This is a genomic window from Sphingobium sp. SA2, assembly GCF_032227065.1.
Classification (GTDB): Bacteria; Pseudomonadota; Alphaproteobacteria; order Sphingomonadales; family Sphingomonadaceae; genus Sphingobium.
Map to the genome: position 1 here is coordinate 336,102 of NZ_JAPMXX010000006.1, position 445,805 is coordinate 781,906.

Below are 445,805 nucleotides of genomic sequence, written 5' to 3' on the forward strand. Positions count from 1 at the left end.
CGGAAAAATGCACGGCGATGTCGAACGCCGGACCACCGTCCATCAGCACCAGAGAGAAGATGCGCTCGACCGAATCGGGACCGCGCAGCAGGGTGATTCGATTGCGCAGCATATGGATCGCATCGGCGGAAAAGACTGCGCTGATCGGCCGACCCAGCAAACGGTCGGGTTCATGGCCGATGAAGGCGGCACTATTGGCCGATACGCGCGACACCAGCCAGTCGGCAGTCAGCGCGATCAGGAAACCGAACGGCTGGATCGTGCCAAGAACATGGATCGGCTCGCGATCGCAGTTGGTAAGGTCGACGGCGAAGCCGGCCACACCGTCGACATCAGCCATGGACAGCCGCTCGCTCTGCCGTGCCCGCTTGCGAGAAGAGGGCGAAGGCCGCCTGGGCACCCTGCACGGCGTCGTCCAGCCAGCCTTCGCCGCCTTCCGCACCGGCGCTATCGAGCGCGTGCTGGAAGGCAATCCATTCGCCCTTGCCATGCACCGCCGAAAGATAGGCGGTGGGCAGATCAGGTGCGACCTTGCGCGCCAACATGGCACCACCAAGCCGCGAGCCTTCGAGCGCGTAGAGCAGCCCCCAGCGATAGCCCTCGCTGGCACGATCCTCCAGCGGCAGGGGGGCGGGCATGGCCTGTCCCAGTGCCGCGATGTCGGACGCCAACAGCGGCAGGCGAGGCGCCGACGGCCGTGCAACCGGCTCCAGCGCACCCAGAGCGCGGGCATGGGCCGTCAGAAAGCGGCGATAGCTGTCGGGCGAATCCATCGCATGATCAGCAAACAACGCATCGACCTGTCGATGATTGTCTGTCGTTGCGTCGCGCAAGGCCAGGCGGATTGCGCCAACATGGGGGGATTTTTTCACGGCGCAGTCCTATAGCGAGTTCGTGACCGCTGCACTGATCTGGATCAGCTTTTATGCTTGCACAGCACATATCGAACATCGGGCACGCGATATTTATCATGATCGCAAGATGAACCATAGTCCATGTTCACCATCGTCCAATGCTTTCAAATGGCTGACGAACGGGTTCAGACTTGCGACACGCCGAATGGCATAGTCGTACACCATCAGGGCGCATTGTGTGCCCGCATGAAGAAAGTCCGAACCATGTTCAGGAAGATGATGCTGGCGGGGTTGATGAGCGCGACATTGCTGAGCGGCATCGCGCCTGCCTATGCCCAAAGTGAGCCGCGCGACCGTGGCAATCGCAGCGAGCGGATGCAACGGCCTGATCGTGGTGCGGGCGAACAGCGGGGCAATCGCATGGTTCGACCGCAAGGAGACCAGTCCTACCGCTGGCAGCAGCGCGGGAATGTAAGCGCGCAAGGACAGCCACAGATACAGCGTCCGGCCCAGGCACCAAGGCCCGCCGCCGGGATGGCACCCTATCGCCCCGACATGCGGGATCAGCGCCGTGCCGACCCGCGCGTGCGCGCCACGCCTGATCGCAACCTGCCAAGCCAGGTCGTGACCACGCCTGGCCAACGCGACGGATGGCAGGACCGGCGCGAAGAGCGGCGGGACGATCGCCGGGATGTCCGCGCAGATCGCCGGGATGGACGGCAGGACTGGCGCAATGATCGACGCGACGATCGTCGTGATGATCGACAGGATCGGCGCGACGACCGCAGGGACGATCGGCGCGACGACCAGCGGTGGAACAATAACCGTGGCTGGGTAGCGGGCGTCGGCAACAATAATTGGAACAATGGCCGCCGCTATGACGATCGCGCGCGCTGGAGCAACCAGCGGCGCTGGGACAATGGCTGGCGGCAGGATCGGCGCTATGACTGGAACAGCTATCGCAGCCGCAATGGCAACCAGTTCCGCATGGGCCGCTATTATGCCCCGCGCGGATGGGACTATGGCTATCGCCGCTTTTCGGTCGGGATCACCCTGTCCAGTCTGCTCTATGCCAATAATTATTGGCTGAACGATCCCTATGCCTATCGCCTGCCGCCTGCCTACGGCACGCTGCGCTGGGTGCGCTATTATGACGACGCCATGCTGGTGGATGTGCGCGACGGCTATGTCGTTGATGTGATCCACGGGTTCTTCTGGTGACGTGACGAAACTTCCTGAACTGGCCTTCAGGAACCCCTGACCCCGGAGCGGCAACGCTTCGGGGTCTTTTCATGCGCCTGCGGTCTGTGGCAGGAAGCGCCAATGACGGACATAATGGACGATGGCGGCATTGCCTCCCCAGCGCGCGCGCAGATCGGCGCGGGCGTGCGCGCTCGGCTGGAACGAAACCCGATGGTCAGCCGCATCGACAGCGACAGGATCGACATCTTCGGACGCCACGGTTTTCTGAGCAGCGCGGAATGTGCGGGCCTCCGCGCGATCATCGACGCAGGTGCGCAGCCATCGACTTTGTTTTCGGGCAGCGCGAATGCGGACTATCGCACCAGCCATAGCTGCAATCTCGACCCTTTCGACGAGTTGGTCCGAACGGTCAGCGATCGGATTTGCGCCTTGACCGGCCTGCCCGCCGACCATGGTGAAACCTTGCAAGGCCAGCGTTATGCGGCAGGGCAGGAATATAAGGTTCATTGCGACTATTTTCCGGTCACCGCCGATTATTGGCAGCGGATGCGCAAGAGCGGTGGACAGCGTAGCTGGACCGCGATGATCTATCTGTCGGCGGTGGAAGCAGGCGGCGAGACGCATTTCCCGCATTGCGAATTCATGGTGCCGCCGGTTGAGGGCATGTTGCTGGCGTGGGACAATATGGACCGCACGGGCGCGCCCAACGCCATGAGCCTGCACGCCGCGCGTCCCGTGGAAGCTGGCACCAAATATGTCGTGACCAAATGGTTTCGTGAGCATCGCTGGGGCCACTGAAGCCCGATACAATTTGCGACATAAATGACTGAAAACTGACAGACGCATTCGCGCATCGTTCAGCCGCGGAGCGGCATATCTCTGTGTGTTGGCAGCGGAGCCGGACCTTTTCCTTTCGGTTGAGCCGCCAGACAATATGGAGACGAGATATGCGTAAACTGATCATCCTGGGCCTATTGGCCGCAACGGTTGCGCCGAGCGTTGCATCGGCGCAGTCCGCCCGCGAAGTCCGCCAAAGCCAGCGCGAACTGCGCGAAGAGCAGCGCGACCTGCGCCAGGCGCAGCGCTATGGCGACCGCCGCGACGTGCGCGATGAACGACGCGACGTGCGCGAGGCGCGCCGCGAAGTACGCGAAGACTGGCGCGACTATCGCCGCAGCCATCGCAGCGTCTATCGCGCCGGCAACTGGCGCGCCCCCTTCCGCTACAATCAGTGGAATGCAGGCGCGCAGCTTCGCCCGGCCTATTACAACTCGCGCTATTATATCAGCGACCCCTATCGCTATCGCCTGCCCCGTCCGGGCATGAACCAGCGCTGGGTCCGGCATTATAACGACGTGATGCTGGTGAATGTGCGCAATGGTCGCGTGATCCAAGTGCATCGCGGCTTCTTCTGGTAAGAGTCCGCCGACAGGAGAACGGCCCCAACGCACGAGCGTTGGGGCCGTTTCTCTGGTCTCATCCCTTGGCCGCGCTGCCCGTTGCCGGGCAGGCGCGGCCGATGGCACGCGGGGCGCGCCATCAGTCCGAAAGGGGGGTGGACTGACCCGCAAACGGCCCGTCCGGGCAAATGTTCCAGCGCGAAGCGCTGCCTTTAAGCCGCCAGCGCTTCCGCAATCAGAGCGCGGCTGTTGGCGATGCCATAGAGCGCGATAAAGCTGCCCATGCGCGGCCCCTGATCCGCGCCGAGCAGCGTCTGGTAGAGCGCTTTGAACCAGTCGCGTAGTTCAGCGAAACCGAACGCCTCGTCCTTGCCGATGGCATAGACGATATTCTGGATATCCTCGGCCGATGCGCCTTCCGGCAGCGCGGCAAGTTCCGCATCCAGCCTGCGCAGAGCCGCCGCTTCCTGCGCGTCGGGCGCGCGACGTTGCAGCGTGGGGGCCACGAAATCGCGATGATAGGCCAGAGCATGGCCGATCAGCGCGTCCAATTCCGGGTAGGTTTCCGCATTGGCATCAGCGACGTAATTTTTGAGATAGGCCCAGACCTGATCGCGGCTGGCATCCCCCATCACGCCGACAAGGTTCAGCAACAGGCCGAAAGTCACCGGCAGCGTGCCGTCCGGCAGCTTGCCATCATGCACATGATGGACCGGGTTGCCGAGCTGCTGCTCGATCGCCTGGTTGGCATAATTGCCGCGAAACTGCCAATATTCATCGACCGCGCGCGGGATGACGCCCATGTGCAGCTGCTTCGCCTTCTTGGGCTCGCGATAGGCGTAGAAAGCCAGGCTTTCCTGCGGACCATAGGTCAGCCATTGTTCGAGGCTGAGGCCATTGCCCTTCGACTTGGAGATTTTCTCGCCCTTTTCGTCGAGGAACATCTCGTAATTGAAGCCTTCGGGCGGCCGTGCGCCCAGCGCGCGACAGATTTTGGACGATTGGGTCACCGAATCGATCAGATCCTTGCCCGCCATCTCATAATCGACGCCCAGCGCGACCCAGCGCATCGCCCAGTCGACCTTCCATTGCAGCTTGGCCGCACCCGACAGGATCGACTGTTCGATCATCTCGCCCTCATCCTCGAAACGGATGAGGCCAGCGTCGGCGTCGATCACCTCGACCGGCACCTGCAGGACGATGCCGCTCTTGGGGCTGATCGGCAGTACCGGCGAATAGGTCGCCTGCCGTTCCTTGCGCAGGGTCGGCAGCATGATGTCCATGATGGCCTGATAATGGCGCAGGACATTTTTGAGCGCATCGTCGAACGCCCCGGCCTGATACCGGTCGGTGGCCGAGACGAACTCGTAATCGAATCCGAAACGGTCCAGAAATTCGCGCAGCATCGCATTGTTGTGATGCGCGAAACTTTCGAACTTTTCGAACGGATCGGGCACCTGTGTCAGCGGCTTGCCCAGATGCTGCGTCAACATCGCCTGGTTGGGCACATTGTCGGGCACCTTGCGCAGCCCGTCCATATCGTCGCTGAACGCGATCAGCCGGGTCGGCACATCCGACAGCGCATGCCAAGCATTGCGGACCATGGTGGTGCGCAGCACTTCGTTGAACGTACCGATATGCGGCAGGCCCGATGGACCATAGCCGGTTTCGAACAGGATATGTCCCTTGGCCGGAACGCCGCCGTCCGGCCCATGGGGCGGATAGCGTTTGAGCAGCTTGCGCGCTTCTTCATAGGGCCAGGCCTTGGCCGCCTGCGCGGCGGTACGGAGCGTGTCGGATACGGTCATGCCCGGCCTCTACCGCCCCGCCCCGCGAAAGGGAACGGCTTTTGCTGACAATCCCCGTTAGGAATTGGCCGTCTTTGCCTTTCATTAACCTTGAATGTTGATAATGGCTGCGGTGATTGGAGGCGATATGCAGATCAAGCGCAGCCGTGAGCGCATCTCCGTCGAGATCCCCATCGTCGTCACGACGGTGCTCGACAGCTTGCGCGGCGTGATCGTCGACTTGAGCGAAGGCGGTGCCCAGGTCGTTGGCTGCACGCTCCCCCCGAAATCCCAGTGCCAGCTCGACTTGGATGGCTATAGCGTGTTCGGCACCGTTCGCTGGTCCGAAGAGGATCGGATGGGCATTCGCTTTCCCTACGAATTGACCGAGGGGCCGCTGTTCGAAAAGCTCGAAGCGGTAAAGGCAGCCCGCCGTGCGCCACTCCCCTTTCAACCACGCCCGCAATCCATGGGCATGGGGGGTGGCGGATTTGGCCGCCGTACAGGCTGAAAGCCAACCAAAACAGGTTTTCCTTTTGTTCCTGTTCGCCTAAGCCGGGCAGGTGATCGACCCCGCCGACCTTCCCGCCCTTCACGCCAGCCATGGTGGCATCTGGTTGCGCGATGGCGGCCGCACGCAGGGGCTCGCCAAGGGACGAGCGATCGCCCGCGCGGCCGAAACCCCCGTGCTGCTGCTCAATGCACCTTTGACCGGCCAGCGGCTCGGCTATCCCGAATTGAACGGCCTCGACCTGCTGGAATTATGGGCTTTTCTCCACCCTGCCCGCTTTCTGGTGCCCACACCCAAGGGGCTGGCGGCGGCGCTCAATTTGGCGGTTCCGGCCAGCGAAGGCGACATTCCCGGCCTGCTGCAACAAGCGGCACAAGTGATGCTCGATCGGCTGGGATCGACCGACTGGACCGAGCGCGAAGGCGGCTGGACCGCGGCGCAATCGCTGCACCGGTTGCGCTGGACCTGGGCACTACTGGTCGCGCCGCGCATCGCCAAGCCCAAGGAAGCCGAACGCTGGCTCTTTTCCAAATTGCCCGAATGGGAGGAGGCGCAGCCCCGCCCCGCCCCGCGCACGATCGCGCTGGATGAAGGACAAGTGCTGGCCCGGCTTGACGCACTGACCGGTGCGGGAGCCGAGCCGCGTCCTGGCCAGCGCGCCTATGCTGCCGCCGCCAGCGCCGCCTTCCTGCCGCGTCGCCATCGCGACCAGCCCAATATGCTGCTCGCAGAGGCAGGCACCGGCATCGGCAAGACGCTGGGCTATCTCGCCCCCGCCTCGCTCTGGGCGGGACAGGCGCAGGGGACGGTGTGGGTGTCGACCTATACCAAGGCGCTGCAGCGTCAACTCGATCGCGAATCGCTGCGCCTCTTTCCCGACCCAGCCGTCGCCGCCAAGCGCGTGGTGGTGCGCAAGGGGCGGGAAAATTATCTCTGCCTGCTCAATCTGGAAGATGCGTTGCAGGGCGGATTTACCGGCCGTGCCGCGATATTGGCGCAACTGGTCGCGCGCTGGGCGGCGTTCAGCAAGGATGGCGACATGGTCGGCGGCGACCTGCCCGGCTGGTTGCCGACCCTGTTCCGGCGCAATGGATCCACCGCGCTGACCGACCGGCGGGGCGAGTGCATCTATGCCGGCTGCCCCCATTATCGCAAATGCTTCATCGAGCGGTCTTCGCGGGCTAGCGCGGACGCCGACATCGTCATCGCCAACCACGCGCTGGTCATGATCAACGCCGCGCGCGGACGGGAAACCGGCCAGCGGCCACAGCGGATCATCTTCGACGAGGGCCATCATCTGTTCGATGCCGCCGATTCGACCTTTTCGGTCGCGCTGTCGGGGCAGGAAGCGATTGAGCTGCGCCGCTGGATCATGGGGCCGGAGGGCGGATCACGCGGGCGGCGGCGCGGGCTGGCGGCGCGCCTGTCCGATCTTGCCAGCTATGACGAGGAAGGCGGGCAGGCGATCCGCGCCGCGATCGACGCGGCGCAGGCGCTGCCCGCCGACGAATGGCTGAAACGTGTCGTCGCGGGTGAGCCGTTTGGAGCGCTGGAAGCCTTGCTGACCGCCGTGCGCGCCACCGTCTACGCCCGCGCTGCGGATGCGGGCGAGGCTGATGCGGGCTATGGCATGGAGACCGAACTAGCCGAACCGGACGGCGCGCTGGTCGAGGCAGCACAGGAGGCAGCGCTCGCGCTTGATGCCTTGATCAAGCCTCTGGTGAGGCTGGGGCGACGGTTGGAAGCGGTGATCGAGGATGCGCCCGACTGGCTGGACAGCGCGGCACGCGCACGCATCGAAGGCGCGGTGGCATCGCTTGGCTGGCGGCGCGACCTAATCGCTGCCTGGCTGGCGCTGCTGACGCGGATCGGTGGCCCGGCTGACCCTGACTATGTCGACTGGCTGGCGGTCGACCGGATCGAGGGGCGCGAGTTCGACATCGGCATCCACCGCCACTGGCTCGACCCCAGCCGCCCGCTCGCCGAAGCCGTGTTGAAACCAGCGCAGGGCGTGATCGTCACCAGCGCGACTCTCAAAGGCGGCGGCGAATGGAGCAATGCGGAGGGGCGCAGCGGCGCAGTCCACCTGCCCCATGGCGCCGAACGGTTCGAGGCGGCCAGCCCCTTCGACTATCCGGGGCGCGCCGAAGTCTTGATCGTCACCGACATCAAGCGAGGCGACATCGCCGCCTTGTCGGGTGCCTATGGCCGCTTGATCGAGGCGGCGGGCGGCGGCACGCTGGGGCTGTTCACCGCGATCCGGCGGCTGCGCGGCGTCCATGCGCGCATTGCCGACCGGCTGGCGCGGGCAGGCCTGCCGCTTTACGCGCAGCATGTCGACCCGATCGACACCGGCACGCTGGTCGATATCTTCCGCGACGATCCGCGCGCCTCGCTGCTCGGCACCGATGCCTTGCGCGATGGTGTGGACGTACCGGGCCATTCGCTGCGGCTGGTGGTGATGGAGGGGGTACCCTGGTCCAAGCCTACAGTGCTGCACGCGGCGCGGCGACTGGCTGGCGGCGGCAATGCCTATGACGACCGGCTGATCCGCGCGCGGCTGGCGCAGGCGTTCGGGCGACTGATCCGCCGGGCCGAGGACAGGGGCAGTTTCGTGATCCTGTCGGCCGCCATGCCCAGCCGACTATTGAGCGCCTTCCCGCCGGGAACGCCGATCCGTCGCCTGACGCTGGACGAAGCGATCCTGGCGGTGAACGCCAGTGCGCGCGCGCAAACGCTTGGCGAAGCCGCCGCTTTGGGGCATCAGGGGGCCGAATCCGGCATGCCCCCCCAGGAGACAGAATGAAACGGCTGACCCTGTTGCGCCACGCCAAGTCGGACTGGGACGATCCGGTGGCTCGCGATTTCGACCGGCCGTTGAACCGCCGGGGCGAGAAGGCTGCCATATTGATGGGCCAGTTCGCCGCGCGCCGCGCCATGCAGTTCGACATGCTGGTCGCCTCGCCTGCTGTGCGGGTCGTGGAAACGCTGGACGTCTTCTTCACGGGCTATGGCCAGATACTCGACGCGCATTGGGACCGGCGCATCTACCTCGCCTCCTCCCCCATCCTGTTCGATGTCGTCCGCGACCTGCCCGACAAGGCCGACAGCGTTTTGATGGCCGGGCATAATCCGGGGCTGGAGGAGTTGATCCTCGATCTGGTTCCTGATGATGGCAACAATGACTTGCGCGAGAATGTGGAGGCGAAGTTCCCAACCGCCAGCATAGCAGTGCTTGACCTCGCCATCGACCGCTGGTCGCAGGCAAAAGAGGGTGTCGCAACACTAGCCAGCTTCACCCGACCGCGCGACCTCGACCCCGCATTGGGGCCAAGTTCGCGGTGACGCCGATCACGTGGCGCAGGGCGGCGGCGGACGATGCCCCTGCCCTCTCCATCTTGGGCGGCGCGACTTTCCTCACAAGCTTTGCCCATGATCATCCGGGCGCGGCGCTGACCGCCCATATCCGCACCGCCCATAGCGAGGCCTATTATGCCGCGGCGCTCGCCGATCCGGCGCAAACGGTGCTGATCGGCGAAACCCCGCTGGGCGCGGCGGTGGGCTATGCGATGATCACCCCGCCCGACCTGCCGATCGCCACCGACCCGGCGCGTGACGTGGAATTGAAGCGCGTCTACCTGCTGCATGGCTGGCAGGGTGGTGGGCATGGGGATAGGATCATGGCGCTGGTGGTCGAAGAAGCGCAGCGGCGCGGGGCGCGCCGATTGCTGCTCGCCGTCTATCCGCAAAATGACCGCGCGCGGCGCTTTTATGCGCGGCATGGCTTTGGCGAGATCGGCGAATTGACCTTCATGGTCGGGGACGTGCCGTTCCGCGACCTCATCTATGTGCGGACGCTATAGAGCGATCGCGCGCGCCAACGTGGCACGGATGGTTTCGAGGCGCGTCAGCAGATCATCTTCGGCCTGCGGCGGCGAAACCGGAGGAGCAGCGCCATTGCCATCCTCCAGCGCCTTTTGCGCACCCTTGACGGTGAAGCCCTCCACGTTGAGCAGATGGTGGATGCGGCGGGCGAGATCGACGTCGGTGGGGCGGTAATAGCGCCGATTGCCGGAGCGTTGCAGCGGTCGCAACTGCGGAAACCGCGTTTCCCAATAGCGCAAGATATGCTGGGCCAGGCCCAGTTCACCGGCCAATTCGCCGATGGTCAGAAATGCCCCCTCCGTCTTTTTCATGACAGCGATGTTGCACCCACAGCCGGGCGCGCGTCAACCATGGTAAATGTCGGAGAAAGAAGAAAAAGCCAGTGGGCTGAGATGGGGATCAGGCGACCCGGTCGCGCATCGTCTGGCTGGCGCGGAACGTCAGCACCCGGCGCGGCTGGATCGGCACCTCCACCCCGGTCTTGGGGTTGCGGCCCATGCGCTGCGTCTTGTCGCGCAGGACGAAAGTACCGAAACTGGAGATCTTCACATTCTCGCCGCGCTCCAGCGCGACCGACATATGATCGAGGATCGATTCGACCAGCGCAGCGGCTTCCGCCCGCGACAAGCCGACATGGCGGTTGAGGCTTTCCGCCAGATCCGCGCGCGTCAATGTACCCGTGCCGCTCATAACCCGTCGCTCCCCGATGACAGAGCGTCAAATTGACCGATTTATACCAAATGTGCAAGCATTGCCTGCCGTTACGTCACAGGCGAATGACGCAGGCGCCCCAGGTAAAGCCGCCGCCCATCGCTTCCAGGACGATAAGTTCGCCCGGCTTGATCCGCCCGTCGCGCACCGCGAGGTCGAGCGCCAACGGAACCGATGCGGCGGAGGTATTGGCGTGACGATCGACAGTCACCACCACCCGGTCGGGCGACAGCTTCAATTTGCGCGCCGTCGCGTCGAGGATACGGGCATTGGCCTGGTGCGGGACCAGCCAGTCGATGTCGGCATTGGTCAGGCCCGCCATCGCCATGACTTCGTTGAGGACCGAGGCGAGGTTGACGACAGCATGGCGGAACACCTCCTGTCCACGCATCCGCAGCTTGCCCACGGTCTGCGTCGTCGACGGACCGCCATCAACATAGAGAAGCTGGTTGTGGCGACCATCGGCGTGCAGTTTCGACGCCAGTATGCCGCGCGCGCCATCCGCGCTTTCCTCCGCCCCCAGCACCACCGCACCCGCACCATCGCCAAAGAGAACGCAGGTGGCGCGATCCTCCCAGTCGAGGATGCGGCTGAAGGTTTCCGCGCCGATCACCAGCGCGCGGTTCGCGGCGCCCGACCGGATCATGCTGTCGGCCACGGTCATGGCGTAGAGAAAGCCTGAACAGACGGCGGCAACGTCGAACGCAACGCAATCGTCGATGCCAAGCGCGGCCTGGACGGTGGTCGCGGTGGCAGGAAAAGTCTGGTCCGGCGTTGCCGTCGCCAGGATGATAAGGTCGACATCCTGCGGCGCGACACCCGCCGCGTCGAGCGCCGCGCGGGCGGCATCGGTCGCCAGCGTAGAGGTCGTTTCACCCTCTCCCGCGATATGGCGGTTACGGATGCCGGTGCGCTCGACGATCCATTCGTCGCTGGTATCGACGGTTTCCGCCAGTTCGGCATTGCTGACCGCGCGAACGGGCAGGGCCGAGCCCGTGCCCAGCAATATCGATCGACGGATCACTTGACGGGCAGCTCCAGCTTGGCGGCTTTAGTAGCCGACAGGTCCGCAATGCCCGCCATATCGGCGGCGATGCGGCGGGTGATATCCTCTTCCAGCAGGCGCGCAGCGACATGGACCGCATTGGCCACACCCTTGGCATCGGCGCTGCCATGGCTTTTCACGACGACGCCGTTGAGGCCCAGGAAAACCGCGCCATTATGGTTGTTGGGGTCGAGATGATGTTTGAGCAGGTGCATGGCAGGCTTGGAGATCAGGAAGCCGATCTTCGAGCGGATCGAGCTGGTGAACGCCTTGCGCAGCACGTCGGTAACGAAGCGGGCGGTGCCCTCCGCCGTCTTGAGCGCGACATTGCCCGAAAAACCGTCGCACACGATCACGTCGGTATCACCGCGGCTGATCTTGTCGCCCTCGGTAAAACCATCGAACTGAAGCGGCAGGGTGTCGGCGGCGCGCAATATGGCGGCGGCGTCGCGAATCTCGTCCGTGCCCTTGAGATCCTCGGTGCCGATGTTGAGCAAGCGCACGCGCGGCCGTTCAAGGTCGAAGGCGATACGCGAATAGGCCGCGCCCATCACCGCGAACTGGACGAGGTTGCGCGCGTCGCATTCGGTATTGGCGCCCAGGTCGAGCATGATGACGTCATTGTCGCCCAGCGTCGGCAGCATCGCGGCCAGCGCAGGGCGATCGACGCCCGGCATGGTCCGCAGCGCCACTTTCGCCATCGCCATCAGCGCGCCGGTATTGCCCGCCGATACCGCCGCCCCGGCCTGACCCGATTTCACGGCCGCAATGGCCATGCTCATCGAGCTGTCCTTCTTGCGGATGGCGACGCCGGGCTTGTCCGCGCCATCGACCACCGAAGCGGCATGAACGACGTCCGATGCGGCCCGCAAATTGGGGTGGCTGTCGAGCGCGGCCTTGATCCGCGCTTCGTCACCGAACAGGGTGAAAAGGAGTCCCTCGTGCCGGTGACGCGCGAGTGCAACACCCGCGATCATCACACGCACGCCTTCATCCCCGCCCATCGCGTCAATTGCGATTCGCGGTTGCCTGGACACGCTGATCACCCCTTTGCGGAGATCGAGACTGGCTTACGCCCCGACGGCGACGATTTCGCGACCGTTATAGTGGCCACAGGCACCGCAAAGATTGTGCGGACGCTTGAGTTCGCCACAGTTGGAGCATTCCTGGAATGCTTCGACGCGCAGCGAATCGTGGCTACGGCGCATACCGCGCTTGGAGGGGGACGTTTTCCTTTTGGGGACAGCCATGTCGGCACCTTGTTCCGTAAATTATCTGGTTGTGCGACTGGCCGGTTTCCGATGGAGACGAAGACGCCACAAGGCGCCGCAGACCCATGCGGCCCGGGTGATCGCGAAGCCCTGCGCCTATAGCGGTTTTTGTTCGGGGTGCAAGTCCTTCCTTGCCGATCGCGCCCCGCGCCCTAGACTGAAGCCCTACCGCAACGGGGGAATTTTCATGGCTTTGCCGATCACGCTGACCTTTGCCGCAGCCTGCGCGCTGCTCAACTTGTGGCTGGCGATTCGCTGCGTCCGGCTGCGCGCCAAGGACAAGGTGCTGCATGGCGACGGCGGCAGCGGGCTACTGGCGCGGCGGATGCGCGCCCAGGCCAACTTCATCGAATATACGCCGATCGTGCTGATCCTGTTCGCACTCGTCGAACTGGCGGTGGGCGGCTCCTTATGGCTGTCCATCGCGGCATTGGTCTATGTGTTGGCGCGCGTGTCGCATGGCTTTGGCATGGATGCGGACAAGCCCACCGTCTGGCGGGCCGTTGGCGCATTGGTCACCTGGCTGGTGATGGTGGGTCTCGCGATCACGGCGCTGACGATCGCCTACACCGCCACGCGCGAAATGCCTGTGCCGCCCGCACTGGCGGCACAGGTGTAGCGCAAGGACGCCTGCCTCCTCCGCCTGGCCTACGGCCAGCCACCTCCCCGTTCCGGGGAGGATTAGCCCGCCAGCACCGAATCGGCGACAAAGGGGTTGGTGCGGCGCTCATGGGCGAAATTGCTCATCGCACCGTGGCCGGGGACGAAGGCCGTATCGCCCCCCAATGGCCACAGCTTGCCGGTAATCGCGTCGATGAGATCCTGATGATTGCCACGCGGGAAATCGGTGCGGCCGATCGAACCCTGGAACAGCACGTCACCGACGATCGCGAGCTTGCTCGGCGCATGATGGAACACGACATGGCCCGGCGTATGGCCGGGGCAATGGATCACGTCGAAGGTCAGGTTGCCGACCGTTACCTGGTCCCCATCCTGCAGCCAGCGGTCAGGCTCGAAACTCTCGCCCGGCACGCCCCAGCGTTTGCCGTCTTCGGCCAAGCGCTCGATCCAGAAGCGGTCTTCCTCATGCGGCCCTTCGATCGGCACGCCAAGGTCGCGGGCCAGAACCCCCGCCTGCCCGCAATGGTCGATATGGCCATGGGTGACGAGCAATTTTTCGATCGTGACCCCCTGCTCCTCCGCCGCGCGTTTCAGGACGGGCAGGTCGCCGCCCGGATCGACGAAGGCGCCGCGCATGGTCTGGGTACACCAAAAGAGGGTGCAATTCTGCTGAAGCGGGGTGACCGGGATCAGCATGGCTTTGAGCGGAGGTGTCGTCATGCCCCCGATGTGGCGAAGCGACGCGGCGGACGCAAGGCTAGACCGCTTCGTCCAGCGCGGCAAAGGGCTCCGCCAGACTGATGCTGTCGAGCACCTTGGCTGTTTCATCGCGAACGCGCAGCATTACGCGGTGCAGACGACATTCCGATTCGGGCAGGCAGTTAGTGCAGCTTTCATGCGCGAAACGACTGGCGCAGGGGGTCAACGCCAGCGACCCACGCGTCATCCGCACGATGTCGCCATAGCTGATATCGACCGGCGCCAATGCCAGCCAATAACCGCCGTCCCGCCCGCGCTGGGTCGCGACCAGCCCTTCGCGCGACAATTCGGAGAGGATGACGGTCAGGAATTTCGCGGGGATGTTCTGGCGCGTGGAAATCTCGCCGAGCGGCACCGGACCCTGGCGGTAGCGATCGGCAAGATGTTGCAGCGCGCGGATGGCGTAACGGGTCTTCTGGGACAACATAGCGTCGTTATTCGCCCCCTCAGCCGATTTTACAACCCGCTCAACGCGCGGGCGTCAGCGCCGCCCGCGCCTGGCCCGGAAAGTCGCTGAACAGGCCGTCTACCCCGGTGGCGGCGATGGCGCGGACATAGCCCGTAAAATCACCCAGCCCCTGCGGATCGTCGTGCCGCTGATATTGCGGCGGCAGGAAGCTGTTTTCCATCCGCATCGTCCAGACATGGACCTGCAAGCCTGCATCATGCGCGCGACCGACGAGCGCCGTCGCCCCTTCGGGCGCGATGACGAGCGCTGCCGACGGCCCGATCCCATCGGCATAGGCCGCGACATCGGTCAGCCCCTGGACTGTGAGCATATCGGCATAGCTGGTGCCAGGCAGGTCGGCCGGGCCACCCTCCGCATCGACCAACTGGATGATGCGCAGCCGCGAGGTCGCGCGGATTGCTTTCAGATTACCGACCTCGAACGACTGGATGAAGACCGGATCGACCTCGGTCTGATAGCCATAGCGGCTCAGCAGATCGAGCAACGGCCCTTGATGCGGCAGGCCCAGCCCGGCGAAATAGCTTGGATGCTTGGTTTCGGGATAGAGGCCGATGCGGCGGCTGCTCTCGGCCTCCTTCGCGCGCACAAGTTGCAGGATCTCTTCGAAGGTCGGGATCGGATAGAGGCCGTCGAACCGCTTGTTGGCAGTGCGCAGGTCCGGCAACCGCTCACGGGCGCGCAGGGTGCGCAGTTCGGCAAGGGTGAAATCTTCGGTGAACCAGCCCGACATTTCGATGCCGTCGATCGTCTTGCTCGTCTTGCGATCGGCAAATTCGGGATGGTCGGCGACATCGGTGGTGCCGCCAATCTCATTTTCATGCCGACCGACGAGGACGCCATCCTTGGTCAGGACCAGGTCCGGCTCGATATAGTCCGCGCCCTGGTCGATGGCGCGCTCATAGCTGGCGAGCGTATGTTCGGGCCGCTCCCCGCTGGCACCGCGATGGGCGATGATCAGCGGATCGGCCCGCGCGGCAGAAAGGGGGATGAGGCTCATCAGCAGCAACAAGCCGATCCGCAGCACATCCCCGCCCCTCAAGCCGAAACGCCTTGCAGCGCGTTTTCGTATGTCGTGGCCTTGAACCCGATGATCGTGCCCTTGCCGGTGTCGAGGATCGGCCGCTTGATCAGCGAGGGATTGGTGATCATCAGCAGGATCGCCTTGTCCGCATCGATATGCGCCTTGTCCCCTGCGTCGAGCGCACGAAAGCTGGTGCCGGAACGATTGAAGATGGTTTCCCAGCCATGTTCCATGACCCATTCCTCCAGCTTGGTTTTATCCACGCCCGAAACCTTATAGTCGTGGAAGCTGTAGGGGACGCGCTCATTGTCCAGCCAGTTACGGGCCTTCTTGATCGTGTCGCAATTTTTGATGCCGTACATGGTGATCATGGCGACTTATCCTTTGAAGGCGGTGACTTCGATTTCGATCTTCATCTCCGGCTTGATGAGGCCGGTGACGACGCAACTGGCGGCGGGACGGATCGTGCCGAACACCGGCGCGGTCGCCTGGCCCAGATCGTCCCAATAGGCCGGGTCAGTGATATAATAAGTGACGCGCACGACGTCGGCGAACGAAAAGCCTGCATCGTCCAGCGCCTTGCCGATGACCTTGAGCGCATTGGCGGCCTGATCGACCACGCTGTCGGGCATCGTCTTGGTTTCGGGGTCCGACCCGGTGGTTCCGGCGACGAAGCACCAGTCGCCCTGGACGACGGCGCGCGAATAGCCGACCTGCGCCTCGAAGGGCGAGCCGGACGAAATGAGCTGGCGAGGCATGAGGATTCCTGTTGCAGTGCGAAAAGGATCGCTTGGGCCTTTGGCCTTTCGGCCCGGCGCTGTCCAGTGGTTTCCGGGGCCAGTGGTTTCCGGGGAACGCGCCGCGATGCCGACCGTTGAAGGGCGATCAATCCCTATAAGGAGACCGGCCATGGACCGCCCTACCCCCGACACGGAAGACAATAGCGAACAGGCCGATGCGGGCACGCAGGCGCAGGACGTCGCCGCCGACGCGCAAGCGCGCGCGACCGATCCGTCGGAAGATAGCGAGCGGGGCGGCCACGCCAATCCGGCGCAGATCATTCCCGACGATGTGCCCGACCTGGTCGAGCGGATGAACGACATGAACCGGTCGGGCCGGATCGACATGGATGCCTATGCGGGCGAGCCGCAGATGGACGATGAGGATGACGCCTTCGGAACGACCGAAGACGACGAGTAAGTCGTCAGGCGGCGGCGCTGTCATCCAGCCCGAAATTGATCATGCCCCGCGCCATATGGCCAAGCGCCTGGGTCATCGAATCGGCAATGGCGGGATCGATATCGTCCCGCGCTGCAATGGCGCAGGTCATCGCCATCGCCCATTGATCCGCCAACGCCGGGGTGATCGGAAAGGCGCGATGCAGCGACATGATGCACGGCCCGCGCTCAAACCAGTCGCGCGGGCCGCCCAGCCAGCCGGTCAGGAAGCGGGTCAGGCCGTGCCGTACCGGACCGAGGTCCGCTGCGTGAACGTTGCGCAGGTCCGCATAGGCTTTGTCCTCTTCCAGCAGATCGTAAAAGCGGGCGACGATGGCGCGAACGGCGGGTTCGCCGCCGATACGGGCATAGGGGCTGGGCGGCGCGGCTGCGTTCATGGGAGATGGCTCCGTTTCGGATAACCCTTTCAGCATGACGTTGGTGCGCGCCCTGTCTTTGATCCCGGTCAAAACGCGCCGGATCGGAGCGAAGATGGTCGCGCTTTAACCTGTCATTTGCTGTTGGCCACCTAGGCTCGCCCGATGGCAAGACAGGCATATGGGCGCAACAACCGGCGCAGCGGGGCCATTAGCGGCCCATCTTTCATCTATATCCTATGTCTGGGGCTGCTGCTGGGCTGGTATGGACCGGAGTGGATCGAGCGGGGAACGCTGCCGACGATCCCGGTAACCGGGCAACGCCAGAGCAGCGATACGCTATCGGCGCAGTTCGGCTTTTGCCACAGCGGCGGCGGGGTCGATTGCGTCGTGGATGGCGACACATTCTGGTTCAAGGGCGCGAAATATCGGATCGCCGACATCGACACGCCCGAAACCCATGGGCCGCGCTGCGCCGCCGAGGGCGCATTGGGCGCGCAGGCCACGCAGCGGCTGCAAGTCTTGCTCAATGCCGGTCCCTTCACGCTGGAAAGCGTGGATCGCGATGTGGACCGCTATGGCCGGTCGTTGCGGGTCGTGACGCGCGGCGGTAGCTCGATCGGCGGGATGCTGGTGGCCGAAGGGCTGGCGCGGGAATGGGACGGGGCGCGGCGTCCCTGGTGTTGAACGCAGCGCCCCTATTCTCCTGTTAGCGGCAGTTCACGCCGCCACGGTCGATTTCGCGGCCCAGCAGCGCGCCCGCGCCGCCCCCGATCAGGATACCGGCGATGTTGGACTGGCCCCGGTCGATCTGGCCGCCGAGCAATCCGCCCAGCGCCGCGCCGACGATCAGGCCCGTGGTGCCGTCCGAGCGGCGGCAATAATAGCGGTCGTCATAGCCGCGATAGATGCGGGTGCGGCGATCGACGCGGATCGGCTGGTAGCCGCCGCGATAATAGCGATCGGGCCGATAGCTGCGGCCATAGCGCGGGTCGGGGCGGTTCCAGTCATAGCTGTAGACCGGACGGCCAGGGCGGCGATAGGTCACGCGCTGGTCGTTCCGACGGACCTGACGCCAGTCGCGGCGATCATCCCGACGATCCACGCGGCGGTCCTGGCGATCATCGCGGCGGTCGGCACGGCGATCCTGACGATTGTCGCGACGGTCATCCTTGCGATCGGCACGACGCTCCTGCCGGTCATCGCGGCGATCTTCGCGCCGCTCGCGATTGTCGCGGCCCGGCTGCGCAAAGGCTGGCGTCGCAGCCAGGCCCATCAGCGTCATCGCGCCGAGCGACAAGGCGGCAATGGCCTGTTTGAAGGTGAATGTCATGGGCGGGTCCTTCCCTGGGGTCGTGTCTCTGCTGTCAGAACCCCAGTGGATACAGGATGTTGCATGAACGGAACAAAACACGCCGTTCATCCCTGGTTCGATCGGATAACCGCGCTGCTAATGAAAAGGCAGGGCGCTTACCAGCGCCCTGCCCTACCTAATCCTGAGATTTTAGATCGTCTGATGACGCAGCCTTTTACTCCGCCGCGATCCCCGCAGCCTTGAACATGTCCGGGTCCACCTCGTCCGCATTGGCTGGTACGGCGCGGGTCTTGCGGCGGTCGAAGGCGTCCCATACGTCGTTCCACTGGCCGCGTGTCGCGCCCTTTGAATATTCGGTGGCGCGGGTTTCGAAGAAATTGGCATGTTCCACGCCGTTGAGCAGCGGGCTCAGCCAAGGGAGCGGATGCTCTTCGATCATGTAGATGGGCTTGAAGCCAAGCTGGCCCAGCCGCCAGTCGGCGATGTAGCGGACATATTTCTTGATGTCCTTCGCCGTCATGCCGGGGACCGGCCCCATTTCGAAGACCAGATCGATGAACGCATCCTCGATGCGCACCGTCTTCTGGCACATGTCCATGATGTCTTCCCGGACCGCCGGGGTCAGGCAGCCGCGTTCGGCGCAGAAGGCGTGGAACAGCTTGATGATGCCCTCGCAATGCAGCGTCTCGTCACGGATCGACCAGGTGACGATCTGGCCCATGCCCTTCATCTTGTTGAAGCGCGGGAAGTTCATCAGCATCGCGAAGGACGCAAAGAGCTGAAGGCCTTCGGTAAAGCCGCCGAACATCGCCAGGGTGCGGGCAATATCCTCGTCGGTATCGACGCCGAACTGCTGCAGATAGTCATGCTTGTCCTTCATCTCCTTATATTGGAGGAAGGCGCTATATTCGCTTTCGGGCATGCCGATCGTGTCGAGCAGATGCGAATAAGCCGCGATATGCACGGTTTCCATGTTGCTGAACGCGGTCAGCATCATCTTGACTTCCGTGGGCTTGAACACGCGGCCATATTTTTCGTGGTAGCAATCCTGCACTTCCACGTCGGCCTGGGTGAAGAAGCGGAAGATCTGCGTCAGCAGGTTGCGCTCATGATCGGACAGTTTCTGCGCCCAATCGCGGCAATCCTCGCCCAAGGGGACTTCCTCGGGCAGCCAGTGCAGCTGTTGCTGGCGCTTCCAGAAGTCGTAGGCCCAGGGATATTCGAACGGCTTATATTGCTTGGAGGCTTGAAGAAGAGACATGGGGTAACTCCGGGAAATCTATATTGGCCTTTCTCTCCTCTTTGGGAGAGAGGCTCACAAAATCACTGACAGGCCAGACACTCGTCATAGTCCGTGCTTTCGATCTCGAACTTAGGCGCGTCGATCGTGTTGTCGGCTTCCACGCCACCGGCAAAGCCCGCGCGCTGCACGCTCTTCGACCGCAGATAATAAAGCGACTTGATGCCCAGTTCCCAGGCGCGGAAGTGGAGCATGAGCAGATCCCATTTTTCCACATCGGCCGGGATGAACAGGTTCAGCGACTGCGCTTGATCGATATAGGGGGTGCGGTCGGCCGCGAGTTCGAGTAGCCAGCGCTGGTCGATTTCGAAGCTGGTCTTGAAAGTGTCCTTTTCTTCCTGGGTCAGGAAGTCGAGATGCTGGACGCTGCCGCCATGTTCGAGGATCGAGTTCCAGACATTGTTGCTGTCCTTCGCCTTCTCGATCAGCAGCTTTTCGAGGTAAGGATTCTTGATCGAGAAGCTGCCCGACAGCGTTTTGTGCGTATAGATATTGGCCGGGATCGGTTCGATGCACGCGGATGTGCCGCCGCAGATGATCGAAATCGAAGCGGTCGGCGCGATCGCCATCTTGCAGCTGAAACGCTCCATCACGCCCTGGTCGGCGGCGTCCGGGCACGGGCCGCGCTCGATGGCGAGTTGCATCGAGGCTTCGTCGACCTGGCCCTTGATATGCTTGAACATGCGCAGGTTCCACGACTTGGCCATCGCGCCCTCGAACGGAATGCCGCGTGCCTGGAGAAAGCTGTGGAAGCCCATGACGCCCAGCCCGACCGAGCGTTCGCGGCTGGCGCTATATTTGGCGCGCGCCATTTCGGGCGGGGCGCGGTCGATATAATCCTGCAGCACATTGTCGAGGAAGCGCATAATGTCTTCGGCGAAGAGCTTTTCGTCCTTCCACTCGTCCCAGGTTTCCAGGTTCATGGACGACAGGCAGCAAACCGCCGTGCGGTCATTGCCCAGGTGATCGCGCCCGGTCGGCAGGGTGATTTCCGAGCAGAGGTTGGACGTCGAGACTTTCAGCCCCAGGTCGCGATGATGTTTGGGCATCATGCGGTTCACCGTGTCGTTGAACACGATATAGGGCTCGCCGGTCGCCAGGCGGGTTTCGACCAGCTTCTGGAACAGTGCACGCGCGTCGATGGTCGACCGGATCGACTGGTCCTTGGGGCTGCGCAGATGGAATTCGCGGCCATCGCGCACGGCTTCCATGAATTCGTCGGTCAGAAGGACGCCATGATGCAGGTTGAGCGCCTTGCGGTTGAAGTCGCCGCTGGGCTTGCGGATTTCGAGAAACTCTTCGATTTCCGGGTGCGACACGTCGAGATAGCAGGCGGCCGAACCGCGACGCAGGCTGCCCTGGCTGATCGCCAGCGTCAGGCTGTCCATCACGCGGACGAAAGGAATGATGCCGCTGGTCTTGCCGTTGAGGCCCACCGGCTCGCCGATGCCGCGCACGCTGCCCCAATAGGTGCCGATGCCGCCGCCGCGCGAGGCAAGCCAGACATTCTCGTTCCAGGTGTTGACGATTCCCTCCAGGCTGTCGTCCACCGAGTTCAGATAGCAGCTGATCGGCAGGCCGCGTCCGGTGCCGCCATTGGACAGGACCGGGGTGGCGGGCATGAACCAGAGTTTGGAGATATAGTCATAGACACGCTGGGCGTGGTCCTGATTGTCCGAATAGGCCGATGCGACGCGGGCGAACAGATCCTGATAGGATTCGCCGGGCAGCAGATAGCGGTCGTTCAGCGTATCCTTGCCGAATTCAGTCAGCAACGCATCGCGCGACGCATCGGTCACGATGTCGAAACGACGCTCCACCACGGTCGAGGAGGTCAGGGGTGCCGCCTCCTTGGGCTGCGCCTTGGCCGGAGCCGCCTTGTTCGTTGCCGCTACCGCGTCCAACACTTCATCCATCACAGTCGCCACGTCGCCAGTACCACCTTGTCCGCTATCTCGAAAATCCATCTCAGCCCCCGAATGTTCCTGTTCCGTTCGATTCGGTCAAGCCCCGCGCCATCCAGTCGCGCATCAGCCGCAAACCGTTTCGTGCCGGGACCGGAACGAGGCCCGCCAGACCGCGATCGCACGGACAAAATGCCCTTCAAGCGAAACCATGTTCCGCGACGCAATCACAATCTGTTGGGTGACCCCCGTTAACCCGATACAAGGGATAGTGCCATAGCCCCTTTGGGACGCAAGAGGGTAAATGACCGTTTAGAGACTCCGTTCGTCGCCGAACCGATTCATTTCATCGCCGCTTTTGCCTGTCGCAACGCCGCGACGCATGGACTTCCCTGCCCCCCGCAAAAGGCAAGGGGGACCGTGGCTTCAAAAAAATATATTGGGGCTTGCCACGCAAATGCGTGCGCAGCCGGAGTCGCCCCTCCCCCTCCCCCTGGACTTACCCATACTGGACTTGGGAGCGAGGATGCGTATAGCCCCAGCCCAAGCAGGAACCCGCCGTGCAGGGCCGGGCCGCAGATATGGGGACTAGGGTAGATGACGCTCATCAAAACCGCCGATCTGATCGAGAGCGTGGCCGACGCGCTCCAGTTCATCAGCTATTATCACCCGATGGATTATATCCGCGCGCTCGGCAAAGCCTATGAGGCCGAGCAAAGCCCGGCGGCCAAGGATGCCATTGCGCAGATCCTGACCAACAGCCGCATGTGCGCGGAGGGGCATCGCCCGATCTGCCAGGATACCGGCATCGTCAATGTCTTCGTCAAATGGGGCATGGAGTGCCGGTTGGACGATAATAGCCGGTCGATGCAGGATGTCATCGATGAAGGCGTGCGCCGCGCTTATCTGAACCCCGAAAACCGCCTGCGCGCTTCGATCCTGCGCGATCCCGCTTTCTCGCGCCAGAATACCAAAGACAACACGCCCTGTGTCCTGTCGGTGGAGATGGTGCCGGGCAACAAGGTCGTCATCGACGTCGCGGCCAAGGGCGGCGGGTCGGAGAACAAGACCAAGTTCAAGATGATGAACCCCAGCGATTCGATCGTCGATTGGGTGCTGGACATGATCCCGCAGATGGGCGCTGGCTGGTGCCCGCCCGGCATGCTGGGCATCGGCATCGGCGGCACCGCGGAAAAGGCGGTGGCGCTGGCCAAGGAAAGCCTGATGGAGCCCATCGACATGGGCGAACTCAAGGCGCGCGGACCGCAGACCGAGATCGAGAAGATGCGGGTCGAGATTTTCGACAAGGTCAATGCTTTGGGCATCGGTGCGCAGGGTCTGGGTGGCCTGTCCACCATCCTCGACGTCAAGATTTACGATTATCCCTGCCATGCGGCGGGCAAGCCGGTTGCGATGATCCCCAATTGCGCCGCGACGCGCCACGCGCATTTCACGCTCGACGGCTCCGGCCCCGCCTATCTGGAAGCGCCCAAGCTGTCGGAATGGCCCGACGTGAACTGGACGCCGAGCAAGGAAGCGATCCGCGTCGATCTCAACACCTTGACGCCCGAAGTCGTGCAAAGCTGGAAGCATGGCGACCGGCTGCTCTTGAACGGCAAGATGCTGACCGGCCGTGACGCCGCGCACAAGCGGATCAAGGATATGCTGAGCCGGGGCGAACAACTGCCGGTCGATTTCAAGGGCCGCGTCATCTATTATGTCGGCCCGGTCGATCCGGTCGGCGACGAAGTGGTCGGCCCGGCCGGTCCCACTACCGCCACCCGCATGGACAGCTTCATGGACATGATGCTGGAACAGGGGCTGCTCGGCTGCGTCGGCAAGGCGGAGCGCGGCGTTGCGGCGACCGCCGCCATCGCCAAGCATAAGAGCGCCTATCTGATGGCGGTCGGCGGCGCGGCCTATCTGGTCGCGCGCGCCATCAAGGGGGCCAAGGTCGTCGGCTTTGAGGATCTGGGCATGGAGGCGATCTACGAATTTGACGTCGCGGACATGCCCGTGACCGTCGCGGTCGACAGCGAAGGGCAGAATGTCCACCACCTCGCCCCGCTGGTCTGGCAGGAAAAGATCAAGCGCGAAGGCTTGCTGGAAGGCGTGTAAGCGCGCGCTAACGCTTCCTTCACCATGCTGCGATACCCCCATGGAAATGGGGAATATCGCAGACATCGGAACCGTCGCCAGAGCGGTCATGAAGGTCGCCAAATTGTCGGGCGACCTGGGCATCCGCACGCTCGACCTGCAGGCCGACATCAGCGAACTGGCCGACCGGGTCACGCAGCAGGCGCAGATGATCGAGGCGATCAGCGGCGCGGCCGGGCAATTGTCGCGGGATGGCGACAGCGTGGCGCTGGCCGGGCAGGATGCGCGGGAACAGGCGATTGCGGCGCGCGCCATCATCGATGATTCGGGCCGCCAGCTCTCCGCCGCCAACAGCAATTTCGTCGATCTGATCGACCAGGTCAGCCATATCCATGCGCGGCTCGACGGCTTTGGCGAGGCGCTGCGCACCGTCGCCCATGTCACCAGCATGATCAGCGGCATCGCCAGCCAGACCAACCTCTTGGCGCTCAACGCCACGATCGAGGCGGCGCGGGCCGGCGATGCGGGGCGCGGCTTTGCCGTGGTCGCGGCCGAGGTGAAGAAACTGGCGCAGGAAACCGCCGCCGCCACCCATACCATCGAACAGTCGATCGCGGCGCTGACCGGCGAGGCGGGCGGCATGCTCGCCAGCATCACCCAGGGCGCGCAGACCGCGCGCACCGCCCAGTCGGACACGCGCAACATCGAAACGCTGGTCGAACGGCTCGCCGCGCTGATGCTCGACCTGTCGAGCAATAGCGAGACGGTGGCACGGCGGATCGCGTCGATGGTCGGGTCCGCGGGCGAAATCCGCACCGGCATCGCGACACTGGCCAGCACGTCGAGCGCCAATGCCGACGGGCTGCAACGGCTGTCGGGCCGCGTGTCGACCGCCAGCAGCGACACCAATATGCTGCTGCAATATCTGGCCGAAAGCGGGGTTGATATTCCCGACTCGCCTTATATCCGCTTTAGCCTGGAGTCGGCGCAAAAGGTCGCGGACGCCATCGAGCGGGCGATCGAGCGCGGTGAGGCAAGCGAAGCGGCGATCTTCAGCGACGATTATGCGCCGATCCCCGGCACCAACCCGCCGCAATATGTGCATCCGGTGCAGGCGGTGATCCTGCCCGTCGCCCGCGCGCAGCAGGAACGGGCGCGCGGCTTTACCGGGCGGTTCGGCATGACCTTCACTGACCGCAACGCCTATGGCGCGGTCGCCATGCCCGAACGGGCGCAGCCGCAGCGGCCGGGCGACGACGCCTGGAACGCGGAACATGCGCGGCAGGGGCTGATCTTCGACTTTCCCGACACGCGCGAACAGGCGCGGACCACCCAGCCCTTCTGCATCAAGGCCTATCGCCGCCTGACCGCCAGCGGCGAAGTGCTGCTGCTCAAACAGGTGATCGCGTCGATCCATGTGAAGGGGCGGCACTGGGGCATTTTGCAAATGGCCTATCAGGACCAGGGCTAAGCGCGACCCGGCAAAGCGGCCGACGCGCCCTTGCCAAATCTGTGAAGTTCACACCATCGCAGGCCACGCAATTGCGGGCGAACGGACGGGTGGCGTCGATTTCGCAATAGGAGAATTTTTGCGAAGTGTGGGCGCGCGTGCGCCTACGTGCGGGCGTGGCGGGTTACACTTACTTGTTCAAAGATCGGTTCGGGTAAGCCGATCGAAGGAAAATAGGACAGCGGCAATTGGGCTAGCCAAAGCAATAGGATGGATTTTGGTAGGTATGTGGTTGTTGGGTTACGGTTTCGAATTAGGAGAATTGGACCGACCGATTCTAGACGGTCAGGTTACAATCCTTTAAAAGCATATTAGACTTTTACATCGCGGGCTCATGCCGTGCCTAGCTTTACATTCTTGCTCGCAACGCTATTCGTTTTTCTACTCCAGTCATTCGACAACGCCACTGACATAGAGGCTCACTCACGCCGAACGCAGCCGCAATGTCTGAAATCGATAAGCCACGACTACGGTCTCGCAGCAACGCTTGCTCCGGCAGCAGGAGCGCCGCTCCAAGCCAATCGGCTTCATCCTCCTGCTCGGGTGAATAATCCGATAATAAGACCAACCCACTTGGAGAAACGGTTACGTCAGCGGGAATGTGGTCCAGTGTAATATGAGCAAGTTCATGCATAAGCGTTGCAGCCTGCCTTGTTCGCCGATGTGTTGAATTTAGAACCACAACGTGCACGCCTTCATCAAACAGTGTCATCCCTGACCAGCTGTCTGGATCAACTTCAAGTAACTGCGTAGCATGTTCTGGTTCAAGCTTTATTTCACTAGCATCAAAAACCATTACTTTGAGCGTATCGGCAAATTTCCATGGACAAAGCGGTGCCATTGGATCCAGCCCAAGGCTGGCCCTCGCAGACAACGACCGACGTTCAGCTTCTGCCTTGAACCCCCGTTTCATCTTATTCCCCGCGCTCTAGCTCCGCTCGAGCCCTTCGCGCTCGCTGAGCAGCAAGGATCAGCGCACCAAGCGATGTTGCCGTCTCTTTAGAAACGGTCGCCTTCTTGCGGAAATGAGCTACAGCACGAGCGGGGCTTGAGGTCGAAGTTTCCCGCTCCACCCCGAGAAATCGGGCAGGATCAACCTCTAACCATCGGCAGATTTTAGCAAATGTTGCTAGGTCCGGTAGGTTACCATTTTCTACCCGAGATAATGTGGCGGGACTGACTTCTGCCTCGGCTGCTGCGGCCCGGATTCCCTGCCTTCCACGCTTTCGAACTATCAGTCGGCCCAGTTCCTCAATTGGAAGGGTCATACAATCTCCAACAACCGTGTTGACTCGAATCCAACACGCCGATAACGTCTCTCTTGTAAGACAAGTCGCCTCACAGGTGAAACTGCCTTATGTCTAAGACAGTGAATCAGTTGGATGCTCGGGAGTCAAGCGTTCTGTGATTTGGTCAGATGTAAAGGAAGTGAAGAATGAGCGGTAAAAATCAGTATGTAGTTCGCAATGGTGAAGGCTGGGGCGTTCGTGGTGAGGGGAATTCTCGTCTCACCGCACGTTGCGAAACTCAGGCCGAGGCGATTGGCTTGGGACGCGAGATCGCGCGCAATCAGGCGTCCGAACTTCGTATCCAAGGCAGTAACGGTCAGTTCCGCGAGAGCTGGAGCTTTGGCAACGACCCATTTCCGCCGAAAGGATAAATGATGAAACTGACCTTCAATGGAAAAAATCTCACTTCGCCGGGGCAACTCAGCCGTGAATTGGAAAAGTCTGTCCTTGCGGCGGTAGATCGGCAAATCAAAGCAGCGGCACCTGCGGGAGTGAAGGTTAAAAGAACATCCCAAGGATATGTTGCTGAAGGCGATGCGGCCTCCATCCAAAAGATGGCAAAACGCTTAGGCAAGTGATAATAGAATCTTGATGATATGTGGCGTCGCCTCCAAGGCGGCGCCATTTTTTTTCGAACTATCTGTGAATTTGGTAGTCTGCATCCGTAGCTTAAAGTGGAGCTATCATTTGTAAAATGAACTTCTCTGTCTCCACATACTATTGGCCATTGGTAGGGTACAGCCGACGCGCGTCCCTATGCAGCCTAACGCCCCGATCGCGCGTTTACCCGCCATGGACGACACGATCGAAACCCTGTCGCGCAAGATGGCGGCGGCTGCCGAAGCGCTCGATTTCGAGGAAGCGAAGCGGTGCCGCGACGCGATCAGCCTGATGCGCGGGGGCGCCAGCGCGGCGGAGGCCAAGGCGGCCGATCTGTCCGGGGTGGAGCGGTCCCGCCCCGGCGCGATGGGCCTTGGCACCAGCCAGCAACGCATGACCCCGCCGCCGGGCTGGACCCCGCCGACGAAGCCTGATCCGATGACGGCGGCGCGGGGGAGGCGGGGGGGAAGCGGGGCGGGTCGTGACGGTGTGGGTGCGGCGCTGTTGGCGGTGCGCCTCGGTTGCGCTCTTTCGACCCCTACCCTTTGAGGGCAGGGCAATTGCATACGGAGCGCACCCCATTTCTCTTCGTCATGCTGAACTTGTTTCAGCATCCATCATGCCCCAAAAAGCGGTGGCTCGTGGCGATAGATGGACCCTGAAACAAGTTCAGGGTGACGACTTGGGATTGGTGAAATGGGGGTGTGCCGCCGCCAGCTTTGACGCTCGGCTTTGCCTCGCTCCCCCTCCCCCTGCCCCTCCCCGCCGGGGAGGGGAGATACAGGCCTGATTGTCGCGCCTTTCCTTACCGTTGAGTAGAACTGGCTGTGGCCCGTGCGGCATAGGCGAGGCGCGCGGATAATCTTATAGGGTGCCGATCACCCCCACACCCCCCTTGCTCCCCCGCCCCCGTCCGCTATGGCGCTCCGCATGGGTCGCCTTATCCGCATCGTCAGGGGCTTGGGGGTCGCGCTGTTGTTCGCGGTGGTGGCGCTGTGTCTGGCGATCACCATCGTTCCGCCGTTCCTCGACCGCATCTATTATGACGGGCCGGTCAGCCGCCATTATGACGGCGCGCATTTTTTCAATCCCGATGGCGCGATCGAGCCGCCCGCGCCGCCCGGCACCAGTCGGACGGGCTTCCTCATGCGCTGGCTGCTGGGCGATGATGATCGGCCGGAGTGGCCGGTCGGGATTGCGGTCAAGCCTGCCAGGCCCGCGCCCTTTGCCGCGCCGCGCGGCATGGTGGCGACCTGGGTCGGGCATGCGAGCGTGCTGGTGCAGGCGGCGGGGCTGAACATATTGACCGACCCGATCTGGTCGGACCATGCCAGCCCCCTGCCCCCCTTTGGCCCCAAGCGGGTGGCGGAGCCGGGCATCCGCTTCGATGATCTGCCCAAGATCGACCTGATCGTCATCAGCCATAATCATTACGACCATCTCGACCTGCCGACGCTCAAGCGCCTGTGGGAGCGGGACAAGCCCAAGATCGTCACTAGCCTTGGCAATGACGCGCTGCTCCGCGCGCATGGCATTCCCGCGACCGCGCTCGATTGGGGCCAGTCGGTCAGCGGCGCGGCGCTCAACGGGCTGGCGCCGGGCGCGGTGATCCAGTGCGGCAATTACGAACATTGCCCCGATTATCGCGTCCATGTGACCCGCAACCATCATTGGAGCAGCCGCTGGGGCAGCGACCGCAACCGGGCGCTGTGGTCGAGCTTCGTCATCGCGACGCGGGCGGGCAATATCTTCTTTGCAGGCGACACCGGCGCGGGCGACATGGGCTGGCCGATCGAGGCCGCGCGGATCGGGCCGATCCGGCTGGCGCTGATCCCCATCGGCGCGTTCCGCTTCTGGAAGGGGCAGATGCAGTCGGACGCGCATGTCGGGCCGATCCAGGCGGTGGAGATGTTCAAGCGGCTGGGCGCATCGACCGCCATCCCCATTCATTGGGGGACGTTCCGTCTGTCCTACGAACAATGGGATACGCCGCCGCGCATGCTGGAACTGGCGCTGCGGTGCCAGGGGATTGCGCGCAAGCGGTTCGCGCCGCTGCGCATCGGGCAATCCTTGCAGGTGCCCGGCGTCAGTCCGGTCGAGCGGGTCACGCCCACTTGCGACGAACGGGCGATCCGCCGGCTGGAGTGAGGCGCGGCCTTTCCATTTGCAAAAGGCGGCCGAAATGGGGAGAGCGGGGGCATGAAATCTCTCACTGTCCCCACCATCCTGTTCTTCCTGCCCGGCATCGCGCTGGCGCAACCGGCGGCGGGTGACCCGGCCACCATCGTCGTGACCGGCGCGGGGCTGGACCTGCCGCCCGGCACGCCCGCTTATGGATCCGTGGTGATCGATCGCCAGCGATTGCAGGACAGCGCATCGGGCCGGATCGAAAGCGTGCTGGGCGATGTGGCGGGCTTCCAGCAATTCCGCCGGTCCGACAGCCGATCGGCGAACCCTTCGGCGCAGGGAGCGACGCTGCGCGCGCTGGGCGGCAATGCGTCGAGCCGGACGCTGGTGCTGCTCGACGGGGTGCCGATGGCGGACCCGTTTTTCGGCTATATCCCGTTCAGCGCGCTGGTGCCTGATCGCCTCTCGGTGGTGCGGGTGACGCGCGGCGGCGGCATCGGCGCGTTCGGCGCGGGCGCGGTGGCGGGGACGATCGAACTGGCGAGCGCGACGCGCGACCAGTTGCCGGGCTTTGCCGCCAGCGCCTTCTATGGCAGCCGCGATTCGACCGAGCTGTCCGCCAGCGTCACGCCAGACCTTGGCAATGGCTATGTCTTGCTGTCGGGACGGTGGGACCGGGGCGACGGGTTCCAGACCACGCCAAAGGACCAGCGCGTCGCCGCGACCGTGCCCGCCGCCTATGACGGCTGGTCCACCAACCTGCGCGCGGTCGCGCCGATCTCCGCCACGTCGGAAATCCAATTTCGCGCGACCCTGTTCGAGGATAAGCGCACGCTGCGCTTCGCCGGGGCGGACAATAGCAGCCAGGGGCAGGACGCCAGCATCCGCTATATCGATCGCGGCCGGTGGCAGGTCGATGCCCTCGCTTATGTGCAGGTGCGCAATTTCTCGAACATCGTCATCTCCTCCTCCACCTTCCGCCGGACGTTGGACCAGCGCAACACGCCCTCGACCGGGATCGGCGGCAAGATCGAGCTGCGCCCGCCGGTGGGGGAAGCGCATGTGCTGCGCGTGGGCGTGGACAGCCGCTTTGCGAGCGGCGACATGTTCGAGGACGCCTATAATGCCAATAGCGCCAGCAATCCCGCGACCTTCCGTCGCCATGCCGGTGGCCAGCAGTGGACGCGCGGGATTTTTGTCGAGAATGACTGGACGCCAGGCGGGGCGGACGGGCGGCTGGTGCTGACCGGCGGCGTGCGCGCCGATCGCTGGTCGATCAGCGACGGCTTCTACCGGCAGGTCAGCGCGACCAGCGGCGTCGGCACGTCGAGCGACTATGCCGACCGGTCGGACTGGGAAGTGTCGGGCCGGGCGGGCGCGCTCTATCGGGCGAGCGACGCGATCGCGCTGCGCGGCGCGGCCTATAGCGGCTTCCGCCTGCCGACGCTCAACGAACTCTATCGCCCCTTTGTGGTGTTTCCGATCACGACGCAGGCCAATGATGCGCTGACGCCGGAAAAGCTGAAAGGCGCGGAAGTCGGCATCGATCTGACCCCGGCGCCGGGCATCAGCCTGTCGGCGACCGGCTTCATCAACCGGCTGGACGATGCGGTCGCCAATGTGACGCTGACCGCCACCACGCGCCAGCGCCGCAATATCGACCGGATCGTCGCCAAGGGCGTGGAATTGACGGCGGACGCGACGCTGGGTGCCATGCGCCTGTCGGCCTCCTACGCCTATAGCCGCAGCCGCGTTCATGCGCCGGGCGAAGCGTTTGACGGCCTGACCCCCGCGCAAAGCCCGCGCCATGCCGCCAGCGCCACCATCGCCTACAGCCCGGCGCAGGGACCGACGCTGTCGACCACGCTGCGCTATGTCGCGAAACAATATGAGGATGATCTGCAAAGCGACGTGCTGCCGCATGCGATCACGGTCGATGCGATCGCGCGGCTGCCGCTGGCGGGCGGCGTGACGCTGGTGGCGCGGGGCGAAAATCTGCTGGATGAGACGATCGTGACGCGCAACGCGGGCGGATCGATGGATCTGGGCACGCCGCGCACGCTCTGGATCGGCGTCAGCTTCGGCGGCTAAAAGCGGATCAGAGCGAAGGACGGGACTTATGGCAATCGCCTATCTGAACGGCACTTTCCTGCCACTGGACGAGGCGCGCATTTCGCCGCTCGATCGCGGCTTCCTGTTCGCCGATGGCGTCTATGAGGTCGCGGCGGTGATCGACGGACGGCTGGTGGACAGCGCCAGCCATCTCGCCCGGCTGGAGCGATCGGCGGACGCGCTCGGCATCCGCCTGCCCGTGTCGCTGGCGCAGATCGAAGCGGTGCAGACGCAATTGATCGCGCGCAACGGCGTGACCGAGGGGCTGGTCTATCTCCAGCTCACGCGCGGGGCGGAGGCGGGCCGCGATTTTCTCGCCGCGCCCGATATCGAACCGACGCTCTTCCTGTTCGTCGCGGACAAGCCGGTGCTGGACGTGCCCGCCGTCCGCACGGGCATCGCCGTGGCGACCATGGCCGACCTGCGCTGGGCGCGGCGCGACATCAAAAGCGTCGGGCTGCTGGCCCAGGTCATGGCCAAACAGGCCGCGCGCAACGCAGGCGCACAGGAGGCGTGGATGGTGGAGGACGGCTTCGTGACCGAAGGCGCATCCTCGACCGCCTTCATCGTCACTGACGAAGGCATCGTCACCCGCCCCTATAGCCAGGCGGTGCTGGCGGGCTGTACCGGCGCGGCGCTGACCGCCTTGGCGCAGGAAAGCGGCCTTGCGGTCGTCCATCGCCCCTTCACCGTGGCGGAAGCGCTTGCCGCGCGGGAGGCGTTCATCGCCAGCGCGTCGACGCTGTGCCAGTCAGTGGTGCGGATCGACGGACAGAGGATTGGCGAGGGCATCCCCGGCCCGGTCGCGATGCGGCTGCGCGCGCTCTACATCGCCTTCGCGCGCGCCATCTGACAACTGACTCCATAATGGAGGGATAGGGCCACTCCCCCTCTCCTCTCGCCAGATCGGCGCGAAGATGGTGGAAAAACACCCGTACAGGGCCGGTATCGCACCCTTTTGCACCAGATTATCGTCACTATGGCGACAGATGCGGCTGCTTTGATCCGTTCTTGCTTTATTCCCAGGAACGAAGCTAGAACGGGGCGGGGCAATAATGGAAGATTTTTCCTACAGCATGGGCAGGGCGGATCATTTGCGGCGCGATCATCGGTCAGGATTGCTCGTCGTCGCCGACCGAATCGATGCGGCGGACCTGACGCCGGTGGCCGATGCCGCCGGGTTGCGGTTGCTCGGCGTTGCGCCGCTCGCCGACGCTCCGGCCCGGCTGGATGGCCAGTTGCAATGCGACGTGCTGCTGCTCTTCTGCCCCGCATCGACCCCCGCGCTGGAATCGCTGCTGGCGCAAGTGGAGGCACAGGCGGTCCGACAGGGGATGGCCGTCATCCTGGTCGCGGGATGGGAGACGATCGACCTGGCCTATGCAACGGCCCAAGGATCGCACACCCAATTATTGTGCGACCCCGACCATAGCGACCTGGCCGCGGCCCTGGTGACGGCTGGCGAAGAATGCCCCGCCCCCGGTCAGGTCCATGACCGGGATGGCGACAGCAGTCGGCTCGAACAATTGAGCGCGGAGGTCAGCCGCCTCGCCCGAACGCTCGATGCGCTGACGCAGCGGTCGCACTTTGCCGCGCCCTCCTTCGACCCTGGCCCGCGCATCGCCGACCGGCCGAGCGACTATATCGGCATGCCCGCGCTCGCGCCGATCGGAGCCGCCGCACCCCAAGCCTATGCCCAGACGCCGACGCTCAGCGCGACGCAGGTACGCGACCTGCTGCGCGCGCGCCGCATCCGCGCCGACTTCCTGCCCGGCGATCTGTTCGCGGACCCAGCATGGGACATGCTTCTCGACCTGCTCGCCGCCCGGCTGGAGCAGGAGCGCGTCTCCGTCTCCAGCCTGTGCATCGCCGCCGCCGTGCCGCCGACCACGGCGCTGCGCTGGATTCGCACCCTGACCGCCAAGGGTCTGGTCGAACGGCAGGCCGACCCGCAGGATGGCCGCCGCATCTTCATCGCGCTGGCACAGGACGCCGCCGACGCGATGATCCGCTGGTTCGGCGCCAGCCGCCGCCTGCTGGCGAGTTGACTCGCCTGTTGTGACGGCCCGGCTTGACGGCACCGCTTTTTCGCCTAGATAGGCGGTTCTCCGCAAAGGGGGCGATTAGCTCAGTTGGTAGAGCGTCTCGTTTACACCGAGAATGTCGGCGGTTCGAGCCCGTCATCGCCCACCAGTTTTGCCGAACAGAAACCGTCCGGGGGACGGTTTCCGGCAAAACTCCCAAGCAGCTATGCTGCGAGGTCACCGTCAATCCAACCGCCTGCGTAACGTTCATCGCACAGCAAGCATGAATGCGGCATCTTGTGCCCATGCTCAACCCCATCTTCCTCGGCAGCACCCTTGCGCCTGCCCTGTTGATGCTGTCGCCACTCGCGGTGATCGCGGCCAAGGATTGCACCGACTGGCAACCTGCTGCGAAGGCCCGGAAAGGCGACGACTCGACCCCATGCAAGGCACCACCGCTGCCTTTGATGTAGCGGCATATTGCGGCGCAGCGTCCGCACTGCTAATTCCCCCAGCCATGATCCAGCCGCCAGAAATCCTCCGAGTCTCCAAAACCCGCGTTTCCTGTGACGGATCGGGTGACATTCCCGCCGCGCTCGGCCATCCGCGCGTCTTTCTGGAGATTGACGAACATGGCTATGTCGATTGCGGCTATTGCGACCGGCGCTTCGTGCTGATGGGTGGCGTCGCCGACACGGCGGACATTGGCGACAAGCCCGACATCGCGTCCGGGGCCAGCCTCTAACTTTTCCGTTGGGCTTGGGTGATGCCGTCCCTATATCGGATGGCATGACCGATATTTCCACGCACTTTACCGACGCCCGTGGCCTGCTCTATCGTCCGGGCCTGCTCGATCCCGATGGCGCCCGCCGCCTGACCGCCGATGCGCTTAAAAGCTGCGACGATGGCGAACTCTATCTGCAATATCGCGCCAGCGAGAGTTTCGGCTTCGATGACGGGCGGCTGAAAACCGCCGATTATTCGACCGATGCCGGTTTCGGCCTGCGCGGCGTGTCGGGCGAAATGACCGGCTTTGCCCATGCCAACGACATCAGCGAAGCGGCAATCCGCAAGGCGGCGCAGACGCTGACCCTGCTCGATCCCGCCGCCGCGCCGCCTGCCCCGCCGCCGCAGCGCACCAACCGCCATCTCTATACCGATGCCAATCCGCTGGAGATCGTGCCCTTCGCCGAGAAGGTGACGCTGTGCGCCGCGATCGACGCCGCCGCCCGTGCCCGCGATCCGCGCGTCGCGCAGGTATCGGTCAATCTGGCGGGCAGCTGGTCGGTGGTCGAAATCGTCCGCGCCGACGGCTTTACCGCTACCGACATCCGCCCGCTCGTGCGCCTCAACGTCTCGGTGATCCTCGAAGAGAATGGCCGCCGCGAAACCGGCAGCTTCGGCATCGGCGGCCGCTATCTCTACGATCAGGTCATGGACCCGGCCGTATGGAACCGCGCGATCGACGAAGCGCTGGCGCAGGCGCGCGTCAATATGCGCTCGGTCGCTGCCCCTGCGGGCGAGATGACCGTCCTGCTTGGCCCCGGCTGGCCCGGCGTGCTGGTGCATGAAGCGATCGGCCATGGCCTGGAGGGCGATTTCAACCGCAAGGGCACCAGCGCCTTTTCCGGCCGCATCGGCGAGCGCGTCGCCGCGCCCGGCGTGACCGTGGTCGATGACGGCGCGATCGCCGACCGGCGCGGGTCGCTGTCGATCGACGATGAAGGCACGCCGACGCGTGAAAATATCCTGATCGAGGATGGCATCTTGCGCGGCTATATGCAGGACCGGCTCAACGCCCGGCTGATGGGGGTCGAACCCACCGGCAATGGTCGCCGCGAAAGCTATGCCCATGGTCCCATGCCGCGCATGACCAACACCTTCATCAAGGGTGGCCATGACGACCCCGAAGAACTGCTGTCGCGCATGAAGACCGGCATCTTCGCCAAGAGCTTTGGCGGCGGCCAGGTCGACATCGTGTCGGGCAAGTTCGTCTTCTCCTGCACCGAGGCCTATAAGGTCGAGAATGGCAAGCTGGGCGACCCGATCAAGGGCGCGACGCTGATCGGCGATGGCCCGACGGCGCTGACCAAGGTGGTCGGCATCGGCAACGACTGGGCACTGGACGAAGGCATCGGCATGTGCGGCAAGGGCGGGCAAAGCGTGCCCGCAGGCGTTGGCCAGCCGACGCTGCTGCTGCAGGGGCTGACGGTAGGCGGCACGGCGACCTGATCGCCATAAGCGGCCTATGGTGGAACCGGATCGGCCGCTCGTCTGTATAGGTCGGTATGAACATGCTCACCGACAGCCATGATGCCGTGACCGCCGACTGGGCCGCAGCCCTGCTCGACTTCTGGTTCAACGAAGTCGGCGAGGCCGGATGGTGGGAGAAAGACCCCGCATTGGACGAGCGCTGCATCGCCCGTTTCGGCGATCTGTGGCAGGAAAAACAGGCATTGCCGCCCGAAGCCTTCCTCGACCGCGCCGATGAGGCCTTGGCTGCGATCCTGCTGTTCGATCAACTGCCCCGCAATATGTTCCGCGATACCGCCCAGGCCTTCGCCAGCGATCCGCTGGCCCGCGATGTCGCGCGCGGGGCGATCGCCCATGGCTATGACGTTCAGATCGGCGGGACCGGGCGGCTCTTCTTCTACATGCCCTTCATGCATAGCGAGGCGCTGGAGGATCAGGAGACGGCGCTGTCCCTGTTCGAAGGGGCGGGCGACGATCATTGGCTCGGCTTTGCGCGTGATCACCACGCGATCATTGAACGGTTCGGCCGCTTCCCGCACCGCAACGCCGCCCTAGGGCGCACGACGCTGCCCGATGAAGAGGCGGCCATCGCAGAAGGCAGCCAATGGTAGGCTGATGCTGCCTGTTTTTTGAGCAGGCACGCGCCGCTGCTCAATTTTTCGGCGCTGCTTTTCGTCGCGCCGCACGCTAAGCCCGTATTAACGCGTCATTAGCAAATTGGCACGCCTCTTGCTGAGTATGTCCCCGCACACCAGTAACAGGGGGCGACATGAAACTTGTCATGGCTATCATTAAGCCGTTCAAGCTCGACGATGTTCGCGAGGCACTATCCTCCCTCGGCATCGCAGGCATGACGGTCAGCGAAGTGAAGGGCTTTGGTCGCCAAAAGGGGCAGACCGAAATTTATCGCGGCGCGGAATATTCCACCAACATGGTTCCCAAGATCAAGGTCGAGGTCGTTTGCGACGACGACCTGGCACCGCGCGTCGTGGAAGCGACGCAGGCGGCCGCCAATTCGGGTGCCATCGGCGATGGCAAGATCTTCGTCCTCGATGTCGGTCAGGCCGTGCGCATCCGCACCGGCGAAACCGGCGAAACCGCGCTGTAAGAAGGGGGGAATGATGACCTTTTCCAAGAAACTTTGCGGGATGGCGGGGGCAGCGGGGCTGTCGCTCTTCGCCGCCCTGCCTGCCTGGGCGCAGGAAGTCGCCGAAGCGGCACCCGCCGCAGCCGTGCCCAATCCGGGCAACAACGCCTGGATGATGACATCGACCGTCCTCGTCCTGCTCATGATCCTGCCCGGCCTAGCGCTGTTCTACGGCGGCCTGACCCGGTCGAAGAATATGCTGGCAACGATGACGCAGATCGGCGCGGCTGCCTGCCTCGCCATGCTCATCTGGGTCATGTACGGCTATGGCCTGGCCTTCGGTCCTGAAGGCAATGCCTTCATTTCGTGGGGCAAATGGTTCCTGGTCGGCGTCACGACCGACAGCACGGCCGCCACCTTCTCCGACGAAGTGATTTCGGAATATGTGTTTGTCAGCTTCCAGATGACCTTTGCCGCCATCACGGCCGCCCTGGTCCTGGGTTCGGTCGTCGAGCGCATGAAATTCTCGGCGGTCATGCTCTTCACCGCCATCTGGCTCACGATCGTCTATTTCCCGATCGCCCACATGGTCTGGGCTGGCGGCGGTCTGCTGTTCGACATGGGCGCGCTGGACTTTGCCGGCGGTACCGTGGTGCATATCAACGCTGGCGTGTCCGCTCTGGTCGCCTGCCTCATCCTTGGCAAGCGTATCGGCTATCCCAAGGAGCCAATGGCCCCGCACAGCATGACGATGACGATGATCGGCACCGGCATGCTCTGGGTTGGCTGGTTCGGCTTCAACGCGGGTTCCGAACTGGAAGCCGACGGCACGGCGGCGCTCGCCATGATCAACACCTTCGTCGCCACCGCGGCAGGGGCGCTGTTCTGGATGCTCGCTGAAAAGGCCCATGGTCACAAGGCTTCGGCTCTCGGCTTCTGCTCCGGCGTGATCGCCGGTCTGGTCGCCGTCACCCCGGCTGCGGGCAATTCGGGGCCATTCGGCGCCATTGTCCTGGGTGCCCTTGCTTCGATCATCTGCTTCTACTTCGTGTCGGTCATCAAGCCCAAGCTTGGCTATGACGACAGCCTGGACGCCTTCGGCATCCATGGTGTGGGCGGCATCGTCGGCGCCATCGGCACCGGCATCGTCTACCAGCCCTTCCTGGGTGGCCCCGGCGACGGTTCGACCGCCATGGGCGCCCAGGTGATGACGCAGATCATCGCCGTGGTCGTCTCCATCGTCTGGGCCTCGGTCGGCACCGCCATCGCCATCTTCATCGCCAAGGCCGTCACCGGTCTGCGGGTGAGCGAAGAAGTCGAGCATCAAGGTCTCGACCTCGGTGAGCACGGCGAGCGCGCCTACAATATGTAAGTTTGGCAGGGCGGGCCGCCCGACCGGGACATGGCCCGCCCGCCCCACCTTGTTCCTCCTGCGAACAGCCCTGGGGCCGGTGCGAAAGCATCGGCCCTCTTTTTTTTGCGCTTGCGGTGAAGGGCATGGCTAGCGGCAATAGGTGCGGTTCCCCGGCGAAGGCCGGGGCCCAGTTCAGACCGTGAGACTGAACCCCGGCCTCCGCCGGGGAACAGCGATGTGCGTTGCGATCAAACGGCCGGGCGCGTCCATAAATACGCAGGCCGGGGCGCATCGGCAGGCCAGCGCCTGGCGCGACCGATCACCTGCATCCCCGCCCGCGCGACCCAGCCCAATTTCGCCGCCTTGGTCGTGATGACGCGCGCGTGCCAGGCCTGTTCGCCCCGGCGCGCGACTTCGCGGGCGATGTCGCCATAGATGCCCGCCGCCGCCAGCACGGCCCAGGCCGCCCGTGGCGGCAGCGCGCCGGTGCCATGGCGCGCGCTCTCCTCATAGGCCGCGGCCATGTCCGCCATGCGCCGCGCCAATATGGCAAGCTGCGGCCGGAGCCAGGGCTTCATATGTTCGCCCGGCGGCATATCCATTTCGGCCAGCCACTCCTGCGGCAGGTAGCAGCGGTCGGCGGCCTCATCCTCGCTGATGTCGCGGGCGATATTGGCAAGCTGGAACGCAAGGCCCAGGTCGCACGCCCGATCGAGCGTCGCCTGATCATCAGGATCGACCCCCATCAGCACCGCCATCATGCAGCCGACCGCGCCCGCGACATGATAGCAATAGCGCAGCATATCGTCCTGGCTACGCGGCCGCCATTCGCGCGCGTCGAGCGCAAAACCTTCGATCAGGTCATGGGCATAGCGGGCGGGAATGGCGCATTCGCGCATCACCACGCCAAAGCCGTCAAAGGCCGGATCGCCGGTCGGTTCGCCGCGCAGCGCCTGATCGGTCATCACCCGGATGGTCGATAGCCGCGCCTGCCCGTCCACGACGCCCTGCAACGTGCCGCCATGGTCCTGCCCGTCAGCGATATCGTCGCATTTGCGGCACCAGGCATAGAGCAGCCAAGCGCGCTCGCGCGTCTGCGGATCGAACAGGGTCGAGGCCATGGCGAAGGATTTGGAGCCGCGCGCAATGCTCTGCTTGGCATGGGCGACGAGCGCGGGGCGGTCGAATATGGGCAGGTCGGTCATGCCATCGCCATGCCCTGCCCGCCTGCCCAAGTCATCCCCTATCCCTATGCCTGCGCTACAGGATCAGAGCCGATCCGCCTTCATCGCAAAGATGGTCTCATGTGGCTGATAGGCGGCCAGCGCGTCGAGCAATTCGTCAATGCCCTGGGCATGGATCAAAATCCCGGCATGTTGCGCGCGGATGAAGCCCGCTTCCACCATCTGCCGGTTGAAGCCGATCAACTGGTCATAAAAGCCCGCGACATTGAGCAGTCCGACCGGCTTTTGATGATAGCCCAATTGCGCCCAGCTGATCGCCTCCCACAATTCGTCCATCGTGCCAACCCCGCCGGGCAGCGTGATGAAGCCGTCCGACAGGTCGGTGAAGAGTTGCTTGCGCTGGTGCATCGTCTGGACGACGTGCAACTCCGTGCAGCCGCGATGCGCCACTTCCGCGCCGACCAGGGCTTCGGGTATCACGCCGATCACCTCGCCGCCCGCCTCCAGCGCCGCATCGGCGACCGCGCCCATCAGGCCGAGCCGCCCGCCGCCATAGACGAGGCCGATGCCCCGTTCCGCCAGCGTGCGGCCCACCATGCGCGCCGCGTCGATATAGGTCAGGTCGGCCGGCGTCGCCGAACCGCAATAGACCGCCAGTTTCTTCATCGTCTCTAACCCAGATCTTCCAGCATCAGCGCAGCGGTTGCCTGGGCGCTGCCCACCACGCCGGGGATGCCCGCGCCGGGATGGGTGCCGGCCCCTACCAGATAGAGATTGGGAATGACATCGTCGCGATTATGCGCGCGGAACCAGGCGCTCTGCGTCAGCAACGGCTCCAGGCTGAAAGCGCTGCCCAGATGCGCATTGAGGTCGCGGCCGAAATCGGTCGGCGCATAATGGAATTGCGTGACGATGCGCGATCGGATGTCGGGGATCAACCGATGCTGGATCTCGTCCAAGATACGCTCGGCATAGGCGGGCGCAAACTGGTCCCAGTCGATCGGCAGCTTGCCCATATGCGGCACCGGCGCGAGCGCGTAGAAGGTCGAATGACCTTCGGGTGCCATCGACGGATCAGTGACGGTCGGGTGGTGCAGATAGAGCGAGAAATCCTCCGGCAACACGCCATGATCATAAATATCGGTGAGCAGTCCTTCATAGCGCGGCCCGAACAGGATCATATGATGCGGAATGCCGGGCCAACTGCCCTTGATGCCGAAATGCAGCACGAACAGGCTGGGCGACCAGCGCTTGTTGGCGAGTTTCCCGCCCTGCTTCTGTCCCCGTGGATGATGGCCCAGCAGGTCGCGATAGCTGTGCATCAGGTCGGCATTGCTGGCGACCGCATCAGCCTCCCCGCGCCAGCCCGACGCGGTGTGGACGGCGGTGACCTTGTCACCATAGGTTTCGATGCGGGTGACCTTGTCGCCCAGCCGCAACGTGCCGCCCAGCCGCTCGAAATGGGTCGCCATCCCCTCGACCAGCTTGTTGGTGCCGCCCTTGGCGAACCACACGCCACCATCCTTTTCCAGCTTGTGGATCAGGGCATAGATGGCACTGGTCTTCATCGGATTGCCGCCGACCAGCAACGTGTGGAAGGACAGCGCCTCGCGCAGCTTTTCATTCTTCACATAGGAAGACACGACCGAATAGACCGACCGCCACGCCTGGTAGCGGGCCAGCGCCGGGGCGGCCTTGATCATCGAGGCGAAGTCGAGAAAGGCGACCGATCCGAGCTTGCGATAGCCCTCTTCGAACACGCCCGCGGCATAATCGAGGAAGCGTTCATAGCCCGCGACATCGCCCGGATCGAGCTTGGCGATCTCGGCACGCAGCGACACTTCGTCATTGCTGTAATCGAAATTGGTGCCATCGCGCCAGTTGAGCCGGTAGAAGGGGCTGACCGGCATCAGCGTCACATCCTGCGCCATGTCATGGCCGGACAGGCGCCACAGCTCGTTCAGGCAATCGGGGTCGGTGATGACGGTCGGCCCGGCGTCGAAGGTGAAGCCGTCCTTCTGCCACATATAGGCGCGGCCGCCGGGGCGATCGCGCGCCTCGACCAGCGTGGTGTCGATGCCCGCGGACTGCAGGCGGATGGCTAGCGCCAAGCCGCCAAAGCCCGCGCCGATGATTATCGCTTTCCTGGTCATCAGGCGGGCGGATTCAGCAATGTTCGCATGGCATCCCTTATGGGCACGGGGGGGCGTCCGCACAAGATGCGGACGCGATCGGTAATGGTGGAACGTCCGGCGTAGAAACGCTGGATGAGGGGCGCGCGCAGGCCGTAGAAGCGCGCGAAGATACGCCAGCGCTGGTCGGGGATCGCCGCACCGAACAGCATCTTGCCAAGCAGCCGGTAATAGCCGCCGCTGCGCCAATGCGCCGCCGCATGGGCGCGCGTGACGGTCGCCAACTGGTCAAGCGGCTGATCGACCAGCCAGGTGGCGAACCGCACCGCGTCGGGCAGCGAATAGCCGGTCATCGGCTGGAACAGCCCGGCCCGCACGCCCGCGCGCGCCACCGGATCATCCTTGGGCCAATAAAGATCGAAATCGCCGCCATGGACCACGGGCAACACACCCTGTTCGCGGTGGATCACCGTGCCGGTCCAGCCCTTGTCGCTGGCATAGGCGGCGATACGCGCGTCGATGGCGGCCACGTCCAGGTCGGACGTGTCGCTATAATAAGTATCCTCGATGAAGATCGTATGATCGTCCCATGGCAGCAGATAGACGAAGCGATAGCCATCCATCTGCTCGACCGTCGCATCCATGATCACCGGCCGTTCAATGCCATGCGGCGCATCGAGCCGCAGGGCATGACCGACGAATTTCTGCCAGCCACAGCGCAGCGGCGACAGGTCCGCCGCGCCGCGCGCATCGATCACCGCCCCTGCGTCGATCTCCCGCTCGTCCGTCAGGCGGACACTGGTCGGCGTGACGGCAGCGACGCTCGCGCCCGTCATCGTCACATCGCCCAGCGTTGCCCGGACATGGGCGTCGAGCCGAGGCGAGGCGATGCTGTTATAGGGGGTGTCGAGGCGGCGACGATGCCCTGGAAAGCGGACCTCATGCCCCTGTGCCCAGCGATGGGTGACGAGCGGATCAATGAGCCAGCGGTCCTGCGCGGCCACGTCGCCATCAAAGAAGGACCAGATATGGTTGCCGCCAATCGCTGTGCCGCTTTCGATCAGCCGGACACGGACATCGGGCCGCTTTGCCGCGAAGGCAAGCGCGATCAGGCTGCCGGACAGGCCGCCGCCAAGGATCGCCAGATCGCAGTCCAACCGGTTCGTCATCGCTCCCTGTTAGGCGAGGGGGGCTGGCAAAGCCATGGCCGAAGTGGGAGCAAGCTATGGTTTTTAGGGCAGGTGATGGGCCTTGTCGCGACCGCGCCCATAGTATAGGGGGCTACCCTATGCATATAGTCGCGGATCGAGACAAATTACTGGCGCGGGTGCGCCGGATCGCGGGGCAGGTCGCCGCCGTCGAGCGTCAACTGACGGGCGAGGCGGGCTGTTCGGAAACATTGCAACTGGTCGCTTCGGTGCGCGGCGCGGTCGGCAGCCTGATGGAGGAACTGATCGAGCAGCATATGCGCGAGCATGTCGCCTGCCCCGGCCTGTCCGACGAGGCGCGCGCCGCGGCTGCCGAAGAAATGCTGGCGCTGATCCGCCGTTACGGGAAATGACGATGCACGACGATCACTCTCACGGCACCGGGCACGGCCACGCCCATCACGACCACGCGCCATCGCCCGCCAGCATGGATGGCGAGGACAGCCATTATTTCGACCATATCTATCTGTCGGACGGGCATGACAAAAATGCCCGGCGGACGCTGTGGGTCGTGTGGCTGACCGCCGCGACCATGGTGGTGGAGATCGTCGCGGGCTGGATGACCGGCTCGATGGCGCTGCTCGCCGATGGTTTCCACATGGCGACCCATGCGGGTGCGCTCGCCGTGGCGGCGGCGGCCTATCGCTATGCGCGGCGGCACGCGCGCAATCCGCGCTTCACCTTCGGCACGGGCAAGGTCGGCGACCTGTCGGGCTTTGCGTCGGCGCTGCTGCTCGGCGTCATGGCGCTGTTCATCGCGATCGAATCGGGGATGCGCTTCCTGGAACCGGTGCAGGTCGCGTTCGGCGAAGCGACGCTGGTGGCGATCGTCGGCCTCATCATCAACATCATCAGCGCGTTTTTGCTGGGCCATGACCATAGCCATGATCATGGACACGGGCATGGCGACGATCATCAGCATGGCCATGCCGACAATAATCTGCGCGCCGCCTATGTCCATGTGCTGACCGACGCGTTGACATCGGTGCTGGCGATCGCGGCGCTGCTCGCCGGGCGCTATCTCGGCTGGTGGTGGCTCGACCCGGCGGTCGGCATATTGGGGTCGATCGTCATCGCGCGCTGGGCCTGGGGCCTGATGAAGGACACCGCCGCCATCCTGCTCGACACCGCCGAACCCGCGCTGACCGCCAAGGTCCGCGCGCTGGCGGAAGCCGAAGGCGCCACCATCCGCGACCTTCACGTCTGGCGCATCGGCCCCCACGCCCACGCCGTCATCCTCAGCCTCGCCCCCGGCGCGAATGGTGCCGCCGTCCGCGCGCGCCTGCACGCGCTCCCCCGCATGGCCCATGTAACGGTCGAGTGCGGGTAGGCCTCAGCCAAACCCCTTCTCCCCAGCGGGGAGAAGGATAGGAAGCCTTGGTGCCAAAGGCACCTAGGCGCAGTTGGAAGAGGGGGCTCGACGCTGATGTAGCGCGCTATCGTGAGGCCTCACCCGACCCCTCTCACTGCCCCTTCACCGCATCCATGATCTGCGGCACCGGCGCGATGTCATAGCCGGCCGCCGCCGCCTGTGCCGCCAGCACGTCGCCATCGTCTCCCGCGCGCGCGCGGGTCAGCGCCCAGAGTAATGTGCTGCGCGTGCCCGACCGGCAATAAGCGAGCATCTTGCCGCCTGCCTCGGTCTGTTCCAGCGCGCTTGCCATCTCGTCCAGTTGCCAGGGCGCGAAACCGCCATGCGCCACCGGCACCGCGACATAGGCGATGCCCGCCGCCTTGGCTGCGGCTTCGATCGCCGCGCCATTGACCTGTCCCGGTTCCTCGTCATCGGGGCGGTTGTTGACGATGATCGTCACGCCCTGCGCCTTGGCGTCGGCCACCTGATCCAGAGTGATCTGCGGCGAAACGAGGATGCGGTCGGTCAATTTGCGGAACATGGGGCTTCTCCTTTGGCACAGGCCATGCGCCGGTCAGGGTCAGGATTCAAGAGCGGCCTCTTCCTCCCGTCGTTGTGCAAAGCCCTTCCAATGTAGGATTTCCGATGATCTACACTGTCGAATGGAACACGCTCGCACCCCACCCTGCCCTGCATCCCGGATCGACCGTCGCGTGCCTGTCGCGTCGCAGGCGCGTCACTGTCGCGCCGGTGTCGCGTTACCGGGTCTCCGGACGCCCTTTACCGGCACTTTTCCGGCGCAATCGGCCGAAAAATGCGCCCACGACATCGTGAACTTGAATGCGACGCGGACCTGTGACCCTTGGCGCTACAGAAACGGCCGAATCGCCGCCAGAAAGGCGTCGCCCCACGCATCCAGCTTCTTCTGCCCCACGCCGCTGATCGTGCCGAGATCGCGGATCGAGGACGGCCGCTGCTCGGCCATTTCGCGCAGCGTCGAGTCATGGAAGATCACATAGGGCGGCACGCCCGCCTCCTGCGCCAGTTCGCGGCGGCAGGCGCGCAGCGCGTCGAACAGCGGATCGCCGACCGGGTTCGCGTCGGCGCCGTTGCGGGCATTGCGCGACCGTCGCTCGCGTTTGGGCGGCACCAGGATGCGGACTTCTTCCTCCCCGCGCAGGATGGGCCGCGCATTGGGGCCAAGCATCAGCCCGCCATGCTCGGTGGTCTCCAGCGCGTCGCGCACCAGCAGCGCGCGCGACACGGGACGCAGCAGCACGATCTCGTCCCCGGACACGATGCCATGGACCGAAATCTTGTCATGGCCACGCTCGCGTACCTTGTCGTTGGGGGCGCCGGTCAGCACCGCCTCGATATGACCGGACCCGAAACTCTGGCCGGTGCGATAGACGGCGGACAGATATTTGCGCGCCGTCTCGGTCGCGTCGATGCTGGCGGGCGGCGAGAGGCAATTGTCGCAATTGCCGCAGGTGGCGGGCGGATCTTCGCCGAAATGGCGCAGCAAGATGGCGCGGCGGCAGGTCGCGGTCTCGACCAGCGCGCCCAGCGCCGCGATCCGCGTGCGCTCGCCCTGCTGGCGGCTCTGCTCCAATTCCATGATCCGCTGGCGGGCGCGGGCGAAATCCTCCGCCCCCCAGAAAAGATGCGCGACCGCCGGTTCGCCGTCGCGGCCCGCACGGCCCGATTCCTGATAATAGCCCTCGATCGACTTGGGCAGCCCGGCATGCGCGACGAAACGCACGTCAGGCTTGTCGATCCCCATGCCGAACGCGACCGTCGCGACCATCACCATATCCTCGCTGGCGATGAAGGCGGACTGGTTGGCGGCACGCACCTTGGGGTCCAGCCCGGCATGATAGGCGCGCACGGCGCGACCGCCCCGCCCCAGCGTTTCAGCGAGTTTCTCGGTCGCGGCGCGGGTCTGGGCATAGACGATGCCGGGGCCGGGATTGGCGGCGACGAGATCGGCCAATTGCCGCGTCAGGCCATCGCGGGGATGGACGGCATAGCGGATATTGGGCCGGTCGAAGCCCGAAATGATGAGGCCATCGTCGGGAATGCCGAGTTGGACGAGAATATCCTTGCGCGTATGCGCGTCGGCCGTGGCGGTCAGCGCCAGCCGGGGGACATCGGGAAATTCGTCGAGCAGCGGGCGCAGCAGGCGATAGTCGGGGCGGAAATCATGGCCCCATTCGGACACGCAATGCGCTTCGTCGATCGCGAACAGCGCGACCCTGGCCGATCGCAGCAGATTGCGAAACCCCTCTTGGCTGGCACGTTCAGGCGCGACATAGAGCAGGTCGAGATCGCCGTTGCGCAACCGGTCCTGCGTCTCGCGCCAGTCGGCATCGACGCTGGTCAGACTGGCGGCGCGAATGCCGACGGCGGTGGCGGCGCGCAACTGGTCGTGCATCAGCGCGATCAATGGCGAGACGACGACGCAGCAGCCGTCGAGTGCGACCGAGGGCAATTGGTAGCAGAGCGACTTGCCCGCCCCGGTCGGCATGATGGCCAGCGTCGGCTGGCCCGCCATGACACGCGCGACCACCTGTTCCTGCACCCCGCGAAAGCGGGTGAAGCCGAAAATGTCGTGAAGGAGCGTGGGAATGTCGGGCCGCATGACGCGGCCTTAGCCGGGGAAAGCGCGGGGGGCCAGCCTTGCCGCCGCTTATGGGACGGGATCGAGCAGGCAGCCCCAGCCGGGCCGATAGCGCGCGGTGCGCGTGGCGATCAGGGGCACGCGGGCCTCGACCGCCTTGTCTTCGGGCCGGTCGGTCAGGGTGACGAGCGCCATGCCCGGCTCCTTGTCGTCCTCGCAACTGCCCATCGCCCGCCCTTCGACATAGCGGCACGAACAGGCGAGGCGCGCGCCATAGGCGGTGCCCAGTTCTGCCTGACCGCGCAAACCGCTCCAATGCCAGCCAAGCACGGCGAGCAGCGACAGGATAAGCACAAGGGCAAGATAAATGATCGTCCGGCGGCCCGGCATATTCCCGACTCGGTTGGGGATGGCTAAGGGCGCGGCTTATGAAGATCGAATGGAACAGCGTAAAGCGGCTTGGCCTTGGCGCCGCCCTGGTGGCCCTTGTCGGCGCGGGCGGGCTGTGGCGCGTGCGCGCGGCCGACCCGCAGCCGCTCTACCATGTGGCGCGCGACGCGACAGTGGGCGAGGCTGCGCTGCGCGCCGCGATCGACCCCTTGTTCGAGGACGAAGCGATGGGCGACACCCGCGCGCTGCTGGTGATGCGCGATGGCGAAATCGTCGCGGAACGCTATGCGCCGGGTTTCGGGCCGGACACGAAACTCCTGTCCTGGTCGATCGCCAAGAGCGTGACGGCGGTATTGGTGGGCCTGATGGTGGCGGACGGACGGCTGGCGATCGACGCGCCGGTGCCGGTGGCGGCATGGAGCCAGCCAGGCGACCCGCGCGGCAAGATCACGCTGCGCCAATTGCTCCAGATGACCAGCGGCCTCGATCATGTCGAGGATGGCGAACCGATCCAGAGCGGCGACACGGTGCGGATGCTGTTCACCGACGGCGCGCAGGACATGCGCGCCTATGCCGAGGCGAAACCGCTGGGGCAGGCACCGGGCGCCCACTTCGCCTATTCGACCGGCAGCAGCATCATCCTGTCCGACCTGATGACGCGGATGCTGACCAACAGCGGCGATCCCGACGTGCGGCGCCGGGCCATGGCGATGTTCATCGACGGCCGGTTGAAGGCACCGGGCAAGCTGCCCAGCCTGACGCCCGAATATGATGCGGCGGGCACGATGATCGGCGGCAGCATGATGCATATGACCGCGCGCGACTATGGCCGCTTTGGCGAATTGCTGCGGCGGCAGGGGCGCGGCCCCAGCGGGCATCAGATATTGCCGGAAAAATGGGTCGACTTCATGCGCACGCCGTCGAAACGCAACCCCGCCTATGGCGCGCACCTTTGGCTCAACCGCGAAGGCAGCGAAAGCGCGCTGATGCCGGGCATCGCCCCCGCCAGCCTGTTCGGCTGTGTGGGGCATAATGGCCAATATATCTTGGTGTCGCCCAGCCAGCGGCTGACCGTGGTGCGGATCGGCATGTCGCCGGAAAAAGAACAAAGGGTCGCGGTGAAGGCGGCGCTGGCGCGGGTGATCGGGCTGTTTCCGGGCTAGAGGTGGAAGCGGCCCTCGATCACCGTACGGCACTGGCCGGTAAGGATCACCCGGTCGCCATCGAGGGTGCAGCCAAGCCGACCGCCGCGCGCCGACGCCTGAAACGCGCTGAGGGTCGTCTTGTTGAGGCGCTTGGCCCAAAACGGGGTGAGCAGGCCATGGGCGGACCCCGTGACGGGATCTTCATCCACGCCGCCGCCCGGCACGAAGACGCGGCTGACGATATCGCTGTCCTCACCCAGCGCGGTGGCGATGAGCATGACGTCCCCCTGCGCCTTCAACGCCGCGAAGTCGGGCGCGAGCGCGCGGACCGCAGCGGCGTCAGGGAAGAGGAAGAGGCTGTAGCCACCATCCCGCCAATGCGACTCGACTGGAGTGCCCCCCAGCCCTGCCGCCAGTTCCGGCAAAGCACGGGGCGCCATATCCCAGGCCGGAAGCGACAGCGCATAGCCATCGCCAGCGCGCGATACGGTCAACATGCCCGCATGGCGCGTGCGAAAACGCACCACATCTCCCTGCCCCATCAGCACATGGCCGCTGGCGAGCGTAGCATGGCCGCACAATTTCACTTCGACGGTGGGCGTGAACCAGCGCAGCGCATGGTCCGCCTCCGGGTCATCGGGCGTCGCCAGCGTGAAGGCGGTCTCGGACAGGTTATTCTCCGCCGCAATGGCCTGAAGCGTGGCATCGTCGAGCCAGGCGTCGAGCGGCATCACCGCGGCCGGATTGCCGGTGAAAGGGGCATCGGCGAAAGCATCGACCTGAGTGAAGGGCAGGCTGGTCATAGTAAGTTCCTCATCATTCGCCACGGGTCTGGCGGAGGCATGGCCCTGCGAACAGAGCCAGCCCAACCGGATTGGCGCTTAACCCAGCAGTACCAGCGCACTGCAAACGGCGATGCCCACGACGATGTTGATCGGCACGCCAATCCGCACGAAATCGGCAAAGCGATAATCGCCCGCAGCATAGACCAGCGCATTGGTCTGATAGCCGATCGGCGTCGCGAAACAGGCCGATGCGCCGATCATCAGCGCAATGATGAGCGGCCGGGGATCGACGCCCAGTTGCTGCGCGATCGCGATGATGATGGGCGTCAACAGGGCCGCCACCGCATTGTTGCTGAGCAGTTCGGACAGGATCAGCGCGAAGAAATAGATGAGGAAAACCAGCGACCAGGCGGGTGCATTTTGCAGCAGCGGGGTGATCCAGCCGACCATCAAGGCGACGCTGCCCGCCTGTTCGAGCGCCAGCCCGACCGCCAGCATGGCGAAGATCAGGATCAGCACGTCGCCGTCGATCGCGCCCCAGGCCTCTTCCGGGTCGATGCAACGGCTGAGCAGGATGACACCCACGGCGATGACGGCAGCCAATCCAATGCCGATGACGTCGAGCGCCGAAAGCAGGACCACGCCTGCCATCGCAACGATCGCAATCCATGCCTTCTTGCGGCGGAAGGCGCGCACCCGGCTGACATCGACGCCGATCAGATGCGGATTGTCGCGCAACGACCGCATCGCATCGTCGCTGCCTGCAATCAGCAGACGGTCGGCACCGCGCACCCGCGTATTGGACAGGTCGGGTCCGGACAAATGGCGCGCGCGATGAATGCCGATGATCCGCACGCGCAACGCATGGAGGAAGGGAATATCCGCCAGCCGCTCGCCAATGGAAGGATGGCTGGGCGCCACCATTGCCTCCACGACCGTCCCCTCCTGCCCCGACGTGCGCGAATCGGCGGCAATGCCGAGGTCGAAGTCCCCCGCCTCCCGCAATGTCATGATCGCCGCGCCATCGGCGCGGACGATCAGCCTGTCGCCGCTATGCAGTTCTTCTTCCATCAGCTCGCGGCGACGAATGTCACCGCCGCGCTTGATACCGAGCAGCTTGACCGACCGCCCGAACATGCCGAGCGTACTGACGTCTCGACCGACCAGATCGCTATCCTGCGGCACCACCAGTTCGGTCAGATAATCCTGCACATTGCCGCCATTTTCTCCGGCAATGGTAGGCGGGTCGCTTGGCAGCAGGAAGGACAGCAGCAGCAGCGCGCCGACGCCCGCCACTGTCCCGGCCAGGCCGTAAAGCGTGATGTCGAAAATGCCGAAGGGGGCCATGCCCTGGTCTGCGGCAATGCCCGCGACGATCAGATTGGTCGACGTGCCGACGAGCGTCAGGCAGCCGCCCAGCACCGCGACGGTGTTCATCGGGATCAGCAGCTTCTTGACCGGGTAACCGGTCGCCTGCGCGAGTTTGAACATGATCGGGATCAGGATCACGACCACGGGCGTATTGTTGAGGAACGCCGACAGGATGATCGTGCCGATAGCGACTTCGGCCAGGGCGAGCCGGGGACGCTTTTCCGCGCGCGTCATGATGAGGTCGGCGACGCGGCTGATGACACCGGTGCGGATCAACGCGCCCGACAGGATGAACATCGCTCCGACAGTCAGCGGCGCACTGTTGGAAAAGACCGAAAACATCGCCTTTTCATCCAGCATGCCAAGCAGCGCAAAAACGCACGCGCCCACCACCGCGATCACCGTGGGCGAATAGCGTTCGCGCACGAAAGCGATGAACATGGCGGCCAGAATCGCCAGGCCGATTTCAGCCCGATACACGCCCAGCAGCGCGGTGATAAAATGCATGATGCCGCTGTCCCCAACAAGATTGGCGCTGGCCGCCGATCTTGCCGGGCTGAAACGAAATGGGCCAGCCATGGTTGCATGACTGGCCCGTATCGCGGCGGTCAGGGGACGTTTTGACCGTCAATCCGCGCGATGCGTGGTGACGCTCCCCAGGCTTACGCTCTGCCGCTTGCCCGTCGAGCGGGCTATGGCGTCATTCTATCGTAACAAAAGTGAGTCGTCTCGCTTTTTTACGGTCGGTTCGGCGCGTCATTCCCCGCATTGGGCGCGGTGAAGCAATTTCTGGTCGGCCAGCACCAGCGCCATCATCGCTTCGACCACGGGCACACCGCGGATGCCGACACAGGGGTCATGGCGGCCCTTGGTGATGATGTCCGAAGCCTCGCCCTCGCGCGTCACGGTTTCGACCGGGATCAGGATCGAACTGGTGGGCTTGAAGGCGACGCGCAGCTTGATCGGCTGGCCGGTGGCGATGCCGCCCGCAATGCCGCCTGCATGATTGGCGAGGAAGGTCGGTCCATCGGGACCGGGGCGCATCGGGTCGGCATTTTGCTCGCCCCGCAGGCTGGCGGCGGCAAACCCGTCGCCAATCTCGACGCCCTTGACCGCGTTGATGCTCATCATCGCGGCGGCCAGTTCGCTATCGAGCTTGGCATAGAGCGGTGCGCCCCAACCGGCCGGAACGCCACTGGCGACGCATTCTACGATCGCGCCGAGTGAGGAGCCGTCAAGCCGGGCATCGTCCACCAGCTTTTCCCAGCGTATGGCCGCCTCCGGGTCGGGACAGAAAAAGGGGTTCTGCCCGATCTGCGCCGCGTCGAAATTGTCATAGTCGATCGCGTCGCCGCCGATCGCGCTGACATAGGCGAAGATATCGACATCAGGGATGACGGCGCGCGCTACCGCGCCTGCCGCGACCCGCGAGGCGGTTTCCCGCGCCGACGATCGCCCGCCGCCGCGATAGTCGCGAAAGCCATATTTAGCATCATAGGAATAGTCGGCATGACCGGGTCGATACGCCTTGGCGACGTCGGAATAATCCTTGGATCGCTGATCGGTATTCTCGATTATCAGGCTGATCGGCGTGCCCGTCGTCCGCCCCTCGAACACGCCCGACAGAATGCGAACCTCATCCGCCTCGCGGCGCTGGGTGGTGAATTTGGACGTGCCGGGCTTGCGCAGGTCGAGCCAGGGCTGGATGTCCGCTTCGCTGAGCGGCAGACCGGGCGGGCAGCCGTCCACGACCGCGCCGATCGCCGGACCATGGCTCTCGCCCCAGGTGCTGAAGCGGAACATGCGACCGAATGTGTTGACGCTCATTTGTCGAGCGCGATGTCCGGGGCGTCTTCGGCTTTCATGCCGATGACATTATAGCCTGCATCGACATGGTGGATTTCGCCGGTCACGCCGCTGGCCAGATCCGACAGCAGATACAGGCCCGCGCCGCCCACATCCTCGATCGTCACATTGCGGCGCAGCGGGGCGTTCAGTTCGTTCCACTTGAGGATATAGCGGAAGTCGCCGATGCCGCTGGCCGCCAGCGTCTTGATCGGGCCGGCCGAGATGGCATTGACGCGGATATTTTCGCGACCCAGATCCATCGCCAGATATTTGACGCTGGTTTCCAGCGCCGCCTTGGCCACGCCCATGACGTTATAATGGGGAATGACCTTTTCCGCGCCATAATAGCTCAGCGTCAGTATGCTGCCGCCATTGGGCATCAGCGCGCGGGCGCGGCGCGTGACTGCCACGAAACTGTAAGCAGACACATTCATGGTCATCAGGAAATTGTCGAGGCTGGTATCGACATAGAGGCCGCGCAGTTCATTCTTATCCGAAAAACCAATCGCATGAACGACGAAATCGAGCGTGCCCCAGCGCGCCTCAATCTCCGCAAAGGCGGCGTCGAGCTTGTCCATGTCCGTCACGTCGCAATCGATCAGGAAGTCCGATCCTACCTGCTCCGCCAAAGGACGGACCCGCTTGGCGAGCGCATCGCCCTGATAGGAAAAAGCCAGTTCAGCGCCCTGTTCATGCAAGGATTTGGCAATGCCCCAAGCCAACGACTTGTCGTTCGCCAGACCCATGATGAGGCCGCGTTTACCCGCCATCAAGCCGTTCATATCTTCGTTCCGTTCCCTTGGTCTTCGGGCAGCAAGGCCACTTCCTCTTCGGGAAATTCCGCCAGCGCCGCATTCAATTCCGCGCCAATTACCACGCCAAGCCCGACTAGGAAGAAAAAAATGAGCGTGATCATGACGCCGGCCAGGCTGCCATAGGTCCGATCATAGCCGCCCAGCAGCGACAAGGTGGGCGGCAGAAGGAGCGTCGTGCCATACCACCAGAGCGATGTCGCGACCGCGCCGGGCCATTTGGGGAAGCGACGATCCTTGTATAATGTCGGCGTCAGCGACACGAACAGCGACCAGAGCGCCACGCAGACGATGACCATCGGCACCAGTTTCGCCGACGCGACGAGCGCGATGGCATCATCGGCCCAGGGAAGGAGATGGGTCAGAAACTGGTCGATGCCCGTGATCACCACCTGGAGCGAAAAGGCGAACATCACCGCCACGACGCTGGCCAAAGTGATACCGACCGCGCTCAGCCGATAATGCCAGAAGGATTTGGTGCTTTTGGTGCCATAGGCACGGCGCAATATGTCGCGGATGGTTTCGATGAGGCTGCCGACGGTCCACAGACCCACGAACCCGCCCAGCCAGAGCAAGGGACCGGACCGGGCATTGAGCACATCGCTGATCGGTTGGCGCACGACATCGGCGACGCCGCGGGGAACCGTCGTCAGGAAGGCGTTGACCGCGGCCAGGCCATCTTCGGTGCGGCCGAAGATACTCGCCACCGCCGCTGCGACGATGAAGAAGGGGAAAAGCGTCATCAGCGAGAGATAGGCAAGATTCCCGGCGTGAATGAAGCCATCGCTATAGGTGCCGACAGCGACCCGCTTCATCACCTCGAACGCTTGCGATCCGGGGCGCACCCGCTTCATCTGGCGATGGAAATGGGCGCGTGTCCGTGCCGCCATATGGCGGCGGGATTCGGGCGTATAGGGCGAATTCAGCGGCATCCGCCCCCTAACGCCTCAAACGCCGAGATGGGCACGCACGGGTCGGCTGTCCTGCCAGCTTTCGACCAGCGCCCGGATCGCCGGATCATCGGCAGGCACATCGATTTGCAGGGTCACAAGCTGATCCCCCCGCGCGCCGTCCTTGCCGGTAAAGCCCTTGCCCCGCAGCCGCAGCGTCTTGCCCGACGTCGCACCCGTCGGCACGCCCAGCATCACCGCGCCATCGACAGTGGGCACCTTGACCTTGCCACCCTTGACGGCCTCGTCGAGCGTGATCGGCAGGTCGAGCAGGACATTGTCGCCATCGCGGGTGAAGAAGGGATGGGGCTTCACCTCGATCGTGACGATCGCGTCCCCTGCGCCCCCCGGCCCCGCCTGCCCCTTGCCCGACAGGCGCATCTGCGTGCCGGTTTCGACCCCGGCGGGCAGTTTGAGGTCGATGGTCTTGCCATCTTGCAGCGTGATCCGCTGGGGCGCCAAAGTCGCAGCATCGGTGAACTGCACCGCCAGGCGATAGGCGACATTCGCACCCTTGGACGGCGGCGCCTGTCGACCAAAACCACCGCCACCCGCACGGCGACCCGCGCCGCCGAACAAGCCTTCGAAGATATCGCCGAAATCCGCGCCGCCCTGATCGAAACCGCCGCCGCCGGGCTGGCCTCGAAAACCGCCGCCTCCGCCACCGCCGCCAAAGCCGAAGGGCGCGGTCGGATTGCCATCGCCGTCAATCTCGCCCCGGTCGAACCGGGCGCGCTTGTCCTTGTCGGACAACAGATCATAGGCGTTGGTAGCGGCAGAAAACTTCTCCGACGCCTTGGGATTGTCCTTATTCTTGTCGGGGTGCAGTTCCTTGGCCAGCTTGCGATAGGCCGACTTGATCTCTGCCTCGGTCGCGCCGCGCGCAACGCCAAGGGTGGAATAGGGATCAGCCATCGATACTCTGGTGCCTCTTGTTCTGGGACAGGGATTTGCCGTCCTATGTGGCGAAAGCGGCGCGTCGGTTCAAGTTGCGCAATAGCCCGTATCGACACTAGCACATCGCCCGCCTAGACAGTGGGGCATGATCGATCCCTTTGCCTTATTCGACGACTGGTACAGCCAAGCGCGTGAAACCGAAATCAACGACAGCAACGCCATGGCGCTGGCCACCGCCGATGCGCGTGGTTGTCCTTCCGTCCGCATGGTCTTGTTGAAGGGCCATGGACCGGATGGCTTCATCTTCTACACCAATTTCGAAGGGCGCAAGGCGGGCGACCTGGCCGAAAATCCCCATGCTGCCCTGCTCTTCCACTGGAAATCGATGCGGCGACAGATACGGATCGAAGGGGCGGTTGGCCCGGTCGACGATGCCACGGCCGATGCCTATTTCGCGACGCGCAGCCGCGACAGCCAGCTAGGCGCCTGGGCCTCCGACCAGTCCCGCCCCCTGCCCTCGCGCGAAATCTTCATGGCCCGGTTCGAAGAAGCCAATGCGCGGTTCGAAGGCCAGCCCGTGCCACGTCCACCCCATTGGTCGGGGTTCCGCCTCGCCCCTGAGCGTATCGAATTCTGGCAGGATCGCGAACATCGGCTGCACGAACGCCGCCTGTTCACACGGGACGATGCGGGATGGACCGAAGGGCTACTCTACCCCTGACGGGCGCGGATTGCACCGTTTGGGATGAACCGATGCGCGGAAAGCGGCGGCTTGTTCGTCTATCTCCAGGCGAGGGCCGCACGCCGATTGCGGGTGGCCGATGCGCCTGTTAGGTGTTCCCTGACGGTTGTAATAATATTGCGAGCCGCGTCCGCGCGGCTCATGAGGGAATAGATGCGCAACAGACTGACGGCCTTCATCCTCACCGGCATGGTCCTTGGGGTGATCGTAGGGTTCGCCGCGAACCTGTGGGTGGGTGGCGACGAAACGCTGGCCAAGCAGGTCGCGGGCTATTTCCACCTGCTGGCCGACATCTTTCTGCATTTGATCAAGATGATCATCGCGCCGCTGGTCTTTTCCACGTTGGTCGCGGGCATCGCCCACATGGGCGACAGCGCAGCGCTGGGGCGCATCGGCGGGCGGGCGCTGGCCTGGTTCGTCATCGCCAGCCTGATTTCGCTGACGCTCGGCCTCATCTTCGTCAATTTCTTCGCGCCGGGCGAAGGGCTGAACCTGGTCCGCAATGGAGCGGAGTCGGGCGTGAATACCGAATCGCTCAATTTCCGGGACTTCATTCTGCATGTCTTTCCTACGTCCATGGTCGGCGCGATGGCGGAAAATTCGATCCTCCAGATCGTCGTCTTCTCGCTGTTCGTCGGCGTCGCGCTGACCGCGATCGGCGAGAAGGGCAAACCCATCGTGGGCGTGATCGAGGCGATGGTCGAACTGATGCTGCAGGTGACGGGCTATGTGATGCGCGTCGCGCCCTTCGCGGTGTTCGGTGCCTTGGCGTCGGTGATCACCACCGAAGGGCTGGGCGTGCTGGTCACGTTCGGCGAGTTGATCGGCGAATTCTACATCGCGCTTTTCTGCCTCTGGCTGCTGCTGTTCGCGGCGGGATCGGTGTTCCTGGGCAAGCGGATGTTCACGCTGATCCGCTATGTCCGCGAACCGATCCTGATCGCCTTCTCCACCGCCTCGTCGGAAGCCGCCTATCCCAAGATGCTGGAACAGCTCGATCGGTTCGGCGTGCCGCGCCGCATCTATAGCTTCGTGCTGCCGCTCGGCTACAGCTTCAACCTCGACGGCTCGATGATGTATGCGACCTTCGCGACGATCTTCATCGCGCAAGCCTATGGCATCGACCTGCCGATCGCGACGCAGATCACGATTCTGCTGGTGTTGATGGTGACCAGCAAAGGCATCGCCGCCGTGCCGCGCGCATCCTTGGTGGTGGTCGCCGCGACGCTGGGCCAGTTCGACCTGCCGGTCGAGGGCGTAGCCTTCATCCTGGCGGTCGATCACTTCATGGACATGGGCCGCACCGCAACCAACGTGCTGGGCAACGCCATCGCCACGTCGGTCATCACCAAATGGGAAGGAATGCTGGAGGTCGAGGAACCCATCGACGTCCCCCATCCCAAAGCCCCCGCCCACACCGCCGCGCATGGCCGCGCGGGGCTGGAACTGGCATCCGACATGGTGGACGAGGACAAGAAGGGGTAGGCTGCTTTCGGTCCGCGGGCGACGTTTTCAGCATCGTCCAGCCGTTCGTGACGGCGGCAAGCCGACCATAATATTGCCAGACGCTCTTAAAAATCAGGCTTTTCATAATGGGGCGGCGGCGCGATCACTTCCATCCGCTCGGACAATAGCGGGCGGAAGGACGGGCGCGACTTGAAGCCGGCATACCAGCGCCGCACCGGCTCATGCCCCTGCCAGTCGATCCCGCCCAGATAGTCCGCGACCGACAGATGCGCCGCCGCCGCGATGTCCGCGAGGCTGAGCGTACCGCCTGCCATCCAGCTACGATGGTCGAGCAGATAGTCCATATAATCCATATGCACATTCGCGCGCTTCATCGCTTCGCGCAGGATGCGGGCTTCGGGCGGCGCGCGCTCGATCAGCCGTTTCTTCATCCGTTCGTGCAGCAGCGGGCCGACCACGTCGCCATAGAAATTCTGGTCGAAAAAGGCGGTCAGCCGCCGCACTTCAGCGCGCCCGGCGGCGGTGCCGGAAATCAGCGGCACCTTTTCCACCGTTTCCTCGAAATATTCGCAGATCGCCTGGCTGTCGATCAGGGTCAGACCCTTGTCATGATCGGCCATGACCGGCGTGGTGCCAGCCGGATTGAGGTCGAGAAATTCGTCGCGCATCGCCCAGGGCGATTCGCGGACCAGATCATAGCCGATCCCCTTTTCGCCCAGCAGCAGCCGGACCTTGCGAGAGAAGGGGCAAAGCGGAAATTGATAAAGCAGCCACATAGGCGATCCTTGTTAGGCGCGCGCGGGTCGGGGGGGAAGCGGCAAAATGGCGGAAGCCGCCTCAACAATTTCGGTCATATCGTCCAAAAGCATGGCAAGAAACGGCATGGTCCGACCTTCCGATCCGCCGGGCGGGACGATAGAAGAGACTGCGATAATGATTACGCGATGGAAAGGATGCCCCCATGCCTGACGATTTCTTCCCGGTGCCGGGGGACTGGGCCAGCAGCGCGCTCATGGACCGGGCCGCGCGTGATGCCGACTATGCGCGTTCGATCGAGGCGCCCCACGACTATTGGCTGGAGCGTGCCCACCGGCTCGACTGGATCACGCCGCCGACCAAAAGCGACGAAAGCAGCTTTGCCGAGGCGGATTTCGGCATCCAATGGTTCGCGGACGGGGTGCTCAACGTCAGCGCCAACTGCATCGATCGCCATCTGGCGACGCGCGGCGATCAGGTCGCGATCCTGTGGGAACCGGACAGCCCCGACGAGGCACCGCGCCGCTACACCTATCGCCAACTCCATGAAGAAGTGTGCCGTTTCGCCAATGTCCTGAAAAGCGCTGGCGCGCGCAAAGGCGACCGCATCACCATCTATATGCCGATGATCCCGGAGGCCGCCATCGCCCTGCTCGCCTGCGCGCGGATCGGCGCGGTGCATAGCGTGGTGTTCGGCGGCTTTTCGCCCGAAGCGCTGGCGGGCCGCATCATCGATTGCGATTCGACGCTGGTCATCACCGCTGACGAAGGCCGCCGCGCGGGCAAGACTGTGCCCCTGAAAGCCAATGTCGATGCCGCGCTCAAACATTGCCCCGGCGTCAGGCATGTCGTGGTCGTGCAGGCGACCGGCGGCGCGGTGACGATGGCGGAGGGCCGCGACCTGTGGCTGCATGAGGCGGCGGCGAGCGTGGAGGCCGACTGCCCGCCCGAACCCATGCAGGCCGAAGACCCGCTGTTCATCCTCTACACGTCGGGATCGACCGGCAAGCCCAAGGGCGTGCTGCACACATCGGGGGGCTATCTGCTCTGGGCCGCGCTCACCCATGAACTCTGCTTCGACTATCGGCCCGGCGACATCTACTGGTGCGCGGCCGATATCGGCTGGGTCACGGGGCACAGCTATATCGTCTATGGCCCGCTGGCGAACGGCGCGACGACGCTGATGTATGAAGGCGTGCCCAACTGGCCGAGCCCAGCGCGGATGTGGGAAGTGGTGGACCGGCATCAGGTCCAGACCCTCTTCACCGCCCCCACCGCGCTGCGCGCGCTGATGAAGGAAGGCGACGCCCATGTGAAGGCGATCAGCCGCGCCTCGCTGCGCCTGCTCGGCACCGTCGGCGAACCGATCAACCCGGAGGCATGGCGCTGGTATCATGGCGTCGTGGGCGAAGGCCGCTGCCCGATCATCGATACCTGGTGGCAGACTGAAACAGGCGGCGCGATGATCGCGCCGATGCCGGGCGCCACCGACCTCAAGCCCGGTTCCGCCACCTTGCCCATGCCGGGCGTGATGCCGCAGATCGTGGATACCGAAGGCAAAGTGCTGGACGGCGCGACCGAGGGCAATCTGGTCATCGCGCGTAGCTGGCCGGGGCAGATGCGGACCGTCTATGGCGACCATGACCGCTTCTTCCAGACCTATTTCACCACCTACCCCGGCAAATATACCACGGGCGATGGCGCACGCCGCGATGCGGACGGCTATTATTGGATCACGGGCCGCGTTGATGACGTCATCAACGTATCGGGCCATCGCATGGGCACGGCCGAGGTCGAAAGCGCGCTAGTGCTGCACGAAAGCGTCGCCGAAGCGGCCGTTGTCGGCTTCCCCCATGATATCAAGGGCCAGGGCATCTATGCCTATGTTACGCTGAACGCCGAGATCGAACCCAGCGACGATCTGCGCCAAAGGCTGGTCAAATGGGTCCGCAGCGAAATCGGCCCGATCGCCACCCCCGACGTCATCCAGTTCGCGCCTGGCCTGCCCAAGACCCGTTCGGGCAAGATCATGCGCCGCATCCTACGTAAAATTGCGGAAGGCGAAGTGTCCGCACAGGCGCTAGGCGATACCAGCACCCTGGCCGATCCTTCGGTGGTGGACAATCTGGTCGCCAATCGTCACGGTTAGGAAACGAACAGAAGGAAGCGCTGCCATGGACCGCTATAATGGAGTCGCCCGCGCCCTGCATTGGGCCATGGCCTTGCTCATCATCCTCGCCCTGGTGCTTGGCATCGGCCATGATGCGCTGCCCAAAGATTGGGCGGTGATCCCGATCCACAAGTCGATCGGGCTGACCGTCCTGGCGCTGACTTTGGTGCGGATCGTCTGGCGGCTGGCCAATCCCGCGCCGCGCTTGACCGTCGCCATGCCCGGTTGGGAAAAAGGAGCGGCGCACGCCACCCACGCGCTCTTCTATATCTTCATGATCGTGCTGCCCCTGTCGGGCTGGATCATGACGTCGGCGGGCACGCGACCCTTGAACTGGTTCTTCCTGTTCGACGTCCCCAAATTTCCAGTGACCAAGGGCGACTTGATCGTCGATCTGGCGGGCGAAGGGCATGAGATTATGGGCTTTGTCTGGGCGGCGTTGATCCTGCTCCATATCGGCGCGGCGCTGCGGCATCATTATCTGCTCAAGGACAATGTGATGCGGCGGATGCTGTAGGCACCCGCCGACCAACGGGCGTTCGGGTTCGACCAACGACGTTGTAATAGCATTACATCGCTTGACCGACGCAGCGAAACGGTTGATCCCGCGTTTCATCAGGGCGCAGAGCCATGTGGCCGCGCCGTCAAGACGTGTCGGAGTCCCAAAAGCCTATGTCCCTCGCCAAAATCCTGCCGCTGCTGCTGGCCGCCGCCCCCATCGCCCTTGCCACGCCGCTCCAGGCTACGACGCCCAATCCCCCATCTGACGGTCCCGCCGCCGGGATCACCACCCAATTGCCGCACGGCGCGGTGCCCAGCCATTATGCGATCACCGTCACCCCCGACGCCGCCAATCTGAAGTTCACTGGCAAGGTGACGATCGACGTCGCTATCAGCACGGCCATGCCGACGCTGGTGCTGAACGCCGCCGACCTGACCTTCGGCGATGTCATGCTGACGCCTGCCAAGGGCAAGGCAATCAAGGGCACGGCCAAGGTCGATGCCGATGCGCAGACCGTGACGCTCGACTTCGGCAAGCCGCTGGCACCTGGCAACTACAAGCTCGCCATCGCCTATGCCGGCGTCATCAACACCCAGGCGAACGGCCTGTTCGCGCTCGACTATACCGATAATGACGGCGCGGCGAAGCGCGCGCTCTTCACCCAGTTCGAAGCGCCCGACGCGCGCCGTTTCGTACCGAGCTGGGATGAGCCAAGCTACAAGGCGACCTTTGACCTCAGCGCCATCATCCCCACGGGCGAACTGGCGGTCGGCAACATGCCGGTCAAGTCGACCAAGGATCTGGGCGGCGGCAAGACGCAGGTGACGTTCGGCACCAGTCCCAAAATGTCCTCCTACCTGCTCTTCTTCGGTCTCGGCGAGCTGGAGCGCGCGACCAAAATGTCCGGCGCGACCGAAGTCGGCGTCATCACCGGCAAGGGCAATACCGGCAAGGCACAGCTGGCGCTCGACGCATCTGTGTCGATCCTGCCCTATTTCAACGATTATTTCGGCGTCCCCTATCCGCTGCCCAAGCTCGACAATGTCGCTGGCCCCGGCCAGAGCCAGTTTTTCAGCGCGATGGAAAATTGGGGCGCGATCTTCACTTTCGAGCGCGCATTGCTGGTCGATCCGCGCTTCACCTCCGAAGCGACCAAGCGCCGCATCTATGAAACCGTCGCGCATGAAATGGCGCATCAATGGTTTGGCGACCTCGTCACCATGGCCTGGTGGGACGATCTATGGCTGAACGAAGGCTTTGCGAGCTGGATGGCGACCAAGGTCACCGACAAGTTGCAGCCCGACTGGCAAATGCTGCTGACCCGCGTCGATGGTCGCGAGGCGGCAATGAGCCTCGACTCGCTCGCCACCACCCACCCCGTCGTCCAGAAGATCACCACCGTCGATCAGGTGAACCAGGCGTTCGACGCCATCACCTATCAGAAGGGTGAAGCCGTCATCACCATGCTGGAAGGCTATGCCGACGAAGATGTGTGGAAGACCGGCATCCGCAGCTATATGAAGGCGCATGCCTATGGCAACACCGTCACCGACGACCTGTGGAAGGCGGTCGAGGGCGCAGGGGCCAAGGGGCTGGTGTCGATCGCGCATGACTTCACGTCCAAGCCCGGCATCCCGCTGGTCAAGGTCGACAGCGCGCAATGCCAGGGCGGCAACACGCTGCTGACACTGAGCCAAGGCGAGTTCAGCCGCGACAAGAAGGACAAGACCCCCTTGAGCTGGAATGTGCCGGTCATGGCGCAGACCATCGGCGGCGCGCCGCAGCGGCTGATCCTGCAGGGCAAGGGGCAAATGACGCTGCCGGGCTGCGGCGCCTATGTCGTCAATGCCGGGCAGACGGGCTATTATCGCTCGCTCTACCCCGCCGCCAATGTCGAGGCGCTGGCCGCCGGTTTCACCAAGCTGCCCGCGATCGACCAGACCGGGCTGCTGGCCGACAATTTCCAGCTTGGCCTTGGCGGCTATCAGCCGATGGGCCTGGCGCTCGACCTGATCGACGCCGTGCCCGCCACCGCCACCCCCGCTGTGCTGGCGCAAGTGCCCGGCTATCTGGACAGCGCCTATGCGATGCTGGAGGGCGATCAGGCCGGGCAGGCGAAGGTCGCCGCTTACACGTCTGCCAAGCTGACACCGGTGCTGACCGGCATCGGCTATGATGCCAAGCCGGGCGAAAATCCGCAGGTGCCGGTGCTGCGCTCGGCGCTGGTCGGCACGCTGGGCGAGATGGGTGACAAGTCCGTGGTCGCCGAAGCCAATCGCCGCTTCGCCGCACTCGCGAGCGACCCCGCCGCCCTCGACGGCCCGCTGCGCAACGTCTGGATGGCGATCATCGCCAAAAATGCCGATCAGGCGACGTGGGACAGGCTGCGCACGCTGGCCAAGGGGGCTAAGACCGACCTGGAAAAAAGCACGCTCTATGCGCTGCTCGGCGGGGCCAAGGACGAAAAGCTCGCGCAGCAGGCGCTCGATCTCGCGCTGACCGACGAGCCTAGCAAGACCACCAGCGCGGCGATTATTGCGCAGGTCGGCGCAGAGCATCCGATGCAGGCGGTCGATTATGTGCTGGCACATCGCGCGCAATATGAGGGGCTGATCGACGTCTCCGCGCGCAGCCAGGCGCTCGCGCGGCTGGGCGGCGGATCGGCTGACCCGGCGATGGCGACCAAGCTGGACGCCTACGCCACCCAATATCTGACGCCCGAATCGCGCAAAGTGGTCGATCGCGCCATCGCCGCGATCAACACCCGCATCGAAACCCGCACTCGCCTGAAGCCCGCGCTGACGGGCTGGTTCGCCAAGAAGTAAGACGAAAAGGGCGGCTCACGGGCCGCCCTTTTTACCTGCTATTCCTGCAACGACACGCCCGGACTGCGCGGATCGGCTGCGCCCTGCCAGCGACCATCGGGCAGGCGCTCGGCCGCATTGGCCTTAAGCCCCATGCGCGACAGCGACACGCGATGGCCGAGCTTTTCGAGCGGCGCCTTCATCGCCTCCAGCGACGTGCCCTGCTCCAGCACCAGCCCTTCGCCGTTGAAGTAGATCAGCCCGTGCGCGATCGACTCCTGCGCCGACAGGCCCCAGTCGAAATGCGCGATCAGCGCCTTGGCCACCTGCATGATGATCGTCTTGCCCCCCGCCGCGCCGACGGTGAAGACGGGCGTCCCCGCTTCATCATAGACGATGGTCGGCGACATGGACGATAGCGGCCGCTTGCCCGGCTCGACCCGGTTGGCAACCGGCGCGCCGTCCTTTTCCGGGGTGAAGCTGAAATCGGTCAGTTCATTGTTCAGGATCACGCCGTTCGCGATCAGCTGGCTGCCAAAGAAGCTCTCGACCGTCGATGTCCAGGCGGCGATGTCGCCATCCCGGTCCACCGCGACGAAATGGCTGGTGCCGCTTTCGGGCTGCGGCCGCGAAGCGGTGCGCGGCTGCGCGCCGGGCGGGGTGCCGGGCTGATAGTCGTTTAGCGCCTTGTTCAAACGGATGCGGGCCGACCGCTGCTTGAGATAGGCAGGATCGATCATCCCCGTCAGCGGCACAGAGACGAAATCCGGGTCGCCCAGCCATGTGCCGCGATCGGCATAGGCGAGTTGCATCGCCTCGCCGATGACATGCCAGGACCGGGGATCATCCTTCCCCCATGTGCCGAGCGGAAAGCGCTCGACCATGCCCAATATTTCCAGCACCGTGACCCCGCCTGACGAGGCCGGACCCATGCCGCACACGGTATAAACGCGATATTTGCCGCAAACCGGCTTGCGCAGCTTGGTCTGATAGCCCGCAATGTCCGCTTCCGTCATCGGCACCGGGTTCTTGGGCGCATTGGTGACGGTCTGCGCCAGGATGCGGGCATTTTCGCCCGTATAGAAAGCGTCCGGCCCTTCCGCCGCGATCCGCTTGAACAGCGCGGCGAGCGGCGGGTTTTTGAGCATCGTGCCCATCGGCGCGGGCTTGCCGTCGATCCAGAAATATTTCTGGATTTCAGGGAAGTCGGCCCAGACGCCTGCGACCGCCTTCATTGCGGTGTCGAGCCGCTGGCGCACTTCATAGCCCTCTTCCGCCGCGCGGATGGCGGGCTGGAACAGGTCCGCCCAGGGCAGCTTGCCCCATTTGCGATGCGCATCCCACGCCAGCCGCACATTGCCCGGCACCCCGACCGAATAGCCGCCCGGCCAGGCGTTGCGGAAGGACAGCGGTTGTCCATCGGCCCCCATGAACCGGTCGGGCCGGGCGGCGGCCGGTGCCGTCTCGCGCCCGTCGATCGATTCCAGCAGCCCGGTCTCCCCGTCATGATGCATCAGGAAACCGCCGCCGCCGATGCCGCTATTATGCGGCTCAACGACGTTGAGCGTCAGCATCATGGCGATGGCGGCGTCGGTGGCGCTGCCGCCCTTGCGCAATATCTCCTGCCCCGCCTGCGCCGCGCGCGGATCGGCGGCCGAAACGGTGGCATTGGTCGATACCGGCTCGCGCGCGACGGCGGGCAGCGGAGCCAGAGCAATAAGGGCGAAAGGGGCCAGCAGGCCAGAAAAACGACATGTCATGGGGCTTACCCTATAGCGGGAGTTGCCGATCGCAACCCTTTCCAGCCCCTTGGACGGATCAGCCGTCGATACCCACCAGATCGGCGATCGTCGCCACCCCGTCGCGCGCCATCAGCGCCTTCAACTCCCGGTTGATCCGCCGCGCCAGATACGGCCCTTCATAGACCAGCGCGCTATAAAGCTGGATCAGCGACGCCCCCGCCCGGATGCGGGCATAGGCCTGCGCGCCGGTCGCGATGCCCCCCACCCCGATCAGCGGCAACCGATCGCCCAGCAGGCGACGGAAATCGCGCAGCCGCGACAGCGACAGGTCGGTCAGCGGCGCACCCGACAGCCCGCCCGCTTCGCGGGCATGGGCCGATCGCAGCGCGGGCCGGGTGATGGTGGTGTTGGACACGATCAGCGCATCGACCCGATGATCGATACAGGCCGCGGCGATATCCTCGACATCGGCCGGTTCCAGATCGGGCGCGACCTTCAGGAAAATGGGCGGGCCTCCCGGCGCGCGCGCGGCCATTACGGCACTCAGCAAAGCGTCGAGCGCGCTGCGATCCTGCAACGCGCGCAGGCCCGGCGTATTGGGGGACGAGATGTTGACCGTCAGATAGTCCGCCAGCTGCGCCATGCAGGTGACGCCCGTGACATAGTCCGCAATGCCCCGCCCGGCGGCGGCCGCATCCTTGTTCGCGCCGATATTGATGCCGATCACAGGGCCGTCGCCGACCGGGCGGCGATAGCGGGCGATACGATCCGCCGCCGCGCCCTGCCCACCATTGTTGAACCCGAACCGGTTGATCACCGCCTTGTCCTCGACCAGCCGGAACAGGCGCGGCTGCGGATTGCCCGGTTGGGCCAGCGGCGTCAGCGTTCCCAGCTCGGCAAAGCCAAAGCCAAGGCCGTGCATCTTGTGCGCGATCCGCCCATCCTTGTCATAACCCGCCGCCAATCCGACCGGATTGGGAAAGCGAATGCCCGCCACCATGGTTGCCAGCATCGGATCGGGTGCCAGCGGCGCGCGTGTCGGCATCATCCGCAGCGCAGCAAGAGAGAGATGATGGGCACGCTCGGCATCGAGCGCAAACAGCAGCGGGCGGATCAGACGATAGGACATGGGACGTGCCTATGCCAGCGCCGCGCGGACACGTCGAGTCGCTGTGGCCAAAGCGCCACAACCGCCTGTTAGTGACATATCATGACAGGAAACGTCATGAATGAGACGGTTTAGGGCAGTGGAATGTCTGATTCATCCAATAATATTACGGCGATTCCGGCGTAAAGCACCCCTGCGACCCGAAGGCTCGACGGCTCGACGGCTTCCAGCCGATGAGACCTTTTCCTGACCCGGCGATGAAAATCGCCGGGTCATTTTTATGTGCAGTGCAGTAGCGAGGCAGAAAAGTAACAGTTCTTTCACCATGTTACTTGCGTGCGGGTGCAGTTGGCGCATAGTAAACCCCTTGGGGTGAAAAAAATGGGGTTGCACAAATTCGGAATGGCCGGGGGCGCAGTCGCCCTGCCGGACGAAGGGGGTCCGCTGTCCTATACAGTGGCCGCCGCGCAGGGACCGGTGCGGCTGCGCTATTTCGCGCCGCCTGAACAATTGCGCGCCTATTTCGGTTCGCTTTATCTGTTCACCGTCGACGCCGATCATTATGGCGACGCCACCCGTGCTGACGTGCCACAGCTGCGTTTCATGCTGTCGGGCGGCGGCAACTATCATTTTCAAGACGACGTCGTGATGCCGACGCCCGATGTCTGTCTGCTCGGCCCGACCATGGGTGCGACCCGCTTCGAATTGAACCGGCCCAGCCGGGTCGTCGGCATCTCCCTGCTGCCCGCCGGGTGGCAATCGCTCCATGGCGGCGACGCCAGTCTGTTGGCCGACCGCTTGTGCGATCTGGCGGCGGTCGGCGGTGCGTACCATGCCGATCTGCTCGCGGAATTGCGGGCGATCGACGAGACGGAAGCCGACGAGATCGCGGCGCGTTGCTGGGCCGCACTGGGCCGCTTGGTCAAACCGCTGCGCGGCACCACCTGGGCGTTGCTCGACGCGGTCGATGGCTGGCTGATGGGGGAAGGATCGCCGCGAATCGAGGCGCTGGCCGAAGCCACCGATCTGTCGCCGCGCCAGCTCGCGCGCCTCACCAACAAATATTATGGTGCGCCGCCCAAGCTGCTGGCGCGCAAATATCGCGCGCTGCGCTGTTCCGCTCGGATCGCCCTGGATGGCGAAAGCTGGCAGCAATTATGCGAGGAGGCGGGCTTCTACGACCAGTCCCATTGTATCCGCGAAATCAAGCACTTCATCGGCCTGACCCCGCACCAGTTGCAGAACGAGCCCTCCGCCGTCGCCCAGCTCACCCTGCTGCGCCGTTCGCTGGGTAGCGACGTGGCGATGCTCAACCGCCTATCTTAATTAGCCCTTGATTCCCGAGCCTGAGAGGACCAAATGCCAATCGGACGATATTGATCCGATTTAAGAATGGTTCGCAACTGGCATGAGATTATCAAGCTTCGCTGATTATGCGGTCGTGCTGATGTCCGCCGCTGCGCGCCATTGCGGCGCTGCCAAGATGAACGCGACCACCCTGGCCGCCGAAACCGGCATCCCGTTGCCTACGGCTCAAAAGCTGGTGGGGCGCCTGTCGTCGGCGGGCCTGCTCGAATCGAGCCGCGGCACGGGCGGCGGCGTCCGCCTGTCGCGCCCGCCCGCCACCATCACGCTTGCCGATGTGGTGGAAGCGGTCGAAGGGCCGATCGCCATGACCGCCTGCGCCGACACGGGCACGCATGACTGCACGCTGGAGCAGGATTGCCGCATTCGCCCGCATATGAACGTCGCCAATGAAGCGATCCGCGCTGCCCTGGCTGGCGTGACCATCGCCAGCCTTACACGAGAAATGGCATGACCGAGCAAATCACGACTGTCCGTAACCAGGAAGCGCAGGACGCGGCCGACCGCGCCTCGACCTACGAACATGGCTGGTCGTCCGCCATCGAACAGGATTTCGCGCCCAAGGGGCTGAACGAAGACACCGTCCGCTTCATCTCCGCCAAGAAGAAGGAGCCGCAATGGCTGCTCGACTGGCGCTTGAAGGCGTTTGCGATGTGGAAGACGATGACGCCGCCCGACTGGGCGAAACTCAACGTGCCCCCGATCGACTATCAGGACGCCTATTATTACGCCGAGCCAAAAAAGAAGGTGGAGCTGGATTCGCTCGATGAAGTCGATCCCGAAATCCTCGCCACCTACAAGAAACTGGGCATCCCCATCGCCGAACAGGAAGTGCTGGCCGGGGTGAAGGGCAGCCGCCGCGTCGCGGTCGATGCCGTGTTCGATTCGGTGTCCGTCGCCACCACCTTCCGCAAGGAGCTGGAGGAAGCAGGCGTCATCTTCCGCTCGATCAGCGAAGCGGTGCGCGAATATCCCGATCTGGTGAAAAAGTGGATGGGCAAGATCGTGCCGATGCACGACAATTATTTCGCGACGCTCAACTGCGCCGTCTTTTCCGACGGGACGTTCGTTTATATCCCGAAGGGCGTCCGCTGCCCGATGGAGCTGTCCACCTATTTCCGCATCAACGCGGAAAATACCGGCCAGTTCGAACGGACGCTGATCGTCGCGGACGAAGGCAGCTATGTCAGCTATCTCGAAGGCTGCACCGCGCCGATGCGCGACGAAAATCAGCTGCACGCCGCGGTCGTGGAACTGGTCGCGCTGGACGATGCGGAGATCAAATATTCGACCGTCCAGAACTGGTATCCCGGCGACGCGGACGGCAAGGGCGGCATCTATAATTTTGTCACCAAGCGGGCGCTGTGCCAAGGTAAGAACAGCAAGGTCAGCTGGACCCAGGTGGAAACCGGGTCGGCGATCACCTGGAAATATCCGTCCTGCGTGCTGAACGGCGACAATAGCGTCGGGGAATTCTACTCGGTCGCATTGACGAATAATATGCAGCAGGCCGACACCGGCACCAAGATGATCCACAACGGGAAAAACACCCGCTCGACCATCGTGTCCAAGGGGATCAGCGCGGGCCGATCGAACAACACCTATCGCGGCCTGGTGCGGGTTGCACCGGGCGCGGAGGGCGTGCGCAACTTCACCCAGTGCGACAGCCTGCTGCTCGGCGATCAGTGCGGCGCCCACACCGTCCCCTATATCGAGGTCCGCAACCCCAGCGCCCAGATCGAACATGAAGCGACGACCAGCAAGATCAGCGACGACCAGTTGTTCTACGCCATGCAACGCGGGCTGGACGCGGAAAGCGCGGTGAGCTTGATCGTGAATGGTTTTGCGCGGGAGGTTCTGCAGCAATTGCCGATGGAGTTCGCGGTGGAAGCGCAGAAATTGCTGGGGATCAGCCTGGAAGGCAGCGTGGGATGACCCCCGCCACCTCCCCCCACGTCATGCCGGACTTGATCCGGCATCCCGCTTCTTCTTGCACGGCGCTTGAAGGCAGCGAGACCCCGGATCAAGTCCGGGGTGACGGCATTGGCAAAAGGAATGTGGTGTGAGTGTCACCGTCGTTCCTCGCGATCTTCTGCGAGAGGCATATGATCTCGTTTTGGCGCAATGGCCTGACGTCATCGAGCCTGGCGAAAAGACGTTTCACCTCGATAACGGATGCAACATGCGGCGTTTGAATGAGGTACATGATCCCATTGAGGACTGGGCAGGCAAAGCCGATTTTCGATCAGAAATTTGCGAAATAATCGGTTCTGTCGAGCACTATGTATTCACCAGCATTCACAACGCGCTGCGTAACCTGAACTCGCTTCAAAAACGGGATTTGGATTTTGACGCTTTCGTGTCGCGGTTCGATGGGCACCCGAATTTCAAAGTGACGCCGAGCGCCGCAAATTAACAATTGGCTTTAAACTGGGAAGAGTAACTTGAGCGACGAAGACGATATTCAGGATGCCCTCGCGGATTTCGCGGAGGATGTCGGTAATGGCCAGTCATGGACCGCCGCGATCCGTATCCTGACCGAGGATTATGAACTGGAAGAGGGCGAGTTGGAGCCCCGCGCCCGCGCCGATTTCGGCGATCTCGACGCGTTCGAGGCGGCGAGCCGCGATGCCCTGCAAAAATCGGACGCCGCGATGACCGAGAAGCTGCGCAAGGACAAGGCCTTCCACAAGGCGAAGGCACCCAACCTCGCCCGCATGGGTCCGGTCAGCGAATTCGTCGTCGCCCTGCTGGAAAAGGGACCGCCAGAGGGCGAGGCCGACTGGTGGCCCTATATGCCGGTCAAGCGCTACATCGACACGCTTTTCCCCGCGCCTGGCGACGTGCGCGACATGGCCTTCTGGACCGCCCGCACCCTCCAGCGCGCGCACGAAGGTTAAGGCGATGTGCGGAGCATCCTTCATCCTCCCCTGGCAGGGGAGGTGGCAGGGCGCAGCCCTGACGGAGGGGTGTTCCGCCATCGATAGGGTAACACCCCTCCACCATCGCGATGCGATGGTCCCCCTCCCCTTACAGGGGAGGATTTCAAATATTGCACCGCCGGGAATGATCCATGCTTAATATCGACAACCTGACCAACACCATCGACGGCAAGACGATCCTCAAAGGTCTGTCGCTCACCATCAACGAGGGCGAAATCCACGCGATCATGGGGCCGAACGGCGCGGGCAAGTCGACGCTGGCCTACACGTTGGGCGGACGGCCAGGCTATGAGGTGACCGGCGGCGAGGCGCTCTACGACGGTGTGAACTTGTTCACATTGGAGCCGCACGAGCGCGCTGCAGCAGGGCTGTTCCTGGGCTTTCAATATCCGGTCGAAATCCCCGGCGTATCCAACCTGCAATTCCTGCGCGAAAGCCTCAACAGCCAGAAGCGCGCGCGCGGCGAGAAGGAACTGAACGGCGGCGAATTCATCCGCCTCGCCAAGGAAAAGGCCGCGCTGCTCGGCCTCGACATGGACATGCTCAAGCGCCCGGTGAATGTCGGCTTTTCGGGCGGCGAGAAGAAGCGCGCCGAAATGGTGCAGATGGGCATCCTCGATCCCAAGCTGGCGATCCTGGACGAGACCGACTCCGGCCTCGACATCGACGCGCTCAAGATCGTCGGCGCAGGCATCAACGCGATCATGCGCAAGCCCGACAAGGCCGTGCTGCTCATCACCCATTATCAGCGGCTGCTCGACTATGTGAAGCCCGACTTCGTTCATGTGCTGGCCGACGGGCGGATCGTCAAATCGGGCGGCCCCGAACTGGCGCTGGAACTGGAACGCGAAGGCTATGCCGAAGTGGTTGCCGCATGAGCGCCGCAGGCATCTCCCTTTTTCTCCGCGTCTCTGCGCCTCCGCGTGAGATGACTTTGTGCACGCGGAGACGCAGAGACGCGGAGGAGTCGTGCCTGTGACCACCCTGGCTCTGCCCACCCGCCGCCAGGAAGACTGGCGCTATAGCGACCTGGAGGCGCTCGCCTCGCTATGGCCCTTGCCCGCACCGACCCGCATCGATGTGACCACAGGCGACACCGCTAACCACCACCTGCTGCAAAATGCCGCAGAGGGCAGCGCGGCCGTGCATGACTATGTCATCACCGTCGCCGACGATGCGCGCTGCGATTTCCACCTGCTCAACATCGGCGGCACGCTCGGCCGCGTGACCTTCGCCGTCACGCTGGGCGCGCGCGCCCATTTCGGGCTGTACGGCGCGATCATCGGCGGCGGCGATCAGACGCTGGAGATCATCACCTCGGTCACCCATGCGCAGCCCGACGCGACCAGCGGCCAGACCGTCCGTTCCGTCCTGGGCAGCCGCGCTACCGGCAGTTATCTCGGCAGCATCAACGTCGCCCGCGACGCGCAACGCACCGACGCCTTCCAGTCCGTGAAGGCCATGCTGCTCGATCGCACCGCAACCGCCAATGCCAAGCCGGAACTGGAAATCTACGCCGACGACGTCAAATGCGCCCATGGCGCGACCGTGGGCGAACTGGACAAGGCCGCGCTCTTCTACATGGCCTCGCGCGGCATGGACCCTGCGACCGCCAAGACGCTGTTGCTGCGCTCCTTCGTCGCGGGCGTTTTCGACGACATGCCCGACGAAGCCCTGCGCGAACAGTTCGAAGCGGCCGCGATCCGCAAGCTGGAGTCGCTGGTATGACCAACGAGCAAATCCTCCCCGGTACGGGGAGGTGGCTGGCCGCAGGCCAGACGGAGGGGGCCATCCCCCAAGGCTGCGCGCCGATAGCCCCCTCCACCGCCTGCGGCGGTCCCCCTCCCCGTGCCGGGGAGGAATTGGCATGACCCTCTCCCTCCGCCACGACTTCCCCGGAGTCCTCGACTGGCACTATCTCGACAGCGCCGCCACCGCGCAGAAGCCGCGGGCCGTCATCGACGCCATCGCCCGCGCCTATGGCCCGGACTATGCGACCGTCCATCGCGGCGTCTATGAACGCTCGGCCAATATGACGCTCGCTTATGAAGCCGCGCGCCGCAAGGTCGCCAGCTTTATCGGCGCGGCGTCGGACAGCGAGATCGTCTATGTCCGTGGCGCGACCGAGGGGATCAACCTCGTCGCCCAATGCTGGGCGGGGGAGCAACTCAAGGCGGGCGACCGCATCCTGCTGTCCACCCTCGAACATCACAGCAATATCGTGCCGTGGCAGATGGCAGCGGAAAAAGTCGGCGCGCATATCGACGTTCTTCCCCTGACCGCCGATGGCCGGATTGATCTCGACGCGATGCGCGCGATGATCACGCCGCGTCACCGGATGGTCGCGCTGTCCCATGTGTCGAACGTGCTGGGCAGCGTGCTCGATTGCCGCCGCGCCGCCGATATCGCGCATATGGTCGGTGCAAAGATCCTGATCGACGGTTGCCAGGCCGTCCCCCGCATCGCCGTCGATGTGCAGGCGCTGGATTGCGATTTCTACGTCTTTTCCGCGCACAAACTCTATGGCCCGACCGGCATCGGCGTGCTGTGGGGTCGTAGGGAACTGCTCGACGCCATGCCCCCCTATCAGGGCGGCGGGTCGATGATCGACAAGGTGACGTTCGAAAAAACGACCTACGCCCCTGCCCCGACCCGGTTTGAGGCGGGCACCCCGCACATCACCGGCGTCGTCGGCCTGTCGGCGGCGATCGACTATGTGCAGGCGATCGGGCTGGACGCGATCCACGCGCATGAATGTGCGCTGGTGGCCAAAGCGCGCGCGGCTCTCGAAAACCTCAACAGCATCCGCGTCTTCGGCCCCGAAGACTCGGCCGGCATCCTCTCCTTCGCGGTCGAGGGGGTGCATCCGCATGATGTCGGCACCATATTGGATGAAACCGGCGTTGCGATCCGGGCCGGGCATCATTGCGCCCAGCCCCTGATGCGGCATCTGGGCGTCGAAGCGACCGCGCGGGCGAGCTTTGGCATTTACAGTGACGAAAGCGACGTGGACGCGCTGGTGCGCGGCCTGGAGCGGGTAAGAAAGATTTTTGGATGATGAGCGAAGAGCGCAAGATCATGGTGGAAGAAGTCGAAACGGTGCAAGCCCCGCCCAAGGCGCGCGTCGACAGCCCGCCCGCGTCCGGCGAACGCCAGCGCGACTATCTCGACGGCTTCCTCGCCGCCAAACCGACGCCGATCGCCGCGGGCGAACCGGGCGGCAATCTCTATGATGCCGTCGTCGACGCGCTCAAGGAGATTTACGACCCGGAAATTCCGGTCAATATCTATGACCTTGGCCTGATCTACGGCGTCGATGTGACCGACGAGGCGCATGTCGTCGTCACCATGACGCTGACTACGCCGCATTGCCCGGTCGCCGAATCCATGCCCGGCGAAGTCGAACTGCGCGTCGGTGCGGTGCCCGGCGTCGGCGACGCGCAGGTCAACCTGATCTGGGATCCGCCCTGGGACCCGCAGAAGATGAGCGACGAAGCCAAGCTCGAACTGGGAATGTTGTAATGACTGTCGAGACCAAGACCCGCGCCCGCCCGGCTGCCGTCATCCTGACGAAGAGCGCCGAGCAGCGTATCGCAGACCTGATGGCGCAGGCGCCCGAAGGCACGATCGGCGTCAAGCTCTCGACCCCCAAGCGCGGCTGTTCGGGCCTTGCCTATTCCGTCGACTATGTGACCGAAGAAGCGAAATTCGATGAGAAGATCGAGACCCCCGGCGGCATTTTCTACATTGATGGCGGGTCGGTCCTCTATCTGATCGGATCGACCATGGACTGGGTCGAGGATGATTTCACCGCCGGTTTCACCTTCGCCAACCCCAATGCCAAGGGCAGCTGCGGCTGCGGAGAAAGCTTCACGGTTTAATCTCTACAGCCGGTCGTTTCGAGCGCAGTCGAGAAACATGGACGCGGCGTTTCTCGACCTTGGCCGGTCCTGAGCGCCTGCCTTAGCAGGCAGTCGAAGGGCTCGAAACGAACGGAGATATGGTTTTTGCCCCATTTGCTGATCTTCGGGCTGGGCTATACCGCATCCCGCCTCGCCACCCGGCTGCGGAACGAAGGCTGGCATGTCACCGGCACGCGCCGCAGCGCCGGGACCGACACGCTGGCTTTCGATGATGACCCCGCCGTCCGCGCCGCCATCACCAGCGCAACGCATATCCTTTCCTCGGTCCCGCCCGAAGGCGAAGTCGATCCCGTCCTGGTCCGCTACGGCGCTGCCATCGCCGCCGCGTCCGCGCGCTGGACCGGCTATCTCTCCTCGACCGGCGTCTATGGTGACACCGGCGGCGCATGGGTGGACGAAGCCAGTCCGATCGGCGCAGGCCGCCGCACCGCCCGCGCCGATGCCGATGCCGATTGGGGCGCGTTGCGTTCCGACATGCGGCGCTTCCGCCTGCCGGGCATCTATGGGCCGGGCCGATCGGCGCTGGACCGGGTGCGGGAGGGGCGCGCGCATCGCATCGACCTGCCGGACCAAGTTTTTAGCCGGGTCCATGTCGATGACATCGTCGCGGGCATCGTCGCCTCCTTCGACGGCCCGCCCGGCATCTATAATCTGTCGGATGACCTGCCCTGCGCCCAAAATCTGGTGATCGAGGCCGCCTGCGATATGCTGGGACTGCCCCATCCGCCGCTGCTGACGATGGATGAGGCGCGATTATCGCCCATGGCGCGGGGCTTTTATGCCGAAAATCGCCGCATCGCCAATGGCCGCGCCAAACGGTTGCTGGGATGGCAGCTACGCTATCCGAGCTATGCCCAAGGGCTGGGCGCTTGCCTCCAAGCCGAAATCGGTTCGCCGCAAGCATCGGTCATGCTTACCCCTTCTTAACCATATCGACCCGAAGAGGGCCTTGCCGCAACACAGCAGGACGCCCCCGATGGACAGTATCGAAACCGCCTTCACCGCGCTTAGCCGCCGCATGACCCGCCTGTCCCCGCCCACGCCGATCGCAAGCGTCCAGCCGACGCTGTCCAGCCTGATCGACCGGGTCAATGCCGCCAAGCAACAGTATCAGCCAGGCCTGCGCCGCTAAGCCTTTTTCGCGCGCAACGCGATCACCATGCCGACGACCGCCAACAGCGCGCCCGCCGCCGCAAGCCCGGTCCAGCGATAGCCCTCGACCAGCGTCGAAATCAGCATCGCGATGACCGGGATCAACACCGCCGTATAGGCCGCCCGCCCCGCACCCAATCGCTGGATCAGCCGGAAATAGAGCGGGAAGGTGACCACCGATCCCGCCAAAGCCAGCCAGCCTATGCCCAACAGATAGGTGAGGCGCGGTTCGATCACCGGTGGTCCGGTCGTGACCCAGGCGAACAGCGCGTTGATCCCCGCCCCGATCAGCATCGCCCAGGCCAGCATCGCCACCATCGGCAGCCGCCGTGCGATATCCATGCCCTGCATCACATTGGCGGCCGAAGCGCTGAACAGCCCGATGACCGAAAAGCCGACGCCCAAAAGAATCTTGTCCGGATCGACGCTCGCCGCCCGATATTCATGCACCAACATCATCGCAATACCGGTCATGGCTACCGCCGATCCGGCGATGAAAGCGCGGCTGACCGGCTGACGAAACACGATCCACGCCAGAATCGAATTGGGGATCAGCAGCATGGCGTAGAAAACCGCAACGACGCCGGATGTCAGATGCTCTTCGGCGCGATAAACGAAGTTGAAGTTCAGCACGAATTGCGCCGTCCCCAGCAAGGCCGCGAACAGCATCCCAGCCCCACCGATCCGCAGCGATACGCCGCGCATCCGCGCAAAGGCCATCATCGCAACCCCGGCCAGCGCGAAACGATAGCAGACCGACCAGCTGGTGGGCACGCTGCCCAACTGATCGCGAATGACGATCCAGGTCGAACTCCAGATCAGCGTGACGAGGATGAAGGGCAGGACGATGCCGCCCCGATCGTCGTCAGCCATGGTCGAGCCTGCGCAGCGCATCCGCGAGCGGCGCGACACTGGCCGCATCCTGCGACCAGTTGGTGACGATCCGCGCCGCGCCCGCGCCCCAATCATAGAAATCGAACCCCTGCACGCGCAAAGCCGCCGCTTCCGACGCTGAAAGCCGCAGGAACAATTCGTTCGCCTCGACGGAATGCAGCAACCGCCCCGTCGCCGCCGCGGCCAGCGCCTGCGCGGCGGCATTGGCGGCGCTGGCATTGGCCAGCCACAGCCCATCCTCGACCATCGCCAATATCTGCGCGGCGAGGTAGCGGCCCTTGGAAAATAAGTGGCCCGACCGCTTGCGCCAGCGCATCGCTTCTGCGGCCCGGCGCTCTCGCTCCGCCCCGAAGAAGAGCAGCGCTTCGCCCACCATCCCGCCATTTTTGACGCAGCCGAAACTCAGCGCATCGACGCCAGCGCGCCAGGTGACGTCGGCGGGCGCGCAGCCCAGGAAAGCCACCGCATTGGCGAACCGCGCCCCATCCATGTGAAAGCCCAACCCATGCGCGCGCGCAATGGACCCCAGCGCCGCCACCTCGTCGGGGGTATAGACGCGACCATATTCGGTGGCATTGGTGATGCTGATCGCGCGCGCGGGCACTTGATGCACATCCGGGCGAATCGCCGCCAACCGCTCCGCCACCACGTCCGGCGTCAATTTCGCGCCCTCGCCCGGCAGCGGCATCAGGCTCGCGCCATGGGTAAAGAACCCCGGCGCACCACATTCGTCGACGACGATATGCGCCTCGTCATGGCAGAGGATGCCGCCATAGGGCGGGCACAGACAGGCCAGCGCGATGCTGTTCGCCGCCGTACCGGTCGCCACCCACAACGCGCTGACCGGCGTTTCGAACAGATCGCCAAAGGCCGCGTCGAGCCGCGCGCTCCACTGGTCGCCATCATAGCCATGGTCCTCCCGGTCGGCGGCGGCGATCGCAGCTATGACGGGCGGGCAAAGCGGGGTGGCGTTGTCGGAGAAAAAATGCATGGGCCAGCGTTAGCGAGGCTATGGCCCAGCGCCAAGAGGCCAGCTTGGCGCAAGCGGCCCGATGGGTCAGCATAGGTGACGTTGTTTCCCGCCCCGCTTTGTGACATAGGCAGCCCGTCCAACCCAAGGAGACAGATTATGGACGGCCAGCATAGTTCGCGTTTCACCGTTACCCGCAGCAGCAAGACTGTGGCGGCGAACGAGCGCGCCACCCTGCTGGAGGATCCCGGTTTCGGCCGCCTCTTCACCGACCATATGGTGACGATCCGCTATACCGAGGGCGAGGGCTGGCACAGCCACAGCGTCGGTCCGCGTGAACCATTTCAGATCGACCCGGCCTGCGCCGTGCTGCATTATGCCCAGGAAATCTTCGAAGGCATGAAGGCCTACCGCCTTGCCGACGGCAGCATCGCCATGTTCCGGCCGGAGGAAAATGCCCGCCGCTTCGCGCAATCGGCCGAGCGGTTGGCGATGCCCGAAATCCCCGAAGACCTGTTCCTCGAAGCAGTCGCGGAGCTGGTGAAGATCGACGCGGACTGGATTCCGAGCGGCGAAGGCAGCCTTTATCTGCGCCCCTTCCTGTTCGCGAGCGAGGCCTTCCTCGGCGTGCGCCCGTCGAAGGAATATATTTTCTGCGTCATCGCTTCGCCGGCCGGGGCCTATTTCAAGGGCGGCAAGAAGGCCGTGACCCTGTGGGTGTCCGAACATTATACCCGCGCCGCGCGCGGCGGCACGGGTGCGGCCAAATGCGGCGGCAACTATGCCGCCAGCCTGGTCGCGCAGAAGGAAGCGACCGAGCAGGGCTGCGATCAGGTCGTCTTCCTCGATGCCGCCGAAAATAAGTGGGTCGAGGAATTGGGCGGCATGAACGTCTTTTTCGTGATGGAGGATGGCTCGATCGTCACCCCGCCGCTGACCGGCACGATCCTGCCCGGCATCACCCGTAACAGCATCATCACCCTTGCGCGCGCCAAGGGCCATGATGTGCGCGAAGAGCCCTACAGCTTTGCCCAATGGCGCGCCGATGCCGCCAGTGGCACATTGCGCGAGGCCTTCGCCTGCGGCACGGCGGCGGTTGTCACCGCGATCGGCACGGTCAGGAGCAAGGATGGTGACTTCACCATCGGCAATGGCGATGGCGGCCTCGTCACCGAAAGCCTGCGCGGCGAACTGACCGGCATACAGCGCGGGACCGTCGCCGATCCGGCCGGTTGGGTGCATATCGTCTGAGGTGATCAGGCTTGGCCCCTGCCCTTTTGGGCGAGCGGGCCAGCCATCGCTTTTCAAGTCGGCCCCGACCGCCTAGACAGGGGCCATGGAACGCTTCGACGTCGTGATATTGGGTGGCGGCCTTGTCGGCCTGACCCTTGGCATAGCTCTTTCCGGCCATGGCGTACGCACCGCCATCGTCGATCCCGCCGATCCGGTGGATACCACCGCCAGCGGTTTCGACGGCCGCGTCTCGGCCATCTCCTCGACCAGTTGCGCCATGCTCTCGGCGATCGGGGTCATGCCCTTCCTCGATGGCAAGGGCTGCCCGATCGACCGCATCTGGGTCAGTGACGGGCTAGAACCCGGCGCGCTCGATTTCGTGCCGGACGCCGACGATGACGGCGTGATGGGCACCATGTTCCCCAACCGCGACTTGCGCGTCGCTTTGGAAAAAGCCGCCCAACGGGCGACAAACCTCACTCGCTACCAGCCCGACCGCGCGACCCATGTCGATCGCAACGAGGATGGCGTCGTACTGACGCTGGCCAGCGGCGCGACGATCCGCGGCGCGCTGCTGGTCGCGGCGGAGGGGCGCAACAGCCCGACTCGCGAGGCGGCGGGCATCCGCACCACCCGTTGGCAATATAGCCACACCGCCATGGTCAGCGCGATCGACCATGACGTGCCGCACGGCAACACCGCTTATGAGATTTTCTATGTCGGCGGCCCCTTCGCGCTGCTGCCGATGCTGCCGGGCACCCGCTCCGCAATCGTGTGGACCGTGCCGAGCGAACAAGCGCCCGCCATGCTCAAACTGTCCGAACGCGCCTGGCTCGCCGAAGCACAGAAGCGCATCGGCGGTTTCCTGGGCGAAATCCGCATGGCTGGCCCCCGCTCCTCCTATCCGCTGGGCTTCCATCATGCCGCCCGCATCACCGACACGCGGCTGGCGCTGGTCGGCGACAGCGCCCATGCGATCCACCCGATAGCGGGCCAGGGACTGAACCTGGGACTCCGCGACGTCGCCGCGCTGGTCGAAGTGTTGGTCGACGGCATGCGCCTCGGCCTTGATCCGGGCGATGCGCAATTGCTCGCGCGCTATCAGCGCTGGCGCGGGCTGGACGCGATCATGACCAGCGTCGCGATGGACGGCCTCGTGCGCCTGTTCGACATTCCCGGTCGCTTGCCCAAGCTGGCGCGGCGCGCGGGCCTTGCAGCGGTGCAGCGCACCTCGTTGCTCAAGGGGCGCTTCATGGCCGAAGCACGCGGCCAGTCCGGGGCGCTCCCCCGGCTACTAACCGGCGAACTGGTCTGATCGGCGCTCAGCCCCGGCCGCGATAGCCGGGGACATCCTGCGCGGGCAGCCACAGCCCCGCAGGCGGTTCGCCCGATTGCCAGAAAACGTCGATCGGGATGCCGCCGCGCGGATACCAATAGCCGCCGATTCGTAGCCAAATGGGGTTCATTTCGGCGAACAGCCGCTCGCCAATCCCCACCGTGCAATCCTCATGGAAGGCCGCATGGTTGCGGAACGCCCCCAGGAATAGTTTGAGCGACTTGGATTCAACGATCGTCGCGGCGGGCGCATAGTCGATCACCAGATGGGCGAAGTCGGGCTGGCCGGTCACCGGGCAGAGCGAGGTGAATTCGGGCGCGGTAAAGCGCACCAGATAGGGTTTGCCCGGTCGCGGATTGGGCACATAATCGAGGATCGCGGCTTCCGGGGTGGCGGGAAGCGCGCTAGTCTGGCCCAGATGGAGCGGGGTTTGGCTAAGGTCGGTCATGCGCCCCCCTTACGCGATTGCCCGCCCGCTGTCATCGGTCCAACGGGGCAGGCGACGTTGTTCACTTGCCATTCAGCGCGGCTTGTGCCTTGGCCACCATATGGGGTCTGTTCGTTCACTTATGCTCGCCGCGCCGCTTCTGTTGGCCGCGCCCGTCCATGCCCAGCAAGCCGACGAGCCTGCGCCGGGCAGTTTCAGCCTGCCGCCGTCGCGAACAGCGCCGCCGGTCGATACCCGTCGACAGGGGCCGGAACTGGATGTTTTCCGCGCGCCCAACACCCCGGTCGCGCCGCCCCCCATCGTCGCGCCGACCGTGACGCCGCCACCTGTTGCCGTACCGGTCCCGTCCCCGGCACAGCCAGCCGCGCGGCAGCCCACCCGGCCGACCGAAACCCGCCCTGCGCCAAAACCCGCCCCCCGCGCCGAACCGGAAGCGGAACCGGCAAATGACAGCGCGCCGACACCAGAGGCACCCCCGGCTGAACCTGTAGTCAACCAGACCGCACCCACCGTCACACCGCCCCCAGCGGCAACGCCCGCGCCAACCGCCGGCCCGGCCAGCGCCGATACGACGCCCTGGGGCTGGATCATTGCTGGTCTGATTGCCCTCGCGGCCATCGCCGCCGCCCTGTTGTTGCGTCGCCGTCGTTCGCCCGTCGAAGCCGAGACGGTCGAAGCAGAACCCGCCGATCAGCCCTTCACCGCGCCTCCCCCCCCACCAGCACCGCCCCCCCGCACCTGTCGCGCCGCCCCCCCCTGCCCCTGTCGACACCGACCGGGCCTGGATCGACATGCAACTTGTCGTGACGCAGGCGCGCTATTCGCTGATGGGCGTCACCATTGCCTATGGTCTGTTGCTGCACAATCGCGGGTCGCTTGCCGCGCAGGACGTGCTGGTGCGCGGTATCATCGGCAATGGCGGCGCGAACCAGCAGGCGTTGCTCGACGGCTTCTTCATTGGCGAAACCGGCCTGCCGCTCCATGCCGCCGTCGCGCTCGCACCGGGCGAAACCCTGCGGCTGGACGGCGAACTGCGCCTTGCACCCGATCAGATCGTGCCAGTGCCCATGGGCGATCGCAGCCTGCTGATCCCGATCGCCGCCTTCGACGTGACCTATCAATTCAATGACGCAGCGGACGACAAGGGCCGCACCGCCCGCGCCTTCATCGTCGGGCAGGAGCAGGAGCCACCCGCCGAGCGCCTCGCGCCGCTGCGCTTCGACCAGGGGCCGCGCCAATATCGCCGCCCGGCAGCCCGCGCCGCCGCCGAACTGCCACCGCGCTAAGCGTGGCCCTTTCCAGCCCCCGCCCCCCGGCCTAGAAGGGGCGGCAAGACGCAGGCCATAGGGGACCGCATGACTATTTTCGTATCCACCGACTGGCTCGCCGCGCATCTGGGCGCGCCGGACCTCTGCATCCTCGACGCCAGCCTGTTCCTGCCCGGCACGCCACGCGATCCGCTCGCGGAATATGCAGCCGCGCACATCCCCGGTGCCGTGTTTATGGACCTGGCGACGCTCAACGACCCGGACGACGCGACGCCGGGGATGCTCCCGCCCGATGCGCTGATGACGCAACGCTGCCAGGCGCTGGGGATCAATCCCCACAGCCGGATCATCGTCTATGACAATCGCCCGCTGCATAGTGCAGCGCGCGGATGGTGGATGATGCGCCTCTATGGCCTGGGCGCGTCGGTCGCGATCCTCGACGGCGGCCTGCCCAAATGGGTGGCGGAAGGTCGCCCGACCGAGGCTGGCATCGTCACGCCCACCGCTGGCACCGCCATCGCCCGCCGCGCGGCCGGACAGGTAAGGACCAAGGCGGACCTGATCGCCAATCTCGCCACCGGCGCGGAACAAATACTCGACGCGCGCGGCGCTGGACGCTTCACCGGTGCCGAAGCCGAACCGCGCCCTGGCATGGCGTCGGGCCATATCCCCGGATCGCGCAACCTGCCCTCCCCGTCTCTGTTCAATTCCGACAATAGCATGAAGTCGGGCGACGAATTGCGCGCTCTCTATGCCGTCGCCGGGGTCGATTTCGACCGCCCGGTCATCACCAGTTGCGGCAGTGGCGTCACCGCCGCAATCCTGCTCGCCGGACTGGAGTCGCTCGGCAAGGACGATGTGACCCTCTATGACGGCAGTTGGTCCGAATGGGGTTTCGATCCCGCCACGCCCAAGGCGACCGGCCCGGCATGAGCGACGACCGCAAGCTATTGACGAAGCTGGTGCAGGCCGGGCGCAAGCCCGAATGGACCGGCATGCCCGGCCAGCCCGGCGGCATCGTCAGCCCGCCGGTCTGGCGCGCCTCGACCATCCTCTATGACGATGTCGCCCATCTGCGAAAGGCCGCGGGCAGCAGTACGCATGAACGTCTCTTCTACGGGCGCAAGGGCACGCCGACCGCCTGGTCGCTTGCCGACGCGCTGACCGAAATGGAACCGGGCGCGGAAGGCACGATGCTCTTCCCGTCGGGCGTCGCGGCGATCGCCTGCGCGCTGATGGCGGTGCTGAAACCCGGCGACCGACTGCTGATGCCCGACAGCACCTATGATCCGACCCGTAATTTCTGCGACCAGATGCTCAATAGTTACGGTATCGAAACAATCTATTATGATCCGTGCGATGCTGTCCGGGTCGCTGTCCGTCTTGCCGATGAAAGGGTGCGGGCCATCTTCCTCGAAAGCCCCGGCAGCCTGACGTTCGAGGTGCAGGACATTCCCGCCATCACTGCCCTCGCGCGGGAACGGGGCATCGTCACCCTGCTCGACAACACCTGGGCAACGCCGCTCTTTTTCCCGGCAATGGCCCATGGCGTGGACATCACCATTCTGGCCTGCACCAAATATATCGTCGGCCATAGCGACGTGATGATGGGCAGCGTTACGGCGAACGCCCAATGGTTCGGCAAGGTCCGCCAGACCGCCTATCTGTTCGGCCAGATGACCAGCCCCGATGACGCCTGGCTCGCCGCGCGCGGCCTCCGCACGCTGGGCGTCCGGCTGCGCCAGCATCAGGATGGTGCCCTAGCCGTCGCCCATTGGCTCAAGGACCAGCCCGGCGTCGCGCGCGTGCTGCACCCCGCTTTGCCCGACTGCCCCGGCCATGCGCTGTGGCAGCGCGACTTTTCCGGCTCGACCGGCCTGTTCAGTTTCATCCTCGACGGCGGCGACGAAGCCGCCCGCGCCGCACTGATCGACGGCCTCGCCCATTTCGGCATCGGCTATAGCTGGGGCGGCTTTGAAAGCCTCGCTTTGCCGGTCGATCCCGCCCGCCACCGCACCGCAACCCGCTGGGAAGCAGAAGGGCCGATGGTGCGCCTGCATATCGGCCTGGAAGACCCCGACGACCTGATCGCCGATCTCGACGCAGGCCTGGCCCGCTTCCGGGCGGCGCGATGACGCTCAGCATCGCCTGGCTGCTCAACCGCGTGCCCGACAGCGGGGGGTTGATCCATCCGTTGATCGCGCTGGGCCTCGCGCTCCTGCTGCACCTCGCCGCGGCAGGCCTGTCGCGCCGGGTCGAACCGCGGCTGCGTGGTCCCATGGAAGCCTTGGGCGAGTCCTTCGCCAACCGGCTGCGCGCCATGTTGCGCTATGCTTTCTCGGCGCTGCTGATCGGGGTCGTCACTGCCTTCTGGCCCGCCGATTCGGTTGGGCATCTGGTGCTGGGCATCGGTCTTGGCCTCTCGGTCGCTTTGCTCGCTGGCTATGCGCTGCGCACCCTGTCCATCCCGCGATGGGCCACGCTGCCGCTGGCGCTCCTGCTGTTCCTGACGATCGTCTCCGGCACCAATGGCGGCCTCGCGCCCGTCGGCGCAACGCTGGACACGGTAGGGATCAGCCTCGGCAAACGCCGGGTCACGCTGCTCAGCCTGTTGTCGATCGCCGCCACCTGCGTCGCGCTGTTCGCGCTTGTCCGCCTCGCCAACAAGCTGATCGGCCGGTCGATCAGCCAGGCGGACGGTTTCGACCCCACCCAGAAGCTGCTGGCGCAGAAATTGGCCGCCATCGCCATCATCATCGCCGCCTTCTTCATCGGCGTCGATATGCTCGGCATCGACCTCACCGCCTTTGCCGTCTTTTCCGGCGCGCTCGGCCTCGCGGTCGGCTTTGGCCTACAAAAGACCTTCGGCAATCTGATCGCGGGCATCATCCTGTTGATGGACCGGTCGATCAAACCGGGCGACGTCATCGTCGTGGGGGACAGTTTCGGCTGGGTGAACAAGATCGGCGTGCGCGCCGTCAGCGTCATCACTCGCGACGGCAAGGAACATCTGATCCCCAACGAAAATCTTATGACGCAGGAGGTGGAGAACTGGTCCTATTCCGACCGCAATGTCCGCGTCCGCATTCCCGTCGGCATCGGCTACGATAGCGACCTCAAACTGGCCCAGGCGCTGATGCTGCAAGCTGCCGCCGAAAGCCCGCGCGTCTTGCGCAATCCCAAGCCCAATGTCTGGCTGACCGGCTTCGGCGAAAGCCGCGTCGAACATGACATATTGGTGTGGATCAGCGATCCGGAGGGCGGGGTCGGCAATGTGAAGTCCGATGTGCTGGGCCGCGTCTGGCAGCTCTTCCGCGACAATGGCATCACCATTCCCTATCCGCAGCGGGTCATCCATGGCGCGGCCGAGCTACCCCAAAAGCCGTAACTTTACGGGGTCGCTTCCATCGGCCTGCGCGCCTATATCAAGCCTATGAACCTTGTCCTGCTCCTGCTGATCTTCCTCGCTACGGTCATCGCGATGGAGGGTTTCGCCTATGTCATGCACCGCTGGATCATGCACGGTCCCGGCTGGTTCCTGCATGCCAGCCACCATCGCCCCCGCCTTGGCCGGTGGGAAGCCAATGACCTCTATTTCGTGATCTTCGCCCTGCCCTCCATCCTGCTGCTGCTAGGCGGCGTGCAATGGGGCTGGGGCGGCTGGGCAACGGCCATCGGTGCCGGGATCGCCGCCTATGGTGCCATCTATCTCGGCTTCCACGACATCATCGTGCATCAGCGTGTCAAAAACCGCTATGTCGCGCGCTCACCCTATATGAAGCGGATTGTCCAGGCCCACCGCCTGCATCATGTGGTCGAGACCAAGGAAGGCACGGTCAGCTTCGGCTTCCTCGTCGCCCCCCGCCCGGAGGATCTGAAGCGCGAACTCGCCCGCCGCAACCGCGCGGGCGTGCGCGCGCCCTCCGCTGCCGATCCGGTCACCCCGGCAGGTCAAGCCCCGCCACGTTGAACGAGAAAGGCGCGGTGTTGTTCTGCGGGCCGACCACCAGATCGACCTTCATCGTCTTGGCCTTCTCGATGACGTCATAGGCATTTTGCGACGGCATGATTTCGATGCCGTCCTTGGCATCGGTCATCCGTCCTTGCCAGCTATGCGTCTTGCCATCATCGCCCGTCGCGCTGACCATGCAAGCCGACAGGTCGCACTGGAATGGCGCGCCAACCAGCTTCACCGTCACCGTCTTTTCGCCATTGCTCATCGGCTGCACCAGCAGCACGGCGAAGGTGTCGGGCGCCGTCATCGTCGCGACCGTATTGGCGCTGCCGATATAGGCGACCTTCGCGGCATCGCCGGTCTCGCCTTCATATTTCCACGCCTGGCCGATCTGCTCGCGCTGGCTGGGTTCTTCGGGCTGCTGCGAACAGGCGGCCAACAATGCCATGGCCGTCATCATCAACGGGATGCGCATAGGCTCTCGTCCTTCCATCTGGTTACGGAAGGACAATGGTCGACGCCCCATGCGGGTTGCAGCGTTCAGCCGGTGTAGCGACCAGCCGTTTGCCGGATAAGGGCAATCATGTTGGGAATGCCCTGCGTCCGGTTGGAACTGAGCTGATTGCGCAGATCAAAGGGGGCTAGCGCGTCTTCGATATCCGCCGCGGCGATCGCGGCTGGCGGCTGGTCCTGCACCGTTTGCAGGACGAGCGCGATGATCCCCTTGGTGATCGCGGCATTGCTGTCCGCCAGGAAATGCAGCCGCCCATCGTCCAGTACGGTCGGATAGACCCATACGGCCGCCGAACAGCCTCGCACCAGCGTCGCATCGGTCTTGAGCGCGTCGGGCATGGGTTCGAGCGCGCGGCCAAGGTCGATCAGCAAGCGATAGCGGTCGTCCGCATCGAGAAACTGATATTCTTCTTGGATGTCGGCAAGGTTGGTCATGCCCGCCCCTATAGGGGGAAAAGGACGGCAGGTAAGCCCCCCACTTGGTCAGGCCGCCACCCAATCCTTGCGCAGCGCCCGACCGCCCAACGCCATGAACAGCCCGGCAAGCAGATAGAAGCCAAGCGCTGCGACGATGGCGTAGCGCAGCGCCTCGATCCCATAAGCCGGGGTCAGCGCGTCGGACAAAGCGCCGACGAACCAGCTTCCAAGCCCCAGCCCCACCAGATTGTTGATCAGCAGGAAACTCGCCGCCGCACTGGCACGCATATGCGCGGGGACGAGATGCTGCACGGCGGTCAGCACCGGACCGAGCCAGACATAGACCAGCGCCTGCGGCACGAGGAACAGCGCGAAAGCAACGCCGACACTGTCGGACAGCACGCCGACCACGAACAGCGGCATGCCAACCACATAGCTGATCGCGGGCACCCAGGCATAATAGGCCTTGTCCTTGCCACCCATCGCATCACCCAGCCAACCGCCCAGCAGCACGCCCGCGACCCCGCCGATGAGCAGCAGCCCGCCCAGAAACTGGCCCGCGCCCATCAGATCGAGGCCGAAGCTGCGCATCAGCAGGCTGGGCAACCAGAAAGCGACGCCATAGCCGCACATCGAACTGCACGCCGCACCCACCGCGAGGAACCAGAAGCTGCGTTTGGCCGCCAATATGCCGAACACCGCCGAAACCGGGGCAGCGTCGCTGGCTTGCACTGGCCGCACGGGTTCCCTCACCACCAGGCGAAAGACAGGCGCGATCAAAAGGCCAAGCAGGCCGACGACGATGAAGGCTGTGCGCCACTCCACGGTCTGGGCGATATAGCCGCCGAGCAGCACGCCGCCCGCCGAGCCCAGCGGAATGCCGAGCGAGTAAATGGACAGCGCCCGCGCCCGCTGATGCGCCGGGAAATAGTCGGAGATCACCGCATAGGATGGCGCGACCCCGCCCGCTTCGCCCACGCCCACGCCGATGCGGCACAGGAATAATTGCATGAAATTGCCCGCCAGCCCGCATAAAGCCGTAAAGCCGCTCCATACCGCAAGGCTGACGGTAATGACCCAGGTGCGGCTGGTGCGATCGGCCAGCAACGCCAGCGGGATCGCCAGCGTCGAATAGAGCAGCGCAAAGGCGATACCGCCCAGCGCCCCCAATTGCGTATCGCTCAGCCCCAGCTCCGCCTTGATCGGCCCGGCTAGGATGCCCAGGATCTGCCGATCGAGGAAGTTGAAGGTATAGACCAGCAACAGCATCGCCAGCACGACGCCGCGATAGGCGGGGGAAGCAGCGGAGGCGGATCGGTCGGTCATAGGGCTTTACCCATCTCCGTTCAGTTCGAGCTTGTCGAGAACCGTTGCGCAAGGGTTCTCGACAGGCGCGAACCGAACGGAGATGGGATGGAGATCAGAACTTGACCGTCCCCGTCAAAAACACCTGCCGGGGATTGCCGTAAAAGGCCGTCAGCGTGCCCTCGCGGCCAAGCGTTGGGGTCGGGAAACCGGCGGCATTGTTGATGATGGCCCCCGTCACCGCGTTGGCGGCAACGAACGTATAGCCCGACGTCTTATATTCCTTGTCCATCAGATTCTTGCCATGCAGGCCCAACGTCCAGCGATCGTCAGGCGCGGTATAGACGATGCTGGCGTCCCACAGCGCAAAACCCTTCTGGTCGATATAGGGGTTGGGAATCTCGAACTGATAGGTCTTGCTGCGCCACGAGACGCTGCTCGCCAGATAGAGGCTGCCCGCGCCGATCGGGGTCGTATAGCTCATCGTGCCGCTGGCGGTCCATTTTGGCGTATTCTGGACTTCGCGATTGGCCGCGACATCGGTCGGCACGCCGCCGATGTTGGTGATGTATTCGCGATATTCCGCGTCGATATAGCCGACCGCGGTCGACAGGTTCAGCCGGTCGCCCGGCGTCATCAGGTCGCGGCCCAGCCGCGCGGTGCTTTCAAACTCCAGCCCCTTGAACCGGGCCTTGCCCGCATTGGACACCACGCCGCAGAAGGAGGGCGTGGCGACGCCGCCGACGCTGACGGTGCAGGCGACGGACCCCGGAATCTGCACATCCTTATAGTCGGCATAGAAGCCCGCGACCGCGACATAGAGCGCGCCGTCGAGGAAATTACCCTTGTAGCCGACTTCATAGCTATCGACCTGTTCGGGCGCGAAGCTCAGGAACGACGCGATTTCATCGTCCTGCCGGATGCCGTCGCCATTAAGGTCAGGCGCATTGGTGCCGACGCCGCGCGGATCGAAGCCGCCGCCCTTGAACCCCTGCGAGAAGCTGGCGTAGATATTATGATCGGGTGTAGGCTTGTAGCTGATCGAGACGCGCGGGGTGAATTTCTTATATTCGCGCTCGCCGTTGAAATTGGTGCTGGGCGCGCCGAACGCCACGCCCGCGCCGCCGAACAAGGGCGACCCACCACCCAGATAGTTTTGCCGCAATATGTCGGCCCGGCGCTTGTCCCAGGTGTAGCGGCCACCGGCCGACAGGCTGAGCTGTTCCGTAATGTCGAAGGTAAAGTCACCGAACACGGCATAGGTTTCGGTGTCGACATCGGCCTGCGTATAGGCGGTCAGCCCCGCAACCGTCGTGAACAAGCGCACGTCGAACGCGGTGTCGGCCTTGGCATCGAGATAATAGAAGCCGACCATGCCGTGCAGCGGCCCCTGATCGTAGAGCAGCTGGAATTCTTGGCTCAGTTGCTCGTTGAAGTAGAAGGCGGGCACATCGACATCGACTGCGGGCAGCGCATCGAAATCGATCGGCGAGGCGCTGTCATCCTTGCGCCACGCACTGATCGACCGCAGCGTGACCGCGTCGCTCAGTTCGGCGGTGATGTTCATGGAAAGACCATAGGACTTCACATATTGTTTGGGATCAGTGAGGCCGCCGCGCGTGTCGAACACATCGTCCAGCACCGGCGCGCCCGACACTTGGCCGGGGATCAGCCGATGGCCACCGCGCGCGCTGCTATTATCCTTGGTATAATCGCCAGTGATCCGCATCAGCACGGGCTGGCCATAGCCACCCATTTCAAAGGTGGCGCGACCTGCCCAGATATCCTTGTTGTAATTTTCATCGCCGGTGGTGAGATTGTCACCAAAGCCACCACGCGACAGCCGAGCAAAGGCCCCGCCGACACGGATTAGGTCGCTCAACGGCGCCGACACGCTGATGATGCCATCAGCCTGGTCATAGCTGCCATAGGTGCCCTTGAGCTTGAGCGAAAATTCCTGCGGCAGCATTTTCGTCACATATTTGACCGCGCCGCCGATGGTGTTGCGCCCATAGAGCGTGCCCTGCGGCCCGCGCAGCACTTCGATCCGCTCGACATCGTAAATGTCGAGGATCGCACCCTGGGGCCGGTTGAGATAGACATCGTCGAGATAGATGCCCACGCCCTGTTCGAAGCCCGATACCGGGTCTTGCTGGCCGACGCCCCGGATGAAGGCGGTCAGCGTCGAATTGGTGCCGCGCGAGGCTTCCAGCGTGGTGTTGGGGGTCATGTTGGCAAGGTCGGTAATGTCGATCGCCCCGCCCCGTTCCAGCGCTTCGCCCGAAAAGGCGCTGACCGCGATCGGCACGCTGACCAGCGTTTCCTCGCGGCGCCGGGCGGTGACGACGATCGCACCCTCCTCCTCGACGGCCGGGACGGCGGCGTCCTGCGCAAGGGCAGGCATGGCCAGCGCACCGCTCCAGGCGGCGGAGGCAAGGGCGATGGCGCGGATGCTGAAATGGGCCTTCATGGTCGGTCCTCTCCTGAAAATGGGGTGCCCGGTCTGCCGGATCACTTTGCGTTGATCGATTCGATAATGAAAGTTGAACCATCTTTCAACTTCAAATAGAGAGGCGGAGACAAGGCCGGTTCAGTGCGGCAAAAAGAACACAGATTTTCGCAAGGAGTGGACATGGCCGAGGACGCCGCTGCCAAGGACGACAAGACGCCGCGCACCGCCAGGGGCGAGCGGACTCGCCGCGCATTGCTGGCGGCGGCAGCGGCCGAATTTGGCGAAAAGGGCTTTCACGACGGCTCGATCAGCGGCATCACCCGCCGCGCGGGCTGTGCGCTGGGCAGTTTCTACACCTATTTTGATAGCAAGGATGATATCTTCCGCGCGCTCGTCGCCGACATGTCCGGCCAGGTGCGCGATTATGTGTCCCCCCGTATCGCAGACGCCCGCGACGGGATCGACGCCGAGCGGATAGGCCTACTCAGCTTCCTGGAGTTTGCGCGCGAACATAAGGAAATTTATCGTATCATCGACGAAGCGGAGTTCGTCGATCAGGCCGCCTATCGCGCTCATTATGAAAATACGGCGTCCCGCATGACCGCCCGTCTGACCAAGGCGGCAGCACGCGGCGATGTCCGCGCCGATGTCGAGGAAGTCCATGCCTGGGCGATCATGGGCATGAACGTGTTTCTGGGCCTGCGTTTTGGCGTATGGGATGACAGCCGCCCGGCAGAGGAGGTCGCTGCCATCGCCAATGCATTGGTGGAACGGGGCATCGGCACGAAAATCTGACTAGGCCGGATCAACACCCCGATTCCGAGAGGGAGAGCGGCCCGCTATTATGCATCCCCATGCTGGACCGCAGCATGTCCGCCCAGTCCGACCCGGCGCACAGACCGATCATGCCGGGTGCATCCCACTTCGCCAGGATAGGGGCGATTTGCGATCGTGCCATGGGGCGCCCGAACAGGAAACCCTGACCGACATCGCACCCCTTGACCATCAGATGCGCCGCTTGTGCAGCCGTCTCTATGCCTTCGGCGACCGTCGTTATGCCCAGATTTTTCGCAAGATCGATGACCGCCCCGACAATGGCGGCATCACCCGTTTCTGCGGCATTGAGGCGCGACACGAAAGACCGGTCGATCTTGATCGTGTGAACCGGAAATTGTTGCAGGTGCGTCAGCGACGCATAGCCCGTGCCGAAATCATCCAGGGCGATCGTCACGCCCGCCGCGGCCAAAGTCTCCAGGCAATTATGGACCCGATCGGACAATTGCCCCACGAACACGGTTTCCGTGACCTCCAGTTCCAGCAGGCTGGCAGGCAGTCCCAGCTTGTGCATCCGCCCCAGGATGCGATCGACGAAATCGCCCCGACGAAAATCGCCCGGTGCGCCGTTGAACGCGATCCGGCCAAAGGCAAGGCCCTGGTCGCGCCAGGCGACCATGTCGGCCATGATGCAATCAAGCATCCGATCGGTCAGCCGAACCGCCAGATCGGCGTCTTCGAACGCCGCGCGGATTGCGCCGGGCGGCTGCAGCCCCTGCTGCTGGTCATGAATGCGCAGCAAGGCTTCGAAACCCTCCAACGCCCCGGTGCGCAGGTTTACCTTCGGCTGGTAAAAGGGGATGATATGGTTGTTGGTCAGGGCCGCCCGCGCCTTGGTCAACATGGCCTTTTCCATGTCTACCGCTTCGCGCATGGCGGGCGTGAAGCCCCGTATCTGACCTGGTCCCTCGCTCTTGGCGGCATAGAGGGCCAGGTCCGCGCATTTATGCAGTTCTTCGGCGTCCAACCCATCCCGAAACGCCAGCGCGCCACCCGCGCTCAGGCTGACATCGATATGGCGTCCATCATGCAGCAGGGAGCCCGTCAGGCTGCCCATGATGGTGTCGACGGTTTCCTGTTTAGCCTGTTCTGGTGTCAATCCCGGCAGGATAATCGCGAACTCGTCCCCACCCAAACGCGCCAATGTGGCGCCGACCGGCAAACGCTTGCTCAGTTTGGCTGCCACGTCATGCAGCACCGCATCGCCCGCATGATGGCCAAGCGTATCGTTGATGGTCTTGAACCGGTCGACATCCAGCACGATCAGGCCGACGCACTGCCCCTGTCGGCGCGCCTCGTCCAGCGCCTCGTCCAAGCGCTCGGCAAACATTGCGCGATTGGGCAGCCCGGTCAGGGCATCATGCGACGCCGACCATTTGAGCTTGGCCTCATATTGCAACTGCGCGGTGACATCATGCAGCGAGCCCAGCAGACGGACCGGCTTGCCATCCTTGTTGCGCACGACATAGCCCCGCGCGACGAGGTTGAGATAGCGCCCATCGGCTGCGCGAAATCGGAATTGTTCGACCCATTGGTTGAAATGCGCGTCCTCCAGGCTGGCGAGGTTGTCGACCACGCGCTTTTGATCGTCCGCATGGATATGGTCGACCCACCATGACCGGGACGTGCCCGTGCGGGTTTCGGCATAGCCCAGAACATCGAAAGCGGCCTCGCTCCAATCGATCCGATCCTGTTCAAGTGAGCAGTCCCAGATGATGTCGTTGGTCGCCCGCGACGCGAGGCGATACCGCTCCTCGCTCTCTCTCAGCGCATTTTCCGCTTTGACCTGATCATCGATATCCTCCAGCGTTCCATACCATTTCAGGATGGTGCCATCTTCACCGCGACGCGGCTGCGCGCGGGCGCGATGCCAGTGATACACGCCACCACGATCGCGCAAACGATAGCGCACATCCACGGCCGAGGCATCGGGTGCGCTCGTCGTTCGGTGCCACAGATCGAGAATTGCGGGGAGATCGGCGGGATGGACAGCGGCCGTCCACCCGCTGCCCAAGGCATCCGCCGTCGGCATGCCGGTCACCGCCTCCCATTTGGGACTGAGTTCGAGGATCGCGCCGACAGCGTCGCTGATCCACGGCATTTGCGGATTGAGGTCGACCGAATAGCGATAATGATCTTCACTCTGCCGAAGCGCGGTGACCACCGCGCTCATCTCGGACCGCGAGATCAAAAGCTTGCTGAACGCCGACTGGCTGGTCGCGAGAGTGCGGACGATAACGGCGGCGATGATGAGGAAAGTGACACCGATCCCAATCAGGTAGACGTCGGACGATGTCAGCAGGCACAAGGTAACCGGCGCCGCACCGAACAGCAGGACAAATCGGCCGGCCACGGGCAAGGATTGCAAGCAATAACAACAGCTGATCGAGCCAACGAACACATAGAGCGCAACCGATGTGATCCGGTCGGTCGCCACTTCATTGAGCAGGAACAACCCCCAAGCCCCGAACGCGGCGCTCAGGACCGCCGACATGACGATGGTCCCGGCAAGATGCCGCCGCATCTTGCTTGGGGAGGGCACGCTCCTCTTGCGCGCCATCCACAGGAAACCCCGGACGACGATAATGACGGACAGGGTGGCCGGAACGCTGAGGCTCAGCCAGACCGGCACATCGCCATAGGTCACCATCGCCAGGCAAAAGACGTTGATGAACATCAAGGCGTACATCAGGGGAATCTGCCCCGTCAGCGCCTTATACTGCTCGTGCAACGCCACCTGCGATTTTTCGGCAATCCGTCTGAACCGAGCAAATACCATATACGCGCACCAAGCTCTCCCTCGTTATATATAGGAGCAACCTGTTAACAAACGCATAGAGCCAGCAATATCGAACGTTCATGCAGGAAGCATGGTCGATGCGCGTGAGCGTCCCGCTATCTGATCATATTTATTGGGGGGAGAGTAAAAGTGGTGCCCGGAGACGGATTCGAACCGCCGACACAGCGATTTTCAATCGCTTGCTCTACCAACTGAGCTATCCAGGCACAGCCAACTGCGGAGTGTTCCGCCCGATGGAGGCGTGCCTATAGGCGTCAATCCTGTTCGCTGTCTAGCCCATAATCGCCGATTTTTTGCGTGTCATCCTCGGCGGGTGGCCCGGCGACGCGATAGCCTTCGCCCAGCCATTGCAGCAGATCGCGGTCGCGGCAGGCCGCGCTGCAGAACGGCCGCGTTTCCGCGCTGGCGGACTTGTTGCAGACTGGACAGGCGGCGGCTTTAGGCGACATGGCCACCCGCGATCGCGAGGGTGGCATCGGCCTGCATGCTGATCGCGCCGCCGCGACGCTTGGCAAGCTGTTCGATCCAGTTGGGCCGCTTGTGCAGATAGTCGATGATGGCGGGCGCGGCGACCAGCGTCGCGGGACCGCCCTGGCCATGCCGTTCGGCGCGCCGCAACAAGGCGAGCGCAGCGGTCGCCACCGGATCTTCGCGCAATAACTCCATCAGGTTCGCGCGCTCGCGGCGGCGGATGATCTGGACGAAGCCGAAGCCGTTGACCGCCGTGCGCTCGAAGGGGAGCGGCAAATATTTGTCGATCTGGGCGGCGGCGATGATCCGCTCGTCCTTGTTGTTCATCGTCGGCAGGTCGATGCCGATCGATCCGCTCAGGCCCATGCGCCGCACCGTCTGCGCCGCCAGCTTCGCGCCCTTCGGCCCCAGTTGCGCCGGCGGCAGCGACCCGTCAATGTCGATCAGCAGCATGGCGGGCGTCAGATAAAGGCGCAGCGCCGCGGCCTCTGTGCCGACTTCGCCGCTGATCGCTTCTTCCATCAACTCGCTCCAGCCATGGGCTTCCAGCCGGTCTTCCTCATGCGCGGGGCATGGGACGACGGGGACGCCGGTGGCCCGGATACGCTGGAGCAGGCTGGGACCGGCTTGTGCTTTCATGCCCGGCTGGGTGCTGCGGCCCTTGGCGCGCTTGGGGCGGCCTTCTTCAGGGATTGCTTCGCGCAGGATTTCGACCAGCAGGTTCGCGCCCTCCGCCAGCCGGGGCGGAATCGGTTCGATCAGCACTTCCTCGCCACTGATCAGGCGGACGATGCCGCGCTTTTTGGGAATGACCGTGGTGATGAGCTTGCCCTGCATCACCGCGCCCGCGCGTGCGGCATCGCCTTCGCGCTCGATCAGCGCCTCGACCAGCTTACCCTTTTCGATCAGCGCGGCACGGGCCTCGCCAATGCCTTCTTCATAAAGCCACTCGGCCATGTCGGTTCCTAATCGAGGGGATGGCCCGCTGCCTTGAGCAGCGTGCGGGTTTCGTAGAGCGGCAGGCCCATGATCGCGCTATGGCTGCCCTGAATCGCGCGGATCAGCCCGGCGGCTTTGCCTTGGATGGCATAGCCACCCGCCTTGCCGCGCCATTCGTCGCTGGCAATATAGCGGTCGATCTCCGCCGCCTCCAGCCGCTTGAACGTCACGATATTGGTCGACAGCCGATGCCGTGCGACGCCCGCGCCGTCGATCAGCGTGATGGCGCTCAGCACGCGATGGCGACGGCCCGACAGCAGCGTCAGGCAAGCGCGCGCCTCCGCCTCGCTTTCCGCCTTGGGCAAGATGCGCCGTCCAGCAGCCACCACCGTATCGCCCGACAGAACCAGCGCGCCGTCATGGCGTGCCGCCACCACCACCGCCTTTTCAGCAGCGATCCGCGCGGCATAGAGCGCGGGCAGTTCGGCTTTGCGGGGCGTTTCGTCCAAGTCGGCGGGATCGACCGCGTCCGGGACAACGCCGATTTGCCCCAGCAGCGCGAGCCGCCGGGGGGATGCCGAAGCCAATATGAGTCGCATCAGATACGACTTATTTGAAACGGTACGTGATCCGACCCTTGGTCAGGTCGTAAGGGGTCAGCTCGACAAGCACTTCGTCACCCACCAGCACGCGGATGCGATTCTTGCGCATCTTGCCGGCGGTGTGGCCGAGAATTTCGTGGTCATTTTCAAGCCGGACACGGAACATGGCGTTGGGGAGAAGCTCCACAACCTGTCCGCGCATTTCAAGCAGTTCTTCTTTCGCCATAATATCCCAAATTCGCAAAATCGCGCCGCCATAGCGCCAAACTGCGCAAAATGGAAGTCACGCTTTTACGCCGAACCGATCCCCTGCCGCGATGAGCGCGGCGAAAATGTGATCGAGCTGTCTTTCATCCAGGCAATAGGGCGGCATGAGATAGATGCTGTTGCCCAAGGGCCGCAGCAATATGCCCCGCTCCAGGAAGAAGGCCCGGAGCCGGGGCGCAAGGTCCGACAGATAGCCCGCATCCGGCGCGATCAGATCGATCGCCGCGATTGCCCCCAGTTGCCGCGGATTGGAGAAGGCGGAATGCTGCGCCAGTTCTGCCAGCCGCGTCGCGATGCCATCAGCCAGCGTGGTGATCCGGCCCAGCACATCCTCCTCGCGCCAGACGGCGAGATTGGCCGCCGCCGCCGCACAGGCAATGGCATTCGCGGTATAGCTGGACGAATGGTAGAAAAGCCGCGCTCGGTCGGTCGAGCGATGCGCTTCGAAGATCGGCGCGGTCGCCAGCGTCACCGCCAGCGGGATCGCGCCGCCGGTAATGCCCTTCGCCACCGCCATGATGTCGGGCACGACCCCTGCCTGTTCACAGGCAAACAGCGTGCCGGTGCGGCCCCAGCCGGTCATCACTTCGTCGGCAATGAACAGCACATCATGGCGGCGGCAGATCGCCGCCATCTCGCGCAGGATCAAGGGCGAGTAGACCAGCATCCCGCCCGCGCCCAATATCAGCGGCTCGACGATGAAGGCGGCTGGCTTTTCGCGGCAAGCGGCATCAAGCGCATTAAGGCAGGCTTGCTCATGGCCCGGTGCCGGGAACGGAATCGTCCCGACATCGAACAGCAACGGCGTCCAGGCGGCATTATAGACGCCCCGCTCGCCGATCGACATCGTGCCGATCGTATCGCCATGATAGCTATGGTCCAGCACCAATATACGGCTGCGCGCGCCGCCCAGCCCGTCCAGCGCCCGGTTGTGCCAATAGCCAAGCGCCATTTTCAGCGCGACCTCGACGGCGGTGGAACCGCTGTCGGAGTAGAAGACATGCGCGAGACTGGGCTGATCAGGCGCGCGGGGCGCTAGGTTAATCAGGCCGCGCGCTACTTCCTCTGCCCGTGCATGGGTGTAGCCCGCGAAGATCAGTTGATCGAGCTGCCCCGCCTGCGCCGCAATGGCGGCCGCAATACGCGGGTGGCAATGGCCATGAGTCGTTACCCACCAACTCGAAATCGCGTCGATCAACATGCTGCCATCGGCCAGATGCAGCAGTGCGCCCTCGGCGCGCACGACTTGGGGGATCGGCTCGTTCAGGCCATGCTGGGTGAAGGGGTGCCAGACAGGAGACGTCATGGCCTGTCTTTAGGCGAGAGCCGCCTGCAAGGCTATGGCTTCTCCGCGTCCGGCGCATCCACCGGCACGGGCGGCGGAATGACGACCGGCGGCGGCGTGACGCGCACCTCGACCCGGCGATTCTTGGCCCGACCTTCGGGATCGTCGCTACCATCCTCCTTGGCATTGGGCGCGATCGGCCGGGTTTCCCCCAGAGCGACCAGCGTGATGCGCTCGGCCGCCACGCCCTTTTCGACCAGATATTCGCGCACCCGCTCGGCGCGGCGGCGGGAAGCAACGCGGTTGTCGCCATCGGTGCCCAGCGAATCGCTATGCCCACGCAGCGCGACAGTCCCGCCCGCCTGCATCGCCGGGGTCGTCATCAGCGCGTCCAGAGCCGCCTTCGCCCCATCGTCCAACTGGAGCGACAGCGCACCGAAGCCGATCAGCAATTCTTCCGGCTCGATCTTGGGTTCTTCCACCGTGGGCACGACTTCGGGGCGCAGGATGGAGCGTTGCGGCTCGACCATATTGTCCGCGCCATTGTCCGCCACGCCATTGTCGGCGATCGCGTTATTGGCAGCCTCCTGCCCAGCGGGCGGCTGACACGCAGCCAAGCTCGCGCACAGGAGCAGCGCGGTTGGGGCCAATTTGCTCATTCTTCCTTTCCTTTCGATCGGATCGGGGCGGGCGGCACATAGGACAAGATGGTGTCGCCGGGCTGGGGCGTGGGACGCGACGCATGGGAGAAGAAACGCAGCGCGCCAGTCCGGCGGACCAGCAAGAGCATGTCACCCTCCGGCGGCAAGGCGGCGCGAGCCGCTTCATAATCGAACTGTTCGCTGATCTTCGTCTTGCGGAAGGTCCAGCCTTGCTCCTCGCGTTCCACAATATCCTCCACGCCATGGCCCGACGTGAAGAGCGTTCGGCCGCGCAGCGATTCGGGCAAGGTGCGCGGATCGTCATCATCGCTGGCGTCGCCCAGCTGATAAACATTGTCACGGCCGATCTCCGGCGCAAATTCATTGCAGACGAGCGCGTTATAGGCTTCGTTGCCGGTCGCAGCAGCCAGCACCTGAAACTGGGCCAGATCCAGCCGCTCTTCGGTGGCTTCGGACAGTATCTCGCCATGATAGGTGGGGATGCCCTTGTGCCGGGCCGGGGCAAGCCGCTGCCAGCTATTGTCGGCAATCGTCACGGGTATGTCGATCTGCCGCAACTGATCGGCCAACCCCAGACTGAAAGGCGTCGCGCCGACGATCAGCAGTCCCTGTTCCGATGCGCCGGTCACCTTGAGCAGCCGCGCGACCGCCTTGATCGAAAAACCATGGAAAAGGATCGTCGCGATGACGACCGCAAAGGACAAAGTGACCAGGATCGATCCGTCACCATAGCCGAGCCGGTCGAGCCGCAGCGCGAACAGGCCGGAAATAGCCACCGCGACGATACCGCGCGGCGCGATCCACGCGACCAGCAACCGCTCGTTCCAGGGGACGGGCGAGAAAGCGAGACTGAGCAGGACCGTGGCTGGCCGCACCAAAAACAAAAGCGCCAGCAGGAAGCCGATGAAGCGCCATTCGAACTGGCGCAACACCTCCAGGTTGAGCGAGGCGGAGAGGATCACGAACACACCTGAGATCAGCAGGACGGTGACATTCTCCTTGAACGGCTGAATGTCGCGCAGCGAATCGAAGCGCATATTGGCAAGCGCCACGCCCATCACCGTAACCGCCAACAATCCGGTTTCCTGCTGGATCATGTTCGACCCGACAAAGACGCCGATCACCGCGACAAGCAATATCGGTGCCTTGAGATATTCGGGCACATGGCCGCGCGGAAAGGCCCAGCCGATGGCACGGGCGGCAAGCCAGCCGATCAGGCCTGCGATGACCGCGGCGCCCAGCAGCGACAGGATGACCGATGCCAGCGTCCCGCCCTCGCCCGCCCGGCGCAGATATTCATAGGTCACGACGCCGAGCAGCGCCCCGACCGGATCATTGACGATCGCTTCCCATTTCAGGATGGCGCGCGGACGCGCCGCGACGTTGGACTGACGCAGCAAGGGCAGCACCACGGTCGGCCCCGTGACCACCAATATCCCGGCGAACAGGATCGCCACCGGCCAGACCAATCCAGCGACATAATAGCAGGCGATCGCGCCCAATACCCAGCCGATCGGTGCGCCGAGCAGGACGAGGCGGATCACCGCGCCATCGGTCTTGCGCAATTCGCGGAAGTTGAGGCTCAGCCCCCCTTCGAACAGGATCAGCGCAACCGCGATCGACACCATGGGTTCGAGCAGTTCGCCGAACACATGTTCGGGATTGATGATGTGGAGAACGGGGCCGCCGATGACGCCCGCCGCCAGCATGAGCGCAATGGCAGGCCAGCCCGTGCGCCAGGCGATCCATTGCGCGCCGATCCCCAATATGCCGATCAGCGCGATGGAAAGGGCCAGTTGCTGCATGGCGGGCACGATAGACAAACCGCGCCGCCGCCGTCACCCCCTGATATTTTTAACCGATCGGGGAACCAGCGGGCGGCGGGACGAAAAATGGGCCGATCGAGGACCGGCCCATCACTCTTTCATCAGGGCTGCGGTTGCGCAGGAGCAGCCGGTGCGGCTGCCTGGATGCGCTGCTGAAGCGCGGGGTCGGTGGCAGCAGCCTGGCCGATCTGGTTGAACTTTTCAGGGGGCAGGCCGGACGCCTGCAACGCGGCGAGCATCTTGGGCTGCTTCTCGGCGGCCGGGATCGACGCATCCGCCTGGATTTTCGTCACTTCGGTGGCCGCAGCGGCAAATTGCTGGATATCGCTATCGCTGAAATTGCTGGCTCCGGCGGCGGGCGCTGCCGGGGAAGCGGGTGCCGCAGGGGCGGGCTGCGTGGTCTGCGCCGCGAGCGGGGCAACCGCGAAAAGAGCGGCCGATGCGAGGCCAGCCTTGAGGGCGTGGGAAAGGGTGAGGCTCTTCACAATGCGTCTCCTTGAACTGATGACCCGTCAGAAGCTGTGGACAACGCATCGGCATGGGAAGGCCCGTTCCGTCGAGCCGTGGCATAAGGCGGACGATGTTCGGGTTCCCGACAGTTCGTCCTTTTTGGACAACGGGCCATCAGCCGCCACCATCGTTGCGATCTTGCAACAAGTTTGCGCCGACTCCGAAAACCGGGGTCGGCGCACGCTTGTCATCACCAGATTTTGACGCGCTCCTTGGGCTCCAGATAGAGCTTGCCGCCCGGCGCAGGCTTGAACGCCTCATACCAGCTATCGAAATTGCGCACGATATCGGCGCGATATTGCGACGGCGCGTGCGGATCGGTGACCAGCCGCTGGCGCAGATTGGCCTCGCGATAATTGCGCCGCCACACCTGCGCCCAGCCCAGGAAGAAGCGCTGGTCGCCGGTCATGCCGTCGATCACCGGCGCGGGCTTGCCGCTCAGCGAGGCATGATAGGCATCGAGCGCAACGGCCAGACCACCCAGATCGCCGATATTCTCGCCCAGCGTGAACGCCCCCTTCACATGCGCGCCGGGGAACGGCTCATAGGCGTCATATTGGGTGACCAGCTTGTCGGTCAGCGCCTTGAAATTGGCGACATCAGCGTCGGTCCACCATTGGTTGAGCTTGCCGGTTTCGTCATATTTCGCGCCCTGATCGTCGAAATGATGGCTCAGTTCATGGCCGATCACAGCGCCGATACCGCCATAATTGACCGCTGGGTCGGCGTTGGGATCAAAGAAAGGCGGTTGCAGGATCGCGGCGGGGAACACGATCTCGACCATGCCGAAATTGGCATAGGCGTTGATCTCCATCGGCGTCATGCCCCATTCCCAACGATAGATGGGCTTGCCCAGCTTCCCGATATTATAGTCGAAATCGAACTGATTGGCGCGCATCGCATTACCCAGCAGATCGTCGCGCTGGATGGCGAGGCCATCATAGTCGCGCCATTTGTCGGGATAGCCGATCTTGGGGGTGAAGGCGGCCAGCTTCTTGTGCGCGCGCGCCTTGGCCGTGTCGCTCATCCACGGCAGGCCGTCGATGCGACGCCCCATGGCGGCGATCACATTCTTTACCAGCACATCCATCGCCGCTTTGGTTTCAGGCGGGAAATATTGCGCGACATAGACTTTGCCGACCTCTTCGCCGAGTGAATCCTTGAGGAAATCGACGCCCCGCTTCCACCGCGCCTCACGCTCTGGCGTACCTGACAGGGTGGTGCCGTAAAAGGCGAAGTCGGCATTGGCGATGTTGTCGGGCAGTTTGTCGGCATAAGCATGCAGGCTGGGCAGCAACAGCGCGTCCTTCAGCACGGCCATCGGCGTCTTGGCGATCAGCGCCGCCTCGCCGGTGATGGCGGAGGGTTGGGCGACGAGCAGGTCGGTCGGCGTCAGGCCATTCGCCTTGAAATAGGCGGCGAAGTCGAAGCCTGGCGCGGCCTTTTGCAGGGCGGCCAGCGTCAGCTTATTATAGGTCTTGTCCGCGTCGCGGCTGTCGATCTGGGTCCAGTGGACCTTGGCCACTTCCGTCTCGAACGCCATCAAGGCGGCGGCGCGCGCCTTGGCGTCTGTTTCACCCGCCAGCGTCAGCATCGTCTCCAGATGCGCGACATAGGCGGCGCGGATCTTTGCCATTTCCGGCTTTTCATCCAGATAATAGTCGCGATCGGGCAGGCCCAGCCCACCCTGGCTCATCGACAGAATATAGGTTTCGGGGTCTTTATCGTCCTGCCCGACATAGAATCGGAACGGGCCGCTGATCCCGGCGCGGGCAGCCTTGGCGGCGAGCGTCGCATAGCCCGCCTTGTCCTTCACGCCCTTGATCTCGGCGAGCCAAGGCTTGATCGGGGCCAGCCCCTTGGCTTCGACGGCGGCGGTGTCGAGATAGCTGGCATAGGCCGCGCCGATCTTGCTCGCCGGATCATCTTTCGCCGCGTCCAGGATCGCGCGGGTGCGGGTGCGCGACAATTCGTCGAGCGTGTTGAACGCGCCATAGTTGGACTTGTCGGCCGGGATCGGCGTGTTTTTCGCCCAGGTGCCGTTGGCATGGTCGTAGAAATCATCGCCCGGCTTCACTGACAGGTCCATGCCCGCCGCGTCGAAGCCATAGCTGCCATAGGTGGGCTTGGCCGAAACTGGGGCGGTGGTGATGGCTGGGGCGGGCTGTTGCGCGTGGGCGATACCAGCGGTCAGCGCCAGTGCGGAGGCGGCAGCGCCCAGGAGGAGGTGTTTCATCAAAGCATCCCTTGCTTGAAGTGGGCGCATCGGACGCGCCCGGCATGACGGGGACTTGAACGCCTGTCCAACAAGCCTGTCCATGTCGTTGGTCGAATATTATCAGCCGTTGAAAGGATCGGAAAGCCGTATATGCGCGGCAAAGGCTTGCGCCAGCGTGGCCGGGTTCAGCGGGTCGAGCAGCGGCAGGCGGCCAAGGCTGGGCACACCCGCCAGCAGCGGGATGATCCGCTCATTCTCCGCATGCGCCTCACCGATGAAGGCGATGCCTGCAATCGGCACGCCGCGCGACCGCAACGCCTCGACGCTGAGCAGGCTATGGTTGATCGTGCCGAGCGCGGTGCGCGCGCACAGGATGACGGGCTGGCCCCAATGGGCGAACAGGTCCGCCATCGACAGCGTCTCGCTGATCGGCACCAGCACGCCGCCTGCGCCCTCGACCACCAGCGGTCCGTCGATCTGCGGCAACGCCAGCCGGTCCAATTCGATCGTCACCCCGTCGATCCGCGCGGCGAGATGCGGGGAGGCGGGTGTCGCCAGCCGATAGGCTTCGGGCAGGATATGCGCGGCGGGCAGGCCGGACAGGCGAGCGACCTCCTCCTTGTCGCCATCGGGGTCGACCCCGGCCTGGATCGGCTTCCAATAATGCGCGCCCAAAGCAGCGGCGAGGCCAGCGGCGAAGACCGTCTTGCCGATGCCTGTATCAGTGCCGGTGACAATAAGAACGCTCATCCTACGATCCTCTGCAATTCGCGGCCGAGCGCGGCGATGTCGGCGCGACCGACATTGAGCGTCAGCGATATGCGCAGGCGGCTGGTGCCCGGCGGCACGGTTGGCGGGCGGATGCCGCGCACGTCGAACCCGGCGTCCTGCAGCGCCGCTGCCGCCGCCATGGTGCGCGCATCCGTGCCGAGGATGACCGGCACGATCTGGCTGCGCGGCGTGGGCAGGCCGAGCGGCGCGCAGATGGCTTCGGCCGCATCCTGCCGCAACGTCTTCAACCGGTCGCGCAGGTCGCTCGCTTCCTCGATCCGGTCGAGTGCGGCGGAGACCGCGACGGCCATCAGCGGCGAGGGCGCCGTGGAGAAGATGAAGGCGCGGGCGCGGTTGATGAGATAGTCGATATGCAGGCGTGGCCCGCAGATCAGCGCGCCTTCCACCCCCATCGCCTTGCCGCAGGTATGGAGCGTGACGACATTGTGCAGCCCGTCCAGCCCGGCCGAAAGCCCGCGTCCACCCGGTCCGAAGACCCCGGTGCCATGGGCTTCGTCGAGCAGCAGCATGCCATGATGTTTGGCCGCCAGCTTGGCGAGATCGGCGAGCGGGGCGAGGTCGCCGTCCATCGAATAGAGCGTTTCGACCGCGATCCAGATGCGGCCCTTGCCCCCTTCGGCGCGGAAGGCGGTGATCAGGTCGGCGAAGCTCTGCACGTCATTATGGCGGGCAAAGACGGCGGCGGCCTTGCTCATGCGAATGCCGTCATGCGCGCTCGCGTGGATGAGTTCGTCCGCGACGATCAGGTCGCCCCGCTGCGGCAGGGTGCCGAACAGAGCGAGATTACCGACATAGCCATTGGCGACGAACAGCGACGCCTGGGTGCGGAAGAAATCCGCGGCCTTGGCCTCCAACCCTTCATGTTCGGGCGCATTGCCGCGCAGCAGCCGCGATCCGCCCGACCCCACCGGCACGCCCCGTGCAATCGCATCCGCCACCGCCCCGGCGATGATCGGATCGGCGGCGAGGCCGAGATAATCGTTCGACGCGAAATCATGGCCCGACCGGGGCATCAGGCGACGCAACCGCCCGCGCGCGTCCAAAGCGGCAAGCTGTCTGGCGAAGGGTTCGGCGGTCATGGGGCGCGCTATAGGCCGCTCCCGAAAGGGGAGCAAGCCGCCGCTCAGCCCTCCGCCACCGCCGTCGACAGCCCCAATCCCGGCACGCCGATCGAGCGTTTGCCCGAAAAATCCGTGCGGGCGACGATGACGCCCAGTTTTTCCATATAGTCGATCAGGCGGCGGACGCGCCCCGGCGAGCTGGTGCCATAGGCGCGCGCCAGGGCGGCATCGTCGGGGCATTGATGCCCCTGCATCGCGGCGCGCGCGATCAGCAGGAAAGGGGCGAGCATGTCTTCGGGCAGCGTGTCGGCGGCGCGCATCGCCGGTTCCCAGCGCGGATCGGCGGCGTCCATCATCCCCGCCTGCGCCATGGCAAAGCGCTTGCGGAAGGCGGGCAGGTCCAGCGGCGGGGTGCGCAGCCCCTTCATGCGGCAGCGCACGCCGAAATCCTGGTACAAAGTCGACACGCTGGGGGCCGCATCGCCCAGATCGGCGACGATCTCTTCCAGCACCGCCATCACCACCGGCTCATTCTGGCCGAAATCCAGTTCGGGCGCGGCGGGCTTGGCCGAGGGCGAATCGGCCAGCGCGCGGATGATCTCCTCGGCGGGGCGGGGCGGCGGATCGGCGCGCGGCGGGGCGACGGGGGCCGCATCCTGCGGTTCGGGGCGAACAGCAATTCCTGAAAATCCTCGCCGCTGGTCACCGGCGGGGCCATCAGCTTGTGCGTGCCGCCGCGCGTGCTGGTGTGGACCGCGCCGATCTTGACCGACACCGGACGGCGGCAGATGGCCGGGCCCAGCGCCAGGAAGCGCCCGCGCTCCAGGTCGCGAATCTGCTCCGCCTGCCGCCGTTCCATGCCCAGCAGATCGGCGGCGCGCGCCATGTCGATGTCGAGGAAGGTGCGCCCCATCAGGAAGTTCGACGCTTCGGCGGCGACATTCTTGGCGAGCTTCGCCAGCCGCTGCGTCGCGATCACGCCCGCCAACCCGCGCTTGCGCCCCCGGCACATCAAATTGGTCATCGCCGCCAGCGACACCCGCCGCGCTTCGTCGGACACGTCGCCAGCCGCGGCGGGGGCGAACATCTGCGCCTCATCCACCACCACCAAAGCGGGATACCAATGGTCGCGGGGCGCATCGAACAGCGCGTTGAGGAAGGAGGCGGCGCATTTCATCTGCGCGTCGATCTCCAGCGCCTCCAGGCTCAGCACCACCGAGGCGCGATGTTCGCGAATCCGCGTCGCCATCGTGACGATCTCGCGCTCATTATAGTCGCCGGCGTCGATCACCACATGGCCGTAGCGGTCGGCCAGCGTGACGAAATCCCCCTCCGGGTCGATCACCACCTGCTGCACCATCGGCGCGCTTTCCTCCAGCAGGCGGCGCAGCAGATGCGACTTGCCCGACCCCGAATTGCCCTGAACGAGCAGCCGGGTGGCGAGCAATTCCTCCACGTCGACCAGCACGGGCTTGCCGTGGCTGTCGGTTCCTATGCTGATGCTGGCGGTCACGCCCACCCCATGGCCCATGGGGGCGGGGGAGCGCAAGAGGGGTGCGGCGGCGGTGACAGTGGCGCGTCTGCCAAGGATCAGCCGAAGTTCACACCGTCGTCGGGAAAATGGGGCCAATCGTAAAGGCGAGGGCGCTGTGAAGACCCGGTGAGGTTCGTGTTGGGTCACGGTGAAGTCACAGCTGGGTCACTATGACGCGACAACAGGGCTATCGCATATGAAAGCTCCGTTCGTCCTGAGCCTGTCGAAGGACTGTCCTTTTCTTCGCGCGGAAGTTTAGAATGAAGAAAAAGCGGCCCTTCGACAGGCTCAGGGCGAACGGAAAATTTTTCTTCATACCAAGGGGAGGCCACAGGCGCGGGCATCGCCATCAGCGAGGTGGCGGTCATGCAGTTTGCAACCCGATATGGGCGTGTCGAACAACGCCCATCCTCCCCTGGCAGGGGAGGTGGCAGGGCGAAGCCCTGACGGAGGGGTGTCACGCTATCGATAGGGCGACACCCCTCCACCATTCGCTTCGCGAACGGTCCCCCTCCCCTTCCAGGGGAGGATTTTAGGGTCTGGTTCGCAAACCCCATCATCACCTCAGCGGGGCAGCGACCGGCGGCGGGTCCGGCGCGAAGGGATCGGCCATGCACTGCGCATAATGGGCCAGCGCCCAGTCCCAGCTCTGGTCGAACATCGTCCCCGCCAGCCGCCGACGCAGGCGATGCGCGCTGGTGGGCGACATGCCGACGCTGCGCGCGGCGGTGGCGACGGTGCCGGTTTCGAGCAGGGCAACGAGAAAGCGCCGCTGCTTGGCGGGCGTCCAGTGGGCGCGGTTGTCCGGGGGCGGCGGCGAAGTGGGGTGCTGGTCCATCGGAAAGGATAGATCAGAGGATGTGCGAGTAGGAAAGGGGATTTTGTGGCGGGGTGTTATGCGCCAAACTCTGCCGTTCCCAGCCCTTCTTTTCGATTCGAAAACTGGCCTCTCGTTAACGTCGAAGGGCTTTGGCTTATCCTCCGCTGGTTAAAGGCGAGAAGCAACGTGCTCGATGCCCACAAGATCGTCGATGCTAGGACCGGGATACACATTTTGCCACAGCCGCTTCCCGCTCAATACTCTAACGCGCTCCTTAAAATCCTCCGCGCTGACAGAGCCGAACAGCATCTGGCTGACGTTGGCGAAGAACTTAGCACTCTCCATCCTAGCGAACAGCTCGAGTGCTGAATTTCGGCGGCCCGAGTAGATGAGGGTGCGAGGAAACCATGAGATATATCGACCCGGCTCGCTAACCGGCCTTCTCACGAATAGGAGTAAATCAGCCTCCATCATTCGCGCGAACGATGGCGTCCCTGTTTGGTAATGCTCGTTTATGAAGTCAGCTTGCCAGTCCCCTCGGCTCTGATTGAGACGCTGATTACGATATTGGAGCGACTCAGGATATTGATCGAATTCCTCAAAATCCTTCGTGCTTCGACCATGCCTGCCATTGGGATCATTGTAATAGTAGGCGTGATCCAACGCTCTGGCAATCAGGTCTAATTGCCGCTCTGCAAGCAACACCGCGATGACACCAAGGAAAGTCTCGTAGGCCATCATCTTATTTGCATCGAAGGTGGCAGGTGACCTCGAATTCGTTTTCGGATCACGGTCGGTCGTTGAAAGCACCTGCTCTAAGATCGACAGCAGATCATCGAAAGCGGCGGGGGTGCCTCGCGCTATCGAGCGCGTCAATTCGTGAAGCTGCTTGATGTATGGCCGCATCGCATCCGCAGCCAACACCACCGCCTCATCAATCGGGACTGCATCGCCCTGGCCGTTTGTCTGCTGCGGACGGAGTGCGATAAGCTGCTCAATCAGCCCTTCTCCAAAGTCCCGAACTAGCCCGGATGCACCGGGGGAACCGCGCTCCAACCCTTCCTTCGCCCGACGAAATCGGGAGGCGGTTGCGAGGGGTGCTTCGTCCTTGCCAAGATAGCTGGGCTTTGTTCCTAACTTAGGCCTAGTATGAAGCGGCGCATCATTAATCCAGCGAGTTAGCTCCTCATAGGCCTCCTCCTCGCTTTCTGGATTGCTGAAATCGATGAAGATGCGACCGCCGTAAAAGGTCGGGACATAGGCCCGCCCCTCGTCATCAACTTCGGTAACGAGCGCAGCATATTTGCTCTGGTCTGCCTTCCGATAGATTTCGGGTGTAAGGATTTGCGTCTCGGTGCCGACACCTCCGGCACGGCCGTCCGCCTTCTCCTTGTAAACCCGATCGCAGACGATAAGCACTTTCGTCACGTCGGGCCTAGTAATCGACTGTTCCATGAAATGAATCGGATCGTGGCCCGGCTTTAGATCCCATTCGTCCAGAATCGTGTAAACGCCGTCCTCCATAAGCCGCTCAGCTAACCGGCGAACCCAAGCCTTATGCCGGGCGTGGACCACGAATAGGAGATAAACGCCTTTTGCTCAGAGCCAACTTCGACCTGTTCCGACACGGCGTCCCCCTGATGTGTTGCAGCTTAGATATAGCCCAAGAGCGAATTGCCAAACCATAATCGCCAGTTCTGTGCGACCAATTACCGAGGCTTCAAGTCGAAGCGACAAATTATCGCTTCACTGTGCGTTTTCGCGCGCAAGACCTGCACGATCGACGTAAAACACACGCAGCCTGATGAACCGCCGGAAATCGGCAAGAAAGACCCTCACCGACATCGACTAGGCAGCAAGCTGCCAAGTCTTTGTAGCCTCTCCCGCGAAGGCGGGAGAGGGCAAGGCGCGACATTCGCTTTGCCAATTGCCCCCGCCCTTACATCCACCGCTTGACCCTTTCCCTGTTGCAATGCAGCATTGCGTCCCATGGCGACTCTTTCCCCCTCCCCCTCCGCCCCTGCGATCACGCAGAATCCCGACATCCGTTTTCTGGGGCGCCTGCTGGGCGACGTGATCCGGGCTTATGGGGGGGAGAGCCTCTACAAGCAGACCGAATATATCCGGTCGGCGTCGGTGGATCGCGCGCGCGGGGTGCAGGGGGCGGACCTGACCGATACCGGGCTGGATGCGCTGACGCTGGATGATACGCTGAATTTCGTGCGCGGGTTCATGCTGTTTTCGATGCTCGCCAATCTGGCCGAGGACCGGCAGGGCATCGCCGCCGAGCCGGGCGCCGATGTCGCATCGGTGCTGGCGCGGTTGGAGTCGCATGGCATTGGCCGCGACGCGGTGCTGGACCTGCTGTCGCACAGCCTGATCGTGCCGGTACTGACCGCCCACCCGACCGAGGTGCGGCGCAAGAGCATGATCGATCACAAGAACCGCATCGCCGACCTGATGCTGCTCAAGGATGCGGGCCGCGACGAGACGGAGGATGGCGAAAATCTGGACGAGGCGATTTTCCGCCAGATCGCCTTGTTGTGGCAGACCCGCCCGCTGCGCCGCGAAAAATTGTTCGTTGCCGACGAGATCGACAATGTGCTGGCCTATTTCCGCGACACCTTCCTGCCGGTGCTGCCTGCGCTCTATGCGCGGTGGGAGCGGGTGCTGGGCGCGCGGCCGCAAAGTTTCCTGCGGGTGGGGAGCTGGATCGGCGGCGACCGCGATGGCAATCCCTTCGTTCAGGCGCCGCAGTTGCGCCATGCGCTGCAGCGCGGATGCCAGGCGGCGATCGCTTATTATCTGGATGCGTTGCACGCGCTGGGGGCGGAACTCTCGCTGTCGACCGAATTGGCGCATGTGCCGCAAGCGGTGCTGGACCTGGCCGAGGCCAGCGGCGATGCTTCGCCGAGCCGGGGGGACGAGCCGTATCGCCGGGCCATATCCGGCATCTATGCTAGGCTGGCTGCGACCTGCACCGCGCTGACCGGCACGCAGCCTGCCCGCCCCTCCGCGCTCAAGGGCGAGGCCTATGCCATGCCGCAGGATTTCCGCCGCGATCTGGTGACGGTGGCGCAGGGGCTGGCGAGCGAGGGCAATGGCGCACTGTCGAGCGGCGGGGCGCTTGGTCGCCTGATCCGCGCGGTCGAGACGTTCGGCTTCCACCTCGCCACGCTCGACATGCGGCAAAATAGCGACGTGCATGAGCGGGTGGTGGGCGAATTGCTCAAGGTCGCCGGGGTCGAGCCGGATTATGCGGCGCTCGACGAATATGCGCGCATCGCGCTGCTGCGCAAGGAACTGGCGAGCAACCGGCCGCTGGGGTCGCGCTTTTCGGCCTATGGCGAGGAAACCGCGTCGGAACTGGCGATCGTCCATGCCGCGGCAGAGGCGCATCGCGTCTATGGCCCGCAATGCATCACCCATTATATCATTTCCAAGGCCGAAAGCGTGTCCGACATGCTGGAGGTCAATATCCTGCTGAAGGAAGCCGGGCTGTGGCAGGCGGGCGTCGATGGCGCGCCGCCGCAGGCCGCGATCATGGCGATCCCGCTGTTCGAGACGATCGGCGATCTGGAGGCTGCGCCCGCGATCATGTCGGCCTATTTCGGCCTGCCCGAAATTGCAGGCGTGGTGCAGGCGCGCGGGCATCAGGAAGTGATGATCGGCTATTCGGACAGCAACAAGGATGGCGGCTACATTACGTCCACCTGGAGCCTGTACAAGGCAAGCCAGGCGCTGGCCCCCGTCTTTGCCGATGCGGGCGCGGCGATGCAGTTGTTCCACGGGCGCGGCGGGGCGGTGGGGCGTGGGGGCGGGTCGGCCTTCGCCGCGATCCAGGCGCAGCCGCGCGGGACGGTGCAGGGGCGCATCCGCATCACCGAACAGGGCGAAATGATCGCCGCGAAATTCGGGTCGCGCGATGTCGCCATGACCAATTTGGAGGCGATGACCAGCGCCACCCTGCTCGCCAGCTTGGAGCCGGAGGGGATTTCGGAGCGCGACGCTGCGCGCTTTACCGCGGCGATGGACGAACTGTCGAAAAACGCCTTCGCCGCCTATCGCGACCTTGTCTACGGCACGGAGGGGTTCAAGGAATTTTTCCGGCAATTGACCCCGATCCAGGAAATTTCCGGCCTCAAGATCGGATCGCGTCCGGCGAGCCGCACCAAGAGCAATGCCATCGAGGATCTGCGCGCCATTCCCTGGGTGTTCAGCTGGGCGCAGGCGCGGGTGATGCTGCCGGGCTGGTATGGGGTGGGTCAGGCGCTGGCCGGGTTCGAGGACAAGGCGCTGCTCGCCGACATGGCGCAGCATTGGTCCTTCCTCAAATCCGCGCTCGCCAATCTGGAGATGGTGCTGGCCAAGTCGGACCTGGGCATCGCCGCCCAATATCTGCCGCTGGTCGAGGATCAGGGAATGGCCGACACGCTGTTCGGGCGGATACGCGAGGGGTGGAACCAGACGCATGACGGGCTGCTGGCGGCGACGGCGCAATCGCGATTGCTGGAAAAGAATGCGGCGCTGGAAACCTCTATCCGGCTGCGCCTGCCCTATATCGAACCGCTCAACCTGTTGCAGGTCGAATTGTTGAAGCGCCACCGTGCGGGCGAGGATGATCCGCGCATCAAGGAAGGCATCGAACTGTCAATCAACGCGATCGCGACGGCGTTGCGCAACAGCGGTTGAGTTTGCCAGTGGGCGGGATTGACAGGGGCGGGACCGGAGTGCGAGCGCCCTCGTCATGATTGACGCCACCTATGCCCTTGCCGCCTGCATCTTCTTTGGCGCGGCGCTCTATTCCAGCGTCGGTCATGCCGGGGCGTCGGCCTATATCGCGTTGATGGCGTTGTTCGGCCTGCCTGCGCAGGTGATGCGTCCCACGGCGCTGGTTCTCAACGTCATCGTGGCGACCTTCACCTCCGCCCGCTTCGTTCATGCCGGGCTGTTCCGCTGGCGCACGCTCTGGCCCTTTCTCATCGGGGCCATCCCCATGGCGTTCATCGGCGGGGGCATCATCCTGCCCACGCATTTCTATCGTCCGCTGGTGGGCGTGGTCTTATGGCTGTCGGCTGCGCGCTTGCTGTGGCCAAAGCCGCTCGGCACGGCGGAAGATGTCAAAGATCCGCCCATGATCGCGGCGATCGCGGCGGGGGCGGGCATCGGCCTATTGTCGGGTCTGACGGGCACGGGCGGCGGCATTTTCCTGTCGCCACTGCTGCTGTTCCTGGGCTGGGCAACACCGCGCGCCGCATCGGGAATCGCGGCGGTATTCATTCTCGTCAATTCGATTTCCGGGCTGCTCGGCAATCTGGCCTCACTGCAACAGCTGCCAGAGACGCTGCCGCTTTTTGCCGGAGCCGCACTGGCGGGTGCGCTCGTGGGCACGACATTGGGCATTCGCCTGCCATCGACCATGATCGTGCGCGCCCTGGCGCTGGTCCTGATCGTGGCGGGGGCCAAAATGATCGGCGTATATTGAGGGGAGAATTCGGGACGGCGGCAGTCCAATGCGCCGCCCCGAACCCCCAGTCCTTGCCGCGGCAAGGATTGGCTGGTGGGGGCGAGCCGTTATGGCCCGCCCGAACCTTTAGCTCGGAATCAGATCAGAACTTGGCGACGACACCCGCCATCGGGCGGATCGAGCGGAAATTGCCCATCGTGTCAGCCTGCACCCGGAAACGGATGTTGCTGCTCATGGCCGAGCTGCCCATGTCGGCAGGCGAGAGTTCGACGCCAGCGCCATAGGTGGTGCCATGGAAATCCTGGCTATCGGGGCCGAGCGCGTCGAAATTGACCCACTTGTAACCGACCTTGCCGAAGATCAGGCTATCCTTGCCGGCCTTTACACCGACACGGCCCGCGGCATTATATTCCCAGTCGATGTCGCCCGACACGCCCTTGGACGCGCCGCCTTCAACGCCGAGAACGATCGGCCCTGCGACATTATAGTTCACGCCAGCGACGCCTTCGACCATGCGGCCCTTATAGCCCACGGGCGGAATGCCTTCCTTGCCGGTTTCGCTGTCGAAATTATGCACGCCGCCCATCACGCCGACATAGGGTTCGAGGCGACGGGTAGAACTGCCATCGTCCTGCGCCATCGCGACGGCGGGAATGAAGGACGCAGCGGCAGCCGCTGTGAAAAGCAGTGTCTTCATGGGGGTAACCCTTTTTCTATTGTTGAGGATAAGCAGCGGTGTGGACCCGCCGGGTCGGCGCGAGCGCTCCAAGCTGCTGCACCAGACACGACACAAAATGACCAGACCCGCCCGAAGGTTTCCTGAACGAACGATAAAAACCGGACGAATGACATTTATGTGACGGAAAAAACACGGTTTCTGTCGCTCAGATGAACGAAACACCCTTATCTGAACGGCAGATAAACGCTGGACGGCGCACCCCATTTTCATTCACAACCAATTCAACCGGCCCGCGTTACGTCAGTGACAGATAAAGATGAGGAGAAAGGCGATGACGGGCATCCGACATCGGTTACTGGCTACGATGGGCCTGATTGGCGCGCTGGCATTGGGGGGCTGCGCCTATGATGACGGCTATGGCTATGGCGGCGTGAACGTCGGCACGGGCTATTATGGCGGTGGTGGCTATTATGGGGACGGCTATTATGGTCCCGCAGGCTATTATCAGCCCGGCGCCTTTGGCGGCTGGTACAATAATTATTATTATCCCGGTAACGGCTATTATGTCTACGACCGGGGCGGACGCCGTCACCGCTGGAACGATGGGCAGCGCCGCTATTGGGAAGGCCGCCGTGCCGAGCGTGGCGACAATCGCTGGCGTGGCCGGGATCGCGATGGACGACCCGACCGGCGACCCGATTGGCGCGGGCGCGATAATGACGGACGCGGCGATGGACGGGGCGAATGGCGCGGACGCGGCAATGATGGTCGGCCAGGCGACGGTCGCTATACCCGTCCGCGGCCGCAGCCCGGCGTAGAGGGTGACCGTGGCCGGGGCCGCTGGCAGGGCAATAATGCCGTGCGCCCGACACCGCAGGCCCGGCCGGATCGCCCGCAGGCGAGCCAGCCCCGTCCGCAGCGCAGCGTTGGCAATCGCCCCGGCCCCAGCATCCGTGCCGATCGACCGGCGCGCACCAACAGCCGTGGCCCAGCCATGCGGACACGCCCAGACTGATGCGGGGACAGATGAAGGCACTCTTACTGACACCCCTCCTGCTCGTCGCCGCCTGCGACGGGCGGGAGGAAAGCGCGATCGACAATCTCGCCAATGGCGCGAATGTGGCCCAGGTGGAAAACAGCTTCCGGGCCGAGGCGATGGCGGTGATGGAACCGCTCGATCCGCCAGCGCCGGGCACGCCGGGCGGCCTGCCGATCGACCCGGCCCCGCTGGCCGAGGGATCGATCGATCCCGACAGCGCGCAGGGCGCGGCGCAGGTCGTGCAGGGCTATTATGGCCTGCTGGAGGAAAAGCGGTTCGAAGATGCGCAGGCGCTGTGGAATCCGCGCGGCCAGATCGGGACGCAGGATGACGCGCATTTCGCGGCGCGCTTCCGGGGTTTCAGTGAAATTCACGCCAATGTCGGCGCGCCATCCGAGCCGGAAGGCGCGGCCGGGTCGCTCTATGTCATCGTGCCGGTCCAGCTTTATGGCCGGATCGCCGCGAACGGCAAACCCTTCTACGCCTTGCGCCAGGTGACCTTGCACCGCGTCAACGACGTGCCCGGATCGACCGCCGAACAGCGGCGCTGGCATATCGAAAGGATCGGTGCCTATGCGCCGCCCATCCAGGCGGCCGACGCCAGCAATGCGATGGAAGCCATCTCCATGACCGATGGCATGGCGGGCAAGAGCAAGAAATAACCCCCATCCGCTTCGAGAAGGGCGAACGCCGCCGCAAGGCAGGCGGTTCGACTTCCCGAAGCGGACGGTCATCAACAGTACTTCTACGGCAGTTTGTAAGGACCAACGCCTAGTCTTCAAGGCGGGTCGTCAAAATGACCTCGGCTACGGGCGGGGCACTTTCGGGGTGCCCCAGCATTTGCGGACGCCGCGAGTGCAAAGGGCCAGTCTGAAAGTCGAACGAGATATTCGCAGCGCGAAGTGCGTTCACTACAGCCTTTTGGGCTGGCGTTAGACTGTTTGGATCTCCAACCTTGACCCCTACGCCGGTTGTGGGCGGATTTCCGAGACCCATTACCATCGGTGTCTGAGTAATCCATCCAGCGCTATTAAAAGCAGCAACTAGCCCTTTGGACATTTGTGCAGCATCCGTAGAGGCAGCATCCGAGGTTATGTCGATTGACTGACCTTTGAAGGGATCGAGCAATGGCACCATCACCTGCCTTTGCTCGGCGGAGATCTTGCGCGGCCCCATGGCTGCGAGCCTCGGCACCATCTCGCTGATCCGCTGTTCAAGCGCATCTATACGTGCTTTCACAGCGTCGGGCGTGTCGCTCCCAGTCTTATCTTTGTATTCTTGTAATTGTCGTTCAAGCAGCTTTTCGGTGCTCTCCGCATTGGACAAGCGCGTCGCATACTGACCGCCTATAGCCCAACGCATGACGAACCACATCAAGACAACAACGGCCAAAAAAGGAACGGGCGCGTTATAGACGGTAACGATCTGTTGCCAGATAGATGCGGCAGCTGTGTTGAAATCCATTCCGCTTTCATAACGGTATCAAGCCGCAAGCGACAGTGGGTTTGTAGACCGTCCAATCGCCCAAAAGAAAAGGCCCGCCTCCATCGTTTGGAGGTGGGCCTTTTGCTCAGCCGTTCAGGCGACGGTCGCCTTGACGATCTTGCCCGGCGTGCGCGGCGGCTCGCCCTTGGGCAGCGCGTCGACATGTTCCATGCCCGACGTCACTTCGCCCCAGACGGTATATTGGCCGTCGAGGAAGGTCGCATCGTCGAAGCAGATGAAGAACTGGCTGTTGGCGCTGTTCGGGTTGGACGAGCGTGCCATCGAGCAAACGCCGCGGACGTGCGGCTGACGGCTGAACTCAGCCTTGATGTCGGGCAGTTTGGATCCGCCCATGCCGGTGCCGGTCGGATCGCCGCCCTGCGCCATGAAGCCGGCGATGACGCGGTGGAACACGACGCCGTCGTAAAAGCCGTCCTTGGCGAGCGTGGTGATGCGCTCGACATGGCCGGGGGCCAGGTCAGGGCGCAGCTTGATGACGACGTCGCCGCCACTGTCGAGGGCGAGGGTAAGTGTTTCTTCGGCCATGATGATCCTCTCTTGCCGGGGAAGGGGTAGTGGCCCCCATATAGAGGCTATCAAAGGGGATGGAAGATTGTTGTGGTTGAGCCGTTCATTGCCGCCGCCCCATTGCAATTAGGCCGAGCATAGGCGAAAGCACCCCCATGTTACAGGAACCGGACAGTAGCGCGCGCCATGAGCGATCGCGGCGACAAGGCCAATGCCCGGCCCGATGAAGAGCTGATCGACGCGAGCGCGATCGATCAGGCCGAATCCCGTCATGACGAGGATGACCGGCTGAGACCCGAATATGTGAACGCCGTGCTGGACGCGGTGGAGGATGGCGATGCCGAGCGGGCGCGCGATCTTGTTTCGCCGCTGCACCCTGCCGACATTGCCGATCTGCTCGAACTCACGCCCGCCGACCGGCGTGGCGCGGTGGCGGCGGCGCTTGGCGATCTGGTCGGCGCGGAAGTGCTGTCCGAACTCAACGACTATGTTCGCGACGACCTGATCGGCGACCTGGCGCCGGAACAGGTGGCGGGATTCGCGGCCGAACTCGACACCGACGATGCCGTCGCGATGATCGAGGATATGGACGATGCCGACCAGCAGGCCGTCCTCGATGCCCTCGACCCCGAAGATCGCGCCGCGATCGAAAGCGCGCTGTCCTACCCGGAGGAGTCCGCCGGGCGCCTGATGCAGCGCGACCTGGTCGCGGTGCCCGAACATATGACGGTCGGCCAGGTGATCGACTATTTGCGCGATCATGGCGACCTGACCGCCGATTTCTGGGAAATATACGTCGTCGATGCGATGCACCGGCCGGTCGGCTATTGCCAGTTGAGCTGGATCCTCACCTGCCCCCGTTCGGTCGCGATGGCCGACCTGATGAAGCGTGAGCAAACGCTGATCCCGGTCGATATGGACCAGGAGGAAGTGGCGCTGCGCTTCCAGAAATATGCGCTGATCTCCGCCGCCGTCGTCGATTCGAGCGGGCGGCTGGTCGGCATGGTGACGGTCGACGACGTCGTCCACATCATTGCCGAGGAAGCGGGCGAGGACATATTGCGCCTGTCAGGCGCGGGCGAAGGCGACATCAACGAACCGATCCTGATGACGGTGCGCGCGCGCCTGATCTGGTTGGTCGTCAATCTGGGCACGGCGATGCTCGCCGCGTCGGTCGTCGGCCTGTTCGATGGGACGATCGAGCGGTTCGCGATGCTCGCTGCGTTGATGGGCATCGTGTCGGGCATGGGCGGCAATGCGGGGACGCAGACACTGGCCGTGGTCGTGCGTGCGCTCGCCACCAATCAGCTGACCAGTTCCAACACCGCGCGCATGATCGGTCGCGAATTCCGCATCGCCGCCACCAATGGCGCGACGCTGGGTACGCTGATCGCGATCGGGTCTTATGTCATCTATGGGCGGCTCGACCTGTCGCTCGTCTTTGGCGCGGCGATCCTCACCAACAATATGGTCGCGGGGCTGGCCGGGGTGCTGGTGCCAGTCACGCTGGAACGCAATAATGTCGATCCTGCTGTGTCCTCCGCCGTGTTCGTGACGATGATGACGGATTCGCTGGGCTTTTTCACCTTCCTTGGGCTCGCCACGCTTTTCCTGCGTTGAAGCCGCGCTGGTCTGTACCCAAATCGCGCCCATGCCGCTGCACATCACCAAGATCGCTTTTCGCAGCGAAAGCCCCGCCACCCTGCGCGCCTGGCTGGAAAGCCAGCCCGGCGAAGCGCGGATCACCACCCGCTATCTGCCCAAGCGGGTCGAGGAAATGGCGGGCGGATCGCTTTACTGGATTCACGCGCATATGATCGTCGGCCGCAGCCCGATCCTGGGCTTCGAGGAAACGGGGCAAGGCCGCCACTGGGTCCGGCTCGAACCGCGCCTCATCCCGGTGCGCGCCGCGCCCAAGCGCGCGCATCAGGGCTGGCGCTATTTGGAGGACAAGGACGCGCCACCGGACTTGGCCGATGGCGAAGTCGATGCCCGCGACGCCATGCCCCCTGCCATGCTGCACGAACTGGCGAAGCTCGGTCTGGTCTAAAGGGCATAAGCATTTGAAACGCTGGACTTGTTGCTAGAAAGAACATAGCACGAACGCTATGGTTCAGATGTCCACTCGTCAGAAGCTCGAAATCCTGGCCGATGCCGCCAAATATGACGCCTCCTGCGCGTCGTCGGGCACGTCGAAGCGGGATTCGCGCGGCGGCAAGGGCATCGGCTCGACCGAGGGCATGGGCATTTGCCATGCTTATGCGCCCGATGGCCGCTGCATCTCGCTGCTCAAGATCTTGCTGACCAACAGCTGCATCTTCGACTGTCATTATTGCATCAACCGCAAGTCGAGCGACGTGCGCCGCGCGCGCTTCACCGCCAAGGAAGTGGTGGACCTGACGCTCAGCTTCTACCGCCGCAATTATATCGAGGGGCTGTTCCTCTCCTCCGGCATCATCCGATCGTCCGACTATACGATGGAACAGATGGTCGAGGTGGCCCGGTCGCTGCGCGAGGATCATGATTTTCGCGGCTATATCCATTTGAAGACCATCCCCGATGCCGACCCCGGCCTGATGCGGCAGGCGGGGCTGCATGCCGACCGGCTGTCGATCAATGTCGAACTGCCGACCGAAAGCGGCCTCAAGCGGTTGGCGCCGGAGAAAGACGGCACCCGGATCGAAGGGGCGATGGGCCAGATGCGGACCGAGATGGAGGATAGCGGCGACGCGCGGCGCAAATATCGCCACGCGCCGCGCTTTGCGCCTGCGGGCCAGTCCACCCAGATGATCGTCGGCGCGGACGCGGCCGACGACCGGGCGATCATCACGCGGGCGAGCAGCCTCTATGACCGCCACCGGTTGCGCCGGGTTTATTATAGCGCCTTTTCGCCCATCCCCTCGCCCAGCGCCGTGCTGCCGCTCAAGCGCCCGCCGCTGATGCGCGAACATCGGCTCTACCAGTCCGACTGGATGATGCGCTTCTATGGCTATGACGCGAGCGAAGTGGCGGCGGCGACCGATGCGGCAACCGGTCACCTGCCGCTCGACATCGATCCCAAGCTCGCCTGGGCGCTCAACCATCGCGCCATCTTTCCGGTCGACGTCAATCGTGCCCCGCGCGAGGCGCTGCTGCGGGTGCCGGGCCTGGGCGTCAAGGCGGTCGATCGTATCCTCGCCAGCCGCCGCCATCGTCGGTTGCGGCTCGACGATGTTGCGCGGATGACCACCTCGATCAAGAAGCTGCGGCCCTTTCTGGTGGCGGCGGATTGGCGCCCGGTGGCGCTGATCGACCGGGCCGATCTGCGCGCGCGCATGACGCCACCCGCCAGCCAGCTCGAACTCTTTGCCTAACCACGACTTTTCCGGTTGCTTCCGAGTCGCGATCGTGGAATTCTTCGGCTTTCCGTTATTTAGGGGGTCGGGTCTTGGCGACGATGTTCGACAATCAGGCAATGGGCCGCAGCGGCGGCTTTGCGAAGCGGATCAGCAGCCATCTGGCGGCAGCGCTGGTGGTATTCTGCCTGTTGCAGATTTTCATCGTCGCGAAGATGGGCGGATCGCTGGTGCTGCACCTGGGCGTCATCGTCGCGATCGGCGGCTATGCCATCGCCGCGCGCGGACTGGAGCGGCGCTGGCAGATGCTGGACCACAGCAGCCTGTCGCGCAGCGGCCTGGCGCTCCGCTTCCGCCGCGACGTGGTGCAACTCTGGGCCGCCAGCCTGATCGGCGCGGCACTGTGGATTCCCGTCGCCATCATCTTCCGCGCCCTGTTCGGTTGAAGGCGTTCGGCTGAAAGCGGATCGGCGGGAGCCAATTGTCGTTCGCGTCGTTGTGATCCTTCGAACCAGGGAGGAACCAGCATGGCCGACATCACTATTTTCGATCGCCTGAAACAGGATCATGACGCGCATCGCCAGCTTTTCGAGAAGATGGCCAAGGCGGAAAGCGACGACCAGCTCGAAAAATTGTTCGCGCAATTCGCCGTCGAAGTCACCGCCCACGCCGCCGCCGAGGAGGAAACCCTCTACGCCACCATGTTGTCGCGCCCGGACCTGCGCGAAGATGCGCAGCATAGCGTGTCCGAACATAAGGAAATCGACGATTATCTCGAAGAACTGGACGGACTGAAATTCAACGGTGAAGCCTGGCGCAAGAAATTTGCCGAGATGAAGAAGCGCTACCTCCATCATATCGAGGAGGAAGAGGAAGAGATGTTCCCGACCGCCGCCAAGGATCTGACGGCGGACGAAGAGAAGAAGCTTGGCGCCCTGTTCGCCAAGCGCAAGCCCGCCGAACTGGAACGCGCCCAGGCAGAGGATTAAGCGAGACACCATGCACCGCGTCGCCCTGACCGCGCCCGATGATATGGACGGTTGGCGGTCGGCGGCGCGGCGGCTGGCGATGGCGGGCGTCGATCCGGCCGATGTGGTCTGGCAAGTGGGCGCTGCGCCGGGCGACCTGTTCGGCGACGCCCCGCTCCCGCCCGACACCAAAAGCAGCGCTTTCTCCGTCCCGCGCAGTTTCGTAACGCTGGCCGAGAGCGCAATCCTGCACAGCGACCCCAGCCGCTTCGCCTTTCTCTACGCCCTGCTGTGCCGCGTGCGCGCGCGGCCCGGCACGATGGAGGACAGCGCCGACCCCATGCTGGGGCGGGTGCAGGCGCTCGCCAAATCGGTGCGGCGCGACATTCACAAGATGCGCGCCTTCGTCCGCTTCCACGAGATGGCGGATGCCGACGGCCCCCGCTTCGTCGCCTGGTTCGAGCCGGACCATCATATCGTGCGCGCCAATGCCGGTTTCTTCATGCGCCGCTTCGCCACCATGCACTGGTCGATCCTAACGCCCGACATCAGTATCCATTGGGACGGCACGACCCTACGCGAAGGCCCCGGCGCCAGCCGCGCCGACGCGCCGCAGGGCGACCCGGTCGAAGCGTTGTGGAAGGGCTATTATGCCGCCATCTTCAACCCGGCCCGGCTCAAGACCGGGGCGATGCTGTCGGAAATGCCCAAAAAATATTGGAAGAACCTGCCCGAAGCATCGCTCATCCCCGACCTGATCGCCGGGGCTCAGCAGCGCGAGGCCGCGATGATCGCCACCGCTCCGACCCCGCCCAAGCGCGCAAGCAATGCCGCGACCGCCTGGGATGCCTTGCGCGCCGAGGCCATGGCCTGCACCCGCTGCCCGCTGCATCAGCAAGCGACCCAGACGGTGTTCGGCGAAGGCCCGCTGGCCGCGCCACTGATGTTCATCGGCGAACAGCCGGGCGATCAGGAGGATCTGGCGGGGCGCCCCTTTGTCGGCCCGGCCGGGCAATTGTTCGACGCGGCGCTGGCGCAGGCGGGCGTCGATCGCGCCCAGACCTATGTCACCAATGCGGTCAAACATTTCAAATATGAACAGCGCGGCAAGCGCCGCATCCACCAGACCCCGGTGGCGGGCGAAGTGCAGGCCTGCCGCTGGTGGCTGGACCAGGAGCGCGCGATCCTGCGTCCGCGCATCATCGTCGCGCTGGGCGCGACCGCCGCGCGCGCAATGCTGGGCAAGTCCGTGACGATCAGCGGGACGCGCGGTGCCGCCATCCCGCTGGAAGACGGCGCGGAAGGTTGGGTGACGGTCCATCCCAGCTATTTGCTGCGCCTGCCCGACGAAGACCGGCGGGCGGAAGAGCAAGCGCGCTTCGTCGCGGACCTGGCGATGATCGGCGATCGGCTGCGCGCCCTCACCGCCGACTAAACCCTGTATTTTTGTGGGCCGCACGCCTAAAGGCCTTGCGCGAACGCTTCCGTCCGACCCGCAACCTAGAAAGCCCCGCCATGACCGACTATCCCATCAAGCGCGCCCTCCTGTCCGTGTCGGACAAAGCGGGGCTCATCGAACTGGGACAGGCGCTGGGCAAGCATGGCGTCGAACTGGTCTCGACCGGCGGCACGGCCAAGGCGCTGCGCGACGCGGGCCTGACCGTCATGGATATTTCCGACCTGACCGGCTTTCCTGAAATGATGGACGGCCGCGTCAAGACGCTGCACCCCAAGGTGCATGGCGGCCTACTCGCCGTGCGCAACAACACAGCGCATGTCGCGTCGATGGACGAACATGCCATCGGCGCAATCGACCTGGTCGTCGTCAACCTCTACCCCTTCGCCGCGACCGTAGCCAAGGGCGCAGAACGCGACGAGATTATCGAGAATATCGACATTGGCGGCCCCTCGATGGTCCGCTCCGCCGCGAAGAATCATGAAAGCGTCGCGATCGTCACTGATCCTGCCGATTATGCCCGCCTGATCGCCGAAATGGACACGAAGGGCGGGGCGACCAGCTATGATTTCCGCCGGATGTTGGCCGCCAAAGCCTATGCTGCAACCGCTGCCTATGACTCGGTGATCGCCAGCTGGTTCGCCTTCGCCGACCAGGGCGTCACCTTCCCCGAAACGCTCGCGGTCGCCAGCACCCTTGGCACCACGCTGCGCTATGGTGAAAACCCGCACCAGTCCGCCGCCCTCTATCTGCCCACCAGCCCGTCGGCGAACGGCATTGCCCAGGCGACCCAGATCCAGGGCAAGGAACTGTCCTATAATAATTATAACGACGCCGACGCCGCGCTGGAGCTGGTCAGCGAATTTCGCGACGGCCCGCCGACTGTGGTGATCGTCAAGCATGCCAACCCGTGCGGCGTCGCCACCGGCGCGACCCTGATCGAAGCCTATGAAGCGGCGCTCGCCTGCGACAGCGTGTCGGCCTTTGGCGGCATCATCGCCGTCAACCGCCCGCTCGATGGTCCCACCGCCGAAGCGATCAGCGGCATTTTCACCGAAGTCGTCGCCGCACCCGATGCCGATGATGCCGCGCGCGCGATCTTCGCCAAGAAAAAGAATCTGCGCCTGCTGCTGACCGGCGACCTGCCCGATCCGGCGCGGACCAGCTTGCAAATCAAGAGCATAGCGGGCGGCCTGCTGGTGCAGAGCCGCGACAATGGCCAGGTGGCGCGCGACGCGCTCAAGGTCGTAACCAAGCGCGAACCCACGGAACAGGAACTGGCCGATTGCCTGTTCGCCTGGACCGTCGCCAAGCATGTGAAGTCCAACGCCATCGTCTATGCCAAGGGCGGCAGCACTGCTGGCGTCGGCGCGGGCCAGATGAACCGTCTCGAATCCGCGCGCATCGCCGCGTGGAAGGCGAAGGACGCGGCCGAAAAGGCGGGCTGGAGCGAGCCCCGCACGATCGGCTCGGCGGTCGCGTCCGACGCCTTCTTCCCCTTCGCTGATGGCCTGCTGGCCGCGGTAGAAGCCGGGGCGACCGCGGTGATCCAGCCGGGCGGATCGATCCGCGACGACGAGGTCATCGCCGCCGCCGATGAAGCAGGCCTCGCCATGGTCTTCACCGGCATGCGCCACTTCCGGCATTAATCGTCAAAAAGGTCGGTGCGGCAGGAACAGGCCAAGCCTGTTCACAAAGCTATGACACGGGTGCGAAGACATTCCCTTCGCACCCGCAAAATAACGGTTTTCCGCCACTTTTTGTCAACTGGCCCCTTTTCAAAGGCACCGGCGAGGCTTATTTACAGCGTGACCCTATTTCCACGCAGATGTGGGGCTGAAAAAAACAAAATGTTCGACAGGAGAATAGGATGAACAAGAAGATGCTGGTGGCATTCGCCGCCACTATGGCCCTTGCGCTGCCCACTATGGCGAGCGCCGGCAGCAATGACATGGATGTGATCGTCGACGGCCATGCGGGCACCGAAACCCGCTCGATCGCCGTATCCGTGGCGGACCTCAACCTGGCCAAGAGCCGTGACATGCGTCGCGCCGATTCGCGCGTGACCCGCGCGGCCAAGCAGGTGTGCGGCTTCGTCAACGGCTCGATCCTGCCTGTGACCGACGATTATCGCACCTGCTTTGGCCAGGCCATGGACGGTGCGCGCAGCGACCTCAGCAATATGGCCCAGCGCCAGATCTGATTGCCGCTTGTCGCCCTCCCCCACGAAGGGGACTGCAGGGGGCCGTTCCGCATCAGCGGGGCGGCCCTTTGTCATGGGCAGCAGCGCATGGGCGCTTTGCTTACACGCCATTAACCAGTCCTTAGAAGATTTCCTTCACTCCCGAAGCGACGAAAGACCATCGGGGGAATAGCCTGCCATGCTGCGTACCGACCAACATGTGGACGTCGCCATCATCGGCGCTGGCCCGGCCGGATTGACCGCTGCCTATCTGCTGACCAAGCAGGGCTATAGCGTGACGGTGATCGAAAAAGACCCCGTCTATGTCGGTGGCATCAGCCGTACGGTCGAACTGGACGGCTTCCGCTTCGACATTGGCGGGCATCGCTTCTTCTCCAAATCGCAGCAGGTGGTCGACCTGTGGAACGAGATATTGCCCGACGATTTCATCCAGCGTCCCCGGATGAGCCGCATCTATTATGAGGGCAAATTCTACAGCTATCCGCTGCGCGCGTTCGAAGCGCTGTGGAATCTGGGCGTCTGGCGTTCGACCCTGTGCATGGCGAGCTTCGCCAAGGCGCGGCTCTTCCCCAACCGCAACGTCCGCTCCTTTCAGGATTGGACCGTCAACGCCTTTGGCCACAAGCTCTTCTCGATCTTCTTCAAGACCTACACTGAAAAAGTGTGGGGTATGCCGTGCGACGAAATGTCGGCCGACTGGGCGGCGCAGCGGATCAAGGGTCTGTCGCTGTGGGGCGCGGTGGTGGATGGCCTCAAGCGCTCGCTTGGCTTCAACAAGAAGCCCAATGACGGCATGGCGACCAAGACGCTGCTCGAAACCTTCCGCTATCCGCGCCTTGGCCCCGGCATGATGTGGGAAGCCGCACGCGACCGCGTGGTCGAAGGCGGCAATCAGGTGCTGATGGCGCACAGCTTCAAGCGGCTGGAACAGGAACCGGGCAGCGACGGCTGGCGACTGGTGGCCGAAGGGCCGCAGGGCGATGTCGTGATCAATGCCGCCCATGTCATTTCCTCCGCGCCGATGCGCGAACTGGCCGCCCGCGTCCACCCGCTGCCTGCGACGCTGCCGGAAGCGATGGACCTTAAATATCGCGACTTCCTGACCGTCGCGCTGATGGTGAAGGGGGAGGATATCTTCCCCGACAACTGGATCTACATCCACGACAGCAAGGTGCAGGTCGGCCGCATCCAGAATTTCCGCAGCTGGTCGCCTGAAATGGTGCCCGACCCGACGCTGGCCTGCGTTGGCCTTGAATATTTCTGTTTCGAAGGCGACGGCCTCTGGTCGTCGACCGATACCGATCTGATTGCACTGGCGACGCGGGAAATGGCGCTTCTGGGCCTCTGCAACCCCGACGATGTCGTGGGCGGCGCGGTGGTGCGGCAGGAAAAGGCCTATCCCGTCTATGACGATGCCTATGCCGCCAATGTGCTGGCGATGCGCAGCGAACTCGAAGCGCGCTGTCCCACGCTGCACATGGTCGGCCGCAACGGCATGCACCGCTATAATAATCAGGATCATGCGATGATGACGGCGATGCTGACCGTCCGCAACATCGTTGCGGGCGCGCGCGTCCATGACGTCTGGTCGGTCAATGAAGACGCCGAATATCATGAGGCAGGCGATGAGGGCCAGATTGATGGGATGGATGCCGATACGCAGGCGGCGCTCGCCAGCACCCGCGCCGTGCCATCGCGGCTGAAGGCTGCCTGATCCCATGATCGACCGGCTGCGCGGCGTTGCCATGCTGGTCGCGCGCGCGACCTTTGCCCGCTATCTGCTCGCCAGTATCTGCGCGCTGGCGAGCGATATGGCGCTGTTCCTGGCGCTCGACCAATTAGGCGCGCCGCCTTTGCTCGCGGCCTTTGGCGGCTATGCCGGGGGGCTACTGGTCCATTGGAGGATCAGCATCCGCTTCGTCTTCGATACCGGCACGGGACCAACCCATGCGCAGCGCGCGGGCTTCGTCGCGAGCGCCCTGCTCGGCATGGGCCTGACCCTGCTCCTCGTCGGTGGCCTCAGCGCGCTCGGCCTCGCCCCGGCGCTTGCCAAGCTCGTTTCCATCCCGGTGAGTTTCCTCACCGTCTATGCGATCCGCACTTATGCTATCTTCGCCCGCGCCTGATCGTAACCGAGCGGCGCTCTTCGCGCTGCTGGGCTGGATGCTGTGTAGCGCGGTGATGCTATGGTTGTTCCGCGCCGATATCCCGACGCTGGCCTTCCGCGATGCTGACGATGCTATGCGGTTGGCGCAGATTCGTGACTGGGTCGGCGGACAGACCTTTTGGGACGTATCCCAGCATCGGGTGAACCCGCCGCTCGGTGGCCCGATGCACTGGTCGCGCATCGTCGACATGCCGATCATCGCGCTGATTCTGTTGTTCAAGCCGTTGCTTGGTGCCGCTTGCGCCGAAATGCTGGCCTGTGCGATCGTGCCACTGCTGTTGCTAGGCGGCCTGACGGCCGCCGCATTTATCGCCGCGCGCCGGATCGCCGGGCCTATCGTTGCCTTGCTGAGCGTCGCCCTGTTGCTGACGACACCCAGCATATTGGTGCAATTCACCCCTTTGCGGATCGACCATCATGGCTGGCAGATTTTGCTGGCCGCGATCGCTTTGTGCGGCGCGACCGACGACAGGCCGGCGCGCGGCGGCATCGTCGCGGCTTTGGCGCTGGCGCTCTGGCTTCAGATTTCGAGCGAAAGCCTGCCCTATGTCGCGCTGTTTGGCGCGCCCTTCGCGCTGCGCCACTGGATCGCCCGCGATCAAGCGCCACGCTTCATCGCTTTCGCGCTCACCCTGGGCGGCGTCGTCCTCCCTTTGCTGGTGCTGTTGCGCGGGCCGAATGCCGCTATGGCCAGCCATTGCGACGCGCTATCCTATGTCTATGTCTGGCCGCTGGTCGCGCTCGCGATCGCCACACTTGCGGCTACCCGGCTGATCGATGCATCCACCGCAAATAGCCGCCTCGCTATCGCCCTGATCGGCGGCGGTGCGGCGCTGGCGACCTTTGCGCTGACGGGCGGCTCTTGTCTGGCGGGCGATCCGTTCGCGACGATCGGGCCACTGGCCCATAAGCTTTGGTATCTTCGGGTCATGGAAGGACGCCCAATCTGGGAGCAGCTTCTGACTATTCGCGGCTTGATCCTAATGCCAGCCCTGCTTGGTTTGGCGGCATCACTATCTGCGGCACGCGCAACGCAGGGCGAGGCGCGGATGCTCTGGCTGATGATCGCATCGCTATTACTGGGCGCGACGGGCGTTGCCATCTTGGTAATGCGGGCATTGTCGGTTGCCCATCTCTTCGCCTTGCCGGGCATCGCCTGGCTACTGACGGACCTCTTTCGGCGACTCCGGGCTTCAAGCCACGCATTTATACGTGTAGCAGGATCAGCCGCGCTGGCGCTGCTGACCCCGGTAGCAATGTCGATTATATGGGTAATTATCACTGCGCCTGCCGACCCGAATGAAGAGGCTGGCATAAATTGCGGCGCTAGCCAAATTTTGGCACCACTTAGGACGCTGCCCAGCACAACCCTGTTTGCGCCGCTGGATATCGGTCCTCCCATTCTCATACGTACTTCCCATGCCATTATTGGCACGGGTCATCATCGTAATACCGCTGGAATTACCACCGTTATCCAGGCTTTCGTAGATTCGCCGGACAAAGCTCGCGCCATCATCACAAGGACGCACGCAACCTATCTCGTCACCTGCGACGGCCTCAACGAACTGCGGCTCTACGCCAAAACGAATCCCGCTGGCCTCGCCGCCCTGTTAGCGCGGGGAACCCCGCCCGCCTGGCTCGAACAGCTCCCCACCAAGGAACCGCTGCGCCTCTACCGTATCAGGCCGGAATGAAGCGCATCGCCACGCCGTTCATGCAATAGCGTTTGCCGGTCGGCCTTGGCCCATCATCGAACACATGGCCCAGATGCCCGCCGCAGCGCGCGCAATGAACCTCGGTGCGTGGATAGCCGAGATCAAAGTCGCGACTGGTACCGACCGCCTTGGGCAGGGGCGCGTAGAAGCTCGGCCAGCCGGTGCGGCTGTCAAACTTGGTTTTCGAGCTGAACAATTTTTGGTCGCACCCCGCACAGGCGAAAATGCCCGCGCGCTTTTCCTTATCCAGCGGACTGGTGAAGGGATGCTCCGTCGCCTGTTTGCGCAGCACATTATAGGCAAGCGGCGACAAGCGCTGGCGCCATTGCGCATCGGTCAGGGCAAAGGGATAGGCCGCTTCGGCTTCGCCCAGACCCAATCGCCAGAAACCCAAGGCCACCGCGCCGGTCGCCATGCCGGCAAGAAGATGTCGTCTGTTCATCGCACGATCCTATCCGCCCTAGCCTGTCGAAGGTCTGAACAACTGTTTCCACCAGCGCCCGCCCGACTGCATCACATGACGGCGGAACAGCAGCACGCCGACGCGGATGATCAGCCCCACGAACAGCGCCTGCCAGACGATCGCCAGCAGATGCGGCCACAGCGCATCATCCTGCGCCGCGCGCGCGATCATGGTGAAGGGCGAGCTGAACGGGAAGATCGCCGCGGCAATCTCCGGTGCCTTGCCCATATGGTCGATGGCGTAGCTGGCGAAGAAGAAGATCATCATCTGCCCCATGGTGACGGGCATGTTGAGCGTCTGCACCTCGCGCACCGTCGCCGCCTGCGCGCCGATGCCTAAGAATAGCGAGCCGAGCAACGTATAGGCCATCGCAAAATAGATGACCGCCAGAGCCAGGAACACCGGCCAGCCGACCGCTGGCACCGGCACCGCCGCGCCATTGCCGCCCAGCGCCAGGAAGATCGCAAAGGCCGTCCCGCCCCAGAAGGCGATACCGACAAAGCTCATCGCCAGCATCGCCATCAGCTTGCCCAGGAAAATCGCGTCGATCGGCACGGCCGCTGCCAATATCTCGATGATCTTGTTGGTCTTTTCCTCGACCAGATTGGACAGGATCATCCCCGCCAGCAGGATGGTCAGGAAAAACATCACGATCTGCGCCACCCGGCCGATCTGCAACCGTCCCTGCGCCTGCGCGCCGTTGCTGGTGGCGACTTCCTCGCGCTGCACCTGCACCATGCGCAGCGTATTTTCCGCCTGCGCCGCACTGGCGATCAGGCTGAGGTCACCCTGCAGCCGGTCCAGATCCTCCGCCTTGCCGGTCAACACCGGCCGCGCGACCGTGCCCGACAGGATCGCCACCACCGCCGAATCCGCCCGCGCCAGTTGCACGCGCGGCGCAGGCGTCATCGGCACCCGCCGCATCCGCACCAGCGCCTGATCCCCCATCCGCTCGGTCAGCCGCCCATGCGCCCGCTCCAGCCGCGCCGCCTCGCCCGCAGGCATGGCAATGCCGACTACCGGGCGCAGGTCGGTACTCGAAATCTTGTCGGTAAAGCCCGCAAAGACCATCCCGATCAGGATCGGCAGCAACGGTCCCAGCAGGAACAGGATGAAGGTGCGAGACAGCACGACGGCAGTGAAATCCCGCCGCGCGATCACCAGGGCGGCGCGCCACATCTCCCTCATGCTACCGCCTCCCGCTCGGCATCATCGCGCATCTGCTGCGCCGCCGCCGCGCCGGCAATCGCGACGAACGCATCATGCAGGCCCGGCCGCTCGATCGACAGGCTCTCAATCCCCGCATCGCCATCCAGCAGCGCGCGGAGCAACGGCTCGATCCCGCCATCGGGCAATGCGAAATGCCACGCCCCTTCTTCCTGGGTCGCATCGCCGGGCAACGCCGCCCGCCACGCGCCCTCGCTCGCCCGCGTGCGCAACCGCACCTGCGACCGCAACTGCGCGCGCGCATCGTCAACCGTACCCTCGAACCGGATGCGCCCGCCCGCGACGATCGCGACCCGCTCGCACAAGCGTTCGGCATGGGCGATGACATGGGTGGAAAACAGCACGGTGACGCCCCGCTGCGCCTGTTCGCGGATCAGCCGCTCCAACTTCTCCTGGTTGATCGCGTCCAGCCCCGAAAAGGGCTCGTCCAGCACGATCAGCCGCGGCTCATGAATGATGGTGCCGAACAATTGCACCGTCTGCGCCATCCCCTTGGACAATTGCCGGATCGGCTTGTTGATCGCCGCGCCCATGCCATGGCCCTCCAACATTTCGCGCGCCCGCACCCGCCCCTGCCGCAACGGCAGTCCGCGCAGCGCCCCCATGAAGGCGATCGCTTCATAGGCCTTCATCGAGGGATAAAGCCCGCGTTCCTCCGGCAGATAGCCGACCTGCCGCGCCATGCGCAGCGGCTGCTCCGCGCCCAGCAAACTGCGATGTCCCTCATCAGGATCGATAATGCCGAGCAAGGTGCGCAACAGCGTCGTCTTGCCCGCGCCATTGGGGCCAAGCACGCCATAGATGGTGCCCGCAGGCACGGCGATGTCGACCCCGTCGACCGCGCGGAAGCTGCCGAAAGTCTTGACAAGGCCATGGCCTTCCAGGGCATAGGCTGGAGCGGGAGCAAGGCCCGGAGTGTCGCCGTTCATGCCCTTGTGATAGTCTGGACCCGTGGCCGTGCAAACCGAAACCTTGGAAGAACGGCTAAAGGTACAGGCCGCGCAACTGGGCTTTGCCATTTGCCGCATCGCGCCCGCCGATGCCGCCCCGCAAAGTGCCGAGCGGCTGCGCCAATGGCTCGACGCCGGCCATCATGGCGACATGCTGTGGATGGAGGAGCGCGCCGACCAGCGCGGATCGCCCCAGGGACTTTGGCCGGACGTGCGCAGCGTCATCATGCTGGGCATGAGCTATGCGCCGGGGCGCGATCCGCTGGCGCTCGCCGATGTGCCCGACCGCGCGCGCATCTCGGTCTATGCGCAGGGCAAGGATTATCACGACGTCGTCAAGAAGGCGCTGAAAGCGCTGGCCCGCTGGCTGGTCGATCAACAGCCCGGCGCGCTCAAGGTCTTCGTGGATACAGCGCCGGTGATGGAAAAGCCGCTGGCGCAGGGCGCGGGGCTCGGCTGGCAGGGCAAGCATAGCAATCTCGTCAGCCGCGACCATGGCAGCTGGCTGTTCTTGGGCGCTATCTATACTGAGCTGACTCTCGTCCCCGACGGCGCGGAAAGCGACCATTGCGGCAGTTGCACCGCCTGCCTGACCGCCTGCCCCACCGACGCCTTCCCCTCGCCCTATGTCGTCGATGCGCGCCGCTGCATCTCCTATCTCACGATCGAACATAAAGGGCCGATCCCGCACGACCTGCGCGCCGGGATGGGCAACCGCATTTATGGCTGCGACGATTGCCTGGCGGTCTGCCCCTGGAACAAATTCGCCGACGCCGCCGCCGCCAACCGCGCCTTCCTCGGCCGCGCCGAACTCGCCGCCCCTGAACTCGCCGACCTGCTCGCGCTTGACGATGCCGACTTCCGCGAACTCTTCTCCGGCTCCCCCATCAAACGCATCGGCCGCAACCGCCTGGTCCGCAATGCCGCCATTGCGGCGGGCAATAGCGGCGATGTGCGATTGCGGGGGCGGCTGGAGGCGTTGGTGGGCGACGATGATCCGGTGGTGGCGGAAGCAGCGACATGGGCGATCGGGAAATTGTCGGACTAGCTGAGGCGGTAGCGCAACCTGCAGCACTCGATTGCGGCCGCATCATCAGACGACAGGATAGACATATTGTGTCAGCCTGGGTGCCGATTCGGGCGAGGCTTTGATGTCCAGCGTGCCGTCCCGCAGCGCCCAATCAAGCTCCGTCAGCAAACTGGCCATGCCGGGATCATCGCAATCGCGTGCCTGCGCTGCCATTGTGACGAGCAAATTTCCCTCTCCGCCGTAGACATCTGCGAAGCTTTGTGCCGGCATGTCGAGCGCCGCCATCGGCGGCGCTAGGCCCTTCGCTTGGGCCGTGCCACCTGCGCCTGCGGCGTCGAGCAGTGGCATGAAGCGTTCCAGAAATTCGGCATGTTCAATCGGCGGCAAAACGCGTTCTCCCGATTTTCTGACGCACCCAAGCGGGTTGCGCGGCTTTGCGGACCAGATATCCGCCGATCGCCAACATATCCAGATGCGTGTTGAGAAAGCAGTCGATGGCATCTTTTGGCGTGCATATGATCGGCTCGCCGCGCACGTTGAACGAAGTGTTCATCAACATCGGGCAGCCCGTAATGGCGTGAAATGCCTTCAGGATCACACCCGCTCGCGCCCCTGTGGCAGGATCGATCGTCTGTAGCCGCGCGCTGAAATCCACATGGGTCACTGCCGCAAACTGGCTGGTGACGGCATTTTGCAACTGCATCGGCGTATGATGCCCCTGAGCGCGCGCATCGCCCACGCCACCTGGCCCGCGAAACGCGGCTTTCAAATCCGCGACAAGCAGCATGTAAGGGCTGTCTGTCGGCTCTTCGAAATAGGTTGCGGCTTCATCGGCTAGGATGATGGGTGCAAAAGGACGCCAATCTTCGCGGAACTTGATCGAACGATTCACCCGGCTCAGTGTGTCCTTGCCGCGCGGATCAGCCAAGATCGAGCGATTGCCTAAGGCGCGCGGCCCAAATTCCATCCGCCCATGAAAATGCCCCACGATCTGTCCTGCGGCCAGCCCGGCTGCCACAAGAGCGGCGTAGTCCGCCGGATCGGGTACGCTTTCATAGATCAGCCCCGTGCTGTCCAGCGCGCTCTGAATCTCGGCGTCGCTATATTCGGGGCCCAGAAACCCCCCGGCCATGTTGTCGCCTGCGGGCTTCTGTCTTGGGCCGGCCTGTGTTCGCGCCACCTCAAGCGCGGCACCCAGTGCCCCGCCAGCGTCGTTCGCGGCAGGCTGAATCCAAAGCCCCTCAAACCCATCAAGGTCGCGCCGTAGGCGGCTGTTAGCCACACAGTTAAGAGCCACTCCTCCTGCCAGACAGAGATTTTGGCTGTCGCTGCGGTTCAGAGCGGTCTTGGCTAATGCGAGAACAACCTCCTCCAGCACGGCCTGCGCCGATGCGGCCATATTCATGTAAAAGGGCGTAATCGCGGCCGTCTCATGACGATGTGGCTGCTTGAACAGCATCTCGAACAAGGGCGAGATGGTGCTAAGATCCCGATCAAAACTGAAATAATCCATGTTGAGCGTGAAAGACCCGTCTTCACCGATGTCGATCAGTTCGTCCCTGATCTTTCCGCGAAACTCCGGCGTGCCAAACGGCGCCAGGCCCATGAGCTTATATTCGCCCGAGTTCACCTTGAACCCGCAATATTGCGTGAAAGCACTGTAAAAGAGCCCCAGCGAATGAGGGAATTGAATTTCACCTGTGGCGTGAAGACCTGTCGGGCCTCCTGACCAAAGTGTCGTTGTGGAGTATTCGCCAACACCATCCAGCACCAGAACGGCAGCATTCTCAAACGGCGAGGGGTAGAAAGCCGACGCTGCATGGGAACGGTGATGCGGTACGAATATGATGCGGTCGGTATCGCCCGCCACCTTTTCCAACTGACGCGGCAATAGCTGCGATAGGTTTTTTAGCGTTTCCACCATCTGCGGCCAGAGTCGCGCGCCCGACGGCAGCTTTTCCCGTGCCGTTTCAAGAATGCGCTGCACCTTGAGCGCCGGATTTTCGTAATAAGCCACCTTGTCCAGGCTGGCCCCATCCGGCAATTGTGACAGACAATATTGGATAGCCTGATCAGGAAAACGCCAGTCGGCTTTTTTGCGGGAAAAGCGTTCTTCCTGCGCTGCGGCAATGATGCGGTCGCCTTGCACCAAGGCTGCCGCCGAGTCATGGAAATGGGCGGAAATCCCCAGGATATAGTCTGTCTGGCTCATATGGTTTGCCCGGTTCGAACTGCGCTGCAAAGCGCGGTAACAAGCGGTGTGAGCCGCTCGGCATATAGTTTGTTCGCCAGCATATTGGGGTGGATGTCGTGCGGCAGAAATCGATGCGCACGATCATGCGGTGTTGAAATATCGCGCGTCTGCGGCAACCTGTTGCAGACAGCCGCGTTAAATCCGGCATCAAGAGAGTCCAGCAGCACAAAGGTCAGGGGTAATCCAACAGCTTGGGCTGTGTTCTGCACAAGTTCCAGCACAGCAAGTGTAGCCTGGTTGATCATATAATCATCGGGCAGGAACGCGCTGAAATTGACATCCCGAAGGGCGGGCTGCCAAATCTGCGGATAGGTGATCTGAACCTGCCCTGCTGCATCCAGCCGCGCAACCGGCACATGTTCCACCCCTAACTTATACCATTCGCGGCTGAGATATTGCCGCATCCGCTGCGGATGGGCGATGTTGCGAAATCGGTGGTCGCTGATGATGGCAAAGACCGCCGCATCAATGTCGCCCGCTGCAATATCGCGGCGCATTTGTAGCAGGTTTTGCACTGTGCCGTGGCCGCCGATACCACGGTTCAAAATACATAGATCGGGCAGATCGCGTTGCAGCAACGCCGTATAGGTTTCGTCGTCTGCAAGGCCGGTTCCATAGGTAAATGAACAGCCGTAAAATGCCACGCGAGGGCGCGTGGACCTATCCTGGCCCGGCACATGCCGCCAACCTTGGGGATTGATCGTCTGCAATATCCCTTCACGAAAACCGACGCGCACCGCATGGCCGGGCGTCAGGCGCCAGCCCAGCACAGCGTCGGGCCGAAACAGCAGGCGCGGTTTATTGACAATTTTCTGCGGCGTCTGACTGGTGAGGGCCATTGCATTCTACCTTTTGCATCTGGAGCATAAGCAAGAGCCAATTCTGATCTCATCTAGACCCGACAATTAGAAGATGAAAAGCCTTGATGTCGTACAGCATTGCATAAATCCCGATTTCGGCGCCGGCAGGGGTTCACTTCACACTCGAAAGATCCGTAAAGAAGCTCAACCACCTCGCCGCACATTCTCAGGGAGTCCATGACAGTGCTGATATGCGCAGAGCCTCTGGTGGCCATCGGTGGGTTGGGAGGCTCCGGCACGCGGGTCTTTGCCGCCACTTTGCAGGCCGCAGGAATCGCCCTTGGTCGACGGCTCAACAAACCGCTCGACAATCTTTGGTTCACCGTCCTTTTCAAACGAGCCGCATGGAGCCGCACTGCGCCGAACCCCAATGAAGTGGTCGCGGCGGCTGATCTTTTCATGCGCGCCATGACCTCGGGCTTGCGCGACTCCCTGACACCCGATGAACGCACCCTTTTGCAGCAACTGCGCGCCGATCTGCCGCCACTTGGAACATGGCGATGTGGCGCAACCGGTCAAGACGCAGACAGTCTGATCGATAGTGGGCCAGCAAACCTGATGGCAGATCAATTATGGGGTTGGAAAGAACCGAACACGCATATCTTCCTGCCGCAACTTGCCGCGCGCTTTCCGCACATGCGCTATATTCATGTTGTCCGCGACGGGCTTGACATGGCGTTCAGCGCCAACACCTGGCAGGCTAGGCATTGGAGCCATATTTACGGGTTCACCCAAGGGCCTGATACCCCGTTGCCGCTGCACCAATTGCGCTATTGGATAGCAGCGAACCGCGCCGCACTTGACTATGGCTTAGCGCACATGGGTGATCGCTTTATCGCCATTTCCTATGAAGAATACTGCAGGAAGCCCGAATGGTATTGGCCTCGATTGAGGCGCTTTCTGGGGCTACCGCCGACCATCTCCCTTCCGCAAGATTTGCTGCGTCCAACGACGATCGGTCGCAGCCGCGATCATGACCTGTCGCTCTTTCCAGCAGAATTGCTTACGCTCGCCGGCGCTGTGCAAGCGGACGTGGTGGCGTTTAATAGGCTGGAATGAAAACCGATGGAGATCGGGCCGATTATTTCGCGCGCAGCGCCGTCGCGCAGGCTGCCGGATCGACGTCCGATCCGGTCGGCGTCCGGGCGTCCACATGCGTCACCACCGGCTCTTTCCCCCGCGCGGGCGAATAGAGATAGGCGTCGAGCACGCAGCGGCCATTGGCGAATTGCAGTTTGCGCACCGTGGTTTCGCGAATGTCGAGCCGGGGCGTGCCGAACAATCGGGTCAGCGCGCCCGCATCCGACCCCATCAGCGGGCCTTGCTTGGCAAAGGCGCTGGCGGGCGGACCGGCGGGGGCGGGTGTGCCGATGCGCGGGACCACCGTGCCCGCGCCACAGGCGGCAAGCGGCAGCGACAGCAGCGCTGCCAGTGCAAGACGCAGGGATGTCATGCGGATTTCCTTTGGCCATGCAGCATATGCACCGCCATAGCCGCGCTCCAGATCGGTGCAAGCAGGTTGACCAGCGGCACCAGGAAGGCGATCGCCGACAACAGCCCCATCAGCCAGCGGCTGCCCCGCCCGATCGGCGGCAGCGCGGGATGACGCGGTTCGACCATATCGGCCATGTCGCGCCCCAGCAGATAGGCGTTGAGCGCCAGGAACAGCCCGATCGTCCCCACCCCGGTCACCAGCAGCAGCAGATAGGCGGGCAGCGCCAGCAAATTCCACCCCAGCGTGCGGCGCACCGAGGCCAGCGCATAACGTCCGCTCCGCGCCCAACCGACCGGCCGCGCCGTGGCGGCCGCATCGGGATAGGATTGGCGCTCGACCGCTTCGATGATGTCGTCGGCGAACAGGCCCATCACCGCCATCGCCGTCGCCCGGAACAACAGCCAGCCAAGCGCCACCACCGCCAGCGCGGTCGCCGTCGCTTCGGCCAAACCGCCCCCACCCCAGCCATAATGGAGCCGCAGCGCATGAAAGCCCGCCCATATGCCGCCGCCCAGCGCCGCGAAGATCAGCAGCGTCAGCGTCAGCGTCTTGAACAACAGCCGCAACGCCGCGCCATGGAAGAGAGAGGGGAAAGCGCGCAGCGCAGCGGTCAGGAACATGGGGCGACTATCCGCGCCCCAGCCATCGCCGTCAATCGCCCCCTCTCATCGCCGCCTCCATCAGCCCCGGTTGCACCGCACGGGCCGCGCCTATAGAGACGGCGGGATTTTCTTTCTTCTCTGACCCAAGGAATTTGCGTGACCTCTCCCGCCCCCACATTGGATGTCGTCGCCATCGGCAACGCCATCGTCGACGTTCTGGCGCGCAGCGATGACGCCTTCCTCGCCGAACATGCGCTGACCAAGGGCGGTATGCAGTTGATCGACGCCGACATGGCGGAAAGCCTTTATGCCGACATGGGCCAGGCCAAGGAAATCAGCGGCGGATCGGCCGCCAACACGCTGGCGGGCCTGGCCGCGCTCGGCAAAAGCTGCGGCTTCATCGGCCAGGTCAATGACGACCAGTTGGGCGACGTGTTCGCGCATGACGTCCGCGCGCTCGGCATCCGGTTCGACACGCCCGCCGCCACCGGCGATATCCCAACCGCGCGCTGCCTGATCCTGGTGACGCCCGATGCGCAGCGCACGATGAACACCTTCCTGGGCGCCTCGCAATTCCTGCCCGAAGCGGCGCTCGACCTCGACCTCATCCGCTCGGCCGGCATCCTCTATCTCGAAGGTTATCTCTGGGATCCCGAACAGCCGCGCGCCGCGATGCGCGCCGCAATCGACGCTGCACGCGGTGCCGGGCGCAAGGTCGCCTTCACCCTGTCCGACAATTTCGTGATCGACCGCCACCGCGCCGATTTCCTCGACCTGATCGACAATGGCCAGATCGACATCCTCTTCTCGAACGAGGGCGAAATCCAATCGCTCGCCGCGGTCGAGGGCTTCGACAAGGCGCTGGCGCTGTTCGCGGGCAAGGTGCCGGTGCTGGTCTCGACCCGCAGTGAAAAGGGCGCGGTCGCGATCGTCGATGGCGTCCGTTACGAAGCGCCCGCCGCGCCGGTGACGGAGATCATCGACACCACCGGCGCGGGCGACCTGTTCGCCGCAGGCTTCCTGGCCGCCCATATCGACGGGCGCGGGGTTGAGGATTGCCTGGCGCTGGGTGCCGCCGCCGCCGCCGAAGTCATCTCCCACTGGGGCGCCCGCCCGGAAGCCGACCTCGGCATCATCCGCGACAAACTCTTCGCCTGACCGAACAGAAAAACGGAGGGGTGTTGCCCCTCCGTCCGTTCAATCCACCTTTTTCTTCCGAAACAGCGCCCGGTCTTCGGAGCCAAAGCCCCAGCGCCAGATGACGAAGCCATAGGCCCCCAAAATCACCCAAATGCCGACCGCCAGCTCGACCCATTCGAACCGGGGCGGCAGGGCAGTGACCGCGGCACCCACCAAACTGGCGACCGCCGCCGCGCTCAGCAGCGACCAGCGCCAGGCATTGATCGGCGCACCCAGCAAGCGCGAGAGCAACCGCGCCTTGACGAACGCCCCGATGCCCAGCGACAGGCACAGCGCCAGCGCCGGTGCCGCCGCCAGCCACATCGGCGGCAATTCTATCGCGCGCGCGCCCAGGATTAGCGCGAAACTGAACCCCGCCTGGCACCCGATCATGCCTAGCGAGATCATCAGATTGCGGTGCCGGGCAATATAGACCAGCGCCGATTCGCTGACGACCGCCGTCGCCGCAATGACCTCCGCCAGCAGCAGGAAGCCCAACGCCCCGGTGCCCGCGACGAAATTGGGACCGACCAGCCCCATCACCGCTTCGCCCGGAATGGCGAGCGCGAGCGCAATCCCCGCCTGCGCCGCGATGATCCAGAAACCCACCTGGCTCACCTGCCGCGCAATGCCGACCAGGTTGTTTTCGGCCAGATTGCGGGTGATAACCGGCCCCAATATCGGATCGAAACTGGTCTTGAGCTTTTGCGGCAACGACGCGACCTGCTGCGCGACATAATAGACGCCGATCACCGCCGGGCTGACGAACAGCCCCAATATCGCCATGTCCAACCGGCGCGACCCCCACTCGACGCCATCGGCGGCCGCCAGCGGCAGGTTGCGCCGGGCCATCCGCCACAATCGCGGAAAATTGGGTCGCCAGCCCGTTGGCAAGCCATAATGGCGCACCATCGGGATCAGCGAGGCGATCAACGCCGCGCTCATCGCCATGGCATAGGCCATGATCAGGCCGTCCCGCCGGGAGTAGAAGGAAAAGGCAAAGACCGCGATGCTGATCGTCCAGGGCTCGATGATCGCCCGCGCCCGCACCGTCGCGCCGACATCGAACCGATAGGCGCAGGCCGCCAGCGCCACGTCGGACCCGGCAACCGCGATCACGATCAGCGCCAGCAACCGGTCGAGGCCATTAATGCCGCTATTGGGGAACATCGCCTGCGGAAAGACGAGCAACAGCGCCGCGCCCAGCAGCGACGCGGTCAGCGTCAGCACCATCGCATCGGTCACGACATGATTATGCGGCCGTTCGGTCTGGCTGAGCGCGCCCGCCAGCCCGCGCTTCAGCCCCAGCGTGGCGAGCTGCGCGACGAATTCCACCACCAGCACGGCGTAGGCGAAACGGCCCAGCGCTTCGGCACCATAGACGCGCCCGGCGATGAACAGGAAGGGCAGCCGCGCCGCGAGCCGCAGCAGGAAGCCGAAGATATTGGTCCGCCCGCCTTTGGCCAGGGCGGCGATATCATCCTGATCGCTCTGCGCGACGGCAGCGGGCGATAGGGACGGACCCGTGGGATTATCTGTAGACAATATAGGGCTGCGGCGCGGCGGCTATTCGGGACGCAACGGACGCGCGAGCAGCGCGTCGATGACCTGGGCGAGCGGCACGGCGTCGGCCAGCAGTGCGCACACCGCGTCCACCACCGGCATTTCGACCCCTGCCGCGTGCGCCGCGGCGCGCAACACTGGCGCAGTGAACGCGCCTTCGGCCACGGTGCGGCGGTTGGCGAGCAGGTCGGCGGCGGCCTGTCCCTCGCCCAGCCCCTTGCCCAGCGAAAAGTTACGCGAATTGGTGGAGGAGCAGGTGAGGACAAGATCGCCCAGTCCCGACAGCCCGCCCAGCGTCTCCGCCCGCGCGCCGCGCGCCAGGCCAAAGCGCGTCATTTCGGCAAAACCGCGACTGATCAGCGCCGCCCGCGCGTTGAGGCCCAGCCCCGCGCCCTCGGCCACGCCACAGGCGATCGCCAGCACATTCTTGACCGCGCCGCCAATCTCCGCGCCGATCACATCGTCGGACAGATAGGGGCGGAAAGCCGGTCGGGCGATCCGCGCCGCCAGCCGTTCGCCAAGCGTCCGGTCCTCGCAGGCCAGCGTGATTGCGGTCGGCAAGCCGCGCGCCACTTCATGCGCAAAGGTCGGGCCGGACAGCACGGCGATCGGCGATTGGGGCTGCGCCTGTTGCGCGACTTCCGACATCAGCAGGCTGGTGCCCGCCTCTATCCCCTTGGAACAGAGCAGCAGCGGCACGCCTGCCGGTGCCTGCGCCACGACGCTGCGCAGATGCTGGGCGGGGCTGACCACCAGCAACAGGTCGCAATCCGCCATATCCGCCATCGCGCCGGTCGCGGCGATCGAGGGCGAGAGCGGGATGCCCGGCAGATAGAGCGGATTTTCCTGCGACCCATTGACCGCGTCGACCACCTCGGTCTCCAGCGCCCATAGCCGCACCGTCTGCCCGTCGGCGGCTAGTAATTGTGCCAGCGCCGTGCCCCAGGCTCCTGCTCCGATGACCCCCGCCTTCATGCCTTCACTCCCGCTCCGCGCGCCTTTTCCGCTGCCGGGTCGAGCGGCCAGCGCGGCCGGGCGGGGAAAGTCAGATCATCGACCAGCCCCACCGCATAGCGCTCTGCCCCGGCCCAGGCGATCATTGCCGCATTGTCGGTACAAAGCCAGAGCGGCGGCGCGACGAAGGGCAGGTCATGCTCGGTCGCCAGTGCTTCGAGCGCGCCGCGAATCGCCTGGTTGGCGGCGACGCCCCCGGCTACAACCAGCGCCGTCACAGGCTCGCCCGACCCCAGCGCGCAGCGGGTGCGGTCGATCAGGCAGTCTATCACTGCCTGCTGGAAGCTCGCGGCGATATCCTGCGTCGAATAATGTCCAGACTGGACCGCGCGCATCACCGCGCTTTTAAGACCTGCGAAGGAAAAATGCGGCTCGGCCGTGCCGACCAGCGGGCGGGGCAGCGGCACCGCCTTCGCATTGCCCAGCGCGGCGGCCCTTTCGACCAGCGGCCCGCCGGGATAGCCCAGACCCAACAGCTTGGCGGTCTTGTCGAACGCTTCGCCCGCCGCATCGTCGATCGTCGTCGCCAGCCGCGCATAATCGCCCGGCCCGCGCACGAGCAAAATCTGGCAATGGCCGCCCGATACCAGCAGCAGCATATAGGGAAATTGCAGCGTCCGGTCGGCGAGGCGCGGCGAGAGCGCATGGCCCTCCAGATGATTGACCGCGATCAGGGGCTTGCCCGCCGCATGGGCCAGAGCCTTGCCGGTGACGAGGCCCACCATCACGCCGCCGATCAACCCCGGTCCGGCGGTCGCGGCGATCACATCGACATCAGCCAAGGTCATTTCCGCATCCGCCAGCGCCGCCGCGATCAGGGGGGTGAGCGCCTCGACATGCGCGCGCGCCGCGATTTCGGGCACGACGCCGCCATAGGGGCGATGCGCTTCCTCTTGCGTCGCCAGGCGATGGGCCAATATCCGCCCGTCGGCCGTCACCAGCGCCGCTGCGGTTTCATCGCAGCTCGATTCCAGGCCAAGGATGATTGTCATTGCCGCTTCCATCTAAAGCCCGTGGTCATTAGAGCAAGCCGCATATGTATTTGTCCGATCGACCGTTGCGCCTTGGCACCAGAGGCTCCCCGCTTGCGCTGGCCCAGGCGCACATGACCGCCCATGCGCTTATCACCGCCCATGGCTGGGGGGAGGACGCGATCGAGATCGTCACCGTCCAGACCAGCGGCGACCGGATCCAGGACCGGGCGCTCGCCGATATCGGCGGCAAGGCGCTGTGGACCAAGGAACTGGAGCGCGCGCTGGTCGCGCAGGAGATCGACTTCGCCGTCCATAGCATGAAGGATGTCGAAACGATCCGCCCCGCCATCTTCCAGATCGCCGCGATGCTGCCGCGCGCTGATGTGCGCGACAAGCTGGTAGGGGTGGAAAGTTTCGACGCGCTGCCCGCCAACCCGATCGTCGGCACCAGCTCGCCGCGCCGCGCCGCGCAGGTCATGCGGCTGCGCCCCGACGCTACCATCACCTTGTTTCGCGGCAATGTCGCCACCCGCCTCGCCAAGTTGGCGGCGGGGGAAGTCCATGCCACGCTGCTGGCGGCGGCGGGCCTCGACCGGCTCGACCAGAGTGATGTCGGCGTGACCATCCCGATCGACACCATGTTGCCCGCTCCGTCGCAGGGCGCGGTGGGGATCGAGGCGCTGGCCGACAATGCACCGCTGCATGAAATGCTGGCGGTGATCAGCGACATCGACACGACCGATGCCGTCGCGGCCGAACGCGCGGTGTTGAAGGCGCTGGGCGGCACCTGCCATTCGCCGATCGCCGCACTGGCGGTGGTGGACGGCGACGGCCTATATTTGCGCGCCGAGATCATCAGCCCCGACGGGCAGGAAACGGTGGCCCAGGAAACATGGCTGGCGCGCGGCGACGATGTGGTGGCGCAGGCGGTCGGCCGTGCTTTGCTGGAGCAGGCCAGCCCGGCGCTGCGGGCCTTGTTCGAAGGGTGAGGGTTCGAAGGGTGAGGCGGCTCATCATCCTGCGCCCCGAACCGGCGGCGGGCAGGACGGCGGACAAGGCCGCGCGCCTCGGCTTCGACGTGCTGCGCCATCCGCTGTTTGCGCCGTTGCCGCTCGACTGGGTCGCGCCCCCGGCCGATGGATTCGACGCGCTGCTGCTGACCAGCGCCAATACGGTGCGGCTGGCCGGGCCGCGACTGGCCGCGTATCGCGCGCTCCCGACCTATGCTGTCGGCGCGGCGACGGCGGCGGCGTTGCAGGAAGCGGGCTTTGTCGACGTGACCTGTGGCGAGGGCGACGCCAGCGCCATTGCCGCCCGGATCGCGGCGGATGGCCATCGCGCCGTCCTCCATCTGGCAGGTACGACGGTCGCACCGATGGACGCTGGACCGCTGCGCCTCACCCGGATCGCGGTCTACACGATGGTCAGCCTGCCGCCCGACCCGGCGCTGCTGCGTGACGCCATCCCCGGCGCCATCCTGCTCGTCCATTCGCCGCGTGCAGGCGAGCGGCTGGCCGAACGCATCCCGCTCGATCAGCGGAGCGAACTGCATATCGTGGCGATCAGCCATGCCGCGCTGGCCGCTTGCGGCAGCGGCTGGGCCAGCCTTTCCGCGCCGCACCAGCCGGTCGATGACGACATGCTGGCCCTCGCCCTTTCTTTGTGCGAATGACGGGACAATGACAGGCGAAAGGGTCAGCATGCACGACGCGGACGGCGATAGGAGTATCCCCGTGACCCCGCCCCCTGCCCGTCGGCGCAGCACCCTGCCGCTGGTGACGTTGATGCTGCTCGCTTTCCTGATCGGCGTCGCGCTGACCGCCTGGGCCTGGCCGCAGATTCAGAAGCGCTGGAACGGCCAATCGGCCCGACCCGTCGCCGTCGTGCCGCAGGTCGGCACCCCATCCCCGACCGTCGCGCCCGGCGCGCTCACCGCCAGCAGCGCGCAGATGCTCGACGCCCGCGTCGCCGCGCTCGACGAACGACTGACCCGCATCACGGTCGAGGCGCAGGCCGCATCGGGCAATGCCGCCCGTGCCGAAGGGCTGCTGATCGCTTTCGCGGCGCGCCGCGCGCTCGATAATGGCGGGCCGCTCGGCTATATCGAGGCGCAGTTGCGCTCCCGTTTCGGCCAAGCCCAGCCCCGCGCCGTCGCCACCATCATCAATGCCGCGCGCGAACCGGTGACGCTGGCCGATTTGCGTGTCGGCCTCACTGACCTGAGCGATCGATTGACCACGCCGCCGGTGGAAAGCGACTGGTGGGATGCCATCGCCCATGAAGCGCGCGAATTGGTGACGATTCGCAAGGCTTCGACTCCCTCGCCCCGGCCCCAGGCCGCGCTGGAGCGGGCCGTGCGCTATCTCGACGGCGGGCGGGTGAGCGCGGCGTTGGCCGAAGTGGAGCGGATGCCCGGCCGGGCCGCTGCCGATCGCTGGCTGCAATTTGCGCGCCGCTATCTCGAAGCGCGGCGCGCGCTGGACCTCATCGAAACCGCCGCGATCCTGGAACCGCGCCCTTTGCAGGCCGTTGATCCCGCGCCCGTCACCCCGGTCACTCCAACGCCCTGAACCGTAACAGCGACGAACCGTTCGTCTCATAAGACGAAACCAATAGACGCGCGCAGTGTTTGTCACGATAACGTCATCTTTGCCCGAATGGGCCTGGGATTCTTGTTCTCGTGCCACCTTACGCTCAAACCGTCAGCAGTTTTTGGAAAGATCGTTTCGCATCGGGGCCAGCCGCGCCGGTGCGCCCGTCCTTGTCGCATCTGCTCGGCAATCTGTCGCTCCCCCGCGACCTTGCCCGGACCCAGGCGCAGGCCGACGCGCTGGCGCAGCAGATCAAGGGTGATGGTCGTTCGATATTGTTGATCCCCGGCTTGCTCGCGTCCGAACGGCGGATGGACGCCATGCGGCAGATTTTGACCGCAGCGGGCTATGCCGCGCATGACTGGGCGATGGGCCGCAATTATGGGCCTAAACCCGACAGCCTCGACCAGATCGACCGCCGCGTCGATGCCATTCGGCGTGCAGGCGGCGGGCCGGTGACGCTCGTCGGTTGGAGCCTCGGCGGCCTGTATGCGCGCGAATATGCCAAATATGCGACGCACAAGGTCGGCGGCGTGGTGACGCTGGGCACGCCCTTTTCCGGCGACCCGCGCGCCAATCATGCCTGGCGGCTCTATCAGCTCGTATCGGGCTTCCCGGTCGATAAGCCGCCTTTCCCCTGCACCCGCGAAGTCAAGCCGCCGGTGCCCACGGTCGCATTGTGGTCGCAGCGCGACGGCGTGATCCTGCCCGAATGCGCCAAGGGCCGCAGCGGCGAGCGCGACAAGGCGATCGAGGTCGACTGCACCCATATGGGCTTCGCCGCCGCGCCCGAAGGTATATTGGCCGTCGCCAAGGCGCTGGAGTCGATGCGCGCATAAGGCGTCCAGACGTCGCGGCGCGACGGCAGGGTCACAGGGCGCAAGTTCACACCGTTGCAGGTAGCGATTTTCCGAGGGTTTTCGCCGCAACCGCCACCGTGGCGTACCATCCAAGCACCCCCTGAAGCGCGACAGAAGGTTTTAGAGTTCGGGACAAGAGCTTTTATAGCACTCACACCATGTCATTCTGCTGCGTAAAGCCCATCGACGATCAGCAGCGCAGGAATTCGTTGGATATCAGGTGAAACCGGTTCGCTCGGTTCAAACACGGTGTCTTGAATGGGGTGCAGCTTGCCTACGACGTGGGAGGGGCTGGCGCGAGGCTGAGGGATCGGCCGCTTTGAATTCCATTTGACCAACACAGGTATGTAATCAACTCCCACGCCTAACGTCCCGACAAGCAACTCAACGGGATCATTTTGACCGTTCGAACGCTTCCAAACGCCCTTGAGCGTCTCGTTCTCTAGCACCAGTTCTAAGTTACCGCGTAGCTTTGGCAGGTCTATTTTGGGGGCTAGCCTACCGAGAACAGCCTTCGATCGAATGTTGCTGAAGTCCATGCGGTAGGCTCCGACGTCGGGGATATGCAACGTGCAGGAGTCGCACTCGGCTTCCATCGCGACTTTGACGAATCCCTGAATGCAGGCGTCGATCTGCGCGGTAGTGTGGTCAGCAATTGGAACACTCAGTTCCTGGGTGTAAGGCAATGCTGGAGGCACCGCCGTGAGAAGTCCGACATGCGTGCCGACAAACGCGATTGCAGTCCAGGCATAGCTCAACACGTCCGCTGCCATCAGCGTGTGTTCAATCATGTCACTCCTCTCGCGGACACCAGGCCGAGCCATAAAAATCTTGTAGGCAAGCAGCAGACTGCCTTGCTTCACACCTGCTATTAGGGCGACGGTCTCAAGCTCAGGCTGTCGGCTAACGCGCGTCGATGTGATGAGCCGCTCAACCAAAAGCGCGATTTCGACAACCTTTTGCGGGTACAAGAAAACCGACGCGCCGTCGCTTCGATTTAGCTCCACTACAAACAGATCGTTAGCCACGCCGTGTCCCCCCAGTCTCAATGGCCCGTGATAACCAACTCCCGCGCCGCCGTCACCTTCCCGCTCACTCGATAGTTCAGCTCGACCGGCTCGATCGACGCCCAGGCGAACATCTCGCGGATCTGCGGCACGTCGTTGATCGACAGGATGAAGCGCCCCTTCAAAGCCTTTAAGAGGTCGCTAAGAAGCGTGAAATCACCCTCTGAAAACACATCGCGTCCATAGTCGTTGGTGCAGCCAAAATAGGGCGGGTCCAGATAGAAGAGCGTATGTGGCCGGTCGTAGCGCGGGATCAGCCGGTCATAAGACAGCCGCTCGATCGTCACCCCGCACAGGCGCTCGTGGACGTCCTCCAGCATCGGCACCAACTTCGTTAGGTCGAACCGCGCGCCGCTGGTCGTGCCGGTGCCGAAAGACCGGCCCATCACCTTGCCGCCGAACGTCAAGCGCTGGATGAACAGGAACCGCGCGGCCCGTTCCAGGTCCGTCAACGTATCGGGATCGACCCGGACCAGCCGTTCGAACTCGGCCCGACTGGCGATCTGCCATTTCAGCACGTCGAGCAGCTGCTGATAGTGGCGCTGGAGTAGGCGGAACAGATTGGTCACATCGGCCGAGATATCGTTGATGACCTCGGCCTTCGGTCGGGAGTCGCGGCGAAAGAAGACGCCGCCCATGCCGACGAACGGCTCCACATAGCAATCGTGGGGCATCGCCCCGATCATGGGCACCAGCAGCTTCGCCAGCGCGCGCTTGCCGCCGATATAGCCCGCCACCGGCCGAACCGGCGCGATCGGGGATAGCGTTTCGATATTCTTCATCTTTGCACCTCAAAAGCCCTAGCCGCCGGGGTGCCCGGTGGCGGGGATCGACTGCGCCTGATCAGCGCTGAGATGCAGGGTGCAATCCTGCGGTAAAGGGGTGTTAGCGCACCCCTTGCCCCCCGCCTGATCGGCGGGGGACGGAAGTGTCAGATGCCGTTCGGCGCATCTATACTGAGCCCCTTATGGACCGTGGCCCACTCGGCCAGCGTGGCGCTGTTATCGACCAGTTCATTCTCGGTCCAACTTTTGTCGCCCTGGAAATCGAAGGCGCAATCGAACGACAGCGTCGCCGCCGCATTCGTCTGGCTGCCTATGATGATCTCTCCGCCCAGCGCGACGGCCTTTGGTTCCGGGTCAGTCACTGCTTCATCCAGATTTGACCCCATGATGCGGGTGTAAAGACGTCCGCTGGCGTCGCGGCGTGATACGAAAATCTGCCATCCCGCCGTCGCCGCATTATAGTCTGGCATGCTGGCCGCTTGCGTCGTGACGACAGGCGGAGCTGCTCCATCATGCACCGAGCATTGACTGCGTAGGCGCGCCAGATTGTTGTTGGCTGTTTCGTTCAATAGCAACATAGCCTGGCCAGTGATCGCCGCACCTGTCTGTGGCCAGATTGAGCTGGTATTGCTGAACAACATGGCGTTCCCGGCTACGTCCGGTAGCACCAGGCGCGCGATCATCAGCCATGTCCATTCAGGGGTAGCCTCCACCCCGCTCCACAGGGATTTGGCCGTTGAGGGCCATCCCGGTGTAAAGCGTGCATATTCATCGTATAATATCGGCAATGCACCACGAACCCGCCGCCGCTTTGTCGGATCGACCAGATTACGCAGCGGGTCCGCACCTATGCCATAGGCGTTCGCTGCGCGCGCCCCTCGCATGGAAGGCAGGGTCAGCGTGGGAGCCGTCCTCCAGTTGATGTCGCTGTCGATAGTAGCACGAAAGCCCATTAGATTTCCTCCGCTTGGATTGAGGCGCACCAGCACCAGTCGTCTAGATTGTAGGGTTTTCCGACCAAAGCCGGGATATCTGCCGCAGGGTCTTGGCCAGCGCTCGGCACGAAGGTGTAAGCCTCCGGCGCTATCATCGCGGATGGACAGCGAATGCCGGTGTACCCATTGCTATTGGCTTTGTTGCCGAACTGGATCAGCGGGACGGCGGACGGGTTGACGTTGAGCGTAGCGGCGATCGTCATAGCGCCGACGAAGCGGACGTTGGACATGCCGATAAGGGTGGCACCATCTTTCGCGACGATCCCTAGGTCGGTGAGGCTGACCTGCGCCAAGCCGTCCCATGGCTGACCCGCGCTGATCGGCCCGCCCGTAGAAACAAGATCAATGATGATTTCCCCGGTCGCCGCATCCCAGGTTGCTCGGCGGGGATATATGATGTTCGGACGGCGACCATGAACCAGCACTTGCGACCAGGCCCGGCCTTCATACTGCCCCAGCCAGCGATAGCCGTTGTTGTCAGGATGGGCGCTGTTTACGTCGATAACGGGATAATTTGGCGCAACCGGAAAGAAGCCGTTCACTTCATTGACCAACCGCAATTGCGCCGTGCCGACGTGCAGGTTGGTTGCGTCAGTGGTCATCTGGCCACTCGTTTGTGACAGAAAGAACGCGGGAGGCTTTTGACCGTTGGCGAAGATGGCCTCAATGTCAGCATTGATATTGTTACGAAGCTGTTGGACGCCCGCCATGTAGCTGGCGACGGTGGGATGTGCACCGCCAGTGCCGTTCGCATAGTCCTGCTCGCCCTGAGTGAATTTAACGAGAGCAACGGAAAATTCTTCGCCTACGAATGAGGCATGGTCGCGAATTTGCGTCAGAGCGCTGATGATACGGTTGTAGTAATTCGGCGTCGCCCCCTTGCTCAAAGACGCAAGCGACTGCCCACCGACACCGCATGTCACGAGAATGAACGGGGTCGTTGCATCTTCATCCAAGCCGACCGACGCCAGCCACTGCTGGCGCAGCCAGTAGGTGGCGCTGATAGCCGACCCTTCTCCTGGCACGGCAGTGTCGGGTCCAATCGCGGCAAGAGCCGCACTGTTTAGGATCGTTCCAGCGTCATTATGGGCAACGGCCAGCAGCGGATAAATCGCGCCGGAAGTGAGCGGACCATAGGTGGTGCTGGTCGAATTGGTCGGGCGGCATGCCTCACCTAACGAATAGACATGGGTGTCAGAGTAGCCGGGTTGCGCGGTCGTCAAAGGAGGATAGCCACGCGATCCACGGTCGAGCGACTGTCCATAAGTCAGTATGATATTCACTTTGCCGCGCACGATTTGCTGGATCATCGGCAGCAAATCATTCTGACGGGCTTGGGAAAAAGCGACATTGGCCGCGTCCCGCGCCGCATAGTCGGTCCCCGTCGCGGGGGCACTCGTCGCTCCACCGTCGACCGTCCCGCCAAAGCCGTAGCGATCACGTAGGTCGAAGCCGGGCGTATTCGTCGCCTCAAGATAAGCGCCGTCGACCTGCAGGCCGTCTTGAACAGATAGCGACCTGCCGCGCGGCCCGCCGCGCCAGCTTGCGCGACTGAAGCCGAACCGATCATCAATCCCCAACGGCCCTGCGCCGCCCGCGCGGAAGAGGTCATCACCCGATCGCACACCCCGCGTGCGCAGCATCACGTCGTCACCAAACGTCACGCCATCTGCGTCCTCGCCTGCACGAAAGCGACCAATCCAAAAGCCGGATGCGATCGGCTCGCCACGGTAAAAGCCCAATTTTGGAAAGCCGAAGCGGTCGTAAATCCCATCGGCCATCGCGCTGGTGACATTGATCGTATCGACGAGCGGCCTCACCAGCTCATCGGATGTGATGCTGTTGACATAGACGGCAACGCTTTCACCGCTAATCATCGCATGGTCGTAGATCAGTACCGCGCGTGCGCCGGGGACCGCCACGCTGAAACGCTCGTTTACATCCGTCGCCAGCAACCCGGCTTCCGCCGACGGATAGAACGGGCCACGCGCCTGCAATCCGGTAGCATAGGTGCCAGCCAACTGAGCGGCCGCTTCTGCGTCGCTACGTTCCAAGGTCGCCTGCTGCGCCGCCGACACGGCCTCGGCCGCCTTCACTTCCGCCGTCGCGGCAAAAGGAGCGCCACCCTCCGCACCCCATGCGCGTATCTTGTCGCGGGCCAGTTCCGGGATTGCCTCTGGAATGTCGCCCAAATCTTTTAGCCGCTGCTCCAGTCCCGGTCCCATGGCCCCGTGTTCGCTGATCACATAGGTGTCGGCCATGGCGATGATCTGCGCATAGGGCAGGTCCAACCAGGACGGCTCGGCGTCGGTTTCGCTGGGCAATTCGGCGCTGATTTTCACCCACAAATCACCCGTCCAACGGGACGATGATGCGCCATGGGTGGTTTCGATCACATCGAATTCCAGCAGGTAGCCAGCACCCCTCTCGTGAATGAGGTTCACCACGTCGGCAGCGATCGGCGCAGTCACATAATATCCGTCTCCCGACAGCCGCATTTGAACGGGATCGACCAGCGGTGTCGGCAAGATGCGGCGGCGCGCGACCCATACAAAGGTGCGACCGGTTAGATTTTGCGGCGATCCATCGGGATACGGCATCGGGTAATGCACAACCTTGGCATTCCCGACGAAGAGGTTGAGCGGCTTGACTACGGTGCGGAATGACATGGATCAGGCCCCCAGGATCGACGGAATATCGGATTGCAGGATGGGATCAGGCTCGATCGCCCAATCTTCGCAGACGAGCTGCCAGCTGGTCTGAGCGACATTGCGCCGCGTGAAGGAACGCAAGCCGGTGAGCGCGCCATAATGGATGCGGTTGCGCAGGCCGATCGACGTGGCCGGGTCTTCGACCACCACCACCGGCCGCGATTCCCCGCGATCCAGTACCAGCTCGAACAGGACATCGGCTTCGACCGTGCTGAGGTCGCCCAGCGTCCAGCCATAGGTGGCATAGCGCGCGCCCTCGACCACGGAGACGCCGCCGCCGGGCAGGCGCGTGACGCTGCTGCTGTCCCGCACGCCGCGCTCAGCGCCCCATTCCTTGTTCAGACGAGGCTGGAAACCTTCGCCGACGATCAGCGCGCCGATCGACAGGGGCGTCGCGTCACCCGGCTGGGTAATGGCGATGCGCAGATAGCGCACCAGATGCTTGGCTCCGAACCACAGCGCATGGCTCATCGTGCGCCGCCGCCAGTCGCCCCTCTCCGGGACTCGCAGCACGCCGATCGCCAGGATCGACACATCGCCATAGCCCGCCAGGCCGCCGCTGATCGCCCAGGTCGCATCCGGGTGCGCGTTGAACAGGCTGCCCAGGAACACGGTGTCGATGACGCGCGCAATGCCCAGATCGATGTCGATCGTGACCGGCGTGCCGACCGTGCTGTCCACCCATGCCTCCCGTGGGTCGGGCGTCAGCAAATTGTCCGCGCCCGATCCGCGCGACACGGTCAGCGCGGAGATCGCCGCTGGGGGTGTGATCAGGATATTGCCCATCACAACCGCCGCAACACAGTGACGCGGCTGGTCCCGGCCGCCAGCACATCGTCGGCGCTCAGCAGGAACACATCGACGCCACCCGCATAGCCCAGGCGATTGCCATGGATGGTGATGACCTGACCGCGCACCGGCTCCCACCGGCCCGGCAACAGGTGACTATCAAGCGCCATCGGGCCACCGGCACCCATGAAGGCCAACTGGCGCGCAGCCTCGGCCTCCGCATCCGCCCTGGTGGCGATCGTGGTCGGCCGTTCCTTCGTCAGGCCGCTTGTCCCCCAGCGCGCTGCGCCGACCGTATCGGTCGCCAGCGTCCACAGCGTGTCGGCCATCAGCCACTGGGCATAGACGGGATCGACGGTGGTCATGCGTCACCTCCGGCGCGGGCCTGCCATTTGCGGCTGCGGCGCGCGGACTCGCGGGCGCGAAACGCCGCCGCATTGTCCAGCACGCGTTGCGCCAGCAGGTTGATGTCCAGTCCGTTGGCGGCGGCTTCTTCGGCCAGCAGGCCATGGGTCAGAGGCCAGCCCGACAGGATCAACACCGCTTCGACTTGCTTGACCATATGGGCGCGGGCGACATGGTCGCTCGGCACCGCCATGTCGGCCGCGATCTCGTCGTCGCAGACGAAGCCGTCGCCGTCCCAGCGCTCGCCTTCGATGGGCAGGCGCGGCACCACGATCGCGCCGCCCGGCAGTGGCACGTCCTGCGCGCTCGCATGATAGGCGTCGTCCAAAAGATAGTAGCGCATCATCAGCTCCCCACGACCGAGTAGGAGCCGCTGACCGTGCGCAGCACCGACCCGCTGATGGCCCGCATGTAGAGGCGGTATTTTTGGAACGTCGATGGCGTCAGGCCACTGTCGCTGAAGCCGCAAGTGCCGGTGCCTGGCTCACCCGGCTCGCCGATGCTGGGTCGGCCGCCGATCGCCGGGTCGGTGCTGCCCTGCTCGCTGCCGAGTGCCACGTAGGCGGTGCCGTTCCACCGATACCATTGCGCCGCGACGTGGAAGGTGTCGAACGATCCATCCACGGTGAAGGTATAATTTGCGCTCAGTGCCGCCGCGCCATCCTCGCCGACCTCGATCGTGATCTCCCGCGAGATGGGCGACATGACCGCCGAGTTGATCCCGCCCGCAAAGCCGCCCGATGCGCCCGACGTGCCGCCCGACGGAGGCAACGACAATATCTTGCTGACGCGCACGGCCGCCTGATAGGTGCGGCTGTTGTAGCTGGCTTCGATCATCAGGACGGAGTTGGTCAGCACCCCCGCGCTGGCGTCCAGGCTAAGGACGCCGTCCGTGCCGATCGACGCGGCGATGGTGCCCGACTGCACCGTCACCGACCAGCTGCTGTCGTCGGTCACATCGACTGCATTGCGGATCAAACGAAAGGCCTGCAGGCGCGGCAGCGACTCGGTGACTGCGCCGCCAAACTCGGCCGCGATCTTGATCTCGGCGACGCCGATCACGCCGGTCGTCACGTCGGACCCACCCTCGGCGGGCTTGAGTTCTTCGGCGGGCGTGCCGTCCAGATAGGCGACCTCGGTCGCCAGCACGATCGCCACCAGGTCGCCGCGCGCCATGCGCGACTCGTTGCGACGGTAGCCGAGGCGGCGCGTGGTGACGGGCGGCAATTGCTTGATCCGCGACACATCCTCGCTCTGCACGCTGGCGACGCTGGCACCCCAGGCCCATGGCCGAATGACGATCTCGCCCGATGGAGCCAGCAGCCACATCAGCGAACTGTTGGCCATTAGCTCATCCAGCATCGCCGCGACCGTGGTGGTTTCATCCTTGGCGACCCAGCCGATGGGCGCTGGCCGAAGCAGCGCGGCCGCATCGACCGTCCCGGCAACGAAGGCCGGGCCGCCCAGCGCCTCGACCAGCCGTTGCGCGATCTGCGCGGTGGTCTCGACATAGGCGCTGCCGATCTCGCCCCGCACGTCCGCATGCAGGTCGCCCGATGGCTCGGTCCACCATTTGAGGCAGGCGATCGACGGGCTGACGACGCAGCCGCCCTCCGGCACGACCGACGTCTGCAGCGCCGCCAGCGTCGCCGCCGCCGTGCCCTGCCAGGCGAGGAACGTCATTGCGGCGGCGGGTGCGCCCCGGTCGCGCACGCTGACGATCGCGTCGATCGGCCGCAGCGGATCGGCCAGGCAATAGACATTGTTCGCCGCATCAATCGGCTCGGCCGACAGGTTGAAGACGCGGCCCCACACGCGCCGCTTGAGCAGGCCTTCCCATTCGGCCGGACCTTCCAGTCCGCCCGTGCCCGCATAGCGTTCGGTCAGCAGCACCTTCTTGAGGTCGGCGGCTGGATCGGCCAGCGCGATCGCCAGCTTGCCCTCGCTGATCGCGGTGTCCAACACCGTGCCCTGCGCGATGACGGGGGGCAGCGCGCCTTCCGGCCCAATCCGCACGGTGATCGCCGCATCGCGCCAATAATAGGCGGCCAGCAGGTCGATCGCCGCCTGCCCATTGGGCGCGAAGCTCAACGTCATGGCCTGCGGCACGCCGCCGCCGATAATCTCGCCATCATAGTCTAGGCTGGCGGTGATGGTCGGCAGCGCCTCAATCCCCGCGCGCCAATGGACATCCGCATAATGGTAGGGCCGCGCGCCGCCGCCGCCCGCCAGGCGCACGGTTTCCGCGACGCCATCGGCAATGCGGCGCGGCTGCGCCTCGACCAGGATCAGGGGTGCGGCCATCAGCTGGTCCTCGCCAGCGACGCGGCGTCGAGCGGCGCATAGCCGATCCCGTTCAGTCGCGCCGCGATCTCGGCGGGCAGGGTGCCGAGCAACGCAATCAGCCGCGCATTCTGGTCGTTATTTTCGTCGAGCGCCTGGTTGGTCGCCTTGAGCGCCGGGTCGCTTGTCGCCGTCGCACCGGCCTGCATCCCGGCTGCCGCCGCAATCTGCGCGTTGGCCGCCGCGATCGCTTGGCGCGCCTGGTCCATGATCATCGCCCGGTCGGCCGCAAACTGTCCCGTCGTCCCGAAAGCCTCTTCCGACACGGCGTAAAGCTGCTGGAACAAGCTGGCCAGCGCATCGGCCGCGCCATCCTTGCCCGCGACCAGGTCGGCCTTGGCCAGCTCAATCTCCTTGAGCAAAGCGTCGCGCTGCTCGATCGCCGACCCTTCGAACATCGACCCGCTGGTCATCTCATCGACCAGGCGCTGCAGGCTGCCGACCTGCTCTTCCAGCATGTCCTCCATCAGCCGCGCGCGATCTTCGGCATTCTTCTTTTCGATCGCGACGACGTCGAAGCCATATTGGGTGGCGATCCGCACCCGTTCCTTGGCCTGGGTTTCCAGCGCCTTGAACTGCTGGGCGAGTTCGGAGCCAAGGCCGCCGATCAATATCTCGATTTCCTGGACCTTCAGCGCCTCTTCCAGCGCTTCGTTGATATCGGTCGAGGATTTGAGCGCCTTCTCAATGGCCGGTGAAAGCCCTTTGATAGCGCCCTGCGTGACGGCCAGCTGGATCGCATAGCCGATCGCACCTGCCTGATCGTCGTCAAACTCCTTGGCCCCCTTCTTGATCTTGAGCGAACCCGCGCCTTCGCGCACGCGCCAATCGCCATGGCGCTGGCCGATCGTGACGTTGAAGCCGCCGACCTGGCCGCCCAGCATCTCGGCAATATCCGACAGCCCGCCCTGGATCGTGCTAGCCGCCCCGGACGCGGCTTCCTTGAACTTTTCGCTATTGCCCGACAGCGCCGCATCGCCATCGACGCTGGTGATATTGGCCGCGCCAGACTTGGTTTTCTTCAGCATGCCGCCGATCGCGCCGCCCAGCAGCCCGCCCGCGATCGCGCCGATCGGCCCGGCGAAGCTGCCGAGCGACCCCAGCGCCGACCCCAGCACCTGCTTGCCGATCTCGCCACCGATCATCCCGCCGATCGCGCCGCCCGTGCGACTGCCCGTCGCGCCCCCGGCCGCGTAGCCCAGGCCCGCATTGCGCATCGTCTTGCCGAACGCGCCCTTTTCGCCGAACACCCGGTCGAGCGACCCTTCCAGTTCCTTGGCGATCGACTTGCCGACCGGCTCGGCTGCGAGGCCCGCGACGCCGCCCCCGCTCTTCGCCGCGTCTGGCGCTACCGCGCCATTGAGCAGCGCCGCCATCGGCCCGGTGCCAAACAGCGTCGCCTCGATCGCGGCGGCGGCGATGCTCTCGGCCAGGCGGCTGATCACGTCGCTGGCCTTTTGCCCGCCGACCGCGATCGCCGTGAATGCGTCGATCGCGGTGCGCGCCAGCTGTTCCTTGGCCCGCTGCGCATCCTCGGTGGCGTGCTTGATGTCCTCGGTCGCGTCTTTCTCGGCCTGGGCATCGGCAATGCGTTGCGCCGCCGCTTCCCGCTCCTCCGGGGCCAGCGCCGCCAGTTCCTTGCGATACTGGACCTGCACGCGCTGCACCGGCGTCAACGCGCCCAACGCCGCCGTCTCGTCCTCGATCGACTGGACGATCTTGTCGATCGCGCCCGCCGCCTCGATCAGTTCCTTTTCGTCGTCGGCCTGCGGCTTGATGCTGCCCCAGTCGATCACCTTGCCCAGATAGCCAGCACTGGCCTGCGCGCGATAATCCCCCGCATCTTCAGGCGATATCTTGCCCGCCTTCTCCAGCTTGGCGATCCGCTCCAGCTCATCGGCATAGTCCGACGCCGCCTTGCGCGCCGGATCATAGCGACCGATCACGCCTTCCAGGTCCGCCTGCAATTTCTTCTGCGCCTGCGCGGCTTCGCGATCGATGGCGGTGCCGCTCCGGCGCGTGGCGCTTGCCTTGCGTTCGGAGGTATTGAGCGCCTCCACCGCCGCAGTGCGTTGCTGGTCGAGTTTGATCCGTTCGCGCGCATAGGCCGTCTCGCCCATCTGGTCGCGCCGCGTGTCCAACCTGATCCGCTGCTGCTCGTAGTTAAGACCGATCCGTTCGCGGGGATCATTTGCCGCTGCGATTCCCCGCTCAGTAAATGGCTGGAGCTTTTTGATGATCTCCTTCTCGCGCGCGGCAAGGTCTGCCTTCGCATCGGCGAGTTGCTTTCGCAGGTCTGCAACGCTGGCGGACAATTCCAGCCCTTGGTTGACACGGATATTTGCGCCCGGACTGGCCAGGGTAATCCGGTCAGGGGAGTTTTTCTGCTCGGCGATCGCCTTCTGGAGCAGCGCCTCACGCGCTTTGATCGCTTGAATAGCCAGCGTCCGATGGGCCTCCGCGTTTGCAAGCGCAGCCACCTCAGACGCATATTGCGTCTTTATTTCACGCGCCAAGGCATCGTTCAGAGCATCAATCTGATCCGTCAATGAAACAGCGGCTTCACCCTCAATGTCGAGCGCATCCGCGCCACTCAGCGCCTCGCTCGCAAAGCCGGTCATGAAGGCGATACCGGCCGTAATCGCGAGCGACAGCCCGCCCGTCAGGATCGCCTGCACCGTCAGCGCGGACACGCCGAACGTCGCCATCGCCCCGGTCGCGACCTCGGTGCCGACCGCCAGCGCGCCCTGGGCGATCGCCGCCGCGCGCGATGTGGTGGCGACCGCCGTGGTCGAAGCGGCGACGCCGGTCTGCGCGACGATCGCCCCGCGCGCGCTGGCGTTGGTGGTGTTGGTCGCCGTCGTCAGCGCAGCCTGGTCCGTCGCGGTCGTGCGACTCCGCGTGCCGAGCTGTTCGATGCTGTCCTTCAGCTCTTCGACCGCATCGACGGCCGTCGAGCTGTCGCCCGTGATGATCAGCGAGGTTTTCAAGCTCATGGCCGCGTCACCCGCGATAGCCGTTGAGCGCGGACGCGGCGGTGCGTTCCATCAGCCGCAGGCCGGACCATTGTTCGGGCGACAGCGCGATCCCGGCCTTGTCCAGGCCCGCGGCGACGCGCGCATAGTCCAGCCCCTGCCAATAGACGCCGCCCGTGCCCAGCGACAGCAGGTGCCACTGGGTCGAAACGGCGAGGAAGGCGATGACGATGGACATATTCTGCGGCCACACCGGAAAGCCCGGCTCCTTTACGGTAAGATCGGCGATCATCTCGGCGGGCAGGCCCAGCGCTTGCGCATCGGCCGCCGCTTCGCTGAGGTCGCGGGAACCGCCACGCGCCCAGTGTCGCGCGGCGGCGGTCAGTTTCCCGACTGTGCGCCCGACATCGCATCGAAATAGGCCCGTGCCAGCGCCTTGCGGACGTAGAGCTGGCCCAGCAGCAGGTCGCGCAGCTTGTCGCTATAGGGGACTGGCTTTTCATCTTTGCCGATGAGGTCATCCATGTGCTTGACCGCGCGGCGCAGGAAGGCGGTGGAACCTTCGCCATTGCCCAGGTCGAAATCGGCGACTTCGTCGGTCGGGATGACGTTGAAGGTGACCTTGAAGCTCTGCTCCTCATAGCCGCCATCGACCGGCACTTTGACTTTGACGGGGTGCGTGAAGGTAGGATTGGGATCGACAACGAACATGACGGGGAGTCCTTGGCTGCTGTGGGGTAGGTCTGGTGGCGGCGGTGCGTCACGGCCCGCCGCCGATGGTCTGACTCCCCAGTCACCAGCCCGGACGCCAGTGACGGATCATTGCCCTCTCGGCGGGTATGACTGGGGTCAGCTGACCGTGATTTTCCACTGGTCATTGCCGCCCACCTGGAGCGGCATGAATGTCAGCGGCCACTCCTCGATCTTCTGGTTTTCCTGGCTGCCGGCGAAGCGCTGCTGGACGCAGGACTGCGCCTCGATCCTGACCTTGCGGCCGACGATCGTGCCATGCTCGACCTCGATCGGCACGCGCGGCGCTTCGACGGTGGGCGATCCGGCCGCCGTGATCGGATTGTAAGTGGTCAGCGGCACCGCCTCGACCGTCAGGCTGATCGTCTCGGCCCGGTCCACGATCAGCACGCGCTCCTGGTTGAACAACATGCGCGGCTGCACCTCGCAGCCCAGGGTCAGCTGAAAATCGCGACCGGTCAGCGGCATCGCGTCGATCGTGAACACCGGCGTGGTGGCCTTGCTCGCGACCTGCGGCTTCTGCCAGGCGGTCAAGTTGACGGTCGGCCGCGCCTGGACCGACGGGATCGTGAACAGGCCGGTCATCGTGATGCGGCAGACGGGGATTCCCATCGCATTGATGCTGAATTGCGCCGTCGATCGCGCGCCGAGCATGACATAGCGATTGACCCCGATCTGGAAATAGGCGGTCACGCTCTCATGGTCTTCGGTGATCGGCGTATATTCGACCGTCTCGCCCGGCGTGATGACCTCGGCGACACCGCACGATCGGATCAGCGGCGACCAGGCGGGCGCGGTGCCTGCCGCGCCGCTGCCGACCAGTTCGAAGTCGCCCGTCAGCACGCAATAGAGACCGACCGGCAGGCTTTCCTGCGCGCCCATATAGGGCAGTTCCAGGTTGCGGCTGACCTCCTGGCCTTCCATCGGCTGGAACTGGACATTGGTCAGCAGCATGGCGTTGACCGCGCCGGTGGGCGCGGCATCGACGCCATAGGCGTTGAGCGGTTCAGCCTTCACCAGGATGAGCTTGCTGCGCCATTTGATCGGTTCGGCCATTTACGACTCCTGCCTTGTGAGTTTGCCGTTGATGCGGACGAAGCTGCCGCCCGACATCGGCCGCTCCTGGCCGTCGTCGTCCACGGCGATGATCGGCGCGGCGATCGGCGGCGGCGTGGGCAGCGATGGATCGGACGCTGCTGTGGTGGCCTGCGCTCCAGTCCCAGTCCCAGTTCCCGCACCGGTGCCCGATGCGTCCGGTCCCGTCGTCGCGGTGTCGTTGGCCCTTTCATCGGGCGCTGAACCTCTTTTCAAACCCATTTCAAATCCTCAATTGGTCGTCCAAAGCAAAGTCGAGCTGGTAGATCAGCAGCCCGGCCGACAGGCTGATCAGCTCGCCTCGCGCTAGGCGGAACACGCCCACCGTTTCCGCTTCCAGCCAGTCGGACTGGGGTGCCCAGCCGACGATCGCGCGGATGACGGCGTTCCGCAGCGGGATCAGCTGGTCGGTCAACTGGCCGCCCGTCGCGTCTCCTGCGGATCGCAGGAACAGGACGATGCCGAGCGTCTCGACAATGTCCTGCACGATCAGGTTCGCCATCGCGTTGAACAATCCGCCGCGAATCCCCAGTGGCAGCACGTAGGCGGCAGGGCAGACCTGCGGTGCCTGGCCGCGCGCCATCAGTTCAGACAGGCTGGCGGCGGGCCGGATGCGTCCGGCCAGCGCCATGATGTCCTTCAACCGCTGATCGACGGCCGCGAACATCAGATGAAACCGGTCAGGCTTTCGGGCGTCAGCGGGCGCTCACGATCGATATACTGGACGCCGCTTGACCCGGACGCGGTCGGTTCCACACCGGCGACGTCGAGCTTGACCGCGCCGCTGCTGATGTCGCGCAACGTCCGCAACGCCTGGTCGTAATCGTCCTTCACCTTCTGGTCGGGCGCATAGACGTGCAATTTGTAGAGCGCGATCGACAGCGCCAGGTCGGTGACTAGGTCCGGCGCGGGATCGAGCGGCAGGCGATAGCGGTTGCCGACATAGCCGTTGATGACCGCGTCGGTATTGGCCAGCGCCTGGGTAATCAGGCTGGCGTCGATCTGGCCGGTTGGCAGCTCACCGCGATCGGTGAGCTGCACCAGCGTCCGCTCACCGACACGCTTTTCCAGCATGGCCTGCGTGGCATAGCTCATTCCTCGACGCCCTGGTCCTGCGCGGCCTGAACGATCGACCAGGTCAGTGCCGGATCGCCATCGATGGCGCGCAGCTCGTCTTCGCCGAGGTTCACCAGCGGGATGGTGACGGCTTCAGGCCCGAACGCACGGCCAACGCGGCGGCGGCCCTGGCGCGGCCCGACCACCCGCAAGGCGGTGACGGCGGCGATATCGTCATTATCGCGCAACGCTTCCAGCAGCGTGTCGATCGACACGGACACAGGGATGACCAACCCGGCTTTGCCATCGATCGGCGTAGCGGTGGCAGCGGCCACGATGGCGGCGGCTTCCCCGTCAACCGGCAGGTCGGCGGGGGGTGGCGACGCCTTGGCAGGGCCAGGCGTCTTTTTGGGTGCGGCCGCCATGATCAGGCGAGCCAAGGAACGACGAGCAGTTCGGCGGTGCCCGCCCACTTGTTCGTCTCGCCGCCATTGACCAGCTGCGACTGGAGCAGTGCGCGGCCCGCGCCTTCCAGGCTGGGCGGCACGACCAGCAGATTGGGGTTAAGCCCCAGCGGGCGACCATGGTCGCCCTTCATGCCAGTCAGCGCCGCGCGCCCCGTTTCATAATGCGCGGGGTCGAGCGTCTGCTTGGACCCCCACGCAAATTGCCAGAAGCCAAATCCCACATTGGCGCGGGCGTCGGCACCATAGATGAACTCGTTATTGTCGAAGACATTGTCGTCCGTATCCTTGTCCTTGGATACGAATTTGAAGTCCTTGCGCTTCTGCAGGATGATGGGTTTCAGCGGACGGCGCACGTCCAGCAGGAACCAGGGCGCGCCCGCGCCGCCGTCGGTATTGGCGACCGAGATGGTGGCACCCGTTGCATCCAGCACGGGATGGTCGGTGTCGAAGAAGAACTGGCCGTCATAGCAGGGCGTGGTAAAGCCAGCCTTGAGCAGCGGCCAAACCAGCATGTCCCAGAAGGAACCCGCCGACATGCCCATTTCTTCGAACAGCGGGCCATAGACACCGATATTGTCGGTCTCGATATCGTCGCGATCGACGCCGAGCGTCAGCTCCCACTTCTTCTCGCGGATTTCATAGTCGCCCTGGGCAATGCTCTGCACCACGCGACCGCCCAGCCATTCGCGGACATTGGGCATCTTGCCCAACCATCCATATTTCTGTTCCTTGGTGCTGGACGGCACCGTGGTGGCGACGCGGGCGAACTGCGACTCCGCCTGGCCCAGCCCATTGGCATAGGCGGTGCTGAAACCGGTGCGAACCGCTGCCAGATTTGCGGCGTTGATGATCATTGTCTGGGAACTCCCTTAGAGCGTCTCGACCCAGACGCCCTGGGCGTCCACGTCGCGAATGGTGCCTGCGACCGAGCGCGTGGCCCCGCCATTCGTCTTGGCGACCGTCTGGTCATCGACGATGTAGGCAGGGTCGCCGATCTCGGCGCGAGTGATGGCGTCGGCGGCCGCGCTGTTGTTCCAGCGGAAACGGCCCTGGCGAACGCGGCAGACTTCGTCGCCATCCACCCCGGCGTTGACGACATTTTCCTCCGCCCGGCCGCGTGCGACCAGGGTGGTGGCGGTGGAACCGGGCACCAGGAAGCCGGTCGCATCCAGGCAGACGAGCGCGCCCGCGAAGATGGTGGTTGCGCCGTTGACCGGGTGGCTTTCAATATCCCCGGTGCGCTGGGGCGTGGAACGATCGGCGGTAAGAGCGGCCATCAGCGTGCCTCCTGCAGGCCCGCCTGCGCGGCGAGCGTTTTCCTGTAAGCCTCAGGGTCGATCCCCATCATCGCGATCACGGCGGTGTCGGCGTCGTTCAGCTGACCGGGCTTGGCGTCGGCGGGTGCGACCATGCTGGTGCCCGATGCGCCGAGGCACGGCATGGCGTTGATCAGCTCGGCCGTTCCGACCGGATCGGCCATGTGCATGCTGATGTAGCGGTCGCGCATCGGCTTGATGCCGACCCGCTTGTCCGCGATCGCCCCATCGACAAAGGCGGTGGCATCCTTGCGCTTGCCGTCGTCCAGCAGCGTATTGAGCCGGGTGGTGACGCCTGCCAGTTCGGACTGGAGCGCGGTGATGGCAGTATCGCCGCCGCTGGCGAGACCCTGCACACCGGCAAGCACCGCAGCCGCATCCGCCGTGGCAGACAGGCCGATGACCTGCGCGATGGGAGCCAGTGCGGCCTGAAGCGCGGTTTCGCCGCCCTCCTTGCCGTTCTCGGTCTTGGCCGCCATCTTCTTTTCGAGCGCGGCCATGATGGCGGCGTCGTCGGCCTCGCTGTCCAGGCCAAGTGCCTCGATCAGCCATGCACGAAAATCCATGCTTTCCTCCTGGTGAAGGGCCACGAGGCCCCGAAAATTGGGTTTGTTGGTAAGGCTTGCGCGCAGCACCGCGTCGATCGTCCCGTCCTTGCGGTGCAGGATGACCGGCGAGACACCGCGATATTCGCGGGCTTCGACCTTGCGGCGGCCGGTGTCGGTCCATTCGACCTTGCCCCACACGCCGTCCTGGCGCTGTTGCAGCTCGACGATCCAGCCACGCGCGGGCGCTTCGTCGCCGCGCGGGGCGGCGAGGTCGGTGGCGTGGTTTTCGTCCAGGACCAGCTTGTCGCCCGCCTTGATCGAACTGGCCATCAGCGCCAGCGCGTCGGCAACGCGATAGGGACCGCGTCCGTCATTGGTGAAGATTTCACCGGTCGGGAGCAGATGTATCCAGTCAGGCGCGGTGGCGCAGTCGCCAAGGGCGAGCGCGGAACACAGAGCAATGGTGGAAAGCGGCTTGGACATGCCGCTCTTGTGCCTGCGCGCAAAGCCTCAAAACATGGCCGCGCCGGAGGCCATCACGCGGATTTGCAGGGCTTTGCCCCGTCGTGCGGCGCGGGCAACCTGCCACCGGTCGCCCCGGAAATCAAATGCCAGACAAGCTCAACCGTTGAAGCCGCGCTCGATAAAGGCCTGTTCCAGATAGTCGTCGACAATGTCGATGATGTTGACCTCATCCTCTTCGGAGAGGCCGAGCCAGGGGCGCGCCGGGATATCGCCCCAGGGGATCGGCCCGCCGCGCGCGGTGCGGCCGAACGCGCCCTGGCGCGCGCCATCCTGCATGGCAGCGGAATATTCCAGCGACGATCCGATCTCGACGCTGTCGGCCGTGGCGAACCGGGCAATCTCGCTGGACAGCCGACGCGATGGGCCGATCAGCGGATCGGGCCGGTCGCCGTCGCCACGCGCCTTGTAGGCCGCGAGCGTGACGGGGCTTTTTGGTGCCCAGGCGGTGCCATCGGGCGCGATGCCCTGCTTGAACCGTTGCTTGGTGACCTCCACGACATATTCGCCGATGCTCTCATGCAGCGGCGTCATGTCGTCCAGGCGGCGGGATACTTCGCCCAGCGCCTGCGCCACCGCTTCATATTTGAAATCGACCTTGATCATCGCTATATCACTCAAAGAAGACGCGCACATCGTAGCGCCCGGTTCATAACCGGGAGACGCCATGGACGTTTAGCGCGGGGGCGCGTCTTCACTCCCCCCGGAATAGAATGTTTTTAGGCCCAGCGTTCTGCGCCCCGTGCGGATGGCAAAGACCGCGACATAGCGCCGCCCCTTGAACACCTTCACATAGCGCACCAGCCGCTCGCCGATATCGGACAGGCCGCCATCCTCGATCGCGTCCGGTCTTTGGATGATTGATGGCAGTAGCGCATAATCGTCGGGTGCGATCGGCACCTGGCCGCGCGGCTTTTCTGTTTCCCATCGCCCATGGACCCGCTGGACGTGCATCACATCGTTGCGCGCCAGGGAAAAGTCGAACAGGTCGAGCGGCGGAATGTCGTCGCCGAGCTGCGCGGCAATGCGGCCCGCCTCGGCCGGGCCGACCAGACCAAGCGTGCGCAGCGGCTCGATCTGGCCCGCCGTCTGTTCCACGATGCGTCGCGCATAGCGCCGCACGTCATCGGCGACCGATGGCAAGGATCGGTAGCTTTCAGCGAGCGCGTCGCGTATCGCTTCCGGCACGCCTTCCATGAAGCCCTTGCCGATCCGATGATCCCAATGGCGGATTTTCTCGGCCGTCGCCGTCACGATCGGCGCGACGCTTGCGCCAGGCGCATAGTCCCAGTTGCGCCCCGCGCCGTTCGGCACGCCCGTCTTGGGGTTGATCGCATCCCAGCCAGCGGGCAGCTTTTTGTCGGGATCGCCGCCCAGCCGCCGTGCTTCCCGAACGCTGCGCGCGCCCACCACATAGCAGCTGCATCCCCAGTCGGACGGCGGGTAAAAGATTTTCCAGAAGGGATGATCGGGCGGCAGGCACAGCCCGTCGAATATGTGCAGATGCTCGTGGCGTGGGTCTTTCGACCCCCCATGCCGATAAACCCAAAAGGCGAACTTGCCCGCAACCAGCTGGGCGTAGCGCCCCGCTGCATAGCTGGTCGAGGCGTTGGTGCGGTAAATCGTTCGGGTGCGCCAGGCGCGACCGCCCAAGCTGTCTTCACCAGTCCAGCCATGCCAGCCGTGCCGCTCGACGATCGCGCGAAAATCCTTGCGAAACGCCTCCAGGCTCTTGCCCTCGACGATCGTGCGATCGACCGCCGCCGCCAGATCGCTCAGCAGGTCGGCCTTCTGCGCGCCCGCGACCATGAAAGCAGTATCATGCTGCTCGCGTTCCAGATCATCCCAGAACTGCGTCGGCACCAGATTGCCGAGCTTGCCGCGAAAGAAGGCGACCTGCTCACTGAACGGGCGGCGCAGCGTACCCGATAGAGTGCTGGCCTGGTCAGGCACTCGCGCCCTCCGCCACATCGAAACGACCGGCCGCGCGGGCAGCGGCCAGGCCATCGGCGATCTTGCCCGCCATGCGGCCGATCGGCAGGTCGCCATAGGCGCTGCGCATCATCTCGCCCAGTTCGTCCAGGTCGCTGGCCGCCGCCATCATCGCCTCAATCTGTTCCAGCACCTCGGCCATGTCGGGCTGCGTATCCTGCACCATCCGATCGCCGATCGCGTCGGCCGGAATGGGCTGACCCGCACCCGCCGCCTGCAGCGCCTGGATCAATCGCAGCGAGGGTTGCACCACGCGCGACTGATCGCCTGGTGCAGACGTAGCATCGGGCGGGCGCAGCAGCTCGGCTGCGGCGTCGGGATCAGACAGGCCCAGCTTGTCACGGATCTCGCTTGCCTGCACGCGCATACCCATCGGCACCAGCGTCTGGAGCGCCTCGACCAGCCCGGCAATATCTTCCTGCTTGGGCCGACCGATGCGAAGACGGGGGTAAGCCCGTTGCGGACCAAATTCGAGGTCAATCCAAGGCCGCACCAGATCGCGGTTGAGGGTGGCAGCCGCTCCCTTGCAATCGGCGGTTTCGATATCCTCGCGCACACCGTCATGCACTTTGTTGCCGCCGTCGCCCAAGCCGCCTTGTTTGCCATCCGTTGTCCCGGTCTGGCCCAGCACCGCCTTGCTGATCTGGCGATCGAGCCAGTCCGACCGCTTCTCATATAGCTCGCTGCCCGGCCCGACATTCTTGCTCTCGATAAACTCGATCGACATGCCTTCCGGCACGATCGCTGCGCAATCGCCCGCGATATTCGCGACCGCACGAAACAGAACCGCCTTGTCTTCATTGCTGGCACCGGCGCGAAACTTGCCGATGCGCACCGGCTGCCCATAGGTCTGCGTGAAGATCGCCCAGTCGCGCTGGGTAAAGGCCTTGAACATCCAGCCCCACGACGCCAGCCTTGCCAGGCCCGACCGCACCGGCAGGCCCGACTTGGCTTTGACTTGGTGCTGGATGAACTTGAACGGCGGAAGTGGGCTGTCCTGCTCATTGCCTTCGATCCCGCCGCGCAGCAACGGCGTGCGCCCATCATGGGTGTCGAAGGTGAAAAAGCGGGGGTCGCGCCATTCCAGCCGCTTGGGCGACCATTGCCCCTCGCTCGTGTCCCAGATGATCTCGGTAAAGCTGATGCCCTTGCCGACCGCGTCGAGGATATCGAACATCTCATCGGCCAGTTCGTCGCGGTCGATCCATGCCCGCACCATGTCGGCCATCGCCACGTCTTGCGCGCTGTCGCTGGCCGCATCCACCGTCACGTCGATCTGCGCGACCGACCGCTTGCGAGTCCCCAGCACACCCGCATAATGCGGATCGCGCTCCTCGATCTGTTCCGCCAGTTCGAAATAGGCGAGCGGATCGCCAAGGTCCGCGCCGCGCAGGATGCGCGCCAGGCGCACCGGGTTAAGGCCATCGGCGGGGTAGCCTGCGAAAGGCGACCGCACACCGGCTAGCGTCGGCCCCGCCACGTCGCGGGTCAGCACCTCCTTGCGCAGGGGTTGGCCCCGATGATCGACCAGCACCGTCATGTCCATTGCTCCCGCCCGGCAAACATCGATTTAAGAAGGGTTAAAAGGGCACCCACAGGCTCAAGGAGAACTTTTGCGACCCGATGGGCCGCTCGGCCCTGCTGCGCGCTTGTGGGGCTTGTGTGCGCCAGCCATGCCAGCGCCCGGCGCAACCGACTGCCCAGCGGCGGTTTCCACCAGCCGCGTGGCTGATCCTCGCCCTCCCAGTCATCCTCCTGCGCGCCATAGATCGACCCGCGAGCGACCGGCACCGCCTGATAGCCATATTCAGCCGCGTCCTGGCGCGACGCGAACCAGGCGATGATCCCCGCAATGCCCGCGTCGCCATGCCGGTCGAGGCCATCCGCGCCCTTGTAGCGCATGTCGTCGGGCACCTTGATCACGCCACCGACGAACTGGAGCGCCTGGTGATCGCGCACGATATCGTCGTCGCCTGCGATGATCACGCTGCCGCTGTCGCCGAACGCCTCGATATAGGGCGGCGAATTGACCCGATACCATTCCTGGCTGAGCTTGATCTCGCTGATCCGCTCGCCCCACTTCTGGCGCGCGACCTCGGCGAGGTAGCCGCCATTGCCGGTGGCATCGAACGCGCCATGGCCAAAGCGCGGCAGCGCATCGCCGACGAAGAACACGACGTCGCGCTGCGTTTCGAAGGGGACGTTGCGCAGCTCGACTACCAGCCGCCAGCGGCGCACCAGGTCCTGTTCGGTCGATGTGACGATCAGGACGGAGGCATCGCCGCTGCGCGCAAAGTCCATCCCGAAATCGTGGCGGCGCGCGCCGTCCAGCCGATCGAGCAGCGGGCGCAGCTTGTCGCGCAGAAACGCCTCGGTGATGGCCTTGCGTTCAGGCGGCAGGGCTTCCTTGAAACTGTCGGGCAATTGCCAGCGCACGACCGGCACGGTGCGATCAGAACAGCGCTCGATCACGATTCGCGACAGCGCCGCGCCTTCCGCGTCGGCGGGAATCGCATCCAGCTCCTGCGCCATCTGCGCGGTGCGCGCGCCATAGGCACCCCGGATCAGCTTTTCCCAGGCGTCCTGCGCTTCCTGGCTCCAGACCTTGCCCCGCGTCAGGCAGACCCGCTTGTAAAGACCGTTCTCAACGGCCTTTGAGAAGGGGATGAAATGCAGCGAATAAGGAACCTTGCCCGCCTTGGCCTCGCGGATCAGTTCGTTGAAGGGGTTAAGGACGCCGTTATGCGTGCTGATCACGCGGATGCGCCCGCCCCAGATCAGCAGCGCGTTGACCGCGTCCATGACCTGGCGAACGTCCTTATGGAACGCGGCTTCGTCGATGACGACCACGCCCTGCAGGCCACGGATATTCTCCGGCCGTGACGACAGCGCCTCGACGCGAAAGCCCGACGCAAAGCTGACCCGGTAGGCGCTGATGAATTTGGAGCTGCCATCTTCCCGCTCGTCTTCGAACAGGAACTCTTCGACCTCGACCAGCTCCTTCGCCACGATCCGGGCGAAGTGGGCGACATAGCCGATAAACTCGCGGCCCTTGTCCTTCGTGTCGCCGATGTAGAACACATTGTCGCCACCGGCCGACCGGGCCGACGACGCGATGAGCGTGTCGTCCAGCGCCTCGGCATAGGTGATGCCGGTGCGCCGTCCCTTTTCCCCCAGCTTCAGGTCGGACTGATCCTCCAGCCACTCCTTCTGGTGGTCCATGAGGATGCCGTCGGCCAGCGGATCATGATCGGCGGGCAGTTCGAAGCCGCGCGGCAATTCGGGCGGTAGCTGGCCAGGGTCGCGCGACAGCACCGGCGCTTGTCGCGCGGGCGCTGGCATCTGTTGCGCCTGGGCGGACAGCGCGCCGAGCATGGCAGCGCCAGCCGCCAGCATGGATTTGCCCGTGGCAGGGGGCTTGGGCGGGATCATGGCTGGAAGTCCCAATCCTGATGCCCGCAGCGGTGACAGCGGTAGCGCAGGTAAAGCGGGCTGGGAAACAGCGGCAACGCGGGCGGCAGCGGGCGCTTGCCCACGAGGCGCATGCGATGGAGGCCGAGGCGGCAGAGCAGGCGGCCGATCATATCCGCAGCCCTAAAACATCGCGACGGATCTGCGCAGCGGTCTCGGCCGTCATGCCGCGTTCGGTGGCGACCTGTTCCAGCTTGTCGCCAGCCTGTTCCATCTGCGCCGCGACGCGCTCTTCCAGGCGACGGCGATGTTCGTGCGACGTCTTCTGCGCCGATACGACCGACGTCAGCGCGCGCGCCATTTCCATGACGCCCTTGCTGTCGGCCGTGCCTTTTTCCAGCAGCTCGTAGATCGCGACCTTGAGCATTTCGGCCACGGCGACCGTCACCTGGTCGGCTCCGTCCGCGCCGAGGTCGCCGACGATCTCGGACGTGATGTGGCGCACTTCGTCAAGTTTGCGGAACTGGATTGCCTTGCGCACCGCCCACCGGCTGAACGCCGACTTGCTGACGCCTGCGATTCCCCGGTCGGCCAGCCGCTTGTTGAACTCGCCGACGATGGCCGTCTGCGGCATCGTGCGATCGCGCAGCTGCTCGATCGCCCAGGCCAGATCATCGTCGGCTTCGTCGGGCAGCATGTCGATCGACGACAAATGGCCGCGACCCGCGCGGCGATCGGCGGTGTCAGTCATACGCCTGCCGTCCCCTCTGCAATCACTGGCGTCACCGCGACAGCGCGCATGCGCAGCGATTGGGTCAGCGAATAGGTGCCATCGACATGAAAGCGCAGGTCCGCCCGCCAACCATCGGCATAGCGGGCGACGACGCGGCGGGGTTCGCCAGCCGGGTCATAATAGCCGACGACGCTGTGCGGCTCACCCGCCGACGCGCGCACGCCCGCTTGGGACAGCAGCGCCATCGCATTGGCGGGGATCAGTTGGACCTTGCGCAGCTTCCCGCGCCCGGCCCGGCTACGCATCGTCGGACGGGCGCGATACGCCGTCGATGATCTCGCGGCGCTCGACATGGTTGCGGCCCAGCGACGTGATCTGCGCGATCATCACCGTCCCGGCCTCCGAAACCCGCACCGCTTCCAGTTCCTTCAGCTTGAGCAGCTGCGTCCTGATCCACTGGCGCGATCGCTTGATGGCAAAGGCGTCCAGGACGTGCTGGATGCTGACTTCGTTCAACCGCCCATCAATCTGTTGGGCCAGTTCCTTGAGGATCACCAGGCGGCCATCCTCGGCGTTCTTCTGTTCCCAGTCCATCATGCTTTCGCCCGCAGATAATCGTCGATCCGGTTCAGAACCCGGTCGATCTTGGAGATTTCGCTTTCCTGCCTGCCGATCTTGCCCAGCACATGTTCCAGCTGGATGCGGATCGCGCCGATATCGTCCTTCGTCGGCAGATGCTTGAGCTGCTCTTCGACGGATATCTGGCGGTCTTCGACCAGGTCGAGCCGGGTCTCCAGCTTCGTGACGCGGTCGGCCGCTGCCGACTGACTGCGCATGTGCCAGGTCCAGGCGATGTTCAGAAGGCTGACCAGCAAGGCCAATATGGCCGGGAAAATTCCTGTATTACTCACGATCTGCCCCGCCTCATCAGGATTGGAAAACATGGTGGAGGCCCTTTCAGCGGGCGTCGTTTGGCGCGCGCGACGTGTCGATCGCCGCCGCGCGCGACCAGGCATCGATCAGATGCTCCAGCCGCAACGTGTTATCGGTTACGGCGTCGGCTTCGGCTTCATCCAGGGTGGCCGTTGGACCGGCCCGCACAGTTCCGCCGGGCACGGCGGGAAGGCCGGGCAGGACCGGCTTTCCGCCACTACCGGCAACGCTGGTTGCACCCGGTCCCGTGCCACGACGCATCCAGATAGCAAGATCATCGCGAGCAGCGGCAAGGTCAGCTTGATAGTCATGGATCACCTCCGATTGGTCTTCGTCCCATTCGGCCTGGACGCGGGCGATGTTCGCCTGGTCCAGCCGCGCCGCCTCGATGCGCGCGGCGCGCACTTGGCCGACCAGCTTGAGCATCTCGGCTTTTTGCGCGTCGAACTTGGCGTGCCAGGCGGCGGCCTGGTCGCGCCGATCGGCGGCAAGGTCGCGCGCGCGATCGCGGCCGATCCACAGCCAGACGCTCGACAGCAGCAGCGCCAGGATCACCAGCCGCACCGGCCGCTCGATCAGCCAGCGCCCCAGCGCCAGCAGCAATTCGCCGATGAAACCGACGATGAAGCGGGGCCATAGCGCAAGGCTCATGCCTTCACCTTTGGCGTCAATGTCCGTTCGGGCGGCAACAGCGTGAAGCAGGCGCGCATCTCGTCATTGCGACGATTGACCAGCCCGGTGACGATCACTTTCCCTGCCTTGTTCCAAAGGGCGAAAGCATTGCAAGCCGCATACCAGTCACCCGACTTGAAGAATTTGGCCATGCTGGACCCGCAATATCCCGCGATACCGATATTGTAGGCGACGCTGATAGCCGCGCCCAATTGGTAGACGGTGGTGGCGATTTGCGGCGTGCAGGCCAACACGCCCTTGCCGAAATCGCTACGGATCGCGGTTCGCAGGAAGGTGCGGCACTCGGCCAGCGTATATGTCCGCATCGGCACCCGCGTCTCGCCCGTGCAGACCGTCCATTTGCCGACGATGTCGCGATAGGGAACGCGCACCGTTCCCTCCCACTTTTCGATCAGCCCGGTCGCGACCTCGGCACCCTGGTCGTTGACGACCAAAGCGGCTGGAGCAGCGACGAGCGCGCCCGCAGCGAGAAAGGCGACGGCGCTCCGGCCGCTGGCGTCAGCCATGACGGCCTCGCTGAACTTTTGGGGCGATGGGGGGTTTGGCTGCGTCGATCATGACGACAGCAATGGTGGTTTATGGCCCTTCCGGGCATGGCCTCCTTTGAGGCCATGAACTCAATCTTCGGGGAAAAGCCCCAGCTGCAGCGCCGCGCCCTTGGCGGGCAGATCGGCCGATCGCTTGAACAGCTTATTAACAGCAGGCTCGGTAATGCCAAGCCTTGTCGCGATCGCGCCATTGCTCAGACCCGCCGCGCGGTAGCGCCGTGCCCGCAGGTCGCGGGCAAGCGGCACGCGGATCACATCGGGCGCGATCCGCTCCGACAACCGGGTGGCGGCGTCCGCGCCGATCGCGCGGCTGATGTCATGGTCGGCAGCGATCGTGCCGGGCACATAGAGACGCCGACCACCAAATGCCTCCGTCAGAGCGACGAAGGCATCCTCGCCCATCAGGGCGATCAATTCATGGGTGGTCAGGCGCTCGCTCATCGCATGGGCTCAGATCACCAGGCCGACCAGCAGCCCGGCGATGAAGGCGAGGACGACCAGGCGCATCGCCACCGGCCGGGGCCGATCGGCCGACCGGACCAATGGCTGCGCTTCCCAGATGACCCGATGGTGCAGGCCGCGCGTGTTCCGGGTCATGGCTGCACCGCCAGGAACGCGCCAGGCCCGCCATGCGCGCGCAGGTGACGGCCGAGTGCCGCCGCCATCTGCTCGACCTCGGCCGACGTCCACATCAGCCGCGTCGCATCCTTGGCCGATCCGATGCCACACAGGCGAAAGGCCGCGCCGCCCAGCGTCCAGTCGGCATGGGCGATGCCGGTATGCTTGAGCTTGGCGAGGATCGCGTCGCACAGGCGCACCTTCAGCACATGGATATAATGGGCCTTGGCGACGCCCTTGGTTGATTGGTCCCAGCCATGGCGCTCGGCGATCGCCTTGAGCGCCTCGATCAGCCGGTCGGCCTGCACCTGGTCCGCCCATTGCAGCCGGTCGCAGCCCAGCTGCCGCTTGGCGAAGGCCTCCAGCGCCTTGTCGTTGGCGATCGCGGCTTCGGGCGGCGTGTCGAGCGCGCAGAGCAGCGACAGCGAGATCCACAAGGCCCGCGCCTTGCCCGCCACCGCATGGTCGGCGCGGCGCGGTTGGCCGGGGCGCTTGGCCTTGGCCTTCGACGTGAAGCCGCGCCGGGTAAAATCCTCGACCACCAGGCGCAGCTGCTGGTCCGAACAATCTTTGGCGCTGGTGACACCGGCGACGCGCATCAGCACGCCCTCATAGGTGTCGGGGTCGAGGCCCAGCTGCGCCTTGGCGATATGCACCTTGGCGATCAGGACGCGGCGTGCAGCCATCATGCGTCTCCTTCGCCAAAGTGGCTGGGTCGATCATGGAGGCTCAAAGCAGCGAACAGCGTGTTGATGCTGCAACCGGCGCAAATGATCGTGTTCGGCGGGAGCTTCACCGAACACGGCAGATCACTGGACAGCAACACGATCGCTGCTTCCACTGCCTCGAAATAAGAAGACCCCTCATCCAAGATGGTCTGCACGTCTTTCAGGTCCGAAATTACCTGTTCAACTCGGTCCATGGTCAATCCTCCTCTAGATCACGAAAATGGGTCAGGATGCGGTCGGTCAGGCGGTGGAAGGCCGGGTCGCGCTCGCGCATTTCCAGCGCGCGGCAATAGGCGTGGTGGGCGCTGCTATGGTCGCGCCCGCCGAGCATCGCGCCCAGCTGGGGAAAGCTGGCGGGCGTCAGCTGGCGCGCCAGCCAGCAAATCGCCGCGCGACCGCGAAACAGCACCGACCGGCGATCAGCACCGCACAGGTCGCACCGGTGCAGCCCCATTTCGTAGGCGACCTGGTCGATGATATCGGCGACGCGCACCCGCCCGCCGACGGGGCGCGGCACGCGCAGCGCCATCCGCGCGGTCATCAGCCGGATGACCTGGGCGTCGGCGGGGGAGAGCGCCACCCTCATTGCACCGGCTCCAGATTGAGAAACAGGCCGATGATCAGGATGACCTGGATCGTCGCGGCGATCAGACCATAAGCCAGCAATAGCCGGTCCACGGCGCTGAGCGGCGCGCCAGAAACCGGATCGGTCAGCAGCGCGTGCAGCGCCTTGTCGAGCAGCCCGCTCATGCGTCACCGCCCAGGGCGCGGGCGCGCGCCGCCAACTGTTCCAGATTGACCGCGAGCTTTGCCGGGCTGATCCGCGTGTCTTCCAGGCGATGATGGAGCAGCGCGATCTCCGATGCGATAAGCTCTATGCTCTCGACCGGCGCGATTTGGCCGTGGCGGGCCATCAACTCGGCACGGCGCATGACCTGCACCGACACGCGCCCGCGCCGCTTCCACATCGACACGTTGCTCTTCGTCAGGTGGAGCGCCGCTGCGAGCGCGCTATCTGATCGGACACCCAGCAGCGCCTTGATGCCGCCGATCTCTGCCTCGACGCTCATGCCATCACCGGCTGGGTCGAAAGCTGCGACCAGGCGGCGTGCAGATGCTTGGCGGACAGGGTGCTATGGTCGCCCCTCGCCATCATCACCGCCAGCTCCATGGCGTAGGTGCAGCTACGCAGCCCACCGGGCTTCGTGCCGATCTTGTGCAGAAAGGCGATCACCGCGCTGTCGTCCACATCCCACGCCGCTGCTAGCGCATCGATATCGTCTTTGAGCGGCAAGGCGCGGATCATGCGCATGCCGATGCGGCTATAGAGCTGGGCGAAGTCGGCGGCGCGCGCGCCACCCTCCATCCGATTGACGATCGTCGGGTTGCCGATAAAGGCGACACCGACGCCGGTCAGGTCATACCAGCCGCGCACTTCCTCAATGAGGTCGATCGGCAAATTCTGCGCGTCGTCCAGGATCAGCAGGCCGCCGGTGTCCTGCATCTTGCCGCGAACATAGGTGGACAGCGCGGACTCGCCGGTCGGACCGGTAAAATCCTTCATCGCGGCCAGCACGGCCGTGCAAAGGGCAGTAATGCGCTTGGTCGAACGCAGCACCGGAACATACCAGACGTTGCTGGCCCGCTGCGCATATTCGATGCTGGCCGTTGTCTTGCCAGTGCCAGGGCCGCCGACCCAATAGGTCATCCGGCCCCGCTGCGCCCAGGACAACAGATGGTGAATTTCGATCGCCGTCCGGGTTTCATAGAAATCGGGAATAACCGGCGCTTCGACCTTCAACTCGGCCTGGCGCTGGAGTGTCTGACGATAGCGAAATATCTGTTTGGCGATCTCGCCATTGCCGCCCGCAAAGGGACCGCCATTATATTTGCCCGAACAGAAGGCGGACAGGGAGCTACCGGCCCGGCCGATCAGATTATGCAACTGCGCCCAACTCATCGCGCGCGTCTGCCGATGTTCGATCAGCCATTCACGCTGGTCGAGGATGAAGCTCTCGGTCTCCTCTATGGCATTCACGTTGTTCATGCTAAATATCCTCTTGCTTACTCAAGCACTGCGGCCGTGGCGGGGGCCTTCGAAATCACCCGCCACGGCCCTTTCATTCGACCAGTCGCAGGCGTTCGATCGCGCTGGAAAAGTCGCCCATGAACTGGTCATGCAAAGGCGTTTGAACGGCCTCTGAAAGGGGTTTGACGGCGACGTTCCCGCGAAAGCGCGTCGGCCGGATCACGGCGGGTTCGGGCATTTGCGTTTGCGCCGTCTGCATCCGCATCTGGGCGGCGACCTGCTCGGTGGACAAAATCTTCTCGATGTCGCGCGCCTTGCGCACCGTCTTGCGCAGGTCGCCGCGCAGCTTGGCCGACCGATTGGCCTCGGCCTTGCTGTCGAACGGGGAGGCGGTCCACCGATCGGCGGTCAGCAGATATTCGCCGCCCTGGCTGTAGACATGGATCGGTTGCGACAGGTCGTCGGGATCGAAGCGAACGGTGAGCAGCTGACCGGGGTAGCGGCTGAGTTCTGGCGACCAATAGCGATTGCCCGCGATCGTGATGAAACCCGACTTGCGGTCCGGCTTCACCTGTTCGCCCGTCAGCAGCGCCAGCCGCATATGCTCTGGCGATGCCTTGCCGATCGGCGAGACGGCATAGCTTTTGGCGAACGTCTCGGCGAAACTGCCGCCGCGCGTCGTCTCGGTGTTGCGGCCGGTGCGGCTGTTGTGAATGTGCATGCCTTCCTCCACGATCTGGAGGAAGTCGGCGAGCGGGACCGCCGTATCCCGATAATTCTCCGGCTTGTTATCGACATGGTTGCCCGACCAGGCACCGGCACAGCGCGGGTCCTTCGCGATCATGTCGGCCAGGTCGCGCCATGCGCGCTCGATCGGCTTGGACTGGCCGGAATAGGGCAGCGCCCAGCTGATCCCGATGCCAAGGCTGGGGAGCAAACCCAGTGGCTCTTCTTCGCGCACCTTGAAGCGGTAGCGGTTTTCGATCCCGCCGCTGATCCACTTCGATGCGAAGGCGCGGCCATTGTCCATCAGGCAGCGCTTGGGGATGCCATGGCGCTTGAACAGGTCGGCAAAGGCCAGGCGGGTGAGCAGCGCGCTCTCCGTATCGCCGCAACGCCAGGCCAGCATCATGCGGCTGTATATGTCCTGGATGCCCACCAATATCGGGCGGTCGATCTTGCCGTCAGGAAAGCGGACGAAGACGTCGAACTTGTGGCCGTCGATATTGACCATTTCCATTGCGTGCATGTGAGAAACACTCCTTGTCTGTGCGGGAACCATTGATTTGACGGCGTCCATGCCCTTGCGCATGGCGATGACCAGGCGCGGATCGACCTCGCGTTCCAGCTTGCGGAACAGCGTCTTTTCGCCGGGTAGCGTGATGCCGCGCGGTTCGGCATAAAGGTGGACCGTGCGCCAGTAGCAGCTGGAAAAGGTCGGCCGTTCGGGGCGCAGATAATCGGACTTGAGCTGTTCCCAGGCTCCTGCATCGACGTCGGCTTCCTTGCCGCCACCTTTGCGACGTGGCGCGAGCGCGGGCAGCCGGTCATGCGCCGGAACCCCGTTGACCAGTTTCAGCCAGTTCCAGATCGTCGCAGGCTTGGCGCTGTTGATCGTCGCGATCGCGGCCGACCGCGTCATGCCGCAAGCCTCGCACTGCTCGACCTGGGCGATGATCGCGGCGCGGCGGACAGCTTCGTCCTTCACCTTGTCGGACTGCATCTCATACCAGGCCCAGCCATGCGCCTGGCGCACGATCGACACCGCATCCTCGTCATTGGCGGGGACGAAGGCGAGGCCGCGCTTGACCAGTTCGCCCTTGGCGGCGGTCGGGAGCAGCGACAGATGATATTCCAGCCCGCCGCCACGGCCCTTGCGCGGGCGGGCGCGCGGCTCGCCATTGTCATCGACCTTCAGCGCCCAATTCTCGGCATCGGCGCGTTCGTTGATTTTGCGCTTGCTGGTCGGCAGGCCCGGCAGCGCCAGGTCCGCCAGCTCTGCCGCCGTGAACCAGCTCTTTCCCCCATTGGCGATCATTTGCGGCGGTTCCTTGTTATGGTGGGATTGAGCCGTGCCAGGTCCTTGCGGCGCTGGTTCAGCTTGGCGATTTCGCTATCGATCTGGCCGATCTCGGCGGTGTAGATTTCATCGCCGACCAGCACGGCCGCGCCGATCGGGCGCAGCTCTCGGTCAAGCAGGTCGAAGCGGTTGGTCACCGAGATCAGCGTAGCCATGCGGGTGAAGCTGATATTGTGGCCGTCGCGCGCCGGGCTGGCGTAGGCGTCCAGCATCAGCTTGCTGACATCATCGGCCAGCAGGCTGCTCATTTGCGCCGCGACGACAGCACGGTCCCGCCCGGCCAGCGCCTCGCCAACCGTCCGCGCGATTCGCGCGTCCATCCCCGCCAGCGCGGCAGGCAGCGTCGCAGGCTGCGGAGCCGTGAAGGTGAAGGCGAACTGGTCGATCGAGGCGGGCCGTTTAGCCAAGGCGCAGATCCCATGCGGCAGCGTCGCAGGGGACGCAGGCATGCGGCCAGCGAACGCCGTGCGCGCAGACATGACCGCGTGTGATGGGACCGAGATCGTCGGCGCGCGGCGGAAGCTCGCGATCGAGCCAGCGGACAAAATCCGCGACCAAATCGGGTGTCAGCGCATCCGGCGCAGCTTTGAGATTGGAGGCCATCAGCGTTCGTCCGCACGCCGAAACGGGAAGCCTGCGGGATCACGTTCATAGAAAAAATTGGTGATCGCTTCGTCATCATCTGCAGGACCGATGACCAGCGTTGCGGCAAGGCCAGTCGCCGATCCTAGCCGCTCCAGCATCCAAAAAATCGCGGGCGTGCCGGGCGCATAGATGTGTTCAACGCCATCATTGCCGACGCCCATGGTCGCTTCATGCATGATGAGGCGATCGCCACGGACGAGGCTCTGGACGTCATCTTTCGTCATCGTTTCGCTGCGCGCATCCGGATGGTTGCGGTTCAGCCACTCGATCATGGCAGCGGCATGCGACGGCTCGATCTCGATGGTTAGGGTCTTCAGATTGGTAATCATGGATCAGTCCCTCATCATCCAGGCGGCGTCGAAGGCGCGAAAATCGCCCTGCATCGGCGCGGTGGTCATCAGGTCGGCGGTATGATCGGTCACCTCGGCCTGCGCCCGCTGGCGCAGCGCGGCGCGCGCGTCGGCCTTGCGGCGGCGCAGCTCCAGGATCGAACAGCCAGCCGCCATCGCCTCGACAAATTCCAGTCGGGCGCGAGCGAAGCGATCGGCATCGGATAGGGCAACGGTCACGCGGCAATCTCCATGTCCAGAGGCACGTCCAAAGGCGGCAGCACACCCACGCGGCGCAGGTCGAAGGCGCGATCGGCGACCTTCTGCGCAGGTGTGCGCGGCGGAATGATGCGGGTGATGGTGTCGGTCGGCCGAGCGCGCAGGTCCCACACGAACCAGGCATAGTCGGTCATCCCGCGCTTCCAGGCCGTCAGGTTGCCCTTGTCGTCGCGATCATGCAGCGCGGTGCCGGGCGGCATTGATGGCCGGTCGCAAAATTCCAGCTTCAGCGCGGGCGGAAATTCCTGGAAGAACGCGAAGCGCTTCTCGCTCGCGCGCCAGCCGATCGGCAGCAGCGCGCACACCTTGTCCGTCGCGGCCGACAGTGCCCGCCGCACGCAGCGCTCGGCGATATCCAGCGCGCAACCATAGGGCGGGTTGAACACGATGCTCACCGACGTCCAGTTTTCCAGCAAATGGACCTGCTCGCCGAGCAGATCATGCTCGCCCATGAACAGGTGGCGCGGCTGCGTCGCCAGCCAGCGGTCGATCAGGTCCGTGCCGACCGCCTCATAGCCCGCCGCCGCAAAGGCGCTGGGGATCGTCCCCAGGCCGCAGCACGGGTCCCAGATAAGCGTGTCGCGATCGAAGTCGATCATCGCCATCAGGGCGCGAACCGTCCATGTCTGCTCAACATACCAGTCCTGCGGATGACGCTCCCGGCGCGGCGCGGCGGTCATGCGCCTCGCTCCGCTTCAAGGGCGCTTTCGATCAGGCGCAGCATCGCGCTGACCGGCCCTTCACCCTGGGCCAGCGCGCTGGCGCGGATGCCCGCCCACAGGTGCGGCCACCGGGCTTTCAGGATCGCGACGGCGCAACCGGCATCATCGCGAATCGCAATGTCCTGCAACGTGCCGCCCAGGCTCAATTCGACCTGGCCGCGCCGCACGACGGTTCCCGTCGATCGAGCCGAGGCGCGGCGCTGGCCTGCGATTGCGGCCTCGTCCTTCACCGCATCGGCGATGGTCGTGCTATCAGTGGCAATCTGGCTCACAGACGCCTCCCATCGACATAGGTGACAGCCGCGCCCGCTTCCTGGGCGATCGTCGCCATCGCCAGCGCGTCGGTGCGTGGGGCGTGGCGCAGGTAATCCTGGCACTCGCGGAAGGCCCGGCCATAGGCCCGGTTCAGCTCTTCCTGTTCGTCACGCGGCGCTTTGCAGTGGGCCTCGGTCGCCGCGTTGAAAGCGGCCAGCACCGCGTCGCGCAGGCTCTTGGGAATCGCGAACCAATGATCCTTGCAGAACCATCCCCTGGTGATGGTCGCGCTGCACCGCTCGGCCGAGCAGCGCGTATGATGACGCGCGCCGATCATGACGCTACTCCCACGGGGAGAAAGGGGACGAAGATGCAAGATATGACCAGGCGAATTGAACACCTGGAAGCGCAGGTAGATGCGCTGACGCAGCTGTTGCTATCACTCATAGTGGCCTCCGGGACGGCGGACGTGACCACTGCCGAACATGCGTTGGATCACGCGGCGATACAGCGGGACGCTGCCTACCGGATGGGGAAGACGGAATGCGGGTTGGTCCTCCAAGACTTGATCGAAGCCGCTGCTTCCGAGCTGGAGCTTTCCTACCGACCCTGACGAATGCCTTTTCCTGGTTTCCCGCGCGGCTTCCGGGTCGAAAAATCCTAGTTGCGATCCAGACTGGTCGATCTCGGCGCGGGTGTAGCCAGCGACGAACATATCGACATAGGCAAAGGCCCGATCCTCGCTCAAGACAGACCGACCGGTGGCGGGGTCCGTAAAGCGAGCCTTGATGAAAGCCTCCCCTGCAATGGAGGCGCGGGTGCGGGGAAGATAAGGCTTCATGCCTGACCTCCCGCCTTCATCGCGGCGATTTCCGCTGCGATCACGTTCAGCACCGATGGCTTGATCGCCTTGAGCAATGCCGGAACGAAGTCCCGCTGCTGCGACGCCGACAGGCGCGCCAGATTGCTGGCCGCATTGTTCATGAACTTGGTCGCGCCGGTCGCCGGGGCCGCACTGGGCTTCGTCAGCCCCAGCCCTTCCTTCGCCTCCGCCAGTGTCATGTCGGGCGCATCGATCAGCCCTTCGATTAGCGCGCGCCGCGTGCTGATGTCGCCGATCGCCGCAATCTCCCGCAGCGCACTGGCATTTTCGCCGACTTGTGGGTGGGTAGCGAGGGCGCGATACAGCGTCGGAAAGGGCGCAACCAAGGCGCGGTGCAGAGCGAGGTCGCGAAACATTGCTCGACGCGACAGACCGAGAGCTTCGGAGGTTGCGTCGGCCCATCCATATACGAGTGCCAAGTTGGCACTCGTATGCTCGGCCTCTGCATCGTTAAGGTCGTCATCACGCTCGACACCGGGCGCTTTGGCCTTCATCGCATCCCAGCGCGCCCGGATCGCGATCTGCTCTGGCGATAGGTCGCCATGCATCGACTTGATCCGTGCCTCGGCCGCATCGGCGATCGCGCGAACGAAACAGGCCCGCTCGATCGGGCTGCGCGATCCACGCTCGACATTCTCCGACGCCTCGATCTTGCGCAGCGTCGCTTCGTCGCCGGTCACTTCGATCGCATCGATCAGGACCAGCCCGGCCAGCATCGCGCCTTCCAGCCGATGATGACCCGCCACCAGCGTCCACGGCTTCGCCGCGCGTGGCCCGCTGGCCCGCACCTTGATCGGTTCATTCTGGCCGTCTTCGGCCATCAGCTTGCCGATTGCTGCCGCCTTGTCGGGCCAGAAAGCGCCGAGCCGTTCGCCGACCAGCACGTCATGAGGGGAAATGGACAGGACAGGGGCCGATATATCAGCCGTCATTTTCGCTGCGGTGGCCATGTCTATCGAGCCTCCGCATTTTTACGGTGCGAAGAAGTGACAGTTTGGCTAACGTCCGAACCTTCGGATTTCGAGAATTCGGAAACAGGACGTTCAATGACGGATTTTATTGCCTTCTCAACACGCGCACTTGCTCGACCACGGAGCAGGTCATGCACCGACTTCGATGGGAGTTCGTATCGGCGTTCAAACGCTGAAACGGTCGCAAATCTCTTGCGAAGTTCAGCCTTCACATCCTCCGGGTGCATCTTGGCGAGTCTCATATGAACCTTCCGAAACTTCGTTACGATAAATCGGATAATCCGAAAGGTCGTAAGCGTCAAGCTCTAGCAACCGAAAATCCGGTTGGATTACGAGTCGTGTCGATGTTGGATGGCCGTGATCTCGGATGGCTGAGCGGAGAAACCGGAATAGCGGTCAGCACGCTGAGCGATTATGTCCAGAAGGGGATATCGAAAGCCGAAAATGCGGTGAAGATCGCCGATGCTCTCGATGTCACCGTCGATCTTCTTTTGACAGGCAGGCGCGTCGATCGCGTTCCTGCTGCGCCGGTCGTCGAAGTGGAAGATGCAGAGTGGGAGGAAATCCCTCTTTTCGACCTCTTGAACATCACCGATACCGGCAAAGGAAAGCCTCAGTCTTGGACGCCCTTCCGCAAAGATTGGCTCATGCGGACGCTCGGCACGTCGTTCGATCTATATCTGGTGCAACTGCGCTCCGGCTATATCAGTCGGCTTGGCGACCGCGATCTCAACGAAGGTGATCTGGTCTTTGTTCGTGAGATAACACCTGGCGAACTGGCCGACGGCCACGTCGTCATCTGGAGAAGGGAAGGCGCTCTGAAGGTCGCGCGTTTTGCCGTTCAAAAGCGTGATAAGGACGAGGGCGACGTGATCTATCCCGAAGAAGTCGCCGACGATAAGTTTGTCCCGATCTGTCGAATTTATGGCCGGTTTTTGCAAAAACTATGAATAGCTTAGGTTGCTAACGGATCGGACGCCCGCTCACATTCGATGTCCGATTTGTACTTCCATTCCCTATATTTTTCGGCGTTCTTTTCTTCGATATATGCGGCCGCCACCGCTTTAGAATGTGGGCACAACGCGCGATATCGATACATGCCGACATCGGCAGTTTCGTTGGCAACCATCAGATAATTGGCCTCGGCTTCCTGCGCTTTGCTCGTGCAGGCTGACAGGGCGACAATGGATAGAAGGATGATGATGCGCATGGGCCGGTCTCCGCGATTCGCCACATCCTTATAGCGAAGGCGCGTAAACGAAAGATCGTTAAGCACGACCCAGCCTGCCGCTGTCCCGGATTGACTCGTTCGTTCTCTTTATGTTCTCATTGTTCCACCGGCATCGAGTCGGTTTGGAGGATGATATGGAACATGCAGACCCGGCCCAGTTCGGAACGAAGAAGCCACCCTTTGGCCGCTGGTTGATCGAGCAGGCGACGCGCGACGACGCGATCGGCGAGCTGGCGCAATTCGCCAAGGCCGATCGCGGCTTCCCGAAGGACGGCGCGCTGAAGGACGCCTGGGCGCGGCTCAACAGTTCGCAGCCCGAAAGCCATCTCTACGCGGCGATGGAGGATGCTGAACTCGACTGGCTGGCGCTGTGAACGCGCGACGGCGAGACCCGGCCTATTGCTTCGGTGTGATGGGTCGGGCCAAGGCTCCTTGGCGTCCAACCGCGCAGGAAGCGCGCGCCGATGCGGTCGAGGCGGGTTTTGGCTGGTGGAGCGACTATGCCCGGCCACCCGGCGCACCGGCGATGATCTACCTGCACCCACTGGCGGAAATCTGGACGACCCATGAACTGGTCCCCGCGATTCCGCGCCCCGTCGATCCGCCAACGGCGCCGGTCGCCGCGATCGACGACGACCAGGCCGACCCCAGCCGCATCGACCGCATCATCGCCCGCCGCGAAGCAAAGCGCTCCTGATGCCCAGCCGCCGCCAGCCATATGACGCTGCACATCCCGTCGCCGTCGCGCTGTGTTGCGGGGCGCGTTGGTTCTGTGCCTGGGATATGCACGTCGGGCGCAACCTTGGACGAATGGCGACCATCAGCGGCATCGATGCGCGGCGGCTTAGCGATCTGAGCCAGAATGGTGCTGTTCGCCGCAGCGAGATTATCCCGCTGGCCCGCGCATTTGACGCTGACCCGTCCGACCTTCTAGCGTCTTTGCCAGCGCATCTGCTGCTGGAGGACTAATGCTCAACGAATGGTCCGATCGCGAACCCGACCCGCCCGGCCGCAAGGGGTGCCAGACGCTACTGTTCGCGTTGGTCACTCTCGGCACGCTGGGTTTCTTCTTCGGCCTGGTCGTCTCGATCTGGCGCAACTGACGACCGAAAAAAACCGTCCCAGTTCCATGCCTGCTATTTTTGCATCGATCACCCGTTGCCTGCGCAATCACCTTGCATTTCCGCCACTTTTTGGAACTGGGACCTTCGCGCCGAACTGGGACCTGCTTGGTCCCACTTCTTTTTGCCACGCGGGCCATGCGCGGCTTAGTTTGATGCCCGTTTCGCCCTGCTTAAAAGCCCAGAACCGACGCTTAAAAGCCGTTTAAGAAGCCTTCGGGCAGCAACCTTCTTAAAGCCTTTTAGAAACCACCCACTCTAAATGCTCTGGTCCCATCACTGTATATTTGCCCACCCACTATAGACACAGCGTCCCGCGCCCCGATCACTGCGCAACTCCCGAAAAACCCAATAATTCCGGGCCTCTTCACCACGCAATCCCGGATAATCCCGCCAAATCCCGCCCTCCAATCACTCCTGTCTCCCTACACCCCCGACGCGCCGCTAAAGTCACAGCGACGCGCCGCCTATGCGACGGTGACGCGACAGGCCGGTCACTGTGAGAGCAATCCGTGGGGGAAGGCGAAGGGCGGGCAGGTCCATCGACAAGGATAGATCAGAGGAAATCCTATTTTGGAAGGGGAATAGGATTGGGGAGGCGCATCGGATCAGATAGGTTTCGCATTAAATGGGTCGTTTGCGGAATATCGGGTTTCGAACAGGCATAGGCCGATAGTGGAGATGCTATGGTGACGGAAAACCATGCTTTCGGGTTTCCGGGGCATTTTTACCATCCGGCAGTGTTTCTCGGACAAGTGAGTAGGATGAAGGGCCGCGCAATCTGGAGATTAGCGCAATTAACGGGAATTTTCATCGCTTCCTGACGCCTATCATGTGTTTTCCGGCATTGCAGGACGATCCGATCGGAGAGAAAAGCAACAAATTAAGATTTATCCGCGAATTACGAACAATGATAACGCGGGTCGTGTCCCAGGAGGTGGTGTAGGTTTTGAGGGTAGCGAAGCTGACCGGACGCGCGCTCATCGATAAAGCGCTGTAGCGGCCGGTCAGTTTCGCGGGTGGTCACCGGCGAACTTCGGATAAGTTTGGGTTGCGAAGCTCAACTTACGGAGACCTCCGATGACCAATGACAAGATGGACCTGCACGCTCTGGTTGGGAAGACAGCCGACGGCGATTTTCTACGCGACATGATCGGCTTTGCCGCGCAGCGGCTGATGGAACTGGAAGTGGGCGGTGCGACCGGCGCTGCCTATGGTGAAAAAGATCCTGAGCGCCTCGCGCAGCGCAACGGCTATCGGGATCGGGACTGGGAGACGCGAGCAGGGACGGTCGAGCTGCGGATCCCCAAGCTGCGCAAGGGAACATATTTTCCAGGGTTTCTGGAGCCCCGCCGTATGGCAGAGAAGGCACTGACGGCCGTCATCCAGGAAGCTTATATCCAGGGGATCTCGACCCGCTCTGTGGACGATCTGGTCAAAGCCATGGGCATGAGTGGGATCTCAAAGAGCCAGGTCAGCCGACTGTGCGTGGAGATCGACGAGCGGGTGAAGGCCTTTCTCGATCGTCCGATCGAAGGCGACTGGCCCTATCTCTGGATGGACGCGACCTACATCAAAGTGCGGCGAGCCGGTCGCATCGTCTCTGTCGCGGTCATCATTGCCGTTGGCGTTAACAGCGATGGCCGGCGCGAAGTGCTCGGCATGGCGATCGGTCATTCCGAAGCGGAGGTCTTCTGGACCGAGTTTCTACGCAGCCTTGCTCGTCGCGGTCTGCGCGGCGTGAAGCTGGTGATCTCAGATTCCCATGAAGGCATAAAAGCCTCCGTCGCCAAAGTGTTCAGCGCCACCTGGCAGCGATGCCGGGTTCATTTTATGCGCAATGCGCTGGCCCATGCCGGCAAGAGTGGACGCCGGGTCGTGTCGGCATTCATCGCCACCGCTTTCGCCCAGGAAACTCCAGAGGCCGCAAAGGCCCAATGGCGTAGCGTCGCCGATCAATTGCGCCCTACCGTGCCAAAACTCGCTACTCTGATGGACAGCGCCGAGGAGGATGTGCTGGCCTACATGACCTTCCCAGCCCAACACCGCACGAAGTTGCACAGCAACAATCCGATCGAGCGGCTCAATGGCGAGATCAAGCGGCGCACCGATGTTGTCGGTATCTTCCCCAACGAAGAGGCGATTACCCGTCTCGTCGGCGCTATCCTTCTGGAACAGAACGACGTGTATGGACCACCCCCACCTTGCAAGGCTTTTCAACAGATTTCGACGATTTCGGATCTTGCGGTCGTGTATCCGGCCTTGTTGTGCGGCATAACACGCCGCAGGCCCCTATGGTTTCCGCGGATCGACGGCCGGACAAATGGACGAACTCAAATTGGTTCGCATCATTTCAGTGACCTTTGTCGATCCCCGGTGATACCGGTTCGCCATACTCTGTCGTTGCCCTCGCAAGTCGGCACCATCACATCGGCGCCGAACTGGTTAGGCCGCCATCGGCAAAGGCGATGGACGGCGGTATACCTCATTCCTGGTCAACATGGCCCAGATCGAGCGAGCCGTCTTGTGAGCGACGGCTGTTGAGGCTACATTCACGGGCCTCCTGTCGACCAAAGCTTTAAGCCAGGGCCGAGGTGTCACGTCCTTGCGGAACGTTGTTCCTACAACGGCCCGAGCTCCATGGATCAAGAGCGTTCGGAGATATCGATCGCCGCCTTTGCTGATCCGACCAATCTTCTCTTTTCCCCCGCTCGCTCGAATCCGTGGCGTCAGGCCAAGCCAAGCTGCAAAATGACGGGAAGACTTGAACTGACTGCCATCGCCGACGGCTGCCACAATCGCTGTCGCCGTAATTGGGCCCACGCCCGGAGCAGTAGCCAGACGCTGGCTGTCCGGGTTTGATTTGTGCCAGGCGACGATCCGCTTCTCCATCTCGCCAAGCTTATCGGTTAATGTGTCGATGTGCCGGAAAAGACATCGCAACGCTTCTCGCGCTTCGTCCGGGACGACGGTCTTGTCCGAGGTTGCAAGACGCTCGCTCAATATCGCGAGCTGTCGCACGCCCTTGCCCGCGATAAGCCCGTATTCGCCCAGCAGTCCGCGCAGTGCATTGATCGTCGCCGTTCGCTGTCGGACCAACAGGCTGCGGACACGATGCAAAGCCAGAACCGCCTGTTGCTGCTTCGTCTTGATAGGAACAAACCGCATGTTCGGCTTGGCGACGGCCTCGCATATGGCCTCCGCGTCGGCGGCGTCCGTCTTGTTCCGCTTCACGTACGGCTTAACGTACTGAGGTGGAATGAGCTTGACCGTGTGGCCGATCTCCACAAGCAAGCGCGCCCAGTGATGCGCGCTAGAACACGCTTCCATTCCGACTAGGCACGGCGGCTGCTTTTTGAAGAAGGCCGCCATATCGGCCCGAGAGAGCTTTCGGCGAAGCACGGTTAAGCCGGCCTCATCTACACCGTGAACTTGGAAAACCGTTTTGGCCAGATCAAGGCCAATCGTAACAACTGACATCGCGCTTCCTCCACTTTAATGGCACCATATAATATGATCGTTTGCATGGGGGTGGTCCATGCCATCAAATGGGCCGTCCAACGCTGCCGCTACATGACACTTGAGAGCGTCTCAGGTTTAAGCGATAATCCCATCATCACGTTGCCTGCCATGGCAGCATGATCAATCCGGCTTAGCCGGAGGTCGCTGTGGCTATCCCAGCGAACCTACACCACGCTGTGGGACACGATCATAACGCGCACCGCTCTGACAATGGCAATATCGCTGTGTGGGCTGTTGGGTTTGGTTGGATGCCAAGACTCCAAGCCCGAAGATACGCGGCATTTGGAACATCGTCCTCCTATGCCACCAAATTGCCCAGACCTCGCGGAACTGAAGAACGTCACATTGAAGGACGGCACGGTTGAAGATGTACGAATAGTACAGTTTCGAGATACGAAACTCTATTTCCCGGCGAAGCTAATGAAGCGTCAATTCGTCGATAGACGGCGAGATCATCAGACAGGCTTCATAGCAAAAGCTGCGCTTGGGAGATATACCCCTGACATTTATTCGAATGAATGTGCGGGTGTCGTGCATCACATTGCCGATGAGAAAAGGCACGTGGAGGGTATTTACCCTATGATCCAAATTGAGATGGTATCGGGAGATAGTAATATAGATCCTCAGATCGTCTCGAACTCCCTGCATTTTCGGATTCTGAATGATCGTGTCCCACAGCGTGGTGTAGGTTCGCTGGGATAGCCACAGCGACCTCCGGCTAAGCCGGATTGATCATGCTGCCATGGCAGGCAACGTGATGATGGGATTATCGCTTAAACCTGAGACGCTCTCAAGTGTCATGTAGCGGCAGCGTTGGACGGCCCATTCGTCGTTCTGTTCCAGAAGGATAGCGCCGACGAGACGGGTAATCGCCTCTTCGTTGGGGAAGATACCGACAACATCGGTGCGCCGCTTGATCTCGCCATTGAGCCGCTCGATCGGATTGTTGCTGTGCAACTTCGTGCGGTGTTGGGCTGGGAAGGTCATGTAGGCCAGCACATCCTCCTCGGCGCTGTCCATCAGAGTAGCGAGTTTTGGCACGGTAGGGCGCAATTGATCGGCGACGCTACGCCATTGGGCCTTTGCGGCCTCTGGAGTTTCCTGGGCGAAAGCGGTGGCGATGAATGCCGACACGACCCGGCGTCCACTCTTGCCGGCATGGGCCAGCGCATTGCGCATAAAATGAACCCGGCATCGCTGCCAGGTGGCGCTGAACACTTTGGCGACGGAGGCTTTTATGCCTTCATGGGAATCTGAGATCACCAGCTTCACGCCGCGCAGACCGCGACGAGCAAGGCTGCGTAGAAACTCGGTCCAGAAGACCTCCGCTTCGGAATGACCGATCGCCATGCCGAGCACTTCGCGCCGGCCATCGCTGTTAACGCCAACGGCAATGATGACCGCGACAGAGACGATGCGACCGGCTCGCCGCACTTTGATGTAGGTCGCGTCCATCCAGAGATAGGGCCAGTCGCCTTCGATCGGACGATCGAGAAAGGCCTTCACCCGCTCGTCGATCTCCACGCACAGTCGGCTGACCTGGCTCTTTGAGATCCCACTCATGCCCATGGCTTTGACCAGATCGTCCACAGAGCGGGTCGAGATCCCCTGGATATAAGCTTCCTGGATGACGGCCGTCAGTGCCTTCTCTGCCATACGGCGGGGCTCCAGAAACCCTGGAAAATATGTTCCCTTGCGCAGCTTGGGGATCCGCAGCTCGACCGTCCCTGCTCGCGTCTCCCAGTCCCGATCCCGATAGCCGTTGCGCTGCGCGAGGCGCTCAGGATCTTTTTCACCATAGGCAGCGCCGGTCGCACCGCCCACTTCCAGTTCCATCAGCCGCTGCGCGGCAAAGCCGATCATGTCGCGTAGAAAATCGCCGTCGGCTGTCTTCCCAACCAGAGCGTGCAGGTCCATCTTGTCATTGGTCATCGGAGGTCTCCGTAAGTTGAGCTTCGCAACCCAAACTTATCCGAAGTTCGCCGGTGACCACCCGCGAAACTGACCGGCCGCTACAGCGCTTTATCGATGAGCGCGCGTCCGGTCAGCTTCGCTACCCTCAAAACCTACACCACCTCCTGGGACACGACCTTCTGAATTTCGGTTTGGTTCCCAAAACCATAAGCGCACATGCAAAATTCATTCTGGGTCAAAATCAGAAGATAAAATTTAACGATGACGTTGTTGTGCAACTAGTGGTCGGTAGCACGGCGGAACCCGGCGTAAAATACGAGAGCCAATCCGTTCTCGATTTGACCGAATGGTTGGGGACGTCGCCAGCATACCGTGACAACGACAAGCAATTTACGCTCAAGATCGATCGAACAATTAAACTCTGACCATTACGGCAATCAGGTGAAATCCGCTCATTCATTCGGGGTTTCCGCTTGATCCGCGATGCCAGCGATCGGCGGCCACTGGCGGCGCGCATGGAGCAAGCGCAGGATGCGCACCAGATCGTCGGCGACATCGTAAACCAGGATATAGTTGCGATGCACCACTAGCTCGTATGTCCCTGTCACACGACCTGGGCGTGCGATTGCGGGGTGATTGACCAGATTGCGCGCCTTCTGCGTGAACAATGCATCCAGCGTCAGGGCGGCCGCTGGATTTTCCTTGGCGATGTAGGTGCGTATGTGCCGCCGGTCTTGGCGTGCCTCAAGCGTCCATGCGAGCTTCACGCCCCGCCAGCCATCCTAGCCCGCGTCTCGTCCCGCCATGCCTCCGCTTCCTGTTCGACGTCATCGTCAGAGACGAGACGTCCGGCATTGGCCGAATCCAGCCCGACTTGCACCTGCTGCCGGAACCATGAGTCATGGTCAGCCGCTCGGCGTTCGCCCGACACATAGTCGCGCATGAAATCGCGGATGAGTTGTGCTCCGGTGCGATCATGCGCCTTCGCCGCGTCGGCAAAGGCGCTTTTGAGGGTATCATCGACCCGGAAGGTAAAGGTGGACTCGCCCATGCCGCCATCTCCATGTGTTACAAGGTTAGCACATGGTAACATAACTCCCGCTGTAGGGGAGGATTTTATGTCCGCACCCCAATGCCCCTCAGGGCTGGAGGCGGCGCAGCGCTTCGTCCTGGCCGATCAGCGGCAGCAGAAGGCTCATGTCCGGGCCGTGATCGAGGCCTGTCAGGGCGCGGCGTAGGGGGAGGAAGAGGGTTTTGCCCTTGCGGCCGGTTTCGCCCTTGAGCGCCTCTGTCAGCGTGCGCCAGATGGCCGCGTCGAAGGGCAGGTGGGTTAGCAGGCGGTGCGCGGCGATGAGGAAGTCCTGGTCTTCGGCGTCCCGCGCGGGGGCGTCGACGGGGCCAGTGACGATTCGCCACCAGTCGGCTGCACCCGCCACCGTCTCCAGATTGGGGCGGATCGCGTCCCAGGCCGGGGCGTCCATGCCGCCCGGCAGCCGCGCGGCGACTGCGTCATAGGGCAGGAGATGGACGATCTTCTGGTTCAGCCCCGCCAGTTCCGCCTCATCGAAGCGCGCGGGGGCGCGGCCGAAATGGGCGAAATCGAAACTGTCGATCAGCGGCTCCATGTCCGCGAACGGCTCGACCGACTGGCTGCTGCCGAGCCGCGCGAGCAGCGACGCGATCGCCATGGGTTCCAGCCCCAGTTCGCGGAAATGGGCGACGCCGAGCGACCCCAACCGCTTCGACAACTTGCCCTCCGCCCCGGTCAGCAGCGCTTCATGCGCGAAGGCGGGCAGCGGCGCGCCCATTGCCGCGAACATCTGGATCTGGGTCGCGGTGTTGGACACATGATCCTCGCCGCGCAGGACGTGGGTGATGCCCATGTCGATGTCATCGATCACCGACGGGAGCATGTAGAGCCAACTGCCATCGGCGCGGCGGATCACCGGATCGGACAGCAATTTGGGGTCGAAGCGCTGTTCGCCGCGAATGAGGTCGGTCCAGACGATCGGCTGGTCATGGTCCAGCTTGAAGCGCCAATGCGGGCGGCGGCCTTCGGCTTCATAGGCCGCGATCTGGTCCGGCGTCAGGCTCAGCGCGCCGCGATCATAGACCGGCGGCAAACCCCGGCCCAACAGCACCTTGCGCCGCAATTCCAGTTCCTGCTGCGTCTCATAGGCAGGATAGACCTGGCCCGCCGCGCGCAGCGCTTCGAACCGGCTTTCATACAGCGCGAAGCGTTCGGACTGTTTGGCCTCCGCGTCCCAGCTCAGGCCGAGCCATTGCAGGTCGGCGCGGATCGCATCGGCATATTCGGGGCGCGAGCGTTCGAGGTCGGTATCGTCCAGCCGCAGCAGGAATTGCCCGCCGGACTTTTGCGCGAACAGCCAGTTATGCAGCGCGGCGCGGATATTGCCGACATGGAGATGGCCGGTGGGGGACGGCGCGAAACGGGTGATGACGGTCATTGGTCTGGTCCTAACCCGTTCGTGCTGAGTAGGGGCTGAGCGAAGTCGAAGCCCCGTATCGAAGCATCCTTCGATACGCCATTTCGACAAGCTCAATGGCTACTCAGGACGAACGGACTTTTGCATTGGCTAGAGCGTGCGAAACGCGTTGGTGATGGGATAACGCCGGTCGCGGCCGAAATTGCGGGTGCCGAGCTTCACGCCGGGGGGCGATTGGCGACGCTTATATTCGGCGACATAAAGCAGCCGCTCGATCCGCGCGACGGTCTCGCGCTCGAACCCGCGCGCGACCAGTTGCTCGACCGACAATTCCTCCTCGACCAGGCCATAGAGGATCGGGTCGAGCACTTCATAGGGCGGCAGGCTGTCATCGTCGCGCTGGTCGGCGCGCAGTTCGGCGCTGGGCGGCTTGCTGATCACCCGTTCGGGCATCACCGGGCCGGTGGGGCCAAAGCCTTCGCCGAGCGTCGGGACATTCTCGTTGCGCCAACGGCACAGGTCGAACACGGTCGTCTTATAGGCGTCCTTCAACACCGAATAGCCGCCCGCCATGTCGCCATAGATGGTGGCATAGCCGACCGACATCTCGCTCTTGTTGCCGGTGGTCAGCAGCATGTGGCCGAATTTGTTGGACAGCGCCATCAGCGTCAGCCCGCGAATGCGCGACTGGATATTCTCTTCGGTCAGGTCGCGTTGCCGCTCGGCGAATACATCGCCCAGCATCGTGTCGAACGCGCCGACCGCCGGTTCGATGGGGATGCTGTCGTAACGCACGCCCAGCAGCCGCGCGCAGGCGACGGCATCGTCCAGGCTCTCCTGGCTGGTGAAGCGCGAGGGCATCATCACGCACCATACCCGGTCCGGCCCCAGCGCATCGACCGCGACGGCAGCGGATAGCGCGCTGTCGATCCCGCCCGACAGGCCCAGCACGACGCCGGGGAAGCGGTTGCGGTTCACATAATCGCGCAGGCCCAGGACCATCGCATTGTAAATGTCGGCGGGCCGGTCATCCAGGACATGGCGATCGCCGGGCAGGCAGACCCACTGCCCCGCCTGCTTCTCCCATGTCGTCAGCACCAGCGCTTCGTCCCAGTCGGGCAGCTGATGCGCGATCGACAGGTCGGCGTTCATCACGAAGGACGCGCCGTCGAACACCAGCTCATCCTGCCCGCCGACGCGGTTGAGATAGACGAGCGGCAGATTCGTCTCGCGCACCCGCGTCCCCGCAACGCCATTGACGCGGCGATCATCCTTGTCGACCTCATAGGGGCTGCCATTGGGGCTGATCAATATGTCCGCGCCCTGCGCCTTCAGGTGCGCGGTGACGAAGGGGAACCAGATGTCCTCGCAGATCGGCACGCCGATCTTGACGCCCTTGAAGTCGATGGGCGCAGGCAGCGGGCCGGGCGCGAACAGGCGCTTTTCGTCGAACGTGCCATAATTGGGCAGCTCGCGCTTCTGGCGGATGGCGGTGACCGCCCCGTCTTCCAGCAGCGCGACGACGTTGAACAACACGCCCTGCGCGGCTACCACGGTGCCGACCAGCATCGCCGGGCCGCCATCGCCGGTCGCCTGCGCCAGCCGATCCAGTTCCTGATTGGCGCGTTCGACCAGAGCGGGCTTCAATACCAGATCTTCGGGCGGATAGCCGATCAGCTGCAATTCGGGATAGACGATCAGGTCCGCATCCATCGCCCGCGCCCGCCATTCCAGCATCGCGTCGGCATTGGCGGCGAGGTCGCCTACCGACTGGGTCATCTGGGCAAGGGCGATCACGAGTTTGTCGGTCATGGACGCGGCCCCTAATGCATTTTTCCGGCTGGCGCAAAAGCGCCTTTCCACCGCGACCCCGCGCCGCTACAGGGGCGGCGTTTCACCCAGCGTCATCAATTCGTCACGCCTTTTCATTTCAGGGGGTTTTGGCCATGAAGCTCATGACCGGCAATTCGAACAAGCCGCTCGCGGCCGCCATCGCCGACTATATCGAAATTCCCCTGACCGACGCCAGCGTCCGCCGCTTCGCCGATGAGGAAGTGTTCGTGGAAATCCACGAAAATGTCCGGGGCGAAGATGTGTTCGTGCTGCAATCGACCAGCTATCCGACCAACGACAATCTGATGGAATTGCTGATCATGATCGATGCGCTGAAACGCGCGTCGGCCAAGCGAATCACTGCCGTCGTCCCCTATTTCGGCTATGCCCGGCAGGACCGGAAGCCCGGCCCCCGCACCCCGATCAGCGCCAAGCTGGTCGCGAACCTGATCACCAAGGCGGGCGCCGACCGCGTGCTGTCGGTCGATTTGCACGCCGGCCAGATCCAGGGCTTCTTCGATATTCCGACCGACAATCTGTTCGGTGCGCCGGTCATGTCGGCGGACATTCAGGCGCGCTTTGGCGATCGCAATTTGATGGTCGTGTCGCCCGACGTCGGCGGCGTGGTGCGCGCGCGGGCGCTGGCCAAGCGGCTCGACAACGCCCCGCTCGCCATCGTCGACAAGCGGCGTGAGCGCGCGGGCGAATCGGAAGTGATGAACATCATCGGCGACGTGGCCGGGCGTTTCTGCGTCCTGATCGACGATATCGTCGATTCGGCGGGGACGCTGTGCAACGCGGCCTCCGCGCTCAAGGCCGCCGGGGCCGAGGATGTCGTCGCCTATGTCAGCCATGGCGTGCTGTCGGGCGGCGCGGTCGCGCGCGTGGATGCCTCCGACCTGCTGGAACTGGTCATCACCGACACGATCCAGGGGACCGAGGCGGTCAATACCGCCAAGAAGGTCCGCCACCTGCCCATCGCCCCGCTACTGGGCGAAGCGATCAAGCGCATTGCCGATGAAAGTTCGGTGTCCAGCCTGTTCGACTGACAGCATGAAGCCGGGGCGGCAATTGCCGCCTTGCGTGATGCCTTGCCGCCCGCTATCGGGCTGCCGTCCGTAGCGCTCGCTTGAGCGCAACGGGCAAAGATCGCGCCGGTGCCTCTTGATCGAGGCTTAAAAGGGAAGGCGGTGCGGATGGCTCACACCATCCAAAGCCGCAGCTGTCCCTGCAACTGTAAGCGGTGAGCGTGATGTACACGGCTTCCTCTTCGAAGGAAGCAGCCACTGGACCGTCAAACGTCTGGGAAGGTCGTACATGACGCCATGACCCGTGAGCCAGGAGACCTGCCGGCGTTCTGGTCGCTCTTGCCTTGGTCCAGGGGATGGCCGCGGCACGGTAACTCTCCGTCTGAGCGACGACAGGAAGGCGGCCGGGGCCGCAACCGTCGTGGGACGCTGGGCTATATATGCGCCGGTTCGTCGCCCTGCGTCGGCCGTCGATCGGCGGGCCATACGCCCATCATCGACATGCTCCACCGCCCGCTATCGCTCGGCGCGGGAGGAGACTATACATGATTAAATACGGCATATCCCTGCTGGCGCTCAGCGCTGCCAGCCCCGTTTTCGCGCAGGCCCCCGAACAGATTTCGGACCTGAGCGGCAACAGCACACCCATCATCGTCACCGCCTCGCGCGTCACCAGCGAAGCGCGCGAGATCGGTAGCGCGGTGTCGATCATCACCCGTGCCGATATCCAACGCAACCAGATCCTCTTCCTGAAAGACATATTGCAGGACGCGCCCGGCGTGCAGACGACGGCCGATCGCCCCGGCCAGTTGACCAGCGTCCGCATCCGGGGATCGAACAATAATGAGATTCTCTGGCTGATCGACGGTATCGAGCTGGGTGATCCCAGTGCGATCAGCACCCAGTTCCAGGCCGACCACCTGACCAGCCGCGACATCGACCGGGTCGAAATCCTGCGCGGCAACCAAAGCTCGCTCTATGGCTCCGACGCGGTCGGCGGCGTCATCAACATCATCACCCAACGCGCGACCGAAGAGGGTTTGCAGGTCAATGCAGAGGCCGAGGCCGGTTCCTATGGCATGCGCAGCGGCGGCGCATCGCTGCTGGGCAAGAGCGGCGCGCTCGATTTCCGCCTGAGCGCGACCGGCTATCGCCATGACGGCCCCTCGCTCGCCGATCCCCGCACCGCCAGCCCCGCAGGGTCGGCCACCGAAAAGGACGAATATCGCCGCTACGGCTTTAGCGGCCGGGTCGGCTATCAGGCGACCGACACCTTGTCGCTGCAGGCGATCGGCTATTGGTTCGATGCCTTCAGCGATCTCGACAATACGACGTCGGACAGCGACGATACCGCCAAAACGCGCGACTATGCCGCCGCCGGCCAGGCCAGCTACAAGAGCCTGGACGGCCAGTTCACCGCTGACCTGACCGCCAGCCGCTACGCCGCGCGCCGCCGCTATTTCGGCACCTGGAACCGGGCCGAGGGCGACCTGTTCCGCGGCACCAAGGACGAGCTGACGCTGGCGCTCGCCTATGGCGGCACCGGCCCGGTCAGCCTGGCCGCAGGGGGCAATTATGAGCGGGAGAAGACGACCCAGATCACCAGCTTTTCCGGTGCTTTCCCCGCCCGCGTCAACACGCGGTCGGCCTATGCCGAAATCGCGCTGCGGCCGCTCGCGGGGCTTACCCTGACCGGCGCGGCGCGGGTCGACGATAATAGCCGCTTCGGCACGTTCGACACCTATCGCGGCACGCTGGCTTATGCGCTGGGCGCGCTCAAGCTGCGCGCCAGTTATGGCACCGGGGCCAAGGCACCGGGCCTCTATCAATTGTTCGACCCCACCTATGGCAACCCAGACCTTGAGGTCGAAACCAGCCGGGGCGGCGACATCGGCTTCGACCTGGCGCTGACCGAAGGGCTGACCGCGCAGGTCAGCTATTTCTTCACCCGCAAGACCAACGAGATCAACTTCGACGGCAGCCGTCCGCCCTTTGGCGGCTATGGCCAGTTCGGCCGCACCCGCGCGGAGGGGATAGAGATCGGCGTCACCGCCCAGCCGCTGCCCTGGCTGGGTGTCAGCCAGACCTATGGCTATACCGACCATGAAATCGATCGCGACATGGACGGTGTCTATGTCAACAGCGGCCGCCCGCGCTATACCGGCACCACATCGGTCATCCTGACCCCGGCCGAACGCGCGTCGATGACCGCGCGGGTGCGCTATCATGATGGCGACTCGTCGGGCTTTGGCGGCGCGACTGAGGCCTATACAGTGGTCGACCTGCTCGCCTCCTACGGCATCACCGACCGGGTCGAGCTGTATGGCCGCGTCATCAACCTGTTCGATAAATGGTATCAGGTCAGCTACGGCACCCAGACGCTCGGCCTGTCGGCCTATGGCGGCGTGCGCCTGAGCTTCTGATATGATCCCGTCCCCGCCATCAGACCGCGCAAGGCAGGCTAGGCCTTGCCAACGCCGGGTCGTTGGCGGGGAGGGGTCAGCGCGGCTTGACCGCGCGGGCGATCGCCTGCGCCGCCTGCACATAAGCGGGGCCGCCGCACACCGTCCACGCCTGCGGAATGGCGATGCGCGGGATGCTGCGCAGCGCGGGATGGTGCAGCATTTCGGTGCCCTGATCAGTCACCGTCTGCGTCGCGCTTTCGATGATCAGATAGTCGGGCCGCGACGCCACCATCTCCTCCAGGCTCATCTGCGACAGAGCGGGCTTGCCCAAGCGGGTCGCGAGATTGGTGACGCCCGTGCGCACCAGCAGATCGTCGATCAACGTGCCCGATCCGGTCAGATAGCCGCGCCGCTGATAATAAGCCGCGACCGGCGCACGCGCGGGACGGGGCAGCCGCGCCAGATCAGCCTCCATCCGCGCGATCAGCGCCTCGCCGCGCGCGGGATGCCCCACCGCCTGCGCCACTTGCCGGATCGAGGCCAAGATGCTGGCGTAATTTTCCGCCGATTGCAGGTCGAGCGTGCGGAAGGGCAGGGTCTTGAAAGGGGCGAGCGCCGGATGCCCGCGCGCGGGCAGGCCGATCACCAGATCGGGCCGCGCCGCCAGCACTTCCTCCGACGTGCCGCGCAGCATCGGCAGGCCGCGCGCCGCCTCTGCCGCCGCCGACATGTCGGGATCGCGCACATTGCTGGTCAGCCCGGCAATTTGGCCCCGGTCGGCCAGCGCCAGCACCAGTTGATCGGAACACAGGTTCAGCGATACGATACGCTGGGGCCGCTGGGGCGCAGCGCCACCCCGCTCGGCCGCCGCGCCGGGCAAGGCAAGGCACAACAGGCCAGTGGCGAGGGCAAGCGAGCGCAAGATCATCATCGCGCTTCCATAACGCCCCGGTGCCGTGACACAAGCAAGCCCGATCGGACCCCATGCGCCTGACCCATGAACCGCCCGCGCCGCGCCATTATGCGCTGATGCCGCTGCTGATCGCCGGGGTGGTGATCGTCGCGGTCGCCTCGCTGCGGCTTGGCCCGGTCACGCTTTCGCTCGACCGGCTGTTCGCGGTGGTCATGGGTCATGGCGATCCGGTCGCAACCACCATATTGCTCGACCTGCGCCTGCCGCGCACGCTCATCGGCCTGCTGGTCGGGGCGATGCTGGGGCTGGCGGGCGCAGTGTTGCAGGGCTATTTGCGCAATCCGCTGGCCGAACCCTCGGTGCTGGGCGCGTCCAATGCCGCCGCACTGGGCGCGGTCGCCGCCATTTATTTCGGCGTGGCGGGCTGGCACCCGGCGATGCTGCCGCTGCTCTCGATCGCCACCGGGCTGATTGCGCTGCTGCTGCTCTTCACCCTGGCCGGGCGCGCGGAAAGCGCCTTGACGCTCATTCTGGCGGGCATCGCCGTGTCGACGTTGGCCGGGGCGGGTATCAGCCTGGCGCTCAACCTCTCGCCCAATCCCTTTGCCGCGATGGAGATCATGACCTGGCTGATGGGGTCGATCGAAAACCGGTCGATTGATCATGTCTGGATCGTCCTGCCCTGCGTGATCGTCGGCGGCGCGCTGCTGCTGATCGACCGGCGCGCGCTCGACGCGCTGACGCTGGGCGAGGATGGCGCGCGGTCGCTCGGCGTCGATCTGCGCCGCACCCGCACCCGCCTGCTGCTGGGCGTTGCGATCGGCGTGGGCGGGGCGGTGTCGGTGTCCGGTTCGATCGGCTTCATCGGCCTCATCGTCCCCCATCTCGTCCGCCCGCTGACCGACCGCAGCCCGTCCGCCATTCTGCTCCCTTCGCTGCTGGGCGGCGCGATCCTGCTGGTCGCCGCCGACATCCTCGTCCGGCTGATCCCCACCACCAGCGAGTTGAAGCTCGGCGTCGTCACCGCCTTCCTCGGCGTCCCCATCTTCCTGCTCCATCTGTTGCGGGAGCGGCGGACATGGTGACGATCCGGGTCGAAGGGCTGTGCGCCCGGCTTGGCCGCCGCGCCGTGCTGCAGGATATCGACGCGACGCTCGCGCCCGGCGCGCTGATCGGCATCATCGGCCCCAATGGCGCGGGCAAATCGACGCTGGTGCGGGCGATGCTCGGCCTCATAGATACGACGCGCGGCAGCGTGACGATCGACGGCCGCGCCATCGCCACCCTGCCGCCGCGCGATCGTGCCCGCGCCATCGCCTATCTGCCGCAGGGGCAGACGCTGCACTGGCCGCTCAGCGTCGAGCGGCTGATCGCGCTTGGCCGCCTGCCCCATCTTGGCCCCATGTCGCGCATCGGCGCAGCGGACCATGACGCCATAGCGGCGGCCATGGCGCGCACCGACGTCACCCATCTCGCCGACCGGATCGCCACCGAATTGTCGGGCGGCGAGCGCGCCCGCGTCATGCTCGCCCGCGCGCTGGCGGTCGGCGCGCCCGGCCTAGCCGTGGACGAACCCCTCGCCGCGCTCGACCCCGGTCATCAGATCGACGTCATGCAATTGCTCGCGCGCGAAGCGCGGGCGGGTGGGCTGGTCATCGCCGTGCTGCACGACCTGTCCATGGCGGCGCGCTATTGCGACCGGCTGCTGCTGCTCGATCGCGGTACGCTGGTCGCCGATGGCACGCCGGACGCGGTGCTGACGCAGGACCGGCTGCGCGCCGTCTATGGCATCACCAGCCGCATCGACCTTGCCGCCACGCCGCCGCTGGTCGCCCCGCTCGACCGCTGGAGCGCTGCGCCTGACCATGGAGAATAAGATGCCCCAAGCCCCCTTCTGGTCCAGCCCCGCCGACTTCGACGCCGCCCTGCGCGCGCTGCCCGGTCCCGACACCGACGCCATCGCCGCCGCCGCCGCGCGGCAGGCGCAATTGACCAAGCCCGCCGGGTCGCTCGCCCGGCTGGAGCAACTCGCGCTGTTCTTTGCCGGGTGGCAGGGGCGGGCGATTCCCGCGCTCGACCGGGGCCGAGTGCTGATCTTCGCGGGCAATCATGGCGTCACCGTCCATGGCGTCAGCGCCTTTCCCGCCGCCGTCACCGCGCAGATGGTCGCCAATTTCAATGCTGGCGGTGCTGCGATCAACGCGCTGGCCGGTGCTGCGGGCCTCGACCTGCGCGTCGTGCCGATCGACCTTGACCGCCCGACGGACGATTTCACGCAAGGCGCGGCCATGAGCGAAGCGGACTGCCTCGCGGCGCTGGCGATCGGCGCGGCGGCGGTGGAGCCCGGCCTCGACCTGGTGCTGCTGGGCGAAATGGGCATCGGCAATTCGACCGCCGCCGCCGCCCTCGCCGCGCGCAGCCTGGGCGGCAGCGCGGCGGAATGGGTCGGGCCGGGCACCGGCGTCGATGCCGACGGCATCGCCCGCAAGATCGCGGTGATCGACCGGGCCTTGGCCTTCCACGCCGGCGCGCCGCTAACCCCGTTCGAAACGCTGCGGCGCGTGGGCGGGCGAGAGATTGCGGCGATGGCGGGCGCGGCGCTGCGGGCGCGGCAATGGCGCATCCCGGTGATGCTGGATGGGTTCATCAGCGGTGCCGCCATCGCCCCCCTTGCCGCCGCGCATCCCACCATCACCGACCATTGCCTCGCGGGCCATTGTTCGGCCGAACCCGGCCATGACCGGCTGCTCCGCCAGCTTGGGCTCGATCCGCTGCTGCGCCTTGGCATGCGGCTCGGCGAAGGTAGCGGCGCGGCTGTGGCGGCCAACATCGTCCGGTCCGCGCTCGCCGCCCATGCGCAGATGGCGACCTTCGCCCAGGCCGGCGTGTCGGGCGCGGCATGACGCCCCGGCTGCTCCATCTGCTGCGCCATGGCGCGCCCGACACGCCCGGCCTGCTGATGGGCCGCACCGATGGCAAGCCGACGTTGGCCGGGATCGACGCCTGCCGCGCCCGCGCCGCGAACCTTGGCATGCGCGCCATCATCAGTTCCGACCTCACCCGCGCCAGCGCCGCCGCTGATGCCATCGGTCGGGACCAAAGCCTGCCCGTCTTGCTCGACCCGCGCTGGCGCGAGCTGGATTTCGGCGCCTGGGATGGCCTCGCCCCATCCGCCGTCCCGGCGCAGGCCTTTGCCCGCTTCCATGCCGATCCTGACGCCAGCCCGCCACCGGGCGGCGAGCGCTGGTCGATGCTGGTCGATCGCGTCGCCGCCGCCACCGCTGCACTGACCGCCGACTCCACCCTTATCCTCACCCATGGCGGGGCGATGCGCGCGGCCATCGCCTATCATTGCGGCCTGACGCCCGCGCAAAGCTGGGCGTTCGACTTGCCCTATGCGTCTTTGCTCTCGCTGCGCCTGTGGCCCGGCCCGCAGCCCGCCGCGCAGATCATCGGCCTGCAGCCATGAAGGGGCTGGTCATCGCGCTCCAGTTCCTCACTCGCCTGCCGATGCCGCGCGTCGCTGCCTCGGCGCAAGATTTCGCCCGGTCGATGCGCTGGTTTCCCGTCGTCGGCCTGATCCTCGGCGCGCTGATCGCCGTCGCTTGCGGGGCGGGGGCGCGGATCGACCCCTGGGTTGGCGCATTGCTCGGCCTCATCGCCTGGGTCGGGCTGACCGGCGCGCTGCATCTCGACGGGCTGGGCGACATGGCCGATGCGGCTGGTGCTGCGCATAAGGACAAGGATCGCCTGCGCGCGGTCCTCTCCGACCCGCATGTCGGCAGCTTCGGCGTCGTCGCGATCGCGCTGCAACTCATCGCCAAGCTGGTCCTGCTCCATGCCCTCATCGATCGCGCGCCTCTCGCCGCGCTGATCCTCATACCCTTCGCCGCGCGGATCGCCCCGCTATGGTGGACGCGCCTGCTCCCGCCGCTGCACGAAGGTCTCGGCACCGCCTTTCGCGGCACCATCCGCCCGGTCGATCTGGCGCTCTGGGCCGCCGCCTGGCTGCTCGCCTGCTGGTGGGTGCCCGGCCTGCTCGCCGCGCCCATGCTGATGCTCGGCTGGGGCCTGTGGCTGCGGCACCGGATCGGCGGTATTTCAGGCGATGGCCATGGCGCGGGCATCGAACTTGTCGAAAGCGGCCTGCTGCTGGCGGTACTGTTATGATCGACCGCTGGCACTGGCATGGCGGCGGGCTTGGTGCGGCGCGCGCCTATTTCGGCGAGGGCGATGCGCCCTGGATCGATCTGTCGACCGGCATCAACCCGCAGCCCTGGCCCATCCCGCCGCTGGCGATCGACTGGGCGCGCCTGCCCGATGACGCGGCCCTGCGCGCGCTCGAAGCCGCCGCCGCCGCGCATTTTGGCGTCGATCCCGCGATGGTATGCGCCCTGCCCGGCACCGAGATCGGCCTGCGCCTGATCGGCGACCTGCTGCCCGGCCCCGCCTGCCATATCATCCCCGCCTATCGCACCCATGGCGAGATGATCGACGGCAGCATCCCGCTTGGCCGCGCCGATCTGGTCGAGGCCGATGGCCAAACGCTGATCCTCGCCAACCCCAACAACCCTGACGGCTATCGCTTCGACCGCCCCGCCCTCCACGATCTGCTCGCCCGGCGCGGCGACGACTGCTGGCTGATCCTCGACGAAGCCTTTGCCGATGCCGACCCGGCGATCAGCTTTGCCGATCAGGTCGGCGAAGACCACCACCTGCTGGTTTTCCGCTCCTTCGGCAAATTTTTCGGGCTTGCAGGCGTGCGGCTCGGCTTTTTGATCGGCCCGCCCGCCATCCTCGCCGCCGTCCGCCGCAAGCTGGGAGCCTGGCCCATTTCCGCCCCGGCCATCGCCATCGGCACGGCCGCTTATCGCGACCAGCCCTGGATCGCCGCCACCCGCCAGCGGCTTGGGCAACAGGCGTCCGCCCTCGACGCGCTGCTGATCCGCTGCGGCTACCACCCGATCGGCACCTGCCCCCTCTTCCGCCTGATCGAAGCCGACGACGCCCCTGCCTTGTTCGACCGTCTCGCCCGCCGCGCCATCCTGACCCGCCCCTTCACCGAGCAACCCCGCTGGCTGCGCATCGGCCTGCCCGCCGATGCCACCGTCTGCGACCGGCTCGAAGCGGCGCTGCGCCATGGCTGAGCCGGTCGCGCTCGTCGCGCTGATGCTCGACGCCGCGATCGGCTGGCCCGTCTGGCTCTATGCCCGGATCGGCCATCCGGTCGGGCTTTTCGCGCGCCTCATCGACGGGTGCGAGGCGCGCTGGAACCGCCCGCACGGACACGACGCCACCCGCCGCATATGGGGCATCGTCACAGTCCTGCTGCTCCTGATCGTCGCGGCGGGCGGCGGCTGGATCGTGCAGTCCGCCATCCTGCGCCTGTGCGGCCCCTATGGCTGGCCGCTCCTTGCGCTGCTCGCCCTCCCCGCGCTCGCCCAGCGCAGCCTGTTCGACCATGTCCGCGCCGTGGCGCAGGCGCTTGCCGCAAACGACCTGCCCCTTGCCCGCCAACAGGTCGCCCGCATCGTCGACCGTGATACCGACGCGCTCGATGCCAGCGGCGTCGCCCGCGCTGCGATCGAAAGCCTGGCCGAAAGCTTCTGCGACGGCATCGCCGCGCCGCTCTTCTGGCTGTTGCTGCTCGGCCTGCCCGGCGTCTGGGCCTATAAGGCGATCAACACCGCCGACAGCCTGATCGGCCATCGCGAGCCGCGCTGGCGGGCCTTTGGCTGGGCGGCGGCGCGCAGTGACGATCTGTTCAACCTGCTGGCCGCACGGATCGGCGGCGCGTTGATCTGCATTGCGGGCGGCGGCGGATGGCGCATCCTGCGGCGCGACGCGCGCGCCCATGCCTCCCCCAATGCGGGCTGGACTGAAGCGGCGATGGCGGGCGCATTGGGCCTGCGCCTCGCCGGGCCGATCGCTTATGATGGCGTCGCCTGCCCGAAGCCCTGGATCGGCGATGGCAGGGCGCAGGCCGATGCGGGGGACATAGACCGGGCGCTGCGTATCACTATCCGCGCCTGCCTGCTGCTGTGGTTGATCGCGGGGCTATGGGCATGGCTGGCATGAAGGGAAGAGGAACATGACTGCAAATCACAGCCTGCTGGTGCTGGGCGGCGCGCGATCGGGCAAGAGTCGCTATGCGCAGGCGCGCGCCGAAGCGACCGGCCTCGACCGCTGCTTCATCGCCACGGCACAGGCCTTTGACGAAGAAATGCACGACCGCATCACCCGCCACCAGCAGGATCGCGACGCGCTGTGGCATACGGTCGAAGCGCCTATGGCGCTTGCCGACGCGATCGCCACACACGCCGCGCCGGGCCGCGTCCTACTGGTCGATTGCCTCACGCTCTGGACCTCCAACCTGCTGCTCGCCGACCAAGACATCGACGCCGCGACCGACAATCTGGTCGCCGCCATCGCCGCCGCGCCCGGCCCCATCATCCTCGTCGCCAATGAAGTGGGCCTCGGCATCGTGCCCGATAATGCGCTCGCCCGCCGCTTCCGCGATGCCGCAGGGCTGCTCAACCAGCGGGTCGCCGCCACCGTGCGCGAAGTCCAGTTCCTCGCCGCAGGCCTGCCGCTGGCGCTCAAGGGGGCTGCCCCTCTGGCGCAACCGGGCGCAACCGGCTAGGCGATCATGCCATGACAACCCGCGACGACCTGACCCTGGCCAACCGCCTTGCCGATGCGGCGGGCGAAGCCATCCGCCCCTTCTTCCGCGCCCGCTACGACATGGAGTTGAAGGCCGACAAGTCGCCCGTGACCGAAGCCGACCGCGCCGCCGAAGCCGCGATCCGCGCGATTTTGGAAAAGGAGCGACCCGGCGACGGCATCATCGGCGAGGAATATGGATCCGTGCGCGAGGATGCCGAGCGGGTCTGGATTCTCGACCCGATCGACGGCACCCGCAGCTTCATCGCCGGGCGGCCGATCTTCGGCACGCTGATCGCGCTGACGCAAGGGGGCTGGCCGACCGTCGGCCTCATCGACCAGCCGATCGCGCGCGAACGCTGGGCCGGCATGTCGGGCCAGCCCACGACCTTCAACGGCCAGCCGATCCGCACCCGCGCCTGCCGCGCGCTGGAGGGCGCAGGCATCGCCACCACCAGCCCGCATCTCTTCGCCGAGGGTGACGTGCCCCATTATATGGCGCTGGTCGCGGCCGTCTCCGGCGGTGCCCCGCGTCAGGGGCCGGTCTATGGCGGCGATTGCTATAATTACGGCCTGCTCGCGTCGGGCTTCCTCGACATCGTCATCGAATCGGGCCTGCAAAGCTACGACTTCGCCGCTTTGGTGCCGGTGGTCGAGGGCGCAGGCGGCCTGATGTGCGACTGGAATGGCGAACCCTTGACGGCGGACAGCGACGGCCATGTCCTGGCGCTCGGCGACCCCGCCCGGCTGGAAGATGTGCTGGAAGCGCTCGCCAGCGCCCCGCATGATCATGGTCACGATCATTGAGCTTAAACCATCTCCTTTCGTCCTCAGTAGTCATTGAGCGAAGTCGGAGTCGCAGACGACCGAAGGGCAAATAGCGTATCGAAGGATAGACGCAGCGCATGATGCTTCGATACGGGTCTTCGACTTCGCTCAGCCCCTACTCAGCACGAACGGAGTGAGAGGGATTGGGCACAACGTCCCTCCCAGCCCGCTTAGAAAATCCCCAGAAACTTCTTCTTCTGGCTCTGCTGCTCGCTCTTGCTGCCCTTGCCCTTTTCGTCCTTCGCGGTCGTGCCCTGGCCCACATCGTCGCGCGCATTGCCGCGCTTGGTGCGCTGCGCCACCGCATTGGCGCCGGACAGGATCGGGCCACAAGCCGCGCCCTTGGCATCGCCCACATCGGCAAAGGCCAGCACCGCCGCCAGCGGCGTGCCCACCACGGCCAGTCCCAAAGCCGCCCCGCCCCGCGCCATCAGTTCGGGGCTGACGACCGCCATGCCGGGCCGAGCGAAATAGCCGTTGATGCCGATCGGCGACTGGCCGGAAAACAGGCTGATCTTCTTGCTGTCGGCACGGAAGGCGATGTCGAGCCGCTCGTTGCGGAACGAAAAGCCGCCGCGCCCGATCATGACATTCTTCTTCGTATCGATGAGGATCGGGTCCGCCGCCGCCACGCCATTGCGCACCGTAAAGGCGATCAGCCCGCAATTAATCTGCACCGGCTCCTTGAGCTTGCCCGCGAACATCTTGGTCGCAAAGGTGCCGATGTCGAGTTCCGACAATTGCACATTGCGCGCCCACATCGTTCCGGCTGGCAATATCACCGCGATCCGCCCGTTCGATGTCGCCAGCGAATCATGCAGCGTATCGCCAAGGCCCGTCATCTGTATCCGGCCCTTGATCGTGCCGGTGGTGCCCGATTGCTCCACGCCCCAGCGCGCCAGCAGCGTGCCCATCGGCGTCGGGGCCAGCCGAATATCATAGGTCGTCCGCACCGGCGCGCCGCGCGCGTTGATCTCTATATCCGACGCAACCTGCCCACCCGACACGGCGAATGTCAGCGGCGAAAGCGTCAGAACGCTGCGATCGAGCTTCAATGACAGGTCGATATCCGAGATCGGGACATACTGCGCCCGCACGCGCTTGACCTTATATTGCACCTTCGCATCGAAATTGCGGATAGCTTCGACCCGCAACGGCGTGTCGGGCAACACGCGCGGGGTGCCCTGCACCGTCTCGATCGCGCCAGCGGCCCCCTGCTGCTCGATCTTGGCCGGGTCATAGCCAAAGAAAGGCGCGACATCGATGATATCCAGCGTCTCGGTCGCCAGGTCCGCGGTCAGCAGCAAGCGCCCATTGGGCAGCGACGCGGTGAAGCGCCCGGTCAGGTCGCTATCGCCAAAACGCCCCTTCAACCGGGTGAAACGCCACTCGTCGCCCACCTTGGTCAAGGCCGATGTGAAGCGATAGCGGCGCGTATCGGGGATCGCCGCGCCCAGAAAATCAAAAAGCAAGCTGAGGTTCGGCCCGCGCGTCACCAGTTGCAGGTCGCTGCCCTCCAATTCGGTCGCGCCGCGCAGCGTGCCGGTGACATCCACCACCGTCGCGCCTGCCTCCGCTCGCAGCACCAGGCTGTTCTTGCCGCCCGACACCGTGGCGTTGGGGGACAAGAGGCTGCCCTTGAGGTCGAACGGCTTGCCCCGCATGCTGCCCGTGCCCGACAGCCGCACGTCGCTCGCAAAGCGGGTGTCCTTCGCCTGCACCGTCTCGAACCCGATATCGGCGTTCAACTGCATCTGCGGATCGCGATAGCGCAGCGTCGTCCCCGCCAGCCGCGCCTGCCGGATCAGCGGCCATGTCATCGGCTCGCCATCCGAGTTCGGGTCGCCAAGCGTCCATGTATTCTGCTTGTGGTCGCGCGACCATTCCAGGTCCACCGCGCCATTGCGCAGTTCCAGCCACGACAGGCGCGCCCGGTCGCCGAAGAGCAGGCTGAACGGCGCGATCCGCGCGTCGATCAGGTCAGCGCGGAACAGGTCGGGCTGGCTCGCCCAGGGCAGGTTGGCGATGCGCGCCTTTTCCGCCAGCAGCTTGATGGAGAAGGGCGCGAAATAGAGCTGGAAATCGCCGCCCACGCGCACGTCGCGCTCCAACTGGCTGCCGACGATCTGCTCGAACGGCCGTTTAAGGAAGCGCCCCTTGGTGATGAACAGGATCAGCCATATCGCAAAGAGGAAGCCAAGGATACCAAGCAGGATCTTCACCGGCAGCGGCAATTTGCGCCACCGTTCGCGCGCGCGCGTCGCATGATGACGCACGGCCGCGCCACGTCCGGCCGTCGGCCGCTCTGTCATTTCGGACTCACCATCGACCATCGCGCGCTCAACGCGCCAGCGCGTCAAATGGCTCCCGCGACCCCCAAAACGCGAATCGCTTGCCTTTTCCCCGGCCGCCCCTTATGGCGCGCCCTTCGCGATATTCAGTGGGACCGCCCGGCTAACTAGGGCTGCCGGGGCTGTCTGTAATCGTCGCGCTAAGCAAAGGAGACGAAAATGCCCAAGCTCAAGACCAAGAGCGGTGTGAAGAAGCGCTTCAAGTTCACCGCTTCCGGCAAGGTCAAGCACGGCGTCGCTGGCAAGCGTCACCGTCTGATCAGCCATAACGCCAAATATATTCGCCAGAACCGTGGTACTTCCGTGCTGTCCGATGCCGACGTGGCTCACGTCCGCCTCTGGGCGCCCTACGGCCTCAAGTAAGGAGTAAGGGACAATGGCACGCGTAAAACGGGGTGTAACCACCCGCGCCAAGCATAAGCGGCTTCTGGTACAGGCGAAGGGCTATTATGGCCGTCGCAAAAATACCATCCGTATCGCCCGTCAGGCCGTCGAAAAGGCCGGCCAGTACGCTTACCGCGATCGCAAGGTCAAGAAGCGCAGCTTCCGTGGCCTGTGGATTCAGCGCATCAACGCGGGTGTCCGCGCTGAAGGCCTGACCTATTCGCAGTTCATGCATGGCTTGAAGCTCGCCGGTGTGCAGCTGGACCGCAAGGTTCTGGCCGACATCGCGATGCACGAAGGCGAGGCGTTCAGCGCCATCATCGCCCAGGCCAAGGCTGCCCTGCCCGCAGCCTAAGGCCGATCGATCGCAAGATCGTCAAAAGGGCGCCGGGGCAGATGCTTCCGGCGCCCTTTTTGTTTGTCTAGCGGACTGTAGAACATCCGTTCGTTTCGAGCGAAGTCGAGAAACGAGACAGAACCGACCTCGGCAAAGCCATACCTGCCCTATGCTATCGGCTTCTCGACTTCGCTCGAAGCGAACGGAAGAGGGGTCGCTCTGAGGACCACCCCATGTCGCTGCATCTCTGGTGGCTCTATGTCACCGCCGTCTTCCTCATCTCCGCCACGCCGGGGCCGAACATGCTGCATGTGATGACGCAGAGCATCCAGCACGGCCCGCGCAAGGCGATGGCGACGATGGCGGGGCTGATGAGCGCGGTGCTGCTGTGCCTCGCCGCCTCGGCGCTGGGCCTTGGCGCGCTGCTCAAAACCTCGCCGCGGCTGTTCGATGTGCTGCGCTATGCCGGGGTCGCCTATCTCGTCTGGCTGGGGATCAAGGCCTGGCGCGCCCCGGTCGGCGCAGCCGCCGTCGCCGCACCCGCCCGTTCGCACCACGCCCTCTTCGCCACGGGCCTGCTCACGGGCCTCTCCAACCCCAAGCTCATCATCTTCGCCGCCGCGCTCTTCCCCCAGTTCATCGACACCGACCGCCCCTTCGGCGTCCAGCTCGCCATCCTGGTGCTGACCTTCGTGGTGATCGAGAGTTTCTGGTACAGCGTCTATGCACTCGGCGGCCTTCGCCTCGCCCGCTGGCTCGCCCCCGCCAACCGTCAACGCCTGTTCAACCGCGCGACCGGCGTCATGTTCATCGGCTTCGGCGGCGCGTTGCTGGGGGCACGGGCGTAGGTTAAACCTCTCAGTCCGTCATCCCCGCGAAGGCGGGGACCCATCTCCGGGGGCCTGTATGAAGCGCGAGATCAGCCCAACCGTCTATCTTCTGGCCAGTCGCAGGAACGGGACGCTCTACATCGGGGTCACATCCGACCTCGTAAAGCGACTCTATGAACACCGAAACGGCTTGATCGAAGGCTTCACCAAAGACTACGGCGTCAAGCGCCTGGTCTGGTTCGAACCGCATGACAGTATGGACAGCGCCATCCTGCGGGAGAAGCGGATCAAGAAATGGAACAGGCCGTGGAAGATCGCGCTTATCGAAGCCGGTAATCCCGACTGGGACGATCTGGCGCTGGGCTTTGGCTATGAGCCTTTGCCTACTCTGCGCTGCGACTGACCGACAGGTCGGGAGATGGGTTCCCGCCTTCGCGGGAATGACGAGATGGTGGTAACAAGATAATGATGACAGACATTAGCGCATTGAAAGCCGGGCTGATCGCCGACATCGACGCCGCCGACACGCCGGACGCGGTGGAGGCGTTGCGGGTTGGGGCGTTGGGCAAGAATGGGGTCATTACCGGCCTGCTCAAGACGCTCGGCCCGATGTCGCCGCAAGAGCGGCTGGAGCAAGGCCCGCCGATCCAGGATCTGCGCGAATCCGTCACCGCCGCCATCGCGTCGCGCAAGGCTGCGCTGGAAAGCGCGGCGCTCGATGCGCGCCTGGCGTCGGAAAAGATCGACATGACCCTGCCCGCCGATTTGGGGCCGCAAGGCAGCATCCATCCGGTCAGCCAAGTGATGGACGAACTGGCCGAAATCTTCGCCGATCTGGGATTCTCCGTCGCCACCGGGCCGGAGATCGAGGACGACTGGCATAATTTCACCGCGCTCAACATCCCCGAAACCCACCCTGCGCGCGCGATGCACGACACCTTCTACTTCCCCGACGCGGAGGGGCAGAAGCGGATGCTGCTGCGCACCCATACCTCCCCGGTGCAGATCCGCACGATGATGACGACGCCCCCGCCGATCCGCATCATCGCGCCCGGCCGCGTCTATCGCAGCGATAGCGACGCGACCCACACGCCGATGTTCCACCAGATCGAGGGGCTGGTGATCGACAAAGGCATCACGCTCGGTCACCTGAAATGGACGCTGGAAACCTTCCTCAAGGCCTTTTTCGAACGCGAGGATATCGTCCTGCGCCTGCGCCCCAGCTACTTCCCCTTCACCGAACCCTCGGTCGAGGTCGATGTCGGCTATACGCTCACCAACGGCCAGCGCGTCATCGGCGGCGACGGCGATGCGCCCGATGGCGGCTGGCTCGAAGTGCTGGGCAGCGGCATGGTCAATCGCCGCGTGATCGAAAGCTGTGGCCTTGACCCCGACGAATGGCAGGGCTTTGCCTTCGGCACCGGGGTCGACCGGCTCGCCATGCTCAAATATGGGATGAACGACTTGCGTGCCTTCTTCGACGGCGACCTGCGCTGGCTCAAACATTATGGCTTCTCCGCGCTCGACGTGCCGACTCTCAGCGGAGGAGTAGGCGCATGAAGTTCACGCTCAGCTGGCTCAAGACGCATCTCGCCACCGATGCCGACCTGGCGACGATCCTCAAGAAGCTCAACGCCATCGGCCTGGAGGTGGACGGCGTCGACAACCCCGCCGAAAAGCTCGCCGCGTTCAGAATCGCGCGCGTGCTGACCGCCGACCCCCATCCGCAGGCCGACAAGCTGCAAGTGCTGACCGTCGATAAGGGCGACGGCACCCCGCTGCAGGTCGTGTGCGGCGCGCCCAATGCGCGCGCGGGCCTGGTCGGCGTGTTCGGGACGGAGGGCGCGGTCGTGCCGTCCAATGGCATGGTGCTGAAAAAGACCGCGATTCGCGGCGTCGATTCCAACGGCATGATGTGTTCCTCGCGCGAGCTGGAACTGGGCGACGATCATGACGGCATCATCGAACTGCCCGGCGACGCACCGGTGGGGCAGGTCTATGCCGACTGGGCGGGCCTCAATGATCCGGTCATCGACGTGTCGATCACCCCCAATCGCCAGGATTGCATGGGCGTGCGCGGCATCGCGCGCGATCTTGCCGCTGCGGGTCTCGGCACGCTCAACGCGCTGATCGTGCCGCCGATCGCCGGCGTCGGTCCCGGCCCGGACGTGCGCACCGACGATGCCGAAGGCTGCCCCGCTTTCTACGCCCGCACCGTGCGCGGCGTCACCAATGGCGCATCGCCCGAATGGATGGCGCGGCGGTTGAAGGCTATCGGCCAGAAGCCGATCAGCACCCTTGTCGACATTACCAACTATATCATGATTGACCTTGGCCGCCCGCTCCACGTCTATGACATGGCGAGCCTCAAGGGCGGCCTGGTCGCGCGCAAGGGCAAGCCCGGCGAACAGGTGCTGGCGCTCAACGGCAAGACCTATACCGTCGATGAGACGATGACCGTCATCGCCGACGAGGAAGCGGTCCACGATATTGGCGGCATCATGGGCGGCGAGCATTCGGGCGCACAGGACAGCACGACCGACGTGCTGATCGAATGCGCCTATTTCACGCCCGAACGGATCGCGATGACGGGGCAGAAGCTGACCCTCACCTCCGACGCGCGCGGGCGCTTCGAACGCGGGGTCGATCCCGCCTTCCTCGACGATGGCCTGTCGATCGCCACCAGCCTGGTCATCCATCTGTGCGGCGGCACCGCCAGCGAACCGACCCGCGCGGGCAGCCCGCCACTCACCCCCAAGGTCATCGATTATGATCCCGACCAGTGCCTGGCGCTGGCCGGTGTCGATGTCCCCGCCGACGAACAGAAGCGCATCCTGACCAATCTGGGCTTCACCGTCACCGGCGAGGCCGCGAGCTTCGACTATCAGGACGGCATGCCCGTCAGCCTGCCCGGCTATTGGGCGGTCACCGTGCCCAGCTGGCGGCGCGACGTCGATGGCTGGCCCGATCTGGTCGAGGAAGTGGTGCGGATCGTCGGGCTGGACCATGTGCCCTCCACCCCGCTGCCCCGTGTGCCGGGCGTCGCCCGCCCCACCGCCACGCCCGAACAACTGGTCGAACGGCGCGTGCGCCGCACGGCGGCTGCGCGCGGCCTGTCCGAAGCGATCAACTGGTCCTTCCTCTCCGAAAAGGAAGCCGCATCGGTCGGCGGCGGCGACTGGGTGCTGGCCAACCCGATCTCCGAAGACCTCAAGGTCATGCGCCCCTCGCTGCTGCCGGGCCTGCTGTCCGCGACCCGCCGCAACATGGATCGTGGTGCCTCTTCGGTGCGCCTGTTCGAGCTTGGCCGCCGCTATTTCAAGCAGGGCGAACGCGCGACGGTCGGCTTCGTGCTGGCGGGCGATCAATCCCCGCGCGGCTGGCAGACCGGCAAGGCGCAGTCCTTCACCGCCTTCGATGCCAAGGGCGAAGTCGTCGCCCTGCTCGCGGCGGCGGGCGCACCGGTCGCCAATCTGCAGAATTTCGGCGATGCGTCTGGCGCTTATCATCCCGGCCAGTCAGGCACGCTGCGCCTTGGCCCCAAGGTGGTTCTCGCCGAATATGGCGTGCTGCACCCAGCCCTCGCCAAGCAGTTCGGCCTGACCGGCATAGTGGTTGCGGGCGAAATCTTCCTGGATGCCATTCCGGGCAAGCGCAAATCGGGCTTCATGCGCGCGCCCTACGCGCCGCCTGCGCTCCAGGCAGTGAAGCGCGACTTCGCCTTCGTCGTGCCGGAGCAACAGGAAGCCGACGCGCTGGTCCGCGCGGTAAAAGGCGCGGACAAGAAGGCGATCGTCGACGCCCGCCTGTTCGATGTCTTCACCGGACCGGGCGTCGAGGACGGCCATAAGAGCCTCGCCATCGAAGTCACGCTCCAACCCGGCGACAAAAGCTTCACCCAGGACGATCTCGACGCGATCAGCGCCGCTATCGTGAAAGCCGCCCAGAAGCTGGGCGGCATCCTGCGGAGGTAAATAGCCAGCCTGTTCCCCGGCGGAGGCCGGGGTCCAGTTCCACGCTCTGAACTGGACCCCGACCTTCGTCGGGGAACAGACTCGAAACGGCTTATTTCTTAGAGCCCGATCCGAAACTAAGTTGAGTGGTATCAGCGGGTTAGCTTGACGCTTGCGGCAGTCGTTGATTCAGGGGTTTTGCAACAAACTTCCGGAGATCAACGATGTGGACCGATACCACTCGGGCGCAATATGCCCGCGCGGGACTGACTTTGCCAAGCGATTTGACCGATGCCGAATGGTCGGTGCTCGAACCTTTCTTGCCGCCACCCTCCCACGTAGGCCGTCCGCGCAAATGGCCGCTGCGACGGATCGTTGAGGCGATCCTATATCTGCTGCGTGGGGGGCTGCCGTGGCGAATGCTGCCACCCTGCTTTCCGCCGGTCTCGACGGTTCGGCGCTGGTTTTACCTGTGGCGCGATAACAAACTGTGGCTCTCGCTCAATCATACCCTGCTATTGATGGCGCGTGAAGCGACGGGCCGAGAGGCTTCGCCCAGTGCTGGCGTGATCGATAGTCAGAGCGTGAAAACAACGGAAAGTGGCGGCCCGCGCGGCTTTGACGCAGGCAAGAAAATCAAGGGGCGCAAGCGCCACATCCTCACCGACACCGAGGGTCATTTGGTTCATGCGGTGATCCATACCGCCGACATTCAGGACCGCGACGGCGCGCCGCTGGTCCTGCGTGAAATCATCCACCGCTTTCCATGGCTGCGCCATGTCTTTGCCGATGGCGGCTACGCTGGCGACAAGCTCAGGCAAGCGCTCCGGCGTATCGGCAAATGGACTGTCGAGATCGTCAAGCGATCCGATGGTGCAAAAGGCTTTGTGGTTCTTCCGCGCCGCTGGGTCGTCGAGCGAACACTGGCTTGGCTGAACCGCAACCGTCGGCTCGCAAAGGACTTTGAACGGACCATCGCATCGGCAAATGCGTGGCTGTTCATAGCCTCCATACAGCTATTCGCGCGCCGCATCGCAAGGCTATGAAATTTCATCGGATAATTATGAATCAGGCTCTTATCGTCGTCCTTCTTGGGCTTCGCCACCACCGGCGGCGCGATCGGGGCGATCTTGCAGCCCTTGGCCGCCGCCATTCCGCGCAGATAGCCGCGCCGCGCGATTCCCGCCGTCACCGCCGCCTGCAAGCGCCGCTCGGCCGGGGCCGCGCCGCTGATCTCACGCACCAGCCCGCGAAACGGGATCAGCGAATTGACCACCGTCTTGCCGACCGCCGCTGCGATCTTGCCGGTGCGATTCTCGTTCGCTTCCTTGCCCGCGACGAAATCATCGCCCAGCACCGCGTTCAACTCGCCCAGCCCCCGGTTCAACCCGGTACAGGTGCGCGACGACGGCCTCGCATAGGGATTCTCGACCGCCTTGAGCAGCACCGGCGGAATTTCGTCCTTTTCCAGGCCAATGTCGCGCACCGGCTGGCTGGCGATCTCGCCCGCCCGGTCCAGCGTATCGTCCCTTGGCTTGTCCTTGTCCTGCGCCAGCGCGGCCCCCGACAACAGCAGGGACAGGGTGGCAGCAGCGATAAATGATTTCATGATATTTCTCCCGATCGCCAAACCAGCGACCAGGGGTTTCAGTTCCCAGACGAAACGATTGCCGGGGCAGACAGGCTTATGCCGCACCGCTATGGGGGGCGGGACAGCCCAGGAGCCGCCCTTGTCCGACGCCCTCATCCCCATCGCCTCGCCCGCCTTGTCCGCCACCATCAACCCGCTGGGGGCTGAACTCTGGTCGCTTCGGGACGCCGATGACCGCGACCTGATGACCGATGCCGATCCGCGCTGGTGGACCGGCCACGCCCCCCTGCTCTTCCCCTTCGTCGGCCGCTCGCGCGGCGATGTCTATCGGCTGGATGGGCAGGCCTATCCCATGCCGCAACATGGCTTTGCCCGCCGCAGCGCCTTCGCGGTCGTGGAGCAGGGCGACGACAGCGCGCTGTTCCGGCTGGAGGCGGACGACGCCAGTCGCGCCATCTACCCCTTCGACTTCCGCCTCGACATGGCGTTCGCGCTGACCGACGCCACGCTGCACATGACCGCCACCGTTGCCAACCGGGGCGACACAGTCATGCCCTTCGCCTTTGGCTATCACCCCGCCTTCGCCTGGCCGCTGCCCTATGGCGGCGGCGTTAAGGATCATCGCATCATCTTTGAAGCGCCCGAACCCGCGCCGATCCGCAAAGTCGGCGACGAACCCGGCCTCATCGCCCACGAACACGCGCCCTCCCCGGTCGAGGGCGACAGCCTCGCCCCCACCCATGATATGTTCGCGGGTGACGCGCTGATCTGGGATGACCTCGCCAGCCGATCGCTCCTCTGGGGCATCCCCGGCCAACCCCGCCTGCGGATCGACTTTCCCGACACGCCCTGGCTTGGCCTGTGGCAAAAGCCCGGCGCGCATTATCTGTGCGTCGAACCCTGGGCCGGGATGGCGGACCTGGTGGGGTTCGAAGGCGACGTCTGGGATAAGCAAGGCATCATGGCCCTCCCCCCCGGCGACGCCCGCAGCTTCCGCATGGACGTCAGCCTTGTGGACGTGTAACGGCGCAACTCAGTTTCCGTTCGGGCTGAGCGAAGTCGAAGCCTTCCACTGAACGCAGTGAAGTGCCTCGCCTCCGCTCGGCATGGCCCTTCTACTTCGCTCAGGGTGAACGGGTTTAGTTACTCCCGACCCAGAAAATCATCATGACCATCCCATCCCGCCGCACCTTCGCGATCATTTCCCACCCTGACGCCGGTAAGACCACGCTGACGGAAAAGCTGCTGCTGGAAGGCGGCGCGATCCATCTGGCGGGTGAGGTCAAGGCGCGCGGGGCGAACCGCCGCGCCCGGTCGGACTGGATGAAGATCGAACAGCAGCGCGGCATTTCCGTCACCTCCTCGGTCATGACGTTCGAGCGGACGCGCGATGGCGAGACGATCACCTTCAACCTGCTCGACACGCCGGGGCATGAAGATTTCTCGGAGGATACCTATCGCACCCTGACCGCCGTCGACAGCGCCGTGATGGTGATCGACGCGGCCAAGGGTATCGAGCCGCAGACGCGCAAATTGTTCGAGGTTTGCCGCCTGCGCAACCTGCCCATCATCACCTTCGTCAACAAGGTCGATCGCGAAGGCCGCGAAACCTTCGGCCTGCTCGACGAGGTTGCCGACCAGTTGCAGCTCGACGTCTGCCCGATGAGCTGGCCGGTCGGCATGGGCGGCGAGTTCGAAGGCATTTACGACTTCGCCACCAACCGCCTGATGCAGCCGACCGGCCCGTCCAAGGAATTTGACGGCACCCGCCACCAGTTTACCGGCCTGGACGACCCCAAACTCGCCGACTTCCTCTCCCCCCGCGCGCTCGAACGGCTGCGCGAGGAAGCGGAATTGTCGCAAGGGGGCTATGCCAGCTTCGATCTCGATCGCTATCGGCAGGGCGACCTGACCCCGGTCTATTTCGGCTCGGCGCTCAAATTGTTCGGCGTTACCGAATTGATCGACGCGCTCGCCGCCCATGCGCCGCCGCCGCGCGCGCAACCGGCCGAACCCGCCGCGGTCGAACCCGACGCCAGCGAAGTCACCGGCTTCATCTTCAAGGTGCAGGCCAATATGGACCCGCAGCATCGCGACCGCATCGCCTTCATGCGCCTGGTATCGGGCAAGTTCAAACGCGGCATGAAGCTGACGCCCTCAGGCTCCGGCAAGCCGCTGGCGGTCCATTCGCCCATCCTCTTCTTCGCGCAGGATCGCGAGCTGGCGGACGAGGCCTTCCCCGGCGACATCATCGGCATTCCCAATCATGGCGCGCTGCGCGTCGGCGATACATTGTCCGAGAAGCCTGGCCTGCGCTTCACCGGCCTGCCCAATTTCGCGCCCGAAATCCTGCGCCGCGTACAGTTGAAAGACCCGACCAAGACCAAGCAATTGCGCAAGGCGCTGGACGACCTGTCCGAAGAGGGGGTGATCCAGGTCTTCTATCCCGAAATCGGCAGCCAATGGATCGTCGGCGTCGTCGGCCAGCTCCAGCTCGAAGTGCTGATCTCGCGGCTTGATGCCGAATATAAGGTCGCCGCCGTGCTGGAAGCCTCGCCCTTCGACACGGCCCGCTGGATCGGCGGCGACGACGCGGCGATCAAGGAGATGGTGTCCTACAACAATGCCAACATGGCCAAGGACCGCGACGATAATCTCGTCTTCATGGCCAGAAGCGCCTGGGACATCGGCTATCAGCAGGAACGCCACCCCAAAGTCACCTTCAGCGCCACACGCGAGCGGTAAGGCGGCTTGCGGTTACCGCGTGACCGCAAGATGGCGCCGTTGCCGACCGCCATCACCATAGACAGCCGCGGACCGGTTTGAGCGGTTCCGGGGCGGGGTCGCCGATGGATTGAAGCAGGTCGATTTCGATCGTGCGGCACATGGCGCTCATCGATACGTCGTGGACGGTGTTGGCGAAGGGATCGACCAGATCGTCGCCGATGCGCAGGACCGCGAGGAACATGAGGCCTGCGACCGTCGAGCCGAGCGGGGTGGCGAGGCCCAGCGTTTCGACCAGGCCGATGGGCAGGAAGATGCAGAAAAGATGGGTGAATATCGTGGGTAGATAGCGATATTGGACCGGCAGGGGGGTGTTCTTGAGCCGCTCCATCCCGCCCTGGGCATTGGCGATATCGACCAGCACCGCTTCCATCTGTGTCTGCTGGATCGTGTCGATCCAGCCTGCGCGCCGGGCCATGTCGATACGGCGGCCAGTGCTGTCGAGCAGGCCATTGGCGGCGTTGGTCCGCGCCAGCGCCAGCCCCTTGTCCTTTTCCTCCAGAAAGCGCGTCACATCCTCATCGAGAGGTTGCCGCCGCAACTGGCAGCGCAGCGCGTTCACATAGGCGATCTGGCGCTTGACGATCTCCCGCTTCATATCGCGGCCATCCGGGTCGGGCAGGAAATTGCGGGTCGCGCGCGCGAGGCTGCGCGAGGCGTTGATCATCGCGCCCCACAGCACCCGTCCTTCCCACCAGCGTTGATAGGCGGAATTAGAGCGAAAGCCCAGGAACAGCGCCAGCGCCGAACCGAAGATGGTCAGCGGCAGCGAGGGCGCCTTGAAGGGCAGGACATAGTAAGTGAGAGTGACGACGCAGTCCCAGACGAACAATATCGTCAGCGGTTTCCAGACTTCGGAGGCCATGCGCCGCATGGAAGGAACGGGATCGACAATCATGCGGCTCTCCGAGAGAATGGACCGCGCCAACGCGAGAGGCGCGTAAAAGCTCCCTCGATACCATAGCGCAATGACTGGAAAGTCGTGCAACCGGCACCCCGACCGAGTGGTTGACCCGGAGCGGTAGCCCAAAAGGATGAACCATTGACCGGCACGACACCCACGACAGGCGCCGAAACCGGCCGCAAAAGCGCAGCATTATCGCTGCAATGGCAGATGCTCGCGGGCTTCGGCATCGGCCTGCTATCGGGTCTTGCCGTCTATATGGTCGCGCCCGATGCCCCTTGGGTCATGGGCTTCACCACCTATGTCACCGGGCCGATCGGCCAGATTTTCCTGCGGCTGTTGTTCATGCTGGTGATCCCATTGCTGGTATCGGCACTGATCGTCGGGATTGCGGAAATGGGCGAGATTCGGGCGTTGCGGCGCGTCGGGCTTCGCACGCTCGTCTATACCTTCATCGTGTCGGCCATTGCGGTGGCGGTCAGTCTGTTGGTGGTCGATCTGTTGCGGCCAGGCGCGGGCATCGATCCTGTCACGGCGCGCGCGATGCTGAGTGATGCGGGACCGGGAGCGCAGGCTATATTGAGCCGGGGCAGCGACGCACCGCAGGGGATCAATGCCTTCATCGCGATCGTGCCCGACAACATCATCGCGGCCATGGCGGGCAATGACATATTGGCGGTGATGGTCTTTTCGCTCTTCTTCGGCATTGGACTGGTGCTGGTGCGGACGCCGCAGACGCAGATGCTGCTGACCGCGATGGAGGGCGTGCTGGCGGTGACGATGCGGTTGATGGGGCTTGTCATCCGCCTCGCGCCGATCGCCATTGCCTGCTTCATGTTCAACCTGGCGTCGCAATTTGGCTGGGATTTGCTGATCCGGTTGTCGGCCTATGTCGGGGTCGTGCTGCTCGCGCTCGCGATTCAGATGTTCGGGGTCTATTCGCTGCTGATCGCCTTCATCGCCAAACGCTCACCGCTCCGTTTCTTCGCCGATGTGCAGGAGGCGACGGTGATGGCCTTCGCCACCGCCTCCTCCAATGCGACCTTGCCGACGGCGCTCCGCGTGGCGGAGGATAATCTGCGCCTGCCGCGCCGCATCGCGCGCTTCGTCCTGACCATCGGCGCGACCGCCAACCAGAATGGCACGGCGATGTTCGAGGGGATCACCGTGATCTTCCTCGCCCAGTTTTTCAGCATTGACCTCAGCATTCCGCAGCAGGTCATGGTGATGATGATGTGCATCCTGGGCGGCGTCGGCACGGCGGGCGTGCCGGCCGGATCGCTGCCGGTCGTGGCGATGATCCTGGGGATGGTCGGCATACCGCCCGAAGGCATCGGGCTGGTGCTGGGCGTCGACCGATTGCTCGACATGTGCCGCACCGCGCTCAACGTCACCGGCGATCTGGTCGCGGCGACGGTGATCGCCGCGGGCGAGGAGGAAACGCCCGCCGTTGCCTCGTAGCCTTGCGGGAGACGGTTCCCTGGCGAAGGCCTTGACCCTGTTCTGACCACGGAACTGGCCCCCGGCCTCCGCCGGGGAACGGCGCCATTAGAGCATGATGACTTTACTCAGAACCGTTCGTCCAGAGTAGCCATTGAGCGAAGTCGAAATGGCGTATCGAAGGATATAAGCGCAGCCGACCCTTCGATACGGGTCTTCGACAAGCTCAGCCCCTACTCAGGGCGAACGGAGTGATGCGACTTAAAGTCATCATGCCCTAGCGCAATTTAGCGATGTTCAATCCGTCTTCCTTGGCGCGGGCCTTGGTCGACTCCTCGGTGCGGGTCAGCGCCTTGGCGATGGCTTTCAATCCCATGCCCTTCTTGGCCAGCGTGTGCAGTTTCTGGATTTCGTCCTGCGTCCAGGCCTGCTTGTGCCTTTCGAACTTCTCCGCCATCGCCCTTAATCCGCGAAGGGATCGCGCACGAGGATGGTATCCTCGCGCTCAGGACTGGTGGAGACGAGCGTGACCGGGCAGCCGATCAGTTCTTCGATCCGGCGGATATATTTGATCGCCTGCGCGGGCAATTCTGCCCAGCTGCGCGCGCCCGCCGTGGTGTCGTGCCAGCCTTCGATGCTTTCGTAGATCGGCTGCGCCTTGGCCTGATCCTGCGCATGGGCCGGCAGATAGTCGAACGTCTGTTCGCCAATCTTGTAGCCGACGCAAATCTGGAGCGTGTCGAACCCGTCCAGCACGTCGAGCTTGGTGAGCGCGATGCCGGTGACGCCCGATACCGCGACCGACTGGCGCACCAGGACCGCGTCGAACCAGCCGCAGCGGCGCTTGCGCCCGGTGACGGTGCCAAATTCATGGCCGCGTTCGCCCAGCCGCTGGCCGGTGGCGTCCTCCAGTTCGGTGGGGAAGGGGCCGGAGCCGACGCGGGTGGTATAGGCTTTGACGATGCCCAGCACGAAGCCCGCCGCATTGGGACCAAGGCCGGTGCCGCTCGCCGCCGTACCCGCCACCGTGTTGGACGAGGTGACGAAGGGATAAGTGCCATGGTCAATGTCGAGCAACGTGCCCTGTGCGCCTTCGAACAGGATGCGCTTGCCCGCCGCCTTGGCGCGGTTGAGCGTCAGCCAAACCGGCTTGACGAAGGGCAGGATGAAATCGGCAATTTCGGTCAATTCCGCCATCAGCGCGGCGCGGTCGATCGGCGGTTCGCCAAAGCCGGTGCGCAGCGCGTCATGATGGGCGGTCAGGCGATCGAGCTGTGGGCCAAGATCGTCCAGATGCGCGAGGTCGCATACGCGGATGGCGCGACGGCCGACCTTGTCTTCATAGGCAGGGCCAATGCCGCGCCGGGTGGTGCCGATCTTGCCCGCGCCGCTCGCATCTTCACGCAGCCCGTCGAGGTCGCGGTGGAAGGGCAGGATCAGCGGGCAGGTTTCGGCGATCTGGAGATTGTCGGGCGTGATGGTGACGCCCTGCGCCGACAATTTCGCGACTTCATCGCGGAAATGCCAGGGGTCCAGCACCACGCCATTGCCGATGACGCTGAGCGTGCCGCGCACGATGCCCGACGGCAGCAGCGAGAGCTTATAGACCTTCTCGCCGACGACGAGGGTGTGGCCCGCATTATGACCGCCCTGGAAACGAGCGACGACATCGGCGCGCTCCGAGAGCCAATCGACGATCTTGCCCTTGCCCTCGTCACCCCATTGGGCGCCGATCACGGTTACATTTGCCATGGATACAGATCTCCGCCCGCCGCGCGGACCGGCCATGCCCTTCGACGGGACTCGGCATGCCGGTAGGATCGATTGGGCGCAAAGCCGCCCTGTTCGCGCGGCGGTTAGCCCTGCCGCAGCCCTCAAGTCAAGTCAGAAGGGGCGAAGCTCCGCGCCGTCGAGCCAGTGCGAACAGCGCAGCTTCGCGCCATCCTCGTCCCCGACCAGCGCCGCGACGGTGTTCCAGCCTTCGGCGCGCAGTTCGGCGGCGCGGGTCGCATCGGCACCCAGCGGCAGGAACAGGCGCTTGGGCGTTTCGCCGCCAAAGCCCGCGTCGATCAGCGGATCGGGATAGAGCGAGAAGCCCATGGCCGGTTCGTCCTGCCCATTGGCATGGCAGATGGCATAGCTGCCGCCCCGGCCGATTTCGCCGATGAAACCTTCGGCGAAGATCGAAAAGCCGAACCAGTTCTGATATTCAAAGCCGTGGCGTTCAGTCGGGTCGAGCGTTAGCGTGATGTCCCAGCCGATCGGCTTGGCGATGGCGCGCAGGCCCGCGATACGGCTGTCGATCGCGCCGCCCAGGCTTGCGTTGAAGGCTTCCAAGCGCTCCATCGCGGCGTGGAATGGGCCGGTCGCTTCGATGAGGGGCAGATAGGCGGCGGCCTGCGGGCCAAGCGCGACCAGCGCGCCCGCATCCTTGGCGTCGAGTTCGGTACGCACCGCTTCCAGTTCGCCAGCCGCCAAAGGCAGCGGCCCGGCGGCCAGCATGTCGATCAGGTCGGGCAGGGTGAAGTCGATGGTGAGGCCGGTGACGCCTGCCGCCTGCAACGCTTCGATCGCGACATTGACGATCTCCACGGCAGCGGCGACGCTGTCGGTGCCGATCAGTTCAGCGCCGACCTGCAATTTCTCGCGCTCAGGGCGAAGCTGGTTGGCCTTGAGGCGGATGACCGGCCCGGCATAGGAGAGGCGCAAGGGACGCGGCGCGGCGGCGAGGCGCGTGGCGGCGATGCGGCCGACCTGCGCGGTCATGTCCGGGCGGAGCGCCAGGCTACGCTGCGACACGGGATCGACGGCGCGGACCAGATCCTGCGCGCGCATGGATTTGAGGCGCTGGGTGAGCGTATCTTCGAATTCCGCGAGCGGGGGCATGACCCGCTCATAGCCATGGGTCGCCACCGTATCGAGCACGCGCCGCGCGAGGCGGGCGGAGGCTTCGGCCTGGGGCGGCAGGCGGTCGGATAATCCTTCGGGAAGAAGGCCGGGCGGGATCATGGTCATACCTTAGCTCCCTCCCCCTTGGGGGGGAGGGTTGGGGAGAGGGGGAGTATGCAACGCCTGCGCAATCACGCCCAACACGCTCTCGATATTGTGCATGACATCGGGATTGGCAAAACGGATCACAGTATAGCCCAGCGATTCCAGAAACTCGGTTCGTCGGGCGTCATAGCGATCTTTGGCGGAATGTGTATCCCCATCAACTTCGATGATGAGGCGCGCGGCCTTTGAGGCGAAATCGACGATATAGGGGGCAATAATCGTCTGGCGCGTGAATTGCTGATTTTCGAAGCGGTTGGCACGCAGGGCGAGCCATAGCTTTTGTTCGGCGGGGGTGGGGTTGGCGCGCATATGTTTGGCACGCTGCTTCAGTGTGGGATCTAGCCGCACCGTTGCTCCCCCTCTCCCAACCCTCTCCCCGGAGGGGAGAGGGCTTTTCAGGCTTGCTTACGCAAAGCGCAGCAATTTGACCTGCTTCACGCCGGTCAGGTTGCAGATTTCCCAGCGCAGCGGTTCGGTGACGGTGCCGTCGACCGAGAGCAGCAGCACGGCTTCGCCGCCCTGGTTGCGACGGCCAAGGTGGAAGGTGCCGACATTGACGCCCGCCTCGCCCAGCGTTGACCCCAGACGACCGATGAAGCCGGGCGCGTCCTGGTTGACGATATAGAGCATGGTGCCGTCGAGATCGGCCTCCACCTTGATGCCGAACAGTTCGACGAGACGCGGGCTGGTGGGGCCGAACAGCGTGCCGGCCACCGACTTGTCGCCATTTTCGGTGGTGACGGTGACGCGGATCAGCGTCTGATAGGCGCCTTCGCGGTCGTGGCGCACTTCGCGCACGTCGAGGCCGCGCTCCTTGGCCAGGAAGGGCGCGTTGACCATGTTCACCGTGTCCGAATAGACGCGCATCAGGCCCGCCAGAACGGCGGCGGTGATCGGCTTCTGGTTCAGTTCGGCAGCATGGCCTTCGACTTCGACCGCGACGCCGGTGATGGCATCGCCTTCAAGCTGGCCGACCAGGCTGCCGAGCTTTTCCGCGATCGCCATGTAGGGCTTGAGCTTGGGGGCCTCCTCGGCCGACAGCGACGGTACGTTGAGCGCATTGGTGATGCCGCCGTCGAGCAGATAGTCGGACAGCTGGTCGGCGACCTGCAGCGCGACATTGACCTGCGCTTCGTCGGTCGATGCGCCCAGATGCGGGGTGCAGATGAAGTTGGGCGTGCCGAACAAAGGCGAATCCTTGGCCGGTTCGGTCTGGAACACGTCGAGCGCGGCGCCCGCGACCTGGCCCGAATCGAGCGCATCCTTCAGCGCGGCTTCGTCGATCAGGCCACCGCGCGCGCAGTTGATGATGCGCACGCCCTTCTTGGTCTTGGCCAGATTTTCGCGGCTCAGGATATTGCGAGTCTGGTCGGTCAGCGGCGTGTGCAGCGTGATGAAGTCGGCCTTGGCGAGCAGCGTGTCGAGATCGGCCTTTTCCACGCCCATTTCGATGGCGCGTTCGGGCGTCAGGAACGGATCGAACGCGACCACCTTCATCTTGAGACCCAGCGCGCGGGTGGCAACGATCGAGCCGATATTGCCCGCGCCGATCAGGCCCAGTGTCTTGCCGGTGACTTCCACGCCCATGAAGCCGTTCTTGGGCCACAGGCCCTGCTGGGTCTGGGCATTGGCTTCAGGTATCTGACGCGCCAGCGCGAACATCAGCGCGATGGCATGTTCGGCAGTGGTGATCGAATTGCCGAACGGCGTGTTCATGACGATCACGCCCTTGGCCGAGGCATAGGGGATGTCGACATTGTCGACGCCAATGCCGGCGCGACCGATGACCTTGAGGTTGGTGGCGGCGTCGAGGATCGCCTTCGTCACCTTGGTCGAGGAACGGATGGCGAGGCCGTCATACTCGCCGATGATGGCGATCAGTTCTTCGGGCGTCTTGCCGGTGATTTCATCGACTTCCACGCCGCGTTCACGGAAGATTGCGGCGGCGCGGGGGTCCATTTTGTCGGAAATAAGGACTTTGGGCATGGATTTGATCCTTAATATTACACCGTTCGGGCTGAGCCTGTCGAAGCCCTGCCCTTCTTGAAACGGTCAAAAGAAGTGCGGCCCTTCGACAAGCTCAGGGCGAACGGATGGTGGGAGTTCAGGCGGCCTTGGTCTGCGCATAGGCCCAGTCGAGCCACGGACCCAGCGCTTTGATATCCGCCGTTTCCACGGTCGCGCCGCACCAGATGCGAAGGCCCGCCGGGGCATCGCGATAGCCCGCAATGTCATAGGCTGCGCCTTCCTTTTCGAGGAGGGCGGCGAAGGCCTTGATGAAGGCTTCGTCGGCACCCGCGACGGTCAGGCAGACGCTGGTCTTCGAGCGCGTGGCTTCATCGAGCGCGAGATGGCCAAGCCAGTCGCGTTCGGCCACGATCTTGCCTAGCGCAGCGGCATTGGCGTCCGAGCGGGCAATGAGGCCCTGCAGACCGCCCAACGACTTGCCCCATTCGAGCGCGAAGATCGCATCTTCGACCGCGAGCATGGAGGGGGTGTTGATCGTCTCGCCCTTGAAAATGCCTTCGGCGAGCTTGCCCTTGGCCATCAGGCGGAACACCTTGGGCAGTGGCCAGGCGGGCGTGTGGGTTTCGAGCCGCTCGACCGCGCGGGGGCCGAGGATCAGCACGCCATGGCCACCCTCGCCGCCTAGCACCTTCTGCCAGGAGAAGGTGGCGACATCGATCTTGGTCCAGTCGATGTCATAGGCGAACACCGCGCTGGTCGCGTCGGCAAAGGTCAGCCCTTCGCGGTCGGCCGGAATCCAGTCGGCATTGGGCACGCGCACGCCGGACGTGGTGCCGTTCCAGGTGAACAGGACGTCATGCGCGAAGTTCACACCGTCCAAGTCGGGCAATTTGCCATAGTCGGCGCGGATGATCGTGGGGTCGAGCTTCAACTGCTTGGCGGCATCGGTCACCCAGCCTTCGCCGAAGCTTTCCCAGGCAAGAGTCGTGACCGGGCGTGCGCCGAGCATCGTCCACATCGCCATTTCGAAAGCGCCGGTGTCGGAGCCGGGTACGATGCCAATGCGGTGGGTGTCGGGCAGGCCGAGCAATTCGCGCATCAGGTCGATGCAATAGGCCAAGCGGGTCTTGCCGATCTTGGCGCGGTGCGAGCGGCCGAGCGAGTCGGTTGCCAGCTTGTCGGCGCTCCAGCCGGGTGGCTTGGCGCAGGGACCGGAAGAAAAGAAGGGGCGGGCCGGACGGGTGGCGGGCTTTTGCGCACGCGCAATGGTGGCGTCAACGGCAGTCAAATCAGTCATGTAGCGTCTCCTTACAGAGAGCAGCGCGGCGTTGGGACCGCGTGGCCCGTCGATCGCCGTAGAGATTTCGGCGGGCCTGTCAAGGGTGTTGCGAAAACGGGACGAGCTGATCGCGGCGTTAACTATCGTAAAGATTCGGGCTGCTACAGTGACGACTCATGGAAAAGCAGGCGAGCGATATGACCCTATTGCGCGGCGCGGCCCTGGCCGTGACCATGGCGATGATGCTGAGTGCGTGCGGCGGCGATCTGGTGCCGCGCGGGCGGGTGGAACGCGCTTCGAAACCCGTGCGCGCCGCCGTGGTGCCGACCATGGAAGCGCGCCAATGTTTCGCGAAGCTGCAATCGCAGGATGTCGCCTTCACCCCCCTGCCCGACCGCACCTTCGGCGGCGGATGCAGCGCGTTGAACAGCGTCAAGCTGCTCGACATCGGCGTGCCCGCCACCAATTTGGGGGCGATGACGTGTAATCTGGCGGCCAATTTCGCCGCCTGGGCGCGTTATGGCGTGCAACCCGCCGCGCGCAGCATATTGGGGGCGGAAATCGTGCGGATCGAGACGTTCGGCACCTATAATTGCCGCCCGATCGCGGGCAGCGGCAAATTGTCCGAACATGCCCATAGCAATGCGATCGACATCGCCGCCTTCGTGTTGGCCGATGGCCGCAAGATTTCGGTGCAGCAGGGCTGGCAGGGCGACCGGGATACGCGGCAGTTCCTGAAAACCGTGCACGCCAGCGCGTGCAAGCGGTTCAACACGGTGCTGAGCCCCGATTATAATGCGGCCCATCACGACCATTTTCATTTCGACATGGGCGGACGCGGCGGCTTTTGCCGCTAAGCGTCAGAAAACAAATATGGCGGCTTTTGCCGCTGAGCGCAAAAAAGGCATGCGGCGGCTTCTGTCGGTAATCCGACTTGGCAATGTCATCTCCACTCCTTAAATCGTGGGGATGACTAAGAAAGAGATTGAAGAACGTAAATTCCGCCCGGCCCGCGAAGAGGCCGACGATGCGGCCAAGCAGGCCGGCACCCCCCAGACCCAAAGCGCGGCCTATCGCCTCGCCTTTCAGGACACCGAGTTCCTGTTGCGCGAAGATTTGCGCCCGGTGCGATTCCAGCTGGAATTGTTGAAGCCCCAATTGCTGATGGACGAGGCACGGATCGAATCGACCTTCGTCTTTTACGGGTCGGCGCGGATTCCCGAACCAGACCAGGCGCAGGCACGGATCGACGCGGCGACGACGCCGCAGCAGCGGAAGATTGCGGAGAATCTGGCGGCGAAGGCGCGCTACTATGAAGAGGCGCGCGCGCTTGCGCGGATCGCGGCGCAATATCCGGTGAACGAAGCAGGATGCCGCCATTTCGTGGTGTGTTCGGGCGGTGGTCCCTCGATCATGGAAGCGGCCAATCGCGGCGCGCAAGATGTCGGCCAAACGACGATCGGCATGAACATCGTCCTGCCGCACGAACAGGCGCCCAATCGGTTCGTCACCCCGGAGCTAAGTTTCCAGTTCCACTATTTCGCGCTGCGCAAGATGCATTTCCTGCTCCGCGCCCGCGCGCTGGCCGTCTTCCCCGGCGGTTTCGGCACGTTCGACGAAATGTTCGAACTGCTCACGCTGATCCAGACCGGCAAGATGAAGCCCATCCCCATCCTGCTGTTCGGCAAGGATTTCTGGAACCGGGTCGTGGATTTCGAGGCGCTGGCCGATGAAGGCGTGATTTCGCATGCCGACCTTGACCTGCTGACATGGGTCGAGACGGCGGAAGATGCCTGGCAGGCCGTGCAGGCTTTTTATCATGACGGCGAGCCGCTGGGATGTTGACGTCTCACGTCATCTAGCGGCCGGTACGTCAATCTGAGATGAGAGGTGGGGAGATGGGTCCCCGCCTTCGCGGGGATGACGGTGAAGGTGAGGGTTCGGCACCCCTCGCCCCTTGCCCTTCCATGCGCACGAGATTAGGGCGCGGCCATGCTTGGCGCACTGGACCATGTCGACACCTGGATCTTCGATCTGGATAATACGCTTTATCCGGCGAAGACGGACCTGTTCGCGCTGATCGACGTGAAGATGGGCGAGTTCATCCAAGGCTTACTGGGATGCGACCCGCAAGTCGCCCGCGAAACGCAGAAGCGCTATTTCATGGAGCATGGCACGACGCTGTCGGGGCTGATGCACCATCATGGCATCGCGCCGCATGATTTCCTCGACTATGTCCATGATATTTCGATGGATCGACTGGAGGTCGATGCCGACCTTAACGCGCATATCGCAGCATTACCGGGCCGTCGGCTGATCTTCACCAATGGCGATGCGGCCTATGCGGGACGGGTGCTGGACAAGCTCGGCCTGGGCGACGCATTCGAGCTGATCCACGATATTCATGCCTGCCAATATGTGCCCAAGCCCGATCCGTCGGGTTACGCCGAATTGTGCCGGGTCCATGCCATCGATCCGACCCGTGCCGCCTTTTTCGAGGATATGGCCCGCAATCTGGCGCCCGCCAAGGCGATCGGCATGGCGACCATCTGGGTCAATAATGGATCGGAAGCGGGCAATCACGATCATCATCCCGATTTCATCGATTTCGAAACCGACCATCTGAGGCCTTTTCTGGCCAGCATCCTTGGGGAAACCGCATGACCGACCTTATCGCCACGATCGACGCCGCCTGGGAAGACCGGGCCAATGTCAGCCTTTCGACGCAGGGCGCGATCCGCGATGCCGTTACGCAAGCACTTGCGTTGCTCGACAGCGGCAAGGGCCGCGTCGCCGAACCGACGGCGGACGGCTGGCAGGTCAATCAGTGGCTGAAGAAAGCCGTGCTGCTGTCGTTCCGGCTGAACGACAATGTGCTGATCGAAAACGGCCCTGGTGGCGGTTTCTGGTGGGACAAGGTGCCGAGCAAATTCGCCGGCTGGGGCGAGGCGGAGTTTCGCGCCGCCGGTTTCCGCGCGGTGCCGGGCGCGTTCGCGCGGGCGGGCGCGCATATCGCCAAGAACGCGATCTTGATGCCCAGCTTCGTCAATATCGGCGCGTTCGTCGATGAAGGCACGATGGTCGACGCCTGGGTGACGGTGGGCAGTTGCGCCCAGATCGGCAAGAATGTCCATCTGTCGGGCGGCGTCGGCATTGGCGGCGTGCTGGAACCACTGCAGGCCGATCCAGTCATCATCGAAGACGACTGCTTCATCGGCGCGCGATCCGAAGTGGTCGAGGGCGTGCGCATCGGCAAGGGATCGGTGCTGTCGATGGGCGTGTTCATCGGCCAGTCGACCAAGATCATCGACCGCACCACCGGCGAGATTTTCATGGGCGAAGTGCCGCCCTATTCGGTGATCGTCCCCGGCAGCCTGCCCGGCAAGCCCCTGCCCGACGGCACGCCCGGCCCCAGCCTCTATTGCGCGGTGATCGTCAAGCGGGTGGACGCCCAGACCCGGTCCAAGACCGGTATCAACGAATTGCTACGCGACTGATGTATAGCCGGTCGGTGCCCTTTGCGGTGCCGACCAGTCGCCGGATGCCGCTTAGTAGCCCGCCTCGATCGCCAAGCGGATCGCTTCGGCCCCGGTCCGCACGCCGAGCGCCTTGAGCATGGCCGCCCGGTGCATCTTCACCGTGCGTTCGGTCAGGCCCATGTCCCAGGCGATCTGTTTGTTGAGCTTGCCCGCCGTCATCGCCACCAGCACGTCGCGCTGGCGCGCGGTGAGCGCGTCGATCCGCAGCCGCGCTTCGGCGGATCGCTGGGTCGCCTGTCCGTCCGGCTCGCCCACCGCCATCTGCGATCCCAGGAAATATTCGACCTCGCCCGTGTCACCGAAGATCGGCGCGACCATCACGGCGTTTCGGAACGGCGTGCCGTCCTTGCGATAATTCCACAATTCCACGATCGCCGGGCGTCTTTCGCGAACGGCCTGACGCAGTTCATCGGTTCGCTCCGCTTCGGTCGCTGCGCCTTTGAGGAAGCGGCAATTATGCCCGATAATCTCGTCGCGGCCATAGCCGGTGAGCGCCATGAAGGCATCATTGCAATCGACGATCGGATTGTCGGGCAGGCGCGGATCGCTGATGACGGCGGGGATCGCGCTGTTGGCGATCATATCGGAAAGAGGCATGGACAAACGCACTCACATGGGGGGAGCGGGCAACAGAGACGAAACCGCACCCTTTGGTCCATATTGCCCCATATTTAGTGCTTCCTGCAAGGGTATGGCCACAGCAAGGCGACAATTTCCCGGTGCCTGCCCTTGAGCTTCACCGCTGTCGATTGCATCCGCCGCCGCCCGGTCTTGCATCAGATTATTTCCTTTCCCGTTTTTTCTCTGTCCTACATATAACCATATGGGATAAATGATTCGCCTCTTCAAGAGTTGGGAGGCGGATATGGACGTTGCGGAACTGATCGACGAAGTCATTGCGCGAGAGGGTGGCTATAGCAACCATCCGGCCGATCGCGGCGGGCCGACCCATTGGGGGATTACCCAGGCCGTGGCGCGGGCGAATGGCTATGTCGGCCCGATGCAGGCGCTACCCCGCGCGCAGGCGGTGGCGATCTATCGACGGCTCTATTGGGACCAGCCGGGCTATGGCTTCGTTGCCGAACTCGCGCCCGCCATTGCCGCCGAGCTTTTCGATACGGCCGTGAACATGGGCGTTGCGACCGCGACCGGCTTTTTGCAACGGGCGCTCAACGCGCTCAATCGCAACCAGAAGGATTATCCCGATCTCAAGCTCGACCGGCTGATCGGCGCGCGGACGCTGGCGGCGTTGCGGGCCTTTCGGGCGTTGCGGGGTGCGGCAGGCGAGCGCGTGCTGCTCAAGGCGATCGAGGCGATGCAGGGTGAACGCTATATCGCGCTTGCCGAAAGCCGCCCCGCCAATGAGGCCTTCCTCTATGGCTGGCTGGCCAACCGGATCGGTTAGGGAGGGACGCATGACACAGCCACATCCCGCAGCGCCCGCCGCCGATCCCTGGACGCGGCGGGCGCGGCCGACCTTCCTCTATGTCATCTATGCCCTGCTGCTCTGGTCGGTGCCGATGGGCCTGATCGCAGGCTGGCGACCGGCGGTAGCAAGCGCGATCATCAACGGTATGCGCGCCTATTTCAACGCCCTGCCCGAACCGCTCTATGCGCTCTTTGGCACCGGCTATCTGGGCTATACGGCGGCGCGCGCCTGGGGGAAGGCGAAGGGCGCGGACCGATAAGCGCTTAGCGCCCGATCGTGAGCAGCGAAACCAGAATAGCGGTCAGAAAGGCGGCGACGAACACCAGGATCGCACCGCCCCATGCCCGCAATGGGCGCATGGCCAACATCGTGCGGAACAGCATGGATTGCACCCAAAGATACCAGAGCGTCGCGAATCCGGCGCCGCTCAGGCCCAGCGCCCATTTCCATGCACCGATATGCTGGGCCGTCATCGTGGCAATCGCAACCATCAAGGCATAGGCCGACACCAGATAGCATTGGCCGAAAAAAGGCGGCCGCAGATATTTGCGCTCCAGCGGCTGCCCCTTGCGCCGCACGACATGCAGCGCGGCGAACAGCGGGAGCAGCCCATAAACGAAGGAGCGCCAGAGGATGAGATTTTGATCCGAACTAACCACCATCGCGCCCACCGCATTATGCGCCTGGATATGCTGCGTGTTCAGGCCCAATTCCAAGGCATGGAGCAAAGCCAGCGTGATCAGCAGCAGCAGGGGCGGACTGAGCGTATCGGTATATTGATCCTCGTCGGCATCGGTCTGTTCGTGATTGGAATAATCGATCATGCGCAGCGGGTGCCGCACCACCAGCCAGAGGGTGCGGGGATAATAGATCAACCAGCACAGCAGTTCGAAGAGCAGATCTTCGAACGAACGGATGAGCTTGAGAAAATCCAATCCCCGTCCCTTTCCTTGTGTGGTCGTCAGAAGCGTCGATGCGCTGCGGCATCCGCGGTATCGCAGGTGCCGCGAAAGGCGTAGTCGGCCAGGCCCTTTATGCTGATCTGTCCGCTGGTGCGATTAATGTCGATCCGGGGCTTGTTAAGGCCATTCAGCCGATATTCGCCGGTAATCCGGTCGGGCTGCATCGAGACATTGTAGATGTCCCACCAACCATCTTCGGTGCCCCGCGAATGCAGCGGCGGGATGAGCTTCTTGGGCAGCTTGATATGGCCACCGCCTTCCCAGAACTGGATCATGACCGAAGCATCGAACTGCTCCGCCGTCATTTCGACGCGATTGCCATAGCGATAGCGTTTTTTGTCGGAATCCCAGGTCCAGCCATAGCTGTTGGCAACGCCGGGCCGCTGTCCATCACCAAAGCAGACCAGGCCGAGTTGGACCCTGTCGTTCGTTTGGGCGCTGTCATCGGCAGCATAGCTGGGCGCGACGCGGTCGGGCCGGGGCCGCGCATAGCCGATATCGGGTCGATGGGGCGCGCCACCATGGCCGCTGGGTGCACGGGCGGATTCGCCGCAATCGGGTGCGGGGGATTCGGTGATGGCCTGATAGCGACCGTCATAAGTCACGACGCTGAGGCATTGCCGCCGATCGCCGTTCCACCAAAAGGTCCATTTGCGGTCATCGCCGGTTTCGATCCGCACGAAGCGGTAGCCGCGCGCTTTGAGCTGAGTCTCGCCGCCTGCACCCTTGGCACCGACCAGATCGGCAACGTCGGCGGGCGTCTGGGCGAGGGCTGGAGCCGAAATCAGCAGGCCAAAAGGAAGAAGAATATGGGACGCACGCATTACGGGCATGGAGATACTCCCTGTTTCGTCCGCCCGCCGATCACAAACATAGCGACTTCAAGCGTTGGGAAAATAGCAAAAAGAAGCGGCGCGCTGAAAATGAGAGGGGCCGCCGAACCCAAGGTTCGACGGCCCATCATTGACATGGTCAGCGGCCGAAAGTGCCGCCCAAGGGAAATGATTGTCGCGCTATCCTGCCTGCACGGGGATGGCCTGTCTGTTGGCGCTTGAAATCCCGTTTGCAGGGAGGATCGACGGCATAGCGTCGCTCAGCGGCGCATTTCCCGAATGGACTTGACCGACCCCATTGCTGAACCATGAGACATCGGATCACCTCCTTTCGCTATGTTGAAGCCCGCGTGGCCCGCTTGGGAACTCTCGTCCTTCGCCCGTCCACAAGGGGAATGTGAATCAGGTGGGGAGGATGATCAAGCCTTGTAAAATTCTTTTTTCGAATCATACTGCTTCGTCCGCGCTTTTCCCCAACGCGCCTTTTCCAACTGCGTCGAAATCCCCTAGCCCCGGCAATCCTCGATCACGCGCGCGACTTCCGCCCAGGCAGGCAGGATCAGCGGGGCGAGCCCCTGCACCTCCACCGCGAACTTGCCCCGGCTATAGGCAATCTGGTCCAGCGTGACGTCCGACGCGGCGCGGACCGCCTGAACCTGCGGTTGCAGCGCGGCGACACTGGTGGTCGGCCACAGGACAGCCCCATAGCTGGTGCGCAGCGTCATCGCGCCCTGCCCTGTTCCCATGCGCAATATGACGATCCGGCTCGTCGCCCGGTCGCAGCGGACGGCGAGGTGCGGGGCGGTCGCGCCGGGGCCGAAGGACGCGACCGATCCGGTCGGTTCCGGCCGGTAGGTCCAGGTGCCGGGCGTCGTCGGACGATTATGCCATTCCGTGGCCACCGGTGCGGGGGTGGCGGGCGCGATCGGCGGTGGCGCCGGAGCCGGGCGCGGCGCTGGCGTCGGCGCTGGGGCGGGTGCCCGCTGCGCGGGGCCGACACAGGAGCCGAGCAGGACCAGCAGGGGGGACAGGGCGGCAAAGGAAGGGATGAGGCGCATCACCAACCCATGCCGGAGCCGGACGGGCGGCTCAAGGCGAAAAGGCCCAAGTGACGCTTAGCGCCGCCAGCGTGCCCAGATGGCGGTGGGCAACAACAGGCCGCGTGCTTCCTCCCGCACGGCCAGTTCCCCGACCTCGACCGTGCCGGGCAGGTCGGCAAAGGCCTGCCGCAGCAATTCGCCGATCGCCAGTGCCGACATGCGGACGGCATAGACGGTCAGGAACAGGAAGCGGCTGTCCGCATCAAGCAACTGGCGGCAATTGGCGATGAGGGCGGGTAAATCCTCCTCCAATCGCCAGACTTCGCCGTCAGGGCCGCGGCCATATTTGGGCGGGTCGAGCAGGATGCCGTCATAGCGGCGGCCGCGCCGGACTTCGCGGGCGACGAATTTGGCCGCATCCTCGACGATCCAGCGAATCGGCATGTCCGCCATGCCGGACAGATCGGCATTAGCACGCGCCTGCGCCACCGACTTCTTCGACGCATCAACATGGACCATGCGCGCGCCGCTGGCCGACATGGCGAGCGTGCCGACGCCGGTATAGCCGAACAGATTCATGACTTCGGCCTCCGCCTTGTCGGCGGTGCGTTCCCGCATCCAGTCCCATACGGGGGCCATGTCCGGGAAGAAACCGAGATGGCGGAAGGGTGTGCAACTCGACTGGAAGGTCACGTCCTGCCAGCTCAATGGCCAGCCATCGGCGGGGACCGGCTGGTCATAATACCAGCGGCCGCCGCCATCCTCGTCCGATCCGGGGACGAATTCGGCGTCTGCCTTCCAATCTTCGGTCGCCGGTGCCCACATCGCCTGGGGTTCTGGGCGGATGAAGCGGTAGCGGCCATAGCGCTCCAGCTTGCGGCCGTTGCCCGAATCGATGAGGCCATAGTCGGCCCAGGGTTCGCCGATGAGGGTCTTGAGTTCCATAGCAGTTTCCCGTTCGGTTCGAGCCTGTCGAGAACCCTCGCGCATCCGGTTCTCGACAAGCGCGAACCGAACGGAGTTGGTTATGCCCTGGGCGTTGCCCGCTCGGCGACATAGGCGGTTACCGCCTCGAACGTGCCGGGCAGCTTTACATAGCTTTCCTCACGCGCGAACAGGTCGCCGACGCGCGCGGGCAGCGGCGGGCGGGTGCCGGTGGCGCGCTCGACGGCGTCGCGGAACTTGGCCGGGTGCGCGGTCGCCAGCGTGACGACCGGGATCGACGCATCGACGCCTGCTTCGCGCGCAGCGGCAAGGCCGATGGCGCTGTGCGGATCGATAATTTGCCCCGACCCGTCATAGGCCCAGCGCATCGCCATGGTCATGCTGTCGGCATCGATGCGTGCCGAAGCGAAGAGCGCTGCCGCCCCGTCGCGCTGGGCGTTGGTCAGGCGCATCGCCTTGCTGGCTTCGAACCCGCGCATCTGGTCGGCCAGCGCCTGGCCGTTGCGCCCGCCCGCGTCGAACAGCAGCCGCTCGAAATTGGAGCTGACCTGGATGTCCATGCTGGGCGTCGCGGTCGGCACGACCTGGCCCTGGCTGTAATCGCCGTCGGACAAGGCGCGATGCAAGATGTCGTTGACGTTGGTCGCGACGATCAGCTTGGCGACGGGCAGCCCCATCTTGGCCGCGACATAGCCCGCGAACACGTCACCGAAATTGCCGGTCGGGACCGAGAAGGCGACCGGGCGTTCGGGCGCGCCCAAACGCACGGCGGCGTAGAAATAATAGACGACCTGCGCCATCAACCGCGCCCAGTTGATCGAGTTGACGGCCGACAGGTTGAACCGGCGCGAGAAATCCGCGTCGTTGAACATGCGCTTCACCAGCGCCTGCGCATCGTCGAAGCTGCCGTCGATGGCGATATTATAGACGTTGGGCGCGCGCACCGTCGTCATCTGCCGCCGTTGCACGTCGGACACCCGGCCATCGGGATGGAGCATGAAGATGTCGATCTTCTCGCGCCCCGCCACGGCATCGATCGCCGCCGACCCGGTGTCGCCCGACGTCGCGCCGACGATCGTCAGATGGTCATCGCGGCGCGACAGGAAGCGTTCGAACAATTGCCCCAGCAGCTGCAGCGCGACATCCTTGAACGCCAGGGTCGGGCCGTGGAACAGTTCGAGCAGCCAATGCTGATGATCGAGCTGGACCAGCGGCACAACCGCCTGATGGCTGAACCGGCTATAGGCAGTGGTGCATAGTTCGCGCAGTTCGTCCTCGGTCAGCGATCCCGCGACGAAGGGGGTCATGACCCGCACGGCCGTCTCGACATAGGACAGGCCGCCAAGGGCGCGAATGTCATCCGCCGAGAAGCTGGGCCAGCTTTCGGGCAGATACAGCCCGCCATCGGACGCCAGCCCCGCCAGCGTCACATCCTCGAAACCGAGCGACGGCGCGCTCCCCCTGGTGCTTTGATATTGCATGATGGGAAAGCGCGGTAGCGACCCCTGCGCCGCTGGGCAAGTATTTACGGGGCTTTGGGTGCGTTCCGGCGGCGCAGCGCGAGAATATAGATGATGATGGCAATCGCGGCGAAGAAGAACCACTGCACCGCATAAGCGAGATGATTATTGGGAACGTCGGCGGCGCTGGGCGGAGCGCTCGCCTTCATGCCCGTTGGCGCGGTGCGCGCGATGAGCATGGGCCGCAGCGGCGTCGCCTTGCCGCCTATGCGCGAAATGAGGGCGCGATGGTCCGGCTCTTCGCTGATCCATCCTGCGATCTGGCCGCCGGTCCAATCGGGCTTAGCATCGGGCCGCTGGGTCACGCCGACCGCGACGAGTGCGCCCGGCCCTTCCGCACCGGTCGCGCACTGGGCGATATGGCGATAGCCGGTGCTGCCGTCAGCCGCGCGACCAGCCTCCACCTGCCAGCCGACCACGCGCAGGCAATGGAGCGACGAGGGGCGAAAGAGCAGGTCGGGTCCGACCGGGGGCATCGCCGGAAAGGCGACGGGCGGCTTACCGGGATTGCTGGCGGCGAGGTTCAAGGCCGCTGCCTTTTCAGCGCGGCGATCGATCTGCCAGATGCCGAGGCCGATCATCACCAGGACGGCCAGCGCGACGATGATGGTCGGGATCAGGGGGATGCGCGTGGTGCGCGGGGCGGGATCGGGCAAGGGGTCCATGGGCTGGATGCATAGCGCCCCGCAGCACAAAAGAAAACGGCCGGAGCGATGCCCCGGCCGTGCGTCTCATTATCGGGGATGGTGCTTAGCCGTGAACCGGCGCGCCCCAGCCACCCCAGACATAGATGGCGACGAAGAGGAACAGCCACACCACGTCGACGAAGTGCCAGTACCAGGCAGCGGCTTCGAAGCCGAAATGCTGGCGTGGGGTGAAGTGGCCCTTATAGGCGCGCGCCAGGTTGACGATCAGGAAGATCGTGCCGACCAGAACGTGGAAGCCGTGGAAGCCGGTCGCCATGTAGAAGGCCGAGCTATAGGGATTGCCGCCGAAGTCGAACGGGGCGTGGGCATATTCATAGGCCTGCACGCAGGAGAAGACCGCGCCCAAGATGATGGTGCACCACAGACCCTTGATCATGCCATCGCGATCGCCGTGGATCAGCGCATGGTGCGACCAGGTGATGGTCGTGCCCGAACAGAGCAGGATCAGCGTGTTGAGCAAGGGCAGTTCAAACGCATTCATCACTTCCACGCCCTTCGACGGGAACAAGCCGTCGATCGGGGGCAGCGCGCTGGGGAAGAGGGCGAAGTCGAAGAACGCCCAGAACCAGCCGACGAAGAACATGACTTCCGACGCGATGAACAGGATCATGCCGTAGCGCAGATGGAGTTGCACTACCGGGGTATGATCACCGGCATGGGCTTCGGCGACGACATGCGCCCACCAGCTATAGAAGGTGAAGAGGACGCCAGCGAAACCGAGCATGAACACCCAGCCGCCGCCAGCGGGCATGGCGTCGGGGTGCATCCACATGATCGCGCCCATCGCCATGATCAGCACCGACATCGAACCGAACAACGGCCAGATGCTGGGCGGGAGAATATGATAATCGTGATTCTTGGCGCCTGCCATGACGTGCTCTTCCCTGTTCGCGTTATCGTTGCTTGCCTTAGCTTGCCTTCTTGCCCGGCTCAACCGGGTAGAATGTGTAGCTTAGCGTAATCTGTTGCGTGTCCTTGTTGTCCGCATCGTCGAGGATCTTGGGATCGACGAAATAGAGGACGGGCATCCGCACCTCCTGGCCCGGCTGCAAGGTCTGCTCGGTGAAGCAGAAGCATTGAATCTTGGTGAAATAGGCGCCCGCCTGGCTAGGCGTGACATTGAAACTGGCGGTGCCGGTCACGGGCTTGTCGGACATGTTCTTCGCGATGAAGATCGCCATGTCCTTGCGTCCCACGGTGACGGTGTCCGTCCGATGTTCGGGGTAGAATTGCCAGGGCATGCCCGGCTGCACATTCGAATCGAAGCGGATCGACATGGTGTGGCCGGTCGCTTCCTGGACCTGGACATTGGCGTCGGCGCGCTTGGTGGTGCCGCCGAACCCGGTCTGTTCACAAAAGATGCGGTATAGCGGGACCGACGCGAAGCCGAGCGCCAGCATCGACAGGCCGACGCCCGCCATGGTCAGCATGGTCCGGCGGTTACGCCGGTCGCGGTCGAAGGGGGACGGCGGTAGCGTGGCCATCATAACGTGTCACTCGTGCCGATCTTCGCCAGGGTGATGGCGAAGAAGAGGATGACGAAAAAGCCGAGCAGCAGGCCCGTGACGAGCGAGCGCGACTTCTGCCGGGCGCGGATGATATCTTCTTCTTCGGGGGTCATGCCATTACCCAGCGGTCGACGACCACTGCTCCAAAGAGAAGGAAAAGATAGAGGATCGAATATTTGAACAGACGCCGCTCCGGCCCCATCCGCGCCTGATCGCTTTCGCGGCGGCGATAGACCTGGAAGGCAAAAACCGCGAACAGTGCCGTACCCAGCAGCGCGACGGTGCCGTAGATCGGCCCGGTTAGGCGCAGCAACACTGGGGCCATGGCCGCGACCGCCATGATCGCAGTGTAGAACCAGATCTGGCGGCGGGTGACGACTTCGCCCGACACCACGGGCAGCATCGGGATGCCAGCAGCAGCATAATCGGTCTTCACGAACAGCGCGAGCGCCCAGAAATGGGGCGGCGTCCAGAAGAAGATCAGCATGAACAGGGCGATCGGCAGCGCGGTGATATCGCCAGTGACGGCGGCCCAGCCGATGACTGGCGGGAATGCGCCCGCTGCGCCGCCAATGACGATATTCTGCGCAGTGCGGGGCTTGAGCCAGATGGTGTAGATGAAGACGTAGAAGAGGATCGAGACGGCCAGCACCGCGGCGGCGAGCCAGTTGGTCGCCATGCCCATCAGGATGACCGAGAAGAAGGACAGGCCAACGCCGAAATGCAGTGCCGACTGGCGATCCATCCGCCCGGCAGGCAGCGGCCGGTTGGCGGTACGCTTCATCTTCGCGTCGATGTCCGCCTCATACCATTGGTTGAGACTAGCAGCAGCTCCTGCGCCGAGCGCGATGCAGAGGATCGCCGTGAAAGCGAGGACCGGATGAATGGTGCCGGGTGCGGCCAACAGGCCGCACAGGCCCGTGAACACGACCAATGTCATGACGCGCGGCTTGGTCAGCGCGAGGAAGTCGCGCCAATGGGCCGTGATCGGGGTCGATGTCATCGTCGCGGTCGTCATATTTGTTCCGGCCCCACCATTTGGGGGCATATAGCATAAGGGGGGCGGGCGACTGTCACCCGCCCCCGATCATGTCAGTCCGTCCAGCGATCAGTGATGCGCGGCATCATCGATCACGGGCAGGGTTTCGAACTGGTGGAAGGGCGGCGGGCTGGACAAGGTCCATTCCAGCGTCGTGGCGCCTTCACCCCAGGGATTGCCTGCGGCCTTCTTGCCGGCCGCGAGCGACCAGAAGATGTTGATGAAGAAGATCAGCACACCGACGGCCATGATTTCATAGCCATGGCTGGCGATCTTGTTCCAGTAGGCAAAGGCTTCCGGATAATCGGGGTAGCGACGCGGCATGCCCGAAAGCCCTAAGAAATGCATCGGGAAGAACAGCAGGTTCACGCCCACGAAGAACACCCAGAAATGCAGGTGGCCGAGGAACTCGTTATACATGCGGCCCGACATTTTCGGGAACCAGTAGTAGAAGCCTGCGAACAGGCCGAACACGGCACCCAGCGACAGGACGTAGTGGAAGTGCGCCACGACATAATAGGTGTCGTGCAACACGTCATCGACGCCGCCATTGGCCAGCACGACGCCGGTCACACCGCCCACGGTGAAGAGGAAGATAAAGCCCAGCGCCCAGACCATCGGGGTCTTGAAGCTGATCGATCCACCCCAGATGGTCGCGATCCACGAGAAGATCTTGATGCCCGTGGGTACCGCGATGACCATGGTGGCGGCGGTGAAATACATCTTCACATTAACCGACATGCCGGTGGTGAACATGTGGTGCGCCCACACAACGAAGCCGACGACGCCGATCGCGACCATGGCATAGGCCATGCCGAGATAGCCGAACACTGGCTTGCGGCTGAAGGTCGAGATGATCTGGCTGACGATGCCGAAACCGGGCAAGATCATGATATAGACTTCGGGGTGACCGAAGAACCAGAAGAGATGCTGGTAGAGTTCAGGATCGCCGCCACCGGCAGCGTCATAGAAGGTGGTGCCGAAGTTGCGGTCAGTCAGCAGCATGGTGATCGCCGCGGCCAGGACCGGAAGGGCGAGCAGCAGCAGGAAAGCGGTGACCAGCACCGACCACACGAACAGCGGCATTTTGTGCAGGGTCATGCCCGGCGCGCGCATATTGAGGATGGTGGTGATGAAGTTGACCGCACCCAGGATCGAACCAGCGCCTGCGATATGCAGCGACAGGATTGCCATGTCGACAGCCGGACCAGCCGAACCACTGGTCGACAGCGGCGCATAGACCGTCCAGCCAGTGCCCGCGCCATAGCCGGTGCCACCGGGCACGAAGGCCGAGCCGAGCAGCAGCGCGAAGGCGGGGATGAGCAGCCAGAAGCTGATATTGTTCATCCGCGGGAAGGCCATGTCCGGCGCGCCGATCATGATCGGCACGAACCAGTTGCCAAAGCCGCCGATGATTGCGGGCATCACCATGAAGAAGACCATGATGAGGCCGTGCGCGGTGATCAGCGCGTTCCAGAGGTGATAGGCCTGGTCGAGCGAGGCAGGCTCCGCACCCAGCATCGCATGCTGGATATTGGCCCAGCCCTGCAGATATTGGATGCCTGGCTCCGCCAGTTCGACGCGCATCAGACCCGAAATCGCGCCGCCGACGACGCCGGCGAAGATCGCGAAGATCAGATAGAGAGTGCCGATATCCTTGTGGTTGGTGGACATGAACCAGCGCTGGAAGAAGGCTGGCTTGTGATCGGCGTCATGATGATCATGAGCATGATCGCCATATTGATCTGCGGTGATGGTGGTCATGGCGTATCTGCCCTCTTAAAGCGCGTTGTTGCCGACGGCGTCAGCCGGCGGGGCGGGCAGCACACTGCCCTGTTGCGGGCCCATCGGCGCATCCGGCGCGGCGGTGCCGTTCTTGAGCGAGCCACCCTGCGACAGCACCCACTGGTCGAACTGCTCAGGCGGCAGCGCTTCGATCGCGATCGGCATGAAGCCATGGCGCGCGCCGCACAGTTCCGAACATTGCCCATAATAGACGCCGGGCTTCTCGATGGTGAAGCTCTTTTCGTTCAGACGGCCAGGAACCGCATCCATTTTCACCCAGAGCGACGGTACGGCAAAACTGTGAATTACGTCGGCGGCGGTGATGATGAGCTTTACCGGACGACCGGCGGGCAGGATCAGGCGGTTGTCGACGGCCAGCTGAAACGGTTCGCCACCGGCCTTCGCCTGTTCCTTGGTCAGCATGTTCGACACATATTCGGGGATACCCGCGTCGGGATATTCATAGCCCCAATACCATTGATAGCCGGTGACCTTGACGGTCAGCGCATCCTTGGGCGCTGGCTTATACTGGTCGGCGAGCAAGCCGATCGACGGCACCGCGATCACCAGCAGGATGATGACCGGAACGACCGTCCAGATCACTTCGATGAAGGTGTTGTGCGACGTCTTGGACGGCACCGGGTTGGCGCTACGGCGATAGCGGACCATCACATAGAGCATCAGCGCCAGCACCAGCACGGAGATGAGCGTGATGAGCGGCAGCAGCATCACGTCATGCAACCATCGCGCGCTGTGCCCGGTCGAGGTGAACTGCTCCTGCAGGGTGATCTCGCCCGGTTTAGGCATGCCGATGCCTTCGGTCGGCTTCATGCGCGGCGGCGCGGCGACCTTGGCGGCTGGCGCAGCGTCAGCGGCGGGCGCAGCGGCGTTCGCTGCCGAATCAGCAGGCGCGGCGACAGTGGCCGCCGCCGGCGCGGCAGCGGTTGCATTGTCCTGCGCGAAGGCCGGACCGTTCATCGCCATTGCTGGCGCAAAGGCCAACAATCCTGCGAGAACGAGCGATTTCACCTGTATCATAGCGTCTTCTTACCCCGTAACCCCTTGGCGCCGCTGCAACGAAGACGCGCGTATGCACATCGTCCCCGCCCGGTCGGTTCTGCCGCGGCTTATAGGCATGGTTTTTTGATGCCTCAAGCTAGCAGGAGCAGATTTTCTTCGCTGTTGCAACGTTCCCTTCCGGCCCCTATTTCGCTGCTGCGCGCACAGGGGCGCGTTCATGGCGCGCCGGTGCGTGCCGTGCCGATAGGGAAGCGGGCCGTGCCATATAGGGGCCGGACCGCGCGACAGGATAGATAAACGGCATGACCGACGAAGAAGTTTTGGCGGAATTCCGGGCAGCAGGGGCGCTGCTCGAAGGACATTTCATCCTGTCTTCGGGCCGCCGCAGCGCCAATTATCTGCAATGCGCCCGCGTCCTGATGAGCGCCGAGCGCGCGGGCAGGCTCGCGCTGGCCGTGGTGCAGAAATTGCCGCGCGAATTGCGGCAGGAGATCGACCTGGTAGTTTCGCCAGCCATGGGCGGCCTCATCATCGGTCATGAAGTCGGCCGCGCACTGGGCAAGGACGCAGTATTCCTCGAACGACCCGAAGGGACGTTCGAACTGCGCCGGGGCTTTGCCATATCGCCGGGGCAGAAAATCCTGATGGTCGAAGATGTCGTCACCACCGGCCTGTCTTCGCGCCAGGCGATCGAGGCCGTCGCGGCCGAAGGCGGTATCGTCATCGCCGAAGCGGCCCTTGTCGATCGCTCGGCGGGCGAGGTGGATCTGGGCGTGCCCTTCTATCCACTCGTGTCGATCAATTTCCCGGTCTATGACGCTGATGCCCTGCCGCCCGAACTGGCGGCGATCCCGGCGATCAAGCCGGGCAGCCGGAAGGTCTAGCCGATGCCCCACTCCCCCGCTCCGCTGCGCCTGGGCGTCAATATCGACCATGTGGCGACCATCCGCAACGCGCGTGGCGGGGATCATCCCGATCCCGTCAAGGCGGCGCTGCTGGCGGTGAAGGCGGGGGCAGACGGGATCACGGCGCATCTGCGCGAGGATCGTCGACATATACGCGACGAAGATGTCGCAACGCTGATGGCAGCGCTCAGCGTGCCGCTCAATCTGGAGATGGCGGCGACGGCGGAGATGCTGGACATCGCGCTACGCTACAAGCCGCATGCCGCCTGTATCGTGCCGGAAAAGCGCGAGGAGCGCACGACCGAGGGCGGACTGGATGCGGCCGGGCAGTTCGACACACTGCGGCCAATCGTCGCGGCGCTCAATGACGCTGGCATCCGCGTCAGCCTGTTCATCGAAGCCGATGCGGCCCAGATCGACGCGGCGATCCGGCTGAACGTCCCGGTCGTGGAACTGCACACCGGCGCTTATGCCCATCTGACCGGCGAACCGCGCGCCGCCGAACTGCGCCGCATCGCCGACGCGGCAGCGCTGGCCGCGAAGAACGGGGTCGAACCCCATGCGGGCCATGGCCTGACCTTCGACAATGTCGGGCCGATCGCCGCTATCCCGCAGGTCGCCGAACTCAATATCGGCCACTTCCTGATCGGCGAGGCGATCTTCGGTGGGCTGGAGGGCAGCATCCGTGAAATGCGGCGGCAGATGGATCTGGCGCGGTGAATCCTCCCCGGCACGGGGAGGGGGACCAGCCGCAGGCTGGTGGAGGGGGCGTGCCTCCTGCCACTCCCTATTGCGTTTTGGCGCTCCCCCCCTCCACCACCGCTTCGCGGCGGTCCCCCTCCCCGTGCCGGGGAGGAATGGCGTGATCATCGGTCTCGGCTCCGACCTCTGCAATATCGAGCGAATCCAAAGTTCGCTCGATCGCTTCGGCGCTCGCTTCGAGAGCCGCGTGTTCACCGATGTCGAACAGGCCAAGGCCAATCGCCGCCCCTTCACCAAGGCGGGTACGCTGGCCAAGCGCTTCGCCGCCAAGGAAGCCTTTTCCAAGGCGGTCGGCACTGGATTCAAATCGGGCGTGTTCATGAAGGATATCGGCGTGGTCAATGCCCCTTCCGGCGCGCCGACGCTGAACCTCACCGGCGGCGCGCTGGCCCGTCTCGACGCGTTGGTGCCAGCCGGGCATAGACCCGTCATCCACCTGACCCTGACCGACGATTATCCCTGGGCGCAGGCCTTTGTCATTATCGAGGCGCTTCCCCTGTGACGACCGATCCCACCAGCCTGCACGACACCACCGCCGACGCGCATAGCCCTTCCGAGGACGTGATGCCCAAATCGGACGTCAACTGGTGGCAGGAGATCAAGAGCATCACGCTGTTGATCCTGGCGGTGCTGGCTTTCCACAGTTTCGTCGCCAAGCCCTTCTATATCCCGTCCGAATCGATGATGCCGGTGCTGCTGACCGGCGATCGGCTGGTGGTGAGCAAATTCCCCTATGGCTGGTCCTATGTCTCGCCCAGCTTCCATCCGCTGCCCTTCCTGAAGGGCCGGATCGTCGGACGGCTACCGGCACGCGGCGACATCGTCATCGTGTCGCCGCAGAATAGGCGCGAGGATTATATCAAGCGAGTCATCGGCCTGCCCGGCGATATCATCGAAGTGCGCGGCGGGCAGGTGCTGCTCAACGGCGTGGCGGTGAAGCAGCGCATCTTGAAGCCGCTGCGCCTGCCCGTCGATAGCAATGCCCCCTGCCCCCCGCTGCAATTCCCCGGCGCGCGGATGCAGGGCGCGGACGGCAAGGATTATTGCGAATTGCCGGTGCGGCAGGAGATACTGCCCAATGGCAAAACCTATCTCACCATCGACATGGGACCGAGTGCGCTCGATTGGTATGGCCCGGTGCGCGTGCCGGAAAACCACGTCTTCCTGATGGGCGACAATCGCGACAACAGCGCCGACAGCCGCGCACCGCTGGAGGAAAATGGCCTGGGCGGTCCCGTACCCTGGGAAGCGATCGGCGGCCGCGCCGAGTTCATCACCTTCAGCCTGGACGGCGATTCCAGCTGGAACCCGCTAACCTGGTTCGGTGCTTTCCGCAGCGGCCGGGCCGGCAACAGCCTGCGGCCGCAGAGCGTGACGGAGGTAGAATAGCAGACGTAGCTCGGCGCGTTGGCAGCGCCCCATGTCAAGCGCTTACCAGGCCGGAGTTCCAACGGTTCACTATTCTGACAGCAGGCGTCCAAATCACGCCATTCCGATATTGATGTCGGAAATCCAGCTTATGCTCGGATCGGCCATTCGGTATTGGCAAATCGGAACTGCACCGCAATGTTGATGTCCAAATTAACTTGCGGTGATCCAGAAACTGCCGTTCGCCCGCATCTCACTATGTTGCGCCTGCGCCCAAAGTTGAAACAGTCGTGGATTACCGAACTTTGGTCAGCATCGCGGTCATTCTTTTGGCGGCGAAGGGCGGGAGTTTGACCGCTTTTGCCGCCGCTACGTCGGCGGCGGTGGGTTTGCCGACCTGGATCAGCGCGACCATACCCATCGAATAATGCGGCATGCATTTGATGCCATAGAGGCCGGGCTTGGTTACGGTCAGCACCGCTTCCTTGTTCATGCCCCCCTTCATCGGTGTCGCGCCCGCTGGCAGCATCGTGGCCATGGTTTCGGCGTTGTGGCTGGGGTCGGTGGGCTGGAAGCGGATCACGTCGCCTGGCGCGGCCTTCACAAAGGCCGGTTCGAACACCATCGCGCCCTCTGCGCCCCTATTTTTCATGTGGACAATGATGTCCTTGGCCGAAGCTGGAAAAACGGTGCCGCCCAGCATGAGGCCGACCAGCGCCACGCGCAGCGTCGAACGATGAAACATGGCATCTCTCCTGATATTATGGGCGCAAAAGCGCGGTCCGCCAGATCAATGGCGCAATCGCCGAAGCGTGCAATTGCACCTTGGTCCTACCCCTCCTCCGGTCGGGTGTTTATCAGCGGACGACCAAGGTCGCGCCAGCCGTCGGTCCCCTCCGCCAGCCACCAGATATTGGTATAGCCCAGCGCCCGCAGGCGGCGCGCCGCGTTCCAGCCCATCCAGCAATCGGCAAGGCAGAAGGTGATGATCATGCGGTCCCTGGCACCGCCGGTCAGGCGGACGAGGCCCTCTTGAAACCATCGGTCGATCGCGGGCAAGAGGTCGCCGCGTCCCGCTTCGGGAAACCAGTGCGCGCCGGGGATGCTCGGTCGTTCGCGGGCCAGGCGCCAGCGTCCATCGGCTTCGCGATGGCCGCCTTCGGCGGGTAGGACGTCGATCAGGATCGCGTCGATATCCGGCCGCAGCAGGGCGACCGCGACGGGGGCGATCCGCCCGACACCGTCGGGGGGCCGGGGAACGGGCGCCCGATAATGCGCGACGCGATAGCCATGCGCCCCGAACAGCGCGTCGCCCCCTGGCGAGGCCTGTGCGCCGGTCGCAACCAGCGCAAGCATCGCAGCTATCGCCTTGCCCCTCGCGCCCATCTCTCTCTCCCGCTGCGTGACCAAAGGTGCAATGGTAGCCGCTTTCGCTTCACCTTAAGCTTGGACTTTGGGAGAAGGTCATGGCGCGGTGCAGGTTTTTGCAGCTTCTGATAGCCATGCTGCCCTTGGCGATCGCCCCGTCCGCGCTTGCTCAGCCTCCCTATCCCGACGATCCGTTGCAATCGCCTATGTGGACCGCACATGCGCGGCTGATCTTCGGCGATGACCCGGTGCGGTTCGATCCCCGCATCCGGTTGCTTTATCCGCAGGTGGCGGAAAACCAGCGCAGCTTTCCCGTGGCATTGGATGCGCGGGGCGTTGGCCCCGTGACGCGCATGGTGATCTTCGCTGATCTCAACCCGATACCGATCGCCATCGACTATCGCCCGGATCTGGCGGAACCCTATATCGCGACCCGGATCAAGCTGGATCAGCGGACCCCGGTAAGGGGAGCGGTGCAACTGGCCAGCGGACAGTGGCTGGTAGCGGGCGGTTGGGTCGATGCGGCGGGCGGCGGCTGCTCGGCACCGCCGGTCGGGCGCATCACAGGCGATTGGGCGGCCCATCTGGGCGAGATGCGGGGGGAAGCCTGGCCCATGGGGACGCAGGGCAGCAGCCGTCTGCGTATCACCTTCCGGCATCCGATGGATACGGGGCTGGTGGCCAATATCCCCACCTATGCGATCGAGGAGATGACTGTGCGGTCGGACAGCGGAACCATGCTGGGCCAGATGGCGCTCTTTGCGTCGGTTTCGGAAGATCCGGCGATCACCCTCATGCCCCGCGCCGCGCCTGGTGCCATCCTGTCGATCTTGGCGCTTGATACAAACGGACGGACCTACGCTGCCAAAGTGCCGGTGGCGCGACAATCCGCCTCGGTCCTGGCGGCGCAGCCATGACGTTGACGCGCCGGGCCATGCTCGCTGGATTGGCGCTGTCGGCGACGGCTGGCATGGCGAATACCACTTATCCCATCCATCCCGTAGCGGTGGCGGACGGCATGTGGATGATCCATGGCGACGATGCGCCCATCCACTTTTCCAATGGCGGAGCCATCGCCAATATCGCGATCATCGACACGCCGATCGGCACGGTGCTGGTCGATAGCGGCCCTTCGCTCCGCTACGGCCGGGCGCTCAAGGCAGTGGCAGAAGGGCTGACGGGCAAGCCGGTCATCCGCGTCTATGTGACGCATTTGCATCCCGACCATGGCATGGGAATTGCGGCCTTCGATCCGGCGATCGTGGCCGCGCTGCCGCAAACCATCACGGACATGGCGCGGGACGGGCGCGGCTTTTCCGATGCGCTCTATCGCCTGCTGGGGGACTGGATGCGCGGCACTGACTTGGTGTTGCCGGGGCGGAAAATCACGGAGGTGTCCGAGGATTTCGGCGGGCGACGCTTACGCCTGATGGCGCTGGCGGGGCATAGTGCGGGCGATCTGGCGCTGTTGGACGAACAGACCGGCCTGTTGATCGGCGGTGACCTGCTGTTCCATGATCGCGCGCCTGCGACACCGACCGCAGACCTGCCGCGTTGGCGCACAAGCCTCGACAGCCTCGCAAAGCTGCCGCACCGGGCGGCGTTGCCGGGCCATGGTCCCTTCGATCCGACGGGGCAGAAAGCCATTGCCCAGACGCGCGACTGGATCGAATGGCTGGAGGAAGCCTTGACCGCCGCCGTCCGATCCGGCCTCGACATGGTGGAGGCTGGCAGCGTGCCGATCCCTGCCCGCTTCGCCGGGATGGCGGCGGCCCGCTACGAATTGCAACGCAGCGTGTCGCATTTCTATCCAGGGCTGGAAGCCAAATGGCTGCCAAGAGTGGATATGCCGGAGAGTTAGAAGCGCGCCCTTACCCCGACATACCAGCGTCGCGGGGCTCCCGGCCCATAAGCGCGCGGATTGCTGGCACCGGGGACTTCGACGAGGTCGATCTCATCCACTTCGCTGAAGGTTCCGAATGTTTCATAGGTGCGGCCGAATATATTGCGCACTTCGCCGAACATAGTGACGCCCGGCACGATATCGATACCGGCGCGCACGTTCGCGATCGCATAGCCAGGCAACCGGGGTGTCAGATTGGCCTCATCGCCGACCAGATATTGCCCTGACCGCGCGATCAGGTCGCCACCCACCGACCAACCTTTGCCCGCATAGTCCAACGTCAGCGTCGCGCTGTGCCGGGGGATGCCGGGCAACCGATCACCGCGATTTACGTCGATCGTGCCGTCATCCTCTGCCAGCGGGTTCGACGGACTGCTTAGTTCCATGGCGCTGCGATAGGTCGCGTCGGTGAAGGCATAGCTGAGGCCCGCGACCAGCCCGCCATGCTCGGCCTTCAGCGATGCTTCGACGCCCTGCCGCCGGGTGCTGCCGATATTCTGGAAATAAGCGCGCCCGCGAATTTGCGAGGCGATATATTGGATATCGTCCTGATTGGTGGTGCGATAGGCCGACAGGAGCCAAGTCGCCCGCCATCCGCCAAGACCGAACGCACCCGACGCGCCCGCTTCCCAGCTTTTGGCGACCACCTGTTTGAGCGGCGGATCGGCGATGAAGAAATTGGTGAGGCTGCACGGCGCATTTTCGTCCGCGCAGGAGAGTTCCGCCGGAGTCGGCGCGCGGTTGCTCTGCGCATAGCCCGCGCGCAGCGACAGGCCTTCGGACATCTTATAGTCCAGTTCGACACCGGGATTGAGCCGCCTGAACCGATGCGTTCCGTTGAGCGCTGTGCCGATCTGATCGACGAGCTGAATCCTTGCATGGTTCCAGCGGAGGCCGATTTCGGCCGACAAGCCGGGCGCGATCGGTATTCGATCCTGCACGAACACGCCCCAATAGTCGGTATAGGCGACCAGGCCGACCGGCGCGATCGCATTATCCTGCTGGACGATGCGGCTGCCCAGCCCCTCGACGCTGCGATCCTCGGTCAGCGCCCCCAGTTCGGTCGACGTGTCGAAGCGCGTGCGGCTGGTGTCGTAGCTGACGCCGATCGCGAAATGGTTGATACCGCCCAGCAGGGCACGATCGTCGATGATCTGGACCAGCGCGCCCATCGCCTTGGTCTTGGTGCGTCCACGATTGAGCACGCCATAGCCTTCGCCCCCAAGCGTATCGGCTATGGGGTCGCCGTTGGCGTCGGTCAGGATCGCCTGCACCTCTTCGCCATCGTCGTCGGCGCCTATTGTTTCCAGGCATAGCAGGCCCGCCGCATCGTCCGCCTCGCACCCTTCGATGTCGGCCGCATCGCCGTTCATGGTCCGCAATGTGAGTTGTTGGGCATAGAGCGTGGCTTCGATCCGGGTCGTTGGCGATAGCGCGACCCAGGGGTGCAGGCTTGCCCGACCATAACGGCTGCGGCCATTGTCGGGCCAGGTGAAGACGGCCCGGCGGTCGGCAGCCAGCAATTCGATCGGCGACACGCCATTGCCGGTCAAATCCGTGTTCGCGCCTATGATTTTGAGGTGCAGCCCGCCGCCTGCGGTGTCGAAGCCCAGATCGGCATAGCCATTATAGAGGCGCGACGGGCTGAAATCGCGCCAGCCATCGTCGTGACTATATTGGAACGCGCCAAAGGCGCTGACATCCCCGCGCGCCACGCCGCCCACAATGCTGGCCTCGGCATAGCCGAACCGCCCGCCCGTCACACTGGCCTCCAGCCCCGGGTGGCTACGCCCGGTCTTGGTTTCCAGCAGGATCGCGCCGCCCAGCGCATTGAGGCCATAGACCGGGCTGGCATCCAGCAGGCTCAGTTTGGCGATGGCGGCTTCCGGGAACAGGTCGAATTGGACCGTGTCGCCAAAAGGCTGGTTGAAGCGCGCCCCGTCCATATAGACGGCCAACCCCTGCGATTGCCCCTGGAGTGGGGAAGCGATGAATCCGCGATAGACCAGATTGGGCTGCCATGGGTTATTCTGCGCATCCTGCAAGGTGACGCCGGCCATGGTCCGGGTGAGGGCGGAGAGCAGGTCGGGCATCCCGGCTCTTGTTATATCGGCCGCGCCAAGGGCCAGCCCATCATCGCTGTCGATCCCGCCACCAGGCGCGGTCACGATGATGGTTTTCGACCTGCTTGCATCGGGGGTTTGCGCCGATGCAAGCGCCGGGCTCAGCGCCATGACCGCGATTCCCGTCGATAGTCGGCCCCATCCGCGCATCCCGTCTCTCCCATTCCCTGTTATGCCCAAAAGGCTAGGGAAGGCAGGATGGGCGCTCCATTATACCTTGGGTCAGGCGGGAACGATCGCGCGGGTTCTCACCAACTCCTCGACCACCGTCGGATCGGCGAGCGTGCTGATATCGCCCAGCGCCTGGGCGGATACATCGCCCTCCGCAATCTTGCGCAGGATGCGGCGCATGATCTTGCCCGACCGGGTCTTGGGCAGGCCAGGCGCGAACTGGATCACGTCGGGAGTCGCGATCGGGCCGATTTCAGCGCGGACCCATTGCACGAGCGCCCGGCGCAGGCTGTCGCTCGGCTCTTCGCCCATGTTCAGCGTCACATAGGCATAGATGCCCTGCCCCTTGATATCATGGGGAAAGCCGACCACCGCCGCTTCAGCGACCTTGGCATGTAGGACGAGTGCGCTTTCGACCTCGGCGGTGCCCATGCGATGGCCCGATACGTTGATGACGTCGTCAACGCGCCCGGTGATCCAATAATAGCCGTCCGCATCCCGCCGGGCACCGTCGCCCGTTGTATAAGCGCCGGGAAAGGTCGAGAAATAGGTCTGGAAAAAGCGATCATGGTCGTTCCAGACCGTCTGCATCTGCCCCGGCCAGGATCGGGCGATGACCAGATTGCCTTCGCACGGACCTTGCTGCACCACGCCTTCGCCATCGACGATCTGCGGTTCGACACCTGGCAAGGGGAAGGTCGCACTGCCCGGTTTGAGAACGGTTGCGCCCGGCATCGGCGCGATCATCGCCGCGCCCGTTTCGGTCTGCCACCAGGTATCGATGATCGGGCAGCGCCCTTCACCGGCAATAGCATGATACCAGCGCCACGCTTCCGGGTTGATCGGTTCGCCCACGCTGCCCAGCAAGCGGATCGAGGATCGGTCAGTCGCGATGACGAAATCGTCGCCCTCCTTCATCAGCGCGCGCAGCACGGTGGGCGCGGTAAACAGCGTGTGGACCTGATGCCGGTCGACCACTTGCCAGATGCGGCTGGGCGTCGGCCAACTGGGCAGTCCTTCATACATCAATGTGGTCGCGCCATTGGCCAGCGGGCCATAGACGATATAGCTATGCCCCGTGACCCAGCCGATATCGGCCGCGCACCAATAGACGTCGCCCGGCCGATAGTCGAAGCAGAGTTCATGCGTCAGAGAGGCCCAGAGCAGATAGCCGCCGCTGCCATGCACGACGCCCTTGGGCTTGCCGGTGGAACCCGATGTGTAGAGCAGGAACAGCGGATCGCAGGCGTTCATGGGTTCGGGCGGGCAGTCCGACACGACGCCTGCCATGGCATCATGATACCAGATGTCCCGGCCCGGCTGCATATCGACAGCCCCACCGGTTGCCTGCACCACGATGACGCGACGGATGCTGGTGCAATGGTCCATGGCGAGCGCGGCATCGACATTGGCCTTGAGCGGTACGCGCTTTCCACCACGACGCCCCTCGTCGGCCGTGACCAGGATGGTGGAATCGCAATCGGTAATCCGACCCGCCAGCGCTTCGGGGGAAAAGCCGCCAAACACCACCGAATGGATCGCGCCGATTCGGGCGCAGGCCAGCAGGGCGATCGCCGCTTCCGGGATCATCGGCAGATATAGGGTGACGCGATCGCCCTTGCGCGCGCCTGCGTCTTTCAGGACATTGGCGAAGCGGCACACCGCATGATGCAGTTGCCGGTAGGTCAGGCGGCGCGACGCTTCGGCTGGATCGTCTGGCTCCCAGATGATCGCGACGCTGTCGCCATGGTCGGCCAGATGGCGGTCCAGGCAGTTGACCGAGACGTTCAATGTGCCGTCGGCAAACCAGCTGATGCCGAAATCCGCTTCGTCAAAGCTGCTTTCGCTCGCTTTGGAGGGCGGTAACATCCAGTCAAGCCGCGCAGCCTGTTCGAGCCAGTAGCTTTCCGCATCCTCAAGCGACCGCTTATGATCGGCCATACGGCGGTCCTCGTTCATGCGGGCGCGCGTCGCCCATTCGGCGGGAACGGGGAAAAGCTCTTGCGACATCATATCTTCCTTCAGTGGGTGAAACGCAGGCCGATCCACAGGGTCCGGGGCGTGCCCAGATCCATCGACCCTGCAACATTGCGGGTGACCATAGTGGCGTCGAACAGGTTTTCGGCCCGTGCCACCAGCGACAGACCACGTCCGATCGGCAGGTCGGCAAAGGCATCGATGGTCAGGGCGTCGGGAAGGACATCCCCCTGAAGATCGTCCTCATATTGTTTGGCGACATAGCGCAGCGTCGCGGACAGCGAAGGCCCGGTTGTCGGTTGCCAGCCAAGGGTAGCGCTGGCGGCGTGGCGGGGGCTTTGCGCGGGGGCAAAGCCGTCGAACGCCAATCCCGGCGCACGGACGATGCTATGGCTATAGGCATAAGAGCCGGACAGGAGCAGGGCGTCGTGCAGCCGCGCGCGCCCGGTGAGTTCGACGCCCTTTGCGATCACCGCCAACACATTGCGCCGCTGGCGCAGATTGGGGGCGATGGTGACATTGGCGATGGCATCGTCCAGCCGATTGTAGAAAAGCGTCAGGCCCAGCGTGGCATCGGCAGCAGGATTGATGTCCAGCCCGGCTTCCACACCTTTCAGCCGCTCCGGTAGGAGCGCCGCATTGGCTTGTGTCGTGATCGGGAAGACGACGAAGGGGCGGTAGAGTTCGTTGAGCGTGGGCAGGCGGAAGCCGGTATAGGCCGCAGCGCGCAGGGCGAAGTCCTGATCGACGCGGAACAGCGCGCCTGCACGTCCGCTGACCTGCCAGTCGCTGCGTCCCGCAAAATCGCTGCTGCCGGTCACGACGCCCGCCGCGGTCCTGCTATCGAAAAAGCTCCGGCGGATCGTCCAGCGATCGGCGCGAATGCCTCCCGTCAGGACCAGCGCTCCCAGCGTCCAGTCATCTTCCAGGAACAGACCGGTGGTGATCTGCTGCCCGCCAGCGCGGCGACGCGCGGTTACCGGATTGGCGGCCAGATTGGCATTATAGGCCTCCTCCGCCATCATGCCATCCGCCAGCCGCGTGTCGATGCCGAGCCGCAGCACATGCGCGCGCCCGACCGGCGGCCGCAACTCGATCTTGCCGCCGAGGCCGGTCGACGGCGTGTTCCGCTGATCGAGCGATTTGCGATAGGTCGATGCGCTGATGACGATATTGGAGAAATTGCGTGCCTGCACATAGGCCAGCGCATCCACTTGCCAACGGCCGCGGACCATCAGCCGGATGCTGGCATCCTGCCCTTCGCTGTGGCTGTCCGCCCCGGCAAAGCGCAGCGTCCGATCATCGCGGAACAGCAAGCTGCGAAACTGCACTTCCATATCGGATGACAGCGGCGCGACCGCGCGCAGGTTGACCGACCAGCCATCATAGGCCGCTGGCGTGGTCGCGGCGACGCGCTGGGATTTCGGCGTCGTATGGAAGCCGTCGCCCCGGTCCCAGCGGCCAGACAGCGACACGAAACCGCTTCCCAAATCCTGCGTCAGGGCGCCCGATACTTCGCTGGCATGACGGCTGCCGTAAAAGGCGCTGGCGGATAGGTCCGCCAGGTCGTCCCGCGCCGCACTGGCCAGCTCGATCGTGCCCGCCACCGCGCCGGCACCAAAAGCACCCGAACCGCCGCCGCGCGTAATCCGCACGGCAGACAGGCGATCGGGCACCAGCGCGCTAAAGGGAATATAGCCGAAAAACGGGTCTGCCATCGGCACGCCATCCAGCAGCACCAATGTCCGGCTGGACGCATTGCCGCCCAATGCCCGCAAAGTCGCGCCCTGCGCCGAGGGGTTGGCCGAACGGCTGTCGGAACGGCGAAACTGCTGAAACCCGGCGACATCGGCCAGGATCGTCTCGATGCGGTTGGCGGCATTGCCGGTCAGGCGATCCCGGTCGATCATGACCGATCCATAAGCCGAACTGCCCGGCGGGAGAGGAAGGCTTTGACCCAGTACGACGATATCGTCGCCTTCCTCTGCCCTGGCATTCGGCACCAGCAGGGCATGGCCCGCACAGGACAGCATTAATGCGCCCCATGCGATCAGGCTGTTGCAACGCATTGTGCCGTCTTCCCCCTTTGTCGCCCCTGGGCGCGGCGACCTCCGTCGATCGGAGGCCGCCGCGCCATGCCCTCTGTTCAGAAGAACAGGATGGCGCCCGCTGCGACCGTGTCGGCTTCCGCTGCATTGCCGTTATGGGCCTGCGATTTGGTGCGGATATATTCGCCGATCAGCGTGACCCAGCTGGTCAGGCCATAGCGTGCCTGACCGACCCAGCTGCTGCTCTTGTCGAGCAAGGCGGGATTGGCCAGGGCATCGGCGGCGTTGGCATAATGGAGGTTGCTTTCGCCATAGCTGCCGCCGACCGAAAATTTGCCGAACGTGGCCAGCCCCTGCAGGTAGAAGCCGTCGCTGTCGCGCTTCGCTCCGGTCGCATCGGTATCGAACAGGTTGAGCGCGGTCGTGCCCAACCCTGAGCCATTATAATAATAGCCCGTCAGCATGATCGGCCCATAGCCGATCTTCGCCCCGGTATCGAAGCCGCTGCCCGTATAGGTCACACCATCGATGCGATGATGTTTTTGCGTGATGCCCGACAACCAGGCGCGCGCGGACAGATCGCCGAATTTTCCGTCATAAACGATCTTGCCCTGAAAGCCCGGCGACTTGCTGCTTTCGCCCGGCCCGGTGAGCGATTCGAGCGGTTGGAAGATACCTGCGGAAATCTGGAAGCCGCCCAGTTTTGGCGAGGAATAGGTGATCTGCGGCTGAAAGTCGGTGTAGATATAGCCGATGCCGATCCGCCCCAGCGACGTGTTGGACGGCGCGACATTGCCGCCGCTCGACCCCACCGACAACAGGGTGATGTCGTTCAATATGCCTTCGGATCCGAACAGTCCGATATCGCGGCCCAGCTTGAATTCGCCCAGTCCCGCACGGCCGATGGTCATATAGGTCTGGCGAAAATCGATACCGGCCGTCTGCAAGGCCGTATTGCGTCCGCCGCTATTGGCACCCCCGCCCGCGGCATAGGTCGCGCTGTTGATGCCCGGATACATGCCGAAATGTGCGCCCACATCCCAGCCGCCCTGGTTGGTCGTAATATCGAATTTCAGATAGCCGGGCAGCAGGCCGTTGCGGACCGACGCGCTCTTGCCACCGACTGGCACCACGCCGCCGACGACTGCCGTATTGGGGCCGGGAGCCTGTCCGTTTTCATGGGTGTAGAAGCCATTGACCGACCCGGAAATCTTGACCGAAACGCCGCCGACTTCCATGCCGACGCCGCTATCGCTCATCCGCACCAGCCGCTTGTCGTCCAGCGACGCCGCAGCGGACTGGGCTGGTGGCGGGGCAGCGGGGGCGACCTGCGCAGCGTCTTGCTGCGCCAGTTGCTGATATTCCTCGTCGGTCAGAATCCCCTTTTCGTGGAGCCTTTTCAGCAGCTCCGCCGTCGTCCCCGCCGCCGCCGGTGTTGCGGTCAGCGCGAACAGCATCGCCATCGCGGCCCCGCCCAGCCATTTCCCCCTAGACATCTCATCCCTCCCATTATGCGCCGGTCGTGCCGACGGGCGAAAGAGTGCGTCGAGTGGGGCGGGGTGCAAATTGGACTTTGGTTCTCGTTCCTTGGGTCAGAGGCGCAGGGAGATCAGGGCGCGACCACGATCCCCCAGGGGCCAGCGCCCACCGGCACCGTGCCGACGACCTTCGCACTGGCGAGGTCCACGATCGACACGCTATCGGACAAGCCATTGGCTGCATAAGCGCGCGTGCCATCGGCGCTGATGGCGACGTGCCACACCCGCTTGCCCACGGGCACATAGGCGCGCACGGTGCGCGTCGCCACATCGACGAGCGCGATATGGTTGGCGCGGCCCAGCGCCACGATCGCCGTCTTGCCATCCGGCGTGAAGCGGATGCCGCAGGGCAGGATCAGATGCTCCTGCACCCCCGCTATGGCAAAGCGGATCGCCGCGGTGATCTTGCGCGTATGTGGGTCGGCGATCTGGACGGTGCCGCCAATCTCGGCTGCGATCCATAGCTGCGTTCCATCGGCGGTGAACTCGACATGGCGGGGGCGCTGGTCCGTCTCGGTGGCGTCCACCATAGTTCGGGTCGTCAGGTCGATCCAATTGACGACATTATCCTCCTCCGACGTCACGACCACCCATCGGCCATCGGGACTTTGGGCGACCCCTTCCGGTTCCTTGCCGACATCCACCTGAAAGGCGACCGTGCGGCTTTCCAGGTCGATGGCCGTCAGTGCCGCATCATCTTCATTGGCGACGAACAGCGTCCGTCCGTCGCGCGACAGGAAAAACTGCTCAGGGTCCTGGCCCGATGGCAGGTCCGCGATGATCTTGCCCGTGGCGCGGTCGATCAGTTGCACGGCATGATCGCTGCTCGCGCAGAGCAGGATATATTTGCCGTCCAGGCTAAGCGTGATGCCGCGCGGGCGCCCCCCTACCGGCCAGGTTGCGAGCGGCATCATGGTGGCTGCGTCGATCACGCTGATGCTGTTGCCCCGTTCATTGGAGACATAGAGCGTTTCGGCATGGAGCGCAGGCATGCCCGCAACCATCACCAGCCCCGCCAAAGCGGCCTTCATCATGGCTAATCCTCTCCTCCATCGGCGCGTCATTGCGGCGCCCGCCCGGCCTATCGGGCTTATCGGTGCGGCGGGATTGTACCAATGGCCAATGGGGTGCGTGCCTCCGCTTCCCTACAACCCGTCTCTACAAGCGAGAGCGGCCGATATGGGCCGACAGACAGAGACGAGGATGGATGATGAGGAATAAGGGACGTATCGCATTGATCGGCGCCACCTGCCTACTTGGCGCGTCGATCACCTCATCCTTGCTGGCGCATGGCAATGTCACGCCCCAAGCGGTGGAAACGGCGGCGTTGCCCGACATTGGCGAGGAGTGGCTGCAACATAATCCCTATCGCGGCAATGCCGACGCGGTGAAGATCGGCGAATCGGCTTACGGCCAGAATTGCGCCCGCTGCCACGGGCTGGACGGTGAATCCGGCGGCATTGCGCCCGACCTGCGCTATCTGGAACTCGGCGATAGCGGGGATGAATGGTATATCCAGCGCTTCCAGCACGGGTCGAGCCATGATGGCAAAGTCTATATGCCGCCCATGGGCGAAGTGCTGGGCCAGAAAGCCGGGTGGGCGATCCGCGCCTGGCTTGAAACCAAGCATCAGGAGTAAGCCGCCATGGATCGTCGCGTCTTCCTCCACCATGCGGCAATGGCCGCGATGCTCGGCATGTCGGGCTTTCCCTTGGGCGAAGCCGCAAAGGCCGCGCCGCTGGGCCGGGTCAAGGAACTGGGCGTGCTGCGGGTCGCCGTATATCGGGACAATCGCCCTTGGTCCTGGCGCAAGGATGGCCGACTGGTCGGCATCGACGTCGATCTGGCGCAGGCGCTTGCCAAGGGGCTGGGCGTACGCGCCGATATTGCCGAACTGGTCGCCGACGAAAGTGCCGACGATGACTTGCGCAATGGCGTATGGCGGGGCGGCCTGCTCGGCTTCCCGCCCGCCGATATCATGCTGCATGTGCCGTTCGACCGCGCCTTTGCCGCGCGCAATGACCAGGTCGCGATCGTCGCGCCCTATTTCCGCGAGAGCTTTCAATTCGCCGGGGTGAAGAGCGAGATCGATGTCAACGCCCCCCCGGCCGACTATCGTGGCAAGCGGCTGGCGGTCGAACTGGACTCGATCCCCGACTTCTACCTGATCGGTACGGCGGGCGGGATATTGGCCAAGGATGTCATCCATTTCCCCAATGGTGCCGATGCGGTGCTCGCCGTGACCGACGGGCGCGCGGACGCCGTGCTGGCAAGCCGGGCGCAGATCGAGGCAGTGCTGCACGATAGCGGCGTCACCACAGTCGCCACCCGGACCATGCCGCTGCCCGCCTTCGCATCGGCCGGGTGGGACATCGGCATGGCGGTAAAGGAGAACAGCCGCAATTTGGGCGACGCAGCGGAAGCGATCCTGGCAACGATGCGCGCATCGGGCGAACTGGAAACGATCTTCACGGCGCATGGCGTGCGTTACAGGCCTGCGCTCGCGGCGGGTTGAGCGGCCTGCTCTTGCCCAAATCCGAACGAGGGGATGGCCGCATAGAATGAAGGCGCGACCCAAGGTCCAATTGCTCCACCAGCCTCACCCCATAATCTGCACGTCGAAGGCGCCGCGCGCGCCCATAACAGGGAGGATGATCATGAAAGGGCGTTTCACACGTTCGCTAACCGGCGCCGTCACTTTGGCGCTGTTGACGGCCACGGCACCGCTGGTCGCTCAGGGGCCGACCGATGCGGATTTGATGGCCGATGCGACATCGACCGGCGACGTGTTGACCTATGGCATGGGGCCACAGGCGCAGCGCTTCAGCCCACTCACCGCGCTCAATACCCAGACCATATCGCGGCTGGTGCCCGCCTTTGCCGCATCCTTGGGTGGCGAAAAGCAGCGGGGGCAGGAATCGCAGCCTCTGGTCTATGACGGCACCATCTACGTCACCGGCTCCTATTCGCGCCTCTATGCCTTCGACGCGCGCACGGGCGAGGAAAAATGGGAATATAATGCCCGCCTGCCCGACGGCATCATGCCCTGTTGCGATGTCGTCAATCGCGGTGCGGCCATCCATGGCGACAAGATCATCTTCGCGACGCTCGACGCGCGGCTCGTCGCCCTCAACCGGCTGACCGGCAAGGTCATCTGGAACAAGCAGATTGCCGATTACAAGGCGGGCTATAGCGCCACCGCCGCGCCGCTGATCGTCAAGGGCATGGTCATCACCGGCAATTCGGGCGGCGAGTTCGGCGTGGTCGGCGCAGTGGAGGCGCGCGATGTCGATACGGGCGAGTTGATCTGGCACCGGCCGGTGATCGAAGGGAATATGGGCACCCTGCGCGGCAAGGATAATGGCATTACCGGCAAGCTCAACGCCAGTTGGCAGGGCGACATGTGGAAGACTGGCGGCGGCGCGACCTGGCTTGGCGGCACTTATGACCCGGAAACCAACCTTCTCTATTTCGGCACCGGCAACCCGGCCCCCTGGAACAGCCATTTGCGCCCCGGCGACAATCTCTACAGCGCCTCGACGCTGGCGATCGATCCTGAAACAGGCGTGATCAAATGGCATTATCAGACCACGCCGCATGACGGCTGGGATTTCGATGGCGTCAACGAATTCATACCCTTCGACGCCACGATCAACGGCAAGCCGATGAAATTGGGCGGGAAGGCCGACCGCAACGGCTATTTCTTCGTGCTGGACCGCACCAATGGCAAATTCATCAGCGCCAATAAGTTCGTGATGCAGACGACCTGGGCCGATGGCTATGACAAGAATGGCAAGCCCAAGGTGATCCCGGCGGGTCGGCCCGGCGCGCCCGACGGCACGGAAAAGGGCAAGAGCGTCTTTTCTTCCCCGTCCTTCCTGGGCGGCAAGAACTGGATGCCGATGGCCTATAGCAAGGACACAGGGCTGTTCTACATCCCGTCGAACGACTGGGGCATGGACATCTGGAACGAACCGATCGCCTATAAGAAGGGGGCGGCCTATCTGGGCGCGGGCTTCACGATCAAGCCGATCGCCGACGATCATATCGGCGCGCTGCGGGCGATGGACCCCAAGACCGGCACGATCGTTTGGGAATATAAGAATAAGGCACCGCTATGGGGCGGCGTGCTGACGACCGCAGGCAACCTGGTCTTCACTGGCACGCCGGAGGGCTATCTCAAGGCGTTCGATGCCAAGACCGGCCAGGAATTGTGGAAGTTCCAGACCGGGTCGGGCGTGGTCGGATCGCCCGTCACCTGGGAACAGGATGGCGAACAATATGTCGCCGTCATGTCCGGCTGGGGCGGCGCGGTGCCGCTATGGGGTGGCGAGGTCGCCAAGTCCTTCAAGGATATCAACCAGGGCGGATCGCTCTGGGTGTTCAAGCTGCCGAAATAAGGGAATAGCTGCTATGATCGTCATGGGGCGCGGGAACTATGCAGGCCAGGCAGGCCGTCTTGCCGTGCCCCCGATCATGGTCGATCGTCATGGGCAGGGGGGACGGATGCAGGGGGATGATGGCGACCTGATGGCGGACGAGGTCATGATGGAGCGGGTGCTGATCATCGACGATCACCCGCTCGTCCGCGACGGGCTGCGCAGCGTCATCGCCATCACCTTCGACGGCTGTGCGATCTTTGAGGCGGCCAGCATGGAGGAGGCGCTGACGACGCTGGACAAACAGTCCAATTTCGACCTGATCCTGCTCGACCTCCACATTCCCGACGTGAAGCGGCTGGACGGACTGCGCCTGTTGCGCAGCCGTTTTCCGATCCTGCCCGTGGTCATGATATCGGGCGCGTTCGACCGCGCGATCGTGCGCGAGGCGCTGACCGCGGGGGCGGCGGGGTTCATCCCCAAGTCGATGAAGCGCAGCGCGATCGTCGATGCGCTGCATCGCGTGGTGTCCGGCGAAATCTACATGCCCGACGCGATCGAGGATGGCCCGCAGGAAAGCCCGGAAGAAGCCGATATCCTCAACCGCATCGGCAGCCTGACGCCGCAGCAGCGGGTGGTGCTAACCCATCTGGTCCATGGCCGCTTGAACAAGCAGATCGCCCATGACCTGAGCGTATCGATGACCACGGTGAAGGCGCATGTCTCCGCCATTCTTCAGAAATTGCATGTGTTCAGCCGAACCCAGGCGGTGATCCTGGCCAACCGGGTGCGCTTCGACGGCGATAATTAGGCGATCAGTCCAGGATCGTTCGGAGCAACGCGCGCAGCTGCGCCGGCTTCACCGGCTTGTTCAGCAACGGCGTCGCGGTGGCCGCCAATTGGGTTTTCAGCGCCTCGCCGCGGTCGGCGGATATCATCACGGCGGGCACTTTGACGCCGAAATGATCATGCAGGCGGTGGATCACGGTATCGCCTGTTTCGCCATCTTTCAGATGATAGTCCACCAGGATGATGTCGGGCCGCGCCCCATCGGCGAAGAGCAAGGCGGCCTGATCGAACCCGTCAGCCGTTGCCACCGCACAGCCCCAGCCGGTCAGCAGCGTCCGCATGCCGGACTGGATCTGGCGTTCATTGTCGATCACCAGCACGGAAAGATTGCGCATCGGCCGATCGCGGGACGGCGGCGCGCGGTCGGGATCGTCGTCGCGCTGTTCCTGCCCGATCGGCAGGGTGATCGCGAATGTGGCGCCTTCGCCCGGTGCCGACCGCAATGTGATGGGATGGCCCAGCATGTCGCTGGCCCGTTTGACGATGGCGAGGCCCAGCCCCTTACCCTGACAGCGTGTGTCCAGCCGCAGAAATTCCTCGAAGATCAGCGCCTGCTTGTCCGCCGCGATGCCGGGGCCGGTATCGGTGACGCTGATTTCCACCCCCTGATCCGTCGCCGCGCAGCAGACCCGTACGGATCCGCTGGGGGTGTAGCGAATCGCATTGGAAATGAAGTTCTGAAGGATGCGGCGCAGCAGCCGGACATCGGTTTCGACCCAGAGAGGCTCGGCTATGATCTGAAAGCCGAGGTGCGCCGCACGGGCCATCGGCGCAAATTCCACGTTCAGCGTCTGCAACAGCCGGTCGATACGGATATGCCCGATTTCCGGCTGGATCGCGCCCGCGTCGAGTCGCGAGATTTCCAGTAACGCCTCCAGCAGATCTTCGACCGAATCCAGCGCCGTCGACGTCTGGTTGACCAGCGCGCGCGTCGGCAGCGCAAGCCGCCGGTCACCCAACGCCGCGACGAACAGCCGCGCGGCATTGAGCGGTTGCAACAGGTCATGGCTGGCCGCTGCGAGAAAGCTGGTTTTCGACAGGTTCGCCTTTTCCGCCGCGATCTTGGCTTGCGTCAATGCGGCTTGCACCGCCCGCCGCTCGGCCACTTCGCCTTCCAGCTTGCGATTGAGTTCGACCAGTTCGCCTGTGCGTTCCGACACACGGCGTTCCAGCGTTTCGGCCGTTTCCTGCAAGCTCGCCTGCGCACGCAGCATGTCGGTGACATCAATGAAGCCGAAGACTTGACCGCCGTCCGCCATGGTCTTTGCCCGGATTTCGAAATGCCGCTGGCCAGCAGCGCACCGGCGAACGATCGTTTGATTGTCGGCATGCCCCCCGCGCCAATCGAGACAGCCGCCATCGTCCAGCCCCAGCGTGTCGCGACACCAGCGGACCAGATCGCCATGGCTGGCCAGTGCGCTCGCAAGATGATCCGGCAAGGCAAGCAGGCGGCGCAGCGCTTCGTTCCAGGCCGCCAGTTGCCGACGATTGTCGAACAGGCACACCCCCTCCGACAGATTGTCGAGCGTCGCCTGAAGCACGACATTGCGTTCGGCCAGTTCGCGCGCGCGGGCGCGGGCGTCCTCCGCCTTGGCCTCGGTTATATCGGTATAGATGCCGACGATGCCGCCTTCGCTGGTGCGCAATTCGTTGATCTGGATCCAGCGGCCATCGGCGAGCCGCTGCACCTGCGCGCCATCGGCAATGCCATGTTTGGCCAGCCGGTCGGAAACCCAGCGGTCGGGCGCGACCTGTGCCCCGGCCGGGCTTTGGCTATGCGCCACGATCCGCGCAATGTCGTGGAAGGTCACGCCTTCGTCCAGATGGTCTGCCACTTGAGGCCAGAAGCCGAGATAGGCTTCGTTATGGAGGACCAGCCGATCCTCCGCATCGAACAGCACGAACCCCTCGTTGATCGATTCGATCGCATCGCGCAGGCGCATGCGGGCGGCATCGACGCGGGCATGGGCATCGCTCAGGTCCGCATTGGCCTTCGCCAAGCGTCCAAGCGCGTCTTCGAGTTGGACGGTTCGATCCCGCACCTTCGCCTCCAGCGAGATCGCGGTTTCAAACATCGAAAAGGCGTTGGCCGACATGTCGGTCGACCGTTCCACGCGGTCCATCAACGCGCTGTTGATCTTGCGCAGTTTGCGGTTCTCCTCGCGCAGACGCGCGACTTCGCTATCCGCGTCCGACCGGGTGCCATCCTGCGTCATTTTCCGATCGCAAGCCCGCTGAACGTCTGGTTCACATGGAGCGCATGATATTGTTCGCCATAGGTGTTGAAGCCAACGACCCGATGCCGCGCATAAAGGGCGGATACGTCCCGGCTGATCTGCCGTTGTTCCGCATCGATCCGGTTCAGCACGCAATCGAAGGCGATGATCCGATCCACTTCCCCGACATGGACATCGATGTCCTGGAACAGGGCTTCCATGCCGGCGATACGGTCCACCGGCTCGCCGATCGTCAGCACGATGCCCTCGTCGATGGCGCAGTAGAAGCTGAGGCTCCCGTCAGGGTTGGCGCTCTGGATCGATCGGACATGATATTCCCCGCCCGCACGGACCATCGGCGGATGGGCGGCGAAGAACGCCGTCCCCAGCGCTTCGCCGGCATGACCCGCCAACCGCAGATATTCGGCTGCGGCCGGTTCGGCATTGATCTCCGTCACGATCCGTTCAGGCGAGTTCGCGCCGGTAATTACCATCTTCCGGTCGCCCGGCCGATAATGCTGCGCCTTGAACACATGTATCGCCCGGCTCGTGGACAGGATGGCAATGACCGCCGCGCGGGCGTGAAAGCGCCCCCCATCGAATATCGCCGTCTGGCGAAAGGCCAGGTCGTCGCCCGAAGAGCCGCCGATCAGCGGAATGTCGCCCAAGGCGTCCTGGATCGTCATGGTCAGCAATTCTTCGCGATGCGACAGGCCGTCCACCAGGAACAGGGCGACATGATTGACGCTCTCGCCCAGCGCCCGGCTGTCGCGTTCCGCCCGTGCCGCAAGCGCGCGCACCTGTTCGCGCGCGGCTTGGGGATCGAAATTATCGATGTCGTCGAAACAATGGGACGTCATGCGGAAGCTGTCGGCGGGAAAGCCGATGATGGTCAGGCTGTCGCTGTCATAACCATTGCCGGTCAATTCCCCCGAACTGGTGCAGCCGATCACCGTCATACCCTCGCTATGCCGGTTGATCGCCCGCGCCAGCCGGTCGCGATCATAGCGGTGCGAACAGAAGATCATCGCACCGGCCAGCGGCTGTGCGCCCAGCGTCTCGCCCAGTTCTGCCATGGCCTCGAACGGATCATCGGCATGGGAGGAGGCAAACCCTATCCCCGCCTTCAGGATGTCTGTCGTCGCCTTGCCCCTCATCCCGCTGCCTTGTCGTCTTTATGGCAATATCATGCGCAGGGATGATCGATATTGTCACCCGAAACCCGACGCTTTTCGCGCTTTGGACCGGATATGTCGTGCAGAAAGGGGCAAGCGTATCATCGCTTGCCGAAACGGCCGGTCCGCGTCGCGCAATCAGCCGCCGCGCGCCGGTTCTCCGGCGGCCTCCAGCAGCGCCGACTCGCTTTCGGTAAACAGGCGCGAGCGGACCAGGAACCGCAGGCCTTCGGGGCTTTCCAGCGACATGCCCGCCCCCCGGCCCGGCACGACATCGATGATCACCTGCGTATGGCGCCAATAGTCGAATTGCGCGGCGCCGATCCATACCGGCACATCGCCTGCAATCCGCCCCAGCAACACATCCTGCGCCCCGACTCGAAATTCACCGCGCAGGAAACACATCGGGGCGGACCCGTCGCAGCACCCGCCCGATTGATGAAACATGAGCGGCCCATGCAGAGCCGTCAGACGAGTGATCAGGGCGTCCGCCTGCGGGGTGGACAGGATGCGTGCCGGAAGCGATACCATCGTCTGTCTCCGCCAAAATGAAGCGGCAGGCATCCCATGATGCCCACCGCCGACCTTCAGAAGAAATCCATTCCTTTAGAAGAAACCCAGGGCCTTCGGGCTGTAGCTGACCAGCAGATTCTTCGTCTGCTGATAATGGTCCAGCATCATCTTGTGATTTTCGCGCCCGATGCCCGACTGTTTATAGCCGCCAAAGGCCGCATGGGCGGGATAGGCATGGTAGCAATTGGTCCACACCCGACCAGCCTGGATGCCACGGCCCATGCGATAGGCGCGCGTCCCGTCGCGGGTCCATACGCCTGCGCCCAGACCGTAGAGCGTGTCATTGGCGATCGCCAGCGCGTCGGCCTCATCCTTGAAGGTGGTCACTGCCAATACGGGGCCAAAGATTTCCTCTTGGAAAATCCGCATCTTGTTATGGCCCTTGAGGACGGTGGGCGTCACATAATAGCCCTGGCTCAGATCGCCCTCATGGCTGGCGCGTTCGCCGCCGGTCAGCACCTGCGCGCCTTCTTCGCGACCGATGGCGATGTAGGACAGGATCTTTTCCAGTTGGTCGTTGGACGCCTGCGCGCCGATCATCGTCGATGGATCGAGCGGGCTGCCCTGCTTGATCGCCTTAACCCGTGCGATGGCGCGCTCGATGAACCGGTCATAGATCGATTCCTGAATGAGCGCGCGACTGGGGCAGGTACAGACTTCGCCCTGGTTGAGCGCGAACATGGCAAAGCCTTCGAGGCATTTGTCGAAATAATCGTCGTCCGCGTCCATCACGTCGGCAAAGAAGATGTTGGGCGACTTGCCGCCCAGTTCCAGCGTCACCGGGATCAGGTTTTCCGACGCATATTGCATGATCAGGCGGCCGGTCGTGGTTTCGCCGGTAAAGGCGATCTTGCTGATCCGCTTGCTGCTGGCGAGCGGCTTGCCCGCTTCGACGCCAAAGCCATTGACGATGTTGAGCACGCCGGGCGGCAACAGGTCGCCGATAATCTCCGCCAGCACCAGGATCGACATCGGGGTCTGTTCGGCTGGCTTGAGTACGATGCAATTGCCAGCCGCAAGGGCGGGCGCCAGTTTCCACACCGCCATCAGGATGGGGAAGTTCCACGGAATGATCTGGCCCACCACGCCCAGCGGTTCGTGGAAATGATAGGCGATGGTGTCATGGTCGATCTCGCTGATCGAGCCTTCCTGGGCACGGGCGCAACCGGCGAAATAGCGGAAATGGTCGATCGCCAAAGGAATATCGGCATGGGTCGTCTCGCGGATCGGCTTGCCGTTGTCGATCGTCTCGGCCATCGCGATTAGATCCAGATTGGCTTCCATCCGGTCGGCGATCTTCAGCAGGATGTTGGACCGCTCGGTCGATGACATCCGGCCCCACGCCTCCTTGGCGGCGTGCGCGGCATCCAGGGCCAGTTCGATATCCTCGGCCGTGCCGCGCGCCACCTGGCATACCACCTGCCCGTTCACGGGCGAGATATTGTCGAAATAGGCGCCCTTCACAGGCGCCGTCCATGCCCCACCGATATAATTGTCATAGCAATCGCGGATGAGGGTATGGCCGGATAATTTCTCCAGCGCCTGGTGCAGCATCATCATATCTCCTGGGTCAATTTTCGCATTGAAATTCAGGATGTCAGGATGGCAAAGCCTGTAGGTTGCGCAATAGGACCTTTGGTCAATTGCGAGCAGCCACGATGATCGTGTCGTCGATGTTAGAGATCAAATGATCCGGCGCATTGCCCCGCTCCGCTTTGAGGCGGAGCGCGCACTCACAGGGGAAAAGCCAGCATGGGGACGCCCAAGGCTGCTAACCCTTCTACAGTCGCCCGATGGCGTCGGGATAATGGGCCAGCATTGAGCTATTATCGCAAAAAGACAATCTCACATGCTATCAACCAAAATGTTGGTTGCTACGAACCGACGCCCGGAAAATCTCTTAAAATCAAAGGCTTTTGAAAATAATTGGCGGAGAGGCAGGGATTCGAACCCTGGGTACCCTCTCGGGCACGCCGCATTTCGAGTGCGGTGCATTCGACCACTCTGCCACCTCTCCGCAGAAGGTCCGCCGGGCCGATGGCCGCTGCGTTCCTGGTCGAGCGGCGGCCATTAGCGAATGAAATCGCGCTTGCCAAGCGGGGTTTCCGGGTTTTTTCTTGTGTCGGCGTTGAAGCACCCTAAATTGGGGACATGAGAAACACGATTCAGATTTTCGGCGCTGGCGTCACGGCCCCGCCGATCGTCCATTCCCGCTTCAGCATCGGCGACGTGGTCCGGCACCGCATGTTCGGCTTTCGCGGCGTCGTGTTCGATATCGACCCGGTTTTCGCCAATAGCGAGGAATGGTATGAGGCCATCCCCGAACATGCCCGGCCCGACAAGCAGCAGCCCTTTTACCACCTGCTCGCCGAAAATGGCGAATCCAGCTATGTCGCTTATGTCAGCCAGCAGAATCTGGTCACCGACGACAGTGACGAGCCGGTCGACCACCCCGCCATCACCGGCATGTTCGGTGCCTATGCGGACGGTAAATATCGCCTGCGCCCGCTCCATCGCCATTAAGGGCGCCGCCGCGCTGCTGCTGGCGCTCGCGCTGCCTGGCATTGCGCACGGGCAGGTGCAAGGCGGACAGGCGGAAGGCGGGCAGGCGCAGGATCGGCCGCCCAATGCCGATCCCAGCTTCCCCTTCGCGCGCGAGATCGAGGCGTTCGCCAAGGCCAATGCCGCAAGTCCGCCGGTCGAGGGCGCGACACTCTTCCTGGGCAGTTCCAGCATTCGCCTGTGGGACATAGCAGGCAGCTTCACCGACATCCCGACCGTCAATCGCGGTTTTGGCGGGGCCAGCACGCCCGATGTGCTGCGCTATTATCGACGGCTGTTGCCTCCGACCAAGCCGCGCACGATCATCGTCTATGTCGGCGAAAATGATCTGGCGGCCGGCGCCAGTCCTGACAAGGTCGCCGCCGACATACTGATCCTGCTCAAGCGGCTGCGCAACGACTATCCCCGCGCGCCCATCGCCTTCCTCTCGCTCAAGCCCAGCCCGATCCGCTGGACGCTCTGGCCCAAAATGGCGGCGATCAATCAGGCCGTGGCCGCGCGCGCGGCGGCGGTCCGCTTCACCTATCTCGACGTCGGCCGCCTGCTATTGGCGCGCGACGGCCTGCCCGACGCTTCGCTCTTTCGCGCCGATGGCTTGCATATGAAGCCCGAAGGCTATCAACGCTGGACGCGGCTGGTGGACAATTGGCTCGATCGTGTCGCGCCCGCCACCGCTGCGGCGGAAAAGGCCTCCTGACGGCCCCAATTGCACTTTCCGATTGATCCACGACCAAGCAACATTATTACCAATCCCAAGCAACAAGCACGAAGCCAAGGGGATATAGGGTGACAACGGACAAGCCACAGGCCAGCGGGATGGCCGAACTGACGCTGCGCGGCGTCATCCTGGGCGCGCTCATCACCCTCATCTTCACCGCAGCGAACGTCTATCTCGGCCTCAAGATCGGCCTGACCTTCGCGACCTCCATCCCCGCGGCGGTCATCTCCATGGCCATCCTGCGCCTGTTCGCCACTGGCACGATCCTGGAAAACAACATCGTCCAGACCATCGCCTCGGCGGCGGGGACGCTCTCGGCGATCATCTTCGTGCTGCCGGGCCTGGTGATGATCGGCTGGTGGCAGGGCTTTCCCTATTGGCTGTCGGCCTGCACCATCGCGCTTGGCGGCATATTGGGCGTCATGTATTCGGTGCCGCTGCGCCGCGCGCTCGTCACCGGCTCCGACCTCCCCTATCCCGAAGGCGTCGCGGCGGCCGAAGTGCTGAAAGTCGGCGCGGGATCGCGCGCGGGCGCGGAAGAAAATAAGCGCGGCCTGTCCGCCATTCTGCTGAGCGCTGTCGCCGCCGCCTCCTTCACCATCATCGCCAAGACCCGGCTGATCGCCGAGGAAGCCGCCACCTTCTTCCGCTTCGGCACCGGCGCGACATCGATGTCGACCAGCTTTTCGATGGCGCTGATCGGCGTCGGGCATCTGGTCGGCCTGTCGGTCGGCGTCGCCATGTTCGTGGGGCTGGTGATCAGCTGGTTCGGCATCGTCCCCTTCCTGACCGCGCCCGTGCCCGCGGGCGGCGATCTCGCCACCATCGTCGGCGACACCTTCCGCACCAAGGCGCGCTTCATCGGCGCGGGCACCATCGGCGTCGCGGCGATCTGGACCCTGCTCAAGATTCTCGGCCCCATCATCGGCGGTATCCGCTCCGCCCTCGTCGCCAATGCAACGCGCAAAGCGGGCAATGCCGGTCTGCTGGAACTCACCGAACGCGACCTGCCCATCGGCATCGTCTTCGGCACCATCATCGCGTCGATGCTGCCCATCGGCGCGCTGCTCTGGATTTTCGCGCAGGGCGGCCCGATCGCCGCCAACCCAGTGCCGGTCATCGCCCTGACGCTCGCCTATGTGCTGGTCGCGGGCATCGTCATCGCGTCGGTCTGCGGCTATATGGCGGGGCTTATCGGCGCATCGAACAGCCCGATTTCGGGCGTCGGCATCCTCGCCGTGCTGGGCGCATCGCTGATGCTCGCCGCCATTTACGGGTCGGGCGGCGACCCGGATCGCAGCCAGGCGCTCGTCGCCTACGCCCTCTTCACCACCGCGATCGTGTTCGGCATCGCCACCATCTCCAACGATAATCTTCAGGATCTCAAGACCGGCCAGCTCGTCGGCGCGACCCCCTGGAAGCAGCAGATCGCCCTGATCCTGGGCGTCCTCTTCGGCTCGCTCGTCATCCCGCCGGTGCTGGACCTGCTGAACAGCGCCTTCGGCTTTGCCGGGGCACCGGGCGCCGGGCCGAACGCCCTGCCCGCCCCGCAGGCAGCGCTCATCTCTGCGCTGGCGAAGGGCGTCTTGGGCGGCGATCTCGACTGGGGCCTGATCGGCATCGGCGCGGGCATCGGCGCGGTCGTGGTGCTGGCCGACGAATTGCTGGGCAAGGCAGGCAAGCTGCGCCTGCCCCCATTGGCGGTCGGCATGGGCATTTATCTGCCGATGGCGCTGACGCTGCTGATCCCGGTCGGCGCGCTGATCGGCCATCTCTACAATCGCTGGGCGCTGCGCCAGTCCAACCCCGAATTTGCCGAGCGCATGGGCGTGCTGATGGCCACCGGCTTCATCGTCGGCGAAAGCCTGTTCGGCGTCGCTTTCGCCGGCATCGTCGCGGCGACCGACAGCGACACGCCGCTGGCGCTGGTGGGCGAAAGCCATTGGGCCGTGCCGCTCGCCATCCTGATCTTCGCGGGCGTCATTGCAGGGCTCTATGCGCGGCTGCGCCATTGGGCGAGCGCGCCGCTGACCTGATCCGTTCAGCCGCGCGACAGCCGGACGCGGATACAAGTCGGTTCATCGCAGGATAAAAGGATCGGGATGATGGGCAAGACGCGCTGGATGACGGGATCGCTGGTGGCCCTTGGCCTGATGCTCGGCAGCGTCAGCGCCGCCGAAGCGCGCCCTCGCTATGATCGCGGCTGGGGCCATCATCATCGCGACCGGGGCAATGGCTTCGGCTTTGGCGATGCGGTGGGCGTCGCCGCGCTGATCGGCGCAGTCGCGATCGTCGCCTCCTCTTTGTCCAAGGACAAGCAGGCCGCCCGCGGCAACGCGCCCTATGCCGACGATGACGCTCCGCCCCCGGCCACCGGCACCGACTATGGATTGGACCGCCAAGGCGCAGCACCCGGCGAGGAGGATTTCTCGGACGTCGTCGGCAACCCCGACGCTATGGCGGACGCCTGCGCCCTCGCCGCCCGCGACGAAGCGCAGACCCGCGAGGGCGGCTATGCCGAAATCCGCGCCATGGACGAGCCCCGCCCCACCCAGGGCGGCTATAATATCGACGGCGAAGTCGAAACCCGCGCCAGCTACCGCGCCACCACCGGCACCACCCGCCGCTTCACCTGCGCCATGCAGAACGGCCGCGTCGCGGAGGTCTATCTCAGCCGCGACGTAGCCGCGCGATAGGGCCGCGCGCCTTCGCTTTATCCTGTCCTCCCGCCCATCGCTGGTCTAGCATTCCGCCGAATCAGGGGGTTGGCGGGTGGTGGCCTTTCTTTTAGCGCCGGAAAATATCGTCTTCCTGTCAGCCATCCTGTTGATGCTGCTGATCGGCGGCGTGCAGGCGCTTGGCCTGGCGGGCGATGTCGATCTCGACCTGGACAGCGATGCTGATCTGCTGGGCTGGCTCGGCTTTGGCCGCCTGCCCCTGCTCGCCTTGATCGCAATCTTCCTCGCGATGGTCGGCATGATCGGGCTGACGGGCCAGCGCCTCGCGCTGGACTTTATCGGTACGCTGCTGACGCCCTGGATCGCGGTGCCCGGTGCCTTGCTCGCCGCCCTCCCCGCAACCGGCCTTGCCGCGCGCTTGCTCGCGCCCCTGCTACCGCGCGACCATACGACGGCGGTATCGCTCGACATGCTGGTGGGCAGCCCGGCGCAGATCGTCACCGGCCGCGCCAGCGCCGGATCGCCCGCCCGCGCGCGGGTGGAGGATCATCACGGCCAGGCCCATTATGTCATGGTCGAACCCGACAATGACGGCCAATCGCTGGCGGAGGGCGAAGCCATATTGCTCGTCCGCCGCGACGGCCCGCTTTTTCGCGCCATCAGCCATGGCGATCATTATCTGCCCCGCCTCTAGGAGAATGCCATGAATTTGCCCGCCGTGCAGGACGGATTTTCGATCATGCCCTATGTGCTGATCGCCGGCAGCGGCCTGCTGCTGCTGATCATATTGGGCGTCGTGATCGCCCGGCTCTACAAGCGGGCATCGAAGGAAATCGGCTTCGTGCGCACCGGCTTCGGCGGCGAGAAAGTGGTGATGAACGGCGGCGCGCTGGTGCTGCCGATCTTTCATGAGACGATGCCGGTCAACATGAACACGGTGCGGCTCGCGGTGGAACGCAAGAATAGCGACGCGCTGATCACGCTCGATCGGCTGCGCATCGACGTGAAGGCGGAATTCTATGTCCGGGTGCGGCCCGACGCCCAGTCGATCGCCATCGCCGCGCAGACGCTGGGCATGCGCACCATGCATCCCGAAGCGCTCAAGGAACTGGTCGAGGGCAAGTTCGTCGATGCATTGCGCTCGGTCGCGGCGGGCATGACCATGAACCAGTTGCACGAACAGCGCAGCGATTTCGTGCAAAAGGTGCAGCAGGTCTCCTCGGTCGATCTCGCCATGAACGGGCTGGAACTGGAAAGCGTCTCGCTGACCGGCCTCGACCAGACATCGATCGAACATTTCAACGCCAATAACGCCTTCGATGCCGAAGGCCTGACCAAGCTGACCGAGCAGATCGAATTGCGCAAGAAAGCGCGCAACGACATCGAACAGGATACCCGCGTCCAGATCGAGACCAAGAATCTGGAGGCCGAGCGCCAATCAATGCTGATCGCGCGCGACACCGAATTCGCCCGGCTGGAGCAGGAGCGCGAGGTCGAGATGCGCCGCGCCGCGCAAGGCGCCGAAATCGCCCGCGAACAATCGCTGCGCCAGCAGGAAGCCGAACAGGCCAAGATCGAAGCCAAGAAGCTGGTCGATAGCCAGCAGATCGAGGCGGACCGCACCGTCAAGGAAGCGCGGATCGCGCAGGAACAGGCGCTCGAACTCGCCCGGCAGGAACAGCAGATCGCGGTCCAGAACAAGAGCCGCGAGGAAAGCCAGGCCAAGGCGGAGGCCGACGCGGCCCGCGCCAAGGCGGTCGCGGCCGAGGAACAGGTGCAGACATCGCGCCAGACCGAGATTGCCGAGCGTACCAAGCGGATCGAACTGATCGACGCCGCCCGCGAGGCCGAACGCGCCGCGATCCAGGTGAAGGTCGAGGCAGAGGCCGAGAAGCAGGCCGCATCCGACCGCGCAGCCGCCGTGCGCTTCGCAGCACAGGGTGAGGCCGAGGCGGTGAAACTGCGCGCCGAGGCCGACCGCGTGCGTTTCGAGGTCGAAGCGGCGGGGCAGCAGGCTGTCAACGAAGCAGCTAACCTCCTCTCCTCCGGCCAGGTGTCGCTCCAGACCAAGATGGCCCTGCTCAAGATATTGCCCGAACTGGTCCGCGAGGCCGCCAAGCCGATGGAAGCGATCGATTCCATCAAGATCGTGCAGGTCGATGGGATAACGGGACAGGGCGGCGAAGGCGGCAGCGTATCCGCAGGCCAGGGGCAGGATGGCAACCTCGCCAATGCGGCGGTGTCCGCCGCGCTGCGCTACCGTGCGCAGGCGCCGGTGATCGACGGATTGATGAAGGAATTGGGTCTGGACGGCTCCAGCCTGGAGGGCCTTGTGCGCGGCGCAACCGATATGGCATCGCCACCCCCGGCGACATCGCCCGATGGCCCGACCGCCGATCCGACGGCAGCATGACGCTGCAACGGATCGCCTGACCCATGACCGGCAACACCCTGCCGCGTTATGCGCTGGCCTTTGGACTGGCTGCGCTGGCCGGGATGGTCGATGCGTTGGGCCTGCTCAAGCTGGGCGGCCTGTTCGTTTCCTTCATGAGCGGCAATTCGACGCGGATGGCGGTGGGCATCGCCGGGGGCACGGCGGTCGCCGGCATGGCCATCGGCCTGATCGGCGCCTTTGTCGGCGGCGTGTTTGGCGGGGCGCTGATAGGCAGACTGGCGGGCCGCTGGCGCAAACAGGCGGTGCTGGCCACGGTGCTGGGCATGCTGATCCTCGCCGCCTTGGCCGTCGGCCGCAGGGGCGACACCATCACTTTCCTGATGGCCGCCGCGATGGGGGCCGTGAATAATGTGTTCCAGCGCGATGGAGAGGTCAGCATCGGCGTCACCTATATGACCGGCGCGCTGGTGAAGCTCGGCCAATCCTTCGCGCTCGCCCTGACCGGCGGCCCGCGCTTTGGCTGGCTGCCCCATCTGCTGCTGTGGTTCAGCCTGGTGCTGGGCGCGATCATCGGCGCAGCCCTGTTCGCGCAGCTCGACCTGTCCGCCCTGTGGGTGGCGTGCGGCTGGTGCGCCGCCTTATGGGGCTTCAGCCTCTATCTCGGCCCGCTTGGTGGGACGGTGACCGCGCGATAGCAGGGTGCCGCCAGTTTGGGGGGGCGTCCTGACTATCAGATCAAGCCCGGCATGACGGCAACATCTACACCTCTCCCGTCTTCACGGGAGGGGGCACCCCAAAACCACCCCACCCCTTTCCTATTAGGATTTTCTCTGGTCTATCCTTCCAGATGAAACTGCGCCTACCACCCTCCCCCACGCTGACGCCGCGGATCGCCCCAGATGCGGCGCGCGACCGTCGCATGATCGTCGCGCCACTGTCGCGTCGGCGTCGCGTCCCTGTCGCGTCGATGCGCCTTTGCCGTGGCCTTCCCACGGCTTTACCGGCACGATTGGCCCAAATCGCCGTGCGACACTGTGAACTTCGGCCCTGTGACCTTTACCACCGCGCCCCTCGCCACCCGCTTGGCATTCGCCAGCCATCGCTATAGCGGGACCAACATGTCCACCCCGCCCGCCCCCGCACGCACCGCTGCGATCTTCTTCATCCTGGTGACGGCATGGCTCGACGTCATGTCGATGGGCATCGTCATTCCGGTGCTGCCGCAGTTGATCGAGCAGCTGTCCGGCGCGACCAGCGCGGCTGGCTTGTGGAACGGGCTGTTCGTGGCGCTGTGGGCGGGGATGCAATTTCTTTGCTCGCCGGTGATCGGCTCGCTGTCCGACCGGTTCGGGCGGCGGCCCGTCATTCTGGTGTCGGTCTGCGGGCTGGCGCTCGATTATGGGCTGATGGCGCTCGCGCCGAGCCTATGGTGGCTGGCGGTGGGACGCATCCTCGCCGGGATCACCTCGTCCAGCTTCACCTCGGTCTTTGCCTATATGGCCGACATCACCGCGCCCGAAGATCGCGCCAGGGGCTATGGCCTGATCGGCGCGGCGTTCAGCGGCGGTTTCGTCGCCGGGCCGCTGATCGGCGGGGTGCTCGGCGAAATATCGCTGCGCGCACCCTTCTGGGCGGCGGCGGGCCTGTCGGGCCTCGCTTTCCTCTACGGCCTGATCGTGCTGCCCGAATCGCTGCCGCGCGACAAGCGCATGGCGTTCAGCTGGCGACGCGCCAATCCGTTCGGCGCGCTCCGGCTGCTGCGGTCGCACCCCGAACTGTCCAGCCTCGCGACCGTCAACTTCCTGCTCTATTTCGCCCATCACCTGTTTTCGGCGGTGTTCGTCCTCTATGCGGGCGACCGCTATGGCTGGGGCGCATGGCAGGTCGGCACCCTGCTGGCGCTCGTCGGCTTGATGGACATGGGGGTACAGGGGTTGCTCGTCGGGCCAGTGGTCAAGCGGCTGGGCGATCGGACCACGATGGTCGTCGGCCTGTCGTTCGGCGCGGTCGGCATTGCGGCGATGGGCCTTGCACCGACGGGATGGCTGTTCGTCGCCGCCATGCTGCCCAATGCGCTCTGGGGCCTTGCCATGCCGACCATCCAGTCGCTCATGACCCGGCGCGTGTCGGAAAGCGAACAGGGCCAGCTACAGGGCGCGAACAACAGCGTCGCCAGCATCGCGGGCATCGCCTCGCCGCTCTTCTTCGGCGCGGTCTATTCCGCTTCGGTCGGCACCGCGCCGATCCTGCCCTTCATCGGCAGCGCCTTCCTGATCGCCGCCGCCGTTCTGGCCAGCGGCGCGCTTTTGGGATGGACCGCCGGGCGCGGCGCGCGCGCACCTGTGCTGGACAAGGACGCGACAGGACAGTAACCGGACGCGAATCCCTATCCCTCGGACTGACAAAGGCGATTCTATGACGCTGCCCCTTCAGGATTCCATCCTTATCGTGGACTTCGGCAGCCAGGTGACCCAGCTCATCGCCCGGCGCGTGCGCGAAGCCGGCGTCTATTCCGAAATCGCCCCGTTCAACAGCGCGGCGGAAGCCTTTACCCGGATGCAGCCCAAGGGCGTGATCCTGTCGGGCGGGCCATCGTCGGTCATGTGGGAGGATAGCCCCCGCGCACCCCAGGCGATCTTCGATGCGGGCGTCCCGGTATTGGGCATCTGCTATGGCCAGCAAACGATGATGCAGCAATTGGGCGGCAATGTCGAAGGCGGCGAGAGCGGTGAATTTGGCCGCGCCTTCATCGAGGTCAAGAAGAGCTGCGCGCTGTTCGACGGCCTGTGGAACGAGGGCGAGCGCCATCAGGTGTGGATGAGCCATGGCGACAAGGTGACGCAGCTCGCCCCCGGTTTCGAGGTCGTCGCGACCAGCGAAGGCGCGCCCTTCGCCGTGACCGCGAACGAGGCCAAGCGCTTCTACGCCACCCAATTCCATCCCGAAGTCGTCCACACCCCCGATGGCGGCAAGCTGCTCGCCAATTTCGTGCGCCATGTCTGCGGCCTGGCGGGCGACTGGACGATGGCGGAATTTCGCGCGACCAAGATCGCCGATATCCGCGCACAGGTGGGCGAAGGCCGGGTCATCTGCGGCCTGTCTGGCGGCGTCGACAGCGCGGTGGCTGCGGTGCTGATCCACGAAGCGATCGGCGACCAACTGACCTGCGTCTTTGTCGACCACGGCCTGATGCGCTTGGGCGAGGCCGAGCAGGTGGTAAGCCTGTTCCGCGAACATTATGGCATCAAATTGGTCCATGTGGAGGCCGAAGCCCGCTTCCTCGGCGGCCTGGCGGGCCTGACCGACCCCGAAAAGAAGCGCAAATTCATCGGCGGCGAATTTATCGCCGTGTTCGAGGAGGAAGCGGCAAAGATCGGCGGCGCGGATTTCCTGGCGCAAGGGACGCTCTATCCCGACGTCATCGAAAGCGTCAGCTTCACCGGCGGGCCGTCGGTCACGATCAAGTCGCATCATAATGTCGGCGGCCTGCCCGACCGCATGAACATGAAGCTGGTCGAACCGCTGCGTGAACTCTTCAAGGACGAAGTGCGCGTGCTGGGCAAGGAACTGGGCCTGCCCGACATTTTCGTCGGCCGCCACCCCTTCCCCGGCCCTGGCCTTGCCATCCGCATCCCCGGCGAAGTGACCAAGGAACGCTGCGACATATTGCGCAAGGCCGACGCGGTCTATCTGGAGGAAATCCGCAATGCGGGCCTCTATGATGCAATCTGGCAGGCGTTCGCCGTGCTGCTTCCGGTCCGCACCGTGGGCGTGATGGGCGACCTGCGCACCTATGACAGCGTCTGCGCGCTGCGCGCCGTCACCTCGACCGACGGCATGACCGCCGACATCTACCCCTTCGACGCCGCCTTCCTGAGCCGCGTCGCGACCCGCATCATCAACGAGGTCAAGGGCATCAACCGCGTCGTCTACGACTATACCAGCAAGCCGCCCGGCACGATCGAGTGGGAATGATTTTTACCCCTCCGGTAGTATCCTTTTGTACGCTCTGGCACGCCATAATACATTGAAACATAAAGATAATTGTGCCAGTGGCTATCGCCGTCTATCGAGGGGCAGTGCTCCGATTTGACGGTATAGCAGACGGTATGGGGGAACTTGTTTGATCGGGAATTTCGCTATACCGTCACAGCTAAGAGAGCTGCTGACGGTATTTTTTTTGGTATTAATAGGCTGATTTAAAACGGGAATCATGCCTTCAGCATCGCCTGTTTTGGCCTGACGGTATAATCGGCGCCTCTCTCCGGTTTTTAGACGGTTTTGGAGGCCCCCATGCTTACTGACACTGCGATTAAGGCGCTGAGATCACAGAATAAATTGTACAAGGTGAGCGATCGTGACGGTATGTACGTCGTAGTGCAGCCGTCTGGGGCGATCGTGTTCCGGTACGACTACCGCCTCAACGGACGTCGCGAGACGCTCACGCTCGGCCGATATGGCCCAGATGGCCTCTCGCTTGCCAGGGCTCGCGAGAAGCTGATCGATGCGAAGCGGGCCATTTCAGAGGGACGGTCTCCTGCTCAAGAGAAGCAGCACGACAAGCGACGATTGAAGGAGGCGAAGAGGTTCGGCGAGTTCGGCGAGAAGTGGTTCCAGGAGTCGCGCATGGCCGACAGCACGAGCGCCATGCGGCGCTCGATCTACGAACGCGACATCTTGCCAACATTTCGAAACAGGCTTCTGACGGAGATCGCGCCTGACGATCTCCGCATGATGTGCGGGAAAGTGAAGGATCGCGGCGCTCCAGCCACGGCCGTCCATGTGCGGGATATCGTGAAGCTGATCTTTGCGTTCGCGATTTTGCATGGCGAGAAGGTCGCCAACCCGGCGGATGAAGTTGGGCCCGCGTCTATCGCGACCTTCGTACCGAAGGATCGTTCGCTATCACCTGCGGAGATCCGCGTCATGCTCGGTCAGCTCGATCATGTACCGACCCTGCCGACTATACGGCTGGGAATGAAGCTCTTCCTTCTTACGATGGTCAGGAAAAGCGAGCTGCAGGACGCGACGTGGGATGAAGTCGATTTCGAGAACGCCGTCTGGTCGATACCCAAGCAGCGAATGAAGCGGTCGAAGGCACACAACGTCTATCTGTCACAGCAGGCCGTCGACATCTTCATCGCGCTGAAAACCTGCGCAGGCAATTCGCGCTATGTCCTTCCGTCGCGATATGACGCTGACGCGCCGATGTCGCGGGCGACGTTCAACCGGATCACGACCGCAGTCGTTGTCAGAGCGAAAAAGGAGGGGCTGCCACTCGAACCCTTCACTGTTCACGATCTTCGACGCACAGGCTCGACCCTGTTGAATGAGCTCGGCTTCAACAGCGACTGGATCGAGAAGTGCCTGGCGCACGAGGACGGAAGGTCCTCGCGTGGTGTCTACAACAAGGCGGAGTACGAGCATCAACGCCGGCATATGATGCAGGAGTGGTCTAATCTGGTGGACGCATGGGTCTTGGGGCGGAAGTATGTCCCGACTCTGCTCCCGGCCACGATGGAGCTGCTTGAGCTCGAGCCTAGTGTTTGACGGGCCGCGAACGGCGCAATCTCACGTCAGGACTGGGAGCGCGTTTAACAGTATTTGCCCGAGAGGCACGGCGTCGAGCGTCGAGCCAGGCTTCGACCTCTGCCAAGTCCCAGACGACGCAGCGTGAGGTGAGATAAAAGCGCCGCGGGAATTCTCCTCGCTGCTCCATGTCGTAGATCGTGCTGTCGGCAAGTGGCACGATCTCTCGTAGCTGCTGCCGGCGAATTGTTCTGCGGGCGACATGCGGGGCAGCGCTCATACTGTATCTCCACTTCTTTGCTCTTGTGGAGATAGAAGGCGATAGATCTTCCGCTTTGAAGCCCGCGCGTGAACGTGTGCGGTAATATCGGGCTATAGCGTGCAAATCGGACGGGTGGCCTCAAAGGGCAAGTGTCTTCTAGGAGCGTCGGCCGACCCTTCGGCTCTTGTTTGAAGCGCCGCCGCCCGTGGAATTTCACCCCGGTGGTACGCGAGATTCACTTCAAAATCCAGTTCCGAGTGGAGGAGTGCCGGTTCGACCCCGGCCGCCCGCACCACCTTCTCATTCGGCAAAATCTAGGTCCCTGAGTTCGGCTTTGGTTATGGCCGCCTAGATTCTCATGCGCATCCGTGAAAGAGATCGGTGGTGCGCGATGTCGACGCCTCTCGGCCCAGGTCGACGCGCTCGTCGGTCAGGCTGAGGTCGACTCCGATGTCGGGGGTAGCGGTCCTGAAAGGCGAAGATCAGCCGGCTGATGTGCAAGGCCCCCAAGGCCGCCGTGCAGGAGATCCGGATCGTGCCGGCCGGCACGCCGCGCGCCTCATCCCCGGCCTGTTCGACCAGCCGCAGGATCTGGACCTGTCTTAGCGAATGCACGCCCTCGACCATCAAATCTCGTGCAGGAGCGCAGGTTTGGAGCGCTGAGGAGAGTGGTTGCGGGAGCTCGCAGATCGGATAATCGGCAAGCGAGCGATCTAGCCAGCGTGGGAGCTGTACAATTGCCCCTCGATGGAAGCTGATGGGCGGCTTCCAGACCTGAGGAGGAACGATCATGAAGCATCATGCCGGGCTGGACGTGTCCTTGGACGAGACGAGCGTGTGCATCGTAGACGAGGCTGGAGCCTACGTCGCAGAAGCCAAGGTGGCGAGCGATTCTGCGGCGCTTACCGACTTCTTCATGCGACCGGGCTGAGCTTCGGACGGTGGGTCTGGAAGCCTGTCCCCTCTCGCAATAGCTCTATAGCGGGCTTGCCGGCGCGGGCCTTCCCGTCGTCTGTATCGAGGTCAGGCGGGCGAAGGCTGACCTCTCGGCGATGATCAACAAAACGGATCGGAACGATGCTCGCGGCATCGCACAGATGATGCGGACGGGCTGGTTCCAGCCTGTGCATGTGAAGACCACCGAGAGTCACGAGCTTCGTTTCCTGCTCGTCGCCCGCAAGCTGCTTCTCAAACAACAATACGAGATCGAGGGCTGCATTCGCGGATCGCTGAAGGTGTTCGGATTGAAGATCGGCGTCGTCACCAAAAGGATGTTCGAAGAGCGGGTGTGCGAGTTGATCGATTAACGGTCGCTACTTGTCACCATCGTTCGAGCCGCTGCTGCGCGCCCGCACTTCGAACATCATAATCTCTGTGACGAGGTACTAGGTGCCGCACAGGTGCGCGGATCACAGGAAGCAGGATTTGCTGAAGCCCCTGTGCACAAACATGTTCTCAACGGGCATGTACAGCTTATTGCCTCATTTTTGAGGCGGCCTTTCAGCGCGACAATGGCCGAGCGTGGGATAGCCGTTGGAGCGTCGGACCCTCCGACCCGGTCAGGATTCGGCGATAGAAACAGCTGGGTCGGCCGGTGTGACAACAGCCGCCGTCGCCTGCGACGCTCACCTTGAGCCAGACCGTGTCCTGATCACAGTCGATGCGCAGTTCTTCGACCTGTTGGATCTGCCCGCTTGTCGCGCCCTTATGCCAGAGACGCTGGCGGGACCGGCTCCAGTACCAGGCCTGGCCGGTCTCGATCGTCTTGTTCAACGCCTCCGCATTCATCCACGCTAGCATCAGCACCACTCCACTCGCGACGTCTGTCGCGACAGCGGGAATGAGCCCGACCTCATTGAACCCTGGCAACAGGGCCGAGCATTCTTCGATCATCTCCGCAGGGTCCGCTCTTAATGGGTCAGGTCGCTGATCTTCCAGTGGCATTGGCATTCCTTGATTGGCGCGTACCAGTTCTATGGATGATCGTCCGGCCTGAGCGATCGCCACTGTGCGCTGCGGATCGCTCGAATCGTTGCGATTAACGGGTCCGCCGTTCGTTCGCAGGCTTGACGATATCAAGCTCGACGTCTTGCCGCGCTTCAGATACATCGCATGCGCAAGTCGGGCCGGCATCCACTCGATTGGATGAAGCCCTGCGCCAACGCATCACGGCGTAGCCGATGGCTGCGGCCAAGAATGCCAGCACGGCGGTCAATGCAAGACCCTGTCCGCTAAGCCAGCCCACGACACCACCTACTGCCGAGCCGATAAAAAGCGGCCCAAGTCAGCAAAGCGCGACCAGTGGCGCGACGACAATCGCCGTCATAAGCCCCGCTGCTGGCTTTTCGTTCATCAAACCTCACTTTCCGCGCTAGTGGCGCTGCCAAGCCATCTGTGCTGCGCTGCTCGTTAGTTCACATTGACGGTCGTCACATTAGAACTGCTACACCCTGTACTAAGTACAGGGTCAATACCGAATTTTCATCCGATTGGCTGGTCGACTAGCTTCACCATGTCTGCGCCCGCGCTCCTGGGTTGGCGCATCGCCGACGAAGCGATTAGCTGCGTCGAAGCTCCGCGCGTGCCAGTTCGGCGTCCTTCAACGAAATAGAGCCAGATGCGTCCGTCCTCGATGATTACAGAGACGCAAAGGCATTCAGAGCATGTAGCCGATATCCGAGGCGCCGGTGGGATACGCGAACATCGTCGTCTTCAAATTGTCGGCCGTTAGGTCGTGGCGGATCGCCAGGGCAAACAGATTAATCACTTCATCAGCGTGCGGTCCGACAAGATGTGCGCCTAGGATACGCCCGGTGTCGTCCTCCACCATCACCTTGAAGCCATAGGTCTTCTCCGCGGCCTGGCGGGCAGTAAACCAGTTGGACGCCATCTGGGACTTGGTCTGGAATTTTAGGCCCTGCTGACGTGCTTCCTCCTCGCTCAGTCCGACAGCAGCGATCGGCGGAATCGTGAAGGCCACGCTCGGCACACCGCGATAGTCCGGTGTATGCCGATTGCCCTCCAAAAGGTTAGCGGCGACCACCTTGCCGTCGTGGCTTGAGACCGGAGTGAGCGGGGGGCCCTGCTGTGCCGCATCGCCGGCGGCGTACACGGCCGGGTTCGAGACGCTCTGGAGGTGCTCATTCAGTTTGAGCCGGCCGTTCTCCGTCGCGATGCCGCCGGTCTCAAGATCAAGCGCGTCGAGCGCGGGCGCCCGACCGGCCGCATGAACAACAAGATCGGCTTCAAACGTCGTGTCGCCGCTTTCTGACGAGGCGCGAACGACAAAGCCCGCACCCTTCTTCTCGATTGCCTGCACTGTGGTCCGCAGGCGCACATCGACCCCGATCTCGCCGAATTTGTCCATGAGCCAGCCGACAAGTTCAGGCTCAAAGTGCGTAAGCATCCGCTCGCCACGTTGAAGGATGGTCACTTGCGCGCCCGCGCGGGCGGCGATGTGGGAAAATTCCGACGCTACATAGCCACCACCGACCAGCACGATCCGTTCTGGCAGTCGCTCCATGGCCAGGAAGTCCTCATTGGTAGCGAAATACTCTTCACCAGGAATGTGCAGCTTTATCGGCTCGGCGCCCGCAGCGATCAAAACGTGACGGGCTTCAAGATTTTCGCTGTCCACCGTCAGACTGTTCCGACCCGCGAAGCGTGCATGGCCGTGATAAGTATGAATGCCCTTTTCTTCGTAACGGTGTTCGTGCTTTTCCGGGACCGGATCAGTGAAAGTGCGCTTGAAGGCAATTAATTCGGGCCAGTCGATATGGACGTCACCGGCAACACCATTGCCACTCATGCGCCGGACATGGTCGAGAGCCGAGGCGCCGCCGACAAGCATCTTTTTCGGGTCGCAGCCGCGCAGGGCGCAGGTGCCGCCGAAAGGCCGGTGGTCGATGACCGCCACGCTCCAACCGGCGGCGCGCACGCGCATCGCAGCGACCATAGCCGCCGTGCCGGTTCCTATGATTATAAGGTCGTATTGGTTGGCCATTGGTCTCTCCTACTTGTTCGTCGTTCACCATTTTGTATGCGTGTTGCCACCATCCGAACGCGGCGGTGACTTCCGGGAGAACACCCGCATGGACCGCAGCGTCATCGTGCCTGCGCTGGCCGCACTAGTCGCAACAGTACGTTTTCGCTCCGCGCGGGCTGGGAAAGTTCACCACAGCGCGCAGATCTGCATCGCCTCGATTTCGAGGTTCGCCAACCGGCCCGGCATCCTCATATGCAGCCACGCTGCGTTCTGGTCGCCCGGGCGAGATGGTGGATTTCAAGTCGAGGACAGAAGCACGCGAATTGGTGTGCGAGCCGTCGCCGTTGATGTCCTGCCAGATGGCCTCACGGGCCGCGGCCGTTCGCTTCGCGCGATCGGCATGCGTTCCAGCGAGGGCTTCCACCCCTTTGTTCTCGTAGAGCTGCAAGTGAATGGCGCTGTTGATCAGAGCGAGATGCGTGAACGCTTGGGGGAAATTACCGAGGAACGCACCGTCGTGTGGACAGACCTCTTCCGCATACAGGCCGAGATCATTGCCCTTAGTTAGGAGGCTCTCGAACAACGAGCGCGCTTCCACCGCTCTATTCAGCGCAAGGAGTGCATCAACTAGCCAAAAGCTGCAGATGAGAAAAGCGCCTTCGCCGCCAGGAACCCCATCAGGGGTCCGGTAGCGCCGGACGTAGTCGCCCTCGCGTAGCCGCCTCTCCACGGCATCCACCGTGCGGGCTAAAAGGTCGGGCGGAACCGGGAGATCGAGCAGCGGGGCCAGCAAGAGTGCGGCGTCTGGCTCCCGGAACCCAAAAGCCTGCGTAAAGTAGCCGCCCTCAGGGTCGATGCCGGGGCCCAGGACCGCCTGAAGCACGGCCTCCCGCTCGGTTTCCCAGACCGGATTTGGCCCCAGGAGACGGATCGCTCGGTCGAGGGCAACCCATGCCATGAGCTTACCGTGAACATGATGCCGCGGTTCGCCGCGCATCTCCCAAATACCCTGATCGGGCTCCCGCCAGTGGACTGCTATATAGTCGGCGGCGCCGCGCAGAATTTGCGTCAGCGTCGTGTCGAGAGGCTCACCAAGCGCATGATACAGAAGTGCCCAGTCGGCAAGTTCGCCGTAGATATCGGCTTGCTTTTGGCGGTAGGCGGCATTGCCGATGCGGACCGGCCGGCTGCCGTCATACCCATCGAGATGGTCCAGCCTTTGTTCGCGGAGCTCCGTCTCACCGCGAATACCATAGAGGATTTGCAGTTCAGGTAATGTCTGCACGCAGCAAAGGCGTAGGAATTGGCAATAGCGGCGGGCTTCACCGCTGTAACCAAGCGCCGCGAATGCTTGGAGCACGAAGGCCGAGTCTCGAAGCCAGCTAAAACGGTAATCCCAATTCCGTTGGCCGCCCGGCTCCTCGGGCAGGGACGTGGTAGGCGCGGCGACTATGGCCCCCGTCGGGGCAAAGGTGAGCAGCTTCAGGGTTAGCGCGCTGCGCCGCACCGCCCCGCCATACGGGCCTTTATATTGGCAGCGGCCGCACCACTCTTGCCAGAAAGCGCTCGTGATCTGCAGTAGTCGAGCGGCCTGACCGGCCGGGGCTGCGGTCGCGGCCGATACGGGCGCAAGCACGAAGGCAAGCCGTTCCCCAGCGGCGACTTCGATCGCTTCGTTGGCGGCCGTGACGCCCTCGGGCGCACCTCCGCACATGTAAAGGGCGACGGCACCGAATGCGCAATCACTCTGAGGCAGCTCGTCCAAGGCGGCGCCGTCGAAGGAGGCTTTTGCCGGACGATACTGGACCCGTATCGTCATGCGGCCCGCCACACCTTCCACAATGCGCACCAGCCAGCCCGGAGCGGACAGGGTGACATAGTCGTCGCTCGTCGCAGCAGGCGCGCGGCCAACCGGCACAAAGTCAGTCACCGCAACTCGGCCGCCGCGCGCCGTCCAAACTGAGCGCAAAATGTTTGTATCGGGAAGGTAGGCCCGCTCCACCTCGGCATCATCTTCGGGACAGATTTCAAAGACCGGGGCCTTTTCAGCGTCCAGAAGGCGCCAAAGGACTGGCTCGGCGTCGAAGCGCTCTGGGCACCACCAGTCGATCCCGCCGTCCCGGGCGACTAATGCTGCGCCATGACAGTCGCCGATGAGTGCGTAATCTCGGATAGGAACGTAGGAACGCCGGCTCGACGCGGCCAAGGGTTCGGCGAATATGTGTGGTGTCAACACGGTTAGCCGCCCTCCCGAAAGGCGGGATACAGCACCATCCCGCCATCCACGAAAAGGGTTGTGCCCACGACATAATCGGAGTCATCGGAAGCCAGCCACACCGCGGCCTTGGCCACATCTTCTGGCTCGCCAATCCGGCCGTAAGGAATGAGTTTGAGCAGTTTCTCCCTCGCTGCCTCGGTTTCCCATGCCTTCTTGTTGATGGCCGTCTTGATCGCACCTGGCGCGATCGCATTCACCCGGATCTTTTCCGCCGCTAGTTCCTGCGCCATTGTCTCCATGAGCAGTTTCAGTCCGCCTTTCGCAGCGGCGTAGCTGGCATGTCCACTCCAAGGTATTGTTTGGTGGACGGAATTAGTGAAAATGATCTTGCCAAGCGCGGGTGAGCGGTCGGGACGAAGCCCCTGTTTACGAAACCGCCTGACGGCCTCCTGCGCGCAAAGGAATTGGCCCGTCAGGTTGACGTCGATAACCATGCGCCAGTCATCCAAGGTCAGCTCTGTAAACGGGGCGTCCCGCTGAATACCAGCATTGGCGACAACGACATCAAGGCCGCCGAACTGGTTCGCCGCCGCATCGAATAACCGGCTGCAATCCTCAGAAATCGACATGTCTCCCTGAATCGCTATCGCGCTGCCTCCGCATGTATTTATCTCTTCAACTACTCGCTCGGCGCCTTCGCGGTCCGATCTATAGTTGACGAGAACCAACGCGCCCGCCTGGGCGAAGGCCCGGGCGATCGCTTCGCCGATGCCCGAACTAGCGCCCGTTACGAATGCCCGGCAGTCCTGAAGTGCTCGGTCTCTCATACATGTTCCTCACTGAGGATGACGCGGCTCGCCGGCGCGGTCAGCCAACGCGTAGAAACTCTTCGGCTGCGGCAGCCAATGCGGCGCTGTAGGCCAGATGGCCAAGCAAACTTCGCATGTGCGTTGCGGCCGGGTACTCTCGGTTCGGTGCCCTAAGCCGAGCTCCGGCGTCACGGGCTCGTTCCGGGATGACCGACATGGTGGTTGCCGACGATAGGAAGGGGTTTCAGGTGGCCGCTTTCTAGAGCCATCTCATATATCGCCACGTGCCAGCGATTGGCTCTATGATAGTTGCGAATGAAGGCGTCGCGCACATCGGTGCGCTGGCTCATGATCGCGAAGTTGTCCCACAGCGTCATGAATCCACGGATGGCGAACCATTGCGCGATCACGATGGCGCGGTCGTTGATGGCGTTCATGTCGACTTCGCGAATATCATCCGGACCCTTCGTTTCCTCCATGGGAGCGGGCAGCGCGTAGCCGCCATCGTCAAGAATCTTCTTCATCTCCTGGATGTTCGGATTGCAGACGTCCTCAAGATAAATCTTGATAGACTCTTTGATCTTCGCATCCTTGGCCGACCCGAGGTAAAGATTGCATTGGCCCATGCACACGAACTCGCGAAGGTATCCCTCGGTCACCGCCACATATTCGCTGGCCGAGAGCGTCTGGCGCTGGCTCCGGGCCTGCTCGTAGTAGCGTTCGGCGTATCCGCTATAGGACGTCTTCCCTTCGGGGCGACCAATCTCGACCTGCTGAGCCATGACAGCTTCCTTTCATCCAGTTAAATTTTCGGGTTAATGACGCGGCGGCCCTCATTGCGGGGACAGGAGGCACAGCCGCGTTTGAAGTACCAGACGAAGCCGACTATTCCGAGTAGGGCTAGAACTCCAGCGGCTACCGGCCAGTAAGGTGTTATAAACGCGAGTGATACGCCGGAGAGCAGCAACAAAGGCAGCCCACAGCAGATGAAATGCAAGACCGCGAAAACCATTATCTTCCCGCCTGAATTGCTTTGTGTGCTCATGGGCATGATTTCGACCAGTCCGCTTGAGGATATGCTATGCTTGCCCGGCTCAAGGAGATGGCCGTAGCTACCATAAAATTGGAAACACACCTGTAGCGGGTACAGGTTCCACGCGCCTGAGACTTTTTTGATGCCGAAAGACTGAACTGGCGAGCTCAGCGTTCCCGCGGAGAAATTTAACCCGCAGCCACGCTCAGCAGGCCAGATGGAATGGCGGCTCATACGTCACAGGGGACCAGGCACGAGCTGCTCCCGTTTGGGCCGCACGCACGGTCACTAAGCTGTCCCATCGGGTGAAGACTGTACAGCGAGGTATGGCGCCTTAGCTATGGCCACGGGGACTTCTCGCCGCTTTTGTCCGTGGCTTTGCCGATCTGGCCGTAGGTTCGCGGAACAAGGTCTCGATGAGCGGGCATTCCGGCTGCGTGCCGTCTCCGCATTGAACGACGACGTTTTTGAGCACGCCCTCCATGCGCTTCAAATCGGCGATCTTCGTCCGCACGTCCTGAAGGTGGGTGGCTGCTACGTTGCTAGCTTCGGCGCATGGTCGGTCGCGCTCTTCGGCCAACCGCAGAAGCTCACGGATCTCTTCCAGGGAAAAGCCAAGTTCGCGAGCTCGCATAACGAAGCGAAGGCGCCGTTCGTGCGTCGAGCTGTAGGCACGATGGCCACCCGAGGTGCGCGGCGGCTCTGGCAAGAGGCCAATCTTTTCGTAGTAGCGCACGGTCTCAATATTGCAGCCCGTCCGTTCGGCAAGCTCTCCCCTCTGGAGGCTTTTTACTGCTGCGTGACCGCTCATCGAATTTCCTTCTTGCACCTGTAGTGACTACAGCCCGTATCATACGATTCGAATCGAATTTCGGCAACGGGAGTAAGGTCTGACTTGATGAATGCATCGCACCCCGCACCGGCGGCGACAACGGCTGCCACCGCGGATTTGCACGCGTCGCAACACGTCGCTGTGGAGCGGCGGCGCTTGGTTGCCGTCGGCGGTATTCCTCGGTGCGGTGGCCACCTCGTCCTGCGGCATCGGATTGCAGATCACCTTCAGCCACGGCATCGGAGCGATGCCGTGGATCGCGAACCTGACGGCGCTCGCGCCCTACAAGCCGCTGTTAGTGGCAGGAACGGCGGCTTTCCTCGAATACCACTTCTACCTTGGTCTGCTGGAAGCTCAGCGGGCTTGAGTCGAAGAAGAAGCTTGCGCGCGGCCTCTCCCCGACGGCGTCGTGAAGTTTAAGCCGGGCTCAACGCCACTCAAACCCAAGGCGACGGCGCGTTTCAGCCGCGCGGCGCGGCCCGACCACTGATCATGGGGGAGATTTGAATATGGCCGCCGTTACTGCCAATTTCGACGGCTCTATTTTCGATGGCTTTCGACAGGGTCGAAAGTCCAGGGGCTTCTGGCTGCCGCGCATCCTGGCGCTTGCGGCGTGCGTGATCGGGCCTCTTCCCTTGATCCTTGACCTGAAATGGGGGGTGCCGATGTCGACCATCGGACCCATCTTCTGGCTGGCGTCGATCCTGCTCACCATCGCCTCCGTCGCACTGGCCAGACGGACCGGTTACCAACGCTTCGTCCGGACAGTCATCGTGGCTCTTCTGGCGGGCTATATGGCAACCGCCACCTACGACGCCAGCAGGGTGGCGGGGATGAGCGCCGGCGTCATCGCCATGGACGAGGCGCTCGACTTTGGGCGGCGCCTCACAGGGCAAGTTGCGCCCGGGGGCCATGGGTCCATGCATGCCGACGAATACGGGACCAGTCCCATGCGCGAGCAAGCCGCGCCGCCTGTTTCGAGCCCGACTGATCCACACGGCTCGGCAGCTCCGCACGAGGACCATCAACCAGGGGCGGGGCCCACCGCAGAGCATAAGCGGGTTTCCTCTCTTAGCCGAGGAGCGACCGTCGCCCTGGGCTACGCTTGGCATTATTGGAGCGGGATCATGTTCAGCCTCTCGTTCCTGATGCTGTTTGGCGGACGGGGATGGAAATGGGCGACACCCTACCTCGTGCTGGTGATTTATCCCGGCATGGTCTTCGCAATGGGGTCCCACACCGTTGCGAATTTCATCTGGGAAGCCGTCGGACACGCGGGCTTCGGTCTTACCTTAGGCATTGTAAGCAGTGCGCTCCTGAGCCGGGGATGAAACGTCAGGAAGGTGCCCTCAGGCTGATGATGGAACAAGCCCAGCTCGGAGATGCGACGGCTTACCGAACTCTCCTGGAACAGCTGAGCTCGCTGCTTCGCGCCTATATGAGGAGCAAGCTGACCCAAATGGGACGGAACGTCGCCGATGCTGAGGACGTCGTCCAGGAAGTGCTATTGGCGGTGCACACCCGACGAGATACCTATGATCCCTCCGAGCCCTTCACGCCGTGGCTGTACGCGATCGCACGCTACAAGCTTATCGACCATCTCCGCCGGAGCAAGATGGCTCATGCCGAGGGGCCGCTCGACGCAGCCGAGGCAATGTCGGACGGGTTCGATCATACGGCGGTGGAGTCCGGAATCGATATGGAAAAACTGCTTGCGACGATTCCCCAACATAGCCAGCGTGTCATTCGCGACGTCAAACTCGACGGACGAAGCGTCGCCGAAGCCGCCGCTCGTGAAGGCATTACTGAGGCGGCCGCGAAAGTCCGGATCCATCGGGGACTCAAGGCGATGACTGTTGCCATCGGCGGGAGGTTGTGGCGTGAAGACCGCTGATCTGATCAACCGGTTGACGGTCGATCTCAAACCCGTTGACTATCGTCGCGCCTCACGCGCCTTAGGCCTCGCATTCGCAGCGGGAAGCCTAGCGGCTGTCGCCGCGATCTGCCTGACACTCGGCCTGCGGCCCGACCTTCGAGAACCCCACGCTCTTGGCTTTCTCTTGCTGAAGCTTGTATTTGCGGCTGGAGTGGCGGCCACCGCCTTCCTGTTGTTGCTCCGGTTCGCCAGGCCGGGGCAAGCACGACGGTCGTCGAACCTTGTGGCGGCGCTACCTTTCGTCGGAATCGTGTTGCTGGCGGCGCTGGACCTTTACGTAACACCTGGCGCACAATGGGCAGCTTTGATTGCTGGTCATGCGTGGCCGAAGTGCCTGGTGATCATCCCGGTTATGGCCGCGGTGCCCTACGCCTTGATGGTGCTGGCGCTGCGCTGGGGGGCGCCCACAGATCTCTGGCGCACGGGCGCACTCGCAGGGCTGCTAGCCGGGGGCGTCAGCGCTAGCGCCTATGCCCTCGCTTGCGGCGACGATTCTCTGCCCTTCGTCGCCTGCTGGTACAGCAGCGCCATCCTGATGTGCGGCTTGATCGGCGGCATGCTCGGACAACGGCTTCTGCGCTGGTAGTTCATCGCGAGGTTTCTGTCCTCGCGGAGAAATCGCCTGCACCTTCCGGTCGAAACCGACATTCGATGTAACCGATCGAGCCGCGCTTGCGAACTTATGTTCGTATGGGCGCCTGTCGGAGGCGCTTGGAGACATCTGGAATTTGCATGCTCGCCAATCCCGTAACTTTGCGTTGTTCCGAGCTGTTTGACAGCCGAACCCATGCTGTCATCGGCAACAGCCCCTTCAACAGCTACTTCTCAGAGATGCGGATTTCTGAGCTTGCCCGGTGGGCGCGCCGAAACTTTACAGGCTTTCACTTCTATGTGCCTGACAGACCCGCTGCGCTCACGCTCGAGGCGCTAGGGTATTCTCCCGCACGCGCGGAGAAGAAGTCGCGACGACAAGCGAATTACCTCGAGAACAAGATCGCTCGCGCGCTTTCGACCGTAGAAGCAGAAGACGAGCTCAGCACCATATTGCTGAACGGTCGCGTTCTCGATGAACATCGCAACTATTCAGCCGGGCACGCTCGTTATCAAGACCTCTTCGCCTCCGATCCCGAGTTCCGAGAAGGTTGTCTTGAGAGTGCAGCATGGGTGCTTGAGAAGCACCCAGATCGAAAGGGCCCCTTGACGCCCACAGCGATTGAGATGGGCGCCCGCTACTTCCTCGCCGAAGTGCCATTCTTTCTGGACACGCCGTGTATTTTGGGCGTGCAGCATTCGGTGTTTTGTTACCATCAGTGCCCCGCTTTTCTGCGCAAGCTACTTGAGACACAACGGGGAGCGATAGCCAGCCCTAACCAGGGCTTTATCGAGGTCACCCCAGTGTCCGGCTAGCGCCATGGGACGTGTTCGAAATTCACTGAGTGAGGCGGGCCGCAGAGAGTCGCCTGTCTTGCTCAGGCGGACCACCGTTGGGCAGCGCCATCCTGCTGCGCGGTGGCATCGCGCCATGCTCGAGCGGCGGCTTCGTCGCTGGCGGTCGGCGGCTCAAGATCTCACGCTCAAGTTCGCGCGACCCAATCACATTCGATGTAACCGATCGAGCCGCGCTTGCGAACTTATGTTCGTAGGGCGCCTGCAGCGCGAGCCGAAGACCTCGCTCGCAACCGTTACAGCATGTCGGCAAAAAATGACGTCGGTGGAAGTTCCAATGGAACCTTCGAGAAAAGGAACAATAGATGAGAAAATCCTTCATCGCCTTGGCCTGTGCGGTGGTTAGCGTCCTGTGGACGACGGCCAGCTTTGCCAACGAGGGCAGGTCGAGGGTTCAACCCGAGACTATAAGCTTGTTCCAAGTCCCCTGGCAGTGCCCCGCGGCTCCGGAGATCGCATGCGGCGGGCTCGCCAAACCGGTTCTCCTCGAACTCGAGCAAAATACGGGAATTGCTGAGGCCTGGATAAACCGGGCCGGGACCGTGCTCGCCGTGGTGGGATCAGACCGGAACCGCGAGGCGCGCACGAAAACCGTTCGCACGCTCCTGCGGGAAATATTCGAGAAGGATGTCGCGACAGAGCTCCAGGGCGAAGCTCGGACGACGGAGCTGGCCAGATTCCGGTCGGGCGCCGCTTGGTACCGAGGCGCCCAGGTGGACACTCTCAGCATGGAGGAAGCCGATATTATCGCCGCCCGGCTCGTGCACCGAATCGAGACGAAGGTGGCGCTCTCCGAAGACAAGGCACGGTTGCTGACGGTGAGCTTCGCCGACATCCTCAAGGCACGTTTCATCCGCAGTTCCGATGCGCCCCGCACAGGCGATCAAAAGCCCCGCGATGAGCAACTTCGAGACATAGCGCGAGCACAGCTCGGCGCAGCTGGAGTGTCAGCATTCGACGAGGCGCTTGCGAAGGGAGAGCGCCCCGCGCCCGGTGAAAAATAAGACGCTTAGCTCGTGTTGGACCACGCGCGAGCATTCTGGTCCAGATCGCACCTGCCGCCGGTTCACCCTCAGAGAAGCAAAGCAGCTTTCGCGCTGTGCATCCCAAGGAAATAGCTATGAAACATACACGCTACATCACCGAAATTGCTGAAAGTCTGGCGCCAGCTAATCAGCCCGAAGGGTTCGGGCAGCTGTTCGTCGTGCTGCTGCGTGAGCTGGCCAAGGGGCGTCCGGTTTCGCAAACGACACTTGCCATGTCTCTCGACTGGCCTGCTCAGCAAGTGAATGCCGTGCTCGAACGGGCCACCAGTACCGAGTACGATAGTGATGGGAATATCGTTGGTTATGGCCTCACCTTGCGCGAGACTTCGCATATCTTCGAGATTGATGGCCGCCGTCTATACGCCTGGTGCGCACTGGACACTCTGATGTTTCCGGCCCTCATTGGCCAGACGGCGCGCGTGTCGTCGCATTGCGCTGCAACCGGAGCACCAGTTTCACTCACGGTTTCGCCGAACGAAATCCGGGATATCGCACCGACCGACGCCGCAGTGTCGTTGGTCCTGCCGCAGGAAACAGCGGACATTCGTCAGTCATTCTGTTGCCACGTCCATTTCTTTGCATCGGTCGTGACGGCGAAAGATTGGGCCTCCAAGCATCAAGGCGTGGAGATCGTAAGCGTCCAAGATGCCTTCCGCTTGGGCCAAGAGCTTAATCGACATATGCTGCAGACCATTCCATCGAGAAAATCGTGATTGGATAACGATTCTACAGCCCGGTATTCGCTTCGTAGGTGCGGATTGCCCTCTGCGAAATCTACCCGGGTGGCCCCGCAAGGCAATCAAAGCGGGTGTCAAACAGAGAAGCAAAGCAGCTTTCGCGCTGTGCATCCCAAGGAAATAGCTATGAAACATACACGCTACATCACCGAAATTGCTGAAAGTCTGGCGCCAGCTAATCAGCCCGAAGGGTTCGGGCAGCTGTTCGTCGTGCTGCTGCGTGAGCTGGCCAAGGGGCGTCCGGTTTCGCAAACGACACTTGCCATGTCTCTCGACTGGCCTGCTCAGCAAGTGAATGCCGTGCTCGAACGGGCCACCAGTACCGAGTACGATAGTGATGGGAATATCGTTGGTTATGGCCTCACCTTGCGCGAGACTTCGCATATCTTCGAGATTGATGGCCGCCGTCTATACGCCTGGTGCGCACTGGACACTCTGATGTTTCCGGCCCTCATTGGCCAGACGGCGCGCGTGTCGTCGCATTGCGCTGCAACCGGAGCACCAGTTTCACTCACGGTTTCGCCGAACGAAATCCGGGATATCGCACCGACCGACGCCGCAGTGTCGTTGGTCCTGCCGCAGGAAACAGCGGACATTCGTCAGTCATTCTGTTGCCACGTCCATTTCTTTGCATCGGTCGTGACGGCGAAAGATTGGGCCTCCAAGCATCAAGGCGTGGAGATCGTAAGCGTCCAAGATGCCTTCCGCTTGGGCCAAGAGCTTAATCGACATATGCTGCAGACCATTCCATCGAGAAAATCGTGATTGGATAACGATTCTACAGCCCGGTATTCGCTTCGTAGGTGCGGATTGCCCTCTGCGAAATCTACCCGGGTGGCCCCGCAAGGCAATCAAAGCGGGTGTCAAACAGAGAAGCAAAGCAGCTTTCGCGCTGTGCATCCCAAGGAAATAGCTATGAAACATACACGCTACATCACCGAAATTGCTGAAAGTCTGGCGCCAGCTAATCAGCCCGAAGGGTTCGGGCAGCTGTTCGTCGTGCTGCTGCGTGAGCTGGCCAAGGGGCGTCCGGTTTCGCAAACGACACTTGCCATGTCTCTCGACTGGCCTGCTCAGCAAGTGAATGCCGTGCTCGAACGGGCCACCAGTACCGAGTACGATAGTGATGGGAATATCGTTGGTTATGGCCTCACCTTGCGCGAGACTTCGCATATCTTCGAGATTGATGGCCGCCGTCTATACGCCTGGTGCGCACTGGACACTCTGATGTTTCCGGCCCTCATTGGCCAGACGGCGCGCGTGTCGTCGCATTGCGCTGCAACCGGAGCACCAGTTTCACTCACGGTTTCGCCGAACGAAATCCGGGATATCGCACCGACCGACGCCGCAGTGTCGTTGGTCCTGCCGCAGGAAACAGCGGACATTCGTCAGTCATTCTGTTGCCACGTCCATTTCTTTGCATCGGTCGTGACGGCGAAAGATTGGGCCTCCAAGCATCAAGGCGTGGAGATCGTAAGCGTCCAAGATGCCTTCCGCTTGGGCCAAGAGCTTAATCGACATATGCTGCAGACCATTCCATCGAGAAAATCGTGATTGGATAACGATTCTACAGCCCGGTATTCGCTTCGTAGGTGCGGATTGCCCTCTGCGAAATCTACCCGGGTGGCCCCGCAAGGCAATCAAAGCGGGTGTCAAACAGAGAAGCAAAGCAGCTTTCGCGCTGTGCATCCCAAGGAAATAGCTATGAAACATACACGCTACATCACCGAAATTGCTGAAAGTCTGGCGCCAGCTAATCAGCCCGAAGGGTTCGGGCAGCTGTTCGTCGTGCTGCTGCGTGAGCTGGCCAAGGGGCGTCCGGTTTCGCAAACGACACTTGCCATGTCTCTCGACTGGCCTGCTCAGCAAGTGAATGCCGTGCTCGAACGGGCCACCAGTACCGAGTACGATAGTGATGGGAATATCGTTGGTTATGGCCTCACCTTGCGCGAGACTTCGCATATCTTCGAGATTGATGGCCGCCGTCTATACGCCTGGTGCGCACTGGACACTCTGATGTTTCCGGCCCTCATTGGCCAGACGGCGCGCGTGTCGTCGCATTGCGCTGCAACCGGAGCACCAGTTTCACTCACGGTTTCGCCGAACGAAATCCGGGATATCGCACCGACCGACGCCGCAGTGTCGTTGGTCCTGCCGCAGGAAACAGCGGACATTCGTCAGTCATTCTGTTGCCACGTCCATTTCTTTGCATCGGTCGTGACGGCGAAAGATTGGGCCTCCAAGCATCAAGGCGTGGAGATCGTAAGCGTCCAAGATGCCTTCCGCTTGGGCCAAGAGCTTAATCGACATATGCTGCAGACCATTCCATCGAGAAAATCGTGATTGGATAACGATTCTACAGCCCGGTATTCGCTTCGTAGGTGCGGATTGCCCTCTGCGAAATCTACCCGGGTGGCCCCGCAAGGCAATCAAAGCGGGTGTCAAATGGTCCCCTACACGTAATCTCGTCTGGCCCACTATGCCGGCGTGAGCATCGACCGGCGGGGGCGAGGGTCTTGCCCGTCTCGGGCCTGCGCCATCCCGCGCGTGTTGCCCGAGTCGATCGGGTCTTTGGTGGTTGTCCAGCGCAGCGGCTCGGCCTGTCCCTTGGGAACTGCGGTTGCAGGGCTGCCCCGCGATCCTGCCTCGCGGCGAGCAATGCAGGCAAAGGCGACTTTCGCTTCCCGAGATCAAAGCCATGCTGCGGGTTCTGCTTCCGCTTAGAAAGCGCCTTCAGCTCCCGCTGAAAATCAACATTCCATGTAACCGATCGAGCCGCACTTGCGAACTTATGGTGGTAGGGCGCCTGTCGGCGGCGCCTTCAGTGCTAGGCCGCAGACCTCGCTCTGAAATAACACTTGAACCTGTAGGTCCTACAGGCCCTATCTTGAAAAGATCGAGGAGAAAAGGAATGAGTGAGTATGTTCGAACGGCCCCGGCGCGGCTGACCGGCAAACCCGAAGCGGGGACGTCGCAGGGCGGGCAGAAACTGTTGATGGCGGGCGGGATCCTGGCCGCCCTTGGCGCATCGTCTTGCTGCATACTGCCGCTTGTTCTGTTCAGCATTGGCGTGAGCGGGGCGTGGATCGGAAACCTGACTGCGCTTGCGCCTTACCAGCCCGTCTTTGTGGTCGCAGCGCTTGTCTTTCTCGCTGTGGGCTTCTGGCGCGTCTACCGCCAACCGAAGGTGGACTGCGCGGAAGGTAGTGCTTGTGCTCGCCCGGGCGCGAGCCGGATTGCCAAAATCGGGCTGTGGGCTGCGACCGTGCTCGTCTTCGCAGCGATGGCGTTCCCTTACGCTGTGCCGTTCCTTCTCGACCTCTGATGCAACCTTTCAAACCAGGAGACTTGTGACCATGAAGACCTTGATTCGCACTGCAGTGACCGTCGCCGCCTTGACTCTCGCCGGAGGCGCTTACGCCGCCCCTCGGACAGCCACGCTTGCGGTTGAGAATGTGAGCTGCGTGACCTGTGCACCAATCGTAAAAAGAACTCTCTCGCGCATCTCCGGTGTCAGCCAGGTCGCGGTCGTGGAGCGGGACGGTCGGGCCACGGCGACCGTGACCTTCGACGATGAGAAGATCACGGCCGAGGCACTGGCCCAGGCGACCACGAATGCAGGCTATCCTTCGACCGTGACGGGCGTGAAGAGCGTGGCTCTCGCGCGCTGACGTGACCGCAATGAATAGCCGCGCCCTTTTTCGAACCGGCATCATTGGGGCGGTCGTGGCGGCGCTCTGCTGCGCGACCCCAATCCTTGGGATTGCGCTGGGAGCGATCGGGCTCTCAGCGCTGGCGACCAAGGTCGATTATGTCCTGATCCCGGTTCTGGTCGCCTCGCTCGGGCTGGTCGGGATCGGGCTCTACCGACGCAAAGTATCCACCCCGGCCGTCATCGACTGCTGTGAGACGGATAAGAACACAGGAAAGTTCAAGTCATGAGTGATTGCTGCGCTCCGAGCGCAAAGAACGGGAACGGCCGCTACGACCTCATTGTCGTCGGCGCCGGCTCGGCCGGGTTCTCGGCCGCGATTACGGCGGCCGAACAAGGGGCGCAAGTTGCGTTGATCGGCCACGGCACGATCGGAGGGACGTGCGTCAATGTCGGCTGCGTCCCGTCGAAGGCCCTTATCCGGGCCGCAGAAGCGGTGCACCACGCCAACGCCGCACCCAGGTTCGCCGGTATCGCCGCAGAGGCTCGGGTGGCAGACTGGGGTGCGCAGGTCGCCCAAAAGGATGCACTGGTCGCGGGTCTGCGTCAGGCGAAGTACGCCGATCTCCTGCCATCTTACAACAGCGTCGCATATCATGAAGGCCGCGCCCGCCTCGTCGATGGTGGCGTCGAAGCCGGTGGCAAGCGTTTCGCGGCGGAACGTATCATCATCGCCACCGGGACCCGGCCGGCGTTGCCGGCGATCCCGGGCATAACGGACATCTCAATCCTCGATAGCACCACGGCGCTGGAGCTGACCGCACTGCCACGCTCGATGATTGTGCTCGGCGGCGGCTACATCGGCGTTGAGCTAGCGCAAACCTTCGCTCGAGTGGGGGTCGAGGTGACGCTAGTCTTCCGCAGCCGCCTCCTGCCGGAAGCAGAGCCTGAGATCGGGGCGGCCCTCGCCGGTTATCTCGCCGACGAGGGTATCAAGGTCGTCGGCGGTCTGACCTACGAGTCGATCCGTCGGACCGAGGAGGGCGTCGCGCTCACGGTGGTTCGGGAAGGACACACAGAAACGCTCGCGGCCGAGCGGGTTCTGGTTGCGACGGGTCGCGCCCCGAACACCGAAAGCCTTGGCCTTCCGGAAGCAGGGATCGCCCTGACGCCGGTGGGCGCGATCGTGGTCGATGACCGGATGCGCACTTCCAAAGCTGGCGTTTACGCGGCCGGCGATGTGACGGGCAAGGACCAGTTCGTCTACATGGCGGCCTATGGCGCGAAGCTCGCGGCAAAGAACGCGCTCAACGGCGACAGCCTCCGCTACGACAACTCGGCGATGCCCGCGGTAGTCTTTACCGATCCGCAGGTGGGAAGCGTCGGCCTCACGGAAGCGCAGGCGCGCGCCGCCGGGTACAATGTCCGCACTTCCGTGCTTTCGCTCGACAACGTGCCCCGCGCGCTCGCGGCCCGGGATACACGCGGCCTGATCAAGCTTGTGGCGGACGGCGACACACGCAAGCTGCTTGGGGCACACATCCTTGCGCCTGAAGGCGCGGACAGTATCCAGACGGCGACGATGGCGATTCGTGGCGGTCTGACAATCGATGACCTCGCGGAGACGATCTTCCCGTATTTGACCACAGTCGAAGGGCTCAAGCTTGCGGCGCAGACATTTGACCGGGATGTCAAGAAGCTGTCCTGCTGCGCGGGCTGACGATCGGCCAAACGATCAGTCGAGGAAGATGTGATGGCGATCGACGCGACAACATCGGAAGAGTTCAGTGTCGAGATCAGGCCGGGCGTATGCCGCCCGGACTGGTCGGCCGTTACCACGCCGGCCGCACGGCATGCGCTCAGCGGGCGCATGGCGGCGCGGGCGGGACTTTTGGACAAGTGGTCGCAGGCGCTCGAACCGAATGAGGATCTGGTGTGGCGGATGGCCCTCGACCTTTACGCCAAGAACGGTCGGTCGCCTCGCGCTAACGAGATCGCCGCCTGCTCTGACATCTCAGAGGAACGCGTGCGCGTCGTTCTGCACAAGCTGCAATTGCGCGATCTTTTGGGCCTTGAACCCGGCACGGACGCGATCCGCTATGCCTACCCTTTCACGGAGACACAGACAGGTCACCACGTCGCACTGAAGAGCCACACCTTGAACAGCCTCTGCGCCATCGACGCGCTCGGGGTCGGCAGAATGTATCGCAGCGACGTCACGGTCGAGTCCCGCTGCCGGCTAAGCGGTGGCAGTGTCCGGGTGACGACAGGCGATGAGGGTCGTACCTTGCGCAACGTGTCGCCGGCTGGCGCCGTAGTCTGGTACGACTTTGCCTATGAAGGAGGTGCGGCGGCAAAGTCTTGTTGCCCGTCGATCGCCTTCTTCTGTTCGGAAGAGCAATTGCGGCGTTGGCTTGATCAGCAGTCGTCACCCCGGCACGGCGTCATGTTGGTGATGGAAGAGGCCCTGGAAGTCGGCCGCGCGATCTTTGGTCCAGTTTTGACAGTGCCCGACCAAGTGTCGGAGGAAGAGTCGCGAGCACCTTCTAAGTCGAGGAAGGTGGTTCTCTGACAATCGAGCTGCGCCATCTTCGCTACTTTATTGCAGCTGCAGAGCGCGGGAGCTTTCGACGCGCAGCGAAGGCGCTTGAGATTCATGAGTCCGCCATCAGCCGGTGTATTCGCGATCTGGAAGATGAACTCGGAGCGGCTCTATTCATTCGGCACCATGGCGGTGTGCACCTCACGCAAGCCGGCCAGAGATTTCTCGTCCGCGCTCGCAAGGCCATCACTCAGATCGGTCATGCGGCTATGGATGTTGGTTCGTTTGGGCGCGGCGAAGCGGGCACCGTGCGCATCGGAATATTCTCGTCGCTTGCATCCGGCTTTCTCGCCGATCTCCTCCGAGCCTATGCTGCGGCGAACCCAACCATCCGCCCCGATCTGATTGAAGGCGGGCCCTCCGGCCACATCGCCGCGATCCAACGACATCACCTGGATGTCGCCTTCCTGACTGGTGAGCCGATCGCGGACGGGTGCGATCTGGCGCATCTTTGGAATGAGCGCGTCTTCGTAGCATTGCCAAACGATGACGGCCTGTCTCGGAATCGCGAGATTTCTTGGACGAGCCTGCGAGACCGACACTTCATCGTCAGTGAGACTGATCCGGGTCCGGAGATCCACGACTACCTGGTGAAGCACCTCGCTGACCTTGGGCACCACCCCAACGTCGAACGCTACCGTGTCGGTCGAGACAACCTCATGAATCTCGTCGCCATGGGTCAGGGCCTCACGCTGACCAGCGAAGCGACTATCGCGGCGCGCTTTCCCGGCGTCGTCTACCGCCCACTGAGCGAAGAGATTCTGCCGTTCTGCGCGATCTGGTCGCCGCACAATGATAATCCGGCTCTACGGCGGTTGCTGAGCCTGGCCAGAACAATGTCGCGACGATCGAACGCCGTCGCAGTGCCGGGACTGATCGCTAATTCTGCGACGTCGAGCCTGAGCTAGCGGGCGGGCGCCCGCGTTCACCGTCACGTCGCGCCTTCGTGAATCCTCGGTCGGTCGCCATGAATCGCTCGATCATCGGTGAAATCAGCTTCACCGGATCGCCCATGGATCTTCCGGTCTCGCGGGCGAGTACCTGGGCATAGGCCACGAGATCGCGGTGAACCGTGGCCGGCAGTTCGAGCGAGACCTTGACCGGCTTGTCATCGGTGATCGGGCCGAGTTTCAACTTCGCCATGTCAGCCTCCGTAGGGTTCGAGCACCAGATCGCGGGTGACGATCACGCGGACCGGGTATCCGGGTCGGATAGTGAGTGTCGGCGCAATGTTGAGCTGGCGGCTAACGATCTGCCGACCGGTCTGACTGACGCTGTCTGATGCGCCTTGACGCAGCGCTCGCACGATGTCGCTGTCCTGGCCAGACGATCGTAACCGACCGGTTGAGGCCGCCTGCCTTGCTGTGATGTGAGCGCGTAAGAGACGTCCATAAGGACGTCGTTATGGACGTCCTGAGCCAAAGCGAGGGACGGCGGTGGAGATATTGGGCCGGGAACGGCGTCGTCGGTGGAGCAACGCGGAGAAGCTCGAGATCGTCGCCGCTGTGGGAATGAACGGAGAGACGTTGGCGCGCGTCGCGCGGCGCTACGATGTGTCGCGAAGCCAGATCTATCAATGGCGCCATCTGTTCAGGAAGCGAGGGTTGCTGCCTGCGGCGGACGGGCCGACCTTTTTGCCGGTTGATATCGGGGCGCCCATGCTGAGCGCGGAGCCCGTGCTCGATGACCGGGTGGTGGTCTCGCCCTTGATCGTCGAGCTGTGTCTGGCGCAAGGACGGCGGCTGCGCTTCGATGCCGGCATCGAGGCTACTGCCTTGACCCAGCTTATCCGGTCGGTGGAAGCTGCATGATCGGACCGGGCACCGGCGTAAGGGTCTATCTCGCCTGCGGCGTCACTGACATGCGCAAAGGGATTTCGGGTCTTGCAATGCTGGCCCAGACCGTGCTGCGACAGAAGCCGGCCAGTGGTGCCGTATTCGCCTTTCGGGGACGGCGCGGCGACAGGCTGAAGCTGCTTTACTGGGATGGTCAGGGATTTTGCCTCTATTACAAGATCCTGGAGCGCGGCCGTTTTCCCTGGCCCTCTGCGGCTGACGGGGCGGCGCGACTGACATCGGCCCAACTCGCGATGCTGTGGGAAGGGATCGACTGGAGGCGTCCGAACTGGGGTGCGCCGCCTACACGCGCGGGGTAACTTTTCTTCTGCAAAAGCGGCTGTTCTGCTAGGCTTTGCGGCCGATTTCCTGTATAAAAAGCCATGCTCAACGCGGCATCCGATCTTCCCGAAGACCCGGCCCTTCTCAAGGCGCTGATCGCCCAGTTGCAGGCCCAGAACAAGAAGCTGACGACGACGCTGCGCGCCCATGACCTGGTCGTCCAGGCACTGCGTTTGCAGATCGCCAGGCTCAGGAAGCAGGCTTTCGGCAAATCCTCCGAGAAGATCGAACGCGAGATCGAGCAACTCGAGTTCGCTCTCGAAGACGTGCTTGTTTCGGTCGCGCAACAGGGCCTCGTGACAAGTGGCCTGGACGATTCCGAGGCGCAAGCGGCGGTCGCGTCTGCCGAGACCACCCCTGGGCCGCGTCCATCTCGGCGCCCACGCGTCTCGGCGGATACGCCGCGCCAACGCCACGAACTTGACCCCGGCAGCACCTGTCCGGAGTGCGGCGGCGAGCTGCGTCTCGTCGGCGAAGACGTGAGCGAGATCCTCGAGATGATCACGGCAAAGCTCCAGGTCATCGAAGTCGTCCGCCCGAAGAAGTCCTGCCGTTGCTGCGAGAAGATGGTCCAGGTGCCAGCCCCGAGCCGACCGATCCCCGGTAGCATGGCCGGAGGAAGTCTCCTGGCTTACGTGCTGATCTCGAAGTTTGACGACCATTTGCCGCTGTACCGGCAGAACGAGATCATCGCGCGCATGGGTGCCGACATCCCACGCAGCACGCTGGCCGATTGGTGTGGTCGCTCGATGCGGATCCTGCAGCCGGTGATCGACCGGATCGAGGCCTCGGTCCTGGGCAGCGACATCCTGCACGCCGACGATACACCGATCCGCGTGCTGGCTCCGGAACGACGCGCCAAGGGTATCGGCAAGGGTGTGATGCAAGGCCGGATCTGGGGCTATGTCTGTGATCAGCGGCCTTGGGCCGGCACCGCGCCGCCTGGCGTCCTCTACCGCTATGCGCCCAACTGGAAAGCCGAGCACGTGCTGGCGCACTTGGGCAGCGCAAGCGGTATTCTTCAAGCCGACGCCTACAAAGGCTATGCTAAGCTCTACGAACCCGTCGCGGATGGTGAGCCTCGCTTCCGGGAAGCGGCCTGCTTTGCGCATTGGCGACGCGATTTTCATGACATCTGGACGTCGCAAAAATCCGAGATCGCACACGAGGCGCTCGAGCGTATCGGGCAACTCTACGACATTGAGCGCAAGATCGCGGGCAAGCCTGCCGATATCCGCCAGGCAATACGCCAGGAGTTGAGCCGACCCAAGCTTGAGGCTCTGCATAGCTGGGCCGAGAAGCAACTCACCCGTATCTCGACCAAGGGAGACCTGGCGAAGGCCTTTCGCTACGCCCTGGGGCGCTGGCACGCCTTCAGCCTCTTTATCGACGATGGACGCGTCGCCATCGACAACAACGCTGCCGAGCGGGCTGTCCGGCCCATATGCCTGGGCAAGAAGAACTGGTTATTCGCCGGCTCCGAAACAGGCGCCGAAACCCTCGCCCGCGCCATGACGCTGATCGAAAGCGCCAAAATGAACGGTCTCGATCCACAAGCATACATCACCGACTTGCTCAATCGCATCCACGATCACAAGATCAACAGGATCGACGAGCTGTTACCCTGGAACTGGGTGCCGCTCACCATCCCGCTAGCACTGGCCGCCTGATGGCCGCCGTCACTTCCTTGCTCACCCTCGACTATGTCGCCAAGATACTCGACGAGAACGTGGAGTTGCTGGAAGCCATCGTTTCAAACGACGACAACCTCACCTACGGCGCCATCGTCAGCGTCCACACCGGTCTGGACGAGTCCATCACCGCGCTGACGGATCACGGCGTGGAAGAACTGACGGACATGCTTAGCCAAGCACGTCTCACGACCAAGGCCTGGCACCAATTCCTCGATGACTTTATCGACGATCCCGAGCTCGCCGCGCGCTTCAAGGCCCATAAGCCGCGGTAACAATCGGACGGTTACAGACGATCCTGCCTCGGCGCCAACGCTGAGGATAGTGGAGAGCGCGGCGGCCTTGAACAGTTCGCCCCAGTGATAGTCGACACCATCCTCAAGGCCGGCATAGCCCTCAGAATCGGCACCCGGCTGACGCTCGAGCACGATCGAGCGGCCGTTCGGCATGATGAGCCGGTTCCAGACAAGCAGCACGCGGCGCTGTCCAAACCCGACGCCGTTATCATACTGGCCGATCAATCGGGTGCCCTGCGGCACGAGCAGTATGCGGCCGGTTGGGCTGTCATAGACGTTCTCGGTCACCTGGGCGGTGATCTGGCCGGGCAGATCAGAGCGGATGCCGGTAATCAGCGCGGCCGAGATCACCGCGCCGCCCTGAAGGATGTTGGGCGATGCCGGCGCCATGACGCGGTCCGGGGAGACAGTCCGCCGATCGGCAGCAGCGTTAAGGAAAGCGAGTTGGCGATCCTGCGCGGTCGGCGTGGCCGGCTGCGGCGCAAGGCCGAGGCTTGTTAGATCGGGCAGAGGCAATTGGGCATTTGGGAGCGGTGTTCCGCTTGGTGACGTCGCTGTCGGCGTGGACGTTACTCTTGTCTCGGTCGAGGCGAACAGCCGCGCCGTCCGTGCCGCTTCCACCTCCTGAAGCCGGCGCTGTTCCTCGGCGCTGAGGCCGGGGGTGGGTGTCGACATGCCAGGAACCGGGACTGGTTGACCCCGATTCTGCGCGTCAAGGATGGGACGGCCGAGGTCGCCGGGCAGCGGAGGCCCCAGCACCGGCCCCGTATAATCACGCGGCAAGCCGGCAAGGCCATCGGCAGTCGCCCGATTGTCGGTCGAATATAGTTCCTCGTTCGGGTGGCCGCCGTCGCGGGTCTGGAGGGCGTAGATCAGTGCGCCGCCGATTCCGACGCTGGCGACGAGACCGAGGCCAGCCAGCACCTTCCTCGACAATCGCGTGACCCGCGGCGCCTCGGCGCGTAGCCGCATCGGTGGCGCCGGCTCACCGGCCAAGGGCTGCTCGACGTTCTCCGGTTCAGTCCCTTCCTCCTTCCGGGGATCGCTCTCGCTCACGATGCCGGCCTCCCGTCGGTGCGGGTGATGCGCACGCGCTTCTGGCGATCGCCCGCGCCGAAGCGCAGCTCGGCGGCGGCGAACAGGCGATCGACGATCATGTGGTTGCCGCGGACCCGGTAGTTCACGAGCTCGGAAGTATTGCCCTCCGGCCCGACGACGAAGAGCGGCGGCATCTCGCCCTGTCCGATGCCGCGCGGAAACTCGATGAAGACCTGGCGACCATCGTCGAAGGCGCGGAGCGGTCGCCACGGCGCGCGGTCGCCGTCGATCTCATAGCGAAAATTGACACGGGACAGGTCGATGCCGGTGGCGACGGGCTGGGCGGCCTGGGACTCAGTGTTCTGGCGGCGGAGCGCAATGAGCTGATCGTGGGGATATTGCCAGGAGACCGATGCCATATAGGTACGGTTGGTCGAGCGCAGCTCCATGTGGTAGGTGCGCAGATTGGTGTTGATGACCAGGTTGGTCATCAGCTCGGCGCGCGTGGGTTTCACCAGGATATGGATCTGTCGCGTCGCGCCCGATCCGCTTTCGGTGTCGCCGATGATCCAGCGCACGGTGTCACCGGCCGCCACCGGGCCGGAGCCGACAAGCTGCTCGCCGGGCTGGAGCGCGATGTCGGTGATCTGCCCGACGGCGGTGTAGACCTGATACAGCGCGCCTTGCGTAAACGGATAGACCTGCATCGAGTTGATGAAGCCGTTGCGAACCGGCTGCACGCGGGCGGCGGCGTTGGCCTGATTGACGCGCGCGGCCGGATCGCTCGCCTCCGGTGCGCTCCGCGTCGTCTCGACCGGCTTCAGCTGACCTGGGAGCGGCAGCGGCCGGGGCAGCTCGACCACGGTGACGGGCGCCGGTGGGTCGGCCGCCTGCACAGCGGGCGCTGCGTCGTCATAGCTGATCTCGGGTGGCTTCTGCGTGGTGGCGCAGCCGGCGAGCGCGGTCGTCGCGAGGAGAATGATCGGCAGCGCGGCTTTGCGCAAAACCGGCGATACGTATGTGTGTGAAGCCGGGTCTCCGGCTTTACGGAAAGACGACTTCATTGTCCCAGCTCCCGTGACCAGTTGATGGCGTTGACGTAGATTCCGAGCGGGTTCGCCCGGAGTTTTTCGGCGGTGCGCGGCGGCTGCACGACGATGGTGAGGATGGCGGTCCAGCGCGATGTCTCGGCGAGGGCGCCGTCCTGATAGCGGCGCTCGACCCAGGCGACTCGGAAACTCGTAGGGGACGCGCGGATGACCGACGAGACGTCGACCGAGATTTGCTGCTTGCCGACCTTGGTGAAGGGGTCGTTGGCGCGGGCATAATCGTTGAGCGCCATCGCGCCGGCGGAGGTGGTGAACTCGTAAGCCCGCAGCCAGTTCTGGCGCACGATGATGGCGTCTGCCGGGATCGAGCGGACCTGCTCGATGAAGCGCGCCAGATGCCAGGCCATTTGCGGATCGGTCGGCTGATAGTCGGCAGTGGCGGGCGCGATGGCCTGCGCCTGGCCGAGCCGATCGACTTGAACCACCCAGGGTACGATCGTCCCGCGCGCCGACTGCCAGACAAGCGCCGAAGCGAAGCCAGCGGAGAGGATCAGCGAGCCGAACGCCATCAGCCGCCAGTTCTTCGCCTGCACGCGCGCCGAGCCGATGCGTTCGTCCCAGATCTGGCCGGCACGCTGATAGGGCGTCTCGGGTTCGGGGGATTTGCCATAGTGGGTTGCTGGTCGTTTGAAGAGGCTCATTCAGCGGTCGCTTTCGGAAAGGTTGATGGAAGAGCCGCCGCCGTGGCTGTCGCCAGAGCGAACGGCATGCGCGGCGGCCTGGACGCCATGGGTGAGGTTCTGAGAGCGCTTCATGCGCTTGGCCCAGTCAGGCGGTCCCTGACGGGAGGCGCTCTGGCCGGTGGTGGCGCCGCTGGCGGCCTCGCTGTCGCCGCCAACCGTGCCTGCGGTCGATGTTCCGCCCGTGGCCTCGAAGGCGGACTGAGCGCCGGCCGAGAAGCTCGACTTCATGCTGTCGGCCGCGCGCGACGCGGCGCGTTTCAACGGCGAGGCGGCAGCGGACGCGCCCGCGCGGGCAACGCCGCCGAGACCGGAAGCAACGCCCGCCGCGCCGGACTGGCCGGTGGCGCCGAGGCTGTAGGCGGTGGATGCGCCGCCTGCGATCGCGGCTCCGCCGCGCGCCGCCGCGGCAGCACCGCCGATCGCTGCCGCGCCTCCGGAAGCGACGGCTCCCACTGTGGCGGCGCCGGCTGCGACCATGCCGCCAGCGGCGAGGCCGGTGCCCACGGCGGCGCCTGCGCCAAGCTGCGGGCCGCCGGAGACGAGGCCATTGGCGATGCCGGGCCCAAAGATGCCGAGACCGAGGAGGCTCAGCGCCGCGAGCACGATCGCCATGGCCTGATCGATCGTCGGTGTCGCGCCGCCAAAGCCTGCGGTGAATTCTGAAAACAGCGTCGAGCCGATGCCGATGATGACGGCCAGCACCAGCACTTTGATGCCGCTCGAGATCACATTGCCGAGGACACGTTCCGCCATAAAGGCGGATTTGCCGAACAGTCCGAAGGGGATCAGGACGAAGCCTGCCAGCGTTGTCAGCTTGAACTCGATCAGCGTGACGAAGAGCTGAATCGCGAGAATAAAGAAGGCGAGCAGCACCAGCGCCCAGGCCAGGAACATGCAGGCGATCTGGATGAAATTCTCGAAGAACGACCAGTAGCCCATGAGGCCAGAGATTGAATCAAGGAGCGGCCGGCCGGCGTCGAGCCCGGTCTGCGCCACCTTGCCGGGACGCAGCAGATCGGCGGTGGTGAAGCCCGTGCCGCTCGCCTTCAACCCGAGCCCGGCGAAGCTCTCGAAGACGATACGGGCGAGATTGTTCCAGTTGCTGATGATGTAGGCGAACACCCCGACGAACAGGGTCTTCTTGACCAGCCGCGCCATGATGTCGTCGTCCGCGCCCCAGCTCCAGAACAGGGCGGCGAGCGTCACGTCGATGACGATCAGCGTGGTCGCGATGAACGCGACTTCGCCGCTCAGCAGACCGAAGCCGGAATCGATGTAGCGGGTGAAGACCTCCAGGAAGTGGTCGATGACGCCAGTGCCGCCCATGATGCTATCTGGCCTCTTCGGGTTGGAGCGGAACTGCGGGCGCCGGGCTAGTCGTCGCCGCCGGGCGCGGCGACTGCGGCGCTTCGGGCAACCGCTCGGCGGGGCGAGCCCCGGGAGCCAGGAAGCGGCGACGGTTCTCGGCCCAGGCGCGCAGGCAGGAACGGTCACGCGGACCGGCCTCACCAATTCCAGCGCAGCGGATGAGTTCGGCCCGCAGCGGATCGACGCTCTCGGCGTCGGCTCGATCGACGCTCTGGTAGATCGGCGTGTCCTCTTTCCGGGTCATCTCGATCGCCGTGGCGGTGACGGCCGCGGCGATGAAGACGATGGCGCCGACACGGGCGAGCATCTTTCCGTCCATGCTCGCCTCCGTCAGTTGCCGTTCTGGAACATCCGGGCATTGCCGGGCTGATAGCCGGAGCCCGGGGTGAGGAAGCGACGGCGCTGTTCACGGCCCTGTTCGGCCGCCGCGGCTTGCTCGGCGGACTGAAGCGCCTGTGCCCGACCATTGGCCGCGACGACCGCTGTGAGATCCGTGAGCTGCTGGGCCTGAAGCGCGAGAAGCTGGTTGCCGGCCTGCGTCGCTTGGAGGGCGCCGGTCGCGCCCTGGCTCTGGCCGACCAACGCCGACATTTGCGTCCGGTTGTTATCGATGTTGCCGACGACGCCGGCCTGGACGCGCATGGAGTCCTGCAGGCCGCCGACCGTATTCTGCCAGCGCGTCCGGGCATCGGTGACGAGTTGCTGGTCCGAAGCGGACAGCGAGACATTGCCGTATTGCTGCTGGAAGGCCCGGTCGATCGACTGAACATCGAAGGCGATGTTCTGCGCCTGGTTGAGCAACTGCTGGGTCCGCTGAACGGACTGCTGAAGCTGCTGGAGCGACGAGAATGGCAGGCTCGCGAGATTGCGGGCCTGGTTGATCAGCATCGTCGCCTCGTTCTGAAGCGATGTGATCTGGTTGTTGATCTGCTGCAGAGCGCGGGTCGCTGTCAGAACGTTCTGCGCATAATTGGTCGGATCGTAGACGATCCATTGCGCCGCGGCCGGAGGTGCGAGCATCGGCGACAGCGCCAGCGGTGCCGCTAGGATGGATAGAGCGAGCCGGGCGGCGCGCGTGCGGGAGCGAAAACGGGTCATGACGATACCTCCTGGCTGGTGGGAATGACGGTCTGGGGGATGACATTGGTGAGGTCGGCGATGAGATCCGCCGCCCAGCCGAGCGAGCATTGGGCGAGCCATTCGTGCAGGAATCCGTCACGGCCCGACCGGGCGAACACCTCGGCGATCAGCGCCTGATGCTGTTTCGAGGACGCGGCGCAGAGCGCCAGCGCGACATCGGACAGGCCCAGCTCGAACAGCCGGTTACCGCGTCGCGACTGGCAGTAGTAGTCGCGCTTCGGCATGGCCCGCGCGAGGATCTCGATCTGGCGCTCGTTGAGACCGAAGCGGCGATAGATCGCGGTGATCTGCGGCTCGATCGCGCGTTCGTTCGGCAGCAGCAGACGGGTCTGGCAGCTTTCAATGATCGCCGGCGCGATGGTGGAATTGTCGATGTCTGACAGCGACTGCGTAGCGAAGATGACGCTGGCGTTCTTCTTGCGCAGCGTCTTCAGCCACTCGCGAAGCTGGCCGGCGAAACCCTCGTCGTCGAGCGCGAGCCAGCCTTCATCGACAATGAGCAGGGTCGGCCGGCCGTCAAGCCGGTCCTCGATGCGATGGAAAAGATAGGCCAGGACCGCAGGCGCGGCGCCGGTGCCGATCAAACCCTCGGTCTCGAAGGCTTGCACCGTTGCTTCACCCAGATGCTCGGCTTCGGCGTCGAGCAGCCGGCCATAGGGACCGCCGACGCAATAGGGCCGCAGCGCCTGTTTCAGATCGTTCGATTGCAGCAGGACAGCCAAGCCGGTGATGGTGCGTTCGTTGATCGGAGCGGAGGCCAGCGAGCTCAGCGCCGACCAGAGATGCTCCTTAACGTCGGGCGTAATCAGTACGCCCTCGCGCATCAGGATCGCGACGATCCAGTCCGCCGCCCAAGCGCGCTCTTGCACCTCGTGGATTCCGGCGAGCGGCTGAAGAGAGACGGAGGAATCCGATCCTTCGGTCAGGCCACCGCCGAGATCGTGCCAGTCGCCACGCATCGCCAGCGCCGCCGCGCGGATCGAGCCGCCGAAGTCGAAGGCGAAAACTTGGGCGTCCCGGTAGCGCCGAAATTGAAGCGCCATCAGGGCCAGCAGCACTGACTTGCCGGCGCCGGTCGGTCCGACGACGAGCGTGTGGCCGACGTCGCCGACATGAAGGGAAAACCGGAACGGGGTGCTTCCCTCGGTCTTGCCATAGAGCAAGGGGGGCGACCCGAAGTGCTCATCCCGTTCCGGCCCCGCCCACACCGCCGAGAGCGGGATCATGTGGGCGAGATTGAGCGTGGAAATTGGCGGTTGCCGGACATTGGCGTAGACGTGGCCCGGCAGAGAGCCGAGCCAGGCGTCCACGGCATTGATCGTCTCGGGCATTGCCGTGAAGTCGCGGCCCTGGACGATCTTCTCGACCAGCCGCAGCTTTTCGGCGGCGATCCGCGAATCCTCATCCCAGACCGTGACGGTCGCCGTCACATAGGCCTGGCCGGCGTAGTCGGCGCCGAGTTCCTGAAGGGCGAGGTCCGCATCCGCCGCCTTGTTGGCGGCGTCGGTGTCCACGAGGACGGAGGCCTCGTTGGTCATCACCTCCTTTAGGATGGCGGCGATCGACTTGCGCTTGGCGAACCATTGCCGCCGGATCTTCGTGAGCAGCTTGGTCGCATCGGTCTTGTCGAGCAGGATGGCGCGCGTCGACCAGCGATAGGGAAAGGCGAGCCGATTGAGATCGTCGAGCAATCCGGGCGTGGTCACTGTGGGAAAACCGATGATGGTGAGCACGCGCAGATGCGCCGTTCCCAGTATCGGCTCCAGCCCGCCGGTGAGCGTCTGGTCGGCGATCAGGGCATCGAGATACATCGGTGTCTCGGGAACGCGGACGCGGTGGCGTTTGGTCGAGACGCAGGAATGCAGGTAGGTCAGCGTCTCGCCGTCATTGAGCCAGACGCATTCCGGCATGAAGCCTTCGACGAGCTGCAGCACGCGATCGGTGCGGTCGATGAAGCCGCGCACGATCTCATGGACGTCGACGCCCGATTGCTCGCGGCCCTCGTAGAGCCAGGCCTCGGAACGCGCTGCATCTTCGGCGGGCGGCAGATAGAGGAAGGTCAGGAAGTAGCTGGACTCGAAATGCGTGCCCGCTTCCTCGAAATCGGCCTTCCTCTCGGCATCCAGCAGACCGGACGCTGAATCCGGAAACATGCTTGAGGGATAGGTCGCGGCGGCATGGCGCTGCGCCTCGACGAAGATCGACCAGCCGGAGCCGAGACGCCGGAAGGCGTTGTTGAGCCGGCCGGCGACGGCGACTAGTTCGGCCGGCACGGCGGAATCCATGTCCGGGCCACGGAATCGGGCCGAGCGCTGCAGCGAGCCGTCCTTGTTGAGAACGACGCCTTCGCCAACCAGGGCGACCCAGGGCAGGAAGTCGGCGAGCCGAGTGTTGCGATTGCGATATTCGGCAAGATTCAACATTGATGCGCCTCCTCAGACCGCCAAGTGGCCGGGGATGCGCAGATGGCGGCGCACCACGTCGACGAATTGGGGATCGCGCTTGGCCGCCCAGACGGCGGCGAAGTGGCCAATGGCCCAAAGGCCAAGGCCGACCAGCCAGAGGCGAAGGCCGAGCCCGAGCGCCGCGGCCAGCGTGCCGTTGAGGATGGCGATCGAGCGCGGGGCGCCGCCGAGCAGGATGTGCTCGGTCAGCGCCCGGTGGACGGGCACACTGAAGCCCGGCACCTCGCCGGCGTAATCGGCCGGACCCGCCATCAGACGAGCGCTCCGCCGCCGAACGAGAAGAACGACAGGAAGAACGAGCTGGCCGCGAACGCGATCGACAGGCCGAAGACGATCTGGATCAGCCGGCGGAAGCCGCCCGACGTGTCACCGAAGGCGAGCGTCAGGCCGGTGACGATGATGATGATCACGGCGATGATCTTGGCGACCGGACCTTCGATCGACTGGAGGATCTGCTGGAGCGGCTGCTCCCACGGCATGGACGAGCCCGACGCGTGGGCGGCGGGCGCCAGAGCGATCGACAGGAAGGTGACACACGCCGCCATCGCGATGTGACGGCGTATGCGGAGCGAATGACGGATCATGCTGGATCTCCTGATGGTTTGGATGCTGCTTGGGTGATGGCATAGTCGCCGGTCGGGCCGAGCCCATCGACGCGGGCAAGTTCGGCAAGGCGACGCTGGGCGCCGCGGCCGGAAAGCACGGCGACGATATCGATGGTCTCGGCGATCAGCGCGCGCGGGACGGTGACCACGGCTTCCTGGATGAGTTGCTCGAGGCGGCGCACTGCGCCGATCGCCGTGCCGGCGTGTATGGTGCCAATGCCGCCCGGGTGGCCGGTGCCCCAAGCTTTCAAAAGGTCGAGGGCTTCAGCGCCGCGGACCTCGCCAATCGGGATCCGGTCTGGACGGAGCCGCAGGCTGGAGCGCACCAGATCTGAGAGCGAGACGACGCCGTCCTTGGTGCGCAGCGCAACGAGATTGGGCGCGGCGCATTGCAGCTCGCGCGTATCCTCGATCAGGACGACGCGATCGTCCGTCTTGGCGACCTCGGCCAGCAGCGCGTTGGTGAGTGTCGTCTTGCCGGTCGAGGTGCCGCCGGCGACGAGGATGTTTTGCCGAGACGCCACGGCATCGCGCAGCGCCTCGGCTTGGGGACCCGTCATGATCCCGGCGGCGACGTAATCATCGAGGGTGAAGACAGCGACGGCGGGCTTGCGGATCGCGAAGGCGGGCGATGAGACGATAGGGGGCAGCAGACCTTCGAACCGCTCTCCTGTTTCGGGGAGCTCGGCGGAGACGCGGGGGCTGCCGGGATGGACCTCCGCGCCGACATGGTGCGCGACCAAGCGCACGATCCGCTCGCCATCGGCGGCGGAGAGGCGCTCACCCGTATCGGAAAGCCCTTCGGAAAGGCGGTCGATCCAGAGCCGTCCGTCGGGGTTGAGCATCACCTCGACGATCGCGGGATCTTCCAGGAACCGGGCGATGGCGGGGCCAAGGGCGGTGCGCAACATGCGCGCACCCCGCATGATCGCTTCGGATTTCTGGTGTGCTGCCGCCACGTCGTCCCCGTTCTTTCGCGGGCGCGCACGACGCGCGGCCCTGGATCGGGGATGATTAAAAGAGCCAGAAGTCAGGCCGGTTCAACAAGATTAGATCGTCGTAGTAGCCTAGCGTGCAAATACAGGAGAACGGCGGAATCGGTTCCGACTTGATCGACGACAAGCGGACACTATCGGTCCTCTGGCGGCGAGTCGTCGTCATCGCCGCGGACCCTTCCGGCAACATCGTCCGGGATTTCCCGGAGGAAGCTTTGACCCTTCTGAAGCCTTTTGCCGAGCGTCTCGATGAAGCCTTCGAAGCGCTCGCGACCCTTGATCTGAGCCGCGGCCTGCGCGTCGCCCGGCAATGGCGGCGTGATCGTCAGCCAGAAGCGGACGAAGAGCGCCAGCGTTTCGGCCGTGACGCCAAGATCGCGCTCGAGGCGTTGCGCCTGGCGCGAGAGTCGGTCCATCCGGCGGGTGAAGGCGGCTTCGCGTCGATCGGCGGCGTCGGGCGAAAGGAATGACGCCACGGCCGCCTCGACGATGGCCGATCGCGGGATCTTCTTGCGTTCCGACAGCTCGTTGATCCGGGTGATCATCTCGACGGGCAAGGTGAGGTTCAGGCGGTCCCGCATCGCCGCCTCCTAGAGATCCATGCCGTCATTGGGATCGAGCGAGACCTGACGCGCCACGCCGGTCATCTGCCGGCGCAGCGCCTGACGCTGGCGGGCGACATCTTCGGGCTCCTCGTCGAGCATGATCGCGAACTCCTCCGCCGGTTTCTGGTCAGTCGTCTCCTTGACGATGGCGACATGGTCCGGAAGCTCGGGTTCGCGGCGCAGGCCGCTATTGGCCTGGTCGCCCTGCGCCTTCTCCATCTCGGCCAGCAGCGCCGTGTTCGGCTTCTGTGGGACAAGCGTCGACCAGCCGTCAGCGCGGGATGTGCGCCCGGACCTCTGCGGATCGGGCGGGGACAGCACGCGTTCCTTGAACCGGGCATCCTCGTAGTAGCGTGCCTTCTTGGCCCGGATCGGCGCGGTGCCGGCGACCATGACGATCTCGTCTGCGGGCGGGAGCTGCATCACCTCGCCGGGGGTGAGCAGCGGGCGGGCAGTTTCCGAGCGTGAGACCATGAGGTGGCCGAGCCAGGGCGAAAGCCGGTGCCCGGCATAGTTTCTCATCGCCTTCATCTCGGTCGCGGTGCCGAGCGCATCGGAGACGCGCTTCGCGGTCCGTTCGTCGTTGGTCGCGAAGCTGACCCGGACATGGCAGTTGTCGAGGATCGAGTTGTTCGCCCCGTAAGCCTTCTCGATCTGGTTCAGCGACTGCGCGATCAGAAAGCTCTTGATGCCGTAGCCCGCCATGAAGGCCAGCGCGGACTCGAAGAAGTCGAGGCGGCCAAGCGCCGGAAACTCGTCGAGCATCATCAGCACGCGATGCTTGCGTTCCTTGGCGTGCATGTCCTCGGTCAGGCGCCGACCGATCTGGTTCAACACGAGGCGGATGAGCGGCTTGGTCCGCGAGATGTCGGATGGCGGCACCACGAGGTAGAGCGTCGCCGGCCGCGGATCAGCGATCAGATCAGCGATGCGCCAGTCGCAGCGCCGCGTCACCTGAGCGACCACGGGATCGCGATAGAGGCCGAGAAACGACATGGCGGTCGAGAGCACGCCGGAGCGCTCGTTGTCGGATTTGTTCAACAGCTCGCGCGCCGTGGACGCGACCACGGGATGCGGCCCGGCTTCGCCGAGGTGCGGCGTTGTCATCATCGCCTTTAGCGTGGTTTCGATCGGCCGCTTTGGATCCGAGAGGAAGCCTGCGACGCCGGCGAGCGTCTTGTCCGCCTCGGCGTAGAGGACATGCAGGATCGCGCCGACCAGCAGCGAGTGGCTGGTCTTCTCCCAGTGATTGCGCTTGTCGAGCGAACCTTCCGGATCGACCAGCACGTCGGCGACGTTCTGGACGTCACGGACTTCCCAATCGCCGCGGCGCACCTCGAGCAGCGGATTGTAGGCGGCGGATTTCGGGTTGGTCGGATCGAACAACATCACGCGGCCATGCTTAGCCCGGAAGCCGGCGGTGAGCTGCCAGTTCTCGCCCTTGATGTCGTGGACGATGACCGAGCCCGGCCAGGTCAGCAACGACGGCACGACCAGGCCGACACCCTTGCCGGAGCGCGTCGGCGCGAAGCACAGCACATGCTCCGGCCCGTCATGGCGCAGATAGTCGCGGTCCAGCTTGCCCAGCACTACGCCATCCGGGCCAAGCAGCCCGGCCGCCTTCACCTCTCCCTTCTCGGCCCAGCGCGCCGAGCCATAGGTCTCGGCATTCTTCGCTTCCCGCGCGCGCCAGACGGACATGCCGATGGCGACCGCGATCGAGACGAACCCGCCCGACGCTGCGATGAAGGCGCCCTTGGTGAAAATCTCCGGCGCATAGGCGTCGTAGGAGAACCACCAGGCGAAGAAGGCAGGGGGGAAGTAGACCGGCATTCCTAGTAGCTTGAACCACGGCGCTCCAAGCTGCGCCTGAAAGCCAAGCTGCCAGGCGACATACTGCGTCGCCGACCAGGTCGTGATCAGCACGATCAGGAAGACGATGGTGATCTGGCCCCAGAGGATTTTGGTCGCGGACATCAGCGTTGCTCCTTTCTTCTTCTTGCTGGTGGCTAAAGGCCGAGGTCGCGCTTGCGCCCCAGGCTCCACTCGATGCCACCGCCATCGCGGGCGACGCCTGCGATGTGCTGGCCGAGTTTGCGTTCGATCTCGCGCGACCAGGGCACGAGCTGGAAGCCGAGCCCATTGTCGATCATGGCGAAGCGGCCCGAGGAGAGCGTCAGGCGCTGGCGATAGATCCCCGAGACATGCTCGCCGGCCGCGGCCTTGACATGCAGCATCCCAGTCTCGGCCGACAGCTTCTCGCCAACGGCGTCCAGTTCGCGCCGGCGCAGCGTGTTGAGGAGATCGCGCTGGAGGATAATGCGCTGACCCTGGCGGCGGCCGAGTCCTTCGTCAGCGAGATGTTCGGCGCGGGCCTGCATGGCGTCGCGCGCCGCGCGGCCGAACCCACCCATGGAGAGCGGCATCTGTTCGCGCTCGACCAGACGATGGTCTAGCCAGGTGGCGCCCGGCGCGGTGACCTGGGTGCGAAGATCGAGATCGGAACGGGTGGCGAGCACCAGCGTCGGTCGCTGGTCCTCCGACCCACCGAAGCGCCGAACCTCGACGATGCCACCGGCAGGCGGCGCGTGCTCGAAGGCTTCGATGCCGCGAAAGCGAACATGGTGGGCGCGGCCGTCGGTGCCGTCGATCACGGCATAGGCTTCGCCGGTCAGTTCGTCGTGGAGGCCCTTGTCGACCAGTCGGCCGATGATCGGCGAGCCAGGTTCGCCCTCGATGACATAGTCGGCGACGCCGCGATCCTGGCCGCGCTCGGTGAAGGCGCGGTGCATGGTCTTGATGATGTCGCCGCGGATGCCGATGTCGCGAAGATGGCGTTCGGCTTCCAGCCCCACCAACCATTCTCCGGGACCGGCCGACGTGGCGAGCCCCATCTTCTCCAGATGCTGGAGGCGGCCGATCATCAGCCGTCGGGTCTCGGGATCGGCGGGGCCGCGTGCCTCAGGACGCAGGTCGATGGCGCCGACATCGTCGGCGTGGCCGTGGATCTCGACATCGAGTCGCGTCCAGCGTTCCGCGGTGACTTCCTTCTCCAGGGCGTTGCGGATTTCGTGCTCGGGCTTGGGGCCAAGCTCGATCGACACCAGATCCTCGGCGCGCGAGCGAAGGCCCCGGCTGATGTAGTCGCGCGAGATCACGAGATCGGCGCCGGCCTCATCCACGCCGCGCACGAGCAGATGGACGTGCGGATTGTCGGTATTCCAGTGATCGACGGCGACCCAGTCGAGCCGCGTCCCCAGATCGGCTTCCATCTGCTGTGCGAGGTCGCGCGTGAAGGCCTTGAGGTCGGTCATCTCGGCGTCCTCCGGCGAGACGATGAAGCGGAAATGATGCCGGTCGTCCTTGCAGCGGTCGGCAAAGGCGAGGTCGTCGGTGCGATCGGAGCCGGCGTCGAACATGACGCCCTTTTCTCCGTCCCGGCCGACACCCTCGCGCTTGAGGTAGGAGAGATGGGCTGACAGCGGCGCCGAGCGGAAGGACCGGCCCTGGTGGCGCACGACGCGCGCCTTGACGACGACGCGGCGGGACGATGAGAACAGGCGGCTGCGGCTGAAACTGCCGCGTCCCCGGCCGAAGGTCGAGCGGCCATAGCCGGACGCGCGTCTACCTGACGTCGGGGCGCCGGTATGCCCCGCCTTCTTCGCGGCCCGGAGCACCTGGTTGAGGAAGCTCTTCGCCTTGGGTGCGCGCGTGGTTTTGATGCGGCCAGGCCGGACCCGAAAATCGCTGTCGCCCTCGCTCATGCTGAAGCTCCGGACAGCGGCAATTCAGGGCCGTGCATACGGAGGCCTTGAAATACTTCACAAAAACCGGGCTTCATGCCCGCGACCGACCGCCATGCACGCCAAAACGCAAGCCTCCTCAGAGGCTTACAGCGTTTCGGGCATGCGCTTTTATCTCGCCGTCTGTTGGTCGTGTTTCCCTGCCAGCTCCATCCTCCCGCCCAACCTGACCGGAAGCCCGCTACACCGCGCCAGAGTGCGAATGCCATCATTGCGGCTGTCCCACACGATTGCGGGCGACGAACAGGCCGCCCGACTGCGGGACGATGGCGGAGACATCGCGCGTGATCGTCACTGTCTGCGCAACGTCCCGAGCACCGTCGCGCTGCACAGGATCGGCCGCCGCTGTGCGCTCCGGCTGCGCGATGAACAGTGGTGCGCGCGTCCAGGCTTGCGGATCGGCGGCGGCAACGATGGTCGCCGGAGCGGTCAGGTCACCGCCGCCGAAGATAGGGAGGAGCGCGGCCATATAGGCGCGTGTCTCCGCCGGTAAGGGACGGCCGGCGAGATACTCCTCATATCGGCCGGGTCCCGCATTGTAGGCGGCAAGAAAGCCGGGAGAGCCATACCGGTCGTGCATTTCACGCAGGTACGCCGCGCCCGCCAGCATGTTGTCGCGCGGATTGAAGGGGTCCGTGCCGAGCGAATGACGGACGCGCAGCTCCGCCCAGGTCGCCGGCATAATCTGCATCAGGCCCATCGCGCCCTTCGGCGAAATAGCGCGAAGGTCATTTGCGCTTTCGACACGCATGACCGCCCGGATCCAGGCCGCTGGAATGCCGAACCGTTGTGCGGCTTCCGTGATGTAGGCTGCATAGGGATCGGCCGGGCGTGGACGTTCCACCGGCGCGCTCTGCGCCAGCGTCACGGCCGTTGGCACGGGGACGAGAGACAGGCCGGTAAGGAGAAGGAGACCCGCGTGCCGGGCGGCGCGATGACGCCCGGCAGCAGTGACATTGAAGCTAAATGGGACCGGCCAGCGCATCGGCTCAATCCCGCTCGGCACGCTTGGGCGGGCGGTTCCAGTGCAACCCCCAGACGGTCTTGTCGTCGCCCGACTGGAACAGATTGGCGCGGATCGGCTGCGTGAAGACGGGATCGTCGAGCTGCAAAGAGACATAGTCGCCGGCACGTTCGCCAGTGCGTTTCCAGCCGGCGCCGACCTCTGGGCCGTCCTCGTCGCGAAGATGGATGCGATAGTCGGGCGCGTTCTCGGCGTCGGACAGCTCAGCCGGAACGACCGTCAGCTCGATGTCGAGAGAGAGGGTGCGGATACGGCCGGAATAGCCCGACTTCGTGCGGGTGAATTCTCCGATCTGGGGCATGGGACGGCTCCTTTGCGATGCGGTGGAGGACGGGATGGACGCGCGCGTCACCGCGTTGGCGCGCGCCATTCGAAGCGGCCTTTGCCGTCTTCATCGGTGTAGAGAGGCGTCGCCCGACCGAGGATCATGTCGGTCGAGACGGGACCGAAGTAGCGGCCGTCGAGGCTGTCGCGGACCTGCCAGTTCATCAGGAAAATCTCGCCAACTCCGAGCAGCCGGCAGCCTTGCCAACTCGGCAAGGGGCGGCCCGATCGATCGCGCTCGAGCGCCTCGGCCATGTCCACGCCGTTGACCGAAACCATGCGGCCTGTGCGACAGACGCGCTGCCCGGCAACGCCGGCGACGCGCTTCATCAGCGGCACACCGCGCGGCAGGTAACCGCGATCGGCCAGGAAGGTCGCGAGCGGTTCGGGCGCATCGACGGCGACAAGGTCGGTGACTTCCGGAAGATGATCGGGATCGATCGTGTAAAGGCCAATTGGCACGCTCGCGGACGCGTTCCAGATGAGTTTGAGCGGCAGCGGGAGGACGGCTGCGATGACGAGCCCCATCGCCGCGAAATACGTCGCCATGACATAGCCGAAGCGGCTCATGGCTCGGCCCTCCTGCGCAGAAGGAAGGCGCGATGCTGCTCGGCGCTGTAGGCGCGCGGCTCTTCGCCAGCGGTCAGGCGGTTGTGGACGTGGCGCCAGTGATCAGACGATACATCTGCCGGATCGACACCGATCGACTCGATCGCGTCGACCGCCTGCAGCACCCGCTCGACCTTGGGCCAACCTTCAATCTTCAGCAGGATGTCGCCACCGGGCCGCACGAAGGGCAGCGTCTGGAACGGCTCGCCGGTCCCGACAGCGCGCAAGATGTCGATGCGCGAGATGATCGTGCCGAACTCGTTCGACGCCCAGCGGACGAAGGCGAAAGTGCTGTTTGGCGCAAAGCCTATGACACGGCGGCGGCGATCGAGGATCTGCTCGTGGATGTCGCAGCCGAACCGGATCCAGTTCTCGATCTTCTTCTCGATCCAGGTCAGCTCGACCAGTGTTGTGGACAGCGGCGGGCTGGCCGGCGCAGCGCTGCTGCGCACGCGGGGGGCCGCGATGCCGGTCATGACGGGTCTCCCGCGATGGTGGGGAATTCACGCGCGAGCAGCTCGCGCAGCATGTCGGCGACGGTGACGCCGCGCTGGAAGGCGGCGATCTTGATGCGCCCGCGCAGATCCGATGTGATGTCGATAGTCAGTCGAGCGCTATAACCGCCATCGGCCGAGGCGCGTGTGGAGGGCGCGTCGGAGGCCTTAATCCAGCTTTCGGGGTCGGCGGGACGCGCGGCGAAACTGCGCTTCGGGGATCGCTCGCTCATGGCGCGATCCTCCCGACCTCGGCGCAGAGCGCGGCGATTTCACGGGCGGCGGGGCTGTCCTCATCCACTTCGGAAACGAGGCGGCCAGATTGCGCGGCGTCCGCGAAGGCAACGCGCTGGCCGACGGTGGCGGCGAGCACCGGCGGGTCGTGATCGGCCAGGGTATCAGCCGTCGCGCGGGCGATGACGGTGCGCGCGCCACAGCGGTTCAGCACGAAGCGGGCGATGAGTTGCGGGCGATAGATGCGCGCCTCGCTGAGCAGCGATAACATCTCGGCCGAGGCCCAGCCGTCGAACGGCGACGGCTGCACCGGGATCAGCACCAGGTCGGCGGCGAGCAGCGCCGAGCGCATCAGCCCGGCGACACGCGGCGGACCGTCGATGACGATGTGATCGGCGTCGCGCGCCAGCTCCGGGGCCTCGCGATGCAGTGTGTCGCGCGCTAGACCGACGACGCCGAAGAGCCTCGGAAGCGCTTCGCGAGCGCGCTGCTGCGACCAGTCCAGCGCGGAGCCTTGTGGATCGGCGTCGATCAGCGTGACGCGCTTCCCCTTGGCGACCCATTCGCCGGCGAGATGCAGGGCCAGCGTCGTCTTGCCGACGCCGCCCTTTTGATTGAGGAGCGCGACGATCATTCCGACTCTCCCGATGCTGGATCGAGAGGGAGTCGCGGCGTGCTAGAAGTATCGGTGCGCGTGCCTTTCGACAGCGTCCCGGATGTCTTTTCGGGACGGTCGGCGATGTTTTCCACATCGGGCGCGTGTCTTCTAAAGTTAGATTCTTGGTTAGACTCTAAGTTAAGGGCGAGATTTCGGTTTTGTTTTCCGGGATTTAACCCCTGTTTGGGTTCCTGATAGCACGAGCGTGTGGTTCCCGATGGCACGATAGTCCGGGTTCCCGATAGCACGAGGCCGTCCACAGCTTGTCCACAGGGCGCTGACGGTTCGAAGGCGAGCAGCACTCGGCCGCCGAGCTCGACCTCGATGAACAGCGTATAGCCGGGCAGCGGCTGGCGGCGGATGATGTCGCGCAGCTCGAAGGCAAAGCGTTTGAAAGGGGAGAGGCTTCCGGATTTTTGATAGAGATGGCGGAAGTCGAAACGCCAGCCGGCGCGCTGTCGACCGCCGTGTTTGCGCACCAGACGGTAGAGCCAGCGGTCGAGGCCGCCGGTGAGATCGAAATAGGCCCGATCGATGGTGAGCACGAGCGCATCATCGAGGACGGCGCGGTAGAACCAGTCGGGCACGATCAGCTCGATACCGGCCGGCTTGCCAAAGCGGTCAGTTCGTTCCTGCCATTCGTTGATCCAGGAGAACCGATGCCGGCGACCTTCGGCCGGCTGGCGGATCGACGTGGCGACGGTCGTCGACTGGAGCCGGTCAAGGGCGGCCTTCAGCCGCTGGTAGTCACGCAGGCTGACGCCGCGGCCGATGAAGTTCAAAATCTCGTAGGGCGTCGCCGCCATCAGGCGCGACGTGAGCAAACCGGCGTCGCGCGCCTCGACGATCTGACTTGCCGCCCAGATCAGGATGTCGGCGTCCCAGATGGTGGCCATGCCATGATCGGCCACTGCCTCGACGCGGATCGACACGTCGCCGGCGACGAAGTCGATCGGCGCCGTGCGATGGGATTTGGAGAGGGAGAAGAACGGATAGGCCATGAGATCCTGCGCGTCGCGCGGCGCGAAGTCGCCGGGGAGCGCGTGGAACAGATCGAGCTGTCCGCGCTCCGAGATTGGGCGATGTCGCGCCGTCATTGAAAGGAAGCCCGAGCGGTCAGCGCGCGAAACGGCTGGCGTGCGCGGACGGCGCGGTCTCTTGGCGTTTAGCGGGCAGCACAGCGCCGCGCGGATCGGAGGTCGAGGTGACCGCGCCGCGTTCGGTCCAGGCCTGCAGATCATCGACCGCGTAGACGACACGGCCGCCGAGCTTGCGATAGGAGGGGCCGGTCCCGTAAGTGCGGTGCTTCTCCAAAGTGCGGGCAGACAAGCCCAGGAAGTGCGCGGCTTCCTTGGTGCGTAGAAAGCGCGGCGGCAATGCGCTGAGATTGGGTGTCATGATCGGGCCTCCGTGGTGTCCGTGGGGGCCGCTGGCGTTAAGCGGCTGACGAAGGCCACGATGGCGAAGGGAAACCGGCGAGTTGCAGCGGGATTTTGGGAGGTACTAAATCCCCACACCAAGGAGACGCGTGCGATCCGACTAGGATCGGCGGCGATGACGAAGCAGTTTGCGATAGCCGCCCGAGATCATGGCGCGGGCATCCCCGAGGAGGCCCGCGACGGCGTGGCGGGCGGAAGCGGCTTGCCATTCGTCACGGGTGAGTTTGCCGACGCGGAGGATGACCTCGGCGATCTCCTGCTGGGTCGCTCCGGCGCCATATCCGTCAATTGCTTGCAGCATGCGCCGCGCGCGGGCCAGTTGCTGACGCGTGAGGCGCGTGTCGGGTGGAATGGCGCGGCCGTGAAGGGAGGCCAGCAGCCGAGCAACGGCTTCCATGCGGTCGAACCCCTCCATGCCAAGTGGGATCACCGCTACGAGCGGCTGCTCGGCCGATCCGTCGCCGGGAAGCGCCAGATGCAGTCGCTGGCCGTTTCTCAGATCGTGCAGGAAGTGAAGGCTGTGTTCGGTCGGCAGGTCCGCAGACCGTCTCGGTGGCGAGAGGAGCGTGCTATCCGCAGCGATGGACGCCGGCGCCGGCGTCAGTATCACCGATCCCGTATCTTCCTCCGGAAGCCAGAACACTTGCGCCTCGGTGGACTTCAGAGCAGGGGCGACAAGGAAATCGTAACCCCCAGCGTCGGCCGGCTCCCTTGGTCACGGACGGTGAATCTCTCGACGCGCTGCTGAGTTCGGCGTAGTCGCGTTGATAATCCTCGTTTCGCCGCAGCCATTCCCAGCCGACGTCTGGAGCGGCGAGATGGTCGACGTACTCGTACTCTGATGACGATCGCCACCGGGATGCGTCGGATGACATCGAAATCCTCCTAGCTCGCATTATTCGTGCGTTTTGAGGCGGATACGATTCCCAGTTGAGCAACAAGAAGGAAGTCCTTGAGCCGGCAACAGGTGTTGCCGCTGCGGCATCACCACCGCTCAGTGACGGTAACCTTCGCGCACAAGCTCGCGGTAGCCGTGTGTGGTCATCCAACGAGCGCGAGCGAGATGGGTGTCATGGACATGTTGGGCGCGCTCGGGGTCGTATTTGGGATCGAGGCCGAAGAGAATCTCGACCGCCTCGCGCCAGTCGGCACCGTCCGTGGCTGCGTCGAGCAGGCGGAGGTAGAGCTTCATGTGCTCACGATCATAGGGCGTGAGCACCGCGCTGTCCGGCGGCTCGTCTAAAAAGTCTGTCTTGATCACAACCGTCCTCTGGAATCATTCTTATCCATTCCGGAGCTATTTGTTAACCGTATGCTGGTCCCACTGCGGCAGAATCCGTGCCGTTGAAAGCAACGGTCCGACCAAAGCGTGCTGCTCCAATGAAGCGCTATCGCTTGTCGATTTTCCCACGGACAACCATCACCCCTTCGCCCTGGTCGGTGGTCAGGAGGAGGATGCCATGGCCTTCAAGCGCCCGCCGGACCTGATCGCGCGTAGTTTCATACACCTCAAGGCCGCTCGCGGATTCGAGGCGTTTCAGAGCGGTCAGCGATACCTGGGCCTTGTCAGCGAGCGTCTCCTGGCTCCATCCGAGTAACGCGCGTGCGGCCCGCGATTGTCGGGAGGTGATCATGCATGATCACCTCCCACCAACACAAACCAACACGCCAGAACTACGACTATAATAGTCGTTCTTGGCGCGATCTTCTAGCTGGAAGTGCCTCTGCACGCTCTCTCCGAGCGATAAAGGCTGCAACTGATTCGGTCGCCGCAAAAACCAAAGGCCCCAGCCTTCCGGCTGGGGCCTTTGCGCGGACCTCAGTCCCCGCGCCGCCCGTTGGGGCGGGACCAGATCAGGGAGAAGCTTTCCTCCTCATCGTCGAAGAGGTTGGCGTAGATCGGAGCGTTGAAGCTCGGATCATCGAGCTTGAGGCCCAGATAGTCGCGGCCCTCGTTGGAGCGCTTGGACCAGGCGGCGCCGATCTCGGCGCGGCCGACCAGGACCCGGTGGCTGGGGGCGTTCTCGCCGGTGGCGCGCTGGTCGGGGACGATGCGCACGTTCTTGGCCTGGACGCTGAGGGTGACGATTTCGCCGGTAAACTCGTTCGAGCCGGTCTTCTTGAAGGTGCCGATGGTCGCCATTGTAAATCTCCGTTTTCCGTTCCCGAGCCCGCACCATTGCGGCCTCGATGGCGATCGGTTGGCCGGAGGCGATCGACGGCGCACCCCGAAGGGGCCTGACAGCAAAGGAGGGCTTTCTTGCTTCGCGAGGAATGACGGCGCAGCCGGCAGGGGATGAAAGTTCGACGCCGCTGTTGCGTCATAGGCGATCGAGGCGAAGCCGGCCTTCGGCCAGATCAGGCCATTGAAGAGGCCGTTTGGAGCGGTTGAGGCACGGTCAGACAACGGAGAAATGGCGGCCATCCCGCACCGGCAGACCGGCGTCGCGGCAATGCTCACCGGCTTCGTTTCCTCCCGGCAGGGCATTGGCGCTGGACCCCGACCCTCCACCGCCAAATGGCAGATCGCCGCGCCGGATCGTCGGTGTGCCGCCGAGACATGGTCCTGCCATGGCAGTCGCTCCAACGAGGGCCGTTCCCGGGGCCTAGCGTCTATCCGCACCCCATGCCTCAATCCCAACGGCCTAGACGACGTGGGCGGTCGTCGCCCATCGCTGGTCTCGCCTCGCAACGGCGATACCGACAATCAGGCTCGCGCGAGGTCCTGGCCAGACGGGCCCGGGGCCGCCGCCATTCCAGCGACCCGCACGAAGGCGGTGATACCAACCGCGATCGCACCAATGACGGAGAAGGTAATCTGCCATCCCTCGGAAGGCATGAGGTGCTTCACAATACCATGTGTGGCGTGGAATCCGGCGATCGCCGCCGGCGCGACGAAGGCGATGGCCACGACCAGTTTCAGCCACATCGGCCGGACGAAGGTGATCAGCAAGTGACCGACCATCAGCGTGATGGCGGCTGCGACAGCGCCGACGAGGACCGCGCCAGGAATGCCGGCGCCGGTGCCGTGGGCCCAGGCCCCTGCGGTCACGCCGACGAACGCCGGCAGTGCGAAGACGGCCAGCGTAAACAGCAGCCAGCAAAGCAGGCCGATAGCTGCGAGGGATGCGAGTATTGCGAGAAAGATCATGGTGGTGGCCTCCGTGAGAAAAAGTCTGACGGTTGCGCCTCCACCACCACCACGGCGCGACCAAACTATAGCTGAAAATCGGCTGCGCCGGGAGCGGAAATCGCGTGAGACTTCCGCGCGGCGGCGCCCGTTCGCCCCGGTTATGGGGCGAAGGGATCAATCTCATGGACGATCGCGGCGATGTCGCCGTCGTATTCGCTGGCAGGCGTGACCGACAGCGTGCCGTCGCCGGCCTGGAAGATGATGATGGCGGCCATCAGGGTGGTGGCGAGGCTGAAGGCGAAGGCGTGCGCGTCGTTGAGGGACATCGATCCGGCTCCTGTTTGAGCGGAGGACCATCCCCCGCTGACAGGCGCCCGAAGTGTCGGACTGAACGCTGCAATCACCGCGCAGGCGCAGCCGAAGCGGCGGCATGCTTGCATAGCCGACCCTTTACGGGTTGATGGCGTCAGGCGATCAGTCTGACCAAGGACCAGCGCAGATAAGCGGGGGTGGTTTTCGCGTCAGGAGCCGTTCGTTTTCCCGGTCAGCCATGATGAGCCGGACGCAACCCGGGTGGAGTGTTGGCGATGAAATCCCGGTAGGCGTAGTTGATGAGGTCGCGGATGAGTTCGAGGAGCCCGCCGACGGGTAGGCCGTCGAACGGATCGCCGTGGGCCATGCCGTTGCGGCGCTGGCTGAGACACGGTTCGGAGGCGCCGGTGACGAAGCCAATTGCGGTGCCGCCGGTGCGAACAATCATGGGAATGTGCGCGTCGTCGAGGCCGTCGGTATCCACCATGTGCTTCAGCAGCGTGGCGAACGAGCGCTTCTTTTTCGGTATCTGGCCGCCGTACCTGTCCATCAGCGTCAGCTCCAGGGCGATGAGCGCCGCGAGCTCGCCGGCCTTCAGCACATCGAGATCGATCCAGCCGAGAAGATAGAGCGCCTGCGCGCGTCTGAATTTGAACTGGACGATGTCGGGTATGCGGGAGTCGATGCCGAGGCCGATGATGAACCGTCGCCATTCATCGGGTTGGTTGAATTGGATCATCCCTCCGGGGAGCCCGGGCGATGGCCATGCGATGATCAGCGGCGCATCGCGCGCGGCAAGTTGAATGTGGTCAAGATCCAGATACGCCTCCTGTCGGCAAGAACTCAGTGTTTCAACCGACAGTATCAGATTGCGGTCAGTTGTCTGAAGTCGTGCGGCGCTCACGCGCCGCCGAACTTCCAGACCGGGATGCTGAGCTTCTTGGCCTTGTCGGCGAGGTTGTCGTTGATGCCGGTGCCGGGGAAGTGCATCACGCCCTTGGGCAGGATTTCCAGCATCTCGTCGTTTCGCTTGAAGGGTGCTGCGCGGCCGTGCTTCGTCCAGTCCGGTGCGAAGCCGATCTGCGGCACGTTACGGTTCGTCGCCCATAGGGATGCGATCTTTTCGGCGCCTTTCGGCGACTTGCCGTGCATCAGCACCATGTCCGGGTGTTTTTCGTGGACCTGATCGAGCTTGGCCCAGATCAGCCGGTGGTCGTTGAAGTCGAGCCCGCCGGTGACAAGGATTTTCGGACCAGGGGGAAGAAGGATTGTCTGCTCGGCGCGCCGTTTCGCTGCCAGGAAGTCGCGGCTGTCGATCATCGCCGAGGTGAGATTGCGGTGGTTGACCCTTGACCCGCTGCGCGGAAGCCAGGTCCTGCCGACGTGGCGTTCGTAATGTTCGGCTGCCTGGTCGCGCATCAGTTCGAAGGCGTTCTGACGTTCGATCATGGTCTGGCCCTCCGCGATCAGGCGCTCGAGTTCGACGGCCTTCACCTCGCTGCCGTCCTGTTCACGCTGCCCGCGGCGTTGCGCCTGCTCGTTGTCGTCGAGTTCGCGCGCGATCCGGTCGGTGGCGCGGTGAAAGACGTTGACCGTCGACCAGAGGAGATCGTCGAGGTCGGGCTCGAGGCGAGTGTCCTCCAGCGTCCCAATCAGGGCGTCGAAAATGTCGGCGATGGCGCCTGCGACCGCATTGCCGTCCGGGAGGAGTCGCTGGTCGGGTTCATCCTCGAAGGGACGGTAGCCGTGGAGCTGAAGCTCGGTGAGCACATGGTCGGTCGGTGATGAGGCGTGATGCGGTTCGAAGTCGTCGTGCTCGCTCATGGGATGCTCCGTCGGTTGGACCGCGACCGTCGCGGGCTTCATGGCGACGAAAGCCGGCGGGCGGGCCGGCCCTGCACCCGGAGCGCAGCGCAGGGCCGGAGCGTCAGCGGAGGATGGCGGAGGCCGGCGATTTTGCCTCGCGATGGAAAGGCGCGGCACGCGCCGCCGGAAAATCGTCGGCCGCAGCCATTGTTGGGCGGGCCCGTTTGCTGGCCGATCGCCCTCTCGAAGGCCGAGACGCGGTCCCCCTCCGACGGTTGGTGCATCTGCGAGCACGACGACGCACGGCCATTGTCAGTCTCCCGTGCCGGGCTATGCCGCCAGCGCCATGAACCTTGCGACATCCTGGGGTGCAATCTGCATCCGCGACTGCTGTCGGAGATGCTCGATGCCGAGGGTGCGGAGATCCTCGTTGAAGTCCCCGAGCGCCGGCGAGATGACAATCGCCTCGATCCCGACGGCGTTGGCCCGTTCGATCAGGCTGTCACGCGCACCGTCACCGGCCGGATCATTGTCGCGCACGATGTAGAGCCGTCGCAGCGTATCGGGGAACAGGATGGCGGCGAGATGTGCTGCCGAGAGCGCCGCCAGCATCGGCATGTCGGGAAGCACCTGTCGGAGCGACAGGACGGTCTCGATGCCTTCGCCGGCCGCCATGACCTCGCCGCCCATGCCGAAGCGCACCGCGTTGCCGAGCAGGTCGCCCATGGCTCGCCTCGGCGTGTCGATCGGCGCCTTGTCGCGCGATCGGGGATCGAGCCAGGTTCGGTGCGCGCCCGTGATCTTGCTGTCGAGATCGGTGACGGCGGCGATCATCGCCGGCCATGTCTCGGTCGGCGAATGCTCGTCGGGCCGATAATAGCAGCGCGGATGGAAGCGAAGGCTTCCGGTTCCGCGTAAATCCGTAATGCCACGTTCCCGTAAATACGCTTGCACGATTGTGCCCGTTATCGGCTGCGACATGCCGATGAGACGCCGCGCCGCTTCCGGCGAGCCGCTCGGCGCGGGGCTCCGACGCTCGTGCGATCGTGGCTCCGGTTCCGGCGGCGGCATGCTGAGAAAGGTCCGTGCCTCGTCGGCCACGTCCTTGAAGTCGATCAGGCCGCAGCTTTCACGAATGACGTCGAGGAGATCGCCGTGTTCGCCAGTGGCGGCGTCGGTCCATTTGCCCGCGACGCCTTTCGGTGTGTCCTTCAGCCGGACGTACATCGAGCGGCCGGGCGTGTTGCGCGCGTCGCCAACCAGCCAGTAGCGGCCCTCACGACGTCCGCTGGAGAGATAGTGCAGGCACACCGCCTCGGCCTGCCGGCCGAGACTGTGCGCAAGGTCGGAAGCGTCCTGCCTGGCCATCACGCAGCCTCCCGCTCGGAGATGCGCGCAACGGGGAAGGTGTCGAGCAGCTTGGCGAGGATGGCGGGCCCTGATGCATCAACGGGCACGAAGAAGCGCAGCTTCCATGAGATGATCTCGCTGAAGAGGCCATAGGCGCGCAGCCGATCACGCATCGCGTCGGTGAAGCCCGATAGTTCGATGCGGTTGGTCCCCATCACACGGGCGCGGCGCAACTGCATGCCCTCACTGACATCGAGGGTGGTCGTGCCGTCGATCAACGCTGTGAAGGCGGCATCTGGCGTGAGCGTGCTTGCGCCCATGGCGCTGGCGTTTGCGGCCCAGGCGGGCGAGACGCGGCGACCGATGATGCGCTCGCCGGCATCGGTCTGGAGCCGATAGACCCGCGTCGACTCGTTGGGCAGCCGCTTCCAGATCGGCAACAGCAGGCCGGCGACGATATGGATCGTGCTGTCTGAGAAGTCCGGCACATCGTTTAGTTCCGCCCACCACGCTGCGGCGAAGGCGGCGCGGTCGGCTTCCTCCCAATGGCTCTCGTCCAACATGCGCAGCGGCGCGTAGTGCTGCTCCATCGGCCGGATCAGGCAGACGCGCCGTTCGATCTCACCATCGTCGAGCATCATGGATGGCGCTGGGATCTGCACAGCGGCCCGGCCGGATCGGGCGTTGACGAGTAGCCGCGCGCGGGGATCGGCGAGATGGTCGATCGCCATGTCGAGCGTGGTAGGGCGATTGCGCTCGCGCCGCGTGATGGTGAGCAGCCGCGTCTCGGCGCCGGTGCCCGGATGCGTGTGGATCACCTGACTGTCCGTGACGATGAAGCTCTCGGCCTGCAGCGTCTCCAATCCGAGATCATAAACGCCGCTGCGGATCGCGCCCTCGATCTTGGTGGTGAGGAGCTGCTCGAACGCCGTGAAGAGTACGCCCTGCAGATCGATGGTCAGCGCCAGGAGCCGGTTCAAGAAGGTGGTGATCGGCGGCAGCTCGTCCTTGATGCCCTTGTCGTCCATCAGCTTCAGGCCGGTGGCGGACTCGAAGCGGTCGAGCGAGCACCCTTCCACCTTGCCGCGCACCAGCAGGAGATAGAGCTGGCGGAGCGCATCGCGCGCATAGTGTGATTCCAGATTGTCCTCGGGGCGGAACAGGCCCTGTCCACCGGTCTGGCGCTGGCCACGTGTGATCGCGCCCAGCGTGTCGAGCCGGCGCGCGATGGTCGAGAGGAAGCGCTTCTCGGCCTTCACGTCGGTCGCGATCGGCCGGAAGAGTGGAGGCTGCGCCTGGTTCGTTCGGTTGGTGCGGCCAAGGCCCTGGATGGCGGCGTCGGCCTTCCAACCCGGTTCGAGCAGATAATGGACGCGCAGGCGCTGGTTCCGCGCCGCGAGATCGGCGTGATAGCTGCGCCCGGTGCCGCCGGCGTCAGAGAAGACGAGTACGCGCCTCTGGTCGTCCATGAATGCGGCGGTTTCCGCGAGATTGGCGGAAGCAGCTCGGTTCTCGACGGCAAGGCGGTCGCCCTTGCGCACCACGCGGCGCGAGCGGCCCGTCACTTCGGCCACTATGTCGGTGCCGAAGCGCTGGACGATCTGGTCGAGCGCGCCTGGCACGGGCGTCAGCGAGGCGAGCCGTTCGATCAGCTCGTCGCGCCGGGCGGCGGCTTCGCGGCTTTCGACGGGCTGGCCGTCGCGAAAGACGGGACGCGATGACAGATTGCCCTCGCTGTCGGTGAACGGCTCGTAGAGCTGCACCGGGAAGGAATGAGCGAGGTAATCCAGGACATATTCCCTGGGCGTGATGTCCACCCGGACGTCGTTCCATTCCTCGGTGGGGATCTCTGCGAGACGCCGTTCCATCAGCGCTTCGCCGGTCGAGACGATCTGGATCACGGCGGAATGGCCGTCGGCCAGGTCCTGCTCGATCGAGCGGACCAAGGTCGGGGTCTTCATGCTGGTCAGCAGATGGCCAAAAAAGCGCTGCTTGGCGGACTCGAACGCCGAGCGCGCGGCCGACTTCGCCTGCCGGTTCAACGTGCCGCTGTCGCCGGTGATGTTGGCGGCCTGCATCGCCGCGTCGAGATGATTGTGGATGATGGCGAAGGCGCCGGCATAGGCATCGTAGATGCGCGTCTGCTCGGGCGTGAGCTGGTGTTCGAGCAACTCATATTCGATGCCGTCATAGGACAACGATCGTGATGTGTAGAGGCCAAGCGAGCGCAGATCGCGCGCCAGCACCTCCATGGCCGCGACGCCGCCATTCTCGACCGCCTCGACGAATTCGGCCCGGTTGGCGAAGGGAAAATCCTCGCCGCCCCACAGGCCGAGCCGCTGGGCATAGGCGAGATTGTGGACGGTCGTGGCGCCGGTCGCTGAGACGTACACGACGCGCGCGTTCGGCAGGGCGTGCTGGAGGCGCAAGCCCGCACGGCCCTGTTGCGAAGGCGAGACATCGCCCCGTTCTCCCTTGCCGCCACCGGCGTTTTGCATGGCGTGGCTTTCGTCGAAAATGATCACTCCGTCGAAATCGGAGCCCAACCAATCGACGATCTGTTTGACCCGCGAAAGCTTCTCACCGCGGTCGTCGGACCGTAGCGTGGCATAGGTGGTGAAAAGGATGCCTTCCGCGAAACGGATCGCGGTGCCTTGGGGGAAGCGCGACAGGGGCGTGACCAGCAGCCGCTCCATGCCGAGCGCGGACCAGTCGCGCTGGGCGTCCTCGAGCAGCTTGTCCGACTTGGAGATCCAGACCGCCTTGCGCCGGCCCTGGAGCCAATTGTCGAGGATGATCCCAGCCGACTGGCGGCCTTTGCCGGCGCCGGTGCCATCGCCCAGCATGAAGCCCTTGCGGAAACGGACGGCGTTTGCCGCGTCGTCCGGCGCGGCCGAGACGAGATCGCGGGTTTCGTCGACGGTCCAGGCGCCGGCGAGATATTCACCATGAGCCTCGCCCGCATAGATCACCGTCTCGAGCTGGGCGTCGGACAGCACGCCGTCGCTGACGATGTGGGTGGGAAGCAGCGGCCGATAGCTCGGCTTCGGCGGCGCGACCGACGCCATCGCGGCCGATTGCACCAGCTTCGTGGGATGCGGCAGCGCGTCCGGGATGCGGATCGACTGGAGCGCATAGGTCTCGTAGATCGAGTCCGACAGGCGACCGCCCTCGGGCGGCGTCCAGTCGATCGTCTCATAGTCGAGCGACACGCCTTCGGGCTGGGCGGTGCTACGCGCAGGCGCAGCGGACGCAGCCCGAGCGAGATAGCCGCGCACGGTGCGTGGAGCGACCGGCACATCGACAGTCGTCTTAGGGAGCGACACCGGCGAACGGGCCGGAACCTGCTGGTCGATCCATGCGAGCAACGTCGCGACATTGGGTGCGAGGCCGGCCGAGTCCGGAAAGCGGGTGGGGTCCTCGGCCGGCGCCTTGTCGATGACGGTCAGGCGCGTCTCGATGGTCGTGCCATGCTTGGCATAGACCGAGCCCGCGACGGCGGCCGTGAAAACAACGCGCCCGAGCTCCTGCATACGGATGAAGGCGTCGCGCCACGCAGGGGCGTCGGGTGAGAAGTTTGCGCCGGTGATCGCGACCAGGCGGCCGCCATCGGCAAGACGTGCCAGGGCCGAGGCGACATGGCGATAGGCGGCGTCTGCCACCCGTCCTGTGACGTTGGCCATCACCGAGAACGGCGGGTTCATAATGATGACGCTGGGAACGGCCGTCCGATCGAGATGATCGTCGATCTGGGCGGCGTCGAAGCGCGTGACCGGAATGGCCGGAAAGAGTGAGGCGAGGAGATCGGCGCGCGTGTCCGCAAGCTCGTTGAGGATGAGCGCGGAACCGGCGATTTCGGCGAGGATCGCGAGCAGGCCGGTGCCGGCCGAAGGCTCCAGCACGCGGTCTGCCGGGGTCAGCGATGCCGCGGTCAGGGCGGAGAGCCCGAGCGGGACCGGCGTCGAGAATTGCTGGAAGGCCTGCGCTTCTTCGGAGCGACGCGTGTGCGTCGGAAGAAGACTGACGATCTTGGTCAGCGCGGAAAGGCGTGAAGCCGGCGAAGCGGCTTTGCGGAAAAGCGCCTTTCCGTATTTGCGCAGGAAGAGGACCGTCGCGACCTCGCAAGCGTCATAGGCCGTCTTCCAGTCCCAGGCGCCGGCCGCATCGGACGCGCCGAAGGCCGCTTCCATGGCGGTGCGTAGCGTTCCGGCGTCGACCGGTCGGCCCTGTTCAAGTGGGTGAAGGAGGTGCTCGGCGGCGGCCAGCACGGCGGAGGCCGGAGGGATCGCGGGCGCGACCGGATGCGAGACTGCCGGGACGGCAGCCGGAAGCGAAGCGTGGAGCATGATGGAGAACCTCGGAGAGCTGAGACGGACGAGCCGGCCCGACGCTCTCTCTCGACCGGACGGGCTCAAACCCGTCCCGGCCGTCCTCTCACTCTGGCGCGGGGTGAGCCCGATTCATCGCTCCGCCTTCCGGCGGCGGCGATCTGACGCTAAACTTTCCTGGGAAAAGAAGCCGCGGCGCCTCAGCTTACTGGAGTTCGCCGTGCCGGGTGAGAAAGAGGCAGGCGAGATGAAGGGCAGCGCGAGCGGCATCATTGCGGCGGGTTGTCTGGCGGTCGGGTTCGGCGCGGGGTTCGTTCTCCGGCCGGTGATCGCGCCGGTGTCCGCGTCGCCGGCTGTCGCGGCCGGGGTCGCGCAGCCGACGGACAGTGAGGCGACGGCGGCGGTCCGCCGCCATCGCCTGTTCACGGGGACTGCGCTCACCAAGGCCACACTGAAGCTCGGCGACTGCTCGCCCGGTGGCGTCGGTCCGGGCGTCACCTGCATGACGCAGCTCGTCATGGATCCAACCAAGGCGGGCGCGACGCCGCAGAACCGGCCGATCGGCTTCGCGCGAGTGAAAGGCCAGTGGGAGGTTGCGGTATGGTAGAGGCGGTCGAGGATGGCGACGTTTCCCTAGTAGGGCGATCGCGGCCTGCGCATTCGAGGGCGCAGGATTATTTCGCGATGGCTGAAAGCTAGGTCGTTGCAGTGGAAGCTCTCGCGCCCCAGGCCGACCAGGCGGTCGCGCCTTTTCATATGATGGTCGGGCATGCGGTTGAACTGTCAATGAAGGCCGTTCTGGCTCATGCGGGCCGGGACGAAGAATGGTTGATGATGGCCGGTCACAGCCTCGACCGCTGTTGTCGGCAGGCTCTTTCAAGTGGCTTCTCGGGGCATGCGAATGAAGAGCTGGCGGCGCTGGTCGACTTGCTTGACGGGCCGCATTACGACCAACGCTTCCGCTATCCCGTGCTGTTCGGAGGAACTCCGCATCTCATAGCCGCTGATGCGGCCGAGACCCTGCGCCTTCATCTGGAAGACGTCAGGATATGGCTTTCGTCAGGTTCGCCGACATGAAGCCAGGAGCCCGGCGCTGAGCCGGGCTCCTCTGGATGGTTCGGTAGACAGGGGGCCTTGGGGCGCTTCGTCAGCGAAGAATTCGCGGAGCGGCCGTAGCCGCTCCGCGACGCGCTCATTCGGCCGCGACGAGCTGGGCGTCCTCGTCCTCGGCGGCCGCCTCCTCGTCGTCGCCCGTGAGGAAGTCGGGCAGCGCGGTCTCTTCGTTCTCGCCGCCGGCCTCGGTGTCCGGGGTGGCCGCCTCGGGCTCAGCGACCAGACGCAGCGGCTCCGGCAACCAGCCGGATTCGGCCAGCAGGCGTTCGGCCTCCTTGGCCATGTCGCCCTTCTTCAGGTGGTCGATGAGTTGCGCTGCCTGATCGCCAGCGCCCTCGCGGACTGCCTGAAGGATGCGGGGCTTGGTGACCCTACCGAGATAGTTGCCGACGGTCGGACGCCAGCCGACGTCCACCATGTCGAGGCCAGTGGCGCGGGCCAGTCGGTCGGCTTGGCCGAGCCGCATGTCGAGGCCGTGCTGCGAGACGCCGTTGCCGCCATAGGGGTTAGGCTTCTCGTAGAGCGCATTGACGCCGTAGCTCACGCAGTGCGCCAGCAGCGCCATCCGGCTCGTGTCGTCGAGCGCCGCCAGCCAGTCCCAGAGCGCATCGTCCTCAGCGGGAATGTCGCCCGCCCAGCCCTCGTGGCGCTCATGCACTGCGCGAGCCGATGGACTGTCCTTCAACGCATCGTCCTGCACCGGGAAGAAAACGTGACTGACGGAGGCCTCCATCGCACCCTTGTACATGCGATGCTGGAAGGTGTCGGAGACCACCTTGTGCAGGAGCGCGGTCATCGCGACGTGCGGGTTGTCGGCCAGTGCATTGCGCAGCGCCAAGGTGCGATGGGCCGTCAACTCGGTGACGAGGCGATCGGGCAGCGGCTTGATCGCATCGTCCTCGTCGTCCTCCGGCTCGGCAGGCTGGCCGCCGATCGTGATGACGGCACGCTGCACGATCGGTTCGGCCGGATCGCCGCCGGCTTCCATGCCAATCTCGCCCTCGGGGGCGATCGGCGCTTCGTCCTCGGCCCGGACATAGCCGCGATCGATGTCGACCTGGCCGTCATGGGCGATGCTGATGAACACGCCCGCGCGGGCGATATCGTCGGTCTCGTAGCGGAAGGGTCGCGCCTCGAGGGCGGCGAGCGCCGTCTCGATCTCGCCGAGCCGCTGGTCAACCTCGTCCGGCAGCTCGTCGGCGCCCTCATATTCGGCCTCGAGCTTCTGCTGCTCGCCGATCAGGGCGTCGATCGTCGCCTGTTCCTCGGTCGTGAGGTCGAGGGCATCGCCCTGCAGTTCGCGCAGGCCGCGGGTCGCGTCATAGGGGAAGCTGACCGCGACCTCGATCCATTTCCAACCCTCGGTCGCGACCGTCTCGGCGGTGACCTTCAGCTTTTCGGCGACCAGACGATCGAGCAGCGCCGGATCCTGCAGCCAGCCGCCATCATCGGATTGGAAGAGATCGCGCATGGTGACGCCGCCGGCGGTCTCATAGGCCTCGACGCCGACGAAGATAGCCCGCTTGTCGGACGCGCGCACCGTGGTCTCGGTCAGCATGCGCCGGATCTGATACGGCTCCTTCGACCAGGCGTCCTTGATCGCCTCCCAGACCTGCTCCTGGCGGGCGTGGTCGTTCGACACCGTGAAGGCCATTAGTTGCTCCAGCGTCATACCGTCCTCGGCATAGACATCGAGCAGCGCCGGCGATGCGGACGCGAGGCGCAGCCGCTGCTTGACGACCTGGGTCGGCACGAAGAAGGCTGCGGCGATTTCTTCCTCGGTCATGCCCTTGTCGCGCATGTCCTGGAAGGCGCGGAATTGGTCGAGCGGGTGCAACGGCGCGCGCTCAATATTCTCGGCGAGCGACACCTCTTCGGGGAGGATGCCGCCGTCGCGCTCCCGGACGACGCAGGGGACCGGCGCGACCTTGGCCAGGCGCTTCTGCTTCACCAGCATCTCCAGCGCGCGGAAGCGGCGGCCGCCGGCCGGCACCTCGAACATGCCGGTCTCGTTGCCATCGGCATCGACGACCGGGAAGACGCTGAGGCTCTGGATCAGGCCGCGCCGGGCGATCGAGGCCGCCAGGTCCTCGATCGAGACGCCGGCCTTCACGCGCCGGACGTTGGACTGGCTGAGCACCAGCTTGTTGAAGGGGATGTCGCGCGAGGACGACAGGGTGATCTTTTGAACGGCAGTAGCCATCGGGATAGTCTCCGCGACGGGCGACCGAGAGACTCTCTCTCAACCTCCAACCCGTCACGGAGCGAAGCGCCGCCCTCTTCCTCTAAAGGGGGCAGCGCCACGGACCGGTGAACCGGAGAGACACGGAAGCGCAAAGCCGGAGCCACGGAAAACCGCGTCCCCGGCGTCACGGAGATCAGGCCGCTCGATCGAGGAGCTTCTTGGCCTTGGCCTCCATGTCGAGGCGGGCGTCTTGATGGGGCTTGTCGCGGGCGACGGCGGTGATGCCCTGAACGAAGTCGAAGATGCTCACCGGCGGGCGGCCTTCCTCAGCCAGTACCGTGTCGATGATCTTCCCGGCCTCGGCCTTGGAGAAACCGCGACGGCGCAGGAAGTCGGTGCGGTCTTCGTCCGTTCTCGCCACGATTCGCTCGCGCGCCGCCTTGATCCCGTTGACGAAGGGCAGGGGCGAGGAGTTCGCGAAGTTCAACAGTGCTGGGGCCGCCTCATGTGCAAACCGGTTGGCGGCGTATTTGCTGTGGCGGATGGTGATTTCCTCGAAATCTTCCACGCCCCACAAATTTCGATTTTGGCAGACCGCGCGGAGATAGAAGCTCGCCATGCCAAGTGTCTTGGCGCCGACCTCGGAGTTCCAGCAGTAGAAGCCGCGGAAGTAGAGATCCGGCGAGCCGTCCGGCAGGCGGCCGGCCTCGATCGGATTCAGGTCATCGACCAGGAACAGGAAGACGTCTCGATCGGAAGCATAGAGCGTCGTCGTGTCCTTGGTGATATCGACGCGCGGATTGTAGACGCCGGTCGACCAGTCGAGCACGCCCGGTACCTTCCAGCGGGTGTCACCCGTGCCGTTGCCGGCGATGCGCTGCACGGCTTCCACCAGTTCTGCGTCGAATATCCTCCCATAATCTGGGCCGGTGACGGCGCGCAGTTCCGTGCGACCGTCATCGGTTTCCAGCGTCTTGATCTGCTCGGCGCGATTGGATGTCAGGCCATATTGCAGGTTGATCCCGGCGAGCGCGGCCGGGAGCTGCCGTAAATAGGCGGCGGGTGCGCCGACCAGGCTGGCGAGTTGGCCGAAGGACCAGTGCGTCGGCGCAATGGCCGTATCGGTGCCGGGCAGGATGAGGGCCAACCGCTCCGGGTTGTTGCGGTTCGCCTCGACATGGATCAGCGCGCTTTCCACCACGCGCGTCTTGCTGCGATCGGCGCGGTCACGCACCGATCGCGCCAGCTCGGACAGCGAGAGGTATCGCTCGTCGGCCGGACGCGAGAACCACTCAGACGAGACGCGACCGACCCGCTCGCCGCGGCTGACATCCACCTTGTAACCGCCGGTCGTGTCACGGCGCGCATCGAGAACTTGCATGTTCATGGGACCAATCTCCACGACGGGCGCGGGAGCCTCTCTCCCAGCTATTTACCCGTCACGGAAACCGGTCCGCACTCTCACTCTCAGGGGCGTTGCGGGGTCTCCCCGCAGAAGGGGTCGGTCGAGACCTTGGGCTCGGCCGCAGGGGAAGGCCTTCCCCTTCAGGACATTGGTCGAATTCGCTCTCGCTCGTTCACGATGTGTAGGGGGAGGCGCTTCCAACATGCTTGCGGGGAGCGTCAAACGGCCCATCGAGGAAGAAGGCGAGATACTCGGCCACCAGGCCCAATTCTTCGTTTTCTTTGCCGATCGGAGCCCGGGTGAAGATTTCCAGCGCCGTAGCGAGCAGCCGGTCATAGGGGCGCGGGTGAATGGCAAAACGCGAGGAGAGCGGGTAGCCGAAATCCGTCGCCATGGCCGCGAAGATGGCACGTTGAACATGGCCATTGCCGTCAAGGAAGGGGTGAATTTTCCCAAACCAGCAGAAGGTGTAGGTCAAGGCGATCAGCCTGCCGAAGTCGTCTGCATTGGTGTCCGCAAGCAAGTCTCGGGAGTTCTTCAGCAACTCGGCCATGCGCGACACCACTTCGCCGGGCAGGCAGAATTCATAGTCGTTACCCGGCTCGAGTTGGCTCTCGGCAGAAATCCTCCGGTCGAAGAGCGCGGTGCCGGGCGTGCCGCGATAGGTGCCTGCATATTCGGGGTGATCGGACGGCGCGAAAGGCGCAAACAATTCCCGATGCAAGTCGAGCGGATCAGCCAAGATAGCCTGTCGCCGATGGGGATCTGCAACGATCTCGGTCAATAGCTGTCCGCAGCGCGCGGACATGGCGGCGTCATAGTCTTTCGTCGCGTGCGCTTGCCATCGTGGCGGGTGCTTCGTCATTGCTCAGTTCTCCCCGGCTTGTGTCGCGCGCTTTAAATGAGGAATGGTTGGCGTGGGCCGGGCCACTCGTCGGTTTCCATCTGGAGCGCGAGATCAGCGCTGGCGATGCGCCGCAGGCTCGATGCGGCGATGAACTGCACCCCCAAAGCGAGCTTGACCACCTGCAGCCGCTTCAATCCTGCCGGCTTGTATCGGCTTTCGACATAGGGCGGGAGGGCACCAACGACGGCCTGGACGCGTCGGTCATCGCGGTGCGGGCGCGCGTCCGCCATACGGCGGGCAAGCGACGACAGATTGTGGCCGTCCTTGCCCTTTCTGAAGGACTCCGGATCGACACCGTCCCGGACAAGGGCCGCCTTCATCGAAAGTTCGGCCACCATACAGATCGGCTGGATTACCGAGTCATGGCTGAACGTCGTCGGGAGGGTGTTCGCCACATCTTCGAGATTGGACCGCGCCATGCACCAGAGCGTGGTCGCCGCTGGATTCCCTTGTTCGACTTCATTCAAACCATTGGTGAAATCGTGGAGATCGGCGACCGCGAGAGAAACTTCGCCGGCAATTGCCCGATCCTGCCTACACCAGTTCCACCATTCCTCGGCGCTAGAGAACCCTGCTACCCGCCAGGGCTGGAGCGACACCTGGCCGAATACGACCGGGAAGGTGAGCTTGCGGACCTGATCGACGGACGCAGCGAAACCGATCCCAGCACCTGGCCAGCTCGTGCTGACCTCGGGCACCATGGCGGTATAGGTGTCCATGATCGGTTTGACTTCGGGGTTTCCGCCGACCCCCATGACGAAGTTGGAACCGAGAAGCTCCATTGCGGCACGGAATGGCCGCTGATGGACGTGGATGCCTTCCTCCGCGTATTTGAGATCGAGCCGTCGAAGATCGTCCAACGTCCATGCGGTCATGTGCGATTTTCCTTCCTTGCGGATTTCAGGATTCCGAGATCTTCGGAAATCCGCTTTTGAGACGGCGCGAGGGTCGAGAGCGCTTCGACTGCCGCCCACCACGAACAGAACCGCGGTCCCACGTCTTCTTCATTCGTATGGAAGCTCCCCGAACAGCCCGATCATGAGATCACCGTCGTAGAGCGAGAACGGAATCTCGACATAGTGGTCGCGATGGCGAGGCAGCGCGCGGCCATCGTTCGGGCCGTTCTTGGTGTGGCCGCGAACGTGCTCTCCACCTTCCTTGATGTAGGGCAGCACAACGAGGCGGCCGTGATTGGTGGAGAGGATCGTCCCTTCCTTCCAGATCGTCGCGCCTTCGGACTCTCGCGTCGACGATGTCTCCTTGACCAGCCAGCCGACACCGCCATCCGGCTCGTACCAGAAGACAATGCCGTTTGAGACAAGCACGTGTTCGCCTCGTGCAAGCGCTTCGGCGAGCATCCGCTGAACGCTCGCGAGCTGAAGCAATTGATTGGCGCGGGGCAGAAGGATCTGCCGGATCCTGGCCTTTGTCTTTCCCCAATGGGTGCTGGCGCTCAGACCGAAGCCGTTGGCAATCTTTGCACGTTCTGCGATCTGCGCGCCTCTCTCGCCGGGCTGATAGGGTTTCGACCAAACGCCATCCGGGGCCAAGTATAGAAGGACGTAGCGCCATTGGTTGCCCGAGCGTCCTACCTTGGCCACTTTCAGATACGGCATCGTGGCCAGTTGTTCGGCAAGATCCTGACGATAGCGCTCGGAGTCCGGCGCGAGTTTTAAAGCGGCTGCGTCCGGCCGCTCGTCATCAGCGTGACGGCGTAGAGATTCGGCCAGCATCAGTGCTTCTTCGTCTTGCAGACGCTGTTTTGCCTGCAGGGTCTTGTCAATCTTGAGTTCGAGCGATCGTTTGACAACGGGATCCATGGCACGCGCGGAGAGTGCCTGACGCAAGGTCGGATTGAGTGCATTGGCGGCCGCGATTGCAGCTTCGCGACCAGGATAATGATCGGTAAAGACGCTGTCGTTTTCGCCTGGCACCATGCGCTCTCGCCAGACCGGTGCGAGCTCACCCTTGTCGATGAGCTCCTGCATCAACCAACGCTCGAACAAGGGACGATAGTGAGGCCAGACGGCCAGGACGACATCGGACGCCCGTTTCAACTCGGACCATTTCACCATCGGCCGTCGCCTCCGACGTGGGGCAATGTGGCGTGATACAGCATCATCATGCAGCCTTCTCCTGACGGGTCCGGATGTCGGCGATCCATTTTTCCAGCGCGTCGATCTCTGCTTCGATGACGGAAGGTGCGGGCAGCCGCGGATTGATCTCTCCAGGCTGACTGTGAAGCAGCGCGGAACAACGTCCGAACGCTTCGCGCATCACGGTGCAATCCCCGGCCGTAAGGACAGTGAGTTTGATGAGACCCATCGTGTCGACCTTGCGCGAGAGGCGACGGATCACCGGCCCGATAACCTCCTCGACGGCGCGTTCCCAAATGGTGCGAAGCTGGTCCTGGAAGGACGTCACCTCGCGCAGCCATTTTGCCTGATCGCCGCGTTCGTGATGGATTTTCACATTGGCAAGGTGCGCCTTCATCCCGTCGATCACCTTGTCGAGCGGCATGACATTGGCGGGTGGATCCTGGTGGCAATAGCCGGCGTTCTCAGCGCCGCGGCTGATGAGGCGGTACGCAACCGGCGTCGCTTCCCGGTCCTTGGTCGCCCGGCAGGCTTCATCGAGTAGAAGTAAGAACGCCATGTCATGAGTGAACACGATCACCTGACGGGTCTGCCCGGCCTCAGCCAATCGGGCGGCGACCCTGTCGCGATGCAAATGGTCGAGCGAGGACACGGGATCGTCGAACACGATCGCTGACTGCGCGTCGATGGTCGACAGTTCGGCGAGGAAAGCCGCAAGCGCGACGCATCGGTGCTCGCCTTCGCTCAGAACCTTCCCCACCGGCTCGCTGGGCTTATTGATGAGCCGGACCTGGAAGAAGGGCACGCCCGCCGTGGTCTTGGCCTGCTGAAGCTCGATGGCGAGACCGGCGACGCCGAGCTTGTCCACCTCGATTGCGAACCGACCACGCAGGCGGTTGGTGACGAGCGCTTGCGCGATACGGGCGCTCTGGGTCGTGATTTTGTTTGTGGTCGTGTCCTTGCTGGCTTTCTCGATCACCTCGATGGCCTTGAGGCGCTCGATCTGGGCGAGAACATCGGCTTTCACCAAGCCGAGCCATTTGCGGTCCGCAAGGCCATCGCGCTCGGCGACGAGTGCGACGCGCCGCGGGGAGCTGGCCTCCGACTGCAAGCCTTCGATACGCGTGGCGATACCGCTGAGGGCCGTGCGCAGCGGATCGAGGGAAATGGTGGCCGGGGATGGAAGGTCAGACGGGGCCGCGTCGCCATGGGTTCGCAATATGGCGCGCAGCCGCCAAGCCAGGTGGAGGATCTCGCGGCGAAGGGTCCTCGCCACTTCTTCCTGGCCGATGTCATCGCGCATCGTCGCGACGATCGCGGCGAGAGACTTCATCGAGATGGCTTGCGACGCGACCTCTTCGAGCTTCTCGTCATATGCGTCCACAGCTTCCTGCTCGCGGCGCTTGCTCTCGTCCTGCACGAAGGCTTCGAAGCTGCTGAGCCGCTTCGAGGCTTCTTCGCTGAGCGGCTGCTGGCAGAGGACGCAATGGGCCCCAGTACCCGCTACGGGGAACGGCCGATCAGGATACGCGGATGCGCGGGAATAATCTCGGGCCGCCTCCCACAAGACCTTCCAGACGTCCGAGCCGATGTCGGGCAGAGGCTCATCGGCGAACAGGTTGGCGGAGGCGGCAGCGGCAGCGGAGCGCGCCGTTGCAAGGCGCGTATGGGCGTCGCGTAGCGCTGCCCGGGTTTCGTCCGTGGCGGCGACCATGAGCGGCTCGATCTGCTCGATCGCCGACTTGATGCGGGCTTCCTGGCTCTGGAGCTGGCGGACCGTGCGCGCAGGGTCGCTGGCCAGGTCGGTGTTCAGCGTTTGCAGCCGGGTTTCTTCTTCCGCCGTCAGGCCCGCTAGCTTCTCGACGCCTTCCTCCTTCGTCTTGCCCGACAGGCTAGCGATCAACTTGCCGACCAGCGTGTCCGGTTTGCATTCGGGCTTCGACAGGATCGCGGGTGTCTGCTCTTGGAGCGCTTTTATCTCGGCGGCCAGTTTGGCCTTCACATCCTGGCATGCTTGCGCGAGACCCGCGAGGATCCGGAGCGGCAACGGCGTATAGGCGAGATCGTTGGTGTTCTCGACATGCACATTGGCAGTGCGCGAGTCGAAGACACTGACGGCCGAGAGCATTGGATCAGGCGCGCTTCCCTGAATCCAGGATGCGCTTCGCTTCTGTCCGCCGATGAAGAAGTCAACGCTGGCGGTGGGGGTGCCGGAACCAGCCGCATAGATGTTGGGAAGGATCGCGTCGCCCTTCGGCGAGCGTGCCCGGCAGAGTTGCTTTAGGACGCGGGCGTAGCCGGATTTGCCGGCGCCGTTGTCGCCATAGATGACCGTGAGACCGGTCTTGCCGAAGGATAGACGCTCGCCCGGTGCGAGGGCATTGACGTTCGACAGACCATGGAGCGCGCCGAGGCTGACGATGGCGTGGCTAGCTGCCGGGTCCCTGATATGGCTTGGGTCGAGGGAAGCGGCTTGGTCGATCGCCTTACAGACAGCGACGAGGGCCGTGATGTCGGCGCTTTCTAGCTTGGGCTGACTACACAGCCGGCGCAGCGCATCGCGCTGCCAGGCCGGCAGGTCCGCCGACCATTTGAGGATGTCGGCCAGCGCCGCTGCCTCATTCGAGAGATCGGTCTCCTGCGTTTCCATCTTTCTGTCCCCTAATCGTGCCGTGTCCGATGTGGCCGGCCGTTTCCCCATGATGCTTATGTTTGGTGTTCACCGGATCAGGTGCCCCCTCTGATGCGTCGCTCCTCACCGATCGGGATGATCCAGCCGCCGGCGCGATCCGGCCGAGCAAATTCGTCCGGACCCACTGTCTGCGTCAGGCGGATACGAACGCTTTGCAGCTCCGCGTCGATAACGGCACGAATGAGATCGCGCTCGATGCCGACGAAGACCGGCCGGAGGTTGAGGCGAGCGAGCGCCTCCTGATCGGCGGGCGCAACGTCGGTGTCAGCGACCGGCCCGGCACGGGTGACGATCCCTCCGATCAGTCCGCCCATGGCTGTGGCCTTTTCCACCTCTCTCACCGGCGTGGCATCCAGCAACGCTCGGGCGCGTTGGAGGTCCCCTTGGAGTCTTCGCGCGAAGGGCTGGTGGGTGAGGCCGCGGAGCGCACTGGCTAGCTCAGCGTGCCCGAGCGACTTGATGAGATTGGCGATATGGAGGCGGAGAAGCCCGATGAAGAGCGCGTCTTTCTCCTCCGGCTTGATCGGCTCGCCTTCATCGACTGGATCGCGGACTGAGAGGTGGGCGTCGGTCGGATTTGGCGCCGCCATCCCCCAGCGGGTCGCGATGGCAATGCGCTTTACTGTGACCTTCCGGCCTCCGGCGGTGAGATCTATCCGTCCGGCCTGAGCCCAGGCGCGGTTCAATGCTTTGGCCGGGCCGCCACTATCATGGCAACCCTTCGCTTCGGCCACGGTCAAGGAGGACAGGTCGGACGCGCAGGCGATCCAGTCGGGCAGGTCGCCACGGGACAAGCGCGTGACTTTGACCTGTCGGCGGCGATCGAGGTCGATGATGCGGCTGCCGAGATGCGCGAAGATCGAAAGGTTGAAGTAGCGTTCCAGATAGGCGCGGGCAACGAAGCGGCCGAACAGGCCAGATAGCGCGACCTTCACCTCGCGGGCCTGTCCAAGCGGTTCCCGGAAGATGAAGGGCGTACCCGCGCCGGTTGGCGTCAACAGCGCGTCCAGGATGGACCACGCGCCATATGCCGCCCCTGGCGTCTGCAACACTTCGCGAATCCCGGCGTCCTCGATCTCCGAGACTTCGAGGTCGACGGTCGCGCCCGTGACAGGGCTGGATGCGGGCGGATCGAAATTGTGCAGGAAGGTCCTCGTCATAGCGCCAGCGCCCGCTTGAGATCGTCATGCTCGAAAGCGCTGGCCATGCGGCTGATCTCCGCCGATCGAGCGCCGACCGCCTTGGCTGTATCGCGCCAGGTCGCGGTCACGATCGCGACCTCTTTGATAATCGCGCGGGCCTGCGGCAGTGTGAGCGCGAAAAACTCGGACGCCGCCTCCAGCAGATCGAGCGAACAGGTGCCCTCGTCGAGATCGATGTTCGTGGTCAGCACCCGCGCCTTGAGATCGGTCGGAACGGGATTTAGGTCGTATGCTGGCGAGAGAGACCAACCCGCCTTTCCCAGCCACAGGAAACCGTGATTGCGGAGGTGGTCGTCGACATTGGAGATCAGCACATTGAAGACGACACGCCGATAGAGGGCATGGGCGTCCGTCTTCCCCTGAGCGCCGTGTTGAGCAAGGGCATCGACGATCTCCGGATAGCTGCCGCGCTCGCCGTCCTTAGCGCCCATCATCGCCATCGCCGACAGGAACGGGATGCGGATCGCACCGTCGCGATCGAAGCGTCGCGACAACATGACCGCCTTGCCGGCGACGTCGATCAGCTCGTGTTGAGGCGTGGCAATACGTGCCTGGCCGGCTAGCCGCAGCGCGATCTCTTCCCAGGTCTCCATACTGTAGTCGTCGGTCTCCTTCGGGAATTTCGCTATGGAGAGGTGACCATGTTGGTCGATGACCGACGCCTTCGGTCGGGCACCGCCAAGAGAGGAGCCTGGGGCAAAGATGAGCTGTAGGTCTTCATCCGTTTCCTCGTCCCGGAGAATCCGTTCGGTGATCTGGAGCAACCGGCCGAGCTCGATTAGGGCAGGAACGCCTGCGCGGATCGGCGCTTGGAAAATCTCTTCGCCGACCCAGCGGAAACGGAGTGCGCCAAGCCGGGTCTCGTCGGCGACGCCGAGCAGGTAGTCGCTTTCTACAAGCGTGCGAACCGCGCGGCCTTCTCGATCGGCGAGACGGCGTTCGGCGCGCTGCATGAGGCGCCGGCCCCAGGTATCCGGCGCTGAGTCGCCGATGGAGCCGAAAGTCGCAAGACCGGCAGGAGGGGCGAAGGCGCCGCGGGTCAGAGCAAGAGCCGGCTCCAGGGAGAAGCGGTCGGGGTCCTCAAGCCATGCGCTGTCATACTCGAAGAGGATGGTCTCGGTGCCCCGGACGCGATTGCTCCTCGCCAGTCCGATGGGGCGTGTGCGACCGTCCAAATCGATATGGACCTCGAAGTCAGCCATCGCGGGACGATCCGGTTGGCCGCTTGAGGTGGACATGCTTGGGCAGGTCGGCGCTGGCGAGCGCCTGACCGACGCTGTCGTTGCTGATGTCGGCGACCTGGCTCAGGCCGTCGAGGAGGCCGAGCGCCTGCAGGACGCCGGCATAAATGCCGACGCTGACGTTGGTGTCCCCGGCTTCGACCCTTTGCAGCGTGGAGCGAGACGTGAAGGCGCGCTCGGCTACGACCGCCATCGGCAGCCGTCGGCGTCGACGGGCATCATGGATATCCGCCCCAAGCTTGCGCAGCGCGCGCCGCACCGCAGCAGGAGGGTTGTGTGGAGTGGGCATTTTGACACCTTCGCACTACAGATCGACCGAATATGTAGCACGAAGATTACAATTTATCTAGGCCCTTTGAGGACCTCATCTCAGCAGAGAACGAAGGTTCGATCTTACCGCTGTCGTGACGGCATCGACCGGGACCCTCCGGACGTCGGCGATCGCTGCGACCGTGGTTTTCACGTCCGCGGGCTCGCTGGGACGACCGTCAACCTGAGTGAAAGGGCCGTCTGTCTCCGTCAGTATGCGATCGATAGGCAAGTCGGAGACGAGGGAACGGCCGCGATCCGAGCGGGTCATCTCGGCATTGACGGAGAAATAGCAGCCGAGCGCCGCCGCACGTCGAGCCTCGCTTTTGCTTCCGGTGAACCAGTGAAGCACGACGGTGCCGCGATCCTGCGGGAGATATTGTTCGATCATATCGAGCACCGCTGGAACGCTCCTCACACTGTGGACAGTGAGAATCTTGCCTCCTGCTTCTGCGCATCGCTCAAGGACGCTACGGAACACATGCTTTTGGGTATCCAGCGATTTGTAGAAGCGCGGGCCGGCATCAAGACCGACTTCACCGACGTAGCGTGTCTCAGGCAGGTGACGCTCCCATAGCGGGAACTCGCCGGCGCGCTCCGCGACGAGCTGCGGATGCAGGCCGAGCGCAGCGCGCACGAAGCGGGTATGACGCGTGAGTTCATGATTGCGCGCCCAGGCCTTTGGCGTCGTCGTGACGGTCAGGGTGTAGATCCGAGCTGCTTCTGCCCTCGCGATCGCGGCCTCATGGTCGGGATAGAGGTCGAGATGGCAGTGGAAATCGACACCGACGGCTTGAGCATTCTCGGTCATCCCGGCCGCGTCCTCACACCTGCCAGGAGAGCTCCAACCTCTTCAAGGCCGCGCCGGTAGACGCCAGCGAGAGCAGCTTGCCGAGCTGGCGATTCATCGAAGAGTGGCCCCGGCTTGTGGATGAGAATCGGCGCCAGTGCCGGCCGGGCGCGAAGCCGCTCGATCGCAAGCTGGAAAGAGCGAATCTGGACACCTTCTGATTGGCGTGTGTCGAGCGCGCGGGCGGTGAGGTCATCGACCGTGTAGACGGTGGGATCTGGATCGGGGCGTAAGCCGGCAACGAGTGCTGCCCGTCTGATGAGACATGGCAGGCAATAGCCGCAATGCTGTGTGCCGAGACCCTGCCAGCGTCCCTTGGTCGGAGCCGCGCAGGATAGCGATGAGGGGACGAGGCGACGTAATAATGCGCCGTTGGTGCAGGCTGCGACCATCTCGCCCTTGGTCCTATCCCAATAGGGATTTTCGATCCTGCCGTTCAGGCCGAGCCCATGGAGGGCGTCATTCCAACGGGCGATGTAAAAAGGATGGGTCGTGCGCGTGCTTAGTGCGCCGAGGCGCAATGGATCGAGCGGCACGTTGACGGCGATGAGGCCGTTCTCGGGCACTTTCAAGGTGAACGCCCGCTCAAGTCCGCTTCCAGCGAAGACGCCGAGGGCGAAAAACAGGAACGACCTGCCGCGGGTCGTATTCTCTCCGCCTGAACCCCGGACGAAGCCATCCGGGTATGCCATCCAGAGGCGCAAGCGATCGAAGGCGCGGCCTCGATAGTGGGTCTTCAACGTGTCGAAGATGGTGGACTGCGCATCGCTGGTCGCACCTTCGCCAGCGTGACTAATGAGAAGCGGTGTACGGCCATTCTCAAGGGCGTCGATCGCGCCGATGAGACTGTCGAGGCCGCCCGAGAAGAGGGCGAGATCGTCGAAGGGAGGACCAATAAGCCGAGCAGGGTGTTCGGGAGCGACCCTGACGAAACGGCGCGGTCGGGCGCGAAACGCGATCGACCAGCGGTCGCCGGTGAGAAAGTTCAGCATCCGGACGAAGGTCGGCGCGACGGCTGTCCATCGATCGGGATCGGAAACCGGGACGATCAGCCGGATTTCGCGGGTCCAGCCATCCTGCGATTCACTCGCCCGCGAAATGCGTGTGTCAGCAGCGTGGACGTGGGCGGCCAGAACCAGGATGTCGACGCCGATCTCTGAAGGATGAACGCCAAGCCGCGACAGATCGCCGATCGCGCGGCCGATACCGTGATTGAGGGTTCGCTCGCCGACAACCAGGTCAAGGCGGGTTTCGACTTCTCCATCGCCAAGTGAAAAGCGGCTGCGGTCGCCGGGGCCGTATCGGCCTATGATGACGTGTCTCCTCATGTGCCTTCCGCCTCCGCATCGCCCATGATCTGCAAGATCCCGAACGCTTGCTCGTAGATGCGCCCGACGAACTGGAGCACGCGATCGGGCGTCAGCGCTGCAGCCGCGGCGCGGGCGACCGTGAGCGCATCGGCCACCCCGCGCCGGATGAAGTCGTTCAATTGCGCCTGCACGCGCGCGGCTTCGCGACTATCCGACGGCAGGGTGATCGTCTTCGCGCCGATGTCGTTGCAGAGCCGTGCTTCGATCGCGTTGGTCGCATACAGCTCGAACACAGTCTGCATCTGATCGGCGGTGAGGCCGTCGAGGTCGGCAATGCCTGCACCGGCGAGGTCCGTGATGGTTTCGATGAACGCTTCGCGTGCGATGCCTTCGTCGATCGAACCGCCGTCAGGACACACATAGTCCGCCAGGCCGAGAAAGATTTCTTCGATAGGGCGGCCTGCGAGAGCGCCGAGGTTGAGCGCACGAAGCGCTTCGGTCGCGCCGCGTGCGACGGCGTCCGACAGGAAGCCAAGCAAGCGGCTGCCTGCGCCGCGCGCCGATCCCATCCTTGCGGCCGCCGTGCGCGCCCCACCTGCCGATGAGCCCACGTAGTGCGAGACGGCTCGGCCGAGACTCTTGCGGTCGCTGCCGCCCGAACCAGCGAAACGCGAGAAGTTGTTGCGAGCCGCTGAGAAGCGCGCGGGATCGGCTACCGGCGGTATGGGCGGGCGAGCCGGCGGTGCCGGGGGAGCGGCTGGTGGGGCGCCGTCTGCTGGCGCATCCACGGGCGGACCGTCTGGTGGTCCACCATCAGGTGGGGCTCCGTCTGGAGCGGCAGGCGGTGCGCCGTCATCGCCTAGCCAGCTCGGGACGAGGGGCGTCCGGCCGCCCTGGCCGCCGAATGCACTGGAGGTGCCCATCAGCGGGCTCCCTGGCGGGTGCGAAGAACACCCGTGGCCGCCACCTTGAGCATCGCACCACCTTCTTTGCCCCAGGTCTGAAGGAGGCGGTCGAAGCGTTGGGTCGCATCGCCATCCTTGAGAACACCTTCCCAGCCGCCGCAGACCCATGGACCGAGACGATCTCGCGGGAGCGCTTCGAGGAAATCGACGAGATTGGCCTGCAGGGTCGGATGAGCCTTTACGAGAACCACCAAGCCGGCCGCGCCAGGCGGCTCAGTGTCAAAGCTGTCCCCACCGACGATGCGGCCGCGCACCGCTTCGAAGATCTGCGCCGCTTCGGGTGGGGCCAGGCGCTTGAGATCGGCTTCGAGGCCCTGCACCGCGAATTTCGCGCCGAAGAGCTGTTCGACCACGGCAGCAAGGTGGCCGAGCACTGAGGCGGCGCCGAAATAATCCTTCCTGTCCTTTGCGACGAAGAGGTAGGGGCGAAGATCCTCGCCACCGATCGCAGTTGGCACCGCCGCCCAGGCTTTGATCGCAGGCGAGGATAGCCATTCGCTCAAGAGCGCGCTCTCGGTCGACTTCACGGCTTCCAGTTTGGGCGTCGACTTCACGGCGTCATCGCCTTTGGCAGCGGCCTTCTCCGGCTTGGCCGCAGTTTTCGCGTCATCCTTGGCGGTCGCCGCCGCTTCGAGCGCTGACAGGTCCGGGCATTTGCCATTTGCTGCTGCCGCGGCGGCTGCGGCGATTTGATCGAAGAGGCGGGGCAGGAACCGCTCGGCGAGCATGAGTTTTGCGAGCACCGGCAGCTTGACGTCATCCCCGAACCCTCTCGCTTCGGCGATGCGCTGCCGCAAGACGAGCGTGTTGAGGAATCGCTTGATCTGACGCGGATTGCCCTTGGTTCCGTTGGCGAGGATCGGTCCGATCTGATCGCTGAGCGCCAACGCATTGTTGGCGCGCGAAGCCTTGTCCCCGAGAGCGACTCTGACGGTGGCAGCATCGAGCGCGCCGGAGGTCCACGGGCGCTTAAGCCGTTCACGAGCGATCTTGATCAAATCATTGAACGCCGGGTCGTTGTCGCCGAGTTCGGCGCCGACAAGGAGGAGAGTGACATAGATGCGCGTTTCCGTGTCCCCCAGCGCAGGGATTCGGAAGGGCACCTGGATGAGCTTTTCAAGGTAGTTCCGGGCATATGTCTGCGGACCGGTGCTGTCCGGCAGATCGGGAAAGTGTTTGCGCACCGCATATTCGATCATCGCCTCGTCGGCGGCGACGACAAAGGCGGTTCGCGACGTGAAGACGAAGAGACGGACGGCCTCCAAGGTCTCGATTGCGGTATCGGGCAAGCAGCGATCGAGGTCATCGATCAGGACGACGAGTTGCGCGACACCGGCCTTGTCGAGAAGATCGTCGAAGGCTTTCCGGAATGCGTTGATCTCCTCGGGAACGTTGGTCGAGTCGCCTTCACCCTTCGGCTTCAACAGGCCTTTCACGCCTTCGACGGCTGCTTCGAGATTGTCCTTGGTCGCGAGCTTTGCCGGATCGGCGAGGAAGCCTTCCAAGGTGCCGACGATGGTCTGAATCTGATCGGGAGTCGGAATTCCGGTGAAGGCGGTGAACGCGAGCCCACCAGCCTTCTTCGCCATCTTGAGCCAGTCGATCCGGCGAAAGACGTCCTTGACTGTTTCGCCCGCCGCAGTGAGAGCGGGTCGCTTTTCGATGAGCCCTGTGACGATGCCTTCGATAAGCGCAATTTTAGCGTCTTCGAATCCCTGAAAACGCCAGCCGTTGAACTTGAGGCACAGGACCTTCGCTTCCCCCTCGAAGCCGGCCTCGATCATCTCCAGCACACTAGACTTGCCGGCGCCCCAATCGCCATGGACACCAACAGTCACCGGTTGATCGGGCCGGTCGCGCAAGAGCTTGATGATGGTTGCTGCGATCGCCTCGTTGTTGAGAAGGTCGACCTTGGTCTCGTTGTCCGTCAGGATCACTGCTTGCCCCCCCACACGTTCAGCAGCCGATGGAGCCCGTCCTGGCGGCTGCGCATCCGCAACAGCAGTTCGCCTGCCTCCTTCGTGCTACGGATCTTGGGATTGTGTAGCATGAAGCTTACAATCTTGCTAGATTGAGAGTCGCCACATGAATTCTACGACGATCCGGGACACGTCGTTCGTCGGATCTCACCGCAATGAGTTGTTGGCAGACCTCGGCAGGATGCAATGGCGCGCGCTTCCGCACCTGGATGAACTCGAGGCGGGGATGAAGGAACCCGAGGGCTGGTAGGTTATGATGTCGTTTCGTGAAGCCCAGGCGGTCGAAGACCTGGCGGACCTTCTCTACGATTTTCTCCCCGGAAGCGGAAACAACAGGACCGCATTTCCGCTTGCCGCTGCGCAGGCTGGTGTTGGCGATCTGTGGGTCGCAGGCAGCAAGCGGCCCGCGATCGTCCAACTCTTGACCGCGACGCTCGAACAGCGCCGGTCGTGTTTCACCAAGCTAATCGTGGCGATCGTCCGACAGGCGATGACCTACCGGCGCGGCAAGGGAAATCCCCTGAGCCGCGAAGAAATTGATCGGCTGAACATTCTCCTTCCGGGCGTCCAGTTCAAAATCCCCGAGTTGCTTGATTCAAGCTTCCTCAGCAGCTTCGGCTCGGCGAAGGCGGGGGAACCTGCGCCGCAGGCGTCTTCGACTTTGAGTGAGGCAAAGGCCCAGGAACTCGCGACGCTGCTCGTTGAGATCACCAAGCTCGACCCCCAGACGCGAGGTCTGCGATTCGAAGGCTTCCTCAACGAGCTGTTCGCCGGCTTCGGGCTCGCACCGCGCGGCTCGTTCCGTCTCGTCGGCGAGCAGATCGATGGCAGTTTCAAGCTGCATGGACAGACCTATCTGGTGGAAGCGAAATGGCACGGGCCTCAGATTGGCTTCGCCGATCTGATGACCTTTTCGGGCAAAGTCGGCGGAAAGGCGTCGTGGTCGCGTGGACTGTTCGTTAGCAATTCCGGCTTCACGACCGAGGGGCTCGAAGCGTTCTCGCGTGGGCGGCAAACCAATCTGATATGCGCTGACGGACTCGACCTCTATGAGGTCCTCTCGCGCAAGGTCTCATTGATCGCGGTGTTAGAAGCGAAGGAACGCCGTGCTGCCGAAACGAACCGGGCGTTCGTCGCCGTGCGAGATCTAAATCTCTGAGCGGGAGTTGAATGGCTTTGGGCTGCGATGACGGTATAGCCAGTGAGGTATGGGCGATGACGCATCGTACTGCAGCGTGCAGACGGCGGGGCGGACTTGATCGATGTTGGGTGGGCCTCCTGCACCGTGTTCGGCGATAGATGGCGGAAGGCGCATTTTGCGAAAGCAGCCGAAAAATCCAATGTTTTCAGAAGCGCGAGGTTTTGACGGATTGGCTGACGGTATAGCGAGTCGTGAAAAAATCTTTACCGAGCAAATTCAATCCGTTATGAGGGCAGGAAACAATCGAGTGGGAATGATCCGGGCGGCGGTTACTATCTGACCGTCATCCCGGTGCCGGGCAGTCCCCGACCCGCTTGCCGGTCAGGTCATGGGTGGTGCGCAACACCGGTTGCCCGCCCTGCATCTTCGTCATGGTGGTGCCCAGCGTCATGGTGTCGGCGGTATAATTGCCCTCCGCCATGATTTCCGACGTGCCCGCCCCCGCCTTGCAGGCCAGCGTCACGATCAACCGGCCATTCCGCGCCAGCTTGTCCTTATAGCTGCAGTCCGTACCCTCCCCACCGGCCAGCGCGGCGACATCGGGCACACCGTCGGGCGCGATCGCGATGCAGATCTTGTCCTCGCTGACCTGCCGCAGCGCTTCCTGATATTGCGCCGGCGTGACGGTCGGCGTGTTGTAGCCGGTGGTCTTGCGGGTCAATATCCACTCGCCCGCGCGCATCAGGATCGGTGCCGCTTCGGCCTCCGGCGCTGGTGCCGGTTCCCCGCTACAGCCACCAAGCCCCAGCATCATCGCAAGCGGCAGCGCCGCCAAAAGGCTCTTGTCCATATCCTCTCCCCCGTTCTTACGTGTCGGAACAGGGGCAAGGCTCTACCCGTCGGGCATAAAGCGCAAGTGGAAATGCGCGGCGATCATTCCGCCGTGCAGTCCGCCCCGATCCACTTGCCCTCCGACCGCGCCTTCATCGCCATGGCGGTGCCGTCGGGTCCGCCCGCCATCTGCATGTCCATGTCCATCGCATAGCTGTCGGCGGCATAGGTGCCCGCCATCGTCGCGTTCATCGTGCCGCCATCGGCCTTGCACGACACCTGCCCCTTCACCGTCCCGCCGCTGACGGCAAAGTCCTTGAAGGCGCAGTCCTTATTATCCTGGCCCGCAAACATCTCGCCGCTGGGATTGGCCGCTTCTTCAGGCGTGACGCAATATTTGAGCGCGGTCTGGCTCATCATGCTCTTCATCTGATCCTCCATGCCCGCGGGCGCGCCCGGCATTTTGGACAGGTCGATATCCTGAATGGTGAAGCGTCCTTCCCACTGGCCGGGCTTCAACTGCACCTTGTCGACGGCGGCCTTCACTTCTTCGCGGCTCATGGCGTCGGTGGCCGCGATATTGCCGGTCGTCTCGCCCGGCTTGTCGCCGCAAGCAGCCAGCATCAGCAGCGCCGTGGCGGTAATCCCAAAAGCCTTCGTCATCGCATGTCCCCTGTTCGCGCGCGGTGGCAGCCCGTTGTTTTGAGAGCATATCAGGCCTAAGCGACAATTCAAATTCTTAGGCGGTATCGCCGTTTCGCCAACGTGTTCTTGATTTGTTCCTAATTAGCGGCTATAGCGGCACTCGCATTTCGGGGGGAATGCGCATGAAAGAGACAAGCCAACAGCATGGATTAATGGCCTTCAACCTCTATCTGCGTACTGGTCGAAGAATGGATGCCCCACCTCCTCCGGTGGAAATGAAATTCAACCCCTGGCATGATGAAGAGGACGGGCGCTTCACCTTCGCCGGGCAGGGGCGCTATTTTCCGGCTGGCGGTGCGCGGAGCGTAGTGCCGCCAAGAGGTCAGAATCGTCGGACTGTTCGCATGGATGGCGACAGGATGCCCGATCGCCGTCCGCATCGCGCCGATCATCAGAACAACCATTCGATCTATATGGTGCAGTCAGGTGATACGCTGACGCGGATTGCCGCGCGCCGCAAGGGGCTGGCCGCGCGCGATTTGGGATGGCTGAACCAGCATCCGCTCGATCGGCCGCTCCGCATCGGCCAGCGGATCAAGCTGCCGCATCAGGCCTATCTGGATGCGGGGCAGGCAGCCAGAACCAAGTTTCTGGCGCTGGCCCATTATATGGACACGCATGGCGGGAAATTGCCGCCCGACCCGGCCAATCCGCCTTCGCTGGAAAGCCAGATACTCGACACCAACTGGCGCAAGGAGACGAAGAATGGCTATGATTTCCATATCGATGTCATTGCGAGGCCGAGGGAAATTGTTGCTGACCTCACCAATGGACCAATCGCCAAGCGTTCGCGACGCGAGCAAGCGCAGGCGGGCAAACCCAATCGTCGCCCTGGTGATGAGGGTGGCCATTTCATCGCTGTTCGCTTCAACGGCCCCAGCGACAGCTTCAACCATTTTGCCCAGGATCGAAATTTCAACCGTGGCGCCTATCGTGCCATGGAAGATGGCTGGGCTAAAGACCTCCAAGCAGGACGAAAGATCGTCGTTAATATCGTTCCGCGCTATGAAGGGGCATCGAAACGACCCTTCAAACTCGTTGTCAGATGGTATGTCGATGGGAACCCAAACATTCAACATTTCTCCAATGAAGCGAAAGGCAAAGCCCATGCCGCAAGATAAATTGGATTTGCTCGGACCGCTCATGAACGACATCGGTCATGAACTTTCTCGTATCGTCGGGGGCGATCCCAACGGCATATTCCTTTATGTCGAGATCGGTGAAGGATGGGTTAGACCTAGCGTCTTCAAGGATGAAGGCGACGTGGTTCGCTGGTATGATCCAAAGGATGACTATTTGTCAGACCTTCTTTTCGAAGCCTGGTATCTGGAACCTGACGGCCCGAATATGCGCTGGTCGGTACTGGAATATGCCATTGTGGACGGCAAATTCCACGTCAGCATGAAATATCCCGAGGAGGTCAATGTCGATATTGTCGATTCGGAACGCCGCCAAACCGCCCTTCGCGCCCGCTTTGGTGACAAGCCGGTCGTCTATCCGCCGCCACCCAAAGGCGCGTTCGAACTGAAACTGTAAGGCCGATTGCGCCCCGGCCCAAAGCCCCCATATTCCCCCCATGGCCATTCAGATCCGCACCACGCTCGACGAACCCGATACCGGCACCAGTTTCGTGCCGCACCGCCCGGCGCGGCCGGAAAAGAGCGAGGGCGGACGGCGCTTCACGCTGGTCAGCGATTATGAACCGGCGGGCGATCAGCGTACCGCCATCCCCGAACTGGTCGAAGGCGCGCTGGCCGGCGAGAAGGATCAGGTGCTGCTCGGCGTCACCGGCTCCGGCAAGACCTTCACCATGGCCAAGATGATCGAGGCGTTGCAGCGCCCGTCCCTGATCCTTGCGCCCAACAAGATCCTCGCGGCCCAGTTGTATGGCGAGTTCAAGAGCTTCTTCCCCGACAATGCGGTCGAATATTTCGTCAGCTATTATGATTACTACCAGCCCGAAGCCTATGTCGCGCGGTCCGACACCTATATCGAGAAGGAAAGCTCGGTAAACGAAAGCATCGACCGGATGCGCCATTCGGCGACGCGGTCGCTGCTGGAGCGGGACGATGTCATCATCGTTGCATCGGTCAGTTGCATTTACGGCATCGGCTCCGTTGAAACCTATTCGGCCATGACTTTCTCGATGAAGAAGGGCGGGATCGAGGACCAGCGCGAGATCATCCGCAAGCTGGTCGCACTCCAATATAAGCGTAACGATGCGGGTTTTTCGCGCGGCAATTTTCGCGTGAAGGGCGACAATCTGGAAATTTTCCCGTCGCATTATGAAGATACCGCCTGGCGCATATCCTTTTTCGGCGACGAGATCGAAGAGATTGTCGAGTTCGATCCGCTGTCGGGACGCAAGGTCGCGAGCCTCGACTATGTGAAGGTCTTTCCCAACAGCCACCATGTCACCCCCGGCCCTACGCTGAAGCAGGCGATGGAGGCGATCCGCCATGAACTGACCGAGCGGCTCAAGGAACTGGAGGCGGAAGGAAAGCTGCTGGAAGCGCAGCGGTTGGAGCAGCGGACCAATTTCGACCTGGAGATGATCGCGGCGACCGGAAGCTGCGCCGGCATCGAAAATTATTCGCGCTTTTTGACCGGCCGCCTGCCGGGCGAACCGCCGCCGACCCTGTTCGAATATCTGCCCGAAAACGCGCTGCTGTTCGTCGATGAAAGCCACCAGACCGTGCCGCAGATCGGCGCGATGGCGCGGGGCGATCATCGGCGCAAGATCACGCTGGCCGAATATGGTTTTCGGCTGCCCAGTTGCATCGACAACCGGCCGCTGCGATTCAACGAATGGGACGCGATGCGGCCGCAGACGGTCAGCGTTTCCGCCACGCCTGGCAATTGGGAAATGGAGCAGACCGGCGGCGTGTTCAGCGAACAGGTCATTCGCCCCACCGGCCTCATCGACCCGCCGGTCGAGATCAAGCCGGTCGAGGACCAGGTCGACGACCTCATCAACGAATGCCGCAAGGTTGCGGCGCAAGGCTATCGCACGCTCGTCACCACCCTGACCAAGCGAATGGCCGAGGATCTGACCGAGTTCATGCACGAGGCTGGGCTGAAGGTCCGCTACATGCATAGCGATGTCGAGACGCTGGAGCGGATCGAGCTGATCCGCGATTTGCGGCTGGGTGTCTATGACGTGCTGATCGGCATCAACCTGCTGCGTGAGGGGCTGGATATTCCCGAATGCGGCCTGGTCGCGATTCTCGATGCGGACAAGGAGGGCTTTTTGCGCTCCGAAACCTCGCTCATCCAGACGATCGGCCGCGCGGCGCGCAACGTCGACGGGCGCGTGATCCTCTATGCCGATCGCATCACCGGCAGCATGGAACGGGCATTGGGCGAAACATCCCGGCGGCGCGAAAAGCAGGAGGCCTATAACCTCGAACATGGCATCACGCCGACCACGATCAAACGCAATATCGGCGACATCATCGCCCATGTCGCGTCAAAGGATCAGGTCACGGTCGACACCGGCCTGGACGATCGCCCGCACCTGGTCGGCCACAATCTGCGCGCCTATATCGAAGATCTGGAAAAGAAAATGCGCGCCGCCGCCGCCGACCTGGAATTCGAAGAGGCAGGGCGCATCCGCGACGAGATCCGCAAACTGGAAGCCGACGAACTGGGCCTGCCGCATGAGCAGCAGGTGGCGGCACCCAGAGGCCGCGCGACCGAGGGCAAGCCGGGCACGCGGAAATTGCGCTATGGGAAGACGCAGAAGAAATTCGGGCGTTAGCCTCAACCCTCTGTCGGCTTAGTCTCCGTCAGACACAAAGCTCGCCACCATTTCAGTCTTGGCGCGGTCGATGGACCATAGGCGGCCTTTCTCGAACGGATCCCAGTCGATCGCCTGACCCGGCGTGGGGATGCCGACGGTGCGGCGCAGTTCTAGGCGCGATCCGGCTTCGGGCAGCGCCAGTTCATATATTTCCGGCCGATCATGGCCGGTCGCATAGAGGCGACCATCCTTGCTCCAGCTAAGGCCAGAGCAACTGAACGGTGCAAAGCGCGCCAGCACCTCGGCCGGGAACGTCCATGCCGCTTCCTGCCGGAAGGCGTCGTCCAGCCGCGCCAGCAGCGTGTAGCGATGGTCCCGGTTCGGCTCACCGCCCTTGCCATCATAATTGGCATAGACCGCCCACCATTTGCCATCATGCCGGTCGAGCGCGGTCAGCGAACCGGGGCCAAAGCCCAGGCTGATCGTGCGCTTGTGGCGCATCGTGCGGGTGTCGAAAATCTCGATGGCGCTGGTCTGGGGCAGCTGCGGATAATTTGAGGCGGCGCAGACCAGGTCATGCCCCGCGACGGTACAACTGTTCATGTGGGGGAACAGCCGTCGCTCCCCCTGCCATTGGGCGACCCGCTTGCCGGTGGCGATGCGATATTTGCCGATCCGGTCATTGTCGATGGCATAGAGATGCGTGCCGTCCGATGCGACGCCTTGACGCGCTTCCGGTGCCGCCATGCGCAGTATAACGGGAACGGGTGGCGGCGAAGGCAAGTCGGCCATCGGCTCCGCCCCTGCCGGGACAAAGCCGAGCATCAGGCTCGCGAGGATCAGCAGGATAAAGGGCATGAGGGGGCTTCCGATTGCATCGACCAGCCTGTTCTAGGCCAGCATTATAACGGTTGCGTGGCAAAGGTCGCAGCCATTGTGGCAGGCGATGTCGGGGCCAGGAATATCTTATGGCTACCCGAAGGCAAGGAGACGGCGCGATAGCTATGCGATCGCGCCCAATCGATCAGCACCGCATCCAGGCCGCGAGGAAAGGCCACCGTGGGTTTGCCTTCACTGCCCGTCAGGATGATGGCAGGCGGCTTCGCATCCAGATCCGCTTCGGCAGAGAGGATAGTCGTCGCATGAAAGGCCCGCGCCTCATCGCGTGTCAGGATATGGCGCGTGCGGAACAGGAAAGGCCCGGTGACGAAGCGGCGATCGACCGGCAGCGCCGCATCCACCGCCCGTTCCGGCGACAGGGTAACGATCGACCCGGACAGGCCGGTCGAAGCCACAATGCGATCCACTGCACGCACGTCCTGCATGATCCCCTGAACCGGACTGTGGCCCGCCAGCATATTGGCCGCTGTCTTCGTCGCGGTCTGTGCCACGCCTGCGACGATGCCCAACGCGATCAGGGCGCGGCCAGCGCGACGATGCCAGAAGGGCGCGTCGGTCAGCAGCGCAAAGCGAAGGAAGAGCGCGGGCAGCAAAGGCCCCAGATATTGGACATAGATGGGTCGCGGCAGCCAGGCGGCCACCAGACCAGCGACGATCATCATATCGAGCAGCCGTTCGACCGGCATGCGTCGCCGGGTGACCACCAACGCAACGGCGACCAGCGCAATCAGGCCGCAGCCCTGCGCCAGAAAGCGGGCCAGCCGCACGAGACTCTTCGGCCCGCCGAGCATGGCGGCCTTCTCATTCCAGGCGCGCCACTCGAACGGGGCCTTCAGGCTATAGTCGATAATCCCGAACCAGGCCGCGTCGGGTGCCAGCAGGGCCAGCGCCATCGTCGGCACACCACCCAGCACGCCGCCCAGAGCGAGCAGGCCGACTCTGGCCGCGCCAAGCGTGCGCCAGTGACATAGCGCAAACAGGCCAACGGCCGCGGCCGGAAGGCCATAGCTGATTTTCGCCGACGCGGCCGCCCCCAGCAACAGCCCGGCCAGTAGCGCGGTCCACCGCGCACGGTCATTCTGGAGCAGGTTCATCAAGGCGGCCAGCCCGGCCGTCATCAGCAACACGGGCAGCGCATCGTTGCGCGCAACACTCCCGGCGAACAACAGCATATGGCTCGACAATAAAGCCACCGCCGCGATCGCCGCCGCCCGGTCCGACGCACCCGCCCGCCGCGCGGCCATCCACAGACAAACACTTGCCCCCAGCGCGAGCAGGGCATTGACAGCGCGCAGTGCCGCAAAGAGCCACCCCTCCGCGATCCACGCCAGCGGCGCGAACAACAATGGCTGCAAGGGCGTCTGGAGATAGGCGAAGTCGCGATAGGGCAAGCCGAAGCGCATCATCGCAACCGCGCCGACATATTGCCCCTCGTCATGATCGATCGGGCGGAACGCCGCCACGGTCAACATCAGGGCCGCGATCAGCAGCAGCAGGGCAATCCGCAATGGCATGGGCTTTGCGCCTACCAGCCAAGCCGCGCGCGGGCCATCACCGCACGCGCCTGGTCGGCGGCGCGCAGCGAACCGGACAGGTCATCGCGCGCAAATGTCCCGCTGACCAGATTGTCCGGGTCGGTCATATGTAGAGACAGGGTGATCGGTCGCCCGCCGACCGCAGCCAGCGCATAATCGACGCCGGCCTCGACCCGCATGGCGCGCTGGCCGGACACAGCCATTGCGGGCGCGCTGGTACGCGCAACGGACAGGGCCGCGCGCCAGGGGCCGTCCCGCCAGACGGACCCGGCCGACAGACTCTGTTCGCGCACGATGTCGCCCCCGGACATGCGAACCCGCGCGTCGCTGTAGCTGATCGACCATTGCCACTGCGGCGTCACCTGGTGGCGCGCTTCCAGAATCGCACCATCGATCCGTGCTGAGCCATTGTTGACCGGCACCGTGCCGCGCCCGGTAAAGCGCAGCCGATCGTCGACCCGACCGCCCTGCAAAGACAGGGACAGGCCGAGCGTGGGCGCAGCCGTCCAATCGGCACGCATCTGCACGCGGCTTTGCGTTTCCGGCTTCAGCGTCCGGCGCAGCGCCAGAAAATCATCGTGGCGCAATCCCATCGGTCCGCTCATGCCCGTTTCGCCATAGGCCCGTAATGTGTCGGCATAATCCAGGCTCAATGCCAAATCCTGCCGCGCTTGCAGGAATAACGTCGCGCGCGGCAGAAACCAGTCGTTCGCGCGTATCTTTTCGAGCCCTGGCCCGGCGGTGACATTGGCATTGCGGTTGCTGACCTTGATCCCATGCCAGCCCAGGGTGGCGATCAGATGCTCACCGACCAGCAAGCGATCCTGCACGCCATAGCGCACCATCCGGCTGCGCGAGAGCCTATGCGGTGCGAACGACGTCGCGGCGGTCGTTCCAAGGACTCGCCGCGCGGCCGTCTGCCAGCGGATCTGGATGTCCTGGTCACGATCATCGACATGGACCGGCGTTGCCGCATCCATCCGTGGGCGGAACTGCGGATAGGCTGGCCGGGGCGCTGTGATTGGCGACAGACCAGACGGGCGTTTCAGCGAAAAGCGGATGCCCGTTTCTACCGGCACTTCCTGCGCCTGCGCCGCCGTAGAGGCAGGGATGAGCCAGAGCAACGGCCAGACGGCCCGGCTCATGATGCTGCCCCCGCGCGGTCCGATCGCGCCAGATCGACGCCGCTGCGCAGGCTATAGTCGACGACATAGCCGAAATGGTCGGAGAGCGGCTGGTTATCGGGTTCCGATCCGAAAGGCACATGCGCTGCGACCACCTTGAGCGGACGGTCGCCCGCATCCCGTGCGAACAGCCAATCCTTTGCCCGCGCTCTGGCAGAGGTCAGGTCGCGCCGTATCGCGTCGTTGGCCCAGGCGGATTGCGCCAGCGCCCGGCGCGCGCCGTCCAGTTCCGGTGCGATGAAGCGCATGTCGGCCTGCGCGAACCGGGTGAAGAAGATATGGGCGCGCAACCGATCCTGCCCGATATTCATGTCACCACCCAGGATCATCGGCTGACCGGCAGGCACATGCGCCGCAACGAACTGCGTCACCAGATCGACCTGCCGGGCAAAGGCCCGCTGCGATCGGTCGATCGCTACACCTGCGGCTTTGCGGGCGTTGAGATGCGTGTTGACGATGCTGACCGGCCGGTCGAAGCCCGGCACCCTTATATGCGCGATCAGCACGCCCTTGTTGGCCAGGCAGTCGAACCCGGCGCAGGCAAAGTCGGGAAAAGCCATGCGATCGATCCGGGTGATGGGATAGTCGGACAGGATTTGCAGGCCACTGCTCAGTTGCTTGCCGATCGCCTCTCCGCGATCCCACCGCGCCTGCGCCAGATGCGATTGGTCCGCCCCCTGCGACGCCGCCGTGGAACGGTGCGCTATGTCAGGCCCCTGCGCAACATGGCGATAGCCCGCGCGGGCGGCGATCTGCGCCGCCTCCGGCGTGAAGGCTTCCTGCAACAGGATGATATGGGGCTGTCGCCCCGATTGCCGCAGCCGGGCGAGCCGGTCGGCGATAGCGGTCAGCGCCGCCCGCCGATCTGACACGATCGGCCAGGGCAGTCCCTTGATATTATAGGTCATGACCGACAATCGCCCGTCGTTCGGAACAGGTTGTGCGATGCCCCATTGCGGCGCAGCCTGGTCGCCACCATGGGTCGATCCGGCGGCGGCGAGCGCGACAAGCCCTGCGAACAACACAGCGCGAAATGGTCGGTACATGGTGACGGCCCCCCGTTTGATCGGAGGATAGCGGGCCAATGAGTCGTCCCCATGTCGCTTAAGCGACAGTGCGGTTAAACTTTTGCGCCGTTGCCGTCATCGAAATGAGAGGACCGGGCACCGGCTGATCGTTAATAAGCGCAATGTCCGACGTGGGATTTCTCTTCCTAGCCTACATCGAACATAGGGTAGGGACCAAGCCAAACCGTCAGGGGATCAACCTGTCGGCGCGTAATCGTTCGAACAGGGCGATAAACGCATCATCGGAAGGTTGATATTCCAAAAACCCCAGACGCCTGCTCTTCGACATGTCGGTGACGACTTCGATCGGCCGCCCCAAGTCGGCATCGCTATGCCATGGCGAGGCGAGGCGGTCGAGCTTTGGCTCCAAGAGACCCTCGCGCTCCGCGATCACGCGCCACAGGGGAGCATCATTCGCCATTTGCTGCTCCAGCGGCTGCACGCTGCCGTCAAATGGTGCGGGATCGAGACCAAACCAGTCTGCGATCTGTCCCCACATCCAACTCCAGCGAAAGACATCGCCATTGACGATGTTAAACGCTTCATTTGCGGCAGCGGGCGTCTCGGCGGCCCAGAGAAGATGGCGCGCCAGAATGGCGGCATCCGTCATGTCAGTAAGGCCATTCCACTGTGCCGCCGATCCTGGAAAACGGAACGGACGTCGGGTTTCGCGGCAGAGTGTCGCATAGACCGCCAGCGTGGTGCCCATATTCATGGCGTTGCCCACCGCTTTGCCAATAACCGTATGGGGCCGATGCACGCTCCAGGTAAAGCCGTCGCGCGCCGCCGCGGCAAAGACTTCATCCTCTTGCGCATAATAGAAATTCTCCACATCGAGCCTTCCCTGTTCTTCGCGGAAAGGCGTTTGTGGAAGGGAACCTTTGCCATAGGCTTCGAACGGTCCAAGATAATGTTTGAGGCCGGTTACCAGCGCTACATGACGCGGAACGGTCCCCGCCTGGCGCAGCCCATCCAGAAGATTGCGTACCATGGCGGCATTGACGCGAATATTCTCCGCTTCGCTATCCTGCCGCAGCCATGTTGTAATGAAGACGGTGGAGGGATTGACCCCCAGGAGCGCAGTGGCGGTGGCTCTCGCATCCTGAAGGTCCGCAACGATCGGCTCAACACCCGCTTGCATGAGCGGACGGCGTGCCAGGCCTTTCACCCGCCACCCGCGCTCGACCAGAAATGCTGCTGTGGCACTACCGACGATGCCACTCGCGCCCACTACCAAAGCCGTACCACTCATTTTCGAAACTCCTGCTTGTTCCCCCTTTAGCTAGGCACGCATGAGCACCGGTGCTAGACGGCACCTTTCGGGGTCATAGGAACCGTTGGGTAACCACTATGGGGCAGGACTTTGCCAGCGATGACTGGCGCGAGGATTGCGCGCCGCGCCGCGTGCTTGATCTGTTTGCCACGAAATGGACGAGCATGATCCTGCATGTTCTGCATGCGCGTCTGGGCGGCGTTGCGCGGACCGGCGTGCTGCATCGAAGCCTGCCTGGAATCTCGAAGAAAATGTTGACCCAAACGCTTCGCGACATGGAAGGCAGCGGCTTGGTCACACGGCATGTTCATGGCACTATCCCTCCAGCGGTGGAGTATCGGCTAACGCCTCTGGGCACACGCTTCGTCGAACCGGTCGAACTCCTGTACGGCTGGGGACGTGCCAATGCAGACGCGCTGGACCAACTCGGCAGCCGCCCCACATCCCGACGTCATGATGGGGTTTCGCGTTCCGACTCGGAACTGGACCAACCTCCCCAATAGCCTGAGCAAGCTGATGGCAGGGACCGCATGCCGTGGCGCGTTTGCGGATGGTCCATGCGAAGACACGTCAACCGCCGCTCCAACTGGTGATGATTTTCAGACAGCGCGCGATGGGGTCCAACTGCCTACGGACGGCAGGGGCTTTTTCCTAGAAGCGGTCCGTTGAGATATGGGACAAAAATGGTGCTGCTGGGGAGGATTGAACTCCCGACCTCGTCATTACCAATGACGCGCTCTACCACTGAGCTACAGCAGCACTCTGTTTCTCATCCGCAAGCGCTCGTCGCGCTGGGAGCCGGGCCTATGGCTGCGCGCGTTGCCATTGTCAAGGCGGGTTGCGGCGGATGATGCAATTTGCTTAGGGCGTCGGCATGGCCGAGACACAGGATGCAAAAAAGGCGCGACTGGCGCAGGCGTTGCGTGACAATCTGCGCCGTCGCAAGGCGCAGGCGCGGGAGACGCCACCCGCCCCCACGCCCGATCCCGCCAAGGATTAACCCGCCGTCAGCGGCGCGCAGGCCGCCTTGAGCCACGCCAGCGCATCGCCCTCCAATTGCGGCCCGACCACGTCCAGCACCTGGGCATGATAGCCATCGATCCACGCCTGCTCTTCCGCACTCAGCAGATCGGTGGCGATCAGCGCCCGGTCGATCGGCGCGAAGGTCAGTGTTTCGAACCCCAGCATCGGCTTTTCCGCCCCCGGCACGGCGCGTTCCTCGACCAGCACCAGATTTTCGATGCGGATGCCATATGCACCGGTCTTGTAATAGCCCGGCTCGTTGGACAGGATCATCCCCGCCTGCAACGGCTCGTCGCCGCCGCCGAAGGTCGCGATCCGCTGCGGCCCTTCATGTACCGACAGGAAGCTGCCGACGCCATGGCCGGTGCCATGGGCATAATCCAGCCCCTGTGCCCACAGATATTGCCGCGCCAGCACGTCGAGCTGACCGCCGCGCGTCCCCACCGGGAACACGGCCCGCGCCAGCGCGACATGGCCCTTCAACACCAGCGTAAACCGTTCCTGCATCTCGCGGGTCGGCGTGCCGATCGCCAGCGTGCGGGTGACGTCGGTGGTGCCGTCGCGATATTGGCCGCCCGAATCGACCAGATAGAGCGTGCCACTCTCGATCGGGCGGTTGGTCTTGTCCTCGACCCGATAATGGACCACGGCGCCATTCGGTCCCGCCCCGCTGATCGTGTCGAACGACAGATCTTCCAGCAGGCCGGTCTCCTTGCGGAAGGCTTCCAGCCGGTCGGCGGCGGACATTTCGGTGAGGCCGCCCTTGAGCGCTTCGACCGACACCCAATGGAGGAAGCGGCTGAGCGCCGTCCCATCGCGTGCCTGCGCGGCCTTGTGCCCGGCAATCTCGACCGCATTCTTGATCGCCTTGGGCAGCACCGCCGGGTCGCGCAGCGGCAGCACGGTCGCGCCGCCTGTTTCAAGCGCGTCGAAGATCGCGGCAACCGCCCGTTCGGGGTCGGCCACCACCGTCTTTCCGGCAAAATCCCCTAGTGCGGCGGCGAAGTTCACACCGTTGCTGACCCGCACCGCATTGCCGAGATGCTGGGCGACGGCATCGTCCATCTTTTCGGGCGCGACATAGAGGTCGGCAGTCGCATCGGCATGGATGATCGCATAGGCGAGCGCGACGGGCGTGCGATCGACATCCTTGCCGCGGATGTTGAAGGCCCAGGCGATCGAATCGAGCGCGGACAGGACGGCGGCATCCGCGCCGGTCTCCACCAGCCAGTCGGCGATCGCCTGCCTTTTGTCGGCGGCGCTGCGACCGGCAAAGCGATCTTCATGCACCACCAGCCGCGCGGCGCTGGGCGCGGGGCGATCGGGCCAGACCGCGTCGATCGGGTTGGTGTCGACCGCGACCAAGGTCGCGCCCTTCTTCGCCAACGCGGCGCTCGCCGCCTTCACCCAGGCGCTGGTGTGCAGCCAGGGGTCATAGCCGATCCGGCCGCCGCTGGGGGCATGAACGCCCAGCCAGTCGGCGATCGAGGTCTGCGGCACGCTTTCATAGGCCCAATGCGCCCCGTCCACCTGCTCGCGCACCTGCAGCGTATAGCGGCCGTCAGTGAAGATCGCCGCCTGTTCCCGCAGCACCACCGCGCTGCCTGCCGATCCCTGAAATCCCGTCAGCCAGGCGAGGCGCTGGGCATAGGCGCCGACATATTCGCTCATATGCTCGTCGGTCAGCGGCACGACGAAACCATCGAGCCGGTCCCGCACCAACTGCGCGCGCAGCGCCTTCAGCCGGTCTTCATAGGTGGACATTCATGCTTCCTTGTCTATCGGCCCTTGCGCAGGCCGCAAAGGCGACAACATAAGCAGGCAAAGGCGCTTATGCCAGCGCCGCCAACCCGATCAAAACGACCCGATCATATATGGACACTGAATGACCGATCTTTCCCAGCCGCCCGTTGCCGCCCGCCGTCCGCACAGCTTCACCCATCATGGCATCACCCTGACCGATGATTATGCCTGGCTGCGCGACCCCGGCTACCCGGAGGTGACGGAGAGCCAAGTGCTGGACTATCTGGCGGAAGAAAACCGCTATTTCGAAGCGGCGATGGCCCCGCACAAGGCGCTGACCGACACGCTGTTCGCCGAGATGAAGGGGCGGATCAAGGAAGACGACCAGTCGGTGCCGCAAAAGGATGGCGACTATATCTATTGGCGCGCCTTCGAAATCGGCGCGCAATATCGCAAATGGTATCGCAAGCCTGTGGCGGGCGGGCCGGATCAGCTGATCCTGGACGAAACCGCGCTGGCGCAGGGGCATGATTATTTCCGGCTGGGCGCGATGTCGGTCAGCCCCGATGGCCGTTATCTCGCTTATGCGATCGACACCAACGGCTCCGAACGGTTCGAGGCGCGGATCAAGGATCTGCTGAGCGGCGAGATCCTGCCCGAAATCATCCCCGACACGCTGTCATCTCTGGTGTGGACCAGCGACAGCAAGGGGCTGCTCTACGGCATCGCCAACGATAATTGGCGCACCGACAATACGCGGCTCCACTGGCTGGGCCAGAGCGTGACGAGCGGTGTCGAACTTTTCCATGAGGATGATGAAGGCTTCCGCGTCTCGGTGGGCCTCACCTCCTCGGAAAAATGGATCGTCATCGCTACGGGCGACCATGTGACGACCGAAGCCTGGCTGATCCCCGCCGACAATCCGCTGGCCGACCCGATCCTGGTCGCCCCGCGCCAGCCGGGCCGCGAATATGATGTCGATGAGCATGAGGGCACGCTCTACATCCGCACCAACGATGCCCATCCCAATTTCCGGCTGGTGACAGCGTCGCTCGACGCGCCCGACCAATGGACGCAGGTGATCGCGCCCGACGATCATTTCTACCTGACCGACTTCACCCTGTTCCAGCGTTTCTATGTCACCGAAGGGCGGCAGGACGGGCTCGACCAGATCGAGCTGCGCGATTACGCCACCCACACGCCCAAGCGCATCCCCTTCCCCGAAGCCAGCTATTGCGCGGGGCTGGATGATAATCCCGAATATGATGTGACGAAGCTGCGCATCGGTTATGAATCGATGGTCACGCCCGACACCATCTATGATTATCATCTGGGTGACGGACGGCTCGAAGAGTTGAAGGTGCAGGCGATCCCGTCGGGCTATGACGCAAACCGCTACACGACCGAACGGCTGATGATCCCGGCGCGCGACGGCACCGCGATCCCGGTGTCGATCGTCTACCCCAAGGATCTGCCCCGCGACGGCAGCGCGCCGCTGCATCTCTACGGCTATGGGGCCTATGGGCTGGCGATGGAGCCGGGCTTTTCGACTGGGCGGCTGTCGCTGCTGGATCGCGGCATGGTGTTTGCGCTCGCGCATATTCGCGGCGGCGATGATCTCGGCCAGCAATGGTATCTGGACGGCAAGCTCGACAAGCGAACCAACACTTTCACCGATTTCGTGGATGTGGCGAAGGCGCTGATCGACCTGGGCTATACGGCAGCGGGCAAGATCGGCATTTCGGGGGGCTCTGCAGGCGGCGAGTTGATGGGCGCCGTGATCAACTCCGACCCCGACCTGTGGGGCGCGGTGGTGGCGCATGTGCCCTTTGTCGACGTGCTCAACACGATGCTGGACGAGACGCTGCCGCTGACGCCGGGCGAATGGCCCGAATGGGGCAATCCGATTACGGACAAGGCGGCGTTCGAGGCGATCCTGGGCTATGATCCGTATAATAATGTGACGGCACAGGCCTACCCGCCGCTGATGGTGACGGCGGGCCTCAACGATCCGCGCGTCACCTATTGGGAGCCGGCCAAATGGGTGGCCAGGCTGCGCGCCAACAAGACCGACGACAATATCCTGCTACTCAAGACCAACATGGGCGCGGGCCATGGCGGCAAGTCTGGCCGGTTCGAGAGCTTGCATGAAACGGCGGAGGAATTTGCGTTTCTGCTGTGGCAGTTGGGGTTAGCATCATAACTCCCCTCCCCTTTAGGTTCAAACGAGTCGCGTGCCTCGGTTGAAGGGCAGGGGGTGGGGGCGTGCCCCCTGTGCTGCCCGTGATTGATAGCCCCCACCCCAACCCCTCCCCTGAAGGGGAGGGGCTTTGAACCTCGGAGCCTAGATCATGCCATCATCCTACACCTGCCAGATTACCGCCACCCCCGACGACATCGACATCCTCGGCCATGTGAACAACGCGGTCTGGGTCCAGTGGATGGAGCGGGTTTCGGTCGACCATTGGAACCGCGATGCCGATCCGGCGCATGTCGACGCCTATATCTGGGTCGTGACCCGGCATGAGATCGACTATCGCGGCAATGTGACGGCGGGCGACAGCGTCACCGCGCGCACCTGGATAGCGGAGGCACCCCGCGGCGCGCGCTTCGATCGGATGATGGAATTTACCGGCACCGACGGCAAGGTGAAGGTCGCGGCCAAATCCACCTGGGCGATCATCGACAAGGCCACCGGCCGCATCCTGCGCGTGCCGCCGGAGGTGGCGGCGAATTTTGTCGATTGAGGCCATGACGCACGAGGCATAGAACTGTTCCCCGACGGAGGCCGGGGGCCAGGGCGACTTGGCACTGCGCCTTGGGGCTTCTGGACTCCGGCCTACGCCGGAGAACAGGTCAGGGCGACGGCACCGCCACCTCGAACACATCGCCAATCCCCGCCTCACCCGGCAGTGCTTCCCGCTCGCTCGCCTGCCGGTTCCACATCAGAGCGTAGAGGCCATCGGCGCGCACCAGATCGGCGTGGCGGCCGCGTTCGACGATGCGGCCCTGGTCCAGCACGATAATCTCTTCGGCATCGACCACGGTGGACAGGCGATGGGCCACCACCAGCGTCGTGCGCTTGCGGCTGATGTCGCGCAGCACGGTCTGGATTTCGGTTTCCGTGCGGCTGTCGAGCGCGCTGGTGGCTTCGTCCAGCACCAGCAAGGGCGGGTCTTTCAGCAATGTCCGCGCAATCGCCACCCGCTGCTTTTCACCGCCCGACAGCTTCAGGCCACGCTCACCGACGCGGGTGTCATAGCCTTTGGGCAGGCTGAGGATGAAGTCATGGATCGACGCGGCCTTGGCGGCGGCTTCGATTTCCGCCTGGCTTGCGCCCTCGCGGCCATAGCCGATATTATAGCCGACCGTGTCGTTGAACAGCACCATATCCTGCGGCACGATGCCGATCGCGGCGCGCAGCGAGGCCTGGGTTACCTTGGCGATATCCTGCCCGTCGATCGTCACCTGGCCCGACTGGATATCGTAGAAGCGGAACAGGATGCGCGCGATGGTGGACTTGCCCGCGCCCGACGGCCCGACGATCGCCAGCGTATGCCCGGCGGGCACTTCGAAACTGACATCATGCAAAATCTCGCGTTCGGGATCATAGCCGAAGCGGACATGATCGAACCGCACCGCGCCACCCGGCGCCCGTAGCACCGTCGCGTCCGGCGCGTCGGCGACTTCGGCCTGGGTGTCGATCAGTTGATACATCGCCTCCATGTCGATCAGCCCCTGGCGGATGGTGCGATAGACCATGCCGAGCAGGTCGAGCGGGCGGAACAACTGGGCGAGCAGCGTATTGACCAGCACGACGTCGCCGGTGGTGAACTGGCCGACGCTCCAGCCCCAGACGCTGTATGCCATCGCGCCCGCCATCATCAGGTTGGTGATCAGCGACTGGCCGACATTGAGCCAGGCGAGGCTGTTCTCGCTCTTGATCGCCGCCGTGGCATAGCGGCGCATCGCCCCGCTATAGCGGTCGGCCTCGCGCTGTTCCGCGCCGAAATATTTGACCGTTTCGAAATTGAGCAGGCTGTCGACCGCGTGGGCGACGGCGCTGGTGTCCATGTCCACCATGTCGCGGCGCAACTGGTTGCGCCATTCGGTGACGGTGCGGGTGAACCAGATATAGGCGACCACCATGACGAGCGTCGCGGCGACCAGGCCCCAGCCGAATTTGAACAGAAAGATGGCGCACACCGCGACCAGCTCGATGATGGTGGGGGCGATGTTGAACAGCAGGAAATAGAGCATCGTGTCGATGCTCTTGGTCCCGCGCTCGACGATCTTCGTGACCGCGCCGGTGCGCCGGTCGAGATGGAAACGCAGCGACAGGCGGTGGAGATGGACGAACACGTCATCGGCGAGGCGACGGCTGGCCTCCTGCCCTACCTTCTCGAACACGGCATTGCGCAGATTGTCGAACAGCACCGCGCTGAACCGCGCACCGGCATAGACCAGCACCAGCGCGATGGCGAGGCCGACCGCCGGTTCCATGCCCGGTGCCATCCGGTCGATCACGCCCTTATAGGCAAAGGGCATGGCGATGCTGATGAGCTTGGCGAGCAACACCAGCAGCATGGCGATGGCGACGCGGCGACGCAGCGCGGGCGCATCGGCCGGCCACAAATAGGGCAGGAAGCGGCGGAAGGTCGCCCAGACGGGCGGCAAGGGAGCGGTTTCGGGCGTTTCGGGAGGCATAAGAGGGCTATGTAGGGCTTATGGCCGGGCGGTCCAGTGGCAAGGGGGTGGCAAGGGGGGGCGGGTCGCCGGAGCGACAGGCTGCGTCGAGGCCTTAGCTTCGCACTTTTCCCGCACATTGCGATAGTATGTTGCGCTGCTTTGGTCCTATCGCAAAGTCTGGACGGAAGCATAGCAGCGGTGCGGCCGGTAGGACAGCGCGCTTGCGCAGGCGGGTCCGCCATGGCAGCTTTCCGTTCGTCTCGAACGAGCGAAGGACGGCCCGATGCAACCCTTCACCATGGCGCTGGCACCCGAACAATTGTGGCAGGCTATCAACCCGCTTTATTGGACGCAAAATGGCGGGCAGGTCGGCCTCGTCAACATCACCCTGGGGCAGACGGCGCGCCCCGACATCGAACGCACGGTGCTGGACGAGGTGGGCAGCTATGGCCGCCAGATCGGCCGCATCGGTGATGCGCTTGAAGTGCTGATCCGCCATTTCGACACGGCGGACCTGCCCCAGCCGGAACGCGACGCGCTGGCGATACTGATGGGGCAACTCGCCGACGTCCGCAAGATCAAAGCGCGCGAGCGGGGGTAACGGCCCGCGCGGTCAGGCGGGGGCGAGGTGCTGGCGGAACCAGTCGGCCATATCATCCTCCGACAGATTGCCCGCCGCCAGCTCAAGGAAGGCGACGACCAGTTCGGCGTCGGTCGCCGTCAGGCTGTGGCCGTTGAGCAGCAGGAAGGTTTCGCTGACGACCGCCGCGATCCGCTTGTTGCCGTCGATAAAGGGATGGTTGCGGGCAAGGCCATAGGCATAGGCCGCCGCCAGCGCCGCCGCGTCGGGATCGCCATAGCTGACGAGATTGTGCGGCCGTGCCATCGCGCTTTCGAACAGGCCGCGATCGCGCAGCCCGTCGCCACCGCCGCCATGTTCGGCAATCTGTTCGGCATGCGCCGCCTCCGCCACGGCGAGCGTGACCCAGATCCAGCCCTGATCCGCCATTATTTGGCCAGTTCGCGCAGCGCCCGCTTGCGCCGGGCCATGACATCCCGCGCAGCCGCCATCTGCGCATCGAAATCCGGCTCGGCCGCCGACAATTCGATCCCCCGCGCAGTGAGGACGACGGACAGCGTATCCCCGGCGTTGGCGTCGAGATGCGCCAGCAATTCCTTGGGCAGGATGACTCCGGCGCTGTTGCCGATCTTGGTGATTTTGAGGGGCATGTTCATACGGACGTTATAACATGGATGGCGGCGAGGGCGCAACGGCCGCGCTTCTTGTCAATATTAGCGCAATATTGTAGGCATTATGGCCATGGCACAGATGAACATCTCCCTCCCCGATGGCTTAAAAAGCTGGATAGAGGCCCGCGTCGCCGAAGGCCGCTACAGCAGCAGCAGCGATTATGTCCGCGACCTGGTTCGGCGCGAGCAGGAGGCGGAGGAAAAGCTGCGCATCTTGCGTGCCGCGATCGAAGAGGGGCTGGCGTCGCCGGAAACCGAATCGACCATCGCCGACATCATCGCTGACGGTCGCGCCCGGCGGGCCGCCCAATCACGCGCGGGATGACACTGCGTATCAGGGCGAAGGCCCGGCGCGATCTGGACGACATACTCGACTATAGCGTCGCTGCGCATGGCGAAGTGGCAGGCGAAACCTATCTGCTTGCCATCGACACGGCACTCGACCGGCTTCGCGAACATCCCGAACTGGGCATGGCACGACCCGATCTTGGCGATCGGATTCGCAGCCTGCCGGTTCGCGAACATCGCCTTTTCTATCGCTTCGACGGGAAGAATATTTCGATAGTCCGCGTGCTGCACAAGGCGATGGACCCGGCGCGGCATTTTTGATTGGGAATCATCGCGGTGCGGGTTGCGTAACGGCGGGTAGAAGCTCGATGATCCCCCAGCTTGCTTGAAATAACCCAACAGATAGGTTATTTATCACCATGGTTACGATCCATCGTGCGCAGGGCATGCGCTTCGTCATCTACACGCACGATCATGAGCTGCCGCATGTCCATGTTCTGGGCAATGGCGAGTTGAAGGTTGCGCTGTCGCCGGATGGCGCACTGCCCCAACTCATATATGCGATCGGCATGAAAGCGGCGGATCGCAGGCGGGTGATGGATGTGGTGCTGGAGCGGCAGGCAGCGTTCATGACGCACTGGCGGGCGATACATGGAGATGAGGAATGACGGATCACTGGTCCGATGCGCAGATCGACGCGGCAGAGGCGCGGGGCCGGGACGCGCTGGCCAACGAACCCCGCGCGCTGGCCGCGCGCTATGACCGCAAGGCGGCGCGCATCATCGTAGACCTAGCCAGCGGCGCAACCTTCGCCTTTCCGCCCGGCCTGGGGCAAGGGTTGGAAGCGGCAGCGCCCGATCAACTGGCAGAGGTGGAGATTGCGGGCGCGGGCTTTGGCCTGCATTGGGAGGCGCTGGACGTGGACCTGTCCGTCCCGGCGCTGATGGCCGGATCGTTCGGCACCAAGGCCTGGATGCGCGAACTGGCGCGGCGCGCGGGCAGCGTAACATCGCCCGCCAAGGCAGCGGCGGCAAGGGCTAATGGGGCGAAGGGTGGACGGCCGAAGAAGGTGGGGTGATATTATCCATTTGCAGTCCGCCAGTTCGCTACAGCCGCCAAATATTTTCATTCTGGATCAATTTGATCGACCAAACCTTGCCGAATGAGTTCGTCCTTCCACGCACTCTTGCAATGGCGGACACGGATACAATCGACTTCATTTATCTGCATTGCTTCAACCATCCGGCCAAATTCTTCGTCTGTCTGAGGTTGGCGAGAGATATAACAATGGCCGGGGTCATCCCCTAACCAGCTCATCATATCACTCGCAACATCTTCCCAGACGCCGCAAAACAAACAACACCCATTTTCGACATAGAAAGAGCCGGGCACGTTTGCCGGATGAGGCGGCATAGGCTTGTAACTCGGACCGGGAGGGCGCTGGCCCGTCAATCGCCTTCGCAATTTATCGAGCCAGCTCACAGCCTATCTCCCTAACACAAGATCAGCTTCTATCGCTCAATCCCGTATCCCTCAATCCCGCTCCCTATCCCCAGCGCCCATATACAATTCACTCCCCGTTTCTTTAAACACCTTGCTCATCTCCGCCATGCCCTGTTCGGCGGAGGCTGCGTCCAGCGGCGCGCCCCCTCCACCATTTGGCTGCGCCAAATGGTTCCCCTCCCCGTTCCGGGGCGGATTGGCGGCGATGAAGGCGTCGGCTTCCTGGTTCTGCTTCGCGGCGAAATCGCGGACCTCTTGCGTGATCTTCATCGAGCAGAATTTGGGGCCGCACATCGAGCAGAAATGCGCGCTTTTCGCGCCTTCTGCGGGGAGCGTCTGGTCGTGATATTGCTCCGCCGTGTCGGGGTCGAGCGACAGGTTGAACTGGTCGCGCCAGCGGAACTCGAACCGTGCGCGGCTCAGTGCATCGTCGCGCACTTTCGCTGCCGGATGCCCCTTGGCGAGGTCGGCGGCATGGGCGGCGAGCTTGTAGGTCACCACGCCGACCTTCACATCATCGCGGTCGGGCAGGCCCAGATGCTCCTTGGGCGTGACATAGCAAAGCATCGCCGTGCCATACCAGCCGATCATGGCCGCGCCGATCCCGCTGGTGATATGGTCATAGCCCGGCGCGATGTCGGTGGTGAGCGGCCCCAGCGTGTAGAAGGGCGCTTCGCCGCAGGCTTCGAGCTGCTTTTCCATATTCTGCTTGATCTTGTGCATGGGCACATGGCCCGGCCCCTCGATCATCACCTGCACATCCTGTTCCCAGGCGCGCTTGGTCAGTTCGCCCAGCGTATAGAGTTCGGCAAATTGCGCCTCGTCATTGGCGTCAGCGATCGAACCGGGGCGCAGGCCGTCGCCCAAGGAATAGGCGATGTCATAGGCCTTCATGATCTCGCTAATCTCGTCGAACCGTTCGTATAGGAAGCTCTCGCGATGATGGGCGAGGCACCATTTCGCCATGATGGAGCCGCCGCGCGACACGATGCCGGTCACGCGCTTGGCCGTCATCGGGATATAGGGCAGGCGCACGCCCGCATGGATGGTGAAATAATCGACGCCCTGTTCCGCCTGCTCGATCAGCGTGTCGCGGAAAATCTCCCACGTCAGCTCTTCGGCGACGCCGCCGACCTTTTCGAGCGCCTGATAGATGGGCACGGTGCCGATCGGCACGGGCGAATTGCGGATGATCCATTCGCGCGTGTCGTGGATGTTGCGGCCGGTGGACAGGTCCATCACCGTGTCCGCGCCCCAGCGGATCGACCAGACCAGCTTGTCGACTTCGGCGGCGACGTCTGATGCGACGGCGCTGTTGCCGATATTGGCGTTGATCTTGACCAGGAAATTGCGGCCGATCGCCATCGGTTCGGATTCAGGATGGTTGATGTTGCTCGGAATGATCGCCCGGCCGCGCGCCACTTCGTCGCGGACGAATTCCGGCGTCACATAATCGGGGATTTCCGCGCCCCAATCCTGCCCATCGCGGACATATTCAGAAAGGCGCGCGCGGCCCAGATTTTCGCGCTCCGCCACATATTCCATTTCCGGCGTGATGATGCCGCGACGGGCATAATGCATCTGGCTGACATTCGCGCCCGCCTTGGCACGCAACGGGCGGCGCGCGCCCAGCGGAAATTGCGCCACGCCGCCCGACCGATCCGGCCCTTTCAGCCCATTATCCTCCGGCCGAACCGCGCGCGCCGCATACTCTTCCACATCACCCCGCCCGACGATCCAGTCGTGGCGCAGCGTCGGCAGGCCCGCGCGAATGTCGATCTGCGCCGCCGGGTCGGTATAGGGACCGGACGTGTCATAGACACGCACCGGCGCTTCGCCGCTACCCGGCTCCAGCGTGATTTCGCGCATCGCGACGTTCAGCGGGCCGACATGGATCTTGCGCGATCCCCGGATGGGACCAGTGGTGACGCCGATTTCGGTGCGGGCGGGAACATCTGCCATAATTGTCTCTCCTTCATGGGCGAAAGAGAGGGATGGCGGGCGGTGTGACGGCGCGCTGACCCTCCCTACGCCGGTGTTAGCCGGATCAGGTTCAACGGGTCGCAGCCACATAGCTGCCTCTCAACCGTCTGCGGACGGTCCCCCGGGGATGCTGGACAGGGTAAGGCGTTCGCGGCATGAGTCCAGCGCTTATGTCTCACTATCCCCCACCCGATCTGTCGACCAAGGAAGGCCGCAAGGCGTGGCGGCATGAATATCGCATGGTCGCGGTGCGCCCGCGCCGTTGGGGGCTGTGGCTGCTGACCGCCGGATTTCTGCTGCTGCTCGCGCCGTCGGCCTTTGGCCTGCACAGCATCCTCGGCTGGTCGCCCAGCCTGATCGGCATGGCGCTGATGCTGGTGGCGACGCCGTTGCTGATCGCGGGGGCGGTGCTGCGGCGGCGCTATCGGCGCGGGCGGCTGGGCACCCATTAGAATCTGCACGGCCCGCGCGATTGGCTGTTGCATTGCAGCAGGGGGTAGCGTTTGATCGCGGCCATGCTCAAAGCCGCACTCCACCACCTCACCGCCTATCGTTACAATCGCCCGATCCGCCTGGGGCCACAGGTCATCCGCCTGCGCCCCGCGCCGCATAGCCGGACCAAAGTCCCCAATTATGCGCTGAAGATCGAACCGGCGAACCATTTCCTGAACTGGCAGCAGGATCCGCACGGCAACTGGCTGGCGCGCGTGGTGTTTCCCGATCCGGTCGACCATTTCCGCATCCAGGTCGATCTGCTCGCGGACCTCGACATCATTAATCCATTCGATTTCTTCGTCGAGCCTTATGCGGAAACTTACCCCTTCGCCTATGACGACCAGCTGAAGACCGACCTTGCCGCCTATTTCGACATCGAACCGCAAGGGCCGATGTTCGACGCGATGGTGGCGCAATATGATGGTTACACCAGCCGCACCGTGGATTTCCTGGTCGAGGTGAACCGCCGCCTGCAGCAACAGGTCGGCTATGTCATCCGCATGGAAGCGGGCGTGCAGACGCCCGAAGAGACGCTGGAAATCGGCACCGGATCGTGCCGCGATTCGGCCTGGCTGCTGGTGCAATTGCTGCGCCGCCTCGGCTTTGCCGCGCGCTTCGTGTCGGGCTATTCGATCCAGCTCGTCGCCGATGTCGAGCCGATCGAAGGGCCGAAGGGCGTCACGCAGGATGTCGTTGACCTCCACGCCTGGGCGGAGGCCTATGTGCCCGGCGCAGGCTGGGTGGCGCTCGACGCCACCAGCGGCATGTTCGCGGGCGAGGGGCATATCCCGCTCTGCGCGACGCCGCATTACAAGTCCGCCGCACCGATCAGCGGCATGGCCGAACCGGCCGAAGTCGATTTCGAATTTGCGATGAACGTGTCGCGCATTGCCGAAGCGGTGCGGATCACCAAGCCGTTTACCGACAGCCGCTGGGATGCGGTGATGGCGCTGGGCGCGCAAGTCGATGCCGACCTGATCGCCCAAGATGTGCGCCTGACCACCGGGGGCGAGCCGACCTTCGTGGCGGTCGATGGCGGTGATGCGGGCGAATGGAATGGCGATGCGGTGGGACCAACCAAGGCGGCCTATGCCGACCGGCTGATCCGCAAGCTGCGCGCGACCTTTGCGCCGGGCGGCCTGCTGCATCATGGGCAGGGCAAATGGTATCCGGGCGAAAGCCTGCCGCGCTGGGCCTATGCGGTCTATTGGCGCAAGGATGGCACGCCGATCTGGCGCGACGAAAGCCTGATCGCGCCCGACGATGCGCCCGATGGTGCGCGCATGGTGACGCCCGAAGATGCCCGCGCTTTCCTCAGCCATATGGCCGGGAATATGGGCTTTACCGACGAATATACCCATGCGGTCTATGAAGATCCGGCGGTCTGGGCGGTGAAGGAAGCCGACCTGCCGATCAACGCCAGCCCCGACGATCCCAAGATCAGCGATCCCGAAGCGCGCGCGCGGATGGTCAAGACGTTCGAGCGTGGCCTCGACCAGCCGGTCGGCTATGTGCTGCCGGTGCAGCGCTGGCAGTCTCAAACCACCAAGCCCCGCTGGCAGAGCGAAATCTGGCAGTTGCGGCGCGGCAAGCTGTTCGCGGTGCCGGGCGATTCGGCGCTGGGCTATCGCCTGCCGCTGGGGTCGCTGCCCTATGTGCCGCCCTCCGACTATCCCTATATCCACCCCCGCGACACCAGCGAGCCGCGCGAACCGCTGCCCGACTTTCGCACCCAGATCGTCGAACAGGCGAGCGTCGAAGAGGTGCGTGCGCAACAGTCGCAGCGGGTCGCCGGTCCCGAAGGCGGCATGGCCGCGCAGGAACGGGTCGAACAGGTCATCATCGAAGGCGCGGTGCGGACCGCCGTGACGGTCGAGCCGCGCGGCCATTATCTCTCGGTCTTCCTGCCGCCGGTGCAGGCGCTGGAAGATTATCTGGAGCTGATCGCCGAGGTCGAAGCCGCCGCCGAAGCGCTGCGCATCCCCGTGCGGATCGAGGGCTATTCGCCGCCGCCGGACCCGCGCATCGACGTGCTGAAGGCCACGCCCGACCCCGGCGTGATCGAGGTGAATGTGCAGCCCGCCGCGAGTTGGGACGAGACGGTCCATATCACCCAGCAGGTCTATGACCATGCCCGCGAATGTCAGCTGACCGCCGACAAATTCATGGTCGATGGCCGCTCGGTCGGCACCGGCGGGGGCAATCATATCGTGCTGGGCGGGCCGACGTTGGGTGACTCGCCCTTCATCCGCCGCCCCGACCTGCTCAAGAGCTTCGTCCTCTATTGGCAGCGCCACCCCTCGCTCTCCTATCTCTTTTCGGGCCTGTGCATCGGGCCGACGAGCCAGGCGCCGCGCATCGACGAGGCGCGGCATGACGGCCTCTATGAGCTGGAGATCGCGCTGGCACAGGTGCCCAACCCGTTCGCGGGCGAGGGCGCAACACCGCCGCCCTGGCTCGTCGATCGGCTGTTCCGCAACCTGCTGGTCGATGTGACGGGCAACACCCACCGCACCGAAATCTGCATCGACAAGATGTTCTCGCCCGATGGTCCCACCGGGCGGCTGGGCCTGCTGGAGTTTCGCGGGTTCGAAATGCCACCCGAAGCGCGCATGAGCCTGGCGCAGCAATTGCTGCTCCGCGCGCTGACCGCCTGGTTCTGGCGGCAACCGCAGCAGGGCCATCTGGTGCGCTGGGGCACGACGCTGCATGATCGCTTCATGCTGCCCCATTTCGTCTGGGCCGATTTTCTGGAGATCCTGTCCGACCTGCGCGGCGCGGGCTATGATTTCGATCCCAACTGGTTCGAGGCACAGCGCCAGTTCCGCTTCCCGGTCCATGGCACCGTCGATGCGGGTGGCGTGGGCCTTGAAATCGCCCATGCGCTCGAACCCTGGAATGTGCTGGGCGAAACCGGGGCGATCGGCGGGACGGTGCGCTATGTCGACTCATCGACCGAACGGTTGCAGGTGCGCGCCACCGGCCTGGTCGCCGGGCGGCATATCGTCGCGTGCAACGGGCGGCAGGTGCCGATGACCGCCACCGGCGTTCCGGGCGAAGCGGTGGGCGGCGTGCGCTACAAGGCATGGGCGCCGGCCAATTGCCTCCACCCCCATCTGCCCGCCAATGCGCCGCTGACCTTCGACGTGCTGGACAGTTGGAGCGGCCGGTCGCTGGGCGGCTGCGTCTATCATGTCGCGCATCCGGGCGGCCGCAATTACGACACGCTGCCGATCAACGGCTATGAGGCCGAAGCCCGGCGCAAGGCGCGGTTCCAGGATTATGGCCATACCCCCGGCCAAGTCGACATGCCCGCCGCCGAAACGGCCAGCGAATTTCCGATGACGCTGGACCTGCGCTTCAAACAACCGGGGCTGTGATGGCCGCAGACGCCGCGGCCCCGCCCGGCGCGGCGGAGGGATGGGCCGACGCCTATCTCGCCGCCGCACCGGCGGGGGATTTGTTCGCCGACGCCGCGCCCGCCATGGCCCCGCGCTGGCGGACGATGCTGGAGCGGCTGTCGGCGCAGGCGCAGGGCGACCCCGCGACGCTGGCCGACCATGTTGGGCGGCAGGCGATCGACCTTGGCATGGCGTTCCGTCTGACCGGCGACGAACAGGAGCGCGCCTGGCCGCTGGGGCCAGTGCCGCTGCTGATCGGCGCGGACGAATGGACGCATATCGAACGCGGCCTCGCCCAGCGCGCCGACCTGCTCGAACGGGTGATCGCCGACATTTATTCCACCCAATCGCTGGTCAGGGACGGCAATCTGCCCGCCAGCATCGTGACCGGCAGCGCCCATTATTGGCGCGTCATGAACGGCGCGCCGCCGCCGCAGGGGCATCAGCTCCATTTCTACGCCGCCGATATCGGCCGCGGCCCGGCGGGCGAGTGGCGCGTCCTGTCCGACCGGGTGCGGACCCCGGTGGGGGTGGGCTATGCGCTGGAAAACCGCCTCGCTCTCTCGCGCGCCACCGGCGATCTGCTGGGTACCATGAACACGCGGCGGCTCGCGCCCTTTTTCGACGAATTGCGCCGGGGGCTGGCCGCCGATTGCGCCCGGTCAGACCCGCGCATCGGCCTGCTGACGCCCGGCCGTTTCAACCAGAGCTATGCCGAACAGGCGCATCTCGCCCGCTATCTTGGCCTGTTGCTGGTCGAGGGCGAGGATCTGATTGTCACCGACGGGCAATTATTCGTCCGCACCATTCAGGGCTTGAAGCGGATCGACGGGCTGTGGCGCTGGCTGGACAGCCGCTTCCTCGACCCACTCGCCTTCGACAGCAAGTCGCGCATCGGCGTGCCCGACCTTTATGACGCCTGCGCGCGCGGCGGATTGATGGTCAGCAACTGGCCGGGCGCGGGCGTGATCGAATCGCGCGCCTTCGCCGCCTTCCTGCCGCAACTGGCGCGCGCGGTGCTGGGCGAGGAACTGATCCTGCCCAATATCGCGACCTGGTGGTGCGGCCAGGCCAAGGAATGCGCCCATGTGCGCGATCGGCTGAACGAACTGGTCGTCGGTTCCGCCTTCGATCAGACCGTCGCGGGCCTGCCCGACGCGCATTTCGCCCCCGGATCGGCACTGGACAAGGATCAGCGCGCCGCCCTGCTCGACGCGATGGTGCGGCGGCCGATGGACTATGTCGGGCAGGAAGTGGTGAAATTGTCCACCACCCCGGCCATCGTCGACGGGCAATTGACCCCCCTGCCCTTCACCCTGCGCGTGTTCGTCGCGCGCGATGCGGTAGGCCAGTGGCGGGTGATGCCGGGTGCTTTCGCGCGCCTCGCGGGCCATGGCGACATCCGCGCCGCGCTCATGGGGCGGGGCGACATGTCCGCCGACATGTGCGTCATCGACAGCCAACCCGTGCCGCCCGACACGCTGCTCGGCTCCGGCGGCGCGCCTGCGATCCGGCGCGTGGGGGGGATGCTGCCGGCCAAGGCGGCGGACAATCTCTTCTGGCTGGGCCGCTATATCGAGCGCACCGAAATGACGCTGCGGCTGATCCGCGCGATCGTCGGCGGATCGATCGAGGCGGATATCGGCCCCTCGCTTGCCTCACCCACCATGGCGCGGCTGGTCGGCCAACTCGCTTTGTGGGGCGCGATTCCCGGCAGTCGCGGTGCGGTCGGCCCGCTCTGCGCCATCGCACTGGGCGACGCCCAGCAAAGCGGCAGCGTGCGGACGCTGATGGGGCGGGTCGCCAATATCGGCGAAGGGCTGCGCGACCGGCTGGCAAGCGACGTGTGGCGGCTGGTGCGCTTGCCGCTGCCCCGCTTCGACGGCGCAGTGACGGAGACGCTGCTCGATGCTTCCTCCCGCATGATCGAGCGGATTTCCGCACTGTCGGGCCTGGCGGCCGAGAATATGGCGCGCACCGAAGCCTGGCGCTTCCATGATATGGGCCGCCGGATGGAGCGCGCGATCAATGGCTGTCGCCTCGTCAGCCTGTTCGGCGGCGATGGCGCCAGCGCCGACGACCTGACCGTGCTGCTGGATTTGCAGGACAGCCAGATCAGCTATCGCACCCGCTATCTGACTGGCCCGGCGCTACCGCCGGTGCGCGATCTCGTCGCGCTGGAACCGCATAATCCGCGCGCCATCGTCTATCAGGCGGCGCGGCTGGCGGAGCATATCGCCGCGCTGCCGACGCTGCGCGCCGACGGCATGCCCGAAGAGCCGCTGCGCCGCGCCGATGCGCTGGTGGCGCGGCTCGCGCCGCTGACCGGCGACATGCTGACGATGGCGGATATCGCCGATGTCGAAAGCCGCTTGCTTGGCCTGTCCGACGCGATCGGCCAGCGCTATTTCCTGCAAGTGCGCAAGACCGAGACGATGGACCTGCTGTCATGATCTACCATGTCCGCCACCGCACCATCCTGCGCTATGCCAGCCCGATGCGGCTGGCCCGCTTCAACCTGCGCCTGCGGCCCGCGCCCTGGCCGGGCCAATGGACGTCCGACTATGCGCTGGAGGTCGATCCGCTGCCGTCGGCGATCGATTCGCGCCCCGGTGCCTGGCCGGTCCATGTCGCCCGGCTGGTGATCGAAAGCCCGATCCGCCAGCTCACGATCGAAAGCCGCTTCCGCATCGGCGTGCAGGGTGGCGCGATCGTGCCGCAGGCGGATGATCCCACTATCGGCGCGGTGGCGCAAGCGGCGCTGGCCGAACGCGACATGGGACCGGCGGCGCCTGCCCATTATCTCTATGCCTCGGTGCGCGCGCCGCTGCTGGCCGACATCGGCACCTGGGTCGGCGATGGCCTTTCCCCCGACCGACCGATCGTCGCCGCCGCGCTCGACTTGGCACAGCGCATCCGCGCCGAATTTCGCTACGAACCGGGCAGCACCGATGCGGCCACGCCCGTCGCCGACGCCTTTGCCGCGCGCCATGGCGTGTGCCAGGATTTCGCCCATGTCATGGTGGTCGCGCTGCGCCTCGCCGGGCTGCCCGCCGCCTATGTCAGCGGCTATCTGCGCACCTATCCGCCCCCCGGCAAGCCGCGCCTGATCGGGGCGGATGCCATGCACGCCTGGGTGATGCTGTGGTGCGGGCGCACGCGCGGCTGGATCGGCTTTGACCCCACCAACGGCGTCATCACCGGCGATGGGCATCTCTTCGTCGCCATGGGCCGCGACTATGCCGACGTCGCGCCGATGGGCGGGCTGTTCGTCGGCGGCGGCGGGCAAAGCCTGCAGTTGATGGTCGATGTCGTGCCGGAGGAGGAGATGGCAGATCATCAGCGATCAGCGTGAACATCTCCCGAACATTAACCAGCTTCAGGGAAAGACGCTCATTCGCCAAAAGGTCACCATTCAAATTGGCTCGAATTTGCCCGCACAGCCTTCGTGAGCACCATTATTGCATCCCAGGGTGTGCTGGCACCTTTTTTCATAAAAAGCTCTCTAGCCTGCTTTAAGGCGCATTTTCTCTTGTGCTGATCCAAGACTCGCGTCATAAACAAAAAGACCCGGAAGCGTTGGCGCGCTCCGGGTCTAAACCGCGATGAACCCGCGGCTGTCTTGTAGTGTCTACACTCAGAATCTTGCATTTTGAGTACTCAAGGTCAACCCGGTTTCATCGCATTTGGCAAGAAAGGCCATTTGTATGAAGCGTACTCCTTCTCCTCCGATTTCACCTGCACTAGCTGCACACATAAAATTTTTGGTGCAAAGCCGCGGGCTTTATCAGCACCAAGTGGCAGCGTTGGTTGGCGTAAACCAAGGTCGCATTTCGGAAATTATGCGAGGGCATAAATTTCCGAATGTGCCACCTGCGCAGGGCGCTTTTCCGTTCTAAAACTCAAGTGTTCCGGGATTATCTGATCCCGGAACACATCTTCATTTTTAAACACGCTCAGATCAGAGCCGCCCAAACACCAACGGCATCCCCGTCCTTGGCCGAATGGTGAGGCGGCTGATCGGTTCGGGCTTGAACCCCGGCGGCACGCTCAGGGCAAAGCGCCGCACGACCGTGGCGATCACCGTCATCACCTCCTGCTGCGCAAAGCCCGCCCCGACGCACACGCGCGGCCCCCGGCCGAACGGGAACCAGGCCTGTTTCACCATGTCGGCATTGGCCGGATCATCGAAGCGATCGGGGTCGAAGGCATGGGGGCAGGCCCAATTATCCTTGTTGCGCTGGGTCAGCCACGGCGCGACGACCAGCATTGATCCAGTCTCCAGATGCTTGTCGCGCATATCCATGGGACAGGTGACTTCGCGCGGCAGGAAGGAGACGGGCGGATAAAGGCGTAGCGTCTCGCGGAAGATATTGCGGAGCTGCCCCATCTCCTTGAGCATCGGTGCGGTCAGCGGCGCGTCGCCCGCAACCGCGCTGATTTCCGCTCGCACCCGATCCTGAATATGCCGACATTCGGCGAGCATATAAAGCGCCCAGGTCATGGTGCTGGCCGATGTCTCATGCCCCGCGAGGAAGATGGTCGACACCTGCTCCATCACCTGATTGCAGGTGAAGGATTCCCCGGTGTCGGGATGTTTCGCCTCAATGAGCGACTGGAGAATGTCGCGATGCGGCGCTTGCCCGCGCGCGTGCCAGCCTTCATAACGCGCCTCCACGATCGGGCGGAACACGTCATGGATGGCGCGCGCCGGGCCTTTCGACCGCGTCTCGAACCAACCGGCGGGAATGCCGTACAGGCGCAGCATCGACGCGCTATGCGCCAGCCGCTGGAATTTGCCGAAGGCGGTGTGGATGATGTTCGATCGCGCCGCGTCCAGCGCCTGCGAAAACAGCGTGCGAAAGATGATGTCGGCCGCGACATGCGTCATCATCGGATCGATATCGACCGGCTGGCCCCGGTCGGCCGCCTCAAGCCGCGCGACCAGATCGTCGGCCGCCGCCACCATCAACGGCATGGTCCGCCCCAGCGCGGTATGGGCAAAGGCGGGATTGACCATCGCCCGCTGGCTTTCCCAATCTGTGCCATTGGCGGAAAAGACGCTGTTGCCGATCAGCGGGTCGAGATTGCGGACCAGTTCGCTATGTTTGGGATAGGCGGTGCCGCCGCGCAAAATCTGGTCCACCAGGCTCAGCTCATTGGCGATATACATGGTCCGGCCGGGCAGGCGGATCTCGCCCATCTTCATCGTATAGCTTTTGTCGAACAGCACATGGATCCAGCTATGCCAGCCACGCAGGAACCGCTTGATCAGGCCCCGCTTGGTGCGGGGCGGCTGCGGATACGGGGGCGTAAAAAGATCGGTCAAGGAATCGTCCTGAAGGCGGCGACGGCTTCGTCCACGGTGCGGGGGCCAGCGGTCAAGCTGATGAAATCGAGCGGCGAAAGCCGGTCGCCCACGCGCAGATAGTCGAAATGCGCCTCATATTTGTTCGACCAGCCGCCATGATAATTGTCCGGCTGATAGAAGAGATGGAAGCGCGGCGATAGCATGTCCACCCGCGCGGCATATTGATCCGCGACAAGGCGCAGCGGATTGACGTTATAATAGGCCGCGCCATCGGGCGGCGAGGAGATATCGACATAGCGGAACGCCTTGTCCGCCAGCGCCGCCAGATCATCATGATACCAGCGCGCGTCGCGCCGCAGCCCGACGACCGGCACCACCTGCCCCATACCCACCATGACGGCATGATCGGGCATCGCCGCGCCGCCGCGCAAGGTAAACACCCGGCGCAATATGCTCATGCCCAATATGGTGCCCGCGCTGTGCGTAACGATCTGCACTTCGTCCCAGTCGCCATCCAGTTCCGCCGCGATGCGCGCGGCAAACTGGTCGAGCCGCGCGTCCAGTTCCGCGCCCGGCCCCTCGGCGGCCAGCGCGCCATGATAGGTCATGAACCGCAGCAGCCAAGGCACGACCAGCTTGGCCAGCAAGCGCCCCGACAGCAGCGCGCTGATGCCGATGCCGACGAGCGCACTCACCCATAAGGGCAGCAATAACGATAGCGCCAGCGCAGGCACCAAGGCCAGCAACAGCGGGATCAGCACCGCGAACAGCGGCGGATAGAGGATGGTGATGACCGGCCCGGAGCGCAGCTTGCGCATCCGCCCGAACTGCATGAAGCGCGCATGACCCAAATAAGCCCGCGCCGCGCGCAGCGCGAGCGGCAGCGGATTGCGGATCCACACCTTCGCGATCAGATCTTCCCAGCGCAGATATTCATAATCGACCGCGACGCCCGCCTGTTCATTGGCGACATCCCATTGCACCGACACCAGCGACCCGTCCGGCCCGGCGCGCCGCGCGCCGACGGTCACATCCTCCCCCGTCAGTCTATGATAGCGCGCCGCCTGTTCGCGGTAGAGCTGATGATAGAAACGCACGCCGCGCGGATCGAAACCGCCGAGGTAGAAGACTTTACGCTTGAACTTTTGCACTGACCCAGCCCTAATCGGGGCATGAGCACACCCGAACGCGACTATTGCTATTTCATAGACCATCGCAAATACAACCGAAACATCGGCTGTAGGAAACATGACAATGCCTATGGCATCAATGGCGGCGGCAGCGAGCGGGACCGCTGGCGCGCCGACATGGCTTTTTACCGCCATATGAAAGGACAGGGCGATCCGATGGCCTTGCCGTCCCTCATCGCCTGCCTCGCCTTTGGCTGGTTCTGCTGGAACTATCATCCGGGCAAAGGCCTGTGGCGCGGGCAATTGTTGCGCCGCTTCGCCAAAGCGCCCAAATGAGCGCCATGACCAGCCCAAACCATATCTCTGTCGGTTCCGTCACCTTCGGCAACGACCTGCCCTTCGTCCTCATCTCCGGCCCCTGCCAGATCGAAAGCCGCGACCATGCGCTGTTCATGGCCGACGCGCTGGCGCAGATCGCGCGGCAAGCGGGCGTGCCCTTCATCTTCAAGAGCAGTTTCGACAAGGCGAACCGGACATCGGTATCGGGCCAGCGCGGCGTCGGCATCGACGCAGGCCTCACCATCCTCGCGGAGGTCAAGGCGACGCTCGGCTGCCCGGTGCTGACCGACGTCCATGATGCGGGCCAGGTGGCGGCCGCCGCCCAGGCGGTCGACATCCTCCAGATCCCGGCGTTCCTCTGCCGCCAGACCGACTTGCTGCTCGCCGCCGGACGCACCGGCGCTGTCATCAACGTCAAGAAGGGGCAGTTCATGGCCCCCTGGGACATGGCGGCCGTCGCGCAGAAAGTCGCCTCGACTGGCAATGACCGCATATTGCTGACCGAACGCGGCGCGAGTTTCGGCTACAACACTTTGGTCAGCGACATGCGCGCTTTGCCCGTCATGGCGCAGACCGGCTATCCGGTCGTGTTCGATGCCACCCATTCGGTGCAGCAGCCGGGCGGCCTGGGCTCCGCATCCGGCGGCCAGCGCGAATATGCGCCGCTCCTCGCCCGCAGCGCGATCGCGGCCGGCGTCGCGGCGATCTTCGCCGAAGCCCATCAAGACCCCGACAACGCCCCTTCCGACGGCCCGGTCATGCTCCCGCTAGACTGGGTCGCGCCGATGCTGGCGAAGCTGAAAGCCATCGACGAAGTGGTGAAGGGGTAAGGCCTAGACGCAACCTCGCCCTCTCCCGCCTTCGCGGGAGAGGGAGGGGCCCGCGCCGAAGGCGTGGGAGGGTGAGGGTCTGTCTAACGCAGCAGGAAAGACCCTCACCGACTGCGACTTAGGCAGCAAGCTGCCAAGTCTTCGTAGCCTCTCCCGCGAAGGCGGGAGAGGTGTGGCGGTCGCCCTTTATGCGGTCACGGCCGAACCTGCCCCGTCCCCCGCACGATCCACTTGTACGTCGTCAGCCCCTCCAGCGCGACCGGGCCGCGGGCGTGCAGTCGTCCGGTGGAAATGCCGATTTCCGCGCCCAGCCCGAATTCGCCGCCATCGGCGAACTGGGTCGAGGCGTTCCACATCACGATGGCGCTATCCACCGCGTTGAGGAAGCGCTCGGCGGTGGCGGCATCGTCGGTGATGATCGCGTCGGTATGGTGGCTGGCATGGGCGGCGATATGGGCGATCGCTTCCTCCACGCCATCGACCAGCCGGATCGACACGATCGCGTCGAGATATTCGGTGTCCCAATCGGCCTCGTCGGCGGGCTTCACCCGCGCGTCCATCGCCTGCACCGCTTCGTCGCCGCGCACTTCGCATTGCGCATCGAGCAACGCCCTAACCAGCGCGGGCGCATAAGCATAGGCGCTGTCGATCAGCACCGTTTCGGTTGCGCCGCAAATGCCGGTGCGGCGCATCTTGGCATTGACCACCAATTGCTGCGCCATCGCCGGGTCCGCCGCGCCATCGACATAGCTATGGTTGATCCCGTCGAGATGGGCCAGCACCGGCACGCGCGCTTCGTCCTGCACGCGCGCGACCAGGCTCTTGCCGCCGCGCGGAACGATCAGGTCGACGAACTCCGCCGCCTTGAGCAGCGCGCCGACCGCCGCGCGATCGGTCGTGGGCACCAGTTGCACGACATCGGCGGGCAGGCCTGCCGCGACGATCCCCTCGACGATGGCGGCGTGGATCGCGCGGTTGCTCTCCTTCGCCTCGCTGCCGCCGCGCAGGATCACCGCATTGCCCGCGCGCAGGCAGAGCGCTGCCGCGTCGGCGGTCACATTGGGGCGGCTTTCATAGATGATGCCGATCACGCCCAACGGCACCCGTACCCGGCGCAGGTCCAGCCCATTGGGGCGCACGCTCTGGTCGATCACGCTGCCCAGCGGATTGGGCAGGCCCGCGACCTGCTCCACGCCCGCCGCCGTCGCCGCGACCCGCCCCTCGTCCAGCCGCAACCGGTCGAGTAGCGCAGGCGACAGGCCGTTCGCCACCGCATTGTCCATATCGCGCGCATTGGCGGCGATGATCGCCGGTGCCTGATCCCGCAACGCCTGGGCCGCGCGGCGCAGCGCGTCGGCCTTTTGCGCGTCGCTCGCCTGCGCGATCGTGGCGGCGGCGCGGCGCGCGCGCGCGCCCATCGTCGCGATCAGCATTTCGGGGGTCTGGGTCAGGTCGTTCATCATCACTCTCGCCATTCGGATGCGCGGCGGCTTAGCATGAAAGCCGACCGTTGCGAAGGCGATAGGACCGGCGTCAGGCGGCCTTGGCCAGCCCCTCATCCTTCACCGCGCAAAACAAACGGCAGGGCGGAATGTTGCGCCATTCCAACTCGTCGCGCACCTGTCCGAACAGGGGGTCGATCAGGCGGCGCACGAAGCGCGAATATTGATAGACGAGGAAGGCCCCGCCGGGCCGCAGCGCGCCAAGCGTCTCCGCCGCAATGCCCTCGCCCACGCCGTCGGGTAGGGTGGAAAAGGGGATGCCGGACAAGATATAGTCGGCCTGAACATGGCCCGCTTCCCGAATGAAGCGGCGCACGTCGGCCGCCGATCCATGCACGACCCGCAGCCGGGGATCATCGATCTGCGCCTCTAGATAGGCAACGAAATCGACATTGAGGTCGATCGCCAACAGCGTGGCATCCGGGTGCATCCGGTCGAGGATCGCTTGTGTGAAGGTGCCGACGCCTGGGCCATATTCCACGAACAGGCGCGTGCGCTGCCAATCGACGGGGTCGAGCATGCGCTTCACCAGCGTCGCGGACGAGGGGATGATCGACCCGATCATGCCGGGATGCTTGACGAACTGCCGGAAAAACAGCCTCCATTGGCTCAGGAACGCGCCCTTGCGAGCGCGATTGTCGTTCTTTTTCAAGGGAATGGAGGCCATCAATATCCGCCTGTTTGTCATTACGGTCGGGCGTCGCAAAAATCGGCAAGCCTTGCAAGCCGCATTGCGCGCATCGAGCAGGAACGCGCAGGCGGCGATTGGTTTCCCCGCCGCCTGCGCGTCACCCTAGCGGTGAGGCTCGATCAGGCCCGGTCGCGCCCGCGCACCATGCCCGGTGACACGAAGCCGATCGGATCGATCTGCATCGCGCTCTGCTTCAACGTCGCCTGGATCTGCTCATATTCCCGCTCCATGTCGGGCGTCACCGACGCGCGGGTTTCCAGCAGCGCTGCCTCGAAATGGGCCATCGTGACCTTCTCGACCGTCATCGACTGGCGCAGCGCGAACAGGCCCGCCCGCCGCGACAGATCCTCCAGATCCGCGCCGGTAAAGCGCTGCGTCCGCGCCGCGAGCGAGGCGAGGTCGACATCCTCAGCCAGCGGCATCTTGCCCGTATGGATCGACAGGATGCGCGCCCGCCCGGCCTCGTCCGGCACGGGGACATAGATCAACTCGTCGAACCGGCCGGGCCGCAGCAACGCCGGGTCCACCAGCGTCGGTCGATTGGTCGCGCCGATCACCACCACCGACTGCAATTCCTCCAGCCCGTCCATCTCGGCGAGAATGGTATTGACCACCCGCTCCGTCACTGCCGGTTCGCCAAGCCCGCCGCCACGCGCGGGGACCAAACTGTCCAGTTCGTCGATGAAGATGACCGTCGGGGCCACTTGCCGCGCGCGGGCGAACAGCCGGGCGATCTGCTGCTCGCTTTCGCCATACCATTTGGACAAGAGGTCGCTCGATTTGGTGGCGATGAAGTTCGCCTGCGCCTCACGCGCCACCGCCTTGGCCAGCAGCGTCTTGCCGGTGCCGGGCGGGCCGTAGAGCAGGAAGCCCTTGGCCGGGCGGATGCCGATCCGGCGGAAGGCGTCGGGATTTTTGAGCGGCAGCTCGACCCCTTCCTTCAAGCGCATCTGCGCATCGTCCAGCCCGCCAATGTCGGACCAACCGATATTGGGTGCCTGCACCATCACCTCGCGCATGGCCGATGGCTGCACCCGCTTGATCGCCGACATGAAATCCTCGCGCGTGACGCACAATTCTTCCAGGACATCGGCCGGGATCGTCCCGTCCTCCAGGTTGAGGCGCGGCATGAAACGGCGCACCGTCTCGATCGCCGCCTCGCGGGTCAGCGCCGCCATGTCCGCGCCGACAAAGCCATAGGTCATGCGCGCCAGTTCGGACAGGTCCACCTTGTCGCCCAGCGGCATGCCGCGCGTGTGGATGCCCAATATCTCGCGCCGCCCGCGCTCGTCGGGCACGCCGACCACGATCTCGCGGTCGAAGCGGCCGGGTCGCCGCAGCGCCTCGTCAATCGCCTCCGGGCGGTTGGTCGCAGCGATCACCACCAGATTGGTGCGCGGCTCCAGCCCGTCCATCAGCGTCAGCAATTGTGCGACCAACCGCTTTTCGGTTTCGCCGGTCACCTGTCCCCGCTTGGGCGCGATCGAATCAATCTCGTCAATGAACAGGATCGAGGGGGCAGCCTTGGCCGCCGCCTCGAATATCTCGCGCAACTGTTTTTCGGATTCGCCATAGGCCGACCCCATGATCTCCGGCCCGTTGATCAGGAAGAATTCGGCTTCCGATTCGTTGGCGACGGCGCGGGCCAGCCGCGTCTTGCCAGTGCCCGGCGGGCCATGGAGCAGCACGCCGCGCGGCGGATCGACGCCCAGCCGCTGGAACAGTTCGGGGTAGCGCAGCGGCAGTTCGACCATCTCGCGCAACTGGTCGATCGTATCGGCCATGCCGCCGACATCGTCATAGGTCACGTCGGCACGCCGCGCTTCCTTGGGCTCCTCATATTCGGGGCGCAGCTCGACTTCGGTTTCCGCGTCGATCTGCACCACGCCCTTGGGTACGGTCGACACCACGACCAGCCGGATTTCCTGCAAGGCATAGGCGGGCGCGGCCAGCATCTGGCGCAATTGCGGCGGCATGTCACCGGTCGGCACCTGCTGCTGCCCGGCGGTTGCGACGACATCGCCCGCGGTCAACGGCCGCTGAAAGAATACCCGCTTCAACGCTTCGGGATGGCCCTGCAGCCGTAAATTATTTTGTGCAGGCGCGAACACGACCCGCTGCGCCGGGCGCGGCTCCACCTTCTCGATATGGACGAAATCACCCGACCCGGCCCCGGCATTGGCGCGCTGCAAGCCATCGAGGCGCAGCACGTCCAACCCTTCATCCTCCTTGTACGGACGCACCACGCGCGCAGGCGTCGATCGCTTGCCGACGATCTCGATCACATCGCCTTCGCTCAGCTGTAATTCGGCCATCACCGTCAAGGGCAGCCGCGCAAGCCCGCGCCCTGCATCTTCGGGCCGCGCATTGGCGACCTGGATGCGGCGTCCAGTCATTTCCTCATCGGCCATCGGGCACCCCGTCCTTCTTGTTCCGTAACGAGATAGGAAACGTCGGCCGCCGCGAAAAGGGGGCCATGTGCCACGCGCCGAGCATAAAAAAAGGGCCGGCCACAAGGGCCAGCCCGTAAAGTTTTAGGAGAGGATGCCTGAAAGGCCTGCTCTATATGTAGCGGTAAACGCGATATTGCAAGTGCGAACGCAAAAGTTCCGGTTGCAAAAAATGCATCTTGCCATTCGCCTGATTTTCCTGCTCTGTAGGGCGAGGATGCTTGAGACCGGAAGCTGCCCACTCGATAACAGGCGATGACGCGGCGCAGCGCACCGGCGATGGAATAGTGAAAGATCATGCGGAGATTGCCGCCCCTTACGGCCCTGGAGGCCTTTGTGCAGGTCGCACGCCTCGGCTCGGTCAAGGCGGCGGCGGAAGAGCTTGCGCTCTCGACTCCTGCGCTCAGCCGCCGGGTTCAGGCGCTGGAACGGGTCATCGGCCGCCCCCTGTTCGACCGCAAGCATCAGGCGCTGGAAATCAATGCCGAGGGGCAAAGGCTGCTCGACGACATCGCGCCCGCCCTCGATTCGCTGGCGCAAGCGCTGGAAAATATCCAGAGCGGCGGCAACCAGTTGCGGTTGCGGCTGGCGGTGCTGCCGCTGTTCGCGACCCAGCGCCTTTTCCCGCATCTTGGTGCCCTGCGCGCGCTCCACCCCCAGCTGCATATCGACATCGAAACGACGCCCCATGCGGTGGCGCGGCTGGGCGAAGGGCTGGACGCGGCGATCGTGCTGCTGGCCAAGGATATCGATCCGGCGCTCTATGCGCATGAGCTGGACCATGACGAAGTCTATCTGATCGGGCGGCGCGAACTGCTCGAAGCGCCCCATGCGCTGACCGCGCCGCAGGAGCTGGCGAACCATACCGTCCTCATCCACCGCGACATGGCCCAATCCTTCGACGCCTGGAAGGAAGCGGTCGGCCTGCCCGACCTGCAACCGCTGGCGATCGACAATTATGATTCGGGCCAGTTGATGCTGGAGGCCGCGGCGCAGGGGCTGGGCGTGGCCGTCATGCACGCCAGCCATTTCAACCAGTCGGGCGACACCCGGCTGGTGCGGCTCTTCCCCGACACGCATGTCGACAGCCCCTATCGCTACTTCTTCGTCTGCCGCCCCCGCGCCCTCCAGACGCGGGCCGTCCGCATCTTCCGCGACTGGCTGGTCGCCGCCGACATCTGACCACCCGCGCGACCGGGAAAGGGAGACGGATCGATTCTTTCCCGCTATGCTCTTAACCCTGTTCCACCTGTGCCGTTATGAGGGTCATGACCGGGGCATCTTCTTCTTCCGCAGGCTCGCAACATGGGCTGACCGATCGGCTGACGCGCTGGGCCAAGGGTCTGTCGGGCAAGGCGGAGGAGGAAGAGAGTACGGACACCGAAACCCGCCCCCGCGCCGGATCCTCATCCAGCCGCGAGATTAACCGCCGCCGTCAGCTCTATGAAGATATTGGCGATTTTCTCTTTGCCCATGACCTCGACCTCACGCCCATCAATTTCAGCGTCGCGCTGGATTATCTGACCGGCGCGAATATCGGCGTGGAAAAGGCGATCCGCGCGGTGCTGATGGAACGGGGCAAGATCACCAATGGCTGGGTCGAATCGGTCGCCGCTGAACAGCGCGCCGATGAAGTCACCCCCGATTCGCTGGCGACCATGCTCGACAAGGTCGAGGAAAATCTGATCCAGTTCACCGGCCTGATGCATGAATCGCGCAATTCGGCGAAGGATTATGGCGCGGCGCTGCAGGAACAGGCCAAGGATCTGGTCGAAGGCGGCGATAGCGAGCCGGTGCTGGCGCGCCTCGTCGGCCTCACCCGATCCATGGTCGAAAAGACCCGCCTCGTCGAAACCCAGCTGCGCGAAAATCAGAAGCAGACCAAGGCGCTCAAATCCAGCCTAGAAACCGCCCGCCGCGCCGCCGAGCATGACCATCTGACCGGCCTGCCCAACCGCCGCGCGTTCGAAACGGTTCTGCGCGAGGAAGTGGCGCTGGCGCAGGCGCAGGGCGAACAGCTCTCGGTCGCCTTTTGCGACATCGACCATTTCAAGCATGTCAACGACACCCACGGCCATGACACGGGCGACCGGGTGTTGAAATTCGTGGCCGGCCTGCTGGCCAAGGCGTCCAACGACCGCTGCCATGTCGCCCGCCATGGTGGCGAGGAGTTCGTGATGCTGTTCCGCGGCAAGGGGCCGGGCGAAGCGGGCGAAGTGGTGGACGGCGTGCGCGAGGATCTGGCCAACCGCAGCCTCGTCAACCGCGCCACTGGCGAGCGGATGGATCGGGTCAGCTTTTCGGCCGGGGTCGCCAATGTTCTGGCCTATGAAGACGCCCGCGCTGCGCTCAAGGCTGCCGACCGCGCGCTCTATCTGGCCAAGGAACATGGCCGCAACCGCGTCTATCTCGCCGCCGAAACCGACTGATCGGCGCTATTTGCGCAGCAAAAACACTGCATGTTCCGCGAACAGATTGGCGTTCGCGTGGGTGGTTTCGCGGTCGCCCTTCAAAAACCATTGTCCGTCGATGGTCCAGCCGCGCTCCTTCACCAGGGCGCGGAAATCATCGACGGTGACATGGTGGATGTTGAGCGTGTCATACCAGGTATCAGGCAACAGCCGCGTGACCGGCATCCGCCCGCCCCACATAAGCGACAGCCGCCCGCGCCAATGGGCGAAATTGGGGAAGGACACGAAGGCCTGCCCGCCGATGCGCAGCAATTCCTCCACCACCAGGTCGGGCCGCCGGGTCGTCTGGAGCGTCTGGCTCAATATCGCATAGTCGAAACTGGCGTCGGGATAGTAACGCAGGTCCGTGTCCGCATCCCCCTGCACCACCGACAGGCCGCGCGCCACCGCCGCCGCGACGTTCGATCCATCGATCTCCAGCCCGCGCGCATCGACCCCGGCATTGTCGCGCAGCGCTGCCATCAGCGCACCTTCGCCACAACCCACGTCCAGCACCCGCGCGCCCTGCCGCACCGTCCGCGCGATCAGCGCCAGGTCGGGACGTAACGCCGCGCTCATGCCCGCCCGCCCTTCAGGAAGCCATCGACCACCCGGTTGAGTTCGGGGCATTCGAGCAGGAAGGCGTCATGACCGAACGGGCTGGACAGTTCTACGAAACTCGCCTGCGCGCCGCTCGCGTTCAGCGCATGGACGATGATCCGCGATTCTGTGGTGGGATAGAGCCAGTCGGTATCGAAGCTGACGAGACAGAAGCGCGCCTTGCTCGCGGTAAAGGCGTGGGCCAGCGACCCGCCATGATCCTCGGCAATGTCATAATAGTCCATGGCGCGGGTGATGTAGAGATAGGAGTTGGCGTCGAACCGATCGACGAAACTCAATCCCTGATGCCGCAAATAGCTTTCCACCTGGAAATCCGCGTCGAAGCCGAAGGTCTTGGCGTCCCGCCCCTGCAAGCGCCGCCCGAATTTCTCGGTCAGCCCGGCTTCGGACAAATAGGTGATATGCGCCGCCATCCGCGCGACGGCGAGGCCCGCGCTCGGCACCCCCCCATCGGCATAATAGTCGCCGCCACGCCATTGCGGATCGGCCATGATCGCCTGGCGCCCGACTTCATGAAAGGCGATATTCTGTGCGCTGTGCCGTGCGGTCGAGGCAATGACGACGCAGCTTTCGACCCGGTCGGGGAACAGGGTCGGCCAGGTCAGCGCCTGCATGCCCCCCATCGACCCGCCGATCACCGCCGACAGCCGCGCAACGCCCAGATGGTCGAGCAGCAACGCCTGCGCCCGCACCATGTCGGCGATGGTCAGCACCGGAAAGCGCATCGCATAGGGGTCGCCCGTCACAGGATCGATACTGGCCGGGCCGCTCGACCCCATGCAGCTGCCGATGACATTGGCGCAGACGATGAAATGGCGCGCCGGGTCGACCGGCTTGCCCTCGCCCACCATCCGCCACCACCAGCCGAGCTTGCCCGTGCCCGGATGCTCCGACGCAACATATTGGTCGCCGGTCAGCGCATGGCAGATCAGGATGGCGTTGGACCCGTCGGCATCCAACTGCCCATAGGTTTCATAGGCGATATCGACCGGCCCCAGCGTCGCCCCGCTCGACAGGTTGAGCGGTCCGGTCAGGCGGACCTGGCGGCGCAGGCCGAAACGGCTGTCTTCAGTCGCGATGATGCTGGCCATGATGCCGCCGCGCTAGGACCGCCACCTGTTCCTGTCAATCGCCAGCGGGTGGCGGCATGTCCTCACAAATCAACGCCCGCCGCGATCGCCTCCAGCTTGCGGATGCGTTCCTTGAGGTCGGCGACTTCGATCCGCGCGACCGCCGAGGGCGGGGCGGCGTCGTCGGCGCGGCGGTTCAGTTCGGCGCGCTTGAGCGCCAGCCAGCCGTCCCAGCCGCGCAAGGCCGCCACCGCGATGATCGCCACGCCCGCCAGGGTGGTGAGCGCCATGGCCAGATAAAGATAGGGGTCCTGCATATGTGCCTCCCTGTCGAAGCGAACCGCGCTTAGTCGCGGTCCCGCAGCTTTTCGAATTCCCGCTCCAGCGCGGTGGAACCATCGGTCGCCAGCCGTTCCAGCACGGCGACCCGCTCTTTCAGCCCCTTCACCTCGGCGCGCAGCCTATCGGTGTCGGGGTCCGGCCCGCGTGCGACCAGCGTTTCGCCCTTGTCGTGCCGGACCACGCCGTAGCGCGCACGGATCACACTGGCGATGGCGGTGATCGCGACGATGGCGACGACCATTTCAAACGGTCCCATTCCCTTAACTCCCTGTTCTTATGCCGGGATCAGTTGGCGACGCCGCGCAGCTGTTCGATCTCGCGAGTCAGCTGGTGGCTTTCGTCGGTGACGATCCGCTCGACCACGGCCAGCCGGTCCTTCATCGACCCGATCTCGGCGCGCAGCTGGGCATTTTCTTGGCTCAGCAATTTGATGCGCTCGACCATTTCCTCGTTTTTCTGCGGATAGATCGGTTTGCCCCAGCTATTTTCCAGCGGGTAGCCATTTTTCACCCGCAACCAGGTCGTGAATATCCAGCCGCCAATAGCAAGCGCGCCCAGGATCATTCCGACTTGCGCAAAATCTTCAAATGGAAACATCGTCTCTACTCCCTTGCCAGCTGCGCCTCAGCGCAGCGCCTCGATGTCGCGCGCGGTGCGGGTGGCGGGATCGGTGGCGATCCGCTCCAGCACGGCGATGCGTTCCTCCAGGCGGCTGATCTTGCCCACCAGCTTTTCGTTTTCGCGCGACAGAAGGTCGATTTTTCGACCAGCGGCGGCGTCCGTTCGATCAACGGTGCCGGTCCATTCATTTTCCACCGGATAGCCGTGCCGGGCACGGACCCAGGTGGTGAACATCCAGCCCAAAGTCGACATCGCGATGATCGCCAGAACAAAGAAAGGTCCACCGACATTCATGATTAGTCTCCCTGTTTTGCCCCAGGCTGCTTAGCGCAGACGATCGATTTCATCGGCCAGGCGCGTATTGCGGCTGGTATAGTAGATTTCGATGTCGGCGAGGCGGCGATCGATATCGCGGAACTTGGACCGCACATCGCGGGTGGAGCGGGTCGGATTGGTCCGCACGCCTTGCCAGAATTTCTCGTCATCGCGATCGGCATAGAGGCCCGATGGCTTGTTGTCGGCGAAATAGGCGGCGGCGAAATAGGCGATCAGCGTCCAGGGGAAGGCCCCCATCAGCGTCACCAGCACCGCGCCGACGCGAACCCACACGACGTCGATCCCGCTATAGTCGGCAATGCCGGAGCAGACGCCCATCCATTTGCCGTCGGCCTTGTTGAGGTAGAATTTGGTGCGGCGGGCGGTCATGTCAGTTTCTCCGGTCGAAGGTGAATTCGCCCGGCTCCTGCGGACGATGCGGGCGGAAATCGGGGTTGTCGGCGGCGACGATCCGTTCGACCGTCTGCAGCCGCTCTTCCATCCGACGGGCGAGAAGGTGGAGTTCATCCAGCAGCTTCTCATCCTCGTCGGTGATCTTGGGGGCCTGCTTCCACTTGGTGACATAGTGGAAGATCAGCCACGGCATGCCGATGAACAACATGCCGCAGACGATGATGGGCAGAAAAATCTCTTCCATCGGATCAGTCCCCCTTGTTCATGCTGGCCTTGAGCGCGGCGAGGTCGGCATCCACCTTGTCGGCGGAGCGCAACTCGGCAATCTCTTCTTCCAGCGTCTTGGGGGCGCTGCCCAGGTCCATCGCGTCGGCGCGGCCTTCGGCCATATCGACCCGGCGTTCCAGCAGGTCGAAACGCGCAAACGCCTCGTTGACCTTCTCGCCGGCATAGGCTTCGCGGACGCGCAGGCGGTTTTCGGCGCTCTGCATCCGGGTGACCAGGCTGTTCTGGCGCACGCGGGCTTCGCGCAGCTTGGCCTGCAGCTTGGCGATATCCTCTTCGGCGGCGCGCAGCGCTTCGTCCAGCGTCTCGATCTCATGGGTCAGATGCTCGGCCATGTCGGTCGCCTTCTGCCGTTCGACAAGCGCCGCTTTGGCCAGGTCTTCGCGATCCTTGGAAAGCGCAAGTTGCGCCTTTTCGGTCCAGCTGTCCTGCAACGCGGTCAGCTTGGCGATGTGGCGGCGCATTTCCTTCTGGTCGGCGATGGTGCGGGCGGCGGACGCGCGCACTTCGACCAGGGTTTCCTCCATTTCGAGGATGATCATGCGGATCATCTTCGCCGGATCTTCCGCCTTGTCGAGCAGGTCGGTCACATTGGCGGCGATGATGTCGCGGGTGCGGGAAAAAATACCCATTTTAACGTCACTCCTGGTCTTGGCTATTTTCTTGAAACGACCGGGCGACCCTTATGCCAGATAGCGCAGGGTCGCCGGATTGTGGGTTTCGCTGGCGAGGATCGGGGTTTCGCTGGCGCGGGCCGGGCCGACGGCTGCCAGGATCAGGGTCGATCCTACCAGCAGGGCGGCAACGGCGACCGACATCAGTTGGCCGATTTCGCGAACGCTGTTGCTGTTGTCTTCCATTTTAGTCACTCCCTGAATCTTGGCCTTCATCGATTTCCGCGATTATCTGCGGATTGCCCATAGCTTTGCAGGGGCCGTGCCAATTTGCCGCATGGCGCGGATTTTCGCCATTTTTGTCCTTTCGTTTCGGCTGAGTGCGGAATTTCGCTTGCGACAAGGTGGGAAATTTCACCATAAGTTGGTGTATGGAGAAAACGACCCATTTTGTCGGCCAGTCATTGGCCTTTCTCGACGCCGTCGAACTGGCGGGGCGCGCGGCCGAACTCAACCGCCCGGTGCTGGTGATCGGCGAGCGCGGGACCGGCAAGGAGCTGATCGCCGAGCGGCTGCATCACCTCTCCCCGCGCTGGGGCGAACCGTTGATCGTCATGAACTGCGCCGCGCTGCCCGAAACCCTGATCGAAGCTGAATTGTTCGGCCATGAACAGGGCGCCTTCACTGGCGCCAACCGCGCGCGGCCCGGTCGGTTCGAGGAAGCCGATGGCGGCACGCTGTTCCTTGATGAACTCGGCACCCTGTCGATGGCGGCGCAGGAACGGCTGTTGCGCGTCGTCGAATATGGCGAAGTCACCCGCATCGGCGCATCAAAACCGCTGCGCGTCGATGTCCGCATCGTCGCAGCGACCAATGACGATCTGCCCACCGCCGCCGATGCCGGGCGCTTCCGCCCCGATCTGCTCGACCGGTTGAGCTTCGAAGTCATCACCCTGCCGCCGCTGCGCGCGCGCGAGGGCGATGTGCCGGTGCTGGTCGATCATTTCGGGCGGCGCATGGCCGCCGAACTCGCCTGGCCGCAATGGCCCGGCTTCGATGCGGCGACGCTGGCGGAACTCGAAGCCTATGCCTGGCCCGGCAATGTCCGCGAATTACGCAACGTGATCGAGCGCGCCGTCTATCGCTGGGACGCGCCGACCCGCCCGATCAGCCGCATCACCTTCGATCCCTTCGCCTCTCCCTGGAAGCCCAAGCCGCTCATGCCCCGCGCCGCCGACCCCTGCGACCCGCCCGCGCCGACCGCCAAGGCCGCCGCCGCGGCGGTCGACGATATTTGCGACCTGCGCGCCGCAGTCGACGCCTATGAATCCGCGATCATCACCGCCGCCCTCGACCGCTACCGCTTCAACCAACGCGCCACCGCCAAGGGCCTAGGCCTCACCTACGACCAACTGCGCCACTGCATGAAGAAGCACAGCCTCAGCGCCGGGTAGCTTTGATGTTCCATTAAATATTGCGGCTCGCTATTATTGTGCTACATTAAATATACGTGGCAGCGCCGTAGTCGGAGGGAAATATGCCATGCGCATCGAGTATGATCCGTCCAAGCGACAAAAAACTCTCGATGCGCGCGGTCTGGATTTCGAATCCATCGTTACGATGTTCGACAGGTTCCACCTGATCCGAACCGACGATCGGAAAGATTATGGCGAGGTCCGCTATATCATGCTCGGCCTGTTGGATGAACGGCCGGTCATATGTGTCTGGACACCCAGGGGTGACGCCATTCGCGTCATTTCGATGAGGATAGCAGATGATGACGAACGAGAAATCTACTGGCGGGAACTGGATCGATCCCGATGATGCCCCAAAGCTGAACCAGGACTGGGCCGATGGCGCAGATGCCTATGTGGGCCAGACGCTGGTGCGTCGCGGACGCCCCAAACTTGAACAAACCAAGCAGCATGTGTCGCTGCGGCTCGACCCCGATGTGATCGCCAGCTTCAAGGCGGGCGGTCCCGGCTGGCAAGCGCGCATCAACGAGGCCTTGCGAAAGGCGGCGCGTCTCTAGCGCCACCTTTCGCCTTCCCCGCTCACCGCGTCGGCACAGGCTCCGCGCCCGAATAATCGTAGAAGCCTCGCCCGGTCTTGCGGCCATACCAGCCCGCCTCGACATATTTCACCAGCAGCGGCGCGGGGCGATATTTGGGGTCGCCGGTGGTGCTGAGGAACACGTTCAATATCTCCAGCGCCGTATCCAGCCCGACGAAATCGAGCAAAGTCAGCGGCCCCATCGGGTGATTGAGCCCCAGCTTGCAGCCCATGTCGATATCGACCACGCTGCCTACGCCCTCGCCCAGCACGAACACCGCTTCGTTCAGCATCGGCAGCAGGATGCGATTGACCACGAAGCCCGGCGCGTCGAACGCCTGCACCACCGTCTTGCCGATCCGTGCCGCAAAGCCCTCGACCGCCGCCACCGTCTCCGGCGTCGTGGCGAGCCCGCGAATGACCTCGACCAACACCATCACCGGCACCGGATTGAAGAAATGCACGCCCACAAAGCGCCCCGCATCGGGTGCCGCCTGCGCCAGCCGGGTGATGGGAATGGACGATGTATTGGTCGCCAGGATCGCATCAGCCGCCAGCAACGGCCCGACATTGGCGAAAATCGCGCGCTTCACTTCCTCGCGCTCGGTCGCCGCCTCGATCACCAGTTGCGCGTCGGCCAGCGGCGCGATCTCGCCCACCGGCCGGATGCGCGCCAGCGCCGCATCCGCATCGGCCTTGCTGATCTTCTCCTTCTCCACCGCCCGCGCCAGCAGCTTGGCGATCCCCGCCAGCCCTTTCTCCGCGCGCGGCAGGTCGATGTCCGACAGGATCACGTCATAGCCCGCCTGCGCCGCCACCTGCGCAATGCCAGCGCCCATCTGCCCTGCGCCGATCACGCCTACCGTGCGAATATCCGTCATGTCGTTCTCTCTCCCTGGCTCAACTCGTCCCCCTCATCCTAGCGCCCCGCCCCGCCGGGGGCCAGAGCGGCCCACTCCTCAAAAAGCGCAGGCGACAAAATGCGCCTGTTGCGCGGGGGAAGGACGTTTCGGCCTTTGCCTCGACCGCGCGCCATGGTTAAAAGCCCGCCATGATTGTTGCCGAAATGATGCCCTCTCCCGCGACCGGACGCTTCATCGCGGCCGTGCATCATTTCCCGCTGCGCATCTATTTCGAGGATACCGACCTGTCGGGCCTCGTCTATCACGCCAATTATCTACGCTATATGGAGCGCGCCCGGTCCGACATGCTGCGCCTGGCGCAGATCGACCAGCGCGCCGCGCATGAAGGCGGCACCGGCGTCTATGCCGTCACCGACCTGCAGATCCGCTATCGCCGCCCCGCCCGGCTGGATGACGACCTGATGGTGGTCAGCCGCGTGGCTCAGGTGAGCGCAGCGACCTGCACCATTCATCAGTCAGTCATGCGCGGCGACGAACAGTTGACCGACGCCAGCATTTGCGTTGCATGGCTGACGCCGCAGGGCCGCCCGCAACGGCAACCCAAAGCCTGGACCGACATTTTCAGCCGCCTTTGCCAAGGGGAAGACCTCCACCCATGACCCTCAACCTGCCAGACGTCGCCGCGGTGGCCGACGCCGCCACCATTTCCCCGCTGGCCCTGTTCCTTCAGGCCGACATCGTCGTGAAGGGGGTGATGCTGGGCCTGTTGCTGGCCAGCATCTGGACCTGGGCGATCATCATCGGCTTTTCGGTCAGCCTGCGCCGCGCCAGCAAGGAAAGCCGCAAGTTCGAGGCGGATTTCTGGAAGGCGGAGGATATCGACCGCTTCTACGAGACCCGTGGCAAGGTGGAGCATCCCGCGGCCAAGGTGATGGCGGCAGGCGTCACGGAATGGCGGCGCTCGACCGCGCAGAAGGTCGTCGATCGCGACGGCACGCGCGACCGGCTCGCCACCGCCATGTCAAGCACCATTGCCGCCGAAATCGACCGGCTGTCCGACAGGCTCAACATATTGGCGACGGTCGGCTCGGTCGCGCCTTTCGTCGGCCTGTTCGGCACCGTCTGGGGCATCATGCGCGCCTTCACCGCGATCGCCGCCGAACAGAATAGCTCGCTCGCGGTCGTCGCGCCGGGCATTGCCGAGGCCTTGTTCGCCACCGCCATCGGCTTGTTCGCGGCCATCCCGGCAGTCATCGCCTATAACCGCTTCAGCCACGGCATAAACCGCCTCGAATCCGCCCTCACCCGCTTCGCCGACAGCTTCTACGCGACCCTGAGCCGCGAACTGGAGGCCCAGCGATGAGTGCTTCCGTCATCCCAGCGAACGCTGGGATCTCCCTTTTCTTCCGCGCGCCAACGCCCAAGATGCCAGCCTGCGCTGGCATGACGACCAAGCGAGCCCCCCGCTAATGGCCATGTCCGGCCCTCCCTCCGCCCGCCGGGGTCGCGGCCGCGCGCCCATGGCCGACATCAACGTCACACCTTTGGTCGACGTCATGCTGGTGCTGCTGATCATCTTCATGGTCACCGCCCCGCTGCTGGTGACCGGCGTGCCGGTCAACCTGCCCGAAACCCGCGCCAAGGGGCTGGATCAGGACGCCAAGCCCACCGTCGTCTCCATCGACCGCGACGGCGCGACCTATGTCGATGAGGACGCCGTGGCGGATATCGACCTGCCCGACCGCCTCGCCGAAATCGTCGCCGCCAATGCGGGCAAGCCCGAAGCACCGCAAATCTTCCTGCGCGCCGACAAGGGGCTGGATTATGGCCGGGTCATGCGGGTCATGGCCGAACTCAACCGCGCCGGCCTGAACAAAGTGTCGCTGGTCTCGTCGCCCGACGATGCAGCCAGCGACGGTTCAGGCGAGAGGCCATAGGGCAAGCCGGATGGAGCGCGCGGAAAAGATTGGTTTGGGCGTCGCGACGGCGGGGCATGTCCTGCTGTTCGGGCTGTTGTCGGCCGGATTCCTGGCAACCCCCAACCCGTTGAAGCTCAAGACCCCGCCGATGGAAGTCTCCATGGTGGACGAAGTCGCGCTGCAATCGACCGCACCGCAAATCTCGACCGCCCCGCCGCCGCCCAGCATCGCGCCGGAACAGGGACCGACCGAAGACGCCGCACCCGCGCCAGAACCGACCCCCCAGCCGACACCCAAGGAGGTCGCGAAACCCGCGCCTGCCAAGCCCCAGCCTGCCCCGAAAAAGCCTGCGCCCGCCAAAAAGGAAGTGGCCAAGGCGAAACCCAAGCCCGCGCCCGAAAAGCCGACGCCCAAGGCCAAGCCGACCCCCGCCAAGCCCAGCCCGGCCAAAGCCAAGACGGACACAAAAGCGGAGGCAGACGCCAAACCCGCCGCCAAGCCATCGACCAAATCCACCGCCAAGCCCAAGGCCGACGCCCCCGCGCGCGCCTCCGGCCAGGGCAAGGCGGACAAGCCCAAAGGCTCGCTGCTTGGCAAGGATTTCCTCAAAGGCATCGACACCAATGCCGACGCGCCGCGTCGTCCCCCTGCGCCCGCGCCCGCCGCTGCCATGGGCGCAGCGCAGAAATCGGCGCTCGACGCTGAATTGCGCCGCCAGTTGAAGCCGCACTGGCGTCCGCCATCGGGCGCCGACGCCGACAAGCTCGTCACCCTGCTCGAAGTGCGGCTCGACAAGAGCGGCGCGGTCATCGGCACGCCGCAGGTAATCGACCAGCTCGGCGTCACCGCCAGCAACCGGCCCCAGGCTAAGCTCCATGCCGAACGCGCGATCCAGGCGGTGAAGCTCGCTTCCCCGTTCCGCAACATGCCACCCGAATTTTACGACCAATGGAAATGGCTCCGGCCACTCCGCTTTGACGCGAGGCTGAACCGATGAAACCCACCCTGCTCCGCCGCCTGCAGCTGGCGACCGCCGCGCTGCTCGCCTTCACCGCCCTGCCTGTTCAGGCCCAGCTATCGGTCGATGTCACCGGCGAGATTGACAGCAATGTCAAGGTCGCGGTCCCGCCGCTGCCCGCGCAGCAGGAGGTGGCGACCCCCGCCGGCTCCGCCACCGAGCTTGGCCGCAAGATCGCCGAAGTCATCGCGGCCGACCTCAAAGGCTCCGGCCTGTTCGACCCATCGGGTCCGGGCGGCCTGCCGGTCATTCCCTTTGCCGAAGTCACCTTCCCCCAATTCGACAAATGGGGCGCCTATCAGGCGTTGGTGCAGGGCTTCGTCCGCACCAGCGGCGGCGAATCCGACATTACCGTCGGCTGCTATCTCTACGACGTCGCGCTCAAGCAGGAACTTACCCGCCAGGGCTTCGTAGTCGCGCCGCGCGACTGGCGGCGTGCCGCGCATAAATGCGCCGACGCCATCTACGCCCGCCTGTCGGGCGAAAGCCCCTTCTTCGACAGCCGCATCGCCTATATCGCCGAAAGCGGCCCCAAGGGCGCGCGCGTCAAGCGTCTCGCCATCATGGACAGCGATGGCGCGAACCACCGCTTCATCACCAATGGCCAGTCGATGGCGCTCACCCCGCGCTTCTCGCCCGACTATAAATCCATCCTCTATGTCAGCTATCTGGGCAGCCGGGTCCGCCTCTATGTCTATGACATCGGTGCCGGGCAGCAGCGTCTGGTGACCGAAAGCAACAACCCGACCTTCGCGCCGCGCTGGTCGCCCGATGGCCGCAATATCCTCTTCTCGATGGCGGTGGCGGGCAATACCGACATTTACCGCATCGGTGCCAATGGCGGGACGCCGGTGCGCCTCACCACCTCGCCCGGCATCGATGTCGGCGGCAGCTATTCGCCTGACGGCTCCAGGATCGTGTTCGAAAGCGATCGGTCGGGCGGGCAGCAGCTCTATGTCATGAACGCCGACGGATCGAACCAACGCCGCATCAGCCATGGCGGCGGCCGCTATGCGACGCCCGAATGGAGCCCGCGCGGCGATCTCATCGCCTTCACCAAATTGGCGGGCGACTTCAAGATCGCGGTGATGACCCCCAGCGGCGACAATGAGCGCATCTTGACCAATGGCTGGCAGGATGAACAGCCCACCTGGTCACCCAATGGCCGCGTCCTGCAATTCTTCCGCACCACGCCGGGCCGCCAAGGCGCGAGCCAGGTGTGGCAGGTCGATCTGACCGGCGTCAACGAACGGCGCATCCCGACCCCTTTGAGCGGTTCCGATCCTGCCTGGGGACCGTTGCTGCCCTGATTATCGCCCCGACTGCCTGTCGCGACGGAACCCATTCGTCTTGACAGCGTAACGAACTTCACGGAGCCTGCCTGCGTCCCGATCCGAGCGCAGGCAGCGCTGAAACAAGGAGACACGCAATGCCATTGTCCCGCACCCTCTTGATGGCCACCGCCATCATCGCGCTCGCCGCTTGCTCGAAAAAGCCGCCGGCCGAACTGCCCCCCGCCCCCGGCGGCACCGACACGACGATGCCCAGCGGCCCGACGACGCCGACCGGTCCGGTCAAGGGCAGCCAGGAGGATTTCGTCGCCTCGGTCGCGTCAGACCGCATCTTCTTCGCGCTCAACGAATATGATGTGGACGCCCAGGATCAGGCAACGCTCCAGAGCCAGGCCGCCTGGCTGCAACAGAACCCCGCCGTCCGCGTCACGATCGAGGGTCATGCCGACGAACGCGGCACACGCGACTATAATATCGCGCTGGGCGAACGCCGCGCCAACGCCGCAAAAAACTATCTCGCCTCGCTGGGCATCGATTCCGGCCGCATCACCACCGTCAGCTACGGCAAGGAACGCCCCGCCGCCCTCGGCTCGGACGAAGCCTCCTGGGCCCAAAACCGCCGCGCGGTAACGGTAACGATCCAATATTGATCGCTCCGATCCTCTGACAAAAGGCCCGCCCGTCCCCCGACTGGCGGGCCTTTTTCATAGGAAGAACGCCCCCGCCTCCGTCATTCCCGCGAAGGCGGGAACCCATCTCCCAACCCAAAACCCCGGCGAGACGGTGAGGTCACTCCACCCCAGCCCGCTGCTCCGCCATCCGCAAACTCAGCAAGCCCAGCAACTCGACCCCAACCTCCACCGCACCATCGGGCAGTCCGCTGAGCAATCCCGCACGCACTTCCGCCAGCCGCGCCGCGATCTTCTCAGCCAGCGCCTTGCCCGCCTCCGTCAGCGCCAACCGATTGGACCGTTTATCATCAGGATCGGCGATCCGCTCGATCCACCCGGCGACCTGCAACTGGTCCAGCGTCCGCACCAGCGAGGGCGGGCTGATATCCAGCAACAATGCCAGCTCCGCCTGCCGCGGCGGCTCCGCCAGCTGATCAAGATGCACCAGGCACCATCCCGCGCTGCTCGACACGCCGAACTGCGCCAGCGCGGCATCGCCCATCTGCCGCCAGCCGCGCGCGACCGGGGCCAGCAGATGCAACAAAGCCAATTCCTGTTCCGCGTCCGCCATAATGATTAGATAGCTAACTAATCAATTTGGCACAAGTCGCAACCTATGTCCGACTCGCTGTCCGCTTTAGGGGTTCAGGCCTCGCCCGAACCCCCAACCCGTCAGGCCCGCCGCGTCCCCGTAAAGGCCGAAGCCCCGAACGCGCCCAGCTGCATCGTGCCGGTGATCGCATCGCCGCTGACCGTCGCTTCGCATTCCAGCGTCATCGGCATCGGCATGGTCATTTCCATCTTCCAGGTCAGCACGTCGCCCGCGACCTTGCCATCGACCACGTCCAGCGACCCCATCATCCCGGCAAAGGTGCCGTTGAACCGGTCGCCATTGCTGATCACGGTAAAGACGCCATTCTGGTCGCCCATCGGCGTCTTGGCCACGCAATCATAAGCGCCATCGACAGTTGCCATCTCATTCACTCCTTTAGGTTTTTTCTCAGTCAGCCAGGGTGCCGGTTTCGACCGGCAAGCCCACCGCGTCAAGCTGTGGCCGCACCAGTTTCGCATCGCCCACCACGACCCAGATCAGCCCGTCGGCGTTGATCGCCTCGCGGGCCGCCTTGTCGAAATCGGCCGCCGTCATCGCCCGGTAGATTTTGGGCAGCGTCTCGTAGAAATCATCCGCCCGGCCGATCAGGTCGTTGCGCATCATCGCCCCCAACAGGTCCGACGAGGTTTCGAAACTGCCCGGCAGCGACAGGATCTGGCCGTTGATCGTCTGGTCGCGCTCGGCCTTGGTCGTGCCCTTGGTCGTCAGGAAATCCTTGATGTCCTGCCGCGCCGCGATGATCGACTCGCCCGTCTTGTCGCTCTGCACCGGCGCATAGACCAGCAGCGGGATCGTGTCCTTGACGCCGGGCAAGGCCGTCCCCGCGCCATAGGCCCACCCCTTGGTCTCGCGCAGATCCATGGTCAGCCGCGACGTCGTGCTGCCGCCCAGCACCTCATTGGCGGACTGCAGCGTCACCGGATTGTCGGTGCCCTTCTTGGCGGTCAGCACGCCCGCCAGAATCATCGACTGCGGGCTTTGCGGCTTGTCGATCAGGATGATCCGCGCCGGGCGGGCCATCCGGTCCATGCGGAACAGCTTGGTCCCCTTCGCCGCCGCCGGGGCCTTCCAATCGCCAAAGCGCTTTTCCAGCAAGGGCAGCAATTCGGTCAGGGTCGTGTCCCCAGTCACGAAAATCTTGGCATTGTCGGGCCGCAACCAACCGTCATGAAAGGCGACCAGATCGGCCCGCGTCACTGCCTTGACCCCGCTCTCGGTGCCGGACCCGGTAAAGGGGATGCCATAGGGATGCGCCGTGCCATAGAGCAGAGGCGGCAGCATTCGCTGGGCGATCGCCATCGGCTCGGTCTTCTCCGCCGCGATCCGCGTCAGCATCTGCCCGCGCAGCCGCTCGACCTCCGCCGGTGCAAAGGCCGGATTGCGCACCACATCGGCCAGCAGGCCGAGCGACGCATCCAGATTGGGCTTGAGCGCGAACAGGCCGACCGTCGTGCGATCCATGCTGTTGCCCGCGCTCACCGCCGCGCCCAGCCGCTCCTGCTCCTGCGCGATGGTGAGCGAACTGCGGGTCTTGGTCCCTTCGTCCAGCAACGCCGTGGTCAGCGCGGCCGTGCCCAGCTTCGCCCGATCGTCAGCCGCATTACCCGCATCGAAGGCCACTGACACCCGCACCGTCGGCACCGTGGCGCGGCGCGCGAAGACGACCGGGATGCCGTTGCTGAGCTTGGCATGTTCGACCGGCGGAAAATCGAGGTCGGCGACCGGCTCGATCGGCGGTTCGGCGATCTTGGTCGGCTTGGGCGGCGTCCCGGCCGTCGGCGCAGGCGCATCGGGATCGCGGAAATAAGCGGGCTTCATCGTCGCATTGCCCGCCAGCGCATTATCCGCCGCCGTCCGCTCGCCCGGTGCCACGGTCAGGCGAAACACTGGCCGTCCCAGCCATTCGCGCGCGGCTTCCGTCACTTGGCGCGGGGTCGCCGCGGCATAGGCGGCCAGATCCTTCTTGTAGGTCGCCGGATCATCCGAATAGACCGCTCCCTCGGCCAGCGTCACCGCCTTGCCGGAAAAGCCGCCCACTTGCTCCAGGCCCGAAATCGTCCCCGCCACCCGCTGCGTCGCGGCGCGCTGCACCTCGTCGGCGCTTGGCCCGTTGGTCAGATAATCGGCCAGCAGCTGGTCGAGCCGCTTGCCCACCGCCACCGCATCTTCGCCCGGCTTCACGTCCACCGTGATCTCGGCGATGCTCAGCTTCTCGAACGGCTGGACATTGGCCTTGACCCCCACCGCCACCTTCTCGTCGCGCACCAGCGTCGTGTAGAGCCGCGACGATCCGAGGCCGCCAAATACGGACAAGGCGAGATCAAGCGCAGGCAGGTCCGCGCCATTGACGCCGGGCACCACCCAGTTGCGATAGAGCCGCGTCGCCGCGACATTATCCTTCATCAGCTTCTCGACATCCTTGTCGAGCGTCGGGACGGTCGCGTCCACATCCTGGGGCGGCGGCCCGGCGGGGATATTGCCGAACCAGCGTTCCACCTTCTTCTTGGCGGTCGCCATGTCGATATCACCCGCCAGCACCAGCACCGCATTGTTCGGGCCATAATGCGTCTTGAACCACATCTGCACGTCGGCCAGGCTCGCGGCATTCAGGTCCGCCATCGACCCGATGGTGGAGTGGCGATAGGGATGACCTTCGGGCAGCAGCGCGGCGAGCTGCGCATATTCGACCAGGCCATAGGGCTGGTTCTCGCCCATCCGCTTTTCATTCTGGACGACGCCGCGCTGGGTATCCAGCTTCGCCTGCGTCACCGCGCCCAGCAAATGGCCCATCCGGTCGGATTCGAGGAACAGCGCCCGGTCAAGCGCGCCGGTCGGCACCGTCTCGAAATAATTGGTGCGATCGAACCAGGTCGTCCCGTTCCAGTCGGTCGCGCCGATATCCTCCAGCCGCCCGAAGAACGGCCCGTCAGCATTTTCCGACCCATAGAACATCAGATGTTCGAACAGATGGGCAAAGCCCGTCTTGCCCGCAGGCTCGAAGCGCGACCCGACATGATACCAGACCGACACCGCCACCACCGGTGCCTTGCGGTCGGTATGGACGATGACGCGCAGGCCGTTCTTCAGCGTGAACTCTTCATAGGGAATGTCGACCGCCGACACGAGGCTGGAGAGCGGCGCGGGCGCAGCGACGGCGGCCGCGCCCTGCGCCACCGCCTGGGTCACGGGCGTCATCGCCAGCATGGACAGACCGATCAGCAGGGGCAGGCGGCGCGGCAGGGAAGACAGGATCATGAAGGAGCCTTCTGACAAAAGCAGCGGGGTGAAACCGCCCGCAGGATGGCGCTAGAATAGCGGGGCGTTTTAGCAGCGCAATACGCATACGGCTGGACAGCGCGAACCGCGACGATAGGTTCCGCTCCATCATCGACGTTAAAAGAGTAACCCATGCGCTTTCGCCTTCCCGTCCTCGTCTCCCTGCTCGCCCTCGCCGCCCCGGCTTTCGCCCAGGAACCGGCCTTCTCCCCCGACGCGATCCGCGCCGACGTGACATTCCTCGCCGACGACCTGCTCGAAGGACGCGACGCGGGCACACGCGGCTATGACATCGCCGCCCGCTTCGTCGCCGCCCGCTTTGCCGCGCTCGGCCTCACCCAGGCGGTCAAGGATAGCTGGTATCAGCCGGTCACATTGGCATTGGCCGATCTCGACAAGAGCGCGCCCGCGACGCTCACCATTGGCGGCCAGCGTTTCGCCAATGGCACCGATGTCGCGATCGGCGGCTTCGGCCGCGAAGCCAAGCAAAGCATCGCCGCCGGGGCCGTATTCGTCGGCTATGGCCTGCAATCGGATCGCGAAAAGATGGACGATTATGCCGGGCTGGACCTCAAGGGCAAATTCGCCGTCGCCCTTTCCGGTTCGCCCGTTGGCATGCCCAGCGAAGTCGGCGCGCATCTTGCCGCCGAAAAGGCGCTGGCGGCGCAGAAGGCCGGGGCCATCGGCCTCATCACGCTGCCCAGCCCCAGCCTGCTCGCCCGCATGCCCTGGGAAAAGCTGCGCGAACGCAGCAATGATCCGGTCGTCAGCTGGATCGACGGCCAGGGCCAGCCCTATGTCCGCACCCCCGCCATCCGCGCCACGGCCACGGTCCATGGCCCGGCCGCAGACGCGCTCTTTGCCGGGTCGCGCGGCAATCTCGCCGCCATCATGAAGCAGGCGGGCAAGAAGGGCGGCCGCCCCAAGGGCTTTGCCCTCAAGCCGCTCGTCACGCTGGAACGCGCCAGTTCCGTCAGCACCGCTCCCTCGGCCAATGTGCTGGCCGTGCTGCCCGGCTCCGATCCGGCACTGGCCCATGAATATGTACTGCTGATGGCCCATCTCGACCATAATGGCGTCAAGCAGAGCGCGAAGGGCGACGACAAAATCTATAATGGCGCGATGGACAATGCATCGGGCACCGCGACGATGCTGGCGGTGGCGAAGGCCTTTACCGAGGGCGGCGCACGGCCCAAACGCTCGATCCTGTTCGCTGCCGTCACCGCGGAAGAGGACGGCCTGCTCGGCTCGCAATATCTCGCCAAGCATCCGGTCCTGCCGACAGGCGGCAAACTGGTCGGCGTCGTCAATCTCGACATGCCGATCCTGACCTATGACTTTCAGGATGTCGTGGCGTTCGGGGCAGAGCATTCGACGCTCGGCCCCATCGTCGATCGCGCGGCGCAATCGGTCGGCGTCGCCCTCTCGCCCGACCCGCTGCCCGCCGAAGGCCTGTTCACCCGTTCGGACCATTATCGCTTCGTGCAGGAAGGCGTACCCGCCGTGTTCCTGATGACCGGTTTCGCCGGGCCGGGCAAAGCCGCGTTCGAACATTTCCTCAAGACCCAATATCACCAGCCATCCGATCAGATCGACCTGCCTTTCAACTGGGATGCCGCCGCCAAATTCGCTCGCGTCAACTATGCCATCGCCCGCCAGATCGCCGACGCGCCGGAAGCACCACGCTGGTATGCGCAGGATTTCTTCGGCGACGCTTTCGCCGCTGAGCAGCCCAAGGCCCCGATGCCCAAATAAGTCACGCGCCTGCGGAAATTGCGTATCGCCCCTTGTGTGGTTTTTGGGCAACACCACATGAGGGGCAGCATTACGAAGGGCATGTTATGAACCTCGAAAAATTCACCGACCGCGCCAAAGGCTTCCTGCAATCGGCGCAGACTGTCGCGATCCGCATGAACCATCAGCGGATCAGCCCGGACCATCTGTTGAAGGCGCTGCTGGAAGATGAGCAGGGCATGGCGTCGGGGCTGATCAAGGCGGCTGGCGGCGACGCGCCCACGGCGCTGCGCGAAACCGACGCGGCGCTGGCGAAAATCCCCGCCGTGTCGGGCAGCGGCGCGCAGCAGACGCCGGGCCTCGACAATGACATTGTGCGCGTGCTGGACTCGGCCGAACAGGTCGCGGCCAAGGCGGGCGACAGCTTCGTCACCGTCGAGCGGCTGCTCCTCGCGCTCACGCTGGCCACCACCACGGCGGCAGGCAAGGCGCTCGCCGCAGCGGGCGTAAAGCCCGAAGCGCTCAACGCCGCGATCAACAGCCTGCGCCAGGGCCGCACCGCCGACACCGCGGGCGCGGAGGATCGCTATGACGCGCTCAAGAAATTCGCCCGCGACCTGACGCAAGCCGCGCGTGACGGCAAGCTCGATCCGGTCATCGGCCGCGACGAGGAAATCCGCCGCACTGTCCAGATTCTCGCCCGCCGGACCAAGAACAACCCCGTCCTGATCGGCGAACCGGGTGTCGGCAAGACCGCCATCGCCGAAGGGCTGGCGCTGCGCATCGCCAATGGCGACGTGCCCGACACGCTCAAGGACCGCACGCTGATGGCGCTCGACATGGGCGCGTTGATCGCGGGCGCCAAATATCGCGGCGATTTCGAGGAACGGCTAAAGGGCGTTCTCGACGAAGTGAAGGCCGCCGAGGGCCATGTCGTCCTCTTCATCGACGAAATGCACCAGTTGATCGGCGCGGGAAAATCCGAAGGCGCGATGGACGCGGGCAATCTCTTGAAGCCCGCCCTCGCGCGCGGTGAGTTGCACTGCATCGGCGCGACCACGCTCGACGAATATCGCAAATATGTCGAGAAAGACCCCGCGCTCCAGCGGCGGTTCCAGCCCGTATTCGTCGGCGAACCGACGGTCGAGGACACCATCTCGATCCTGCGCGGCCTCAAGGAAAAATATGAACTGCATCATGGCGTGCGGATCACCGACGGTGCGATCGTGTCGGCGGCAACGCTCTCCAACCGCTACATCACCGACCGCTTCCTGCCCGACAAGGCGATCGACCTGATGGACGAGGCCGCCTCGCGCCTGCGCATGGAGGTGGAGTCCAAGCCCGAAGAGATCGAGAATCTCGACCGCCGCATCATCCAGCTCAAGATCGAGCGGGAGGCGCTCAAGAAGGAGAGCGACCAGCCCTCCAAGGACCGACTGTCCGCGCTGGAAGCCGGCCTTGCCAATCTGGAGCAGCAGTCGAGCGAACTGACCAGCCGTTGGCAGGCGGAAAAGGACAAGATTGCGGGCGAAGCCAAGATCAAGGAACAGCTCGACGCCGCCCGGCTGGAACTGGAACAGGCGCAGCGCGCGGGCGATCTCGCGAAGATGAGCGAGCTGTCCTATGGCACCATCCCGGCGCTGGAAAAGCGGCTGGCCGAAGCGGCCACCGCGTCGGAAGGCGCGATGCTGCGCGAGGAAGTGACCGCCGAGGACATCGCTGGCGTCGTCGCCCGCTGGACCGGCATCCCGGTCGAACGGATGCTGACCGGCGAGCGCGAAAAATTGCTCGCCATGGAAGACACGCTGGGCAAGCGCGTCATTGGCCAGGCCCATGCGGTCCGCGCGGTATCGACCGCCGTGCGCCGCGCCCGCGCCGGGCTACAAGATCCCAACCGGCCGCTTGGCAGCTTCCTGTTCCTCGGCCCCACGGGCGTCGGCAAGACCGAATTGACCAAGGCGCTGGCCGGTTTCCTGTTCGACGATGACAATGCGATGGTGCGCATCGACATGAGCGAGTTCATGGAAAAGCACAGCGTCGCCCGGCTGATCGGCGCGCCTCCGGGCTATGTCGGCTATGAGGAAGGCGGCGTCCTGACCGAAGCCGTGCGCCGTCGCCCCTATCAGGTCGTGCTGTTCGATGAGGTCGAGAAAGCCCATGGCGACGTGTTCAACGTCCTGCTCCAGGTGCTGGACGATGGCCGCCTGACCGACGGGCAGGGCCGCACGGTCGATTTCACCAACACGATCATCGTGCTGACATCGAACCTGGGCAGCCAGTATATTGCGGGCCTCGCCGACGACGAGCCGGTCGAAAAGGTCGAGGATCAGGTGATGGAGGTCGTGCGCGGCCATTTCCGCCCGGAATTCCTCAACCGGCTGGACGAGGTCATCCTGTTCCACCGCTTAGGGGCCGCGCATATGGCCCCGATCGTGGACATTCAGGTGGCGCGGGTCGGCAAGCTGCTCAAGGATCGCAAGATCACGCTCGACCTGACCGACGGCGCCCGTGCCTGGCTCGGCCGCGTCGGCTATGATCCGGTCTATGGCGCGCGCCCCTTGAAGCGGGCGGTGCAACGCTATCTCCAAGACCCCCTGGCCGACATGATCCTGCGCGGCCAAGTGCCCGACGGATCGACGGTGCGGGTCGAAGATGGTGATGGCGCGCTGGTGCTGGGGGTCAGCTAAAGGACGAGGGCGTTGCGATCGGCAACGCCCTTCCCGATTCGGGTCAGCCGTTTGGGTTCATGCCTGCCCGGCTGCGGGTGATCATGTCATCGGCGTCGCGGTTCTGCTGTTCTGCACTCGCGCGCCATTCCGCATTGGTCTTGCAGACCCGCTCCTTCTGAACCAGCGACCCGGTGACGGCAAAGCGCTTGCAGCGCACAGCGTCGGGGTGATTCCGGTCCAATTTCGGCTTTTCCTGTGCAACGGCAGGCAGGGCGATCATGAACAGGGTCGATGCAATTACGGTCTTCAAAACATGCATGGTCAATTCTCCCAAAAGATCGGCCATCCGCCCCGTCTCTTCTGCGGGCTACGCCTTGGCCGACCGCTTAGTCGCCAAAGCGGGGATGGATTATCCTGCTGGCGTCGGCTGAGACATAGAATTGCGGCAAGAGCAGCGGTGGCGCAAGTGCGAAATGGGATGATGATGCGCGATCTATGGATCCAACCGCGAAGATTTGGCCGATCCTGTGGCGCAGCTTGTGCCGCATAGGCGGTCATGCCTACAATCCGGGTCATGACTGCTGCCCTCCCCTCTATAGATGACGTCATAACCAGCGCGGAGTGGCTCGCGCACCGTTATGATCCGGGGCATGACGCCTTTCACATGCTGCCGGTTGCGCGGGCGCGCCATGCTGCCGTTCCGTTCCTGACCGACGAATATCTCGTGCCGACACAAGCGCCTATGGTGTTGCGCCGAGCTGACGCCATGGAACGCGCCGCGCCGCCAGCCCCCATCCACTTCATCTTTCATTCGGCCTATTGCTGCTCAACGTTGCTAGCCGCCGCCTGCGACATGCCCGGTACAGCCATGGGCGTGAAGGAACCCGTCCTGCTCAACGACTTGGTGGGCTGGCGATACCGCGGCGCGAAGGGACCGGACGTCGCGCGCATATTGGATGATGCGTTGCGTCTGCTCGCCCGCCCATTTGGCCCCGGCGAAGCCGTCATCATCAAGCCTTCCAATATCGTCAATCCCCTGATCCCTGCGATCATGAGCCTGCGCCCGGAGGCCCGCGCCTTGCTGCTCCACGCGCCGCTCGACGCTTATCTTGGTTCGATCGCGCGCAAGGGGATGTGGGGACGGCTATGGGTGCGCGACCTCTTCGGCAAGCTGGCGCGTGAAGGGGTGCTGGGGGGGCTGGGCATCGCGCCTGCCGACTATCTGGGGCTGACGGACATTCAGGTCGCAGCGGCAGGATGGCTGGCGCAGCAGCAGCAGTTCCAGATGGTGACCCAGCGTTTGGGCCAGCGGGTGGCGACGCTGGACAGCGAGACATTGGTGGCGCGTCCGTCGGACAGCCTGGCGGCTCTGGCCAGATTGTTCGGCCTGAACATCACGGCGGAACGGATCAAGTCCATCGTTGAAGGACCGGTCTTTGCGCGCGACGCCAAACTGGGACGTGATTTCGCGCCCGGTCAGCGCGCGCAGGAAGCGCGGCTGGGGTTGGACATGCATCGCGAGGAAGTCGAAAAAGTCAGCCAATGGGCTGTGTTGCTTGCAAACAACGCCGACATCCCGCTGACATTGCCGCTGCCATTGCTGGGCTAGATACTGGGCCATAACGGCGACCTGGCGTCAGAAGCAGCACAACATGAAAAAAGGGCCGGTGTTTCCACCGGCCCTTTTTCTTAAAGCATGTCCGAACGGATCAGAAGCGGAACTTCACCGCAGCAGCGTAGCGACGACCCAGCGCGTCGTAGGTCGACGGATAGACGTTGCCGCTGTTGTAGGCGGTCGAACCGATGGTCGAGCCGACAACCTTGGGCTTGTTGTTCAGCAGGTTCTGTGCCGTCAGCGTCACCGTCAGATTGTCGGTGATGTGGAAACGGCCCGACAGATCGAAATAATGTTCCGAAGGAATCTTGCGGAATTCTGGTTCGACCATGCAGCCGTCGGGATCAGTCCCTTCTGGATCGGCGCATTCAAAGCCGATGGCAGCAGCCAGATCGTCGGCCAGTGCTGCGGGTTCATATTCCACAGCGTTGATGAAGCGCCACAGCAGCGAGATGTCGAAATTGTCGAACGACAGCGTCGAACGCTGCGAGAACTGGAACTCCGGCTGAATGGAGGGGCAGTTCACGCTGTAGTAGCCCACGCAATCGCGATTGACCGAGGTCGGCGATGCCTGGAACTTCGAGCTGTTGGTCCAGTTACCGACGAACGACAGAGCCAGCTTCGCAAAGCCAACATCCTTCGCATAGTTCATCGTCAGATCGATACCATCGGTCGAAATCGTGCCGAGGTTCGACAAGCCCTGGAACAAACCAGTCGCGGTGTCACCGTCGAGACCGCCCGTGATCGGATCACGGCCGATGATCGTGCATGCCTCGCTGGTTGCATCCAAATTGTCGAAACAGGCCGCGATCGCATCACCCGGCGTCGGGGAAGAAATCGCACCCTTAACCTTGATGTTGTAATAATCGATCGTTGCCGAGAAGCCCGACAGGAACGCTGGCTGAATGACTGCGCCGATGGTGTAGCTGTCCGACTTTTCCGGGCCGAGGGCGAGGTTACCACCACCGGTCGTACGGGCCTGAGCGGCGCTTGGCTGTTCGATGAAGCCGATCGAAGCGGCAGGCGCACCCTGTGCCAAACAAACGGCGCGCAAGGCAGCGTCGGTAACGGGAGCGGAACCTGCGCAAGGATCAACCGAAAGGTTGGTCAGGCCGGTGGTGACCGGCGAGAACAGTTCGGCGATGTTAGGCGCACGCACGGCGCGGGCATATTTGCCGCGAACCTTGAAGCCATCTGCCGGAGTCCAGCTACCGCCTGCGTTATAGGTCCAGGTTTCGTAACCGGGGCTGCCTGCGGCATTGATGCTATACTTCGAATAGCGCACGCCGCCTTCGATCGTGAGATCCTGGAAGAAGGGCTTGTCGGAGATCAGCGGAAGGATGACTTCGCCGACCGCTTCATAAACGTCATAACCGCCGTCGATGTTCGGTGCAGCGCCGCCGGCACCACCCAGATCGCCCGACTGCGACAACAGGTCGGAAACCTGCGACGCCTGATATTTGCGATATTCACCACCGATTGCGAAGGCAACTGGGTTGGCTGCCCAAGGCGAGGTCACGCCAATGTCACCGCTGATCGTAGCACGTGCCTGCGCCAGCGAGAATTTCGTGATGATCTGGCTTTCGGCAGTCAGGAAGTCGTTCATCTCATCGGTGATCGATCCAGTGGGGCCGAAGATGTTGAGCGGAACGCAACCATTGGCCGCATTGAGGCACTCGGTCGTGCTGGTAGCATTCAGAGCCTGACGCACGCGCGAGTTCAGCCAATAGCCCTGCTGGGTCTGAACATTCTCGCTCTCACCATAAGCACCGAACACATCCCAGTCGATCGTGTCGGTGATACCGCCACGCGCGCCGAGCTTATAATCGAAGAAGGTTGTGGTGAACTCGGAGATGCGCGGACCATTTTCCACAGCACGACGCAGGAAGTTGGACGTGAACGTGCGGAAATTGGGATCGTTTGGATCAGTCGCACCAGCGGCGGCTGTACACTGACCAATGCTCAAGCCGTTGGCAGCGCACAATTCGTTACGGGCTGCCGCAGGCAGGTACGGGTTGCTGTAAGGCACCGTGATGGGGATGCCGAATGCCCCCGAAGGCGCGATGATGGTCTTGACCGTGTTCTTCGAGAAGATACCACGGGTATAGACTTCGACCGCGTCGCTGACTTCATAATGCGCCGAACCGAACATGTTGAAACGTTCGAACGGTGTCTGGAAGATGTTGTAGGGGTTGAAGTTGAAGAACGAATAGGTGGGGACCAGTTCGCCGGTGGTGGCGTCGATCTGTTGCGTGCCACCGCCCGGAACGCTGATGCGAACCGGGGTCGAAGTGCCCGAACCGCCAGCCGCGCCGCTGTAGGAATCAATGTTCTCGACCGAGAAGGGACGGCCGCCCTGATAGATGGGGTCGGTCTGCTGATAGCCGATCGAGAAGACGGCGTTACCGCGACCATCATCGAAATTGGCGCCCAGCGTTACGTCTGCGCGCAGCGTGTGGCCGTCGCCTTCTTCCGTGATCTGGTTCGAGAAATTCGCTTCCAGACCCGAAAAATCGGACTTGGTGACGAAGTTGACAACACCCGAAATGGCGTCGGCGCCATAGGTCGTCGATGCACCACCGGTCAGAACGTCAACGCGCTCTACCAGAGCGAGCGGAATGTTGTTGAGATCGAAACGGCCGTTCAGTTCGGCAGGAACCAGGCGCGTACCGTCGAGCAGGACGATGTTACGGTTGGAACCCATGCCGCGCAAATCGACGAACGAGGCGCCGCCATTGCCATTGTTGACGGCCGAACCGATGCTGGGAACGATACCCGGAATTTCACGCAGAATTTCTTCGGCGGTGTTGTTCTGCTTCAGTTCGATGGTGTCAGCGCTGGTCGTCGTGACCGGGCTGGAGCGTTCCAGGTTCGGATTGCGGATCAACGAACCGGTAACGATGATGGTGTCGCCCGCTTCTGCACCAGCGGCCTGCGGCGCTTCCTGTGCGAATGCGGCGGTTGCGATCAGCGACGCGCCCAGGATCGCCGGTGCGGCGCTGGCACGCAGAAGTGCCCTCTTTGAAAATGTCTTCACGGTCCAGTCCCTTGCTCTGGAGGTTGGCAGATGACCTGCCACTCTATGTACCTACGGAGGGATAAGGTGCCCGACAGCGATCCCCCCATATGCATGACCGCGAAACTGCGCGGGGAGCAGGGCGCTGTAAAGCGCGGGAAAAGGGCATTCACCGCTTTTGAATGGGGCTGTATCATAAATGCAACAAGCGCGTGCTAGAGCTGTTTTACGGCTGATTAGTAACATAATTTCGCGAATGCGCCCTGTTGCGATCCATTGATGTCTGCGCGTCGATCATGCTCGACTGAAAATGGCGCAGACGCGACTGACCGTGGCGATCCTGCGATATATTGACCTTGTTTTCAGCCGATGCATGCTAGGGCGTGGACGGGTCGATTGAAGAGGAGAGACGGCATGAAGCGCTTGAACACCGGACTGATGGGCGTGTTTTTGTGCCTCACTACGGTCAGCGCGAGCGCCGCGCCGCAGCGTCAGCAGCCCCGGCCGGAGATTTTCACCGACCTGCTGCAATGCCGATCCATCACGCAGGATGCAGAGAGATTGGCCTGTTTCGACCGTCAGGTCGGCGCGATCGACGCCGCTGCGCAGCGCGACGAAGTGGTGGTGTTGGACAAGAGCGAACTTAACAAGACGCGCAAGACGCTATTCGGTTTTTCCTTCCCCAAGCTGCCATTTCTGGGCGGCGGCGAAGAGGATGACAGTGGCGAGGCGAAGGTGGACGGCGTCGATCAGATCGAGGCGGTGATCACGTCGGTCCGCAGCCTGGGCTATGGCAAGTGGCAGATCGGGCTGGAAGATGGCGCGGTTTGGGCCACCACCGAAGCGATCAGCGCGCGCGACCCCAAGGTCGGACAGAAGATCGAACTCAAACGCGCCGCCATGGGCAGTTTCATGGGCAAGGTCGAAGGCGGCCGCGCGGTGCGGATGAAGCGGGTCAGCTAAACCGCTTCATCGCCCCTCTTCACCGTCCCTGCGGCATCGGCCCCGCGACCAGCAGCGGGTCGATGCGCGCATCGTTCCACTTCATGCCCCAATGAAGATGCGGGCCGGTGGCGCGGCCGGTCGCGCCGATCGCGCCGATGCGTTGCCCCTGGGTCACAGTGTCGCCGGGCTTCACATCGATTCGCGACAGATGCAGGAAGGCGCTGTTGAGGCCATGGCCATGGTCGATCATCAGCAAATGCCCTTCCAGCGTGAAGGGCTTGGCTGTCGCCGCCAGGATCACCACCCCATCGGCGGGGGCGACAACCGGCGTGCCGGTCGCGCCCGCGACATCGACGCCGCCATGATAGGCGCCCGGCTGCCCCTGATAGACACGCTGCGATCCGAACAGCCCGGAAATACGCCCCATCGCAGGCCAGATGAAGCGTTGCCGCCAGCCCTTGGCATCGGTGTTGAGCCTACGGGCGGCAGCGATCTGCGCCAGTTCGGGCCGACGCAGCGCCAGGAAGGCTTCCGTGCTTTTGGTGGGGCGCATCGGCGCGTTGATGCGCTCGATCCGCCAGGGGCGGGAGGCGATGGTCAGGCTTTTTTCGACCGTCCGTCCGTCGGCAAATTGCGCCGTCAGCCGCGCGGTGGGCGCGGCGTCCCGGTCGAAGGCGATCAGGAAGCGGCCATCGGCATCGACCGGCACGACCTCCGCACCCAGCCGAAGCGAGACTATATCGGCAGGCGCGGTGCCAGCCACCACGCCGCCCTGCGTCATCGTGCCGGTAAGGCGGAGGTCGTCGGACAGGGGCGGTGCCGCCGCTATCGTTATTCCCAAGACGGCAGGCAACAGCAGGAAGGCGAGACGATTCATGGGATGCGTTTCGCCGCGCGTTCCGCCTGCACCGATGCTTCTGCGCTGGCATAGGGTTCCTGCCGGGCGATGCTCCAATAGCGCAGATCTTCGAGCGCGATCTTCTGCCCCGTGACCGCGCACAGCACATGATCGCCCGCCTGCAACACGCGGAAGCTGTAGGGCATATAATGAAGCCGGGCGATCCGGTCGCGGTTGGACATGAGCATCGGTCGGGCCTTTCAGAAGGTCAGGAGAAAAGATCCTGCTGCGGCGGTGCGTCGGCGCTGCGCGGTTTGCGGGACTGGCGTGGTGTGGACGATATAGCGGCAGGGTCCGGCTTCTCAAGCAAGGCTGCGCCCTGCCCGACCGTCGCATCGACCGTTCCATCCTTGAAATGCAGCGTCACCGCGCCTGCAGCCTGCGCCGCCGCGACGGATTGGACGAGCCGCCCCCCTGCCATCACGCGGGCATAGCCGCGCGCCAGCGGCCGGTCGGGATCAAGCGAGGTGAAATGACGCGACACCCGGTCGAAGGCCGTCGCGCGATCGGTCAAGACCCGCGCCAGATAATCGGGACGCGGCCGCAACCGTTCGAGCCGCTCACTTGCACGGGCGAGTTGCTGCTGGAGCAGCGCCGGTCGCAACGCACCGCCCGCCTGCCCCAGTTGCGCGCGGGCGTCGGCGATCCGGTGGCGCAGGCCGCTGGCCAGGGCTTCGGACAATTGATCGAGCCGCTGACGCTGCGGCGCAAGCAGCATGTCGGGGGTGGGCATCAGCCGCGCCTGCATGTCGAGGCGCTCTTTCGCCTGCGCGGCGTTGCGGCGAACCGCGCGTCCCGCCCGCAGGCCCATTTCAGCGAGGGTGGCGAGGAGGTCGGCGCGCACCGGTACCGCCATCTCCGCCGCTGCGGTCGGCGTAGGCGCACGGCGATCGGCGGCATGATCGCACAGGGTCGTGTCGGTCTCATGCCCGACCGCCGAGATGATCGGGATGGTGCAATCGGCGACGGCGCGGACGACGATTTCCTCGTTGAAGCTCCACAAATCCTCGATCGACCCGCCGCCGCGCGCGACGATGACGAGGTCGGGCCGGGGCACGGGGCCGTTGCCGTCCATGGCGGAAAAGCCGCGCACAGCGCGCGCGATCTGCTCGGCGGCACCATTGCCCTGCACCAATACCGGCCAGACCAGGACGTTGGTCGGGCAGCGATCGGCAAGACGATGGAGAATGTCGCGGATCACCGCGCCTGTGGGCGAGGTGACGACGCCGATGGTGCGGGGCAGGAAGGGCAAAGGCTGCTTGCGCTCGGCCGCAAACAGGCCTTCGGCGGCGAGCTTGGCCTTGAGCTTTTCGAGCAGCGCCATCAGCGCGCCTTCGCCCGCCAACTCCATCCGCTCGATGACGATCTGATATTTGGAGCGGCCGGGATAAGTAGTCAGCTTGCCGGTGGCGATCACCTCGACCCCGTCCTGCGGGGAAAAGGCCAGCCGCTGCGCCCCGCCCTTCCACATCACGCCATCCAGCACGGCATTATCGTCCTTGAGCGCCAGATAGAGATGCCCTGACGCCGCGCGCTTGAAACCGGAAATCTCGCCACGCAGGCGAACATGGCCAAAGCGGTCCTCGACCGTGCGCTTGAGCATGCCCGACAATTCACTGACCGACAGCGGCGGCGCGTTGTCCCCTGCGCGTTCCTCCGCTAACAGGCGGCCCATACTGTCATAGGCATCGAAATCCGGGGACGTGGGCGACATGAACATCCTTTTGCTTGGCGGCGGTGGCCGCGAACATGCGCTGGCGTGGAAGCTGGCGCAATCGCCCCGGCTCGGTACGCTCTACGCCGCGCCGGGCAACCCCGGCATAGCCGAGCAAGCGACGTTGGTCGACCTCGACGCGACGGATCATCGCACCGTGCTGGATTTCTGCACCCGCCATTCGATCGGGCTGGTGGTGATCGGTCCCGAAGCGCCGCTGGTGGACGGGCTGGCCGATAATCTGCGCACCATGGGCGTTCCGGTGTTCGGCCCCAGCAAGAAGGCCGCGCAACTGGAGGGGTCCAAGGGGTTCACCAAGGATCTGTGCCAGCGCGCCCATATCCCGACCGCCGCCTATCAGCGCGTCACCAGCAAGGACGGCGCGATCGCCGCGCTGGACGATTTCACGTTGCCGGTGGTGATCAAGGCCGATGGACTGGCGGCGGGCAAAGGCGTCATCATCGCCGAAACGCGCGAGGAAGCGCTCGAAGCGCTCGACACCATGTTTTCGGGCGCGTTCGGTGCGGCTGGCGAGGAAGTGGTGCTGGAAGAATTCATGACCGGCGAGGAAGCCAGTTTCTTCGCCCTCACCGATGGCACCGCCATCCTGCCCTTTGGATCGGCGCAGGATCACAAGCGGGTGGGCGATGGCGACACCGGCCCCAATACCGGGGGCATGGGCGCCTATAGCCCCGCGCGCGTGCTGACGCCCGACCTGGAGCGCCAGGTGATCGACACGATCATCGCACCGACGGTGGCGACGATGGCCGCGGAAGGAATGCCCTATTCCGGCGTTCTCTATGCCGGGCTGATGCTGACCGAGCAGGGGCCAAAGCTGATCGAATATAATGCCCGTTTCGGCGACCCCGAATGCCAGGTGCTGATGATGCGTTTCGATGGCGATCTGGTCGACCTATTGCTGAGCGTCGCGCAGGGGACGTTGGCCGAGCAGGGACCGGTACAACTGGCGGACCGCACGGCGCTGACCGTCGTGATGGCGGCCAATGGCTATCCGGGCACGCCGGAAAAGGGCGGCGCGATACAGGGGATTGATGCGGCGCAGGCGCGTGGCGCGATGGTGTTCCATGCAGGCACAGTGCAACAGGGTGGTGCGCTGGTCGCCAATGGCGGGCGCGTCCTGAACGTGACGGCGACGGGAGACAGCGTGGGCGCAGCGCAGGCGGCTGCCTATGCAGCGGTCGATGCGATCGATTTCCCGACCGGCTTTTGCCGTCGCGATATCGGCTGGCGCGAGGTTAAGCGCGAACAGGCGTGAAGGCTTGCCGTTCGGGACAAAGCGTCCTTACATAGCCGCACGATATTCAGGGAGGCGCGTGATGCAGGAATTCTTCATGGACTATGGGCTGTGGCTGCTGGTCGGTCTGCTGGTGATCATCGGCCTTGTCTTCCTGTTGTCAGGCAAGGGCAAGACGAAGGAGGTTTCGCCACCTTCTGCGGTTGAAGCGGGAACAATCCCAGTTGCAGCCGTGCCGGTCGTCCCGCCCGTGGTGATTGAACCGGTGGCCGTCGAACCCGTGGCGGTAGAGCCGATTGCGGTAGAGCCTGTGGCGGTGGTCGAAGCGGAAGCGCCTGCGCCCGTGGCTGCCGGGACACCGGAAGCAGGCGAGGATGACCTGCTGCGCATGAAAGGGGTCGGCCTCAAGCTCAAGGCGTTGCTGCACGAGCTGGGCATCACCCGCTTTGCGCAGATCGCTGCCTGGACCGACACGGACATCGCCGCGATCGACGCAAGACTGGGCAATTTCAAGGGGCGTCCTATCCGCGACCAGTGGGTCGATCAGGCGAAATATCTGGCCGCGGGCGATATTGCCGGGTTCGAAGCGCAATATGGCAAGCTGTAAGGCCTGAGCGTCAGCCCGGCGCACCGCCCAATATTTCGCGGGCGCGGGGGGCCAACCGATCCGTGGCGGCAGCATGAATGCCGGGCGCAGCGCAAAGCAGGCCGAAAGCGGTCGGTTTGGGGCGGTTGAAGCGCATCGGCGCACCCAGGGCGTCGGTGACCGTCGCCCCGGCCCGCTGACAGATGAGCGCGGCGGCGGCGACATCCCACTCATTGCCCCAACGCACCGTGGCGACCAGATCGGCCTCATCGGCGGCCACCATGGCCATCCGCAGCGCGATGCTGTTGGGCTTTTCGACCGTCACCAGATCGCGGTCGATGCGCGGCAGTTGATCGGCGGGCACGCGGGCACCCGGCAGCGTCGTGCGGTCGCCCGCGCGCAGGGTCAGCCCATTGCGTGTCGCCGGGCCATCCGCCTGCGCGATCCACAGTTCATTGCGGGCAGGTGCGGCCAATATGCCGAGCCGCACATCGCCATCCTCGATCAGCGCGACCGATACCGCCCAGCCGGGCCGTCCGCGCAGATAATCGCGGGTGCCGTCGATGGGATCGACCACCCAGACGCGCGGCACGCCCAGGCGATGGACCGTGTCGGCCGTCTCCTCCGACAGCCAGCCCGCTTCCGGGTCGATCTGGCCCAGCCGTTCGCGCAGCAGCGCGTCGATCTCCAGATCGGCCTCGCATACCGGATGGCCCGGCACTTTTTCCCATTGACGCACGCGGGTATCGCCGCCCGCCCAGAGGGTCAGCGCATGATCGGCCGCATCGGCGACCGCCGACACGATCGCGCGCAGATCTATATCAGCCCCCGGCAACGGTCATTCCATCCACGCGCAGCGTCGGCACGTTCATGGCATAGCGAAAATGCAGGTCGTTGGCGGGGATGAGCGCGCGGAACATCGCCTTCAAATTGCTGGCGATGGTGATTTCCGACACCGCATGGGCGACCGCGCCATTTTCGATCAGGAAGCCCGCAGCTCCCCGGCTATAATCGCCAGTCACGCCATTGACGCCCATGCCGATCAATTCGGTGACATAGAGGCCGCGTTTTACGTCGGCCATCAGGTCGCCCGGCGAAACCGTACCGGCCTCCATATGGACATTGGTGATGCTGACGCCCGGCGCGCCGCTGCCGCCCCGGCTGGCATGGCCGGTCGGCTCCAGGCCCAATTGCCGCGCCGAAGCGCTGTCCATCAGCCAGCCAGTCAACACGCCCCGGTCGATCAGCGCGCGTGGCGCAACCGGCAGCCCTTCGCCATCGAAGGGGCGCGAGCGGAGCCCTCGTGGCACCTGCGGATTGTCGATGATGGTGACGCCCGCGTCGAACAGCGCTTCGCCCAGCGATTCGAGCAGGAAGCTCGACCGGCGCGCGATCGCCGGGCCGACCATGCCGCCGATCAGATGACCAAGCAGACTGGAGCCGATGCGCGGATCGAAGATCACCGGCATGACGCCACTTTCCACCTTCACCGGATTGAGCCGGGCGACCGCGCGCTGGCCTGCGCGCATGCCGATCGCCTCGGCATTGTCCAGATCCTCCAGATGGCGCACGCTATGGCTGGCATGGTCGCGCTGCATGTCCGACCCTGCGCCTGCCAGCACGCTGGCCCAGGTCGAGTGGTTGGTGCCTGCATAGGCACCGGCAAAGCCATGGCTGGTCGCGAGCGCCACCTGGCTGCGGCCGTTCGAGGCACCGCCACCTTCACTGTTGGTGATGCCCGGCACCGAACGCGCGGCCTCCTCCGCCAGCAGCGCGCGTTCGCGCAGCGCGGCGGGTTCGGGCTCCCGCTCATCGGTCAGGTCGAGCGCAGGCGGGCGCTTCTTCATGAGGCGATCTTCGGGCGCGAGACCCGCATAAGGATCTTCCGGGGCTTCGCGCGCCATGGCGACGGCGCGATCGACCAGCGTGGCCAGCGTCGCCGGGTTCATGTCCGAGGCGGAGATGCTGGCCGACCGGCTGCCGATGAAGACACGCAGGCCGATCTCTTCCCCCTCCGATCGTTCGACATCCTCCAGCAGGCCGAGCCGCACCGACACATTGGTCGAAGCGTTGCAGGCATAGATGGCGTCGGCCGCATCCGCCCCTGCCTTGCACGCGGCGCTGACCAGATCCTGCGCGCGCGACTGGGCTTCTTCTAGGCTGAGCATGGAGGCGTGGGTTTCCCGAAACGATAAGAGGAGCCTGTGGCCTTACGCGCTTGCGCCCATGGGGGCAACGCCCGCCAGCCAGCGGTCAAACAGGTGCCAGGCGACCGCCATCTGCGGCGGCGCGAGGAAGGGCGCGCCGGGCTCCTCCGCTATCGCCGCGCGAACGGCGTCGGCATCGCACCAGAAAGCATCCTCGATCTCGGTCTGATCGAGCGTCAGCGCGTCGTCGTCCGCCTGCGCGATGCAGGCGATCATAAGCGACGAAGGAAAGGGCCAGGGCTGGCTCATGACATAGCGCACGTCGCGGACGCGGATGCCCGCTTCCTCGAACAGTTCACGCGCCACGGCTTCCTCGATCGTCTCGCCGGGTTCGACAAAGCCTGCCAGCGCCGAATAGCGCCCCTGCGGCCAGGCATGTTGCCGCCCGACCAGCACCCGGCCTTCATGTTCCGCCAGCATGATGACGACCGGATCGGTGCGCGGGAAATGTTCGGCGGCGCAAAGATCGCACCGCCGCGACCAGCCTGCCTTCACCGGCTGGGTCGGCCCGCCGCAGACGGAGCAGAAACGGTGGCGTGCATGCCAGTGAACCAGGCTGCGCGCCGTGCCGTATAGCGCGACCTCCGCCGCTGGCACCAGCCCGGCGATGGCGCGACTGCGCGGGGTAGGGATGAGGTTGGGACCGAGATCGGCGACCAATCGCGCGAAGATCGGCTGCCCGGCGGGGTCGATGCCGAGCAGCACATGATCCGTGACATGGGCGTCCGCCGCCAGCGGCTCCAGCACCAAGTGGCCGTCCACCTCGACCGGCTCCAGACCGTCAAGCACGAGTAGCCGCGCGGCGGGGTCAGCACAGGCTTCCGCCAGCTTGGCCGGGTTGGAGCGGATATGGTCCACCCGATCGATCGTGCCGCCAGCGAAACCGGGCAGTTTCTTTATGACCGGATTAGTGCCGTGCATCGCTGACATCCTCTTTCTTCATGGCCGTTTCAGCCGCGCGCACGAACAGCGTCGGCAATCCCGCCTCCGCCAGTCGATCGATCGGCCACCATTCGCCTGCACCTGACGGCACATGATCCTGATTCACCTGGATCGCATGGACCGTCAATGCCAGCGAGAAATGGGTGAAGACATGCGCGACCGGCGGCTCCAGCGTTTGCCAGGCCCCGGCAAAGGGCGGGGTCGGATCGGGCGCGTCGCCCCATGCCGATCCGGGCAAGCCGCGCATGCCGCCTAGCAATCCCTTGTCCGGGCGGCGCACCAGCCAAACATGACCGTCTGCCCGCTCGATCCAGAAGGCGTGGCCCAGCCGATGCGGCTTGGCCTTTTTCGCGGCCTTGACCGGAAAAGCGGCCGGGTCGGCAGTCAGGACGGCAGCGCAATCGGCGCGCAAGGGGCAGATGCCGCAGGCGGGATTGCGCGAGGTGCAGATGGTCGCGCCCAGATCCATCATCGCCTGGGCAAAATCCCCGGCGCGGGTATCAGGCGTAATACTATCCGCTGCTTCGCGGATCGCCGGACGGGCAGCAGGCAGCGGGGTGGTGATCGCGAACAGCCGGGCGACGACGCGCTCGACATTGGCATCCACCACCACGGTGCGGCGGCCAAAGGCGATAGCAGCGACGGCAGCAGCGGTATAGGCGCCCACGCCCGGTAGCGCGCGCAGGCCTTCTTCTGTATCGGGAAACGCGCCCCCATGCTCGCCCGCCACTGCCCGCGCGCAGGCAAGCAGGTTGCGGGCGCGGGCATAATAGCCAAGCCCGGCCCAGGCGGCCATCAAATCGGCATCCGCTGCCGCCGCCAGCGCCTCCACGCTCGGCCAGCGTTCAGTGAATTTGGCGAAATAGGGACCGACTGCTGCCACCGTGGTCTGTTGCAGCATCACTTCGGACATCCAGACGCGATAGGGATCGGTCGCATTGCTCCCCGGCGGCGCGCGCCAGGGCAGGCGACGGGCGTGGACATCATAATGGGCGAGCAGGTCGCTCGCGATTTTTGACTCTCTACCCTCGACGCGCATGGCGGCCCTATGCCATGGTGCGGGCGATGACGGAACGCCCCCCAGTGCCGAAAGTGAAAAGCCGCGCCGCCTTGCCCGTCGAGCGGCCGCGGATCGGTGCGAGCCGCCAGATTGCGGACCTTATGCCCGACATCGGCCGCGCCGCTTTCCGCAAGTTCGGCTTCGTCCAGTCGAGCATCGTCACCCGCTGGACCGAGATTGTCGGCAGCCATTATGCCGCGATCACCGCGCCCGAATCGATTCGCTTCCCGGTCGGCAAGAAGGCGGGCGGCACATTGCAGCTGACGGTGATGAGCGGCCATGGACCGATGGTGCAGCATATGCTGCCCGACATGATCGAGCGGGTGAACCGCTTCTTTGGCTATGCCGCCGTCGCCAAAGTGGCGATGCGGCAAGGCGATATCCTGCCCGCCACGGCCGAACGCCGCCCGCCGCCACGGAATTTGCGGCCGATCCCGGTCGAACTGGGCGATTCGTTGCGGGGCATTGGCGATCCCGAATTGCGCACCGTACTGGAATCGCTGGCACAGGGGCTTGCCAATAGCAGCGGCCCGCCCAAGATCGGCTGATGCCGTTACGCTTTCGTTCAGCCGATATCCGCCAGGAACCCGTCCCCATGATCCTTGCCCGCTTCCTGCCTCTCGCCCTCATCGCCCTGCCCACTGCCCTGGTTGCCGCGCCTGCCACCAACTGGGTGAACCGCGTGGTGATCTCGCCAATCGGCGGGCATGTGATGGGCAATCCGTCGGCCACGACCAAGCTGGTCGAATATGTCAGCTATACCTGCAACCATTGCGCCCAGTTCGTGGGGCAAGCGAGCGGGCCGCTCAAGACCGGCTATGTGACGGGCGGCAAGGTCAGCGTCGAGGTGCGCAATGCGGTGCGCGACAAATATGACCTGACCGCCGCGTTGCTTGCGCGCTGCGGCGGCCCGGCCCGCTTCATGGGCAATCATGAAGCGCTGTTCGCCAATCAGGATGCTTGGATGGCGCAGATCGAAACCTATGATCGCGACGCGACCAAGCCGACCGACCAGATCGCCGCCCTGCGCGATATCGGCCAGAAGACCGGACTGTACACGCTGATGGGCAAGCGCGGCTACAAGCCCGCGCAGCTCGACGCCTGCATCGCCAGCCCGATGGCGATGAAGCAGGTAATGGCGATGACCGACGATGCGTGGAACAAGGTGAAGATCACCGGCACGCCCGGTTTTACCGTCAACGGCACGCGGGTCGAAGGATCGACCTGGACCATCCTTCAGGCCGCATTGCCGCCAGCCGCGCGCTGATCTAGACTCGTCCCCCAATCATCCATCATCGGAGCCTTGCCCGTCGTGAAAGCCTTTTCCGGTCTTGCCCTTGTCGCCCTTAGCCTGACCCTCGCCGCGTGCGGCAAGAGCGAGGAAGGTGCCACGCCCACCGGCGAATCGGTCGCCGCCGTTGCGCCGCCAGCGGGCACCAGCTGGTCGCAGACGGTCGCCGAAACGCCGGATGGCTATTTTCTGATGGGTAATCCCGCCGCGAAGGTGAAGCTGGTCGAATTCGGCTCCTATACCTGCAGTCATTGCAAGGATTTCACCGCCGAAGCGTCGGAAGAAATCAACAAGCTGGTCGACACCGGCAAGATGAGCTTCGAGTTCCGCCCCTATGTGCGTGACCCGATCGACATTTCGACGGCGCTGCTGGCGCGTTGCGGCGGCAAGGATATCTATTATCCGCTGTCGGAGCAGTTCTTTGCCAACCAGACCGCCATGTTCGACAAGGCGCAGGCGATGGGCGATGAACGCTATCAAGCGGTTATGAGCGCGCCGCCCGTAGAACGTTTCGGACAGTTGGCGAATGCTTTGGGCCTCGTCGAATTCGCGCAGCAGCGCGGCATCTCGGCGGATCAGGCCAAGCAGTGCCTGGCCGACACGGCTGCTGCGGAAAAGCTGGCCAAAGGCGTTGAGACGGCCAACAGCCAGTATCAGATCACCGGGACGCCGAGCTTCCTGATCAACGGCGTGCTGGTCGACAATGCCGCGAACTGGGCCTCGCTCCAGCCCAAGCTCAAGGCAGCGGGACTCTGATTGCCGGCCGGGGGGCGGACATCGGCGCTTGAAGGAACCGGGGCGAGGCATCGCTCCGGTCCGATCCCGTGCAGATAAAGCGGCTCAAACTCTCCGGCTTCAAAAGCTTCGTCGATGCGACCGAATTGCGGATCGAACCGGGCCTGACGGGCATCGTCGGCCCCAATGGCTGTGGCAAATCCAACCTGCTGGAAGCCATCCGGTGGGTGATGGGCGAATCAAGCGCCCGGTCGATGCGCGGCGGCGGCATGGAGGATGTGATCTTCGCGGGCACCGCGACCCGACCGCAGCGCGATTTCGCGCAAGTGTCTCTGCTGACGGTACAGGAACAGGGCGAATTGTTCAGCGCGGTCGATGTCGGCGCGGATGGCGAACTGGAAGTCACCCGCCGGATCGAGCGCGGCGCGGGCAGCGCCTACCGCGCCAATGGCAAGGATGTCCGCGCGCGCGACGTGGCGCTGATCTTCGCCGATGCCGCCACCGGACCGCATAGCCCGGCGCTGGTCAGCCAAGGGCGGATTGCCGCCGTCATCGCCGCACGGCCGCAGGAGCGGCGTGCGATGCTGGAGGAAGCGGCCGGGATTGCGGGCCTGCATGTGCGGCGAAAGGATGCCGAACAGAAATTGCGCGCCGCCGAAGCCAATCTGGCGCGGCTCGACGAAATATTGATCGACATGGACACGCGCGCCAACAGCCTGCGGCGGCAGGCGCGGGCGGCGGAACGCTATATCCGCCTGTCCGACCAGATCCGGGTGGCCGAGGCCCGCGTCTTGTTTGCGCGCTGGCGCGAGGCCAATGCCAGCGCGGAAGCCGCACGCGCCGACGCGAAACAGGCCGATCATGGCGTTCATGTCGCGCAGCAGGCGCAGGTGGCGGCCGTAGCCCAGGCGCAGGAAGCGGTGGCCCTGTTGGCGGACAAGCGTGCCGCCGCGCAGCAGGCGCGGGAGGATGCCAGCGAAGCGGGGCATAGGCTTCAGACATTGCGGACGCAGCGCGATGCGGTGGTGCGACGTTTGCAGGATCTCGTACAGCAAAGCGTACGACTGGAAGAGGATCGGGCGCGGGAAGGGACGCTCGCCAATGACGCGGCCGAGGCGATCGCGCGACTGACGGCGGAGATTAGCGGCCTCAAGGCGCGGATCGCCGAGACCGAGACATTGCGGCCCGATTTCGCGGCACGGATCGTCGCTGCCGAGAGTGGCGCGCGCGATGCCGAGCTGGATCTGGCCAAGGCGATGGCGAAGCAGGCGGGCGAGCAGGCTGAACTGCGCGTGGCGGAAGCCGCGCTGGTGGCCGCGCGCACGCGGTTGGAGCGGGCGGAGCGCGAGGCGTCTCGCCTGGCGGCCGAAGCGGCGGCGCTGCCCGATGCGGCACCGTTGGAGGCGCAGCGCGCCGAGGCGGTCGCGCGGCAACAGCAGGCCAGCCTGGATCGGGATGCGGCCGAGGCGATGATCCGCGAATCGGAAACGGCGCGGCAGTCCGCCAGCGAGGCGCGAGCGTTAGCGCAAGCGGCGCTGTCATCCGCGCGCGCGGCACTGGCGGCGCTGGACAGTGAAGCGGTAGCGTTGCGTCGTGCCGTCGATAGTGGTTCGGCCGGGCGGGCGCGGGCGCTGGACCAAGTGAAGGCTGCGCCCGGTTATGAACGCGCCTTGGCTGCTGCCTTGGGCGATGATCTGGAAAGCCCTATCGCCCCGGAAGGCAAGCGCCGCTGGGCAGGGGCGCAGGCGCAGTCCGATGATCCGGTGCTGCCCGATGGTTGTACGTCACTTGCCGACCATATCAGCGCGCCGCCCGAACTGGCGCGCCGCCTGGCCCAGATCGGTGTTGCCGAGCAGGATGCGGGGCAGACGCTGCGCGTTGGCCAGCGGTTGGTCACACGCGACGGGCAGATGCGGCGGTGGGACGGCTATGTCGCCATCGAAGGCGGTGCGGCTGCGGCCGAACGCTTGATCCGGCTCAACCGGCTGGAGGCGATTATGGCGGCCCGGCCTGCTGTCGCCGCCGAGGTCGAGACGGCGCAGAGGGCTGAGCAGGAGGCGCGGGCATCCGAACAGGCCGCGAGCGATGCCCTGGCGACGGGACGCACCCAGCTGGCGCAAGCGGAGCAGCAGCAGCGTGCCGCGCTGCGTGCGGCGGACGAGGCGACGACCGCGTTGGAGCGCCTGTCGGGACGGCGCGAAGGGATAGAGGAGCGGCTGATCGAAGCCCGGCGTGATTGCGACTCCGCGCGAGCCGAGCTGGATATGGCGCAGGCCGCGCGCACGGCGATGCCCGACGGGGCGGACACGCGGGCGCTGGTTGCTGCGCTGACGCAGGCGAGCGAGAAGACGCGCGCGGCCGTTAGCCAATTGCAGGCCGACCAGGCCTTGGCCGATCGTGCGCTGTCGAGCGACCGCGAACGGCAGGCGGCGGCCGAAGCAGAGGTCAAGAGCTGGCGCGGACGGGCGGGCGAAGCGGCCAAGCGCATTGCGGCGATGGTCGCACGCGGGGAGGCGATCGCTACCGAACGCACGACGATCGAGGATCAGCCCGACGCCTTGGCGCAGGCCATCGCCGCATTGGATGATCAGGGCGCCGCACTGGCGGAGGCGGCCGAAACCGCCAGGCGGGCGGAATATGAGGCGGAAGCGACGCTGCGCACCGCCGAACATCGTGCAGCGCAGACGGGCGAAATGCTGGCCGCAGCGCGCGAGGCGCGCGCCACGGCCGTCGCCCGCGCGGAGGCCGCCGATGAAAAGCGCATCGAAACCAACCGCCTGTCGGGCGAACGGTTCGAATGTCCGCCGCCGCTGTTGCCGGAGAAGCTGGGTTTTGCCAGCGCCGACATCCGCATCGCCCAGACCGAACAGGCCGAGCATGACCGCTTCGTCGCCGAGCGGGAACGGATTGGTCCAGTCAATCTGGTCGCGGTGCAGGAACTGGGCGAGCTGGAAGCCAGCCAAGCGGCCAGCCGCGCGGAGAGCGAAGAATTGACGCAAGCCATCCACCGGCTGCGCGGGTCGATCGGCAGCCTCAATCGCGAAGGACGGCAACGGCTGCTCGCTGCGTTCGAGGCAGTCGACGGCCATTTCCGTCGCCTGTTCACCACGCTGTTCAACGGGGGACAGGCGCATCTGGAATTGATCGACAGCGACGATCCGCTGGAGGCGGGGCTGGAAATCATGGCGCAGCCGCCGGGCAAGAAGCTGGCCGCGCTGACTTTGCTATCGGGTGGCGAACAGGCGTTGACGGCGGTGGCGCTGATCTTCGGCCTGTTCCTGACCAACCCCGCGCCCATCTGCGTGCTGGACGAAGTCGATGCGCCGCTGGATGACGCCAATGTCGAACGCTTCTGCGACCTGCTCGATGCGATGGTGGCTCAGACCCAGACCCGTTATCTGATCGTGACCCATAATGCCGTCAGCATGGCGCGGATGCACCGTCTGTTCGGCGTCACCATGGTCGAACAGGGCGTCAGTCGCCTGGTGTCGGTCAACCTCCAGAGCGCCGAGGCATTGCTGGCGGCGGAGTAGACCTAGCTCCTGCCGAACCAGCCCTTCATCCGGCGGAACAGGCCGCGTTCGCTGATCGATTCGAACATTTCTTCGGGGCCTTCGGGGTCAAGCACTTCATGATCGGCAAGCCAGGTCTGGACATCGTTCAGGTCCGGGGTGACATAGGGGCGTAGTGTCCGCCCCGGCTTCTGGCGCATTTCCTCGATACCCGCCACTAGCCCGCGCTCCGCGATCACGGCGGCGACGCGCTCGACCGGCATGTCGAGATGTTCGGCGATCAGGTCGTTGCGAATGGCCAATATACGGTCCTGCCGACCGGCGTTGGCGGGCAGGATCGTGTCGATCGTCACGTCGCATTCGGTGTCGAGCCGCATCGACCGGTTGTTCATGTTGGAGGAGCCGACCCGGATCAGCCGATCATCGACGATCAAGATCTTGGCATGGATGTAGATGGGCACGCCGCGCGTGATGAAGGCGTGATAGATGCGGAAGCGGCCATGGGTATCGCGCGCCTTGAGCGCTTCGTAGAGACGCGCGCGCGCCGTATCCATCGCCTGCTGTTCCAGCCAGCCATCGGCATGCTCTGGGTTGACGATGACGATATCCGGGCCATCGGGTTCGGCCAGCCGCTTGGCGATGGCCTCGGCGATGCGGCGGGAGGCGAAATACTGGCTCTCGGCATAGATGCAGCGTTTTGCGGCAGCGATCTGGTGGCAATAGAGATTTTCAATCTCCGTCACGCCATCCTGATCGTCCATTTGTGGCGCGGATCGGGAAATGGCGACATCCACCCCTTCAAACTGCACGGGGAGACGATCGGGCCAGCAATCCTCGCCGCCTTCCACTGGCTCCAGATCATCACCGCCCGCCATCTTCCAGCGCATGCGCGCATGCGCGCCGAGCGCGGCGGCAACCGGGCCGGCCAGTGCTGTGGTCGCATCGTGCCATGGACCATAGGGCGAACCGTCGGGATGATGACGCCCGGCTTCGTCGTCGCGATGATGGCGCGTGTCCCAACGATCGCCGGTCATGTCGATGCCGCCGCAAAAAGCGAAGCAATCGTCGATCACCACGATCTTCTGATGGTGGGAGGCCGCGGGGGGGTGATGCCCGTCCAGCTTCACCGTGACGCGCGGATGTGCCATCCATTTGAGTGTGGTGAAGAGGTTGACGGGGCTGACCATCGACTTCATCGCGCCGACATCCCAGCGCAGCAGGAAGATTTCGAGGTCGGGCGAGCGGTTGACGAGCCAGCTGATGAAATCGCCAATGACGGCGGGTGCGCCGTCTCCGACCTCATCGTCGCGCACCAGGCTGATCGCGGCATCGAAATCCCAGCCGATCAGCATGATCCGCTTGCGTGCCTTGAGCATCGCCGCGCGGGCGTGGCGGAAATAGGTGTCCGCGTCGATGATGACGCTGGCGCGGGTGGCTGTCTCGATGCGCCAGCAATCGTCGCCGGGCACTGGACCTATGGGATGCGCGCTCATGCGCTGCCTACTACCAGACAAGCCAGGAACATCAACAACCCCGCAAAACGATTGGCGCGAAACTTGGTGAGCGGGTCTACGCCGTCTTCGCGCAAGGTCGCAACCTGCCACAGCAGATGCCCGGCCATCGGCAGAAGAGCGACAAGCGCCAGGCCATCTGGCCGCACCTGCCAGATGGCCGTCGCCCAGAAGGCAAGCGCCAGCGCATAGCATAGCGAAACGCCCGCGCGCACATGCCGCCCCATGGACAAGGCGCTCGAACCGATACCGATCAGCGCGTCATCCTCCCGATCCTGCAGCGCGTATATGGTGTCATAGCCCACGACCCAGAAAATGGTTCCGGCGTAGAGCAACAGGCCAGCGATGGTCAGCATACCGGCCACTTCGCTCCATCCGACCAAGGCCGCCCAGGAAAAGACGAGGCCCAGCCAGATTTGCGGCCAGCCGGTAATCCGCTTCATGAAAGGATAAGCCGCGACCAACGCCAGCGACGCAAGCGCCACGACCTGCGCATAGGGCCGTAATTGCAGCAGCACGACAAGCCCGACCGCGCAAAGGACCAGCAGCCAGAGCCACGCGGTTCGGAGCGAGATCGCGCCGCTGGCAAGCGGGCGCGAAGCCGTGCGTGCGACCTTCGCGTCGAGATCGCGATCGACGATATCGTTGAACACGCAGCCCGCGCCGCGCATCGCGATGCTGCCCAGCAGAAACCACAGGATGAGCGGCCAGCGGACAAAGCCACCCCCGGCCAGCGCCACAGCCCAGGCCCCTGGCCAGAAGAGCAGCCACCAGCCGATCGGCCTGTCGAACCGCGCCAGCAGCGCGAGGCCGCGCGGCGTGTCCGGCAGGCGCGACAGCAGGCCGCGCGCTTGGGTGTCGGGGACGATGCTACTGCTCACACTATCTCCGTTTCGCCGCTGATCGCGGGGCGCGTCTCGACTTGCGTCGACAGGAACGGCATTAGGGGTCGCATTGCCATACGGAAAGACCGAAATGACCGCTACCCCCGCCTGGCCGCCGCAGAGTGCCCCACGCCTGCATGTCGAAACCCAGTTGGGTGAGGGCGTGGTCGTGTCGATCGACGGTAATCCGGCCCATTATCTGATCGCCGTCATGCGGGTGAAGCCCGATGACATCGTGCTGCTGTTCGATGGGCGGTCGGGCGAATGGGCAGCACGGGCGCGCGACATCCGCAAGCGCGACCTGGTGCTGGAATGCGTGGCGCAGACCAAGGGGCCGGAGACGGTGCCCGATTTCTGGCTGTGTTGCGCGCCGATCAAGAAGGGGCGCATCGACCTGATCGCGGAAAAGGCGTGCGAATTGGGGGTGGCGAAGCTGCAACCCGTGCTGACCCGCCGCGCCGTGGTGGACAAGCTCAACCTCGACCGGCTGCACGCGCATCTGGTCGAGGCTGCTGAACAATGCGGGCGTACCGCGCTGCCCGCACTTGCCGCCATGGTGAAGCTGGATGCGCTATTGCGCGATTGGCCGCAGGCGCGGCATCTGTTTTTCGCTGACGAAACCGGCGGCGCACCGATGACCGAGGCCTTTGCCACCCATCCCGGCGCGGCGGCTTTCCTGATCGGGCCGGAGGGCGGGTTCGACCCTGCCGAGCGGGAGGCGATCCGCGCGCATCCTCAAGCCGTACCCGTCTCTCTTGGCCCCCGCATCCTGCGCGCGGAAACCGCCGCCATCGCCGCTACGGCGGCCTGGATGACGATCAATGGCGACTGGAAATAGTTTCATTTCGCTATTGGATTGAACCCGATAGCAACACAGCCTATTTGACCGAAGCCCGCCGCTGTTTGACGGGCAGAGGGGAAGCAGTAAGGGCGGGGCATGAGCACAAGAACCGACTCAGCGGGCCAAGATCCCGTCATCGAAAGCCGCGACCAGCTGATCGCGGCCTTTGCCAAGGGCGAAAAGCCCAAGAACCGCTGGCGCATCGGCACCGAACATGAGAAATTCGTCTACAGCCGCAAGGATCATCACGCCCCATCCTATGAGGAAAAGGGTGGCATCCACACGCTGTTGATCGGCCTGACCCGCTATGGCTGGAAGCCAGTGTTCGAAGGCGAGAATATCATCGCTTTGTCGGGGGACGATGGCACGATCAGCCTGGAACCCGCCGGGCAACTCGAACTGTCGGGTGCGCCGCTCGACAATCTGCACCAGACCTGCGCTGAAACCGGGCGGCATCTTGAACAGGTGAAGCATGTCGGCGACATGCTGGGCTTGGGTTTCCTGGGTCTTGGCATGTGGCCCGACAAGACCCGCGCCGAGTTGCCGATCATGCCCAAGGGCCGTTACGAGATCATGCTGCGGCACATGCCCCGCGTGGGATCGATGGGCCTGGACATGATGTTGCGCACCTGCACCATTCAGACCAATCTGGATTATGGCAGCGAAGCCGACATGGCCAAGAAGTTCCGCGTCTCGCTGGCGCTACAGCCGCTTGGCACGGCTTTGTTCGCCAATTCGCCCTTTACCGAGGGCAAGCCCAATGGCTTCCTGTCCTATCGCAGCCATATCTGGTCAGATACCGACCCCAAGCGCACGGGGATGCTGCCCTTCGTGTTCGAGGATGGCTTTGGCTATGAGCGTTACGCCGACTATGCGCTCGACGTGCCGATGTATTTCGTCTTTCGCGACGGCAAATATATCGATGCGTCGGGCCTCAGCTTCCGCGATTTCCTCAACGGCAAACTGTCCGTCCTGCCGGGTGAAAAGCCGACCGAGAAGGATTGGGAGGACCATCTCTCCACCGCCTTCCCCGAAGTGCGGTTGAAGAGTTTCCTCGAAATGCGCGGCTCCGACGGCGGTCCTTGGGGTCGCATCTGCGCCCTGCCCGCCTTGTGGGTCGGGCTGCTCTATGATCAGGGCGCGCTCGATGCGGCGTGGGATCTGGTCAAAGACTGGAGCATGGAGGATCGGCAGTTCTTGCGCGATTCCGTGCCCAAGCTCGGCCTGGACGCGCCGATCGGTGGCGGTCGCACGCTGCGCGATATTGCCAAGCCAGCGCTAGACATTGCGCGGTCGGGACTTGCCGCACGCGGTCGGCTGAATGCCGCGGGCGACAATGAGACGGGCTATCTGTCCGACCTGGAAGAGGTCGTGTCATCCGGCAAGACCCATGCTGAACGGCTGCTCGATCGCTATCATGGCGAATGGGGCGGCGATGTCAGCAAAGTCTATGCCGAGGAAAGCTTCTAGGCTGCAGACTGCTCCGCCGTCTGTGCCACCACAGTCGCGTCCCGCTTGCGCCCGGTGACCCAGGCGAAGAAGCGGGGCACCGGGGCGTTGCGTTCCATCCAGTCGCTATAGGCGCGATAGTCGGGGTCGGCTGACAGATGCTGCTCTTCGGTACGAGCGCGCCAATAATAGACGGCGTTGGTGAGGCCCAACATCGCGCAATTGCGCACGATGTCGGTGATCGATCCGCTGACGCTGAGGAAGGGCAGCGCTGAAAACCACCAGAAAAGGTTTTTCGACAGATAGGCCGGGTGCCGGGTCCAGCGATAAGGACCATGGGTCAGTATGCCGCGATGGGTAAGGTTGGAAAAGCGCAGGCCGAACGCCATCGTCGCCCAGGCATAGATGGCGGTCAGCAGCACCAGCCACCCGCCCAGCAGCCATTGCAGCGTCGTCGATCCTTGCGTCCAATAATCCCATTCCGCGCCGCCCGCATGATAATCGAGCGGCCCGCCGCCGCCCATCAGGACGAAAGGCGGGTAGCAGATCAGGGCAGCCAGCCAGCCGGCAAGATAGGGATTGGCGGTGCGGATATGCGAATCGAGCGGCTTGAAGGTCAGGATATAACCGACCGTCGCCAGACAGACGTCGATCATGAACATGACCGCGATCAGGAATCCGGCGAGCGCGATCGGATTGGCCAGCGCATCGGCGATCCGCCATTCGACCACGCTTGAAAAATTACCCGGTACGATCGACACCATGAAGGCCAGGAAGAAGCCCTTGACCGCCCAAGCGCGAGCGTGATGCGCGACCTGTACCATGTCGGGCGCGCCCGCCGCGCCGCCGATCACCCATTGGCCAAAGCTGTAGGAGGCATCCTTTGGATCGACCATCCGTCGGTCGATCCAGATGACATAGGGGATGGAAAGTGCCAGCAGCCATGGCGCGGCGCTGGTGAACAGGTCCATCGAGAAGCGGTAATTGCCGCTCCAATACCAGCGCGCGACGCAATAGAAGATGGCAATGGCGAGCCAGGTTGCCCATAGCCCGGCGATCTTGACGATGCTGATGTCCAGCACGCTGCGGACCGGACGGGCGGGCGCGTGCCAGTCTATGCCGGTCGAGGCATTGCGATGCACCTTGTCGATCAGCAGCGACCATAGCACCATCGGCACGCCGCAGGCGACGACCGCAGCCAGCCCGGCATGGGGACCGTTCATGCCATAATGGCGCGCGACCAGGGTCCAGAGGCCAAGGCCCACCAAACCAGCGATGCCGACGCCATGGCTGACGGCGGATTTGGGGCAGGGATCGTCAGAGTCGCGCATGGCGGCAAGCCCTAGCAAAATTTGGTAAGCAAGCGGTGAAGGCTTTGGCTGCAGGGCCGTTGCAGACAAACTGCTTAACCTGCAGCAAGGTCGTGAACCCATTTTATCTCAATGCGTTATCCCCTCATCAACCGATAATGATGGAGGCAGGAGATGACGATCGCGGTGCGGTTTCCCGATGGCAGCATCCAGAATGTACCTGCCCAGTTACGGGAGATCAGCGAATCTTCCGGTTCCAAAGTCTCTCCGCGTTTCGAGCGCGTTCCGCTCAATTGCGATTCCAACTGGACCTTTCATCGTCATGGCGAGAACTGGTACGCGATGCCACGGTCCGGCAGCTTGTCCGCGCTGCGTCCGGTCGTAGCGGAATGGTGGCGGTCAGTGGCACATATGGAGGATGACGCCGGCAAGGCTGTTGGTCCGGCCAAGGCAGCGCGTGGCCAACGGCAGCGTCAGCGGTCCGGCTGGGGCAACGCCGCTTAAGACGTTACCCACCCAACACGTTGATCGTGAACGCCAATATGCCAAGGTTGAACAGGAATGCGGCGAGACTTTGGAACAGCGCCGTGCGGCGCATGATGCTGCTCGTCACTGACACATCGGACGTCTGGAACGTCATGCCGAGCGTGAAGGCGAAATAGAGAAAGTCCCAATAACCCGGCTCATGCGTATCCGGGAAGTCGAGACCGCCGCTATCCTCTCCCCGCGGTCCGGCGCGATAGAAGATATGCGCATAATGCATGGCGTAGACGAGGTTGGAGAATAGCCACGCCACCAGTAGCGTGATCAGCAGCAGCGCGACGGTGCCACCCTTGTGTCCCCCTTGCTCCCCCACGGCCACGCCCACGGCGACCAGTATGACCAGGCTGACGATAGCGGTTATCAGCAGCATCAGTTCGCGATTGGCATCATTCGCCGCCGCCTTGCGCCGCATCGCGGCGGCATCGGCCCGGATGAGCGACGTTACCGACAGCATGAAGGCGATTGCGGCCATATCGAATCCCGCCATCACCGCCTGATGCCAGGGCAGAACCAGAGCCAAAGGCGCGATCGTCGCCAGAAACGCCAGGAACATGCCATAGCGCCAGGGGAAGATCGGCGATCCTGATCGAATGCGGTTCATGCCGGATACCAACGCGCAATCAGCAGGCCGCGCAAGCGCCGATCACAGCACCGCTGCGATCAGCCCCCGTGCGCGCGCTTCATTGGCTTCGAGATACCAGTTTTCGGGCGCTTTTTCGAGCAGCTCTTCCATGGTGATATCCGATCCCAGGATCAGATTTTGGAACCCTTCATTCTGGATCGCGATCGACGACTGGATTTCGTTGAGCGTCGCCTTCAGCGTGGCGATGCAGGTCGATAGCGGGCCAGCGAGATGAATATTCTTGGTGATCAGCCGCTCATGAATCATGATCCGCGTGCCGCGCGTGACATAGCGGTTTTCAGTCGCGAAGAAGCTCATGAAGGTCGCGCCCGCCGAATAGACCGCCGTACGGCCGAGGAACACCAGACGCCGTTCGGGGTAAAGATCGGAATGGAAACGTATATCCTCACCCATCAGACGGGCGATTTCGGGGTCGCCGCCCAGGGTGGAGATTTCGACCACCACCAGCCCTTGCTGCGACGCGGTGGACAGACAATTTTTGAAATGAAGATACATGCCATGGTCGACCACGCCCGAAAGCATGATCGCGGGATATTCGAAATCCTTGGGGCCGAGCATCGGCGCGGTCATCTGCATCATAATCGCCTTGATATGTAATGGGTTTGGGCAGCATTACGCATGGCGCGCGGAAAAGCTGCCTCATGCGCCTATTCTTTTGACTGGCGCGCCGCGCGACAGGCTGTAAAGAACAGATCATGACCAAAGGGCAGCGGGCATGATCGCAAAACTCAAGGGGCTGCTGGACAGCACGGGCATCGACCATGCCATCATCGATGTGGGCGGCGTCGGCTATCTGGTCGGCGCATCGTCGCGCACGCTGGCGGCCTTGGGTCCAGTGGGGGAAGCGGTGACGATCCACACCGAAATGCTGGTGGCGGCAGACTCGATTCGTCTGGTCGGGTTCGCCCGCGCGGAGGAGCGCGACTGGTATCGGCTGCTGACCCATGTGCAGGGCGTGGGATCGCGCGTTGCGCTGGCGATATTGTCGGCGCTCGAACCGCTGGAACTGCACCGGGCCGTTGCCATGGGGGACAAGGCGATGATCGCCCGCGCCAATGGTGTTGGTCCCAAGCTCGCCCAGCGCATCGTCAATGAATTGAAGGACAAGATCGGCGCGGCCCCGGTCGGCAGTCCGATCGGCGCGGGCGGCGTGGCCGTGCTGCCGACCGGCAGCTTCGCCGCCGACGCTCTGTCCGCGCTGCAGAATCTGGGCTTCAAACCCTATGAAGCCAGCACCGCCGTCGCGGCGGCCGAAGCGGAACTGGGTGACGACGCCAGCCTGGATGCGCTGGTGCGGCTGGCGCTGCGGAAGGCGGCGAAGTGATGGGTGCATTGGATTGCATGGATAAAAGGCTTATGACGTGACCATGGCCGACCTCAACATCTCCATGCCGCCCGCCCTTGAACAATGGGTCGACGCCCGTCTGGCGCAGGGGCGCTATGTCGATGCCGCCGATTATCTGCGCGACTTGGTTCGCCGCGACCAAGAGGCGTCCGAATATGATCGACAATGGGTTCGCGCCCGCCTTGAAGAGGGCTTCGTATCAGGCATTGTCGATGCAGAACCGGAAGATGTCCTGAAAGAGATTATGGCGCGCTTGCCGGATGCCTAAGATCAGGCTGACGGTCGCCGCCCGACAGGATCTGATCGCCATTCAGGATCATGGTCTTGAATATTTCGGCCTGGAGGCGGTTCGGGCGCACATGCAGGGTTTCGAGCGCATCTTCGCCTTGTTGCGCACCCATCCGGCGGCGGGCGAGGCGAGACCCGATTATGGCGATGGCATAAGAGCTTTTTCGCATCGACCCCATCGAGTGCTATATCATGTCGGCGAGCAAACCATCTTGATCCTGCGTATCCTGCATTCCGCAATGGACGCACCGTCGGCCTTGGGACGTCGTCCATGACCGACGACCGCCTCCTAACCCCCGCCCGCCGCGTCGAAGATGTCGATGCAGCGCTGCGTCCCAAGTCGCTGGACGAGTTCATCGGGCAGGAAGCGGCGCGCGGGAATTTGCGCGTGTTTATCGAGGCGGCGAAGGCGCGCGGCGAGGCGCTGGACCATGTGCTGTTTTTCGGGCCGCCCGGCCTTGGCAAGACGACGCTCGCGCAGATCGTCGCCAAGGAAATGGGCGTGGGCTTTCGCGCCACGTCAGGGCCGGTCATCGCCAAGTCGGGCGATCTGGCGGCTTTGCTCACCAATCTGGATGAGGGCGACGTGCTGTTCGTCGATGAAATCCATCGGCTCAATCCGGCGGTCGAGGAAGTACTCTACCCGGCGATGGAGGACCGCGCGCTCGACCTGATGATCGGCGAGGGGCCGTCGGCGCGATCGGTGCGCATCGACCTGCCGCCCTTTACGCTGGTGGGGGCCACGACGCGGCAGGGCTTGCTAACGACGCCGCTGCGCGACCGGTTCGGCATTCCGGTGCGGCTGCAATTCTACACGGTGGACGAACTGGAACTAGTCGTGCGGCGCGCGGCGCGGTTGCTCGACCTTGCCATTACGCCAGACGGCGCGATGGAGATTGCGCGGCGATCAAGGGGGACGCCGCGCATTGCGGGGCGGCTGCTGCGCCGGGTGCGCGATTTCGCCAATGTCGCGGGCGTCGCGGCCGTCGATGCGAAAGTGGCCGATGCCTCGCTGCGGCGGCTGGAGGTCGATGAACTGGGCCTCGACCTGATGGACCGGCGCTATCTGATGATGATCGCGGATATTTATCGCGGTGGGCCGGTGGGGGTCGAAACGCTGGCGGCGGGGCTTTCCGAAGCGCGCGATACGATCGAGGAAGTGATCGAGCCTTACCTCATCCAGTTGGGCCTGATTGCCCGCACGGCGCGCGGCCGATGCCTCAACGGGCCGGGGTGGAAGCACTTGGGCCTCAATCCGCCGCAGGATGTGCAGAACGGGCTTTTCGATGGATGAAACCCCATAAAGTCGATGGCCGTTACGGCAAGGCGGAGCTATAGCCTGACGATGAGCAGGCGCGCATCAGATGCGCCGGAACCGCAGGAGCAGCGCCTTGAGGGCCATCGAAAAATTCCCCAATCTGGTCACCATGTTCTTCGCCCGTGCGAGCGAGAGGGGCGACGCGCCGTTCCTGTGGCGCAAGACGGAGGGCACCTGGCAGCCGCTGAGTTGGACAGTGGTTGCGCAACAGGTCGCCGCCCTGTCCGCCGCGCTCAAGGCGCAGGGGTTGAAGCCGGGCGATCCGGTAATGCTGGTCAGCGAAAACCGCCCGGAATTCTGTATCGCCGACCTCGCCATCATGGCGGCGGGGTGCATCACCGTGCCGACCTACACCACCAATACGACGCGCGATCATCAACATATATTGACCGATAGCGGCGCGCGCGCGGTCATCGTCTCGACCGCCAAGCTGGCGCAGGTGCTGATGCCAGCCGTCGTCCGATCGCAGGCCGACTTCATCATCGGCATGGAGCCATTGCGCGGAACGCAGGGGCAGATCGCCTGCCATATGTGGGATGAGTTGATCG

At 64.1% G+C, this 445,805-nt stretch carries 459 protein-coding genes, 4 tRNA genes, 3 pseudogenes and 2 riboswitches (2 of these 468 cut by a window edge); of the genes and pseudogenes, 200 read left to right on the forward strand and 266 right to left on the reverse strand.

The genetic code is table 11. The features are described from left to right. Positions 1-340 carry the beginning of an HWE histidine kinase domain-containing protein gene (locus OVY48_RS09085; RefSeq protein WP_313922591.1) on the reverse strand. 2,222 nt of this gene lie to the left of the window's left edge, so 340 of the gene's 2,562 nt are visible here — the first part of the coding sequence; its start codon is at positions 338-340; the stop codon falls past the left edge of the window. Beyond that, a complete protein-coding gene (locus OVY48_RS09090; RefSeq protein WP_313922593.1) occupies positions 333-872 on the reverse strand; it encodes a biliverdin-producing heme oxygenase in 540 nt (179 codons plus the stop codon). The genes OVY48_RS09085 and OVY48_RS09090 overlap by 8 nt, the downstream gene beginning before the upstream one ends. A gap of 228 nt (positions 873-1,100) precedes the next feature. Here OVY48_RS09090 and OVY48_RS09095 point away from each other — a divergent pair, with 228 nt between their 5' ends. From OVY48_RS09095 to OVY48_RS09105, 3 genes are all read left to right on the forward strand, one after another. After that, positions 1,101-2,075 carry an RcnB family protein gene (locus OVY48_RS09095; RefSeq protein ID WP_313922594.1) on the forward strand — a complete coding sequence of 325 codons (975 nt, stop codon included), beginning with the start codon at positions 1,101-1,103 and terminating at the stop codon, positions 2,073-2,075. Positions 2,076-2,177: 102 nt separating this feature from the next. Then, entirely contained in the window at positions 2,178-2,855 is a 678-nt protein-coding gene (locus tag OVY48_RS09100) for a 2OG-Fe(II) oxygenase (protein WP_313922595.1), read from the forward strand. A 149-nt stretch (positions 2,856-3,004) separates the two neighbouring features. Beyond that, positions 3,005-3,475, forward strand: coding sequence for an RcnB family protein (locus OVY48_RS09105; protein WP_037474758.1), 471 nt, complete (start codon positions 3,005-3,007; stop codon positions 3,473-3,475). 194 nt (positions 3,476-3,669) lie between these two features. Here the strand turns inward: OVY48_RS09105 and OVY48_RS09110 are convergent, their stop codons facing one another. Then, positions 3,670-5,265 (reverse strand): lysine--tRNA ligase, encoded by a 1,596-nt coding sequence (locus tag OVY48_RS09110; RefSeq protein ID WP_313922597.1) that lies wholly within the window; start codon positions 5,263-5,265, stop codon positions 3,670-3,672. A 127-nt stretch (positions 5,266-5,392) separates the two neighbouring features. Between OVY48_RS09110 and OVY48_RS09115 the strand changes: the two genes are divergently transcribed. Genes OVY48_RS09115 through OVY48_RS09130 form a run of 4 tightly spaced genes read left to right on the forward strand, consistent with a single transcriptional unit; the run spans position 5,393 to position 9,618 of the window. Beyond that, on the forward strand, positions 5,393-5,755 hold the full coding sequence (locus OVY48_RS09115; RefSeq protein WP_037472688.1) for a PilZ domain-containing protein: 363 nt from the start codon (positions 5,393-5,395) through the stop codon (positions 5,753-5,755). A 52-nt stretch (positions 5,756-5,807) separates the two neighbouring features. Continuing rightward, the gene (locus OVY48_RS09120) at positions 5,808-8,561 is read left to right on the forward strand and encodes an ATP-dependent DNA helicase (RefSeq protein WP_313922600.1); all 2,754 of its coding nucleotides are present in this window, start codon (positions 5,808-5,810) and stop codon (positions 8,559-8,561) included. Continuing rightward, positions 8,558-9,100 carry a SixA phosphatase family protein gene (locus OVY48_RS09125; protein ID WP_037472246.1) on the forward strand — a complete coding sequence of 181 codons (543 nt, stop codon included), beginning with the start codon at positions 8,558-8,560 and terminating at the stop codon, positions 9,098-9,100. Before OVY48_RS09120 ends, OVY48_RS09125 begins: the two co-directional genes overlap by 4 nt. Continuing rightward, positions 9,097-9,618 (forward strand): GNAT family N-acetyltransferase, encoded by a 522-nt coding sequence (locus OVY48_RS09130; protein WP_313922603.1) that lies wholly within the window; start codon positions 9,097-9,099, stop codon positions 9,616-9,618. The genes OVY48_RS09125 and OVY48_RS09130 overlap by 4 nt, the downstream gene beginning before the upstream one ends. Here OVY48_RS09130 and OVY48_RS09135 read toward each other — a convergent pair. The 5 genes from OVY48_RS09135 to rpmF form a co-directional block, all read right to left on the reverse strand. Then, complete coding sequence (locus OVY48_RS09135; protein WP_313922604.1) at positions 9,613-9,951, reverse strand: MerR family transcriptional regulator; 339 nt, start codon at positions 9,949-9,951, stop codon at positions 9,613-9,615. The two genes, OVY48_RS09130 and OVY48_RS09135, sit on opposite strands and share 6 nt — an antisense overlap. An 88-nt stretch (positions 9,952-10,039) precedes the next feature. Continuing rightward, the gene (ihfA, locus tag OVY48_RS09140; RefSeq protein ID WP_037472241.1) at positions 10,040-10,330 is read right to left on the reverse strand and encodes an integration host factor subunit alpha; all 291 of its coding nucleotides are present in this window, start codon (positions 10,328-10,330) and stop codon (positions 10,040-10,042) included. Between the two features lie 76 nt (positions 10,331-10,406). Next, positions 10,407-11,375 (reverse strand): beta-ketoacyl-ACP synthase III, encoded by a 969-nt coding sequence (locus OVY48_RS09145; RefSeq protein ID WP_313922605.1) that lies wholly within the window; start codon positions 11,373-11,375, stop codon positions 10,407-10,409. Then, positions 11,372-12,400, reverse strand: coding sequence for a phosphate acyltransferase PlsX (plsX, locus tag OVY48_RS09150; protein WP_313924735.1), 1,029 nt, complete (start codon positions 12,398-12,400; stop codon positions 11,372-11,374). The genes OVY48_RS09145 and plsX overlap by 4 nt, the downstream gene beginning before the upstream one ends. Positions 12,401-12,466: 66 nt before the next feature. After that, positions 12,467-12,646, reverse strand: coding sequence for a 50S ribosomal protein L32 (gene rpmF, locus OVY48_RS09155; RefSeq protein WP_006957677.1), 180 nt, complete (start codon positions 12,644-12,646; stop codon positions 12,467-12,469). Positions 12,647-12,854: 208 nt separating this feature from the next. Here rpmF and OVY48_RS09160 point away from each other — a divergent pair, with 208 nt between their 5' ends. Then, positions 12,855-13,286, forward strand: coding sequence for an MAPEG family protein (locus OVY48_RS09160; protein ID WP_313922607.1), 432 nt, complete (start codon positions 12,855-12,857; stop codon positions 13,284-13,286). A 62-nt stretch (positions 13,287-13,348) separates the two neighbouring features. Here OVY48_RS09160 and OVY48_RS09165 read toward each other — a convergent pair whose 3' ends face one another. The 5 genes from OVY48_RS09165 to OVY48_RS09185 are packed head-to-tail and all read right to left on the reverse strand — an operon-like array spanning position 13,349 to position 16,295. Next, complete coding sequence (locus OVY48_RS09165; RefSeq protein WP_313922608.1) at positions 13,349-14,008, reverse strand: MBL fold metallo-hydrolase; 660 nt, start codon at positions 14,006-14,008, stop codon at positions 13,349-13,351. A gap of 37 nt (positions 14,009-14,045) precedes the next feature. Beyond that, positions 14,046-14,474: an RrF2 family transcriptional regulator gene (locus OVY48_RS09170; RefSeq protein WP_037473224.1), complete on the reverse strand. Its 429-nt coding sequence runs from the start codon at positions 14,472-14,474 to the stop codon at positions 14,046-14,048. 40 nt (positions 14,475-14,514) lie between these two features. Next, on the reverse strand, positions 14,515-15,513 hold the full coding sequence (locus OVY48_RS09175) for a glycerophosphodiester phosphodiesterase (RefSeq protein ID WP_409593660.1): 999 nt from the start codon (positions 15,511-15,513) through the stop codon (positions 14,515-14,517). Positions 15,514-15,551: 38 nt separating this feature from the next. After that, complete coding sequence (locus tag OVY48_RS09180) at positions 15,552-15,908, reverse strand: ArsC family reductase (protein ID WP_313922610.1); 357 nt, start codon at positions 15,906-15,908, stop codon at positions 15,552-15,554. 6 nt (positions 15,909-15,914) lie between these two features. Next, positions 15,915-16,295 (reverse strand): RidA family protein, encoded by a 381-nt coding sequence (locus tag OVY48_RS09185; RefSeq protein ID WP_313922611.1) that lies wholly within the window; start codon positions 16,293-16,295, stop codon positions 15,915-15,917. 151 nt (positions 16,296-16,446) lie between these two features. On the opposite strand from OVY48_RS09185, the gene OVY48_RS09190 reads away from it, so the two are divergent. Beyond that, positions 16,447-16,737 (forward strand): hypothetical protein, encoded by a 291-nt coding sequence (locus OVY48_RS09190; protein WP_037473218.1) that lies wholly within the window; start codon positions 16,447-16,449, stop codon positions 16,735-16,737. A 4-nt stretch (positions 16,738-16,741) separates the two neighbouring features. Here OVY48_RS09190 and OVY48_RS09195 read toward each other — a convergent pair whose 3' ends face one another. Continuing rightward, the gene (locus tag OVY48_RS09195) at positions 16,742-17,152 is read right to left on the reverse strand and encodes a group II truncated hemoglobin (RefSeq protein WP_313922612.1); all 411 of its coding nucleotides are present in this window, start codon (positions 17,150-17,152) and stop codon (positions 16,742-16,744) included. 144 nt (positions 17,153-17,296) lie between these two features. Between OVY48_RS09195 and OVY48_RS09200 the strand changes: the two genes are divergently transcribed. Further along, the gene (locus OVY48_RS09200) at positions 17,297-17,818 is read left to right on the forward strand and encodes a thermonuclease family protein (protein WP_313922613.1); all 522 of its coding nucleotides are present in this window, start codon (positions 17,297-17,299) and stop codon (positions 17,816-17,818) included. Between the two features lie 22 nt (positions 17,819-17,840). Here the strand turns inward: OVY48_RS09200 and OVY48_RS09205 are convergent, their stop codons facing one another. The 3 genes from OVY48_RS09205 to OVY48_RS09215 form a co-directional block, all read right to left on the reverse strand. Continuing rightward, positions 17,841-18,464, reverse strand: coding sequence for a glycine zipper 2TM domain-containing protein (locus OVY48_RS09205; protein WP_313922614.1), 624 nt, complete (start codon positions 18,462-18,464; stop codon positions 17,841-17,843). Between the two features lie 196 nt (positions 18,465-18,660). Then, a complete protein-coding gene (locus tag OVY48_RS09210) occupies positions 18,661-19,707 on the reverse strand; it encodes a ribonucleotide-diphosphate reductase subunit beta (protein WP_037473212.1) in 1,047 nt (348 codons plus the stop codon). A 62-nt stretch (positions 19,708-19,769) separates the two neighbouring features. Further along, positions 19,770-21,713, reverse strand: a complete 1,944-nt coding sequence (locus OVY48_RS09215; RefSeq protein WP_237236317.1) for a ribonucleoside-diphosphate reductase subunit alpha — start codon at positions 21,711-21,713, stop codon at positions 19,770-19,772. Positions 21,714-22,247: 534 nt separating this feature from the next. Here OVY48_RS09215 and OVY48_RS09220 point away from each other — a divergent pair. Together OVY48_RS09220 and OVY48_RS09225 are read left to right on the forward strand one after the other, a co-directional pair. Next, positions 22,248-23,768, forward strand: a complete 1,521-nt coding sequence (locus tag OVY48_RS09220; protein ID WP_313922615.1) for a fumarate hydratase — start codon at positions 22,248-22,250, stop codon at positions 23,766-23,768. Positions 23,769-23,856: 88 nt separating this feature from the next. Next, a complete protein-coding gene (locus tag OVY48_RS09225; protein WP_313922616.1) occupies positions 23,857-25,218 on the forward strand; it encodes a methyl-accepting chemotaxis protein in 1,362 nt (453 codons plus the stop codon). 388 nt (positions 25,219-25,606) lie between these two features. Here OVY48_RS09225 and OVY48_RS09230 read toward each other — a convergent pair whose 3' ends face one another. Together OVY48_RS09230 and OVY48_RS09235 are read right to left on the reverse strand one after the other, a co-directional pair. Next, a complete protein-coding gene (locus OVY48_RS09230) occupies positions 25,607-26,098 on the reverse strand; it encodes an ImmA/IrrE family metallo-endopeptidase (RefSeq protein ID WP_313922617.1) in 492 nt (163 codons plus the stop codon). A 73-nt stretch (positions 26,099-26,171) separates the two neighbouring features. Next, positions 26,172-26,525 (reverse strand): helix-turn-helix transcriptional regulator, encoded by a 354-nt coding sequence (locus OVY48_RS09235; RefSeq protein WP_313922618.1) that lies wholly within the window; start codon positions 26,523-26,525, stop codon positions 26,172-26,174. Between the two features lie 167 nt (positions 26,526-26,692). Between OVY48_RS09235 and OVY48_RS09240 the strand changes: the two genes are divergently transcribed. The 13 genes from OVY48_RS09240 (at position 26,693) to OVY48_RS09300 (ending at position 38,121) form a co-directional block, all read left to right on the forward strand. Next, positions 26,693-26,917, forward strand: coding sequence for a DUF2188 domain-containing protein (locus tag OVY48_RS09240; RefSeq protein ID WP_313922619.1), 225 nt, complete (start codon positions 26,693-26,695; stop codon positions 26,915-26,917). Beyond that, positions 26,918-27,124, forward strand: a complete 207-nt coding sequence (locus tag OVY48_RS09245) for a hypothetical protein (RefSeq protein WP_313922620.1) — start codon at positions 26,918-26,920, stop codon at positions 27,122-27,124. A 178-nt stretch (positions 27,125-27,302) separates the two neighbouring features. Then, positions 27,303-27,695 (forward strand): UvrB/UvrC motif-containing protein, encoded by a 393-nt coding sequence (locus OVY48_RS09250; protein WP_313922621.1) that lies wholly within the window; start codon positions 27,303-27,305, stop codon positions 27,693-27,695. 381 nt (positions 27,696-28,076) lie between these two features. Continuing rightward, positions 28,077-29,294: an MBL fold metallo-hydrolase gene (locus OVY48_RS09255; protein WP_313922622.1), complete on the forward strand. Its 1,218-nt coding sequence runs from the start codon at positions 28,077-28,079 to the stop codon at positions 29,292-29,294. 51 nt (positions 29,295-29,345) lie between these two features. Beyond that, a complete protein-coding gene (locus OVY48_RS09260; RefSeq protein ID WP_313922623.1) occupies positions 29,346-31,364 on the forward strand; it encodes a TonB-dependent receptor in 2,019 nt (672 codons plus the stop codon). Positions 31,365-31,392: 28 nt separating this feature from the next. Continuing rightward, the gene (locus tag OVY48_RS09265) at positions 31,393-32,238 is read left to right on the forward strand and encodes a D-amino-acid transaminase (protein WP_313922624.1); all 846 of its coding nucleotides are present in this window, start codon (positions 31,393-31,395) and stop codon (positions 32,236-32,238) included. A gap of 202 nt (positions 32,239-32,440) precedes the next feature. Continuing rightward, on the forward strand, positions 32,441-33,433 hold the full coding sequence (locus tag OVY48_RS09270; protein WP_313922625.1) for a MarR family transcriptional regulator: 993 nt from the start codon (positions 32,441-32,443) through the stop codon (positions 33,431-33,433). A gap of 69 nt (positions 33,434-33,502) precedes the next feature. Then, positions 33,503-33,578, forward strand: a tRNA-Val gene (locus OVY48_RS09275). 348 nt (positions 33,579-33,926) lie between these two features. Then, positions 33,927-34,154 carry a zinc-finger domain-containing protein gene (locus OVY48_RS09280; protein WP_037473436.1) on the forward strand — a complete coding sequence of 76 codons (228 nt, stop codon included), beginning with the start codon at positions 33,927-33,929 and terminating at the stop codon, positions 34,152-34,154. Between the two features lie 44 nt (positions 34,155-34,198). Next, complete coding sequence (gene tldD, locus OVY48_RS09285; RefSeq protein WP_313922626.1) at positions 34,199-35,641, forward strand: metalloprotease TldD; 1,443 nt, start codon at positions 34,199-34,201, stop codon at positions 35,639-35,641. A 56-nt stretch (positions 35,642-35,697) separates the two neighbouring features. Continuing rightward, positions 35,698-36,273, forward strand: a complete 576-nt coding sequence (locus OVY48_RS09290; protein WP_313922627.1) for a DUF924 family protein — start codon at positions 35,698-35,700, stop codon at positions 36,271-36,273. A gap of 158 nt (positions 36,274-36,431) precedes the next feature. Next, on the forward strand, positions 36,432-36,770 hold the full coding sequence (locus OVY48_RS09295) for a P-II family nitrogen regulator (protein ID WP_037476545.1): 339 nt from the start codon (positions 36,432-36,434) through the stop codon (positions 36,768-36,770). Positions 36,771-36,783: 13 nt separating this feature from the next. Beyond that, complete coding sequence (locus OVY48_RS09300) at positions 36,784-38,121, forward strand: ammonium transporter (protein ID WP_313924736.1); 1,338 nt, start codon at positions 36,784-36,786, stop codon at positions 38,119-38,121. A 230-nt stretch (positions 38,122-38,351) separates the two neighbouring features. On the opposite strand, the gene OVY48_RS09305 is transcribed toward OVY48_RS09300, so the two are convergent. The 4 genes from OVY48_RS09305 to crtY all read right to left on the reverse strand — a co-directional run bounded on the left by OVY48_RS09305 (position 38,352) and on the right by crtY (position 42,588). Continuing rightward, entirely contained in the window at positions 38,352-39,308 is a 957-nt protein-coding gene (locus OVY48_RS09305; protein ID WP_313922628.1) for a phytoene/squalene synthase family protein, read from the reverse strand. Positions 39,309-39,371: 63 nt separating this feature from the next. Further along, positions 39,372-39,953, reverse strand: coding sequence for a TIGR00730 family Rossman fold protein (locus tag OVY48_RS09310; RefSeq protein ID WP_313922629.1), 582 nt, complete (start codon positions 39,951-39,953; stop codon positions 39,372-39,374). A 5-nt stretch (positions 39,954-39,958) separates the two neighbouring features. Then, on the reverse strand, positions 39,959-41,440 hold the full coding sequence (locus tag OVY48_RS09315) for a phytoene desaturase (RefSeq protein ID WP_313922630.1): 1,482 nt from the start codon (positions 41,438-41,440) through the stop codon (positions 39,959-39,961). Continuing rightward, the gene (crtY, locus tag OVY48_RS09320; protein ID WP_313922631.1) at positions 41,440-42,588 is read right to left on the reverse strand and encodes a lycopene beta-cyclase CrtY; all 1,149 of its coding nucleotides are present in this window, start codon (positions 42,586-42,588) and stop codon (positions 41,440-41,442) included. The genes OVY48_RS09315 and crtY overlap by 1 nt, the downstream gene beginning before the upstream one ends. Positions 42,589-42,707: 119 nt before the next feature. On the opposite strand from crtY, the gene OVY48_RS09325 reads away from it, so the two are divergent. Together OVY48_RS09325 and dmeF are read left to right on the forward strand one after the other, a co-directional pair. Next, positions 42,708-42,980 (forward strand): metal/formaldehyde-sensitive transcriptional repressor, encoded by a 273-nt coding sequence (locus OVY48_RS09325; protein ID WP_037474755.1) that lies wholly within the window; start codon positions 42,708-42,710, stop codon positions 42,978-42,980. Beyond that, positions 42,977-43,957 (forward strand): CDF family Co(II)/Ni(II) efflux transporter DmeF, encoded by a 981-nt coding sequence (gene dmeF, locus OVY48_RS09330; protein ID WP_313922632.1) that lies wholly within the window; start codon positions 42,977-42,979, stop codon positions 43,955-43,957. Before OVY48_RS09325 ends, dmeF begins: the two co-directional genes overlap by 4 nt. A gap of 133 nt (positions 43,958-44,090) precedes the next feature. Here the strand turns inward: dmeF and OVY48_RS09335 are convergent, their stop codons facing one another. The 3 genes from OVY48_RS09335 to OVY48_RS09345 form a co-directional block, all read right to left on the reverse strand. Next, positions 44,091-44,522: a TIGR01244 family sulfur transferase gene (locus tag OVY48_RS09335; RefSeq protein ID WP_313922633.1), complete on the reverse strand. Its 432-nt coding sequence runs from the start codon at positions 44,520-44,522 to the stop codon at positions 44,091-44,093. A gap of 327 nt (positions 44,523-44,849) precedes the next feature. Then, positions 44,850-46,622, reverse strand: a complete 1,773-nt coding sequence (recQ, locus tag OVY48_RS09340) for a DNA helicase RecQ (protein WP_313922634.1) — start codon at positions 46,620-46,622, stop codon at positions 44,850-44,852. A gap of 48 nt (positions 46,623-46,670) precedes the next feature. Continuing rightward, positions 46,671-46,991, reverse strand: coding sequence for a hypothetical protein (locus OVY48_RS09345; protein WP_313922635.1), 321 nt, complete (start codon positions 46,989-46,991; stop codon positions 46,671-46,673). Between the two features lie 38 nt (positions 46,992-47,029). Between OVY48_RS09345 and OVY48_RS09350 the strand changes: the two genes are divergently transcribed. Further along, positions 47,030-48,154 carry a serine hydrolase gene (locus OVY48_RS09350; protein ID WP_313922636.1) on the forward strand — a complete coding sequence of 375 codons (1,125 nt, stop codon included), beginning with the start codon at positions 47,030-47,032 and terminating at the stop codon, positions 48,152-48,154. Here OVY48_RS09350 and OVY48_RS09355 read toward each other — a convergent pair. From OVY48_RS09355 to OVY48_RS09380, 6 genes are all read right to left on the reverse strand, one after another. Further along, complete coding sequence (locus OVY48_RS09355) at positions 48,151-48,939, reverse strand: PhzF family phenazine biosynthesis protein (RefSeq protein WP_313922637.1); 789 nt, start codon at positions 48,937-48,939, stop codon at positions 48,151-48,153. The genes OVY48_RS09350 and OVY48_RS09355 overlap by 4 nt on opposite strands. Positions 48,940-49,017: 78 nt before the next feature. Beyond that, the gene (locus OVY48_RS09360) at positions 49,018-50,799 is read right to left on the reverse strand and encodes an SLC13 family permease (RefSeq protein WP_313922638.1); all 1,782 of its coding nucleotides are present in this window, start codon (positions 50,797-50,799) and stop codon (positions 49,018-49,020) included. A 249-nt stretch (positions 50,800-51,048) separates the two neighbouring features. Beyond that, complete coding sequence (aroC, locus tag OVY48_RS09365; RefSeq protein ID WP_313922639.1) at positions 51,049-52,119, reverse strand: chorismate synthase; 1,071 nt, start codon at positions 52,117-52,119, stop codon at positions 51,049-51,051. Then, positions 52,116-52,922, reverse strand: coding sequence for an enoyl-ACP reductase FabI (gene fabI / locus OVY48_RS09370; protein ID WP_096060894.1), 807 nt, complete (start codon positions 52,920-52,922; stop codon positions 52,116-52,118). The genes aroC and fabI overlap by 4 nt, the downstream gene beginning before the upstream one ends. Further along, positions 52,919-53,884, reverse strand: coding sequence for a YihY/virulence factor BrkB family protein (locus OVY48_RS09375; RefSeq protein WP_171899240.1), 966 nt, complete (start codon positions 53,882-53,884; stop codon positions 52,919-52,921). Before OVY48_RS09375 ends, fabI begins: the two co-directional genes overlap by 4 nt. Positions 53,885-53,899: 15 nt before the next feature. Next, positions 53,900-54,817: a DnaJ C-terminal domain-containing protein gene (locus OVY48_RS09380; RefSeq protein ID WP_313922640.1), complete on the reverse strand. Its 918-nt coding sequence runs from the start codon at positions 54,815-54,817 to the stop codon at positions 53,900-53,902. Between the two features lie 127 nt (positions 54,818-54,944). Between OVY48_RS09380 and pdxH the strand changes: the two genes are divergently transcribed. Continuing rightward, positions 54,945-55,520: a pyridoxamine 5'-phosphate oxidase gene (gene pdxH, locus OVY48_RS09385; RefSeq protein WP_313922641.1), complete on the forward strand. Its 576-nt coding sequence runs from the start codon at positions 54,945-54,947 to the stop codon at positions 55,518-55,520. 174 nt (positions 55,521-55,694) lie between these two features. Beyond that, positions 55,695-57,026, forward strand: coding sequence for a dicarboxylate/amino acid:cation symporter (locus OVY48_RS09390; RefSeq protein WP_096060897.1), 1,332 nt, complete (start codon positions 55,695-55,697; stop codon positions 57,024-57,026). 86 nt (positions 57,027-57,112) lie between these two features. On the opposite strand, the gene OVY48_RS09395 is transcribed toward OVY48_RS09390, so the two are convergent. After that, a complete protein-coding gene (locus OVY48_RS09395) occupies positions 57,113-57,784 on the reverse strand; it encodes a glutathione S-transferase family protein (RefSeq protein ID WP_037476369.1) in 672 nt (223 codons plus the stop codon). 185 nt (positions 57,785-57,969) lie between these two features. Here OVY48_RS09395 and acs (OVY48_RS09400) point away from each other — a divergent pair, with 185 nt between their 5' ends. The 3 genes from acs (OVY48_RS09400) (at position 57,970) to OVY48_RS09410 (ending at position 63,261) form a co-directional block, all read left to right on the forward strand. Beyond that, a complete protein-coding gene (gene acs, locus OVY48_RS09400) occupies positions 57,970-59,913 on the forward strand; it encodes an acetate--CoA ligase (RefSeq protein ID WP_313922642.1) in 1,944 nt (647 codons plus the stop codon). A 25-nt stretch (positions 59,914-59,938) separates the two neighbouring features. Then, positions 59,939-60,451 carry a cytochrome b gene (locus OVY48_RS09405; RefSeq protein WP_313922643.1) on the forward strand — a complete coding sequence of 171 codons (513 nt, stop codon included), beginning with the start codon at positions 59,939-59,941 and terminating at the stop codon, positions 60,449-60,451. Between the two features lie 155 nt (positions 60,452-60,606). Beyond that, the gene (locus OVY48_RS09410; RefSeq protein WP_313922644.1) at positions 60,607-63,261 is read left to right on the forward strand and encodes a M1 family metallopeptidase; all 2,655 of its coding nucleotides are present in this window, start codon (positions 60,607-60,609) and stop codon (positions 63,259-63,261) included. 38 nt (positions 63,262-63,299) lie between these two features. On the opposite strand, the gene ggt is transcribed toward OVY48_RS09410, so the two are convergent. Continuing rightward, positions 63,300-65,000, reverse strand: coding sequence for a gamma-glutamyltransferase (ggt, locus tag OVY48_RS09415; RefSeq protein ID WP_313922646.1), 1,701 nt, complete (start codon positions 64,998-65,000; stop codon positions 63,300-63,302). Between the two features lie 58 nt (positions 65,001-65,058). Further along, positions 65,059-66,111, reverse strand: coding sequence for a quinone-dependent dihydroorotate dehydrogenase (locus tag OVY48_RS09420; protein WP_313922647.1), 1,053 nt, complete (start codon positions 66,109-66,111; stop codon positions 65,059-65,061). Between the two features lie 360 nt (positions 66,112-66,471). On the opposite strand from OVY48_RS09420, the gene OVY48_RS09425 reads away from it, so the two are divergent. The 12 genes from OVY48_RS09425 to OVY48_RS09480 all read left to right on the forward strand — a co-directional run bounded on the left by OVY48_RS09425 (position 66,472) and on the right by OVY48_RS09480 (position 75,452). After that, complete coding sequence (locus OVY48_RS09425; RefSeq protein WP_313922648.1) at positions 66,472-67,416, forward strand: helix-turn-helix domain-containing protein; 945 nt, start codon at positions 66,472-66,474, stop codon at positions 67,414-67,416. An 82-nt stretch (positions 67,417-67,498) separates the two neighbouring features. Further along, positions 67,499-67,909, forward strand: coding sequence for an RrF2 family transcriptional regulator (locus OVY48_RS09430; protein WP_043149212.1), 411 nt, complete (start codon positions 67,499-67,501; stop codon positions 67,907-67,909). Beyond that, entirely contained in the window at positions 67,906-69,390 is a 1,485-nt protein-coding gene (gene sufB / locus OVY48_RS09435) for a Fe-S cluster assembly protein SufB (protein ID WP_313922650.1), read from the forward strand. Before OVY48_RS09430 ends, sufB begins: the two co-directional genes overlap by 4 nt. A gap of 127 nt (positions 69,391-69,517) precedes the next feature. Next, a complete protein-coding gene (locus OVY48_RS09440; protein ID WP_313922651.1) occupies positions 69,518-69,871 on the forward strand; it encodes a hypothetical protein in 354 nt (117 codons plus the stop codon). Between the two features lie 28 nt (positions 69,872-69,899). Further along, positions 69,900-70,355: a hypothetical protein gene (locus OVY48_RS09445; protein WP_313922652.1), complete on the forward strand. Its 456-nt coding sequence runs from the start codon at positions 69,900-69,902 to the stop codon at positions 70,353-70,355. A gap of 173 nt (positions 70,356-70,528) precedes the next feature. Next, positions 70,529-71,275, forward strand: coding sequence for a Fe-S cluster assembly ATPase SufC (sufC, locus tag OVY48_RS09450; RefSeq protein WP_313922653.1), 747 nt, complete (start codon positions 70,529-70,531; stop codon positions 71,273-71,275). Positions 71,276-71,372: 97 nt separating this feature from the next. Beyond that, positions 71,373-72,125 (forward strand): SufD family Fe-S cluster assembly protein, encoded by a 753-nt coding sequence (locus OVY48_RS09455; RefSeq protein WP_313922654.1) that lies wholly within the window; start codon positions 71,373-71,375, stop codon positions 72,123-72,125. Between the two features lie 139 nt (positions 72,126-72,264). Continuing rightward, the gene (locus OVY48_RS09460) at positions 72,265-73,455 is read left to right on the forward strand and encodes a cysteine desulfurase (protein ID WP_313922655.1); all 1,191 of its coding nucleotides are present in this window, start codon (positions 72,265-72,267) and stop codon (positions 73,453-73,455) included. Continuing rightward, positions 73,455-73,919, forward strand: a complete 465-nt coding sequence (locus OVY48_RS09465) for an SUF system Fe-S cluster assembly protein (protein ID WP_096061016.1) — start codon at positions 73,455-73,457, stop codon at positions 73,917-73,919. The genes OVY48_RS09460 and OVY48_RS09465 overlap by 1 nt, the downstream gene beginning before the upstream one ends. Continuing rightward, positions 73,919-74,278 (forward strand): iron-sulfur cluster assembly accessory protein, encoded by a 360-nt coding sequence (locus tag OVY48_RS09470; RefSeq protein ID WP_313922657.1) that lies wholly within the window; start codon positions 73,919-73,921, stop codon positions 74,276-74,278. Before OVY48_RS09465 ends, OVY48_RS09470 begins: the two co-directional genes overlap by 1 nt. 126 nt (positions 74,279-74,404) lie before the next feature. After that, on the forward strand, positions 74,405-75,247 hold the full coding sequence (locus tag OVY48_RS09475; RefSeq protein WP_313922658.1) for an SDR family NAD(P)-dependent oxidoreductase: 843 nt from the start codon (positions 74,405-74,407) through the stop codon (positions 75,245-75,247). A gap of 49 nt (positions 75,248-75,296) precedes the next feature. Beyond that, positions 75,297-75,452: a hypothetical protein gene (locus OVY48_RS09480; protein ID WP_313922659.1), complete on the forward strand. Its 156-nt coding sequence runs from the start codon at positions 75,297-75,299 to the stop codon at positions 75,450-75,452. Here OVY48_RS09480 and OVY48_RS09485 read toward each other — a convergent pair. Both OVY48_RS09485 and OVY48_RS09490 read right to left on the reverse strand, forming a co-directional pair. Beyond that, a complete protein-coding gene (locus OVY48_RS09485) occupies positions 75,449-76,345 on the reverse strand; it encodes an EamA family transporter (protein ID WP_313922660.1) in 897 nt (298 codons plus the stop codon). The genes OVY48_RS09480 and OVY48_RS09485 overlap by 4 nt on opposite strands. Continuing rightward, positions 76,338-77,357 (reverse strand): beta-eliminating lyase-related protein, encoded by a 1,020-nt coding sequence (locus tag OVY48_RS09490; RefSeq protein ID WP_313922661.1) that lies wholly within the window; start codon positions 77,355-77,357, stop codon positions 76,338-76,340. Before OVY48_RS09490 ends, OVY48_RS09485 begins: the two co-directional genes overlap by 8 nt. Positions 77,358-77,495: 138 nt before the next feature. Between OVY48_RS09490 and OVY48_RS09495 the strand changes: the two genes are divergently transcribed. Both OVY48_RS09495 and OVY48_RS09500 read left to right on the forward strand, forming a co-directional pair. Next, on the forward strand, positions 77,496-78,587 hold the full coding sequence (locus tag OVY48_RS09495) for a branched-chain amino acid aminotransferase (RefSeq protein WP_313922662.1): 1,092 nt from the start codon (positions 77,496-77,498) through the stop codon (positions 78,585-78,587). Between the two features lie 85 nt (positions 78,588-78,672). Continuing rightward, on the forward strand, positions 78,673-79,884 hold the full coding sequence (locus tag OVY48_RS09500) for a UbiH/UbiF/VisC/COQ6 family ubiquinone biosynthesis hydroxylase (protein ID WP_313922663.1): 1,212 nt from the start codon (positions 78,673-78,675) through the stop codon (positions 79,882-79,884). A 7-nt stretch (positions 79,885-79,891) separates the two neighbouring features. On the opposite strand, the gene queF is transcribed toward OVY48_RS09500, so the two are convergent. Continuing rightward, the gene (gene queF, locus OVY48_RS09505; protein ID WP_313922664.1) at positions 79,892-80,353 is read right to left on the reverse strand and encodes a preQ(1) synthase; all 462 of its coding nucleotides are present in this window, start codon (positions 80,351-80,353) and stop codon (positions 79,892-79,894) included. 72 nt (positions 80,354-80,425) lie between these two features. Further along, positions 80,426-80,944 carry a hypothetical protein gene (locus OVY48_RS09510; protein ID WP_313922665.1) on the reverse strand — a complete coding sequence of 173 codons (519 nt, stop codon included), beginning with the start codon at positions 80,942-80,944 and terminating at the stop codon, positions 80,426-80,428. A gap of 200 nt (positions 80,945-81,144) precedes the next feature. On the opposite strand from OVY48_RS09510, the gene OVY48_RS09515 reads away from it, so the two are divergent. The 5 genes from OVY48_RS09515 (at position 81,145) to OVY48_RS09535 (ending at position 85,591) form a co-directional block, all read left to right on the forward strand. Then, on the forward strand, positions 81,145-81,639 hold the full coding sequence (locus OVY48_RS09515; RefSeq protein ID WP_313922666.1) for a hypothetical protein: 495 nt from the start codon (positions 81,145-81,147) through the stop codon (positions 81,637-81,639). A 69-nt stretch (positions 81,640-81,708) separates the two neighbouring features. Beyond that, positions 81,709-82,554: a 3-mercaptopyruvate sulfurtransferase gene (gene sseA, locus OVY48_RS09520; RefSeq protein ID WP_313922667.1), complete on the forward strand. Its 846-nt coding sequence runs from the start codon at positions 81,709-81,711 to the stop codon at positions 82,552-82,554. Then, on the forward strand, positions 82,551-83,756 hold the full coding sequence (metC, locus tag OVY48_RS09525) for a cystathionine beta-lyase (RefSeq protein ID WP_313922668.1): 1,206 nt from the start codon (positions 82,551-82,553) through the stop codon (positions 83,754-83,756). The genes sseA and metC overlap by 4 nt, the downstream gene beginning before the upstream one ends. Beyond that, positions 83,753-85,009, forward strand: coding sequence for a mechanosensitive ion channel family protein (locus OVY48_RS09530; protein ID WP_313922669.1), 1,257 nt, complete (start codon positions 83,753-83,755; stop codon positions 85,007-85,009). The genes metC and OVY48_RS09530 overlap by 4 nt, the downstream gene beginning before the upstream one ends. Before the next feature lie 45 nt (positions 85,010-85,054). Further along, positions 85,055-85,591 carry a sterol desaturase family protein gene (locus OVY48_RS09535; protein ID WP_313922670.1) on the forward strand — a complete coding sequence of 179 codons (537 nt, stop codon included), beginning with the start codon at positions 85,055-85,057 and terminating at the stop codon, positions 85,589-85,591. Here the strand turns inward: OVY48_RS09535 and OVY48_RS09540 are convergent. From OVY48_RS09540 to OVY48_RS09555, 4 genes are all read right to left on the reverse strand, one after another. Then, positions 85,560-86,051, reverse strand: a complete 492-nt coding sequence (locus tag OVY48_RS09540; RefSeq protein ID WP_313922671.1) for a hypothetical protein — start codon at positions 86,049-86,051, stop codon at positions 85,560-85,562. The genes OVY48_RS09535 and OVY48_RS09540 overlap by 32 nt on opposite strands. Before the next feature lie 65 nt (positions 86,052-86,116). Next, entirely contained in the window at positions 86,117-86,524 is a 408-nt protein-coding gene (locus OVY48_RS09545; protein WP_069065851.1) for a SufE family protein, read from the reverse strand. 48 nt (positions 86,525-86,572) lie between these two features. Further along, complete coding sequence (locus OVY48_RS09550) at positions 86,573-87,832, reverse strand: MFS transporter (RefSeq protein WP_313922674.1); 1,260 nt, start codon at positions 87,830-87,832, stop codon at positions 86,573-86,575. A gap of 94 nt (positions 87,833-87,926) precedes the next feature. After that, positions 87,927-90,281 carry a TonB-dependent receptor gene (locus tag OVY48_RS09555; protein WP_313922675.1) on the reverse strand — a complete coding sequence of 785 codons (2,355 nt, stop codon included), beginning with the start codon at positions 90,279-90,281 and terminating at the stop codon, positions 87,927-87,929. Positions 90,282-90,443: 162 nt separating this feature from the next. Here OVY48_RS09555 and OVY48_RS09560 point away from each other — a divergent pair, with 162 nt between their 5' ends. Next, complete coding sequence (locus OVY48_RS09560) at positions 90,444-91,058, forward strand: TetR/AcrR family transcriptional regulator (protein ID WP_313922677.1); 615 nt, start codon at positions 90,444-90,446, stop codon at positions 91,056-91,058. 10 nt (positions 91,059-91,068) lie between these two features. On the opposite strand, the gene OVY48_RS09565 is transcribed toward OVY48_RS09560, so the two are convergent. The 16 genes and pseudogenes from OVY48_RS09565 to OVY48_RS09640 all read right to left on the reverse strand — a co-directional run bounded on the left by OVY48_RS09565 (position 91,069) and on the right by OVY48_RS09640 (position 108,459). Then, on the reverse strand, positions 91,069-93,876 hold the full coding sequence (locus tag OVY48_RS09565) for an EAL domain-containing protein (RefSeq protein WP_313922678.1): 2,808 nt from the start codon (positions 93,874-93,876) through the stop codon (positions 91,069-91,071). Between the two features lie 151 nt (positions 93,877-94,027). Beyond that, a tRNA-Phe gene (locus OVY48_RS09570) sits at positions 94,028-94,103 on the reverse strand. Positions 94,104-94,151: 48 nt separating this feature from the next. Then, entirely contained in the window at positions 94,152-94,346 is a 195-nt protein-coding gene (locus OVY48_RS09575) for a DNA gyrase inhibitor YacG (RefSeq protein ID WP_096061348.1), read from the reverse strand. Then, positions 94,336-95,325 (reverse strand): ribonuclease, encoded by a 990-nt coding sequence (locus OVY48_RS09580; RefSeq protein ID WP_096061347.1) that lies wholly within the window; start codon positions 95,323-95,325, stop codon positions 94,336-94,338. The genes OVY48_RS09575 and OVY48_RS09580 overlap by 11 nt, the downstream gene beginning before the upstream one ends. 8 nt (positions 95,326-95,333) lie before the next feature. Continuing rightward, entirely contained in the window at positions 95,334-95,906 is a 573-nt protein-coding gene (locus OVY48_RS09585; RefSeq protein ID WP_096061346.1) for a Maf family protein, read from the reverse strand. 10 nt (positions 95,907-95,916) lie between these two features. After that, entirely contained in the window at positions 95,917-96,135 is a 219-nt protein-coding gene (gene infA, locus OVY48_RS09590; RefSeq protein ID WP_003049127.1) for a translation initiation factor IF-1, read from the reverse strand. A 57-nt stretch (positions 96,136-96,192) separates the two neighbouring features. Next, positions 96,193-97,482 carry an adenosylmethionine--8-amino-7-oxononanoate transaminase gene (locus OVY48_RS09595; RefSeq protein ID WP_313922680.1) on the reverse strand — a complete coding sequence of 430 codons (1,290 nt, stop codon included), beginning with the start codon at positions 97,480-97,482 and terminating at the stop codon, positions 96,193-96,195. Between the two features lie 32 nt (positions 97,483-97,514). Continuing rightward, the gene (locus OVY48_RS09600) at positions 97,515-98,120 is read right to left on the reverse strand and encodes an OmpA family protein (protein ID WP_313922681.1); all 606 of its coding nucleotides are present in this window, start codon (positions 98,118-98,120) and stop codon (positions 97,515-97,517) included. Beyond that, entirely contained in the window at positions 98,117-99,928 is a 1,812-nt protein-coding gene (locus OVY48_RS09605; protein ID WP_096061343.1) for a cation:proton antiporter, read from the reverse strand. The genes OVY48_RS09600 and OVY48_RS09605 overlap by 4 nt, the downstream gene beginning before the upstream one ends. A 122-nt stretch (positions 99,929-100,050) precedes the next feature. Then, positions 100,051-100,434 (reverse strand): DUF4168 domain-containing protein, encoded by a 384-nt coding sequence (locus OVY48_RS09610; protein WP_069065841.1) that lies wholly within the window; start codon positions 100,432-100,434, stop codon positions 100,051-100,053. A gap of 215 nt (positions 100,435-100,649) precedes the next feature. Then, a complete protein-coding gene (locus tag OVY48_RS09615) occupies positions 100,650-102,695 on the reverse strand; it encodes a M13-type metalloendopeptidase (protein WP_313922683.1) in 2,046 nt (681 codons plus the stop codon). Positions 102,696-102,797: 102 nt separating this feature from the next. After that, the gene (gene bioD, locus OVY48_RS09620; protein WP_313922684.1) at positions 102,798-103,427 is read right to left on the reverse strand and encodes a dethiobiotin synthase; all 630 of its coding nucleotides are present in this window, start codon (positions 103,425-103,427) and stop codon (positions 102,798-102,800) included. Continuing rightward, the gene (locus tag OVY48_RS09625; RefSeq protein WP_313922685.1) at positions 103,424-104,548 is read right to left on the reverse strand and encodes an 8-amino-7-oxononanoate synthase; all 1,125 of its coding nucleotides are present in this window, start codon (positions 104,546-104,548) and stop codon (positions 103,424-103,426) included. The genes bioD and OVY48_RS09625 overlap by 4 nt, the downstream gene beginning before the upstream one ends. A 44-nt stretch (positions 104,549-104,592) precedes the next feature. Then, a pseudogene (locus OVY48_RS09630) lies at positions 104,593-106,043 on the reverse strand (helicase HerA domain-containing protein). Between the two features lie 580 nt (positions 106,044-106,623). Next, positions 106,624-106,902 (reverse strand): LysR family transcriptional regulator, encoded by a 279-nt coding sequence (locus tag OVY48_RS09635; protein ID WP_313922687.1) that lies wholly within the window; start codon positions 106,900-106,902, stop codon positions 106,624-106,626. 150 nt (positions 106,903-107,052) lie between these two features. Further along, entirely contained in the window at positions 107,053-108,459 is a 1,407-nt protein-coding gene (locus tag OVY48_RS09640) for a toll/interleukin-1 receptor domain-containing protein (RefSeq protein WP_313922688.1), read from the reverse strand. Between the two features lie 414 nt (positions 108,460-108,873). On the opposite strand from OVY48_RS09640, the gene ppc reads away from it, so the two are divergent. Further along, entirely contained in the window at positions 108,874-111,576 is a 2,703-nt protein-coding gene (ppc, locus tag OVY48_RS09645) for a phosphoenolpyruvate carboxylase (protein WP_313922689.1), read from the forward strand. 55 nt (positions 111,577-111,631) lie between these two features. Beyond that, positions 111,632-112,369 (forward strand): sulfite exporter TauE/SafE family protein, encoded by a 738-nt coding sequence (locus OVY48_RS09650; protein WP_313922690.1) that lies wholly within the window; start codon positions 111,632-111,634, stop codon positions 112,367-112,369. Positions 112,370-112,493: 124 nt separating this feature from the next. Here the strand turns inward: OVY48_RS09650 and OVY48_RS09655 are convergent, their stop codons facing one another. Next, positions 112,494-113,048 (reverse strand): outer membrane protein, encoded by a 555-nt coding sequence (locus OVY48_RS09655; RefSeq protein WP_037480083.1) that lies wholly within the window; start codon positions 113,046-113,048, stop codon positions 112,494-112,496. A gap of 313 nt (positions 113,049-113,361) precedes the next feature. Here OVY48_RS09655 and OVY48_RS09660 point away from each other — a divergent pair, with 313 nt between their 5' ends. Together OVY48_RS09660 and OVY48_RS09665 are read left to right on the forward strand one after the other, a co-directional pair. Further along, entirely contained in the window at positions 113,362-114,045 is a 684-nt protein-coding gene (locus tag OVY48_RS09660; RefSeq protein WP_313922692.1) for a peptidase, read from the forward strand. Continuing rightward, positions 114,045-114,731, forward strand: coding sequence for a hypothetical protein (locus OVY48_RS09665; protein ID WP_096061329.1), 687 nt, complete (start codon positions 114,045-114,047; stop codon positions 114,729-114,731). The genes OVY48_RS09660 and OVY48_RS09665 overlap by 1 nt, the downstream gene beginning before the upstream one ends. A 109-nt stretch (positions 114,732-114,840) precedes the next feature. Here OVY48_RS09665 and OVY48_RS09670 read toward each other — a convergent pair whose 3' ends face one another. Together OVY48_RS09670 and OVY48_RS09675 are read right to left on the reverse strand one after the other, a co-directional pair. Next, complete coding sequence (locus OVY48_RS09670; protein ID WP_313922694.1) at positions 114,841-115,533, reverse strand: hypothetical protein; 693 nt, start codon at positions 115,531-115,533, stop codon at positions 114,841-114,843. Between the two features lie 114 nt (positions 115,534-115,647). After that, positions 115,648-116,100 (reverse strand): peptidylprolyl isomerase, encoded by a 453-nt coding sequence (locus OVY48_RS09675; protein ID WP_037480090.1) that lies wholly within the window; start codon positions 116,098-116,100, stop codon positions 115,648-115,650. 168 nt (positions 116,101-116,268) lie between these two features. Between OVY48_RS09675 and mgtE the strand changes: the two genes are divergently transcribed. The 11 genes from mgtE (at position 116,269) to OVY48_RS09730 (ending at position 127,905) form a co-directional block, all read left to right on the forward strand. After that, positions 116,269-117,702: a magnesium transporter gene (mgtE, locus tag OVY48_RS09680; RefSeq protein WP_313922696.1), complete on the forward strand. Its 1,434-nt coding sequence runs from the start codon at positions 116,269-116,271 to the stop codon at positions 117,700-117,702. A 31-nt stretch (positions 117,703-117,733) separates the two neighbouring features. Continuing rightward, positions 117,734-118,132, forward strand: a complete 399-nt coding sequence (locus tag OVY48_RS09685; RefSeq protein ID WP_313922697.1) for a DUF1489 domain-containing protein — start codon at positions 117,734-117,736, stop codon at positions 118,130-118,132. A 58-nt stretch (positions 118,133-118,190) separates the two neighbouring features. Continuing rightward, entirely contained in the window at positions 118,191-119,435 is a 1,245-nt protein-coding gene (locus OVY48_RS09690; RefSeq protein WP_313922698.1) for a putative DNA modification/repair radical SAM protein, read from the forward strand. 83 nt (positions 119,436-119,518) lie between these two features. Continuing rightward, complete coding sequence (locus tag OVY48_RS09695; protein ID WP_409593663.1) at positions 119,519-119,863, forward strand: hypothetical protein; 345 nt, start codon at positions 119,519-119,521, stop codon at positions 119,861-119,863. Positions 119,864-119,944: 81 nt separating this feature from the next. Beyond that, positions 119,945-120,406 carry a hemerythrin domain-containing protein gene (locus OVY48_RS09700; protein ID WP_069065826.1) on the forward strand — a complete coding sequence of 154 codons (462 nt, stop codon included), beginning with the start codon at positions 119,945-119,947 and terminating at the stop codon, positions 120,404-120,406. A 10-nt stretch (positions 120,407-120,416) separates the two neighbouring features. Next, positions 120,417-121,820, forward strand: coding sequence for a UdgX family uracil-DNA binding protein (locus OVY48_RS09705; protein ID WP_313922700.1), 1,404 nt, complete (start codon positions 120,417-120,419; stop codon positions 121,818-121,820). 80 nt (positions 121,821-121,900) lie between these two features. Then, a complete protein-coding gene (gene purH, locus OVY48_RS09710; RefSeq protein WP_313922701.1) occupies positions 121,901-123,490 on the forward strand; it encodes a bifunctional phosphoribosylaminoimidazolecarboxamide formyltransferase/IMP cyclohydrolase in 1,590 nt (529 codons plus the stop codon). Between the two features lie 221 nt (positions 123,491-123,711). Then, positions 123,712-124,044, forward strand: coding sequence for a UrcA family protein (locus OVY48_RS09715; protein ID WP_037473749.1), 333 nt, complete (start codon positions 123,712-123,714; stop codon positions 124,042-124,044). A gap of 178 nt (positions 124,045-124,222) precedes the next feature. After that, the gene (locus tag OVY48_RS09720) at positions 124,223-125,758 is read left to right on the forward strand and encodes an NAD(P)/FAD-dependent oxidoreductase (RefSeq protein ID WP_313922702.1); all 1,536 of its coding nucleotides are present in this window, start codon (positions 124,223-124,225) and stop codon (positions 125,756-125,758) included. A 4-nt stretch (positions 125,759-125,762) separates the two neighbouring features. Continuing rightward, positions 125,763-126,170 (forward strand): GtrA family protein, encoded by a 408-nt coding sequence (locus tag OVY48_RS09725; RefSeq protein ID WP_037473745.1) that lies wholly within the window; start codon positions 125,763-125,765, stop codon positions 126,168-126,170. Continuing rightward, positions 126,148-127,905, forward strand: a complete 1,758-nt coding sequence (locus OVY48_RS09730) for a hypothetical protein (protein ID WP_313922703.1) — start codon at positions 126,148-126,150, stop codon at positions 127,903-127,905. The genes OVY48_RS09725 and OVY48_RS09730 overlap by 23 nt, the downstream gene beginning before the upstream one ends. Here OVY48_RS09730 and msrB read toward each other — a convergent pair. From msrB to OVY48_RS09745, 3 genes are read right to left on the reverse strand one after another with little or no spacing between them, the layout of a single operon-like run. Beyond that, positions 127,892-128,368, reverse strand: a complete 477-nt coding sequence (gene msrB, locus OVY48_RS09735; protein WP_313922704.1) for a peptide-methionine (R)-S-oxide reductase MsrB — start codon at positions 128,366-128,368, stop codon at positions 127,892-127,894. The two genes, OVY48_RS09730 and msrB, sit on opposite strands and share 14 nt — an antisense overlap. Positions 128,369-128,386: 18 nt before the next feature. Continuing rightward, complete coding sequence (locus tag OVY48_RS09740) at positions 128,387-129,577, reverse strand: ABC transporter permease (protein ID WP_313922706.1); 1,191 nt, start codon at positions 129,575-129,577, stop codon at positions 128,387-128,389. After that, the gene (locus OVY48_RS09745) at positions 129,574-130,545 is read right to left on the reverse strand and encodes an ABC transporter ATP-binding protein (RefSeq protein ID WP_313922707.1); all 972 of its coding nucleotides are present in this window, start codon (positions 130,543-130,545) and stop codon (positions 129,574-129,576) included. Before OVY48_RS09745 ends, OVY48_RS09740 begins: the two co-directional genes overlap by 4 nt. Positions 130,546-130,588: 43 nt before the next feature. On the opposite strand from OVY48_RS09745, the gene queG reads away from it, so the two are divergent. After that, on the forward strand, positions 130,589-131,614 hold the full coding sequence (queG, locus tag OVY48_RS09750; protein WP_313924737.1) for a tRNA epoxyqueuosine(34) reductase QueG: 1,026 nt from the start codon (positions 130,589-130,591) through the stop codon (positions 131,612-131,614). A 45-nt stretch (positions 131,615-131,659) separates the two neighbouring features. Here queG and OVY48_RS09755 read toward each other — a convergent pair whose 3' ends face one another. The 3 genes from OVY48_RS09755 to OVY48_RS09765 are packed head-to-tail and all read right to left on the reverse strand — an operon-like array spanning position 131,660 to position 134,689. Next, entirely contained in the window at positions 131,660-131,983 is a 324-nt protein-coding gene (locus tag OVY48_RS09755; RefSeq protein ID WP_313922708.1) for a hypothetical protein, read from the reverse strand. Beyond that, positions 131,970-133,808: a carbamoyltransferase gene (locus OVY48_RS09760; RefSeq protein ID WP_313922709.1), complete on the reverse strand. Its 1,839-nt coding sequence runs from the start codon at positions 133,806-133,808 to the stop codon at positions 131,970-131,972. The genes OVY48_RS09755 and OVY48_RS09760 overlap by 14 nt, the downstream gene beginning before the upstream one ends. Then, the gene (locus OVY48_RS09765) at positions 133,805-134,689 is read right to left on the reverse strand and encodes a hypothetical protein (RefSeq protein WP_313922710.1); all 885 of its coding nucleotides are present in this window, start codon (positions 134,687-134,689) and stop codon (positions 133,805-133,807) included. Before OVY48_RS09765 ends, OVY48_RS09760 begins: the two co-directional genes overlap by 4 nt. Before the next feature lie 198 nt (positions 134,690-134,887). Here OVY48_RS09765 and OVY48_RS09770 point away from each other — a divergent pair, with 198 nt between their 5' ends. Further along, positions 134,888-135,769: a sulfotransferase gene (locus tag OVY48_RS09770; protein ID WP_313922711.1), complete on the forward strand. Its 882-nt coding sequence runs from the start codon at positions 134,888-134,890 to the stop codon at positions 135,767-135,769. Positions 135,770-135,791: 22 nt separating this feature from the next. Here the strand turns inward: OVY48_RS09770 and OVY48_RS09775 are convergent, their stop codons facing one another. Together OVY48_RS09775 and OVY48_RS09780 are read right to left on the reverse strand one after the other, a co-directional pair. Beyond that, positions 135,792-136,163, reverse strand: coding sequence for a hypothetical protein (locus OVY48_RS09775; protein ID WP_313922712.1), 372 nt, complete (start codon positions 136,161-136,163; stop codon positions 135,792-135,794). Continuing rightward, positions 136,160-136,825, reverse strand: coding sequence for an EI24 domain-containing protein (locus tag OVY48_RS09780; RefSeq protein WP_313922713.1), 666 nt, complete (start codon positions 136,823-136,825; stop codon positions 136,160-136,162). The genes OVY48_RS09775 and OVY48_RS09780 overlap by 4 nt, the downstream gene beginning before the upstream one ends. A gap of 138 nt (positions 136,826-136,963) precedes the next feature. On the opposite strand from OVY48_RS09780, the gene OVY48_RS09785 reads away from it, so the two are divergent. After that, entirely contained in the window at positions 136,964-137,965 is a 1,002-nt protein-coding gene (locus OVY48_RS09785; protein WP_310227411.1) for an adenosine kinase, read from the forward strand. A gap of 39 nt (positions 137,966-138,004) precedes the next feature. On the opposite strand, the gene OVY48_RS09790 is transcribed toward OVY48_RS09785, so the two are convergent. From OVY48_RS09790 to tsaD, 3 genes are read right to left on the reverse strand one after another with little or no spacing between them, the layout of a single operon-like run. Continuing rightward, positions 138,005-139,531, reverse strand: coding sequence for a lipopolysaccharide biosynthesis protein (locus tag OVY48_RS09790; RefSeq protein ID WP_313922714.1), 1,527 nt, complete (start codon positions 139,529-139,531; stop codon positions 138,005-138,007). Positions 139,532-139,552: 21 nt separating this feature from the next. Next, on the reverse strand, positions 139,553-140,524 hold the full coding sequence (locus OVY48_RS09795; RefSeq protein ID WP_313922715.1) for an NAD(P)H-dependent glycerol-3-phosphate dehydrogenase: 972 nt from the start codon (positions 140,522-140,524) through the stop codon (positions 139,553-139,555). Further along, positions 140,521-141,555 (reverse strand): tRNA (adenosine(37)-N6)-threonylcarbamoyltransferase complex transferase subunit TsaD, encoded by a 1,035-nt coding sequence (tsaD, locus tag OVY48_RS09800; protein ID WP_313922716.1) that lies wholly within the window; start codon positions 141,553-141,555, stop codon positions 140,521-140,523. Before tsaD ends, OVY48_RS09795 begins: the two co-directional genes overlap by 4 nt. Positions 141,556-141,599: 44 nt before the next feature. Here tsaD and hemC point away from each other — a divergent pair, with 44 nt between their 5' ends. The 4 genes from hemC to OVY48_RS09820 all read left to right on the forward strand — a co-directional run bounded on the left by hemC (position 141,600) and on the right by OVY48_RS09820 (position 144,967). After that, the gene (hemC, locus tag OVY48_RS09805; RefSeq protein WP_313922717.1) at positions 141,600-142,526 is read left to right on the forward strand and encodes a hydroxymethylbilane synthase; all 927 of its coding nucleotides are present in this window, start codon (positions 141,600-141,602) and stop codon (positions 142,524-142,526) included. Positions 142,527-142,537: 11 nt separating this feature from the next. Next, entirely contained in the window at positions 142,538-143,209 is a 672-nt protein-coding gene (locus OVY48_RS09810) for a uroporphyrinogen-III synthase (protein WP_313922718.1), read from the forward strand. Between the two features lie 7 nt (positions 143,210-143,216). Continuing rightward, positions 143,217-144,107 carry a hypothetical protein gene (locus OVY48_RS09815; protein ID WP_171899238.1) on the forward strand — a complete coding sequence of 297 codons (891 nt, stop codon included), beginning with the start codon at positions 143,217-143,219 and terminating at the stop codon, positions 144,105-144,107. 110 nt (positions 144,108-144,217) lie between these two features. After that, on the forward strand, positions 144,218-144,967 hold the full coding sequence (locus OVY48_RS09820) for an alpha/beta hydrolase (RefSeq protein ID WP_313922719.1): 750 nt from the start codon (positions 144,218-144,220) through the stop codon (positions 144,965-144,967). A 182-nt stretch (positions 144,968-145,149) separates the two neighbouring features. Here OVY48_RS09820 and OVY48_RS09825 read toward each other — a convergent pair whose 3' ends face one another. From OVY48_RS09825 to OVY48_RS23885, 49 genes are all read right to left on the reverse strand, one after another. Further along, entirely contained in the window at positions 145,150-146,016 is an 867-nt protein-coding gene (locus tag OVY48_RS09825; RefSeq protein WP_313922720.1) for a hypothetical protein, read from the reverse strand. A 17-nt stretch (positions 146,017-146,033) separates the two neighbouring features. Then, positions 146,034-146,837: a DNA adenine methylase gene (locus tag OVY48_RS09830; protein WP_313922721.1), complete on the reverse strand. Its 804-nt coding sequence runs from the start codon at positions 146,835-146,837 to the stop codon at positions 146,034-146,036. 149 nt (positions 146,838-146,986) lie between these two features. Next, the gene (locus OVY48_RS09835) at positions 146,987-147,793 is read right to left on the reverse strand and encodes a hypothetical protein (RefSeq protein ID WP_313922722.1); all 807 of its coding nucleotides are present in this window, start codon (positions 147,791-147,793) and stop codon (positions 146,987-146,989) included. Continuing rightward, positions 147,793-150,504, reverse strand: a complete 2,712-nt coding sequence (locus tag OVY48_RS09840; RefSeq protein WP_313922723.1) for a hypothetical protein — start codon at positions 150,502-150,504, stop codon at positions 147,793-147,795. Before OVY48_RS09840 ends, OVY48_RS09835 begins: the two co-directional genes overlap by 1 nt. Positions 150,505-150,507: 3 nt before the next feature. Next, complete coding sequence (locus OVY48_RS09845) at positions 150,508-151,332, reverse strand: hypothetical protein (protein ID WP_313922724.1); 825 nt, start codon at positions 151,330-151,332, stop codon at positions 150,508-150,510. Continuing rightward, on the reverse strand, positions 151,332-151,700 hold the full coding sequence (locus OVY48_RS09850) for a hypothetical protein (protein ID WP_313922725.1): 369 nt from the start codon (positions 151,698-151,700) through the stop codon (positions 151,332-151,334). Before OVY48_RS09850 ends, OVY48_RS09845 begins: the two co-directional genes overlap by 1 nt. Further along, positions 151,697-152,086: a hypothetical protein gene (locus tag OVY48_RS09855; protein WP_313922726.1), complete on the reverse strand. Its 390-nt coding sequence runs from the start codon at positions 152,084-152,086 to the stop codon at positions 151,697-151,699. Before OVY48_RS09855 ends, OVY48_RS09850 begins: the two co-directional genes overlap by 4 nt. Further along, complete coding sequence (locus OVY48_RS09860) at positions 152,086-154,044, reverse strand: hypothetical protein (protein WP_313922727.1); 1,959 nt, start codon at positions 154,042-154,044, stop codon at positions 152,086-152,088. Before OVY48_RS09860 ends, OVY48_RS09855 begins: the two co-directional genes overlap by 1 nt. After that, positions 154,044-157,079 carry a hypothetical protein gene (locus OVY48_RS09865; RefSeq protein ID WP_313922728.1) on the reverse strand — a complete coding sequence of 1,012 codons (3,036 nt, stop codon included), beginning with the start codon at positions 157,077-157,079 and terminating at the stop codon, positions 154,044-154,046. Before OVY48_RS09865 ends, OVY48_RS09860 begins: the two co-directional genes overlap by 1 nt. A 7-nt stretch (positions 157,080-157,086) precedes the next feature. Beyond that, positions 157,087-157,350: a DUF1799 domain-containing protein gene (locus tag OVY48_RS09870; protein ID WP_313922729.1), complete on the reverse strand. Its 264-nt coding sequence runs from the start codon at positions 157,348-157,350 to the stop codon at positions 157,087-157,089. Positions 157,351-157,439: 89 nt separating this feature from the next. Beyond that, complete coding sequence (locus tag OVY48_RS09875) at positions 157,440-157,769, reverse strand: hypothetical protein (RefSeq protein ID WP_313922730.1); 330 nt, start codon at positions 157,767-157,769, stop codon at positions 157,440-157,442. 138 nt (positions 157,770-157,907) lie between these two features. Beyond that, on the reverse strand, positions 157,908-158,864 hold the full coding sequence (locus tag OVY48_RS09880) for a hypothetical protein (RefSeq protein WP_313922731.1): 957 nt from the start codon (positions 158,862-158,864) through the stop codon (positions 157,908-157,910). Beyond that, on the reverse strand, positions 158,865-159,125 hold the full coding sequence (locus tag OVY48_RS09885) for a hypothetical protein (protein ID WP_313922732.1): 261 nt from the start codon (positions 159,123-159,125) through the stop codon (positions 158,865-158,867). A gap of 1 nt (position 159,126) precedes the next feature. Next, complete coding sequence (locus OVY48_RS09890; RefSeq protein ID WP_313922733.1) at positions 159,127-159,570, reverse strand: hypothetical protein; 444 nt, start codon at positions 159,568-159,570, stop codon at positions 159,127-159,129. Beyond that, positions 159,570-159,998 carry a DUF1320 domain-containing protein gene (locus OVY48_RS09895; protein ID WP_313922734.1) on the reverse strand — a complete coding sequence of 143 codons (429 nt, stop codon included), beginning with the start codon at positions 159,996-159,998 and terminating at the stop codon, positions 159,570-159,572. The genes OVY48_RS09890 and OVY48_RS09895 overlap by 1 nt, the downstream gene beginning before the upstream one ends. Continuing rightward, the gene (locus tag OVY48_RS09900; protein ID WP_313922735.1) at positions 159,995-160,384 is read right to left on the reverse strand and encodes a hypothetical protein; all 390 of its coding nucleotides are present in this window, start codon (positions 160,382-160,384) and stop codon (positions 159,995-159,997) included. The genes OVY48_RS09895 and OVY48_RS09900 overlap by 4 nt, the downstream gene beginning before the upstream one ends. A 2-nt stretch (positions 160,385-160,386) precedes the next feature. Next, complete coding sequence (locus OVY48_RS09905) at positions 160,387-161,280, reverse strand: Mu-like prophage major head subunit gpT family protein (protein WP_313922736.1); 894 nt, start codon at positions 161,278-161,280, stop codon at positions 160,387-160,389. A gap of 15 nt (positions 161,281-161,295) precedes the next feature. Continuing rightward, a complete protein-coding gene (locus OVY48_RS09910) occupies positions 161,296-161,703 on the reverse strand; it encodes a hypothetical protein (RefSeq protein ID WP_313922737.1) in 408 nt (135 codons plus the stop codon). After that, complete coding sequence (locus OVY48_RS09915; RefSeq protein ID WP_313922738.1) at positions 161,703-162,773, reverse strand: phage protease; 1,071 nt, start codon at positions 162,771-162,773, stop codon at positions 161,703-161,705. The genes OVY48_RS09910 and OVY48_RS09915 overlap by 1 nt, the downstream gene beginning before the upstream one ends. A 138-nt stretch (positions 162,774-162,911) precedes the next feature. Beyond that, entirely contained in the window at positions 162,912-163,418 is a 507-nt protein-coding gene (locus tag OVY48_RS09920; protein WP_313922739.1) for a phage virion morphogenesis protein, read from the reverse strand. 69 nt (positions 163,419-163,487) lie between these two features. Further along, on the reverse strand, positions 163,488-164,765 hold the full coding sequence (locus OVY48_RS09925; RefSeq protein WP_313922740.1) for a phage minor head protein: 1,278 nt from the start codon (positions 164,763-164,765) through the stop codon (positions 163,488-163,490). Continuing rightward, positions 164,758-166,344 carry a DUF935 domain-containing protein gene (locus tag OVY48_RS09930; protein WP_313922741.1) on the reverse strand — a complete coding sequence of 529 codons (1,587 nt, stop codon included), beginning with the start codon at positions 166,342-166,344 and terminating at the stop codon, positions 164,758-164,760. The genes OVY48_RS09925 and OVY48_RS09930 overlap by 8 nt, the downstream gene beginning before the upstream one ends. Then, positions 166,341-168,236 carry a hypothetical protein gene (locus OVY48_RS09935; RefSeq protein WP_313922742.1) on the reverse strand — a complete coding sequence of 632 codons (1,896 nt, stop codon included), beginning with the start codon at positions 168,234-168,236 and terminating at the stop codon, positions 166,341-166,343. Before OVY48_RS09935 ends, OVY48_RS09930 begins: the two co-directional genes overlap by 4 nt. Beyond that, positions 168,233-168,388, reverse strand: coding sequence for a hypothetical protein (locus tag OVY48_RS09940; protein WP_313922743.1), 156 nt, complete (start codon positions 168,386-168,388; stop codon positions 168,233-168,235). Before OVY48_RS09940 ends, OVY48_RS09935 begins: the two co-directional genes overlap by 4 nt. Further along, positions 168,385-168,966, reverse strand: a complete 582-nt coding sequence (locus OVY48_RS09945; protein ID WP_313922744.1) for a DUF3486 family protein — start codon at positions 168,964-168,966, stop codon at positions 168,385-168,387. The genes OVY48_RS09940 and OVY48_RS09945 overlap by 4 nt, the downstream gene beginning before the upstream one ends. Further along, on the reverse strand, positions 168,963-169,253 hold the full coding sequence (locus OVY48_RS09950) for a hypothetical protein (protein WP_313922745.1): 291 nt from the start codon (positions 169,251-169,253) through the stop codon (positions 168,963-168,965). Before OVY48_RS09950 ends, OVY48_RS09945 begins: the two co-directional genes overlap by 4 nt. Continuing rightward, positions 169,246-169,545 carry a hypothetical protein gene (locus OVY48_RS09955; protein ID WP_313922746.1) on the reverse strand — a complete coding sequence of 100 codons (300 nt, stop codon included), beginning with the start codon at positions 169,543-169,545 and terminating at the stop codon, positions 169,246-169,248. Before OVY48_RS09955 ends, OVY48_RS09950 begins: the two co-directional genes overlap by 8 nt. Continuing rightward, positions 169,542-169,859: a DUF2730 family protein gene (locus OVY48_RS09960; RefSeq protein ID WP_313922747.1), complete on the reverse strand. Its 318-nt coding sequence runs from the start codon at positions 169,857-169,859 to the stop codon at positions 169,542-169,544. Before OVY48_RS09960 ends, OVY48_RS09955 begins: the two co-directional genes overlap by 4 nt. A gap of 46 nt (positions 169,860-169,905) precedes the next feature. Continuing rightward, positions 169,906-170,532: a hypothetical protein gene (locus tag OVY48_RS09965; RefSeq protein ID WP_313922748.1), complete on the reverse strand. Its 627-nt coding sequence runs from the start codon at positions 170,530-170,532 to the stop codon at positions 169,906-169,908. Continuing rightward, complete coding sequence (locus tag OVY48_RS09970; RefSeq protein WP_313922749.1) at positions 170,529-171,080, reverse strand: lysozyme; 552 nt, start codon at positions 171,078-171,080, stop codon at positions 170,529-170,531. Before OVY48_RS09970 ends, OVY48_RS09965 begins: the two co-directional genes overlap by 4 nt. Positions 171,081-171,191: 111 nt before the next feature. After that, positions 171,192-171,563 carry a hypothetical protein gene (locus OVY48_RS09975; RefSeq protein ID WP_313922750.1) on the reverse strand — a complete coding sequence of 124 codons (372 nt, stop codon included), beginning with the start codon at positions 171,561-171,563 and terminating at the stop codon, positions 171,192-171,194. Positions 171,564-171,572: 9 nt separating this feature from the next. Next, positions 171,573-171,719, reverse strand: coding sequence for a hypothetical protein (locus tag OVY48_RS09980; protein WP_313922751.1), 147 nt, complete (start codon positions 171,717-171,719; stop codon positions 171,573-171,575). After that, on the reverse strand, positions 171,716-172,429 hold the full coding sequence (locus OVY48_RS09985; protein ID WP_313922752.1) for a regulatory protein GemA: 714 nt from the start codon (positions 172,427-172,429) through the stop codon (positions 171,716-171,718). Before OVY48_RS09985 ends, OVY48_RS09980 begins: the two co-directional genes overlap by 4 nt. Further along, on the reverse strand, positions 172,426-172,662 hold the full coding sequence (locus tag OVY48_RS09990) for a hypothetical protein (protein WP_313922753.1): 237 nt from the start codon (positions 172,660-172,662) through the stop codon (positions 172,426-172,428). Before OVY48_RS09990 ends, OVY48_RS09985 begins: the two co-directional genes overlap by 4 nt. 2 nt (positions 172,663-172,664) lie before the next feature. After that, entirely contained in the window at positions 172,665-173,054 is a 390-nt protein-coding gene (locus OVY48_RS09995; protein WP_313922754.1) for a helix-turn-helix domain-containing protein, read from the reverse strand. Next, complete coding sequence (locus tag OVY48_RS10000) at positions 173,051-173,218, reverse strand: hypothetical protein (protein WP_313922755.1); 168 nt, start codon at positions 173,216-173,218, stop codon at positions 173,051-173,053. Before OVY48_RS10000 ends, OVY48_RS09995 begins: the two co-directional genes overlap by 4 nt. After that, positions 173,215-173,538, reverse strand: a complete 324-nt coding sequence (locus OVY48_RS10005; RefSeq protein WP_313922756.1) for a hypothetical protein — start codon at positions 173,536-173,538, stop codon at positions 173,215-173,217. The genes OVY48_RS10000 and OVY48_RS10005 overlap by 4 nt, the downstream gene beginning before the upstream one ends. Further along, positions 173,535-174,515, reverse strand: coding sequence for an AAA family ATPase (locus OVY48_RS10010; RefSeq protein WP_313922757.1), 981 nt, complete (start codon positions 174,513-174,515; stop codon positions 173,535-173,537). Before OVY48_RS10010 ends, OVY48_RS10005 begins: the two co-directional genes overlap by 4 nt. Before the next feature lie 73 nt (positions 174,516-174,588). Continuing rightward, positions 174,589-176,535 (reverse strand): transposase domain-containing protein, encoded by a 1,947-nt coding sequence (locus tag OVY48_RS10015; protein ID WP_313922758.1) that lies wholly within the window; start codon positions 176,533-176,535, stop codon positions 174,589-174,591. Beyond that, entirely contained in the window at positions 176,532-176,984 is a 453-nt protein-coding gene (locus OVY48_RS10020; protein WP_313922759.1) for a hypothetical protein, read from the reverse strand. Before OVY48_RS10020 ends, OVY48_RS10015 begins: the two co-directional genes overlap by 4 nt. Then, entirely contained in the window at positions 176,977-177,180 is a 204-nt protein-coding gene (locus tag OVY48_RS10025; protein WP_313922760.1) for a hypothetical protein, read from the reverse strand. The genes OVY48_RS10020 and OVY48_RS10025 overlap by 8 nt, the downstream gene beginning before the upstream one ends. Next, on the reverse strand, positions 177,180-177,551 hold the full coding sequence (locus OVY48_RS10030) for a hypothetical protein (RefSeq protein ID WP_313922761.1): 372 nt from the start codon (positions 177,549-177,551) through the stop codon (positions 177,180-177,182). The genes OVY48_RS10025 and OVY48_RS10030 overlap by 1 nt, the downstream gene beginning before the upstream one ends. Positions 177,552-177,554: 3 nt before the next feature. Next, the gene (locus tag OVY48_RS10035; protein WP_313922762.1) at positions 177,555-177,791 is read right to left on the reverse strand and encodes a hypothetical protein; all 237 of its coding nucleotides are present in this window, start codon (positions 177,789-177,791) and stop codon (positions 177,555-177,557) included. Then, complete coding sequence (locus tag OVY48_RS10040) at positions 177,788-178,510, reverse strand: hypothetical protein (protein ID WP_313922763.1); 723 nt, start codon at positions 178,508-178,510, stop codon at positions 177,788-177,790. Before OVY48_RS10040 ends, OVY48_RS10035 begins: the two co-directional genes overlap by 4 nt. Continuing rightward, entirely contained in the window at positions 178,507-178,824 is a 318-nt protein-coding gene (locus OVY48_RS10045; RefSeq protein WP_313922764.1) for a hypothetical protein, read from the reverse strand. The genes OVY48_RS10040 and OVY48_RS10045 overlap by 4 nt, the downstream gene beginning before the upstream one ends. Then, positions 178,821-179,144, reverse strand: coding sequence for a hypothetical protein (locus OVY48_RS10050; protein WP_313922765.1), 324 nt, complete (start codon positions 179,142-179,144; stop codon positions 178,821-178,823). The genes OVY48_RS10045 and OVY48_RS10050 overlap by 4 nt, the downstream gene beginning before the upstream one ends. Before the next feature lie 102 nt (positions 179,145-179,246). After that, on the reverse strand, positions 179,247-179,648 hold the full coding sequence (locus tag OVY48_RS10055) for a hypothetical protein (RefSeq protein WP_313922766.1): 402 nt from the start codon (positions 179,646-179,648) through the stop codon (positions 179,247-179,249). Beyond that, complete coding sequence (locus tag OVY48_RS10060; protein ID WP_313922767.1) at positions 179,645-180,640, reverse strand: ParB N-terminal domain-containing protein; 996 nt, start codon at positions 180,638-180,640, stop codon at positions 179,645-179,647. Before OVY48_RS10060 ends, OVY48_RS10055 begins: the two co-directional genes overlap by 4 nt. 2 nt (positions 180,641-180,642) lie before the next feature. Beyond that, positions 180,643-180,903, reverse strand: coding sequence for a helix-turn-helix domain-containing protein (locus OVY48_RS23885; RefSeq protein ID WP_409593120.1), 261 nt, complete (start codon positions 180,901-180,903; stop codon positions 180,643-180,645). Between OVY48_RS23885 and OVY48_RS10065 the strand changes: the two genes are divergently transcribed. Continuing rightward, complete coding sequence (locus tag OVY48_RS10065; protein ID WP_313922768.1) at positions 180,904-181,611, forward strand: helix-turn-helix transcriptional regulator; 708 nt, start codon at positions 180,904-180,906, stop codon at positions 181,609-181,611. A gap of 5 nt (positions 181,612-181,616) precedes the next feature. On the opposite strand, the gene OVY48_RS10070 is transcribed toward OVY48_RS10065, so the two are convergent. Further along, on the reverse strand, positions 181,617-181,871 hold the full coding sequence (locus OVY48_RS10070) for a hypothetical protein (protein ID WP_313922769.1): 255 nt from the start codon (positions 181,869-181,871) through the stop codon (positions 181,617-181,619). 155 nt (positions 181,872-182,026) lie between these two features. Between OVY48_RS10070 and OVY48_RS10075 the strand changes: the two genes are divergently transcribed. The 5 genes and pseudogenes from OVY48_RS10075 to OVY48_RS10095 form a co-directional block, all read left to right on the forward strand. After that, positions 182,027-182,266: a hypothetical protein gene (locus OVY48_RS10075; RefSeq protein WP_313922770.1), complete on the forward strand. Its 240-nt coding sequence runs from the start codon at positions 182,027-182,029 to the stop codon at positions 182,264-182,266. Then, positions 182,263-182,589 carry a hypothetical protein gene (locus tag OVY48_RS10080; protein ID WP_313922771.1) on the forward strand — a complete coding sequence of 109 codons (327 nt, stop codon included), beginning with the start codon at positions 182,263-182,265 and terminating at the stop codon, positions 182,587-182,589. Before OVY48_RS10075 ends, OVY48_RS10080 begins: the two co-directional genes overlap by 4 nt. Then, complete coding sequence (locus OVY48_RS10085) at positions 182,589-182,861, forward strand: hypothetical protein (RefSeq protein ID WP_313922772.1); 273 nt, start codon at positions 182,589-182,591, stop codon at positions 182,859-182,861. Before OVY48_RS10080 ends, OVY48_RS10085 begins: the two co-directional genes overlap by 1 nt. Continuing rightward, positions 182,861-182,995 (forward strand): hypothetical protein, encoded by a 135-nt coding sequence (locus tag OVY48_RS10090; RefSeq protein ID WP_313922773.1) that lies wholly within the window; start codon positions 182,861-182,863, stop codon positions 182,993-182,995. The genes OVY48_RS10085 and OVY48_RS10090 overlap by 1 nt, the downstream gene beginning before the upstream one ends. 1,098 nt (positions 182,996-184,093) lie before the next feature. After that, a pseudogene (locus tag OVY48_RS10095) lies at positions 184,094-185,197 on the forward strand (IS256 family transposase); the annotation flags it as partial. A 261-nt stretch (positions 185,198-185,458) separates the two neighbouring features. Here the strand turns inward: OVY48_RS10095 and OVY48_RS10100 are convergent. Together OVY48_RS10100 and OVY48_RS10105 are read right to left on the reverse strand one after the other, a co-directional pair. Continuing rightward, entirely contained in the window at positions 185,459-186,493 is a 1,035-nt protein-coding gene (locus tag OVY48_RS10100) for an IS110 family transposase (RefSeq protein ID WP_107126479.1), read from the reverse strand. A 774-nt stretch (positions 186,494-187,267) separates the two neighbouring features. Beyond that, positions 187,268-188,467: an IS256 family transposase gene (locus tag OVY48_RS10105; protein ID WP_145206734.1), complete on the reverse strand. Its 1,200-nt coding sequence runs from the start codon at positions 188,465-188,467 to the stop codon at positions 187,268-187,270. Between the two features lie 53 nt (positions 188,468-188,520). Here OVY48_RS10105 and OVY48_RS10110 point away from each other — a divergent pair, with 53 nt between their 5' ends. Next, a complete protein-coding gene (locus OVY48_RS10110) occupies positions 188,521-188,874 on the forward strand; it encodes a hypothetical protein (protein WP_313922774.1) in 354 nt (117 codons plus the stop codon). A gap of 27 nt (positions 188,875-188,901) precedes the next feature. Here the strand turns inward: OVY48_RS10110 and OVY48_RS10115 are convergent, their stop codons facing one another. The 4 genes from OVY48_RS10115 to OVY48_RS10130 all read right to left on the reverse strand — a co-directional run bounded on the left by OVY48_RS10115 (position 188,902) and on the right by OVY48_RS10130 (position 192,708). Continuing rightward, the gene (locus OVY48_RS10115; RefSeq protein ID WP_313922775.1) at positions 188,902-189,216 is read right to left on the reverse strand and encodes a type II toxin-antitoxin system RelE/ParE family toxin; all 315 of its coding nucleotides are present in this window, start codon (positions 189,214-189,216) and stop codon (positions 188,902-188,904) included. Continuing rightward, positions 189,213-189,500, reverse strand: a complete 288-nt coding sequence (locus tag OVY48_RS10120; RefSeq protein ID WP_313922776.1) for a hypothetical protein — start codon at positions 189,498-189,500, stop codon at positions 189,213-189,215. The genes OVY48_RS10115 and OVY48_RS10120 overlap by 4 nt, the downstream gene beginning before the upstream one ends. Before the next feature lie 88 nt (positions 189,501-189,588). Then, entirely contained in the window at positions 189,589-190,917 is a 1,329-nt protein-coding gene (gltX, locus tag OVY48_RS10125) for a glutamate--tRNA ligase (RefSeq protein WP_313922777.1), read from the reverse strand. Positions 190,918-191,046: 129 nt separating this feature from the next. Next, positions 191,047-192,708 carry an NAD+ synthase gene (locus OVY48_RS10130; protein WP_313922778.1) on the reverse strand — a complete coding sequence of 554 codons (1,662 nt, stop codon included), beginning with the start codon at positions 192,706-192,708 and terminating at the stop codon, positions 191,047-191,049. A gap of 134 nt (positions 192,709-192,842) precedes the next feature. On the opposite strand from OVY48_RS10130, the gene OVY48_RS10135 reads away from it, so the two are divergent. Together OVY48_RS10135 and OVY48_RS10140 are read left to right on the forward strand one after the other, a co-directional pair. Further along, on the forward strand, positions 192,843-193,778 hold the full coding sequence (locus OVY48_RS10135; protein ID WP_096061311.1) for a ribose-phosphate pyrophosphokinase: 936 nt from the start codon (positions 192,843-192,845) through the stop codon (positions 193,776-193,778). Positions 193,779-193,867: 89 nt separating this feature from the next. After that, positions 193,868-194,098: riboswitch (cobalamin riboswitch) on the forward strand. A gap of 204 nt (positions 194,099-194,302) precedes the next feature. Further along, a complete protein-coding gene (locus OVY48_RS10140) occupies positions 194,303-196,180 on the forward strand; it encodes a TonB-dependent receptor plug domain-containing protein (protein ID WP_313922779.1) in 1,878 nt (625 codons plus the stop codon). Positions 196,181-196,256: 76 nt separating this feature from the next. On the opposite strand, the gene OVY48_RS10145 is transcribed toward OVY48_RS10140, so the two are convergent. Beyond that, positions 196,257-197,093, reverse strand: a complete 837-nt coding sequence (locus OVY48_RS10145; protein ID WP_313922780.1) for an ABC transporter substrate-binding protein — start codon at positions 197,091-197,093, stop codon at positions 196,257-196,259. 53 nt (positions 197,094-197,146) lie between these two features. On the opposite strand from OVY48_RS10145, the gene OVY48_RS10150 reads away from it, so the two are divergent. Genes OVY48_RS10150 through hisN form a run of 9 tightly spaced genes read left to right on the forward strand, consistent with a single transcriptional unit; the run spans position 197,147 to position 204,545 of the window. Further along, positions 197,147-198,160, forward strand: coding sequence for a FecCD family ABC transporter permease (locus tag OVY48_RS10150; RefSeq protein ID WP_313922781.1), 1,014 nt, complete (start codon positions 197,147-197,149; stop codon positions 198,158-198,160). After that, the gene (locus OVY48_RS10155) at positions 198,154-198,951 is read left to right on the forward strand and encodes an ABC transporter ATP-binding protein (RefSeq protein ID WP_313922782.1); all 798 of its coding nucleotides are present in this window, start codon (positions 198,154-198,156) and stop codon (positions 198,949-198,951) included. The genes OVY48_RS10150 and OVY48_RS10155 overlap by 7 nt, the downstream gene beginning before the upstream one ends. A gap of 1 nt (position 198,952) precedes the next feature. Then, positions 198,953-199,978, forward strand: coding sequence for a nicotinate-nucleotide--dimethylbenzimidazole phosphoribosyltransferase (gene cobT, locus OVY48_RS10160; RefSeq protein WP_313922783.1), 1,026 nt, complete (start codon positions 198,953-198,955; stop codon positions 199,976-199,978). Then, positions 199,975-200,544, forward strand: a complete 570-nt coding sequence (locus OVY48_RS10165) for a histidine phosphatase family protein (RefSeq protein WP_313922784.1) — start codon at positions 199,975-199,977, stop codon at positions 200,542-200,544. Before cobT ends, OVY48_RS10165 begins: the two co-directional genes overlap by 4 nt. After that, a complete protein-coding gene (cobS, locus tag OVY48_RS10170) occupies positions 200,541-201,245 on the forward strand; it encodes an adenosylcobinamide-GDP ribazoletransferase (protein WP_313922785.1) in 705 nt (234 codons plus the stop codon). The genes OVY48_RS10165 and cobS overlap by 4 nt, the downstream gene beginning before the upstream one ends. Then, positions 201,242-202,222, forward strand: coding sequence for a threonine-phosphate decarboxylase (locus tag OVY48_RS10175; protein WP_313922786.1), 981 nt, complete (start codon positions 201,242-201,244; stop codon positions 202,220-202,222). Before cobS ends, OVY48_RS10175 begins: the two co-directional genes overlap by 4 nt. Next, complete coding sequence (gene cbiB, locus OVY48_RS10180; protein WP_313922787.1) at positions 202,215-203,153, forward strand: adenosylcobinamide-phosphate synthase CbiB; 939 nt, start codon at positions 202,215-202,217, stop codon at positions 203,151-203,153. Before OVY48_RS10175 ends, cbiB begins: the two co-directional genes overlap by 8 nt. A gap of 13 nt (positions 203,154-203,166) precedes the next feature. Further along, complete coding sequence (cobU, locus tag OVY48_RS10185) at positions 203,167-203,718, forward strand: bifunctional adenosylcobinamide kinase/adenosylcobinamide-phosphate guanylyltransferase (RefSeq protein ID WP_313922788.1); 552 nt, start codon at positions 203,167-203,169, stop codon at positions 203,716-203,718. Positions 203,719-203,729: 11 nt separating this feature from the next. Beyond that, the gene (gene hisN, locus OVY48_RS10190; RefSeq protein WP_313922789.1) at positions 203,730-204,545 is read left to right on the forward strand and encodes a histidinol-phosphatase; all 816 of its coding nucleotides are present in this window, start codon (positions 203,730-203,732) and stop codon (positions 204,543-204,545) included. Positions 204,546-204,736: 191 nt separating this feature from the next. On the opposite strand, the gene OVY48_RS10195 is transcribed toward hisN, so the two are convergent. Further along, on the reverse strand, positions 204,737-206,878 hold the full coding sequence (locus tag OVY48_RS10195; protein ID WP_313924739.1) for an AsmA family protein: 2,142 nt from the start codon (positions 206,876-206,878) through the stop codon (positions 204,737-204,739). 198 nt (positions 206,879-207,076) lie between these two features. On the opposite strand from OVY48_RS10195, the gene rpmI reads away from it, so the two are divergent. The 7 genes from rpmI (at position 207,077) to OVY48_RS10230 (ending at position 213,467) form a co-directional block, all read left to right on the forward strand. Continuing rightward, the gene (rpmI, locus tag OVY48_RS10200) at positions 207,077-207,280 is read left to right on the forward strand and encodes a 50S ribosomal protein L35 (protein WP_004208916.1); all 204 of its coding nucleotides are present in this window, start codon (positions 207,077-207,079) and stop codon (positions 207,278-207,280) included. Positions 207,281-207,293: 13 nt separating this feature from the next. Then, positions 207,294-207,656: a 50S ribosomal protein L20 gene (rplT, locus tag OVY48_RS10205; RefSeq protein WP_037474806.1), complete on the forward strand. Its 363-nt coding sequence runs from the start codon at positions 207,294-207,296 to the stop codon at positions 207,654-207,656. A gap of 215 nt (positions 207,657-207,871) precedes the next feature. Then, positions 207,872-208,486, forward strand: coding sequence for a LysE family translocator (locus OVY48_RS10210; RefSeq protein WP_313922790.1), 615 nt, complete (start codon positions 207,872-207,874; stop codon positions 208,484-208,486). Positions 208,487-208,544: 58 nt separating this feature from the next. Continuing rightward, a complete protein-coding gene (locus OVY48_RS10215; protein WP_313922791.1) occupies positions 208,545-208,871 on the forward strand; it encodes a GIY-YIG nuclease family protein in 327 nt (108 codons plus the stop codon). Positions 208,872-208,936: 65 nt separating this feature from the next. Then, on the forward strand, positions 208,937-210,028 hold the full coding sequence (gene pheS / locus OVY48_RS10220; RefSeq protein ID WP_313924740.1) for a phenylalanine--tRNA ligase subunit alpha: 1,092 nt from the start codon (positions 208,937-208,939) through the stop codon (positions 210,026-210,028). Next, entirely contained in the window at positions 210,025-212,442 is a 2,418-nt protein-coding gene (pheT, locus tag OVY48_RS10225; protein ID WP_313922792.1) for a phenylalanine--tRNA ligase subunit beta, read from the forward strand. Before pheS ends, pheT begins: the two co-directional genes overlap by 4 nt. A gap of 203 nt (positions 212,443-212,645) precedes the next feature. Then, positions 212,646-213,467: an IS5 family transposase gene (locus OVY48_RS10230; RefSeq protein ID WP_043155528.1), complete on the forward strand. Its 822-nt coding sequence runs from the start codon at positions 212,646-212,648 to the stop codon at positions 213,465-213,467. Positions 213,468-213,547: 80 nt separating this feature from the next. On the opposite strand, the pseudogene OVY48_RS10235 reads toward OVY48_RS10230, so the two are convergent. After that, a pseudogene (locus OVY48_RS10235) lies at positions 213,548-214,030 on the reverse strand (hypothetical protein); the annotation flags it as partial. A 121-nt stretch (positions 214,031-214,151) separates the two neighbouring features. On the opposite strand from OVY48_RS10235, the gene OVY48_RS10240 reads away from it, so the two are divergent. Continuing rightward, entirely contained in the window at positions 214,152-215,036 is an 885-nt protein-coding gene (locus OVY48_RS10240; RefSeq protein ID WP_313922793.1) for an aldose 1-epimerase family protein, read from the forward strand. Between the two features lie 143 nt (positions 215,037-215,179). Continuing rightward, on the forward strand, positions 215,180-216,757 hold the full coding sequence (locus tag OVY48_RS10245; RefSeq protein WP_069065787.1) for a peptide chain release factor 3: 1,578 nt from the start codon (positions 215,180-215,182) through the stop codon (positions 216,755-216,757). 52 nt (positions 216,758-216,809) lie between these two features. Here OVY48_RS10245 and OVY48_RS10250 read toward each other — a convergent pair whose 3' ends face one another. Beyond that, entirely contained in the window at positions 216,810-217,694 is an 885-nt protein-coding gene (locus tag OVY48_RS10250) for a bestrophin family ion channel (RefSeq protein WP_313922794.1), read from the reverse strand. Between the two features lie 216 nt (positions 217,695-217,910). On the opposite strand from OVY48_RS10250, the gene OVY48_RS10255 reads away from it, so the two are divergent. Further along, a complete protein-coding gene (locus OVY48_RS10255; RefSeq protein ID WP_409593665.1) occupies positions 217,911-219,161 on the forward strand; it encodes a dicarboxylate/amino acid:cation symporter in 1,251 nt (416 codons plus the stop codon). Between the two features lie 256 nt (positions 219,162-219,417). Here OVY48_RS10255 and OVY48_RS10260 read toward each other — a convergent pair whose 3' ends face one another. The 6 genes from OVY48_RS10260 to OVY48_RS10285 form a co-directional block, all read right to left on the reverse strand. Continuing rightward, entirely contained in the window at positions 219,418-219,597 is a 180-nt protein-coding gene (locus OVY48_RS10260; protein WP_313922796.1) for a hypothetical protein, read from the reverse strand. A 5-nt stretch (positions 219,598-219,602) separates the two neighbouring features. Then, positions 219,603-220,892 (reverse strand): adenylosuccinate synthase, encoded by a 1,290-nt coding sequence (locus OVY48_RS10265; protein ID WP_037474785.1) that lies wholly within the window; start codon positions 220,890-220,892, stop codon positions 219,603-219,605. Positions 220,893-221,024: 132 nt separating this feature from the next. Further along, the gene (locus OVY48_RS10270) at positions 221,025-222,155 is read right to left on the reverse strand and encodes an ATP phosphoribosyltransferase regulatory subunit (RefSeq protein ID WP_313922797.1); all 1,131 of its coding nucleotides are present in this window, start codon (positions 222,153-222,155) and stop codon (positions 221,025-221,027) included. Between the two features lie 3 nt (positions 222,156-222,158). After that, positions 222,159-222,542, reverse strand: a complete 384-nt coding sequence (locus OVY48_RS10275; protein WP_255245582.1) for an endonuclease domain-containing protein — start codon at positions 222,540-222,542, stop codon at positions 222,159-222,161. Positions 222,543-222,599: 57 nt separating this feature from the next. Then, positions 222,600-224,180: a phosphoglycerate dehydrogenase gene (gene serA / locus OVY48_RS10280; RefSeq protein ID WP_313922798.1), complete on the reverse strand. Its 1,581-nt coding sequence runs from the start codon at positions 224,178-224,180 to the stop codon at positions 222,600-222,602. A 118-nt stretch (positions 224,181-224,298) separates the two neighbouring features. Beyond that, positions 224,299-225,459 carry a phosphoserine transaminase gene (locus OVY48_RS10285; protein WP_313922799.1) on the reverse strand — a complete coding sequence of 387 codons (1,161 nt, stop codon included), beginning with the start codon at positions 225,457-225,459 and terminating at the stop codon, positions 224,299-224,301. A gap of 179 nt (positions 225,460-225,638) precedes the next feature. Between OVY48_RS10285 and OVY48_RS10290 the strand changes: the two genes are divergently transcribed. From OVY48_RS10290 to dapD, 4 genes are all read left to right on the forward strand, one after another. Continuing rightward, positions 225,639-226,298, forward strand: coding sequence for an extensin family protein (locus OVY48_RS10290; RefSeq protein WP_409593128.1), 660 nt, complete (start codon positions 225,639-225,641; stop codon positions 226,296-226,298). Positions 226,299-226,410: 112 nt separating this feature from the next. Further along, complete coding sequence (locus OVY48_RS10295; RefSeq protein WP_069065780.1) at positions 226,411-227,286, forward strand: TIGR00730 family Rossman fold protein; 876 nt, start codon at positions 226,411-226,413, stop codon at positions 227,284-227,286. 147 nt (positions 227,287-227,433) lie between these two features. Beyond that, a complete protein-coding gene (locus OVY48_RS10300; protein WP_313922800.1) occupies positions 227,434-228,105 on the forward strand; it encodes a pyrimidine 5'-nucleotidase in 672 nt (223 codons plus the stop codon). Further along, positions 228,102-228,938, forward strand: coding sequence for a 2,3,4,5-tetrahydropyridine-2,6-dicarboxylate N-succinyltransferase (dapD, locus tag OVY48_RS10305; protein WP_037472298.1), 837 nt, complete (start codon positions 228,102-228,104; stop codon positions 228,936-228,938). The genes OVY48_RS10300 and dapD overlap by 4 nt, the downstream gene beginning before the upstream one ends. A 51-nt stretch (positions 228,939-228,989) precedes the next feature. Here dapD and OVY48_RS10310 read toward each other — a convergent pair whose 3' ends face one another. Then, positions 228,990-229,577 carry a PAS domain-containing protein gene (locus tag OVY48_RS10310; protein ID WP_037472297.1) on the reverse strand — a complete coding sequence of 196 codons (588 nt, stop codon included), beginning with the start codon at positions 229,575-229,577 and terminating at the stop codon, positions 228,990-228,992. Positions 229,578-229,845: 268 nt separating this feature from the next. Here OVY48_RS10310 and OVY48_RS10315 point away from each other — a divergent pair, with 268 nt between their 5' ends. Further along, on the forward strand, positions 229,846-230,385 hold the full coding sequence (locus OVY48_RS10315; RefSeq protein ID WP_313922801.1) for a glycosyl hydrolase 108 family protein: 540 nt from the start codon (positions 229,846-229,848) through the stop codon (positions 230,383-230,385). A gap of 10 nt (positions 230,386-230,395) precedes the next feature. Continuing rightward, complete coding sequence (locus tag OVY48_RS10320) at positions 230,396-230,668, forward strand: 3TM-type holin (protein ID WP_313922802.1); 273 nt, start codon at positions 230,396-230,398, stop codon at positions 230,666-230,668. Positions 230,669-230,672: 4 nt separating this feature from the next. On the opposite strand, the gene OVY48_RS10325 is transcribed toward OVY48_RS10320, so the two are convergent. The 12 genes from OVY48_RS10325 to coxB all read right to left on the reverse strand — a co-directional run bounded on the left by OVY48_RS10325 (position 230,673) and on the right by coxB (position 241,786). Continuing rightward, positions 230,673-231,344 (reverse strand): hypothetical protein, encoded by a 672-nt coding sequence (locus OVY48_RS10325; RefSeq protein WP_037475798.1) that lies wholly within the window; start codon positions 231,342-231,344, stop codon positions 230,673-230,675. Between the two features lie 26 nt (positions 231,345-231,370). Beyond that, a complete protein-coding gene (locus OVY48_RS10330; protein WP_313922803.1) occupies positions 231,371-232,204 on the reverse strand; it encodes a hypothetical protein in 834 nt (277 codons plus the stop codon). A gap of 506 nt (positions 232,205-232,710) precedes the next feature. Continuing rightward, the gene (locus OVY48_RS10335) at positions 232,711-233,262 is read right to left on the reverse strand and encodes a hypothetical protein (protein ID WP_313922804.1); all 552 of its coding nucleotides are present in this window, start codon (positions 233,260-233,262) and stop codon (positions 232,711-232,713) included. A 57-nt stretch (positions 233,263-233,319) separates the two neighbouring features. Then, a complete protein-coding gene (locus OVY48_RS10340; protein WP_313922805.1) occupies positions 233,320-234,189 on the reverse strand; it encodes a class I SAM-dependent methyltransferase in 870 nt (289 codons plus the stop codon). Between the two features lie 80 nt (positions 234,190-234,269). After that, positions 234,270-235,670, reverse strand: a complete 1,401-nt coding sequence (gene thrC / locus OVY48_RS10345; protein WP_313922806.1) for a threonine synthase — start codon at positions 235,668-235,670, stop codon at positions 234,270-234,272. A gap of 44 nt (positions 235,671-235,714) precedes the next feature. Beyond that, a complete protein-coding gene (locus OVY48_RS10350) occupies positions 235,715-236,374 on the reverse strand; it encodes an SURF1 family cytochrome oxidase biogenesis protein (protein ID WP_313922807.1) in 660 nt (219 codons plus the stop codon). Between the two features lie 85 nt (positions 236,375-236,459). Beyond that, positions 236,460-237,287, reverse strand: a complete 828-nt coding sequence (locus OVY48_RS10355; protein WP_069065771.1) for a cytochrome c oxidase subunit 3 — start codon at positions 237,285-237,287, stop codon at positions 236,460-236,462. 37 nt (positions 237,288-237,324) lie between these two features. Continuing rightward, a complete protein-coding gene (locus tag OVY48_RS10360) occupies positions 237,325-237,900 on the reverse strand; it encodes a cytochrome c oxidase assembly protein (protein WP_313924741.1) in 576 nt (191 codons plus the stop codon). Then, the gene (locus OVY48_RS10365) at positions 237,900-238,037 is read right to left on the reverse strand and encodes a hypothetical protein (RefSeq protein ID WP_171899237.1); all 138 of its coding nucleotides are present in this window, start codon (positions 238,035-238,037) and stop codon (positions 237,900-237,902) included. Before OVY48_RS10365 ends, OVY48_RS10360 begins: the two co-directional genes overlap by 1 nt. Next, on the reverse strand, positions 238,034-238,942 hold the full coding sequence (locus tag OVY48_RS10370; protein ID WP_313922808.1) for a heme o synthase: 909 nt from the start codon (positions 238,940-238,942) through the stop codon (positions 238,034-238,036). Before OVY48_RS10370 ends, OVY48_RS10365 begins: the two co-directional genes overlap by 4 nt. 90 nt (positions 238,943-239,032) lie before the next feature. Next, a complete protein-coding gene (gene ctaD / locus OVY48_RS10375) occupies positions 239,033-240,727 on the reverse strand; it encodes a cytochrome c oxidase subunit I (protein WP_069065770.1) in 1,695 nt (564 codons plus the stop codon). Positions 240,728-240,742: 15 nt separating this feature from the next. Beyond that, positions 240,743-241,786, reverse strand: coding sequence for a cytochrome c oxidase subunit II (coxB, locus tag OVY48_RS10380; protein ID WP_096060915.1), 1,044 nt, complete (start codon positions 241,784-241,786; stop codon positions 240,743-240,745). A gap of 284 nt (positions 241,787-242,070) precedes the next feature. On the opposite strand from coxB, the gene pyrE reads away from it, so the two are divergent. From pyrE to lepB, 4 genes are all read left to right on the forward strand, one after another. Continuing rightward, positions 242,071-242,652: an orotate phosphoribosyltransferase gene (gene pyrE / locus OVY48_RS10385; protein ID WP_037475784.1), complete on the forward strand. Its 582-nt coding sequence runs from the start codon at positions 242,071-242,073 to the stop codon at positions 242,650-242,652. 3 nt (positions 242,653-242,655) lie between these two features. Beyond that, complete coding sequence (locus OVY48_RS10390) at positions 242,656-243,393, forward strand: pyridoxine 5'-phosphate synthase (protein WP_096060916.1); 738 nt, start codon at positions 242,656-242,658, stop codon at positions 243,391-243,393. Between the two features lie 142 nt (positions 243,394-243,535). Then, positions 243,536-243,937, forward strand: coding sequence for a holo-ACP synthase (gene acpS, locus OVY48_RS10395; RefSeq protein ID WP_313922809.1), 402 nt, complete (start codon positions 243,536-243,538; stop codon positions 243,935-243,937). A gap of 62 nt (positions 243,938-243,999) precedes the next feature. Next, a complete protein-coding gene (gene lepB / locus OVY48_RS10400; protein ID WP_313924743.1) occupies positions 244,000-244,824 on the forward strand; it encodes a signal peptidase I in 825 nt (274 codons plus the stop codon). Between the two features lie 274 nt (positions 244,825-245,098). Here the strand turns inward: lepB and OVY48_RS10405 are convergent, their stop codons facing one another. Further along, positions 245,099-245,548: a pseudoazurin gene (locus tag OVY48_RS10405; RefSeq protein ID WP_313922810.1), complete on the reverse strand. Its 450-nt coding sequence runs from the start codon at positions 245,546-245,548 to the stop codon at positions 245,099-245,101. Positions 245,549-245,634: 86 nt separating this feature from the next. Next, positions 245,635-246,159, reverse strand: coding sequence for a rhodanese-like domain-containing protein (locus OVY48_RS10410; protein WP_313922811.1), 525 nt, complete (start codon positions 246,157-246,159; stop codon positions 245,635-245,637). Positions 246,160-246,305: 146 nt separating this feature from the next. Between OVY48_RS10410 and OVY48_RS10415 the strand changes: the two genes are divergently transcribed. Together OVY48_RS10415 and OVY48_RS10420 are read left to right on the forward strand one after the other, a co-directional pair. Further along, the gene (locus OVY48_RS10415) at positions 246,306-247,088 is read left to right on the forward strand and encodes a quinoprotein dehydrogenase-associated SoxYZ-like carrier (RefSeq protein WP_313924744.1); all 783 of its coding nucleotides are present in this window, start codon (positions 246,306-246,308) and stop codon (positions 247,086-247,088) included. After that, on the forward strand, positions 247,085-248,032 hold the full coding sequence (locus tag OVY48_RS10420; RefSeq protein ID WP_313922812.1) for a quinoprotein relay system zinc metallohydrolase 1: 948 nt from the start codon (positions 247,085-247,087) through the stop codon (positions 248,030-248,032). Before OVY48_RS10415 ends, OVY48_RS10420 begins: the two co-directional genes overlap by 4 nt. Here OVY48_RS10420 and OVY48_RS10425 read toward each other — a convergent pair. The 5 genes from OVY48_RS10425 to OVY48_RS10445 form a co-directional block, all read right to left on the reverse strand. Then, positions 248,029-250,347, reverse strand: coding sequence for a TonB-dependent receptor domain-containing protein (locus OVY48_RS10425; protein WP_313922813.1), 2,319 nt, complete (start codon positions 250,345-250,347; stop codon positions 248,029-248,031). The genes OVY48_RS10420 and OVY48_RS10425 overlap by 4 nt on opposite strands. A 72-nt stretch (positions 250,348-250,419) precedes the next feature. Continuing rightward, positions 250,420-252,378: an acetate--CoA ligase gene (gene acs / locus OVY48_RS10430; RefSeq protein ID WP_313924745.1), complete on the reverse strand. Its 1,959-nt coding sequence runs from the start codon at positions 252,376-252,378 to the stop codon at positions 250,420-250,422. 11 nt (positions 252,379-252,389) lie between these two features. Beyond that, complete coding sequence (locus OVY48_RS10435; RefSeq protein WP_313924746.1) at positions 252,390-254,378, reverse strand: TonB-dependent receptor plug domain-containing protein; 1,989 nt, start codon at positions 254,376-254,378, stop codon at positions 252,390-252,392. A gap of 113 nt (positions 254,379-254,491) precedes the next feature. Continuing rightward, entirely contained in the window at positions 254,492-255,889 is a 1,398-nt protein-coding gene (locus tag OVY48_RS10440) for a porin (protein WP_313922814.1), read from the reverse strand. Positions 255,890-256,002: 113 nt separating this feature from the next. Next, positions 256,003-256,965, reverse strand: a complete 963-nt coding sequence (locus tag OVY48_RS10445) for a PQQ-dependent catabolism-associated beta-propeller protein (RefSeq protein ID WP_313922815.1) — start codon at positions 256,963-256,965, stop codon at positions 256,003-256,005. A 176-nt stretch (positions 256,966-257,141) separates the two neighbouring features. Between OVY48_RS10445 and pedF the strand changes: the two genes are divergently transcribed. The 4 genes from pedF (at position 257,142) to OVY48_RS10465 (ending at position 261,121) form a co-directional block, all read left to right on the forward strand. Further along, positions 257,142-257,570 carry a cytochrome c-550 PedF gene (pedF, locus tag OVY48_RS10450; protein ID WP_313924747.1) on the forward strand — a complete coding sequence of 143 codons (429 nt, stop codon included), beginning with the start codon at positions 257,142-257,144 and terminating at the stop codon, positions 257,568-257,570. A gap of 6 nt (positions 257,571-257,576) precedes the next feature. Beyond that, on the forward strand, positions 257,577-258,446 hold the full coding sequence (locus OVY48_RS10455; protein ID WP_313922816.1) for a transporter substrate-binding domain-containing protein: 870 nt from the start codon (positions 257,577-257,579) through the stop codon (positions 258,444-258,446). Positions 258,447-258,588: 142 nt separating this feature from the next. After that, positions 258,589-260,331 carry a methanol/ethanol family PQQ-dependent dehydrogenase gene (locus tag OVY48_RS10460; protein WP_313922817.1) on the forward strand — a complete coding sequence of 581 codons (1,743 nt, stop codon included), beginning with the start codon at positions 258,589-258,591 and terminating at the stop codon, positions 260,329-260,331. A 13-nt stretch (positions 260,332-260,344) separates the two neighbouring features. After that, the gene (locus OVY48_RS10465) at positions 260,345-261,121 is read left to right on the forward strand and encodes a response regulator (RefSeq protein WP_037475094.1); all 777 of its coding nucleotides are present in this window, start codon (positions 260,345-260,347) and stop codon (positions 261,119-261,121) included. 4 nt (positions 261,122-261,125) lie between these two features. Here the strand turns inward: OVY48_RS10465 and OVY48_RS10470 are convergent, their stop codons facing one another. From OVY48_RS10470 to OVY48_RS10490, 5 genes are all read right to left on the reverse strand, one after another. Beyond that, the gene (locus OVY48_RS10470) at positions 261,126-263,375 is read right to left on the reverse strand and encodes a NahK/ErcS family hybrid sensor histidine kinase/response regulator (protein WP_313922818.1); all 2,250 of its coding nucleotides are present in this window, start codon (positions 263,373-263,375) and stop codon (positions 261,126-261,128) included. Continuing rightward, positions 263,372-264,532, reverse strand: a complete 1,161-nt coding sequence (locus OVY48_RS10475; protein WP_313922819.1) for an FIST N-terminal domain-containing protein — start codon at positions 264,530-264,532, stop codon at positions 263,372-263,374. Before OVY48_RS10475 ends, OVY48_RS10470 begins: the two co-directional genes overlap by 4 nt. A 156-nt stretch (positions 264,533-264,688) precedes the next feature. After that, positions 264,689-265,081, reverse strand: a complete 393-nt coding sequence (locus tag OVY48_RS10480) for a DUF779 domain-containing protein (RefSeq protein WP_313922820.1) — start codon at positions 265,079-265,081, stop codon at positions 264,689-264,691. 75 nt (positions 265,082-265,156) lie between these two features. Then, entirely contained in the window at positions 265,157-266,677 is a 1,521-nt protein-coding gene (gene adh, locus OVY48_RS10485; protein WP_313924748.1) for an aldehyde dehydrogenase, read from the reverse strand. Positions 266,678-267,050: 373 nt separating this feature from the next. Next, positions 267,051-267,140: transfer RNA gene (locus OVY48_RS10490), tRNA-Ser, on the reverse strand. Positions 267,141-267,274: 134 nt separating this feature from the next. On the opposite strand from OVY48_RS10490, the gene hspQ reads away from it, so the two are divergent. The 10 genes from hspQ (at position 267,275) to OVY48_RS10540 (ending at position 279,026) form a co-directional block, all read left to right on the forward strand. After that, positions 267,275-267,646 (forward strand): heat shock protein HspQ, encoded by a 372-nt coding sequence (hspQ, locus tag OVY48_RS10495; RefSeq protein ID WP_037475101.1) that lies wholly within the window; start codon positions 267,275-267,277, stop codon positions 267,644-267,646. Continuing rightward, complete coding sequence (locus OVY48_RS10500; RefSeq protein WP_313922821.1) at positions 267,603-268,382, forward strand: GDSL-type esterase/lipase family protein; 780 nt, start codon at positions 267,603-267,605, stop codon at positions 268,380-268,382. Before hspQ ends, OVY48_RS10500 begins: the two co-directional genes overlap by 44 nt. Before the next feature lie 119 nt (positions 268,383-268,501). Further along, positions 268,502-270,439 (forward strand): OPT family oligopeptide transporter, encoded by a 1,938-nt coding sequence (locus tag OVY48_RS10505; RefSeq protein ID WP_313924749.1) that lies wholly within the window; start codon positions 268,502-268,504, stop codon positions 270,437-270,439. Positions 270,440-270,508: 69 nt separating this feature from the next. Continuing rightward, a complete protein-coding gene (locus OVY48_RS10510) occupies positions 270,509-271,099 on the forward strand; it encodes a hypothetical protein (protein ID WP_313924750.1) in 591 nt (196 codons plus the stop codon). Positions 271,100-271,175: 76 nt separating this feature from the next. Further along, positions 271,176-271,775, forward strand: coding sequence for an OB-fold-containig protein (locus OVY48_RS10515; protein ID WP_313922822.1), 600 nt, complete (start codon positions 271,176-271,178; stop codon positions 271,773-271,775). A gap of 9 nt (positions 271,776-271,784) precedes the next feature. Then, on the forward strand, positions 271,785-273,494 hold the full coding sequence (locus tag OVY48_RS10520) for a flotillin domain-containing protein (protein WP_313922823.1): 1,710 nt from the start codon (positions 271,785-271,787) through the stop codon (positions 273,492-273,494). Positions 273,495-273,517: 23 nt separating this feature from the next. Then, the gene (locus OVY48_RS10525) at positions 273,518-274,171 is read left to right on the forward strand and encodes a YoaK family protein (RefSeq protein WP_313922824.1); all 654 of its coding nucleotides are present in this window, start codon (positions 273,518-273,520) and stop codon (positions 274,169-274,171) included. A 354-nt stretch (positions 274,172-274,525) separates the two neighbouring features. Next, entirely contained in the window at positions 274,526-275,848 is a 1,323-nt protein-coding gene (locus OVY48_RS10530; RefSeq protein ID WP_409593135.1) for a TCR/Tet family MFS transporter, read from the forward strand. Positions 275,849-275,891: 43 nt separating this feature from the next. Next, positions 275,892-277,451: a glutamine-hydrolyzing GMP synthase gene (guaA, locus tag OVY48_RS10535; protein ID WP_313922825.1), complete on the forward strand. Its 1,560-nt coding sequence runs from the start codon at positions 275,892-275,894 to the stop codon at positions 277,449-277,451. Positions 277,452-277,769: 318 nt separating this feature from the next. Next, positions 277,770-279,026 carry a tyrosine-type recombinase/integrase gene (locus tag OVY48_RS10540; protein ID WP_126847141.1) on the forward strand — a complete coding sequence of 419 codons (1,257 nt, stop codon included), beginning with the start codon at positions 277,770-277,772 and terminating at the stop codon, positions 279,024-279,026. On the opposite strand, the gene OVY48_RS10545 is transcribed toward OVY48_RS10540, so the two are convergent. Beyond that, positions 279,016-279,285 (reverse strand): helix-turn-helix transcriptional regulator, encoded by a 270-nt coding sequence (locus OVY48_RS10545; RefSeq protein ID WP_126847143.1) that lies wholly within the window; start codon positions 279,283-279,285, stop codon positions 279,016-279,018. The genes OVY48_RS10540 and OVY48_RS10545 overlap by 11 nt on opposite strands. Positions 279,286-280,057: 772 nt before the next feature. Between OVY48_RS10545 and OVY48_RS10550 the strand changes: the two genes are divergently transcribed. Beyond that, positions 280,058-280,198, forward strand: a complete 141-nt coding sequence (locus OVY48_RS10550; RefSeq protein ID WP_167713014.1) for a hypothetical protein — start codon at positions 280,058-280,060, stop codon at positions 280,196-280,198. A gap of 85 nt (positions 280,199-280,283) precedes the next feature. Beyond that, on the forward strand, positions 280,284-280,574 hold the full coding sequence (locus OVY48_RS10555) for a transposase (protein ID WP_260591532.1): 291 nt from the start codon (positions 280,284-280,286) through the stop codon (positions 280,572-280,574). A gap of 193 nt (positions 280,575-280,767) precedes the next feature. On the opposite strand, the gene hisI is transcribed toward OVY48_RS10555, so the two are convergent. From hisI to OVY48_RS10585, 6 genes are all read right to left on the reverse strand, one after another. After that, positions 280,768-281,160 (reverse strand): phosphoribosyl-AMP cyclohydrolase, encoded by a 393-nt coding sequence (gene hisI / locus OVY48_RS10560; protein WP_167713036.1) that lies wholly within the window; start codon positions 281,158-281,160, stop codon positions 280,768-280,770. A gap of 763 nt (positions 281,161-281,923) precedes the next feature. Next, complete coding sequence (locus OVY48_RS10565) at positions 281,924-283,270, reverse strand: dihydrolipoyl dehydrogenase family protein (protein WP_151606919.1); 1,347 nt, start codon at positions 283,268-283,270, stop codon at positions 281,924-281,926. Between the two features lie 124 nt (positions 283,271-283,394). Further along, positions 283,395-285,488, reverse strand: coding sequence for a glycoside hydrolase family 15 protein (locus tag OVY48_RS10570; RefSeq protein ID WP_151606917.1), 2,094 nt, complete (start codon positions 285,486-285,488; stop codon positions 283,395-283,397). Positions 285,489-285,490: 2 nt separating this feature from the next. Further along, a complete protein-coding gene (locus tag OVY48_RS10575) occupies positions 285,491-286,297 on the reverse strand; it encodes an SDR family oxidoreductase (RefSeq protein ID WP_151606915.1) in 807 nt (268 codons plus the stop codon). A 170-nt stretch (positions 286,298-286,467) separates the two neighbouring features. Next, on the reverse strand, positions 286,468-287,061 hold the full coding sequence (locus OVY48_RS10580; RefSeq protein WP_151606913.1) for a DUF3231 family protein: 594 nt from the start codon (positions 287,059-287,061) through the stop codon (positions 286,468-286,470). Between the two features lie 585 nt (positions 287,062-287,646). Continuing rightward, positions 287,647-288,123 (reverse strand): MerR family transcriptional regulator, encoded by a 477-nt coding sequence (locus tag OVY48_RS10585; protein WP_151606912.1) that lies wholly within the window; start codon positions 288,121-288,123, stop codon positions 287,647-287,649. A gap of 91 nt (positions 288,124-288,214) precedes the next feature. On the opposite strand from OVY48_RS10585, the gene OVY48_RS10590 reads away from it, so the two are divergent. The 16 genes from OVY48_RS10590 (at position 288,215) to OVY48_RS10665 (ending at position 300,471) form a co-directional block, all read left to right on the forward strand. Then, entirely contained in the window at positions 288,215-288,511 is a 297-nt protein-coding gene (locus OVY48_RS10590) for a hypothetical protein (RefSeq protein WP_151606910.1), read from the forward strand. Positions 288,512-288,653: 142 nt separating this feature from the next. After that, a complete protein-coding gene (locus OVY48_RS10595; protein WP_151606908.1) occupies positions 288,654-289,475 on the forward strand; it encodes a hypothetical protein in 822 nt (273 codons plus the stop codon). Next, entirely contained in the window at positions 289,472-290,038 is a 567-nt protein-coding gene (locus tag OVY48_RS10600) for a sigma-70 family RNA polymerase sigma factor (RefSeq protein ID WP_151606907.1), read from the forward strand. The genes OVY48_RS10595 and OVY48_RS10600 overlap by 4 nt, the downstream gene beginning before the upstream one ends. Beyond that, positions 290,025-290,666, forward strand: a complete 642-nt coding sequence (locus OVY48_RS10605; RefSeq protein ID WP_151606905.1) for an NrsF family protein — start codon at positions 290,025-290,027, stop codon at positions 290,664-290,666. Before OVY48_RS10600 ends, OVY48_RS10605 begins: the two co-directional genes overlap by 14 nt. A 146-nt stretch (positions 290,667-290,812) precedes the next feature. Then, the gene (locus tag OVY48_RS10610) at positions 290,813-291,487 is read left to right on the forward strand and encodes a tRNA-dependent cyclodipeptide synthase (protein ID WP_313922826.1); all 675 of its coding nucleotides are present in this window, start codon (positions 290,813-290,815) and stop codon (positions 291,485-291,487) included. A gap of 344 nt (positions 291,488-291,831) precedes the next feature. Then, complete coding sequence (locus tag OVY48_RS10615) at positions 291,832-292,530, forward strand: hypothetical protein (RefSeq protein ID WP_313922827.1); 699 nt, start codon at positions 291,832-291,834, stop codon at positions 292,528-292,530. Between the two features lie 116 nt (positions 292,531-292,646). Further along, entirely contained in the window at positions 292,647-293,285 is a 639-nt protein-coding gene (merB, locus tag OVY48_RS10620) for an organomercurial lyase MerB (protein WP_031383073.1), read from the forward strand. A 150-nt stretch (positions 293,286-293,435) separates the two neighbouring features. Further along, the gene (merB, locus tag OVY48_RS10625; RefSeq protein ID WP_031383073.1) at positions 293,436-294,074 is read left to right on the forward strand and encodes an organomercurial lyase MerB; all 639 of its coding nucleotides are present in this window, start codon (positions 293,436-293,438) and stop codon (positions 294,072-294,074) included. 150 nt (positions 294,075-294,224) lie between these two features. Continuing rightward, positions 294,225-294,863, forward strand: a complete 639-nt coding sequence (merB, locus tag OVY48_RS10630) for an organomercurial lyase MerB (protein WP_031383073.1) — start codon at positions 294,225-294,227, stop codon at positions 294,861-294,863. A 150-nt stretch (positions 294,864-295,013) separates the two neighbouring features. Next, positions 295,014-295,652, forward strand: a complete 639-nt coding sequence (gene merB / locus OVY48_RS10635) for an organomercurial lyase MerB (protein ID WP_031383073.1) — start codon at positions 295,014-295,016, stop codon at positions 295,650-295,652. A gap of 568 nt (positions 295,653-296,220) precedes the next feature. Next, positions 296,221-296,634, forward strand: coding sequence for a mercuric transporter MerT family protein (locus tag OVY48_RS10640; RefSeq protein ID WP_151606897.1), 414 nt, complete (start codon positions 296,221-296,223; stop codon positions 296,632-296,634). A gap of 31 nt (positions 296,635-296,665) precedes the next feature. After that, positions 296,666-296,980, forward strand: coding sequence for a cation transporter (locus tag OVY48_RS10645; protein ID WP_151606895.1), 315 nt, complete (start codon positions 296,666-296,668; stop codon positions 296,978-296,980). A 10-nt stretch (positions 296,981-296,990) separates the two neighbouring features. Continuing rightward, positions 296,991-297,251: a mercury resistance system transport protein MerF gene (gene merF / locus OVY48_RS10650; protein WP_151606893.1), complete on the forward strand. Its 261-nt coding sequence runs from the start codon at positions 296,991-296,993 to the stop codon at positions 297,249-297,251. Continuing rightward, on the forward strand, positions 297,248-298,681 hold the full coding sequence (merA, locus tag OVY48_RS10655) for a mercury(II) reductase (RefSeq protein WP_069612007.1): 1,434 nt from the start codon (positions 297,248-297,250) through the stop codon (positions 298,679-298,681). Before merF ends, merA begins: the two co-directional genes overlap by 4 nt. Positions 298,682-298,714: 33 nt before the next feature. Further along, the gene (gene merB / locus OVY48_RS10660; protein WP_313922828.1) at positions 298,715-299,533 is read left to right on the forward strand and encodes an organomercurial lyase; all 819 of its coding nucleotides are present in this window, start codon (positions 298,715-298,717) and stop codon (positions 299,531-299,533) included. A 29-nt stretch (positions 299,534-299,562) separates the two neighbouring features. Further along, complete coding sequence (locus OVY48_RS10665; protein WP_313924752.1) at positions 299,563-300,471, forward strand: LysR family transcriptional regulator; 909 nt, start codon at positions 299,563-299,565, stop codon at positions 300,469-300,471. Here OVY48_RS10665 and OVY48_RS10670 read toward each other — a convergent pair. Continuing rightward, positions 300,443-300,706 carry a DUF2274 domain-containing protein gene (locus OVY48_RS10670; protein ID WP_069612011.1) on the reverse strand — a complete coding sequence of 88 codons (264 nt, stop codon included), beginning with the start codon at positions 300,704-300,706 and terminating at the stop codon, positions 300,443-300,445. The two genes, OVY48_RS10665 and OVY48_RS10670, sit on opposite strands and share 29 nt — an antisense overlap. Before the next feature lies 1 nt (position 300,707). After that, a complete protein-coding gene (locus OVY48_RS10675) occupies positions 300,708-300,932 on the reverse strand; it encodes a TrbI/VirB10 family protein (RefSeq protein ID WP_409593669.1) in 225 nt (74 codons plus the stop codon). A 67-nt stretch (positions 300,933-300,999) separates the two neighbouring features. Between OVY48_RS10675 and tnpA the strand changes: the two genes are divergently transcribed. From tnpA to tnpC, 3 genes are all read left to right on the forward strand, one after another. After that, positions 301,000-301,374, forward strand: coding sequence for an IS66-like element accessory protein TnpA (tnpA, locus tag OVY48_RS10680; protein WP_313921603.1), 375 nt, complete (start codon positions 301,000-301,002; stop codon positions 301,372-301,374). After that, positions 301,371-301,718 carry an IS66 family insertion sequence element accessory protein TnpB gene (gene tnpB, locus OVY48_RS10685; RefSeq protein WP_096064158.1) on the forward strand — a complete coding sequence of 116 codons (348 nt, stop codon included), beginning with the start codon at positions 301,371-301,373 and terminating at the stop codon, positions 301,716-301,718. Before tnpA ends, tnpB begins: the two co-directional genes overlap by 4 nt. Before the next feature lie 63 nt (positions 301,719-301,781). Then, positions 301,782-303,410 carry an IS66 family transposase gene (tnpC, locus tag OVY48_RS10690; RefSeq protein ID WP_313921664.1) on the forward strand — a complete coding sequence of 543 codons (1,629 nt, stop codon included), beginning with the start codon at positions 301,782-301,784 and terminating at the stop codon, positions 303,408-303,410. Positions 303,411-303,493: 83 nt separating this feature from the next. Here tnpC and OVY48_RS10695 read toward each other — a convergent pair whose 3' ends face one another. The 33 genes from OVY48_RS10695 to OVY48_RS10855 form a co-directional block, all read right to left on the reverse strand. Continuing rightward, the gene (locus OVY48_RS10695) at positions 303,494-304,783 is read right to left on the reverse strand and encodes a TrbI/VirB10 family protein (protein ID WP_313922829.1); all 1,290 of its coding nucleotides are present in this window, start codon (positions 304,781-304,783) and stop codon (positions 303,494-303,496) included. After that, positions 304,780-305,829 carry a P-type conjugative transfer protein TrbG gene (gene trbG, locus OVY48_RS10700; protein ID WP_069612013.1) on the reverse strand — a complete coding sequence of 350 codons (1,050 nt, stop codon included), beginning with the start codon at positions 305,827-305,829 and terminating at the stop codon, positions 304,780-304,782. The genes OVY48_RS10695 and trbG overlap by 4 nt, the downstream gene beginning before the upstream one ends. Beyond that, positions 305,826-306,515, reverse strand: a complete 690-nt coding sequence (trbF, locus tag OVY48_RS10705) for a conjugal transfer protein TrbF (RefSeq protein WP_069612014.1) — start codon at positions 306,513-306,515, stop codon at positions 305,826-305,828. The genes trbG and trbF overlap by 4 nt, the downstream gene beginning before the upstream one ends. Beyond that, positions 306,516-307,883, reverse strand: coding sequence for a P-type conjugative transfer protein TrbL (gene trbL / locus OVY48_RS10710; protein WP_069612015.1), 1,368 nt, complete (start codon positions 307,881-307,883; stop codon positions 306,516-306,518). It abuts the gene before it with no gap. A 4-nt stretch (positions 307,884-307,887) separates the two neighbouring features. Next, complete coding sequence (gene trbK-alt / locus OVY48_RS10715) at positions 307,888-308,244, reverse strand: putative entry exclusion protein TrbK-alt (protein ID WP_069612016.1); 357 nt, start codon at positions 308,242-308,244, stop codon at positions 307,888-307,890. 11 nt (positions 308,245-308,255) lie between these two features. Continuing rightward, on the reverse strand, positions 308,256-309,023 hold the full coding sequence (trbJ, locus tag OVY48_RS10720; protein WP_069612017.1) for a P-type conjugative transfer protein TrbJ: 768 nt from the start codon (positions 309,021-309,023) through the stop codon (positions 308,256-308,258). Continuing rightward, positions 309,020-311,488, reverse strand: coding sequence for a conjugal transfer protein TrbE (gene trbE, locus OVY48_RS10725; protein ID WP_069612018.1), 2,469 nt, complete (start codon positions 311,486-311,488; stop codon positions 309,020-309,022). Before trbE ends, trbJ begins: the two co-directional genes overlap by 4 nt. A gap of 12 nt (positions 311,489-311,500) precedes the next feature. After that, on the reverse strand, positions 311,501-311,782 hold the full coding sequence (locus OVY48_RS10730) for a VirB3 family type IV secretion system protein (RefSeq protein ID WP_151606891.1): 282 nt from the start codon (positions 311,780-311,782) through the stop codon (positions 311,501-311,503). Further along, on the reverse strand, positions 311,782-312,114 hold the full coding sequence (locus OVY48_RS10735) for a TrbC/VirB2 family protein (protein WP_151606890.1): 333 nt from the start codon (positions 312,112-312,114) through the stop codon (positions 311,782-311,784). The genes OVY48_RS10730 and OVY48_RS10735 overlap by 1 nt, the downstream gene beginning before the upstream one ends. Then, positions 312,111-313,094, reverse strand: coding sequence for a P-type conjugative transfer ATPase TrbB (gene trbB / locus OVY48_RS10740; RefSeq protein WP_151606888.1), 984 nt, complete (start codon positions 313,092-313,094; stop codon positions 312,111-312,113). Before trbB ends, OVY48_RS10735 begins: the two co-directional genes overlap by 4 nt. 170 nt (positions 313,095-313,264) lie before the next feature. Further along, on the reverse strand, positions 313,265-313,711 hold the full coding sequence (locus OVY48_RS10745; RefSeq protein ID WP_151606886.1) for a ribbon-helix-helix protein, CopG family: 447 nt from the start codon (positions 313,709-313,711) through the stop codon (positions 313,265-313,267). 9 nt (positions 313,712-313,720) lie between these two features. Next, on the reverse strand, positions 313,721-315,712 hold the full coding sequence (locus OVY48_RS10750) for a conjugal transfer protein TraG (protein ID WP_151606884.1): 1,992 nt from the start codon (positions 315,710-315,712) through the stop codon (positions 313,721-313,723). A gap of 32 nt (positions 315,713-315,744) precedes the next feature. After that, positions 315,745-317,499, reverse strand: coding sequence for a relaxase/mobilization nuclease domain-containing protein (locus tag OVY48_RS10755; protein ID WP_151606882.1), 1,755 nt, complete (start codon positions 317,497-317,499; stop codon positions 315,745-315,747). A gap of 247 nt (positions 317,500-317,746) precedes the next feature. After that, positions 317,747-318,523, reverse strand: coding sequence for a lytic transglycosylase domain-containing protein (locus tag OVY48_RS10760; RefSeq protein WP_151607416.1), 777 nt, complete (start codon positions 318,521-318,523; stop codon positions 317,747-317,749). A 4-nt stretch (positions 318,524-318,527) separates the two neighbouring features. After that, positions 318,528-318,863, reverse strand: a complete 336-nt coding sequence (locus tag OVY48_RS10765; protein WP_151606880.1) for a DUF736 domain-containing protein — start codon at positions 318,861-318,863, stop codon at positions 318,528-318,530. Between the two features lie 47 nt (positions 318,864-318,910). Further along, positions 318,911-319,456 carry a S26 family signal peptidase gene (locus OVY48_RS10770; protein WP_151606878.1) on the reverse strand — a complete coding sequence of 182 codons (546 nt, stop codon included), beginning with the start codon at positions 319,454-319,456 and terminating at the stop codon, positions 318,911-318,913. After that, positions 319,453-319,971, reverse strand: a complete 519-nt coding sequence (locus tag OVY48_RS10775) for a DUF2840 domain-containing protein (protein ID WP_151606876.1) — start codon at positions 319,969-319,971, stop codon at positions 319,453-319,455. Before OVY48_RS10775 ends, OVY48_RS10770 begins: the two co-directional genes overlap by 4 nt. Further along, entirely contained in the window at positions 319,968-320,222 is a 255-nt protein-coding gene (locus OVY48_RS10780; RefSeq protein ID WP_151606874.1) for a hypothetical protein, read from the reverse strand. Before OVY48_RS10780 ends, OVY48_RS10775 begins: the two co-directional genes overlap by 4 nt. Further along, complete coding sequence (parA, locus tag OVY48_RS10785) at positions 320,219-320,857, reverse strand: ParA family partition ATPase (RefSeq protein ID WP_151606872.1); 639 nt, start codon at positions 320,855-320,857, stop codon at positions 320,219-320,221. The genes OVY48_RS10780 and parA overlap by 4 nt, the downstream gene beginning before the upstream one ends. Next, a complete protein-coding gene (locus tag OVY48_RS10790) occupies positions 320,854-321,978 on the reverse strand; it encodes a replication initiator protein A (protein ID WP_151606870.1) in 1,125 nt (374 codons plus the stop codon). Before OVY48_RS10790 ends, parA begins: the two co-directional genes overlap by 4 nt. 19 nt (positions 321,979-321,997) lie before the next feature. Then, positions 321,998-322,279, reverse strand: a complete 282-nt coding sequence (locus OVY48_RS10795; RefSeq protein WP_151606869.1) for a helix-turn-helix transcriptional regulator — start codon at positions 322,277-322,279, stop codon at positions 321,998-322,000. Between the two features lie 141 nt (positions 322,280-322,420). Beyond that, positions 322,421-322,963: a DUF2285 domain-containing protein gene (locus OVY48_RS10800; protein WP_232252423.1), complete on the reverse strand. Its 543-nt coding sequence runs from the start codon at positions 322,961-322,963 to the stop codon at positions 322,421-322,423. Beyond that, positions 322,890-323,216 (reverse strand): transcriptional regulator domain-containing protein, encoded by a 327-nt coding sequence (locus tag OVY48_RS10805; RefSeq protein ID WP_313924753.1) that lies wholly within the window; start codon positions 323,214-323,216, stop codon positions 322,890-322,892. Before OVY48_RS10805 ends, OVY48_RS10800 begins: the two co-directional genes overlap by 74 nt. A 98-nt stretch (positions 323,217-323,314) precedes the next feature. Continuing rightward, complete coding sequence (locus OVY48_RS10810) at positions 323,315-323,581, reverse strand: DNA -binding domain-containing protein (RefSeq protein ID WP_313922830.1); 267 nt, start codon at positions 323,579-323,581, stop codon at positions 323,315-323,317. Positions 323,582-323,708: 127 nt separating this feature from the next. Further along, complete coding sequence (locus OVY48_RS10815) at positions 323,709-323,954, reverse strand: helix-turn-helix domain-containing protein (RefSeq protein WP_151606865.1); 246 nt, start codon at positions 323,952-323,954, stop codon at positions 323,709-323,711. 185 nt (positions 323,955-324,139) lie between these two features. Beyond that, positions 324,140-324,463: a DUF736 domain-containing protein gene (locus OVY48_RS10820; protein WP_151606863.1), complete on the reverse strand. Its 324-nt coding sequence runs from the start codon at positions 324,461-324,463 to the stop codon at positions 324,140-324,142. Between the two features lie 256 nt (positions 324,464-324,719). Further along, positions 324,720-324,893: a hypothetical protein gene (locus tag OVY48_RS10825; protein WP_192798597.1), complete on the reverse strand. Its 174-nt coding sequence runs from the start codon at positions 324,891-324,893 to the stop codon at positions 324,720-324,722. Positions 324,894-325,027: 134 nt separating this feature from the next. Further along, positions 325,028-325,471 (reverse strand): hypothetical protein, encoded by a 444-nt coding sequence (locus OVY48_RS10830; protein WP_151606861.1) that lies wholly within the window; start codon positions 325,469-325,471, stop codon positions 325,028-325,030. Between the two features lie 140 nt (positions 325,472-325,611). Continuing rightward, positions 325,612-325,779 carry a hypothetical protein gene (locus OVY48_RS10835; protein ID WP_167713022.1) on the reverse strand — a complete coding sequence of 56 codons (168 nt, stop codon included), beginning with the start codon at positions 325,777-325,779 and terminating at the stop codon, positions 325,612-325,614. A 218-nt stretch (positions 325,780-325,997) separates the two neighbouring features. Then, positions 325,998-326,669: a hypothetical protein gene (locus tag OVY48_RS10840; RefSeq protein ID WP_210385375.1), complete on the reverse strand. Its 672-nt coding sequence runs from the start codon at positions 326,667-326,669 to the stop codon at positions 325,998-326,000. Beyond that, positions 326,666-327,589 (reverse strand): DUF2493 domain-containing protein, encoded by a 924-nt coding sequence (locus OVY48_RS10845; protein ID WP_151606859.1) that lies wholly within the window; start codon positions 327,587-327,589, stop codon positions 326,666-326,668. Before OVY48_RS10845 ends, OVY48_RS10840 begins: the two co-directional genes overlap by 4 nt. Positions 327,590-327,901: 312 nt before the next feature. After that, positions 327,902-328,939 carry a toprim domain-containing protein gene (locus OVY48_RS10850; RefSeq protein WP_151606857.1) on the reverse strand — a complete coding sequence of 346 codons (1,038 nt, stop codon included), beginning with the start codon at positions 328,937-328,939 and terminating at the stop codon, positions 327,902-327,904. Beyond that, complete coding sequence (locus OVY48_RS10855) at positions 328,939-333,267, reverse strand: strawberry notch family protein (RefSeq protein WP_167713024.1); 4,329 nt, start codon at positions 333,265-333,267, stop codon at positions 328,939-328,941. Before OVY48_RS10855 ends, OVY48_RS10850 begins: the two co-directional genes overlap by 1 nt. Between OVY48_RS10855 and OVY48_RS10860 the strand changes: the two genes are divergently transcribed. Further along, positions 333,266-333,856 (forward strand): hypothetical protein, encoded by a 591-nt coding sequence (locus OVY48_RS10860; RefSeq protein WP_235926271.1) that lies wholly within the window; start codon positions 333,266-333,268, stop codon positions 333,854-333,856. The genes OVY48_RS10855 and OVY48_RS10860 overlap by 2 nt on opposite strands. A gap of 101 nt (positions 333,857-333,957) precedes the next feature. Continuing rightward, the gene (locus tag OVY48_RS10865) at positions 333,958-334,326 is read left to right on the forward strand and encodes a hypothetical protein (RefSeq protein ID WP_151606846.1); all 369 of its coding nucleotides are present in this window, start codon (positions 333,958-333,960) and stop codon (positions 334,324-334,326) included. A gap of 115 nt (positions 334,327-334,441) precedes the next feature. On the opposite strand, the gene OVY48_RS10870 is transcribed toward OVY48_RS10865, so the two are convergent. The 13 genes from OVY48_RS10870 to qatA form a co-directional block, all read right to left on the reverse strand. Then, positions 334,442-336,565, reverse strand: coding sequence for a ParB/RepB/Spo0J family partition protein (locus tag OVY48_RS10870; protein ID WP_151606845.1), 2,124 nt, complete (start codon positions 336,563-336,565; stop codon positions 334,442-334,444). 175 nt (positions 336,566-336,740) lie between these two features. Then, positions 336,741-337,934 (reverse strand): DUF932 domain-containing protein, encoded by a 1,194-nt coding sequence (locus tag OVY48_RS10875; RefSeq protein ID WP_151606843.1) that lies wholly within the window; start codon positions 337,932-337,934, stop codon positions 336,741-336,743. Positions 337,935-338,124: 190 nt separating this feature from the next. Next, positions 338,125-338,817 (reverse strand): Fic family protein, encoded by a 693-nt coding sequence (locus OVY48_RS10880; RefSeq protein ID WP_151606841.1) that lies wholly within the window; start codon positions 338,815-338,817, stop codon positions 338,125-338,127. A 32-nt stretch (positions 338,818-338,849) separates the two neighbouring features. Then, positions 338,850-339,734: a hypothetical protein gene (locus OVY48_RS10885; protein WP_151606839.1), complete on the reverse strand. Its 885-nt coding sequence runs from the start codon at positions 339,732-339,734 to the stop codon at positions 338,850-338,852. A 129-nt stretch (positions 339,735-339,863) separates the two neighbouring features. Beyond that, positions 339,864-340,934, reverse strand: a complete 1,071-nt coding sequence (locus OVY48_RS10890; protein ID WP_151606837.1) for a hypothetical protein — start codon at positions 340,932-340,934, stop codon at positions 339,864-339,866. A 46-nt stretch (positions 340,935-340,980) separates the two neighbouring features. Further along, entirely contained in the window at positions 340,981-343,605 is a 2,625-nt protein-coding gene (locus tag OVY48_RS10895; protein WP_151606836.1) for an AAA family ATPase, read from the reverse strand. A gap of 77 nt (positions 343,606-343,682) precedes the next feature. Beyond that, positions 343,683-344,807, reverse strand: a complete 1,125-nt coding sequence (locus OVY48_RS10900; RefSeq protein ID WP_192798596.1) for a hypothetical protein — start codon at positions 344,805-344,807, stop codon at positions 343,683-343,685. After that, positions 344,804-346,051 carry a type II toxin-antitoxin system HipA family toxin gene (locus tag OVY48_RS10905; protein ID WP_167713030.1) on the reverse strand — a complete coding sequence of 416 codons (1,248 nt, stop codon included), beginning with the start codon at positions 346,049-346,051 and terminating at the stop codon, positions 344,804-344,806. The genes OVY48_RS10900 and OVY48_RS10905 overlap by 4 nt, the downstream gene beginning before the upstream one ends. Beyond that, positions 346,044-346,379 carry a helix-turn-helix domain-containing protein gene (locus tag OVY48_RS10910; RefSeq protein WP_126848722.1) on the reverse strand — a complete coding sequence of 112 codons (336 nt, stop codon included), beginning with the start codon at positions 346,377-346,379 and terminating at the stop codon, positions 346,044-346,046. The genes OVY48_RS10905 and OVY48_RS10910 overlap by 8 nt, the downstream gene beginning before the upstream one ends. Before the next feature lie 75 nt (positions 346,380-346,454). Continuing rightward, on the reverse strand, positions 346,455-347,210 hold the full coding sequence (gene qatD / locus OVY48_RS10915) for a Qat anti-phage system TatD family nuclease QatD (protein ID WP_126848721.1): 756 nt from the start codon (positions 347,208-347,210) through the stop codon (positions 346,455-346,457). Then, positions 347,207-348,577 carry a Qat anti-phage system QueC-like protein QatC gene (gene qatC, locus OVY48_RS10920; protein WP_151606832.1) on the reverse strand — a complete coding sequence of 457 codons (1,371 nt, stop codon included), beginning with the start codon at positions 348,575-348,577 and terminating at the stop codon, positions 347,207-347,209. The genes qatD and qatC overlap by 4 nt, the downstream gene beginning before the upstream one ends. Next, a complete protein-coding gene (gene qatB / locus OVY48_RS10925; protein ID WP_167713032.1) occupies positions 348,574-349,482 on the reverse strand; it encodes a Qat anti-phage system associated protein QatB in 909 nt (302 codons plus the stop codon). Before qatB ends, qatC begins: the two co-directional genes overlap by 4 nt. Beyond that, a complete protein-coding gene (gene qatA / locus OVY48_RS10930; protein WP_151606828.1) occupies positions 349,482-351,461 on the reverse strand; it encodes a Qat anti-phage system ATPase QatA in 1,980 nt (659 codons plus the stop codon). The genes qatB and qatA overlap by 1 nt, the downstream gene beginning before the upstream one ends. 295 nt (positions 351,462-351,756) lie before the next feature. On the opposite strand from qatA, the gene OVY48_RS10935 reads away from it, so the two are divergent. Beyond that, positions 351,757-352,662 carry a restriction endonuclease gene (locus OVY48_RS10935; protein ID WP_232252425.1) on the forward strand — a complete coding sequence of 302 codons (906 nt, stop codon included), beginning with the start codon at positions 351,757-351,759 and terminating at the stop codon, positions 352,660-352,662. Positions 352,663-352,987: 325 nt separating this feature from the next. On the opposite strand, the gene OVY48_RS10940 is transcribed toward OVY48_RS10935, so the two are convergent. Beyond that, entirely contained in the window at positions 352,988-353,494 is a 507-nt protein-coding gene (locus OVY48_RS10940) for a DUF3617 domain-containing protein (protein WP_313922831.1), read from the reverse strand. A gap of 83 nt (positions 353,495-353,577) precedes the next feature. Next, positions 353,578-354,138, reverse strand: a complete 561-nt coding sequence (locus tag OVY48_RS10945) for a DUF3617 domain-containing protein (protein ID WP_313922832.1) — start codon at positions 354,136-354,138, stop codon at positions 353,578-353,580. A gap of 164 nt (positions 354,139-354,302) precedes the next feature. Here OVY48_RS10945 and OVY48_RS10950 point away from each other — a divergent pair, with 164 nt between their 5' ends. From OVY48_RS10950 to uvrB, 3 genes are read left to right on the forward strand one after another with little or no spacing between them, the layout of a single operon-like run. Further along, positions 354,303-355,301: a DNA/RNA non-specific endonuclease gene (locus tag OVY48_RS10950; protein WP_313922833.1), complete on the forward strand. Its 999-nt coding sequence runs from the start codon at positions 354,303-354,305 to the stop codon at positions 355,299-355,301. 22 nt (positions 355,302-355,323) lie between these two features. Beyond that, entirely contained in the window at positions 355,324-355,716 is a 393-nt protein-coding gene (locus tag OVY48_RS10955) for a hypothetical protein (RefSeq protein ID WP_313922834.1), read from the forward strand. A gap of 40 nt (positions 355,717-355,756) precedes the next feature. Beyond that, positions 355,757-357,940: an excinuclease ABC subunit UvrB gene (gene uvrB, locus OVY48_RS10960; protein WP_313922835.1), complete on the forward strand. Its 2,184-nt coding sequence runs from the start codon at positions 355,757-355,759 to the stop codon at positions 357,938-357,940. A gap of 18 nt (positions 357,941-357,958) precedes the next feature. Here the strand turns inward: uvrB and OVY48_RS10965 are convergent, their stop codons facing one another. From OVY48_RS10965 to OVY48_RS10985, 5 genes are all read right to left on the reverse strand, one after another. Continuing rightward, on the reverse strand, positions 357,959-358,714 hold the full coding sequence (locus OVY48_RS10965) for a YncE family protein (RefSeq protein WP_409593671.1): 756 nt from the start codon (positions 358,712-358,714) through the stop codon (positions 357,959-357,961). A gap of 110 nt (positions 358,715-358,824) precedes the next feature. Further along, complete coding sequence (locus tag OVY48_RS10970; protein WP_313922837.1) at positions 358,825-360,336, reverse strand: phospholipid carrier-dependent glycosyltransferase; 1,512 nt, start codon at positions 360,334-360,336, stop codon at positions 358,825-358,827. 11 nt (positions 360,337-360,347) lie between these two features. After that, a complete protein-coding gene (locus tag OVY48_RS10975; RefSeq protein WP_313922838.1) occupies positions 360,348-361,502 on the reverse strand; it encodes a TonB-dependent receptor domain-containing protein in 1,155 nt (384 codons plus the stop codon). Next, a complete protein-coding gene (locus tag OVY48_RS10980) occupies positions 361,499-362,587 on the reverse strand; it encodes an endonuclease/exonuclease/phosphatase family protein (RefSeq protein ID WP_313922839.1) in 1,089 nt (362 codons plus the stop codon). The genes OVY48_RS10975 and OVY48_RS10980 overlap by 4 nt, the downstream gene beginning before the upstream one ends. A 208-nt stretch (positions 362,588-362,795) precedes the next feature. Beyond that, complete coding sequence (locus OVY48_RS10985) at positions 362,796-363,860, reverse strand: SDR family oxidoreductase (RefSeq protein WP_313922840.1); 1,065 nt, start codon at positions 363,858-363,860, stop codon at positions 362,796-362,798. Between the two features lie 98 nt (positions 363,861-363,958). On the opposite strand from OVY48_RS10985, the gene OVY48_RS10990 reads away from it, so the two are divergent. Beyond that, positions 363,959-364,384: a helix-turn-helix domain-containing protein gene (locus OVY48_RS10990; protein ID WP_313922841.1), complete on the forward strand. Its 426-nt coding sequence runs from the start codon at positions 363,959-363,961 to the stop codon at positions 364,382-364,384. Positions 364,385-364,565: 181 nt separating this feature from the next. On the opposite strand, the gene OVY48_RS10995 is transcribed toward OVY48_RS10990, so the two are convergent. Further along, a tRNA-Thr gene (locus OVY48_RS10995) sits at positions 364,566-364,640 on the reverse strand. A gap of 115 nt (positions 364,641-364,755) precedes the next feature. Between OVY48_RS10995 and OVY48_RS11000 the strand changes: the two genes are divergently transcribed. Next, positions 364,756-364,881, forward strand: coding sequence for a hypothetical protein (locus OVY48_RS11000; protein ID WP_313922842.1), 126 nt, complete (start codon positions 364,756-364,758; stop codon positions 364,879-364,881). On the opposite strand, the gene OVY48_RS11005 is transcribed toward OVY48_RS11000, so the two are convergent. Further along, a complete protein-coding gene (locus tag OVY48_RS11005) occupies positions 364,878-366,668 on the reverse strand; it encodes an aminopeptidase P family protein (RefSeq protein WP_313922843.1) in 1,791 nt (596 codons plus the stop codon). The two genes, OVY48_RS11000 and OVY48_RS11005, sit on opposite strands and share 4 nt — an antisense overlap. A gap of 121 nt (positions 366,669-366,789) precedes the next feature. Here OVY48_RS11005 and OVY48_RS11010 point away from each other — a divergent pair, with 121 nt between their 5' ends. Then, the gene (locus OVY48_RS11010) at positions 366,790-368,850 is read left to right on the forward strand and encodes a S9 family peptidase (RefSeq protein ID WP_313922844.1); all 2,061 of its coding nucleotides are present in this window, start codon (positions 366,790-366,792) and stop codon (positions 368,848-368,850) included. A 148-nt stretch (positions 368,851-368,998) separates the two neighbouring features. Beyond that, positions 368,999-369,394, forward strand: coding sequence for an acyl-CoA thioesterase (locus OVY48_RS11015; RefSeq protein WP_313922845.1), 396 nt, complete (start codon positions 368,999-369,001; stop codon positions 369,392-369,394). A gap of 109 nt (positions 369,395-369,503) precedes the next feature. Here OVY48_RS11015 and OVY48_RS11020 read toward each other — a convergent pair whose 3' ends face one another. After that, positions 369,504-371,354 (reverse strand): ABC transporter ATP-binding protein/permease, encoded by a 1,851-nt coding sequence (locus OVY48_RS11020; RefSeq protein WP_313922846.1) that lies wholly within the window; start codon positions 371,352-371,354, stop codon positions 369,504-369,506. A 265-nt stretch (positions 371,355-371,619) separates the two neighbouring features. Here OVY48_RS11020 and OVY48_RS11025 point away from each other — a divergent pair, with 265 nt between their 5' ends. Further along, positions 371,620-371,937 carry a hypothetical protein gene (locus OVY48_RS11025; protein WP_313922847.1) on the forward strand — a complete coding sequence of 106 codons (318 nt, stop codon included), beginning with the start codon at positions 371,620-371,622 and terminating at the stop codon, positions 371,935-371,937. Between the two features lie 12 nt (positions 371,938-371,949). Here the strand turns inward: OVY48_RS11025 and OVY48_RS11030 are convergent, their stop codons facing one another. Together OVY48_RS11030 and OVY48_RS11035 are read right to left on the reverse strand one after the other, a co-directional pair. Continuing rightward, the gene (locus OVY48_RS11030) at positions 371,950-372,345 is read right to left on the reverse strand and encodes a type II toxin-antitoxin system death-on-curing family toxin (RefSeq protein WP_310226987.1); all 396 of its coding nucleotides are present in this window, start codon (positions 372,343-372,345) and stop codon (positions 371,950-371,952) included. Continuing rightward, positions 372,345-372,572, reverse strand: a complete 228-nt coding sequence (locus tag OVY48_RS11035; RefSeq protein ID WP_043150140.1) for an AbrB/MazE/SpoVT family DNA-binding domain-containing protein — start codon at positions 372,570-372,572, stop codon at positions 372,345-372,347. Before OVY48_RS11035 ends, OVY48_RS11030 begins: the two co-directional genes overlap by 1 nt. 85 nt (positions 372,573-372,657) lie before the next feature. On the opposite strand from OVY48_RS11035, the gene OVY48_RS11040 reads away from it, so the two are divergent. The 4 genes from OVY48_RS11040 to OVY48_RS11055 all read left to right on the forward strand — a co-directional run bounded on the left by OVY48_RS11040 (position 372,658) and on the right by OVY48_RS11055 (position 373,953). Then, positions 372,658-372,912, forward strand: a complete 255-nt coding sequence (locus OVY48_RS11040) for a type II toxin-antitoxin system ParD family antitoxin (protein ID WP_313922848.1) — start codon at positions 372,658-372,660, stop codon at positions 372,910-372,912. Next, on the forward strand, positions 372,909-373,196 hold the full coding sequence (locus tag OVY48_RS11045) for a type II toxin-antitoxin system RelE/ParE family toxin (RefSeq protein WP_313922849.1): 288 nt from the start codon (positions 372,909-372,911) through the stop codon (positions 373,194-373,196). Before OVY48_RS11040 ends, OVY48_RS11045 begins: the two co-directional genes overlap by 4 nt. A 98-nt stretch (positions 373,197-373,294) precedes the next feature. After that, positions 373,295-373,543 (forward strand): DUF4160 domain-containing protein, encoded by a 249-nt coding sequence (locus tag OVY48_RS11050; RefSeq protein ID WP_313922850.1) that lies wholly within the window; start codon positions 373,295-373,297, stop codon positions 373,541-373,543. Beyond that, complete coding sequence (locus OVY48_RS11055; protein ID WP_313922851.1) at positions 373,540-373,953, forward strand: DUF2442 domain-containing protein; 414 nt, start codon at positions 373,540-373,542, stop codon at positions 373,951-373,953. Before OVY48_RS11050 ends, OVY48_RS11055 begins: the two co-directional genes overlap by 4 nt. Positions 373,954-374,000: 47 nt before the next feature. Here OVY48_RS11055 and OVY48_RS11060 read toward each other — a convergent pair whose 3' ends face one another. Together OVY48_RS11060 and thiC are read right to left on the reverse strand one after the other, a co-directional pair. Continuing rightward, positions 374,001-374,357, reverse strand: coding sequence for a hypothetical protein (locus OVY48_RS11060; RefSeq protein WP_141249499.1), 357 nt, complete (start codon positions 374,355-374,357; stop codon positions 374,001-374,003). A 51-nt stretch (positions 374,358-374,408) separates the two neighbouring features. Continuing rightward, entirely contained in the window at positions 374,409-376,340 is a 1,932-nt protein-coding gene (thiC, locus tag OVY48_RS11065) for a phosphomethylpyrimidine synthase ThiC (RefSeq protein WP_313922852.1), read from the reverse strand. A 45-nt stretch (positions 376,341-376,385) separates the two neighbouring features. After that, positions 376,386-376,495: riboswitch (TPP riboswitch) on the reverse strand. A 21-nt stretch (positions 376,496-376,516) separates the two neighbouring features. Here thiC and OVY48_RS11070 point away from each other — a divergent pair. The 4 genes from OVY48_RS11070 to OVY48_RS11085 all read left to right on the forward strand — a co-directional run bounded on the left by OVY48_RS11070 (position 376,517) and on the right by OVY48_RS11085 (position 383,612). Next, the gene (locus tag OVY48_RS11070) at positions 376,517-376,813 is read left to right on the forward strand and encodes a hypothetical protein (RefSeq protein WP_313922853.1); all 297 of its coding nucleotides are present in this window, start codon (positions 376,517-376,519) and stop codon (positions 376,811-376,813) included. Between the two features lie 63 nt (positions 376,814-376,876). Then, positions 376,877-380,236 (forward strand): transglutaminase family protein, encoded by a 3,360-nt coding sequence (locus tag OVY48_RS11075; RefSeq protein WP_313922854.1) that lies wholly within the window; start codon positions 376,877-376,879, stop codon positions 380,234-380,236. Then, entirely contained in the window at positions 380,236-382,710 is a 2,475-nt protein-coding gene (locus OVY48_RS11080) for a circularly permuted type 2 ATP-grasp protein (RefSeq protein ID WP_313922855.1), read from the forward strand. Before OVY48_RS11075 ends, OVY48_RS11080 begins: the two co-directional genes overlap by 1 nt. Then, positions 382,707-383,612 (forward strand): transglutaminase family protein, encoded by a 906-nt coding sequence (locus OVY48_RS11085; protein WP_313922856.1) that lies wholly within the window; start codon positions 382,707-382,709, stop codon positions 383,610-383,612. Before OVY48_RS11080 ends, OVY48_RS11085 begins: the two co-directional genes overlap by 4 nt. 606 nt (positions 383,613-384,218) lie before the next feature. Here OVY48_RS11085 and OVY48_RS11090 read toward each other — a convergent pair. Both OVY48_RS11090 and OVY48_RS11095 read right to left on the reverse strand, forming a co-directional pair. Next, complete coding sequence (locus OVY48_RS11090; RefSeq protein ID WP_313922857.1) at positions 384,219-385,586, reverse strand: cytochrome P450; 1,368 nt, start codon at positions 385,584-385,586, stop codon at positions 384,219-384,221. Further along, positions 385,583-386,719, reverse strand: coding sequence for a hypothetical protein (locus tag OVY48_RS11095; RefSeq protein ID WP_313922858.1), 1,137 nt, complete (start codon positions 386,717-386,719; stop codon positions 385,583-385,585). The genes OVY48_RS11090 and OVY48_RS11095 overlap by 4 nt, the downstream gene beginning before the upstream one ends. A gap of 21 nt (positions 386,720-386,740) precedes the next feature. On the opposite strand from OVY48_RS11095, the gene OVY48_RS11100 reads away from it, so the two are divergent. After that, entirely contained in the window at positions 386,741-387,034 is a 294-nt protein-coding gene (locus OVY48_RS11100; protein ID WP_037480281.1) for a hypothetical protein, read from the forward strand. Then, positions 387,031-387,867 (forward strand): 3-deoxy-8-phosphooctulonate synthase, encoded by an 837-nt coding sequence (kdsA, locus tag OVY48_RS11105; RefSeq protein ID WP_409593156.1) that lies wholly within the window; start codon positions 387,031-387,033, stop codon positions 387,865-387,867. The genes OVY48_RS11100 and kdsA overlap by 4 nt, the downstream gene beginning before the upstream one ends. A 194-nt stretch (positions 387,868-388,061) precedes the next feature. Here kdsA and OVY48_RS11110 read toward each other — a convergent pair whose 3' ends face one another. The 3 genes from OVY48_RS11110 to OVY48_RS11120 form a co-directional block, all read right to left on the reverse strand. Further along, positions 388,062-389,327, reverse strand: a complete 1,266-nt coding sequence (locus tag OVY48_RS11110) for a glutamate-5-semialdehyde dehydrogenase (protein WP_313924754.1) — start codon at positions 389,325-389,327, stop codon at positions 388,062-388,064. Positions 389,328-389,400: 73 nt separating this feature from the next. After that, a complete protein-coding gene (locus tag OVY48_RS11115) occupies positions 389,401-390,036 on the reverse strand; it encodes a methyltransferase (protein WP_313922860.1) in 636 nt (211 codons plus the stop codon). A gap of 143 nt (positions 390,037-390,179) precedes the next feature. After that, positions 390,180-392,471, reverse strand: coding sequence for a CDC48 family AAA ATPase (locus tag OVY48_RS11120; protein WP_313922861.1), 2,292 nt, complete (start codon positions 392,469-392,471; stop codon positions 390,180-390,182). Positions 392,472-392,807: 336 nt separating this feature from the next. Here OVY48_RS11120 and OVY48_RS11125 point away from each other — a divergent pair, with 336 nt between their 5' ends. Beyond that, positions 392,808-393,692 carry a LysR substrate-binding domain-containing protein gene (locus OVY48_RS11125; protein ID WP_313922862.1) on the forward strand — a complete coding sequence of 295 codons (885 nt, stop codon included), beginning with the start codon at positions 392,808-392,810 and terminating at the stop codon, positions 393,690-393,692. Between the two features lie 86 nt (positions 393,693-393,778). Then, a complete protein-coding gene (locus OVY48_RS11130) occupies positions 393,779-394,939 on the forward strand; it encodes a GGDEF domain-containing protein (protein WP_313922863.1) in 1,161 nt (386 codons plus the stop codon). 6 nt (positions 394,940-394,945) lie between these two features. Here the strand turns inward: OVY48_RS11130 and metW are convergent, their stop codons facing one another. From metW to OVY48_RS11180, 10 genes are all read right to left on the reverse strand, one after another. Continuing rightward, on the reverse strand, positions 394,946-395,539 hold the full coding sequence (gene metW, locus OVY48_RS11135; RefSeq protein ID WP_313922864.1) for a methionine biosynthesis protein MetW: 594 nt from the start codon (positions 395,537-395,539) through the stop codon (positions 394,946-394,948). Beyond that, the gene (locus OVY48_RS11140; protein ID WP_313922865.1) at positions 395,536-396,672 is read right to left on the reverse strand and encodes a homoserine O-acetyltransferase; all 1,137 of its coding nucleotides are present in this window, start codon (positions 396,670-396,672) and stop codon (positions 395,536-395,538) included. Before OVY48_RS11140 ends, metW begins: the two co-directional genes overlap by 4 nt. A 62-nt stretch (positions 396,673-396,734) precedes the next feature. Further along, positions 396,735-396,968, reverse strand: coding sequence for a hypothetical protein (locus OVY48_RS11145; protein WP_313922866.1), 234 nt, complete (start codon positions 396,966-396,968; stop codon positions 396,735-396,737). A gap of 29 nt (positions 396,969-396,997) precedes the next feature. Beyond that, positions 396,998-397,249, reverse strand: a complete 252-nt coding sequence (locus OVY48_RS11150; RefSeq protein WP_313922867.1) for a hypothetical protein — start codon at positions 397,247-397,249, stop codon at positions 396,998-397,000. A gap of 29 nt (positions 397,250-397,278) precedes the next feature. Then, positions 397,279-397,590: a hypothetical protein gene (locus OVY48_RS11155; RefSeq protein WP_037474280.1), complete on the reverse strand. Its 312-nt coding sequence runs from the start codon at positions 397,588-397,590 to the stop codon at positions 397,279-397,281. 27 nt (positions 397,591-397,617) lie between these two features. After that, on the reverse strand, positions 397,618-397,908 hold the full coding sequence (locus tag OVY48_RS11160) for a hypothetical protein (protein ID WP_313922868.1): 291 nt from the start codon (positions 397,906-397,908) through the stop codon (positions 397,618-397,620). A 30-nt stretch (positions 397,909-397,938) separates the two neighbouring features. Beyond that, positions 397,939-398,319 (reverse strand): envelope stress response membrane protein PspC, encoded by a 381-nt coding sequence (gene pspC / locus OVY48_RS11165; RefSeq protein WP_037474275.1) that lies wholly within the window; start codon positions 398,317-398,319, stop codon positions 397,939-397,941. A 1-nt stretch (position 398,320) separates the two neighbouring features. Beyond that, complete coding sequence (gene pspB / locus OVY48_RS11170; RefSeq protein WP_037474273.1) at positions 398,321-398,587, reverse strand: envelope stress response membrane protein PspB; 267 nt, start codon at positions 398,585-398,587, stop codon at positions 398,321-398,323. A gap of 4 nt (positions 398,588-398,591) precedes the next feature. After that, the gene (pspA, locus tag OVY48_RS11175; RefSeq protein WP_096061295.1) at positions 398,592-399,260 is read right to left on the reverse strand and encodes a phage shock protein PspA; all 669 of its coding nucleotides are present in this window, start codon (positions 399,258-399,260) and stop codon (positions 398,592-398,594) included. Between the two features lie 51 nt (positions 399,261-399,311). Then, a complete protein-coding gene (locus OVY48_RS11180) occupies positions 399,312-399,488 on the reverse strand; it encodes a hypothetical protein (protein ID WP_313922869.1) in 177 nt (58 codons plus the stop codon). A gap of 185 nt (positions 399,489-399,673) precedes the next feature. Here OVY48_RS11180 and pspF point away from each other — a divergent pair, with 185 nt between their 5' ends. The 3 genes from pspF to OVY48_RS11195 all read left to right on the forward strand — a co-directional run bounded on the left by pspF (position 399,674) and on the right by OVY48_RS11195 (position 401,274). Beyond that, positions 399,674-400,696, forward strand: coding sequence for a phage shock protein operon transcriptional activator (pspF, locus tag OVY48_RS11185; RefSeq protein ID WP_313922870.1), 1,023 nt, complete (start codon positions 399,674-399,676; stop codon positions 400,694-400,696). A gap of 88 nt (positions 400,697-400,784) precedes the next feature. Then, positions 400,785-401,066, forward strand: coding sequence for a BrnT family toxin (locus OVY48_RS11190; RefSeq protein ID WP_313922871.1), 282 nt, complete (start codon positions 400,785-400,787; stop codon positions 401,064-401,066). Further along, entirely contained in the window at positions 401,017-401,274 is a 258-nt protein-coding gene (locus OVY48_RS11195; RefSeq protein ID WP_313922872.1) for a BrnA antitoxin family protein, read from the forward strand. The genes OVY48_RS11190 and OVY48_RS11195 overlap by 50 nt, the downstream gene beginning before the upstream one ends. A gap of 22 nt (positions 401,275-401,296) precedes the next feature. On the opposite strand, the gene OVY48_RS11200 is transcribed toward OVY48_RS11195, so the two are convergent. Beyond that, positions 401,297-402,175 carry a 3-hydroxyacyl-CoA dehydrogenase NAD-binding domain-containing protein gene (locus OVY48_RS11200; RefSeq protein WP_310224018.1) on the reverse strand — a complete coding sequence of 293 codons (879 nt, stop codon included), beginning with the start codon at positions 402,173-402,175 and terminating at the stop codon, positions 401,297-401,299. A 170-nt stretch (positions 402,176-402,345) separates the two neighbouring features. On the opposite strand from OVY48_RS11200, the gene OVY48_RS11205 reads away from it, so the two are divergent. The 6 genes from OVY48_RS11205 (at position 402,346) to pal (ending at position 407,036) form a co-directional block, all read left to right on the forward strand. Beyond that, on the forward strand, positions 402,346-402,816 hold the full coding sequence (locus OVY48_RS11205; RefSeq protein WP_313922873.1) for a YbgC/FadM family acyl-CoA thioesterase: 471 nt from the start codon (positions 402,346-402,348) through the stop codon (positions 402,814-402,816). Next, positions 402,813-403,520 (forward strand): protein TolQ, encoded by a 708-nt coding sequence (gene tolQ / locus OVY48_RS11210; protein WP_043152101.1) that lies wholly within the window; start codon positions 402,813-402,815, stop codon positions 403,518-403,520. The genes OVY48_RS11205 and tolQ overlap by 4 nt, the downstream gene beginning before the upstream one ends. A gap of 106 nt (positions 403,521-403,626) precedes the next feature. Then, positions 403,627-404,094 carry a protein TolR gene (gene tolR, locus OVY48_RS11215; protein WP_069065693.1) on the forward strand — a complete coding sequence of 156 codons (468 nt, stop codon included), beginning with the start codon at positions 403,627-403,629 and terminating at the stop codon, positions 404,092-404,094. Between the two features lie 10 nt (positions 404,095-404,104). Continuing rightward, positions 404,105-405,073 carry a cell envelope biogenesis protein TolA gene (locus tag OVY48_RS11220; RefSeq protein WP_313922874.1) on the forward strand — a complete coding sequence of 323 codons (969 nt, stop codon included), beginning with the start codon at positions 404,105-404,107 and terminating at the stop codon, positions 405,071-405,073. Continuing rightward, positions 405,070-406,404 carry a Tol-Pal system beta propeller repeat protein TolB gene (gene tolB / locus OVY48_RS11225; protein ID WP_313922875.1) on the forward strand — a complete coding sequence of 445 codons (1,335 nt, stop codon included), beginning with the start codon at positions 405,070-405,072 and terminating at the stop codon, positions 406,402-406,404. The genes OVY48_RS11220 and tolB overlap by 4 nt, the downstream gene beginning before the upstream one ends. 119 nt (positions 406,405-406,523) lie before the next feature. Further along, entirely contained in the window at positions 406,524-407,036 is a 513-nt protein-coding gene (gene pal, locus OVY48_RS11230) for a peptidoglycan-associated lipoprotein Pal (RefSeq protein ID WP_037472304.1), read from the forward strand. 139 nt (positions 407,037-407,175) lie between these two features. Here pal and OVY48_RS11235 read toward each other — a convergent pair whose 3' ends face one another. The 3 genes from OVY48_RS11235 to OVY48_RS11245 form a co-directional block, all read right to left on the reverse strand. Beyond that, the gene (locus OVY48_RS11235; protein ID WP_313922876.1) at positions 407,176-407,628 is read right to left on the reverse strand and encodes a MarR family transcriptional regulator; all 453 of its coding nucleotides are present in this window, start codon (positions 407,626-407,628) and stop codon (positions 407,176-407,178) included. 101 nt (positions 407,629-407,729) lie between these two features. Beyond that, positions 407,730-408,032: a hypothetical protein gene (locus tag OVY48_RS11240; RefSeq protein WP_037474835.1), complete on the reverse strand. Its 303-nt coding sequence runs from the start codon at positions 408,030-408,032 to the stop codon at positions 407,730-407,732. Between the two features lie 25 nt (positions 408,033-408,057). Beyond that, entirely contained in the window at positions 408,058-410,925 is a 2,868-nt protein-coding gene (locus OVY48_RS11245) for a pitrilysin family protein (RefSeq protein WP_313922877.1), read from the reverse strand. 153 nt (positions 410,926-411,078) lie between these two features. Here OVY48_RS11245 and OVY48_RS11250 point away from each other — a divergent pair, with 153 nt between their 5' ends. Together OVY48_RS11250 and clpB are read left to right on the forward strand one after the other, a co-directional pair. Beyond that, entirely contained in the window at positions 411,079-412,701 is a 1,623-nt protein-coding gene (locus OVY48_RS11250; RefSeq protein WP_313922878.1) for a M28 family metallopeptidase, read from the forward strand. An 86-nt stretch (positions 412,702-412,787) separates the two neighbouring features. Further along, a complete protein-coding gene (clpB, locus tag OVY48_RS11255) occupies positions 412,788-415,367 on the forward strand; it encodes an ATP-dependent chaperone ClpB (protein WP_313922879.1) in 2,580 nt (859 codons plus the stop codon). A gap of 43 nt (positions 415,368-415,410) precedes the next feature. Here the strand turns inward: clpB and OVY48_RS11260 are convergent, their stop codons facing one another. Continuing rightward, on the reverse strand, positions 415,411-415,629 hold the full coding sequence (locus OVY48_RS11260) for a hypothetical protein (RefSeq protein ID WP_409593673.1): 219 nt from the start codon (positions 415,627-415,629) through the stop codon (positions 415,411-415,413). 276 nt (positions 415,630-415,905) lie between these two features. Between OVY48_RS11260 and OVY48_RS11265 the strand changes: the two genes are divergently transcribed. Beyond that, a complete protein-coding gene (locus tag OVY48_RS11265) occupies positions 415,906-416,958 on the forward strand; it encodes a hypothetical protein (protein ID WP_313922880.1) in 1,053 nt (350 codons plus the stop codon). A 100-nt stretch (positions 416,959-417,058) separates the two neighbouring features. Here OVY48_RS11265 and OVY48_RS11270 read toward each other — a convergent pair whose 3' ends face one another. Further along, positions 417,059-420,001 (reverse strand): TonB-dependent receptor domain-containing protein, encoded by a 2,943-nt coding sequence (locus OVY48_RS11270; protein ID WP_313922881.1) that lies wholly within the window; start codon positions 419,999-420,001, stop codon positions 417,059-417,061. Positions 420,002-420,394: 393 nt separating this feature from the next. Here OVY48_RS11270 and OVY48_RS11275 point away from each other — a divergent pair, with 393 nt between their 5' ends. After that, positions 420,395-420,943, forward strand: coding sequence for a hypothetical protein (locus tag OVY48_RS11275; RefSeq protein WP_176482676.1), 549 nt, complete (start codon positions 420,395-420,397; stop codon positions 420,941-420,943). Positions 420,944-420,962: 19 nt separating this feature from the next. Here the strand turns inward: OVY48_RS11275 and OVY48_RS11280 are convergent, their stop codons facing one another. From OVY48_RS11280 to xseA, 3 genes are read right to left on the reverse strand one after another with little or no spacing between them, the layout of a single operon-like run. Next, positions 420,963-421,802: a M23 family metallopeptidase gene (locus tag OVY48_RS11280; RefSeq protein WP_313922882.1), complete on the reverse strand. Its 840-nt coding sequence runs from the start codon at positions 421,800-421,802 to the stop codon at positions 420,963-420,965. Continuing rightward, on the reverse strand, positions 421,799-422,011 hold the full coding sequence (locus OVY48_RS11285; RefSeq protein WP_069065681.1) for a DUF2093 domain-containing protein: 213 nt from the start codon (positions 422,009-422,011) through the stop codon (positions 421,799-421,801). The genes OVY48_RS11280 and OVY48_RS11285 overlap by 4 nt, the downstream gene beginning before the upstream one ends. Before the next feature lie 20 nt (positions 422,012-422,031). After that, positions 422,032-423,537, reverse strand: a complete 1,506-nt coding sequence (gene xseA / locus OVY48_RS11290; protein ID WP_313922883.1) for an exodeoxyribonuclease VII large subunit — start codon at positions 423,535-423,537, stop codon at positions 422,032-422,034. Between xseA and purD the strand changes: the two genes are divergently transcribed. Together purD and OVY48_RS11300 are read left to right on the forward strand one after the other, a co-directional pair. Beyond that, entirely contained in the window at positions 423,536-424,813 is a 1,278-nt protein-coding gene (gene purD, locus OVY48_RS11295) for a phosphoribosylamine--glycine ligase (protein WP_313922884.1), read from the forward strand. The two genes, xseA and purD, sit on opposite strands and share 2 nt — an antisense overlap. 61 nt (positions 424,814-424,874) lie before the next feature. After that, positions 424,875-425,399, forward strand: a complete 525-nt coding sequence (locus OVY48_RS11300) for a hypothetical protein (RefSeq protein WP_313922885.1) — start codon at positions 424,875-424,877, stop codon at positions 425,397-425,399. Positions 425,400-425,409: 10 nt separating this feature from the next. On the opposite strand, the gene OVY48_RS11305 is transcribed toward OVY48_RS11300, so the two are convergent. From OVY48_RS11305 to mutY, 4 genes are read right to left on the reverse strand one after another with little or no spacing between them, the layout of a single operon-like run. Next, positions 425,410-426,213, reverse strand: coding sequence for a 3'(2'),5'-bisphosphate nucleotidase CysQ (locus OVY48_RS11305; RefSeq protein WP_313922886.1), 804 nt, complete (start codon positions 426,211-426,213; stop codon positions 425,410-425,412). After that, the gene (locus tag OVY48_RS11310; protein WP_313922887.1) at positions 426,200-427,546 is read right to left on the reverse strand and encodes a TldD/PmbA family protein; all 1,347 of its coding nucleotides are present in this window, start codon (positions 427,544-427,546) and stop codon (positions 426,200-426,202) included. Before OVY48_RS11310 ends, OVY48_RS11305 begins: the two co-directional genes overlap by 14 nt. Before the next feature lie 42 nt (positions 427,547-427,588). Next, a complete protein-coding gene (nudC, locus tag OVY48_RS11315) occupies positions 427,589-428,506 on the reverse strand; it encodes an NAD(+) diphosphatase (protein WP_313922888.1) in 918 nt (305 codons plus the stop codon). Next, positions 428,493-429,566: an A/G-specific adenine glycosylase gene (gene mutY, locus OVY48_RS11320; RefSeq protein ID WP_313922889.1), complete on the reverse strand. Its 1,074-nt coding sequence runs from the start codon at positions 429,564-429,566 to the stop codon at positions 428,493-428,495. Before mutY ends, nudC begins: the two co-directional genes overlap by 14 nt. 26 nt (positions 429,567-429,592) lie before the next feature. Between mutY and OVY48_RS11325 the strand changes: the two genes are divergently transcribed. The 4 genes from OVY48_RS11325 (at position 429,593) to smc (ending at position 435,146) form a co-directional block, all read left to right on the forward strand. Further along, positions 429,593-430,135 (forward strand): DUF721 domain-containing protein, encoded by a 543-nt coding sequence (locus OVY48_RS11325; protein WP_043153727.1) that lies wholly within the window; start codon positions 429,593-429,595, stop codon positions 430,133-430,135. A gap of 47 nt (positions 430,136-430,182) precedes the next feature. Continuing rightward, the gene (locus OVY48_RS11330) at positions 430,183-430,854 is read left to right on the forward strand and encodes a thioredoxin domain-containing protein (RefSeq protein WP_313922890.1); all 672 of its coding nucleotides are present in this window, start codon (positions 430,183-430,185) and stop codon (positions 430,852-430,854) included. A 45-nt stretch (positions 430,855-430,899) separates the two neighbouring features. After that, positions 430,900-431,634, forward strand: a complete 735-nt coding sequence (locus tag OVY48_RS11335) for a thioredoxin domain-containing protein (protein ID WP_037478184.1) — start codon at positions 430,900-430,902, stop codon at positions 431,632-431,634. A 68-nt stretch (positions 431,635-431,702) separates the two neighbouring features. Further along, the gene (gene smc / locus OVY48_RS11340) at positions 431,703-435,146 is read left to right on the forward strand and encodes a chromosome segregation protein SMC (protein WP_313922891.1); all 3,444 of its coding nucleotides are present in this window, start codon (positions 431,703-431,705) and stop codon (positions 435,144-435,146) included. Positions 435,147-435,148: 2 nt separating this feature from the next. On the opposite strand, the gene OVY48_RS11345 is transcribed toward smc, so the two are convergent. After that, positions 435,149-436,618 (reverse strand): phospholipase D-like domain-containing protein, encoded by a 1,470-nt coding sequence (locus OVY48_RS11345; protein ID WP_313922892.1) that lies wholly within the window; start codon positions 436,616-436,618, stop codon positions 435,149-435,151. Then, a complete protein-coding gene (gene ubiA, locus OVY48_RS11350; protein WP_313922893.1) occupies positions 436,615-437,517 on the reverse strand; it encodes a 4-hydroxybenzoate octaprenyltransferase in 903 nt (300 codons plus the stop codon). The genes OVY48_RS11345 and ubiA overlap by 4 nt, the downstream gene beginning before the upstream one ends. A 94-nt stretch (positions 437,518-437,611) precedes the next feature. Here ubiA and OVY48_RS11355 point away from each other — a divergent pair, with 94 nt between their 5' ends. Then, entirely contained in the window at positions 437,612-438,358 is a 747-nt protein-coding gene (locus OVY48_RS11355; RefSeq protein ID WP_313922894.1) for a 16S rRNA (uracil(1498)-N(3))-methyltransferase, read from the forward strand. Between the two features lie 99 nt (positions 438,359-438,457). Beyond that, positions 438,458-439,831, forward strand: coding sequence for a glutamate--cysteine ligase (locus tag OVY48_RS11360; protein ID WP_313922895.1), 1,374 nt, complete (start codon positions 438,458-438,460; stop codon positions 439,829-439,831). Here the strand turns inward: OVY48_RS11360 and OVY48_RS11365 are convergent. Continuing rightward, positions 439,828-441,141 (reverse strand): DUF1295 domain-containing protein, encoded by a 1,314-nt coding sequence (locus tag OVY48_RS11365; RefSeq protein ID WP_313922896.1) that lies wholly within the window; start codon positions 441,139-441,141, stop codon positions 439,828-439,830. The two genes, OVY48_RS11360 and OVY48_RS11365, sit on opposite strands and share 4 nt — an antisense overlap. 153 nt (positions 441,142-441,294) lie before the next feature. Between OVY48_RS11365 and OVY48_RS11370 the strand changes: the two genes are divergently transcribed. Beyond that, positions 441,295-441,624, forward strand: a complete 330-nt coding sequence (locus tag OVY48_RS11370) for a hypothetical protein (RefSeq protein ID WP_313922898.1) — start codon at positions 441,295-441,297, stop codon at positions 441,622-441,624. 4 nt (positions 441,625-441,628) lie between these two features. Here OVY48_RS11370 and OVY48_RS11375 read toward each other — a convergent pair whose 3' ends face one another. Together OVY48_RS11375 and OVY48_RS11380 are read right to left on the reverse strand one after the other, a co-directional pair. Beyond that, positions 441,629-442,264 (reverse strand): DUF1345 domain-containing protein, encoded by a 636-nt coding sequence (locus tag OVY48_RS11375; protein WP_313922899.1) that lies wholly within the window; start codon positions 442,262-442,264, stop codon positions 441,629-441,631. Positions 442,265-442,306: 42 nt separating this feature from the next. Beyond that, positions 442,307-442,882, reverse strand: coding sequence for a peptidase S14 (locus OVY48_RS11380; RefSeq protein ID WP_313924756.1), 576 nt, complete (start codon positions 442,880-442,882; stop codon positions 442,307-442,309). Between the two features lie 139 nt (positions 442,883-443,021). On the opposite strand from OVY48_RS11380, the gene ruvA reads away from it, so the two are divergent. The 5 genes from ruvA to OVY48_RS11405 form a co-directional block, all read left to right on the forward strand. Continuing rightward, positions 443,022-443,630 (forward strand): Holliday junction branch migration protein RuvA, encoded by a 609-nt coding sequence (gene ruvA, locus OVY48_RS11385; protein WP_313922901.1) that lies wholly within the window; start codon positions 443,022-443,024, stop codon positions 443,628-443,630. 37 nt (positions 443,631-443,667) lie between these two features. Beyond that, positions 443,668-443,919 carry a type II toxin-antitoxin system ParD family antitoxin gene (locus OVY48_RS11390; protein ID WP_156106181.1) on the forward strand — a complete coding sequence of 84 codons (252 nt, stop codon included), beginning with the start codon at positions 443,668-443,670 and terminating at the stop codon, positions 443,917-443,919. Beyond that, positions 443,912-444,214 carry a type II toxin-antitoxin system RelE/ParE family toxin gene (locus tag OVY48_RS11395; RefSeq protein ID WP_069065664.1) on the forward strand — a complete coding sequence of 101 codons (303 nt, stop codon included), beginning with the start codon at positions 443,912-443,914 and terminating at the stop codon, positions 444,212-444,214. Before OVY48_RS11390 ends, OVY48_RS11395 begins: the two co-directional genes overlap by 8 nt. Next, complete coding sequence (gene ruvB / locus OVY48_RS11400; RefSeq protein ID WP_069065663.1) at positions 444,211-445,233, forward strand: Holliday junction branch migration DNA helicase RuvB; 1,023 nt, start codon at positions 444,211-444,213, stop codon at positions 445,231-445,233. Before OVY48_RS11395 ends, ruvB begins: the two co-directional genes overlap by 4 nt. A 133-nt stretch (positions 445,234-445,366) precedes the next feature. Continuing rightward, on the forward strand, positions 445,367-445,805 hold the 5' end (the start) of the coding sequence (locus OVY48_RS11405; RefSeq protein ID WP_313924757.1) for an AMP-dependent synthetase/ligase. Its footprint extends 1,304 nt past the window's final position; the window shows 439 of its 1,743 coding nt (coding positions 1-439); its start codon is at positions 445,367-445,369; the stop codon falls past the right edge of the window.

Coding starts and splice junctions, on each gene's coding strand:
- sufB (WP_313922650.1), top strand. CDS start 67,906: ATGACCGAGCAAATCACGACTGTCCGTAACCAGGAAGCGCAGGACGCG.
- OVY48_RS09255 (WP_313922622.1), top strand. CDS start 28,077: ATGGGTCGCCTTATCCGCATCGTCAGGGGCTTGGGGGTCGCGCTGTTG.
- OVY48_RS10360 (WP_313924741.1), bottom strand. CDS start 237,900: ATGGCCACGCTACCGCCGTCCCCCTTCGACCGCGACCGGCGTAACCGC.
- rpmF (WP_006957677.1), bottom strand. CDS start 12,646: ATGGCTGTCCCCAAAAGGAAAACGTCCCCCTCCAAGCGCGGTATGCGC.
- OVY48_RS09565 (WP_313922678.1), bottom strand. CDS start 93,876: ATGGTATTTGCTCGGTTCAGACGGATTGCCGAAAAATCGCAGGTGGCG.
- OVY48_RS09560 (WP_313922677.1), top strand. CDS start 90,444: ATGGCCGAGGACGCCGCTGCCAAGGACGACAAGACGCCGCGCACCGCC.
- OVY48_RS09425 (WP_313922648.1), top strand. CDS start 66,472: ATGGGGTTGCACAAATTCGGAATGGCCGGGGGCGCAGTCGCCCTGCCG.
- OVY48_RS09940 (WP_313922743.1), bottom strand. CDS start 168,388: ATGATCGGCCGCCTGCTCTGCCGCCTCGGCCTCCATCGCATGCGCCTC.
- OVY48_RS09760 (WP_313922709.1), bottom strand. CDS start 133,808: ATGAGCCAGACAGACTATATCCTGGGGATTTCCGCCCATTTCCATGAC.
- OVY48_RS10615 (WP_313922827.1), top strand. CDS start 291,832: ATGAGAAAATCCTTCATCGCCTTGGCCTGTGCGGTGGTTAGCGTCCTG.
- OVY48_RS09310 (WP_313922629.1), bottom strand. CDS start 39,953: ATGAAGAAACTGGCGGTCTATTGCGGTTCGGCGACGCCGGCCGACCTG.
- OVY48_RS09355 (WP_313922637.1), bottom strand. CDS start 48,939: ATGACCAGCCTGCCCTTCACTCAGGTCGATGCTTTCGCCGATGCCCCT.
- merF (WP_151606893.1), top strand. CDS start 296,991: ATGAATAGCCGCGCCCTTTTTCGAACCGGCATCATTGGGGCGGTCGTG.
- infA (WP_003049127.1), bottom strand. CDS start 96,135: ATGGCGAAAGAAGAACTGCTTGAAATGCGCGGACAGGTTGTGGAGCTT.
- sseA (WP_313922667.1), top strand. CDS start 81,709: ATGACTATTTTCGTATCCACCGACTGGCTCGCCGCGCATCTGGGCGCG.
- OVY48_RS11235 (WP_313922876.1), bottom strand. CDS start 407,628: ATGGCGGACGCGGAACAGGAATTGGCTTTGTTGCATCTGCTGGCCCCG.
- OVY48_RS09235 (WP_313922618.1), bottom strand. CDS start 26,525: ATGACCCTTCCAATTGAGGAACTGGGCCGACTGATAGTTCGAAAGCGT.
- OVY48_RS09945 (WP_313922744.1), bottom strand. CDS start 168,966: ATGACTGACACCGCCGATCGCCGCGCGGGTCGCGGCCATTTGTCGTCG.
- OVY48_RS10820 (WP_151606863.1), bottom strand. CDS start 324,463: ATGGCGACCATCGGCACCTTCAAGAAGACCGGCTCGAACGAGTTTACC.
- trbJ (WP_069612017.1), bottom strand. CDS start 309,023: ATGACCCGTTTTCGCTCCCGCACGCGCGCCGCCCGGCTCGCTCTATCC.
- OVY48_RS10775 (WP_151606876.1), bottom strand. CDS start 319,971: ATGACCGGCATCGCGGCCCCCCGCGTGCGCAGCAGCGCTGCGCCGGCC.
- OVY48_RS10100 (WP_107126479.1), bottom strand. CDS start 186,493: ATGTCAGTTGTTACGATTGGCCTTGATCTGGCCAAAACGGTTTTCCAA.
- OVY48_RS09885 (WP_313922732.1), bottom strand. CDS start 159,125: ATGGGTTTGAAAAGAGGTTCAGCGCCCGATGAAAGGGCCAACGACACC.
- OVY48_RS11360 (WP_313922895.1), top strand. CDS start 438,458: ATGAGCACAAGAACCGACTCAGCGGGCCAAGATCCCGTCATCGAAAGC.
- OVY48_RS10815 (WP_151606865.1), bottom strand. CDS start 323,954: ATGATCACCTCCCGACAATCGCGGGCCGCACGCGCGTTACTCGGATGG.
- OVY48_RS10340 (WP_313922805.1), bottom strand. CDS start 234,189: ATGGAACTCAAGACCCTCATCGGCGAACCCTGGGCCGACTATGGCCTC.
- OVY48_RS09860 (WP_313922727.1), bottom strand. CDS start 154,044: ATGGCCGCACCCCTGATCCTGGTCGAGGCGCAGCCGCGCCGCATTGCC.
- OVY48_RS11370 (WP_313922898.1), top strand. CDS start 441,295: ATGACGATCGCGGTGCGGTTTCCCGATGGCAGCATCCAGAATGTACCT.
- dmeF (WP_313922632.1), top strand. CDS start 42,977: ATGACGATGCACGACGATCACTCTCACGGCACCGGGCACGGCCACGCC.
- OVY48_RS11050 (WP_313922850.1), top strand. CDS start 373,295: ATGGTTACGATCCATCGTGCGCAGGGCATGCGCTTCGTCATCTACACG.
- OVY48_RS09420 (WP_313922647.1), bottom strand. CDS start 66,111: ATGTCCTATCGTCTGATCCGCCCGCTGCTGTTTGCGCTCGATGCCGAG.
- dapD (WP_037472298.1), top strand. CDS start 228,102: ATGACCGACCTTATCGCCACGATCGACGCCGCCTGGGAAGACCGGGCC.
- OVY48_RS10540 (WP_126847141.1), top strand. CDS start 277,770: ATGCTTACTGACACTGCGATTAAGGCGCTGAGATCACAGAATAAATTG.
- OVY48_RS09375 (WP_171899240.1), bottom strand. CDS start 53,884: ATGCCGCTGAATTCGCCCTATACGCCCGAATCCCGCCGCCATATGGCG.
- OVY48_RS10350 (WP_313922807.1), bottom strand. CDS start 236,374: ATGGACCCCTTGCCCGATCCCGCCCCGCGCACCACGCGCATCCCCCTG.
- OVY48_RS10875 (WP_151606843.1), bottom strand. CDS start 337,934: ATGAACATGCAAGTTCTCGATGCGCGCCGTGACACGACCGGCGGTTAC.
- OVY48_RS11310 (WP_313922887.1), bottom strand. CDS start 427,546: ATGCTCAGCCTAGAAGAAGCCCAGTCGCGCGCGCAGGATCTGGTCAGC.
- OVY48_RS09935 (WP_313922742.1), bottom strand. CDS start 168,236: ATGATCCCGCCCAAGCCCCCTGCCACGGGCAAATCCATGCTGGCGGCT.
- OVY48_RS09990 (WP_313922753.1), bottom strand. CDS start 172,662: ATGGACCGAGTTGAACAGGTAATTTCGGACCTGAAAGACGTGCAGACC.
- OVY48_RS11250 (WP_313922878.1), top strand. CDS start 411,079: ATGCGCTTTCGCCTTCCCGTCCTCGTCTCCCTGCTCGCCCTCGCCGCC.
- OVY48_RS11220 (WP_313922874.1), top strand. CDS start 404,105: ATGGAGCGCGCGGAAAAGATTGGTTTGGGCGTCGCGACGGCGGGGCAT.
- OVY48_RS09245 (WP_313922620.1), top strand. CDS start 26,918: ATGATGAAACTGACCTTCAATGGAAAAAATCTCACTTCGCCGGGGCAA.
- plsX (WP_313924735.1), bottom strand. CDS start 12,400: ATGGGCGGGGATGAAGGCGTGCGTGTGATGATCGCGGGTGTTGCACTC.
- OVY48_RS09395 (WP_037476369.1), bottom strand. CDS start 57,784: ATGTGGCTGCTTTATCAATTTCCGCTTTGCCCCTTCTCTCGCAAGGTC.
- OVY48_RS11030 (WP_310226987.1), bottom strand. CDS start 372,345: ATGGCGGATCAGGGCTGGATCTGGGTCACGCTCGCCGTGGCGGAGGCG.
- OVY48_RS10215 (WP_313922791.1), top strand. CDS start 208,545: ATGAAGCGCGAGATCAGCCCAACCGTCTATCTTCTGGCCAGTCGCAGG.
- OVY48_RS09740 (WP_313922706.1), bottom strand. CDS start 129,577: ATGAGGGAGATGTGGCGCGCCGCCCTGGTGATCGCGCGGCGGGATTTC.
- OVY48_RS10565 (WP_151606919.1), bottom strand. CDS start 283,270: ATGGCCAACCAATACGACCTTATAATCATAGGAACCGGCACGGCGGCT.
- OVY48_RS09405 (WP_313922643.1), top strand. CDS start 59,939: ATGGACCGCTATAATGGAGTCGCCCGCGCCCTGCATTGGGCCATGGCC.
- OVY48_RS10270 (WP_313922797.1), bottom strand. CDS start 222,155: ATGACCATGATCCCGCCCGGCCTTCTTCCCGAAGGATTATCCGACCGC.
- OVY48_RS11275 (WP_176482676.1), top strand. CDS start 420,395: ATGAAGCGCTTGAACACCGGACTGATGGGCGTGTTTTTGTGCCTCACT.
- OVY48_RS10955 (WP_313922834.1), top strand. CDS start 355,324: ATGAACGACATCGGTCATGAACTTTCTCGTATCGTCGGGGGCGATCCC.
- OVY48_RS09295 (WP_037476545.1), top strand. CDS start 36,432: ATGAAACTTGTCATGGCTATCATTAAGCCGTTCAAGCTCGACGATGTT.
- OVY48_RS09100 (WP_313922595.1), top strand. CDS start 2,178: ATGACGGACATAATGGACGATGGCGGCATTGCCTCCCCAGCGCGCGCG.
- crtY (WP_313922631.1), bottom strand. CDS start 42,588: ATGACGAACCGGTTGGACTGCGATCTGGCGATCCTTGGCGGCGGCCTG.
- coxB (WP_096060915.1), bottom strand. CDS start 241,786: ATGATACAGGTGAAATCGCTCGTTCTCGCAGGATTGTTGGCCTTTGCG.
- OVY48_RS10845 (WP_151606859.1), bottom strand. CDS start 327,589: ATGAGCGAGCACGACGACTTCGAACCGCATCACGCCTCATCACCGACC.
- tldD (WP_313922626.1), top strand. CDS start 34,199: ATGACCGATATTTCCACGCACTTTACCGACGCCCGTGGCCTGCTCTAT.
- sufC (WP_313922653.1), top strand. CDS start 70,529: ATGCTTAATATCGACAACCTGACCAACACCATCGACGGCAAGACGATC.
- pspC (WP_037474275.1), bottom strand. CDS start 398,319: ATGACCGCCCGCCGCACCAAATTCTACCTCAACAAGGCCGACGGCAAA.
- OVY48_RS10285 (WP_313922799.1), bottom strand. CDS start 225,459: ATGACTGATTTGACTGCCGTTGACGCCACCATTGCGCGTGCGCAAAAG.
- OVY48_RS09230 (WP_313922617.1), bottom strand. CDS start 26,098: ATGGCACCGCTTTGTCCATGGAAATTTGCCGATACGCTCAAAGTAATG.
- OVY48_RS11190 (WP_313922871.1), top strand. CDS start 400,785: ATGCGCATCGAGTATGATCCGTCCAAGCGACAAAAAACTCTCGATGCG.
- OVY48_RS09180 (WP_313922610.1), bottom strand. CDS start 15,908: ATGATCACCATGTACGGCATCAAAAATTGCGACACGATCAAGAAGGCC.
- hspQ (WP_037475101.1), top strand. CDS start 267,275: ATGAGAAACACGATTCAGATTTTCGGCGCTGGCGTCACGGCCCCGCCG.
- OVY48_RS10290 (WP_409593128.1), top strand. CDS start 225,639: ATGACCCTATTGCGCGGCGCGGCCCTGGCCGTGACCATGGCGATGATG.
- merB (WP_031383073.1), top strand. CDS start 292,647: ATGAAACATACACGCTACATCACCGAAATTGCTGAAAGTCTGGCGCCA.
- OVY48_RS10445 (WP_313922815.1), bottom strand. CDS start 256,965: ATGATGAAGGCCGCTTTGGCGGGGCTGGTGATGGTTGCGGGCATGCCT.
- OVY48_RS10835 (WP_167713022.1), bottom strand. CDS start 325,779: ATGTCCCTCAACGACGCGCACGCCTTCGCCTTCAGCCTCGCCACCACC.
- kdsA (WP_409593156.1), top strand. CDS start 387,031: ATGAGCGCCATGACCAGCCCAAACCATATCTCTGTCGGTTCCGTCACC.
- OVY48_RS11045 (WP_313922849.1), top strand. CDS start 372,909: ATGACACTGCGTATCAGGGCGAAGGCCCGGCGCGATCTGGACGACATA.
- lepB (WP_313924743.1), top strand. CDS start 244,000: ATGCCCAAATCGGACGTCAACTGGTGGCAGGAGATCAAGAGCATCACG.
- OVY48_RS09510 (WP_313922665.1), bottom strand. CDS start 80,944: ATGATCCAGCCCCAGGGCGTCGTATCGGCGCTGGCCGGGCCGGCGGTT.
- OVY48_RS09360 (WP_313922638.1), bottom strand. CDS start 50,799: ATGCATTTTATCACCGCGCTGCTGGGCGTGTATCGGGCTGAAATCGGC.
- OVY48_RS11140 (WP_313922865.1), bottom strand. CDS start 396,672: ATGGCCAGCATCATCGCGACTGAAGACAGCCGTTTCGGCCTGCGCCGC.
- OVY48_RS10950 (WP_313922833.1), top strand. CDS start 354,303: ATGAAAGAGACAAGCCAACAGCATGGATTAATGGCCTTCAACCTCTAT.
- OVY48_RS10030 (WP_313922761.1), bottom strand. CDS start 177,551: ATGATTACCAATCTGAAGACCCTAACCATCGAGATCGAGCCGTCGCAT.
- OVY48_RS10975 (WP_313922838.1), bottom strand. CDS start 361,502: ATGAGCCGGGCCGTCTGGCCGTTGCTCTGGCTCATCCCTGCCTCTACG.
- OVY48_RS10795 (WP_151606869.1), bottom strand. CDS start 322,279: ATGACACCCAATCTCAGCGCATTGCCGCCGCGCTTTCTACGCACCAAG.
- rpmI (WP_004208916.1), top strand. CDS start 207,077: ATGCCCAAGCTCAAGACCAAGAGCGGTGTGAAGAAGCGCTTCAAGTTC.
- OVY48_RS10065 (WP_313922768.1), top strand. CDS start 180,904: ATGAACCTTCCGAAACTTCGTTACGATAAATCGGATAATCCGAAAGGT.
- OVY48_RS09605 (WP_096061343.1), bottom strand. CDS start 99,928: ATGCAGCAACTGGCCCTTTCCATCGCGCTGATCGGCATATTGGGGATC.
- bioD (WP_313922684.1), bottom strand. CDS start 103,427: ATGAGCGTTCTTATTGTCACCGGCACTGATACAGGCATCGGCAAGACG.
- OVY48_RS10010 (WP_313922757.1), bottom strand. CDS start 174,515: ATGAACAACGTGAATGCCATAGAGGAGACCGAGAGCTTCATCCTCGAC.
- OVY48_RS11025 (WP_313922847.1), top strand. CDS start 371,620: ATGCAACCCTTCACCATGGCGCTGGCACCCGAACAATTGTGGCAGGCT.
- OVY48_RS09535 (WP_313922670.1), top strand. CDS start 85,055: ATGAACCTTGTCCTGCTCCTGCTGATCTTCCTCGCTACGGTCATCGCG.
- OVY48_RS10405 (WP_313922810.1), bottom strand. CDS start 245,548: ATGTTTCATCGTTCGACGCTGCGCGTGGCGCTGGTCGGCCTCATGCTG.
- OVY48_RS10315 (WP_313922801.1), top strand. CDS start 229,846: ATGGACGTTGCGGAACTGATCGACGAAGTCATTGCGCGAGAGGGTGGC.
- OVY48_RS09540 (WP_313922671.1), bottom strand. CDS start 86,051: ATGCGCATCCCGTTGATGATGACGGCCATGGCATTGTTGGCCGCCTGT.
- OVY48_RS10610 (WP_313922826.1), top strand. CDS start 290,813: ATGCTCGCCAATCCCGTAACTTTGCGTTGTTCCGAGCTGTTTGACAGC.
- OVY48_RS09910 (WP_313922737.1), bottom strand. CDS start 161,703: ATGGCCGCTCTTACCGCCGATCGTTCCACGCCCCAGCGCACCGGGGAT.
- qatD (WP_126848721.1), bottom strand. CDS start 347,210: ATGACCGAGAATGCTCAAGCCGTCGGTGTCGATTTCCACTGCCATCTC.
- acs (WP_313922642.1), top strand. CDS start 57,970: ATGCCTGACGATTTCTTCCCGGTGCCGGGGGACTGGGCCAGCAGCGCG.
- OVY48_RS09240 (WP_313922619.1), top strand. CDS start 26,693: ATGAGCGGTAAAAATCAGTATGTAGTTCGCAATGGTGAAGGCTGGGGC.
- OVY48_RS09895 (WP_313922734.1), bottom strand. CDS start 159,998: ATGAGCTATGCCACGCAGGCCATGCTGGAAAAGCGTGTCGGTGAGCGG.
- OVY48_RS10060 (WP_313922767.1), bottom strand. CDS start 180,640: ATGGCCACCGCAGCGAAAATGACGGCTGATATATCGGCCCCTGTCCTG.
- OVY48_RS09725 (WP_037473745.1), top strand. CDS start 125,763: ATGATCGACCGGCTGCGCGGCGTTGCCATGCTGGTCGCGCGCGCGACC.
- OVY48_RS10370 (WP_313922808.1), bottom strand. CDS start 238,942: ATGACGACCGCGACGATGACATCGACCCCGATCACGGCCCATTGGCGC.
- OVY48_RS09585 (WP_096061346.1), bottom strand. CDS start 95,906: ATGCGACTCATATTGGCTTCGGCATCCCCCCGGCGGCTCGCGCTGCTG.
- trbG (WP_069612013.1), bottom strand. CDS start 305,829: ATGAAGTCGTCTTTCCGTAAAGCCGGAGACCCGGCTTCACACACATAC.
- OVY48_RS10025 (WP_313922760.1), bottom strand. CDS start 177,180: ATGGCCTCCAATCTCAAAGCTGCGCCGGATGCGCTGACACCCGATTTG.
- OVY48_RS09705 (WP_313922700.1), top strand. CDS start 120,417: ATGCACCGCGTCGCCCTGACCGCGCCCGATGATATGGACGGTTGGCGG.
- OVY48_RS10790 (WP_151606870.1), bottom strand. CDS start 321,978: ATGACGGCGCGACATCGCCCAATCTCGGAGCGCGGACAGCTCGATCTG.
- OVY48_RS10040 (WP_313922763.1), bottom strand. CDS start 178,510: ATGACCGCCGCGCCGCGCCGGGAGCGTCATCCGCAGGACTGGTATGTT.
- OVY48_RS09580 (WP_096061347.1), bottom strand. CDS start 95,325: ATGGCCGAGTGGCTTTATGAAGAAGGCATTGGCGAGGCCCGTGCCGCG.
- OVY48_RS09835 (WP_313922722.1), bottom strand. CDS start 147,793: ATGGGCTTTCGTGCTACTATCGACAGCGACATCAACTGGAGGACGGCT.
- OVY48_RS09720 (WP_313922702.1), top strand. CDS start 124,223: ATGCTGCGTACCGACCAACATGTGGACGTCGCCATCATCGGCGCTGGC.
- OVY48_RS09665 (WP_096061329.1), top strand. CDS start 114,045: ATGCGGGGACAGATGAAGGCACTCTTACTGACACCCCTCCTGCTCGTC.
- ctaD (WP_069065770.1), bottom strand. CDS start 240,727: ATGACCACCATCACCGCAGATCAATATGGCGATCATGCTCATGATCAT.
- OVY48_RS09200 (WP_313922613.1), top strand. CDS start 17,297: ATGGCAAGACAGGCATATGGGCGCAACAACCGGCGCAGCGGGGCCATT.
- OVY48_RS09745 (WP_313922707.1), bottom strand. CDS start 130,545: ATGAACGGCGACACTCCGGGCCTTGCTCCCGCTCCAGCCTATGCCCTG.
- OVY48_RS09900 (WP_313922735.1), bottom strand. CDS start 160,384: ATGGCGGCCGCACCCAAAAAGACGCCTGGCCCTGCCAAGGCGTCGCCA.
- OVY48_RS09595 (WP_313922680.1), bottom strand. CDS start 97,482: ATGACGTCTCCTGTCTGGCACCCCTTCACCCAGCATGGCCTGAACGAG.
- OVY48_RS11155 (WP_037474280.1), bottom strand. CDS start 397,590: ATGTTTCCATTTGAAGATTTTGCGCAAGTCGGAATGATCCTGGGCGCG.
- pal (WP_037472304.1), top strand. CDS start 406,524: ATGCCATTGTCCCGCACCCTCTTGATGGCCACCGCCATCATCGCGCTC.
- OVY48_RS09795 (WP_313922715.1), bottom strand. CDS start 140,524: ATGAAGGCGGGGGTCATCGGAGCAGGAGCCTGGGGCACGGCGCTGGCA.
- OVY48_RS10245 (WP_069065787.1), top strand. CDS start 215,180: ATGACCATCCCATCCCGCCGCACCTTCGCGATCATTTCCCACCCTGAC.
- OVY48_RS11375 (WP_313922899.1), bottom strand. CDS start 442,264: ATGAACCGCATTCGATCAGGATCGCCGATCTTCCCCTGGCGCTATGGC.
- OVY48_RS09390 (WP_096060897.1), top strand. CDS start 55,695: ATGCGCAACAGACTGACGGCCTTCATCCTCACCGGCATGGTCCTTGGG.
- OVY48_RS11055 (WP_313922851.1), top strand. CDS start 373,540: ATGACGGATCACTGGTCCGATGCGCAGATCGACGCGGCAGAGGCGCGG.
- OVY48_RS10780 (WP_151606874.1), bottom strand. CDS start 320,222: ATGAGCGAGCGATCCCCGAAGCGCAGTTTCGCCGCGCGTCCCGCCGAC.
- OVY48_RS10475 (WP_313922819.1), bottom strand. CDS start 264,532: ATGAGGGGCAAGGCGACGACAGACATCCTGAAGGCGGGGATAGGGTTT.
- OVY48_RS10355 (WP_069065771.1), bottom strand. CDS start 237,287: ATGGCAGGCGCCAAGAATCACGATTATCATATTCTCCCGCCCAGCATC.
- OVY48_RS10735 (WP_151606890.1), bottom strand. CDS start 312,114: ATGATCCGTCATTCGCTCCGCATACGCCGTCACATCGCGATGGCGGCG.
- OVY48_RS09195 (WP_313922612.1), bottom strand. CDS start 17,152: ATGAACGCAGCCGCGCCGCCCAGCCCCTATGCCCGTATCGGCGGCGAA.
- trbK-alt (WP_069612016.1), bottom strand. CDS start 308,244: ATGGACGGAAAGATGCTCGCCCGTGTCGGCGCCATCGTCTTCATCGCC.
- OVY48_RS09335 (WP_313922633.1), bottom strand. CDS start 44,522: ATGTTCCGCAAATTGACCGACCGCATCCTCGTTTCGCCGCAGATCACT.
- ihfA (WP_037472241.1), bottom strand. CDS start 10,330: ATGAGCGGCACGGGTACATTGACGCGCGCGGATCTGGCGGAAAGCCTC.
- OVY48_RS09830 (WP_313922721.1), bottom strand. CDS start 146,837: ATGAAGAATATCGAAACGCTATCCCCGATCGCGCCGGTTCGGCCGGTG.
- OVY48_RS11345 (WP_313922892.1), bottom strand. CDS start 436,618: ATGAGCGCGCATCCCATAGGTCCAGTGCCCGGCGACGATTGCTGGCGC.
- qatB (WP_167713032.1), bottom strand. CDS start 349,482: ATGGGCACCTCCAGTGCATTCGGCGGCCAGGGCGGCCGGACGCCCCTC.
- OVY48_RS10575 (WP_151606915.1), bottom strand. CDS start 286,297: ATGAGAGACCGAGCACTTCAGGACTGCCGGGCATTCGTAACGGGCGCT.
- OVY48_RS09980 (WP_313922751.1), bottom strand. CDS start 171,719: ATGACCCGGAACACGCGCGGCCTGCACCATCGGGTCATCTGGGAAGCG.
- OVY48_RS10855 (WP_167713024.1), bottom strand. CDS start 333,267: ATGCTCCACGCTTCGCTTCCGGCTGCCGTCCCGGCAGTCTCGCATCCG.
- OVY48_RS10105 (WP_145206734.1), bottom strand. CDS start 188,467: ATGACCAATGACAAGATGGACCTGCACGCTCTGGTTGGGAAGACAGCC.
- purH (WP_313922701.1), top strand. CDS start 121,901: ATGACCGACTATCCCATCAAGCGCGCCCTCCTGTCCGTGTCGGACAAA.
- fabI (WP_096060894.1), bottom strand. CDS start 52,922: ATGAACGGCTTGATGGCGGGTAAACGCGGCCTCATCATGGGTCTGGCG.
- merA (WP_069612007.1), top strand. CDS start 297,248: ATGAGTGATTGCTGCGCTCCGAGCGCAAAGAACGGGAACGGCCGCTAC.
- OVY48_RS09690 (WP_313922698.1), top strand. CDS start 118,191: ATGGTTCAGATGTCCACTCGTCAGAAGCTCGAAATCCTGGCCGATGCC.
- OVY48_RS09685 (WP_313922697.1), top strand. CDS start 117,734: ATGCCGCTGCACATCACCAAGATCGCTTTTCGCAGCGAAAGCCCCGCC.
- OVY48_RS10230 (WP_043155528.1), top strand. CDS start 212,646: ATGTGGACCGATACCACTCGGGCGCAATATGCCCGCGCGGGACTGACT.
- clpB (WP_313922879.1), top strand. CDS start 412,788: ATGAACCTCGAAAAATTCACCGACCGCGCCAAAGGCTTCCTGCAATCG.
- OVY48_RS09185 (WP_313922611.1), bottom strand. CDS start 16,295: ATGCCTCGCCAGCTCATTTCGTCCGGCTCGCCCTTCGAGGCGCAGGTC.
- OVY48_RS09160 (WP_313922607.1), top strand. CDS start 12,855: ATGGCTTTGCCGATCACGCTGACCTTTGCCGCAGCCTGCGCGCTGCTC.
- OVY48_RS10760 (WP_151607416.1), bottom strand. CDS start 318,523: ATGCGCTGGCCGGTCCCATTTAGCTTCAATGTCACTGCTGCCGGGCGT.
- OVY48_RS11325 (WP_043153727.1), top strand. CDS start 429,593: ATGACGGAACGCCCCCCAGTGCCGAAAGTGAAAAGCCGCGCCGCCTTG.
- OVY48_RS10805 (WP_313924753.1), bottom strand. CDS start 323,216: ATGCGAGCTAGGAGGATTTCGATGTCATCCGACGCATCCCGGTGGCGA.
- OVY48_RS11280 (WP_313922882.1), bottom strand. CDS start 421,802: ATGAATCGTCTCGCCTTCCTGCTGTTGCCTGCCGTCTTGGGAATAACG.
- OVY48_RS09225 (WP_313922616.1), top strand. CDS start 23,857: ATGAAGGTCGCCAAATTGTCGGGCGACCTGGGCATCCGCACGCTCGAC.
- tolQ (WP_043152101.1), top strand. CDS start 402,813: ATGACCCTCAACCTGCCAGACGTCGCCGCGGTGGCCGACGCCGCCACC.
- OVY48_RS09600 (WP_313922681.1), bottom strand. CDS start 98,120: ATGAGCAAATTGGCCCCAACCGCGCTGCTCCTGTGCGCGAGCTTGGCT.
- OVY48_RS10990 (WP_313922841.1), top strand. CDS start 363,959: ATGGGGCAGGACTTTGCCAGCGATGACTGGCGCGAGGATTGCGCGCCG.
- OVY48_RS09115 (WP_037472688.1), top strand. CDS start 5,393: ATGCAGATCAAGCGCAGCCGTGAGCGCATCTCCGTCGAGATCCCCATC.
- OVY48_RS09905 (WP_313922736.1), bottom strand. CDS start 161,280: ATGATCATCAACGCCGCAAATCTGGCAGCGGTTCGCACCGGTTTCAGC.
- guaA (WP_313922825.1), top strand. CDS start 275,892: ATGACGCTGCCCCTTCAGGATTCCATCCTTATCGTGGACTTCGGCAGC.
- OVY48_RS09265 (WP_313922624.1), top strand. CDS start 31,393: ATGGCAATCGCCTATCTGAACGGCACTTTCCTGCCACTGGACGAGGCG.
- OVY48_RS10910 (WP_126848722.1), bottom strand. CDS start 346,379: ATGCCCACTCCACACAACCCTCCTGCTGCGGTGCGGCGCGCGCTGCGC.
- OVY48_RS09635 (WP_313922687.1), bottom strand. CDS start 106,902: ATGGACCAGCACCCCACTTCGCCGCCGCCCCCGGACAACCGCGCCCAC.
- OVY48_RS11145 (WP_313922866.1), bottom strand. CDS start 396,968: ATGCAGGACCCCTATCTTTATCTGGCCATGGCGCTCACCACCCTGGCG.
- OVY48_RS09170 (WP_037473224.1), bottom strand. CDS start 14,474: ATGTTGTCCCAGAAGACCCGTTACGCCATCCGCGCGCTGCAACATCTT.
- OVY48_RS09110 (WP_313922597.1), bottom strand. CDS start 5,265: ATGACCGTATCCGACACGCTCCGTACCGCCGCGCAGGCGGCCAAGGCC.
- OVY48_RS10590 (WP_151606910.1), top strand. CDS start 288,215: ATGCATCGCACCCCGCACCGGCGGCGACAACGGCTGCCACCGCGGATT.
- OVY48_RS10250 (WP_313922794.1), bottom strand. CDS start 217,694: ATGATTGTCGATCCCGTTCCTTCCATGCGGCGCATGGCCTCCGAAGTC.
- OVY48_RS09815 (WP_171899238.1), top strand. CDS start 143,217: ATGACAGGCGAAAGGGTCAGCATGCACGACGCGGACGGCGATAGGAGT.
- OVY48_RS09995 (WP_313922754.1), bottom strand. CDS start 173,054: ATGAGGGTGGCGCTCTCCCCCGCCGACGCCCAGGTCATCCGGCTGATG.
- ruvB (WP_069065663.1), top strand. CDS start 444,211: ATGACCGACGACCGCCTCCTAACCCCCGCCCGCCGCGTCGAAGATGTC.
- OVY48_RS11000 (WP_313922842.1), top strand. CDS start 364,756: ATGGCCGAGACACAGGATGCAAAAAAGGCGCGACTGGCGCAGGCGTTG.
- OVY48_RS09325 (WP_037474755.1), top strand. CDS start 42,708: ATGCATATAGTCGCGGATCGAGACAAATTACTGGCGCGGGTGCGCCGG.
- OVY48_RS11075 (WP_313922854.1), top strand. CDS start 376,877: ATGCTCAAAGCCGCACTCCACCACCTCACCGCCTATCGTTACAATCGC.
- OVY48_RS10940 (WP_313922831.1), bottom strand. CDS start 353,494: ATGGACAAGAGCCTTTTGGCGGCGCTGCCGCTTGCGATGATGCTGGGG.
- OVY48_RS09125 (WP_037472246.1), top strand. CDS start 8,558: ATGAAACGGCTGACCCTGTTGCGCCACGCCAAGTCGGACTGGGACGAT.
- OVY48_RS10070 (WP_313922769.1), bottom strand. CDS start 181,871: ATGCGCATCATCATCCTTCTATCCATTGTCGCCCTGTCAGCCTGCACG.
- trbE (WP_069612018.1), bottom strand. CDS start 311,488: ATGTTGAATCTTGCCGAATATCGCAATCGCAACACTCGGCTCGCCGAC.
- OVY48_RS10300 (WP_313922800.1), top strand. CDS start 227,434: ATGCTTGGCGCACTGGACCATGTCGACACCTGGATCTTCGATCTGGAT.
- OVY48_RS11205 (WP_313922873.1), top strand. CDS start 402,346: ATGATTGTTGCCGAAATGATGCCCTCTCCCGCGACCGGACGCTTCATC.
- OVY48_RS10600 (WP_151606907.1), top strand. CDS start 289,472: ATGAAACGTCAGGAAGGTGCCCTCAGGCTGATGATGGAACAAGCCCAG.
- pspA (WP_096061295.1), bottom strand. CDS start 399,260: ATGGGTATTTTTTCCCGCACCCGCGACATCATCGCCGCCAATGTGACC.
- ppc (WP_313922689.1), top strand. CDS start 108,874: ATGGCGACTCTTTCCCCCTCCCCCTCCGCCCCTGCGATCACGCAGAAT.
- OVY48_RS11125 (WP_313922862.1), top strand. CDS start 392,808: ATGCGGAGATTGCCGCCCCTTACGGCCCTGGAGGCCTTTGTGCAGGTC.
- OVY48_RS10130 (WP_313922778.1), bottom strand. CDS start 192,708: ATGACCGACAAACTCGTGATCGCCCTTGCCCAGATGACCCAGTCGGTA.
- OVY48_RS10750 (WP_151606884.1), bottom strand. CDS start 315,712: ATGTCCGCGACCAAAATCCTCTGGGGCCAGATCACCATCGTCTTCCTG.
- OVY48_RS10520 (WP_313922823.1), top strand. CDS start 271,785: ATGAATTTGCCCGCCGTGCAGGACGGATTTTCGATCATGCCCTATGTG.
- OVY48_RS09210 (WP_037473212.1), bottom strand. CDS start 19,707: ATGTCTCTTCTTCAAGCCTCCAAGCAATATAAGCCGTTCGAATATCCC.
- OVY48_RS10885 (WP_151606839.1), bottom strand. CDS start 339,734: ATGACCGCATGGACGTTGGACGATCTTCGACGGCTCGATCTCAAATAC.
- OVY48_RS10210 (WP_313922790.1), top strand. CDS start 207,872: ATGTCGCTGCATCTCTGGTGGCTCTATGTCACCGCCGTCTTCCTCATC.
- thrC (WP_313922806.1), bottom strand. CDS start 235,670: ATGCAATATCAAAGCACCAGGGGGAGCGCGCCGTCGCTCGGTTTCGAG.
- OVY48_RS10895 (WP_151606836.1), bottom strand. CDS start 343,605: ATGGAAACGCAGGAGACCGATCTCTCGAATGAGGCAGCGGCGCTGGCC.
- OVY48_RS09135 (WP_313922604.1), bottom strand. CDS start 9,951: ATGAAAAAGACGGAGGGGGCATTTCTGACCATCGGCGAATTGGCCGGT.
- tnpC (WP_313921664.1), top strand. CDS start 301,782: ATGCTCAACGCGGCATCCGATCTTCCCGAAGACCCGGCCCTTCTCAAG.
- OVY48_RS23885 (WP_409593120.1), bottom strand. CDS start 180,903: ATGAGACTCGCCAAGATGCACCCGGAGGATGTGAAGGCTGAACTTCGC.
- OVY48_RS10905 (WP_167713030.1), bottom strand. CDS start 346,051: ATGGCTGACTTCGAGGTCCATATCGATTTGGACGGTCGCACACGCCCC.
- OVY48_RS09615 (WP_313922683.1), bottom strand. CDS start 102,695: ATGAAACACCTCCTCCTGGGCGCTGCCGCCTCCGCACTGGCGCTGACC.
- OVY48_RS09470 (WP_313922657.1), top strand. CDS start 73,919: ATGACTGTCGAGACCAAGACCCGCGCCCGCCCGGCTGCCGTCATCCTG.
- OVY48_RS09915 (WP_313922738.1), bottom strand. CDS start 162,773: ATGTCCAAGCCGCTTTCCACCATTGCTCTGTGTTCCGCGCTCGCCCTT.
- OVY48_RS10335 (WP_313922804.1), bottom strand. CDS start 233,262: ATGCGCCTCATCCCTTCCTTTGCCGCCCTGTCCCCCCTGCTGGTCCTG.
- OVY48_RS09515 (WP_313922666.1), top strand. CDS start 81,145: ATGCAACTTGTCGTGACGCAGGCGCGCTATTCGCTGATGGGCGTCACC.
- OVY48_RS09165 (WP_313922608.1), bottom strand. CDS start 14,008: ATGACGACACCTCCGCTCAAAGCCATGCTGATCCCGGTCACCCCGCTT.
- cbiB (WP_313922787.1), top strand. CDS start 202,215: ATGGCTGAGCCGGTCGCGCTCGTCGCGCTGATGCTCGACGCCGCGATC.
- pheT (WP_313922792.1), top strand. CDS start 210,025: ATGAAGTTCACGCTCAGCTGGCTCAAGACGCATCTCGCCACCGATGCC.
- OVY48_RS10745 (WP_151606886.1), bottom strand. CDS start 313,711: ATGCGGGACCGCCTGAACCTCACCTTGCCCGTCGAGATGATCACCCGG.
- msrB (WP_313922704.1), bottom strand. CDS start 128,368: ATGAACAGACGACATCTTCTTGCCGGCATGGCGACCGGCGCGGTGGCC.
- OVY48_RS11120 (WP_313922861.1), bottom strand. CDS start 392,471: ATGGCCGATGAGGAAATGACTGGACGCCGCATCCAGGTCGCCAATGCG.
- OVY48_RS11035 (WP_043150140.1), bottom strand. CDS start 372,572: ATGAACATGCCCCTCAAAATCACCAAGATCGGCAACAGCGCCGGAGTC.
- acs (WP_313924745.1), bottom strand. CDS start 252,378: ATGTCGCAAGAGCTTTTCCCCGTTCCCGCCGAATGGGCGACGCGCGCC.
- merB (WP_031383073.1), top strand. CDS start 294,225: ATGAAACATACACGCTACATCACCGAAATTGCTGAAAGTCTGGCGCCA.
- mgtE (WP_313922696.1), top strand. CDS start 116,269: ATGAGCGATCGCGGCGACAAGGCCAATGCCCGGCCCGATGAAGAGCTG.
- merB (WP_031383073.1), top strand. CDS start 295,014: ATGAAACATACACGCTACATCACCGAAATTGCTGAAAGTCTGGCGCCA.
- OVY48_RS11200 (WP_310224018.1), bottom strand. CDS start 402,175: ATGACGGATATTCGCACGGTAGGCGTGATCGGCGCAGGGCAGATGGGC.
- OVY48_RS09890 (WP_313922733.1), bottom strand. CDS start 159,570: ATGTTCGCGGCCGTCGATCAGCGGTTGAAGGACATCATGGCGCTGGCC.
- OVY48_RS10480 (WP_313922820.1), bottom strand. CDS start 265,081: ATGGTATCGCTTCCGGCACGCATCCTGTCCACCCCGCAGGCGGACGCC.
- OVY48_RS10900 (WP_192798596.1), bottom strand. CDS start 344,807: ATGACGAGGACCTTCCTGCACAATTTCGATCCGCCCGCATCCAGCCCT.
- OVY48_RS10640 (WP_151606897.1), top strand. CDS start 296,221: ATGAGTGAGTATGTTCGAACGGCCCCGGCGCGGCTGACCGGCAAACCC.
- OVY48_RS10550 (WP_167713014.1), top strand. CDS start 280,058: ATGAAGCATCATGCCGGGCTGGACGTGTCCTTGGACGAGACGAGCGTG.
- tsaD (WP_313922716.1), bottom strand. CDS start 141,555: ATGACAATCATCCTTGGCCTGGAATCGAGCTGCGATGAAACCGCAGCG.
- OVY48_RS11160 (WP_313922868.1), bottom strand. CDS start 397,908: ATGAATGTCGGTGGACCTTTCTTTGTTCTGGCGATCATCGCGATGTCG.
- OVY48_RS10545 (WP_126847143.1), bottom strand. CDS start 279,285: ATGAGCGCTGCCCCGCATGTCGCCCGCAGAACAATTCGCCGGCAGCAG.
- OVY48_RS10505 (WP_313924749.1), top strand. CDS start 268,502: ATGGCCGAACTGACGCTGCGCGGCGTCATCCTGGGCGCGCTCATCACC.
- cobS (WP_313922785.1), top strand. CDS start 200,541: ATGAAGGGGCTGGTCATCGCGCTCCAGTTCCTCACTCGCCTGCCGATG.
- OVY48_RS10580 (WP_151606913.1), bottom strand. CDS start 287,061: ATGGCTCAGCAGGTCGAGATTGGTCGCCCCGAAGGGAAGACGTCCTAT.
- OVY48_RS09845 (WP_313922724.1), bottom strand. CDS start 151,332: ATGGGCAATATCCTGATCACACCCCCAGCGGCGATCTCCGCGCTGACC.
- OVY48_RS10500 (WP_313922821.1), top strand. CDS start 267,603: ATGCGGACGGTAAATATCGCCTGCGCCCGCTCCATCGCCATTAAGGGC.
- OVY48_RS09765 (WP_313922710.1), bottom strand. CDS start 134,689: ATGGCCCTCACCAGTCAGACGCCGCAGAAAATTGTCAATAAACCGCGC.
- xseA (WP_313922883.1), bottom strand. CDS start 423,537: ATGTCGCCCACGTCCCCGGATTTCGATGCCTATGACAGTATGGGCCGC.
- OVY48_RS10390 (WP_096060916.1), top strand. CDS start 242,656: ATGCCCCACTCCCCCGCTCCGCTGCGCCTGGGCGTCAATATCGACCAT.
- OVY48_RS10415 (WP_313924744.1), top strand. CDS start 246,306: ATGCTGCCCTTGGCGATCGCCCCGTCCGCGCTTGCTCAGCCTCCCTAT.
- OVY48_RS09650 (WP_313922690.1), top strand. CDS start 111,632: ATGATTGACGCCACCTATGCCCTTGCCGCCTGCATCTTCTTTGGCGCG.
- OVY48_RS09410 (WP_313922644.1), top strand. CDS start 60,607: ATGTCCCTCGCCAAAATCCTGCCGCTGCTGCTGGCCGCCGCCCCCATC.
- OVY48_RS09775 (WP_313922712.1), bottom strand. CDS start 136,163: ATGACATCCCTGCGTCTTGCACTGGCAGCGCTGCTGTCGCTGCCGCTT.
- OVY48_RS10120 (WP_313922776.1), bottom strand. CDS start 189,500: ATGGGCGAGTCCACCTTTACCTTCCGGGTCGATGATACCCTCAAAAGC.
- OVY48_RS10670 (WP_069612011.1), bottom strand. CDS start 300,706: ATGGCGAAGTTGAAACTCGGCCCGATCACCGATGACAAGCCGGTCAAG.
- OVY48_RS11180 (WP_313922869.1), bottom strand. CDS start 399,488: ATGGAAGACAACAGCAACAGCGTTCGCGAAATCGGCCAACTGATGTCG.
- OVY48_RS10175 (WP_313922786.1), top strand. CDS start 201,242: ATGATCGACCGCTGGCACTGGCATGGCGGCGGGCTTGGTGCGGCGCGC.
- OVY48_RS11365 (WP_313922896.1), bottom strand. CDS start 441,141: ATGCGCGACTCTGACGATCCCTGCCCCAAATCCGCCGTCAGCCATGGC.
- OVY48_RS10525 (WP_313922824.1), top strand. CDS start 273,518: ATGACCGGCAACACCCTGCCGCGTTATGCGCTGGCCTTTGGACTGGCT.
- OVY48_RS10320 (WP_313922802.1), top strand. CDS start 230,396: ATGACACAGCCACATCCCGCAGCGCCCGCCGCCGATCCCTGGACGCGG.
- OVY48_RS09865 (WP_313922728.1), bottom strand. CDS start 157,079: ATGAGCTTGAAAACCTCGCTGATCATCACGGGCGACAGCTCGACGGCC.
- ggt (WP_313922646.1), bottom strand. CDS start 65,000: ATGACATGTCGTTTTTCTGGCCTGCTGGCCCCTTTCGCCCTTATTGCT.
- OVY48_RS10880 (WP_151606841.1), bottom strand. CDS start 338,817: ATGACGAAGCACCCGCCACGATGGCAAGCGCACGCGACGAAAGACTAT.
- OVY48_RS10140 (WP_313922779.1), top strand. CDS start 194,303: ATGATTAAATACGGCATATCCCTGCTGGCGCTCAGCGCTGCCAGCCCC.
- OVY48_RS09260 (WP_313922623.1), top strand. CDS start 29,346: ATGAAATCTCTCACTGTCCCCACCATCCTGTTCTTCCTGCCCGGCATC.
- OVY48_RS11040 (WP_313922848.1), top strand. CDS start 372,658: ATGGCACAGATGAACATCTCCCTCCCCGATGGCTTAAAAAGCTGGATA.
- OVY48_RS10330 (WP_313922803.1), bottom strand. CDS start 232,204: ATGCCCGTAATGCGTGCGTCCCATATTCTTCTTCCTTTTGGCCTGCTG.
- OVY48_RS10425 (WP_313922813.1), bottom strand. CDS start 250,347: ATGCGCGGATGGGGCCGACTATCGACGGGAATCGCGGTCATGGCGCTG.
- tnpB (WP_096064158.1), top strand. CDS start 301,371: ATGATCGGACCGGGCACCGGCGTAAGGGTCTATCTCGCCTGCGGCGTC.
- OVY48_RS11150 (WP_313922867.1), bottom strand. CDS start 397,249: ATGGGACCGTTTGAAATGGTCGTCGCCATCGTCGCGATCACCGCCATC.
- trbL (WP_069612015.1), bottom strand. CDS start 307,883: ATGGGCGGCACTGGCGTCATCGACCACTTCCTGGAGGTCTTCACCCGC.
- OVY48_RS09555 (WP_313922675.1), bottom strand. CDS start 90,281: ATGAAGGCCCATTTCAGCATCCGCGCCATCGCCCTTGCCTCCGCCGCC.
- OVY48_RS10755 (WP_151606882.1), bottom strand. CDS start 317,499: ATGAGCGAGGGCGACAGCGATTTTCGGGTCCGGCCTGGCCGCATCAAA.
- OVY48_RS09695 (WP_409593663.1), top strand. CDS start 119,519: ATGTTCGACAATCAGGCAATGGGCCGCAGCGGCGGCTTTGCGAAGCGG.
- OVY48_RS10420 (WP_313922812.1), top strand. CDS start 247,085: ATGACGTTGACGCGCCGGGCCATGCTCGCTGGATTGGCGCTGTCGGCG.
- OVY48_RS10455 (WP_313922816.1), top strand. CDS start 257,577: ATGGATCGTCGCGTCTTCCTCCACCATGCGGCAATGGCCGCGATGCTC.
- OVY48_RS09655 (WP_037480083.1), bottom strand. CDS start 113,048: ATGAAGACACTGCTTTTCACAGCGGCTGCCGCTGCGTCCTTCATTCCC.
- OVY48_RS11010 (WP_313922844.1), top strand. CDS start 366,790: ATGACCGATCTTTCCCAGCCGCCCGTTGCCGCCCGCCGTCCGCACAGC.
- merB (WP_313922828.1), top strand. CDS start 298,715: ATGGCGATCGACGCGACAACATCGGAAGAGTTCAGTGTCGAGATCAGG.
- OVY48_RS10595 (WP_151606908.1), top strand. CDS start 288,654: ATGGCCGCCGTTACTGCCAATTTCGACGGCTCTATTTTCGATGGCTTT.
- OVY48_RS09670 (WP_313922694.1), bottom strand. CDS start 115,533: ATGGATTTCAACACAGCTGCCGCATCTATCTGGCAACAGATCGTTACC.
- mutY (WP_313922889.1), bottom strand. CDS start 429,566: ATGCGCGTCGAGGGTAGAGAGTCAAAAATCGCGAGCGACCTGCTCGCC.
- cobT (WP_313922783.1), top strand. CDS start 198,953: ATGCCCCAAGCCCCCTTCTGGTCCAGCCCCGCCGACTTCGACGCCGCC.
- hisI (WP_167713036.1), bottom strand. CDS start 281,160: ATGATCGAAGAATGCTCGGCCCTGTTGCCAGGGTTCAATGAGGTCGGG.
- OVY48_RS09380 (WP_313922640.1), bottom strand. CDS start 54,817: ATGGCTGATCCCTATTCCACCCTTGGCGTTGCGCGCGGCGCGACCGAG.
- OVY48_RS10090 (WP_313922773.1), top strand. CDS start 182,861: ATGCTCAACGAATGGTCCGATCGCGAACCCGACCCGCCCGGCCGCAAG.
- OVY48_RS10945 (WP_313922832.1), bottom strand. CDS start 354,138: ATGACGAAGGCTTTTGGGATTACCGCCACGGCGCTGCTGATGCTGGCT.
- aroC (WP_313922639.1), bottom strand. CDS start 52,119: ATGAGCGTCAACACATTCGGTCGCATGTTCCGCTTCAGCACCTGGGGC.
- OVY48_RS09495 (WP_313922662.1), top strand. CDS start 77,496: ATGGACGGCCAGCATAGTTCGCGTTTCACCGTTACCCGCAGCAGCAAG.
- OVY48_RS10000 (WP_313922755.1), bottom strand. CDS start 173,218: ATGAGCGGGCTGCTCGACAAGGCGCTGCACGCGCTGCTGACCGATCCG.
- pheS (WP_313924740.1), top strand. CDS start 208,937: ATGACAGACATTAGCGCATTGAAAGCCGGGCTGATCGCCGACATCGAC.
- thiC (WP_313922852.1), bottom strand. CDS start 376,340: ATGGCAGATGTTCCCGCCCGCACCGAAATCGGCGTCACCACTGGTCCC.
- OVY48_RS09215 (WP_237236317.1), bottom strand. CDS start 21,713: ATGGATTTTCGAGATAGCGGACAAGGTGGTACTGGCGACGTGGCGACT.
- OVY48_RS10265 (WP_037474785.1), bottom strand. CDS start 220,892: ATGGCAAATGTAACCGTGATCGGCGCCCAATGGGGTGACGAGGGCAAG.
- OVY48_RS09300 (WP_313924736.1), top strand. CDS start 36,784: ATGACCTTTTCCAAGAAACTTTGCGGGATGGCGGGGGCAGCGGGGCTG.
- OVY48_RS09490 (WP_313922661.1), bottom strand. CDS start 77,357: ATGCATTTTTTCTCCGACAACGCCACCCCGCTTTGCCCGCCCGTCATA.
- ruvA (WP_313922901.1), top strand. CDS start 443,022: ATGATCGCAAAACTCAAGGGGCTGCTGGACAGCACGGGCATCGACCAT.
- OVY48_RS09270 (WP_313922625.1), top strand. CDS start 32,441: ATGGAAGATTTTTCCTACAGCATGGGCAGGGCGGATCATTTGCGGCGC.
- OVY48_RS11085 (WP_313922856.1), top strand. CDS start 382,707: ATGATCTACCATGTCCGCCACCGCACCATCCTGCGCTATGCCAGCCCG.
- OVY48_RS10085 (WP_313922772.1), top strand. CDS start 182,589: ATGCCCAGCCGCCGCCAGCCATATGACGCTGCACATCCCGTCGCCGTC.
- uvrB (WP_313922835.1), top strand. CDS start 355,757: ATGGCCATTCAGATCCGCACCACGCTCGACGAACCCGATACCGGCACC.
- OVY48_RS10050 (WP_313922765.1), bottom strand. CDS start 179,144: ATGATCGGCGCGCGTCATCATACGCGCTGCTCGGCCGAGCGGTGCAGC.
- OVY48_RS11195 (WP_313922872.1), top strand. CDS start 401,017: ATGATGACGAACGAGAAATCTACTGGCGGGAACTGGATCGATCCCGAT.
- OVY48_RS09280 (WP_037473436.1), top strand. CDS start 33,927: ATGATCCAGCCGCCAGAAATCCTCCGAGTCTCCAAAACCCGCGTTTCC.
- trbF (WP_069612014.1), bottom strand. CDS start 306,515: ATGAGCCTCTTCAAACGACCAGCAACCCACTATGGCAAATCCCCCGAA.
- OVY48_RS11240 (WP_037474835.1), bottom strand. CDS start 408,032: ATGGCAACTGTCGATGGCGCTTATGATTGCGTGGCCAAGACGCCGATG.
- OVY48_RS09715 (WP_037473749.1), top strand. CDS start 123,712: ATGAACAAGAAGATGCTGGTGGCATTCGCCGCCACTATGGCCCTTGCG.
- pyrE (WP_037475784.1), top strand. CDS start 242,071: ATGACCGACGAAGAAGTTTTGGCGGAATTCCGGGCAGCAGGGGCGCTG.
- OVY48_RS10410 (WP_313922811.1), bottom strand. CDS start 246,159: ATGCTTGCGCTGGTTGCGACCGGCGCACAGGCCTCGCCAGGGGGCGAC.
- OVY48_RS09770 (WP_313922711.1), top strand. CDS start 134,888: ATGACAGTGCTGATATGCGCAGAGCCTCTGGTGGCCATCGGTGGGTTG.
- OVY48_RS09530 (WP_313922669.1), top strand. CDS start 83,753: ATGACGCTCAGCATCGCCTGGCTGCTCAACCGCGTGCCCGACAGCGGG.
- pspF (WP_313922870.1), top strand. CDS start 399,674: ATGGAGAAAACGACCCATTTTGTCGGCCAGTCATTGGCCTTTCTCGAC.
- OVY48_RS10935 (WP_232252425.1), top strand. CDS start 351,757: ATGATGTCGTTTCGTGAAGCCCAGGCGGTCGAAGACCTGGCGGACCTT.
- OVY48_RS10005 (WP_313922756.1), bottom strand. CDS start 173,538: ATGAGCGTCGAGGCAGAGATCGGCGGCATCAAGGCGCTGCTGGGTGTC.
- OVY48_RS09875 (WP_313922730.1), bottom strand. CDS start 157,769: ATGTTCGTTGTCGATCCCAATCCTACCTTCACGCACCCCGTCAAAGTC.
- OVY48_RS09850 (WP_313922725.1), bottom strand. CDS start 151,700: ATGACCACCGTCGATCCCGTCTATGCCCAGTGGCTGATGGCCGACACG.
- metW (WP_313922864.1), bottom strand. CDS start 395,539: ATGAGCGCGGCGTTACGTCCCGACCTGGCGCTGATCGCGCGGACGGTG.
- OVY48_RS11070 (WP_313922853.1), top strand. CDS start 376,517: ATGAGTCCAGCGCTTATGTCTCACTATCCCCCACCCGATCTGTCGACC.
- pedF (WP_313924747.1), top strand. CDS start 257,142: ATGAGGAATAAGGGACGTATCGCATTGATCGGCGCCACCTGCCTACTT.
- OVY48_RS09485 (WP_313922660.1), bottom strand. CDS start 76,345: ATGGCTGACGACGATCGGGGCGGCATCGTCCTGCCCTTCATCCTCGTC.
- OVY48_RS10850 (WP_151606857.1), bottom strand. CDS start 328,939: ATGGCCAGGCAGGACGCTTCCGACCTTGCGCACAGTCTCGGCCGGCAG.
- OVY48_RS09870 (WP_313922729.1), bottom strand. CDS start 157,350: ATGATCGCCGATCTTACCGTAAAGGAGCCGGGCTTTCCGGTGTGGCCG.
- OVY48_RS10195 (WP_313924739.1), bottom strand. CDS start 206,878: ATGACAGAGCGGCCGACGGCCGGACGTGGCGCGGCCGTGCGTCATCAT.
- tolR (WP_069065693.1), top strand. CDS start 403,627: ATGGCCATGTCCGGCCCTCCCTCCGCCCGCCGGGGTCGCGGCCGCGCG.
- hisN (WP_313922789.1), top strand. CDS start 203,730: ATGACAACCCGCGACGACCTGACCCTGGCCAACCGCCTTGCCGATGCG.
- OVY48_RS10965 (WP_409593671.1), bottom strand. CDS start 358,714: ATGGCCGACTTGCCTTCGCCGCCACCCGTTCCCGTTATACTGCGCATG.
- OVY48_RS09730 (WP_313922703.1), top strand. CDS start 126,148: ATGCTATCTTCGCCCGCGCCTGATCGTAACCGAGCGGCGCTCTTCGCG.
- OVY48_RS10295 (WP_069065780.1), top strand. CDS start 226,411: ATGACTAAGAAAGAGATTGAAGAACGTAAATTCCGCCCGGCCCGCGAA.
- OVY48_RS10135 (WP_096061311.1), top strand. CDS start 192,843: ATGAAGCTCATGACCGGCAATTCGAACAAGCCGCTCGCGGCCGCCATC.
- OVY48_RS10365 (WP_171899237.1), bottom strand. CDS start 238,037: ATGACCCCCGAAGAAGAAGATATCATCCGCGCCCGGCAGAAGTCGCGC.
- OVY48_RS11355 (WP_313922894.1), top strand. CDS start 437,612: ATGACCGCTACCCCCGCCTGGCCGCCGCAGAGTGCCCCACGCCTGCAT.
- OVY48_RS11330 (WP_313922890.1), top strand. CDS start 430,183: ATGATCCTTGCCCGCTTCCTGCCTCTCGCCCTCATCGCCCTGCCCACT.
- OVY48_RS09780 (WP_313922713.1), bottom strand. CDS start 136,825: ATGTTCCTGACCGCTGCGCTGCGCGCTTTCCCCTCTCTCTTCCATGGC.
- OVY48_RS09290 (WP_313922627.1), top strand. CDS start 35,698: ATGAACATGCTCACCGACAGCCATGATGCCGTGACCGCCGACTGGGCC.
- OVY48_RS11245 (WP_313922877.1), bottom strand. CDS start 410,925: ATGATCCTGTCTTCCCTGCCGCGCCGCCTGCCCCTGCTGATCGGTCTG.
- OVY48_RS10970 (WP_313922837.1), bottom strand. CDS start 360,336: ATGCCATTGCGGATTGCCCTGCTGCTGCTGATCGCGGCCCTGATGTTG.
- OVY48_RS09985 (WP_313922752.1), bottom strand. CDS start 172,429: ATGATGGCTGCACGCCGCGTCCTGATCGCCAAGGTGCATATCGCCAAG.
- nudC (WP_313922888.1), bottom strand. CDS start 428,506: ATGCACGGCACTAATCCGGTCATAAAGAAACTGCCCGGTTTCGCTGGC.
- pspB (WP_037474273.1), bottom strand. CDS start 398,587: ATGGAAGAGATTTTTCTGCCCATCATCGTCTGCGGCATGTTGTTCATC.
- OVY48_RS11300 (WP_313922885.1), top strand. CDS start 424,875: ATGCAGGAATTCTTCATGGACTATGGGCTGTGGCTGCTGGTCGGTCTG.
- OVY48_RS09840 (WP_313922723.1), bottom strand. CDS start 150,504: ATGTCATTCCGCACCGTAGTCAAGCCGCTCAACCTCTTCGTCGGGAAT.
- gltX (WP_313922777.1), bottom strand. CDS start 190,917: ATGACCGTCATCACCCGTTTCGCGCCGTCCCCCACCGGCCATCTCCAT.
- OVY48_RS11260 (WP_409593673.1), bottom strand. CDS start 415,629: ATGATCGCCCTGCCTGCCGTTGCACAGGAAAAGCCGAAATTGGACCGG.
- OVY48_RS10165 (WP_313922784.1), top strand. CDS start 199,975: ATGACGCCCCGGCTGCTCCATCTGCTGCGCCATGGCGCGCCCGACACG.
- OVY48_RS11380 (WP_313924756.1), bottom strand. CDS start 442,882: ATGCAGATGACCGCGCCGATGCTCGGCCCCAAGGATTTCGAATATCCC.
- OVY48_RS09930 (WP_313922741.1), bottom strand. CDS start 166,344: ATGACGGTGCTGGTCGATCATCGGGGCCAACCCCTGCGCAAGGAGGTG.
- OVY48_RS11285 (WP_069065681.1), bottom strand. CDS start 422,011: ATGCTCATGTCCAACCGCGACCGGATCGCCCGGCTTCATTATATGCCC.
- OVY48_RS11130 (WP_313922863.1), top strand. CDS start 393,779: ATGACCGGGGCATCTTCTTCTTCCGCAGGCTCGCAACATGGGCTGACC.
- OVY48_RS10155 (WP_313922782.1), top strand. CDS start 198,154: ATGGTGACGATCCGGGTCGAAGGGCTGTGCGCCCGGCTTGGCCGCCGC.
- OVY48_RS09430 (WP_043149212.1), top strand. CDS start 67,499: ATGAGATTATCAAGCTTCGCTGATTATGCGGTCGTGCTGATGTCCGCC.
- OVY48_RS10765 (WP_151606880.1), bottom strand. CDS start 318,863: ATGCCCCAGATCGGAGAATTCACCCGCACGAAGTCGGGCTATTCCGGC.
- OVY48_RS09105 (WP_037474758.1), top strand. CDS start 3,005: ATGCGTAAACTGATCATCCTGGGCCTATTGGCCGCAACGGTTGCGCCG.
- OVY48_RS11005 (WP_313922843.1), bottom strand. CDS start 366,668: ATGTCCACCTATGAAGACCGGCTGAAGGCGCTGCGCGCGCAGTTGGTG.
- rplT (WP_037474806.1), top strand. CDS start 207,294: ATGGCACGCGTAAAACGGGGTGTAACCACCCGCGCCAAGCATAAGCGG.
- OVY48_RS10510 (WP_313924750.1), top strand. CDS start 270,509: ATGGGCAAGACGCGCTGGATGACGGGATCGCTGGTGGCCCTTGGCCTG.
- OVY48_RS09095 (WP_313922594.1), top strand. CDS start 1,101: ATGAAGAAAGTCCGAACCATGTTCAGGAAGATGATGCTGGCGGGGTTG.
- OVY48_RS09920 (WP_313922739.1), bottom strand. CDS start 163,418: ATGATCAAGGTCGATTTCAAATATGAAGCGGTGGCGCAGGCGCTGGGC.
- OVY48_RS09465 (WP_096061016.1), top strand. CDS start 73,455: ATGAGCGAAGAGCGCAAGATCATGGTGGAAGAAGTCGAAACGGTGCAA.
- OVY48_RS09545 (WP_069065851.1), bottom strand. CDS start 86,524: ATGACCAACCTTGCCGACATCCAAGAAGAATATCAGTTTCTCGATGCG.
- OVY48_RS10980 (WP_313922839.1), bottom strand. CDS start 362,587: ATGTACCGACCATTTCGCGCTGTGTTGTTCGCAGGGCTTGTCGCGCTC.
- OVY48_RS09880 (WP_313922731.1), bottom strand. CDS start 158,864: ATGGCCGAACCGATCAAATGGCGCAGCAAGCTCATCCTGGTGAAGGCT.
- adh (WP_313924748.1), bottom strand. CDS start 266,677: ATGCTGCACCAGGCGCTGGAGAAATTATCCGGCCATACCCTCATCCGC.
- OVY48_RS10055 (WP_313922766.1), bottom strand. CDS start 179,648: ATGAAGCCTTATCTTCCCCGCACCCGCGCCTCCATTGCAGGGGAGGCT.
- OVY48_RS09190 (WP_037473218.1), top strand. CDS start 16,447: ATGGACCGCCCTACCCCCGACACGGAAGACAATAGCGAACAGGCCGAT.
- OVY48_RS09970 (WP_313922749.1), bottom strand. CDS start 171,080: ATGGCTGACGCCAGCGGCCGGAGCGCCGTCGCCTTTCTCGCTGCGGGC.
- OVY48_RS09205 (WP_313922614.1), bottom strand. CDS start 18,464: ATGACATTCACCTTCAAACAGGCCATTGCCGCCTTGTCGCTCGGCGCG.
- OVY48_RS11395 (WP_069065664.1), top strand. CDS start 443,912: ATGCCTAAGATCAGGCTGACGGTCGCCGCCCGACAGGATCTGATCGCC.
- OVY48_RS10585 (WP_151606912.1), bottom strand. CDS start 288,123: ATGAGCGGTCACGCAGCAGTAAAAAGCCTCCAGAGGGGAGAGCTTGCC.
- OVY48_RS09955 (WP_313922746.1), bottom strand. CDS start 169,545: ATGATGGACTGGGAACAGAAGAACGCCGAGGATGGCCGCCTGGTGATC.
- OVY48_RS09250 (WP_313922621.1), top strand. CDS start 27,303: ATGCAGCCTAACGCCCCGATCGCGCGTTTACCCGCCATGGACGACACG.
- OVY48_RS10150 (WP_313922781.1), top strand. CDS start 197,147: ATGCGCCTGACCCATGAACCGCCCGCGCCGCGCCATTATGCGCTGATG.
- OVY48_RS11265 (WP_313922880.1), top strand. CDS start 415,906: ATGCCTACAATCCGGGTCATGACTGCTGCCCTCCCCTCTATAGATGAC.
- OVY48_RS10310 (WP_037472297.1), bottom strand. CDS start 229,577: ATGCCTCTTTCCGATATGATCGCCAACAGCGCGATCCCCGCCGTCATC.
- OVY48_RS09700 (WP_069065826.1), top strand. CDS start 119,945: ATGGCCGACATCACTATTTTCGATCGCCTGAAACAGGATCATGACGCG.
- OVY48_RS10770 (WP_151606878.1), bottom strand. CDS start 319,456: ATGAGCCGCTTCGGCTATGTCATGGCGACGTATTTCGCGGCGATGGGG.
- cobU (WP_313922788.1), top strand. CDS start 203,167: ATGACTGCAAATCACAGCCTGCTGGTGCTGGGCGGCGCGCGATCGGGC.
- OVY48_RS09550 (WP_313922674.1), bottom strand. CDS start 87,832: ATGACCGACCGATCCGCCTCCGCTGCTTCCCCCGCCTATCGCGGCGTC.
- OVY48_RS10015 (WP_313922758.1), bottom strand. CDS start 176,535: ATGATCGCCAATGGGGGAAAGAGCTGGTTCACGGCGGCAGAGCTGGCG.
- purD (WP_313922884.1), top strand. CDS start 423,536: ATGAACATCCTTTTGCTTGGCGGCGGTGGCCGCGAACATGCGCTGGCG.
- OVY48_RS09975 (WP_313922750.1), bottom strand. CDS start 171,563: ATGAGCGAGCGCCTGACCACCCATGAATTGATCGCCCTGATGGGCGAG.
- OVY48_RS11100 (WP_037480281.1), top strand. CDS start 386,741: ATGAGCACACCCGAACGCGACTATTGCTATTTCATAGACCATCGCAAA.
- OVY48_RS09625 (WP_313922685.1), bottom strand. CDS start 104,548: ATGACCGCCGAACCCTTCGCCAGACAGCTTGCCGCTTTGGACGCGCGC.
- OVY48_RS10255 (WP_409593665.1), top strand. CDS start 217,911: ATGCTCGCGGGCTTCGGCATCGGCCTGCTATCGGGTCTTGCCGTCTAT.
- OVY48_RS10435 (WP_313924746.1), bottom strand. CDS start 254,378: ATGCTGTCCTGTGCGGGCCATGCCCTGCTGGTGCCGAATGCCAGGGCA.
- recQ (WP_313922634.1), bottom strand. CDS start 46,622: ATGCGGCCCGACATTCCCACGCTCCTTCACGACATTTTCGGCTTCACC.
- OVY48_RS11020 (WP_313922846.1), bottom strand. CDS start 371,354: ATGCCTCCCGAAACGCCCGAAACCGCTCCCTTGCCGCCCGTCTGGGCG.
- OVY48_RS10075 (WP_313922770.1), top strand. CDS start 182,027: ATGGAACATGCAGACCCGGCCCAGTTCGGAACGAAGAAGCCACCCTTT.
- OVY48_RS10460 (WP_313922817.1), top strand. CDS start 258,589: ATGAAAGGGCGTTTCACACGTTCGCTAACCGGCGCCGTCACTTTGGCG.
- OVY48_RS09175 (WP_409593660.1), bottom strand. CDS start 15,513: ATGAGCCTCATCCCCCTTTCTGCCGCGCGGGCCGATCCGCTGATCATC.
- OVY48_RS09500 (WP_313922663.1), top strand. CDS start 78,673: ATGGAACGCTTCGACGTCGTGATATTGGGTGGCGGCCTTGTCGGCCTG.
- OVY48_RS09305 (WP_313922628.1), bottom strand. CDS start 39,308: ATGACCGACCTGCCCATATTCGACCGCCCCGCGCTCGTCGCCCATGCC.
- OVY48_RS10985 (WP_313922840.1), bottom strand. CDS start 363,860: ATGAGTGGTACGGCTTTGGTAGTGGGCGCGAGTGGCATCGTCGGTAGT.
- OVY48_RS10860 (WP_235926271.1), top strand. CDS start 333,266: ATGATGGAGAACCTCGGAGAGCTGAGACGGACGAGCCGGCCCGACGCT.
- OVY48_RS10825 (WP_192798597.1), bottom strand. CDS start 324,893: ATGGCAGGACCATGTCTCGGCGGCACACCGACGATCCGGCGCGGCGAT.
- parA (WP_151606872.1), bottom strand. CDS start 320,857: ATGATCGTCGCGCTCCTCAATCAAAAGGGCGGCGTCGGCAAGACGACG.
- OVY48_RS09950 (WP_313922745.1), bottom strand. CDS start 169,253: ATGCGTAGCCGGGCCGGGCGCGGGAAGCTGCGCAAGGTCCAACTGATC.
- OVY48_RS10830 (WP_151606861.1), bottom strand. CDS start 325,471: ATGATCTTTCTCGCAATACTCGCATCCCTCGCAGCTATCGGCCTGCTT.
- OVY48_RS10145 (WP_313922780.1), bottom strand. CDS start 197,093: ATGATGATCTTGCGCTCGCTTGCCCTCGCCACTGGCCTGTTGTGCCTT.
- OVY48_RS09660 (WP_313922692.1), top strand. CDS start 113,362: ATGACGGGCATCCGACATCGGTTACTGGCTACGATGGGCCTGATTGGC.
- hemC (WP_313922717.1), top strand. CDS start 141,600: ATGTATTTGTCCGATCGACCGTTGCGCCTTGGCACCAGAGGCTCCCCG.
- OVY48_RS11115 (WP_313922860.1), bottom strand. CDS start 390,036: ATGGCCTCCATTCCCTTGAAAAAGAACGACAATCGCGCTCGCAAGGGC.
- merB (WP_031383073.1), top strand. CDS start 293,436: ATGAAACATACACGCTACATCACCGAAATTGCTGAAAGTCTGGCGCCA.
- OVY48_RS10645 (WP_151606895.1), top strand. CDS start 296,666: ATGAAGACCTTGATTCGCACTGCAGTGACCGTCGCCGCCTTGACTCTC.
- OVY48_RS09575 (WP_096061348.1), bottom strand. CDS start 94,346: ATGTCGCCTAAAGCCGCCGCCTGTCCAGTCTGCAACAAGTCCGCCAGC.
- qatC (WP_151606832.1), bottom strand. CDS start 348,577: ATGAGGAGACACGTCATCATAGGCCGATACGGCCCCGGCGACCGCAGC.
- OVY48_RS09460 (WP_313922655.1), top strand. CDS start 72,265: ATGACCCTCTCCCTCCGCCACGACTTCCCCGGAGTCCTCGACTGGCAC.
- OVY48_RS09220 (WP_313922615.1), top strand. CDS start 22,248: ATGACGCTCATCAAAACCGCCGATCTGATCGAGAGCGTGGCCGACGCG.
- OVY48_RS09345 (WP_313922635.1), bottom strand. CDS start 46,991: ATGCCGGGCCGCCGGACGATCATTTATCTTGCCCTTGTGCTTATCCTG.
- OVY48_RS09675 (WP_037480090.1), bottom strand. CDS start 116,100: ATGGCCGAAGAAACACTTACCCTCGCCCTCGACAGTGGCGGCGACGTC.
- serA (WP_313922798.1), bottom strand. CDS start 224,180: ATGCCCAAAGTCCTTATTTCCGACAAAATGGACCCCCGCGCCGCCGCA.
- OVY48_RS10440 (WP_313922814.1), bottom strand. CDS start 255,889: ATGTCTAGGGGGAAATGGCTGGGCGGGGCCGCGATGGCGATGCTGTTC.
- OVY48_RS10890 (WP_151606837.1), bottom strand. CDS start 340,934: ATGGTGAAATGGTCCGAGTTGAAACGGGCGTCCGATGTCGTCCTGGCC.
- OVY48_RS09965 (WP_313922748.1), bottom strand. CDS start 170,532: ATGAGCCTTGCGCTATGGCCCCGCTTCATCGTCGGTTTCATCGGCGAA.
- OVY48_RS09855 (WP_313922726.1), bottom strand. CDS start 152,086: ATGATGCGCTACTATCTTTTGGACGACGCCTATCATGCGAGCGCGCAG.
- metC (WP_313922668.1), top strand. CDS start 82,551: ATGAGCGACGACCGCAAGCTATTGACGAAGCTGGTGCAGGCCGGGCGC.
- OVY48_RS11110 (WP_313924754.1), bottom strand. CDS start 389,327: ATGAACGACCTGACCCAGACCCCCGAAATGCTGATCGCGACGATGGGC.
- OVY48_RS10730 (WP_151606891.1), bottom strand. CDS start 311,782: ATGGCGGGTCCGGCCGATTACGCCGGCGAGGTGCCGGGCTTCAGTGTG.
- OVY48_RS09315 (WP_313922630.1), bottom strand. CDS start 41,440: ATGACCAGGAAAGCGATAATCATCGGCGCGGGCTTTGGCGGCTTGGCG.
- OVY48_RS10465 (WP_037475094.1), top strand. CDS start 260,345: ATGATCGTCATGGGGCGCGGGAACTATGCAGGCCAGGCAGGCCGTCTT.
- queF (WP_313922664.1), bottom strand. CDS start 80,353: ATGACCGACCTTAGCCAAACCCCGCTCCATCTGGGCCAGACTAGCGCG.
- OVY48_RS11015 (WP_313922845.1), top strand. CDS start 368,999: ATGCCATCATCCTACACCTGCCAGATTACCGCCACCCCCGACGACATC.
- OVY48_RS10470 (WP_313922818.1), bottom strand. CDS start 263,375: ATGACGCAGGATGGCACCCGGTCGGACGCGGATAGCGAAGTCGCGCGT.
- OVY48_RS09480 (WP_313922659.1), top strand. CDS start 75,297: ATGGACAGTATCGAAACCGCCTTCACCGCGCTTAGCCGCCGCATGACC.
- OVY48_RS09350 (WP_313922636.1), top strand. CDS start 47,030: ATGAAGATCGAATGGAACAGCGTAAAGCGGCTTGGCCTTGGCGCCGCC.
- tolB (WP_313922875.1), top strand. CDS start 405,070: ATGAAACCCACCCTGCTCCGCCGCCTGCAGCTGGCGACCGCCGCGCTG.
- pdxH (WP_313922641.1), top strand. CDS start 54,945: ATGATCGATCCCTTTGCCTTATTCGACGACTGGTACAGCCAAGCGCGT.
- OVY48_RS11080 (WP_313922855.1), top strand. CDS start 380,236: ATGGCCGCAGACGCCGCGGCCCCGCCCGGCGCGGCGGAGGGATGGGCC.
- OVY48_RS10260 (WP_313922796.1), bottom strand. CDS start 219,597: ATGGCGGAGAAGTTCGAAAGGCACAAGCAGGCCTGGACGCAGGACGAA.
- OVY48_RS10870 (WP_151606845.1), bottom strand. CDS start 336,565: ATGGCTACTGCCGTTCAAAAGATCACCCTGTCGTCCTCGCGCGACATC.